This window comes from Pseudomonas sp. LG1D9, assembly GCF_002949995.1.
Lineage (GTDB): Bacteria > Pseudomonadota > Gammaproteobacteria > Pseudomonadales > Pseudomonadaceae > Aquipseudomonas > Aquipseudomonas proteolytica.
The window spans coordinates 3,635,001-4,096,373 of sequence record NZ_CP026881.1 but is presented as its reverse complement, the minus strand read 5'-3'; the positions used below and the strand labels follow the sequence as shown (position 1 = coordinate 4,096,373).

Below are 461,373 nucleotides of genomic sequence, written 5' to 3'. Positions count from 1 at the left end.
TGGAAGTATTGGAAATCAGCCTCGATTTCCGGATGCTCGGCGTTGGGAACCGGCGGCTCGAAGCCTGGATCTTCCATCAACTCCCAGCCAGCCAACTGGATACCCCAGGCTTTGGAAAGGCCATCTTCGTTGCGGTACTTGTCGCGCAATTGCTTGAGGAACGCGCGCTTGGCCGGCACATCCGTAGTCATGCGCAGAGTGCCGTAGGCCAGGGCGTAGCGGGATTTCGCATCATCGCCGGGACCGGCCCATGCCAGTTCGTTATCGGCAAAGAAGCCAATCAACCAGGGGTCGTCGCGATGGTCGCGGGTGGCGATCGCCACGGCCCGCTCAGTGGCCATGGCAAAGCGCGGGTCGAACGGATCGGGCATGCCACCCCACCAGTCGATACCGGTGCTGATACTGGTGTAGTCGCCAATGATCGACAGAGGCAAGGTGTAAGGCACGCGACGAGCGTCACCCAAGTGCGGGGTGCTCCAGTTGCCGATCGTGTTGAAACCCCAGGCTTGCAGGCGGTCCAGGGTGTGGCCGGTCCAGCGGGCCTGGTCAAAGCCTGGGGCCGTGCAGGGCTGCGCCTCGGCCGCCGGGTCACACGCCTGGCCGTAGGTGCGTTGCAGGTTGGCACCGTAGAAGTTGTACCAGCGCCCCACATTGAAACCGCGCCCTGCATCGGCGCCATTGCCGCCACGGTTGTCACCGCTGCCGTAATACTTGTCGAAGGGCTCGCCCGCCTTGGGCAGTGCGCCAAACATCCATTCGCGTCCCGCAACATAAGTCTGGCTATTGTCCGGGCTCACGGTGTTGACGCCCAGGGAGTAGAACGGATGCCCCAGCGGTGTCACCAGGTACCAGCGCCCGTCGCGCTTTTCGGTGCGGAAGAAGCCGCTGGCTTCAAAGGCCGGGCCCTTGGTGCTGCCGCCAAACTTGTCCAGGGCGCTCTTGTCACGCTCTGCGAGCCAGCCCTTGAGTTGTTGCTGCTCCTTGGCGGCAGCGGCTTTCAACTGCTCGTCGCTGCTGACTTTTTCTGGCCAGCGCGCGCGGTTGGACTGCCCATAGGCATCCACCAGCTCACTGTAGGCGGCCTTGAGCACCGGTTCACTGTCCTGCACGCCAAAGCGCTCCAGCAGGATGCTTTGCGGCGCTGCCGGCTTGATCATCGACAGAGTGACCGAGACCACCTGGCTGCGATCGATTTCGCCAGCACTGCCAGCGAGCATGACGCGCTGACCGTCCACAGTGATGGGCATCGGCGGTCCGGCCTTCATGCCCTGGCTCAAGGGCGAGTTGGCCAGCAGGGGCACCAGCAGGGTTTGCGCAGGCCCCGCCGGTAAATCGATACGGCTGACCAGGGTCTTGCCGTCGCTGCTCTGTACCTTGACGTACAACGTCAGTGCCCAATCCATCGCACTCTGGATGCGCAGGCTCATGGCACTCGATTGTGACCAGTCCCACACGCCGCTTTGCGGGCTGAGCACCAGGCTCGGCTCCGCCGCCGGGTTGAAGGTGATGCGGCGCAGCACTTCGCCTTCCGGGGTCTGTTCAGCGTTGTATTGCGGCAGGCTGGCGTCCTGGGTCGCCACCTTGACCACATCGGCCGGCCGGACAAAGTTGAACAGCGTCTGTTGCCCAGCCGGTGCGGCCAGCAATGGCGTGGCGAACAGCAGGGCAAAAAGAGCAGGCAGCGTGCGAATCATACGAACAAGGTTCTCCCAATCGGCCGGTGAATGGCCTGATGACATAAACGAGATAGACCACGAAGTGGGCGAATTCGCCCACTGTGGCTTAAGAAATTTCGCGCCGGAAAGGCGGCAAGGCATTCAGGATAGCCTTGCCATAGCGTTGGGTGACCAATCGGCGGTCGAGCAAGGTGATGGTGCCACGGTCCTCTTCAGTACGCAGCAAGCGGCCACAGGCCTGGACCAGCTTCAACGAGGCATCCGGCACGGAGATCTCCATGAACGGATTACCGCCCCGGGCTTCGATCCATTCGGCCAGCGCGGCCTCGACTGGGTCGTCAGGCACCGAGAACGGGATCTTCGCGATCACCACGTGTTCGCAGTAAGCCCCGGGCAAGTCGACACCTTCGGCAAAGCTCGCCAGGCCGAACAGCACACTGGAATCCCCACCATCGACCCGCGCCTTGTGCTTGTTCAGGGTTTCCTGTTTCGACAGGTTGCCCTGGATGAATACCTGTTTACGCCAGTCGCGGTCGAGGCCGTCGAACACGTCTTGCATCTGCTTGCGTGACGAGAACAGCACCAGCGTGCCTTTGGAACCTTCCACCAGCGATGGCAGGTCACGAATGATTGCTGCGGTGTGGGCCGGCGCATCCCGTGGGTCGGCCTTGAGGTCCGGCACCCGCAGCACACCGGCGTCGGCGTGGTGGAACGGGCTGGGCACCACGGCGGTAACCGCCTTTTTCGGCAGGCCGGCACGCATGCGAAAGCGCTCGAAGGTACCGAGGGCGGTCAGGGTGGCCGAGGTCACAAGGGCGCCGTAGGCTACGTTCCACAGGTTGCGCCGCAGCATCTCCGCCGCGAGGATCGGGCTGGCGTTGACTTCGATATCGAACAACGCGCCGCTTTCCGACAGCGTCAGCCAGCGGGCCATGGGCGGATTGTCTTCCGGGTCTTCGACGGTAAAGGCGGTCCACAACTCCCAGTTGCCCTGGGCACGAGACAGCAGGCTGCCAAACAGCGGGTACCACTCTTCGGCCTGGTTGCTGGCAATGCCGATATTGACCTCCCCGTCCATGCCTTCCTTGAGCAAGTCGGTGAGGCGGGTGAACAGATCAGTCAGGCGTGAGAAGCCCTTCTTCAACTCCACGCCCATCTCGCGCATGTGCTCGGGGATCAGCCCGCCGACAAAGCGATGGCGGGGCCGTTCGCGGCCTTCGACGTCTTCGCCGGGCTTGAAGTCCGCCACCTGCTCGCAGGCGCTGAACATGAACTGTTGCTGGGTCTTGATCTCCCGCGCCAGCTCCGGCACCTGCTCGATCAGCTTGCCCAGGTCGCCGGGCAGCGGATGCTGGGCCAGCAGCTTGGTGAGGTTCTTGGCGGTGGTTTCCAGCCAGTCGGCAGTGGACCGCAGGCGCGTGTAGTGGGCGAAGTGGCCGATGGCCTTGTCCGGCAAGTGGTGGCCTTCGTCGAACACGTACAACGTGTCCCGCGGGTCAGGCAGCACCGCCCCGCCACCCAGGGCCAGGTCGGCGAGGACCATGTCGTGGTTGGTGACAATCACGTCAACCTTGCCCATGCCTTCGCGGGCCTTGTAGAAGGCGCACTGGCCGAAGTTGGGGCAGTGACGGTTGGTGCACTGGCTATGATCGGTGGTCAGGCGCGCCCAGTCGGCGTCTTCCAGGGCATTGGGCCAGCTGTCGCGGTCACCATCCCACTTATTGCCGGCCAGCTTCTCGATCATGCTGGTAAACAGCTTCTGGCTGGCCTCATCGACTTCGATCTTGAAGCCTTCTTCTTCGAACAGCGAGGCCGTGGCGGTTTGCGCGTGGCCTTCCTGGAGCAGCACGTCCAGTTTGGACAGGCACATATAACGGCCACGGCCCTTGGCCAGGGCAAAGGTGAAGCTCAGGCCGCTGTTGCGCATCAGGTCTGGCAGGTCTTTGTAGACGATCTGCTCCTGCAGGGCCACGGTGGCAGTGGCAATCACCAGGCGCTTGCCGGCGGCCTTGGCAGTAGGAATCGCCGCCAGGCTGTAGGCTACGGTCTTGCCGGTACCGGTGCCGGCCTCGACGGCCACGACCGCGGGGTCGCCACTGCGCCGGCCTTCGTCGTCGGTGTCGATATCCCCGAGGACCTTGGCTACTTCGGCGATCATCAGGCGCTGGCCGTAACGCGGTTTCAAGCTCTTGGCTTCGAGAAAACGCGAGTAGGCGCCCTGGATCGTGGTTTTGAGTTCAGTGCTGATCATGGATAGTCGGGCGCAAAAAACGCTGGATAAATTTTCAGTGGTTCGGATCGGCCGCTATCATACCCCGCTAATTAATCCCGCGCAGAACGGAGTACCTCAATGACCGTCTTTAGCCTTGCCTACACCCTGCATGTATTGGCCGCCCTGGTATGGGTCGGTGGTATGTTTTTCGCCTGGATGATCCTGCGCCCGGCCGCTGTGGCGGCGCTTGAAGGGCCGGCGCGGCTGAAACTGTGGACGAATGTGTTTCCGCGTTTTTTCGTGTGGGTCTGGGTGGCGGTGCTGATCTTGCCGATCAGTGGCGTCGGCCTATTGCAACTGCGCTTCAACGGGTTTGAAACCGCACCGCGTTATGTGCAGGTGATGATGGGGCTGTATGTAGTGATGACGGCGCTGTTTATCCGCATCCAGGCGCTGCAACTGCCTGAACTGCGCACGGCTGTGGCGGCCGAGGACTGGGCGACGGGCGCGCAGGTGCTGGGAAAAATCCGAAAGTTGGTAGGGATCAATCTGATTGTGGGATTGGTGGTGGTGGCGGTTGCCTCGGCTCGGCCGATGTTCTGAGGGTGTTCTTCAGGGCCTCATCGCGGGCAAGCCCGCTCCCACATTTGAATCGGTTCGCAAATCAAGTGTGGGCGGGCTTGCCCGCGATGGCGTCAGTGCCTATAGCTCAAAGCCGTTGGATGGTCACCGTGCCGGCAGGTCCGGAAGGCCCTGCCTGCCCTTCCAACCCCGGTCGGCCTTTCTCGCCGCCATCGGCGCGGTACACCAGGCACCCCTTGGACTGCCCGCCCTTGCCCGGTTTGCCGGCAACACCTGGCAAGCCGCCAGCACCGCCGTCGACCCAGACCTTTATCTGCTCGCTCGGATAATCCTGTGGCAATTCGATGCGCACTGCCGCACCCGCAGCGCCTGGCAGCCCGTCGCCGCCGTTGTCGCCATTGGCGCCACGCCCGGCCGAACCCCAGGTGCACCCTGGGTCTTCGCCATTGGCGCCATCCAGGCCGCTATAACCTTGGGCGCCGGTGCCACCCCGGGCATCGACAGACAATAGCTGCGCATTCAATGCATTGATCCGCAACGTCAGGTCACGCCCCGGCTTGGCCGGCTTTTCATGGGTGCCGGGCGCCCCCCGGGAGGTGATCTGGCTGCCATGCTCCAACTGCGCATGCCGTACCTGCAATTGCAGGGCCGAGGCGCTGGGCACGATGGCTATCCGCGCGTCGCGGCCCAGGTGCAGTTCGTCGACGGTGACCTGGGTGATATTCGCCGGAATCAACAAGGTGCCATAGTCGGCCACTTCCAGACGTTCCAACTGCAGCACGCTGGTGCTGTTGGGCAAGCGCAACAACGAGTTGGTCTCGACGCTGACGCTTTCGGCCAAGGCAATGGGGCTGACCAGCAGGGCCAGGAGAAAAACGTTACGCATGATTGCCATCCTTGTTGTCTTGATCAGCCGTAGGTGCAGGCAGGCTCTTTATATGGAACATCCCCAGCAACAGGATCAGCAGGCGGTCACGCCAAGGGTGGGCACGATGTTTGACGCTGGCGTTGAATAACACCAACTCCAGGAGATGGGTCAGCAATAAAAGGATACCGACCAGGTTGACCAGCAGATGAAATGGATTGGTCAGCGGTTTGAACAGATTGACCAGCACAACGACCCAGAACAGCAACGCCAGCAACTTCCCCAATCGCAACAACAGCTTCATGCCCTACGCCCCCTTGCACATTATTCTTTGGGCGCACAGTAACGAGTTCTACAGGCGATTTGCCAGTGAAGGATTAAAAAACTTGAGATAGCTGCGATTTGGCGACCAGATCGCCGAGGATTGTCTGAAGCTTCCGTCAGAAATGCCCCTGGAGTCACCCAGGGGCAGGCGTGCAGCGCGCTAGCGGTTGATCTGGATTTCCACGCGGCGGTTCAGGGCGCGGCCGTCGGCGGTTTTGTTGTCCGCCACCGGGTGGGTTTCACCAGCACCTGTCACCGACACAAAGTTGCTGCGGGGCACCCCGGAGCTGACCAGGTAGTCGGTCACCGAATGGGCGCGTTTTTCCGAGAGCTTCTGGTTGTACGCATCTTTACCGACGCTGTCGGTATGCCCGCTGACCCGCAGTTGGGCACTCGGCGCCTCCTGTTTCAGGCGTGCGGCGACGGTGTCGAGCTTGGTTTTATCGGCCGCCGTCAGCCGGGCCGAGTCGAACTCAAAGTGCACGTCACGAATCACGATGGTCTCTTCCTTGACCACCACCACTTCTTCGACGACTACCGCCTCGGGTACTGGCGGGCAGCCATTGGCATCGACCTGCACGCCTTTGGGGGTGCCCGGGCATTGGTCGCGGCTGTCGGGCACACCGTCGCCATCCTCATCACCGTCGCCATGGACCCAGCAATAGGCGCCGGCCATGCCGCCGATCAACAACGCACCACCGCCGGCCCATGACGAACTTTCGGTGGCGCCCAGCGCGGCACCGGTTACGCCGCCGAGGGCTGCACAGGTGGGCCAATCGGTTTTTTGCAAGCCTGCGCAACCTGTCAATACTCCGGTTAGCAGAACCAAGGGTAGAGCTGTCCGCATGATGCTCATTTGATTTCTCCTGAGGGGATCGGCCGCAAGCCGATGGGTGGAGTAAAGACCGCTCTTTTCATCCGCGCCAGCGCGCCAAACCCCCGTATTCATTGGCCCACGCTGCTTTTTCCAGCCGACAGGCCGCCGCCCGCTCTAGGCCCGCGCGCTCAAGCAGGCTAGTCTTCACGGTTCTGATGTGAGGATCTTCGATGACCGCCGGTAATTCTTCCCGTACGCCGCAGCAATCACTCGCTGCCCTGCTTGATCGCCAAGCCCCCAAACGCCTGCTGGTATTGGGTGCCGGCCACTTCCCGGCGCTGGATGCGTTCAAGCAGGCCCACCCGGACACCGTGGTCTGCGTCGCAGGGCCGGGGCCATTGCCTGCCGACCTGGCCGCCCAGCGATTTGACCTGGCCCTGGTGGTCGACTGCCTGGAGCACCTGTCAAAACGTGCAGGGTTGGAGCTACTGGGCGGAGTGCGCAACCTCAATGCCAGCCGTATAGCCGTCCTCGCCGACCTGGCGGCCTGCGGCTGGAAAGACACCGACTTTTTCTCCCTGGCCCTGCAGACCAGCGAGCACTTTTGCCGCGACAATCAGGTACTGACGCTGTTTACCTACGATCTGCTTGAATACAAACAGGTACCGGACTGGCTGAACGCCCGGTTCTGGGCCAACCCGGAAAATTTTGGAAAGTACTGGTGGTAACCATGAGCACCTCCATTTGCCCTTGCGGCAGCGGCAACCTGCTGGATGCCTGCTGCGGCCATTATCACTCTGGCCACCCCGCACCCTGCGCCACGGCGTTGATGCGCTCACGCTACAGCGCCTATGTGCTGGGGTTGGTGGATTACCTGGTGGCGACTACGCTACCGGCACAACGCAGCGGCCTGGATCGTGAGGCTATCGGGGCCTGGAGCGCGCAAAGCACCTGGCTGGGCCTGGAGGTCGAAAGTTCCGAGGTGTTTGGTGGGCAGCCGGAACATGCCTTCGTCACCTTTACCGCGCGCTGGCATGACAGCACCGGCGAACATAGCCACCGGGAACAGTCCTCTTTCGTACAGAACGATGGGCACTGGTACTTTATTGACCCTACCGTGGAGGTGAAGGCGGGACGCAATGATGCCTGCCTGTGCGGCAGCGGGCAGAAGTTCAAGAAGTGCTGTTCCAGCTACCTGTAAGAGTCCGCTTCTTTGTAGGAGCAAGCTTGCTCGCAAAGAAGGCAAGCGCACCGCATTTACCCAGACTGCCCTCGTCATCGTTGACGACCATCGCCGGCAAGCCGGCTCCTACAAAGGAATGCGTCATGGTCAGCCGATTACGAAGCTATAGCTATTTGTTGATGCTGGCCGTTGGGCTCTCGGGATGCACGTCCTGGTTCGCCGATGACACGCCGCCACCGCAGATCCACCTGGTCAAGGTGGAGTTGGTGCGCGCCAAGTTGCTGGAACAGAAATTCAAGCTGCACTTTCGTGTGGATAACCGCGGCGACTCGGACCTGACCGTGCGCGGCCTGATCTACAAGATCAGCCTGGCCGATGTGGAACTGACCGAAGGCGAGTCCAACGAATGGCTGACAATTGCGCCCCATGGCCGGGGATTTTTCAAAGTCACGGTGCGCACCAACCTGTGGCCGCAGGTGCGGGAAATCGCCGACCTGTTGAAAAACCCGGACCGGCCCATCCCCTATCGCCTGGAAGGTGAACTGAAAACCGGATTATTCATCGGTAACGACGTGCACGTGATGCGCAATGACGAGATAATCCCCGGCGATTTTATTCCGGAGCGACACCAATGACTCAGCAACCCCACGTCCATGGTCCTGACTGCAACCACGATCACGATCACGATCATCACGATCACGACCATGGTCATGTCCACGGCCCGAACTGCGGCCATGCCCACCAGGAACCCGTGCGCAATGCCCTGAAGGATGTGGGCCGCAACGACCCATGCCCATGCGGCAGCGCCAAGAAGTTCAAGAAGTGCCACGGCGCCTGATACGCCTTATGTAGGCGCAGGCTTGTCGGTCTTTACCAGCAAGCCGGCTCCTACGGTTCTATCGATAGACCCAAATATTTCATTGAATTTTTCCTAGTCGACCATTACCTATACCTACAGGCACATCATCGGGCGCCCTGCCCGTTCAAGCATCACCAATCCTGGAGAGCTTCATGATCGACCTGTATTACTGGACCACCCCCAACGGTCACAAGATTTCGTTGTTCCTGGAAGAAGCCGGCCTGCCCTACGAGGTGCACCCGATCAACATTGGCCAGGGCGACCAGTTCAAGCCAGACTTCCTGAAGATCGCGCCCAACAACCGCATTCCGGCGATTGTCGATCAGCATCCGAGTGACGGTGGCGCACCGATTTCCCTGTTTGAATCCGGCGCCATCCTGCTGTACCTCGCGGAAAAAACCGGTCAGTTCCTGCCCAAGGACCTGCGCGCTCGCCAGGAAGTACTGCAATGGTTGTTCTGGCAAATGGGCGGCCTGGGCCCGATGGCCGGACAGAATCACCATTTCAGCCAGTTCGCCCCGGAAAAGATCCCCTACGCCATCAAACGCTACGTCGATGAAACCGCGCGCCTCTATGGCGTGCTGGACCGGCGCCTGGCCGATCGCAGCTTTGTCGCCGGCGAGGCCTACAGCATTGCCGATATGGCGATCTACCCATGGATCGTTTCCCACAAATGGCAGAGCCAGCGCCTGGAAGATTTCCCCCACCTGCATCGCTGGTTCAACCTGATCAAGGAACGCCCGGCGACGGTGCGGGCCTATGACTTGGTACAGAAGGTCAACCCGCCGAAATCCTGATCGTGCCCTGTAGGAACTGGCTAGCCGGCGAAGATCGTCAACAAAAACGCCGGGGCCTGGATAAGCGTGGCGCCTGGTAGTTTTTCGCCGGCAAGCCGGCTCCTACAAGGGTTTATGAGTGTTTGAAAAAATTAGCATCGCCTCCCGCTTGCGTCGGTTCGCCGCGCTCACTAACGTAGCGCCTTTACTGACGCTACCCCCCGCAGGAGCTTTGCCATGGCCTCGCCAGCCCTCTCACGTTTTCTTCCCCGGTTCGGCGTTGCCGCGGCAGTGGCCAGTGCCTTGGGCCTGGCCGGTTGCCAGTCACTGAACAGCCAGGACACTCTGCCTCCCGTTTCCGGCGTACAGCCGCTCAAGGGCCTGGCGCAAAATGTCTCCGTGCGGCGCAACAGCCAGGGTATGCCGCTGATCGAAAGCAACACCTTCCACGACGCACTGTTCACCCTCGGTTATGTGCACGCCAGCGATCGGATCAACCAGATGGTCACCCTGCGCCTGCTGGCCCAGGGCCGCCTGGCAGAAATGTCCGGGCCGGATGTGCTGGATGTCGACCGTTTCATGCGCGCGGTAAACCTCAAGAAAAGCGCCAGCGAGCTATACAACGCCTCGTCACCGCGCCTCAAGCGCTTCTTCGAAGTGTATGCCCGCGGGGTCAATGCCTACCTGTTCCGCTACCGCGACAAGCTGCCGGCAGACCTGGCCCAGAGCGGCTACAAGCCCGAATACTGGAAGCCAGAGGATTCGGCGCTGCTGTTCTGCCTGCTCAACTTCAGTGAGTCGGCCAACCTGCAGGAAGAGTTGTCCGCCCTGGTGTTGGCGCAAAAAGTCGGCGCCGACAAACTCGCCTGGCTGACCCCAAGCTACCCGGACGAACCTCTGCCTGCGGCGGAAGCCGACAAGCTCAAGGGCGTCAACCTCGGGCAGATTCCCGGCCTTGCCACGCTCACCAGCATCAACGAGCGCCTGGGCAGCCTCAACACCCTTGGGGTTTCCACCGCCAGCAACTGGGCCATCGCCCCGCAACGCAGCCGCAGTGGCCGCAGCCTGCTGGCGAACGACCTGTCGACGCCGATGCAGGCACCGTCCCTGTGGACGTTCGTACAAATCCGCGCACCGAAATACCAGGCGGCCGGGGTGTCGATTGCCGGGGTACCTACGCTGCTATCCGGCTTCAATGGCAAGGTGGCCTGGAGCATGAGCCAGGTCTCCGGCGATACCCAGGACCTGTTCCTGGAAAAGGTCAGACGCCAGGGCAGCGCGCTGTACTACGAGCACAATGGCAAATGGGTGCCGGCCATCGTGCGTAACGAAACCTTCTTCGCCAAGGGCCAGCGGCCGATTCGCGAAACAGTGTACGAAACCCGCCACGGGCCGCTGCTCAATAGCGCCCAGTCGCTGACCAGCGGCTACGGCCTGGCCCTGCAAACCGCCGACTTCAAGGGTGACAAGAGCCTGGATGCATTTTTCGACCTGTCCCGGGCGCAGAACGTGGAAAAAGCCTCGGACGCCAGCCGTGAGATTCGTGCCATCCCCCTGAACATGGTGTTTGCCGACGCCAGCAATATTGGCTGGCAGGTCACCGGGCGCTTCCCCAACCGCCGCGAAGGCGAAGGCCTGCTGCCGTCGCCAGGCTGGGACGGGCGCTTTGACTGGGATGGCTACGCCGACGCGATGCTGCACCCCTATGACCAGGACCCGCCACAAGGTTGGGTCGGCACCGCCAACCAACGCACCGTGCCCCACGGCTATGGCATGCAACTGTCCAACTCCTGGGCCGCACCCGAACGCAGCGAACGCCTGGCGCAACTGGCCGGCAACGGCAAACACGACAGCCGTAGCGTGATTGCCATGCAGTACGACCAGACCACGCTGTTCGCTGCCAAGCTCAAAGGCATGTTCCAGGCACCGGGTATGGCTCTGCCACTGAAACAGGCGATCGATGCCCTGCCTGCCGCCGATCGGGCCAAGGCCCAGGAGGCCCTGAGCCGACTGATGGCGTTCGACGGGCGCCTGGCAGCCACGTCGAGCGATGCTGCGATCTACCAACTGTTCCTGCAGGAAAGCGCCAAGCAGATTTTCCTCGATGAACTGGGCCCGGAAACCAGCGCCACCTGGAAAGCGTTTGTCAGCAACGCCAACCTGTCCTACGCCGCCCAGGCCGACCATCTGTTGGGACGTGAAGACAGCCCATTCTGGGACGACCTGCGCACGGCGCAAAAAGAAGACAAACCGGCGATCCTCGCCCGCAGCCTGGTCGCAGCAATCACCGCCGGCGACAGCTTGTTGGGTGCAGATCACAAGGCCTGGCAATGGGGCAAACTGCACAGCTACACCTGGAAAACCAGCAGTGGCCAAACCTTGCGTGGCCCGTTGGCGGCAGGTGGTGATCACACTACGTTGAACGCTGCGCCCTACAATTGGGGGCAGGATTTCGCCACCACCCAAGTCCAGGCCATGCGCATGATTGTGGATTTCGGCCAGGTAGAACCCATGATGGGCCAGGGCGGTATCGGCCAATCCGGCAACCCTGCCAGCCCGTACTATGCCAATGGCATCGATCCGTGGCTCAAGGCGCAGTACTTGAGCTTCCCGATGCAACCACAGAACTTTGACAAGGCGTACGGCAAGACCCGATTGACGCTGACCCCTGGGAAATAACCCGATGCAGGAGCTGGCATGCCAGCTCCTGCCATTGATGATCAGGCTGCACTGCAATGGTGCTGAAGCTATGTAGCGCCCGATATCGGGCGCTTGCCACGTTACCCTTCGCGTAATCCCACCTATTAAAAAGACCGTTCGGAACTATGGTGCAGAAATTGCTACTTGCGATTTGCCTGACCCCGTTCAGTAACAGTCCTAATCGCGCCACAAGCGCTTATCGTGGTTTCCAGGGATTACATAATGAAAAAAGCATTGCTGACCCTTTCTGCACTCGCTCTGTGCATGGCCGCCGGTACCGCCCTGGCCAAGGAATACAAAGAATTGCGTTTTGGTGTGGACCCTTCCTACGCGCCGTTTGAATCCAAGGCGGCCGACGGTAGCCTGGTGGGCTTCGATATCGACCTGGGCAACGCCATTTGTGCGGAGCTGAAGGTCAAGTGCAAGTGGGTAGAAAGCGACTTTGACGGCATGATCCCGGGCCTCAAAGCCAAGAAGTTCGACGGCGTGATTTCGTCGATGACCGTGACCCCGGCCCGCGAGAAGGTTATCGACTTCTCCAGCGAGCTGTTTTCCGGCCCCACTTCCTACGTGTTCAAGAAAGGCGCCGGCCTGAGCGAAGATATTGCGTCGCTCAAAGGCAAGACCGTGGGTTATGAGCAAGGCACCATCCAGGAAGCCTATGCCAAGGCCGTGCTGGACAAAGCCGGGGTAAAAACCCAGGCCTACCAGAACCAGGACCAGGTGTATGCCGACCTGACCTCGGGCCGCCTTGATGCATCGATCCAGGACATGCTGCAAGCCGAGCTGGGCTTTTTGAAGTCGCCGCAAGGCGCGGACTACGAAGTCAGCAAGCCGGTAGACAGCGAAATGCTGCCCTCCAAGACCGCCGTGGGCATCGCAAAAGGTAACAAAGAGCTGAAAGCCCTCTTGGATAAAGGTATCAAAGCGTTACACGATGATGGCACCTACGCCACCATCCAGAAAAAACACTTTGGCGATCTGAACCTGTACAGCGGCAAGTAATGCTGCGGCGCCCACTCCGCCAAGGGGTGGGCGCACTATCGATGGCCAAGGGCATACCCCATGTTTGAAGACCTGCTGCAGACCCTCGGGCTTGGCGCGTTCAGCCTGCAAGGGTTTGGCCCGCTATTGCTGCAAGGCACCTGGATGACCATCAAGTTGTCGGTGCTGTCCCTGGCCGTCAGCGTCGTGCTGGGCCTGCTCGGGGCCAGCGCCAAGTTGTCGAGCGTGGCGCTGTTGCGCATCCCCGCCCAGCTCTACACCACCCTGATTCGCGGCGTGCCGGATCTGGTGCTGATGCTGCTGATTTTCTACAGCCTGCAAACCTGGCTGACCAGTTTCACCGACTACATGGAATGGGAATACATCGAGATCAACCCATTCGGCGCCGGGGTGATTACCCTGGGTTTTATCTACGGTGCGTATTTCACCGAGACGTTCCGCGGTGCGATCCTCGCCGTGCACCGCGGCCAGTTGGAGGCCGCCACGGCTTATGGCCTCACACGCCGGCAGCGCTTTCGCTACGTGACCTTCCCGCAAATGATGCGCTTTGCCCTACCGGGTATCGGCAATAACTGGATGGTGATGCTCAAGGCCACGGCACTGGTGTCGATCATCGGCCTGGCCGACGTGGTCAAGGCCGCCCAGGACGCGGGCAAAAGTACCTATCAGTTGTTCTTTTTCCTGGTGGTCGCGGCCTTGATCTACCTGGCCATCACCAGCGCATCAAACTTCGTCCTGCGCAGGCTGGAAACCCGTTACGCGGCAGGCGTTCGGGAGGCGGTGCGATGATCGAACTCTTGCAGGAATACTGGCGCCCCTTCCTCTACAGCGACGGCAACCACATAACGGGCCTGGCCATGACGATGTGGTTGCTCACGGCTTCGCTCTGCATCGGTTTCGTGGTGTCGATCCCGTTATCCATCGCCCGCGTCTCGCCCAACCGCTGGGTGCGCTGGCCGGTGCAGTTTTACACCTACCTGTTTCGCGGCACGCCGCTCTACATCCAGTTGCTGATTTGCTACACCGGCATCTACAGCCTGGCTGCCATTCGTGCCCAGCCGGTGCTGGATGCGTTTTTTCGCGACGCAATGAACTGCACCTTGCTTGCGTTTGCCCTCAACACCTGCGCCTACACCACGGAAATCTTCGCCGGGGCCATCCGCAGCATGGCCCACGGTGAGGTCGAGGCCGCAAAAGCTTATGGCCTGAGCGGCTGGAAACTGTATGCCTACGTGATCATGCCCTCGGCCCTGCGTCGTTCATTGCCGTACTACAGTAATGAAGTGATCCTGATGCTGCACTCGACGACGGTGGCCTTTACCGCGACGATCCCGGACATCCTCAAAGTGGCCCGGGACGCCAACTCGGCCACCTTCCTCACGTTCCAATCGTTTGGTATCGCTGCGCTGATCTACCTGACCGTGACGTTTGCCCTGGTCGGTCTGTTTCGTCTGGCGGAGCGTCGCTGGCTGGCCTTTCTCGGGCCTGGTCATTAAGGAGCCCCTATGCGGCAACAGATTCACCCCATCCTCGCACCGGTGCCCGGCACCGCACGGCAGATCCACAGCTTCCACTTCGGGCCAGAGCAGGCCGAAGGAAAAATCTATATCCAGTCCTCGCTGCACGCCGACGAGTTGCCCGGCATGCTGGTGGCCTGGCACTTGAAGGCGCGCCTGGCGGAACTGGCCACTGCCGGCCGCCTGCGTAGCGAAATCGTGCTGGTGCCCGTCGCCAACCCGGTAGGCCTGGAACAGGTATTGATGGATATTCCCCTGGGCCGCTACGAACTGGAGAGCGGGCAGAACTTCAATCGTCTGTTTACCGACCTCAGTGAAGAGGTCGGCAATCAGGTCGAAGGCCTGCTGGGGGATGATCCACGGCTTAACGTCGCATTGATCCGCGAGAGCCTGCGCCAGGCTCTCGACCGCCATATACCCACCACGCAACTGCAATCCCAGCGCCTTGTGCTGCAACGCCTGGCCTGTGATGCCGATATGGTGCTGGACCTGCATTGCGACTTCGAAGCCGTCGCCCATCTGTACACCACACCCGAGGCCTGGCCCCAGGTCGAGCCGCTGGCCCGCTACATCGGCGCCGAAGCCAGCCTGTTGGCCACCGATTCCGGCGGGCAGTCCTTCGATGAGTGTTTCACCCTGCTCTGGTGGCAGTTGCAGCAACGGTTTGGCCAACGCTTCGCGATTCCCCTGGGCAGCTTTTCGGTGACCCTGGAGTTGCGCGGCCAGGGTGATGTCAATCACGGCCTGGCCAGCCTCGACTGTCAGGCGATCATCGACTACCTGATGCACTTTGGCGCCATTAGCGGCGAACCTGCGCCCCTACCCGGGTTGCCCTACCCCGCCACGCCGCTTGCCGCCGTCGAGCCGGTGACCACCCCTGTAGGCGGCCTGCTGGTGTTTCACGCGCTGCCAGGGGAATACCTCGAGGCCGGGCAGTTGGTCGCCGAAGTCATCGACCCCATTCACGACCGCGTCAGCCCCATTCATTGCCGGTACGCCGGCCTGCTGTATGCCCGGTCGCTGCGGCGCATGGCCACGGCCGGCATGGTGATTGCCCATGTCGCCGGACATACGCCCTATCGCAGTGGCTATTTACTATCGCCTTGAGGATGCACGCCCCATGTACAAATTGACCGTTGAAGGCCTGCATAAACGCTATGGCGACCATGAAGTGCTCAAAGGGGTTTCGCTAAAGGCCAAAAGCGGTGATGTGATCAGCCTGATCGGCGCCAGCGGTTCGGGGAAAAGCACCTTCCTGCGTTGCATCAATTTCCTTGAACAACCCAATGATGGCGCCATGAGCCTTGATGGCCAGCCGATCCGCATGGTCGGCGACCGCCATGGTATGCGCGTGGCCGACGAGGCCGAGTTACAGCGCCTGCGTACCCGTCTGGCGATGGTGTTCCAGCACTTCAACCTGTGGAGCCATATGAGCGTGCTGGAGAACATCACCATGGCCCCCCGCAGGGTCTTGGGGTGTAGCAAAAAGGACGCCGAGGACCGCGCCAGACGTTATCTGGACAAGGTTGGGCTGCCGGCACGGGTAGCGGACCAGTACCCGGCGTTCCTGTCGGGTGGCCAGCAGCAGCGGGTAGCTATCGCGCGCGCCCTGGCGATGGAGCCGGAGGTGATGCTGTTCGACGAGCCAACGTCGGCCCTCGACCCGGAACTGGTCGGCGAAGTATTGAAGGTGATCCAGGGTTTGGCTGAAGAGGGGCGGACCATGATCATGGTGACCCATGAGATGAGTTTTGCGCGCAAGGTCTCGAGCCAGGTGCTGTTTTTGCATCAAGGCCTGGTGGAAGAAGAAGGCACCCCGCAAGAGGTGCTGGACCACCCGAAAAGCGCGCGATTGCAGCAGTTTTTGAGTGGCAACCTGAAATAAACAGCGCACAACGCTGAGGCCTGGCGAAAGGGTTGTTCAGACTCTGGCCTGGTTGTGGCGAGCGGGCTTGCCACAGTCCAGATAACTTCGCCGCCTTTATCCAGGTGAACTGCGGTGTCAGGTTTCAGGGCTGCTGCGCAGCCCAGCGCGGGGCAAGCCCGCTCGCCATAGGTATCAAGCCACAGGCGCGGGTGGTGGCTCGTCCGGCAGGGTCGGTACGCCAGGTTCAGTAGGTTGTTCCGGGGTATCGGGGTCAGGCTGGCCAGGGATGCCGCCAGCGGCGGGGTCGGCCATCAAGGACCAGGCCAGAACACCAATCTGGTTGGGTTCAAGCCGGGCAAGTTCGGCGCTGATTCGCGGGTCGATCTTCATAGGGTACTCCTCAAGCGTGGCTCGGCGCGCTGTGCACGCGCCGAGGCAGTACACCCAATAGAGTGCCTGCCCGCTGACAAATTCCCTTGCTCTGTAAGACGTTTCTATCAGGTGCGTGGCAGAGTGACGCCGCGCTGGCCCTGGTACTTGCCGCCACGGTCCTTATAGGACACTTCGCACTCTTCATCGGATTCGAAGAACAGCATCTGCGCCACGCCTTCGTTGGCGTAGATCTTGGCGGGCAAGGTGGTGGTGTTGGAGAACTCCAGGGTCACGTGGCCTTCCCATTCCGGCTCGAGCGGCGTCACGTTGACGATGATGCCGCAGCGCGCGTAGGTGCTCTTGCCCAGGCAGATGGTCAGGACATTACGCGGGATGCGGAAAAACTCGACAGTGCGCGCCAGGGCGAAGGAGTTAGGCGGGATGATGCACACATCGCTCTTCACATCGACGAAGCTCTTTTCATCGAAGTTTTTCGGATCGACGGTGGCCGAGTTGATATTGGTGAACACCTTGAATTCATCGGCGCAACGCACATCGTAGCCGTAGCTGGAAACCCCGAACGAAATCAGGCGTTCAGCGCCCTCACCGCGCATCTGGCGCTCGACGAAGGGTTCGATCATGCCGTGCTCTTGCGCCATGCGGCGAATCCACTTGTCCGATTTGATGCTCATGGCGGGTGTCCTGAATAGCGAGGTGGAAAATTCTGTTGGGCATCTTACCGGGGCTGGCCTCGCGGTTCAAAGGACGCGGGGGTTTTTCTTGATTAAGTTGAGCCCGGTCACTGTCAGCCGTGCGGGGCGAGCCCTGCCCCGGAATCAAAGGGCAGCAGGCCTGTAAAAGGCACCGCCAGTCACGAAAATAGAGAAACCTTCGGAAATACCATTGGCACGTTCCGGAAAAAGGGTTAAGGTGGCGCCACTGTGCTGCTTGTGTCACTGAGAATCTCTACACGATATGTTGAATTTCGATCCAACCATCTCCAAGAATTTTTCCTGCTCTTTGCACTCAGTCTCGGCCAGGGCTTTTCCTGAGTCGCAGTTAACTTTGTCCAAGGAGATACACCATGTCTAATCGCCAAACTGGTACCGTTAAGTGGTTCAACGATGAAAAAGGCTTCGGCTTCATCACTCCACAATCCGGTGACGACCTGTTCGTTCACTTCAAAGCTATCCAATCCGACGGCTTCAAAAGCCTGAAAGAAGGCCAACAGGTTTCTTTCATCGCTACCCGCGGTCAGAAAGGCATGCAAGCTGAAGAAGTTCAAGTTATCTAACTTGTACTGACTCAGTCGAAAGAACCCCGCCCTTAAAAGCGGGGTTTTTTTATGCCTGCCATTCGGTCGTTATGGTCGAGCACAAAAAAATGTGGGAGCGGGCTTGCCCGCTCCCACATTGGCTCAAGCGTCGTTATTGAAACAACGACTCGCTCGACAGACCATTCTTCTCCAGGATCTCCCGCAAGCGCTTGAGACCCTCCACCTGGATCTGCCGCACCCGCTCGCGGGTCAAGCCGATTTCCAGGCCTACATCTTCCAGGGTGCTGCTTTCATGGCCACGCAGGCCAAAGCGGCGAATCACCACCTCACGCTGCTTGTCCGTCAACTCTGAAAGCCATTGGTCGATACTCTGTGACAAGTCATCGTCCTGCAACAGCTCGCACGGATCCGTTGGCCGGTCATCCGTCAGGGTGTCCAGCAGGGTTTTATCCGAGTCCGGACCCAGCGAGACATCGACCGAAGACACACGCTCATTAAGACCCAGCATGCGCTTGACCTCTCCCACCGGTTTTTCCAGCAGGTTGGCGATCTCTTCAGGCGAAGGTTCATGATCAAGTTTCTGGGTGAGTTCACGTGCCGCCCGCAGGTACACGTTCAGCTCCTTGACGACATGAATCGGCAGCCGGATGGTCCGGGTCTGATTCATGATTGCACGCTCGATGGTCTGGCGAATCCACCACGTAGCGTAGGTCGAGAAGCGAAAACCGCGCTCTGGGTCAAACTTCTCCACGGCCCGGATCAGACCGAGGTTGCCTTCTTCGATCAGGTCCAACAGGGACAGCCCACGATTGACGTAGCGTCGGGCGATTTTCACCACCAGGCGCAGGTTGCTTTCAATCATGCGTTTGCGCCCAGCCGGATCACCCTTTTGCGACAGTCGCGCAAAATGGACTTCTTCTTCGGGAGTGAGCAAGGGGGAAAAGCCGATTTCATTGAGGTACAACTGGGTAGCATCGAGCGCCCGGGTGTAATCAATATACTTATGCTGTTTTAACGCTGTGGAGTTTTTGGACTTGGTACGAACTGAAGGTACAGCGGGTCCCTCATTCGACATCGATTCCGTACCGATGCCGGTCTCCATAAGGAGAACCTCATCGTCGATGTCAAACTCCGGCGCTTCTTTACTGAGAGCCATTGTTATAGTCCTTTGGTGAGTTCGACCTCAAGCTCAAGCGACGCCTTTATCCTTGGCAACGCTGGAGCCTGTTCCTTCTACGTGAGGGAACAGGCTGACAACACATCAACGCCGGGGTAGGAATTGCAGTGGATCTACAGGTTTACCCTGGCGGCGAATCTCAAAGTGCAGTTTCACCCGGTCTGTACCAGTCGACCCCATTTCGGCAATTGTCTGTCCGACTTTGACCTGCTGCCCCTCCCGAACCAACAACCTGCGGTTATGACCGTAGGCACTGACGTAGGTATCGCTGTGTTTGATGATGACCAATTCGCCGTAGCCCCGTAAACCACTCCCGGCGTATACAACGGTCCCATCAGACGCAGCTAAAACAGGCTGTCCCAAATCCCCGGCGATATCAATGCCTTTATTCAAACTACCGTTTGAAGAGAATTTTCCAATCAGGATGCCATTTGAGGGCCATCCCCAACCGGTCGGCGCAGGTCCCGCAGGCGGCAACGGCGCGGGTGCCGGCTTGCTCGCAACCTTAGGCGCAACGGTGCCTGCAGGCCGGGTGAAGACCGTAGTCTTACTGGAAGAAGAGGCCGAGGAACCGGATTTTGTCACAACTGCCGTGGGTGCCGAACCCGTGCGTCCATCGAAACGGATGGTCTGCCCCGGATGGATCGTATAGGGCACAGGAATATTGTTACGCGCTGCGAGCGCCTTGTAGTCCCAGCCATAACGGAAGGCGATCGAGAACATCGTATCGCCCTTGCGCACCACGTATTGCCCGGTGGTCACCGTAGGCCGTTGCGGTGCTGCGCTATTGCGGTCGACAACCCGCGCGCCGCTACCTGTGCTGGAGCAGGCAGCCAGCAAGGAACTCAAGACAAGGCCAATCACCAGTCGCTGAAAGCTCGTTTTACTCATACGCTGCGCAATGACTGTGAGACTCACCCGCCGCTCCCTTTGTGGTGGCTGAAACATGAACGCCTGTATCAGGCTTGAAATATGTCGCAAGTATAACTGGCTGCCAGACTTTAACCGGCAACAAGGTAGAAACGAAAAATTCATCTCGTTTATAAACTACCCAACTTGATGTTGACTCAATGAACCCCGCTGTAAGACACATACCCAGCAATAGAATTCAGTGCGCCGTGACAAATGATCAGGCCAGCGGCCCATTAAGTAACGGAACGAAACGCACCGCTCCCAGGACATGCCGGGAAAAACCTTCTTCTTCGCGCACGATCAACATCAACTGCTGCACTTCGCCCGAGCCCACCGGTATCACCAGGCGCCCACCCGGTGCCAGTTGATCGAGGAGTGCCTGGGGCACATCGGTGGCGACGGCCGTCACGATGATGCCGTTGTAGGGCGCCAATGCCGGCCAGCCTTCCCAGCCATCCCCCCAGCGAAACACAACGTTGCGCAGGTTCAGCTCCACCAGGCGTTCCTTGGCCCGGTCCTGCAAGACCTTGATCCGCTCGACGGAAAACACCCGCTCGACCAATTGCGAGAGCACGGCCGTCTGGTACCCGGACCCCGTACCAATCTCCAGCACTTTGTCCAAAGGACCCGCAGCCAACAGCAACTCGCTCATCCGCGCCACCATATAGGGCTGGGAGATGGTCTGGTTGTGGCCAATGGGCAACGCGGTATCTTCGTAGGCACGATGGGCCAGAGCCTCATCGACAAACAGGTGGCGCGGGGTACGGCGGATGACTTCCAGCACCTGGGCGTTGGACAGACCCTCTTCGTAAAGCCGCTGGATCAAACGCTCACGGGTGCGTTGGGAAGTCATGCCGATGCCACGGCGCAACAGGTCGTCCTGTTCACGAGCCATCAGCGCAGCCCCTCCAACCAGGGATCGAGCCCACCGAAGGCATCATTGAATGTGCGATCAAGTTGTAACGGGGTAATCGAAACATAACCTTGCATCACCGCATGAAAGTCCGTGCCCGGTCCGCCATCCTCGGCGTCGCCCGCTGCGGCAATCCAGTAGCCTTCCCTGCCACGGGGATCGACCACTTTCAACGGTGCCGCCGCGCGCGCGCGATGGCCCAGGCGGGTCAACTGGATACCGCGAATATGGTCCAGGGGCAGATTGGGGATATTGACGTTGAGCACCGTACGCGGCGGTAGCACCAGCGTGCCGTGGGCCTCGACCAGCTTGCGCGCAAAATACGCAGCGGTCGCCAGGTTATCCACCTGCCGCGACGCCAGCGAAAAAGCGAAAGCCGTGCGCCCCAGGAAGCGCCCTTCAAGGGCCGCCGCCACAGTGCCGGAGTACAACACGTCATCGCCCAGGTTGGCGCCCAGGTTGATCCCGGAAACCACCAGGTCCGGCTCATCGGCCAGCAAGCTGTTGATCGCCAGGTGCACGCAATCGGTCGGCGTGCCATTGACGCTGATAAAGCCGTTGGCCAGCGTCTGCGGGTGCAAGGGACGGTCGAGCGTCAGCGAACTGCTGGCGCCGCTTTTGTCCTGGTCGGGGGCAACCACCACGCACTCGGCGTAATCCGCCAGCGCAGCATGAAGCGCGGCAAGGCCGGGTGCGGTGACCCCGTCGTCGTTAGATATCAGAATACGCATGGGCTGTCCGTCTGCCCCACCGGCACCAGATCAACAAGCTCGCGCACCAAGACAGTGGCGAAGCATCCGGCCGGCAGGACGAATTCCAATTGCAGAATGTCAGTCTCGGGATAATGCCACGTCAACCCGCCAATGGGCAGTCGCAGAATGCGACGTTCCTGGCTCATGCCGGCTTTGGCCAGCCAATCGCACAGGTCCGCCTCGCTCGCAGCAACCGCTTGCTCCAGTGCATGGGTGGCGCCAGTGGCGGGCGAATCGCCTTCACCCCATTGCGGGCCGGTGGGATGCAGGTCGAGGATCGCCAGGCGTGGATCGCTGCACTCCGCCTCCCCGGCCGGGAAAAAGCTGCGACTGTCGGTGAATGCCAGCAGGTCACCGACCTGGGCCCGCTGCCACGAACCATCGGCAACCCGCGCCGCCAACACTTTATTGAATACAAAACTGCGCGCCGTCGACAGCAGGCGCGAACGCACATTGCGTTGCTCCGGCAGCGCCTTGCGGGCCGCCCAGTCGCGGGCATCGACGACATTGCCGCCGTTGTGGCCAAAGCGCTGGGAGCCGAAATAATTGGGAATCCCGTGCTTGGCGATCAATTGCAGGCGCGCATCGATAGCAGCCTGGTCGCCCGCCAGTTGGGTCAGGCGCAGGGTAAAACCGTTGGCCGAATGTGCACCACGCTGCAACTTGCGTTTGTGGCGAGCGGTCTTGAGAATCTTCAGGGTGTCGTTTTGCGCCGCGCTCAAGTCGGGATCGGCCTTGCCCGGTAACTGCACGCTGAACCACTGGCGCGTCAGCGCCTGGCGATCCTTGAGGCCGGCATAGCTGACAGTGCGCAACGGCACACCGGCCGCCTTGGCAATGCGCCGCGCAGCCTCTTCAGTGTTCAGCCCGCGCTTTTCGACCCACAACCACAGGTGCTCACCCTCGCCAGTCAGCGGGATATCCAGCACTTCATCCACCTGGAAATCTTCGGCCGTGGCCTTGAGCGCCGCGCTGCCCAGAGCCTCGCCATAGGCCCTAGGGCCCAACAATTGCAGGTCGTTCATGCGCGCAACAACAAGGCGACGGAGTGCACCGCGATGCCCTCTTCACGACCCGTAAACCCGAGCTTTTCGGTAGTGGTGGCTTTCACGTTGACTTGATCCAGTTCTATTTGCAGGTCGGCGGCAATCACGGCGCGCATCGATTCGATATGCGGCGCCATCTTTGGCGCCTGGGCAACGATGGTGTTATCGACATTGCCGACCTTCCAGCCTTTGGCATGGATCAGGCCGACCACATGCCGCAGCAGCACGCGGCTGTCCGCGCCCTTGAAAGTGGGGTCGGTGTCCGGAAAGTGTTTGCCGATATCCCCCAACGCCGCTGCGCCGAGCAAGGCATCGCTCAAGGCATGCAGCACAACGTCGCCGTCGGAATGAGCCAGCAACCCATGGTGGTGCGCAATGCGCACGCCGCCCAGGGTGATGAAGTCGCCTTCGGCGAAACGGTGCACATCATAGCCGTGGCCAATACGCATAAAAAAACGCCCCGATTTAATTCAGGGCGTGATTCTACCTACTTTTGCCGGACATTAACCGAGCAAAGCACGTCCATGATGACGCAAGTGGTCCTCGATGAAGCTGGCGATAAAGAAGTAGCTGTGGTCATAGCCCGGTTGCAGGCGCAGCTCCAGCGGATGGCCCGCCGCCTTGGCAGCCTGCAACAAGGCCTCGGGCTTGAGTTGGGTGACCAGGAAGTCGTCGCGATCGCCCTGATCCACCAGCAATGGCAGCTTTTGCGAGGCTTCGCTGATCAGCACGCAGGCGTCCCATTCGCGCCACTTGGAGCGCTCTTCCCCCAGGTAGCGAGAAAAGGCTTTTTGGCCCCAAGGGCAATCCATCGGATTATTGATGGGCGAAAAGGCCGACACCGACTGATAGCGCCCCGGATTGCGCAAGGCACACACCAACGCACCGTGCCCGCCCATGGAGTGGCCACTGATGCCGCGCTTGTCGCAAGCCGGGAAATGCGCTTCAACCAACGCCGGCAATTCCTGCACGACATAGTCGTGCATCCGATAATGCTTGCTCCAAGGTTCCTGCGTGGCATTCAGGTAGAACCCGGCCCCCAAGCCAAAGTCCCAGGCGTTGTCCGGATCACCCGGTACACCCGGCCCACGAGGGCTGGTATCCGGCGCGACGATGATCATTCCCAGCTCGGCCGCCACACGATGCGCGCCAGCCTTCTGCATGAAGTTTTCATCGGTGCAGGTCAGCCCCGACAGCCAGTACAACACCGGCAGCTTGCCGCCCTGCTCCGCCTGGGGCGGCAGGTAGACGGCGAAGGTCATGTCGCAGTCCAGCACCTCGGAATGATGCTTGTAACGCTTGTGCCAGCCGCCGAAGCTCTTCTGGCATGACAGGTTTTCCAGACTCATGGCCGACCTCAGAAATGGATGACGGTGCGAATGCTCTTGCCTTCATGCATCAGGTCGAAAGCCTTGTTGATATCTTCCAGGCCCATGGTGTGGGTGATGAAGGTATCCAGGGGGATTTCGCCGGTCTGGGCCATTTCCACGTAGCTTGGCAACTCGCTGCGGCCACGCACGCCACCGAATGCCGAACCGCGCCAGACGCGGCCGGTCACCAGTTGGAACGGACGGGTGGCAATTTCCTGACCGGCACCGGCGACACCGATGATCACCGACTCGCCCCAGCCTTTGTGGCAGCACTCAAGCGCTGCGCGCATCAGTTGCACATTGCCAATGCACTCGAAGGAAAAGTCCACGCCGCCGTCGGTCAAATCGACAATCACATCCTGAATCGGGCGATCGTAGTCTTTCGGGTTGATGCAATCGGTGGCGCCCAGTTGCTTGGCAATCTCGAACTTGGCCGGGTTGATATCGATGGCGATGATACGACCGGCCTTGGCTTTCACCGCGCCGATCACAGCCGACAAGCCAATCCCGCCCAGGCCGAAGATGGCAACGGTATCGCCCGGCTTGACCTTGGCGGTGTTGATCACCGCACCGATGCCAGTGGTGACACCACAACCCAGCAGGCAGACTTTTTCCAGCGGGGCTTCTTTAGGAATCTTGGCCACGGAGATTTCCGGCAGCACGGTGTACTCGGAAAAGGTCGAAGTCCCCATGTAGTGGAAAATCGGCTGACCCTTGTAGGAAAAACGCGTGGTGCCGTCCGGCATCAGACCTTTGCCCTGGGTTGCGCGGATGGCCTGGCACAGGTTGGTCTTGCCCGACAGGCAGAATTTGCACTTGCCACATTCCGGGGTGTACAGCGGGATCACGTGGTCGCCCACCGCTACCGAGGTCACACCCTCGCCAATGGCTTCGACCACTGCGCCGCCTTCGTGGCCCAGGATCGACGGGAAAATACCTTCAGGATCGGCACCCGACAGGGTGTAGGCATCGGTATGGCAAACCCCGGAAGCGACCACACGCAGCAGGACTTCGCCAGCCTTGGGCATGGCCACATCCACTTCCACGATCTCCAGCGGTTTCTTGGCTTCAAAGGCGACAGCGGCGCGTGACTTGATCATCCGGGTTTCTCCAGGGGCTTGAAAAGTGAGACGGGCAGTGTAAAACATGGCCCACTGATTAATAATCCAGGCAAAAGCAAAACATTATTGCCATACAGGGACAATCTGCATGCTGGAGAACCGCTGGGAAGGCATCGATGAATTCGTCGCGGTGGCCGAATGCAGCCAATTCACCGCCGCGGCAGAACGTCTTGGAGTGTCTTCGTCGCATATCAGCCGCCAGGTGGCACGCCTGGAGGAGCGCCTGCAAACCCGCTTGCTCTATCGCAGTACCCGGCGGGTGACGCTGACCGAGGCCGGCCAGACCTTCCTCCAGCATTGCCAGCGCCTGCAAGACGGGCGTGAAGAAGCCTTGCGCGCCGTGGGCGACCTGACCAGCGAGCCCAAGGGCATGTTGCGCATGACCTGCGCGGTGGCCTATGGCGAACGTTTTATCGTGCCACTGGTTACACGCTTCATGGGGCTGTATCCGCAATTGCGGGTGGATATCGAACTGAGCAACCGCCCGCTCGACCTGGTGCATGAAGGCCTGGACCTGGCGATTCGCCTGGGGCGCCTGCAGGACTCGCGAATGGTCGCCAGCCGCCTGGCACCGCGCCGCATGTATCTGTGCGCGTCGCCGTCGTACTTGGAAAGGTATGGACGCCCACATAGCTTGTCGGAACTGAGCCGGCATAACTGCCTGATCGGCAGCTCGGATATTTGGCAATTGGCCCAGGATGGGCGCGAATTCTCCCAAAGGGTGCAGGGAAACTGGCGCTGCAACAGTGGGCAGGCAGTGCTGGATGCGGCGCTGCAGGGGGTGGGGTTGTGTCAGTTGCCGGATTATTACGTGCTGGAGCACTTGCACAGCGGGGCGCTGTTTTCACTGCTTGAGGCCCATCAACCGCCAAATACCGCAGTGTGGGCGCTGTATCCGCAGCAGCGGCATTTGTCGCCGAAGGTGCGCAAGTTAGTGGATTACCTAAAGGAAGGGCTGGCTGGGCGGCCGGAGTATGGCGGGTGATCTGGAGTGTCAGGCCCGGCCTCATCGCAGGCAAGCCAGCTCCCACACTTGGCCGCATTCCAGTAAGTATATGCAGTCAAGTGTGGGAGCTGGCTTGCCTGCGATAGAGTCAACTCGGTGTAACTGACTAGCTACGATTGGCCCATCGCAACCTGAGCCACTCCAGGTCCTCTGGCCGGGTCACCTTGATATTGTCCGCGCGCCCTTCCACCAGACGCGGCGCCTGGCCGGACCATTCCATGGCCGAGGCTTCGTCGGTGATAACTGCGTCGGCCACCAGGCTATCGGCCAAGGCACGATGCAGCGCACCCAGGCGAAACATTTGCGGCGTGTAGGCTTGCCAGATCAGGCTGCGGTCAATGGTTTCCACGACCCGCCCGTGCTTGTCGACACGCTTGAGGGTGTCGCGGGCCGGCACAGCCAGCAAGCCGCCTACAGGGTCGTGCGCCAACTCCGCCAACAACGTGTCGAGGTCCTCGCGGCTCAGGTTCGGCCGTGCGGCATCGTGCACCAGCACCCAGTCGTCATCGCTGGCGCCCAAGGCATTGAGTTGCAGCAACGCATTGAGTACCGAGCCTGAACGCTGCGAACCACCGTCCGCGCGCTGGATGCGCGGGTCGCCAGCACACGCCAGGCTTGGCCAATAAGGATCATCCACAGCCAAACTGACCACCAGCCCCTTGAGGCTCGGATGGTCGAGGAAACAGCCCAGGCTGTGTTCAAGAATAGTGCGCCCGCCCAACTGCAGATACTGCTTGGGACGGTCTGCGGCCATACGGGCACCGACGCCCGCTGCAGGAATCACGGCCCAGAAGGCCGGCAAACAGGAACTCATTGGGCCAACTGGTAGAGGGTTTCGCCCTCCTTGACCATGCCCAATTCATGACGAGCCCGCTCTTCGACGGTCTCCATGCCTTTTTTCAACTCAAGCACTTCGGCATCGAGTACACGGTTGCGCTCCAGCAACACCTCGTTCTCGGCGTGCTGCGCGGCAATTTGCTGGGTCAGGTCGGTTACCTGCGCCAGGCTGCCATTGCCCACCCAAAGGCGGTACTGCAGGCCAGCCAGCAGCAAGAGCAAGACGAGGAACAACCAATTGGGACTGCGCATCGAATATCGGGTATCCAGTGAAAAAAGACAGCCATGCAAAACTTTTGAAGCAACTGATAGCACGAAGCCTGGAAGAACCAGGCTTGTGCTTGATAGGCATCAGATTAGTGCGCAAATTCACTCTTCAGCGAGTTTTCCGACACAATCCGTTGTCTTTTTACCATCAACTACTCAGCCGCGAAACTCACCGCGACCGTTGTATTTGGCTTTACCGCCCAATTGCTCTTCGATACGCAGCAGTTGGTTGTACTTGGAAACGCGGTCGGAACGGCACAGGGAACCGGTTTTGATCTGGCCCGCGGAGGTACCCACGGCCAGGTCGGCAATGGTCGAGTCTTCGGTTTCGCCGGAGCGGTGCGAGATCACGGCGGTGTAGCCCGCGGCCTTGGCCATCTGGATAGCTTCCAGGGTTTCGGTCAGGGTGCCGATCTGGTTGAACTTGATCAGGATCGAGTTGGCGATCTTCTTGTCGATGCCTTCTTTCAGGATCTTGGTGTTGGTCACGAACAGGTCGTCGCCAACCAGCTGGATCTTCTCGCCGATCTTGTCGGTGAGGATTTTCCAACCGTCCCAGTCGGACTCGTCCAAGCCGTCTTCGATCGAAATGATCGGGTAGCGTTGGGTCAGGCCCTTCAGGTATTCAGCGAAACCTTCGGAGTTGAACACCTGGCCTTCGCCAGACAGGTTGTACTTGCCATCTTCATAAAACTCGCTGGCCGCGCAGTCCAGGGCCAGGGTCACGTCGGTGCCCAGCTTGTAGCCAGCGTTGGCCACCGCTTCGGAGATCACTTTCAGTGCATCTTCGTTGGACGCCAGGTTCGGTGCGAAACCACCTTCGTCGCCCACAGCAGTGCTCAGGCCACGGGCCTTCAGCACAGCTTTGAGGTGATGGAAGATCTCGGTGCCCATGCGCAGGCCTTCGGAGAAGGTCTTGGCGCCGACTGGCTGCACCATGAATTCCTGGATATCGACGTTGTTGTCCGCGTGTTCGCCACCGTTGATGATGTTCATCATCGGCACCGGCATGGAGTACACGCCCGGAGTGCCGTTCAGGTTGGCAATGTGCGCGTACAGCGGCAGGTCTTGATCCTGTGCAGCGGCCTTGGCAGCTGCCAGGGATACGGCGAGGATCGCATTGGCGCCGAGGCTGCCTTTGTTTTCAGTGCCGTCGAGCTTGATCATCGCGTGGTCCAGAGCTTTCTGGTCCAGCGGGTCCTTGCCCAGCAACAGGTCGCGGATCGGACCGTTGATGTTGGCTACCGCCTTGAGGACACCCTTGCCCAGGTAACGGCTCTTGTCGCCATCACGCAGTTCCAGCGCTTCGCGCGAACCGGTGGAAGCACCGGACGGCGCGCAGGCGCTGCCGATGATACCGTTATCGAGAAGCACGTCGGCTTCGACGGTGGGGTTGCCACGGGAGTCGAGAACTTCACGACCTTTGATGTCGACGATTTTTGCCATTGTTGTAAACACTCCAAAGTTGACGAAAACGACGCAGCTGAAGGAAATCTTTTGACCGACCGCAAGGGTGGAACAACGGGGCAGGCTTGCAGGCGACAAGGCCCAGGCCCTGGGACCTGAGCATAAAGCGCGGAAAGTTTACCGGAGAAACGCGGGTTACGCGGTCTCTACTGTCGGAAAACTCTTGACCAGTTCGTCCAATTGCTTGAGCTGGGCCAGGAATGGCTCCAACTTGTCCAGGCGCAGGGCACAAGGACCGTCGCACTTGGCGTTGTCCGGGTCCGGGTGGGCTTCCAGGAACAGGCCAGCCAGGGACTGGCTGATACCGGCCTTGGCCAGGTCCAGCACCTGGGCACGTCGCCCACCGGCAGAATCTGCGCGACCACCGGGCATTTGCAGCGCGTGGGTCACGTCGAAGAATACCGGGTATTCGAACTGTTTCATGATGCCGAAACCGAGCATGTCCACCACGAGGTTGTTGTAGCCGAAGCTCGAACCACGCTCGCAGAGGATCAACTGGTCGTTACCCGCTTCCACGCACTTGTTCAGGATGTGTTTCATTTCCTGGGGCGCGAGGAACTGGGCTTTCTTGATATTGATCACAGCGCCGGTCTTGGCCATCGCGACCACCAGGTCGGTCTGGCGCGACAGGAAGGCCGGCAACTGGATGATGTCGCACACCTCGGCGACCACGGCCGCCTGCTCAGGCTCGTGGACGTCGGTGATGATCGGCACGCCGAAGGCTTGCTTGATGTCCTGGAAGATCCGCATGCCTTCTTCAAGGCCCGGGCCGCGATAGGAGGTCACGGACGAACGGTTGGCCTTGTCGAAGCTGGCCTTGAATACATAAGGGATACCCAGTTTCTCGGTAACCTTTACGTACTCTTCACAGACCTGCATCGCCATGTCGCGGCTTTCCAGCACGTTCATGCCGCCAAACAGCACCATGGGCTTGTCGTTGGCAATCTCGATGTCGCCTACGCGAATGATCTTCTGGGCCATCAGGTTTACGCCTTCTTCTGATGTTGCGTCAGTGCAGCCTTGACGAAACCGCTGAACAACGGGTGACCGTCGCGCGGGGTCGACGTGAACTCAGGGTGGAACTGGCAAGCGACGAACCATGGATGATCCGGGGCTTCGACCACTTCCACCAGCTTGCCATCACCGGAGCGACCGGAGATTTTCAGGCCGGCTTCCTTGATCTGCGGCAGCAGGTTGTTGTTCACCTCATAACGATGACGGTGACGCTCGACAATCACATCCTTGCCATAGCAGTCGTGCACCAGCGAACCGGACTCCAGCAGGCAATCCTGTGCGCCCAGACGCATGGTGCCGCCCAGGTCGGAGGTTTCGGTGCGGGTTTCGACAGCGCCGGTGGCATCTTCCCACTCGGTGATCAGGCCCACGACCGGGTGGCCGCTGGTGTGATCGAACTCGGTGGAGTTGGCGTCTTTCCAGCCCAGCACGTTACGGGCGAACTCGATGACGGCCACTTGCATGCCCAGGCAGATACCCAGGTACGGCACCTTGTTCTCGCGAGCGTACTGCACGGCAGTGATCTTGCCTTCCACGCCACGCAGGCCGAAACCGCCTGGTACGAGGATAGCGTCAACACCTTCGAGCAGGGCGGTGCCCTGGTTCTCGATATCTTCGGAATCGATGTAGCGCAGGTTGACCTTGGTCCGGTTGCTGATACCCGCGTGGCTCATCGCTTCGATCAGCGACTTGTACGCGTCCAGCAGTTCCATGTACTTGCCGACCATGGCGATGGTCACTTCGTGCTCAGGGTTGAGCTTGGCGTCAACCACCGCTTCCCACTCGGACAAGTCCGCACCGTTGCACTGCAGGCCGAAACGCTCGACCACAAAATCATCCAGGCCTTGGGAATGCAGGATGCCCGGGATCTTGTAGATGGTGTCGGCGTCTTCCAGGGCAATCACCGCACGCTCTTCAACGTTGGTGAACTGGGCGATCTTGCGACGCGAGGAAATGTCGATCGGGTGATCGGAGCGGCACACCAGCACGTCCGGCTGCAGGCCGATGGAACGCAGTTCCTTGACCGAATGCTGGGTTGGCTTGGTTTTGGTTTCGCCGGCAGTGGCGATGTATGGCACCAGCGTCAGGTGCATCAGCATCGCGCGCTTGGCGCCGACTTCGAAACGCAATTGGCGGATGGCTTCGAGGAACGGCTGGGATTCGATGTCACCCACGGTGCCACCGATCTCGACCATCGCCACGTCGGCATCGCCTGCACCCTTGATGATGCGGCGCTTGATTTCGTCGGTGATGTGCGGGATCACCTGGATGGTTGCACCCAGGTAGTCACCACGGCGCTCTTTGCGCAGCACGTGCTCGTAGACACGGCCAGTGGTGAAGTTGTTGTTCTGGGTCATGGTCGTGCGGATGAACCGCTCGTAGTGGCCCAGGTCCAGGTCGGTCTCGGCGCCGTCATGGGTGACGAACACTTCACCGTGCTGGAACGGGCTCATGGTGCCCGGGTCGACGTTGATGTACGGGTCCAGCTTGAGCATGGTGACCTTAAGTCCCCGCGCCTCCAGGATGGCCGCCAACGAAGCGGAGGCAATGCCTTTCCCCAATGAAGAAACAACACCGCCCGTGACGAATATGTAGCGCGTCATGAAAAACCCTAGAAGTCTGCGTTAAAGCGGTCGGAGCCGCCGGGGAAAGCGAAGGAAGGCCGAAGCCCCCGATCACCTGCATTAATCACAGTGCACCTTTCAAAAAAACCGCCGCGTTGTGACAGACCAGCAATGGAACACCGGTACGTTGATCGCTACACATTTTTTGGAATCGCCCAGCAAAGACTGCTTGGTAATCGGCAACAACTGTGTTTCAGGAGAATCCACAGAAGTTGTATCAAGAAGGGAGCGTAGTCTACCGGAAAGGCGCTATCAGCTCAAACCTTGATCGCAGGTTGGTGGCGCCCAATGTAATTGCCAGTCATCCCCCTGCCCTGTCGAGGCCCTCGCCAGGTTGGCCACAGCCAGTAGCCGGGAGCCCTGGTACAGCAGCGGCAATCTGCCACGGATAAAACCCGGCACCGCACTTTCGTTGAGCAAACGCTTGAGGTCACGCCGGCCACGACCTGGCACTTCCATGACTTCACCGCCCTGGCGGTAGCCGATGCTCAAAGGGCCTTCAGGGGCATTTGCGCTGAAATACAGCTGGCCGTTGCCAGGTAACTGTAGTGGGTTTTGCGGGTGTGGCCAGCTTAGCGCAGTGTCGGAAAATTCCGACCAAGCGGCAGGCACCCACCAGATGCGATCGTCGCAACGGTGCAATTGGCCGTCGGCCAAACGCCACACTGGCTGTGCGTCAGCCTTGGCATCACGCAGGGTATTCCAGCCGACCCAGTGCTCGCTGTCGGGCAAGGGCGTCAGGGGCGCCAGCCAGTAACGCAGGGCATTGCGCTGCCGGGCGTCGGAAAGATCACGCAACGGCGCAAGCGCCAACGAGGGCAACGCCAGCCAGGGAAATGCCGATGGCAACTGGGCGGCCTGCACATCCAATTGCGCCAGTTCATCAAGCAGCTCTTGGGCCTGCGCCAGATGCCCTGCGGTCCGCGCCAGGGTATTTACCGCTTGGGGCCAGCGCGCAGTGAGCTGCGGGAACACTTGATGACGCAGATAATTGCGGGAGAAACGTGAGTCACCGTTGGACGGGTCTTCGATCCAGCTCAGTTGCTGTTCGCGAGCGTAGGTTTCCAGCTCGGCCCGCGACACGTCCAACAGCGGCCGCGCCAGCCAGCCTTCGCCCAAGGGACGCTGTACTGGCATGCCAGTGAGGCCCCGCACCCCGGCGCCCCGCAGCAGGCGGAACAACAGGGTTTCGGCCTGATCGTCACGATGCTGGCCTGTGAGTAGCAATTCCCCTGGAGCGATCGCTTCGGCAAACGCCTGGTAGCGCGCATCACGGGCCGCACGCTCGAGGCTTGCACCTGCCTGCACTTGCACTGGCATGATCCGCAGCGACACACCTGCGCCATCACAGACCGCCTGACAATGCGCGGGCCACGCGTCAGCCGCAGCCTGGAGGCCATGGTGAACGTGAATCGCCTGCAGGGGCGGCAAGGACTGGTGTTTTGCCAGATCGGCGAGAAGGTGCAGCAGGACCGTAGAGTCGAGCCCGCCGGAGAAAGCGATATGCCAGGCCGAGGCGTTGCGCCACGGGGCGAGGGTTTGCAGAAGTTTGGCGGTTAGAGTTGGTTTCATCGCACGTTACCGCCACAAAACTGGAATACGTTAACCAAGCATATACAAAGCAAATGTGGGAGCGGGCTTGCCCGCGATAGCGGTGTACCAGTCAACCAATCTGGCACTGACACATTGCTATCGCGAGCAAGCCCGCTCCCACATGGGTAACGCAGTGGCTTAGAGACCGTAGCTCATCAGGCGCTCATAACGACGGGCCAGCAGCGCCTCGTTATCGAACTTCTTGAGCATGTCCAACTGCGCACAGAGCTCAGCGCGGATGGTGGCCGACGCAGCAGCCGGGTCGCGATGGGCGCCGCCCAGGGGCTCGGCGATTACTTTGTCGACAATGCCCAGGCCTTTGAGGCGATCAGCGGTAATACCCATGGCTTCGGCAGCATCCGGAGCCTTTTCTGCGGTTTTCCACAGGATCGAGGCGCAACCTTCCGGCGAGATCACCGCGTAGGTGGAATACTGCAGCATGTTCAATTGGTCGCAGACGCCAATGGCCAACGCACCGCCGGAACCGCCTTCACCAATCACGGTCGCGATGATCGGGGTTTTCAGGCGTGCCATCACCCGCAGGTTCCAGGCAATCGCTTCGCTCTGGTTGCGCTCTTCAGCGTCGATGCCTGGGTAGGCACCCGGGGTGTCGATAAAGGTCAGGATCGGCATCTTGAAGCGTTCAGCCATCTCCATCAGGCGGCAAGCCTTGCGGTAGCCTTCTGGACGCGGCATGCCGAAGTTGCGACGCACTTTCTCGCGCACTTCGCGGCCTTTCTGGTGACCGATCACCATCACGGGCTGGTCGTCGAGGCGGGCAATACCGCCGACAATCGCCGCGTCATCGGAGAAGTGACGGTCGCCGTGCAACTCGTCAAACTCGGTGAAGATGTGATCGATGTAGTCCAGGGTATACGGACGGCGTGGGTGGCGGGCCAGGCGCGCGATCTGCCAGCTGGTCAGCTTGCCGAAGATGTCTTCGGTGAGCGTCTTGCTCTTGTCTTGCAGGCGGGAGATTTCATCGCCGATATTCAGCGAATTGTCATTGCCGACCAGGCGCAGCTCTTCGATCTTGGCTTGCAGGTCAGCGATCGGCTGTTCGAAATCAAGAAAATTCGGGTTCATAAGCGTCCGTCTTGGGTCGACGGCCAGGGAGTGCCTGGCCAGCCGGTTGTCTATTCGCGCCCTACCTTAAGGGAGAGGCGCGTCAAGGTCGAGATTAAATGTTGAGTCGAGGTCAGGGGTACAAGGGCAGCCCTGACCGTCAACGGTATTGGAGGAAGACGTTGTCACGCCCGAACTGGTCACGCAATGCTTGAATCAAGCCATCAGCCGGGTCAATTCGCCACGTCTCGCCGAACTGCAACATCGCCTTGGCGTCGTTGCCGGTGTACTCCATGGTCACCGGGCATGCGCCACGGTGACGCTTGAGCAGATCCCCCAGCCAGCGTAGCTGATCGCCCTTGAGCGCCTCGGTTTTGACCTTCAGGCGCAGGCTTTCGGCCAGGTTGGTACGGGCATCTTCCATGCTCATCACCCGCTTGATCCGCAGGCGCAGGCCGCCGGAGAAGTCATCGTTGCTGACCTCCCCTTCCACCACCACCATCGCGTCGGTCTGCAACAGCGACTGCGCGGAGTGGAAGGCGTCGGCAAACAGCGACGCTTCGATACGCCCGGAGCGGTCGTCGAGGGTGATGAAACCCATCTTGTCGCCCTTTTTGTTCTTCATCACCCGCAAGGCAATGATCATCCCGGCGACAGTCTGGGTATCGCGCGCCGGCTTCAGGTCGATGATGCGCTGGCGGGCAAATCGGCGGATCTCGCCTTCATATTCATCAATCGGGTGACCGGTGAGGTACAGGCCCAGTGTGTCTTTTTCACCCTTGAGCCGCTCCTTGAGGGTCAGCTCCTTGGCCTTGCGGTGGTTGGCATACACATCGGCGTCTTCTTCGACGAACAGCCCGCCGAACAGGTCGGCATGCCCGCTGTCGTGGGTCCGGGCAGTTTGTTCGGCAGCCTTGATCGCTTCTTCCATGGCGGTCAGCAGTACCGCGCGATTACGGTCGATATTGGCCTGGTAGGCCTTCGGCTCGTCATGGAAATACGGCCCGAGGCGGTCAAGTGCACCGCTGCGGATCAGGCCATCGAGGGTACGTTTGTTGATGCGCTTGAGGTCGACCCGAGCGCAGAAGTCGAACAGATCCTTGAAAGGACCGTCCTGGCGCGCCTCGGTGATCGCCTCGACCGGGCCCTCGCCCACGCCTTTGATCGCGCCCAGGCCGTAGATGATGCGGCCTTCGTCGTTCACGGTGAACTTGAACTCCGAGGCGTTCACGTCCGGCGCGTCGAGACGCAGCTTCATGGTCCGCACTTCTTCGATCAAGGTCACGACCTTGTCGGTGTTGTGCATATCCGCTGAAAGCACCGCCGCCATGAAAGGCGCCGGGTAGTGGGCTTTCAGCCAGGCAGTCTGGTATGACACCAGGCCGTAGGCGGCGGAGTGGGATTTGTTGAAGCCATAACCGGCGAACTTTTCTACCAGGTCAAAGATGTTACCGGCAAGGTCAGCGTCGATATTGTTGGTGGCGCAACCTTCAATGAAACCGCCGCGCTGCTTGGCCATTTCCTCGGGCTTTTTCTTACCCATGGCGCGACGCAGCATGTCTGCACCGCCGAGGGTGTAGCCGGCCATGACCTGGGCGATCTGCATCACCTGTTCCTGATACAGGATGATGCCGTAGGTCGGTGCCAGTACTGGCTTGAGGCCCTCGTACTGGTAATCGGAGTGCGGGTAGGCCAGTTCGGCGCGCCCGTGCTTACGGTTGATAAAGTCGTCAACCATGCCCGATTGCAGCGGGCCCGGACGGAACAGGGCCACCAGTGCGATCAAGTCTTCCAGGCAGTCGGGCTTGAGCTTTTTGATCAGCTCCTTCATACCGCGGGACTCAAGCTGGAACACCGCGGTGGTCTCGGCCTTTTGCAGCAGGGCGTAGGTCGGCTTGTCGTCCAGCGGGATAAAGGCGATATCCAGCGGTGCCTCATCGACCTTGGCCCGCTCGCGGTTGATGGTCTTGAGCGCCCAATCGATGATCGTCAGGGTCCGCAGGCCGAGGAAGTCGAACTTCACCAGGCCGGCCGCCTCGACGTCATCCTTGTCGAACTGGGTTACCAGGCCACCGCCCTCTTCGTCGCAATAGATCGGCGAAAAGTCTGTGAGCTTGGTCGGCGCAATTACCACACCACCGGCGTGCTTGCCGACGTTACGCACCACGCCTTCAAGCTTGCGGGCCATGTCCCAGATTTCGGCAGCTTCTTCATCGACCTTGATGAAGTCACGCAGGATTTCTTCCTGTTCGTAGGCCTTTTCCAGGGTCATGCCGACTTCGAAAGGAATCATCTTCGACAGACGATCCGCCAGGCCGTAGGACTTGCCCTGCACCCGCGCCACGTCGCGGATTACCGCCTTGGCAGCCATGGAACCGAAGGTAATGATCTGGCTTACCGCATTGCGACCGTATTTTTCGGCCACATATTCGATAACCCGGTCGCGACCATCCATGCAGAAGTCGACGTCGAAGTCGGGCATCGATACCCGTTCCGGGTTCAGGAACCGTTCGAACAGCAGGTCATATTCCAGCGGATCGAGGTCGGTGATCTTCTGCACATAGGCCACCAGCGACCCGGCACCCGACCCCCGGCCAGGCCCCACCGGCACGCCGTTGCTTTTGGCCCACTGGATAAAGTCCATTACGATCAGGAAGTAACCGGGGAACCCCATCTGGATGATGATATCCAGCTCGAAATTCAGCCGGTCGACATACACCTGGCGCTTGGCTTCGTAATCCTCAGTCGTGTCTTTGGGCAGCAGAACGGATAGACGCTCTTCCAGGCCATCAAAGGACACCTTGCGGAAATACTCATCGATGGTCATGCCATCGGGAATCGGGAAGTTGGGCAGGAAGTGCTTGCCCAGCTTCACTTCAATGTTGCAGCGCTTGGCAATTTCGACGGAGTTTTCCAGCGCCTCGGGCAGGTCACTGAACAGCTCGGCCATTTCCTCGGCACTCTTGAGGTATTGCTCTTCGCTGTAGTTTTTCGAGCGACGCGGATCGTCCAGCGCCCGCCCCTCACCGATGCACACGCGGGTTTCGTGGGCCTCGAAGTCTTCCTTCTTGATAAAGCGCACATCGTTGGTAGCCACCAGCGGTGCACCCAGCTTTTCGGCCAGGGCCACGGCGGCATGCAAGTGCTCTTCGTCATTGGGGCGGTTGGTGCGCTGCACTTCCAGATAGAAGCGACCAGGGAAGACCTGCATCCACTCGCTCGCCAGCACTTGTGCCTCGTGCGGATTACCGCCGAGCAGGGCGATCCCGATCTCGCCCTCTTTAGCCGCCGATAGCATGATCAGGCCTTCGCTGGCCTCGGCGACCCATTCGCGCTCGATGATGATCGAGCCATTGCGCTGGCCGTCGATGAAACCACGGGAAATCAGTTCAGTCAGGTTGCGATAGCCCACGCCATTCATCGCCAACAGGCTGATACGGCTCAGGGCGTTGTCCGGGTCTTTGTTGGACAGCCACAAGTCGGCGCCGCAGATCGGCTTGATCCCGGCGCCCATGGCATTCTTGTAGAACTTGACCAGGGAACACATGTTGTTCTGGTCAGTGACCGCAACGGCAGGCATGTTCATGCCCACCAGGGTTTTGACCAGCGGTTTGATCCGTACCAGGCCGTCGACCAGGGAGTATTCAGTGTGCAGGCGCAGGTGAACGAATGAAGCCGGCATAGTGATCCTGTCTAGATACGTGTGAAAACAACAAGGCCCGGATTGTACCGGGCCTTGAGTAAAACATCAGCCTGCGCCTAAATCTCGACCAGGCTTTCGCGCACCTCGTAAGCCTGGCGGACCGGGGCGAACGAGCGGCGGTGGATCGGTGTCGGGCCCAATCGCGCCAGGGCTTCCAGATGAACGGGCGTCGGGTAGCCTTTGTGGCCACCGATGCCATAGCCCGGATAGATCAACTCGAACGCCGCCATTTCACGGTCGCGACTGACCTTGGCCAGGATCGATGCGGCGGCAATCGCCGGAACCTTGCTATCCCCCTTGACCACTGCTTCGGCGGGCATCGCCAACTTCGGGCAGCGATTACCGTCGATCATCGCCAGCTTCGGGGTGATGTGCAGGCCCTCGACGGCGCGTTGCATGGCCAGCATCGTGGCATGGAGAATATTCAGCTCGTCGATTTCCTCGACCTCAGCCCTGGCGATATGCCAACTAAGGGCCTTTTCGCAAATTTCGTCAAAAAGCTTTTCACGACGGGCTTCGGTGAGCTTCTTCGAATCGTTGAGGCCGAGAATCGGGCGACTCGGGTCAAGAATCACCGCCGCAGTCACCACCGCGCCACACAGCGGGCCGCGCCCTACTTCATCGACACCGGCGACCAATTCGTGTGTTTGAGCGACCAGGCTGAAATCCAGGCCCATTTGCGTCTTCATAGGGTTTCCTGCTGGCGGCCGATCAACGTCAATACAGCATCTGCTGCCTGGTTCGACGCATCACGGCGCAAGGTACGGTGAATTTCGTCAAACCCACGGGTCTGCTCTTCGCCGCCGTCGATCAACGGCGCAATGGTCTGGGCCAATGCTTCGGGCGTCGCAGCGTCCTGCAGCAACTCCGGTACCAACAAACGCTGGGCAAGCAAGTTGGGCAAGGAGATGTAGGGACTTTTGACCATGCGCTTGAGAATCCAGTAGGTCAGCGGTGCCAATCGATAGGCAACGACCATTGGGCGCTTGTAGAGCAACGCTTCCAGCGTGGCCGTACCGGAAGCGATCAACACTGCATCACACGCGGCCAGGGCCAGGTGCGAACCGCCGTCGAGCAGCGTCAACGGCAGGTCGCGCCCCACCAGCAAGGCTTCGATCTGTGCGCGCCGCTGCGGGCTGGCGCACGGCAGCACAAACCGCACACCCGGCTTCAAGGCCAGCAAGCGCTCGGCTGCATCGAAAAACAATGCGCCCAGGCGCCCGACTTCACCGCCACGACTGCCAGGCATCAACGCCACCAACGGCCCGTCGGCCAGCCCCAATTCGGCGCGGGCGGCGGCACGGTCAGCCTGCAGCGGGATGGTATCGGCCAGGGTATGGCCGACAAACCTTACCGGCACGCCCTGCTCTTCGTAGAATCGCGCCTCGAAAGGCAACAGGGTCAGCATCAGGTCGCAGCCTTCGCGGATTTTCAAGACACGCTTCTGCCGCCATGCCCACACGGAGGGGCTGACGTAATGGACGGTCTTGATTCCGGCCTGACGCAGTTTGAGTTCGATATTGAGGGTGAAGTCCGGGGCGTCGATACCGATAAAGACGTCCGGTTTTTCTGCAATCAGGGTCTGGATCAGCAGTTTGCGCCGAGCCAGTAGCTCGCGCAGGCGCCCCAATACTTCCACCAACCCCATGACCGACAACCGCTCCATGGGAAAGTAGGAAGTCAGGCCTTCAGCCTGCATCAATGGGCCACCGACCCCGATGAATTCCACCGCCGGATGCTGCGCCTTGATAGCGCGCATCAGGCCCGCGCCCAGGATATCGCCGGAAGCTTCTCCGGCCACCAATGCAATACGCAGCGTGGCCATGATCAGCGGGTGATGCCGCGAGTCGATGCCTGGATCGAATCACGGAAGATGGCAACTTCGGGAAACAGCGCCGCCGGCTCGGCCAACTCGCCCAGGGCCTGGTCAACCGTCAGCCCCTGGCGATAGACCACCTTATAGGCGCGACGCAGGGCGTGGATCGCTTCTTCGCTGAAACCGCGTCGGCGCATGCCTTCGAAGTTCATGCTGCGGGCTTCGGCTGGGTTGCCAAATACCGTGACGAACGCCGGGACATCCTTGCCAATAGCAGTACCCATGCCGGAAAAGCTGTGAGCGCCGATATGGCAGTACTGATGCACCAGGGTGAAACCGGACAGGATCGCCCAGTCGTCAACATGTACATGGCCGGCCAGCGCGGTGTTATTGACCAGGATGCAGTGGTTGCCAATCACGCTGTCGTGGCCGATGTGCGCGTAGGCCATCACCAGGTTGTGATCGCCCAGGGTGGTTTCTGCCCGGTCCTGCACAGTGCCACGATGAATGGTCACGCCTTCACGAATGATGTTGTGATCACCGATTACCAGGCGGGTTTCTTCACCCTTGTACTTCATGTCCGGCGTGTCTTCGCCTACCGAGGAAAACTGGTAGATGCGGTTGTGTTTGCCAATGCGGGTCGGACCCTTGAGGATCACGTGTGGCCCGATGACTGTCCCCTCGCCGATTTCCACACCTGCGCCGATGATCGACCAAGGGCCGACCTCAACGTCGGCGGCCAGCACGGCCGTCGGATCGATGATTGCGCGAGGGTCAATCAAACTCATAGTTTGCGTTCCGCACAGATGATTTCGGCGGAGCACACAGGCTTGCCGTCAACGGAGGCCTGGCATTCGAATTTCCAGATCTGGCGCTTGCAGCTCACGAACTTGGCTTCCAGGATCAACTGGTCGCCTGGGGTGACCGGGTTGCGGAAACGCAGCTTGTCGGAGCCCACGAAATAGTAAAGCGTGCCATCGGCAGGCTTCAGGTCGAGCATTTTAAAACCCAGGATGCCAGCGGCCTGCGCCATCGCCTCGATGATCAATACGCCCGGCATGATTGGATGCGCGGGGAAGTGACCATTGAAAAATGGTTCATTGATGCTGACATTCTTGTAGGCACGAATGCGCTTTTCCTCAACATTCAGCTCCACTACACGGTCCACCAGCAGGAACGGGTAACGGTGAGGCAGGTATTCGCGAATCTCGTTGATGTCCATCATTTCGGGGGGAAGCCTGTAATAAAGATTGGGGGCGCGCGGACTAAGGCACGCCCCTCTAGCAAATCAAGAAGGCAGTCTAGCTGCTGTGCACACTTGATATGGAAATGGTATCAGCCATCTGATGAAACATTACTGCCAGGGGTCACGTCCCCAACACGCTTTTCCAGATGTTTCAGGCGCCGCGCCATGTCGTCGAGCTGCCTTAAACGGGCCGCGCTCTTGCGCCACTCAGCCGCGGGTTGCATCGCCGTACCGGAAGAATAGGCCCCAGGCTCGGTAATCGAATGGGTCACCATGGTCATGCCGGTAATGAATACGTTGTCGCAGACTTCAATATGGCCCACCAAACCGACACCACCGGCCAGCATGCAATGCTTACCGATCTTGGTGCTGCCGGAGATGCCGACGCACGCAGCCATGGCCGTGTGATCGCCAATCTGCACGTTGTGGGCGATCTGGATCTGGTTGTCGAGCTTCACACCATTGCCAATCACGGTATCGGCCAGGGCCCCGCGATCAACGGCAGTGTTGACGCCAATCTCCACATCATCACCGATCAGCACACCGCCGACCTGGGCAATCTTCTGCCAGATGCCTTTCTCGTTGGCGAAGCCGAAGCCCTCGCCACCGATCACGGCACCCGACTGAATCACCACCCGCTGCCCGATACGCACATCGTGGTACAGGGTCACGCGTGGTGCGAGCCAGCCACCTGCGGCGATTTCGCTGCGGGCACCGATAAAGCAATGGGCACCGACCGTCACGCCTGCACCAATGCGCGCACCGCTCTCGATCACCGCGAAAGCACCAATGCTCGCCGCAGGATCAACCTGTGCGTCGTCGGCGATCACCGCAGACGGATGAATGCCTGGGGCGGCCTTGGGCTTGGGGTCGAACAGATGGGAAACCCGCGCGTAAGCAGCGTAAGGGTCGGGCACCACCAGCGCATCCCCGGCAAACGTCTCGGCGTCAGCGGCCTTCAGCAATACTGCTGCAGCCTGGCTGTCGCCCAGGTATTTACGGTATTGGGGATTTGCAAGGAAGCTCAACTGAGCTGGGCCAGCCTCCTGCAAGGTGGCTAGCCCAGTGATTTCCTTCTCCTTGGAGCCACGCAAGGTGGCCCCCAGGAACTCGGCCAACTCGCCGAGTTTGATAGTCGCGGTCATGGCTTACTTCAGCTGGTTCATGCGCTCGATCACCTGGCGGGTGATGTCGTATTGAGGCTTGACGTCGATCACGGCGCCACGCTCGAAGACCAGGTCAAAGGCACCTTTCTTGATGACTTCTTCCACAGCGCTGTCGAGTTTTGGCTTCAGTTGCTTGAGCATTTCACGGTCAGCAACAGCCTTGGCCTCGTTCAGTTCCTTGGACTGGAACTGATAGTCACGGGCCTTTTGCTTGAACTCAAGCTCCAGACGCTCGCGCTCGCCTTGCTGCATTTTGTCACCGCCGGCGACCAGGCGATCCTGGATGCCCTTGGCACTGCTTTCCAGGGTCTTGAGTTTGGTCAGTTGCGGACCGAATTTTTTCTCGGCATCCACGGCGTACTTCTTGGCCGCATCGGATTCCAGCAGGGCCATCTGATAGTTCAGGACGGCGATTTTCATTTCGGCAAACGCCGGGGTTGCGACCAGCACGGTTGCCAGAAGAACCAATTGAGTCAACTTACGCACGATGCACTCCTACAGAATCCGTTGTCGTTATCTTGGGTCGGACGCTTAGAACGTCTGGCCGAGGGAAAATTGGAAAATCTGGGTTTCAGCGTTATCCGGTTTCTTGATTGGCATCGCCAAGGCGAAGCTCAATGGACCCAGGGCAGTAATCCAGGTCACACCTACACCCACGGAGCTGGCCAGATTGCTCAGGCTGACGTCGTTGCACTGGGTGTTGGACTTCAAGCCACTCGGGTTACGGATCTGCTCGCACTTGGAGTCGAATACGTTACCCACATCCCAGAAGACCGAGGTCCGCAGGGAGCGCTGGTCCTTGACGAACGGCAGCGGGAAGAGAATTTCCGCACCACCTTGAATCAACACGTTACCACCGAACGGCAGCGGGTCATTGTCCGAGTCACGCACAGTGCCGACGTTACCGGTTTCGGCAACACCACGGCTCGGCGTACCACGAGGACCCAGGGTGCTGTCCTTAAAGCCACGTACGGAGTTGAAGCCACCGGCGTAGTAGTTCTCGTAGAACGGCAGGCCATCGGTCGAGCCGTAGCCATCACCATAGCCCAATTCAGTGTGCAGGCGCATGGTGTAGTTATCGCTCAACGGCGTGAACAACTGACCACGGTAGTCGAGTTTGAAGAACGACAGGTCGCTACCTGGGGTGGTGGCTTCCAGGGTCAAGCTCTGGGAGTGACCACGGGTGGCCAGCACGCCTTTGTTCAGGGTGGACTCGGACCAACCGGCCGAGGCCTTGAAGTTGAGGAACTTGTCACCTTCGCGGCGGGTAAAGTCGAAGATCTCGTCCACGGTGTAGACACCGGTCTTGATCTCATCCTGCTGCGCGGTCAGGCCGAAGGTCAGACGCGAGGTCTCACTGATCGGGTAGCCCACGTTGACACCGGCACCCAGGCTGTCGATCGCATAGCTTGCAACGTCGACGTCGAGGTCTTTGTAGTCGGTGGTGCGGTAGAAGGCGTTGTAGCCCAGGCTCACACCGTCAGCAGTCCAGTAGGGGTCCACATAACCGAAGTTGTAGCGGCTCTGGTATTCACTGCGAGTCAGGCCAATGGAAACCTTGTTACCGGTACCCAGGAAGTTGTTCTGGGTGATCGAGCCACCGAGGATCAGGCCGGCACTCTGTGCAAAGCCGACACTGGCGGTGATCGAGCCGGATGCTTGCTCTTCGACGGCGTAGTTCACGTCGACCTGGTCATCCACACCCGGTACGGCCGGGGTCTCGACGTTGACTTCCTTGAAGAAGCCCAGGCGCTCAAGACGGGTCTTGGACTGGTCGATCAGGTAGGTCGAAGCCCAGCCACCTTCCATCTGGCGCATTTCGCGACGCAGCACTTCGTCCTCGGACTTGGTGTTGCCACGGAAGTTGATGCGGTTGACGTAGGCACGCTTGCCTGGATCGACGACAAAGGTGATGTCCACGGTGTGGTCATCATCATGTGGGGTCGGCACGCCGTTGACGTTGGCGAAGGTATAGCCTTCGTTACCCAGGCGACGGGTGATCAATTCGGAAGTGGTGGTCATCAGCTTGCGCGAGAACACCTGGTCCTTCTGGACCAGCAGCAGGGACTTGACCTGGTCTTCAGGCACTTTCAGGTCGCCGCTGAGCTTCACGTCACGAACGCGATACTTCTCGCCTTCGTTGACGTTGACCGTGATGTACACGTGCTTCTTGTCCGGGGTGATGGACACCTGGGTCGAAGCGATATCCATGTTGATATAGCCGCGGTCCAGGTAGTAAGAGCGCAGACGCTCCAGGTCGCCGGAAAGCTTTTCACGGGCGTACTTGTCGTCGTTCTTGAAGAACGACAGCCAGTTGGTGGTCTTGAGTTCGAACAGGTCGATCAGGTCTTCGTCAGCGAACTTGGTGTTGCCCACCACGTTGATGTGCTGGATCGCCGCCACGGTGCCTTCGTTGATGTTGACCTTCAGGCCGACACGGTTGCGCGGCTGCGGCACCACTTCGGTTTCCACGGAGGCGGAGTAGCGGCCCTGGGCCACGTACTGACGCTGCAGTTCGTTACGCACGCCTTCGAGGGTGGCTCGCTGGAAGATCTCGCCTTCGGCCAGGCCGGATTGCTTGAGACCTTTCATCAAGTCTTCAGTAGAGATCGCCTTGTTGCCTTCGATCTCGATACTGGCGACAGAAGGTCGCTCGACGACAGTGATGACCAGGACGTTGCCTTCACGACCCAGTTGGATATCTTGAAAGAAGCCGGTTTTGAACAGCGCACGAGTGGATTCCACCAGGCGACGGTCGTCAGCCTGTTCCCCAACGTTCAACGGCAAGGCGCCAAACACGCTACCCGCGGAAACCCGCTGGAGGCCGTTGACGCGAATATCGGAGATGGTGAAGGACTCGGCGTGAACTTCGGCGATCATCAATACGGTGAGAACCGCAGTTAGCAGCAGACGTTTCATGAAGTCCTTTCTTATTCCAACTGGCAATAAACAAACTGCCGCAAAATGCGGCAGATTCGCAATTCAGCGAAGCGTTACAGACGTCCCAGATCGTTGACCAGAGCTAACAACATCACCCCGACCACCAAACTGATACCGATCTGTATCCCCCAACCCTGCACCCGATCCGACAAGGGGCGACCACGCACCCACTCGACGAGATAAAACAACAGATGCCCCCCATCCAATACTGGAATGGGCAACAAATTCAGAACCCCAAGGCTAATACTCAGATAAGCCAGGAAATTCAGGAAATCAGCAACACCCGACTGGGCAGAAGCGCCCGCCACTTTAGCAATGGTTATCGGTCCACTCAAGTTTTTTACCGAGAGCTCGCCGAACAACATTTTCTTCAGCGAATCGAGGGTCAGTACGCTCATGGTCCAAGTGCGTCGCGCACCCTCGCCAATTGCCGCCAATGGCCCGAAACTGACCTCTCTCACCATCGATGGCGGCCATTCGACACCTTTGACCCCGGCCCCCAGATACCCGCCGGCTGCTTTGGCCTCCCCGCGCACCGCGAGGGTGACAGGGACGTCGATTTGAGCACCGTCGCGCTCGACTTTCAGCACAATTTTCGTATCAGGACGTACACGAACCAGATCGACCACTTGCTGCCAGTCACCCAGTGCCTGGCCGTCGAGGGCCAGCAAGCGGTCACCGGTCTTCAGGCGGGCAGCCTGGGCCGGGCCCTTGGGATCGAGTTCTGCCAATACCGGCGGCAGTGCCGGGCGCCACGGACGAATGCCCAGGGACTTGATCGGATCAGGCTCGTCGGCGCCCTTGAGCCACTTGTCCAACACCAGCTCGCGCGGCGTCTCGGCTGTCGAGTCCTGTTCGCGCACCACCAACTGCACCGTGCCACTTTCACCCAGGCGCCGGACCAATTGCAGATTGACCGCACCCCAACCCGTGGTCGGCTCACCATCAATGGCGACGATTTCCTGGCCGGCGCTCAATCCAGCCTTGGCGGCAATACTGCCCGCCTCCACCGCACCGATGACCGGGCGCACCTGCTGGCTGCCCAGCATTGCCAGGACCCAGAAGAACACCATGGCCAGCAGGAAGTTGGCGATCGGGCCGGCAGCCACGATAGCGATACGCTGACGAACGGTCTTGCGATTGAAAGATTGATCCAACTGATCGGCCGGTACTTCGCCTTCGCGCTCGTCGAGCATCTTGACGTAGCCGCCCAAGGGAATTGCGGCAATCACGAATTCGGTGCCACGCCGGTCATGCCAGCGCAGCAGCGGCATGCCGAAACCCACGGAAAAACGCAGGACTTTGACGCCACAACGCCGCGCCACCCAAAAATGACCAAACTCGTGAAAAGTGACCAGCACACCCAGAGCAACCAGGGTGCCGACAATCATGTAGAGCGCACTCATCTAATTTCTCCGCATTCCAATCCCGCGCCTGCCGACTAACCTGCGTGGCGTTTCAACCATTGCTCGGCCAAGACCCGGGCCTTGGCATCGGCCTCGAACACGGCGCCCAAATCATTCACGGCAACCACCGGCTCGAGACTTAAAATTTCCTCGATGATACTCGCGATCTGTGGGAAGCGGATGCGCCGATCAAGAAACGCGGCAACCGCCACCTCATTGGCCGCATTCAACATCGCCGGAGCGCTGTTGCCCGCCTCTGCCGCTTCACGCGCCAGGCGCAGGCAAGGGAAACGCTGATCATCCGGCGCTTCGAAATCCAGGCGTGCAATGGCAAACAGATCCAGGGGTGCCACACCCGAGTCGATGCGCTCGGGCCATGCCAGGGCATTGGCAATCGGCGTACGCATGTCCGGGTTGCCCAACTGGGCCAGCACCGAACCATCCACATAGTCGACCAGGGAGTGAATCACGCTTTGCGGATGAATCACCACCTCGACCTGCTCGGCCCGGGCGTCAAACAGCCAGCAGGCTTCGATCAGCTCAAGGCCCTTATTCATCATGCTCGCCGAATCCACCGAGATCTTGCGCCCCATCGACCAGTTGGGATGGGCGCAGGCCTGATCGGGAGAAACGTGTTCCAGATCGGCCAACGGTGTCTGGCGGAACGGACCACCGGACGCGGTCAGCAGGATGCGCCTTACACCCACCTGGCTCAGGCCGCGGGCAAAGTCGCCCGGCATGCACTGGAAAATCGCATTGTGCTCGCTGTCCAGCGGCAACAGCACGGCGCCACTTTTGCGCACCGCCTGCATAAACAGCGCGCCGGACATCACCAGCGCCTCTTTATTGGCCAACAGGATCTTCTTGCCAGCATCGACCGCCGCCAGGGTTGGCCGCAGGCCCGCGGCACCGACAATGGCGGCAACCACGGTATCCACTTCAGGCGCAGCGGACACCTGGCACAAGCCCTCCTCGCCGACCAACACCTGGGTGCCCAGGCCGGCAGCACGCAGGTCGTCCTGCAAGCCACGGGCAGCAACGGCATCCGGTACCACTGCGAACTGCGGCACGTACCGCACGCACAGCGCCAGCAGCTCGCTCAAGCGGCTGAAGCCGGTCAGGGCGAATACCTGGTAGCGCTCGGGGTGACGGGCAATCACGTCCAGGGTGCTTAAGCCCACCGAGCCGGTTGCGCCCAGCACTGTCACCTGCTGTAGGCGGCTCACGAAGCAGCCATCCACAACAGCACGGCAAATACCGGGATCGCCGCCGTCAGGCTGTCAATGCGGTCCAGCACGCCGCCATGGCCCGGCAGCAGATTACTGCTGTCCTTGATGCCAGCCTGGCGCTTGAACATGCTTTCGGTCAGGTCGCCGACCACCGAGATCAGTACCACCACTGCCGCGCCGATAAGGGCCACGAGAATTTGCTTGGTTTCCCACTCGCGCACAACGCCGACCACCAAGGTAATCAACAACGTCAACGCCAGCCCGCCGTACACCCCTTCCCAGCTCTTGCCGGGACTGACCGCCGGGGCCAGCTTGCGCTTGCCAAAGGCACGGCCGGAGAAATACGCACCGATATCCGCGCCCCAGACCAGCACCATCACCGCCATGATCAACCAGTTGCCCAAGGCCATATGCTTGATATAGATCAGGCCCTGCCAGGCCGGCAGCAGGATCAGCAGGCCGATCACCAGCTTGCAGGCGACACTGGACCACTTGCCACTGGTGCGCGGGTAGGTCAATACAAGGAATGTTGCCAACGCCCACCACAGTACCGCCGCCCCGAGCACCCAGGGTGCGACATCCGGCAGGATGTACATCAGGAACAGCAGCAACGCGACCACGGCGGCATACACCACCCGCGGCAACTGCTCGGCAAACCCTGCCAGGCGCGCCCATTCCCAGGCGCCCAGGGTTACGACCAGGCCAATGAACAGCGCAAAGCCTGCGCCTTCAAGCAGGAAAAACCCGCACAGGGCGATCGGCAGCAGGATCAGTGCCGTGATGATTCGTTGTTTAAGCATTAAACCCGGGCTCCAGCTTCGATCTGCTCGCTCGTTTTACCGAAGCGACGCTGACGGGAAGCGAAATCGGCCAGTGCATTACGCATGGCATCGTGTTTGAAGTCCGGCCAGAACAGGTCGGAGAAGTACAGCTCGGTATAGGCCAACTGCCACAACAGGAAATTGCTGATGCGGTGTTCACCCCCGGTACGGATGCATAGATCCGGTAACGGCAGGTCACCCGTCACCAGGCAGGTTTGCAACAACTCAGGCGTGATGTCTTCCGGTCGCAGATGGCCGGCCTGCACTTCACGCGCCAGACGCTGTGCGGCCTGGGCGATATCCCATTGCCCGCCGTAATTGGCAGCGATTTGCAGGACGAAGCGATTGCTACCGGCGGTGATCGCCTCGGCTTCACGCATGGCCGCCTGCAGCTCCGGGTGGAACCGCGAGCGGTCGCCGATGATACGCAGGCTGATGTTGTTGTCGTTGAGACGCTTGGCCTCGCGACGCAAGGCCTTGAAGAACAGGTCCATCAAGGCGCTGACTTCGTCGGCCGGCCGTTGCCAGTTTTCACTGGAGAAGGCAAACAAGGTCAATACCTCGACCTTGGCCTCGGCACACACCTCGATCACGGCCCGTACCGCATCGACACCCGCTTTATGCCCGGCGACACCCGGCATAAAGCGTTTTTTCGCCCAGCGATTATTCCCATCCATGATGATCGCGACATGGCGCGGCACCACGGAGGGCACAGTCTGCTTGGTCTTTTCCATGAAAGCGTCCTGACCCCTTATACGGCCATCAGGTCCTTTTCTTTCTCTTCCGTGGCCTTGGTGATCAGGGCCTCGGATTCCTTGGTCAGCTTATCGATATCAGCGATTGCACGACGCTCTTCGTCTTCGCTGATTTCCTTGTCCTTGACCAGCTTTTTCAGGTCACCCAAGGCGTCACGGCGAATGTTACGCACGGCAACACGGGCATCTTCCGCTGCGCTACGCGCCTGCTTGGTGAAGCCCTTACGGGTTTCTTCGGTCAGCGCAGGCATGGAGATCAGCAGCAGCTCGCCCAGGTTGGTCGGGTTGAGGTTCAGGCCGGCGCTCTGGATGGCCTTGTCGACGGCAGCGAGCATATTGCGCTCGAAAGCCACGACCTGCAGGGTGCGCGAGTCTTTCACGGTCACGTTGGCCACGCCACTCAGCGGAGTGTCGGAACCGTAGTAAGGCACCATCACGCTGCCCAGGATGCTTGGGTGGGCCTTGCCGGTACGAATCTGGCCGAATGCATGGCTCAGAGATTCCAGGGATTTGTGCATACGCGCCTGGGCGTCTTTCTTGATTTCGTTGATCATTGTTGGCCTTCCTCGATCAGAGTCCCTTCTGCGCCGCCGTGTACGATATTCAGCAGGGCGCCGGGCTTGTTCATGTTAAATACGCGCAGCGGCATCTTGTGGTCGCGGCACAGGCAGATTGCCGTCAGATCCATAACACCCAGCTTGCGATCCAGTACTTCATCATAAGTCAGATGATCGAACTTCTCGGCATGCGGGTCTTTGAATGGGTCGGCAGTGTAGACACCGTCAACCTTGGTGGCCTTGAGCACCACGTCAGCATCGATTTCGATGGCGCGCAGGCAGGCCGCCGAGTCGGTGGTGAAGAACGGGTTGCCGGTACCGGCGGCAAAGATCACCACCTCTTTGGCGTTCAGGTGACGCATGGCTTTGCGACGGTCGTAATGATCGGTCACGCCAACCATCGAGATGGCCGACATCACAATGGCCGAGATATTGGCACGCTCCAGGGCATCACGCATGGCCAGGGCGTTCATCACAGTGGCCAGCATGCCCATGTGGTCGCCAGTGACCCGATCCATGCCAGCCGCACTGAGCGCTGCACCACGGAACAGGTTGCCACCACCAATCACCAGGCCAACCTGGACACCGATGCCGACCAGTTGGCCGACTTCCAATGCCATGCGGTCAAGCACTTTGGGATCGATCCCGAACTCTTCCGAGCCCATCAGGGCCTCGCCGCTAAGCTTGAGTAGAATGCGTTTATAGCGAGCCTGATAACCACTGCCCTGCTGAGCCATTGCGAATCTCTCCTGCGGCGTATTTTTAAAAAATTCTTGGCGAGCCGTTTACGGCTTGCGTTCACTCTAGCTGGACGCTGTCACAGCGCCATCGGAACACGGCTTTGTAAGCCAGTTCCAAAGGGAAGCCAAATAAAATTGAGCATCCCATTTGAAAAGAGGCTGCGCGCGTGAGCGGGCAGCCTCTCTTGGGCGACAGTTGAAAACTGTCTTATTGCTTGGCGGCAGCCAGCTGGGCAGCAACTTCTTCAGCGAAGTTGTCGACCGGCTTCTCGATACCGTCGCCTACTTTGAAGTAGGTGAAGGAAACGATTTCAGCACCGGCTTTCTTGGCCAGTTCGCCAACCTTGATTTCAGGGTTCTTGACGAACGCCTGCTCAACCAGGCTTGCTTCGGCCAGGAACTTGCTGATACGGCCTTTGACCATGTTCTCAACAATGTTTTCTGGCTTGCCTTTGATTTTTTCTTCGTTCAGCTGCAGGAACACAGCTTTTTCACGCTCGATCGCTTCGGCAGAAACTTCCGAAGGCAGCAGGAACTCAGGGTTGCTGGCCGCTACGTGCATAGCGATGTCTTTGGCCAGCTCAACGTTGCCGCCCTTGAGGACAACTGCAACACCGATCTTGTTACCGTGCAGGTAACCACCAACAACATCACCTTCAACACGTACCAGGCGACGGATGTTGACGTTTTCGCCAACCTTGCCGACCAGTACCAGGCGATCGGCTTCTTGAGCGGCGATCAGCGGAGCGACGTCAGTCAGTTTGTCGGCGAACGCTTTTTCAACGCTAGCAGCAACAAATGCCTTGAAGTCGTCCTGCAGAGCCAGGAAGTCGGTCTGCGAGTTCACTTCCAGCAGAACGGCGGACTTGCCGTCTTCTTTCAAAGCGATAGCGCCTTCAGCAGCTACGTTGCCTGCTTTCTTGGCAGCCTTGATCGCGCCCGAAGCACGCATGTCATCAATGGCTTTTTCGATGTCGCCGTCAGCCTTTTCCAGGGCTTTCTTGCAATCCATCATGCCTTCGCCAGTACGCTCACGCAGTTCTTTAACCAACGCTGCAGTAATTGCTGCCATTTTCAAATTCCTCTTGGATAGGTTTTCAACCATTCCACCCGACTTGTACGGGCGTTCAATTCTTCCCGAACCACCCTTGTTAACCGCTGCACGTTACAGATGCTGTAGCTGTGCCGCTCACAAATGGTTTTCGAGGTGGCAAAAAGGGGGCCAAGCCCCCTTTTTGCTTACTGAGTCAACGCCAGGGCGTCAATTACTCAGCTGCAGCGACCGGTGCTTCTTCAGCAGCGAACTCTACGGTGCCGCCGCCAACATTGTTGCGGCCACGGATTACAGCGTCAGCCATCGAACCCATGTACAGCTGGATAGCGCGGATTGCGTCATCGTTGCCTGGGATGATGTAGTCAACGCCTTCCGGGCTGCTGTTGGTATCGACTACGCCGATAACCGGGATGCCCAGCTTGTTGGCTTCGGTGATCGCGATGCGCTCGTGATCAACGTCGATAACGAACAGTGCGTCAGGCAGACCGCCCATGTCCTTGATACCACCCAGGGAACGATCGAGCTTTTCCAGGTCACGGGAGCGCATCAGCGCTTCTTTCTTGGTCAGCTTGGCGAAAGTACCGTCTTCGGCTTGCACTTCAAGGTCACGCAGACGCTTGATGGAAGCACGGATGGTTTTGAAGTTGGTCAGCATGCCGCCCAACCAACGGTGATCGACGTACGGCGAACCGCAACGTGCTGCTTCTTCAGCAACGATCTTGCCAGCGGAACGCTTGGTGCCGACGAACAGAATCTTGTTTTTGCCCTGGGCCAGGCGTTCTACGAAAGTCAGAGCTTCGTTGAACATTGGCAGGGTTTTTTCAAGGTTGATAATGTGGATCTTGTTACGCGCGCCGAAAATGTATTTACCCATTTTCGGGTTCCAGTAACGGGTCTGGTGACCGAAGTGCACACCGGCCTTCAGCATATCGCGCATGTTGACTTGGGACATGATAGTTCCTTAATAAGTCGGGTTTGGCCTCCACGTATCCCAATGACCAACCAGCGGCTTCAAGGCCTCCGGCACCCAGGTCATCGTGTCGACACGTGTGTGGATTTAAGCTTTGCGGGGTATCCCCGGAAAGCGGCGCATTTTATACCACAGCAACGACAAAAACGAAACCCGCAATCGCATTTGCTTGCCGTCACTGCCACCCAAGCCATTGAATCGGGTGAAAATACCCGCACCTTATAGAGAGAAGCGATAGCCAGACACTCATGGTTTATACCTTGCGTCTGTTAGAATCGCGTTTTTTGGGCTTGTGCGAACGCTGCACCTTTTTGTCGCACGCCCGTAAACCGTATTGATTTCAGCGCGTCGCGCTAGAGAGAGCCTGTATGACCGTTACCCTGAAAACCGCCGAAGATATCGCAGGCATGCGCGTTGCCGGCAAACTGGCTGCAGACGTGCTGGAAATGATTGCCGAACACGTCAAGCCCGGCGTTACCACTGAAGCCCTGGACCGCATCTGCCATGACTATATTGTCGACGTGCAGAAAGCCATCCCCGCGCCGCTGAACTACAAAGGCTTCCCCAAGTCGATCTGCACCTCGATCAACCACGTGGTCTGCCACGGCATCCCGGGCGACAAGCCGCTCAAAGACGGTGACACCCTGAACATCGACGTCACCGTGATCAAGGACGGCTACCACGGCGACACCAGCCGTATGTTCCACGTCGGCAACGTCCCGGTCTGGGCCGAGCGCCTGTCCCAGGTCACCCAGGAATGCATGTACAAGGCCATTGAACTGGTCAAGCCGGGCTGCCGCCTGGGTGACATCGGCGAAGTGATCCAGAAGCACGCTGAAAAGAACGGGTTTTCGGTGGTCCGCGAATTCTGCGGCCACGGCATCGGCAAAGTGTTCCACGAAGAGCCACAGATCCTGCACTACGGCCGTGCTGGCACCGGTATGGAGCTCAAGGCAGGCATGACCTTCACCATCGAGCCGATGATCAACCAGGGCAAGGCCGACACCAAGGTACTGGGCGACGGCTGGACCGCCATCACCAAGGACCGCAAGCTCTCGGCACAGTGGGAACACACCCTGCTGGTCACCGACACCGGCTATGAGATCTTCACCCTGCGCGCCGACGACACGATCCCCCGCGTTTCGGCCTGATGTTTGCAGCGGGCTTTCCGGATTAGCAACGTTGCGACCTACACATAGATAGAAAGGAAAGCCGATCGATGCCCCAGGTGGATCCCGAACTCTTCGACCGTGGCCAGTTCCAGGCGGAACTGGCGCTGAAGGCAAGCCCGATTGCCGCCTTCAAGAAGGCCATCCGCCAGGCCCGCGAGGTGCTCGACGGGCGTTTTCGCAGCGGCCGGGAGATCCGCCGGCTGATCGAGGATCGCGCCTGGTTCGTCGATAACATCCTGCAGAAGGCCTGGGAGCAGTTCGACTGGAGCGAAGATGCCGATATCGCCCTGGTGGCCGTCGGCGGCTATGGCCGGGGCGAACTGCACCCCTACTCCGATATCGACCTGCTGATCCTGCTGGACAGCGCCGACCACGAGATCTTTCGTGATTCCATCGAGCGTTTTCTGACGCTGTTGTGGGACATCGGCCTGGAAGTCGGTCAGAGCGTGCGTTCGGTAGATGAATGCGCCGAAGAAGCCCGTGCCGACCTCACCGTGGTCACCAACCTGATGGAAAGCCGCACCATCTGCGGCCCCGAACGCCTGCGCCAGCGCATGCTGGAAGTCACCAGCACCGCGCATATGTGGCCGAGCAAGGAGTTCTTCCTCGCCAAGCGCGCCGAGCAGAAAGCCCGGCACCACAAGTACAACGACACCGAGTACAACCTGGAACCCAACGTCAAGGGCTCGCCTGGCGGGCTGAGGGACATCCAGACCATCTTGTGGGTGGCCCGGCGCCAGTACGGCACCCTGAACCTGCGGGCCCTGGCCGGCGAAGGCTTTTTGGTAGAGAGCGAAAACGCCCTGCTGGCCTCGTCCCAGGAGTTTTTGTGGAAGGTGCGCTACGCCCTGCACATGCTCGCCGGACGCTCCGAAGACCGCCTGCTGTTTGACCACCAGCGCTCCATCGCCGCCCTGTTGGGCTTTGAAGGCGAAGACGCGAAGACCAGTATCGAAAGCTTCATGCAGCAGTACTACCGGGTGGTCATGAGTATTGCCCAGCTCAGCGACCTGATCATCCAGCATTTTGAAGAAGTGATCCTGGCCCCCGAAGACGAAGCGCCACCGCAACCGATCAATGCGCGCTTCCAACTGCACGACGGCTATATCGAGGCGCGCCACGACAACGTGTTCAAGCGCACCCCCTTTGCCATGCTGGAAATCTTCGTGCTGATGGCCCAGCAACCGGAAATCAAGGGCGTGCGCGCCGATACCATCCGCTTGCTGCGGGAAAACCGCCACCTGATCGACGACGAATTTCGCAACGACATCCGCAATACCAGCCTGTTTATCGAACTGTTCAAGTGCAAGATCGGCATCCACCGCAACCTGCGGCGCATGAACCGCTACGGCATCCTCGGGCGCTATCTGCCGGAGTTCGGCTTTATCGTCGGGCAGATGCAACACGACCTGTTCCACATCTATACGGTCGACGCCCACACCCTGAACCTGATCAAGCACCTGCGTAAGCTGCAGTACACCCAGGTGTCAGAGAAATTCCCGCTGGCCAGTAAGCTGATGGCCAAGCTACCCAAGCCTGAACTGATCTACCTGGCCGGCCTGTACCACGATATCGGCAAGGGCCGACACGGCGACCATTCGGAAATCGGCGCGGTGGATGCGCAAGCCTTCTGCCAGCGCCACCAGTTGCCGCAGTGGGACAGCCGCCTGATTGTCTGGCTGGTACAGAACCACCTGGTCATGTCCACCACCGCCCAGCGCAAGGATTTGTCCGACCCACAGGTAATCCATGACTTCGCGCAGGCCGTCGGCGACGAAACCCGTCTCGACTACCTGTACGTGCTGACCGTCTCCGACATCAACGCCACCAATCCGACCCTTTGGAACTCGTGGCGCGCCAGCCTGTTGCGCCAGCTCTATACCGAGACCAAGCGCGCGTTGCGCCGCGGCCTGGAAAACCCGGTGGACCGCGAAGAGCAGATCCGCCGCACCCAGAGCGCGGCCCTGGATATCCTGGTGCGCGGCGGCAACGACCCGGACGATGTGGAGCAACTCTGGTCGCAATTGGGTGATGACTATTTCCTGCGCCACACCGCAGGCGACGTGGCCTGGCACACCGACGCGATCCTCCAGCAGCCGGCTGACGGTGGCCCGCTGGTGCTGATCAAGGAAACGACCCAGCGCGAATTCGAAGGCGGCACGCAGATCTTTATCTACGCCCCGGACCAGCACGACTTCTTCGCCGTGACCGTGGCCGCGATGGATCAGCTCAACCTGAACATCCATGACGCGCGGGTCATTACCTCCAGCAGCCAGTTCACCCTCGACACCTATATCGTGCTCGACACCGAAGGCGAGTCCATCGGCGACAACCCCGAGCGCGTGAAAAAAATCCGCGAAGGCCTGACCGAAGCCCTGCGCAACCCTGACGACTACCCGACCATCATCCAGCGCCGGGTGCCGCGCCAGCTCAAGCATTTTGCCTTTGCGCCCCAGGTGACCATCCACAACGACGCCCAGCGCCCGGTAACGGTGCTGGAACTCAGCGCACCGGATCGGCCAGGCCTGCTGGCACGGATCGGCGGGATCTTCCTGGAGTTCGACCTGTCATTGCAAAACGCCAAGATTGCCACCCTGGGCGAGCGGGTCGAAGACGTGTTTTTTATTACCGACGCCGACAATCACCCCCTGTCCGACCCGGAACTGTGCCGCCGCTTGCAGGACGCTATCGTCGCGCAATTGAGCGTGAACCAGGAGCCCGGGGCAGAAGGGTTCCGACTGACCATTTGAGTTGAATTTTATTTCCCTGTGGCCGCACGCCCTTGTAGGAGCTGGCTTGCCTGCGATGGCATCGCCGCGGTGTAACAGATACACCGCGGCGCCTACATCGCAGGCAAGCCAGCGCCTACAGGGGCCGCGTTCAACGATAGAGGCCCCCAATGAACAACGCCCTGAACCAGCTGCAACCCTACCCGTTCGAGAAATTGCGCGCCCTGCTGGGCAGTGTCACGCCAAACCCGGACAAGCGCCCGATCGCCCTGTCCATCGGCGAGCCCAAGCACAAGTCCCCGGATTTCGTCGCCCAGGCCCTGACCAATAACCTCGACCAAATGGCGGTGTACCCCACCACCCTGGGCATCCCGGCCCTGCGCGAGGCCATTGGCGCCTGGTGCGAACGACGCTTCAACGTGCCCAAGGGCTGGCTGGACCCGGCGCGCAATATCCTGCCGGTCAATGGCACCCGCGAAGCGCTGTTCGCGTTCACCCAGACCGTGGTCAACCGTGGCGACGATGCGCTGGTGGTCAGCCCGAACCCGTTCTACCAGATCTATGAAGGCGCAGCATTCCTCGCCGGAGCCAAGCCGCATTACCTGCCGTGCCTGGATGAAAACGGCTTCAATCCGGATTTCGATGCAGTGACGCCGGATATCTGGCAACGCTGCCAGATCCTGTTCCTGTGCTCCCCCGGCAACCCGACCGGCGCACTGATCCCCGTCGCCACCCTGAAAAAACTGATCGCCCTGGCCGACCAGTACGACTTCGTGATCGCCGCCGACGAGTGCTACAGCGAGCTGTACTTCGACGAACAAACCCCGCCGCCTGGCCTGCTCAGCGCCTGTGTCGAACTGGGTCGCGAGGATTTCAAGCGCTGCGTGGTGTTCCATAGCCTGTCCAAGCGTTCCAACCTGCCGGGCCTGCGTTCCGGTTTTGTGGCCGGCGATGCCGAGATCCTCAAGGCCTTCCTGCTGTACCGCACCTACCACGGCTGTGCCATGCCGGTGCAAACCCAGCTGGCGAGCGTTGCCGCCTGGCAGGATGAGGCTCATGTATTGGCCAACCGTGATCTGTACCGGGAAAAATTCGCCGCGGTCCTGGCGATTCTCAAGCCGGTATTGGACGTACAGAACCCTGACGGTGGTTTTTACCTGTGGCCGAACGTCGAGGGCGACGACGCCGCGTTCTGCCGCGACTTGTTCGTGGAAGAACACGTGACCGTGGTGCCGGGCTCGTACCTGTCGCGGGAAGTGGACGGTTTCAATCCAGGTGCCGGGCGGGTGCGCCTGGCACTGGTGGCACCGTTATCCGAATGCGTTGAAGCCGCTGAACGGATGCGCAACTTCATCCAGCGCCGTCGTTGATGACCGGGGCCGCTCCCGCCTGGGAGCGGCCTGCGTAGGGGTGAATTAACCCACGCGGCTATTTCTGGGTCCCCAGGTTAGCCTCACTCATATCCAGGTCCGCCAGCACTTCGCGCAGCACATCATCACCAATCTGGTGGTGACGGCTCAGGCTGTACAACTCCAAGCGCTGCGCGCGCAGGGCCTTGAGCCGCAACTTGCGCTCCAGTTGATCCATCTGCAGCGCCAGCGCCTGGGCTTCGGCCGAGTCATTGAACACCTCCAGTTGGTGACGGTACTCCGACATGATCCGCGCCTTGAGCTCCGTCGCCAATGCGGCCTGCGCCGCGTCCAGGGGCGCCACCTCGGCGGCCTCCTCTGCCTCCAGGGCATGAATCGCCGCCTCGGCGGTTTTCTTCCAGGCATCGCGCACCTCACCGCGACGCTTGTCATCCGGGCTTTTCTCAATCCCCCGTAGCAACAGCGGCAAGGCAATGCAGGCGGCCACCAACGACAGCAGGATCACCCCGGCGGCGATAAAGATCAGCAAGTCGCGCTCAGGAAACGCCTGGCCCGGTGCAAACAGCAACGGCACTGACATCACACCGGCCAGCGTCACCGCCCCGCGCACCCCACCGACGGTCAAAAGCCAGCAAGACCGCGCGGTTGGCACCAGGGTCAGCTCGCTTTTACCACGCAGGCGCCGCAGCAGGCCGGACAGGCGCCAGATACTCTGTACCCAGATAAACCGCAGCACCAGCAACACCAGGAAGATCGCGATCACGTCCAGAACGCGATAGAACAAGGTCGGCCACAGCGTAGCTTCGTGACTGGTCACCGCCTTGATGATGTCGGGCAATTGCAGGCCCAGCAGCAGGAAGATCAGCCCGTTGAAGGCAAACTCCAGCAGCGACCAGACACTGCGATTGAGCAACCGCGTACTGGTCTGGCGCGGCAGCAGGTCCAGCCAGCTTTGCATCATGCCCGCCGCCACCGCCGAGAGAATCCCCGACGCGCCCAGGCGTTCGGCCAGCACATAAGCGGCAAACGGCAGCAGCAACATAAACACCACATGGGTGGCCGGGTCATCCCAACCCCGGGCAATCATCCAGGCCCGCAGGCGCCCCACCAGCCAGCTCAACGCCACGCCGATGGCCAGGCCTCCGAGCGCCACCAGCACAAACGTCAGGCTGGCATCGGCCAGGGAAAACACCCCGGTCAACGCCGCCGCGAGGGCAAACTTGAACGTCACCAGGCCCGACGCATCGTTCATCAAGGCCTCGCCCTGGAGCATATGCATCAAGGGTGTGGGCAAGCGGTTCTGGGAAATCGCCGACACCGCCACTGCATCCGTCGGCGACAACACAGCCGCCAGGGCGAACGCCACAGGCAACGGAATGCTTGGCAACAACCAATGGATAAAGTAACCGGCGCCCACCACGGTAAACAGCACCAGCCCTACCGCCAATGTCAGGATGGGACCACGCAAGCGCCACAACTCACGCTTGGGCATGCGCCAGCCATCGGAGAACAGCAGCGGCGGCAGGAACAGAAATAGAAACAGCTCCGGGTCCAGCGCTACATGCAACCCCAGGGTCGGCCACGCCAGCAGGGCACCGGCGGCAATCTGCACCAACGGCAACGGCAAGGGGATGACACGCCCGACCAGACGCGAAACGCTGACCAGCATCAGCAGGATAAGAACGGTGTAGGCGGTTTGCATAAAGCGGGTTCCCGGACAATCGACGTACTACGACACATATCAGGCAGCAGCGCGCCTTTGAAGTGCCATATTAGCCACCTATGCTGCCGTCTGGCTTTTGCACATAAGTCGCACCCGATCACGTAAAGAGTGACGAGCGGCACCGAATCCCTTCGGTCATGGCATAATCCGCGATCCTACGTTTCCATCAGCCCAAAGGGGGCAGTTCCTTGACCGATTCAAGCAAAACATTGCACCTTTTCGGCATCAAAGCCTGCGACACCATGAAAAAGGCGCGTACCTGGCTCGATGAAAATGCCATCAGCTATACGTTTCATGACTACAAGACGGCCGGTATCGACCGCGAACACTTGACCCAATGGTGCAACGAGCACGGTTGGCAAGTGGTTTTGAACCGTGCAGGCACGACCTTTCGCAAACTCGAAGACGAACAGAAAGCCGATCTCGACCAGGCGAAAGCGATTGAACTGATGCTCGCACAACCCTCGATGATCAAGCGCCCGGTGCTCGATCTCGGTGACAGAACCCTGATTGGCTTCAAGCCAGATAGTTATTCGGCGGCCCTCAAGTAGGCCAGCCACTTCATTTTTGTAGAGGTAACAGCATGTCCAATTCCCTGTTCAGCCTGGGCTTCGGCGTCGGCACCCAGAACCGCCAAGGTGCTTGGCTGGAAGTGTTTTACGCCCAACCATTGCTCAACCCTTCGGCCGAGATCGTTGCCGCCATCGCGCCTATCCTCGGCTACACCGAAGGCAACCAGGCCATCACTTTCACCATTGCCCAAGCCTCGCAGCTGGTTGATGCCCTGAAAAATGTAGATGCCACCCAAGCCGCCCTGCTGACCCGCCTGGCCGAAAGCCACAAGCCGTTGGTCGCCACGCTGCTGGCCGAGGACGCGGCATTGACCTCCACCCCAGAGGCCTACCTCAAGCTGCATCTGCTGTCCCACCGCCTGGTCAAGCCCCATGGCCTGAGCCTGGCCGGTGTGTTCCCGCAACTGCCGAACGTGGCCTGGACCAGCCAGGGTGCGATCGACATCGGCGAGCTGGCCGAGCGCCAGTTGGAAGCACGCCTGCGTGGCGAGCTGCTGGAAGTGTTCTCGGTGGACAAGTTCCCGAAAATGACCGACTACGTGGTGCCGGCCGGCGTGCGTATCGCCGATGCTGCGCGTCTGCGCCTGGGTGCCTATGTGGGCGAAGGCACCACGGTGATGCATGAAGGCTTCATCAACTTCAACGCGGGCACCGAAGGCCCTGGCATGATCGAAGGTCGTGTATCGGCGGGTGTCTTCGTCGGCAAGGGTTCGGACCTGGGCGGCGGTTGCTCCACCATGGGTACCCTGTCGGGCGGCGGCAACATCGTGATCAAGGTGGGCGAAGGCTGCCTGATCGGCGCCAACGCCGGTATCGGTATCCCGTTGGGTGATCGCAACACCGTGGAATCGGGCCTGTACGTGACCGCTGGCACCAAAGTGGCACTGCTCGATGAGCAGAACCAACTGGTCAAGGTGGTCAAGGCCCGTGAACTGGCTGGCCAGCCGGACCTGCTGTTCCGCCGTAACTCCGAAACCGGTGCCGTGGAGTGCAAAACCCACAAGTCGGCGATCGAACTGAACGCAGCGCTGCACGCTCACAACTAAGCAGCGACTCGATGCCACCGGAACCGGCCGCGTTATTCAGCGCGGCCGGTTCATATGAGTCTTGAACCCCATGCTTGTGCCTTCGCCCTGGCGCGCCGATTTCCCGGCCATCGCTACCTTGCAACGGCAAGACCAGACCTATCTGGACAACGCCGCTACCACGCAAAAACCTCAAGCCCTGTTGGACGCCCTCAGCCATTACTACGCCAATGGCGCAGCCAATGTGCACCGTGCCCAGCATTTGCCGGGCGCCCATGCGACCCAGGCGTTCGAGGACAGTCGCAGCAAAGTGGCGCAATGGCTCAACGTCGGTGACCGCGGGCAAATCATCTTCACCCACGGCGCAACTTCAGCGCTGAACCTCCTGGCCTATGGCCTTGAGCACCTTTTCAACCCGGGCGATGAGATTGTCATCAGCGCCCTGGAACATCACGCCAACCTATTGCCCTGGCAGCAGTTGGCCAAACGCCGCGAGCTCACGCTTGTGGTGTTGCCCCTCGACGACGCCGGCTTGATCGACCTGCACGCCGCCGCCACGATGATCGGGCCACGCACCCGCCTGCTGGCGGTGAGCCAGTTATCCAACGTGCTGGGCGCCTGGCAGCCGTTGGCGCAGTTGCTGGCACTGGCCAAGGCCCACGACGCCTTGACCGTGGTGGATGGCGCACAGGGCATCGTCCACGGGCGCCATGACGTGCAGGCCCTGGGCTGCGACTTCTACGTATTTTCCAGCCACAAGCTCTACGGCCCGGACGGCGTCGGCGTGCTTTACGGCCGCACCGAAGGCCTGCATCTGCTGCGTCACTGGCAGTTTGGCGGCGAGATGGTGCAACAGGCGGACTACCACAGCGCCAGCTTTCGCCCGGCGCCCCTGGGTTTCGAAGCGGGCACCCCGCCGATTGCCAGCGTGATTGGCCTGGGGGCGACCCTGGACTACCTCAATTCCTTGGATCAAGCGGCGGTGCTCGCCCATGAAGCGGCGCTGCATGACTATCTATTGCGCGGCTTGCGGGCACGCAATGGCGTGCGCCTGCTGGGCTCGCCACACGTGGCCCTGGCCAGCTTCGTGGTAGACGGTATACACAGCGCCGACCTCGCCCACCTGCTGACCGAGCAAGGCATCGCGGTACGCGCCGGCCATCACTGTGCAATGCCCCTGCTCAAGAGCCTGCATTTATCCGGCGCAATCCGGGTTTCGTTGGCGCTGTACAACGACTCCGATGACCTGGAGCGCTTTTTTGAAGCGCTGGACCAGGCGCTGGACATGCTGCGATGAGCCTGCCAGCGGATGCGCTGGCCGCGCTGCAGGCCTTTCAGGCTGTCGGCAGCTGGGAGCAACGCGCCCGCCTGCTGATGCAATGGGGCGAGCGGCTGCCGGCGTTGGTGCCTGAGGACAAGATCGACGCCAACCTGGTACAGGGCTGTGAAAGCCTGGTGTGGCTGGTGGGGCGCTTGCACGAGGGCCACTGGCAGTTTGCCGCCAGCAGCGACGCGCGCTTGATTCGCGGGTTGGTGGCGTTGTTGCTGGCGCGGGTCAATGGCCTATCGGCGCACGCGTTACAGGCGGTCGACCTGCCTGACTGGTTCAACCAGCTGGGCCTCTCCCGCCAGCTGTCGCCGTCGCGCAGCAATGGCCTGAACGCAGTCCTGCAGCGCATGCGCGACTTGAGCCATACGCAAAACTAACTGTAGGAGCGGGCTTGCCCGCGATAGCAGTGGATCAGTGCCAGATGTCTTGCCTGGCACACCGCCATCGCGGGCAAGCCCCACATTTTGTTTATGCCCAGCAGCGAGATTCAGGTGGGCTTGACCCGTTCGGACGGCCTGCGCACTCCGGCCACGATCTTATCCACGGCCTTGGTCGCCGCCACCATGCCAAAGGTCGCCGTCACCATCATCACCGCGCCAAACCCACCCGCGCAGTCCAGCTTCACGCCATCCCCCACAAAACTCTTCTGCAAGCAGATGCTGCCATCGGGCTTGGGATAACGCAGCTGTTCGGTGGAGAACACGCAAGGCACGCTGTAGTGCCGGGTCACGGTGCGTGAAAAGCCGTAGTCACGACGCAAGGTGGAACGCACTTTCGAGGCCAGTGGGTCGTTGAAGGTGCGGTTCAGGTCGCACACTTGGATCAGCGTCGGGTCAATCTGCCCGCCGGCGCCGCCGGTGGTGATGATCTGGATCTTGCGCCGCTTGCACCAGGCGATCAGCGCCGCCTTGGCGTTGACCGCATCGATGCAGTCAATCACACAGTCAATGTCAGGCGTGATGTACTCGGCCATGGTGTCGCGGGTCACGAAGTCCGCCACCGCATGCACGGTGCAATCGGGGTTGATCGCACGCAGGCGCTCGGCCATCACTTCGACCTTGGGCTTGCCTACCGTGCTGTCCAGGGCGTGCAACTGACGGTTGCTGTTGCTGACGCACACGTCGTCCAGGTCAAACAGCGAAATCTCGCCCACCCCGCAGCGGGCCATGGCTTCCGCCGCCCACGAGCCGACACCGCCCACGCCGACGATGGCCACATGGGCCGCTTTCATACGCTCCAGGCCTTCAATGCCATACAAACGGGCGACGCCGGCAAACCGTGGATCTTCTGTGCTCATGACCATTACCCCAAAAACCGGCGCGCATTATGGACTACGCGGCGACAAGTTCGAAGCTTCCAGCTACAAGTAAAGAACTCCGCAGAGGTTTCGCTGACTAAACTCCGGTTTTTCCCAGCTTGCTGTACGCTCATGGAAGGGCCAGTGTAGGATGCGCGCCGTTCGGCGCAGGCCAACACCTCTTTTCGTTCCGCACCCTTTGGAACCCGAAATAGCTATGTCATCGCGTAAATTTGGACTCAACCTGGTGGTAGTGCTGGCGATTGCCGCGCTGTTCACCGGTTTCTGGGCGCTGATCAACCGCCCGGTCACTACTCCCAACTGGCCACAGCAGATCTCCGGGTTTTCGTACTCGCCGTTCCAGCAAGGCCAGTACCCGCAGAAAGACCAGTACCCGACCGACGAACAGATGCGTCAGGACCTTGCGATCATGAGCAAGCTGACGGACAACATCCGTACCTATTCGGTCGACGGCACCCTGGGGGACATCCCCAAGCTGGCGGAAGAATTCGGCCTGCGCGTGACCCTGGGGATCTGGATCAGCCCGGACCTGGAGCGCAACGAGCGTGAGATCCAGCGTGCCATCGAGATCGCCAACACCTCGCGCAGCGTGGTACGTGTGGTGGTCGGCAACGAGGCGATCTTCCGCAAGGAAATCACCGCCGACGAGCTGATTGTGCTGCTGGACCGGGTGCGCGCCGCTGTCAAAGTGCCAGTGACCACCTCAGAGCAGTGGCATATCTGGGAGCACAACCCGCAACTGGGCAAGCATGTCGACCTGATCGCCGCGCACGTCCTGCCGTATTGGGAACATATTCCCATGGCCCAGGCCGGGCAATTCGTCCTCGACCGCGCCAAGGATCTGAAGAAGACCTTCCCGAAAAAGCCGCTGCTGCTGTCGGAAGTCGGCTGGCCGAGCAATGGCCGCATGCGCGGTGGCGCGGACGCGTCGCCTGCCGACCAGGCCATTTACCTGCGTACCCTGGTCAACAAACTGAACCGCCAGGGCTACAACTACTTCGTGATCGAAGCCTTCGACCAACCTTGGAAGGCCAGTGACGAAGGCTCGGTGGGCGCCTATTGGGGTGTGTTCAACGCCGCGCGCCAGCAGAAATTCAATTTTGAAGGCCCGGTGGTAGCGATTCCGCAATGGCGGGTGCTGGCCATCGGCTCGGTGGTGCTGGCGCTGCTGTCGCTGACCCTGCTGATGATCGACGGCTCGGCCCTGCGCCAGCGTGGCCGTACCTTCCTGACCTTTATCGCGTTCCTGTGTGGCTCGGTGCTGGTATGGATCGGCTACGACTACAGCCAGCAATACAGCACGTGGTTCAGCCTGACGGTGGGCTTCTTGCTGGCCCTCGGCGCGCTTGGGGTGTTTATTGTGCTGCTGACCGAGGCCCATGAGCTGGCGGAAGCGGTCTGGACCCACAAGCGCCGCCGCGAATTCCTACCGGTGGAAGGTGATTCGGACTACCGCCCGAAAGTGTCGATCCATGTGCCGTGCTACAACGAGCCACCGGAGATGGTCAAACAGACCCTCGACGCCCTGGCCGCCCTCGACTACCCGGACTACGAAGTCCTGATCATCGACAACAACACCAAGGACCCGGCCGTGTGGGAACCGGTGCGCGACTACTGTGAGACGCTGGGCCCGCGCTTCAAGTTCTTCCACGTCGCGCCCCTGGCCGGTTTCAAGGGCGGCGCGCTGAACTACTTGATCCCGCACACCGCCAAGGACGCCGAAGTGATCGCGGTGATCGACTCGGACTACTGCGTGTCGCCCAACTGGCTCAAACACATGGTGCCGCACTTCGCCGACCCGAAAATCGCCGTAGTGCAATCGCCCCAGGATTACCGCGACCAGAACGAAAGCACCTTCAAGAAGCTCTGCTACGCCGAATACAAAGGCTTCTTCCATATCGGCATGGTCACGCGCAACGACCGCGACGCCATCATCCAGCACGGCACCATGACCATGACTCGCCGCTCGGTGCTCGAAGAGCTGGGCTGGGCCGACTGGTGTATCTGTGAAGATGCGGAACTGGGCCTACGGGTGTTTGAGAAAGGTCTGTCGGCTGCCTACTACCACACCAGCTACGGCAAGGGCTTGATGCCCGATACCTTTATCGACTTCAAGAAGCAGCGCTTCCGCTGGGCCTACGGCGCGATCCAGATCATCAAGCGCCACACCGCCAGCCTGTTGCGTGGCAAGGACACGGAACTGACCCGTGGCCAGCGCTACCACTTCCTCGCGGGCTGGCTGCCGTGGGTGGCGGACGGCATGAATATCTTCTTCACCGTCGGTGCCTTGTTGTGGTCGGCGGCGATGATCATTGTGCCGACCCGGGTCGATCCGCCCCTGCTGATCTTCGCAATCCCGCCGTTGGCGCTATTCGTGTTCAAGGTCGGCAAGATCATCTTCCTCTACCGTCGCGCCGTGGGTGTGAACCTCAAGGATGCGTTCTGCGCGGCCCTGGCCGGGTTGGCGTTGTCCCATACCATCGCCAAGGCGGTGCTGTATGGTTTCTTCACCACCAGTATTCCGTTCTTTCGTACACCGAAAAACGCGGATAACCACGGCTTCTGGGTAGCGATTTCCGAGGCTCGGGAGGAGATGTTCATCATGTTGCTGCTGTGGGGCGCAGCGCTGGGGATTTACCTGGTGCAAGGCCTGCCGAGCAATGACATGCGCTTCTGGGTGGTGATGTTGCTGGTGCAATCGTTGCCGTATGTGGCGGCGTTGATCATGGCGTTCCTCTCGTCACTGCCTAAACCTGCAGCGGTGGTGGAGCCCGCCCCAGCGGCGTAAAAACTTGCGCAATCCACTAAACGGCGGCCTCTGGTCGCCGTTTTGCTATAAGATAACGGCCCTTTTGCAGAGCATGGCCCAGGCCATGCTTTATGGGGGAGCGGGCTTGCCCGCGATAGCGGTCTGTCAGTAACCGATGCACTGACTGATCCGCCGCAATCGCGGGCAAGCCCGCTCCCACATTGGAATCGCGCTGCTGTTGCACATTCGTCCTGCGCCCATAACACGCTTTCGGAGCTTCCCCATGACGGCCCACGCCGACCTTTCGCCGACCCTCCAACTCGCTATCGACCTGATCCGTCGCCCGTCGGTAACGCCTGTCGACGCTGACTGCCAGAAGCTGATGATGCAACGCCTGGGCGACGCCGGCTTTGCGCTTGAGCCGATGCGTATCGAAGATGTGGATAACTTCTGGGCCACCCACGGCAAGCATGAAGGTCCGGTACTGTGCTTCGCCGGCCACACCGACGTGGTCCCGACCGGCCCGGTGCAGGCCTGGCAGAATGATCCGTTCGACGCGCTGATCGACGAACACGGCATGTTGTGCGGGCGTGGCGCAGCCGACATGAAAGGCAGCCTGGCCGCCATGCTGGTAGCGTCCGAACGCTTTGTGAAGGACTACCCGGACCACAAGGGTTCGGTAGCCTTCCTGATCACCAGCGACGAAGAAGGCCCGGCACACCACGGCACCAAAGCGGTGATCGAGCGCCTGGCGGCGCGCAAGGAGCGCCTGGACTGGTGCATCGTTGGCGAGCCGTCGAGCACCACCCTGGTGGGCGACGTGGTCAAGAATGGCCGTCGTGGCTCCCTCGGCGCGACCTTGACCGTGCGCGGTGTGCAAGGCCACGTGGCCTACCCGCACCTGGCTAAGAACCCGATCCACCTGGCCGCCCCGGCGCTGGCGGAACTAGCCGCCGAGCATTGGGATGACGGCAACACCTTCTTCCCGCCGACCAGCTTCCAGATTTCCAACCTCAACTCCGGCACCGGCGCCACCAACGTGATCCCCGGCGACCTGACGGCGGTGTTCAACTTCCGGTTCTCCACCGAGTCCACCGTCGAAGGCCTGCAGCAGCGGGTCGCGGCGATTCTCGACAAACATGGCCTGGACTGGCATGTGGAATGGGCGCTGTCGGGCCTGCCGTTCCTCACCGAACCCGGCGCACTGCTCGATGCGGTGTCTGCCAGCATCAAGGCCATCACCGGGCGCGAGACCAAGGCGTCCACCAGCGGTGGCACGTCCGACGGGCGCTTTATCGCGACCCTCGGTACCCAAGTGGTGGAACTGGGCCCGGTCAACGCGACAATCCATCAGGTCAACGAACGCATCCTGGCCAGCGACCTCGATGTGCTGACCGAAATCTACTACCAGACCCTGATCAAGTTGCTCGCCTGATGCTCGCCTGCCCCATTTGCAGTGCGCCACTCAATGAGGTGGACAATGGCGTGGTGTGCCCCGCCGGACACCGTTTCGACCGGGCCCGCCAGGGTTATCTGAACCTGTTGCCGGTGCAGCACAAGAACAGCCGCGACCCGGGCGATAACCTGGCGATGGTGGAGGCGCGCCGCGACTTCCTCAATGCCGGGCACTACGCGCCGGTGGCCAGGCGCCTGGCGGCACTGGCAGCGGAACGCAAACCCCAGCGCTGGCTGGATATCGGCTGCGGCGAAGGTTATTACACCGCACAAATCGCCGATGCCCTGCTGCGCGCCGATGGTTATGCCCTGGATATCTCCAAGGAAGCGGTCAAGCGCGCGTGCAAGCGCAACCCGACGCTGACTTGGCTGATCGCCAGCATGGCCCGCGTACCGTTGGCCGACGGCAGTTGCCAGTTCCTCGCCAGCGTGTTCAGCCCGCTGGACTGGCAGGAAGCCAAGCGCCTGCTCAGCCCTGGCGGCGGCCTGATGAAGGTCGGCCCGACCCGCGGCCACCTGATGGAGCTGCGCGAGCGTTTGTACGACGAAGTGCGTGAGTACACCGACGACAAGCACTTGGCCCTGGTGCCGGACGGCATGAGCCTGCAACACAGCGAAGTCCTGGAGTTCCAGCTCAGCCTGGCCGAGCCCAAGGACCGTGCCAACCTGCTGGCGATGACGCCCCACGGCTGGCGCGCCAGTGCCGAGCGGCGCGCCCAGGTGATCGAACAGGCCGAACCGCTGCTGGTCACCGTGTCGATGCGCTACGACTATTTCGTGCTTCAATAACCGACTTTTCCGGGCATTTGCGCCCACCCTGAATCCGCGAATGGATTTTCGAATCCCGCAACGAGGAACATCCATGCGCCAACCCGATATCGAGATTTACCTCAAGGACGCCGACGTCGACCACAAGGCTATCGCTGCCTGGCTCGGCGCCGCCCTGGGGCCATGTACCGACTGGGTACAAAAGGGCCAGACCTACAAGTGCAAGGCCGGCAACGTACCCGTGACCTGGCTGCCCAAGGCCGTGGGCAAATGGAACAGCCTGTACCTGGAAAGCGACCAGACCCCGTGGGAAGACGACATCGCCTGCGCCCGCGCCGCCTTTGCCGCGCTGAACGTTGAAGTGCGCTGCGCGCCGGGGACGTGGGTTGAAGAGGAAGGTGAAGAAAGCGCCGACACCTGGATTCGGATCAGCACCGACGGTGAAGAACAGATCACCTGGAAAACCGCCTGATCCAGCCCGGTCAGTGTGGGAGCTGACTTGTGTGGGAGCTGGCCAGCTCCCACACAAGCCAGCTCCCCCATGCAACAACCCGCGTTACAGGCCCACCACATCCTCCGCCTGCAAGCCCTTCTCGCCGGTCACCACGGCGTATTCCACCTGCTGGCCCTCGGCCAGGGAGCGGTGGCCTTCACCGCGGATGGCGCGGTAGTGCACAAACACATCCTTGCCGTCTTCCCGCTGGATAAAGCCATAGCCCTTGGCGTCGTTGAACCACTTCACATTGCCGGTTTCGCGCGTTGTCATCTATTTGCTCCCACTGGTTTTTATTGTTGAGTCAGTCGCATTGAACTGCCGAGTATAAGACAGGCTCAAAAACGATCAACTCAACTTTACTTCGCCGCTTTTTTGCCGATTTTCGGCGAATACGGCACACTACCCGCCCGAGCGCCTGCTCGGTTTTTTCCACTCAAAGCAGCACACCTATGACCCGCTCCCCGTTCCGCCGTCTGGTATTTGGCACCTTGCGCCGACTGTTGTACCTCTGGGTTCGCTCGGAGACGATCAACCAGTCGTCCCTCACCCTTAACCTGGACCGCAGCCGGCCGGTGTTCTACGTCCTGCAATCGCCCTCCCTGACCGAACTGGCCGTGGTGGATGCCGAGTGCACCAAGGCTGGCTTGCCGCGCCCGGTGCTGCCGGTGTCGGTCGGCCCGTTGATGGAGCCGGCGGCGTTTTTCTACCTCACGCCCGACCCGGACTGGCTCGGCCGCCAGGACAAGCGCGGCGCGCCGCCGACCTTGACGCGCCTGGTCAATACCCTGACCGAGCACGCCGAAGAAAACGCCCAGATCATCCCGGTCAGCGTGTTCTGGGGCCAGTCACCGGCCAGCGAGTCGAGCCCCTGGAAACTGCTGTTCGCCGACAGCTGGGCCGTCACCGGGCGCCTGCGCCGGCTGCTGAGCATCCTGATCCTGGGGCGCAAGACCCGTGTGCAATTCTCTGCGCCAATCAACCTGCGTGAATTGATCGAGCACAATAAAGGTCACGAACGTACGGTGCGCATGGCCCAAAGGATCCTGCGGGTACACTTTCGCAACCTGAAGACGGCGGTGATCGGCCCCGACCTGTCCCACCGGCGCAACCTGGTCAAGGGCCTGGTGAACATGCCGCTGGTACGCCAGGCGATCCTCGACGAAGCCGAGCGCGAGAACATCACGGCCGAAAAAGCCAAGGCCCAGGCCCTGCGCTATGGCAATGAGATCGCCTCGGACTACACCTACACCGCCATCCGCTTCCTGGAAGTGGTGCTGAGCTGGTTCTGGAACAAGATCTACGACGGGATCAAGGTCAACAATATCGAAGGTGTGCAAAAGGTCGCCCAGGGCTACGAAGTGATCTACGTGCCCTGCCACCGCAGCCATATCGACTACCTGCTGCTGTCGTACCTGCTCTTCAAGAATGGCCTGACCCCGCCGCACATCGCCGCCGGGATCAACCTCAATATGCCGGTGATCGGCAGCCTGCTACGCCGTGGCGGGGCGTTTTTCATGCGCCGCACGTTCAAGGGCAACCCGCTGTACACCTCGGTGTTCAACGAATACCTGCACACCCTGTTCACCAAGGGTTTCCCGGTGGAGTACTTCGTCGAGGGCGGCCGCTCGCGCACCGGGCGCATGCTGCAACCCAAGACCGGGATGCTGGCGATCACCCTGCGCAGTTTCCTGCGCTCTTCGCGCATGCCCATCGTGTTTGTGCCGGTGTATATCGGCTACGAACGGGTGCTGGAAGGCCGCACCTACCTGGGCGAGCTGCGCGGCGCGACGAAAAAGAAAGAGTCGATCTTCGATATCTTCAAGGTCATTGGCGCCTTGAAACAGCGTTTTGGCCAGGTGGCGGTCAACTTCGGCGAGCCGATCAAGCTGGCTGAGTTCCTCGACCAGGAGCAACCGGACTGGCGCGCCCAGGACCTGGGGCCGAACTACAAACCGGCCTGGCTCAATGAAACCACCAACCGCCTCGGCGAGCGTGTGGCCCAGCACCTCAACGAGGCCGCTGCGATCAACCCGGTTAACCTGGTGGCGCTGGCGCTGCTTTCAACCAGCCGCCTGGCCCTGGACGACCAGGCCATGGCACGGGTGCTGGACCTGTACCTGGCGCTGCTGCGCCGGGTGCCCTACTCGCCCCATACCACGCTGCCCGAGGGCGACGGCCAGGCGCTGATCAAGCACGTCAAGGATATGAACCTGCTGTCGGAACAGAGCGATGCCCTGGGCAAGATCCTGTATCTGGACGAGCAAAACGCCGTCCTGATGACCTATTACCGCAACAACGTGCTGCATATCTTCGCCCTGCCGGCGCTGCTCGCCAGTTTCTTCCAGAGCAGCTCGCGCATGAGCCGCGAACAGATCCTGCGCTACACCCGCGCGCTCTACCCGTACCTGCAATCGGAGTTGTTTATCCGCTGGTCCCTGGACGAGCTGGACGCGGTGGTCGACCAGTGGCTCGAAGCCCTGGTGGAACAAGGCCTGCTGCGCTTTGAAAACAACATCTACCTGCGCCCGGCGCCCAGCTCGCGCAACTTTGTGCTGCTGACCCTGTTGTCCAAGAGCATTGCCCAGACCCTGCAACGCTTCTATATGGCCATTTCCCTGCTGCTCAACAGCGGCCAGAACAGTATCAGCGCCGAAGAACTGGAAGACTTGTGCACGGTCATGGCCCAGCGCTTGTCGATCCTGCATGGCCTGAATGCCCCGGAGTTCTTCGACAAGAGCCTTTTCCGACATTTTATTCAGACATTGCTCGAGCAAGATGTGCTGCGCCGCGATGAAGCCGGCAAGTTGAGTTACCACGACCTGCTCGGCGAGTTGGCCGAAGGCGCAGCCAAACGGGTATTGCCCGCGGAGATTCGCCTGTCGATCCGCCAGGTGGCGTTGCACCGCAACGACGAAGCGCCAGCCCCAGACACCGAACCGGGCGAAACCCGCTAGATTTACCAAGGCGCCAGGGTGTTTCTGGCGCCGTTGACAAGGAGCTGCACCATGAAAAAGATTATTCTCCTGGGCCTGACCGCCCTGCTGGGAGCCTGCCACTCGATGAATCCTGCCCCTAAGGCCAGCCTTGATGGCGAAGTGTTCTACCTGCAACGCATCGCCCTGCCGCCTACCGCTACCTTGAGCGTCAGCCTGCAGGACGTGTCCCTGGCCGATGCGCCCGCCGTCACCCTGGCCGAGCAAAAAGGCCCGGTCAATGGCAAGCAGGTACCGCTGCCCTTCCACCTGAGCTACGACCCGGCACAGGTCAAGCCTGGCCACAGCTATTCGGTCAGCGCTCGCATCGAGCTGGATGGCAAGCTAATGTTTATCACCACCGAACGCCATTCGGTGCAGTTGAACGGCCAGGATCCCCAGCCGCTTCGCCTGCGCGTTGACGCCGTTGCCCACTGATCCAGTCGATTAAAAGGAAGCGCCCATGCTCCGTAACTCTCTTCGCCTCAGCGCCCTGTGCGCCGGCCTGCTGCTCGGTGCCAACGCCATGGCCCTGTCCCTTGGTGACCTGTCCCAGGGCGACGCCACGGGTGGCCTCAAGGACGCACTGACCCAAGGCGCGCAGATTGCCGTCAAACAACTGGGGACTCCCGGTGGTTTCAGCAACAACCCCGAGGTCAAGATCGGCTTGCCAGGCAAGCTGGAAAAAGCCGCCGGCGCCCTGAAAATGCTCGGCATGGGCGATCAAATCACCCAACTTGAAGACAGCATGAACAAAGCTGCCGAATCCGCCGTGACCCAGGCCCAGCCGATTCTGGTGAATGCCGTGAAAAACATGAGCGTGACCGATGCCAAGGGCATTCTCAGCGGCGGCCAGGATTCGGCAACCCAGTATCTGGACAAAAGCAGCCGCGAGCAGATCCGCGCCAAGTTCCTGCCGATCGTCAAGCAATCCACGGACAAGGTCGGTGTCGCCCAGCAGTACAACGCGCTCGCCAAGAAGGCCCCGATGGGCTTGCTCGGTGGCAAGGCCGACAGCGTCGAAAACTATGTGACGGAACAAGCGCTGGACGGTTTGTTCAAGATGATTGCCCAGCAGGAAGAAAGCATTCGCCAGAACCCGGCAGCCGCCGCGACCAGCCTGGCGAAGAAAGTCTTCGGCGCCCTCTAGGGCACCTCGTTCACCCCGCTGTACAACAAAAAACGCCCCGAATAATCGGGGCGTTTTTGTTACTGGGCCGCCTCTGGACAGGCCTGAAACTCAGGCCCCTTCCCTTCAGTGACCGTAGGTTATTTTCCCTTCGAACTTCATGGTGTTACCGCAAGGCTTGGCGTGGCATGGGTCGGGTTTGGCATGGCATGGCTCAGGCTTGGCCGGGCATGGCGGTTTCGACGCGGGTTGGCCATTGGCCCCGGACATCAGCGATTTGAGTCCAAGCATCGACAAAGGTCCCAGATACATCCGGATCGGCATAAACATAGATCAGTCCTCATGGCTCAATGAAGCCTTTCCGGCAAACAACCGTTGCACGGAGAAGGCACCTGCATCCCAGGTTTGCCCTGAGTGGCAGGTGCGCCAGAAACAGTTCCCGCACCTTGTAGCCGATTGACCCTGACTTAAGCCGACTTCGGCTTGACCCGGAACCACGCCGCATACAGTGCCGGCAAAAACAGCAGGGTCAACGCCGTCGCCACAATCAGCCCACCCATGATCGCCACCGCCATCGGCCCGAAGAACACGCTACGCGACAACGGGATCATCGCCAGCACCGCCGCCAGCGCCGTCAACACAATCGGCCGGAAACGCCGCACGGTGGCCTCGATAATTGCCTGCCACGGATCCAGGCCGGCCTTGATGTCCTGTTCGATCTGATCCACCAGGATCACCGAGTTGCGCATGATCATCCCGGACAGCGCGATAGTCCCCAGCATGGCCACAAAACCGAACGGCTGGCGGAATACCAGCAGGAACAGCGTCACACCGATCAGCCCCAGCGGCGCAGTCAGGAACACCATGGCCGTGCGCGAAAAGCTGCGCAGTTGCAGCATCAGCAAGGTCAGCACGACCACAATGAACAGCGGCACACCGGCCTTCACCGAATTCTGCCCACGGGCGGAATCCTCGACGGTGCCGCCTACGTCCAACAGATAACCGTCCGGCAGTTCGGAGCGCACGTCGGCCAGGGTCGGCAGGATCTGCTGGACCAGGGTCGCGGGTTGCTCCTTGCCGTAGATATCCGCGCGCACCGTCACCGTCGGCAGGCGATTGCGGTGCCAGATGATGCCCTCCTCGAAGCCATACTCCAGGGTGGCGATCTGCGACAGCGCCACACTGGTACCGTTGTCGGTCGGTACTGCCAGGCTCGGCAACAGCGACAACTCGGTGCGCTCGTGCACGGTGCCGCGCAGGAGGATCTCGATCAACTCGTTGTCCTCCCGGTATTGGCTGACGCTGGAACCGGTCAGGGAACTCTGGAGGAATTTCGACAGGTTGGCGGTGCTCACGCCCAAGGCGCGGGCGCGATCCTGGTCGACATTGAGGTAGACGATCTTGCTCGGCTCTTCCCAATCCAGGTGCACGTTGACCACGTGGGTATTCTCACGCACCTTGGCCGCGACCTTGCGCGCCAGGGCCCGCACTTCTTCGATGTGCTCGCCGGTCACACGAAACTGCACCGGATAACCAACCGGTGGGCCGTTCTCCAGGCGCGTGACCCGCGAGCGCAGGTCGGGGAATTGCTCGTTAAGGGTTTCGATCAACCAGGTGCGCAGGCTTTCGCGCTCCTCGATGGTCTTGGCCAACACCACGAACTGGGCAAAGCTGGCCGCCGGCAGTTGCTGGTCCAACGGCAGGTAGAAGCGCGGTGACCCGGTGCCGACATAGGCCACGTAATTGTCGATCCCTGCGTGTTCCTTGAGCAAACCTTCGAGGCGCTTGACCTGATCGGCGGTGTTGCTCAGGGAAGCACCTTCCGCCAGTTTCAGGTCGACCATCAGCTCCAGGCGCCCGGACGCCGGGAAGAACTGTTGCGGGACAAAGCGGAACAGTGCCACCGAGCCGATAAACAGCAGCACCGTCAGCACGATCACGGTTTTGCGGCGGCGCACGCACCATTCCACCCAGCGTCGTACACGCTGATAGAACGGCGTGCCGTAGGGATCCGGGCCATCGGTGCCGTGCTTGGCGGCATGAATCTTCGCCAGATCCGGCAGGAGTTTCTCCCCCAGATAGGGCACAAACACCACGGCAGCCACCCACGAGGCCAGCAGCGCAATGGTCACTACCTGGAAGATCGACCGGGTGTACTCGCCGGTGCTCGATTGCGCGGTGGCTATCGGCAGGAAGCCGGCCGCAGTGATCAACGTACCGGTCAGCATCGGAAACGCCGTACTGGTCCAGGCGAAACTGGCGGCTTTGAGGCGGTCGTAGCCCTGCTCCATTTTGATCGCCATCATTTCCACGGCAATGATCGCGTCGTCCACCAACAAGCCCAGGGCCAGGACCAAGGCGCCCAAGGAAATCTTGTGCAGGCCGATCCCCAGGTAATACATGCAGGCAAAGGTCATCGCCAACACCAGCGGAATCGCCAGTGCCACCACCATGCCGGTGCGCACGCCAAGGGAGAAGAAGCTCACCAGCAACACAATCGCCAACGCTTCGGCCAGCACCTGGACGAATTCGCCCACGCTGGTCTTCACTGCCGCTGGTTGATCCGACACCTTGCGCAGTTCCATGCCGGCCGGAAGGTTCTTCTGCAGGCGTGCGAACTCACCTTCCAGAGCCTTGCCCAGCACCAGGATGTCACCGCCATCGCGCATGGCCACGGCCAGGCCGATGGCGTCGTCCCCCATATAACGCATACGCGGCGCAGGAGGGTCGTTGAAGCCACGGTGAATCTCGGCCACATCGCCGATGCGGAAGGTGCGATCACCCACGCGGATCGGGAAATTACGGATTTCTTCGACCGTCTTGAAGTTACCCGACACCCGCAGTTGCACACGCTCGCTCGGGGTTTCAAAGAAGCCGGCAGTAGACACCGCGTTCTGCTCCTGCAGCGCCTGCTGCACTGCCGCCAGGGGCAGCCCGAGGGTGGCGAGCTTGAGGTTGGACAACTCGATCCAGATCTTCTCGTCCTGCAATCCCAGCAGCTCGACCTTGCCCACATCCGGTACCCGTTGCAGCTGGATCTGGATGCGGTCGGCGTAGTCCTTGAGCACCGCGTAGTCAAAACCCTCGCCGGTCAGGGCGTAGATATTGCCAAAGGTGGTGCCGAATTCATCGTTGAAGAACGGGCCCTGGATATCCGGTGGCAGGGTCTGGCGGATATCGCTGATCTTCTTGCGTACCTGGTACCAGAGGTCGGGAATCTGCGCCGAGTGCATCGAGTCCCGGGCGATAAACGTGACCTGGGATTCGCCGGGGCGGGAGAACGAGACAATGCGCTCGTACTCGCCGGTCTCCATCAGTTTCTTTTCAATACGCTCGGTGACCTGACGCGAGACTTCCTGGGCCGTGGCGCCTGGCCAGTTGGTCTTGATCACCATGGCTTTGAAGGTGAACGGCGGGTCTTCGCTTTGCCCTAGCTTGGTGTAGGACAACGTACCGACAACCGCCAGCAACAACATCAGGAACAGCACGATCTGGCGATTACGCAACGCCCATTCGGAAAGATTGAAACCCATCGGGGACTACTCCTTGTTGGCCGCCAGATTCACCACCCGGTTGGAGCGATCCACCGGGCGTACTTGCTGGCCCTCATGGAGCACATGGACACCGGCGGCAATCACCCAGTCGGAAGGGTTCAGGCCTTCGAGCACCGGGACGCTTTTTTCGCCAAAGGCACCAATCCGCACCGCTGTGCGCTTGAGGGTGTTATCCGGCTTGACCAACCAGACGTAGGACGCGCCGTTCTCTGCGCTGAGGGCAGATAGCGGGACCGACAGCGGGATCACGCCATCAGCCTGAATAAATACCCGTGCACTCTGCCCCAGCTCGGCTGGCACCTTGCCGGCGTTGAAGGCCACGCGGGCGGCGAAGGTGCGCGACTTGGGGTCCGCCGCCGGTGACAGCTCGCGAATGCGCCCGTCAAAACGCTGGTCGGGCTGGCTCCACAATTCCACGGAGACCGGCTGGCCAACCTTGAAGCGGCCGAAGCTTTGCTCCGGGAAGCTGATCAACACTTCACGCTCGCCATCGGTGGCCAAGGTGAACACGGTCTGCCCGGCAGCTACCACTTGCCCGACTTCCACCGCACGCTTGGCCACCACGCCGTCCTGGGGCGCGCGCAGCACGGCATAGCCGGCCTGGTTGTTGGCCACGTCGAATTCGGCCTTGATCTGTTGCAGGCGTGCGAGACCTGAGCGGTAGAGGTTTTCGGAATTGTCGTACTGGGAGCGGCTGACCATCTGACGGTCCATCAGGGTCTTGTAGCGATCCCGCTCGGCCCGCACCAGGCTCAGATTGGCTTCAGCCGCCGTAACCTGGGCGCGGGTGGCCTGCAGTTGCAGGCGCACATCCTGGGGGTCGAGCTCTGCCAGCGGCTGGTTAGCCTTGACGCGCTCGCCCTCCTCCACCAGCCGTCGGCTGACTTTGCCCCCAATGCGAAAGGCCAGGTCAGGCTCATAACGGGCGCGAACCTCGCCAGGATAGCTGTCCATCGCCAGCGCCGAAGGCTGCGGCTGCACCACCATGGCCGGGCGGACGGTGGTTTGGGCCGCTTCTTCATGGCCACAGCCAGCCAACAAGAAAGCCAGGCTGACAGGCAACGCGAGGGGCAGGAAAATGCTGCGCATGCTGAAGGACCTTTCGCAAATGGTGCTTGGAATAATTATACTGGCCGGTATGTTATTAATACCAAACTCACCAGTCCAGTATTAAAGTGAAAATGTCCGACAATCCTGTAAACACCAATAGCCCCGGGCGTCCCAAGGACATGGCAAAACGCCAGGCAATCCTCGACGCGGCAAAAGTCCTGTTTTTGAGCAACGGTTACGCAAGTACCAGCATGGATGCAGTAGCCCTAGAGGCTGGCGTGTCGAAACTGACGGTCTACAGCCACTTCACCGACAAAGAAACGCTGTTCACCGCCGCCGTCGAAGCCAAGTGCGAAGCCCAGTTGCCGGTGATGTATTTCGAATTGCCCGACGGCGTGCCGGTGGAGAAGGTGTTGCTGAACATCGCCCGAGGCTTTCACCTGCTGATCAACAGCGAGGAGTCGGTGAACCTGCACCGGTTGATGATGACGTCGGGCAATCAGGATCCGAAGCTGTCACAGATCTTCTTCGAAGCCGGCCCCATGCGGATGCTGCAGGGGATGGAGCGCTTGCTGGGCAAGATCAACCAGAGCGGTGCATTGAGCATCGACAAGCCGTTTACCGCCGCCGAGCACTTCTTTTGCCTGCTCAAGGGCACGGCGAATTTCTGCTTGCTGTATGGCTGCGGTGAACGCTTGAGCGAAGCGGCCGCCGAGGAGCATGTGCAGGAAGTGGTGGGGTTGTTTATGCGGGCGTATCGACCTTGAACAGTCGTTGATCGATCTGACGCCATCGCCGGCAAGCCGGCTCCTACAAGGTGATTGCGTTTATTGTAGGAGCCGGCTTGCCGGCGACGGGGCCCTCAGGCCTTGAGCGCTTTTTTAGGGTAAATATCGTACCGGCTGGATTTGCCGTCCAGCGCGTGGCTCGGCTTGGGCCCGTCAATGCACGGCGCCTTGCGCGGGCGCTTGACCACCACCCGGTGGCTGGCCAGGGCCAAGGCCGCCGCCAGCAACGCCGGGGCATCCGGATCGTCGCCCACCAGCGGGCGAAACAAGCGCATTTCTTTCTTCACCAGGGCGGTTTTCTCACGATGGGGAAACATCGGGTCCAGGTAGATGACCTGCGGCGGCTCACCTTCCCAATTGCGCATCACCTCAATGGAGTTGCCCTTGAGCAAGGTCATTCGCGCGACAATCGGCGCTACTTCAAAATCATCAGCACCGCGCGCCAGGCCATCTTCGAGCAAGGCACCAATCAACGGTTGCCGCTCGATCAGGCTCATCTCACAGCCCAGGCTGGCCAATACGAACGCGTCCTTGCCCAGGCCGGCCGTGGCATCCAGCACCCGGGGCCGTACACCCTGGGACACGCCAACCGCCTTGGCAATCATCTGCCCGCTGCCACCGCCGTAGAGCCGGCGATGGGCCGCGCCGCCCTCGACAAAATCCACCCGCACCGGGCCAGGCGCATCAGGCCCCAACTGTTGCAGTTGCAGGCCATGCTCACCCACTTGCAGGGCAAAATCGGCGTCTGCCAACTGCAAAGGCAGGCCAAGCTGCTCGGCCCACTGCTGGGCGCGGGCCTGGAAACCGTCGGCCAAGGCCTCGACCCGAATGCGGCTGGCCGCGGGTTGTTCGCTCATCGTTTACTACGCTCAAAAATATTAAGGATCGGCAGAAAGCGGCCGATAAAAAAGGATCAGGCATTTTGCCAGACCCTGAGCGTCGACCGAGAGAAATGTCAGACATTCATTCCCTATTCACCGGTGTACTGCCGACCCACAACCACTTCGGCCTGCGCAATACCCAAGCGCTGGCCGGCGTCAGTCATGTGTGGCAGGACTTCTTCGCCCGGGCGTTGGCCGAGCAACTTGGTCAGGAGCCAGGTGCGCAGGTGGCCGCAGATCCGGTGCCGGTGGATGCCTCAGTCGAACCCAGCGCCGGCAGCGACCTGCTGACGCAAATCGTTACCCAGCGTCATTGCGATGTACAGGACACCGAGATCGCCCCGCCTGAGCCGCTGTTCCTGCCGATTGCCGAGTTCGAACTGCAGCTGCTGCCACCGGCGGCCGTGCCGTTCCCGGAGGATGAAATCGTCGCCCAGCAGCGCCAGCAGAATTTCGAAAGTGGCTGGGTACGGCCGATCGTCCTGACCGCCGGCCAGCCACTGCCCGAGCCAGGCCCGGCGCCGCAACCCAAGCCGTTGTTCCTGCCGATCGCCGAATTCGAACTGGACCTGCTGCCACCGGCAGCCGAACCTTACCCCGAAGAAGAACGGGTGCAGCAGCAAAAGGCCCTGGACTTCGATTGCGGCTGGGCGCGCCCACTGATCCTCAACAACCTGCGCCTGGCGGCCTGACCTTTAGCGGCACACCCACCAACGGCCCATATCCAGATGGAAATGGTTGCGATGGGCGGCGTTGTAGTCCGGGCTCAAGACCACGTTGAAATCGTTGCATGCACTGTCGCGCACCTGGCGCAGAAAGCGCGCGCTGGCCCCCTCCCCTGGCCAATCCTTCAATACATTGATACTGCGCCCGTCCGCCAGACGGAACCCGGCGATGTCCAGGGCATTGGCCGAGGCATGCTGGCTGAGTTGCCCTTGCTCACGCCCATACATATTGCGACAGGCAAAACTGCCCAAGTGATCGACCCGCGTCACCGCCTGGCCAAACACTGCCTGGGCGGCCGGCTGCAAGCTGTGGCGCTCGAACAGGGCAAACGCCACCGCCAACGGGCAACTGGCGAGGAAACTGCTGCTCAACCCCACCTCCGCACCCTGTACCCGCAGGACGTTGCGCAATGGGCACGCAGCATCCACCGGGCTGTCCGCTTGATGGCTGACCCGCAGCCCGGAGGTTTTCAGCACCAGGTCGCACAGCGCGGGATCATCCTGCAAACGCCCGAGCTTGAACCGCGTCAGCACGTTGGGAGCCGCCTGCACGTCCAGCGGCGCCCAGGGGTTCCACTCGGCCGGCACCGGCACCCAGCCGCGCCAGATGCCCACGAGTAGGCCGCCGGCGAGTAGCAGCAACACACCCAACACTTTGAAAAAAGCCACGACTCAACCCTTGAACAACTGATTGGCCTGGCTGAACGGCATCGAGCGCTCGGTAAAAGTGAAGGTTCCCAGTTCCTGAACCTCCCGCGCGGCCCTGAAGAACTCCCCATAGGCCGCCAGGGCCATGGCCGAGCCGACGCTAATGCGCCTGACGCCCATCTCGCTCAGTTGCGCCACCGAGAGCTTGAGGCCACCTGACATCAACACATTCACCGGCTTTGGCGCCACCGCCTGCACCACCGCCAGTACTTCCTCAGCACTGCGCAGGCCCGGCGCATACAACACGTCAGCGCCCGCTTCGGCGTAGGCCTGCAAACGGCGAATAGTGTCGGGCAGATCCAGGCGACCATGTAGGAGGTTTTCCGCACGGGCCGTCAGCATGAAGGGGAATGGCAAGCTGCGTGCCGCAGCGACGGCAGCCTCGATGCGTTCAACAGACAGATCAAAGGGATAGATCGGGTCGACCGCAATCCCGGTAGCGTCTTCGATAGAACCGCCGACGATGCCGGTAGCGGCAGCGCGCAGTAGGCTCTGGGCACAACCTTGAGGCGTATCGCTGAAGCCGTTTTCCAGGTCCGCCGCCACCGGCAGCGCGGTGGCCTGGACGATCATCCCAGCGTTGCCCAAGGTATCTTCCAGCGACAGCGCACCTTCGGCATCAGGGCGCCCAAGACTGAAGGCAAACCCCGCGCTGGTGGTGGCCAAGGCTTCAAAGCCAAGACTGGCGAGCATCTTGGCGGAGCCGGCGTCCCACGGATTGGGCATGACGAACGCACGATCACGCTCGTGCAGGGCTTTAAAGGATTCGGCGCGAAGGGTTTGGGCATCCATGACTGACTCCAGGCACAAAAGAACCCTAGAGTAACCCCAGTTGCTCCACCGCGGGTTCCCGATGCAACTGCGCCAATGCAGGCAACCCCGGCAAACGCGCCATCAATTGCTGATGAAAGCGCATGGCCAGTTGGGCCGCCAGGCGGTTGTCCGACGTGTGCAAGAACACGTAGGGCGTGCGCCCTTCTTCGATCCAGCCAGCGACTTTTTCCACCCACGGCACCAGGAATGGGTCGTTGGCTTCCAGCTCCGGGTGGCCGATAAAACGCACCTGGGGAAACTGGGTCAAGGCCGCGGGCCGGGGTGGGACCTTGGGCTTTTTCGATTGGGCGTGGAGCACCGCCGCCGAGGTTGACGTGCAACTGAACAGAGCCCGCGGGTCGAGGCAGATGCGCTCGACACCACGGTCACGCAGCAGGCGGTTGAGGCTGCGCTCGGCGTCGCCCTTGGCGAAGAACTCACGGTGCCGCACTTCGACCGCCAACGGGCGCTCCAGGCCGTCGATAAAGCCTGCCAGTTCACCCAGGCGCTGCGGGGTGAAGCTGGCGGGCAGTTGCAACCACAGTGGCGAAACCCGCTCACCCAGCGGGCTCATCAAGCCGAGGAAGCTTTCGGCGGCGGGCAACTGTTCGCGCAGGTCAGCGCTGTGGCTGATATCCCCGGGGAATTTGGCGGTAAAGCGAAAGTGCGCGGGCATGATCTCGGCCCAGCGTTGCACTGTAGCGACTGAGGGCCGCGCGTAGAACGTGGTGTTGCCCTCGCAGGCGTTGAACACCTGGCAATACAGCCCAAGAAAATCCGTGGCGCGGGCGTCTTGCGGATACAGGTACTCGCGCCAGGCGTTTTCGCTCCAGGACGGGCAACCGAGAAAATAAGGCAACAGCATCAGATGTGGATATCGAGACCCAGCACTTCCATATCCCATTCGACAAAGCCGGCAGTGGTCAGGTAGCTGGCCAGGGCCGTGGCGACGTTCTTGCTCATGGATCGCGGGAAGATCATGTCTTGCTGGCGGGCCGGAACGCCGCCGATCCGCGCGCCACTGGCACCTTGGGAGCGGGCCGAAACCGCCGCACCCTGGGATGTTTCGGGCTGGACTTCAATAAAATCGGGGGATTCTTCGACGGACTCGTCTACCTTCACGTTCGCCTTGCGAGGCTTGCGCTTGAGGGGGTAGGACTGTGAGGAGAAACCGTCTATACGCATGCATGCAGATCCGTGATCAATGATGGCAATTTAGCGGCACTTTCCTTGGCGCGCAAATGCTCTGGTGATAACTAGAACACATAAACGGGTAAAGGTTTAAACCCCGGGGCAAATTCTGACGATTGGCGATGCACTCCCCTGTAGGAGCGAGCTTGTTCGCGGAAAACCTGAGGGCAACGCGGGGAGTCAGGTTCCCCGGGTTATCGTTAACGACCTTCGCGAGCAAGCTCGCTCCTACAAAATACCGGCAGGCGTCCAACCCCGCCCACTGTAGGAGCGAGCTTGCTCGCGAAAAACCTCAGGGCAATGCGGGGAGTCAGGTTCACAGCGTTATCGTTAGCGACCTTCGCGAGCAAGCTCGCTCCTACAAAATACCGGCAGGCGTCCAACCCCGCCCACTGTAGGAGCGAGCTTGCTCGCGAAAAACCTCAGGGCAACGCGGGGAGTCAGGTCCCCCGGGTTATCGTTAACGACCTTCGCGAGCAAGCTCGCTCCTACATGGGGTCAGGATTGTTGGCGTTCGGCCTTGGTCTGCGCCACTTTATCGCGCAGGTAAACCGGCGCGGCTTGATCGGCGGGGACTGCCTCGCCGCGCTCCCAGGCAAAACGCGCGAGGGTCAGCAGGTCTTCGGCATGGGGCAGCATTGCGGCATCCTGGCCGACCGTGGGCACGGCGATACGCTCGCCATACCCCCACCCCGTACCGGCGCCAAACCAGTCACCGCTGGCATCCGCCGGCAAGGCAGCTGCCTCGGGCGGCTGCACGGCTTCGACACCGACCAGGCGCATCTCACCACCGGTTTCGCGGTAGCAGCCCCAATAGACTTCATCCATCCGCGCATCAATGGCTGCCGCGACCTGCGACGCGCCATGCTCACGCAGGGCACGCTGTGCCAGCACTGCCAGGTTGGACACCGGCAACACCGGTCGCTCCAGGGCGAACGCCAGGCCCTGCACCACACCAATGGCGATACGCACACCGGTGAACGCACCCGGGCCACGGCCAAAAGCGATGGCGTCCACCGCCGACAAGGTGGTGCCGGCATCCAGCAATAACTGCTTGATCATCGGCAGCAGCTTTTGCGCGTGCAAGCGGGGGATCACCTCATAGTGGCTCGTGACCTTGCCGTCATGCAGCAGGGCAACGGAGCAAGCTTCAGTCGCGGTGTCCAGGGCCAGCAGGGTGCTCATCGGTGTGGGTGTCCAAATCGAAAAAAAGTGCGCCAGTATAAACAACAACGGCCCGCAAGCGGGCCGTTGAACATCAAGCCGATCGTCAGATCAGTTCAGCGCTTGCAGCACCTTGGCGGTGATGGCTTCAACCGAACCAACGCCTGGGATGTGGCTGTATTTCGGCTTGCCCTGGGCAGCCGACAGCTTCTGGTAGAACTCCACCAGCGGCTTGGTCTGGGAGTGGTAGACCGACAGGCGATGACGCACGGTTTCTTCGGTATCGTCTTTGCGCTGTACCAGGTCGTCACCGGTTACATCATCCTTGCCAGCCACTTTTGGCGGGTTGTAGACGATGTGGTAGACGCGGCCCGACGCTTCGTGAACGCGGCGACCGGCAATACGCTGGACGATCTCTTCATCTTCAACGGCGATTTCGACCACGGCGTCCAGTTCAACGCCCGCCTTCACCAGGGCTTCGGCCTGGGGAATGGTGCGTGGGAAACCGTCGAACAGGAAACCGTTCTTGCAGTCGTCCTGGCTGATGCGTTCCTTGACCAAGTTGATGATCAGGTCATCGGAGACCAGGCCACCGCTGTCCATCACGCTCTTGGCGATCAGGCCCAGCTCGGTGCCGGCCTTGACGGCAGCGCGCAGCATGTCGCCAGTGGAGATTTGTGGAATGCCGAACTTTTCAGTGATGAACTTTGCCTGAGTACCTTTACCGGCCCCGGGAGCTCCCAGCAGAATGACGCGCATCGATGTGCTCCTCAATTTTTTATAGAGATGACGCTCGGATTCGCCGCGTGGGGCCAATCTCGTAGAATATGCTCGTAAAAATACGAATCCAGGCCGCCCAAACGGCCAAAGGCTGATCAAGATACACAGCGAGCCCTAACCACACAAGCCGCCAAAAGTCGGAAGAACCCGCACCACACAAGCCTTTTGGTCGCGGTATCCCTTGGTGCAACCCCGACACAAAACCGCCGGCAGAGCCCTTTCGGGTCAACCGGCGGTTTTGTGTGCAAGCCCTTGAGAACACGTCAGAAATGTCAGCCGGTATTACGCAGCCCGGCGGCAATACCGGCCACGGACACCAGCAGCGCCTGTTCCAGAGGGCTGTCCTGTGTCGCTTCCTGCTGGCGGGACCGGGCCAGCAGTTCGGCCTGCAACAGGTGCAATGGGTCGAGGTAGGTGTTGCGCAGGCGGATGAACTCCAGGGTGTCGGGACTGTGCGCCAGCAACTGCGATTGCCCGGTCAGGCCAAGCACCACCGCGCACGCCTGCGACAATAGGTCGCGTAAATGCGCCCCCAGTGGCAGCAGGTCAGGCTGCACCAGACGCTCGTCATACAGGCGGGCGATATCGGCGTCGGCCTTGGCCAGGACCATTTCCAGCATGTCGATACGGGTGCGGAAGAACGGCCACTGTTCGCGCATCTGCCCCAGCAACTCGCCTTCGCCACGCTCCAGGGCCTTGCTCAAGGCCGCTTCCCAACCCAGCCAGGCCGGCAGCATCAGGCGGGTCTGGGTCCAGCCGAAAATCCACGGGATCGCCCGCAGGCTTTCGATGCCTCCCGCACGGCGCTTGGCCGGGCGACTGCCCAGGGGCAAGCGGCCCAGCTCCTGTTCGGGCGTGGACTGGCGGAAGTACTCGACGAACTGCGGATTTTCCCGCACCACGGCGCGATAGGCGCTGACGCCATCGGCCGCCAACTCATCCATCAAATGCCGCCAGGCCGGCTCCGGTGGCGGCGGTGGCAACAAGGTCGCCTCCAGCACCGCGGCCAGGTACAGATTGAGGTTCTGCTCGGCGATATCCGGCAAGCCGAACTTGAAGCGAATCATCTCGCCTTGCTCGGTGGTGCGAAAACGCCCGGCGACCGAACCCGGCGGCTGCGACAGAATCGCCGCGTGGGCCGGGCCGCCGCCACGGCCAACGGTGCCACCGCGCCCATGGAACAACAACAGTTCCACCTGCTGCTCGCGGCAGATATCCACCAGGCGCTCCTGGGCCCGGTACTGGGCCCAGGCGGCAGCGGTGGTGCCAGCGTCCTTGGCCGAGTCCGAATAGCCGATCATCACTTCCTGCGGGCCTTGCAACCGCGCGCGGTAGCCGGGCAACAGCAACAGGCGTTCGATCACCGGGCCGGCGTTGTCCAGGTCGGCCAGGGTCTCGAACAACGGCACCACGCGCATCGGCCGCTGCACCCCGGACTCCTTGAGCAGCAACTGCACCGCCAACACATCGGATGCCGCGCCCGCCATGGAGATGACGTAGGAACCGAGGGACGCCGCCGGCGCAGCGGCAATTTCCTTACAGGTATTGAGCACTTCGGCGGTGTCGGCCGAAGGCTTGAAGTAGCCTGGCAACAAGGGGCGACGGTTGGCCAGCTCCTTCATCAGGAAGGTGATGCGCGCATCTTCGTCCCAGTCTTCATAGCGGCCCAGGCCCAGGTAGTCGGTGATCTCGGTCATCGCCGCCGAATGCCGGCTGGAGTCCTGGCGCACGTCCAGGCGTACCAGGAACAGGCCAAACGTTACCGCACGGCGCAGGCAATCAAGCAGCGGGCCGTCGGCAATCACCCCCATGCCGCAGGCGTGCAGGGACTGATAGCACAACTCCAGCGGCTCCAGCAGGTCGCGGTTGTTTTGCAGTACATCGGCCGGCGCCGGGGTGCTGCTGGTCAACGCCGCATGCGCCCAATTGCGTGTGGCGCGCAGACGTTCGCGCAGTTGCTTGAGCAAGGCCCGGTAAGGCTCGACGCTGTCACCGACCTTGGCCTGCAACTCAGGGCTGGCCTGCTGCATCGACAGTTCGGATGCCAGGTGATCGATATCGCGCAAGTACAGGTCCGCAGCCATCCAGCGCGCCAGCAGTAGCACTTCGCGGGTCACGGGTGCCGTCACGTTGGGGTTGCCGTCGCGGTCACCGCCCATCCACGAGGCAAAGCGGATCGGTGCCGCCTCCAAGGGCAGACGCAGGCCGGTGGCGGCGTGCAAGGCTTGATCGGCTTTGCGCAGGTAGTTGGGGATGGCATGCCACAGCGAATGCTCGATCACCGCGAATCCCCACTTGGCCTCGTCCACCGGAGTGGGCCGGGTGCGGCGAATTTCTTCGGTGTGCCAGGCTTCGGCGATCAGCCGTTGCAAACGTTGGCGAATCTGCTCGCGCTCAGCGCTGGTCAGGTCACGGTGATCCTGCAAGGCCAATTGTGCGGCGATAGCGTCGTATTTCTGGATCAGCGTGCGGCGCGCAACCTCGGTCGGGTGGGCGGTGAGCACCAGCTCGATTTCCAGGCGCGCCAACTGCCGGGCCAGGGATTCGCTGCTATGGCCTTCACGCTGCAAGCGCGCCAGCAACTCGGGCAGTACCCGCGATTCGAACGGGGCCGGCTGTGATTCATCGCGCCGGTGAATCAGTTGATACTGCTCGGCGATATTGGCCAGGTTGAGGAACTGGTTGAACGCACGCGCCACCGGCAGCAACTCGTCTTCTTGCAACTGGTTGAGGCTGGCACTCAGCTCTTCGCCGGCCGCCGCCTCCGTGGCGCCACCCCGGCGATCGGCCTTGGCGCCTTTGCGAATCTGCTCGATCTTGTCGAGGAACTCATCACCGTACTGCTCTCGAATCGTGTTGCCCAGCAGCTCACCCAGCAGGTGAACATCTTCACGCAAACGTGCATCGATATCGCTCATCAGCCAATCTCCAGCCAGGAATCCGGGACGCTTTGATCTGCAAGAGTGCCGATCAAGGCGCGGTCTTACAAGCGATGTTCGGCAGCGACGCGCTTACAACTTTGTGGGTTGCAGCTAGTCTCAAGGGTACGTCGTGGCGTTATCCACGCCGCGACCGGTCACTCATCACCGCCCGCTACCCTGGGCATAACTGAGGTTGCCATGAAAATCCGAGAACTGGCCCAGCAATGGGAAGAAACCGCCAAGGGTCGCCTGACCAAGACCGAATATGCCATCCACCTGGATGTAGAGGCCGCCGCACGGCTGGCGGCCATCCGCGAGATGTACCCCAAGCGCAGCACCGAGGAATTGCTCGGTGAGCTGATCGGCGCCGCCCTCGAAGAGCTGGAAGCCAGCTTTCCCTATATCCGGGGCCAGCATGTGATTGCCACCGATGAAGAGGGCGATCCTTTGTATGAGGACGTGGGCCCAACCCCGCGCTTCCTGTCGCTTTCACGACGCTACCTGCAGGATATGTCGGGCATGCCTGACGATCAGAAACACTGATAAACATCCGCTGAAAAACACCATCCCCCCGGCTACCGGGCCTTTTATAGGCCCGGCATACCTCTGCGCATGGCAAAAGTTCCGATTTTTAAACGCTGACCCTTCAGTCAGATTTGTTCAGATGTTTTTTCGGGCAAATCGCCATCTTTGGCTGAACTATTCAAAAAAGCCTCGGGTCACAGCCAGTAAGCCATCACTTGGAACAGGCGTTTGAAAAGGCAAACTGAGCTTCACCGCCAAAACGCAGACGCTGAACACCTTAGATGGATTTGATGTTTTTCAGGAGTTATCCAATGGAGTTGAAGACGATGAAGACCAGCACTGCCAAATCCTCGTTTAACCACCTGCGCGGGCTTAAATTGGCCGCGTTGGCAATCGGCACCAGCTTCGTCCTCGCGGGCTGCGCCGGCAACCCGCCGACCGAGCAGTACGCGGTGACCCAATCGGCCGTGAACAGCGCCGTCAGCGCTGGCGGTACCGAATACGCTGCCGTGGAAATGAAAGCTGCCCAGGACAAGCTCAAGCAAGCCGAGCTGGCCATGCATGACAAGAAGTACGACGAAGCCCGTCGTCTGGCCGAACAGGCTGAGTGGGACGCTCGCGTTGCAGAGCGCAAGGCCCAGGCTGCCAAGGCTGATCTGGCGCTCAAGGATTCCCAGAAGGCTGTTCAGGAGCTGCGTAACGAAGGCATGCGTCCTGCTGTGATCCAGCAGAAGTAAGCAGCGCCCTTGTTTGCATCGCACCCGAAATCGAATTGAAAGGACGACACCATTATGCGTAAACAATTGATGATCCCTGCCCTGCTGGCGATGAGCGTTGCACTGGCGGCCTGCTCCACACCGCCTAACGCCAACCTGGAAAACGCACGGACCAATTTCTCGGCCCTGCAAGCCAACCCGCAAGCGACCAAAATCGCCGCCCTGGAAACCAAGGACGCCAGCGAATGGCTGGACAAGGCCGACAAGGCCTACCGCGACAAGGAAGACGAGAAGAAGGTCGACCAACTGGCCTACCTGACCAACCAGCGCGTTGAAGTCGCCAAGGACACCATCGCCCTGCGCGAGTCCGAAGCCAAGCTGAAAAATGCCGGTGACGAACGTGCCCGCGCCTTGCTCGAGGCCCGTGACGCGCAGATCAAGCAACTGCAAAACAGCTTGAATGCCAAGCAGACCGAACGCGGTACCCTGGTGACTTTCGGTGACGTGCTGTTCGCTACCAACAAGGCCGACCTGAAATCCAGCGGTCTGATGAACATCAACAAACTGGCGCAATTCCTCCAGGAAAACCCGGATCGCAAAGTAATCGTCGAAGGCTACACCGATAGCACCGGCAGCGCGGCCTACAACCAGACCCTGTCTGAGCGCCGTGCCACTTCGGTACAGGTTGCGCTGATCAAGATGGGCGTTAACCCAAGCCGCATCGTGACCGCAGGCTATGGCAAGGAATACCCGATTGCCGATAACGGCAGCGTTTCGGGCCGTGCCATGAACCGTCGCGTTGAAGTGACCATCTCCAACGACAACCAGCCGGTCAAGCCACGTTCTTCGGTGCAATAACCGCCTGACGTCTACCGGTCTGAAAGCCCTGCCTGAGTTCCAGGCAGGGCTTTTTTTTTGCAAAAGAAACACCTGCCGACCGGTTGCTTGCGGTTAGCCGAAGTTGACCGGATTGTTGTTCTCCTGCGGCATCATGTTCTGCATACCCTGCTGTTTTTCGCCATTCATCTGATTGCGTGGCGAGTCTTGCTCATCCCCTCCGCCGGCGCCACTGCCGCCAGCACCCTGAGAGCCGCCTGCACCACCGGCACTGGCCAACAGCATCTCCAGGAGCGTTTTCAAGGCTTCAGGATCCGTTTTGCCCTGCTGCTGAGCGCCGCCCACGTCCTTGCCGACCATGTTGCCGGAATCACCAAGACCGCCGCCGCCAAAGTTACCAAAGCCGCTTGAACCGCCTATTCCACCAATACTCATCGCGATACTCCACATAATTTAAGGGTTGCTTGTCAGCAGTGCTGACCCCCCAATCAGTGGCTTCATACAGGATGTGGTTCCAAAAATTACCGGTTTGCTTACTGCTCCAGCTGTGGGGTTTCCTGGCCCATGCAGCGCACTGCCTGCTTCTTGCTGTTTACCAGCACACCCGTCAGCCCCTTTTGCTCGGTGTCGAACAACACCAGCACGCCATCAACGCATTGCGCCACCTGGGGTGCCGGGGTCAGGGAGACTTTATAGTCTTCGCCGGGCACGGTCTTGAGCATGGTGTAGTCGCTGAGCAGCAGCGCATCCTCGGGCTTGGCGAAGTGCAGGTAACCGTAGTACCACAGGCAACCCACGGTGCCGATGATGGTGCCGATGCCGGTGAGGATCAGGGGGATCATGTTGCGTTCTTCGCTCATTGCGGGCTCTCTGATGGTTCAACTTGAGGATTGGCGGCCGCCGGGTAATTGGGGATCTCCCCCAGGCGGCGCAGGCCATTGAAATGCTGCGGGTCGTCAAGGTAGCGCAGCATCACGGTTTGCCAGGTCTTGTCGGCAAAGGTCTGCACATGCCCACCCCGGGTCAGTTGCAGCACCCTGGGCGGCGGCGCAGCTTGATACAGACGGATGCCGTTGGAAAGCGGCACGATCGGATCATCCAGACTGTGGAACAGCAGTTTCGGCACGCCGGTCAGCTGTGGCATGCCGTGGATTGCGCTGTCGGCGTCCGGCACCAGCCATGACAACGGCACCTGAAACGGCCATGTTAGCCAGGAAGTACTCAGGGCGAATTGCCCTACATCACGATAACTGGCAGGCACCCCGTCCAGCACCAGCGCCTTGAGCCGGGGTTGGCGCGCAGGGTGAGCCGCCAGGTAATGCACCGCCAACGCCCCGCCCAGGCTCTGGCCCAGGACGACCAGCGGCAGGCCCTGGGCTTCGGGCGCCTGGTCGAGCCACTGGAAAGCGGCATCCAGGTCCTGGTAGATGGCCGGCAATGAAGGTTTGCCTTGCGATACGCCATAGCCGCGGTAGTCCAGCATCAGCACTTGATAGCCCTGGGCCGGCAACCACCAACTGCCCCCCAGGTGCCCGGACAGGTTGCCACCGTTGCCGTGCAGGTGCAGCACCGTGCCCTTGAGCGGCACGCCGGGCTTGGCCGGTAGCCACCAGGCCCGCAGCTGCACGCCGTCGGCGGTGGTCAGGGTGACGTCACGGTATTCCAGGCGCGCCTGTTGCGGGGTAAAGGGCAGGCCGCGCTCGGGGTAGAACAACAGCGAGCTGCAGCCATTGAGGGTCAGAAGCAGGCATAGAATGGCGAGCAGTCTCATCCGTTGAAACCTCGTAAGTGGGTGAGGACACTGTAGGAGCCGGCTTGCCGGCGATCGCAGTCTACCCGTGATACAGCCTTGTCTGGCGGATCGCTATCGCCGGCAAGCCGGCGCCTACAGTTGATGGGGTGGGTCAGAGGATGTTGGAGTAATCCGCCTCGATCCGATCCAGGCTCAGGTGGTTGAGGAAGTTTGAGAAGCACATCCACGCCGACAAGGCGTTCATGTCGCGGAACTGGTCCGGCAGGTATTTAGGCGGCACCACCAGGCCTTCGTCCACCAACTGGCGCAAGGTGCGCATGTCTTCCAGGGTGGTCTTGCCGCAGAACAACAGCGGCACCTGCTCCAACTTGCCTTTGCGCACGGCCAGCTGGATGTAGTTGTAGACCATGATAAAGCCCTTGAGATAGGACAAATCCTTGGTAAACGGCAGGCCCGTCGGGGTCGAGCCGCGGAATACCCGGCTGGCATTACCGTAGCTCTCGGCCATTTCAAAGCCCTGCTCGCGGAAGAACTCGAACACCTGCAGGAAATCAGCGCCCTCTTCCACCATATGGATCGCACGGGTGCGGTTGGTCAGCTTGCGCAGGCGGCTAGGGTAGGAGGCGAAAGTGATGATCTCCATCAGGATCGCCAGGCCTTCCTGGGTCACGGTCGACGACGGTGGCCCCTTGGACAGGAAGGTGCAGATCGGCTGGTTCTGGCCATTGAGGGTGGTGCCCACGTGAACCAGCCCCTCGTGGACTTCCAGGGCCCGCACATCGCGCTCGTTGAACATCGCATCGGCGCGGATCTTGATGTAGTCGGCCCCAGCCGCTGCGTCGGCCACGATGCCGTCTGACTCAAATACGCGGATGGTTTCCTCGGCCTCGCCAAACACCTTGTTCAGGCGGCTTTGCAGCAGGCTCACGGCGTCCTTGGCGGTCAAGGTCTTGGCTTCGTCCTTGAGGTCGCCACGCCCGTCGATGTTGTTCAGGTAGTCGGAAAGCATCAGGCCCAGGTCGGCCAGGGTCGGGTCGCCAGCATGGAATGCATCGGACGCGGCGCCGTACAGCTCCTGGGAAATCAGGCCGAAGTCCTCGGTACCACGGGCTTCGAGCATGCGCACCACCATGCGGTATTCCTTGCACATGCGCCGCATGATCTGCCCGACCGGATTGAACTGGCCCAACTGGCGGGTGATATCGCGCTCGATGTTCTGGAACTCCAGCTTCACCTTGCTCGAATCGAACGACAGTGGCCGGTTCAAGTAATAATCGCGGTCCACCGCCGGCATGTGCTTGCCCTTGCCCTGGAGGAAGCCCTTGCGAATGTTGTCGTCCCACTTCACAGCGTCGAGGACGCGAATCGGTGTTTGCGCCAGCACAATGCGATCGGACAAGGTGCGTATCGTCTGCTGGTAATCGTCCACCCGGTGCTTCCTCTTTAAACGTTATTTGCCCACGCGCTGATAGCGCACGGCTTCGACAAACACATCGGCGTTGGCCGGATCATCCAGGTAAGCCAGGACCTGACTCATGGGGCTGTCGACCAATGTCCCGTCGCCCTCGACCGTCTCTACGCTGCTGCCCATCAGGATTTTCTGCGCGATGGCCTGGTTGATCGCCTCGGGATCGAGGTTATAGACCACCAGTTCGCGGGCATCATTGAATTCGAAGCCGGCCAGGATAAAGTGCCCGCCGAGCTTGTCCGGCAGCGGCGCCGACAGGTACCAGCGGTTGCCGTGGCGGGACACGCTGAACAGGTATTCGTCGCGCTTGACCGGCTTGGTCTGCGAGGTGCTCACCGCCTTGTAGCGACGCTTGCCCGCGCGGCTGATCTGCAGGTTGAGCGGTTCGCCCCAAGCGTTCTTGCTGGCCCACTTGCCCAACAGCGCCTCAGGCGCAGCCTCGCTGGCCGGCAAGGGCTCCTTGAAGGTCACCAAGCAGCCACTGAGCAACAGGAACGACATTGCGACTACCAGTACACGCCAAGCTTTCATCGGACACTCCAGCAATGAGCGATCTTCTGTAGGAGCGAGCTTGCTCGCGAAAAGCCTGAGGGCAACGCGGGGAGTCAGGTTCCCCGCGTCATCGTTAACGCCCTTCGCGAGCAAGCTCGCTCCTACATGGGCAGGTCCATAGTGCTGCTAAAACCTCAGACCGAAGCCAGGACCAGGTGCATGTAACGTTTGAGAATCTCGAGCATTTCTTCACCGGTCAGCGCCTCGGGCTCGAACAACAGGCCCTGATATTCCATCCGACTGATAATCGCCGTCAACACTTTGGCATCCTGTTGCGGCTCACGGGAACCCAGCACCTGGAAAAACTGGCAAGTGCCCTGCAACAAAATCTGCTGGTGAGAACGGACCAGCTCGCCCAGGCGCGGGTTCAACAAGGCCTCCTGGCGAAACGCCTGCTCGGCCATCAAGTATTCGCGACGGTTAAGCAGTTGGCGCAGGACGTAATCGGCGGTCAGGCGCGCAATATCATCGGCCAGTTGCGAGCGCGACTCGGCACTGCCATCTCCGTAGGCCACCATTTCTCGCAACAAGCCTTCGTTGCGCACCCACAACTTGCCCATGAACGCGGCACTGCGCTCCACATACTGGGCAAAGGTGTCGGTGAGCAGGTCGTCGATATCCTTGAAATAGTAGGTGGTGGCCGACAGCGGCACACCGGCCTCTGCCGCCACCGCCCGATGGCGCACGGCCCGCACGCCATCGCGCACGACAATACGCATGGCCGCGTCGAGAATATCCTGGCGACGCTGCTCGCTGCCCTGGCGGCTGGCCTTGCGGCCCTGGTACTGAACACTCTCTGCCACGGCGGCAGCGATGCCAGCGGCGCCTTCTTGAGCCATTACGCGCTTCACGAAAGATCGTCCTCTCACTCAACAAAAGTCTGGCGCCGTACGCTTGACGTTAGTACAGGCCACACAAAAAAGCCGCCTTATAAAAGGCGGCTTCGGCATTCGCTAAGACTACGCTTGTGGCCGCATATGCGGGAACAAGATCACATCGCGGATCGACGGTGAGTTGGTCAACAGCATCACCAGACGGTCGATACCAATACCTTCACCAGCCGTTGGCGGCATGCCGTACTCCAGCGCGCGAACAAAGTCGGCGTCGTAGTGCATGGCTTCGTCGTCACCGGCGTCCTTGTCGGCCACTTGGGCCATGAAGCGCTCAGCCTGGTCTTCGGCGTCATTCAACTCGGAGTAGGCGTTGGCGATTTCGCGACCACCGATGAACAGCTCGAAACGGTCGGTGACGTTCGGGTTGTCATCGTTGCGACGGGCCAGCGGCGAGACTTCGAATGGGTACTGGGTAATGAAGTGCGGCTGTTCCAGCTTGTGCTCCACCAGCTCTTCGAAAATCATCACCTGCAGCTTGCCCAGGCCTTCGAAGCCCAGGACCTTGGCCCCGGCTTTCTTGGCGATGGCACGGGCCTTGTCGATGTCGTTCAGGTCGTCAGCGGTCAGCTCAGGGTTGTACTTGAGGATCGAATCGAACACCGACAGGCGCACGAACGGCTCACCGAAGTGGAATACCTTGTCGCCGTACGGCACATCGGTGCTGCCCAGGACCAACTGCGCCAGCTCGCGGAACAGTTCTTCGGTCAGGTCCATGTTGTCTTCGTAGTCGGCGTAGGCCTGGTAGAACTCCAACATGGTGAATTCTGGGTTGTGACGGGTCGAGACACCTTCGTTGCGGAAGTTGCGGTTGATCTCGAACACTTTCTCAAAGCCACCGACCACCAGGCGCTTGAGGTACAGCTCCGGGGCGATGCGCAGGAACATTTCCATGTCCAGGGCATTGTGGTGGGTTTCGAACGGCTTGGCTGCCGCGCCACCCGGAATGGTCTGCAGCATCGGCGTCTCGACTTCGAGGAAGTCACGTGCCATCAGGAAGCTGCGGATGTGCGCGATCACTTGCGAACGCACACGGAAAGTCTGGCGCACTTCTTCGTTGACGATCAGGTCGACGTAGCGCTGGCGATAACGCTGCTCGGTGTCGGTCAGGCCGTGGTGCTTGTCTGGCAGCGGGCGCAGCGACTTGGTCAGCAGGCGCACGTTGGTCATTTCAACGTAGAGGTCGCCCTTGCCCGAACGGGCCAGGGTGCCTTCGGCGGCAATGATGTCGCCCATGTCCCAGGTTTTCACCGAGGCCAGGGTTTCTTCCGAGAGCGTCTTGCGGTTGACGTAGACCTGGATGCGCCCGGTCATGTCCTGGATCACCATGAACGAGCCACGGTTGAGCATGATGCGACCTGCAACCTTGACCGGAATCGCAGCTTCTGCCAGCTCTTCCTTGGTCTTGTCCGCGTACTGCTTCTGCAAGGCATCGCAGTAGTTTTCGCGGCGGAAGTCGTTGGGGAAGGCGTTACCCTTGGCGCGCTCGGCAGCAAGCTTTTCCTTGCGCAGGGCGATCAGAGAGTTTTCTTCCTGTTGCAGGGCCTGCGGATCGAGTTGTTGGTCGCTCATGTCTTTAAATATTCCATCTGGTTCGTTGTCCCAGGCGTAGGCCGGGGATCGCCGGCAAGCCGGCTCCTACAGGGATCGCGGTTTGTCAGCGTATTACAGGCCTGACTTCAGGCTGGCTTCCAGGTATTCGTCGATATCGCCGTCGAGCACCTTGTCGCAATCGCTGCGTTCGATGTTAGTGCGCAGATCCTTGATCCGCGACGCATCGAGCACATACGAACGGATCTGGTGACCCCAGCCGATATCCGATTTGGTGTCTTCCAGCGCCTGGGAAGCAGCGTTGCGCTTCTGCATCTCCTGCTCGTACAACTTGGCCCGCAGCATTTTCATGGCGGTGTCCTTGTTGGCGTGCTGGGAACGTTCGTTCTGGCAGCTGACCACGGTGTTGGTCGGTACGTGGGTGATACGTACGGCCGAGTCGGTGGTGTTTACGTGCTGACCACCGGCACCGGAGGAGCGGTAGGTGTCGATGCGCAGGTCGGCCGGGTTGATCTCGATTTCGACTTTGTCGTCGATCTCTGGCGAGACGAACACTGCAGAGAACGAGGTGTGGCGACGGTTGCCGGAGTCGAACGGGCTCTTGCGCACCAGGCGGTGAACGCCGATCTCGGTCCGCAGCCAGCCAAAGGCGTATTCACCCTTGATATGCACGGTCGCGCCCTTGATACCGGCGACTTCACCGGCGGACAGTTCCATGATGGTTGCTTCGAAACCGCGTTTGTCAGCCCAGCGCAGGTACATGCGCAGCAGGATGTTGGCCCAGTCCTGGGCTTCGGTGCCGCCGGAACCGGCCTGGATATCCAGGTAGGCGTTGTTCGGGTCCATTTCGTGGCTGAACATGCGGCGGAATTCGAGTTTGGCGAGGTTGTCCTCGAGACGGGCCAGCTCGGCGACGACATCGCCCACTGCGCCTTCGTCGTTTTCTTCGACGGCCATGTCCAGCAGGTCGCGGCAGTCGCCCAGACCGGTGTTCAATTCGTCGAGGGTGTCGACGATCTGCGCCAGCGCAGCGCGCTCGCGGCCCAGTTCCTGGGCGTATTCAGGTTTGTTCCAGACAGCCGGATCTTCAAGCTCGCGATTGACTTCGGTCAGACGCTCATGCTTTTGATCGTAGTCAAAGATACCCCCGAATAGTTTCGGAGCGCTCGGACAGGTCCTTGATGGTGTTAAGGATCGGGTTGATTTCCATGGCGGGCAGCACTCGTTGGCGAACTTTTGAAAGCCGGCGAGTATAACGGCAAAAGGCCGGAAACGGCAGTCCGCTTGGCCGAAAAGGCGGGGTTTGTGTGATATCCACAGACCGATAAAGAGCAAATGTGGGAGCTGGCTTGCCTGCGATGCAGACGCCTCGGTGTATCAAGTAGACCGAGGCGACGCCATCGCAGGCAAGCCAGCTCCTACATTGGGTTGGCGGTGTTCTGCGGGTTATTCGATCCCCACCTGGTTGCGCCCGTTATGCTTGGCCAGGTACAACCCCTTGTCCGCCGCCGAGATCAACTGCCGGCAATCGGTGCCCAGCAGCGGCGTCATGGTCGCCAGGCCAATGCTGATGGTCAGGCTTGCCCCGTCAGAAGGTGCGATGTGCGGGATCTTCAGCGCGGCAACGGCCTGGCGCAGTTTCTCGGCCACCAACCGCGCGCCACCCGGCGAAGTATTGGGCAGCACCAGGGCAAATTCCTCACCCCCGTAGCGCGCCGGCAGGTCCGAAGGGCGGCTGCTGGCATCGCGGATAGTCGCTGCCACCTTGCGCAACGCTTCATCACCTTCCAGATGCCCGAAGCTGTCGTTGTAGGTCTTGAAGAAATCCACGTCGATCATCAGTAACGACAGCTGGGTCTGGTCACGCATGGCACGCCGCCATTCCAGTTCCAGGTACTCGTCGAAATGCCGGCGGTTGGACAGCCCGGTCAAGCCATCGGAGTTCATCAAGCGTTGCAGGACCAGGTTGGTGTCCAGCAACTGTTGCTGGCTGACCCGCAGCGCACGGTAGGCCGCGTCCCGTTGCAGCAGGGTCATGTAGGAACGCGAGTGGTAGCGGATACGCGCCACCAGCTCGATGTTGTCCGGCAGTTTGACCAGGTAGTCATTGGCCCCGGCGGCAAACGCGGCGCTCTTGATCAGCGGGTCTTCCTTGGTGGAGAGCACGATGATCGGAATGTTCTGGGTCGCCGGGTGGTTGCGGTATTCGCGCACCAGGGTCAGGCCGTCCAGCCCGGGCATGACCAGGTCCTGGAGGATCACCGTCGGCTTGATGCGGATCGCCTGGGAGATCGCCTGGTGGGGGTCGGCACAAAAGTGGAAGTCGATATTGTCCTCATGGGCCAGACCGCGCCGCACGGCTTCGCCGATCATCGCCTGGTCGTCCACCAGCAACACCATGGCGGCGTTTTCGTCGGTCTTGAAGTCGTCGAGCTGTAAATCATTCATTTGCGGTCACCTGAGTTACTACGTGCAGGCCAGGACAGCGAGTCATATCGGTCATTTTGCGAATACCTCCAGCAATCGTGGCGCAATTCTGTCCAATGGGCGAATCTCAACAGCGGCATCAATCGCCGCTGCCGCTTTGGGCATGCCGTAAACTGCACAGCTCTGCTGATCCTGAGCGATGGTCAGATAGCCCTGCTGACGCATCAATTTGAGTCCCTGGGCTCCGTCGCGTCCCATGCCGGTCAGCAAGACGCCGACGGCATCGCCGTTCCAATGGCTGGCGACGCTCTCGAAAAACACGTCGATGGACGGCCGATAAATTTCGTTCACGGGCTCCGCCGTGTAGGCCAGCGTGCCGTTTTTCAGCAGCCGGATATGATGATTGGTGCCGGCCAGCAACACCACGCCACTCTGCGGGGGCTCCCCCTCACGCGCCAGGCGCACCGGCAGGCCCGAGGCACTGCTCAGCCACTCGGCCATGCCGGCGGCGAATACCTGGTCCACATGCTGCACCAGCACAATGGCTGCCGCAAAGTCCCGAGGCAAGCCCTTGAGCAGGATTTCCAGCGCGGCCGGACCGCCTGCCGAAGAGCCGATCGCCACCAGGCTCTGGCGTTTGCCGGTCCCCCGTGCGGGCACCGGTTCCGCCCGCACCCGGCTGCCGCGCTGGCCGATCAGCCAGCCAATATTGAGGATTTTGCGCAACAAGGGCGCGGCCGCCTCCTTGGCATCGCCAACCCCCAGCGCCGGGGTGTCCACCACATCCAGGGCGCCATGGCCCATGGCTTCGAAGACGCGGCTGACATTCTGCTGGCGATCCACCGTAACGATAACGATAGCGCATGGCGTCTCGGCCATGATTTGCCGGGTCGCCTCGACCCCATCCATCACCGGCATGATCAGGTCCATCAGGATCAGGTCCGGGGTCAACTCGGCGCAGCGCTGCACGGCTTCCAGGCCGTTAGTGGCGACCCACACCACCTCATGGGCCGGTTCGAGGCTCAAGGCCCGGCGCAATGCTTCGACCGCCAGGGGCATGTCATTGACGATGGCGATCTTCATGCGCGCGCCCCTCCAATCAGTTCCACCACCGCATCAAGCAGGGCGTCATCATGGAAGCTGGCCTTGGCCAGGTAATAGTCGGCGCCGGCATCCAGGCCACGACGCCGGTCTTCTTCGCGATCCTTATAAGACACCACCATCACCGGCAGCGACTGCAGGCGAGTGTCACGGCGCAACAGTGTGACCAATTCAATACCGTCCATGCGGGGCATATCAATGTCAGTGATCAGCAGGTCGAAGTCTTCGGAGCGCAGAGCATTCCAGCCATCCATACCATCGACGGCGACCGCCACGTCATATCCACGGTTAAGTAATAGCTTGCGCTGCAGTTCGCGCACGGTGAGTGAGTCATCCACCACCAGGATGCGCTTGCGCGCAGCCTCGACGGTTTGCTGGGCGCGTCGGGCAATGCGCTCCAGGCGGCCGGTGTTGAGCAACTTGTCCACCGAGCGCAGCATGTCCTCGACATCGACGATCAACACCACTGAACCGTCATCGAGCAGCGCGCCGGCAGAAATGTCCTGCACCTTGCCCAGGCGATCATCCAGCGGCAACACCACCAGGGTGCGCTCGCCGATAAAGCGTTCCACGGCAATCCCGTACACCGCTTCGCGCTCACGGATCACCACAACCTTGAGAGTGTCCTGGCTGGTCTGCCCCGGCGGGCGCTGCAACAGCTGGCTGGCCGCGACCAGGCCGACATGCCGGCCCTCGTGCCAGAAATGCTGGCGGCCTTCCAGTTGCACGATTTCGTCGGGCTCCAGGTCGCACATGCGTTCGATATGGGCCAGGGGGAAGGCGTAGGCTTCTTCGCCGACTTCCACCACCAGGCTGCGCACCACCGACAGGGTCAACGGCACTTCCAGATGAAAGCGGCTGCCCTGCCCCGCCGTCTGCTCCAGCACCACCGCGCCGCGCAATTGGCGGACCATGTGCTGCACCGCGTCCAGGCCAACGCCGCGCCCGGAGACCTCAGTGACCTTGTCGCGCAGGCTGAAGCCCGGCAAGAACAGGAAGGTCAGCAATTCCTCTTCGCTCAGGCGCAAGGCCGTTTCCAGCGGCGACAGATTGCGCTCGACAATACTGGCGCGCAGGCGCTCCAGATCGACGCCGTTGCCGTCATCGCTCAATTCCAGCACCAGCAGGCCAGCCTGGTGCGAGGCGCGCAGGCGGATCAGGCCCTCGGCCGGCTTGCCCGCCAGCAGGCGCTGCTCGGGCATTTCGATGCCGTGATCGACGGCATTGCGCAGCAAATGGGTCAGCGGCGCTTCAAGTTTTTCCAGGACATCGCGGTCCACCTGGGTCTTTTCGCCTTCGATTTCCAGACGCACCTGCTTGCCCAGGCTGCGGCCCAGGTCACGCACCATGCGCACCTGCCCCGCCAGTACATCGGCAAACGGCCGCATGCGACACGCCAGCGCCGTGTCATACAGCACCTGGGCACGCTGGCCGGCTTGCCAGCCGAATTCATCGAGCTCGGCGGTCTTTTCTGCCAGCAGCAACTGCGCTTCACCCAGCAGGCGGCGGGCATCGCCCAGGGCTTCCTGGGCTTCAAGGCTCAGGTCGAGGGTCTTGAGTTGGCCATCGAGGTTGTCCAGGGCCCGGGCGCCGTTGCTTTGAATGCGTTTGAGGCGTTGCAGGCTGGACAGGTACGGCTTGAGTCGCTGGGTTTCCACCAGGGACTTGCTGGACAGGTCCAACAGGCTGTTCAAGCGCTCGGCCGTGACCCGCAAGACCCGTTCGCCGCCTTCGGTCATGCGTTTGTTCTGGCGCGGCGCTTCACTGCCCAGGGGCGGCGCGGCCTCTGGTTCCGGGGGCAACAGCAGCGATTCTTCAAGGGACGGCAGCGGCTGCGCAAGCAGCTCCGGCACAGGCGGCGGTGCAACCACTTTGGCCGTGGGTTGCGAGGGGTCCAGCAAGCGCTCCATCAGCGCCACATACCCCTCGATATCGGCCGGGCCCACGGTATTGCCCGGTGTGGCAATGCGCATCAGCAGGTCAGTGCCCTGCAACAACGCGTCGATATGTTCGGGTTGCAGGTACAAGCGGCTTTCCTGGGCGCTGACCAGGCAATCTTCCATCACATGGGCAACGCTGACGCCGGCGTCGACCCCGACAATCCGCGCCGCGCCCTTAAGCGAATGCGCCGCGCGCATGCAGGCTTCAAGCTGGTCGGCCTGGGTCGGGTTGCGCTCCAGGGCCAGCAAGCCGGCGCTGAGCACCTGGGTCTGGGCATCGGCTTCCAGGCTGAACAGCTCCAGCAGCGAGGCGTCGCGCATCTGGTCGGGGGTCATGACAGGCTCCGGGTCACGGCAGACAGCAGTTGCGCCTCGTCCAGCCAGCGCAGGCTGCGGCCTTTGAACTGCAACACACCCTGGGTATAGCGCGCACTGGCCTGGGTGCCGGACGCAGATGCCGCTTTGAGGGTGCGCTCATCAATGGCGTGGATGCCATCCACTTCGTCCACCGGCACCACCACCGGGCCATCCTGCGCGGCAATGATCAACATGCGCGGCATGATCCGCCCACCGCTGGGGCCACCGGCGGTGCTGTCGAGCCCCAACAGCTCCACCAGGGACAGGCAGGCCACCAGCGCACCGCGCACATTGGCGACCCCGAGCAGCGCCCGGGAGCGCTGGTGGGGCAAGGAATGGATCGGCTGCAGGGGCGCTACTTCCACCAGGCAACGGGTGGCGATGCCCAGCCACTCCTCGCCCAAGCGGAACATCAGCAATGAACGGGTGGCGACCTCATCATCGGCCTGCGCGGCGACGGCATGACGATGGTCTTGCTGCGCCAAGGCATAACGATCCAGCAGGCGGGTGGCGGCTGCGGAATACACCGCGCAATTGCGGCAGTGGATATGCTCGGCCAGCAACGGGCAGGACTTGTCGCCGTGGATCCCAATGCGGTTCCAGCAATCATCGATAGCCTGGGTATCGGCAACCGTCAGGTCCAGGTCGGTATCCGGGGATGCAGAGCTACTCATCGTTTACGCTCACTGTCAGCGGCTCGCTCGCTGCGGGCAGCACGGGCTTGCAAGCGCCGCGCCCCCGCCGTATCGCCCTGGGATTCGAGCAGCGCGGCCAGGTGCATCAAGGCCTGCGGATGCTGGGGTTCCAGGTACAAGGCTTTTCGATAATACCCCTGGGCTTCGAGGGCGCTACCCGCCACGTCACTGAGCAGGCCCAGCCAGTAAAAGACCTGGGCCGCCGGTGGATGGTTTTGCAGGTAACGCTCGCAGGCAGCGCGGGCCTCAAGGCTTTTGCCTTCATTGGCCAGGGTCGCGATCTGACCGAGCAACTGCGCCGCATCCGAGTGCACGGGCGCAGGCTTGATCGGCACCACCGGCGCCGCGAATGCGCTGAAGGGTCGGGGCTTGCTCGGAATCGGCGCGGCGCTGCGCTGGGGCACCGCAGGCGGTACCGGGATGTAGACCGGATCGGGTACCGCTTCGGCATGACGGCTGAAGGCAAATGACTGCGGCACACCAATCGAGCGCATGCCCAGGCGTCCCAGCAGGCTGCCTTCGGCCGGGCCGATAAACAGCACGCCGTCGACATGGGTCAGGCCCTTGAGCACTTCAAATACCTGCTTCTGGGTCGGCTGGTCGAAGTAGATCAGCAGGTTGCGGCAGAACACAAAATCATAGGTGGGCTCGTTGGCCAACAGCTGCGGATCGAGCAGGTTGCCCACCTGCAGACGCACCTGTTCACGCACCCGGTCGCAGACACGGTAGCCATCCTCTTCGGCGCTGAAATGCCGCTCACGGAATTCGATGTCCTGGCCACGGAAGGAATTCTTGCCATACACCCCACGTCGCGCCCGCTCCACCGAGAGCGGGCTGACGTCCATGCCTTGCACCTTGAACTGGTGAGGCGAAAGGCCCGCATCGAGCAGGGCCATGGCGATGGAATAAGGCTCTTCACCGGTGGAGCACGGCAGGCTGAGGATGCGCAGGGCGCGCATGTGCTTGATCTCGCCCAGCCGCGCCACCGCTAGCCGCGCCAGGGTGGCAAAGGATTCGGGATAACGAAAAAACCAGGTCTCGGGGACGATGACCGCTTCGATCAGCGCCTGTTGTTCATCGCCGCTGGTTTGCAGGCGCTGCCAGTATTGATCGGCACTCAGCCCCTGCAACGCCTGGCTGCGCTGGCGCACGGCGCGCTCGATAATCGCCTCGCCCACCGAGGCGACATCCAGGCCGATTCGCTCCTTGAGGAAGTCGAAAAAGCGTTGGTCATTGCTCATTACACCTCCCCAGCAGTCAGGTCGGGGGCAAACAGCAGGGCACGGACCTCGGCGGTGAGCAGGTCGGCGACGCCGATCCACTGTGTCAGGCCCTGCTCGTCTTCGCGCACCGGCCCCAGGTACCGCGCTTGGCGATTGTCCAGGCCATAGGGTTGGAAATCCGCCGGATCGCAGCGCAGGGTGTCAGTCGCCTGTTCGAGGATCAGCCCCAGCCAGCGCGACTCCAGCCAAGCCTCTGGACGATAGTTGACCAGTACCAGCCGTGTGCTGGTGCGGGCCTGGGCCGGCTTACCAAAGGTCAGGGCGCTGAGGTCGATCACCGGCACCATGTTGCCGCGATGGGCAAAGATCCCGGCGACCCACACCGGCGCATGGGCGATGGGCTTGAGCGGCAGGCGCGGCAACACCTCGGCCACTTCCGTGGCCTTGAGGGCGTAGCGCTCGCTGCCGATATGAAACACCAGGAACAAGGCTTTTTTGGCTGCCGCCGCCACGCCGCGTTTCGCCGCTGGATCACTCATCAGACTTTGAAACGCGACACGCCGCTGCGCAAACCCACCGCAACCTGGCTCAATTCATCAATGGCAAAGCTGGCCTGGCGCAGCGACTCCACGGTCTGGCTGCTGGCGTCGCCCAACTGCACCAGCGCATGGTTGATCTGCTCGGCACCCGTGGCCTGGGCCTGCATGCCCTCGTTGACCATCAGCACCCGCGGCGCCAAGGCCTGGACCTGGTGGATGATCTGCGACAGTTGCTCGCCCACTTGCTGCACTTCGAACATGCCGCGACGCACTTCTTCGGAGAACTTATCCATGCCCATTACCCCAGCCGATACGGCGGACTGGATCTCGCGCACCATCTGCTCGATATCGTAGGTGGCCACGGCGGTCTGGTCTGCCAGGCGCCTTACTTCGGTGGCCACCACGGCAAAGCCGCGTCCGTACTCACCGGCTTTCTCGGCCTCGATGGCGGCATTGAGGGACAGCAGGTTGGTCTGATCGGCCACCTTGACGATCGTCACCACCACCTGGTTGATGTTGCCGGCCTTCTCATTGAGGATCGCCAACTTGGCGTTCACCAGATCGGCGGCGCCCATCACCGAGTGCATGGTTTCTTCCATGCGGGCCAGGCCTTGCTGGCCGGAACCGGCGGCCACCGAGGCCTGGTCGGCAGCGGTGGACACTTCGGTCATGGTGCGCACCAGGTCCTTGGACGTGGCCGCGATTTCCCGCGAAGTCGCACCGATTTCGGTGGTGGTGGCGGCGGTTTCAGTGGCGGTGGCCTGTTGCTGCTTGGAGGTGGCGGCAATCTCGGTCACCGACGTGGTGACCTGTACCGACGACCGCTGGGCCTGGGAGACCAGGGCGGTGAGTTCGGTCATCATGTCGTTGAAGCCGGTCTCGACGGCACCGAACTCGTCCTTGCGGTCCAGGTTCAGGCGCTTGCTCAGATCGCCGGTACGCATGGTTTCGAGGATATCGACGATGCGTTTCATCGGCGCCATGATCGCGCGCATCAGCAGCAGCCCGCACAGGGCGGCGGCGAGGATCGCGAGGAGCAGCGAAACGCCCATGCTGATTTTCGCCGCGGCCACGGCGTCATCGATGGCGGCGGTGGCGTCATCCGCGACTTTTTTGTTCTCGTTGATGATGTCGTTGAGCTTCATACGGCCTGCGGTCCAGGCCGGGGTCAGTTGCTCGTCGAACATCTTGACGGCCTCGGCCTCCTTGTTGGCCTGGTGCAGTTCCAGCACCTGGGCCAGCACCTGGTTGTACTTCTGGTGCAGGGTTTCGAAGGTGTCGAACTCCGTACGATCCTGGTCGATATTGATGGTCTTGACGTAACTGGCCATATGCTGCTCAAGGCGCGCCTCGAACGTCTTGTAATCCTGGCGGTCAGCATCGGAAATGCCCTGGTGCTCGCGCAAACCGATCAATTCCTGGGTCTGCAGGTAGCTGTCGACCCAGGCGCTGCGGATCATCGAGCTGAAAAACACCCCCGGCACGGCGTCGTCGCGCACCGAGTTTTCACTCGTTTCGATCTTCAGCAACCGTGAATACGAGACCACAACCATCAGCAGCATGATGGCGATAATGACCGCAAAGCTCGCCAATATGCGTTGGCGCAAGGTCCAGTTCTTCACAGTATTTCCTCGAGGGCCGATCAAATGCCGGGGAGTATAGCTGAGGCCGTGCCATCATTTATCAATGGGTTGTGGCCCAAGTCTCAAGGAATACAAAAACACCCCGCAACCTGTCCGGCTGCGGGGTGTGTTTTTGTGCGGGGCGGGTCAGAGCGTGGCTTGGCGTACCTGTTTTTCCAGTTCCGTCTTAAGCCCCGGTTCCAACTTGAGCTGGCGGGCCAGTTCGTCGAGGTAGGACTTCTCCATGAAGTTTTCCTCGTCCACCAGCATGACGCTGGCGATGTACATTTCGGCGGCCATTTCCGGGGTGCTGGCGGCGCGGGCTACATCAGCAGGGTCCAAGGGTTTGTTGAGCTCGGCATGCAGCCAGTGTTGCAGCTCCTGGTCGTTGTCGAGCTTGACGAACTCACCTTCGATCAAGGTGCGCTCGCGCTCGTCCACATGGCCATCGGCCTTGGCCGCGGCCACCAGGGCCTTGAGAATTGCCTGGCTGTGCAGCTCGACCTGGGCCGGAGGCAAGCGGTCGAGGGTCTGTGGCTCGCCTTTAGGTGCGCCGGCCTGTTGTGCCTGCCAGTTGCCGTAGGCCTTGTAGGCAATTACGCCTAGTGCTGCGAGACCGCCATAGGTGAGGGCTTTACCGCCAAAATTGCGGGCTTTTTTGTTGCCCAGCAGCAGGCCCATGGCCCCGGCGGCCAACGCCCCGCCACCCGCGCCGCCCAACAGACTGCCGAGCCCGCCACCGCCGAGCAGGCCGCCCAGTGCGCCTTTGTCATCGCCTTTACGTTGACCGCCCGCCTTTTTTTGCAGCATGTCCTGGCCGGACTTGAGCAACTGATCAAGCAATCCACGGGTATTCATTCATAGCCTCCAGAAACTTGGGTTCATAGGTTTAATAGGCTGTCAGCGTAAAACTAAGTGCCAATATTCCTGGATATAGAGTGCTTCCAGATGTAACTCAACTGGGGTTGGGGTTGGGGTTGGGGTTGGGTACATATCCGTTGCTGCGGTTACGGCCACTTAGGGTTCCGCCCTTACGGCGGGTCACTTTGGAAAAGCCCCAAAGTAACCAAAGGGCTCTTGCCCCACCACTCGGTGCCTCGCCTAGGCTCGGCATGCCCGTAATCCGACATTGATTTGGGGGGCCGCCGCGATGGGCCATCCATGGCCCAGCGCGGCTAAACCGGCGTCCTGCCGGTTTACCCCCCAAATCAATATCGGATTACGGCCAGCGTGGTTTAACGGGGCGCCTAAGATCAAAATCACAAGCAGAGCGAGGCGGCCTGACAGCCGACCTGATCGTCGAAGCGTGCGCGTACCCCTTGTGGGAGCTGGCTTGCCTGCTCCCACAAGGGAATGCAGCTTCGCGCTCTGGCTTTGTTGTTGCTGTTGCTCTGCTTTTGATCTGGCTTTTGATCTTAGGCGCCCCGTCAAACCACGATGGCCGCAGGCAGGTATTGCGCAGTGGGCACCCCGGCAGGATGCCGGGGTAGCCGCGACACGGCCATGGATGGCCGATCGCGGCGGGCCCACGGAGCAATGCCTGACTGCGGGCATGCCGAGCCTAGGCGAGGCACCGAGTGGTGGGGCAAGAGCCCTTTGGTTACTTTGGGGCTCTTTTCCAAAGTGACCCGCCGTATGGGCGGAACCCATAGCCGCCGTTACCGCAGCAAACGGATATGTACTCCTATACAGGCCCCACTGCTGACACGTCTTGTTTCACATGCAACGCCATCATCCCGCCATCAATCAATTTTCCTTCCCCACCGAACCCCTTAAGCTATCTGGCATCTGTTTACTGTCCGTTGCGTTTGGCCGAAGGCATGTCCGAACCGTTATTTCTGATCCAGCACGCGCCAGGAACGGCACGGGATTGCTCACCACAGGTTGTATTTATGCACCGCAGGAATTTGCTCAAAGCGTCCATGGCCATCGCGGCCTACACCGGGCTGTCGGCCAGTGGCCTGCTCGCCGCTCAGGCCTGGGCCGGGAATCGTGCAGCCGATGGCGACGCCAAGGCGTTCGACTTCGATTGGCTCAAGCTGCAAGCCAAGCAACTGGCTGGCAAACAGTATCAGGACACGCGCCAGGTACTGCCGCCGACCCTGGCGACCATGACCCCGCAGAATTTCAATGCCATTGGCTACGACGCCAATCATTCGTTGTGGAAAGACCTCAAAGGCCAACTGGACGTGCAGTTTTTCCACGTCGGCATGGGCTTCAAGAACCCGGTGCGCATGCACAGTGTCGACCCCAAGACCCGTCAGGCGCGGGAGGTGCATTTCCGTCCATCGCTGTTCAACTATGAAAAAACCACGGTCGATACCCAGCAGCTCAAGGGCGACCTGGGCTTTTCCGGTTTCAAGCTGTTCAAGGCCCCGGAGCTGGACCGCCACGATGTAGTGTCTTTCCTCGGCGCCAGCTATTTCCGTGCGGTGGATAACACCGGCCAGTACGGTCTTTCGGCACGCGGCCTGGCTATCGATACCTACGCCAGCAAACGCGAAGAGTTCCCCGATTTCACCCAGTTCTGGTTCGAGACGCCGGACAAGGACAGCACCCGTTTCGTGGTCTACGCCCTGCTCGACTCGCCGAGCGCCACTGGCGCCTACCGCTTCGACATCGATTGCCAGGCCACCCAGGTGGTGATGGCCATCGACGCCCATATCAACGCGCGGACTGCGATCCAGCAGATGGGCATCGCGCCCATGACCAGCATGTTCAGCTGCGGCACCCATGAGCGGCGCATGTGCGACACCATTCACCCGCAGATCCACGATTCCGACCGCCTGGCGATGTGGCGCGGCAACGGCGAGTGGATCTGCCGCCCGCTGAACAACCCGGCCAAGCTGCAATTCAATGCCTTCGCCGATAAAGACCCGAAAGGTTTTGGCCTGGTACAGACCGACCATGAATTTGCCAGCTACCAGGACACTGTCGACTGGTACAGCAAGCGCCCGAGCCTGTGGGTAGAACCGACCACTGCGTGGGGCGAAGGCTCTGTCGACCTGCTGGAAATCCCTACCACCGGCGAGACCATGGACAACATCGTCGCCTTCTGGACCCCAAAGAAACCGGTGGCCGCCGGCGACTCCCTGAACTTTGGCTACAAGCTCTACTGGAGCGCCCTGCCCCCGGTCAGCACGCCGCTGGCGCAGGTCAATGCCACCCGTTCCGGCATGGGCGGTTTCACCGAAGGCTGGGCACCGGGCGAGCACTACCCGCCGGTCTGGGCCCGCCGTTTTGCCGTGGATTTCAAGGGCGGTGGCCTCGACCGTCTGCCCGCAGGCACCGGCATCGAGCCAGTGGTGACCTGCTCCCATGGCGAAGTGAAAGATTTCAGTGTGCTGGTGCTCGATGACATCAAGGGCTACCGCATCCTCTTCGACTGGTACCCGACCAGCGACAGCTTGGAGCCGGTGGAAATGCGCCTGTTCATTCGCACCAATGACCGGACCTTGAGTGAAACCTGGTTGTACCAGTACTTCCCACCCGCACCGGACAAACGCAAGTACAGCTGATGCCAAACGTTCCCACGCACTGAGTGCGTGGGAACGCCGTGGCCGGGTCAAAAGCGTGAAATGCTTTTCATCGCGCCAATCAAGTAGCGCATTGCAACTTGATCGTTTTCGGTCAAGGCGCGGTATTGCTCCAGCAGTTGTGCCTCATCCGAGCTCAACCGACGGCCATGCAACGACAGCCTGCGGCTGAAAAAAAGCACCAGAACCCCTGTTACACCAATGGACTTGGCCATGGAATGTTTCTCCGTGTAATAAACAACAACTCCTAATGCCCATAACCCTGTCCGCGAAGTGCAATGCCTCAGCGAGCAAACAGACTGACTTCCCGGGCCAGAAGCCGCCTTACTTCAAGCGTAGAAACTATCCTGGCGCCTGTGAGATTTTTTTAGAGTATTCACTTAAATAATTCGATTGAAGCAAAAAGCTTGCGGAAAATTCTTACGCCTCATAAATTGACTGACTACTCAATTAATCAATGAGGCCGGCATGCGCACCAGTGATCCCCAACAACGCGAAAGCAAACGCATGGCCCTGTTGGATGCCGCGTCCCAGTGTTTTGCCGAGGCCGGTTTTGTCGCCACGCGCACCGCTGATATCTGCGCCCGGGCCGGTATGAGCGCGGGCAATCTGTTCCACTATTTCGCCAGCAAGCACGAGGTGTTGCTGGCGCTGGTGGCCCGCGAAGGTGCCGAGATCCAACAGGCCATGGCGCCGCTGGCCAAGGCGGCTGATCCAATGGCGCAGTTGCTGGCTTTCCTTGATCAGGTCTGCCAATTGGCCTGCGACCGCCACTATGCTGGCCTGGCGCTGGAGATCTCGGCCCTGGGTCATCGCGACGAAGCCGTGGCGCGGTTGGTAAAGGCCAATGACCGTTCCTTGCGTGACGGCCTGGAAGCACTGGTAAGGGCCGCCGACCAGGCCGGGCAATTGCACACCGCATTGAGCGTGCCCGACGCGGCCAACTGGCTGGCCGCCTTGATCGATGGCATGTTCGCCCGCGTGGCCGCCGACCCGGACTTCCACCCCGAGCAGCAGACCACGGTCCTGCAGGGCTTGGTGGTTCACCTGCTGCAGGGGCGTTGAACATGCCAGCAACGGCCACTGCGCGCCTGGTCCAGGTCGATGCGCTGCGCGGGTTTGCCTTGTTCGGCATCCTCAGCGTCAATATCTGGGCCTTTGCCGATCCCTTCTACGCCTCGACGGCCAGCAATCCGGCCTACGCCAGCGTGCTCGATCACGGGGTGCGGTTGCTGGTGGCATTGTTGTTCGAGACCAAGTTCTACCTGCTGTTTTCCTTCCTGTTCGGCTACAGCTTCACCCTGCAAATGGCCGCCGCCGAGCGTGCCAAGGCCGCGTTCGTCCCGCGCATGCTGCGCAGGCAACTGGCACTGCTAGCATTGGGCCTGGTGCATGGAGCCCTGTTGTACTACGGGGAGATTCTCTCGACTTATGCCCTGCTGGGCCTGGTGCTGCTGGCCGCCCGCAACCTGTCAGCGGCCCGCGCCCGGCGGTGGGCAATCGGCCTGGTGGTGGTCGCCTGTGCACTGTGGATGGTGCTGGGTGTGTTGCAGGGGCTGGGAGGTGAATGGGTCGGCACGGGTCATGGCGAAGGCCAGGCAAAACTCGCGGCGTTTTCCGCCGGTGCCCTGCAGACCTTGCAATTTCATAGTCGGGAGGTGTGGGCCACGGTGCCTGCGTTATGGCTATTGCAGGGCCCCAGCGCGCTGGCGATGTTCCTGTTCGGCTACGCCGCCGGGCGACAGCAGTGGCTGGCGTCGCCACAGGCCTGGGATCCCCGTGCCCGGCGCCTGCTGCTAATCACTGCCCCACTGGGCCTGCTCGGAGCGCTGGTCTACGCCCTGACCGCCGCTTTCAAACCAGGCGGCGGCCTGGAAACCTTTGCCTTCGGCCTCGGCCAACTGACGGCACCGCTGCTGACAGCTGCCTATTGATGCTGGCGCTGTTCAACACCACCGCCGGCGCCAGGCTGTGCGCGCGCCTGGCGCCGCTGGGCAAGATGGCCTTGAGCAATTACCTCATGCAATCGATGCTGCTCGGACTGCTGTTCACAGGCTACGGCGCTGGCTGGATCAACCAGGTCGAACCCTGGCTGCTGTTACCCATGGCGGCGGCGATTTTTGTCCTGCAAATGTGGCTGAGCACGCACTGGCTGCGCCGCCACCCCTATGGGCCGTTCGAGTGGTTGTTGCGCGCCGCGACGCTACTGGCCTGGCCGAACTGGCGGCGCAGCCAATAAACCCCAGGATCGTCACTCCCCGGCGACAGGCACAAAAACCCACCGTGATCAGCGGTGGGTCTGGGTGATAAATGTAAACAATCAGTCGCGCAAGTCAGACTCATGAATCGGCTGGTCGCGGTGCGTCGCCCGTTGGTATTGCGCCGGCCAGATCGCCTTGCGCCCGCCCAGGTCGTCATCGGCGTGCAGCGGCCAATACGGATCACGCAGCAGTTCACGGGCAAGGAAGATGATATCGGCCTGGCAGGTGCGCAGAATATGTTCGGCCTGGGCCGGCTCGGTAATCATGCCCACCGTGCCCGTGGCCATGCCGGACTCCTTGCGCACACGCTCGGCAAAGCGCGTTTGATAACCGGGCCCCGTAGGGATTTCTGCGTTGGCCGCAGTGCCACCGGAGGATACGTCGATCAGGTCCACGCCCAGGTCTTTCAGGCGACGGGCCAGTTCCACGGTTTCATCCGGGTTCCAGCCGTCTTCCACCCAGTCGGTGGCTGAAACGCGCACAAACAACGGCAGCTCTTGCGGCCACACCTCACGCACCGCTTCGGTGACTTGCAACACCAGGCGAATACGGTTTTCAAAGGAGCCGCCATATTGATCCTGGCGCTGATTGCTCAGGGGCGACAGAAACTGATGCAGCAGATAACCATGGGCGGCGTGGATTTCCACCACTTTGAAACCTGCGGTCAGGGCGCGCTTGGCGGCGGCCACAAAATCGCCAATCACCTGTCGGATTTGCCCTTCATCCAATTGCCGTGGCGCGGTGTGCTGTGGGTCGAAGGCGATGGGCGACGGGCCTACCGGCACCCAGCCGCCATCTTCGGGCTTGACGCTGCCATGCTTGCCGATCCACGGCCGGTGGGTGCTGGCCTTGCGCCCGGCGTGGGCCAGTTGAATGCCTGCCACCGCCCCTTGGGCGCTGATAAAGCGGGTGATGCGCTGCAACGGTTCAATCTGGGCATCATTCCACAGGCCCAGGTCCTGGGCGGTGATGCGGCCATCAGCGGTCACGGCGGTGGCTTCGCTGAAAATCAGACCAGCGCCGCCTACAGCGCGGCTGCCCAGGTGCACCAGGTGCCAGTCATTGGCCAGGCCATCGACGGCGGAGTACTGGCACATCGGCGAGACGGCAATGCGGTTGAGCAGGGTCAATTGGCGCAGGGTATAGGGTTCAAGCAACAGACTCATGGGGCACCTCTTCTCGTATCCGGTGGGCATTGGCTCCAGGGTTCTGTCTGACCGGTGCGCGTGACGAAAAGATGAAAGGCCCGTCCCCTTCGGGCTAAAAAACAGACAAGGTCACAAGACCAATCACACAGTGCTTAGAGACTAGTCGACAACCGGGGATTGCACAGGGTTCAGCGCGGTTCGATGTGGGCAATCATCAATTGCACGGTTTCCTGGCCACGGAATTCGTTGACGTCCAGCTTGTAGGCCAGCTCCACCCAGCGAATGGTCGGGTTGGGCCACACTTCGCGGTCGATGCCAAAGGCAATGCCATCGAGTTTCACCGCGCCACACTCACTCTTGAGCACCACCTTGAGGTGACGCTCGCCCACCACCCGTTGCTCCACCAGTTGAAATACCCCGTGAAACAACGGCTCGGGAAAATGCTGGCCCCAGGGCCCGGCATTGCGCAGGGCGCGGGCCAGTTCCAGGTGGAATTCCTCCACGGCCAGGGTGCCATCGGACAACAGGCGCCCGGTGAGGTCTTCTTCACGCAGTTGCCGGCGCACTTCGGCGTCGAAGGCTTCGGCGAACAGCGGGAAGTTCGCTTCAGGCAAGGTCAGGCCCGCCGCCATGGCGTGGCCGCCGTATTTGGCGATCAGGTTCGGATGCTGGCTGGCCACCACCGCCAGCGCGTCGCGGATGTGGAACCCCGGCACCGAACGCCCAGAGCCCTTGAGCAGGCCATCACCGGCATCGGCAAAGGCAATGGTCGGGCGGAAATAGCGTTCTTTCATACGCGAGGCGAGGATCCCGATGACCCCCTGATGCCACTCCGGGTCGAACAGGCACAGGCCGAATGGCATCGACTCCACCGGCAAGTCCTTGAGCTGGGCCAGGGCTTCGCGCTGCATGCCCTGCTCGATGGCCTTGCGGTCCTGGTTCATGCCATCCAGTTGCGCGGCCATTTCCCGGGCCTGGGCGAAGTCGCTGGTGAGCAGGCATTCGATGCCCAGGCTCATGTCATCCAGGCGCCCGGCCGCGTTGAGCCGCGGGCCGAGGATAAAGCCCAGGTCGGTGGAGGTGATACGCGCAGCGTCGCGCTTGGCCACTTCGAGGATCGCCTTGATGCCCGGCCGCGCACGCCCGGCGCGGATCCGTTCCAGGCCCTGGTAGACCAGGATGCGGTTGTTGGCATCCAGCGGTACCACGTCGGCCACACTGCCCAGGGCGACCAGGTCGAGCAACTCGCCGATATTGGGCTGCGGCTGTTTGTCGTACCAACCCAAGCTGCGCAAACGCGCGCGCAAGGCCATCAACACGTAGAAAATCACCCCCACGCCGGCCAGGGCCTTGCTGGGGAATGTGCAGCCGGGTTGGTTCGGGTTGACGATGGCATCGGCCGCCGGCAGTTCATCGCCGGGCAAGTGGTGGTCGGTGACCAGCACCTTGAGCCCCGCCGCCTTCGCCGCCGCCACGCCTTCGACACTGGAGATGCCGTTGTCCACGGTGATCAGCAACTGCGGCTCGCGCTGCAAGGCCACGGCGACGATTTCCGGGGTCAGGCCATAGCCGTATTCGAAGCGGTTGGGTACCAGGTAATCGACATGGGCGGCCCCGAGCAAGCGCAGGCCGAGGGTGCCCACGGTACTGGCTGTGGCGCCATCGGCATCGAAGTCGCCGACGATCAGGATCCGCTGGCGTTGTTCCAGGGCCGTCACCAGCAAGTCCACGGCGGCATCGATCCCTTTGAGCTGCTGATACGGAATCAACCGCGCCAGGCTCTTATCCAGCTCATCCTGCGAGGTCACGCCACGGGCGGCGTAGAGACGGGTCAGCAATGGTGGCAATTCACCGAGGAACGGCAGGACAGCGGGCAATGGGCGGGGATCGATACGCATGGGGTGATGGGGGCTTCTCTAGCTATAGATAAAAATGCTCACCCTGTAGGAGCGAGCTTGCTCGCGAAAAACGCATGGGCACCGCAATAATTCTGAATGCCCGCGTTATCGTGGACGCCCTTCGCGAGCAAGCTCGCTCCTACAGAGGGCGGTGTTGGGTTCTAGCCGCGTTCGCCGACCAGCCACTGCAGTTGCACTTCATGCTGGCCGCGGTCATCGGTGACGAAGATCGTGCCTTCGCTGATCATCACATCCCACTTGATCACCCGTGGCATGTCCTTGGCCAGGATTTCCAGGATTTCCTGGGGCACGGCGGCGATATGTACGTTTTTCAGGTTGTTGGCCACCGGCACCACCTTGCCTTCCCACACCCGCAGGCTGCCGTAGGCCAGCAGGCTGGTACGTTCGGTGCGACGCGAACACCAGGTCAGGCGGTCGGCATCGGGCTGGCCGACTTCGATCCAGTGCAGGACCCGATCATCCAGGCTTTTTTCCCACAGCGCTGGTTCGTCTACATCTGACAGTCCACGACCAAACGACAACTGCTCGTTGTACCAAAGGGCGTAGGCCAGCAGACGCACGGTCATGCGCTCTTCGGTTTCCGACGGGTGACGGGCGATGGTTTGCTTGACGCTCTCGTACACCGAACGATCGAGGTCGGTCAGGTTGAGTTCAAACTTGTAGGTCGTGGACGGCTGGGCCATGAACGGACTTCTAGAGACAGGAAAAGGCGGCCAGTCTAACCGATGGCGGGGTCATTCAACGAATCCTGCGCTGCATCATCCTTATCCCTGGGGCGCTCGCCTATGTTAAAAGGCAATACACACCTGCCTGCGCTTGTAAGGAACCTCATGTCGTTTACCGCCAAACCGCTTGCCGGCCTGAAAGTCATCGAACTGGGCACACTGATCGCCGGCCCGTTCGCCTCGCGCATCTGCGCCGAGTTCGGGGCCGACGTGATCAAGGTCGAATCCCCTGACGGCGGCGACCCGCTGCGCAAATGGCGCAAGCTGTATGAAGGCACCTCGCTGTGGTGGTTCGTGCAGGCACGCAATAAAAAGTCCCTGACCCTGAACCTCAAGCATCCGGACGGCCTGGCGATCCTCAAGCAACTGCTGGCAGACGCCGACATCCTGATCGAGAACTTCCGCCCCGGCGTCCTCGAAAAACTCGGCCTGGACTGGGACACCCTGCACGCCCTGAACCCCAGGCTGGTGATGGTCCGGCTCTCGGGTTTTGGCCAGACCGGGCCGATGAAGGATCAACCGGGCTTCGGCGCGGTCGGTGAGTCCATGGGTGGCCTGCGCTACATCACCGGTTTCGAGGACCGCCCGCCGGTACGCACCGGGATTTCCATTGGCGATTCCATCGCCGCGCTGTGGGCGGTGATTGGCGCACTGATGGCCTTGCGGCATCGCGAGATCAACGGTGGCCTGGGCCAAGTGGTGGATGTGGCGTTGTATGAAGCCATCTTCGCGATGATGGAAAGCATGATCCCGGAGTTCGATGTGTTCGGGTTTATCCGCGAGCGCACCGGCAACATCATGCCGGGCATTACCCCGTCATCGATCCATACCACCGCCGATGGCAAGCACGTGCAAATTGGCGCCAATGGCGATGCGATCTTCAAGCGCTTCATGCTGGCGGTCGGTCGTGAGGACCTGGCCAATGACCCACAACTGGCCAGCAACGATGGCCGCGATAGCCGGCGCGACGAGCTGTACGGCGTGATCGACCGCTGGGTCAACAGCTTGTCACTGGAGCAGGTGGTGGAGCAGTTGAACCTGGCCGAAGTGCCGGCCAGCCGGATCTACAGCGCCGAAGATATGCTGGGCGACCCGCAATACCTGGCCCGGGAAATGTTCCTCAAGGCCCAACTGCCCGACGGCAAGGATTTCAAGATGCCCGGTATCGTGCCCAAGCTGTCGGACACCCCTGGCAGTTGTGAGTGGGTCGGGCCACAGCTGGGTGAGCACAATACCGTGATTCTGCAAGCCCTGGGTTACGACAGCAGCGCCGTGGCCCATTTGCGCAAGGAGGGCGCGATCTGATGCAGCTCGGAGCACGTTCAAGATAATGGCCGCCCGTTTCATCAGGGCGCTGCGGCGCCTATGGCTCACCGCCCCGCTGCTCGTGGCGCTGCCGCTATCGAGCCAGGCACAGGAAACGTTGACCTGGCTGGTGCGCGACCTGCCGCCGATGACTATCTTCGACGGCCCGCAAAAGGATCAGGGCAGCATTGATAAAATGCTGCCGTTATTGATCGAGCGCCTGCCGCAATATCGCCACCAGATCCTGCACGTCAATCGCGCCCGTGGCATCCAAATGCTCAATGCGCCCTCCTTCACCTGCGATCCCTCGCTGGTATGGACACCCGCGCGGGCCAAGAACATTGTCTTTTCCACACCGGCATTTGCCGTGTTGAGCAATGGCATCGCGATTCGCCGTAACCGACAGGACGCCCTGGCAAGCTATGTGGTTGACGGCAAATTCGATCTGGCGCGGTTTCTTGGTGCGCAGCAGACACGTCTTGGGATTGTCGCCGAGCGTAGCTATGGACCCGGGATTGACGAACAGTTGATCCACGCTGATCCACTGGAGCTGACCCCCCACTACGGCAACGATGCACTGGGCAGTTTGCTGCAGATGCAGCGCCTGGGGCGGCTGGAAGCGGTGTTGGGCTACTGGACGGAAATCCGCTACCAGGCCACGCAACAAGGCATGGATTCCCAGGACCTGGTGTTCTATCCGATCAAGGGCATGCCGCGTTATCAGCGGATCCATATCGGTTGCTCGAACACCGCGCTGGGACGCCAGGCCATCAGCCATATCAACCGCGAGTTGCAGAATATTCCCCAGGCAGCGCTGCTTGAGTCCTACGCCAACAGGCTGGACCCGCTGATGCGCGAGCAATACCTCAGGGACAACCCGCGGTTTTTCAGTGAAACACCGCCGCCTTGATAAATTTTTGGCAAAAAGAAACCCCGAGCAGTGGGGAGACAACTCGGGGTTAAACGTGGCCTACAAAGACCAGTACAACAAGCTACAAGCACCGGAGCACAATGCTTGATCCTGCTGTTACAACGTCTGACTCGCCTTCCTGTAGGAAGTTTCCAAAGATAAAACTTTGTTCATGCCTGGACGGTGATGCGTGTCTGGGCGGCGTTGCGCAAGGCTGCGATCACCGAGGGTTCCAGGCGCCCTTCGGCGATTTTCAGGTCGCGGTGCAGGCAATCCACCACGTCCACCAGGGCGCGCTTGTCGGTCAATTGCCCGCGATCCACCTCGCGCTCAACCACGATAGCGCCCGTCGGGCTCTTCACCGTCACCAGGCACTCGCCGTGTACACCCGAGGTGGTCAGCGTGACCTGATAAGGGCTCAGCGCTTCACCGAGCAATAGGCTGATACTTTCCATCTCGATCACCACTCAATCATGAGAAAAAGAAATAACCACTGTAGGAACGCCGCCCGGAAACAAGCTCGCTCCTACAGGTAAATGACCGTCGTCCAAAGCACAAAGTTCGCCTTTGGGCTGAGGCAATCGAGCATGCATGGCAAATATGACAGAGAGAAAACAGCCGCTGACAGGCTAGAATCTCCTGATTATTGCCGGAGTCCACCGTGAGAGACGCGTCTGAACAGCCCTTGCGTATTGTCATCGCCGACGATCATCCGATTTTCCTGATCGGTTTGCGGGCAGTGCTGGAGCGCGATGAGCAGGTGCGCATCGTCGGTGAGGCCAACTCGCCCCAGGCCCTCGCGGCCCTGCTGCAACGCTGCCCCTGCGATGTACTGGTCAGCGATTTCATGATGCCCGCCGAACCCCAGGCCGACGGCCTGCGCCTGATCGAGCACCTGCGCCGGCATTACCCCGACCTGCCCCTGGTGGTGGTGACCATGCTCAACAATGCCGGCCTGTTCAACTCGATCCTGGAGCTTGGGGTCATGGGCCTGTTGAGCAAGGCCAGCCTGGCCGATGAACTCCCCGAGGCCATCGCCCAGGTGCGCCAGCGGCGGCCCTATGTGGCTCGCACTATCCAACAGGCCTTGGCCCTGGCAGGCGCAGTGGGGGCTGATCGCCTGCACTCGCAGCATCAGCTGTCACCCAGGGAACTGGAAGTGATCCGCTTGCTGGCAGGCGGCAAGACCGTGGGCGAGATTGCCGCGCACCTCAATCGCAGCAAGCAGACCGTCAGCGCACAGAAAGTCAGTGCCATGCGCAAGCTGGGGCTGATCAGTGATGCCGCGTTGTTCATCTACGTGCAGGAACACGGGTTGGCTTAGGTTTGCCACCTGAAGTCCTGCGCAGGATTTTCGACCGCTATCGCCGGCAAGCCGGCGCCTACAGGGCAATCGCGGTAGATTGCGCCAGCCAGTGTTGCAGCACCTGGGCGCTCATCGGATGGGCAATCAGGCAACCCTGTAGCCATGCCGACCCCAGCGCGCGCACCGCGTCGCGGTCGGCGGGGGTTTCAATCCCGGTCACCACCACGCCGACCCCCAGGTGCCCGGCCATGCTCATGGCGCCGGCGACCACCGCGCATTTGCGCTCGTCGCCCGCCATCCCGCTGGCAAACGCCGGGGGAATCTTCAACTCGGTGAAGGGCAACTCCAGCAAACGCTGCAGGCTGGTACCGCCGATGCCGAAATCGCCAATGGACAGCTTGCAGCCGATCATCCGCAGGCGCAGCAACCCAGTGACATGGGCGCTGTCGGTCTTCAGGCGCGAGGTTTCCACCAGTTCCAGGGTGAGGTTGCGCGCGGGTACCGCATAGCGTTGCAGCAGCCCTTGCAGGGTCAGCGCGAAGTGCTCCTGCTCCAGCAGCCGCCCGGGAATGTTGACCGATACTGGCAGCTCCCGACCCGTGTCCCGGGTCACCTGGGCGCAAAGCTGCAACACCTGCTCCAGCACGTACCAGGTAAACGCCTGCTCCAGCCCCGCCAACTCCAGCAACGGCAGAAACTCACTGGGCATCAACTGGCCATGCTCCGGGTCTTGCCAGCGTGCCAACGCCTCCACGCCTTGCAGGTCACCGGCCTGGCTGACGATGGGCTGGTAGCAGACACTGGCGTAGCGCTCGATGGCCGCCTCGCCGACTTCAGCGCACAGTTGCTCGGTTGCGAACTCACTCACCCCCAGCATCTGGCGTACGCGATCCCAGGACAACGCCTGCGGGCTAGGTCGCAAGCGCTGCCGGCACGCCTCGAGCATTTGCCCGATGGCAGTGGCGGAAGCCGGCTTGGGCATGCACCCCAGCACATTGAGCCCCGCCTGGCGCGCCATGTTGGCCACGCCATCCAGTACATCGGGATCGGCGTCGCTCAACAGGACCAGCACCTGGGCCTGGCCGTGTTCAGCCATTTCGCGGATCAGCCCCAGTGAGTCGCCATGCTCCAGATACAAATCGCAGATGGCGATATCCACCGGGCCCTTGCTCGCCAGCGACTGGCGGGCGACCTCAACGCTGTCGGCCGTGAGTACGTTGAACACGCCGTTGGCATTGAGCATCTGGTGCAGGGCCATGAGCTGGAACGGATGATCTTCGAGAATCAGGACTTTGAGTGAGCGCATGGGAAACTCTGGGGCTACGTGCAAGATCGTTCACATTAGCCAAAACCCGCGCAAGCCCCCATAGGACGCGTCCTATTCTTGCACCTATTGTTCTTGCGCCTGTAGATAAGGCCGGATTTCTTGCTGCAACACCCCCATGGTCGCGGACAAGGTTTGCCAGTGCTGCGCCAGTTCATCGTCACGGTGCTCCCGGGCACTGGTTTCGAGGGCGATGCAGGCCTTGGCCAATGGCAGCGCATCCACCAGGCAACAAATACCCTTGAGACGATGCAGGCTGGCCCGCAACTGCGCCAGGTCGCGCTCGGCCATGGCGCTGCCCAACAAGCGGTGCTCGTGTTCAAGGTTGTTCGCCAGCTCCTGCAACATGCTTTGCAGGATCGGCCCGTCGGCCTGGGTCATCTTGCGCAGGGCCTGCAGGTCGAAGGCAGGTACGGCCGTGACCCGGGCCAATACCTGGGTCCATTGCTCCAGGGTCACCGGCTTGACCAGCAGCACATCCATACCCGCCTGCCGGCCGCGTTGCCCTTCGTCTTCCTGGGCATCGGCGGTGCAACCCACCAACGCGCAACGCGGGCGCTGCTCCTGGGCTTCTATCTGGCGAATGGCCTCGGCCAGGGCATAACCGGACATACCCGGCATATGACAATCGGTCACCAGCACGTCGAACGCCTCGCTGCGCCAACGTTGCAACGCCGCCTCGGCACTATTGAGGGCCACCACCTGATGCCCGAGAAATTGCAACTGCTGGGCCAGCACCAGGCGGTTGGCCGGCAGGTCGTCGACAATCAGCACCGACAATGCCCGGCCCGGTGCCTGCACAGGCACGGCGGCGGCTGGCGCGGGCAGGTCGTCACTGCCGACCCGGTCCAGGCGCAGGTCGATGCACACGGTGGTGCCTTCGCCCAAGGCACTGTGCAGGGTGATCTCACCACCCATCAAATCCACCAACTGCTGGCAGATGCTCAAGCCCAACCCGGTGCCGCCATGCTCGGCCGCTGTCAGCGGGCTGCCCTGGATAAACGGCTTGAACACTCGGGCCTGCTGTTCAACGCTGATACCGGGACCGGTGTCTTCGACGCACAGGTGCAGGTATTCATGACCGTCACCATCCACCTGGCAGGCCACACGCAGGCGCACTTCTCCGTGCTGCGTGAATTTCAGCGCATTGCCCAGCAGGTTATGCATGACCTGGCGCAGGCGTAGCGGGTCGAACCAATAGAAGCCTTGCGCCTGGGGATCAAACGCCAGGGTCAGGTGCAGGCCCTTTTTCTGCGCGGTGGCTTCAAACAGTCGCTGGATGCCTTCAAAGAAACCTTTCAGGTCGGTGGTCTGTGGCGCCAGTTGCAGGTGGCCGGCTTCGATCTTCGCCAGGTCCAGGCTATCGCCCATCAAGGCGATCAGTTCCCGTGCCGAACGATGGGCCACCTGCAGCGCCTCGGAGACAGGCGCCCCCGAGGCCAGGGCGCGTTCCTGCTCCAGTTCGAGCAGACCGATAATCGCCGTCATCGGTGTACGGATCTCATGGCTGAGGTTCGACACGAAGGCGCTCTTGGCGTAGTTCGCGGCATCAGCGGCGCGCCGTGCGTCCATCAGTTGGGTTTCCAGGACCTTGCGCTCGTTGATATCCACCCAACCGCCAAGCAAGCCCTGCAACTGACCCTTGGCGTCATAAAACGGCACGGTCCATTGATAGACGTGGGCAATGCCGCCGTTGAACTCCAACTGGCGGTCGACAAACAACGACTGCTGTGTGGCCAGTTGCTCCATATGCCCGATATGCAGGCGCCAGGCCGTGGTGTCAGGCAGCACTGCGCTCTGTGGCAGGGTCAGGCCGCGAATCAGCTCCAGCCGGGTGGACATCTGTTGCTCATAGCTTTTGTTGCAGGTGACCAGGCGGCCAGCAAGATCGCGCACAAATACGGGGTTGGGGATACCGTCGAGCAAGGCCCGCTTGAAGGCCAACTGGTCATTGAGCCGCCGCTCGGCCTCGACCCGCTGGCGGATCTGGCGCTTGAGCCGGCTGTTCCAGACCAGCGACATCAGCACCAACAGCAGCGCCGTGGCGACCGTCCAGTAGGCCCACGACGGCACCCGCTGCCAGGCGGGCACCGGGACTGCCACCGCGCCCATCCAACGCAAGCGCAGGGCGCTCAGTTCGGCCACCGGCAAGGCCTCCAGGGCCTTGTTCAAAATACTCAGCAACTCGGGATGGTCCTTGCGTACGGCCAGGCTGTCACTGGACCACTTGCCATCGACGCTGCGACCGACCCGCAACTCATCGGTCGGGTAACTCTGTACCTCCACTTCACTCTGGATGGTCGCGTCGGCGTCTCCCCGGGCGACCAAGGCGCGGGCCTCGATGTAGTTGGGCACCAGGCGCAGGCGGATCTCTGGGTATTCGCGACGGATATAGGCCTCCAGCACATGCCGCGCAGGCAACGCCAGGACCTTGCCCGAGAGGTGGCTCAGGTTGATCACCGGCGGCGCATCGACCCGTTCGACAAACACCCAGCCGGCGCCGCCAAAACCATGGCTGAAATCGAGAAAGCGCCGGCGCTCGGTATTTTCCACCAGGGTGGTACTCATGTCCGCACCGTGGGTTTCCAGGAGTTCCAGGGTTTGCGCGGTAGAAAACACTTCCTCGAGGACAAACTGCACACCGGTCATGCGCGACAGGCGATTAAGCAGGTCGATATTCATCCCTACCCAGCGGCCATCCTTGTCCTTGAATACATACGGCGAGTATTGCTGGGCCGCCACCACTACCTGGGGATGGCGCAGCATCCAGGCCTGCTCGGCGGCGGTCAGGGGGATACGCTCACCGTCAACGTCCACCCCCAGGCCGGTGGTCCAGCGAGCGAGAATTTCGCGGCGTACCGAGTCATCGATGCTGTGCAGCGCGCGGTCCATCATCCGGCCCAACAAAGGGTCGGCCTGACGCGTGGCGAAGGCAAAGCCAATCGGCGCCAGGCGGCTCTGCTCCTTGATCTGCATCCCCAGGTAGGGGCGCAGGGACTTGTAGGCGCGCACGATCACTTCATTGCCGATAAACGCATCCACATCGCCCTGGGCCAAGGCTTCCAGGCCGCTGTAGAGGTTGGGCGCGAGCATGATGTGGCTTTGCGGGTACGCCGCATGCACGTTCTTGACGTTGGCATAGCCATCAAGCAACACGACTTTCTTATCCTTGAGGTCGTCTTGCAGGACGTCGTCAGTACGCACCACCACCACGGAACGGTCCGGCATATAGTCCGGGGTAAAGGCCAGGCCGGGCACATCCCGCTCGTAGCCGTTGGCACTGGTGAGGATATCAATAGCGCCGCTGCGCAACGCCTCCACTGCCTGGGCCCGCTCGGCGAAGCCCATCACTTGCATGGGCACGCCGAGGCGCGCGCCCACCAGGCTCAAGTAGTCGGCGCTGATGCCCTGGTAGCGATTGTGATCACGGGTGATATCGATGGGTTGGTAATCATCGATAGAGATCCCCACTTTCAAGGTGCGATGCTGTGCCAGCCACTGCCGTTCGGCGGGCGCCAGGGTCATGGGCGGCAGGGTGATAAACGCCGGCACCAGATTGAACGGCAGGCTGACGGCGGCCAGGCTGACGGGCAGTTGGCCGAGCAGGAGCAGGCTCAGTAGGCACTGGCGCCATCGGGTCGTGAACGGCACCTTGTGGGCTTCCTTGTTGGTTGTTATCGGGTGTGCTGCGGTAACCGCGCTTAAGGATCAACTCCCACCTGTGGCGAGGAGGCTTGCCCTCCGCTGGGCTGCGCAGCAGCCCCATTAAGACCTACTCAGTTTAATCAGATATACCGAGGTGGGGGTGTTGGGGCTGCTACGCAGCCCAGCGGAGGGCAAGCCTCCTCGCCACAGGTGGTCAGCACCCCGCCCATGAAAAACGGCGCTGGCCCATTTCTGGACAAGCGCCGTTTTCATTACGCGAGCAGCACTCCTGGACTCAGAGCGGCTTCCCACGATTGCCATGCTGGCTGACAAACGCCTGGATGGCTTTGAGGTCGTTAGGCAGCACGGTGCAACGCTCTTCACGCTCGAACAGGTCAGCCAGGTGCGGCGGCAGTTCCAGGGCTTTGCCGACGCCGGCCTTCTGCACCGCCTCGGGGAATTTCACCGGATGGGCCGTGCCGAGGATGACCATCGGAATATCCAGGCTACGGCGGCATTCGCGCGCGGCCTTGACGCCAATGGCGGTGTGCGGGTCCAGCAGCTCGCCGGTCTGGGCATAGACTTCGGCGATGGTCTCGCAGGTCTGGGCATCGTCCACCGCCAGGGAATCGAACAGCTTGCGGGTTTCGGTCCAGCGTTCCTGGTCGACGCTGAAACCGCCACCCTGCTTGAAGCTGTCCATCAGGCCGGCCAATGCAGCGCCGTTGCGGCCGTGCATGTCGAACAGCAAACGCTCGAAGTTCGACGAGACCATGATGTCCATCGACGGCGACAGGGTCGCGTGCAGGGTTTCCTTGACGTACTGGTTGCCACTCATGAAGCGGTGCAGGATGTCGTTGCGGTTGGTGGCGACGATCAATTGGTTGATCGGCAGGCCCATGTTGCGCGCCAGGTAGCCGGCGAAGATATCGCCGAAGTTGCCGGTCGGCACCGAGAACGACACCGAACGCGCCGGCCCGCCCAGCTGCAGCGAGGCGTGGAAGTAGTAAACGATCTGGGCCATGATCCGCGCCCAGTTGATCGAGTTCACCGCCACCAGGCGCGTGCCCTTGAGGAAGCTCTGGTCGGCGAAGCTGGCCTTGACCATTTCCTGGCAGTCATCGAAGTTGCCTTCGACGGCGATGTTGTGGATGTTCTCGCCAAAGATAGTGGTCATCTGCCGGCGCTGCACGTCCGAGACACGGTTGTGCGGGTGCAGGATGAAAATGTCGACGTTTTCGCAGTGCTTGCAGCCTTCGATGGCCGCCGAGCCGGTATCACCGGAGGTGGCACCGATGATCACCACGCGTTCGCCGCGTTTCTCCAGCACGTAGTCCAGCAGGCGACCGAGCAGTTGCAGGGCGAAATCCTTGAACGCCAGGGTCGGGCCGTGGAACAGCTCCAGCACCCATTCGTTGCCGTTCAGTTGGCGCAACGGAGCGATGGCGTTGTGGGAGAACACGCCGTAGGTCTCTTCGAGGATCTTTTTGAAATCGGCATCGGGGATGCTGCCGGTGACGAACGGGCGCATGACCCGGAACGCCAGCTCGTGGTACGGCAGGCCGGCCCAGGAGGCGATTTCTTCCTGGGTGAAACGTGGCAGGTTTTCCGGCACGTACAGACCGCCGTCGGTGGCGAGGCCTGCGAGCAGGACGTCTTCGAAATTCAGGGCCGGTGCCTGGCCGCGGGTGCTGATGTAACGCATGACTGGCTCCTCTACAACATTCTTGAACAGAGGCCGCCGAACCTGCGGGGCCTCTGCAACCTATCGTTAGTTAAGGTGTTCGACGCGGATCCGTACCACCGGCCCGACCACGCCTTGCAAGGCTTCCAGGGCGGCGATGGCATCGTTCATGTGCTGTTCCAGCACACGGTGCGTCAGCAGGATCATGGGTACCAGGCCGTCGTGTTCTTCGACCTCCTTCTGCATGATCGACTCAATGTTGATACCGCGCTCCGAGAGGATGCTGGCCACCTGGGCCAACACGCCCGGATGATCCTTGGCCTGGATGCGCAGGTAGTAGGAGCTTTCGCAGGCTTCGATCGGCAGGATCGGGTGCGCCGACAGCGAGTCCGGTTGGAACGCCAGGTGCGGCACGCGGTTTTCCGGGTCGCTGGTCATGGCACGAACCACGTCCACCAGGTCGGCAATCACCGAGGAAGCGGTCGGCTCCATGCCGGCGCCAGCGCCGTAGAACAGGGTCGAACCGGCGGCGTCGCCATTGACCATCACCGCGTTCATCACGCCATTGACGTTGGCGATCAGGCGATCGGCCGGGATCAGGGTCGGGTGTACGCGCAATTCGATACCGGCCGCGGTGCTGCGCGCTACGCCCAGGTGCTTGATGCGGTAGCCCAGGGCTTCGGCGTAGTTCACGTCGGCGGTGGTCAGCTTGGTGATGCCTTCGGTGTAGGCCTTGTCGAACTGCAGCGGAATGCCAAAGGCGATGGACGCCAGGATAGTCAGCTTATGCGCTGCGTCGATGCCCTCGACGTCAAATGTCGGGTCGGCTTCGGCGTAACCCAGGGCCTGGGCCTCGGCCAGCACGTCTTCGAAGGTACGGCCCTTCTCGCGCATTTCGGTCAGGATGAAGTTACCGGTGCCGTTGATGATGCCGGCTACCCAGTTGATGCGGTTGGCCGACAGGCCTTCACGGATCGCCTTGATCACCGGGATACCGCCGGCCACCGCTGCTTCGAACGCAACGATCACACCCTTCTCGCGGGCCTTGGCGAAGATTTCATTGCCGTGCACGGCAATCAGCGCCTTGTTGGCAGTGACCACATGCTTGCCGTTTTCGATGGCCTTGAGCACCAGCTCACGGGCGACGGTGTAGCCGCCCACCAGCTCGATGACGATATCGATTTCAGGGTTGGTGGCCACGTCGAAGACATCGTTGGTAATCGCAATACCGGTCGTTTGGTACTGAGGCTTTGGCGTACGCATGGCAATTTGTGCCACTTCAATCCCACGCCCTGCACGGCGGGAAATTTCCTCAGCATTACGCTGAAGTACGTTCAAGGTGCCGCCACCGACGGTCCCTAACCCACAGATGCCTACTTTGACCGGTTTCACTGAAGAACTCCCCATGAAACGGCCGACTCAAGGTCGGCCGTGAAAAACAGCCGCACAACTGCGGCTCGCTATTAATGACCCGTCGACAGCTCGGCGGGTCTGACCGTCAAAGGCTCGACGATACTGCTTATTTGGCACCCAACGCCAGTTTGGCGATTTGTGGTGCAGGCTGGTAGCCCGGAATGACCTGGCCGTCTGCCAAAACGATGGCCGGCGTACCGTTCACGCCGATCGACTGGCCCAGGTTGAACTGCTTGGACACCGGGTTGGCACAGGCAGCAGCCTTGATGTCCTTGCCGTCGACCATCTTGTCCATGGCGGCTTTCTTGTCAGCCGAACACCAGACCGCTTGCAACTGCTTGTCGCCCGGCGAACCCAGGCCCTGGCGCGGGAACGCGACGTAGCGCACTTCGACGCCCATTTTGTTCAGCTCAGGCACTTCGGCGTGCAATTTGTGGCAGTACGGGCAGGTGGTGTCGGTGAATACGGTGATGTGGGTCTTGGTCTCGCCAATGGCCGGGTACACCACGGTTTCGGCAACCGGAATGCCGTTGATCAACTTGGACACGCCCAGGCGCTCGGCCTTCTCGGTGAGGTTGACCGGCTTGCCGTCTTTCAACTGGAACAGGTAGCCCTGGACGATGTACTGGCCGTCGGCACTGGCGTACAGCACGCGGCTGCCCTTGAGTTTGACTTCATACAGGCCGGCCATGGGGCTGGCGCTGATGCTTTCGACCGGGGTTTCGAGTTGGAGGCTTTCCAGACTCTTACGGATTGTCTTCTCGGCGGCGTCATCGGCGACGGCAAAGGTTGAGACCAACGCAATAGCTGCGGCGGCGAAAATCTGGGTCAAGCGCATGGGAACTCCTGAAGGCAGATGCAGGGACGAAGGCCAGGACGCCGATCTGGAAACACGGCTCGGGGCCGTCCCCTTTGCAAACCGGCAAAGCCTACCACAATTGGGCGCCAGGGCAGACGCCGGCGGCCAAATTGGGGCCTGTCAGCCCCTTGGGTGATGTTTGGCGTGCAGCTCCTGCAACCTTGCGCGCGCCACGTGGGTGTAAATCTGCGTGGTCGACAGATCGCTATGACCCAGCAACATCTGCACCACCCGCAAGTCCGCGCCGTGGTTGAGCAAATGGGTGGCGAACGCATGGCGCAGGGTGTGGGGGGACAGCGACTTGCCGATCCCGGCCACCTTGGCCTGGTGCTTGATGCGATGCCAGAAGGTCTGGCGGGTCATCTGCTCGCCGCGCAGGCTGGGAAACAGCACGTCACTGGGGCGCCCGCCGAGCAGTTCGCTGCGGGCATCGCGCATATAGCGCTCGACCCACACGATCGCCTCTTCACCCATGGGCACCAGGCGTTCCTTGCTGCCCTTGCCCATCACCCGTAACACGCCCTGGCGCAGGTTGACCTGCTCCAGGGTCAGGCTGATCAGCTCGGTGACGCGCAGGCCGCAGGCATACAACACCTCCAGCATGGCGCGATCACGCTGGCCGATGGCCTCGCTCAGGTCGGGCGCGGCCAGCAGGGCTTCAACGTCGGCTTCCGACAGGGATTTGGGCAATGGCCTGCCGAGTTGCGGCATATCGACTTGCAGGGTCGGGTCGACCGCAATCAGCTTTTCCCGGAGCAAGTAGCGATAAAACCCACGCACTCCCGAGAGAAATCTTGCGGTGGAGCGCGGTTTGTAGTTTTGTTCAAGGCGCCAGGCCAGGTGATCGAGGATCAACTCGCGCCCGGCTTGGCTCAGCTCGAGGTTTCTCTCCAATAGCCAGCCATTGAACAGAGCCAGGTCGCTGCGGTAGGACTGGCGAGTGTTGTCCGACAGGCCTTTTTCCAGCCAGAGGGCATCAAGGAAGCGGTCGATCAGGGGGTGGTCAATGGCGGGCATGGGGGCTCAGGTTGATTACTTCAGTGTCTGGTAGATCCTATCGCAGGCAAGCCAGCTCCCACAGGGAAATGCATGCCTTGCCTGCAAGAGCAGCGACGCGGTCTCAGGTCAGTCTACAAACCCTGGCAGCACCGGCACCGGACGCTTGTCGGCATCGATTGCCACAAAGCTGAACACACCCTGGATCGCCTTCTCGCGACCATCGGCACTCATGCTCTCGACAAACACTTGCACTTCTACCTTGAGGCTGGTGTTACCGACCTTGATCACCCGGCCAATCAGTTCGACGATGGAACCGGCCGGGATCGCGTGGTTGAAGTCGATACGATCGGTGGAAACCGTCACCAGCGGCAAGCGGCAGAAACGTGTGGCGGTAATGAATGACACTTCATCCATCCACGCCAATGCAGTGCCGCCAAACAGCGTGTTGTGGTGGTTGGTGGTCGGCGGGAATACGGCCTTGGTTACATGGGTCACAGACAGGTCGGTGCGACGCTGGATTTCTTCGAGACGGGCGGTCATGAACGGGTTCCGGGCAAGTGGCAAATTTCAGGCACAAAAAAGCAGCCCGTAGGCTGCTTTTTTCTGCATCGGGAAGCTGGACTTAAGCCAGTTTTTCCTTGATGCGAGCTGCTTTACCGGACAGGTCACGCAGGTAGTACAGCTTGGCTTTACGTACGTCACCGCGACGTTTAACGGCCATGCTGTCGATTTGCGGGCTGTAGGTCTGGAAAGTACGCTCTACGCCAACACCGTTGGAGATTTTACGAACAGTGAAAGCACTGTTCACACCACGGTTACGCTTGGCGATAACTACGCCTTCGAACGCTTGCAGACGCGAACGGTCGCCTTCCTTCACTTTCACCTGAACGACAATGGTGTCGCCCGGGGCAAAGGTAGGGATCTCTTTGGTCATCTGCTCTGCTTCGAGTGCAAGGATGATTTTGTTAGTCATGCTGTGCTCCTAAGGTAAATCGTCGGATCTACCATCGATACGTTGTTAACTATCGTCCCGCCCGAGGATGTATTCCTCGAGCAGCTTCTTCTCTTCTCCAGAAAGCGAGCGGCTTTCCAGAAGATCGGCGCGTCGTTCATAGGTCCGACCAAGGGACTGCTGTAAACGCCAACGCCGGATGTGTGCGTGATTGCCACTTAGCAATACGTCGGGAACACGCTGATCCGCATACACCTCCGGTCGGGTGTAGTGCGGGCAATCCAGCAAACCATCCGTGAAGGAATCTTCCTCCGCGGAGTCCGCATGCCCTAAAGCTCCAGGCAGCAGTCGTGTAACCGCATCTATCAGGACCATCGCCGGCAGCTCACCGCCAGACAGGACATAGTCCCCAATCGACCACTCTTCATCGACATGAGCGTCAATAAAACGCTCGTCAATGCCTTCATAGCGACCGGCAATCAGGATCAGTGCTTCCTCATTCGCCAGTTCGCGTACCGCAGCCTGTTTCAGCTGGCGGCCTTGAGGGGACAGGTAAATTACCTTCGCCTTCTCCCCTGCTGCTGCCTTGGCCTGAACCAGGGCGTCTTCCAGGGGCTTGATCTTCATCACCATGCCCGGGCCACCGCCAAATGGGCGATCGTCCACAGTGTGATGTCGATCCGTCGTGTAGTCTCGCGGGTTCCAACAAGTGAGCTGCAAGAGCCCTTGTTTCACCGCCCGACTGGTGATGCCGTACTCGCTGATGGCGGAAAACATCTCGGGAAACAAACTGATCACTTCAATGCGCAAATTAGCCACGCTTAGAAGTCCGCATCCCATTCCACCTTCATCTCGCCCGCTGCCAGGTCGACGGCCAACACACATTGCTCGGTATAGGGCAACAGGCGTTCGCGATCATCCAGGCTGCCAGCGCAAGGCTTGACCACCATTACATCATTGGCGCCGGTTTCCAGAAGATGATCGATTTTCCCAAGCAATTGCCCGAGTTGATCAATAACCTTCAGACCTTCCAGCTGGTACCAGTAGTACTCGCCGTCGGTCAATTCAGGGAACAGGTTGCGCGGCACGCAGATCTCATAACCGGCCAGAAGACGTGCTTCTTCACGATCATCGAGACCCTTGAGCTTTGCGACCAGGAACTTGTCGTTCCCGCGTCCACTGACCAGCTCGACCTGTTTCACACTACCTTCGCGCTTGAGCGTCCAGGTCTTGTACTGCAACAGGTTTTCAGTCGGATCAGTAAAGGAATACACCTTCACTTCGCCGCGAACGCCATGAACAGAGTAAATCTTGCCGATAACGATCAAATCATCAGCAACAGCTGGCGTCGCGTTCATATTGCTCAGGCTGCGGCCTTAGCCGAGTCCTTCAACAACTTGGCAACACGCTCGGAAGGCTGTGCACCAACGCTCAGCCAGTAGGCTACGCGCTCTTGGTTCACGGACAGACGAACTTCTTGACCACGAGCAACAGGGTTGAAGAAACCAACCTGTTCCTTGTGCGAACCGTCACGCGGGTTGCGGCTGTCGGTTACGGTCAAGTGGTAAAACGGGCGCTTTTTGGAGCCGCCAAGGGCAAGACGGATTGTTAGCATGTGAACATCGTTCCTGTAGTCGGTGCTGCAAATCTAAATGCACAGCGGGCATGGGTGCCCGAAAGGCCGCATATTCTAAGGAATATCCGGACTTTTGCAAATGTCTTTTTCCGGCGCCTGACCGCGTGCCATTCAGATCTGCTATAGAGCCGTCGGTTAAAACGGCGAGTCAGCTCCCGCCAACGGCGGGTTTGCTGGAGATCCCACGTCCCTGTGGGTCTGCACAAGAGCGAACTCTTGCGCGAATTCTTTACATCTTCGGCATGCCACGACCGGGCATCATACCGCCCATGCCGCGCATCATTTTGGCCATGCCGCCTTTGGCCGAGAATTTCTTCATCATCTTTTGCATTTGCTTGTGCTGCTTGATCAAGCGACCAATGTCCTGCACCTGGGTGCCGGAACCCATGGCGATCCGACGCTTGCGCGAACCGCTGATCAGCTCAGGGTCGCGGCGCTCGGCCGGGGTCATGGAGTTGATGATGGCTTCCATCTGCTTGAACTGCTTCTCTGCCGCACCCTGGGCATTGCCCATTTGCGCCAGGTTCACACCGCCGATGTTCGGCAGTTTGTCCATCAGGCCGCCGAGGCCGCCCATGTTCTTCATCTGTTGCAGCTGGTCACGGAAGTCTTCGAGGTCGAAGCCCTTGCCCTTCTTCAGCTTCTTGGCCAGTTTGTCGGCCTTGTCCTTGTCGAGGGTCTGTTCGGCCTGCTCGATCAGGCTGAGCACGTCGCCCATGCCAAGGATACGCGAGGCGATACGCTCAGGGTGGAACGGCTCGAGCGCTTCGGTCTTCTCGCCCATACCGATGAACTTGATCGGCTTGCCGGTGATTGCGCGCACCGACAGTGCGGCACCGCCACGGGCATCACCGTCGACCTTGGTCAGGATCACGCCGGTCAGCGGCAGTGCATCACCAAAGGCCTTGGCGGTGTTGGCCGCATCCTGGCCGGTCATGGCGTCGACCACGAACAGCGTTTCTACCGGGTTGATCGCGGCATGCAGCGCCTTGATCTCGCCCATCATCTCTTCATCGATGTGCAGGCGACCGGCGGTATCGACGATCACCACGTCGATGAACTTGAGCTTGGCTTCTTTAATAGCCGCGTTGGCGATGTCGACCGGCTTCTGGCTCAGGTCGGACGGGAAGAAGGTCACGCCGACTTCACCGGCGAGCATTTCCAACTGCTTGATCGCGGCCGGACGGTATACGTCGGCCGAGACCACCATCACGGACTTTTTCTTGCGCTCTTTGAGGAAGCGCGCCAGCTTGGCAGCGGTGGTGGTCTTACCCGCACCCTGCAAACCGGCCATCAGCACAACGGCCGGCGGCACGGCGCTGAGGTTCAGGTCTTCGTTGGCCGCGCCCATCAGGCTTTCGAGCTCGGCCTGGACGACCTTCACAAAGGCCTGGCCCGGCGTCAGGCTGCGGGACACTTCAGTGCCGACCGCACGTTCCTTGACCGAGTTGACGAAATCCTTGACCACAGGCAAGGCAACGTCGGCTTCCAGCAATGCCATGCGCACTTCGCGCAGGGTGTCTTTAATATTGTCCTCGGTCAGCTTGGCCTTGCCGGTGACATGGCGCAGCGTCTGCGAGAGACGGTCAGTCAGATTTTCAAACATGCGCGATCCTTTCAGGCCCTATTCATCGAAATGCATTGGTAGACCGAGGTAATGGCGGCCCAGGCTGTGATAAATCGCTATTAAAAACAGCGCTCGGCGAGCCTGCGGCGTGGGCAGGTCGCGGATTATAGCGAAGACTGCCGCCATGCACACCCGCTGTCTGGCCCGGTGGTCTTTCGTGGAACGCAGGTGTGTGCCAAACTCATCGGCTTTCGGGCTTGCCTAACAGGATTTATGCTCCCTTTGTCACCCAGTTTGCTACCCAGTCTCGCCGCCGCACTCTTGTATGCCGCTGCGACCCTCTATCAGGGCACCCGCCTGGCTCAACGCGCCAGGGCGGACAAACGCCTGCTGGCCGGGCTTGGCGTGCTAGCCTTGCTGGCCCACGCCGCCAGCCTGTTCACCCACCTGATGACGCCGGTGGGCCTGGGCCTGGACTTTTTCAGCGCCGCCAGCCTGATTGCCGCTGCGGTCATCGCCTTGACGCTGCTGGCCTGCGCGCGGATCCCGGTGGAGAACCTGCTGTTGCTGCTCTTCCCCCTGGGGATGCTGACGGTGCTGCTGGCGCAATTCGCCCCCACCGGCACCGTGCAGGTGATCGATGAGGAGCCGGGCATCCTCGCCCATATCCTGTTGTCGATCCTCGCCTACGGCATGTTCACCATCGCCGTGTTCCAGGCTTTGCTGCTGCTTTTGCAGGACCACCAGCTCAAGCACAAGCATCCTTCGGGGCTGATCAAGAACTTCCCGCCGCTGCAGACCATGGAAAGCCTGCTGTTCGGCTTCCTCTGGGCCGGCTGGACGCTGCTGTCGCTGTCGCTGATTTCCGGCTGGCTGTTCGTCGAGAACCTGTTCGCCCAGCATCTGGTCCACAAGACCCTGCTGGCGTGCCTGGCCTGGGTGGTGTTCAGCGTGCTGCTGTGGGGCCGCAATCGCCTGGGCTGGCGTGGGCACAAAGCGATCCGCTGGACCCTGGCCGGTTTCTGCCTGCTGATGCTGGCGTATTTCGGCAGCAAGCTGGTTCGCGAATTCATCCTGCATATCTGACGGGCAACGATCATGGACAACTTGCCCCTTGAGCCAATGCTCGCGGTAGTCGCGCTGCTGGTGTTGTGGTCGGCGCTGTTTACCGCCATCGAAGCCGCCCAGCACCATTTGCTGGCCCTGCGCCCTGGTACACGCCAGGGCGACAAGGCCGCTGCCCGCCTCAGCTTCCCGCGCAACAGCCTGATCCTGTGCAACACCCTGTGCCGCGCGGTGGTGGTGATTCTCTGCACCCTGCTGGCGATCCATGTCTGGGCCGAAAACGGTCCCTGGCTCGGCTGGCTGATCTCCAGCGCGCTGTTGCTGGTACTGGCCGACTACCTGCCCCGCACCCTGGCCACCCGCTATCCGCACGCGGTGCTGGGGTTTGGCAATACACTGCTGGGCATCCCGCTAAAGATCCTCTACCCCCTGGCCTGGGTGCTCAATGGCATCAGCCTGCTGCTGCTGCGCCCTTTCGCCCGCAAGTCGGGGATCGTCAAGAATAGCGACGAGCCTCAGCCCGACCGCTCCGACGAGCAGGCCACGGACGACAGCGAAGACCGCGCCCCGGGCATGCCCGGCATCCACGCCCTGGACAACATCACCGTCAATGACATCCTGGTGCCACGCAGTGAAGTCGACGGCATCAACCTCGATGACCCTATCGAAGACATCATCGAACAACTGCGCACCTCCCAGCGCACACGCCTGCCGGTGTTCCACAGCGATATCAACCAGGTCGAGGCGGTGCTCAACACCCGCCAGATCCAGCACTTGCTACCCGACGCCAGCCTGACCAAGGACGCCCTGCTCGCGGCTTGCCACGAGCCGTACTTCGTGCCGGAGAGCACGCCGCTGCAGCTGCAATTGCTGAACTTCCACAAACAGCAACGCCGCCTGGGCATGGTGGTGGACGAATATGGCGAAGTGCTGGGCATCGTCACCCTGGAAGACATCCTGGAAGAAATCGTCGGCGAATTCGAAAGCGAACAGAGCCTGGACAACCCGCTGATCCAGCCCCAGCCAGACGGTCGCTATGTGATTGATGGCGCGGTGTCGATCCGCGAACTCAACAAGTGCCTGGGCTGGCACCTGCCCAGCGACGGCCCCAAGACCCTCAACGGCCTGGTGACCGAAGCGCTGGAGACCATTCCCGATTGCGCGGTGTGCCTGAAAATCGGCCGCTATCGCCTGGAAATCCTCGAGACCGAGGACAACCGGGTAAGCAAGGTACTGATCTGGCATATCGGCTCGGCACCGATAGCCACCTGACTCACCGCGGCTGGGCTTGTGTGGGAGCGGGCTTGCCCGCGATAGCATCACCTCGGTAGCACTGATACACCGAGGCGCCTGCATCGCGGGCAAGCCCGCTCCCACATTTGATCTCCTGCGTTCGCACCTCTTGTTGTATCCGCGCGCGCCTTCCTATAATCGATCCCGCTTACCCAAGCCCCGCCCGACCGCGTGCTATCCGCACTGAGCGTGTCCAGGCACCGCTTTATCGTGTCTGACCGGTACTCGCTCCCATCCCGAGCCGATGCCGCGCACTGCCCTGATCCATGGGTGCAAGACCAATAATAATCCGCGCCAAAGGCGCAATGACCATCAGGGATACCTCAATGAGCACCACCTATAACGAGGCCGCTCCCGCCGCCCCGACCAACTCGACCAGCCGCGTCGCGACCGCGAGCATCATCGGCACGGCCATCGAGTTCTACGACTTCTATATCTACGCCACGGCCGCTGCGCTGGTGATCGGCCCGGTGTTCTTCCCGCAGAGTTCCGGCACCGCGCAGATGCTGGCGGCGTTCCTGACCTTCGGTATCGCGTTTATCGCCCGGCCATTGGGCTCGGCGCTGTTCGGCCATTTCGGTGACCGCATCGGGCGTAAATCGACGCTGGTGGCCTCATTGCTGCTGATGGGCGTGTGCACCACCTTGATCGGCTTGCTGCCGGGTTACGACAGCATTGGCGCCTGGGCACCGATCCTGTTGTGTGTGCTGCGTTTTGGCCAGGGCCTGGGCCTGGGCGGGGAATGGGGCGGCGCCGCCCTGCTGGCCACCGAGAACGCGCCCAAGGGCAAGCGCGCCTGGTTCGGCATGTTCCCGCAGTTGGGGCCTTCCATTGGGTTCCTGGCGGCCAATGGGCTGTTTCTGATCCTGGCGATGAACCTGGATGACGAGCAATTCCGCAACTGGGGCTGGCGCATTCCGTTCCTGCTCAGCGCCGCGCTGGTGATGGTGGGTCTGTATGCCCGCCTGAAACTGCATGAAACCCCGGTATTCGCCAACGCCGTGGCCAAGGAAAAACCGGTGAAAGTGCCGTTGGTGGAGCTGTTCAGCCAGCATTGGCTGCAGGTGCTGCTGGGCGCCGCGGCGATGGTGGTGTGTTATGCGCTGTTCTATATCACCACGGCATTTTCCCTGAGCTACGGTGTGAGCACCCTGGGTTACAGCCGCGAAACCTTCCTCGCCCTGCTGTGCTTTGCCGTGCTGTTCATGGGCGCCGCCACGCCGCTGGCGGCCCTGGCCAGTGACCGTTACGGGCGCAAGCCGGTGCTGATCGTCGGTGCGGTGCTGGCAATTCTCTCGGGCTTCACCATGGAACCGTTGCTGACCCATGGCTCGACCTGGGCGGTGGCGTTGTTCCTGTGCCTGGAACTGTTCCTGATGGGCGTGACATTTGCACCGATGGGGGCATTGTTGCCGGAATTGTTTCCGACACGCGTGCGTTATACCGGGGCTTCGGCGGCGTATAACCTGGGCGGGATCGTCGGGGCTTCGGCCGCACCGTTCTTTGCGACCAAGCTAGTGGCAATGGGTGGGCTGAGTTATGTCGGCGGGTATGTGTCGGCGGCAGCGTTGCTGAGTTTGATTGCGGTGCTGTGCCTGAAAGAGACGCGGGATAATGATTTGAACAAGGTCGCCTGATAGACCGCTATCGCGGGCAAGCCCGCTCCCACACTGGGAATGTATTCCAAATGTGGGAGCGAGCTTGCCCGCGATGCTTTTAGAGCTCTACAACCACTGCCTGCGAGGCACGGGTCGCCTTGGCCCGGGCAGCCTCGATCGACTCATCCCGCGCCAACGCCACGCCCATGCGGCGCTGGCCATTCACTTCTGGCTTGCCGAACAGACGCAGCGCGGTATCTGGCTCGCTGAGGGCTGCGCCGAGGTTGGCGAAAGCGGTTTGGGTCGACTGCCCTTCCACCAGGATCACCGACGATGCCGATGGCCCGAACTGACGGATCAACGGAATCGGCAAGCCCAGAATCGCCCGCGCATGCAGGGCAAACTGCGACAGGTCCTGGGAGATCAAGGTCACCAGACCAGTGTCGTGGGGGCGCGGCGAAACTTCGCTGAACCACACCTGATCACCCTTGATGAACAACTCGACACCAAACAGGCCACGGCCACCCAGGGCCTCGGTCACGGCTTTGGCGACGCGCTCGGATTCAGCCAGTGCCGCCGGGCTCATGGCCTGGGGCTGCCAGGACTCCTGGTAGTCGCCCTTCTCCTGGCGGTGACCCACTGGCGCGCAGAAGGTGGTGCCGCCCACGTGACGCACGGTCAGCAGGGTGATTTCGTAGTCGAAATCGATAAACCCTTCGATGATCACCCGGCCCTTACCGGCGCGGCCGCCTTCCTGGGCGTAGTCCCAGGCTTTTTGCACATCATCGGCACTGCGCAACAGGCTCTGGCCCTTGCCCGACGAACTCATCACCGGCTTGACCACACATGGGAAACCCAGGTCTTCGACGGCCTTGCGGAAGTCTTCGACGGTGTCGGCAAAGTGGTACGGCGAGGTCGGCAGGTCCAGCTCTTCAGCGGCCAGGCGGCGGATGCCCTCGCGGTTCATGGTCAACAGCGCCGCGCGGGCGGTGGGGATCACGGTAAAGCCTTCGGCCTCCAGCTCCACCAGGGTGCCGGTGGCGATGGCTTCGATTTCCGGGACGATGAAATGCGGTTTTTCCGCTTCGATCACCGCACGCAGGGCCGCGCCATCGAGCATGTTGATCACATGGCTGCGATGCGCCACCTGCATGGCCGGCGCGTTGGCGTAGCGATCCACGGCAATCACTTCAACGCCCAGGCGTTGCAGCTCGATTACCACTTCCTTGCCCAGCTCACCGCAGCCACACATCAATACGCGGGTCGCGGTTGGCGACAATGGAGTTCCGATTCGGGTCATCTCAGGTCCTCAGGGGAGCGGATCAGGGGGAGAAAGGCCGGCATTTTACATGAACCGCAGGCGTTGGCCTCAGTTGGCGACACGCTGGCGACGCAAACGCCAGGCCATGGCCAGCCACACCACGGTGACCCCCGCAAATTTCGAGGCCAGGGCGGTGCCGACCACAGCGGGCGTCAACGCGCCGATCAGGCCAAAAAAGATAAAGGTATCGAGGGGAATACTCAGCGCCGAACTGATCCACAGCCGGTCATGCAATGGGCGCTTGGTGATGCTGAAAACCAGCCAGTCGATGCACTCGGACACCGCGAACGCCGTGGCACTGGCCAAGGCGATAGACGGATCGGAGGTGATATAGGACAGCACCAGCGCCGCGAGCATGGCGATGATCGCCCCGTGGCCGAAGCGGGTTTGCACCATGTCACGCAGGATAAACACCAGGCCACCCCAGGCGGACCAGATGACATCCAGATGCGGGGCAGTGGAAAAGGCGAAGTTGATCAGCACAACGCTGCTGATATAGGCGATCAGGAAGAGCATGGGGCGATGGACCTGTGGGCAAGGGCCACAGGGTACTGCACAAGAAACCCTGTGGCGAGCGGGCCTGTTGTGACCACTGAACCTATTGTGGCGAGCGGGCTTGCCCCGCGCTGGGCTGCGTAGCAGCCCTAAAGACAGGCGCTGCGGTTTACCTGAACGTCCGCGGAGGTTTTATTGGGGCTGCTGCGCAGCCCAGCGCGGGCGATGCGGCGTTCCGACAAGCCCGCTCGCCACAGAGGCCCTCTCCAAGCGCCCTAGGTACTCCAGACACACCGCGTCAGCCGGCGACAGCTCATCAGCTATTTTTGTGGCCAACGGACTTGTTGTGACCACTGGACCTAATGTGGCGAGCGGGCTTGCCCCGCGCTGGGCTGTGTAGCAGCCCTAAAGACAGGCGCTGCTGTTTACCTGAACGTGCGCGGAGGTTTTATTGGGGCTGCTGCGCAGCCCAGCGCGGGCGATGCGGCGTTCCGACAAGCCCGCTCGCCACAGAGGCCCTCTCCGAGCGCCCTAGGTACTCCAGACACACCGCGCCAGCCGGCGACAGCTCATCAGCTATTTTTGTGGCCAACGGACTTGTTGTGACCACTGGACCTAATGTGGCGAGCGGGCTTGCCCCGCGCTGGGCTGCGTAGCAGCCCTAAAGACAGGCGCTGCGGTTTACCTGAACGTGCGCGGAGGTTTTATTGGGGCTGCTACGCAGCCCAGCGCGGGCGATGCGGCGTTCCGACAAGCCCGCTCGCCACAGAGGCCCTCTCCAAGCGCCCTAGGTACTCCAGACACACCGCGCCAGCCGGCGACAGCTCAACAGTTATTTTTGTGGCCAACGGACTTGTTGTGACCACTGGACCTAATGTGGCGAGCGGGCTTGCCCCGCGCTGGGCTGCGTAGCAGCCCTAAAGACAGGCGCTGCGGTTTACCTGAACGTGCGCGGAGGTTTTATTGGGGCTGCTGCGCAGCCCAGCGCGGGCGATGCGGCGTTCCGACAAGCCCGCTCGCCACAGAGGCCCTCTCCAAGCGCCCTAGGTACTCCAGACACACCGCGCCAGCCGGCGACAGCTCATCAGCTATTTTTGTGGCCAACGGACTTGTTGTGACCACTGGACCTAATGTGGCGAGCGGGCTTGCCCCGCGCTGGGCTGCGTAGCAGCCCTAAAGACAGGCGCTGCGGTTTACCTGAACGTCCGCGGAGGTTTTATTGGGGCTGCTGCGCAGCCCAGCGCGGGCGATGCGGCGTTCCGACAAGCCCGCTCACCACAGAGGCCCTCTCCAAGCGCCCTAGGTACTCCAGACACACCGCGCCAGCCGGCGACAGCTCAACAGTTATTTTTGTGGCCAGCGGACTTGTTGTGACCACTGGACCTAGTGTGGCGAGCGGGCTTGCCCCGCGCTGGGCTGCGTAGCAGCCCTAAAGACAGGCGCTGCGGTGTACCTGAACGTCCGCGGAGGTTTTATTGGGGCTGCTACGCAGCCCAGCGCGGGGCAAGCCCGCTCGCCACAACAAGCCCGCTCGCCACAACAGGTTCGCTCGCCATTCAAAAATATCAGGCGTCGGATTTTCCGGGGATCATCCACAACATTCCACTGGCCTTCGCCCGTTCATGGCACAGCCCCAGCACCACCCGGCGCTCGGCATTGTCCATGCGACTCCAACGCGTGATTTCATCGACATTGCGCTGGCAACCCGTGCAGATATCGTCGTCATCCAGCGCACAAATACTCACACAGGGCGAGGCTACGGGGCGTTCAACCGGGTTCATTCTGACTGCTCGACCAGATCACGGGCATAGCGCTGGGAGTTATGCACATAGTGCGCAGCACTGGCCTCCAGCATTCTTTTCTGCTGCTCGGTCAATTCCCGCACGACCTTGCCGGGCGAGCCCATCACCAGCGAGCCATCGGGGATTTCCTTGCCTTCGCCGATCAACGAGTTGGCGCCGATGATGCAATGCCGGCCGATCTTGGCACCGTTGAGGATCACCGCATTGATGCCGATCAGGCTGTAGTCGCCGACGGTGCAGCCATGCAGCATGGCGTTATGCCCAACCGTCACACCGGTGCCCAGGGTCAGCGGGTAGCCCATGTCGGTGTGCATCACGCTGCCGTCCTGCACGTTGCTGTTCTTGCCGATCAGGATCAGTTCGTTGTCGCCACGCAACACCGCGTTGAACCAGACGTTGGCCCCCTCTTCCAGCTTGACCTTGCCCACCAGCGTGGCATTGGGCGCCACCCAGCTGTGTGGATGGGTCTCGACGCGGGCATCGCCCAGGCGGTATTTCATGGTCTTCCCTCACGGCTTGCCATTCAAACGATGGCTTAGGTATTGATAAAGCTTTTCGGCGGTCGATGCAGGCTGATGTCGGCATCGTCATAGAGCAGGTTGATCAACTCTACGATCATGATCGCCGTCAGGCCCCAGATCTTGTATTCACCGAACCGATAGCTGGGCACGTACCAACTGCGGCCCTGGTAATCGATGCGATGGGTGTGCTCGCGCGGGTCCTGGCGGAAAAACTCCAGGGGCACGCTGAATACCGCAGCAATCTCGGCGTCGTTGGCCAGGTACTCGACATAATCGGGAATCACCCCCACATACGGGGTCACACGGATGCCGTGCAGGGAGATCAGCGGGCTCAAGGGGCCGATCACTTCCACCAGGCCCGGCGGCAGGCCGATTTCTTCTTCGGCCTCGCGCAGGGCAGTGAACACCAGGTCCGGGTCTTCCGGGTCGCGCCGCCCTCCCGGAAAGGCCACTTCGCCACCGTGGGTCGACAGCCCGCTGGCACGCAGGGTCAGGATCAGCTCGGGTTCGTCACTACGGGTAATCGGCACCAGCACGGCGGCCTCGGGGAAACGTCCGTCAGTTTCCAGCGTGCGTGGCGTGTGATTGCTTACCCGGCGAAGTAGCTCGTCCAGCATGAGTCATCTCGATCTGTTGGCTACCTTGCATCATGCACCAAAGCGTACGGGCGCCCAACCCCAAAACCCCGGCGGTGTCGCTAAACGACAACTTGCAGGCCACTGCCCTGCACGCCAAGATAGGCGCAGTCCCCAGGAACCCAAGCATGAACTTCTGCAGCCAGTGCGGTAAACCGGTCATCCAGCGCATTCCCGAAGGCGATGCACGCCTGCGTTATGTGTGTGACCACTGTCAGACCATTCACTACCAGAATCCCAATATCGTCGCCGGTACCCTGCCCGTCTGGGGCAACCAGGTGCTGCTGTGCCGACGGGCCATCGAACCGCGCCTGGGCTTCTGGACCCTGCCTGCAGGCTTTATGGAAAACGGCGAGACCGTCGAACAGGGCGCCATGCGCGAAACCCTTGAGGAAGCCTGCGCCAGGGTGCGCAACCTGAGCATCTACACGTTGATCGATGTACCGCACATCAGCCAGGTGCATATTTTCTACCGCGCCGAACTGATCGACCTGGACTTTGCCGCCGGCCCCGAGAGCCTGGAAGTCAGGCTGTTCGATGAAGCCGATATCCCTTGGTCCGAGCTAGCTTTCCGCACGGTCAGGCGTACCTTAGAATGCTTTTTCGCTGACCGTCGGCAACAGGTGTTCCCCGTGCGCAGCGAATCGGTGCCGCCTGCGACTCAACCGGCGCAATAAGCCTTTATACGGATATCGTTTCAATGCGTTGGTTGCTTGCCCTGCTCTGCCTGTCGTTCGCCAGCCTGTCGTGCGCCACCACCCTGCAAACCCTGGGCGGCAAACCCGTCGAGAAGATCCTGGTGCTCAAGTCCGCCCATCAGTTGCAACTGATCAACGACGGCAAGCCGCTCAAGACCTACCGTATTTCCCTGGGCAAGAACCCCAAGGGCCACAAGCTGATCGAAGGCGACCGCCGCACCCCGGAAGGCTTCTACTGGATCGACTGGCGCAAGACCAGCGACCGCTTCAACCTGTCCATGCACATCTCCTACCCCAATATCAGCGATGCCGCCCGCGCGCGCCGCGAAGGGGTCAAGCCCGGCAGCATGATCATGATCCACGGCACGCCAGACAGTGAGGAATACCCCGAACAGTGGTTCCACACCCTGGACTGGACCGACGGCTGCATCGGCATGCGCAATGTCGACATGCGCGAAGTGTGGAACCTGGTCAAGGACGGCACGATGATCGAGATCCGCCCGTAACCGGCACCGTTCGTAAAATAATTCAAAAAAAACCTGCCTCCCCCACAGCCCCTGCCGGTGAATACCATTTCACTGCCAGGGGCTGCGTCTTTCTGCGCGCGATAAAGACCTCTCTAATACCACTTGATACCAGGCACCTTTAAGGTGCCTGCAAACAGCCGTGTGCACGCTTTTGGCGGCATTGACATGGTATTTAAGTGGTATTAATTTCCGGCCATTACCGGGCGACAACACTCCAATAACGCATCGGAAACCCTACAGATGAATCCCATCCAGACCCTGCGTCCTGACGACCGACAATCCACGCCGCTGTACCTGCAACTGGCCCGCAACCTGGAAGCCGCGATCCATGCCGGCCAGTGGAAATCCGAGCAGGCCTTGCCCTCGGAGCGCGTGCTCAGCGAGCAGTTGAGCATTTCCCGGGTCACCGCCCGCAAAGCCCTGGAAGTGTTGTTCGCCCAAGGCCTGATCCGCCGCAGCCAAGGCTCCGGGACTTTTATTACGCCGCGCCTGGAACAACCGCTGTCGCGCCTTTCGGGGTTCAGCGAAATGCTGCGGCTCAAGGGGTTTGCCCCCAGTTCGCAATGGCTGGTGCGCGAGATCACCCCCCCGACCCATGAAGAACTGATCCGCCTGGGCCTGTCGCCCACCGACAAAGTGGCGCGGCTCAAGCGCCTGCGCAAAGCGGACGACACCGTGATGGCCATCGAGATGAGCGCCCTGCCCGCTTCGATCATTCCCAACCCCCAGGCCATTGGCAGCTCGCTCTACGAATACCTGGAAGGCATCGGCAAACCGGTGGTGCGGGCCCTGCAACACATCCAGGCAATCAACGCCTCGGACGAGTTCGCGGCCCTGGTGGGCATCGCCCCCGGCACCGCCATGCTGCTGATGACCCGGGTCGGCTACACCGCCGACAACACGCCCATCGAGATCACCGACACCTACTGCCGCAACGACTACTACGACTTTGTCGCAGAGCTGCGTCGCTATGACTTTGCCGCCGAGTTGCGGCCTTAGAGAACTGCCATGTCCGAAGACAATATCCTCACGCCCCACGGCTGGATTCGCGGCCGCCTGGTGCACCACGAAGGCAAGGTCAGCGCCGTCGAAGGCGTGCCTTGCGATCCGGCCGACAACGACCTGCCCTACTTGCTGCCGGGTTTTATCGACCTGCATGTGCACGGCGGCGGCGGCAAGGACATCATGGAAGGCCGCAGCGCCTTCGAGACCATCACTCGCACCCATGTGCGTTTCGGCACCACCTCGTTGTTGGCCACCACCATGACTGCGCCGGTCGAGGAAATCTCCCGGGTGCTCGGCGAACTCGGCCAGTTCTGCGAACAGCGCCCGGCCGGCAGCGCCCGAGTGCTGGGGGTGCATCTGGAAGGCCCCTACATCAACCCGGGAAAACTCGGTGCCCAACCGAACTTCGCCCACACAGCGCTGATGGCCGAGGTTGAGGAATACCTGCGCCTGGCCCCGATCCGGGTGATCACCATTGCCCCGGAAATCGCCGGCCATGACGGCCTGATCCGCGCGCTCAGCCAACGCGGGGTGCGCATGCAGATCGGCCATACCCTGGGCAGCTATGAAGAAGGCGTCGCCGCCCTGGCCGCCGGCGCGACCAGCTTCACCCACTTGTACAACGCCATGAGCCCGCTGCATCACCGCGAGCCGGGCATCGTCGGCGCCGCCCTGGCCCATGCCAAATACGCAGAGTTGATCCCGGACCTGCTGCACGTGCACCCCGGCGCCATGCGCGTGGCCCTGCGCTCGATCCCCTGCCTGTACTGCGTCACCGACTCCACGGCCGCCGCCGGCATGCCCGACGGTGAATACAAGCTGGGCAGCCATACCGTGACCAAATGCCTGGGCGGCGTGCGCCTGGCCGACGGCACCCTGGCCGGCAGCACCCTGACCATGGATCAGGCGCTGCGCAACCTGGTGAAGATCGGCCTGCCGATCAACGAAGCCTCACAGCGCCTGTCGCAATTTCCTGCGGACTATCTGGGCCTGGAACAACGCGGCCGCCTGCAACCCGGCAGTTTTGCCGACTGCGTGCGCCTGGACCGCTCCCTGCACCTCACCGACGTAATGGTCGAAGGAGAAACCATTGACTTCAAAAATGCTTGAAGAGGCCCTGGCCTCCTGTGAGGCCGTCGCGGCCCAATTGCAATGCCTCGACCCGCTGCTGGCCGAAGTCGCGGGCCGCCTGCGCCGCCAGCCGCCGCAAGTGGCGATGACCGTCGCCCGTGGCAGTTCGGACCACGCCGCCAGCTACTTCGCCTACCTGACCATGCAACACGTGGGCGTGCCGGTGGCGTCGCTGCCGATGTCGGTGGTGACACTGGCGCAGGCGCCGCTGAAAGTCAGCGGTCAGGCCGCCTTCGGGTTTTCCCAGTCGGGGCAAAGCCCGGACCTGGTCAACAGCCTGCGCCTGCTGCGCAAGCGCGGGGCGTTGAGCGTATCGATGGTCAACGCCGAAGACTCGCCCCTGGAGGCCGCGTGCGAATTCCATGTGCCCCTGTGCGCCGGCCCCGAACGCAGTGTGGCCGCGACCAAGAGCTTTATCGCCACCTTGAGCGCCAGTGCCCAGTTGGTCGGCCACTGGAACCAGGAAGACGGCCTGCTCGAAGCCTGCCACGCCTTGCCTGCCGGCCTGCGCGAAGCGGCGACCCAGGACTGGAGCCTGGCCATCGACGCCCTGCGCGATTGCCAGCGCCTGATGGTCATCGGCCGTGGCGCCGGGTTTGCCATCGCCCAGGAAGCCGCGCTCAAACTCAAGGAAACCTCGGCGATCCAGGCCGAAGCCTTCAGCAGCGCCGAAGTGCGCCACGGGCCGATGGCCTTGATCGACGCCAACTACCCGTTGCTGGTGTTCGCCCCACGCGGCGCCGAACAGCCGGGGTTGCTGACCCTGGCCACGGAAATGCGCCAACGCGGCGCCCGCGTACTGCTGGCCGCACCCGACGATATCGCCGAGCGCGACCTGACCCTGAGCCGCGCCGAACACCCGGCCCTGGACCCGATCCTGGCGATCCAGAGCTTTTACGTAATGGCCGCCGGCCTGGCCCAGGCCCGGGGCATGGACCCCGACCAGCCGCGCCACCTGAGCAAAGTCACCCGCACCCACTGAAGTGATGTGCAGCGTTTTCCTGATGAGTACCGTGCCCATGACCAACAATAACAATGACCTGACCCTCAACGCGCCCCTGACCGGGCCGGTGCGGACCCTGGGCAACGTGCCAGACGAGGTGTTCGCCAGCGGCGCCATGGGCGATGGCCTGGCCATCGACCCGCTCAACGATTGCCTGTATGCGCCATGCGATGGCGTGGTGATTCACCTTGCCCGCACCGGGCATGCGCTGACCCTGCGCGCCGACAACGGTGCAGAGATCCTGTTGCACGTGGGCATCGACACCGTCGAGCTCAAGGGCGAGGGCTTTGCGCTGCTGGTCAAGGAAGGCGCCCGGGTGAGCAGCGGCCAGGCCCTGGTGCGCCTGGACCTGGACCGCATCGCCCGCCAGTGCAAAAGCCTGATCAGCCTGATCATCCTCACCAACAGCGATCAGTTCGAGCTGCGACCGTTCAGCATGCAAATGGCGACCGTGGGCCAACCGCTGATGCAGGTCTGCCCGCGCCACACCTCGGCCACCCGCACAGCGCCTGGCGCGCACACCGGCAACGCCGCCAGCGCCAGCATTCGCATCACCCACAAGGGGGGCCTGCATGCACGCCCCGCTGCGCTGGTCCGCAAGACCGCGCAAGGTTTCAGCAGCCAGTCGCACCTGCATTTCGCCGGCAAGTCTGCGCCGTGCGACAGCCTGATCGGCCTGCTGGGCCTGGGGATTGGCGAGCAGGACGAAGTGCGCGTCAGTTGCCAGGGCGCAGACAGCGAAGCCGCCTTGCAAGCGCTGCTCGCGGCGCTGTCGCTGGAGGTTCCCCACACCGCCCCGGCCCCGGCCGCCGCCCCTGCACATCGCGCCCCCGCCGAAGCCGGTGTGTTGCAGGGTGTCTGCGCCGCGCCCGGCCTGGTCTGCGGGCCATTGTGGCGCATGAGCAGCATCGAGTTGCCAGCAGACCCGCGAACCCACGTCGCCGATGAGCAGTTGCAGCAACTGGACGCCGCCCTGGAGCAGGTGCGCGGGGAAATCCGCCGTACCCTGGAGCACGCCCGCCGGCGCAAGGACGTGGACGAAGAGGAGATCTTCGCCGCCCACCTGGCCCTGCTGGAAGACCCTGCCCTGCTGCACAGCGCCAGCCAGGCCATTGACCAGGGCAGCGCCGCCACCCATGCCTGGCGCGATGCAATCCAGGCCCAATGCGCCGTACTGCTGGGCTTGGGCAAGCCGTTGTTCGCCGAACGCGCCAACGACCTGCGGGACTTGCAGCAGCGGGTCCTGCGGGCGCTGCTGGGTGAAGCCTGGCAGTTCGAGTTGCCGGCCGGCGCCATTGTCGCCGCCCATGAATTGACCCCCTCGGACCTGCTGCAGTTGAGCGAGCAGAACGCTGCGGGCCTGTGCATGGCCGAAGGGGGCGCCACCTCCCATGTGGCGATCCTGGCCCGGGGCAAAGGCTTGCCCTGTGTGGTCGCCCTGGGCAGTGAAGTGCTCGATGTGCCCCAAGGCCAGCGTGTGGTGCTGGACGCCGCCAACGGCCGCCTGGAACTGATGCCCGATGATGCACGCCACGCCGAGGTGCACCAGATCCGCGATGCGCAAAAACTGCAGCGCCAGCAGCAACAGGCCCAGGCCCAGACAGCAGCCAGCACCCTTGATGGCGTAAGCGTTGAGGTGGCGGCCAACGTGGCCTCCAGCAGCGAGGCACAGATGGCCTACGAAAACGGCGCCGATGGCGTTGGCCTGTTGCGCACCGAATTTCTGTTTGTCGACCGCCGCACCGCGCCCGATGAACAAGAGCAGCGCCAGGCCTACCAGGCGGTGCTGGACGCCATGGGCGACAAACCAGTGATCATTCGCACCATCGATGTGGGCGGCGACAAACAGCTCGACTATCTGCCACTGCCCGCCGAAGCCAATCCGGTGCTGGGCCTGCGCGGCATTCGCATGGCCCAGGTACGCCCGGAACTGCTCGACCAGCAACTGCGCGCCCTGCTGCAGGTCAGCCCGTTGCAGCGCTGTCGGATCCTGTTGCCGATGGTCAGTGAAGTGGACGAGTTGCTGCACATTCGCCAGCGCCTCGACGACCTGTGCGCCGAACTGGGGTTGACCCAGCGCCCGGACCTGGGGGTGATGATCGAAGTGCCGGCCGCCGCGCTGATGGCCGAGCAACTGGCCGAGCATGCGGACTTTTTGTCGATCGGCACCAATGACCTGTCCCAGTACACCCTGGCCATGGACCGCGACCATGCCGGCCTGGCTGCCCGGGTCGATGCATTGCACCCGGCGCTGTTGCGCCTGATCGCCCAGACCTGCGCCGGCGCCGCGAAACATGGCCGTTGGGTCGGCGTGTGTGGCGCCCTGGCCTCCGACCCGCTGGCCACGCCGGTGCTGGTGGGCCTGGGCGTGCGCGAGCTGTCCGTGAGCCCGCCGCAGATTGCTGAAATCAAAGACCGTGTGCGCCACCTCGACGCCGCGCAATGCCGGCAACTGAGCCAGGGCCTGCTCAACCTGAGCAGCGCCGGGGCCGTACGCCAAGCCTGTCACCAGCACTGGCCGTTGAGCTGACAACAACAAGAAAAAGGAGACTCGCCATGTACCAATTGTTCATCGAAGGCCTGCAACGCCTGGGCCGCGCATTGATGCTACCCATCGCCATCCTGCCGATTGCCGGCCTGTTGCTGCGCCTGGGTGATACCGACCTGCTGAACATCGCGGTGATGCACGACGCCGGGCAAGCGATCTTTGCCAACCTGGCCCTGATTTTCGCCATCGGTATCGCCGTCGGCTTTGCCCGGGACAACAACGGCACAGCCGGGCTGGCGGGCGCCATCGGTTACCTAGTGATGATCTCGACCCTCAAGGTGCTGGACTCGACCATCAACATGGGCATGCTGGCCGGGATCGTCAGCGGCTTGATGGCCGGCGCCCTGTACAACCGCTTCAAGGACATCAAGCTGCCGGAGTATCTGGCCTTTTTCGGCGGGCGACGTTTCGTGCCGATTGTCACCGGGTTCTCGGCAGTGGGCCTGGGCGTGGTGTTCGGCCTGATCTGGCCGCCGGTGCAGCACGCCATCAACGGCTTCGGCGTCTTGCTGATGGAAAGCGGCAGCCTGGGGGCGTTTGTGTTTGGCGTATTCAACCGCCTGCTGATCGTCACCGGCCTGCACCATATCCTCAACAATATGGCCTGGTTCGTGTTCGGCAGCTTCACTGACCCGGCCACCGGCGCGGTGGTGACGGGCGACCTGACCCGCTACTTTGCCGGCGACCCCAACGGCGGCCAGTTCATGACCGGCATGTTCCCGGTGATGCTGTTCGGCCTGCCGGCGGCGTGCCTGGCGATGTACCGCAATGCCCTGCCGGAGCGGCGCAAGATCATGGGCGGGATATTCCTGTCGATGGCCCTGACCTCGTTCCTCACCGGGGTGACCGAGCCGATCGAGTTTGCGTTCATGTTCCTCGCGCCGTTCCTGTATCTGCTGCATGCGCTGCTGACAGGCCTGTCGATGGCCGTCACCAACCTGCTGGACATTCACCTGGGCTTCACCTTTTCCGGCGGTTTCATCGACATGGTCCTGGGCTGGGGCAAATCCACCAATGGCTGGCTGGTGGTGCCCGTGGGCCTGGCGTATGCGCTGATCTACTACAGCGTGTTCAGCTACTGCATCCGCCGCTTCAACCTGAAAACGCCAGGGCGCGAAGACATCCAGGTGGCCCAGGCCGAGGTCATGACGGATAACCAGCGGGCCCATGCGTACCTGCGCGCATTGGGCGGTGCCGCGAACCTGTTGAGCGTCGGCGCCTGCACCACGCGCTTGCGCCTGGACATGGTGGACCGCAACAAGGCGCTGGATGCCGAGTTGAAAGCCCTTGGCGCCATGGCCGTGGTCCGTCCCGGCAACGGCGGCAGCCTGCAGGTCGTCGTCGGGCCGCTGGCCGATAGCATTGCCGATGAAATCCGCCTGGCGATGCCCTCATCCAATCACGTGCCAGTGGCCGGCGCCGCCATGCCAGCGCCAGCGGCCAGCGCCGCTACAGTCGCCACGGCCCAGGCACAGCAATGGCTGGATGCATTGGGCGGGCAGGACAATGTGGTGCAACTGGACTGCATCGCCATGACCCGTATCCGCCTGCAACTGGCCGATGAAAAAGGCCTGTCGCAGGCGCAACTCAACAGCCTCGGCTGCCAGGGTGTCAGCCGGCTTGAAGACGGCGTGTGGCATTTGCTGGTCGGCGACCAGGCCCAGGGCTTGAGCGACGCCCTCAAGGCCCTGGCACAACGCAACCCGGTGCGCGCGGGCGCCTGACCTACCTATCTACCGCCCCGCCCGGGGCGGCCCTGCCCATGCTGACGGCTCTAACCCTCAGCATGGAGCCCGTGCCTGTGAGCACTTCCAATCCCCCCTTGAGCTTTGACGAGATCAAAGGCTCACTCAACCTGATCGGCCACCACCTGCTCGATGTCGATGGGCCGTTGCTGCCTGCGCAAACCCAGTCGGCAGACCTGGCTTATCTGGAACGCTTGAACACGCTTCTCAAACAGTACCGGCAACAGTTCCTCGACAAGAGCCGTGCGCTGTACCAGGAGTTGGCCGAGCGTGATCTGCAAAGCGCTGAAGGCCAGACCCTGCTGGCCACCCTCAGAACCACGCTGAACACACAACTGCAGGACATGGACCGCCGCGAGCAGATCGACGGCAAGGCACGTAAATCCTTCATGACCTTTGAGGACGGCTACACAGCCCTGACTCACGAAGCCGCACTCGCGGGCGCCGACCGCCTGCTGCACCCGCAGGAGTTGGCGATCCTGGACCGCATACCGCTTGGCGTCACACAACGCCCAGGCCTGTATGCACTGACCTTTGAATACCAAGGGCAAACCGTCGAATTGGCCGCAGCTTTTGTGCTGACCGAACATTCAAGCCCGCAGGTGAGCGAGCTTCAATCGAGCACACCGGTCGGCCGTGTGGCGCTGTTTACCCCCTCACGCGGGATCGAGTTTTTTGCCACCCTCATCGACCTCGACACCGCGCTGTTCCAGCGCCTGGACGCCGCCGCCGAGCGCACGCACTTCATGGGCCTGCTGCCCACCGACTACCACGCGTTGACGCCACACGCCATCTGGCCGCTGGGGTTGAACCCGATCAGTGAGCGGCCGCTGTTCGAACACCTCGACAACCAACTGATCGCCAAGCGCAGCGATGACATCACCCGTGCCCTCAGCCTGGTGGACAACCCGCACAGCGACGCGCAAGCCCTGATCAACGCGCTGGAGCAGGCCATCGCAGCTGCCGTTCCCGACGTCAGCGCGCGCCTGCAATGGCGTGCCCAACTGCTGCTCGATCGCTGGCTGCGGTACAGCGCGCCGGACTGGTACCGCAGCGCCACCGCCCCCCAACGCGCTCAACTCGCCGAACATCTGCACCATTACAACCAGGCCCGGCAACATCTGGAGCAACTGTTCGGCGCCCTCGCCACGCCTTACGCGCTGGCGCGTCACCAATGGCTGGAGCGCCTGAGCGATGAGCTGGATATCCACGACCTCGAACCGCAACGCCTGCTGGTAACCACGCGGCGCTTGCTCAACCCGATCGGCGAATACAACCACGAGCGCGACCTGGTCGAGCTGGCCTTGCGCGGCCCACATCCCGACGATGAGCACACCGGCTCCGACTTCCTGAAAAAAACCAGCCTCAGCTACGACGGCGCGCCACTGCCCGCCGCCTACGCCGAGCTGACACCAGGCTGGCTCGCGGAGCAACTGGGTACGCTACAACCGCGTATCGACTTCAGTACCTTGCAAAAGCAACTCCACGCGAAGACCGAACTGTGCCAGGCCATCGAGGCCATGCTTGATCACAGAATCATTACCCTGGCCTGCACCGCGCTGCTGCAGGGGCATCTCAGCGCTGACGATGTCGAGCTGATCCAGCGCGTGCGCCAAGGCAGCGACCCGTTGCTGAGCGCCTCAACCCTGGCGTTGCACGAGGCTCAGTTGCAAGACCTGTGGGTGCTGCGCCGGCGCAACGCCAGCGGCGCCGTCGACCGCGTGCTGCTGTGTACGCCGCAAGCACCGCGCGCGCAGCAATTCCAGGCGTTCGACAGTGAAGTTGCCTGCCAGAATCACATCCTCGGCTGGACCCTGGACAATGGCGTCAAGTCACCGCCCGGCACCCTCACCGATTACCTGGTCACCCGCGTCGCCCTGCGCTTTCGCGCCAAGATGAAACAGGTGCTCAGCGGCCTGAGCTACAAGTTTCACGCCCAGGAGCACCGCGAAATCAGCTTCGGCCCCACCGTCAGCCATGCCGATTGCCTCAAGGCAATGGCCACCCATGTGTTGGCCACGCGCCTGGATGACGATGAGTTCAGCACCCCCGCCTGGTTCCGCGCGGCGCCGCTGACCACACGGCGCACCCTGATGAAACTGGCGGACGACACCGAAGGCGGTCTGCGTGCCTACAACGATTACCCCTTGTCCGAGGCACAGGTGCCGAGCTTCAGCACGTACCTGCATGAGCAGGCGCGCCAGCGCCTGGGCACGCTGCTTGGGCGCCCGCGCCCCGACGTCGACCCCGACAGCGTCTGGGCCTACGCACCCACGCTCGCCAAGGCTGCGCCAATCAGCTACACCCAGCTGTACCGCGACGGCTACGCCGACGGCATCGGTTTTCTCGACGAGAAATTCTCCCGCTCGGCTCGCTTCAAAGGCCCCGACGGCGTGGACCTGAGCCCGTTGACTGCCGAGAAAGTCGCGCGCTCGGTCACCGGGGTCTGGATCGGCGAGCGGTATATCAATGAGATCAAGACCCGCCTGCTCAACGTCGACAGCCCGGACTACGCGCTGCGGCGCAACGCCACCCTGGCCCTGACCCAAGGCCAGCTGCGCAGCGCCGCCCTTGAATGCCGCCTGCAAGGGCATATCGCCGCGCTCGACGGCGCTTGGCTTAAGCGCAGCATCGCCAGCATGGACCAGACCTCGCCGGCGATCCGCCGCGATCACGCGATCCACCGCTTGAGCATCGACGGCGAATGGGTGATCGGCTGCTACCTCTTCACCCATGCCGATGCCCCGACGCTGCTCTACACCCCCAACGCCCCGGACGGCATCAGCGTGCGTGAAGCCCGGCAGTTCAACTACCTGTTGAAAAAACTCCCCGGCATGCTCGGTTACCTGGTGCAGCGCGTCGCGGTGCAGTCCCTGGGGCGGGTGCGCACTTTCCTTGAGGACGCCCGGCGGCAGTTGCCACAAGGGCTGGATAAAACCAGTGTCAGCCCGCCGCGCCATGACCCGATCCGCGCACAGACCCAGATCCAGGACCTGCGACGCGAGGTGTATGACCTCAAGCTGCAACGCACGATGGATGACGTGAAAGCCACCACCGTCAACCGCACCCAGATGATCAGCGGCATCGCCTGGACGTGCGTGGAATGGGTCGCCGCCATCGCCACCGCACCCTTCCCGGTGCTGAGCCTGAGCATCGGCCTGGCGCTGGCGTTCAAGGACGGCATGCTCGCTCTGCACGCCTACCATCAAGGCGACAACGCCCAGGCCCTGGAACACTTGATCGGTTACCTGCTCAACAGCGCCGGCGGCTTGTTCACCGATCTGCGCCCGGCCCTCGGCACCCTGCAACAGTTTGCCGTGCGCCAGGCCCCCAGGCGAATCGTGCAGAGCCCTGCGCTAAGACTGATCAGCCCACTGGAACCGCCGCCGCTCAAGCCTGCGGGGATGCAATCGGTGTTGTTCCAGGGCGAATTTCTCTGGGCGCACAAAACACCGGACCCGATCGGGCGCTATCTGCTCTATCGCCTCGACCCGATCACCGGCAAGTTGGTGTCCACCACCCGCCTCGCTGCCCCGGATGACCTGGGCATTTGGCGACGCACTGGCGTGATCGGCGGCGCGCCGAAGTATGAAAAACTGCCACAGACACCCGACGCACTGAAGCGTTATGAGATGCCGGCCAAGTACGCAGACAAGCTGGAGCACGTGCTCAACCCCAACCTCAAGGCGCAACTGCACCAACAGGGCGACTGGGTGTACGAAAACCCCCACATCACCTTGGCCGCAGCGGCCCGGGACCTGCGACCGCTGCGTGAGGTGTACCAGCAACAGGTCAGCCAACTGACCCGCGATGCCGAGGACTTCTTCCGCCAGCAGCCACCCGTGGCGCCCCGTGCGCAGGTGCCGGCCGTCGCGTTGGAGAACTCGCTGGCCGCACTCACCGACAACGCTGCGTTTACCCGCGCACCAAACCTGATCATCGGCGCCATCCCCGACAGCGGCGTCGGCCAACAGGTGCTGATCGACAACCTCGAGGCGCTGTTCGACAAAGGCTTCAAGCGCCTGTACATCGAATACCTGCCCGGTGATGTATTCCGCCCGAAACTGGACAAGCTCAACAGCGGCCAATCCTGGAAGCACATCGAGCGGCATCTGATGCTTGTGGACAAGGACCTCGGGTTTGCCGACAACGCCGAATTTTCCTACCTGGCGCTGGTGCGCAAGGCTTCAGCCAAAGGCATCAAGATCAAAGCGCTGGACGCCTCGACCTGCTACGACCTGGATGACGCCCTCCACCTCGGCGACACCCCGCCCACCACCACGCGCGGCACCGCCTTGCGCAACTTCTACTCGCACAAAGTCCTGCTGGCCGACAGCGAAGCCGTGCCCGATGAACGCTGGATCGCCCTGATGGACCCGGCACGCATGACCATAACCGATCAGGCGCCGGGCCTGGCCGACCTGCACAAAGCAATTGCCGTACGCGTGGAGGATGTCGGCGCCGATCAGGCCGTGGGTTTGCGCATTGATGCGGGCGACACCACAGCCGATTACACCCTGGCCGTGCGCGCGCCTGAACGCCCCGTAATATCGCCAGGCCCGTCGATGGCGGAGGCAACAGTCACGCATTTCAGCGACTACGATCTGGCTGCCGACCTGCGCGAAAGCATCCTGGCCCAGTCCAACCAGTATCGCGGGCTGGACACCCGTTACCTGCCGGGGCCCGCGCATCGCAAGGCGTTTTCGGCCTTCAAAAGCACACGAGACCGTCTGTCCCTGGATGCCCAGCAGTATTTCAGCCAGCACACCCTGCCGGCCCGCCCGGAATTGTCGCGGCTCAACGGCCAAACGTTGCCGGAGCCGTTTTTGCGTGCGGTGAGTGAAAGCCAACTGGCGGGGCTGGTCATCGGCGAGGCGCACAGCGCGCAGGCGAGCAAAGCGTTCCTGATCAAACACATGAAGCAACTCAAGGCGCTGAAGTTCGACACGCTGTACGTCGAACATTTACTCACCGACTTGCACCAGGCGGAGTTGGATGCCTTGCGCCAGTCAAAACGCCTGTCGCCCGCGCTCAAGGACTACCTCAAACGCCAGAACGCCGGGCATATGCCGCTCTACAGCGGCGCCAACAGCTATTTAGAAGTGATCCAGCAAGCCAACAAACACGGGCTGCGCGTGCGAGCGCTCGATTGCACCGCCAGTTATTACGTCAAGGGCGCCAACCCCGAAGCGCGCAACCAGATGTTCAGCTACTTCGCCTCCCGGGTGATCGACGCCGACCAGGCGGCACACGGCGCGCACAAATGGGTGGCGTTCATCGGCAGCGCCCACACCAACACCCACCTGCAAGTGCCTGGCCTGGCCGAGCTGCAAGGCGCCGCCAGCCTGCACATCCGCGACGCAGCGCCCAGCCGCTCACTCCCCATCCAGCCCGGCCGCTGGGAGACGAACCTGGAAACCCGCTGGGCCGCCCTGCGCAGCGACTTCACCTTGCAGGTCGGCATCGCCGACATCCGCGAACCGACCGCCTTCGTACCGCTGGACCGCACGCGGCTGAAAGTGTCCGGGCACTTTCTGGTCGAACGCCCGTCCACGGCAGAAACCAACCTGCTGCATAAATCCAGAACCGGGGAAATCGTCTCGACCCCGATCCAGGTGGACGATCAGGGCATGTTCTTCATCGATCGCTGGGGCATGACCGAGCAGCGCTTTGTCTACCAGAGCACCTTGATCGACGCCATTCGTGCCGAGGTAAAACTCACGCCCGCGCCATAAGCCGGGCAAAAATCCGCCTTCCCGGTAGGGAGGGTGGGTTGTTTGGACGGGCGCTATCGCGGCATAGCTATCCACACAACTTCCAATAACTAACAACCTTCCCCGTGGCGAGCGGGCTTGCCCGCGCTGGGCTGCGAAGCAGCCCCAGTAAGCCGAATGCGGTATATCAGATACTCCGTAGCGGCTGGTTTTGGGGCTGCTTCGCAGCCCAACGCGGGGCAAGCCCGCTCGCCACAACGGCCCTATCTGCTTATTGTGTAGGTATCGATGGCTATCACAGGCAACAAAAAACCCGCTGACCAAACTGGCCCAGCGGGTTTCTTGTTTATGCAGCCTACGAATCAGAAATCCGCCAACTGCCACACCTCATACGCCGGTGTCTCGTAGGGGTGGCTGAGCTTCAACGCAGCCACAACCGCCACGATCAGCTCATCAGCCACCACCAGCTCAACCTTCCACTCCTCAACCACTTCAACCTGGCCGACCTGCCCGATAAACGGCTGGCTGCCATCCAACGCGCGGAATTGGCCCTGGCCTAGCACTTGCCAGGCGCAGCTGTCGTAGTTGCCGATGCGCCCGCCGCCGGCTGCGAAGACGGCGGTTTTCACCGTCTCCACATGGCTGTCGGGCACAAAGAAGCTGAGCTTGTACACAGCCTTAGTTCACCCACACGCGAGCGTTACGGAACATGCGCATCCACGCGCCGTCTTCGCTCCACTCTTCAGGGCGCCAGGAGTTCTGCACGGCGCGGAATACACGCTCCGGGTGCGGCATCATGATGGTCACGCGACCGTCGCGGCTGGTAAGGCCGGTGATCCCACGCGGCGAGCCGTTCGGGTTGGCCGGGTAGCTTTCGGTGACCTTGCCGTGGTTGTCGACAAAGCGCAGGGCCACGGTGCCGGACAGATCGGCTTCCAACAGGGCTTCTTCGCTCTCGAACTCGGCATGGCCTTCACCGTGGGCGATGGCGATTGGCATGCGCGAACCGGCCATGCCTTGCAGGAAGATCGAGTTGGATTCCTGCACCTGCACCATGGCCACACGGGCTTCGAACTGCTCGGAACGGTTGCGCACAAAGTGCGGCCAGAACTCGCTGCCCGGAATCAGCTCGCTGAGGTTGGACATCATCTGGCAACCGTTGCACACACCCAGGGTGAAGCTGTCGTTACGCTCGAAGAACCCCTGGAACGCATCGCGGGCACGGCTGTTGAACAGGGCTGATTTGGCCCAGCCTTCACCGGCACCCAGCACGTCGCCGTAGGAGAAACCACCGCAGGCCACCAGGCCTTTGAACTCGTCGAGGTCAACACGGCCGGCGAGGATGTCGCTCATGTGCACATCGATCGCGTTGAAGCCCGCACGGTCGAACGCCGCCGCCATCTCCACCTGGCCGTTGACGCCCTGCTCACGCAGTACGGCAACTTGAGGACGGATGCCTTTCTTGATGTAAGGCGCGGCGATGTCCTGGTTGACGTCGAAGCTGAGCTTGGCGCTCAGGCCCGGGTTGTCTTCTTCCAGGATCACCTCGAACTCTTGCTCGGCGCAGTCGACGTTGTCGCGCAGGCGCTGGATCTGGTAGCTGGTCTCGGCCCACTGGCGTTGCAGCAAGCGGCGCTGGCCGGCAAACACGGTATCGCCGTTGAACGAGATATTGATTTCGCCGTTGTTGATCGGCTGGCCAATCACCGCCACGCAATCATCCAGGCCAGCGGCGCTGAATTGTGCGAGTACATCCGGGGTGGCGTCCTGGCGCACCTGGATCACCGCGCCCAACTCTTCGTTGAACAGGATGCCGTTGATCTCGGCAGCATCCTCGGCAACGCTGTCGAGCACGATGTTCAGGCCGCAGTGACCGGCGAACGCCATCTCTACAACGCTGGTCAGCAAGCCGCCGTCGGAACGGTCGTGGTAAGCCAGCAGGTGGCCGTCGGCATTCAGGCCCTGGATCACGGCGAAGAAGGCTTTGAGGTCTTCCGCATCATCCACGTCCGGCGCGTGTTTGCCGAGTTTGCCGTGGGTCTGCGCCAGGATCGAGGCGCCCATGCGGTTCTGGCCACGGCCCAGGTCGATCAGGATCAGATCGGTGGTGCCCTTGTCCATGCGCAGTTGCGGGGTCAGGGTCTGGCGGATATCGGTGACCGGGGCGAAGCCGGTAACGATCAACGACAGCGGCGAAGTGACGCTCTTGTCGCTGCCATCTTCGTTCCAGCGGGTGGCCATGGACATGGAGTCCTTGCCCACCGGGATGGTGATGCCCAACTCGGGGCACAGCTCCATGCCGACCGCTTTTACGGTGTCGTACAGGCGCGCATCTTCGCCCGGATGACCGGCGGCCGACATCCAGTTGGCCGACAGTTTGATGTCGGACAGCTTGCCAATACGGGAAGCCGCGATGTTGGTGAGGGTTTCACCAATGGCCATGCGGCCCGACGCCGGGGCGTCCAGCAGGGCCAGCGGCGTGCGCTCGCCCATGGCCATGGCTTCACCGGTATACACGTCGAAGCTGGTGGCGGTGACGGCAACGTCAGCCACTGGAACCTGCCATGGGCCGACCATTTGGTCACGGGCAACCAGGCCGGTGATGGTGCGGTCGCCGATGGTGATCAGGAAGCTTTTGCTCGCCACGGCCGGGTGGTGCAGCACGCGTTCGATGCTGTCGGCCAGTTCCAGTGTGCTTGGGTCGAAATCATCGCCCAACTCGGCTTCACGTACCGCCGAGCGGTGCATGCGTGGGGCTTTGCCCAGCAGCACTTCAAGGGGCATGTCTACCGGGCTGTTGCCGAAGTGGCTGTCGGTGACAGTCAGTTGCGGCTCGGCAGTGGCTTCGCCGACCACCGCAAACGGGCAGCGCTCGCGCTCGCAGATGGCCTGGAAGCGTTCGAAGTCCGCCGGGCCAACGGCCAGGACGTAACGTTCCTGGGATTCGTTGCTCCAGATTTCGTGCGGGGCCATGCCCGGCTCGTCATTTGGAATGTTGCGCAGTTCGAAACGGCCACCACGGTCGCCATCGTTGACCAACTCAGGGAAGGCGTTGGACAAACCACCGGCGCCGACGTCGTGGATAAAGCTGATGGGGTTCTTGTCACCCAACTGCCAGCAACGGTCGATGACTTCCTGGCAGCGACGCTCCATCTCGGGGTTTTCGCGCTGTACGGAAGCAAAATCCAGGTCTGCCGAGCTGGTGCCGGTGGCCATCGAGGAAGCGGCACCGCCGCCCAGGCCGATCAGCATCGCCGGGCCGCCAAGCACGATCAGCTTGGAGCCGACCAGGATCTCGCCCTTCTGCACGTGGTCTTCACGGATGTTGCCCATGCCGCCGGCCAACATGATCGGCTTGTGGTAACCGCGCACTTCATCGCCACGGGGGGTGGTGATGGATTGTTCGAAGGTACGGAAGTAACCGGTCAGCGCCGGGCGCCCGAATTCGTTGTTGAACGCGGCGCCGCCCAGCGGGCCTTCGATCATGATGTCCAGCGCAGTAACGATGCGCTCAGGCTTGCCGTACGGCACTTCCCATGGCTGTTCGAAGCCTGGGATCTGCAGGTTGGACACGGTGAAACCGGTCAGGCCGGCCTTGGGCTTGGCGCCACGGCCGGTTGCACCTTCGTCGCGGATCTCGCCGCCCGAGCCGGTGGCTGCGCCCGGGAACGGGGCAATTGCGGTCGGGTGGTTGTGGGTCTCGACCTTCATCAGGATATGCACCGGCTCCTGCACCGCGCCGTACTGGCGGGTTTCAGGGTCCGGGAAGAAACGGCCGGCAACGCTGCCGACGATCACCGAGGCGTTGTCTTTATAAGCCGACAGAACGCCTTCGCTGTGCATCACGTAGGTGTTCTTGATCATGCCGAACAGGCTTTTTTCCTGGCTCTGGCCGTCGATGTCCCAACTGGCGTTGAAGATCTTGTGCCGGCAGTGCTCGGAGTTGGCCTGGGCGAACATCATCAGTTCGATGTCGTGGGGGTTGCGTTGCAAACCGTTGAAGGCGTTGACCAGGTAGTCAATTTCGTCTTCAGCCAGGGCCAGGCCCAGCTCGGTGTTGGCCTTCTCGAGGGCGGCGCGGCCACCGCCGAGCACGTCAATCGCAGTAAGCGGCTTGGGCTCGGCGTGGCTGAACAGGCCGGCGGCCTGTTCCAGCTGGCTGACGATGATCTGGGTCATGCGGTCGTGCAGGCTGCTGGCGATCAGCTCGGCTTCGGCATCGCTGAACTGGCCAGCCACGTAGAAGGCGATCCCGCGTTCCAGGCGCTGGATTTTTTCCAGGCCGCAGTTGCGGGCGATATCGCTGGCCTTGCTCGACCAGGGCGAGATGGTGCCGAACCGCGGCAGAACCAGGAACAAGCGGCCGGTCGGCTCTTGAACGGGAACGCTGGGGCCGTACTTCAGAAGGCGTGCCAGCACTTGCTGTTCGTCGGCGGTCAAAACGCCGTTAACGTCGGCGAAGTGAGCAAATTCAGCATACAAGCCAGTGACAGCTGGAACCTTCTGGCTCAGTTGCTCAAGGAGTTTGCTGTGGCGAAAGGCAGAAAGGGCAGGAGCGCCGCGCAGGATCAACATCTTCGGGACAGCCTCGGGAAGGGGGTGTGCTTTGAGGCCGTGCATTCTAGCGTAAACCTGCGCCAACGGCACCCGAAACGGCACTGCTGGCCGCTGCCGAACGTCAGTTGGCCTCGATTGCACGGTATCGAGGGGGTTTCCGGGGCTGCTGGTGCAGTTATTTTCACCGTCACAATCATGCGCCAGGCCACGTTTCTGCGGGCTGCAGCACAGTTTTGCGGGTGCTAGCAGACAACGCCCATGCTGTCGAGATATGGCGCCGTGGGCCGTTTGCGTATACTGCGCAGATGTTCTCCCCAACTGCTTTGCGCCCGCGATGTGCCAAATGGCTCCTCGCCACCGGACTCTTCCTGATGCTCAGCGCCTGTGTTGATAAGCCCAGCACGCTCGAGCGAATCAAGGAGGATGGCGTATTGCGGGTGGTTACCCGAAACAGCCCGGCCACCTATTTCCAGGACCGCAACGGCGAAACCGGTTTCGAATACGAACTGGTCAAGCGCTTTGCCGACGACCTGGGGGTGAAGCTTGAAATCGAGACGGCCGACAATCTCGACGACCTGTTCGGCCAGTTGGGCAAGCCCAACGGCCCGGTCTTGGCCGCCGCCGGTCTGGTCAGCAGCGAACAGCGCAAGCAACAGGTGCGCTTTTCCCATGCCTACCTGGAAGTGACCCCGCAGATCATCTACCGCAACGGCCAGTCCCGCCCCACCAACGCGGCCGACCTGGTGGGCAAGAAGATCATGGTGCTCAAGGGCAGCACCCACGCCGAGCAACTGGCCGAGCTGAAAAAGCAGAACCCTGCGATTGAATACGAAGAGTCCGACGCCGTTGAAGTGGTCGACCTGCTGCGCATGGTCGACGAAGGGCAGATCGACCTGACCCTGGTCGACTCCAATGAAGTGGCGATGAACCAGGTGTACTTCCCCAACGTACGGGTGGCCTTTGACCTGGGCGATGCCAGCAACCAGAGCTGGGCGGTGGCTGCAGGTGAAGACAACAGCCTGCTCAACGAGGTCAACAGCTACCTCGACAAGGTCGAGAAGAACGGCACCTTGCAGCGCCTCAAGGATCGTTATTACGGGCATGTCGATGTGCTGGGCTATGTGGGCGCCTACACCTTTGCCCAGCATTTGCAGCAGCGCCTGCCCAAGTACGAAAAGTTCTTCAAGACGTCGGCCAAGGAAGAAAAGGTCGATTGGCGGCTATTGGCAGCCATTGGCTATCAGGAATCGCTGTGGCAACCGGCGGTCACCTCCAAGACCGGCGTGCGCGGCCTGATGATGCTGACCCAGAACACCGCCCAGGCGATGGGCGTGTCCAACCGCCTCGACGCCCGGCAAAGCATCAAGGGCGGGGCCAAGTACCTGGCGATGATCAAGAGCGAACTGGACGACAAGATCCTTGAACCTGATCGCACCTGGTTTGCGCTGGCGGCCTACAACGTGGGCGGCGGCCACCTCGATGACGCACGCAAACTGGCGCAAAAAGAAGGCCTGAACCCGAACAAATGGCTGGACGTGAAGAAAATGCTGCCGCGCCTGTCGCAGAAGCAGTGGTACAGCAAAACCCGCTACGGCTACGCCCGTGGCGGCGAGCCAGTACATTTCGTGGCCAACATCCGTCGTTACTACGACATCCTGACCTGGGTGACCCAGCCGCAGCTGGAAGGCAACCAGATGGTGGAAGGCAACCTGCACGTCCCGGGCGTGGACAAAACCAAGCCCTCGCAAGACAGCCCCCAACTCTGACCCCTGGGAACGATCAGACACACAGAACCCAATGTGGGAGCGGGCTTGCTCGCGAAAGCGGAGGGTCAGTTGATGAATAATTGACTGACACACCGCTTTCGCGAGCAAGCCCGCTCCCACATTTATTTTGTGGTGTTCTACAGGCCAGTGATCAGATGCACCACCCCGCCTGCCAGCACCATCACCGCCGTGATACCCGCCGTCTTTAGCGCCACCTCGTCCATTCGTGTCGAATCCTGTAGCTGAACCCGGATCCGCGTCAACGCCACCCGCTGCTGTGTCTTGAGATTCGCCGCCCCACCCAGCGCACTCAACACCGCCGGCGCCAACATCGCGTCAGCCGCAGGCTCGGTGCTCGGTGTTTCGGCCACCAGGTCCGGTGTCAGGGCCTTCCAGAACGCCCGCTGTAATTTCTCGAACATGCTCAATGCTCCACGACAGGTAAAGTTTCTACAGTCGCCGTGTGGTAAAGGCGCAAGGCCTCGCGCACTTGGCCGGCTTCTTCAAGGCCCAGGACCTGGCGGGCGATGATCTGGCAATCCGCCAGGTCCAGCTCGCGCACGGTGGCCTTGATACTGGGGATCAGCGGCACGCTGACGGACAGTTCGTCCACCCCCAGCCCGATCAGCATCGGCACCGCCAGCGCCTCGGACGCCAGCGCGCCACATACGCCCACCCACTTGCCATGGGCGTGGGCGGCCTTGACCGTGGTGTCGATCAGGCGCAGCACCGCCGGGTGAAAACTGTCGGCCTGGCTGGCCAGGCGTGGATGGTCGCGGTCCATGGCCAGGGTGTATTGGGTCAGGTCATTGGTACCAATGGAGAAAAAATCCACATGGGGCGCGAACACATCCGCCATCAACGCGGCCGACGGCACCTCGATCATGATCCCCAGTTTCGGCAATTCGCTAAGCCCCAGGGCCAGCGCTTGTTCTTCCAGGATCTCGCGGGCCTGGCGCAGCTCCGACAGCAGGCTGACCATCGGCAACATAATGTGCAACCGCGCCAAGCCCGCGCTGGCCAGGATTGCCCGGAACTGCTCGCGCAACAACTCGGGACGTTCCAGGCACAAGCGAATCCCGCGCAGGCCTAGAAATGGATTGGTCTCGCTGTCCATCGGCACATAGGCCAAGGGTTTGTCACCGCCCACATCAAGGGTGCGCACCACCAGATTGCGCTCGGGGCCCAGCACACCGGCAATGGCGCTGTAGGTCTGGGCCTGTTCCTGCGGGCTCGGCGCGCGGTTGCGGTCCAGATAGAGAAACTCCGAGCGCAACAGCCCCACCCCCTCGGCTCCCAGCGCCAGGGCTTGCTGTACCTCTTGCAGCGAAGCGACGTTGGCCGTCACTTCAATATGATGACCGTCGCGAGTGGTGGCGGCCAAGGCAGCCTGCTGCACATCGCGTTGATGGCGCACAACCTGCTGCTCGCGCGCGGCCCGCAGCGTCTCGATCACCCCCGGGGCCGGCTCGAGGTGCAGTTCGCCTTTGTCGGCGTCCAGCAACACTGGCGAGCCATCGGGTATCGCCAAGACCTGGACCGGCACACCGCAAATCGCCGGCAAGCCAAGAGCGCGAGCAAGTATGGCGACGTGGCTGGTGGCCCCTCCGGCCACGGTGATAAACCCCAACACCTTGGCCGGGTCGAGGCTGGCGGTTTGCGAGGGGGTCAATTGCTCGGCAATCAGGATGGCCTGCTCCGGCAAATCCCAGGCGCCGTCCTGGACCCCGAGGATCAGCTTGAGGACCCGCTGGCCAACATCCGCCATATCGGCGGCACGCTCGGCCAGCAGTGGGCTGCCGGATTGCTCGAACAGTGCAGCGGTGGCGAGAGTGGCGCTGTTCCAGGCGAAGGCCGCGCTCTTGCCTTGGGCCAGCAGACCGTGGGCGTGTTCCAGCAGGGTCGGGTCTTCGAGCAATTCCTGATGGGCACCAAAAATCTGTGCCTGGGCGCTCCCCGAGGCCTTGTCCTGTAGCGCTTGCAGTGCTTGGGCTGCAGCCTGTAGAGCGCGCGTCAGCGCGGCACGTTCTGGGGTCTCGCCAGTGCCCTTTTCAGTCACTTTCAGCTCAGGCTCGGTGACCTGAACCACGTGGCCAAACGCCGAACCTGGCGATGCGCACACGCCCCGCAACACCGTTGCCGATGACAGCGGGGCGATGGCCTCGGCCACCACGGCCACCGCTTCGCCGCACCCTTGGGCCAACAACGCGACCAACGCCTCGATCGCCGCCGCCGCATCCGCCCCCGCCGCACTCACTTGCAGGGTATCGCCGCACACTGTTTGCAGGCCCATGATCGCCACCAATGACTTGGCGTTGGCGCTCTGGGTTTGCTTGTGCAGGCAGATGCTCGCCTTGAACCCCTTTGCGGCCTGGGCCAGCACGGCCGCCGGACGGGCATGCAGGCCGTTGGCATTGGGCAGCGTCAGGGGCTTGGAAAACAGGGCGTCGCCCTCTTCTTCCGCGTCATTGGCAGCACCTATTGCAGGCGTCACGCGCAGCAACGGTTGCCCGGCTTCAACCAGCCCCGTAGCCGCCGCCAGCAGCGTAAATGGCTCGCCGCTGACCACCAGCATCAGGGTCAGCAAACTGCGGGCATTGAGGGCGATGTAGTCGGCATCAAACTCGATCAGCGGTTGCCCGGCCACCACCCGCTGGCCTTCCTCGACCAGCCGGGTGAACCCCTTGCCCGCCAGGTTCACGGTATCCAGGCCGATATGCATCAACACCTGCACGCCGTGGTCGTCAGTGACGCTGACCGCATGACCACTGTCCTGGATATTGCTGATCACCCCGGCCAGCGGCGCGCAGAGGGTCTGCGAGGTGGGATCGATACACACGCCGTCGCCAATCAGGCGGCTGGAGAACACCGGATCCGGCACCTGGTCCAGGGGCAACAGCACCCCGGCCAGGGGCGCCAGCAGTTCCAGGGGTTGAGTTGTGGTCATGACATCACCTGCTGTTTGGTTCTGTAAAAATCATGGGTGAATGCAAATCCCCGTAGGGGCCGGCTTGCCGGCGATGCTGACGACTCGGTCTCTGCCAAAGACCGAGGGGCCGCCATCGCTGGCAAGCCAGCTCCCACATAAGGGGTCACTACATCGGCCGTATTTATTTCCACCAGTATTCGACCTGCACACCGAAGTTGGAACCGTGCCGCGCACTGCCGTAGGAGCCGCTGTCGGACAACGCCGAACCCGCCGCCAGTTCATTGGCCGCACGCTTGGCCGCCTGGTTCCAGGTGGCATAGGTGTAGTACAAGCGCACTTCCGGCCGCGCCCAGAAATCCGGGCCTTTGGGCGACCAGGTCGGGGCGAACGTGAACTTGCTGAGCTTGCGCGTGCCGCCGCTGGCATCCACTTGGTCATGGCCCAGCTCGGTGACCAGCTTGAACTGTTCGCTGATGGCATACGCCGGGCGCACACCAATGGACATCCAGGTCTGGTCCTGGCTGCCTGGGCGCACATCTTTCTGGTACACCGCCTCGACCTGGCCACCGAAACGCGGGGTCACTTGCCAGTCAAAAAACTCCACCGCGCGGTAGCTTTTGCTGCTGCGTTCCAATGCCGTATTCCCGGTGTAGCCAAGGCCCGTGCCCGGCCCTTCACCGTACTGCAGGGCAAACTTGTTCTTGCCGCCGAGGAAGGCCGCCTGCACATGCTGGGCAGTCAGGGCCCAGCCGCTGTGGGTATCGCGTCCGCCAGCCTGTTCGATGTAGCTCAGGCCCAACTCCAGCTCCCCGCCGGGGTTGGTCTTGAAGCCTGCGACGTTGAAGTCGTGACGGGTGGCGTATTCCTTCTGGTACAGGTTGTCCTTGCGCGACAGGGCGTAGCTGTATTTCAGATCGCCAATCAGCACGTCCTCGATACCGCCGCCGGTGGCGCTCTGGTTCCAGTAGTAGAAGTCGGAAATATGGATGTCATTTCGTTTGTAGTAGCGCCGGCCGGCCCACAGTGAACCGCCGTTGAGGCTGGGCATGTTCGACCACTGCGCATACATCTGCGGCATGCGGGCCGAACCATTGTTTTCGCCCTGGAACTTCAGTTCGCGGTCGTACTTGTTGTACAGCGAGGCCATGGCATCGACGCTCAGCACCGAGCCGTCGTCGAGGGTGAACAGGTCCTGGCGTAACTCCAACTCGGCGTATTGTTCACATTCGTTGCCCAGGCGGTATTTGGATTGGGCACCCGGCAGTTGGAAACACTGCTGCGGGCCGCTGCCGGTCGAGGTGCCGGCACCACTGCGCAGGTAGCCGGCGAATTCCAGGGCGTGGGCCGCCAGGGGCAACGTCAGACAGGATGCAGCGAGGCCCAGCTTTATTGTTGTTTTCATGAAGCGCTCCTTTTTTCTTATTGTGTGTAACGCGATTCTGTAGGAGCGAGCTTGCTCGCGAAAATCGTCAACGGTGACGTGGGCATTGCGGATGCACGCGGCGCTTTGAAGTTTTTCGCGAGCAAGCTCGCTCCTACAAAAAGGGGAATGTCAGTCGGTCAGGTGCAGCACAAAAGACTCGTATGGGCGCAGGGTGATGCTGTCGGTGCGCACCGGGCAGTCGGGGTAGTTGCTGATCAGCAGCCGTTGCGCGCTCGCCGCGCTGATCACTTGGCCAGGCAGTTGGATCTCGCAGGGCTGGCCGTAGAAGTTGTTCAGCACCAGCAGGCGCTCGCCATGGCCTTCACGCAGATACGCCCAGACTTTGGCGTGATCGCACAACAGTTGGCGGTACACGCCCTGCTGGATCAGCGGCTCAAGGCGACGCAAGGCGATCAGCGCCCGGTAGTGATGCAGCACCGAATCCGGGTCATCCAACTGGCTCTGCACATTGATCTGCGCCGCATTGGCCGGGATGCCAATCCACGGTTCACCGCTGCTGAAGCCGGCATTTGCCTGGCCGTTCCATTGCATCGGCGTGCGCCCGTTATCCCGGGACTTTTGCATGATGGCGGCCATGCTTGACGCTTGCGACTCGCCCGCATCGCGCTTGAGGCGGTAGATGTTCAGGGTCTCGACATCGCGGTACTGCCCGATCTGGTCGAACCCCGGATTGGTCATGCCCAGCTCTTCGCCCTGATACACAAACGGCGTGCCCTGCAGAAAGTGCAAGGCGGTGGCGAGCATCTTGGCCGAGACCACGCGGTACTCGCCGTCATCACCAAATCGCGAGACCACCCGCGGCTGGTCATGGTTACACCAGAACAGCGCATTCCACCCGCCACCGGCCTGCATGCCCAGTTGCCAGTCAGAGAGAATCTGCTTGAGTTGCAGGAAGTCGAAGTCGGCGCGCACCCATTTTTGCAGGTTGGGGTAATCCACTTTCAGATGATGAAAGTTGAAGGTCATCGACAGTTCTTTCGACTCCGGGCGCGAGTAGCGAATGCAGTGCTCGAGGCTGGTGGATGACATCTCGCCAACGTTGATCAGGTCGTGGCCTTCGAAGACTTCGCGGTGCATTTCCTGCAGGTACTCATGCACGTGCGGACCATCGGTGTAGAAGCGCCGGCCATCGCTGTTGTCTTCGGGAAAGTCCGCCGGCTTGGAAATCAGGTTGATTACATCCAGGCGGAAACCGCCCACGCCTTTGTCACGCCAGAAGCACATGAGTTTGTAGACTTCGGCGCGCACCTTGGGGTTGTCCCAATTGAGGTCGGCCTGGGTGTGGTCGAACAGGTGCAGGAAGTACTGGCCGGTCTGCGCCTCGTATTCCCAGGCCGAGCCACCGAACTTGGACTCCCAGTTGTTCGGCTGGTCGCGCCAGATGTAGAAGTCGCGGTACGGGTTGTCGAGGCTGCTGCGCGCCTGCTGGAACCATTCGTGCTCGATGGAGGTGTGGTTGACCACGATGTCGAGCATCAGCTTGATCCCGCGCTTGGCGGCTTCGCCGATCAGCAGGTCGCAGTCGGCCATGGTCCCGTAGCTGGGATCGATGGCGTAGTAGTCGCTGATGTCGTAGCCGTTGTCGCGCTGGGGCGAGCGCAGGAACGGGGTGATCCACAGGCAATCGACACCCAGCCATTGGAGGTAATCGAGTTTGTCCACGATGCCCAGCAGGTCACCGGTGGCGTTACCCGCATGGCTGTGGAAGCTTTTTGGGTAGATCTGGTAGATCACCGAGTGTTGCCAGTCTTGCATGGTGGGTTCCTTCAGTAGAGTTATGTGCTGGCCTTGCGGGCCTCTTCGCGGGCAAGCCCGCTCCCACATGGGGGAACGCATTTCAAATGTGGGAGCGGGCTTGCTCGCGAAGGCGGTAGTTCAGGCGACCCGGTATCCAGGCCGCACGATCTTCATGCTCAACGCACAGGTCAAAACAAACGGCACCACAATCGCGATGACCATGCCGATAACGAAGCTTGGGATGTACTGCGGGATGATCGAGATAAACCCAGGCAAACCACCGACGCCGATGGCCGAGGCCTGGACCTTGTTCAGCGAGAGGAAAATGCTGCCCAGCGCCGAGCCGAGCAACGCGGCATAGAACGGGAACTTGAAGCGCAGGTTCACCCCAAACATCGCCGGTTCAGTGATGCCGAAGTAGGCAGAAATCGCCGAGGTCGAGGCCATGCTTTTGTCCCGTGCATTGCGGCTCATATAGAACACTCCGAGCGCGGCACTGCCCTGGGCCAGGTTGGACATGACAATCATCGGCCAGATAAATGTGCCGCCCTGGGTCGAGATCAGTTGCAGGTCCACGGCGAGGAACATGTGGTGCATGCCGGTGATCACCAGCGGCGCATACAGCAGGCCGAAAATCGCCCCGCCGACCATCGGCGCCAGGTCGAATAACGTGACGACGCCTTCGGTGATCAGGATGCCGAGGTGACGGGTGACCGGGCCGATGATCGCCAGGGCCAGCACGCCGGTGACGACGATGGTGGTGATCGGCACCACGAGCAATTGGATGGCATTGGGCACGCGCGCCCGCAGCCACTTCTCAATCACGCTCATGACATAGGCGGCCATCAGGATCGGCAGGATCTGGCCCTGATAACCCACTTTCTCGATCTGGAACCAGCCAAAAATATCGAAGTACGGCAGGCTCTGGCCGTCGAGCCCGGCCACCGCCTTGCCGTAGTTCCAGGCGTTGAGCAGGTCCGGGTGCACCAGCATCAGGCCGAGTACGATGCCGAGGATTTCACTGCCGCCAAAGCGCTTGGCCGCCGACCAGCCCACCAGCGCCGGCAGGAACACGAACGAGGTGTTGGCCATCAGGTTGATCAGGCTCCACAGGCCATCCAGGTTCGGATAGGCCTCCAGCAAAGTCTGGCCCTCGATGAACATGCCTTTGGCGCCCATCAGGTTGTTGATGCCCATCAGCAGGCCGGCAATGATCAGCGCCGGCAGGATCGGCATGAACACGTCGGAGAACACGCGAACCAGGCGCTGCAGGGCGTTGGTCTTGTCGGCGCCCTTCTTCTTCACATCGGCGATGGTGGCGGCGGCAAGGCCGGTCTGTTCGCGCAGGGCGGCGTAGACCTTTTCTACTTCGCCAGGGCCGATGACGACCTGGAACAGGCCGCCGGTGAAGAACGAGCCTTTGACCAGATCGACCTGGTTCAATGCACTGGCGTTGACCAGGCTTGGGTCCTTGAGCGCCAGGCGCAGGCGCGTCACGCAGTGGGCCGCTTGCTCAAGGTTGTCGCTGCCCCCGAGATGTTCGAGGATCTCGCGGGCAATGTTGGAATAGTCGTGGCTCATGCTTGTTCTTCCACTTTAGATTTTTGTTATTGGCAGCACGCCGAGGGCAAAAGTACTCGTACAGACGAGTTAAAGCAACAACTCGTCTGTACGAGTTACAAAAATATCCGATGACCTCTTTTGTAGGAGCGAGCTTGCTCGCGAAGAACCTGAGGGCAGCACGGGGTGTCTGGTTTTTCGCGTTATCGTTGACGTTTTTCGCGAGCAAGCTCGCTCCTACAGGGATTGGCGATATCCGAGGGTCCAATGGACAAACTCCACCTCTGCCACTAAGGTTCCTGCCTTGAATGATCAAGTCGGGCACAGAGCCATCCCCATGAGCAAATACAACCAGATCTATACGGATCTGCTTGCCAGCATCACCACCGAACGCCTGCAACGCGGCACGCGCCTTCCCTCTGAAACCGAATTGATGGACGCCTACCAGGCCAGCCGTGGCACCGTGCGTCGGGCCATCGAGCAATTGCAGGAGCGTGGGTTCGCGCAAAAGATCCATGGCAAGGGCACGTTCGTGCTGTCGCCCAACCCGATTGAGTTCCAACTGGGGGGCATCGTCAGCTTCCACGAAACCCACGCCGACCTGGGCGATGACGTACGCACCGAAGTGGTCGAATTCACTCAATTGCCCCTGGAAGGCTCCCTGCAGCAGCATATCGAGGCCGAGCCCGGCACCCTGATCACGCGCATCAAGCGAGTGCGGCGCATCGGCGGCAAACGCGTGATCCTCGACATCAACCACTTCGTCGCCGACCTGATCCCGGGCCTGGACCAGACGATTGCCGAACAGTCGATCTACGCGTTTATCGAGCAGACGCTGCAACTGCAGATCAGCTACGCCCAGCGCACCATCGAAGCCCTGCCCCGCAGTAAGGACGACCAGGCGCACCTGGACCTCGACGGCCAGAGCCATGTGATTGTGGTGAGCAACCAGACGTTTTTGCAGGATGGGCGGCAGTTCGAGTACACCGAGTCGCGACATACGTTGGATAAGTTTTACTTTTCGGATATTGCGCGGCGCTAACTATTTACCCCTGCCCCCCACAACAACCCCGGCATGCTTTTTCTCTCTAGCCACAGGAGAACGACATGCCGATGATCGATACATCCCCCGCCGCCCAGCGCCAGCTCAAGGCCATGGCACCTACAGTGCTCGACGCGTGCCCGAACATGCAGGCGATGGCGACCGACACAGCCCGCGAGATTCTCGCCAGGCACGACCTCGCGGGCCTGGACCCCGACCACGTGTACTGGCATCGATTCAAAGGCGGCATTGGTGACGGCCAGGCATTTACCGGCTGGATCCACAACGAGAAGCCGTTGGAGTCCATGACCCTGCCGCAACTGGTGATTCACCGTTTCAGCCTTCACGATCAGGACAACGCGGACCTGCTCGACGGTGACGGCGGCTTCTACAGCGTGGGCCCCGAAGCACGGGTTTTTGATCACCGCAACGAGGTGCGCCTGTCTGCCAGAGCCGTGCTCAACGACTTCTGGGACATCAACTTCAGCGACCGCTACAGCACCCGCATGGACAGCTTCTGGCACACACATCAAGACGACTTCCGGACCCTGTGCAAGGTCAATTTCCTCGCCAGCGCCCTGCAAGCCCGGCAGGCCGACCAGTTGACCGAGGTGCAATTCCAGAACGTGATCAAGGCCGTCGCCAACGGCCTGGACTGGCCCCCGACCTTATCCAACCTGCAAGCCAGCGCCCCTGCCATGCCAGGCCTGAGGTTGGCGGCGCTGGACATTGGCGGGCATGTTGCCAGCGATATCCTGCGCATCATCGACCACGACGGTCGGCAAATCCTCTATGTGCCCGGCCAAGCCCAAGCCTTTCATTGCTTCAGCACGCCGGCTGACCTGCATTTCTGGTTGTTGTGCCAAACCAATCATCCGGATAACCGCGCACAGTTCATGACCCACTTCCCGCTCTCGGCGCAGATCCAACAAGACGACACCGATGCGGTGACCTGGAAACAGATGCTGCTGACGCCGATCCTGATCTATCGCACCGCCCAGGCCCTGACCGGCACACTGCCAGCCGACTGGGTGGACAAGGGACTCAATGCGAACATCGATCAGCTGTTCGTGACCTGGGGCCAGTGGAATCATCACCTGATCAACCAGGCGGACACGACCATCGACGGCGATGCGTTCACTTGGCTCGCCCAGGCCAGCAAGGCGCGCATGCAAAATGACGCCGACTTCTGCCTGCACAGCAACGGCGACCTGCGCAAGAAACTGTGGATCGGCTACCTGAACGCCTTCAGTAAAGTCTTCGGCCCGATGGCTGTGGTCGGCGGGCCGGTGGCCCTGGTGGTACTCGGCGCCAGCACGGCCAACCTGGGACTTAATATCGACCAGGCGATCAATGGCAAAACCCTGGCCGAGCGCCGCGCAGGCGAACAAGGAGCGGTTTTCAGTGCCATCGACACCCTGTTCAACCTGAGCCTGTTGAAAGCCGACGGGGTACTGCCGGAAATCGCCGAGGCCCCGGAGCGTTTTGCCCCAGCACCGGTGGAGCCACTCGCCCCACCGCCCGCTACGGTCCTGGAGGTAGTGGAACCCAAGCTGATGGTGCCGGCCCATTACGAGGCCAACCTGATTCTTGAAGGCGCGCCTCCTAGCACCACGCCGGGCAAGTTCTTTCAGGTCTACACCCTGAAAACCTCAAATGGCATGCCTCAACACGCCATCCTGATGAACGACATGGCCTACTACGTGCGCTACGAAAGTGACCTGAATGGCCCGGGCTACTGGGTCATTGTCGACCCGGCCAACCCGCAGGGATTCACCGCAACGGTACCGGTACGCTTGAACGCACTGGATGAGTGGGAGCCCGTATCTGGCAGCCGCGGCTTGAAGGGCGGAGGCGGCAACTCCAGCAAGGCGGCCAAGGTCAAGACCAAGGTCAAGGTCAAACCGGTGGCCGATGCCGGCGCCGCCGAGCCTGGAACATCGAGTGCGATTGGCAGGGTAACCACCGAGTTCGACGCGCGCCCATCGATCCGCCACGACTTGAAGGAATGGGCGCTGGGGATCCTTGAAATCCATATCGACAGCCGCTTCCTGAACCTCGATCGCTACAATTTCTACTTCGGCCACACCCACACCAGGCTGCTGGACTCGGCCAAAGCCTTCTACCGCGAACTCTCCTGGAGTCGCTTGCCGCCGCGCCCGAGCGTTCCCATCGTGCCCCCGCAAACCTCATTCAGCGAACTGATAGAACAACTGCCGCACGACCTGCCCGGGCTGGTTATCGGCGAAACCCTGGACCGCATCACCAGTACGCGCCTGATCATCGAGAACATCCCCCTGCTCGCGCGCAAGGGCGTCAGAACCCTGTACATGCGGCGTCTGCTCAACGACTTTGCCCAGGACGACCTCAATCGCTACTTCCAGAGCGGGTCAATGTCACAAGACCTGCAAGACAGCCTGGAGGCGATGAGCACCGACCCCGCAGGACAATTCAACGAACTGCAACTGATCAAGGCAGCCAGGAGCAACGGCATTCGCGTGCAGGCCATCGACTGCGCCGCGCACTACAAATACACAGACCCGCTGGTCGACCGCTCGGCGCAAATGGCGCGCAACTACCTGGCCCACCGGATTATCAACGCCGACAAAGCCTTGAACGGTGGCGGCAAATGGCTGGTGATGACCGCGCCGACCAGCACCAACACGTTCAGGGAGGTGGCCGGCATCAGTGAGCTGGAGGGCGGGATGGGAGTGCGTATTGAGGAGGTGTACCCAGGGGAAGGCCACGATATACGGGTAGATCCAGGCGCGCCGGTGGATCACGACACGATGGAACCGGACGAAAACATGAGCGTCCCCTTCAATACCCTGCATGCCGACCTGCGGGTACAGGTCGAGGCACCGCCCGTGCAGCGCACGGAGCTGCAAAACCGGCAATTGCTGTTTCGCAAAGGCATGTACCTGATCGATGAGACGCAAGGTTCGTACAGGCTGTTTCACCGCAGTCGGGATCTAGGCGTCGTCATCACGCCCATCACCCGACTGGCCGACGGCGGCTTCGTAATCGAGCGCCCTACCTGGCCGCTGGTGCACCAAGTGCATTTCCCCACGCTAGACCAACTATCCGCCGCGATCACCAACACCGGCTTGAGCTTGCAAAGCAGGCTGCCACGCTGAGTCGTTCAACGGAGTGAAAAACCTGGCCGTGGCCAGGTTTTTTTGCTGCGCAACCGTTTGTTTGTTGTCGAACGGTGTCTCACACTTTATCCACGTCAAACCATAAGGGAAAACACCATGCTCACGAGGAGCCTGTTACTGAGTCTTTGCGCTGTGACATTGGTTGGCTGCACGGGCAGAGGCTTTCAACCGCCGCCGCCAGAATTTACCAATTGGAAAAAGGTCGGGGTGTCTGAAAAGGGCGTCAAAAACGCTATGACCGCATGCGGCTATACCAACCTGGTAGGGACGGGAGACACGACGCCGATTGACCAGGTGCTCACGCGGTTTTATTGCATGAAAGACGCAGGTTTCAAGCGCACCGATAACATTGACCTGTGCAAGGAAGGTCGCATCGGTGAATCGCCGGTGTGCGAAGGCCGCCGGTAATCCAGTACGGCATCGCAGCAGGGCAGTTGCGCCTCCTCGACCGCCATCATCGGCGAGCCTGGGGAGCCCAAAAAAGCCAAAAGCCCGCAATTACGCGGGCTCCAGGGCATTTCTTGCTAGATCGTGCCGGACAATGCCGGACGCTCAATCATTCCCACTCAATAGTCGCCGGCGGCTTGCTCGACACGTCATACGTCACGCGCGAAATACCTTCGATCTCATTGATGATACGGCCGCTGACAGTCTCCAGCAGTTCGTACGGCAGGTGCGCCCAGCGGGCGGTCATGAAGTCGATGGTTTCTACCGCACGCAGGGCCACGACCCACGCGTAACGACGGCCATCGCCTACAACGCCAACCGACTTCACTGGCTGGAACACCACGAAGGCCTGGCTGACCTTGTGGTACCAGTCGGCCTTGCGCAGTTCTTCGATGAAGATGTGGTCGGCACGACGCAGCAGGTCGGCGTATTCCTTCTTCACTTCACCGAGGATCCGCACGCCCAGGCCCGGGCCCGGGAATGGGTGGCGGTAGACCATGTCGTACGGCAGGCCCAGTTCCAGGCCCAGACGGCGGACTTCGTCCTTGAACAGTTCGCGCAGCGGTTCTACCAGCTTGAGGTTCATTTCCTCAGGCAGGCCACCCACGTTGTGGTGGGACTTGATCACGTGGGCCTTGCCGCTCTTGGCGCCAGCCGACTCGATCACGTCAGGGTAGATGGTGCCCTGGGCGAGGTACTTGATGTTGTCCAGTTTGTTGGACTGGGCATCGAAGACGTCGATGAAGGTGCGACCGATGATCTTGCGCTTCTTCTCCGGGTCCGACTCGCCGGCCAGGTTGTTGAGGAACTGGTCCTCGGCGTTGGCGCGGATCACCTTGACGCCCATGTTCTCGGCGAACATGGCCATCACTTGCTCACCTTCGTGCAGGCGCAGCAGGCCGTTGTCGACGAAGACGCAGGTCAGTTGGTCGCCAATCGCCTTGTGCAGCAGCGCGGCAACCACGGAGGAGTCAACGCCGCCGGACAGGCCCAGCAGCACGTTGTCGGTACCGACCTGGGCGCGCACGTTGGCGATGGCGTCTTCAGCGATTTTCGACGGGGTCCACAGGGCTTCACACTCGCAGATGTCGAGGATGAAGCGCGACAGGATGCGCCCGCCTTGCTTGGTGTGGGTCACTTCCGGGTGGAACTGCACGCCGTAGTAACGACGCTCGTCGCTGAACATGCCGGCAATCGGGCAGCTCGGGGTGCTGGCCAGGATGTGGAAGTCTTCCGGCATCCTGGTGACCTTGTCACCGTGGCTCATCCAGACGTCGAGGCCGAACAGGCCGTCGGCGTCGACGTGGTCTTCGATGCCGTCCAGCAGGCGGCTCTTGCCGACCACGTCCACACGGGCATAACCGAATTCACGCAGCTCGGAGCCTTCGACCTTGCCGCCCAGTTGCTCGGCCATGGTCTGCATGCCGTAGCAGATACCGAAGACCGGCACGCCCAGGTCAAACACCGCTTGCGGGCAGCGCGGGCTGTTGGCTTCGTGCACGGACTCGGGGCCACCGGCGAGGATGACGCCTTTAGGGGCGAATTCGCGGATCGCTTCGTCATCCATATCGAACGGATGCAGTTCGCAGTACACGCCGATTTCACGCACACGGCGGGCAATCAGTTGGGTGTACTGGGAACCGAAGTCGAGGATCAGGATACGGTGGGCGTGAATGTCGAGGGCCATGAAGTCAGTCTCGTCTAATGAATCAGAAACAACTCGGGGCTGAAAGAACAGCCCCGGTTACTTAACGTTTTGCTGGAAGCCTCAACCTACGCGGTAGTTTGGCGCTTCCTTGGTGATCTGCACGTCGTGGACATGGGATTCAGCCATGCCGGCGCCGGTGATCCGTACGAACTCTGGCTTGGTGCGCATTTCTTCGATGTCGGCGCTGCCGGTGTAGCCCATCGAGGAACGCAGGCCGCCCATCAGTTGATGGATGATGGCGCTCAGGGTGCCCTTGTACGGCACACGGCCTTCGATGCCTTCCGGGACGAGCTTCTCGGCGCCTGCCGAGGAGTCCTGGAAGTAGCGGTCCGAAGATCCTTGCGCCTGGGACATGGCGCCCAGCGAACCCATGCCGCGGTAAGCCTTGTAGGAACGGCCCTGGAACAGTTCGATCTCGCCTGGCGCTTCTTCGGTACCTGCGAACATCGAGCCCATCATCACGCAGGAAGCACCGGCTACGATGGCCTTGGACAGGTCACCGGAGAAACGGATGCCGCCGTCGGCGATCAATGGTACGCCAGTGCCTTCAAGGGCAGCGGCAACATTGGCGATGGCGCTGATTTGCGGCACGCCCACACCGGCGACGATACGTGTGGTGCAGATCGAGCCTGGGCCGATACCGACCTTGACTGCGTCAGCGCCGGCTTCGGCCAGGGCCTTGGCGGCAGCGCCGGTGGCGATGTTGCCGCCGATCACCTGCACGTCAGGGAAGTTCTGCTTGACCCAGCGTACGCGGTCGATCACGCCTTTGGAGTGACCGTGGGCAGTGTCGACCACCACCACGTCAACACCGGCAGCGACCAGGGCCGAAACGCGGTCGCCGGTGTCTTTACCGGTACCAACGGCGGCGCCAACGCGCAGACGACCTTGGTCATCCTTGCTGGCAAGCGGGTAGGCCTTGGCTTTTTCGATGTCGTTGACGGTCATCATGCCCTTGAGGGCGAATTTGTCGTCGACGATCAGCACGCGCTCGATGCGGTGCTTGTGCAGCAGTTCACGCACATCGTTCTTGTCGGCGCCTTCCTTGACAGTGACCAGGCGCTCTTTAGGCGTCATCACTTCACGGACGGTGACTTCAAGACGGTTTTCGAAGCGCACGTCACGGGAAGTGACGATGCCGACCAGGTCGCCATCGTGCAGCACTGGAACACCGGAGATGTTGTGCAGGCGGGTCAGGTCGAACAGGTCGCGTACGGTGGCGTCGGCTTCGATGGTGATCGGATCTTTCACCACACCGGCTTCATAACGCTTGACCTTGCGCACTTCGGCAGCTTGCTGGTCGATGGTCATGTTCTTGTGGATGATGCCGATGCCGCCTTCCTGAGCCATGGCGATTGCCAAACGGGCTTCGGTGACGGTGTCCATGGCAGCGGAAACCAGGGGAATATTCAGCTCGATGCCACGGGTTAGGCGGGTCTTGAGACTGACTTCGTTAGGAAGCACCTCGGAGTAACCGGGCACTAGGAGAATGTCGTCGAATGTCAGAGCTTCTTGGCTGATACGCAGCATCGCGGGGGCTCCCGAGCGGGAAAATGGAAGCGCGCCATTATATACATGCGCCCTGCCGGGCTCAATGTAAAACTCTGACAAACTTGGTAATACTGATAGATGGGTAAACCCAGGCGCCTTTCTGTAGGAGCGAGCTCGCTCGCGAAGAGCGTGAAGGCACCGCGCAAAACCAGCCAGCCAGCATTATCGTTGACGATTTTCGCGAGCAGGCTCGCGCCTACAATTCGACTTTGACCCAACTCATCTTCTGGTCGAGCCAGTCGGCAAATTCGTCGATAAAGCTCTGCTTGAAGCCCGCTTCGGCCCAGTTGTTGAAGATGAAGCCCAGGTTGGAAAAGCCGCACTCCTGCAAGAATAGAAACCCGTTGATGTCATCTTCATGCCCACACAGCGGGCAGGTGAAGTTGTCGGTATGGCCGGGCATCCAGTCCTCCAGGCTCTCGAACAGCGCCTCGCCGACTTCTTTAAGGCATTGCGGGCAGCCGGCTTCTTCGAGAAACCCCTTGGCCGGGGTATAGATGCAACGCTTGTAGATGATTTCCAGGCCATTGACCGGCTCATTGAATGGCAACGCCTCGGGGTGCAACACCACGGCGCGGGCGCCGTCGGCCAGGGCATAGCCCATGCGGTTGCCGGTGCGGCCACAGGTGGTCAGTTCTTCCTTGATGATATTCTTGCGCACCAGCCAGCGCACGATGGCCCGGGCGCGGGGTTCGTGGACGGGCAAGGTGGAGATTTTCGGGACAAGGATGCTTTGGGAATTCATGGGAGTCCTGCGGTGTGGCTGCTGGCCTCATCGCGGGCAAGCCCGGCTCCCACAGTTGATCGCATACCAATGTGGGAGCCGGGCTTGCCCGCGATAAGGCCCTAGAGCCCGGCAGCTTAATCCCTGCCACCCACAGGTCAAGTACTCAAATACCGCCCAATCAACGCTATGCCACTGGCCAGCACCAGCCACGTCACCAACCGCACAAACGCCTCGCGGGACATGCGCAGGGTCAACCTACGCCCCGCCCACAGCCCCAGGGCCATCGCCGGCAGCAGGCACACCGCCAGCAGCAGCAAGGGCAATTGGGCATACACCCCGGCGATCAAAAACAAACTCAGGCGTACCACCGTGCTCGCGCTGATCAACGCACTTTGGGTGGCTCGCGCGCCGTCCTTGGGCAGGCGGCTGTTCAGATAAATCGCATACAAAAAGCCGCCACTGCCAAACAAGGCCCCAAACAATCCGCCCACTACGCCCATGGGCACCGACCATCCGGCAGCCAAAGCTGTGGGCTTGGCCTTTACCGCCAGGCTGTAGATGGCATAGGCGCTGATAAACAGGCCCATCAACAGCAGGAGCAGGTCCGAATGCAGGTTAAGCAAGAAGATCACACCCAGGGTGCAGCCAATGGCCATGCACGGCAGTAACCGCAATAGCTCCGGCTTGACCACATCCCGCCGCGATTGCAGCAGGTTGCCAAAGGCCGCGACGAAATCCAGCAGCACCAGCAACGGAATGATCTTCGACAGCGGCATGAACATAATCAGGATCGGCCCGGCCACCAGTGCCGTGCCGAAGCCGGCGATGCCAAACACGATATAGGCCAGGGTGATCCCCAGGCCGATCACCAGCCAATCCACCGGACCAAACGACCACTGCGCCATCAATTCAACCAGGCTCATGAAATATTCCTTGTTAGCGATGGCCCTCACTTTAGCCAAGCTGATGTGTTGCGACTAATATCTTCAAAGCCATCCATCTATCTCAAAAAGGCATGACTGGTGATTTCTACCCGACAACTGCGTTACTTCGTCGAAATAGCCGAGAGCGGCAGCTTCAGCGCCGCCGCCGAACGCCTGTTTGTCGCGCAATCGGCCCTCAGCCGGCAGATCAAGGAGCTGGAAACCCTCCTGCAAACCCCCCTGTTCGAGCGCACCGCCCGCCTCCCGCGCCTGACGGCCGCCGGCGAGGCGTTTTATCCACGGGCGCGCAACCTGCTGGGCGAGTTGCACAAGGCCAGTGAATTGGCGACCCAGGTCGGCCACGGCCAACTCGGCACGCTGCGCCTGAGCCACTCCAGCACGGTGCCGATGAGCGGGCGCGTCCTGCGCGGGATCAGCGCCTGGCTGGAGCAGTGTCCCGGGGTGTCTATGGATATCGTCAAACTGTCCTCAGAAGCGCAGTTGGAGGACATTGCCGACGGTCGGCTGGAGGTCGGCCTGCTGCGCCTGCCGGTGCTGCGCCAGCGCGAAGGGGTGCGCATCGTGCCTCTGTATCAAGAGCCACTGCTGCTGGCTGTCCCTCCTACCCACCCTTTGGCCCGGCATTCCTCGGCCATTGAACTGGCGCAATTGAAAGACCAAGCCTTTATTTCGATCCCCCACCCACAACGCGGCGGCCTGAGTTACCTGTCGGCCGAGTTGTGCATGCGTGCCGGATTTTTCCCCAAGGCCGCGCGGGTGATGTCGCGCAAGACCACCCAACTGCAGTTGATCCAGGCTGGATTTGGCATTGCGCTGCTGCCCGAGTCGATGCGTGATATCGCCCCGGCCAACATTCACTTCCTGCCCCTGGCCGACCCTGATTGCCACAGCACAGTGGCCCTGGCCTGTGCGCAGGCGCCGAGCGCGTTGGTTGCGCAGTTCTGTCAAACACTGGCCGAATGCCTATAAACTGCCGCCCATGACTAAAGATCTCTTGCCATGATAAAAGACCCGTTTGCCCGCCTGGGCCTGGACCGCGAGGTCCTGACTGTCAGCCAGCTCAACGGCCGCGCTCGGGTGTTGCTCGAGGACGTGTTCACCAATATCTGGGTCGAAGGCGAGATCTCCAACCTCGCCCGCCCGGCCTCTGGGCATGTGTATTTCACCCTCAAGGACAGCGGCGCGCAGGTACGGTGCGCGCTGTTTCGCAACAACGCCGCGCGCGTGCGCCAGGCATTGAAGGATGGCCTGGCGGTCAAGGTGCGGGGCAAAGTCTCGCTGTTCGAGGGGCGTGGCGACTACCAGTTGATCCTCGACACTGTAGAGCCAGCCGGCGATGGTGCGCTGCGCCTGGCCTTCGATGCCTTGAAGGAAAAGCTCAGCGCCGAAGGGCTGTTCAGTGCCGAGCGCAAGGTGCCGCTGCCGGCCCATCCGCGCCGCATCGGCATTATCAGTTCACCCACCGGCGCGGTGATTCGCGACATCATCAGTGTATTCGCCCGCCGTGCACCAAACGTGCAGCTGACCCTGATCCCCACCGCCGTGCAGGGCCGTGAAGCCGTGGCGCAGATTGTCCGCGCCCTCAAGCTGGCGGATGCCCGGGGCTTTGATGCGCTGATCCTCGCCCGTGGCGGCGGCTCGCTGGAAGACCTCTGGTGTTTCAACGAAGAAGCCGTGGCCCGTGCCATCGATGCGTGTGTCACGCCTATCGTCAGTGCGGTTGGCCATGAAACCGATGTATCCATCAGTGACTTCGTGGCCGATGTGCGCGCCCCCACGCCCTCGGCTGCCGCTGAGTTGCTGGCGCCGGATGCCAGCAACCTGGTACGCCAGGTCGAAAGCCTGCACCGGCGCCTGGTGATGTTGATGCGCAATCGCCTGACCCACGACCGCCTGCGCCTGGAAGGCATGGCCCGGCGCCTGCGTCACCCCGGTGAGCGTCTGCGCCAGCAGGCCCAGCGCCTGGATGACCTGGATATGCGCCTGCGCAGGGCGTTCGAGCGCAGCCTCAATACCCGTCGCGAACGCCTGATCCGCCTCGAAACCCGCCTGGCCGGCCAGCACCCGGGGCGCCAACTGGCCCTGCTGCGCCAGCGCCTGGACAGCCTCGCCGAGCGCCTGCCCCGGGCCATGCGCGAAGGTCTCAAGGCGCGCCGCCTGCAACTGCAAAGCCAGGTGCAGACGTTGCAGGTGGTCAGCCCGCTGGCGACCCTGGGCCGTGGCTACAGCATCCTGCTGGACGAGCGCGGCCAGGCCATTCGCAATGCCGCGCAAACCCACACCGGCCAGCGCCTGACCGCGCGTCTCGGTGAGGGCCAACTGCAAGTGCGGGTGGAAGATAACCACCTGACACCCGTCACCCTTTCATTACTGGATTGATTGATGCCTCGTCTATTTAGCCTGTTGCTGCTGTGCCTCGCTTTTAACGCCCACGCCGACAGCTACATCACCCGCACCCTGAACAAGCCGGTGCCCGGTGGCGTGGCCGTGGTCGACCTGGGCCCTGGGGCCGCCGCGCCGAAAGCCACTTATCAGGGCAAACCGGTGCTGGTGGTCAAGGAACAGGACAACTGGCTGGCGATTGTCGGCATCCCGCTGACGGTCAAGCCCGGTAACGAGCGCATCAGCAGCGGTGGGCGCAACCTGCCGTTTATCGTCGGTTTCAAGAAGTATCCAGAACAGCGCATCACCCTGAAGAACAAAAGCCAGGTCAACCCCGAGCCTGCGCAACTCAAGCGCATCGAGGGCGAGCTGGCCGTGCAGCTCAAGGCTTACCGCAGCTTCAGCCCGAACCTGCCGAGCAACCTGGTGCTGGACAAGCCAGTGAGCGGCCCGCTGTCCAGCAAGTTCGGCGTGCGCCGCTTCTTCAACGGTGAAGAACGCAACCCGCACTCGGGCCTGGACTTCGCGGTGCCCGCTGGCACGCCGATCAAGACCCCGGCCAATGGCAAGGTGATTCTGGTGGGGAACTACTTCTTTAACGGCAACACGGTGTTTGTCGACCACGGCCAGGGCTTTATCAGCATGTTCTGCCATATGTCGAAGATTGATGTGAAGGTGGGCCAGCAACTGGTGCGCGGGGCGGTGGTTGGCAAGGTCGGTTCGACGGGCCGAGCGACCGGGCCGCATATGCATTGGAATATCAGCTTGAATGATGCGCGGGTGGACCCGGCGATCTTTATAGGGGCGTTCCAGCCTTGATCTGATCGCGGGGCAGACTGGCGTCATCGCAGGCTTGCATGCGATGGCGCCAAATCAGTCTGCACTGATTGCGCATCCGCAAACCCTCACGCAAATAAAACAAAGCATCCTGACTTTACTCACCATAAAATCTCGTTTACCAGAGCAATAGCAGAACTTCTCTCAATTTTTTCCGACTGCTTGCCATCTTTCACCTCGCCGGTTAGGGTTGAGCTTATGAAAACCTCTCACACCCTCATTCAGCTCCGCCAGCACCGCAGCCTGTGCCTCGTCAGCGCACGACTGCCAGGCTGAATCGATCTGCCTCGTCCCCGGTTTGCATCCCTAATAAACGCTTTCTGGCAGGCCGCCTCTTCTCGGCCCTACAACAAGGATTCTTCTGATGAGCATGCTCAAAGACCCGTCTTCGAAATACCGCGCGTTCCCGACCATTGATATCCCGGACCGTACCTGGCCGTCGAAGACCATCACTACCGCGCCGATCTGGTGCAGTTCCGACTTGCGCGACGGCAACCAGTCGTTGATCGAACCGATGGACGCCGTGAAGAAACTGCGTTTCTGGAAAACCCTGGTCTCGGTGGGCGTGAAAGAGATCGAAGCCTCGTTCCCGGCCGCTTCGCAGACTGACTTCGACTTCGTACGCACCCTGATCGAAGACAACCATATCCCCGAGGACACCACCATCCAGGTGCTGACCCAGGGCCGTGAAGACTTGATCGCGCGTACTTTCGAATCCCTGCGCGGCGCCAAGAAAGCCATCGTGCACTTGTACAACGCCACCTCGCCGTCCTTCCGCCGTATCGTGTTCAATCAGGACAAGGACGGGATCAAGGCCATCGCGGTCGACGCCGCCAAGCTGTTCGTCAAGTACGCCGCCCAGCAGCCGGAAACCCAGTGGACTTTCGAGTACTCGCCAGAGACCTTCAGCGCCACTGAGCTGGAATTCGCCAAGGAAGTATGTGACGCAGTGATCGAGGTGTGGAACCCGACGCCCGAGCACAAGATGATCCTCAACCTGCCGGCCACCGTGGAATGCGCCACGCCGAACATCTATGCCGACCAGATCGAGTGGTTCGGTCGCCATATCAACCGTCGTGACAGCGTGATCATCAGCCTGCACACCCACAACGACCGTGGCACTGGCGTCGCTGCCACCGAGCTGGGCCTGATGGCGGGTGCCGACCGTGTCGAAGGTTGCCTGTTCGGCAACGGCGAGCGTACTGGTAACGTCGACCTCGTCACCGTCGCCTTGAACCTCTACACCCAGGGCGTAAACCCTGAGTTGGACTTCTCCGATATCGACGGCGTGCGCAAAGTGGTCGAGGAGTGCAACCAGATCCCGGTGCACCCACGTCACCCGTATGTGGGCGATCTGGTCCACACCGCGTTCTCCGGCTCGCACCAGGATGCAATCCGCAAAGGCTTCGCCCAGCAGAAACCGGATGCCTTGTGGGAAGTGCCGTACTTGCCAATCGACCCGGCCGATATTGGCCGCAGCTACGAGGCGGTGATCCGCGTCAACAGCCAGTCGGGCAAGGGCGGTATCGCTTACCTGCTGGAACAGGAATACGGCATCAGCTTGCCACGCCGCATGCAGATCGAGTTCAGCCAGGTCGTCCAGGCCGAAACCGACCGCGTGGGCCTGGAGATGACCGCCTCGCAGATCCACGCGTTGCTGCAGCGTGAATACCTGCAAGCCAACACCCCGTACGCGCTGGTCAGCCACCGCTTGCAGGAAGAAAACGGCAACAGCTCGGTAGAGGTTGAAGTCTCCGGCAAGGGCCAGGGTGAAACCAACCTGCGCTGGCACGGCAAAGGCAACGGCGCGCTGGAAGCGCTGGTAGCCGGCCTGCCGATTGGTGTCGAGATCATGGACTACAACGAGCACGCGATCGGCGCAGGTACTAACGCCAAGGCTGCGGCTTACATCGAACTGCGCGTGAACGGCGAGCGTCCGGTGCATGGCGTGGGGATTGATGAAAACATCACGACGGCCAGCTTCAAGGCGGTGTTCAGCGCGCTGAACCGCTCGTTGAGCCAGCTGGAAGCGAAAGCGGCGTAACTGACCGCTGAAAAGCCAAAGGCCCCTGGATGCGAATCCAGGGGCCTTTTTACTTTGGGGGCTGGGGGATGCTGATGGGCCTATCGCGGGCAAGCCCGCTCCCACATTTGGAATGCATTTCCCTGTGGGAGCGGGCTTGCCCGCGATAGCTATCCCCCATACACCAAAGATTTATCAGACAAACTGAAAGCTATCGGCATCCAGGTTCGCCGGAAACCTCTGGCGATATTCAGCCAATTGCGCCGCCTCCAGGCAGACCTGGAACACCCCGTCCGCCTCCCCTGCGCTCAACAGGCTTTCGCCCTGGAAGTCGAGGACTTGGCTGTCCCCCGTGTAAGCAAACCCCTTCCCGTCCGTCCCCACCCGGTTTACCGCCGCCACATAGCACAAGTTCTCGATGGCCCGCGCCGGCAACAGGCGGTTCCAGTGCTGGCGCCGTGCCCCCGGCCAATTGGCGGTGTACAACAACAGGTCCGTATCCTGGGCATCACGACTCCACACCGGGAAGCGCAGGTCGTAGCAGATCAGCGGGCGAATCCGCCAGCCCTTGAGCTCGAACTGCACCTGCCGCTCGCCCGGGGTGTAGTGATTGTGCTCACCCGCCATGCGAAACAGGTGCCGCTTGTCGTAGTGCAACACCTCGCCATCGGGTCGCGCCCACAACAGGCGGTTGCGGTGACTGCCATCGGCGGCCTGGATAATCACGCTGCCGGTAATGACCGCGTTGTACTGCTGCGCCTGGACCTTGAGCCACTCATGGGTCGGGCCGTTTTCGGCTTCGGCCAGGGCTTCGGACTCCATGGAAAAACCGGTGGTGAACATTTCCGGCAGCACGATCAAGTCGGCGCCCCTGGCTTGCTCCAGCAGCAACTCGAAATGCTCCAGGTTGGCCTGGCGGTCATGCCAGGCCAGGGTGGTCTGGACCAGGGCGATGTTCAGATCGGGTAACGCACTCAGATCACGCATAGTTTCTCGGCTGCTTGGCGCAGCGTCTCCTCGCGTTTGGCAAAGCACAGGCGCACCAGGCGCTGGCCTTGGGGTGGGTTCTGGTAGAACACCGAGACCGGAATCGTCGCCACGCCATGTTCGCGGGTCATCCACAGCGACATGGCCACGTCATCCAGGTCCGGGCGAATCTGTGAGTAATCCACCAGTTGAAAGTAAGTACCGGCCACCCGCGTGAAACTGAAACGCGAGGGGGCCAGCAGATCGCAGAACAGGTCACGCTTGGCCTGGTAAAAAGCCGGTAGCTCCTCGACGTGTTCAGGGTGCTCGGCCATAAAGTCGGCCAGGGCGAACTGCAACGGCGTCACGCCGCAGAAGCTGACGTATTGATGCACCTTGCGCAGTTCGGCGCTCAAGGCCGCAGGCGCAACCACGTAACCGGTCTTCCAGCCAGTAACGTGGTAGGTCTTGCCAAAGGAGCTGACCACGAACGCGCGCTGATACAGCTCCTCGTGGGCCAGGACGCTGACGTGGGGCACGCCATCGAATACCAGGTGTTCGTAGACCTCATCGCTGACCAGATAGATATCGCGGTCACGGATCAGCTCGGCCAACTGGTCCAGCTCGGCACGGCTGATCAGGGCGCCGCTGGGGTTGTGCGGGGTGTTGAGGATGATCATGCGCGTGCGCGGTGATAGCGCGGCCTTGATCTGCTCGAAATCCAGGCTGAAGTCCGCCAGCCCCAATGGCACATGCACACAACGACCGCCGGCCAACTCCACAGAGGGCTCGTAGCTGTCGTAGCACGGGTCGAAGACGATGACTTCATCACCGCTGCGGATCACCGCCTGGATCGCACAGAAGATCGCCTGGGTGGCGCCGGGGGTGATGGTCACCTCGCTGTCGGGATCAACCTGCACGCCGTAGCTGCGGGCGACCTTGGCCGCAACTTGCTGGCGCAGGGCCGGTAGACCGGTCATTGGCGCGTATTGGTTATGACCGTTGGCAACATGTTTGCCCACCGCGTCGAGCAAGGCCTGGGGGCCGTTGAAATCGGGGAAGCCCTGGGACAGGTTCAGCGCGCCGGTTTGCGCAGCGAGTTGCGACATGGTGGTGAAGATGGTGGTGCCGACGTTTGGCAGCTTGCTGGTGATCATTCGGTGGGCCCCTGACGGTGAGTTACAAGTTGTAAGCTGCAAGCGCCGAGGGGTCAATCGTGAGGCACAAAAAAGGGCTCGTTCAGAGCCCTTTTTGGGTAACGCCTAACTGGTATAGGTACTGGCTTGCCTGGGTAGCGGTGGGTCAGTCAGCAAGTTGGTGTCTGATCTATCGCTATTGCGGGCAAGCCCGCTCCCACACACGCCAGCCCCACAGTCAGCGGCGGTCTTTACGCTTTTTGTCAGCCTTCTTGTTGTGGCTCATCAAGCGACGTTTCTTGTTCACTTGGCGGTCAGTCAGGCTGTTCTTGTTGCCTTCGTACGGGTTCTCGCCACCTTTGAACTCGATGCGGATCGGCGTACCGACCAGCTTCAAGACACGACGGTAGGTGTTTTCCAGGTAGCGCACGTAGGACTTAGGCACCTTCTCGATCTGGTTACCGTGGATCACGATAATCGGCGGGTTGGCACCACCCAAGTGGGCGTAACGCAGCTTGATCCGGCGGTTGTTGACCATCGGCGGCGCGTGCTCGCCAACTGCATCCTCAAGGATCTGGGTCAGGCGGTTGGTCGGCCAGCGGGTGACCGCAGACTTGAACGAGTTCTGTACCGAGGCGTAGAGGTTGCCCACGCCGGTGCCGTGCAGCGCCGAGATAAAGTGGATGTCGGCGAAGTCGACGAAGAACAACCGGCGTTGCAGCTCGACCTTGACGAAGTCACGCTCGCTCGGGGTCATGCCGTCCCATTTGTTGATCGCGATCACCAATGCCCGACCGGCCTCCAGGGCAAAGCCCAGCAGGTTGAGGTCGTGGTCGACCACGCCTTCGCGGGCGTCCATGACGAAGATCACCACGTTGGCGTCTTTGATCGCCTGCAGGGTTTTCACCACCGAGAACTTTTCGACTTCCTCGTGGATCTTGCCGCGCTTGCGCACACCGGCGGTGTCGATCAGCGTGTACTTCTCGTCGTTGCGCTCGAACGGGATGTAGATGCTGTCACGGGTGGTGCCGGGCTGGTCATAGACGATTACCCGGTCTTCACCGAGCATGCGGTTGACCAGGGTCGACTTGCCGACGTTCGGACGGCCAATGATGGCGATCTTGATGCCGTCTTTTTCGCTTGGGCCAGGAATGCGCTTGGCTTCCTCACCTTCGGCAACGAGCTCTTCTTCGCCTTCAACTTCGTCGGCGTCATCCTTGGGGAAGTCGCGCAGGGCGATTTCCAGCATCTGGGTGATGCCGCGACCATGGGCACCGGCGACCGGGATCGCGTCACCCAGGCCCATCGGGCTGAATTCGGCGCGGGCCGCCTCAGGATCGATGTTGTCGATCTTGTTGGCGATCAGATAGGAACGCTTGTTGCGCTTGCGCAGGTGCTCGCCGATCATCTGGTCGGCAGCGGTGTAGCCCGCACGGGCATCCACCAGGAACAACACGACATCGGCTTCTTCAATGGCCAGCAGCGACTGCTCGGCCATCTTTTCGTCCATGCCATGCTCGTCACCGGAGATACCTCCGGTGTCGACAATAATGTAGGAGCGCCCTTGCCACTTTGCCTCACCGTATTGGCGATCACGGGTCAGACCGGACAAGTCGCCGACGATGGCGTCGCGAGTCCTGGTCAGGCGGTTGAACAAGGTGGACTTGCCGACGTTAGGTCGGCCCACCAGGGCGATTACGGGAACCATGCGGCTCTCCACTGCGTTATTTCAGAAAATACAAAAGCCGCTGCAAGGCAGCGGCTGGTGCTCGGGGCGGCATTTGAAATGCCACATGCCCTGCTCTGCCCCCGCTACTGTAGGAGCGAGCTTGCTCGCGAAAAACCCGAGGACGACGCGTTTATCCAGAAAACCCGCGTTATCGTTGACGTCCTTCGCGAGCAAGCTCGCTCCTACAGCAACAGGTATTGAAGTAGGGCCGCCTGGGGGTTACCCCAAGCATAGTTCTTACTTGATGGTCAGGGCTTCCAGCTTGCCGCTGTTACCAAACACATAAAGCATGTTGCCTACCACCAGCGGACGCGCACGCAGGCCGTCGCTGTCGATACGTTCACGGCCGACAAAGCGCCCGTCCACCTGGCTCAGCAGGTGCAGGTAACCTTCCAGGTCGCCTACCGCTACATAGCTGGAGAACACTTCCGGCGCCGACAGTTGACGGCGAGCCAGCGAGTCGTTGCTCCACAGGGCTGTGGTGGAACGCTCGTCGACGCTTTCAACGGTACCGGATGCCAGGCTCACGTAGACGCTGCCAAACCCTTGGGCGACACCGGCGTAGCTGGAGGCATCACGCTGCCAGAGAACACGGCCGCTTTGCAGGTCCAGCGCCGCAACACGGCCCTGGTAAGTGGCGACGTACAGCGTTTCACCCGACAGCAGCAAGCCACCGTCGATGTCCACGACACGGTCCAACTCGGAGCGACCTTGCGGAATAGCGACCCGCGATTCCCAGGCCGGCACGCCGTTCTGGGTATCCAGGGCGACCACTTTACCGGTCGAAAGACCTGCCAGCGCCAGGTTATTGGTCACAACCGGACCACTGGTACCGCGCAATGTCAGCACCGCAGGGGTGCTGTCGTACAGCCAGCGCTGCTCACCGGTGTTGGCGTCAAGGCCGATGACACGGTCATCCTGGGTTTGCACCACGACGATATCGCCATTGGTGGCAGGCGGTGCGAGCACTTCACTGGTCACGCGAGCGCGCCATTTCTCTTCACCGGTGCTCGAATCCAGGGCCACGACTTCGCCTTTCAGCGTGCCGATCATCACCATGCCGTAACCCACGCCAACGGCGCCGGAAACCGGCAGTTCGAGATCTTTCTTCCACTTGACGTCGCCGTTCATGCGGTCCATGGAGATCACGACACCATTCACGTCAGCGGCCACAATGTTGTCACCGTCGATTGCCGGTACCAACATGTTGTAGGTATCACCCTGGCCGTCACCGATGGAGCGGCTCCACTGCTTTTGCAGGACCACTTCTTCCTTGAAGCTGGTCAGCTCGGCCGGAGGCAGTTCTTTTTTGCTGTTGCTGCTGCAACCCGCGGCCAAAACGGCCAGAGCCAGCAATGCTGCATGTTTCCAACGGATCACGTCACGCATCCCCTTTGGCCAAGTCGTCCAGCTTGATTTGTAAGCCACCGACCGCTGCTTCATCAGACAGCGCAGCCTTGGCTTTTTGGTACGCAGCATTGGCTTCGTCGGTACGACCCAATTGGACCAGCAGGTCCCCCTTGAGCTCTTCGCGAGTGGCTACAAATGCCTTGTCAGCATCGCCGTCGAGCAGTTTCAGTGCTTCGTCGGCCTTGTTCTGTGCAGCCAGGACCTGGGCCAGGCGCTGACGTGCGATTTCACCCAGGGTCGGGTTGCTCGGCTTGTCGGCGATGGCTTTGAGTTCGGAGGCTGCGTCATCCAGCTTGCCGGTATCAACCGCGACTTTCGCGACGAACAGGCTGCCGTATTGGGCGTAGGTGCTACCGCCAAATTCGTTTTTCAGCTTGCCGGCCAGGTCCGCCACTTGGGCAGGATCAGGCTTGCCAGTAGGGGTCAGCGTGGTTTCCAGCAGTTGCTGATAGAGCATCGAGGCGCCTTGCGACTGATTGCTCTGATACTTCTGGAACGCCTGCCAACCGAACACCACCACCAGCGCCAACAGGCCGCCAGTTACCAGGGGTTTGCCGTTACGCTGCCACCAGTCTTTGAACTCGGCCAGCTGATCATCTTCAGTACTCGACACCCCAATACTCCTTAATCGCTAAATTCGGCTGTTTGACAGCTTCAACCCTGCACGATGCAGGTGGCCAAGTGCGCGGCAAGCGCATCAAAGGCAATGCTTTGTTGTTCGCCCTGGCCACGCAGGGGTTTGACACTTACTACTTGCTGGGCCAGTTCATCGTCGCCCAGGATCAGCGCGTACAACGCGCCACTCTTGTCGGCTTTCTTGAATTGGCTCTTGAAGCTGCCAGCGCCGGCATTGACCTGCAGGCGCAGGCTCGGCAGTTGGTCGCGCAACTGTTCGCTCAAGGCCAGGCCAGCCAGTTCGGCCGCCTCGCCAAAGGCGCACAGGTACACGTCCACCTGACGGGAAATTTCTTCGGGGATCTGCTCCAGGGTTTCCAGCAGCAGGATCAGCCGCTCGATGCCCATGGCAAAGCCCACGCCCGTGGTCGGCTTGCCGCCCATCTGCTCGACCAGGCCGTCGTAGCGACCACCGGCACACACGGTGCCCTGGGCGCCGAGCTTGTCGGTGACCCACTCGAACACGGTCTTGCTGTAGTAATCGAGGCCGCGCACCAACTTGGGGTTGATCACGTAGGGAATACCGGCCGCATCCAGGCGAGCCTTGAGGCCCTCGAAATGCGTGCGGGATTCATCGTCCAGGTAGTCGGCCATTTTCGGCGCGTCGACCAGCACGGCCTGGGTGTCGGCGTTCTTGGTATCGAGGACGCGCAACGGGTTGGTCTTCAGGCGACGCTGGCTGTCTTCATCGAGCTTGTCCAGGTGGGCCGACAGGTAATCGACCAGGGCTTCGCGGTAGCGGCCACGGGATTCGCTGGTGCCCAGGCTGTTGAGTTCGAGCTTGACCGCGTCGCGAATGCCCAACTGGCCCCACAGACGCCAGGTCAGCACGATCAGCTCGGCATCGATATCCGGGCCATCGAGGTTGAAGACTTCGCAACCGATCTGGTGAAACTGGCGATAACGGCCTTTTTGCGGGCGTTCGTGACGGAACATCGGGCCGATGTACCACAGCTTCTGAGTCTGCCCACCACCGGTGATGCCATGTTCAAGCACGGCGCGCACGCACGCAGCGGTACCTTCCGGACGCAGGGTCAGGGAGTCGCCGTTGCGGTCCTCGAAGGTGTACATCTCTTTTTCGACGATGTCGGTCACTTCACCGATGGAGCGCTTGAACAGCTCGGTGAACTCGACGATTGGCATGCGGATCTGCTTGTAACCGTAGTTATCCAGCAGGCGCGCGACCGTGCTCTCGAAATAGCGCCACAGGGGCGTCTGTTCGGGCAGGATGTCGTTCATGCCACGGATGGCTTGCAGAGACTTGCTCACATCAAATCCTTAAATTCGTTCAATCAGCCGCGAGCGATCAGCGCTGCGTCTGCGGCGACCTTCTCGGCCGCTTTGTCGCGGATCAGCTTTTCGAGCTGATCCACCAGATTGTCATTCGTCAATTTCTGCGACGGCTTGCCGTCGATGTAAATCAGGTTCGGGGTACCGCCGGTCAGGCCCACATGAGCCTCTTTGGCCTCACCTGGCCCGTTGACCACACAACCGATGACCGCGACATCCAGCGGCACCAGCAGGTCTTCCAGGCGTACTTCCAACTCGTTCATGGTTTTCACCACGTCGAAGTTCTGCCGCGAGCAGCTCGGGCAGGCAATAAAATTGATGCCACGGGAGCGTAGATGCAGGGATTTGAGAATGTCGTAGCCGACTTTCACTTCCTCTACCGGGTCCGCCGCCAGGGAGATGCGAATGGTATCGCCAATCCCGTCGGCCAGCAGCATACCGAGACCTACTGCAGATTTCACTGTGCCTGAACGCAAACCGCCGGCTTCAGTGATGCCCAGGTGCAACGGCTGCACGATTTCCTTGGCCAACAGGCGGTAGGCTTCTACGGCCATGAACACGTCAGAAGCCTTTACGCTGACCTTGAAGTCCTGGAAATTCAGGCGTTCAAGGTGCTCGACATGGCGCAGTGCGGACTCGACCAGCGCTGCCGGAGTAGGCTCGCCATATTTCTTTTGCAGGTCTTTTTCCAGGGAACCGGCGTTGACGCCGATACGGATCGGAATCCCGCGATCGCGGGCAGCGTCGACCACGGCACGCACTCGGTCTTCGCGGCCGATGTTGCCCGGGTTGATCCGCAGACAGTCGACGCCCAGTTCGGCTACGCGCAGAGCGATCTTGTAGTCGAAGTGAATATCGGCGACCAACGGCACCTTGACCAGTTGCTTGATGCGACCGAAGGCTTCGGCGGCGTCCATATCCGGCACGGAAACCCGCACGATATCGACGCCCGCAGCCTCCAGGCGGTTGATCTGGGCCACGGTGGCCGCCACATCATTGGTGTCGCTGTTGGTCATGCTCTGTACGGCGATGGGGGCATCGCCACCCACCGGCACGGAGCCAACCCAGATCTTGCGCGATACGCGACGTTTGATTGGAGATTCGCCGTGCATGACTATTGTCCCAACTTCAGGCGAGCGGTCTCGCCACTGGTGAACGGCGCCACGTCCACAGGCTGGCCGTTGTAGGCCACTTGCGCGCCACGGGCAAAGCCCAGACGCAGCGTCAAAGGAGGCTTGCCGACCTGATCAAGCGTATCTCCCTTACGCTTCAAAGCACTGAACAGGACCTTGCCATTGCCATCGGTGACTTGTGTCCAGCAGTCAGCGACGTAGGTAATCTGGAGACGGCCATCGCCGGCCACACTGGCAGGCGCCTGGGCGACAGGGGCGGCTACCGTTGGCGCGACCGGGGTCGGGGCCGGAGCGGCGGGCGCCTGGGCCGCAGTGGCCGGGGCCGGGGTTGCCGGCACGGCTGGAGCCGGCGCAACGGTGGCCGGAGCCGATTCAGTGCCGGCTTCGACGGGCGGTTGAGCCGCTTGCAGGTCAAGGTTGGTTCCAGCTGCGGCCTTGCCCTGGGCCACAGCCTGGTCTTCCGGCTCGTCCAGGGGGTGGATCTGGGTGGTGCCGTCGGCGCTTTCGACTTCGACATGCTCCAGGGCGTTACTGACCAGGTCCTTGCTGCGCAGCGAGGTCTGATCCTGCCACCAGATAAAGCCACCACCGATCACTGCAATCAACAGCAACAGGCTGACAATTCGCAAAATAGTGTGGGAAACGCGCACCGGTTCTTCAATACGACCGAGACCGTGCACGTTGCTGCCCTGGGAGTCGGTACCGGTGAACTGGTCGAATTGCTGGACCAGGATGGCCTGGTCGGTGCCCAACAGCTTGGCGTAGGCACGGATATAACCGCGGGCGAAGGTATGCCCGGGCAGTTTGTCGAACGCGCCGTTTTCCAGGTTGCCCAGGGAAGTGGTGGTCAAATTGAGCTTGAGGGCCACTTCTTCCAGTGACCAACCATTGCTTTCGCGGGCCTGACGCAAGGTCTCGCCTGGGTTAACGCGATTAGCGGCTACAACTTCCGGGTGCGCGGCTTTCATCATTGCTCCGACAGGTATTGCTGATATTCCGGCGTACCGGGATAGAGTCGTTCTAGTTGCTGGCCAAAACGTGCGGCCTTGTCGCGTTCTTCATGAACCGTGGCCAGGCGCACACCGAGCAATAGACTACGTGCATTTTGCCCACTGAGCAGGCTAAAACGCTCGTAATAGTCACGTGCCGGCACATAATGCCTGTCTTCAAACGACAACTGGGCCATTTCAAGCAAGGCCCGTGGCTGGCGTTGGTTCAGGTGCAGGGCTTTTTCCAGTTGCTGGCGGGCTTTTTCCCGCTGGCCAAGGCGCACAGACGTCACCCCAAGGTTCTCGAAAACCCGCGAACGTTCAGGATATAGGGTATCAGTGGCTGCCTGCTGGAAATAACCGGATGCTTGTTCATAACGTTCCTGCTGGAACAGGAAGCTGCCGTAGTTATTGAGCAGGCGCGGATCATGGGGGCGAACCGCCAGAGCCTTCTGGTAATACTGGTCGGCCAACTCGGGCTCGGCCTGGGCCTGGAATACCAGGGCCAGCGCCGCATTGGCGTCGGCATCCTGGTTGTCGAGGGCCAGGGCCTTTTGCAGCGGCACCTTGGCCTGCTCGCTCAACCCCTGGCGCAGGTAACCCAGCCCCAACTGCACATAGGCAGCACGCGCTTCGTCACGGCCCTTGCCGGTTTGCAACGGGCTGTCAGAGCCCGATGAAACACAGCCAACCGAGAGGCTGGCAACAAGCAAAAGCAGCGCAAGGCGCAAGGGCATAGAGATCCTCTCTCAGATTCGATTCACAGCAATTTGCGGCAAATCGTCGGCGGCGTTCAGTTCACGCACGGCGATATAACGCTCGCTGCGACGGGTGCGGTCCAGCACCTGTCCGACCAATTGGCCACAGGCGGCGTCGATGTCTTCACCACGGGTGGTGCGCACAGTCACGTTGTAGCCTGCCTGGTGCAGTTGATCCTGGAAACGGCGGATGGCGTTGTTGCTCGGCCGCTCGTAGCCAGAATGGGGAAACGGGTTGAACGGGATCAGGTTGATCTTGCACGGGGTGTTCTTGAGCAACTCGATCATCTCGACCGCGTGTTCGACCTTGTCGTTGATGTCCTTGAGCATGGTGTACTCAATGGTCAGCACGCGCTTCTCACCCAAGGTCGCCATATAACGCTGGCAAGACTCGAGCAGCATCTTAAGCGGATACTTCTTGTTGATCGGCACCAATTGGTTACGCAATGCGTCATTGGGTGCGTGCAGCGACAACGCCAGGGAGACGTCGATGTGCTTGGCCAGCTCATCGATCATCGGGACCACGCCGGAGGTCGACAGGGTCACACGGCGCTTGGAGATGCCGTAGCCCAGGTCGTCCATCATCAAATGCATGGCCGCAATCACGTTGTCGAAGTTCAGCAGCGGCTCACCCATGCCCATCATCACCACATTGGTGATGGCACGGTCGACGGTTGCCGGGACGCTGCCAAAGGATTTGTTGGCAATCCACACCTGGCCGATGACTTCGGCGGCGGTGAGGTTGCTATTGAAGCCTTGCTTGCCGGTGGAGCAGAAACTGCAGTCCAGGGCACAGCCTGCCTGGGACGAAACGCACAAAGTGCCGCGCTTGCCCTGGGGAATGTAGACGGTCTCGACGCAACTGCCGGACGCCACGCGCACCACCCACTTACGGGTGCCATCGCTGGAGATGTCCTCGCTGACAACCTCGGGACCACGGACCTCGGCAATAGCCTTGAGCTTGTCGCGCAGGGCCTTGCTGACGTTCGTCATGGCGTCGAAATCGTCGACGCCAAAGTGGTGAATCCACTTCATTACCTGACCGGCACGGAAACGCTTCTCCCCGATTGAGTCGAAGAATTTTTCCATTTCCTGTTGAGTCAGCCCCAGCAGGTTGGTTTTTACAGTCGATGTAGTCATGGATTCACCTTCACTCTTAAGCCAATGCTTAGCGAGTGGTTACTTCAGTAGCTGCGAAGAAGTACGAAATTTCGCGAGCAGCAGCGGCTTCGGAGTCCGAACCGTGTACAGCGTTGGCGTCGATGGAGTCAGCGAAGTCAGCACGGATGGTGCCGGCAGCAGCTTCTTTAGGGTTGGTAGCGCCCATCAGCTCACGGTTCAGAGCGATAGCGTTTTCGCCTTCCAGAACCTGTACAACAACAGGACCGGAGATCATGAAGGCAACCAGGTCGCCGAAGAAACCACGAGCGCTGTGCTCAGCGTAGAAGCCTTCAGCTTCAGCCTTAGACAGTTGCTTGAGTTTCGAAGCTACAACCTTCAGGCCGGCTTTTTCGAAACGAGTGGTGATCTCGCCGATGACGTTTTTTGCAACAGCGTCAGGCTTGATGATGGAGAAAGTACGTTGAACAGCCATGGTGTAACTCCAGAAACGGTAATTTGCGAAAAATTAAACCCGCGAATTATACGCGGGTTCTTGGGTATTGCCTAACCTGCGGGGATGATCAGTCTATTTCTTCTATCCAGAGCGCCTGAACTGCTTCCAACACCTTCTCGCCGCAGCGACCGGAGGTGTTGTCGAAATCAGGAAGCTCCATGATCCAGCGCTGCAGGTCGACAAAGTTGACCTTCAGCGGATCAATATCCGGCTTGGTTTCAGCCAACTCTTCAGCAATGCGCTGTACATCATTCCAGCCATAATTCATGACAGCACTACCAGTCAGTGCGGCGCTTCGGCCGCATGGTTGAGGGAATACTTCGGAATTTCGACGGTGAGGTCTTCAGTCCCCACCTTTGCCTGACAGCTCAGGCGCGAAGTCGGTTCCAGGCCCCATGCCCTATCAAGATAGTCCTCTTCCAGCTCATCGGCCTCTTCGAGGCTATTGAAACCTTCGCGGATAATGCAGTGACAGGTGGTGCAGGCATTGACGCCACCACAGGCACTCTCAATCTCGATGTGGTTGTCATGGGCGACTTCGAGAAGGGACTTGCCGGTCTCAGCCTCCACGACCATACCGTCCGGGCAATGCTCGGCGTGTGGCAGAAAAATGACCTGCGGCATCAGTTATTCCTCAATTTCATTCAGGTTGCGTCCCGCCAGGGCGGCTTTCACCGTCTGGTTCATACGACGGGCGGCAAAGGCATCGGTTACTTGTGAAAGGCGCTTGGTCTGTTGTTCGATGGCATAACCATCGGTGCCTTTCATCAATTCGGCCAGTTCCTGCATCTGCAGGTCGATGACCAGGCGTTCTTCAGCATCCAGAAGGCGCTCGCCGTCGGCCTCAAGGGCGCCCTGCACAGCCTCGAGAAGGCGCTGGGCATCGACTTGCTGTTCACGCAGCACACGGGCGACCTTGTCGTCACCGGCATACTGGAACGAATCCTTGAGCATCTTGGCGATTTCGCCGTCGGTCAGGCCGTAGGACGGCTTGACCTGGATACTGGCTTCAACGCCCGAGCCCAACTCACGCGCGGCCACACTGAGCAGGCCATCGGCGTCGACCTGGAAGGTCACGCGAATCTTCGCTGCGCCCGCGACCATCGCCGGGATGCCGCGCAATTCAAAGCGTGCCAGGGAGCGGCAGTCGCTGATCAGCTCGCGCTCGCCTTGCAGCACATGAATCATCATGGCCGTCTGGCCATCTTTATACGTGGTGAAGTCCTGGGCGCGGGCGACGGGAATGGTGGTGTTGCGTGGAATCACCTTCTCCATCAAGCCACCCATGGTTTCCAGGCCCAGGGACAACGGAATTACGTCGAGCAGAAGCAGTTCGCCACCCTCTCGCTTGTTGCCAGCCAGGGTATCGGCCTGGATCGCAGCACCAATGGCCACCACTTGATCCGGATCGATTTCGGTCAGCGGCTGACGACCAAAGGCTTCGGCCACGGCTTCGCGAACCCGTGGCACACGGGTCGAACCGCCAACCATGACCACTGCGCCAACTTCTTCCAGCTCGATACCGGAGTCACGCACGGCGCGACGGCAGGCTTTCAGACTACGGGCAACCATCGGCTCGATCAGCGCATCGAAGGCTTCACGGGTCAGTTGAGCCGACCATGAGCCGTAGGACACCTCAACAGATGCAGCGTCAGTCAGGGCTTCTTTGGCCGCGCAGGCCGTTTGCAGCAGATTGCGCTGGGCGCCCGGATCGAGGTCGGCGGACAAGCCGGCGCTGGTGATGATCCAACCGGCGATGGCGTGGTCGAAATCGTCACCCCCCAGGGCACTGTCGCCACCGGTAGCCAGGACTTCGAAAACACCGCCAGTCAGGCGCAGGATGGAAATATCAAAAGTACCGCCACCCAGGTCGTAAATCGCGACCAGGCCTTCGGCATGCTGGTCCAGGCCATAGGCCACGGCAGCAGCGGTTGGCTCGTTGAGCAGGCGCAAGACATTGAGGCCGGCCAGTTTCGCCGCATCCTTGGTGGCTTGGCGCTGGGCATCATCGAAATATGCCGGAACGGTGATCACCGCCCCTACCAGCTCGCCGCCCAAGGTGGTTTCGGCGCGCTGGCGCAGGACCTTGAGGATATCGGCCGACACTTCCACCGGGCTTTTCGGGCCTTGGATGGTGTCGATAAACGGCATATGGGATTCACCGCCGACAAAGCGGTACGGCAGTTGATCGCCCAATTGCTTGACGTCGGACAACCCACGACCCATCAAGCGCTTGACCGACAACACCGTGTTCAACGGATCGGTAGAGGCCGCGAGCCTGGCCGACTCGCCCACTTCGGTGCGGTCAGCGTGATAGCGCACGGCGGACGGCAGGATCACTTGGCCATCAGCATCGGGCAGCGGCTCGGAGAGACCGCTGCGCAGTGCGGCGACCAGTGAATTGGTAGTACCCAAGTCGATGCCAACCGCCAGGCGACGCTGGTGCGGTTGAGGACTTTGGCCGGGTTCGGCGATCTGCAGTAGAGCCATGGTAATCAGGTCTTATCTGTCTATCAGGCGTGCAATCTGTGCAGCACTGGGTTAATCGTCGAGGCGCTCTTCTAACTGGCGCACTTCGTAAGTGAGCTTCTCGAGGAACTGCATGCGCCGCATCAGGCGTTCGGCCTGTTCACGCTGCGCTGCATCATCCCAACAAGCTGCGAAGCTTTCGTTGAGCTCATCCTGGGCCACTTTCAGACGGCGCTTGAAGACCGCGACGCCAGCCAGATCGGCCTCGTCCTGCAAGTCTTCGAGCTCCTCGCGCCACTGCATCTGCTGCATCAGGAAATCAGGGTCATGGACCGTAACTTCCAGCGGCAACTCGCGACCGCCCATGGCGAGCAGGTAACGCGCGCGCTTGGGAGGGCTTTTGAGCGTCTGATAGGCTTCGTTGAGGCTGGCTGACTGCTCCAGCGCCAGGCGTTGCTCACGCTCGGAAGCGTCGGCAAAGCGGTCCGGATGCACCCCACGCGCCAATTCACGGTAGCGCGTGGCAAGCTGTTCGAGGTCCAGGCGAAAACTCGGCTGCAGCTCGAATAAAGCGAAATGACAAGGAGTACCCACAAATAGCCTCAGATGTTGAAGCTTTCGCCGCAGCCACATTCACCGCGCACGTTGGGGTTGTTGAACTTGAAGCCTTCGTTCAACCCTTCCTTGACGAAATCGAGCTCGGTGCCGTCCAGGTAGGTCAGGCTTTTAGGGTCGATGATCACTTTCTCGCCGTGACTTTCGAACACCTGGTCTTCCGCAACCACCTCGTCGACGAACTCCAGCACATAGGCAAGGCCGGAACAGCCCGTGGTGCGCACACCCAGACGAATCCCCTCACCTTTACCGCGCCCATCCAGGGAGCGTCGCACGTGCCGCGCAGCCGCTTCTGTCATGCTGATAGCCATCGTTGACTCCTTACTCGTCGCCAAATGCTTAGATCAAGCCTTTCTTCTGCTTGTAGTCGCGAACGGCCGCCTTGATGGCGTCTTCTGCGAGTACCGAGCAGTGAATTTTCACTGGCGGCAGGGCCAGTTCTTCGGCCAGCTGAGTGTTCTTGATGGTCTCTGCTTCATCCAGAGTCTTGCCTTTCATCCACTCGGTCGCCAGGGAGCTGGAGGCGATGGCCGAACCGCAGCCGTAGGTCTTGAACTTGGCATCTTCGATGATGCCCTGCTCGTTGACCTTGATCTGCAGGCGCATGACGTCGCCGCACGCCGGAGCGCCGACCATGCCGGTGCCGACATCAGGATCTTCCGCGTCCATCTTGCCGACGTTGCGCGGGTTTTCGTAGTGGTCGATGACCTTTTCGCTGTAAGCCATGGTACTCAATCCTCACTCATCAGGGCCGCTCTGGAACCCTGTAGAAACGCCTGCGTTTTCCGCCACGTTCCTACAGAGCTTGGGTGGCGGCTTCTATATTTAGTGTGCCGCCCACTCGATCTTGGAAATATCGACACCGTCTTTGAACATGTCCCACAGCGGCGACAGGGTGCGCAGCTTGGTGACCGCTTCGCAGACTTTCTGCGCCGCGTAGTCAACTTCTTCTTCGGTGGTGAAACGGCCGAACGTAAAGCGGATGGAACTGTGCGCCAACTCGTCGTTGCGGCCCAGGGCGCGCAGGACATAGGACGGCTCAAGGGAGGCCGAGGTGCAGGCCGAACCGGACGAAACCGCCAGGTCCTTGAGCGCCATGATCAGCGACTCGCCTTCAACGTAGTTGAAGCTCAAATTCAGGTTGTGCGGTACGCGGGCGGTCATGCTGCCGTTGATGTACAGCTCTTCAAGGTTCTCGACCTGCTTGTAGAAGCGATCGCTGAGGGCCTTGATGCGCACGTTTTCGGCAGCCATGTCTTCCTTGGCTACGCGGAAGGCTTCGCCCATGCCCACGATCTGGTGGGTCGCCAGGGTGCCCGAACGCATGCCGCGCTCGTGACCGCCGCCGTGCATGGTGGCTTCGATGCGCACACGTGGCTTGCGGCTCACGTACAGCGCGCCAATGCCTTTGGGGCCGTAGGTCTTGTGGGCCGAGAACGACATCAGGTCGACTTTCAGCTTGGACAGGTCGATGTCGACCTTGCCGGTGGACTGGGCAGCATCGACATGCAGCAACACGCCCTTGGAGCGGGTCAGCTCACCAATGGCGGCGATGTCGTTGATGGTGCCGATTTCGTTGTTTACATGGATCACGGAAACCAGAATGGTGTCTTCACGCATCGCGGCTTCGATCATCGCCGGGGTGACGATACCGTCAGTGGTCGGCTCAAGGTAGGTAACCTCGAAACCTTCACGCTCCAGTTGGCGCATGGTGTCGAGGACGGCCTTGTGCTCGATCTTGGTGGTGATCAGGTGCTTGCCCTTGGTCGCATAGAAATGCGCGGCGCCCTTGATTGCCAGGTTGTCGGACTCGGTGGCACCGGAAGTCCAGACGATTTCACGCGGGTCGGCATTGACCAGGTCTGCGACCTGGCGACGAGCGTTCTCCACCGCTTCCTCGGCCTTCCAGCCAAAAACGTGGGAGCGAGAGGCCGGGTTGCCGAAGTTTCCGTCAACCAGCAGGCACTCGCTCATCTTTTGCGCGACACGCGGATCAACCGGGGTGGTCGCTGAGTAATCAAGGTAAATCGGCAATTTCATGGACTTTCTCCTAAATCAGGCTGGCTGGCGTGCCGTTAGCTCTGCGGCTGTCACTCGACGGCGGACGCTTCAATCTTGTCCAGGCGCGGCGCCTTGGTGTTGCATCGGCGCTGGTCCTGACGCTGGGCTACTTCCTGCACCTCACGGCGAGTCACAAGATCAGCCAAGCTGATACCACTCAAAAACTCATGGATCTGCAGGCTCAGGTCACACCACAAGTGGTGCGTCAGGCAGGTGTCGCCGGCATGGCAATCACCCAGGCCCTGGCACTTGGTGGCATCGACGGATTCATTCACCGCGTCGATCACCTGGGCAACCTGGATGCCCTGCATGTCGCGGGACAACTGATAACCGCCGCCCGGGCCGCGCACACTGGAAACCAGGTTACTGCGGCGCAACTTGGCGAACAGTTGCTCAAGGTAAGACAGGGAAATGCCTTGGCGCTCGGAGATATCGGCCAGGGACACCGGCCCGTTTTGCGCGTGCAGGGCCAGGTCAAGCATGGCGGTCACCGCGTAACGGCCTTTTGTAGTCAGTCTCATGGACAAGTACCAAGGTGTTTCAGAATGGGAGCAAGTATGCGATTCCCGAGTATTTAAGTCAACTATAAGACCTAGTACTTTAGTCAGGAATACCCGTAAAAAGGGCGCGCGAATTGTAGCAGGACGGGGTGGGATCGAACAGCGGCAGCGGACAACCTGCATTGCCAGGCACGCGGCAGATCAATTGTGGTAGCTGGCTTGTTCGCGCAGGCGGTGGGTCAGCCATTCGTTTAGGCGACTGAGACACCGCCTTCGCGGGCAAGCCCGCTCCCACAAGGGGGGGGCTTGCGATGATCGCGAGGACTCAGCCGGCCTTGGTGGCGGCTTCGTCCTTTATTTCGGCGAAGTCTTCTTCGCGCAACTCAGGCAGATCCTTCGCACAGTAGGGACTGCCCAGATCCTTCAGCGCGCCGCACATGCCGTCCAACTTGCCGTCTACCGCCTGCAGATGGTCGAGCAACTGGCCAATGGCGCGCGCCACCGGGTCCGGCATGTCTTCGCTGACGCCGTAGGCATCGAAGCCGATTTTCTCGGCCATGGCCTTGCGTTTGGCCTCCTGCTCATCGCCGACTTCCGGTTTGACGATGATCCGCCCGGGAATCCCTACCACGGTGGCGCCTGGCGGCACCGCCTTGGTGACTACGGCATTGGAGCCGACCTTGGCCCCGGCACCAACGGTAAACGGCCCCAGGACCTTGGCCCCCGCCCCGACCACCACGCCATTTTCAAGGGTCGGGTGACGCTTGCCCTTATTCCAGGTGGTGCCTCCCAGAGTCACGCCCTGGTACAGGGTCACATCGTCACCAATCTCGGCGGTTTCACCAATAACGATGCCCATGCCATGGTCGATAAAGAAGCGACGACCCACCTTGGCCCCCGGATGAATCTCGATCCCGGTCAGCCAGCGACCGAAGTTCGACACCAGCCGCGCCAGCCACTTCCAGCCCATACCCCACAAGGCACCGGACAGACGGTGAATCCAGATCGCATGCATCCCGGGGTAGCAGGTCAACACTTCAAAGGCGTTGCGCGCCGCCGGGTCACGGTGGAAAACACTCTGGATATCTTCTCGCAAACGCTCGAACATTTTTAATCCTTCCGCTTAAGAAGCTCGCCACGGGCCGCTTTCTGGGTTTCCGTGAGGATGCCACGCAATATATTCATTTCTGCCCGGCTGACCGAGCTGCGTCCGTAAAGCCTGCGCAGGCGCGCCATCAAGTGCCGTGGTTTTTCCGGATCGAGGAATTCGATGGCCACCAGGGTTTGCTCCAGGTGCTCATAGAACCGCTCCAGCTCATCCATGGTGGCCAACTCGCCACTTTTGGTGGATGCAACCTCGTCCTTCTCCATCTTGCTCGGCTGGCCTTGTGCCGCCAACCAGGCCATTCGCACTTCATAACTCAACACTTGCACAGCGGCCCCGAGGTTCAGAGAACTGAATTCAGGGTCTGATGGGATGTGCACGTGAAAATGACATCGCTGCAACTCGTCATTGGTCAGGCCGGAGTCTTCACGACCAAATACCAAGGCGATTTCGGCGCCGCCGGCCGCCTCTTCGACCACTTTGGCCCCGCATTCGCGAGGATCGAGCAGCGGCCAGGGAATGCGGCGGTCGCGGGCGCTGGTGCCGAGCACCAGATTACAACCGACCAGAGCATCTTCCAGGCTGGCGACGACCTGGGCTTTTTCCAGGATGTCATTGGCGCCGGAGGCGCGAGCGTCGGCCTCATGGTGTGGGAACACACGCGGCTCCACCAGCACCAGGCGCGTCAGCCCCATGTTCTTCATAGCCCGCGCCACCCCGCCGATATTGCCGGGGTGACTGGTATTGACGAGGACGACACTAATGTTTTGCAGCAAGGGAGGCGCTCTCGGACACGGGAAAGGGGAGCAAATCTTACAGAACAGCCTAAGGTTATGCCATGAAAGCGAACGTCGTCCTTCACCTGAAGAAAGTTTCTGCTAGAATGCTCGGCTTTCTTTAACAACCTTAGGTGACACATCCATGCAGCCCATGCTGAATATCGCGCTGCGCGCCGCCCGCAGCGCCAGTGAATTGATCTTCCGCTCCATCGAGCGCCTGGATACCATCAAGGTCGACGAAAAAGACGCCAAGGATTATGTATCCGAGGTGGATCGCGCCGCCGAACAGAAAATCATCGACGCCCTGCGCAAGGCCTACCCTACCCACGGCATCCTCGGCGAAGAAACCGGCCTGCACAAAGGCAGCGGCGAAGGCGAAGACTACCTGTGGATCATCGACCCACTGGATGGCACCACCAACTTCCTGCGCGGCATCCCGCACTTTGCCGTGAGCATTGCCTGCAAATACCGTGGCCGCCTGGAACACGCCGTCGTACTCGACCCGGTTCGCCAGGAAGAATTCACCGCCAGCCGTGGCCGTGGCGCCCAGCTGAACGGTCGCCGCCTGCGCGTCAGCGGTCGCACCAGCCTGGACGGCGCCCTGCTGGGCACCGGCTTCCCGTTCCGTGATGACCAGATGGACAACCTGGAAAACTACCTGGGCATGTTCCGCGCCCTGGTTGGCCAGACCGCCGGCATCCGCCGCGCCGGTGCAGCCAGCCTGGACCTGGCCTACGTGGCCGCCGGTCGTTTTGATGCGTTCTGGGAGTCAGGCCTGTCCGAGTGGGACATGGCTGCAGGCGCCCTGCTGATTCAAGAAGCCGGCGGCCTGGTGAGCGACTTCACCGGCGGCCACGACTTCCTGGAGAAGGGTCACGTGGTTGCAGGCAACACCAAATGCTTCAAGGCAGTACTGACGGCGATCCAGCCGCACCTGCCGGCTTCGCTGAAGCGTTAAGCGAGCGAGCACAAAAAAGCACCCCGAGGGGTGCTTTTTTTATGCCTGGGATTTGGCCGGAACCAGCTCCTACCAATTTGGGCAATGCCCAATGTGGGAGCTGGCTTGCCTGCGATAGCGCTCTGCCAGCTAGCTTACCGGTACAGACCCACCGCTTTCGCGAGCCAGCCCGCTCCCACATTTTGAACTTCGCCAGACTTGGTATTACTGCTGATTCTGGCCGAGGACCAGGCGACCCTCTTTATCCACAGGGATCTGGCTACCAGGATCACGCTCCATACGCACCGATCCTTCCTTGCCATCCAGGTTGTAACGCACGTCATACCCGACAACCTTGTCACTGATGTCGTTGACGGTGTTACAGCGCGTCTGGGTGGTGGTGTAGGTATCACGGTTCTGCATGCCTTCCTGAACCTTGTTACCGGCATAACCACCACCCACTGCGCCGGCTACGGTGGCAATCTTCTTGCCAGTACCGCCGCCGATCTGGTTACCCAGCAGGCCGCCGGCCAGGGCGCCAACCACGGTACCGGCGATTTGATGCTGATCCTGCACCGGACGTTGCCGGGTCACGGTGACGTCCTTGCAGACTTCACGAGGGGTTTTGATCTGGGTCTTGACCGGCTGCACCGCCAGCACTTGCGCATACTCAGGGCCGCTTTTTACCAGGCTGTAGGTGGCAACAGCACCCCCGGCAGTCACACCGACAGCACCCAATACCGCACCAACCAGTAACGACTTGTTCACGTGAACCTCCTGACCATCACAAGCGGACTGAAACGTCCGCGCTATACCCAGCCTTGGAGCAAAAAAAAAGGCGCGAGTTCAATACTCACGCCTTCTTTGTAACAGCAGATCAACAAACACCCATCAAGGGCGGTCGTCGACCTCCTTGTCTGTCGCAACAGGAGGAATCAAGTCCTCGCTGTTGAGGTTCAGCCAGATCAGCACCACGTTGGCGATGTAGATCGACGAGTAGGTGCCCGCCAGTACGCCGATAAACAGCGCCAGGGAGAAGCCCCACAGGTTGTCGCCACCGAAGATCATCAATGCGGCAATCGCCAGCAAGGTGGAGATCGACGTCGCCATGGTGCGCAACAGGGTCTGGGTGGTGGAGATGTTGATGTTCTCGATCAACGTCGCCTTGCGCAGTACCCGGAAGTTCTCGCGAACCCGGTCGAATACCACGATGGTGTCGTTGAGGGAGTAACCAATGATCGCCAGCACCGCCGCCAATACTGTCAGGTCGAAGGTGATCTGGAAGTACGCCAGGATACCCACGGTCACGATCACGTCGTGGATCAGCGAGACAATGGCACCAACCCCGAACTTCCACTGAAAGCGGAAGGCCAGGTAGATCATGATGCCGGCCAGCGCCATCAGCATGCCGAGGCCGCCTTGGTCGCGCAGTTCTTCACCCACCTGCGGGCCGACGAACTCGACGCGCTTGACCGACGCCGGGTTGTCGCCGCCGACCTTGAGCAAGGCCTCCGCTACCTGGTGACCCAGTTGCGGGTCTTCGCCAGGCATACGCACCAGCAGGTCGGTGGTCGCGCCAAAACTCTGCACGATGGCCTCGTGATAACCGGCCTCGTTCAGTTGGGTACGCACCTTGGTTACGTCGGCCGGCTTCTCGTAGGTCAGCTCGATGAGCGTACCGCCGGTGAAGTCCAGACCGTAGTTCAGGCCCTTATGGAACCAGCTGAACAACGCCAGGACGGTAAGGAGCACAGTGACGCCGAACGCAACGTTGCGAACGCCCATGAAGTTGATTGTACGTAACATGGCAGCCCCTTAAATCCACAACTTCTTGAAGTCACGCCCGCCAAAGATCAGGTTGACCATTGCGCGGGTCACCATGATGGCCGTGAACATCGAGGTAAAGATACCGAGGGACATGGTCACCGCAAAGCCCTTGACCGGACCGGTGCCCATGGCAAAGAGAATCCCGCCAACCAGCAACGTGGTCAGGTTGGAGTCGAGAATTGCCGTGAATGCCCGGCCGAAACCTTCGTTGATTGCCCGTTGCACGCTCATGCCCGCCGCGATCTCTTCACGAATCCGCGAGAAGATCAGCACGTTGGCGTCCACCGCCATACCCATGGTGAGTACGATACCGGCGATACCCGGCAGGGTCAGTGTAGCCCCCAGCAGCGACATCAAGGCCAGCAGCATGACCATGTTGCCCGCCAGCGCGACGGTGGCGATGACGCCAAAGAAGCGATAGATGGCGATGATGAACAGGGACACGAACAACATGCCCCACAGCGACGCATCGACACCCTTGGTGATGTTGTCGGCACCCAGGCTTGGACCGATGGTGCGCTCTTCAGCGAAGTACATCGGCGCAGCCAGGCCACCAGCACGCAGCAGCAGGGCCAACTCGGACGATTCGCCTTGGCCGTTCAGGCCAGTGATGCGGAATTGAGCACCCAGTGGCGACTGGATGGTCGCCAGGCTGATGATCTTCTTCTCTTCCTTGAAGGTCTGCACCGCGACGTCTTTTTCGACGCCATTGACCATTTGCTTGACGTAAGTGGTTACCGGACGCTGCTCGATGAAGATCACCGCCATGCTGCGACCGACGTTGCTGCGGGTTGCGCGGCTCATCAGTTCGCCACCATGACCATCCAGGCGGATGTTCACTTCAGGCGTGCCATGCTCACCGAAACCGGCCTTGGCGTCTGTCACCTGGTCGCCCGTGATGATCAGGCTACGCTCGATCTGCGCTGGAGGACGGTTGCCTTCACGGAACTCGAAAGTCTCGGAGGTGGCCTTGGAAGCACCCGGCTCGGCGGCCAGGCGGAATTCAAGGTTGGCAGTCTTGCCCAGGATCCGCTTGGCTTCAGCAGTATCCTGCACACCCGGCAGTTCGACCACGATGCGGTTGGCACCCTGGCGCTGAACCAGAGGCTCGGCCACACCCAGCTCGTTGACGCGGTTACGGACCGTGGTCAAGTTCTGCTTGATGGAGTATTCACGGATTTCCGCCAGCTTGGCCGGGGTCATCGCCAGACGCAGCACCGGCTGACCATTGAGGTCGGCGGGCACAATGTCGAAATCGTTGAAGCTCTTGCGAATCAGGGCGCGCGCCTGTTCACGGATAGCTTCGTCAGCAAAGCCCAGCTGGATGGCACCGTTGAGTTGCGGCAGGCTGCGATAACGCAGGCGCTCTTTGCGCAGCAGGCTCTTCACATCGCCTTCGTAGACTTTCATGCGTGCGTCGAGGGCTTTGTCCATGTCCACTTCCAACAGGAAGTGCACACCACCGGACAAGTCCAGGCCCAGTTTCATCGGGTGTGCGCCGATGCTCCGCAGCCATTTCGGCGTGGTCTGTGCCAGGTTAAGCGCGACTACGTAGTCATCACCCATCACCTTGCGCACGACATCCTTGGCCGGCAATTGGTCTTCCTGCTTGGTCAGGCGCAACAAGCCGCCCTTCGCATCAGCTGCCAATGTTGCCGCCTTGACCTGGATTCCCGCGTCAGTGAGCGCTTTGCTCGCGCGGTCCAGATCAGCCTGATTGACCTGCAGCGAAGTGCTGGCGCCAGTGATCTGGATCGCAGGGTCATCAGGATAGAGATTGGGAGCGGAATAAATAAAACCGATCGCCAGCACCGCCAGGATCAGTACGTATTTCCACAGAGGGTATTTGTTCAGCATCACGCCGCCCGCTTATGACGCGGGGCGCCTTGCGCGCCCCGTCGATTGGTAAAAGTTGTTACTCAGATCGCTTTGAGCGTGCCTTTAGGCAGCGTGGCGGCGATGGCGCCTTTCTGGAACTTCATTTCAACGGTGTCGGAGACTTCCAGGACTACGAAAGCGTCGGAAACCTTGGTGATCTTGCCAGCGATACCGCCGGTGGTCACAACTTCGTCACCTTTTTGCAAGCTGCCCAGCAGGTTTTTCTGCTCTTTGGCGCGCTTGGCCTGTGGACGCCAGATCATCAGGTAGAAGATGACCAGGAAGCCGACCAGGAAAATCCACTCGAAACCACCGCCCATAGGACCGGCAGCGGCCGGTGCAGCGGCGTCAGCCATAGCGTTAGAGATAAAAAAGCTCATTTAGCACTCCAGTTGCAAATAGTGAATCTTAGGGTCGGGAAACTCAGTCCAAGGGCGGCACGGGAAGCCCGCGCTTGGCATAGAAGGCATCGACAAAGGCGGCCAATGTACCCTGTTGAATAGCCTCGCGCAAACCAGCCATCAGGACTTGGTAGTGACGCAAATTGTGGATGGTATTCAACATGCTACCCAGCATTTCCCCGCATTTGTCCAGATGGTGCAGATAAGCACGGGAGAAGTTCTGGCAGGTGTAGCAATCACAGGTGGAATCCAGCGGCGAATCATCATGGCGATGGAACGCGTTACGGATCTTCAGCACGCCTGTATCAATGAACAGATGCCCATTGCGGGCATTACGGGTTGGCATCACGCAATCGAACATGTCCACACCGCGGCGCACACCCTCTACGAGATCTTCTGGTTTGCCAACGCCCATAAGGTAACGAGGTTTGTCAGAAGGCATCAGGCCTGGGAGGTAGTCCAGCACCTTGATCATCTCGTGCTTGGGCTCGCCCACCGACAGGCCACCAATGGCCAGGCCATCGAAACCGATTTTGTCCAGGCCTTCGAGCGAGCGCTTGCGCAGGCTTTCGTGCATGCCGCCCTGGACGATGCCGAACAGCGCAGCAGTGTTGTCGCCGTGGGCATTCTTCGAACGCTGGGCCCAACGCAACGACAGCTCCATGGAGATGCGCGCCACGTCTTCATCGGCCGGGTACGGCGTGCACTCGTCAAAAATCATCACGATGTCGGAGCCCAGGTCGCGCTGGACCTGCATCGACTCTTCCGGGCCCATGAACACCTTGGAACCGTCCACCGGCGAGGCGAAGGTCACGCCCTCCTCCTTGATCTTGCGCATGGCGCCCAGGCTGAACACCTGGAAGCCACCGGAGTCGGTGAGGATCGGGCCTTGCCACTTCATGAAATCGTGCAGGTCGCCATGCTTCTTGATCACTTCCGTGCCCGGGCGCAGCCACAGGTGGAAGGTGTTGCCGAGGATGATCTCGGCACCGGTGGCAACGATGTCACGCGGCAGCATGCCCTTGACGGTGCCGTAGGTGCCGACCGGCATGAACGCCGGGGTCTCCACGGTGCCACGGGGGAAGGTCAGCCGACCGCGACGGGCCTTGCCGTCGGTGGCCAACAATTCAAACGACATACGACTCATAGTTGTTCCTCTGGGCCGCGCGGCGCCGGATTACGGGTGATAAACATCGCATCACCGTAGCTGAAAAAACGGTACCCGTTATCGATGGCGGCCTGGTAGGCGGCCATGGTCTCGGGGTAACCGGCAAATGCCGAGACCAGCATCAATAGCGTGGATTCGGGCAAATGGAAGTTGGTGACCAGGCAATCGACCACATGGAATGGCCGGCCTGGGTAGATAAAGATATCGGTGTCGCCACTGAACGGCTTGAGCACGCCATCGCGCGCCGCACTCTCCAGGGACCGCACGCTGGTGGTGCCCACTGCGACCACTCGCCCACCGCGCGCCTTGCACGCGTCGACCGCGTCCACGACGTCCTGGCTGACTTCCAGCCATTCGCTGTGCATATGGTGATCTTCGATGTTATCCACACGCACCGGCTGAAACGTCCCGGCCCCCACGTGCAGGGTCACATAGGCAGTCTCGACGCCCTTGGCGGCAATCGCATCCAGCAGCGGCTGGTCGAAATGCAGCCCGGCAGTCGGCGCAGCGACCGCGCCCAGGCGCTGGGAGTACACCGTCTGATAGCGCTCGCGGTCCGAATCTTCGTCGGGGCGGTCTATATAAGGAGGCAACGGCATATGGCCGACACGCTCCAGCAGCGGCAACACTTCCTCGGCAAACCTGAGTTCGAACAACGCGTCATGGCGCGCCACCATCTGGGCTTCGCCACCGCCATCAATCAGGATGCTCGACCCTGGTTTGGGCGACTTGCTGGAGCGCACATGGGCCAGCACACGATGGCTGTCCAGCACCCGCTCCACCAGAATTTCCAGCTTGCCGCCGGAAGCTTTCTGGCCAAACAGCCGCGCCGGAATCACCCGGGTATTGTTGAAGACCATCAAGTCGCCTGGGCGCAAATGCTCAAGCAAATCAGTGAATTGACGGTGTGCAAGGGCACCGCTGACCCCGTCCAGGGTCAACAGTCGACTGGCGCGACGCTCGGCCAAAGGGTGGCGAGCAATCAGCGAATCCGGGAGTTCAAAAGTAAAGTCAGCAACGCGCATGATGGGGTTCGTCTAGCAGGGCCGGGAAGTCTAGCGGAAATAGTGAAAATAGACCATGAAACGTGATTGACCAACGGTAATCACCTCTCTATACTTCGCCGCCATTGAGCCCTGATGGCGGAATTGGTAGACGCGGCGGATTCAAAATCCGTTTTCGAAAGGAGTGGGAGTTCGAGTCTCCCTCGGGGCACCATTTGCAGTACATAGACGACTACCACCGTCTACGTAACACCCCTAGAGCCCGCTAACTGCGGGCTTTTTGGTCTCTGGGGTTCCACCCCCTTCTCTTGCAAGCCAGCCTCTTTTTGGTACATTTTCTGTACATATTCCAGTTCGAGAACCGGAGGTGTACAGCGATGCCATTGACCGTCTTGCAAATCAAAGCGTCCAAGCCTGCCGACAGACCGTTCACGTTGAGTGATAGTTCGGGTCTTGCCTTGCTGGTGAAACCCAACGGCAGCAAGTATTGGCACTTCCGGTACACCTATCAGGGGCGGGCGGCGCGCATGTCACTGGGCGTGTATCCGCATATCTCCTTACAGGAAGCCCGTGAACGAGCTGCAGAATGCCGCAACCTACTCAAGCAAGGCACCAACCCCGGCGCCAAACGCCGCGATGACAAACTGCGACAGCAGGAGGCCGGGCTCAACACCTTCAGGCGAGCCGCGGAGTACTGGTACCAATTCAAATCGGACTCCGGCCGCAGCAGCGCGACGCTGAAGAAGATCCGCGACTATCTCGATAAGGATCTACTGCCCGCTCTCGGCGAGAAGCAACTGGAGCTCATCACGCGAAGCGACTGCGCAAAACTGCAGGCCTGCATCGAAAAACGAGGCGCCTTCAATGTTGCGGACAAGACCCGGACCTGGCTGAAACAGATTTTCAGTCAAGCGATTGCACGCGGCCTGTGCGAACACAATCCAGCCTCCGAACTCCATGCCATTGCGATAGCCCCACCGCCCACTCAACACTACCCACATCTGCACGAACACGAACTACCTGAGTTTCTCCGGGCCTTAAGCAAGACCACCAGCCGGCTACCAGCGAGGATTGCATCATGGATGACAATTCTGACGGCGAGCCGCCCTGGCATGGTTCGCTACGCAAAATGGGAGGAAATCGATTTTGAGGAAGGGATATGGACCATCCCGGCCGCCCGCATGAAGATGCGCAGAGACTACGTCAGCCCTCTACCTCATCAATTGATCGCCATGCTTACCAAACTGAACCAAAGCACTGGCCGCAGTCGGTATCTATTCCCAGGCAATGGTGAAAAGCAGCCAGTCATCAGTGAAAACACGATCAACCTGGTGTTCGCCAAGATCGGCTATAAAGGACGACTCGTCAGCCATGGCACTCGTCATACCGCAAGCACGCTGCTGCGCGAACATGGCTGGCTGAAGGACCATGTCGAAAGCCAGCTGGCTCACGTCGAGGGCGGCATCTCTGGCGAGTACAATCAAGCCCTATACCTGCCGCAACGTCGGATCATGATGCAGTGGTATGCAGACTATCTCGACGCCCTCAAAGAAGGCATTACAGCCAACCTTCGCGATCAATTTGATACTCGCGTTAATCAGTTCCTCGCACGCCCTCCTGCACCGCCTCTAACAGCATCCCATGCACACAAAGATGATCACCTCCAAAAGTTGCCTATCGAGACAGACTCAACGGCGACTCAGTGATCACGTGACGCCTAACCAATTCGACCCGGTCGACGACAACATCATCGCCTTGCAAAACTACCGAGGCGCATTCCAACACTGGTAAGTCGGTGAGATCTCACAGCCCAGCCTTCCACGCGGGTCCATCCAAGCAGGGCTGCAAAGCCGCCCTGCTTGGATGGACCTCACTTAAAAAACCTAAAGCCCATACAGCTATCTGTGGAAAACCACTGATTTCCACCGGTGGATAATTTCATCCACCGCCGCAGAACTTCCCAAAACTCGAGACTTGACCCGAATTATCCACAGGCGTAGAAAAGATCGGGCAAAGCGCTGTCGTTGACAGCAACCCAGGTAGCCAGAACCTTTAAGGCTACGCCACACCGTGGTGGTTCTCCCAAAGTGCGATTAGCGTCCGGCGGTTCGCACGGTCACAGGGATGTGATGGATGCCTACTTTTACCAGCGTGCCCACTGCGGCAACTCATTCCCTTTCATAGCTGCCCTGCAGCAACCTATCCGCTTGGCCATTTCATTGCGCCAACCTGCGCCCGTCTCTTTCTCCCGGAAAGAGACGGGCGCTCCTACCGCTACTGCAACCCAACTCGTACAAGGCATTGCGGCATTTCCCCACGTGACAATCGGCATGACAAACACCGAAGTCACCAGCAACAGCGATGCAGATGATGGTGCTGCAGCCCACGGGATTGACTGCACCTGACTGACAGTCAGGCATGCCCCGGTCATCGCTTCACTGCCTTCACCTGACTCAGGATCTCGCGGCACTGGTCTCGTCAGCCAGTGCAGCCTCCACCCGCCCACCGGTAACGGTGTTCAGGAGGCCAGATCATGAGATGCCCAAGCTCCCGGTCGTAAAGAGCCGCCAGTCCCGCGTTAGTGGACAACCCTCACAGGTCGCAGGGGCCTTGATCCCTGATAACACTCAACATTCTTGGCGGGATGACGTGGGGAAAAGCTTCAACGTTTTGACTTCGAGAGGAGTTTGATCATGGCGTTGGTCGGTAAACGGGACGAGCGCAATTTTGGCTATGGCCGGCAATTGAGCTACGCCGGGCCGCAGGCGTTGAAAGACATGTTCGGCGGTGGGCATTACGGCACGGTAAAGGCGCACAGTGATCGCTGGCAGGCGTTTGTACGCTGGTGTCGGTCGGAGGATGGACCAGGGTTTAACGATGCGCGACAAATTGATCGGCAGACCTTGCTGGACTACGCCGGGTATCTGCGCCAGCAAGTTGAACAAGGTGAGCTCGCTATCGCGACTGCACAAAACCGATTATCCAGTGCGAATCGGACCATGGCCGCGCTGCGAGGTGATCAGTATGTGAAGGTGTCGAGTCCGAGCAAGGCTTTAGGACTGCAGCGCACAACCGTCCGCACAGCAGCCCCGCAAGGCCAGGATCGTGAACAGGTGAAGCGGATCGTCGAGGCGCTCTGCGAATACCAACTACCGCGCGCGGCTGCCATCGTGCAGCTGGCACGAGCCACAGGCATGCGCTTACGCGAGGCGATTTTGGCCGACCTTCCGCGCTTGAAGCATGAGGCCGAACAATACGGCAAGATCAACATCCAGGACGGTACCAAAGGTGGCCGTTCAGGCGCGTCAGCACCTCGCTGGATCGGGGAGGATGATCATATTCGGGACGCACTGAAGTTTGCCGAAAAGGTCTCGCCCGACGATAGCCGCAACCTGCTTGCACCGAACGAACGCTACCTCGATTTCTTGCAGGGAATCGTCGGCCCCGCACGGGACATCCTCCATAAGAACAACCTCAAAGGCTTCCATGAATTGCGGGCAGCCTATGCATGCGAACGTTACGAGCAAATCACCCATCATCCCGCGCCTATCAACGGTGGCCATTGCTATCAGCTCAACCGACACCTCGATCAGGAGGCCCGAGTACAAATCAACTATGAGCTGGGGCACGGCCGTATCGGCGTGGTATCGGCTTACATTGGTGGTCGAGCATGAACACGGCATTCGATATGGAGCTGTTCCTGGCGGGCGTCTTGACCGGATCACACACCACACGCCAACGCCACCTGCGTCAGGCGAAGACTATCCAAACAGCGATCGCTGAGCGCTGGCAATGCGACAATCCATGGACTTGGCAGAGAAAACACCTTGCATGGTTTTTGAATCACCATCTAAACCAGCGCACTGAATCGACGCGCTATTACTATTTGTTGACCATACAATTACTCACTCATCGTCTAGGAAAATCCTGGCAGCTCACCCACTAAGCGAAGGTCAGAAAACGGCCAGAAGCGGACGAAAAACTATTTCCGCTCCCCATTGCTTTAGTCGTCCTGATCGCGGTCACGACACCACCGGAGGAAGCCACTAAACGTAGTTGCGATAGGTGCTAATTCGCCCTTTAGAAGAAGGTCGAACTGACCGAACTCTACATCAAACACAGCTTGGGATGAGCGGTTGTAGAGCACGATGCCTTGCCCCACTACTCCGGTAAGAGCCAGATAACCAACTGGTACTCCAAGCTCGTTGATCGCGTAGGTAGTCACCTGCTCAACCTGATCGATTTCGATCAACTCATACCATCCCCGAACAGGCATTGCGCCGTGACGAAAATAAAGATCGGCTAGCTCAGTACCCTCGATTTCCAACTTGGTGACGTAAAACCAGACGTCAGCTTGGTGAGCTAGCAAATGTGCTCTATAGCCAGAGGAAGAGTTAGATTGGAGCCATTCTTCGATGTCGGAAGGGAGCATATGTTGAGGGCCAGGAGCGAAGTTTGTTCAGCAGGCTATTAGAGTATTTTTACCGTGCAAAGCTCTAGGTAAGCGCTGTCCGCTTCTGGCCGTTTTCTGTCCATCGCGAGAGGCAGAAAACGACCCATGACGGACGTTCAAGCAGATGTGATGCCAAATGATCGATGGAGTGCGCATTGCCTCTACGGGGCATTTCAAAACCTCAAAAAAAAATGACCAAAAGCCCTGGGCATTGATTTCACGGCGACGCGTTGATTAGCCATCCTGACCGCTATCAGCAAAACGCACCGCGATAGCCTGGAATTGCTCATGGTTGGCCAGGAAAACCTCGCAGATTTCTGGATCGAAATGCGTAGCACATCCCTGGCGGATTATCTCCAGCGCCTGATCGTGTGACATGCCCTTCTTGTATACGCGTCGGCTAATCAGCGCGTCATAGACATCCGCCACCGCCATGAGCCTGGCGCTGATGGGGATGTCATCGGCACTCAGCCCATCGGGATAACCGGTACCATCCCACTTTTCATGGTGGCTGTAGGCGATCTCCTTGGCAAGGCGCAGAAATGCCACCGAGGTGCCTAACTGCTCTTCGGCATTCCGGATGGCATCGCGTCCCAGTACCGTATGGGTCTTCATCGTCTCGAACTCTTCCGGCGTGAGGCGCCCCGGCTTGAGCAGTATGCCATCGGGTATGCCGATCTTGCCGATGTCATGCAGTGGAGCCGACTTGAACAGCAGGCGGATGCTCTCGTCATTGAGAAAATGCTGGAACCTCGGATGTTCGCGAAGCATCTCGGCCAGTAGTCTGACGTAGTGCTGAGTTCGTCGAATGTGGTTACCCGTCTCATTGTCGCGGGTTTCGGCCAGCGAGGTCATGGCCTGAATGGTCACATCCTGGATGGCGATGACCTCGGCGGTGCGGCGCTGAACTTCCTGCTCAAGGTAAGCCTTCTGATCACGCAAAAAGTCGGCGGCCGCCTTGACCTTCAATTGGGTTTCCACCCGTGCCAGCACGATGGGTGGATTGATCGGCTTGGTGATGTAGTCCACGGCGCCCATCTGCAAACCCAGGATCTCGTCTTCCATTGTCGCCATGGCGGTGATGAAGATGATCGGGATATCAGCGGTGCGCGGATCGCGCTTGAGCTGCTCTGCCACCTCATACCCCGACAGATCAGGCATCATGATGTCGAGCAGAATCAGATCCGGGCGAGGCTCCTGCACCGCTGCCTTCAGCGCGCGCTCACCGCTGATGGCCACGCGCGTGCGGTAGATGTCCTTCAGCAGGCCATTGATCAGCGTAATGTTCTCCGGCGTATCATCGACAATGAGGATGATCGGGCTAAGTGAGTAGTTTAGCGTTTCACTCATGATGCTCCCTCCAGCACGGGGTATCGCGGGCCGTCGATGCACGCTTGAGTGTTAGCCGTGCGGCCTCGAAGTCAAAGTTGTTCACCTCATTCATCAACTGCTCGAAACTGTCCTGGCCGAGTGCTCCGCGCAACGAATCCGCATACTGCTCCATATAATCCGGCGCTGCTCCGTCATTGGCCTCCAGCAGGTGCATGAGCGCTATGGCATGCTGTGCCCAGTCGACGCTCGATACCGCCGCCGGTGCTGCCTGGCCGCTACCCAGCGCTTGGCGGATCGCATGCACGGCCAGCGAGAGCGCTTCGATCAATTCATTCACCAATGCGTCCGACTCGGCGTGCGCCCTGATCGCGGTTTCCAGCTTACCGGCCATGACTTGCAGGCCGCTGAAGCCGAGGTTGCCTGCAACGCCTTTAACGGTATGGGCCATTCGCTCGGCCGTCGCCCGATCACCCGCGCGCAGCGCGTTCCCCAGCGCTTGCCCTTCCAAAGCCCTGCGGTCGGCAAATTGACCCAGCAGCTTGATGTATAGCTGGCGATTGCCAGCCACTCGCCTCAGTCCGTCGGCGCTATCTAGCCCTGGAATGTCCGGTAGGCGCTCCTCGCCCGATGCGACGCTGGACGGCTCCACTGCCGCCGACCGAGGTACGACCCAGCGCAGAACCGTGGCGATGAGTGCTTGCGGATCCACGGGCTTGGTCACATGGTCGACCATGCCCGCCTCGATGCAGCGCTCCCGGTCCTCGACCCTGGCATGTGCGGTCATAGCAATCACCGGGATCTGTGCGCAGTGAGGCTCGACGCGAATACGCCGGGTCGTCTCGAGACCATCCATCTGCGGCATCTGTACGTCCATCAGCACCGCGTCGTATTGCGCTGCAGCCAACATCGACAGCGCCTCGCAGCCGTTGCCGGCAACTTCCACCAGGGCACCGGCAGCCTCGAGAAGCTCCCTGGCAATCTGTTGGTTGATTTCGTTGTCCTCCGCGACGAGCAGGCGCACTCCGGCGAGCACCTGCGCCTGCGCAATGGGTACGGTTACCGCCACCACGCCCGTTTGCGGCGCGAATAAGTTGACCAGTACCTCTACCAGCGAGGACTGGTTGACCGGCTTGACCAGGAACGCGCGAATGCCGGCCGCTTGCGCAGCGGCGTGCATTTCGTCATGCCCAAATGCACTGACCATGACGGCGTACAATGTAGGCTGCAGGCCAAGCGCCCGGCGCGTCGTCTCGATGCCATCCATCTCTGGCATCTGCCAATCCACCAATAGCACCCGGAACGGGTCGTCGGCCGCCGCACCGCGAAGGCTCTCCAGAGCAGCCTCGCCTGACGCCACCGCGACCGGTGAAAGTCCCGCTACGCGAAGCATATCGGAAAGGATCTGGCGCGCGTCGGCATTGTCATCGACGACCAGGACCCGCGCTCCGGCGAGCTCCGCAGGGACAATCTGGCGCTGCGTACGCATGTGCTGGTCAAGACCAAGCCAGACGCTGAAAGAGAACGTGCTGCCGTTGCCCGGTTCGGAGTCCACCGCGATCGTTCCGCTCATCAGCTCGACGATGCGCTTCGAGATGGCAAGGCCCAGGCCGGTACCGCCGAATTGTCGCGTGGTGGAGCTATCGGCTTGGGCAAAGGCCTCAAAGAGTCGCCCGGCCTGCTCGGGAGTCATGCCGATACCGGTATCGCGTACACGAACCTGCAGTTGAACTTTGTCGCCGGTGCGGCCCAGGTTGCGAACCACGACCGTCACCTGCCCATGCTCGGTGAATTTCACTGCATTGCCTACCAGGTTCAGGATGACCTGGCCCAGGCGCAGCGGATCTCCAAGCAGCGTCCCGGGAACGTCCGACGCCCGGTCGAACAGCAGCTCAATACCCCTGTCGTAGGCCTTTTGCGCAATCAGCGAGGACACGTTGTCGAGCACCGCATCGATCTCAAACGGCACGGCCTCGACGCTGAGCTTTCCGGCCTCGATCTTGGAAAAGTCGAGGATGTCGTTGATGATGCCAAGCAGCGAAGTGCCCGCGTTGTGGATCTTCGAGACATAATCGCGCTGCCGCTGGTCCAGCGAAGTCTTCAGCGCAAGGTAGGACATGCCGATGATCGCATTCATGGGCGTGCGGATTTCGTGACTCATGTTTGCAAGGAAGTCGCTTTTTGCCCGCGTCGCCTCTTCAGCAATCTCCTTCGCCCGCTGCTGCACCTGCTCTACTGCCTTGCGCTCGGTGATGTCCTGCAGCCAGTGGAGCAGCCCTTGCTCCCCCTGGATCTGGATTGGCAGGTAGGTGACAAGTATGGTGCGTTCGCGCCCCTGCCGGTCACGCATCGGTACTTCCTGGTCCTTTGCGATGCCGTCGTCCGTGAGGCGTTCGACGATGGCTTCGCGATCATGCCCATTCGCGTAAATCTGCGAAGCAGCGTCACCGACGCCTACGCCGAACGTTTCACAAAAGCGGGGGTTGGCGAAGCGGATCACGCCCTGGGTAGAAAAGGCTATGTTGATTGGACTCGTATCGAGGATTGCCTGCAGCCGCGCGCGTTCTTCGCTAAGCGCCACTGCTGCCGCATGATGATCCGTGACATCGCGCACCCAGCTAGCGACCAGGGTCTCACCGTGGATTGTCACGAATGATGCGCCGACCAGAACCCAGAGAATTGATCCATTTTTGTGCAACAGGCGAGTCTCGAAGTGTTCGACCTTGCCGTTTCGTGTCAGCAGTTCGAGGAAGCGTTCGCGCTCCTTAGGGTCGACATACAGGCTCGTGGCGTTGCGCCCGAGCAGGTCCTCGCTGACATAACCGGTCGCCTGTGAAAAGCGTTGGCTTACTTCCCTGACGACCCCGTTCCGATCTGCCAGCACCAGGCTGGCGGGGCTTGTATCCATGAGCGCGCGGGTGAAAGCCTCGCGCTCGGCTAGCTCTGCGGCAACGCGCTTGCGCTCGTCCACTTCGCGGTTGAGGCGTCGGTTCCAGGCCAGCATGGCGCCGAGCAACAGCAGGACCGCGACCAAACTCGGGATCGCCCAGTTCATTACGGTTTTGATATCGAGGCTGTCCTCGTTGAAGGACTCCTCGAACAGCCGGTATTCCATGAGCGATACGCGATAGTACCGCCGCCAGCTCGCATCGAGCGGCGAATCAATGCGATTGCTGGACTGGAAGAACCGCTCCAGCGCTCGCGCGAGATCCGGGGCGTTGCGCGCAACACCCCACCCAACGCTGGTCGCTTCGCTGACCGGAAACGCAATGGAGAGACGTTCGGGATCTTCACGGGCCCAGCGCAGCGCGCTTTCGCTACCCAACACCGTGAAATCCACCTTCGCATCGGCGACCAGTTTCACCGCCTGTTCGGTTGGCGCATACACTATTCTGACCGGCTGACTGGAGAGAGGACCGCGGTTGGCTTCATCGATCCACTGCTCGTAGCCCGTGCCCTTCTGCACTGCCGCCGTCAGACCGAGCAAATCAGACACCTCGTTGCCCAGGGACTGGTTGGAGCGATGGGCGATGACCAGGTTGCGGACCCGGTAGTAGGGCACGAGCAACATCTTCGTTTCGCGCCAAGGGACGATCTGCAAGTCATTTGGATAAAGATCACAGCTGCCGTCGGCGAGTAGCTTCGGGTCGTAGCTTGCCTCGCGTACGGTCTCGCCCCGATCGTCGTGAAACTGCGCATCGAAACTCGGCAGTTCCGTTACCTGTGGGCGTAAACCAAGTGATTGCGCGAACGCCTCCGCATTGGTCCGGTAGAAGGAAGCGCTTGAGCCAGCCACGCATATGCGCAGGACGCCACTTTCCCGAATCTGGGACAGCGTACGTGCTTCCACGCATGGCATGCTCAGCACCAACAAGCCTCCCAGCGCAAGCAACGCTCCCCAGCGCGGCTTTGTTTTCAAAATGCATCTACTGGTAGGTAATTGCTCACGATCCAACTCGACATATCCTTGTGAACGCCCTTGCAGAGCTTGTCCGTCTTCCTACACTGGTACGATAGGCTTTTGGAGTGTAGGCATACGCTACAGCAAGCGCCAGCAACAAAAACTGGGCCAGCTAGCGAATTTCCACTGGTGCTTACCGTTCGGAAAGTGAGTTTCCGGACGCTCACTCAGTACTCGTACACATAAGTTTCGCCAATGTCCGCTCCGGGTCGATTCTGTTGAAAAAGTCGGTTATCCAAAACTGCCTGGCCATTGCCTAGTGAGAACACCATTTTTGCAAGCTGCTGCGTGAAATCTGCGTCTGGAAACCTCTGCCAAAAGTAAAAATTTCAATCTCGGACGCGTACTTTTCTGCCGTGGAAACCATGGTCGACTTTTTCAACAGAATCGGTCGACTGCGGCCCTTCATGACTGGCAGCAGTCGACTGTGGATGCACCCTCCTCCCGGTGTCCTTCCGACCATGCGCAACTCCCTACCGAGGTCAGTAATCCTCCTGCTACGCTGAAAATTTCACGGAGGATTGCACAACGCCAAACTCAGACTTGCTCCCTTCCCTGCTATTTAAGATCAACGAAAACCAGCTCGCCCTGGAGGCCGCCATCATGGAGCTTTCGAACTGGGTAGAGATGCGCGGATCGGCGGACGTCGCCGACAATGTTCGGGGCGCCCTAGACACGATCGATCGAAACGAGGAGTTCATCAAGATAACGCTTGCTGTGCTCATGACGCCCGACTAATCGCGAAAGTTCGCCATGTATCAGTTCGACATTTTTTGGCAGACCAGGGAGTCTATCCGTAACCAATTTTTTGTAGATATTATTCACAGCTCGTCGGAAATTGGATGGAGAAATCCAATCAGGCTTCCATCGACACCAGCCCTTATTGGAGGCTGGTAGGGTGTACACTTCACGGTACAACGTGGAAGTGTACACATGCAAAAAACTATATTAATTATACAGTTATGCTATTATTCGAGTCTCCCTCGGGGCACCATATAGCAATACCTGAAAGTCTCTACCAGGCTTTCAGCAACAGAGAAACCGGCCACTTGAGCCGGTTTTTTTGTGCCTGGGTATCTACCTCTGGATCCCTGTATCCCTGCTTGTATCGTGAGAAAAATACCGAACCTTGGGACACAAGGATGAAGCGCGCAGATGTCAAGCACCGCCCTCTCGCGAATACGACGCTCGCCGACACTGGCCTTTACCTTGGCACCTGTGCCGCGCCTGGCGCTGGATGGCATGTTGTTCGAAATCGAAGCAGTGGCCGGTGCTGCTCGATTGATATTTCGAGCAAGAGACAGCGAGCCCGTGAAATAACAGCTTCACGGGTTCAAGATTGATGGTCTTGAGACGGTACTTCAGAAATTGGTGCGCAGCGTAAAGGTCATGTTTCGCGGGGCACCATAGTAGTTTTGCGACTCTACCGGCCCGGTCTGAGCGTAATAGACGCGGTCAAAAATGTTTTCTACGTTCATCGAAAGGCTCACGCTTTTGGTGATGTCGTACGCTATGCGCGCGTTGTAGAGGGCATAACCTGAACCTTCGTGTTTCATACCACTGCCCAGCATGTAGGTACCACTCTGAATACGTGCTCCGGCTCCCACCTGCCACTTGGCGAATTCGTCAGGTAGCGTGTAGTTGGCCCACACACGCGCCGCATGGGCGGGCATCTGAGTCAGGAAGCTGCGACCTTCGAGGCTGACATCGTCCGGGTTTTCCAGATAACGACTACGTGTGTAGGTATAGCTGGCACTGAGTTGCAAGCCCGTCATGACCCTGCCGTTGACCTCGGCTTCAAACCCCTCTGAACGGACTTTCCCTCCAGCGATGTGACAAAGCGTGGTGAATGGGCTGTTGCACGGAGATGCATAGGATTTGTCGATCTGCGCCCGGCCATTGAAGTTTGTCTGGTAGATCGCGAACGAGGTGTTCAGTGCTCCGCCGTAAAGCTCGCCTTTAAGCCCCAATTCGTAGGTTTCTCCAGAACGTGGAGACAAAGTGTCGCCAGCGTAGGTCATGAAGTCGGTTTGCGGGGAGAATATCTCGGAGTAGCTGCCATAAGCCGACCAGTTCTGTGTCAGCGCATACACCAGTCCATAAAAGGGCACGACCTTGGCATTGGTTTTCTGCCCCGAGAGTTTGGATACCCCGCTCGGCTCGGCAATCTGGTCTTGGCTGTAGTCCCACCAACTGACGCGGGCACCGACAATCACATCCAGCGGCTCAAGCACGTTCATCCGCAAAGACCCGTAGACACCTTGCTGGTCGAGCGTCGACTTGACGGTACGGTAGCGGGCCAGGCGATCGTATCGAGGGGGGATGAAATCGATGATGCTCGGGATGCTTTTCGTTTCCTCGTACTCCTGTGTCTCATAACGCCCGGAATCGCGCTTGGCGTGAGTGACGTTGGCACCGAGGATGACTTCGTGACGCCGTTCGAGCAGTTCGAAGTGGCCATTGAGATAAGCGTCGGTGTTGTACTGATAGTTGTTTTCCGAACGGCTTTCCGCCCAGTTGTAGCCACCGCCATGGGTCAGCGGATCAATCAGGCCGCCGGTGTTGCTGTAGATAGTGTCCAGATTCAGCTTGGTGTAGTTGGTGGTCAGGCTCATCCGCCAATCATCGTTGATCTGGTGCTTGGCTTCGAGGAACACCTGAGTAGTTTCCACATCGTTGTAGTCCGATGGCGAACTCAAGTTGGTCGAGCGTTTCCAGTCGATATTCGCGCCGGTCTTGTAGGCCGGAAGACCGAAGTCCATAACCCCACGATTGTTCACGTTCTGATAGGAAAAACCGGCGCTTATCAGGGTTTGTGGCGACAGGTCGAACTCCAGGACGCCATAAGTAGAAGACCGCTCGGTCTTGGCGTTGTCATAAAAATAGCCACGGTCGCCGTAGGAGGTTACCAAGCGACCCCGAACGCTTTTGTCTTCGTTAAGCGGACCTTGAACGTCGATTTGCTGGCGATAGTTGTCCCAGCGCCCTGCGGACGTGGTGGTGCTGATGTGGAAGTCTGATGAGGCCCGCTTGCGTACCAGGTTGATGGCGCCACCGGGCGAACCTGCCCCCTGAAACAAGCCAGCTGAGCCCTTGAGCAATTCAACCCGCTCATAAGGGACCAGGTCAGCCCAGTTCTGCGAGGTAATGCTGTTGCCGTTTGGCAGCGGTATGCCGTTGATCTGGTAGTTATCGATCTGAAAGCCGCGCGCATAAGGCTGGTTATCGCCCACCATGTAGCCGTATGTGATCACCCCGGGCAGGTTGTTGTAGACGTCATCCAGCGTCTGGATATTCTGGTCCTTGATTCGCTGGGCCGTGAGTACCGAAATGCTCTGTGGAATATCCTTGAGGGGACGCTCGCTTTTGCCGATACTCACAGCGCCCGTCGTGTAGGAGGGAGAGTCTTCAGTATTTATGCCCAACCCGGCAGCCTGAATGGTGGTAGCGCCCAACTCCAGGGCGTCGCTCTTATTGGGAGCGGCAATCAGATAACTCCCATCGGCGGTTTTCTGCGCCACCAAGCCAGTGTTGCCGACGATACGCTCCAACGCCTGTTCGACGCTGAGCTGCGCGTGCAGCGCCACTGCCTGGCGTCCTTCGGCAACATCGGTTGCGAACAGGATTCGACTACCGGTCTGTGCCGCCAAAGCATTCAGTGTTTTATCCAACGCCTGGGCCGGGATATCCAGCGAATAGACAGCGCTTTTTGCGTGGACGGTGCTTGCCAATAGCAGGCCGCTCGCGAGCAGGCTCAGGCGAAGCGATGACGTGTTCTTACCCATGTTTTCCCCATTCGAACAGTCGATGAAAGCGTTCTTCATAGGGTTGGCGTATGGACGACGTCAGATGTTGAGGTCTGACCTGAATATAATTCTCATTTAATTAATGAGTGATTGTTAATCAGCGAATTTTACTGAAGCTAACGGTGCCGTCCGCGGCACGTACGATGCTCACTGGCAAGATCGACGGCAGCAGGCCGATCAGCGCCTCGACCGAGCCACTGTCAAACTCACCGGAGAGGCGCAGTTCGCCGACCTGCGCATCGGCCAACCGTAACGGTTTTTGCCGGTAATGCTGAAGGTCCGCGATCACCTCGCGCAAGGGCGTGCCGTCGAAGCGCAACTTGTCCTGACGCCAGGCCGTGAGGGCAGCGACGTCGACCGGCCTCACCTCGCCCAGTTGCGCGGATGACGCCCGCAGCTGCTGGCCGGCGTTTAGTCTCACAACTGCAGTGCGATTGCTGCTGACTTCAACAGCGCCCTCAATGACCCCCACGTCCACGCCGCGCACGTCACTGCGCACGTCAAATACAGTGCCTATATCACGAACTCTTACGCCTTGGCTGCGCACGATAAAAGGCGTATCGGCATGCACGACACTGAACAGTGCTTCGCCGTGAATCAGTTCCAATTGGCGGCTGCGGAGGCGCTTTTCAATGATCAAGTGACTGCCGGAATTCAACTCGACGCGACTGCCGTCAACCAGTTGAAGCTGTTCCCGCTGGCCTATCGCAACATGGATATCCTCGTGTTTCCACGCGGGATCAAGCAACCAGATAGCGCTGCCCAGGGCCAGAACTAACGTGCCTGCACGAGCCGCATTTCTGCGTTTGCGGCGACTCTCAGTCATTGCCTTGCCTTCAGCCAGCAGGGCCTCCCTGGACGGAGCGCGTTCACGTAATGCCTCGGCAAATGGCTGCAACGGATCGGCCGCGTCAGGACGACGTTTTTTGTCGAATGCGTCCGGGTGACTCATGGTTACGCCTGCCCCTGTCGTTGCATCAGCCGACGTGCAGGTTCCCAGCGCAGAATGATGGCTGCCATTGCGCGGCCAAAATGCTGGGTGACCATGTTCAGGGAAATATCCAACTCGTCGGCAATTTCACGTTGCGGCATGCCATGGATACGATGCAGCAAAAATACCTGGCGCTGGCGCGCCGGCAGCGCCTCAATGATTGCCAAGAGGGCACGCACGTGTTGTTCGAATTCTACCGCCCGCGCACCGTCCCAACTGTCCATCCCTTCTTCGGGCGACATGTGTGTTTGAACATATAGGCTACGAGTGCGCTCGGCGCGGATACGATCAACGGCGCGGTTGAAGCTCACCTTGCGCAGAAATGCCAAAGGCAGTGCGACTTTTTCCTTGGGCGGTTTTTCGAGAATCTGGATACAAACGTCATGAACAAGATCACGAGCAAAGTGTTTGCCGTTGAAACGAAGCCGGATGTACTCCACCAGCGCATCGTAGTGAAGGGTCAGCGCGGTCATCAGCTCTTCATTGGGCGACGTCTTCGACATGGGAATCAAACGGGATTGATGAGAATGTATCTCATTATATCGTTATCTTAACGACGTTTGCGAGCCGTCAGATGTTGTTCTTTAAACTGAGATGAAGTCCCGCAGAGTGAGACGGATGCTAAGTGCATATCGGTTGTTCGCTGCAAATGGGCAAAGTCTACTCAGGATCTCGCTGCGCGGGTCTCGCCAGCCAGCCCACGTCTTTGAACGTATTCAGGAGGCCCGAGTACAAACCCGCTATGGACTGGGGCAAGGCCTTACCCCACCGCCACCCAATGCCCCCCGCCCACATCGTGAAACTTCTGCAGCGGCGCTTCAAACCCCTTGCCCTTGATCGGACTGGGTTGCTCGAACTCTTGCAGCAACGCCTTGAAATCACGCTTCTGGTCGACATCAGGCATCGGCACCGCGCTGAGCAGGCGTTTGGTGTAGGGATGCTGGGGGTTGTGCAGCACGTGATCACGGCGGCCGATCTCGACTATCTGGCCGCCATACATCACCGCGACGCGATGGCAGATGCGCTCGACCACGGCCATGTCGTGGGAAATGAACAGGTAGCTGAGTCGATGCTGTTTGCGCAGGTGTTCCAACAACTCAAGCACTTGGGCCTGCACTGATACGTCGAGGGCGGAGACGGATTCATCGGCGATGATGACTTTGGGGTTGAGCGCCAATGCGCGGGCAATGCAGATACGCTGGCGTTGCCCGCCCGAGAACTGGTGCGGGTAGCGGTACATGGCGTCAGCCGGCATATCGACCTGGCGTAACAGTTCGGCGACACGCTCCTGTCGTTGCGCCAGTGGCAATTGGTCATGGATCAGCAGCGGCTCGCCTACCAGCTCCAGGATGTTTTTGCGTGGGTTCAGGGCCGCGTAGGGGTCCTGGAAGACCATTTGGATATCGCGGCGCACGGCCTGCAGTTCGGCGCCGTGCAAGCCGTTCAACTCTTTGCCGAACAACTGCACGCTGCCTTGATAGGCCAGCATATTCATCAGGGCCTTACCGGTGGTGGATTTACCACAGCCACTCTCCCCCACCAGCCCCAGGGTTTCGCCTTGGCGCAGTTCAAAGTTGAGCCCTTCTACCGCGTGCACCTGTTTGTCTTCTTCGAACCAGCCCATGCGCACAGGAAAGCGCACGGACAAGTCGCGCACCTGCAAGACCACCGGTTGCTGGCTGACGTCGCCCGGCTGGCCCGCCGTGCCCAGCACGGGCACCGCCGCGAGCAATTTACGGGTGTAGTCGGCCTGAGGCTGGGTGAATAGCTGGCGCACGGGCGCTTGTTCTTCGGTGCGACCATGGTTCATCACCACCACCTGGTCGGCCATTTCAGCGACCACCCCCATGTCGTGCGTGATCATCAGCAAGCTGGTGCCGTAGACCTGTTGCAGTTCGCGCATCAGTTCCAGGATCTGCGCCTGGATGGTCACGTCCAGCGCGGTGGTCGGCTCATCGGCGATCAGCACTTTGGGCCGACAGAGCATGGCCATCGCGATCATCACACGCTGGCGCATGCCACCGGAAAGCTCATGGGGATACTGCTGCAGGCGTTTTTCCACCTGCGGCATGCGCACCGATTCAAGCATCTCCCGGGCGCGCTGGCGCAGCGCCTGACGCCCCAGGGGTTCGTGCCGGCGTAGCGTCTCCTGCAATTGCTGGCCGACAGTCATCAGCGGGTTGAGCGACGTCATCGGCTCCTGGAAGATCATGCCGATCTGTTTGCCGCGCAGTCGTTGCAACTCGCGCTCGGGCGCGCCGATCAAGTCGCGCCCTTCAAAGCTGATCGCGCCTTCGGCCACCCGGACCGCCTTGGGCAACAGCCCCATGATCGCCAGCGACGACAGCGATTTACCACTGCCGGACTCCCCGGCGATACACAGTGTCTGGCCGGCGAACAGGTCGAAGCTCAGGTGATCGACCACGCGCCGGGAGCTGGCCCCCATGCCGACATCGATGGACAACTGCTGCACCGACAAAATCGGCTGGGAGGTCCCGTTACTCATCAAAGCTCCTCACGCGTGAAGCGACAAACGCCAAGTCGTTGGCGATGAACAGCCATCAGGCAAATACGATTTTCGGGAAGTAGAACGACACGACCCAGTTGGGCAGGTCGACGATCTCGCTGATACGCAAATCGCCACATACCGAACACAACATGTACGCCTGCTCCGCGGGCATGTGGTGCTCACGGCACAGCCAGTCGATGGTGTTGCTGACGGCCTGACGTGCGGCTTGCATCAAGTCCGGGCCAATGCCGGTGAAGGCTTCGTAGCCCGCACCGTCCAGGTGACGGGTCACGGGGCCTGGGGTGCTGAAGCGCGGCGTTGCCAGGGGGGTATTCTTGATCAGGTCCAGCTTCACCACCACATCCATTGCGCTCTCGATCGCGGTGCCGCACACCTCACCATCGCCTTGCGCCGCGTGGGTATCGCCAATCGACAACAAGGCGCCGCTGACCTCCACCGGCAGGTACAGCGTGGTACCGGCCGACAGGTCGCGGATGTCCAGGTTGCCGCCGACCCGGCGCGGTGGCACCACCGAGTGCAAGCCCGCCAACGCCGGCGCAAGGCCGATGGTGCCGGCAAAGGGCTTGAGCGGCACTTTGGCGAAATCACTGAAGGCCGCCGGGCTCAGGGCCAGTTTGTCGTAGTGCCACAGCACCAGGGCGGGGTCCGTGAACTGGTCCGCAAGCAGGCCAAACCCCGGGATGTTGGCTGTCCAGCCGAAGCCGCTCGGCTTGAAGCTGTCGAGGGTGATTTTCAGCACGTCGCCAGGCTCGGCACCCTCGACAAAAATTGGCCCGGTCACAGGGTTGATCGTATCGAACGGCACCTTGCCGACATCGTCTACCGTCGATTGCGGCGTGAAGAAGCCGTTGGACGAATCGCGGCAGCAGAACTCCAGCATGGCACCTGGCGCCACCCGGGCGGTCGGTTCGATGCTGTTGTCCCAGCCGAAATGGCTGTTGACGCTGTGAATGGTCTTGACCAGGCAGTTCTGGCACATAGGGAGAAAACTCCGCGTAAAGACCACGCCCGGAAGGCGTGGTGACAGGCCGGCTGCGCTTTATTTCAGGTAGATGTAGTTGTAGTTGACCGGGATGTGCACCGGATCGACATACAGTGCGTCGCTGCCGCCCATGCGCGAGGAGCGCACGGTGAAGCGTTGTTCGTTGAAGATCGGGACCCACGGCGCATCGGCCATCACATCGATGAAGATCTTCTTCCACAGCGCCGTCCGCTCGGCCTGTTGCTCCGGCTTGGCCATGCTGTCGGCCTTGGCGGCCAGCGCGTCCAGGTTCTTGTTGCAATACAGCGCCCAGTTCCAGCCACCGTCCACCGCACTGTCACAGCCCAGGATCGGCCCGTAGAAGTTCGAGGGGTCCGGGAAGTCGGCAATCCAGGCCATGCCGCCGGACCACACCATCGGCGCCTGATCCTTGGAACCGCCTGCCGCAATCACGTTGGCCTGCGCCAGGGACTTGATCTTCACACGCACCCCGACCTTCGCCAGGTCCTGCTGGATAGCCTGGGCGATACGCGGCTGCGGGTCGGTGTTCATCACGTACATCTCGGTGTCGAAACCCTTGTCGAAACCGGCTTCGGCCAAGAGCTTCTTCGCGCCTTCGACATCGTAGGCGTAGCCTTTGTAGTCCTTGTCGTAGCCCGGCATCGCGGGCGGCAGCGGCTGGTTGGCCGGGACCGCACGGCCGTTGATGATGCGCACGATGCGATCCTTGCTGATCGCCATGTTCACCGCCTGGCGCACCTTGAGGTTGTCGAAGGGCGGCAGTGTGGTTTTCAGGGTCAGGTAGCCGGTTTGCAATTGATCACCGGTGACCACCAGGCTCTTGAACTTGGGGTCGTTCTTGAACTCGAGGAACTTGGCCGGCGGCACACCGTCGCCCGCGATGTCGACCTCGCCCTTTTGCAAACGCAACAACGCGACCATCGGATCCTAGCCGACCTCAAAGGCGATCGAGTCGAGGTGCGGCAGGCCCGCCTTGAAATAGTCCGGGTTCTTCTTGAACAGAATCTGCTGCCCCAGCTTCCACTCCGCCAGGCTGTAGGCACCGGTGCCCACCGGGTGTTTGCCGAAGTCGGCGCCCCACTTCTCGACCTCCTCCTTGGGTACGACAAAGGAGAAGTTGATCGCCATCACCTGCAGGAACGTCGCATTTGCCGACTTGAGCGTGATCTTGACGGTGTAATCGTCGACGACCTCAATGCCCGCCAACTGTTCGGCCTTGCTGGCCGCCATGTCTTCATAGCCGACGATCGAACTGAAGAAACCCGCACCCGGGCTCTGGGTTTTCGGGTTGACGGTACGCTCCAGGGAGTACTTCACGTCGCTGGCCTTGAGTTCGCGACCATTGTGGAACTTCACGCCTTTCTTCAAGGTGAAGGTATAGACGGTGCCATCCTCGGAGATGCTGTAGTCCGAAGCCAGGTTCTTGGTCAGTTCCGTGGTACCTGGCTTGTAGTCCATCAGACCGTCGAACAGGCTTTTGATCATCGACCAGTTCTGCCAGTCATAACCGATGGCCGGGTCGAGGGTGGCCACGTCGTTTTGATAGGTAATCACCGCGGCGCCACCGTCTTTGGCGTTTGGATCAAAGTCATCGGCCAACAGATTGCCGGCAAACAACGCAGCCGCGATGGCCAAGGATAATGCTTTGCGATTCATGCTTCAGCCCCTTACCTATGGTGATGTTCCTAGTGTTTTTTGATGTCGATACGCGGGTCGACCCAAGGGATCACCAGGTCGGCGACCAGGTTGCCCAAAACGATTGCCACCGCTGAAACCGTGGTCACCCCGACAATCACCGGGATGTCGACCTGCTGGATCGCCTGCCATGTCAACTGACCAATTCCCGGCCAGCCGAAGACTGACTCGACCACCACCAGCCCGCCCATGAAGATCCCGATGTCGATGCCGATCATCGGAATCACCGGCACGATGGCGTTGGGCAGTACATGCCGCAGCACCACGCGTACGCGGCTCAAGCCCTTGGCCCGGGCGGTGCGGATGAAGTCTTGGTGCAGCACCTCGATCATTGAGGAGCGCACCATGCGCGAGTACCAGCCGCTACCGAGAATGCCCAGGGTCAGGGCCGGCAACAGCAGGTGTTCGAAGCCGCCATAACCGCCCATGGGGAACCAGTCCAACTGCACGGCGAAGAAGTACAGGAACAGCATCGCCGCGATGAACTGCGGGGCCGATACGCCGATGAACGAAAGGGCCATCAAGGCTTTGTCGGCCCAACTGTCGCGGCGCAATGCGGCGATCACGCCGAGGCTGATACCAATCAGCAACTCGAAACCGATGCCCGCGGCCATCAACTCCAGGGACGGACGCAAGCGCGCGCCGATCAGTTCCGTCACCGGGCTGCGCTGGATGTAGGAGCGCCCGAGGTCGCCCTGCACCAGGTTGCCCAGGTAATTGGCGTACTGCTGATAGAACGGCAGGTCGAGCCCTAGTTGCATGCGGATCCCAGCCACCACTTCGGGCGTGGCGCTGCGCCCGGCAATCTGGCGTGCCGGGTCAGCAGGCAGCATGAACAGCAGCAGGTACGTGATGAAGGTCACGCCAAGCAGGATCAACAGCGAGTAGCCGATGCGACGACTGATAAAGGCCAACATTCAGCTTCTCCCTTGCAGGGTAGGATCGAGTTCGTCGCGCAGGGCATCGCCCACCAGGTTGAATGCCAGCGACAGCAGGACAATCGCAATGCCGGGGAAAAACACCAGCCACGGCGCCGAGGTGAAATAGGTCTGGCTCTCGAAAATGATGTTGCCCCAGCTCGGCGTTGGCGGTTGGACTCCCACGCCCAGGTACGACAAGGTGGCTTCCAGCAGCACTGTGGTCGAGATGCCCAGGGTGGCCCAGACGAGGATGGTCGGTAGCAGATGAGGCAGCAGGTGAGAGAACAGAATGCGCAGCGAGCTGGCTCCCAGGGTTCGCTCTACGGCCACGAAGTCACGGGCGCTCAGGGCGATGGTTTCGGAGTAGATCACCCGGGCGATCTGTACCCAGTTGACCATGGCGATCACCAACGCAACGATCCACACGCTGGGCTGGAAAATCGCCGACAGCGCAATCGCCAGCAGCAAGGCCGGGAACGCCATCATCAAGTCAGTGAAGCGCATCAGCGTGCTGCCGACCCAGCCACGCAGGAAGCCCGCGCTCAGCCCCACCAGCGTGCCGATCAGCACCGCCAGGCCATTGGCGAGCAAGCCGATGAACAACGACGTCCGTGCGCCATAGATCAGCCGCGACAGCAGATCACGGCCGAGTAGATCGGTGCCCAGCAGGTACGGCGTATCGGGGGACAGCGGCGCGCCTTCCAACGACAGGCCTTCGACAAATTGCTCGGATGGATCGTATGGGCTCATCCACGGTGCAAACAACGCCAGTAACACGACAATCACGATGTACAACAGCGACAACGCCACCGCCGGACGGCGAACCAAGGCACGCAACACCTTCATAGCTGGCCCCTGCTCGGTTGCAGGCGATCTGCCGCCATCTCCGCACACAAGTCATCCAGGCTACGGTTCAAGTGCATGGACAGGCTACGCAGGCGCTCATAGGCCTCGCGCTCATCGATCTGCTGCTCGACCATCAACCGCGCCAACGCCTGGGCCAGCAGCGGCCGTGCCAGGAGTCGCTGTTGCAGCGCTTCAATGGTGCGGCTGTCGCTATCAAGTCGTTCACGCAGACCGATCGCCATCATCAACGTGGTGTAGACCGAACCTTGGGTGATCGGCTTGTTCAGCAACGCGGTCGCCCCCAACTCAATGGCGCGCTGGATGTGCGACAGGGTTTCGTGGGAGGTCAGCGCCACAATGGGCACGCCGGCAGCGCTCAGGCGTTGCAGGGTGGTGGGGCTGGCAAAGGGTTCCAACTCGACGATGGCAGCAAAACAACCATCGAGCGAATCATCCGCGTCCTCAAACAACTCCTGCGCGGTAATGCCCAGCCGCTGCAAGCTCTTGTGCAGGTTAGCCAGGCTACGCGGCTCGCAGTCGATCAACAGCAACCGGCCCGCTTCAAAGTCTGGGCGTTTGAACAGGCTCATTTGACGATCCTCAGGCGGGGTGCGGGTGCAACTGCGCGCAGACGTTGAAATTCACTCAGGTCGGTGGCGGTCAGGTAAGGGTCGGCCGGCAGTGGCCGTGCCTCACTGTGCAGGACGACGAAGCGGCCCGCGCGCAGCTCAGCAATATGGCAAGGCTGGCTGCTGTGGTTGTTGCGCTCGGCGATGGCCAGGGTGCCGAACACGCTGTCCTGCGGGTGGTCGTACACGTAGCGGCAAATACCCTCGGGGTCATCGCTGCCACACTGGTCCAGCGCCCGGGCAAACAGGTGCAGGGCTACGTACATCCCGGTGTAGAAGTGCGAAATCGGGTGCACCCCATGCAGCATGTGCTGCTGCTGACTGAACGCAGGGGCGACTTCTTCAAAGAACGGACCGCATGACAGCACACGCAGGCTGCGCAGGTCGCCGACGTCACTCAATTCGGCCTCGGTCAGGTTGCAGCTCAACACCGGCAGGCTCCAGCCGACGGAGTTGCACGCGGCATCCAACTGCCGCAAAAAGGCGTAGGAGGATTTCCCGATCAAGTTGTTGAGAATGAACGCCGGCCGTTCTACCAGCAACGTCTGGATCAACTCACTGAAAGGCGTTGCGTCCAGATGGATGTAGCGCTCCAGCAACACTTGGACGCCGGCCACTTCGAGCACTTCACGGGCGACCCGATTACTTTCCCAACCCCAGCTGTAGTTCGACCCCAGCAGCACGGCGCGCTTGCCAAACGTCTGCAGGGCGTAGCGCAACAAGGGGATCAACGTCTGGTTCGGGCAACCGCCGAGATACAGCACATGTTCGCTGCTCTCGAACCCCTCATACGGGCAGGCGTACCACAACAGACCGGCGTTCTGCTCCAGGTCCGGAATGATCTCCTTACGACTGGCGGAGGTAGTGGTGCCGAAGATGTGCCGTACTCCGGACTGCATCAACTCAACGGCCCCTTCGCTGTACCGGTGCAGAACGCCTCGTGGATCGCGGTGGGTGGCCTGCAGGATAAAGTCATAGCCAGGGTTGCCATTGATTTGCGCGAGCGCGTGGGTTGCCCCGGCCAACGCATTGCGCCCAACACTTTTGTAGGTGCCCTCGGTGGAGAGCAACAGCCCAACCTCAATGGTACGACGCATCTATTTTCCCCAAAAAAAAACCTGATCGACCAGGGGACTGGTCAATCAGGCTTCATTACCTGGCGCTCAAGGCGTGCGATGTCTGTCGGCAAGACTTAGTGGCATGGCCAGGCTTGCTCGTGGTTATCACTATGAAATAAGCGTGCCATCTTTACAGTGGCGTGGGAGCTGGGGCTTTTCGGGATGTACAGAGGGCGCGTCGGCACTGAGTTGGAACACAGTGGCGGTTCTGAGCTTCACTAGAGTGCACAGCAGTTGGGGCAGACTTGTACTGACTTCGGGCGAGACTCTTGCGTACAGATGTAACGTTAGTTCCCAAGCTGTTGCCGGCGCCTTTGCCCGAGTGCGGCAATACGAGACAAGTTGGTGGTATCGAATCTTGCTGCTGGAAACTTGCCACAGTGCCTTTTCGACCGCCCAAAACAAAACCCCAACTGCTTTCGCAATTGGGGTTTCGGAATTTAATCTTGACGATGACCTACTCTCACATGGGGAAACCCCACACTACCATCGGCGATGCATCGTTTCACTACTGAGTTCGGGATGGGATCAGGTGGTTCCAATGCTCTATGGTCGTCAAGAAATTCGGGTACTGAGTCGTGGCCAGCTGGCCTCGCTTCAGCAAATTGGGTATGTAATAGAAGTCGGTGTTTTGCGAGATCGAACTTTCGGTTCGTTTCGTCTTCACACACCGCAATCTGGCCTTTCGACGCAAATTGCTTGGGTGTTATATGGTCAAGCCTCACGGGCAATTAGTATTGGTTAGCTCAACGCCTCACAGCGCTTACACACCCAACCTATCAACGTCGTAGTCTTCGACGGCCCTTCAGGGAACTCAAGGTTCCAGTGAGATCTCATCTTGAGGCTAGTTTCCCGCTTAGATGCTTTCAGCGGTTATCTATTCCGAACATAGCTACCCGGCAATGCCACTGGCGTGACAACCGGAACACCAGAGGTTCGTCCACTCCGGTCCTCTCGTACTAGGAGCAGCCCCTCTCAAATCTCAAACGTCCACGGCAGATAGGGACCGAACTGTCTCACGACGTTCTAAACCCAGCTCGCGTACCACTTTAAATGGCGAACAGCCATACCCTTGGGACCGGCTTCAGCCCCAGGATGTGATGAGCCGACATCGAGGTGCCAAACACCGCCGTCGATATGAACTCTTGGGCGGTATCAGCCTGTTATCCCCGGAGTACCTTTTATCCGTTGAGCGATGGCCCTTCCATACAGAACCACCGGATCACTAAGACCTACTTTCGTACCTGCTCGACGTGTCTGTCTCGCAGTCAAGCGCGCTTTTGCCTTTATACTCTACGACCGATTTCCGACCGGTCTGAGCGCACCTTCGTACTCCTCCGTTACTCTTTAGGAGGAGACCGCCCCAGTCAAACTACCCACCATACACTGTCCTCGATCCGGATAACGGACCTGAGTTAGAACCTCAAAGTTGCCAGGGTGGTATTTCAAGGTTGGCTCCACGCAGACTGGCGTCCACGCTTCAAAGCCTCCCACCTATCCTACACAAGCAAATTCAAAGTCCAGTGCAAAGCTATAGTAAAGGTTCACGGGGTCTTTCCGTCTAGCCGCGGATACACTGCATCTTCACAGCGATTTCAATTTCACTGAGTCTCGGGTGGAGACAGCGCCGCCATCGTTACGCCATTCGTGCAGGTCGGAACTTACCCGACAAGGAATTTCGCTACCTTAGGACCGTTATAGTTACGGCCGCCGTTTACCGGGGCTTCGATCAAGAGCTTCGCGTTAGCTAACCCCATCAATTAACCTTCCGGCACCGGGCAGGCGTCACACCCTATACGTCCACTTTCGTGTTTGCAGAGTGCTGTGTTTTTAATAAACAGTCGCAGCGGCCTGGTATCTTCGACCGGCATGAGCTTACGGAGCAAGTCCTTCACCCTCACCGGCGCACCTTCTCCCGAAGTTACGGTGCCATTTTGCCTAGTTCCTTCACCCGAGTTCTCTCAAGCGCCTTGGTATTCTCTACCCAACCACCTGTGTCGGTTTGGGGTACGGTTCCTGGTTACCTGAAGCTTAGAAGCTTTTCTTGGAAGCATGGCATCAACCACTTCGTCACTCAAAGAGTAACTCGTCATCAGCTCTCGGCCTTAGAATCCCGGATTTACCTAAGATTCCAGCCTACCACCTTAAACTTGGACAACCAACGCCAAGCTGGCCTAGCCTTCTCCGTCCCTCCATCGCAATAACCAGAAGTACAGGAATATTAACCTGTTTTCCATCGACTACGCTTTTCAGCCTCGCCTTAGGGACCGACTAACCCTGCGTCGATTAACGTTGCGCAGGAAACCTTGGTCTTTCGGCGTGGGTGTTTTTCACACCCATTGTCGTTACTCATGTCAGCATTCGCACTTCTGATACCTCCAGCAAGCTTCTCAACTCACCTTCACAGGCTTACAGAACGCTCCTCTACCGCATCATCCGAAGATGATACCCGTAGCTTCGGTGTATGGTTTGAGCCCCGTTACATCTTCCGCGCAGGCCGACTCGACTAGTGAGCTATTACGCTTTCTTTAAAGGGTGGCTGCTTCTAAGCCAACCTCCTAGCTGTCTAAGCCTTCCCACATCGTTTCCCACTTAACCATAACTTTGGGACCTTAGCTGACGGTCTGGGTTGTTTCCCTTTTCACGACGGACGTTAGCACCCGCCGTGTGTCTCCCATGCTCGGCACTTGTAGGTATTCGGAGTTTGCATCGGTTTGGTAAGTCGGGATGACCCCCTAGCCGAAACAGTGCTCTACCCCCTACAGTGATACATGAGGCGCTACCTAAATAGCTTTCGAGGAGAACCAGCTATCTCCGAGCTTGATTAGCCTTTCACTCCGATCCACAGGTCATCCGCTAACTTTTCAACGGTAGTCGGTTCGGTCCTCCAGTTAGTGTTACCCAACCTTCAACCTGCCCATGGATAGATCGCCCGGTTTCGGGTCTATTCCCAGCGACTAGACGCCCTATTAAGACTCGCTTTCGCTACGCCTCCCCTATTCGGTTAAGCTCGCCACTGAAAATAAGTCGCTGACCCATTATACAAAAGGTACGCAGTCACCCAACAAAGTGGGCTCCCACTGCTTGTACGCATACGGTTTCAGGATCTATTTCACTCCCCTCTCCGGGGTTCTTTTCGCCTTTCCCTCACGGTACTAGTTCACTATCGGTCAGTCAGTAGTATTTAGCCTTGGAGGATGGTCCCCCCATATTCAGACAAAGTTTCTCGTGCTCCGTCCTACTCGATTTCATGACTAAGAGATTTTCGCGTACAGGGCTATCACCCACTATGGCCGCACTTTCCAGAGCGTTCCGCTAATCTCAAAGCCACTTAAGGGCTAGTCCCCGTTCGCTCGCCACTACTAAGGGAATCTCGGTTGATTTCTTTTCCTCAGGGTACTTAGATGTTTCAGTTCCCCTGGTTCGCCTCTTACGCCTATGTATTCAGCGTAAGATAACCATCTTATGATGGCTGGGTTCCCCCATTCAGACATCTCCGGATCAAAGTCTGTTTGCCGACTCCCCGAAGCTTTTCGCAGGCTACCACGTCTTTCATCGCCTCTGACTGCCAAGGCATCCACCGTATGCGCTTCTTCACTTGACCATATAACCCCAAGCAATCTGGTTATACTGTGAAGACGACATTCGCCGAAAATTCGAATTTCTCAACTAAGAGAACTCACAAATTTTACCTTAGCCTGATCCGTTACCAGTGAAAGTAACGTTCAGTCTATCTTTCTATCACATACCCAAATTTTTAAAGAACGAACTAGTCAAAGACTAGAAATCAACATTCACCATCACAACGATGGAATGCTCATTTCTAAGCTTTATACAAACAGAAGCAGTAGTGGTGGAGCCAAACGGGATCGAACCGTTGACCTCCTGCGTGCAAGGCAGGCGCTCTCCCAGCTGAGCTATGGCCCCGTATTTCTACAGGCGTTTCCCACACAAAATTGGTGGGTCTGGGCAGATTCGAACTGCCGACCTCACCCTTATCAGGGGTGCGCTCTAACCAACTGAGCTACAGACCCAATTTCGGGCTGCTTCTTTTCGTCTTCTTCAATGAATCAAGCAATTCGTGTGGGAACTTATGGAGCAGCTGATGTCGTCGATTAAGGAGGTGATCCAGCCGCAGGTTCCCCTACGGCTACCTTGTTACGACTTCACCCCAGTCATGAATCACACCGTGGTAACCGTCCTCCCGAAGGTTAGACTAGCTACTTCTGGTGCAACCCACTCCCATGGTGTGACGGGCGGTGTGTACAAGGCCCGGGAACGTATTCACCGCGACATTCTGATTCGCGATTACTAGCGATTCCGACTTCACGCAGTCGAGTTGCAGACTGCGATCCGGACTACGATCGGTTTTGTGGGATTAGCTCCACCTCGCGGCTTGGCAACCCTCTGTACCGACCATTGTAGCACGTGTGTAGCCCAGGCCGTAAGGGCCATGATGACTTGACGTCATCCCCACCTTCCTCCGGTTTGTCACCGGCAGTCTCCTTAGAGTGCCCACCATAACGTGCTGGTAACTAAGGACAAGGGTTGCGCTCGTTACGGGACTTAACCCAACATCTCACGACACGAGCTGACGACAGCCATGCAGCACCTGTCTCAATGTTCCCGAAGGCACCAATCTATCTCTAGAAAGTTCATTGGATGTCAAGGCCTGGTAAGGTTCTTCGCGTTGCTTCGAATTAAACCACATGCTCCACCGCTTGTGCGGGCCCCCGTCAATTCATTTGAGTTTTAACCTTGCGGCCGTACTCCCCAGGCGGTCAACTTAATGCGTTAGCTGCGCCACTAAGAGCTCAAGGCTCCCAACGGCTAGTTGACATCGTTTACGGCGTGGACTACCAGGGTATCTAATCCTGTTTGCTCCCCACGCTTTCGCACCTCAGTGTCAGTATCAGTCCAGGTGGTCGCCTTCGCCACTGGTGTTCCTTCCTATATCTACGCATTTCACCGCTACACAGGAAATTCCACCACCCTCTACCATACTCTAGTCAGTCAGTTTTGAATGCAGTTCCCAGGTTGAGCCCGGGGATTTCACATCCAACTTAACTAACCACCTACGCGCGCTTTACGCCCAGTAATTCCGATTAACGCTTGCACCCTCTGTATTACCGCGGCTGCTGGCACAGAGTTAGCCGGTGCTTATTCTGTCGGTAACGTCAAAACAGCAAAGTATTAATTTACTGCCCTTCCTCCCAACTTAAAGTGCTTTACAATCCGAAGACCTTCTTCACACACGCGGCATGGCTGGATCAGGCTTTCGCCCATTGTCCAATATTCCCCACTGCTGCCTCCCGTAGGAGTCTGGACCGTGTCTCAGTTCCAGTGTGACTGATCATCCTCTCAGACCAGTTACGGATCGTCGCCTTGGTGAGCCATTACCCCACCAACTAGCTAATCCGACCTAGGCTCATCTGATAGCGCAAGGCCCGAAGGTCCCCTGCTTTCTCCCGTAGGACGTATGCGGTATTAGCGTCCGTTTCCGAACGTTATCCCCCACTACCAGGCAGATTCCTAGGCATTACTCACCCGTCCGCCGCTCTCAAGAGAAGCAAGCTTCTCTCTACCGCTCGACTTGCATGTGTTAGGCCTGCCGCCAGCGTTCAATCTGAGCCATGATCAAACTCTTCAGTTCAAACATCTTTGGGTTTTTAAGAAACCCTAAACTTGGCTCAGCAATCGTTGGTTACATCTTTGATTTCTCGCGGAGTAACTTGTGATGCTGATAATCTTGTTGACTATCAGTCTGACTCCACAAGCACCCACACGAATTGCTTGATTCAGTTGTTAAAGAGCGGTTGGCTAAGATCTTTCGTCTCAACCGAGGCGCGCATTCTACAGCAGCCTCATTTGCTGTCAAGTGGTTATTTTCAGAAGCTTTCGAGGATTTCCTCAACAACTTCAACCACTTGCGCTTCCGATCTCTCGTCAGCGGGAGGCGAATAATACAGGATTAAAACACGTGGTCAACCCCCGCCTGAAAATTCTTTGCAAAGCGCCTGATTTGCCATCATGAAACGTCCTAGACAGCCCAAGCACTACCTCAGCAAGCACGGCTAGGCGCGGGCATGCGGGAATCCCTGACGCTATGGCCTACCGAACTCCAGGAGCCTCCATCCAGTGTCTGACTTGTCGAGCAACGCCGCCTACACACAACGCTTCAATGCAGTCCTCACCTATATAGAAGCCAATCTCGAAGGTGACCTGTCCGTGAAGGCGTTGAGCCAAGTGGCGAATTTTTCGGCGTTTCACTTCCATCGGCAATTCACTGCCTTCGTCGGCGTACCAGTTTCACGCTACGTGCAATTGATGCGGTTACGACGCGCGGCGCATTGCCTGGCCTCCACCCCGGGTTACTCGGTACTGGAAGCAGCCTTCGGTGCAGGTTTCGAAAGCCCCGAGGCTTTTTCCAGGGCATTCCGGCGAGCGTTCGGTATGGCACCGAGTGCGTTCAGGAAGCAGCCCAGTTGGCAGGTCTGGAGTTCGGTGTTCACCATCCCTCACTTCTCAAGGAACATCATCATGCACGTACGAATCGTAGAGTTTCACCCCGTCAGAGTGGCAACACTCGAACACTGTGGCGCTCCCGGGCTCGTTAGCGAGAGTGTGCGCAGGTTTTCCGAGTGGCGCATGCGCAGCGGACAGTCTCCCGTGCAATCAAGTCGCAGCTTTGGCATTCCTTTCGGCAACCCCGATACAACCCCGCCCGAAGCATTCCGGTTTGCACTCTGCGGTGAAATTGACGAGGCCGTGGCCGCAAATGAGTTCGGCGTAACCGAGCGCGTTATCCCAGGAGGGCGTTGCGTTGTCGTGCGCCACGTGGGCTCGACGGACCACATCGGCGAGACCATCTACCCGATCTATCGCGACTGGCTACCCACCAGCGGCGAGGAACTGCGCGACCACCCCCTGTTCTTCGATTATCTGAGCGTTTATCCCGAGACCCCGCAGGATCAATGGCAGACCGACATATATGTACCCCTGCAATAACGCGCCACCCACCTACCGCCACATCCAATTTAATCTATACAAATCAAGCCATTAATGCTTTAAAGAAAGGCCTTGAAACTCAAGGTCTTTTTTTCGCCTGCAGAAAAATGACCACCCCCGCTGCACTCCATAGGAGAGGACCCAGGACCATGGAATTGACGCTCGAAGCCGTTGCTCTATTCGCCCTCAAACTGGTGCATGAGACCGAAGATGGCAGCCCGATCCTGCGCGACGATCTGGTCATGGATGGTTACGAGCGGGAGGTGTTTGGGTTGTTGGTGCGCAGTGGCGACCTGCCAACCATCCAACACAAGGTAGATGAATGCACCAAGCAGGCCCTGGCGACCTTGGGCGGAGCCAACAGGGTGTTGGGCCGCGAGCTGCAAAAGCTTATGACTGACGTCCAGCAAGCCTCGACACTAGAGGAACTCAATCCCCCACTCGAAGCACTCAAGGACTACCTCAAGGCAATCCTGTAGCACCCTCCCAGCCCCCCAAGGACCTTCCAATGATCGACTTCAACAACAAAGGCTTCTTCAAACTCAAGCAAAACAACGAGTATGCCGAACGCGTTGCTTCGCTGTTGCTCGATGACGAACAAGTAGTCGATGCCTATAAAGCCATGCGCGACGGCGTGGTGTTCACCACCAAACGCATCATCGCCGTGAACGTACAAGGCATCACCGGCAGCAAGAAAGACTTCACCTCACTGCCCTACAAAAACATCGTCGCGTACTCGGTGGAAACCTCCGGTACGTTCGACCTGGATTCGGAACTGGAGATCTACTTCTCATCGCTGGGCAAAGTGAAGTTCGAGTTCACCGGCAAGACCTCGATTGTCGAAATCTCCAGGCTGATCTCTAAACATCTGTTGGGATGATCGGCTGGCAATACTCCCAGCGGTTGCCAACTGTTTCATTGCTCTGGCTCCCAGCCCGATGGCTGACGTAGGATAAGTGCTTCAGCCCAAGGAGCGTCACGGATGAGCGCCACTCCCCCCCAATCGTTCTCTCTGGCGCTGCGCTCTTATTCCGGGCAGATCGAGCTGCACGAGCACGATTTTCATCAAATAGTCCTCCCCCAATCCGGGTCGATGGAGATTGAGGTCGACGGATGGGGTGGCAAAGTCGATGCGAGCCAGGGCGTGGTGATTGCCGCCGGCGCCCGGCATACGTTCCTGGCCAATACCCGTAACAGTTTCCTGGTACTGGACGTGTTGATGCCGCCTGCCGAACAACAGCAGCCAAGCACCGCGCAGCTCCTGGATCCGCTCCATGACAAACGCTTTTTCGCGGTCCGCCCCCAGATCCGGCATTTACTCGACTACGCAAACAACAACGGAACATGGCTGGTCAACTCACCAGAAATGGCCCAGTCATGGAGCCATTTGCTCTTGGGCTCATTGCTGCAACCCGACGCCCCGCCGAACGACCCCGGGCAACTCATTCTCGCCAGGGCGCTGGCCTACATCGAGCAGCACCTGAGTACGCCCCTGACAGTGCATGACATTGCCCGTAACGCGGGCACCAGCGAGCGGCGGCTGTATGTCTTGTTCGGACAACACATGAAACGAACCCCGTTCACCCACATCGCGACCTTGCGCCTGAACCTGGCCGTCGATCTGTTGCGCCAGACCTCGCTGTCGATCATTGATATTGCGCACCGCGCCGGTTATGCCGATCAGAGTGCGTTGAGCCATGCCCTGAAGAAAGCCCGCAACCTCACCCCGGCGGCTGTGCGTAAACAAGCACGCGATCATTGAAAACAGCAGGCCTGAACATTTTTTTGGCAGGCCCGATCAATACGCGCCCCTCGAAACTTTTTTATTGTCCCGGCATTAGGATCATCTAAAGACGGGGCAGCATGAGCACTTCCAACGCATCCTTCACCCTTGCCAAGGGCGCCGCAGGTGCCACCCTGATTGGGGTCATTGCAGTGTTTTTGTGGGCGTGCCTGGCACTGTTGACCACATTGACCGCAGGAATCCCGGCTTTTCAGTTGCTGGCATCGAGTTTCGCCGTCGCATTCGTGGCAAGTCTGTTGATGCTGGGTATGCGCGGCGCTGAGGGGTTCAGCAGTTGGCGCCAGCCCTGGTACGTGTGGGCAACGGGCTTCGCCGGCATCTTTGTCTATCACTCTCTGTATTTTTTCGCCCTGAAGGCCGCGCCGGCGGCTGAAGCCAGCCTTATTGCGTACCTGTGGCCGCTGCTGATCGTCCTGCTGTCGGGGTTTTCCACTGGTGAGTCGCTGCGCAAGCGCCAACTGCTGGGGGCATTGCTCGGTCTGGCAGGGACGGCCTTCATCATGCAACAGCGCGCCCAGGGTGAAAGCCTGGCGATGCCGATTGTCGGTTACGCCGCTGCCTTTGCCTGTGCCTGGGTCTGGTCGATTTACTCGGTGGTGAACCGGCGCTTCAGCAATGTCCCCAGCAGCATCATCGGCGGCATTTGCGGGTTGGTCGCAATCGCCGGATTGCTGTGCCACCTGGCCTTCGAAACCACAGTGCAGCCTGGCGCGGGCCAATGGGCGGCAATCGTCGCGCTGGGGCTCGGCCCGGTAGGCCTGGCCTTTTTCGCATGGGATCACGCAACCAAGCACGGCAACCTGGCGATGCTTGGCGCCTTGTCTTACCTGGCGCCGCTGTTCTCCACACTGCTGCTGATTGCCGTAGGGCAAAGCGACGCCAAGCCGATCCTGCTGCTCCCTGCCGCGTTAATCATCGCAGGGGCCGTCATTGCCACTTCACGCTCACGCAAAACCTCACGCTGATATCGAGCCCCCCAGGAGATAGACAAATGGATTTGATCGCTTCGCAAGATACCGTGAGGATCGAGAGCTGCGGCCCCGGTTTTTCGGTTGCGCCCACACGGCCCTTGCTCAGTCACCTGGGACAGCCATCGTTACTGAGCAGCCGCACCGGCATCCGCCGGCGTGCCAATGGCGAAGCCCCTCGCGTATTGTTGTTTGTTCCCCCTTACACGCGCCTGATCGAGCCCACGCTGGACGACAGCGCATTCGCCCGCATCGGCATTGATACATTTGAAGTCATGAAACGTGCCGGTACCCCCATCGGTCTGTTGCGCATCGCCACCGTCGCCCGGCGTGCGGGTTATGAGGTGCAGATTGTCGATGCGCCCTTTGCCGGCTGGTCCCAGGAGTCCAGCCTGGTCAAGGTCGACCAGGGCCACCTGATCCGCTACGGCCTGACCGATGCGCAGATGCGCAAGATCATCGAAACCGCGCAGCCCGATATTGTCGGCATCCAATGCAACTACACCGTGCAATGGGGCAATGCCCGTGCACTGGCTGAACTGGTAAGGAATATCGACCCCAACCTGGTCCTGGTCACCGGCGGTGCTCATTCCAGTGGTGATTGGAAAAACGCGCTGCTGGATTCGGCCTTCGACTTTGCACTGATCAACGAAGCCGACCGCGCCTTCACACTGCTGCTCGATGCCTTGACCCACGAGGGCACCGACATCAATGCCGTGCCTGGCGTGGCCTACCGCGACAGCCGTGGGCAACTGGTTCGCCCTAGCCACAAGTCCAGCTATCTGAGCATCGTCCCCAAGCGCCAGGACCTCGACGAGCGGCTTGGCCTGATGCCCTTGCCGGATTTCAGCTTCCTGGACATGAACCATTACCTGCAGCCCTACCACTCCTCCGGAGCACGGGTGCGCAAGTACGGTGCCTGGGCGCAGATATTCTCCACGATTGGCTGCAACGTGAACTGTAACTTCTGCTACATCCCGAAAATCAATGGCCCTTGGCGCGCCCTGGGCCTCGACTGGTTTGACCTGCACTTGGCCGACTTGGTCAAGCAAGGCGTGACCGAGGTGTTGATCGAGGACGATCACCTGATGCACGACCCGCTGTATGCCATGGAGGTCGGTCGGCTGCTGAAAAAACATGACTTGCCCTGGGTTGAGGAAGGCGGGTTGAGCCTCTTCAACCTGATCCTGCTGCACCTGGGTGAGCGTTTTATCGCCCAGATGGACGAAAAGGAGCGCAAGAGCCCCCAATATCGCAATGTGATCGAAGCGGTCAAAGGAGGACTGACGGCAAGGGAGTTCATTCGCTCGATTGCCGAAAATGGCTGCTACAACATCTACCTTGCGGTGGAGAGCGCGAACGAGGACGCCCTGGTCAACTCCAACAAATCCCGACTCAATGCCATTCAACACTCCACATTCGAACTCATAGAAATTTTCACCGAACACGGGATTCAAGTCACCGGCGGGTTCATGCTGGGGTTCGTCAACCCTCCCGCGGGGCCTGGGCAAAAGCCTTTTGTAGAAAGCCTGGAGTTGATCGACCGGACCATCGATTACGCCGTCAACCTGATGGGCGCCGGCATGGCCTATGCCAACCCGTTTATCGTCACCCCGATCCCCGGGACGCCGATGTGGGAGTACCAGCGGCAATTTGTCGTGCGCCATTACGACAACGGCTGGTCCCATGAAAAAGCCACCATGGCGACCGATCAATGGAGCGCCGAAGCTATCGAAAAAGCCCGCATGGAATTGCTGGTCAGGGCCAATGGCGCTGATCGTGTCAGGGAGATGGTGCGCCGAGGCACCTGGCCCGTAGACGCTTGATGCAAGGGGTTGGAGCTTTCGGCGCCGAGGCGCAGTGAGCGCTGGAAGCATCCAACCGTCAAATCAGTTCAGTCACCGACCCCGCACTTGTCCATTCAGGCCCACTATCGGCCCAACCAATCCATCCCCCCAATCTATCGATTTGAGCTATCCCCCACCCTCCCCGACTATTGGCGCCACTTCCAACAACAAAAACCAGGAAAACGCCATGACCGCCCGATTCCACAACCCGGTAGACACTCGCTTCGGCTGGGGTTGCCTGCAAGACCTGGCCAGTATCACCGCGCAGCAGACCGTCACGCTCGTCACCTTTCCGGAAGCCCGTGCGCTGGGCTTGGTGGATAGGATCCAGGCACTGCTGGGCGAGCGTCTGGTGTATGTGGTCGAGGATGTGCAGCCCAACCCCGATGTCGCTCAACTGCGTGGCACCTATGAGCGTTTCTGGCAGCAGGCCGGAAGTTGTGATGTGGTGCTGGCCGTCGGTGGTGGCAGTGCAATTGATACGGCCAAGGCATTGATCGTCGGCACCGCGTCCGGGCAGTTCGATGAGTTGCTGGCGTTGTTGGCGACCGGCCAACCGTTTGTACCGGCCCATTGCAAGACGTTGATCGCGGCGCCGACCACCGCGGGTACCGGCAGCGAGGTGACGCCCTGGGCGACGATCTGGGATTCGGCCAGCCACAAGAAGTACTCCCTGCACCTGGACTGCACCTGGCCAAAGGTAGCGATTGTTGATCCACAGTTGATGCTCACGGTGCCAGCCGGGGTCACCGTATCTACAGGGCTCGATGCTTTATCCCACGCACTGGAGTCGATCTGGAATATCAACGCCAACCCGGTTTCCGACACTTTTGCGGTGTCCGCCATCGAGGACATCCTGGAGTGCCTGCCGCAACTGCGGCGCGACCTTGGCAACCCAGAGTTGCGCTCACGCATGGCCTTGGCGGCACTCAAGGCAGGCCTGGCGTTTTCCAATACCAAGACCGCCCTGGCCCACTCCATTTCCTACGAAATGACCCTGCACCACGGCCTGCCCCATGGCATCGCCTGCTCCTTTACCTTGCCGCTGGTGTTGGGGTTTGCGTGGGGGCATGACGCGGCGCGCGATCACACGCTGCGCCGGGTGTTCGGCAATGACCTGGATAAAGCCCAGACCCAGTTGCGCAACTTCCTGCACAGCCTGGACGTAAAAACCGAGTTCGCCGACTACGGCGTCACGCCCACCGAGGCCGACGCGATGATCCGCTTCGCCCTGCAAGGGGCACGCGGCAAGAACTTTATCGGTTCCAGGGCCGCCTGAGCCCAACGCAATTCAGTCTTTCCTCTTGCACCTGTAAAGCGTGCCACCCCGTCGCTGCGGTTTCGGGGGCGAATAACAATAAGGAAAACATCATGAATCGTGCACACACCCTGCCTGTCCCTGCCGTTCGCTCGGCGTCGTTCCGTGTTGCCCAGTGGCGCATGCTGCTGGCGGCGATGTTCTGTTACCTGTTTTTCTACACCGGGCGCCAGACCTTCGGCTTCGCCATCCCGGGGATACAGGCCGAGTTCGGCCTGACCAAGGAGGTGCTGGGCTGGATCTCGGCCGCCATGCTCTGGGCCTATGCCATTGGCCAGGCGATCAACGGCAACCTGGCCGACAAATTCGGCGGCCGGCGCATCATGACCCTGGGCGCGGTGCTGTCCTGTGGCGCCAACTGGGTCACCAGTTTTGCCAGTGGCTTTGCCGGATTGATCCTGCCGTGGGGCATCAACGGGTACTTCCAGGCACTGGGCTGGGCCCCGGGCAGCCGCTTGATCTCCAATTGGTGGAGCGCCAGCGAGCGCGGCCGGGTCTATGGCTTCTATGTGTTCGCCGCCGGTTGTGCCTCGGTGCTGTCCTATGTGACCTCCATCGTGGTGCTGGAGGTGCTGCACCTGGAATGGCGCTGGATCTTCCGCCTGCCAGTCCTGCTGATGCTGGCCGGGGGCATCCTGTTTTACCTGGTGGCCCGTGAACGCCCACAGGATCTTGGCTTCGAGCCCCTGGCCGATACCGGCGTGGCCAACGCCGAGGACAAGGGCCATGAAGTGGCCCAGGACACCGAAGAAACCTCGGCACAGCGCTACAAAGCCGTGCTGAAAAACGCGCGCCTGATCATCGCCGCCGTGTCCCTGGGCTTCCAGAACGCTGCGCGCTACGGCTTGATCGTGTGGGTACCGGTGCATTTTCTAGGCGCCAACTGGAAAAGCGGCGACAGCATGATCGATCCCAAGTGGATCACCGTCGCCCTGCCAGTCGGCATGGCCGTCGGCGCCCTGAGCAATGGCTGGGTGTCCGACAAGCTGTTCGGCTCCAAGCGCTACCTGGCGATCATGCTCTATATGTTCCTCGGCGCCGCCACCAGCCTGTGGATGTGGAGCCTGCCGCCCCATAGTGCAATCGGCCTGGTGGCGCTGTTTCTGTGCGGGTTCTTTGTCTACGGCCCGGCATCCAGCTTCTGGGCTCTGTGCCCGGACTTGGTAGGCGCCAAGCGCGCAGGCACCGCAACCGGTGTGATGAACTTCTCGTCTTATCTGTTCGCTGGCCTGGCGGAACCGCTGATCGGCAGTATGCTCGACAGTACCGGCAATACGTCGCTGATCTTCATCGTCGTCACCTCGGCCTGCCTGTGCAGCGCGGTGGTGGCCCTGTTTATCCGCCGTTGACGCCTTCTGGAACAGGACCCGTTATGTACCAGTACCACAAGTGGCTGCGTTCGTTTCATGCGGTGGCGAAGACCGGTAGTTTCACCCTCGCCGCCGAGTACTTGAGCGTCGGCCAGCCAACGGTCAGCGAACAGGTGAACGCCCTGGAAAAGCAGTTCTCGGTGGAGTTGTTCCACCGCCGTGGGCGCTTTATCGAGATGAGCGCGGCCGGCCACGCGCTCTACGGAATCACCCAGGGCCTGTTCGGCCAGGAGGATGAGGCCATGCAATTGCTGCACAGCTTCAAGCAGCGCAAGACCGGGATGTTGCGCCTGGGCGCGGTGTCGCCGCCAATCGCCATGAACCTGACGTACGAGTTGATGCAACGCCACCCGGACATCGAGCTGGAAACCTCGTTTTCCCCGGAGAAGGAAACCCTCGACCGCCTGTTCAACTTTGATATCGACGTGGCAATCCTGGCCCTCTCGGAATTTGACCGACGCTTCGACACGCAACTGTACCGCCGCTACCCGATCATCGCGGTGGTACGCGACGACCATCCCTGGGCGGCGCAGAAAGAAGTGCACGTCGCACAGATCAGCCAGGAGCGCTGGGTCATGCGCGAACGCAGCTCACGCACCCGGCAGTTGGTGGAAGAAAGCTGCAAGCGCCTGGGTGTGGACCTCAACTGCGTGATGCAGCTCAACAGCCGCGAGGCCATCGTGCATGCCATCGCCAAGGGCATCGGCATCGGCTTTGTGTCGGCGGTGGAGTACGCCGAAACGCCGGGCACCACCCCGATCACCTTTGTCGATCACCCGTTTTCCATCGACTACCACCTGTGTTGCCTGGGGATCCGGCGCAACCGCCCGATGATCGCCGAACTGTTTGAGGCCAGCCCCATACCGGCTACCTGAATCGCCTGATTTTTTTGTACGCAACCGGCTTACCCCGTTTATCGGGGGACGGCCCACTCATACCCGAAACTGGAGATTGCTCATGCATTACCAACAACCTGCCAAGCTGCAAGCCGCGGTCCTGGACTGGGCCGGCACCGTCGTCGACTTCGGCTCCTTCGCCCCCACGCAGATTTTTGTCGAAGCCTTTGCCGAGTTCGGCGTCGCGGTTTCCCTGGAGGAAGCGCGCGGCCCCATGGGCATGGGCAAGTGGGATCACATCCGCACCCTGTGCAATCAACCGCAGATTGCCGAACGTTATCGCGCCGTGTTCCATCGCCTGCCGAGCGACGAGGACGTCACCGCCCTGTATGAGCGTTTCATGCCACTGCAGATAGAGAAAATCGCCCTGCATTCGGCGGTGATTCCCGGCGCACTGCAGGCAATTGAAACCCTGCGGGGCAAAGGCCTGAAGATCGGCTCGTGCTCGGGCTATCCGGCGGTGGTGATGGCCAAGGTGGTTGAGTTGGCGCGGCAAAATGGCTACGTGGCCGATCATGTGGTGGCCACTGACGAAGTGCCCAACGGACGTCCACATCCAGCCCAGGCCCTGGCCAACGTGATCGCCTTGGGCATCAGCGATGTGGCGGCATGCGTCAAGGTCGATGACACTTGGCCAGGGATCCTGGAAGGGCGCAGTGCCGGCATGTGGACGGTGGCGCTGACCTGCTCCGGCAACGCGCTGGGGCGCACTTACGCACAATACAAAGCGCTACCGGCCGAAGAACTGGCCCAGGAGCGCGAGCGTATTTCCCAGATGTTTGAGGGTGCGCGACCACACTACCTGATCGATACCATCGTCGACCTGCCAGCGGTGATCGATGACATCAATGGGCGGCTAGCGCGTGGTGAAACACCCCAGGGCACCTGATCCTGGCAGCCTGCTCGTCTGTGGCGAGCGGGCTTGTCGGAGCGCCGCATCGCCCGCGCTGGGCTGCAAAGCAGCCCCAACCAGCCAAATGCGGTGTATCAGATATTCGTAGCGGCTGGGTTGGGCTATTGCGTCTGGAAAGTCTCAAGATACGCCAGCAGGTTCTCGATCTTCTCCTGATCGCTGATCCCCCAGAAAATCATACGGGTGCCGCTCACCACTTTCTTCGGGTTCTCGATATAGGCGGCAAGTGTTTCCCGCGTCCACACCACACCTGAGTTTTTCATCGCGTCGGAATACTGATAGTCCGCCGTGGTACCCGCCAGCCGCCCGATCACCCCATTGAGCTGTGGCCCGAAACCGCCGCGCGCATTCAACCCGACACTGTGGCAACCGCCGCAGGTCTTGGTGAACAACCTGCCACCCGCCTCGGCATCACCCGCTGCCGTCGCCGAAGTGTTAAAGAGCGCGGCAGTGAACAAAAGAGTCAGTAAGGCAGCGGGTTTCATCAGGGGCTCCAGGTCAGGGCTTCAGCAGTGAAGGCGGCAATTATGCCTGCGGTTTACTTGTCCTCGTCCACGTTATTGAAGCGTGCCCGGTTGATCTGCCAAGGCAGGGCTGGCTGCGAACGGATTTTCTTGTGTTTGCCACGGCTGAAAAAGTGCGTTTGCAGTTCTAGGAAGTGTCGGTCGCGCCCAACCTGTTCAAAGGTCACGATAAAGAAAATCAGCGGTTTGCTGGCCTCGGCCCAGAGCCTGGAAGCCTTCTCTATAGCTGCGGGCAAGTGATCGATGCTGCTGTAGGAGACGAAGGTGGCAAACGCCGCAGGTTCTCGTTGATTTAGCAGCTTGGTGATTTCCTCTACTTTCTTGTTATGAGGCTCATCCCACTCCCATTCGACATGGGACAAGACGCTTTTGTCCGGGAACCTCAAGACCGCATCGGTGCGCCCACTCTGTTCGAAATAGGCACGCGCGCCGAGCAACTTGGCGCACTGACGCATCACCAGCCCAACATGAATCGTCCAGCCCGCACGGTTGGTGACGGCATCGACCTCCACCGGAAAATCCTGATACCACAGGCAATTGAATAAGGTGATGAAGTCGCGTTCGATCCGTTTCATTTTCTTCCCTGGCTTCGGCTGGACAAATATCAAAGAGCCATCATTCTAAATCAGTCGAAGAACAATCCCGCCCTGCCCGACATAACATTTAGACACAGCCATTCAATTGCCATCACTCCCGCCCTCTGCTTGCATGCGCACTTTCCCTCAGCACGTCAGTTCAGGAGCGATCGATGAGAACCATGGTGGTCGGTGCAAGCAAAGGTTTGGGCAGGGCATTTATGGAAGGCGTGGGCGGGGCGGGCGATACCTTGATCGGTGTCTCGCGCAGCCGCCCCACTGGCTTGGTCTCCAGCACCGGCGCCGAAGTGTCGTGGGTAGAAGCCGACCTTGGCCAACCAGCACAGGCCGCGCAGCTCATCGAACAAGCAGTGGCGCAGGACGGCCTGGACACGCTGATCTATAACCTGGGCATCTGGGAGGATCGGGCGTTCGATGAGGCCTACAGCTTTCTCAAGGATGAAGACACGCAGTTGGAAGCCATCGTCAGTTGCAACATCACCGCGCCTCTGCTGCTGATCAAGCGCCTGCTGCCCGTACTGTTAAAAAGCCCCAACCCACGCATCATCCTGACCGGCTCGACCTCGGGACTGCCCCAGAGCGGGCGCCCGGAAGTCACGTTTGGCGCGTCGAAATTCGCCCTGCGCGGCATGGCCGATGCCCTGCGCGAAGGCTATCGGCACCAGCGCCTGGGCGTGACCTGCCTGAACCTGGGCTACCTGAATACCGAGGACCCGTTGAGCACCTCCCGGCTTGAGGCCGAGCAGCGCGGCGACGGGCAGTTGATCCCGGTACATGACGTGGTGCAGGTGGTGCGCATGGCCATGAGCCTGTCATCGGCCAGCTTCGTCAAGGAGCTGACGTTGCCGGCATTGCTCGACGAGCGCTTCTGACTCAATAGGCCGAATCTTCAGACAGCCAGGTAGATCGTCATCAGGCATAACGGCACCAACACCAGCCCCAGCAACATCATGAACACCACACTCATGGCGTTGGTCCGGGGCGTGCCAACGTGGCTGACAACCCCCATGCACAAGCGTCGCAGCCAGTCAGCGCCCCTGGCGAACTGGTAGGCCACGGTGATGGTAAGCAGTGAGAGTGTGCCGGTGACCGCGCAGTAAAACAGGATCGGCTCAGGCATGAAGTAGCTGGAGACAAGCCCTTCGGACGTGGCATAGATAAATGTCACGGGCTGAAACAGCGAAATCGAATACAGCACATCGCGCAATGGACTGAACGTGATCGTCGGCCGCACTTCGTCGGCGGGCAACATGGCGTACAGCTCGCTCATATCCGACCAGCGAAACCAGTAAACCGCCGCGCTGAACAGCAGGTACGCCAACGCAATCGTCGCCGAAAAGCACCACAAAAACCGCCACGAACCAAAGCCGCGGCGCATCCCCACATTGATGCTCCATTTCGTCAATTGGATGGTCACGCAATCGATCGCGATCGCGACGAGCAGGCCCTTGCTATAAAAGTCCTTGATCGCCTGCAGCACATTGGGCGGCGGCGGCACATTGAACACGTGCTCAGGGTTTTTAAACAGGTAGAGATCCAGCAGCCACACGACAAAAAACACCAGTGACACCAGCAAGGTGTACAGCGGGATGCTGATCAACTGGCGCCTGGCCAGTAACGTGCGCCCGAACACCCGCTGGAAGCAACTGGCCCACAACTGCGCTATCCCGATAAAGCGATCACGGCCAAGGCTCATGCCGCTCAAGCTCTTGAGTATTTCCAGGCGACTTTTCTTGGTGCTGAACGCCACTGCCACCAACACCCCGGTGCAACCGAACAAAACGGTGGCAACGACGATCAACGCGCCGATCATCTCTTTCACACTGGCATTCCTTGCGGTGAATTTTCCGGCCCACATCCTGGCTTAACCCACCCAAGACTCGCAAGCTATAGCGGTTGTGCAGCCGCCGTAGATAGCACCAAATGACCACCCATCGAATAAAAAACATCCAATCGAACCTAACCCCTGACTGGCCACTCCACCTTATTCAACCCAGATGGTGGAGTAAGGATCATGGCTCAGCCATCGATATTGGTATTGGAAGACGACGAGATTATTCGCTCGCTGATGGTGGACGTGCTGGAGGAATTCGGCGCCGTGGTGACCTCTTTCCCTTCGGCCGATGAGGGGATGATTTTTCTGGAGAGGACCAGTGATCCGGTAGACCTGATTGTCAGCGATATCCAGATGCCCGGCCTGCTCAACGGCTATGACTTGAGCAAGGTCGTGGCCCATCGCTGGCCATCCTTGCCAGTGGTGCTGACCTCAGGCAATACGGTGATGGCCGCACAATTGGGCAGCACGGTGAAGTTTTTGCCCAAGCCCTGGAGCACAGAGCGGCTGCTCGACTGTGTGCAAGCCGCGTTGGTGCAAGGTACCTCCCTGCACTAATAGCATCGCAATATCGCGGCAATCGAACTTCGCGACAGAGTGTGAGGTCTGTTTTTGAGTATCCGGTTATTTTTCTGACGAAAACGTCAGGTTTTTCGTTATGACCTCTCAGATACAGACGGTCGGGCGTATAGAATTGTGCGTCCACCCTTCACTCACGCGTCAGCCATGGCCCGCCCTGGCCGACCCCTCCGAGCTTCCTGCATGCATCCACCGGCCCATGACGTCGCGGCGCCCTCCCTGCTTGAAGCCTTGCGCTCGGGCACAGCCCAACTCCATGTGGCCCTGGAAAAACGCTTGCCGTTCTTTTCATCGGGGCTGGATGCCGACTGGTATGGCCGCCTGCTTGCGGCCTACTACGGTTTCTACCATCCGATAGAATCGCGACTGTACGACAGCGCGATGATTCCTGTGGGATTCGACCAGACGCTGCGAGTGAAAACACCAACCCTGCACAGTGACCTGATTGCCTTGGGCCTGGCTAACCCAGCGATTGTCGCCCTGCCCCTCTGCCCGAGCCTCCCTCCTCTCGGCACACCGGCCGCCTGCCTGGGCGTGTTGTATGTGCTCGAAGGCGCGACCCTTGGCGGCCAGGTGCTGCGCCGGGAGATGGCCCGCAGCCTGGGGCTGGACGCCAGCAATGGCGGCGCCTTTCTCAATGTTTATGGCGCCGAGACCGGTCGGCGCTGGAAAGACTTTCTCGACTACCTGGGCCACGTCCCGCTGGACGACCTTGGCCGTCAGCAGGCGGTGGACGCGGCCTGTGCGACATTTCGCTGTTTTGAGCAATGGCTCGACAGCCAGGAGGTACTGCTATGAAACCCGATGACTTTGAACAACTGCTGGCCAACTGTGCTGACGAGCCAATCCGTTTTCCCGGTGCGATCCAGCCTCACGGCGTGCTGCTGACCCTGAGCGAACCAGACTTGCGGATCGTGCAAGTCAGCGCCAACGTGGTCAGCCTGTTCAATCACCAGCCCGAGGCCTTGCTCGGCCAACCACTGGACACGCTGCTGGGCACGCAACATACCGACGTTGTGCGCCAGATGGCCGGCCAACCCAGCTTTATCGATGCCCCGCCACTGTACGTCACCCTTAACGGTGGCCAGTTCGAAGGCCTGTTGCATCGCCACCAAGGCGTGCTGGTGCTGGAATTCGAGCCACACTACGAGCACTTCCAGCCCAAGTCCCAGAATGGTCGCACCAGCAACCTGGGCAAGATGCTGCAACGGTTGCAGTCGGCGAAAACCCTGCAAGCCTTGTACGAAATCAGCGTGAGCGAAATCCAGGCCATGACCGGCTATGACCGGGTACTGATTTATCGCTTCGAAGAGGAAGGCCACGGCCAGGTCATCGCCGAAGCATCCGCGCCCTCCATGGAACTGTTCAACGGCCTGTTCTTCCCCGCGTCCGACATCCCGCAACAAGCCCGCGAGCTGTACCGCACCAACTGGTTGCGGATCATCCCCAATGCCGACTACGAGCCGGTGCCGCTGCTGCCCAAGCTGCGCCCGGACACCGGCCAGCCGCTGGATCTGAGCTTCGCCACCCTGCGTAGCGTGTCGCCGATCCACTGCCAATACATGAAGAACATGGGCGTGCTGTCGTCCATGAGCATCTCGCTGATGAAGGGCGACAAATTGTGGGGCCTGATCAGCTGCGGTAACCGCGAGCCGCTGCACGTGCCCAACGATCTGCGCACCACCTGCCAGACCATCGGCCAAGTGCTGTCGTTGCAGATCAGCGCCATGGAAGCCCTGGATATCAGCCGCCAGCGTGAAGAAAAGGTCGACGCCCTGGGCGAACTTAACCAGGCAATGAGCAACTCATCGGACGCGGTGTTCGACGGCCTGGCCCAATGTCCACAGGTGCTGATGGACCTGGTGCAGGCCGGCGGCGTGGCAATCATTGAAGGCCAGCAACTGCACCGCTACGGCAACTGCCCCGAGCCGGAGCAGATCCGCGCCTTGCACAAGTGGTTGAAGGACACCGGGCAACCGGTGTTTGCCAGCCACCATCTGTCAGCGGTCTACCCGCCCGCGGCGGATTATCAGGCGGTAGCCAGTGGCGTCATGGCCATGAGTTTGCCCAAACCGGTGGACAACGGCGTGCTGTGGTTCCGCCCGGAAGTCAAAGAGAACATCCAGTGGAGCGGCGACCCGAAGAAACCGCTGGCCCTGGAGAAATCCGACACTGGCCTGCGCCTTCGCCCACGCACCTCGTTTGAAATCTGGAAGGTGGAAATGGCCGGCATCTCCACCAAGTGGAGCCCCGGCGACCGCTTTGCCGCCAACGATCTGCGCCGCTCGGCCCTGGAAAACGACCTGGCCCGCCAGGTCCTGCGCGAACAACAGGCCGTGCGCGCCCGGGATGAGCTGGTAGCCGTGGTATCCCATGACCTGCGCAACCCGATGACCGTGATCTCGATGCTCTGCGGCATGATGCAAAAGGCTTTCAGTTCCGATGGCACCCACACCTCGCGGCGGATTTCCTCGGCAATCGACACCATGCAACAAGCCGCCGGGCGCATGAATGTGTTGCTGGAAGATTTGCTCGACACCTCAAAAATCGAAGCGGGCCGCTACACCGTCAGGCCGGTGCCGCTGGACGTCAGCCAGATCTTCGAAGAGGCCTACTCACTGCTGGCGCCCCTGGCCCTGGAAAAGGGCGTGGACCTGTCGTTCAACGCCGAACCCGGCCTGCAGATCAACGCCGACCCCGAGCGCCTGTTCCAGGTGCTGTCGAACCTGATCGGCAACGCCATCAAATTCACACCTCGCCAGGGCATTATCGGTATTTCGGCGATGAGCAATGACGAGGAAATTGTGTTTTCAGTGCGTGACTCCGGTGAGGGCATTGCCCCTGACCAGTTGCCCCATGTGTTTGATCGCTATTGGACCCTGACCGAAAACAATCCCACGGGTAGCGGCCTGGGGTTGTACATCACCCAGGGTATCGTCAAGGCCCACGGCGGCCGGATCGAGGCCCAAAGCGAGCTGGGACGTGGCAGTGAGTTCCGCTTTACCGTGCCAAAAGCGCCGAAAGAATCACACCTCTGATCGGGCGTGCTGTGGCGAGCCGTTTGCCACAGCGTCGCGCTCTTCGTATTCATATTTGGAAGCGAGTTGTTTATAGCTCGACTATCAGCCTGCTAGGTAGCGTTGGCGTCGCCATGGCAGCGCCAGACATTCTTACCGAGACGATACCGATGATCGCCACTATCACTTCCCCCCTCGTACACCTGCATCAGTACCCTGCACACTCGGACGAACCCGCCCTCACGCGCAACAAACGTTCCTACGACCAGCCCTTCGCCGCGGGCCCGGCCAATGACTTCAACCGCCTTTCGGCCAACGACCGCCGCAAGAGCACCGGCACGCTGGACAGCCTGGGCCGTGGGAACCTGCTGTAGATGATCCAGGCCGGGGCCCCGCACCTGCCGCGTTGACAAAACACCGACATCCCCTGCGCTAACCTGCGCTGTCATCCTTCGCACAGAGCCATTTTTTCATGCTGCAACCCGACATATTGCCCGCCGTCCTCGCCGGCCCCCTGTTGCGTCGTCTGGAACCTGGGCGCCTGGTGTTGTGGCTGGTGGGCAGTCGAGCGCTGGCACTGACCCTGCGATTGCAGTTCACCCAGCACGCGCGCCAACAGTCGCTGGATATCGACCTCGACGCCAGCCGCTGCCAGGTGATCCCCGTAGGTCGCGCAGCGTTTATCCACCTGATCGATGTAACGCTGGACACGCCGCTGCCCCAGGACGTGCCCATCAGCTATGACCTGCTGACCGACGATCAAAGCGGCATCGCCGAGTGGGCGCCGCACCTGCTGTACGCCAATGCCCAGACCCCGGATTTCATCCTGCACAGCCGTATCCGCCAGTTGCTGCACGGCTCTTGCCGCAAACCCCACCATTACGCCGATGAAGGCCTGCTCTGCGCAGACCGCCTGTTGGCCGAAGATCGCAGCCTGGCCCAGCGCCCGGCCCTGTTGATGATGAGCGGCGACCAGGTGTATGCCGACGATGTCGCCGGGCCGATGCTGCGCGCCATTCATGGCCTGATTGCTCGCCTGGGCCTGTTCGATGAACATCTCGATGGCGCAGTGGTGGACGACAGCACCCGGCTCTACGACCACCCCGCCAGCTACTACCATCGCGCCGACCTGTTACCGGCGCTGGAGAGCAACGAGACCCTGCGCGAACGCTTCTTTGGCGGCGTGAAGAAACCGATCTTCACCAGCAGCACCGCCGACAACCACCTGGTAACTTTCGCCGAAGTCATGGCGATGTACCTGCTGGCCTGGTCGCCAACCCCTTGGAGCCTGATCGCCCCGCACCCTCCCACGCGGTTATCCCTGGAAGAACGGGCACGCTACGCCCGTGAACAGGTGCCTGTGGATAAGTTTCGCGATGGCCTGGCCGGCGTGGCCCGGGTGTTCGCCCATGTTCCATGCCTGATGATCTTCGATGATCACGACATTACCGATGACTGGAACCTCAGCGCCCAGTGGGAGCAGACCGCCTACGGCAACCCCTTCTCCAAGCGCATCATCGGCAACGCCCTGCTTGCCTACATGCTTTGCCAGGGCTGGGGCAACAACCCCGATGCCTTCGCCCTAATCGTGGAAAAAACCCTGGCCCTGACCGCCACCGCCCAGGACCACGACAATCATCTGCATGCCCCCAGCCAGGACCAATTGCTGGAAGAACTCCTGAAATTCCAGCAGTGGCACTACGTGCTACCCACCACTCCGGCGCTGGTGGTCATCGACACCCGCACGCGGCGCTGGCGCAGTGAGTTCACCCTCAAGCAACCGTCCGGCCTGCTGGACTGGGAAGCCTTGAGCGAATTGCAACAGGAACTGCTGGACCACCCGTCGGCCATCATCGTTTCGCCCGCGCCGATCTTCGGCGTCAAGCTGATCGAAACCGTGCAGAAAATCTTCAGTTGGTGCGGCTACCCGCTATTGGTAGATGCCGAAAACTGGATGGCCCACCGTGGCGCCGCACAAGTGATCCTGAATATCTTCCGCCACTCGCGTACCCCGGGGAACTACGTGATTCTGTCCGGGGATGTGCACTACTCGTTCGTCTACAAGGTGCTGATCCGCCATCGCAATGTCGGGCCGCATATCTGGCAGATCACCAGCAGCGGCATCAAGAACCAGTTCCCGCCGCGCCTGCTGGAATGGTTCGACCGCCTCAACCGCTGGCTGTACTCGCCGCGCTCGCCCCTGAACTGGCTGACCCGTCGCCGTCGCATGCAGGTGGTGCCGTATATCCCGGAGCATGCCGAAGCCGGCGAGCGCCTGTGGAACAGTGCCGGCATCGGCCAGGTATTTTTCAACGAACAAGGCCAGCCTGAGTCGATCTACCAGCACAATGCCAACGGTGCGCCGCCCACGCGCATGGTAGAGCCGCAATAGCCTGCAGGCCGCGAACAATGGCACTTAGCCATAGTTTTGCGGCCTCTTCTACGCAGGCAAGCCTCGTTGTACAGTACGCCAAGCCACGGAGTATCGGCGTTAACACCTGACTGGCCATAGTGAGCCAGCACCCTCGCAGGGAGCGCGCAGATGGGCGATATATCCGATAAGGATCCGTTGAAAGGTGAGCTTTTCGACGTCAATGCCGACCTGGTCCATGCCATCATGGAACTGGTCAGCGATGGAATATGGGACTGGAATGCCAACACCGGGTTTGTCTACCGCAACCCCGGCTGGTACGAAATGCTGGGCTACAATCCCCACTCCCTGGAAAACACCGTCTTCACCTGGGAAAGCGTGATCCATCCCGACGATTACCCCCATGTGATGAAAGTCTTCGATGACTACATCAATAGCCGCGCCACCCACTATCAAGTCGAGTACCGCTGTCGAAAAAAAGACGGCACATGGCTATGGATCGAAGACCGTGGCTACGTGATCGCCCGCAATCCCGATGGTTCGGTGTGGCGTATGGTCGGCGCACACCGCAGCATTCACGAACGCAAACGCTCCCTGGAACAACTTGAGCGGCGCAACCAATCCCTGGAAGCCCTGGTGGCCGAACGCACCCGTGAGCTGTCGCGGGTCAACCAGCAACTGCAGCTACAACTGGACGAAAATCGCTCCCTGGCCGAGCGCGATACCTTGACCCGTATCGCCAGCCGCTATCGCCTGGAAAAAGCCTTGCTGGAAGAATGCGAACGCGCCCAGCGGTTTCGCCTGCCGTTGGCGGTGATTGCCATGGATGTCGATGACTTCAAACCGATCAACGACCAGCACGGGCATGCCGTGGGCGATGCCGTGGGCGATGCCACCCTGCTGCAGGTAGTCGAACGCCTGGAGCATTGCGTGCGCCAGGGCGATTTACTGGCACGCTGGGGTGGCGATGAATTTATGGTGATCATGCCCAAGAGCACCGTGGAAACCGCCATGGCACTGGCCGAGCGTATCCGCCAGGCAGTCCTCGACATCCCCCCTGTGGGTGATTTCAAGGTGACCTTGAGCCTGGGGGTGGTACAACGCCTCGACCACGAGTCGCCCACCAACCTGATGGCTCGGGCGGACCAGGCGTTGTACCGGTCCAAGGCAGCAGGCAAGGACCGGGTTTCACAATAGGGACTGTGCCTATACCTGTGGCAACCGGGCTTGTCGTGGCGAGCGGGCTTGCCCCGCGCTGGGCTGCGCAGCAGCCCCAACAAATCCACCCCAGCTACCCCAGACACACCGAGCAAACAGGCTTTGGGGCGGCTTCGCCACCCAACGGGGGACAAGCCCCCTCTCCACATTTACCGCACCAGCCTGCCGACTGCGGCCAGAGCGCCCGTTGTGGCAAGCGGGCTTGTTGTGGCGAGCGGGCTTGCCCGCGCTGGGCTGCGCAGCAGCCCCAACAAACCCACCCCAGCTACCCCAGACACACCGAGCAAGCAGGTTTTGGGGCGGCTTCGCCACCCAACGGGGAACAAGCCCCCTCTCCACATTTACCGCGCCAGCCTGCCGACCGCGGCCCGAGCGCCCGTTGTGGAGCGGGCTTGTTGTGGCGAGCGGGCTTGCCCGCGCTGGGCTGCGCAGCAGCCCCAACAAACCCACCCCAGCTACCCCAGACACACCGAGCAAACAGGCTTTGGGGCGACTTCGCCACCCAACGGGGAACAAGCCCCCTCTCCACATTTAACGCGCCAGCCTGCCGACTGCGGCCAGAGCGCCCGTTGTGGCAACCGGGCTTGTTGTGGCGAGCGGGCTTGCCCGCGCTGGGCTGCGCAGCAGCCCCAACAAACCCACCCCAGTTACCCCTGACACACCGAGCAAACAGGTTTTAGGGCGGCTTCGCCACCCAACGGGGGACAAGCCCCCTCTCCACATTTACCGCACCAGCCTGCCGACCGCGGCCCGAGCGCCCGTTGTGGCAAGCGGGCTTTTTGTGGCGAGCGGGCTTGCCCCGCGCTGGGCTGCGCAGCAGCCCCAACAAACCCACCCCAGCCACGCCAGACACACCAAGCAAACAGGTTTTAGGGCGACTTCGCCACCCAACGGGGAACAAGCCCCCTCTCCACATTTAACGCGCCAGCCTGCCGACCGCGGCCCGAGCGCCCGTTGTGGAGCGGGCTTGTTGTGGCGAGCGGGCTTGCCCGCGCTGGGCTGCGCAGCAGCCCCAACAAACCCACCCCAGTTACCCCAGACACACCGAGCAAACAGGTTTTAGGGCGGCTTCGCCACCCAACGGAGGACAAGCCCCCTCTCCACATTTACCGCGCCAGCCTGCCGACTGCGGCCCGAGCGCCCGTTGTGGCAACCGGGCTTGTTGTGGCGAGCGGGCTTGCCCCGCGCTGGGCTGCGCAGCAGCCCCAACAAACCCACCCCAGTTACCCCTGACACACCGAGCAAACAGGCTTTGGGGCGGCTTCGCCACCCAACGCGGGACAAGCCCGCTCACCACAGTTGACCTCCTGCGCAGCAGCCCCCATTCCCCACAGGGCACAGTTTTTTTGCCAATACCCCCGCGCTAGTAACGCGCATCCACCGGCTTGCCACCGTTCGGCCAGTCCTTGACCTTGTCCGGGAAGTCCGGGCGTGGTTTTTGCGAGAAGTAGGCGGCAACGTCCACCGCTTCCTGGTCCGACAAGCCGCCCTGGCCCAACGGGAATTTTTCGTGGAAGCCGATCGGCATGTTGCGTTTGACGAACGCGGCCGCGGTGTAAGTGCGGGCCATGCCGGCACCGATGTTGAACGACTGATCGCCCCACAACGGTGGGTACACCAAAGTGCCGTCCGCTCGGGCCAGGCCTTCGCCGTCATTGCCATGGCATACCGCGCATTGCTTGGCGTAGACCTGTTCGCCATTGGCAAGGTCGGGCTTGATGGCCGGGTCGATCTTGCCGACACCCCGGCCAGGCACCTTGTCCTCGGGCTTGGTGTTGTTTTTCATCCAGTCGAAGTACGCCACCATCGCCTGCATATCCGCCGATTGTGGCTGCACCGGTTTGCCATTCATCGAGCGGCGGAAGCAACCGTTGATGCGTTCTTCCAGGCTCACCACCTTGCCAGCACGCGGGGCGTAGCTGGGGAAGAAGGCCGACACGCCCACAAACGGCGAACCATCCGCCACGGTGCCGGCATTGAGATGGCAACTGGTGCAGTTCAGCGAGTTGCCGACATTGTCTGGCAGCAGTTCCTTGGTTTGCAGGTGCAAGCGCATGCCGCGTATCACTTGGTCGGCATTCGAAGCTGCCAGCAGATTGGCCAGGCGCGGGGTTTCGAACGCCGATGAGTCGGTGCTGACCGGGTTGAGCTGGTCACGCATTTTCTTCACCTGGGCGGTACTGATCGGCGTGCCTTCGTTACCCCAGCGCGTGCGCACAAAGGTGAGAATTTCCGCTACTTCGTTGTTCCCCAGGCGCGCAAAGCCCGGCATGGTGTAGACCCGTGGATGGGCTGCGGTCTCGGCGGTTTCCCAACCGGTAAGGGTAATGTGCAGCAACGAGGTCGGGTTGCTGGCAACCACGCCGGCGTTGCCGGCCAATGCCGGGAAAAGCCCTTTCACACCGGCGCCGTCGCTGCGGTGGCAATCGCTGCAGAACTGCATGTAACCCAGGCCGCCACGGCTGGTGAACAAGTCCTTGGGCAGTTCGGCAGGGCCTTTGGCGACCGCTGGCATCGGCAGGTCGTCCTTGCCCGGAGGCAGGGATTTCAAATACGTCGCGACGGCCGTCAGATCGGCGTCCGTGAAATGCTGGGTACTGTGACGGATCACGTCCACCATGTTGCCCGACACTGTGGCAAAGCGGTTCTGCCCGGTCTTGAGCAGTTGCACGGTGTCTTCCACCGTCCACAGGTTGCGCAGACTCAAGGCGCGCCAATGCTCGACGGTTTCCCCGCCCAGGTAGTGCTCGCCGCCGCTGCCGGTGTCGCTCATGGCTTTTTCCTGGAAGGCGATACCCCGCGGGGTATGGCACGAGCCGCAGTGGCCGAGGCCCTGGACCAGATAGGCGCCGCGGTTGAGCACTGCATCCCGGGCCGGGTCGGGCTGGAACGGTTGTTTGTCGAGGAACATGAAGTTCCACAACGCCAGGCCCCAGCGCTGGTTGAACGGGAACCCCATGTCTGCTTCGAGGTTGGCCTGGCTCACTGGCTTGACCTCATGCATCAGGTAGGCGAACAAGGCGCGCATGTCCTCTTCGCTCATCTTCGCGTAGGACGGATACGGCATGGCTGGGTACAGGTTCATACCAGCAGGTGTCACACCTTCACGCATCACGCGGTCGAACTGTTCGAAGCTGTAGTTACCGATGCCGGTCTCGCGGTCCGGGGTGATGTTGCTGGAATAGATGGTGCCCATGGGCGTGCTCAGTTCCAGGCCGCCGGCCATCTGTGGACCTTGCTTGGCGGTGTGGCAGGCGATGCAGTCACCGAGTTGGGCCACGTATTTGCCTTGGGCGATCAGCTCGGTATCGGGTTTGGCAGGTTCGTTGGCGTGCAGGGGAAGCGCAAGACACAGCGTCGCCCCCATCAAGGCCAAACGTGACAGAGAAAGGGCCATCGCATTATTCCTTTAATAACCTGGCCTGGGGGTTGGCCCCTGGGTACAGGTTTATCTTCGTTTTTATGAGGTCATCAGGCGGACAACCGGGGCTTTGTAAGCCCCGGTTTGTTGTAGCGGATTTTCGAGGGTGGCCCGTTGATATGGATCAGGGCCGGGGGAGGTTCAGGCGTTTTGCAGGTATTGCGCAGCGTCGAGTTCGATCATCACCGGTTGGCGGCTGGTGGCCAGGGTTTGCAACAACGTGTGCAAGGCCTGTGGCGTGTCCGCCGTGTGGTGCTCGACATGGCAGCTGCGGGCCATCGCGGCAAAGTCCGGGGTCATGATATCCACGCCCAGCGGGGTGATTTCCCGGGCTTGCATATAGTCGCGGATCTCGCCGTAGCACTGGTTGTTCCACACCACCAGGATCACGCCGATACCTGCCTCCCGGGCTGCGATCAGTTCGTTGCTGGCAAACTGCAGGCCGCCATCGCCCACCAGCGCCACCACCGGTCGCTCGGGCTTGGCCAGCTTGGCACCGATAGCCGCCGGCAACCCGTAGCCGAGAGTGCCGTAGCCAGTGCCAGCATTGAACCAGCTGTTGGCCGCCGGCGCCTGGTAACCCACCGCGCCCTGATACACCGGCTGGGTCGAATCGCCGACGATCAACGGGTCGACCAGGCTGTCGCGCAGCAGGTCCAGCAAGCCTTGCAGCCCCTGTTGCTTGGCATTCCATGTCTCGCGCTCCAGACGGTTGACCCGCTGCACGCTGTCCTGTGCCCAACGCCCGCTCGGGGCAGGTGGGCGGACCTCATCCAGCAGCGCCTGCAACCCTTCGCGGGCATCGCCCACCAGCCCGACATGGGCCCGTTGCACGCCCATGACTTGCATCGGGTCGATATCCAGACGGATCAGTGGTGCCTTGAATTTCAGTGGGCCAAGGCCGAAGAAGTCGTAGTCGGTTTCCCCAAGCTCCGTGCCCACGGCGAGGATCACATCGGCTTCGTCAAACAGCGAGCGGCCATGTTTGGATGACTGCACGCCGTCCAGCAATAAGGGGTGGTTCATGGGCAGCAAGCCACGGGCATTAGTGGTCAGGGCCACCGGCGCTTGCAGGCGCTCGGCCAGTTGCTGCAACACCTCGGCGCAATCACGGGCACCGCCGCCGGCGAGAATCAGCGGCCGGCGCGCGTCGTTGAGCAAATTCAACGCCGCACGCAACGAGGCCGGCGCCGGGGCCGGTGCGCCTGGCAGGCTGCGGGGCATCAGGTTGAGGTCGATGGCCGGCATGTCCAGCACATCCAGGGGGATTTCCAGGTGCACAGGGCGCGGGCGCGCACATTTGAACACGGCGAAAGCGCGGGCCAGCAGCTCGGGCAATTGCTCAGGCGATTGCAACGTGTGGCTGAACGCACACACCCCCGCGACCATCGCGCGCTGATCCGGCAACTCGTGCAGATGCCCATGGCCCAGGCGCAGATGTTCGCGGCGGTTGGTGGTGGAAATCACCAGCATCGGCACCGAGTCGGCATAAGCCTGGCCCATGGCGGTCAGAATATTGGTCATGCCCGGGCCGGTAATGATGAAACAGACGCCCGGCTTGCCACTGGCGCGGGCGTAGCCGTCGGCCATAAAACCGGCACCCTGTTCATGGCGCGGGCTGACATGGCGCAGGCGGCTGCCGTGCAGGCCGCGATAGAGCTCGACGGTATGCACGCCGGGGATACCGAACACGGTATCTACCCCATAACCTTCCAGCAGGCGAACCAGGGACTGGGCGCAGGTGGTCATTGCTCACTTCCTTCTTATTGTTCTGTGTCGATTGGCCAGACCTTAGGGTGCGACCCGAGGGCGGACAAGCAAAAAATTTACCGGCCATTGGCAAAAAAAATTCACGGATTGCCTGGCGTCAAAGCCCGCCGCCCAGCTGCGACTTCACCCACTCGCCAAACGCCTGCACCACCGGTCGTTCGACTTTCTGGTGATCGGCCACCAGGTAATAGCCACGGTTGGACTCGATCTCGGTCTCGAACGGTCGCACCAGCAAGCCCCTGGCCAGGGCTTCACCGCTGATCAGGTTGTCGCCCATGGCGATACCCTGGCTGGCGATGCACGCCGACTGCACAAAGTGCGCATCGGCAAACACGATGCCGCGCTGCACATCGACATTCGGCGCCCCGGCGGCGGCCAGCCAGACGCGCCAGTCGGAGTAGTCGATCATATGCAGCAAAGGTGCGCCGGCCAGGTGTTCCGGGTTCTTCAGGCCGCCCATGGTGTTGACCAGGCGCGGGCTGCACACCGGGAAGTAGCGCAGCGAAACGATCTTCTGCACATGCTGGTTGGGCCAGTCGCCCATGCCGTAGGCGATAAACAGGTCGGCGCCGTGGTCGCTGGTGTCGTCTGGGGTACGCGGTGAAATCAGGTGCAGTTCGACCTGTGGATAAAGGGCCTGGAAGTCGGCGATATGCGTGCACAGCCAATAGGTGGCAAAGCCCGCCGGGCTGCTGATACACAGGCGCCCGCTGACCTGCTGGCCATCAAAGCGCTGGCCAGCCTCGAGGATATTGGCCAGCAGCCCATGGATATCCCGGGCATAGCGCTCGCCTTGCCAAGTGATGCGGATATTGCGCCCGGTGCGCTCGGTCAGGGCAAAGCCCAGGGTTTGTTCCAGGCTCTTGATCTGGTGGCTGATGGCGCTGGGGGTGAGGTTCAGCTCGGTAGCGGCCTCGGACACACTGCCCAGCCGGGCCACCGCGTCCAGCGCCCGCAAGGCGGTCATGGAGGGGTAACGCATGGATGTTCACCTGCTCAAAGATACCCGCACCATAGCCGTAATCGGCCGTCAGACATAGCCACCGGCAAAGCGGACAGTTGAATTAAATTTCAAGATCGACGGAAAAATGCTCGATTGACCTCAAATGGCCAGTGGCTATTCTCGACCTTCAGCACGGCACGCCCAAACTTGCCGGCGTTGGTCGTCAACGATGACATGGGCAGGCTGGATAAACGTGGTGTTCTTGCGTTTTTCGCTGGCAAGCCAGCTCCCACAGGGGGCGGTGTCCAGGTTGATCAATTTACAAAAATAAAGAGGGAAAACCCTTGAACCCAGTCACCCCAGTGGTCGCCATTGATGCTCTGCACAAGAGCTACGCTGCGCACCATGTTCTCAAAGGCATTTCCCTGCGCGCCAACGAAGGCGATGTGGTGTCGCTGATCGGTTCCAGCGGTTCGGGCAAAAGCACCCTGCTGCGTTGCATCAACCTGCTGGAAATCCCTTGCAGCGGCAGCCTGCGCATCAACGGCGAAGAAGTGCGCCTGAAAAAGGACCGCGCCGGCAACCCGCTGATCGCCGACCCGGATCAAGTCGCTCGCCTGCGCACGCAACTGGGCATGGTGTTCCAGAGCTTCAATCTGTGGCCCCACCGCACCGTGCTGGAAAATGTCATCGAAGCCCCGGTGTATGTGCTGGGTGAAGACCGCAAGGACGCCATCGCCCACGCCGAGCACCTGCTGGAAAAAGTCGGCCTGGCCAGCAAGCGCGATACCTTCCCAGCCTTCCTTTCCGGTGGCCAGCAACAACGCGTGGCCATCGCCCGCGCCCTGGCCATGCGCCCGCGCGTATTGCTGATGGATGAACCTACCTCGGCCCTCGACCCGGAGTTGGTCGGCGAAGTGCTGAAGGTGATCCAGGGCATCGCCGAAGAAGGCCGCACCATGATCCTCGTCACCCACGAAATGGCGTTTGCCCGCGATGTATCGAGCAAAGTCATGTTTTTGCACCAAGGGTTGGTTGAAGAAGAAGGCACGCCACAGCAAGTCTTCCAGAACCCCACCAGCGAGCGTTGCCGCCAGTTCGTCATGGCCCAGGACAATCGCGTTTGAACTGCCGCTTCCATCCTTCAAAACAATAACTTCGAAAGGGTCAAGCCATGCACAACTCTCTGAAATCCCTCGCCGCCGGCTGCGTGCTCGCCGTGCTTTCCCACAGTGCCGTTGCCGCCGACAAAATTGTCTTTGGCATCGCCCTGGAACCGTACCCACCGTTTTCCGAAAAAGCCGGCAATGGCGCCTGGGGCGGTTTCGAACCGGACCTGATCAAGGCCCTGTGCGAACGCCTGCAAGCCCAATGCCCGCTCAAGGAAGTGTCCTGGGACGGCCTGATTCCGGCGCTGCAATCGAGCCAGATCGACGTGATCCTCAACTCCCTGAGCATCACCGAGGAACGCGAAAAGGTCATCGCCTTCACCGCCCCTTACTACCAGACCCCGGCCATGTGGGTCGCCGACAAAAGCCTGGAGCTGGTCACCACCCCCGAAGGCCTCAAGGGCAAGCTGATCGGCGTGCAGGGCTCGACGTCCAACGCCACGTATCTCAAGGCTTACTACGCCAAGGGTTCGACCCTGCGCTACTACAACACCCAGGACGACATGACCGCCGACCTGCAAAGCGGACGGATCGACGTCATGCTGGCCGACGCCCTGACCATCGAGCCGATGCTCAAGTCTGATGCTGGCAGCGGCCTGGCCGACAAGGGCCTGGCGCCCAAGGATCCATTGTTCGGTTCGGGCATCGGCGCCGCCGTGCGCAAGGGTGATGACAGCCTGCGCGAGCAGCTCAACACCGCGCTGGCGGCGCTGAAGGCTGACGGCACCTACGACAAAATTCGCAGCCGCTATTTCAGCGTCGATATTTCCGCGCAATAACGTCCAACGGAACGCGCCATGATTTCTTTGTCCGAACTCTCCCAGCTGTTCGTCGCCGACGGCTGGCTCAACGCCCTGCTCCAGGGGGCGGTGGTGACCTTGCAGATTTCCGCCGGGGCCTTTGTGCTGGGCCTGGGCATCGGCCTGCTGGTGGCCATGATCAAGCTCAAGGGCCCACGCTGGATGGTGCGCCTGGCCAACCTGTACACCACGCTGTACCGCGCGGTGCCGGAGTTGCTGCTGATTTTGCTGCTGTATTACGCCGGCACCGACCTGCTGAACATGGCGATGGCCGCCATGGGCCGCGACAGCGTGACGGTCAACGGCTTTATCGCCGCCGTGCTGGTGCTGGGCATTGTCCAGGGCGCCTATTCGGCGGAGATCATTCGTGGCGCGATCCAGGCCATTCCCGTCGGCCAATTGGAAGCAGCGCGGGCCTTTGGCATCGAACGCTGGTTGCTGGTACGCCGGGTGCTGCTGCCCAGCATGCTGCCGTTTGCCATGGCCGGCCTGTCGAACCTGTGGCTGGTGCTGGTCAAGGACAGCGCGCTGATCAGCATCGTCGGCTACAGCGAGCTGCTCTCGGTGGGCAAGCAGGCGGCCGGTTCCACCAAACATTACCTGGTGTTCTACCTGGCGGTGGCAGCGGTGTATTTCATCATCACCCTGATTTCCAACGGCGCCTTCCGGGTGTTCGAGCGACGGATCAACCGCTGGATGCCGCAGCACTAAGGAGCGCAGTGGATGGATTTTTCATGGATCAACAGTTTTGGCAACGAGCTGCTGCATGGCCTGGGCATCACCCTGAAACTGCTGGCGTTGTCCGGGGTGTTCGGGTTCTTGCTGGCGGTGCTGGTGGCGTTGGGGCGCTTGTCGTCCAACCCGCTGATCAGTGCGCCGCTGCGCGCCTACACCGCGGTATTCCGGGGCACGCCGCTGCTGGTGCAGATCTACATCCTGTATTACGGCGTAGGCAGCGTGTTTGCCAGCTACCCGCTGATTCGCGGCAGCTTCCTCTGGCCGTACTTGCGTGAAGGTTTCTGGTACGTGGCCCTGGCGTTGATCCTGTGTGTCGGCGCCTATGTCGGCGAAGTGTTGCGCGGCGCCCTGCGTGCGGTGCCACGGGGCGAGCTGGAAGCGGCGCGGGCCTTTGGCATGAAGCGCCTGATGGTGCTGCGCCGGGTCTGGCTGCCGCGGGCGCTGGAGCTGGTGAAGCCGACATTGGTGGGCGAGACCGTGCTACTGCTCAAGGCCACCGCGCTGGCTTCCACCGTGGCCGTCACCGACTTGCTCGGCGCCGCCAACCTGGTGCGTGCGCAGACGCTGCGGGTGTACGAACCCCTGCTGGCCGTGGCGGTGATCTACATTGTCCTGGCGTTCGTGATCGAACACGTCTTCTCGCGCTGGGGCAAAGTCCCGCAGCGCCAGGCTTGAATCAACTTTAGGAGAACAAGGATGCGTTATTCACCGTTTGTCGAGCGCATTAGTGGCGAGTCCGTCAGCGCCTGGGATATTCACTACGCGGCCGTCGAAGCCCGTGGCCGTGGCGAAGATGTGATTGTGTTGAGCGTGGGCGACCCGGACTTCGCCACCGCCAGCGCCATTTGCGAAACCGCCGTCGATGCCCTGCGCGCCGGCGACACTCACTACACCCACGTCCTCGGCCGGCCGGCCCTGCGCGAGGCGATTGCCGCCAAGCAAAGCCGCCTGCAAGGGATTGCCGTACACGCTGATAACGTGGCCCTGGTGGCCGGTGCGCAAAACGGCCTGTTCGCCACCTCGCTGTGCCTGTTCAGCCAGGGCGATGAAGTGCTGGTGCCAGAACCGATGTACCTGACTTATGAAGCGTGCATCCATGCTTCCGGTGCGCGCATCGCAACCATCGAGCAACCGGCGGCCAAAGGTTTCCGCCTGACCCGCGCCGCCCTGGAAAAAGCCATTAGCGCCAAGACCCGGGGCATTGCCCTGGCCACGCCCTGCAACCCCACCGGCAACGTCTACAGCCGGGAAGAGCTGGAACTGGTGGCCGAAGTCGCCCGTGAGCATGACCTGTGGGTGATTTCCGATGAAGTCTACGGCCAGATCACTTACGACCAGCCGCACCTGAGCATCGCCTCGCTGCCGGGCATGGCTGAGCGCACCGTGGTGCTCAACAGCCTGTCGAAAACCCACGCCATGACCGGCTGGCGCGTGGGTTGGGTGGTAGCGCCGACTGCGTTGGTGGGCCACCTGGATAACCTGCTGCTGTGCATGCTCTATGGCTTGCCGGGGTTTATCCAGGAAGCGGCGATCAAGGCCCTGGAACTGGATGACGAAGTGGTCAGCGATGCGCGCACGGTGTATCGCCGCCGGCGTGACCTGGTGGTAGCGGGCCTCGGCGGCATTGCCGACCTCGATTGCCGCGTGCCGCAGGCCGGGATGTTCATGCTGGTGGACGTGCGCCGCACGGGGCTGTCGAGCATGGACTTTGCCTGGCAGCTGTTCCGCGCCACCGGCGTCTCGGTGCTCGATGCCCAGGCGTTTGGCGCCAGTGCCGAGGGCTTTGTGCGCATCTCCTTTACCGTCGCCGATGACACCCTCAAGGACGCCTGCCAGCGCATTGCCGGGTTTGTCGAGGGCCTGAGAGCCAACCGCTGATTATGTGAACACTGGGATTGATGTGGGAGCTGGCTTGCCTGCTCCCACATTTGATCTTTGCTCGTCTTGAATATTGAGGTTTCCCCCGTGACCGCTTCCGACCAATTCACTTCCACCCACTCCGTTGTCGGCGAGCACGCTGACCTGGTGTTGCACCACGGCCGTTTCTACACCCTCGACCCGAGCCAGCCGTGGGCCGACGCGGTGGCGATTCGCGGGGGACGTTTTATCGCGGTGGGTACGCTCGCCGACCTGCAACACCTGATCGGCCCGCAGACCCGCCAGCACGATCTGCTGGGCGCATTCTGCATGCCCGGCCTGCACGATATGCACACTCACCCGGACCTCGCCCTGGCCCCGCGCTACAGCGATGACCTGGACGTGGGCATCGAAGACCCCACCCCCGAACAACTGGCGGCGGCGATCCACGCCTATGCCGACGCCCACCCCGGTGATGGCTGGATCTACGGCCAATACTGGGTGCGCTACACCTTCCGCGAAGCCGGACTGACCCCAGGTCGCGAGTGGCTCGACAGCATCATGCCGGACCGCCCGGTGGCGCTGCTGGACCGCATGTGGGGCACCATGATGGTCAACTCCTGCGCCTTGAGACTGGCCGGCATCGACCGCCACACCGCCGACCCGCGCAACGGCTATATGGAGCGCGACGAACTCAGCGGCGAGCCCAATGGCCTGATGATCGACGGTGCCTACGCGCTGATCCACGCGGCCATGCCGCCCACACCGGTGGCGGTGCTGCGCCGGGCCTATCGCGACGGCGTGCATTTCCAAAGCTCGCGCGGCGTTACCGCGACCAAGTACGTGCACGTCTGCGAGCGGCGCCTGGACGCCCTCAAGGAACTGGACGACGCCGGCGAATTGAGCGTGCGCGTGGAAGCGGCGATCAGTTGGCAGGACGATATTTTCCCGGTGCGCCGGCGCTGGGAACTGCTCGGTGGCGAGCGTCACTACTACCGCAGCGCGCGGCTCAATGCCAACGCGGTGAAGTTCCACTTCGACGGCACCGTGGAGCCCAAGTCTTCGTACCTGATGACCCCATGGGCCGCCGATTCCACCTGGCGCGGCAAGCTCAACCTGACCCCGGAACACATCACCGACATGGTGGTGGACATGGACCGTCGCGGCCTGCGGGTGATCGCCCACTGCACCGGCGACGGCGCCTCCGATGTGTTCCTCGATGCGGTGGCCGAGGCGCGGCGGGTCAATGGCGACAGTGGCATCCGGCACCAGTGCGCCCACAGCACCTTGCTGCATCCGGGCAACCTCAAGCGCTTCAAGGCGCTGAACGTGATCGCCGAGTTCTCCCCGGCGGCCTGGTACCCGACGCCGTTTGCCAGTGGCGCCCGCTCCGGTTATGGCGCCGAGCGCCTCAAGCGCATCTACGACTTCAAAGGTGTGCTGGCCGAAGGTGGCCTGGCGGTGATGGGCACTGACTGGCCGGTGGCCTCGATTGACCCGTGGCTGGCCCTGGAAACCATGGTCACCCGGCAGAACCCGTGGAACCAGGAACCGGACTGCTTCGGCGAGCCGATCACCCTGGAACAGGCGCTGCAAGTGGCGACCCTCAACGGCGCCCATGCCATGGGCCTGGAGCATTCCACCGGCAGCCTGGAAGTGGGCAAGTGCGCCGACCTGATCGTGATCGACCGCGACCTGTTTGCCCAGCCGGCGCGCAACTACATCCACCAGACCCAGGTGCTGCTGACCTTTGTCGATGGCCGTCCGGTCTACGACCGTCTCAACGCGTTTGAAGGCACAGCCTTGCAAGCTGTGTGGCAGGGCCTGCCGCCGGTGATCGAATGAATAACGACAGCATTGCCGTCACGGTGGTCTCGGGCTTTCTCGGCGCTGGCAAGACCACCCTGCTCAACCGCATCGCACAGCAGCCGCAACATGGGCGGATGGCGGTGATCGTGAATGACTTTGGCGAGCTGAATATCGATGCGGCGATCATCGCCGAAGTCACCGATGCGGTGTTCAGCCTGCAGAACGGCTGCATCTGCTGCACCGTGCAAGAGGACCTGCTGGCGCAACTGGTGAGCCTGAGCCAACTGCGCCCGCGCCTGGATCGCATCGTGATCGAGTGCAGTGGCGTGTCCGACCCGCAGCGCATTGTGCAGACCCTGGGTTATCCACAGCTCAAGGCGCACTTGCATCTGGATACGGTGATCACCCTGGTGGATGCCAGCGGTTATGCCGCCCTGGAAGGTGAGTTCGCCCGTTTGTCCCGCGCTCAGGTGGCCTGTGCCGACCTGGTGCTGCTGAACAAGGCCGATCTGGTCAGCGCCGCCGAACTGCAAAGCCTGCGCGCAACTATCGGTGCGCGCACACGGGTGATCAGCACCGTGCAGGCGCAGATCCCCGACGCCCTGCTGCTGGGCGAACGCAGCCCGCGCAACGGCTTTACTCCCGTGCCGGCGCCGCACCATGAACTGTTTGAAAGCTGGACCTGGCAAGGCACCCAGGCCCTGCCGGCCAAGGCCCTGCGCGACTGGCTGGGGCAACTGCCCAAGGACGTGTTCCGCCTTAAAGGCCTGGTGCATTTGCAGGGCAACGACCAGCCCTTCTGGCTGCAACATGTGGGCAACCGCAGCCAGTTCACCCTGGCCAGCGGCGAGCATGCGCAAAATTCGGCACAACTGGTGTTTATCGCGCGGCGCGGCAGTGAGCTGCGGGAGCGGTTGGAGGCGCAATTGCAGGAGATACAGGGCCTGTAGACGCGGATGACGATGAAGGCAGAGTGCCGCCTTGACCTTGCTACCCTGGCCCTTGAAAATGCCCGACGCTTTTTCGTCTCCCCGCTTACAGAAGTAGTGAAATTTCAATGTCTGATTCCCGTACCGAAGAATCCGTAGTCACCTTGCAATCCAAAGCTGAATACGAAAACGCCATCAATCTTTCACAGCATGTGCCAGCGGCCAAGAACATCAGTGAAATGGTGCTGGACGCGTTCCATACCTCCAAGGAAAGCGACCAGATCCGCGAGTTGCGCGTGGCCATCCGCCAGGCCCACGACGCCTTTGACGATGACAAGGCCTACGACCTGATGGGCCAGCTCAAGCAGCTCAAGGACGCCGAAGCCGCCGACAACGCCGCCCTCGAAGACCTGAGCAGCAAGTTCTCGATCAGCCGCATCCTTTCCAGCTTCAAGGACGACCCCGAGTTCCAGGAACTGGTCTACGGCCTGGCGCTGAAGGTGCTGAACCAGACCCACCAGGCCATCAGCAACCCAAGCGCCGGCAAAGGCAAGGCCGCCCGGGTGAAGAAGGAAGTGGAAGTGTTTGTGATCAGCAAGGATGGCATCAGCGTCACCCTGCCATTGCGCACACCGCGCTCCAAACTCAATGTCGACCGCGAGGCGCTGGAATTCCTCGGTTTCAGCTTTGTGGGTGAAGGCGACGAGGCCGAGCTTGAGAGCGAGACCTTTGTGGATAACTCCGGTGCCGAACAGCCTTTGACGCGCAAGAGCATCGTCACCGCGCTGCAGCAGCAGACGGCGTTTGACGGTTACAGCATCGCTCAGCAATAAGCCGCCGCACCACCTCTCTAATGTGGGAGCGGGCTTGCTCGCGAATGCGCAGTGTCAGTCACTTTATTTGTTGATTGATACACCGCTTTCGCGAGCAAGCCCGCTCCCACAGGGGTTCTGCGGTACTTTCAGAGTTCAATAAAAAGCCCCGCTCTTCTCTCGAAGGCGGGGCTTTTCATTGCATCCCAACTCAGTGGGCGTAAGTCAGCAGCAACTCTTTCGGCACCTGGAAATCCAGGGACATCATCACGCTCAAGGCGGTGATGGTGAAGATCGAGAAGACAAACAACTTGCGCGCCCAGACGGTGTCATCCACCGCCTTGTAGCCGGTCCAGGCCATGTACAACCAGTACATGCCCATGGCCGCGGCGACGGCGAGGTAGCTCATGCCGGCGTAGCCACTGAAGGTCAACATCAAGGTCGCCACGAGGAAGGCCAGGATGTAGAGCAGGATGTGTTTCTTCGCCACCTGGATGCCGCGCTTGACCGGCAATACCGGAATCGAAGCCGCCAGGTAGTCGTTGAAACGGAAGATCGCAATGGCGTAGGAGTGCGGCATCTGCCACAGGCTGAACATCACCAGTAGCACCAGCGCGGCCATGTCGAAGCTATTGGTCACAGCCACGTAACCAATCACCGGCGGCATCGCCCCCGACAGACTGCCCACCAGCGTGCCGTGAACCGACTTGCGCTTGAGGTACAGGCTGTAGAGGCCGACGTAGATGACAAAACCGATCACGGCAAACAACGCCGCCAGCGGATTGGCCACCGTGTACAGCAACGCCACGCCGGCAACACCGAGGACGGTCGCAAAGATCAGTGCCAGTTTCAGGGAGATAAGGCCCTGGACCAGCACGCGATTCTTGGTGCGCTCCATCTTGATATCGATGTCACGGTCGATGCAGTTGTTGAACACGCAACCGGAGGCCACAACAAGGGAAGTGCCGATCATTGCCGCCAGGAAGATGGCCAGATCGACATGCCCCTTGGAGGCCAGGAAGAAACCGCCTGCCACAGAAAGCACGTTACCGAAAATGATCCCCGGTTTGGTGATTTGGATAAAGTGCTTAAGCGACATCGGGTCTTACCTCACTTCGCCATCATGTAGGTGTGGATGCTGAACATGATCCACAACGACAGGCCAACCAGCAGCAGGATCACAATGGCCGTGAACACAAACGCAATCACGTTGTTGCGCTGGGCCTGGGAGCGATCCAGGTGCAGGAAGTAATACAGGTGGACAACCACCTGGATCACCGCGAACAACAGCACGATAGCCAATGTAGTGGCCTTCGGCAGGGTCGGGTACATCACCAGGCCGAACGGGATGATCGTCAGAATCACCGACAGGATGAAGCCGATAGCGTAAGACTTTACGCTGCCGTGGCTCGCATCATGGCTGTCATGGGAGTGTGCATTAGCCATTACAGAGTCCCCATCAAGTAGACAACGGTGAAGACGCAGATCCAGACCACGTCCAGGAAGTGCCAGAACAGGCTCAGGCAGCTCAGGCGCGTCTTGTTGGTCGACGTCAGGCCATGCTTGTTGACCTGGTACATCATGATCGCCATCCAGATCAGACCGGCGGTTACGTGCAGACCGTGGGTACCGACCAGGGTGAAGAACGCCGACAGGAAGCCGGAACGGCTAGGGCCGTAGCCTTCGGAGATCAGCAGGTGGAACTCGTTGATCTCCATGGCGATAAAGCCAAGGCCGAGCAAGAAGGTCAGTCCCAGCCACTTGAGCACGCCTGCCTTGTTGCCACGGAAGAACGCCAGCATGGCGAAGCCGTAGGTGATCGAACTGAACAGCAGCAAGGCGGTTTCGCCCAGTACGTAGTTCAGTTCGAAGATGTCGTGGCCCGACGGGCCACCCGCTACGTTGTTTACCAGTACCGCGTATACCGCGAAGATCGATGCAAACAGGATGCAGTCGGTCATCAGGTAGAGCCAGAAACCGTATACGGTCATCTCGCCCGCGTCGTGGTGGTCATCGTGCCCATGGTCATCGACATGGGCGTGTCCAGCATTGGTCACTAAGTTCGACATGGTTTAAGCCTGTTCCAACGAGGTTTCAACACGGTTGGCCGGAATCTTCTTCTCGGCTACCAGGCGAGCGTGCTGCTCGGCTTCGATGCGCTCGATCACGTCGACCGGCACCATGTAGCCTTGATCATCACGAGCCGCGTGGATCACGAAATAGATCACGGTGCCAGCCAGGCTTGCGATAGCCAGCCACCAGATGTGCCAGATCATCGCGAAACCGAAGACCGTCAACAGCGCGCCCATCACCACGCCAGTGGCGGTGTTGTTCGGCATGTGGATCGGCGAGTAGCGCACAGGACGCTGGTACGCCGTACCGTTTTCCTTGGCTTCGGTGAACGGGTCGATGGTCTCGGCCTTAGGCAGCACGGCGAAGTTGTAGAACGGTGGTGGCGACGAGGTCGACCATTCCAGGGTGTGTGCATTCCATGGATCGCCGGAGTCGCAGGCGTTTTGCTTGCGGTCACGGATACTCACGTACAGCTGGATCAACTGGCAGGCGATACCGACAGCGATCATCACCGCACCGAACATGGCGACGTACAGGTACGGCACCCACTCAGGGTTGGTAGTGGCGTTCAGACGACGGGTCATGCCCATGAAGCCCAGTGCATAGAGCGGCATGAACGCGACGAAGAAGCCGGTGATCCAGAACCAGAATGCAGCCTTGCCCCAGCCTTCGTGCAGCTTGAAGCCGAACGCTTTCGGGAAGTAGAAGCTGAAACCAGCGATGTAGCCGAATACCGCGCCGCCGATGATCACGTTGTGGAAGTGAGCGATCACGAACAGGCTGTTGTGCAGTACGAAGTCAGCACCCGGGATGGCCAGCAGTACGCCAGTCATGCCGCCGATGGCGAAGGTCACCATGAAGCCCAGGGTCCACAGAACCTGGCTGGTGAAGCGCAGGCGGCCGTGGTAGATGGTGAATAGCCAGTTGAATAGCTTCACCCCCGTCGGGATCGAAATCAGCATCGTCGCCAGGCCGAAGAAGGCGTTGACGCTGGCCCCCGAACCCATGGTGAAGAAGTGGTGCAGCCAAACCATGAAGCCCAGCACCGAGATCGCGCCGGAGGCGTAGACCATCGAGTGGTGACCAAACAGGCGCTTGCCGGTAAAGGTCGAGATCACTTCGGAGAAGATACCGAACGCTGGCAGGATCAGGATGTACACCTCAGGGTGACCCCATGCCCAGAACAGGTTCACGTACATCATTGGATTGCCACCAAGTTCATTGGTGAAAATGTGGAAATCCATGTAACGGTCAAGCGTCAGCAGTGCCAGGGTAGCGGTCAGGATCGGGAACGAAGCCACGATCAGGACGTTGGCCCAGGTGCAGGTCCAGGTGAAGATCGGCATGTCCATCAGTTTCATGCCTGGGGTACGCATTTTCAGCACGGTGGCCAGGAAGTTGACCCCCGTTAGCGTCGTACCCAACCCGGATAACTGTAGCGCCCAGATGTAGTAATCCATCCCCACGCCCGGACTGTATTGCAGCCCCGACAACGGCGGATAGGCAACCCAACCGGTCTTGGCGAATTCGCCGACGCCCAGGGACAGGTTGATCAGCACGACGCCGGAAACCAGCAGCCAGAAGCTCAGGGAGTTGAGGAACGGGAACGCAACGTCACGCGCACCGATCTGCAGCGGCACTGCCAGGTTCATCAGGCCGGTGAAGAAAGGCATCGCCATGAAGATGATCATGATCACACCGTGGGCGGTGAAGATCTGGTCATAGTGTTCAGGCGGCAGGTAGCCAGGCGAACCTTCGGTGGCCATGGCCAACTGGGTCCGCATCATGATGGCGTCGGCAAAACCGCGCAGCAGCATGACCATGGCGACGATGATGTACATCACGCCGATTTTCTTGTGGTCGACCGACGTCAGCCACTCGGTCCACAGGTAGGTCCACTTCTTGAAGTAGGTGATTGCCGCAAACAGCGCCAGACCACCCAGCGCGATCATGGCGATGGTCACCATCACGATCGGCTCGTGGAATGGGACCGCTTCCCAACTTAATTTACCAAACATCGTTTACTCCTCTGCCCCGGCAGCTGAATGCGAATTTGCGTCCGTCCCTTCCACAGCAGCCACTTCTTTCTTCTCGTGCTTGACCGGCTTGCCTGGCTTCATCCCTTCATACTTATCGATGATTTTCTGAAACAGGTCCGGCGTGTACGAGGAGTACAGCTCTACAGGGTTGTTCTGGCTTGGCTTGGCAAGGGCTTCGTATTCAGCTTTTTCAAGCTGTTTTGGTGAGCTCTTGGCTTCTTGTACCCAGGCGTTGAAGTCTTCCTGAGTGGTGGCGATTGCTTTGAATTTCATGCCGGTAAAGCCCGCGCCACTGTAGTTGGCGGAGATACCGTCGAGCTCGGCGTTCTGGTTGGCAATCAGGTGCAGCTTGGTCTGCATGCCCGCCATCGCGTAGATCTGGCCACCCAGGCCCGGGATGAAGAACGAGTTCATCACCGCATCCGAGGTCACTTTGAAGTTGATCGGGGTGTTGGCCGGGAACACGATCTTGTTGACGGTGGCGATCCCTTGCTCGGGATAGATGAACAACCACTTCCAGTCCAGCGCGACCACTTCGATAGTGATTGGCGGCACGTCGGATTCCAGCGGACGGTAAGGGTCCAGCTCGTGGGTCGACTTATAGGTGATGTAACCCAGGGCGATGATGATGAGTACAGGTACCAGCCACACCGCGATCTCGATCTTGGTGGAGTGCGACCACTTCGGCGCGTAGGTGGCCTTGGTGTTGGACGCGCGGTATTTCCAGGCGAACGCGAAGGTCATCACGATCACCGGCACCACGACCAACAACATCAGCAGCGTAGCGGTGATGATCAGGTTACGTTGCTCCACGCCGACCTGACCCACAGGGTCGAGCAGCGTCCAGTTGCAGCCTCCCAGCAATAACATGCCGAAAAGCGGCACTATGCCTAGTAATCGGGTGTACCTGTTTTTACTCATCTCACGACCTCTAAAGCAGCTTGCGCAATGCAGTTGGGTTTTGATCGCCAACACTTCACCCTGCCAAGGGTTGGCATTTCTCTTCGATTGAATAAGGGCCTGCCCGGCGCTTCATGCGCTGATCGACACGTCCAGGTCTGGCGGTGAATTCTTATTCGATTTCGTTGGTCAAAGGCCTAGTTACAGACCAATTCCATTTGGTGCGGATAGTTGAAAGGCTGCCGGCACCTGGGGTCGCATGAAGCAATGTTTTCGCCTCTCGACCGCCCTATTTGCTCAGGGTTGAGCAGCACCGGACACTCAGTGCGGGCGATTGTAGTTAGCTAGCGATGTATAAACCATGACTTATAAAGAAATAATTTTTATCGATTCCAGCAATAATCCTGCGCCATTGTTGCAAAGGTTCGGGATCGTATCGCGTTTGATTCTCAACAAAAACCACAAAAAATGCCGTGTTATTGCCCATTGTGTCGCACCCAAGGGGTCCTTCCCGGGTCGCCAAACCCCAGGCAAGCCCTCTAAAAACAAGGCATTCGTAGATCACCGCAAGTTCTGCAACGCACGCCGTTCGCGGCTCGGCTCCAAGCAGAAAGTGACAGGTAAAAGCAACTGCCCGAGGGTGGATTAACCGGCAAACCCAGGGGTAGGAAACCTCCTGCGGCACCTTCACTGTGACAACGTGTCGCACTTCGCGCACCGCCAATCTTGTCCAGCGTCACGGTCCGTTCACAAAATGCCCACACACAAAAACGCCCCGGCCTGCATCAGCAGGACCGGGGCGTTTTGTAGGACGATTTAAGCGCTGTGCTTGCGATTGCGGTAAATGCCCAGCGGCACCAGGATCACCGTCAACACGAACGCCACCAGCGCCCACTGGGCCAGGGACAAGCCCAGTACCGGCGGATACGGCGTGCTGCAGAAACCATCGACCTGGAAGCCCAGGGGGAAGATCTTCGCCAGGGGCAGGTCATCGACAATCGGCTGCAGTACATCGACACCGCAACTGATGGCCGGATAGAACTGGGTATACACATGGTGCCCGGCGGCAGCGACACCGCCCAGGGCGCTGAGTACCACCAGTACTTCAAAGATCGTGACACTGCGCTGGGTACGCATTGCCGCGCCAATAAAGGAAAAGAGCGCAATCAGCAGCAAGGCATAGCGCTGCAGGATGCACAGTGGGCATGGCGCTTCACCCAGCACTATCTGCATATAAAGCGCGCCACCGATCAGCGCCAGGCAGATGATCCCCAGCAACACCAAAAAGCGCCGCTCACGCCCCAACCGCATTTCGTCAATCATCCCCGTTTCCCTTTGCCTAATGATGGGTGTGCCAATGGCCGCAAGTTTACACACAGGAAGTGAAAATTTAGCAGTAGGCGTCGGCATCTTAGGCGCAGGCGGGTTAACGACACATTAATGTGGGGGCTTTCGGACGCCATCGCAGGCAAGCCAGCTCCCACAATTTGATCTGTGAATACATTCAAATGTGGGAGCTGGCTTGCCTGCGATGACGCCAACGCGGTTTAAAGAGCGGCCGCTTATTCCAGCGCCGCCGCCGGCCCGAAGAACTCATACCGGCTCTGCTTTTCAGGCACACCCAGGGCCTTGAGGTGACGCTTGATCGCACTCATAAACCCTTTGGGCCCAAGGAAGTAGGCATCCACATCACGCTCCTCAGGCAACCACGCCGCCAGTTGCTCCTGGGTCAACATCCCCAGCTTGTCCGCCGCCGGGCTGATGCCGTCGTCTTCGGCGTAGCAGTAGAAGCGCTGCAGTTGCGGGTGACGCGCGGCCAGGGCATCGACCCAGTCGCGAAACGCATGCACGCCACCATTGCGCGCGCAGTGGATGAAGTGCACCGGGCGCTCGGTCGCCAACGCCGCTTCCAGCATCGGCAGGGTTGGCGTGATGCCCACACCGCCACTGATCAGCACCAGGGGTTTGTCGCTGTCCACCAGCGTGAACTCCCCCGACGGCGGGAACAGGTCGATGCTCGCCCCCACGTGCATCTGGTCATGCAGGTAATTGGACACGCGCCCGCCCGCTTCGCGCTTGACGCTGATGCGGTATAGGCCCGCATCGGTACGCGCCGACAATGAATAGTTGCGGCGCACTTCTTCGCCATCGAGGATCAGCTTCAAGCCGATGTACTGGCCGGGCTCGGCGGCGAGGATCGGGCCGTTGTCCACCGGGGCAAAGTACAAGGAGATGATTTCACTGCTCTCCTCCACGCGCTTGACCAGCAAAAACGGGCGCGCCCCGCGCCAGCCGCCAACGGCCTGGGCTTTTTCGTCGTAGATGGCACTCTCTGCGCCGATCAGGATATCGGCCAGTTGCCCGTAGGCTGCGCCCCATGCACTCATCACTTCAGGGGTGGCGATTTCATCACCCAGCACCTCGGAAATCGCCCGCAACAGGCAGTTGCCGACAATCGGGTAATGCTCCGGCAGGATTTGCAGGGCCACGTGCTTGTTGATGATCTTGGCCACGAGGTCGCCCAACTGATCCAACTGGTCGATGTGCCGGGCGTACATCAGCACACCGTTGGCCAAGGCGCGAGGTTGGTCGCCGCTGGCCTGGTGGGCCTGGTTGAACAGCGGGCGCACTTCGGGGTACTCGGACAACATCATGCGGTAGAAGTGGGTGATCAGGGCTTCACCACCGCTTTCGAGCAGCGGCACAGTAGATTTGACGATGGCACGGTCTTGAACGCTAAGCATGGGGAGACTCCTGAGCCTTTGGGCTTCTGAATGATTACCTTGGGATACTCAGTATTCGTGCCAACAAATAATCCGTTATTTATCAATGATTTAAATTAACAGTAGTCAATATGACTTCCCACAACTTATAGTCATTAGGACTACAAGGAGTCATTATGACTGCACACTCCCTGCTCACCACCCTGCTGCCACTGGTTGCCGACCTTTCCCGCGAACTGCCGGAAGGCGAGCGCTACCGACGCCTGCTGCAAGCCATGCGCACCCTGCTGCCCTGCGATGCCGCCGCACTGCTGCGCCTGGACGGCGAATGGCTGGTGCCGCTGGCGGTGGACGGCTTGAGCCCTGACACCCTCGGGCGACGCTTCAAGATCAGCGAACATCCGCGCTTTGCCGTGCTGCTGAGCAGCCCCGGCCCAACCCGCTTTGATAGCGACAGCGAATTGCCCGACCCCTACGACGGCCTGGTCGATGGCCTGCACGGGCACCTGGAAGTCCACGACTGCATGGGCTGCCCGCTGTTTGTCGACGACCACCCCTGGGGCCTGCTGACCCTGGATGCCCTCGACACCGAACGCTTCGAACGTGTGGAACTGGACGCCTTGCAGGCGTTTGCCAGCCTCGCCGCCGCCACGGTCAATGTCGCCGAACGCATGGAACACCTGGCCTTGCGCGCCGAGGACGAACACCAGCGTGCAGAAATCTATCGCCAGGCCAGCGGCCAGCAGCACAAGGAAATGATCGGCCAGAGCAAGACCCACAAACGCCTGGTGGAAGAAATCAAGCTGGTGGGCGGTAGTGATTTGACCGTGTTGATCACCGGCGAGACCGGGGTCGGCAAGGAGCTGGTGGCCCAGGCCATTCACGCAGCCTCGCCCCGTTCAGAGAAACCGCTGATCAGCCTCAATTGCGCAGCGCTGCCAGAGACCCTGGTGGAAAGTGAGCTGTTTGGCCACGTTCGCGGCGCGTTCACCGGGGCGCTGAACGAACGGCGGGGCAAGTTCGAGCTGGCCAATGGCGGCACCTTGTTCCTTGATGAAGTGGGTGAGTTGTCGCTGACGGTCCAGGCCAAGCTGTTGCGGGTGTTGCAAAGCGGGCAGTTGCAGCGACTGGGTTCGGATAAGGAGCATCAAGTGGACGTGCGCCTGATCGCCGCCACCAACCGTGACTTGGCCGAAGAAGTGCGCAACGGCCGTTACCGCGCCGACTTCTATCACCGCTTGAGCGTGTACCCGCTGCAAGTTCCGGCCTTGCGTGAACGCGGGCGTGACGTGTTGCTGCTGGCCGGTTTCTTCCTGGAACAGAACCGCTCGCGCATGGGCCTGGGCAGCCTGCGCCTGACCAGCGATGCCCAGGCGGCGTTGCTGGCTTATGGCTGGCCCGGGAATGTGCGAGAGCTGGAACACTTGATTGGCCGCAGCGCGCTGAAAGCCTTGGGTAACCACCGGGAGCGGCCGAAGATCCTCAGCCTCAGCGCCAAGGACCTGGACTTGCCGAGTGAAGCGGCGCCGCTGATTGAGGAACAGGCCGAGCTAGCCGTGGTGACCGGTGACTTGCGCCAGGCCACCGAGCATTACCAAAGGCAAGTCATCAGCGCCTGCCTGGAACGCCATCAGCACAATTGGGCCAGCGCCGCCCGCGAACTGGGGCTGGACCGCGCCAACCTGGGGCGCATGGCCAAGCGCCTGGGCCTCAAGTAACACCGATCAAACTGTGGGAGCTGGCTTGCCTGCTCCCACATCAGATTTGCTTCGATTCCCAAAGCGGACTCACAGGCGTAATCGCTCGGGGCTTACGAAACACCAACACATTCCCCAGCATCACCAGCACCAACCCGCCCAGCGCCGGGGCGGTCCACTGGTAGCCTTCGAGCAGCGCCGAGACGTTCAGCGCCACCACCGGGAACAACACCGTGCAATAGGCCGCCCGCTCCGGGCCCATGCGGCCGACCAGGGTCAGGTAGGCGGTGAAGCCGATCACCGAGCCGGGGATCACCAGGTACAGCAACGAGCCGATGTAGCGAGTGTTCCATTCCATTTCAAAAGGAATGCCCTGGATCACGCAGTACAACGCCAGCATCGATGCGCCGTAAGCCATGCCCCAGGCGTTGGTGGTCAACGGCTTGAGCCCGGCTTTCTGTTGCAGGCTCGACAGCATGTTGCCCGCCGAGAAACACATCGTCCCCAGCAACGCCAGGCCCAAGCCCAGCAGCGTCTCGGGGCTGGCGGTATGCCCGACCAGTTCCGGCCAGAACAACAACCCCAGGCCGAGCAACCCGAGGCCGCCGCCCAGCAACACGTTACGCGCCACTTTCTGGCCGAAGAACACTCGGGCATTCAAGGCATTCCATAGCGTCGCGGTGGAGAACACCACGGCCACCAGGCCACTGGGGATCCATTGGCTGGCGGTAAGGAAGCACATGAAGTTCACGCAAAACAGGCACAAGCCCTGGGCCAGGCAGATCAGGTGCCCACGGCGGTTCATCACCTGCAATTTGCGACTGAGTAGCAGCAACACAAACAGCACCAGTGCCGCCAGGCCGAAGCGATAGACGATGGATGCCGCAATCTCCACCACACCCAGTTGCCATTTGAGGGCGATCCAGGTGGTGCCCCAGATCAGCACGGTCAGTAAGTACAGGGATAGGTTCATGGCGCACTCCGGTGGTTGAGCCACAGTTTCACCCCGACTGGCTGCCAGGCACTTGCAGATTCTTGCGCTTTTGTCGGGCCGAGGGATCACAGCGCCAGCCGCCGGGAGTAGGATGCAAGGCGTCGGAGAGAACCCCATGTCTGCACTGGAAAACCTACAAGTCTTCAAAGCCCTGAACAGCTCGCCCAACGCTCGCCTTGAGCTGAGTGCCGAGCTGGGTGACGGCTTGTCTGCGGCTTTGTGGAGCAACCACCACGACGCCCAGGACTACGAGGCCCCCAGCCATCACACCCTGTCCTGCTACGTGGGCGGTGGCACTGAGACATTTCGCCGTGGCCAGCCCGGCACCAAGGGCGGCCCCGACAAATTGTGCATCCTGCCCGCCGAGCATCAGTCGGCCTGGGTGATCAACGGCGAAATCCGCCTGGCCCATGTGTATTTCAGCCCGGAGCAATTTGCCCTGGGTTGCGTCACCCTGCTGGACCGCGAACCCCGGGCGCTGCAACTGCGCGAAAGCACGTTCCTGGAAGACCCGCAGCAGGCCGGGCGTTTTCACCGGTTGATCGGCCTGAACTGGCAGGAGCCCGCCGAACGCCTGCTGACCAGTAGCCTGGCCCATGAAATGCTCAGCCACACCCTGCTCAGCCAGGTCGGCCTGCGCGAAGGTTTGCGGCTCAAGGGTGGATTGGCCGCACACCAACGCCGGCAGTTGGTGGAATACATCGAACAGCAACTGGCCGAGCCGCTCAGCCTGGGGCAATTGGCGGGGTTGTGTGCGTTGTCGGAGTACCACTTTGCGCGGATGTTTCGCACCAGTTTCGGCCTGCCGCCTCACCAATATGTGCTGGCCCGCCGCCTGGTACGGGCCCAGGCCATGTTGCGCGGCGGATCACTGCCATTGGGGGAGATTGCCCTGGCGTGCGGGTTTTCCAGTGCCAGCCACTTTACCAACCGGTTTCGCCAGGCGATGGGCGCGACACCGGGTGAATACCGACAGGCGTTCCAACCCCGCCCCCTGTAGGAGCGAGCTTGCTCGCGAAAAACCTGAGGGCGATGCGGGGCGTCAGGTTTCCCGCGTTAGCGTTAACGACCTTCGCGAGCAAGCTCGCTCCTACAAAGGACTGTCGCCACACGGTCTTCCACAGCCTTGATCCGGCTACCCTCCACCACGTAGTTATTGGTCAGCATCGAAAACACCAACCGCCGCCCACTCGCATCGGTGAGGTAGCCCGTCAACGAAGACACCCCACCCATCGAACCCGTCTTGGCCTGCAGGTTGCCTTGTGCCGCGGTCCCGCGCAGGCGGTAACGCAGGCTGCCGCCGCTCAGCCGATCCGGGTTGCCGGCAATCGGCAGCGCGTCGTACCAGGCGTTGAACCACGGCTGCTTGCCCATGGCCAGCAGCAGGTCGGTGAAGTTCTGTGCCGACACCAGGTTACGTCGCGACAAACCGGAGCCATCCACCTGGTTCAGCGTTGCCGGGTCCAGGCCTTGGCGGCGCAGAAAATCCGCAACCGCTGCCACACCCGCCGCCGCTGTCCCGGCATTCGCCTGTTGTCGCCCCATGGCCTTGAGCAGTGCTTCGGCCATGCTGTTGTTGGACAGCTTGAGCAGCGGCCTGATCAGCTCCTGCAACGGCGCCGACTGGTGTGTCGCCAGCACAGTGGCGTTCGCCGGGCTCACACCTCCGATCACCCGCCGACCCTGCACGCTGATCCCCTGCTCCGCCAGGGCCTGGGCAAACAGATTGGCCACCAGTTGCGTCGGCTCCCACACGCTGACCCACTGGCGGCTTTGCGTCCCCGGCTTGAGGGTGCCACTGAGGCGCAGCAGGTTGCTGCCATGCTGGCGATTGAGCCCATAGCTGTTGCCTGGGCCACTGACGGCCAGATTGCTCAGTTGCACATAATCGGTAGGTGGGCTGAGGGTGACGCTCAGCGGTTGGCCGACCGCCACAGGCGCCTTGGCCGTGACGATCAAGGTGCCCGCATCAAAATCGGCATTGGGTGACACCGTCAGCGCGGAAATCTGCGCGCCGTAATACTTGTCTTCGTCGTCATGGGCCCAATCCACGCCCAGGCGTTCGGCGTCGAACCAAGTGTCATCGAACACCAAATCGCCCTGGATCTGCTGGATGCCCTGCGCGGCCAGGCTCGCCGCCAGCGCCTGGTAATCGGCCCACTGGATCGTCGGGTCGCCCAGGCCGCGCAGGTACAGATTGCCCATCAGGCGTGTGCCTTGTTGGCTGCCATTACTCAGCAACTGCGTAGAAAACCGATACTGCGGGCCCAGCACATCCATGGCCGCCGCCGTGGTCAGCAGTTTCATGCTGGAAGCCGGCACCAGCCGCGTGCGTGGGTTGTGCTGGTACAGCGTGTTGCCGCTGCGGGCATCGCGCACCATCAGGGAAACGCTGGCACCGGCCAGGGCCGGATCGGCCAGCAATTGGTCCAGTGCCTGCTCGCTGGTTTTCGAAGACGTGGCACAGCCACCCAACAACAGGCTCAAGCCCACCAGCATGGCACTGGCGTGTATCCATCGTCCCAACTGCATCAAACCGTCCCGGCAATCATCAAAGACCGCAACGCTAGCAGCTCACGCCGCCAGCGTCATCGCCAATGATCAGAACTCCAGGGTGCTGGACAACGTCACCTGGCGCGCATCGCCCATGGACACAAACAGACGGCTGACGGCCGAGGTGTAGTAAGTACGGTCAAACAGGTTCTTTACGTTGAGCTGGAACTTGACCTTCTGCCCGTCGACCTTGGTGTCGTAGGTGGCAAACGCATCCGCCACGGTATAGCCCGGCAAGTCGAAGCTGTTGAGGGCATCGCCGGCACGCTCACCGACATAACGCGCACCGGCACCGACGCGCAGTTGATCGCCGCCGACGACAGTGCCGAAGTCGTACACGGCTGAAACAGAGCCGGAATTCTTCGCCACGTTTTGCAGGCCCTTGCCTTTGTAGGTCGGGTCTTCGGTGACTTCGGCATCGGTGTAGGCGTAGCTGCCGATCAGGCTCCACTGCTCGGTCAATTGCCCGCTCAGGTCCATTTCCAGACCACGGGAACGTACCTTGCCGGCGACGCTGTAGATCGAGGTCGCGCCCTCGGTGATCGACACCAGCACGTTGCGCTTGTGGATATCAAACAACGCCACGTTGGCGGTAATGCGCCCCGGCATATCGAGCTTGGCCCCCAGCTCCCAGGACTTGGATTCTTCCGGGGCGATGCTGCCGTCGATCACCATCTTGTTGTCCAACGGCGCGATGGTGGAGTTGGGTTTGAACGATTCGGTGTAGCTGCCGTAAAACGACAGCGCATCGGTATAGCGGTACACCAGACCGGCGCGGGGCACCCACTTCTGGCCGTTGCTGTCGGTGTTGGCGGTGAACGGCCGGCCTTTGCCGGCGTACTGGTCGTACTCCTGGAAGCGGGCGCCACCGACCAGGATCCACTGGTCGGTGAGGTGGATGGCATCCTGGAAAAACACCGAGTCGCTGCGCAGCAGATCGGTCTGGTTGCTGTCCGGCGCGCTGACCGTGGTGCCGGCCACTTCGCGGCCATACACCGGGTCGTTGTAATTGAACACACTGCGGCTGGCTTGGCGGATCAGGTCGGCGCGGTAGATTTTGCGGTACTCGTCATCCAGGCCGAACACCAGGTCATGGCGCATGCCGGCCACATCCACCTTGCCTTCGAGGCTGACGGTGGTGAAGCGGTCGGTGGTCAGCGCGCCCTGGGTGCCGTCCATGTTGCGGTTCAGGGTGCCATTGGGGTTGACCTTGGTCACGCGCACTTGGCTGGCGTCGTAGGTTTCGCGGTTCCAGCTGTAGCCGAAATGGGCCTTCCAGTCGTCATTCAGATCGTGGTCAACCTCGAAGCGATACAGGTCGGAGCGGCCTTCCATATTGTTGAACGACTCGTCCAGGCGGCGCGTGGCGGGGATGTTCAGTGGGTGGTTGGTATTCGGGTCGATGGCTGTGCCACGGTCGAACGGCGAGAGGAATTCGCGGTGCTCGTAGGCCAGCAACACTTTGGTGTTGTCGCCGTACCAGGCCAGGGACGGTGCGATCAGGCTTTCGCGGTAGGTGCCAAAGTTGCGCCAGTAGTCTTCATCCTGATGATCGACAATCAAGCGGTAAGCCAGGCCGCTGTCGCCGATGGGGCCGGTGGTATCGAGGTTGCCGCCGCTGCCGTTCTTGCCGCTGCCATAGCTCGAGCCGCGCACAGTAAGAGCGGTGGATTGGGTCAGCTCGGGTTTCTTGCTGACGATATTGATCACCCCGCCCGGGTCCTGGATGCCATACAACAACGACGCCGGGCCCTTGAGCACTTCGACGCGCTCGGCGGTTTCGTTCAGCGCCCGCCCCTGCACCACCGGCATGCCGTCGCGCATGACCGAGCCATTGCGGTTATCCCCAAAGCCACGCAGCATCACCGCATCCTGGGTGCTGCCCAAGGTGTTGGCCTGGGTGACGCCGCTGATGTTGGTCAATGCATCGTCGAGGTTGCGCGGCACCTGGTCGCGCATCACCTGGGCCGGCACGATGTTCACGGTTTGCGGGGTTTCCAGCAGCAAGCCCTGGGAGCGCATCACCGAACTGGTGGGCGGTGGCTGGTAGCTGGTGGCTTGCTGCGGGTTCACGCCGCTGATGGTCGTGGCGCCGAGGTTGACCGCGCCTTCGGTAGGCAGCGGCTCCAGGGCCAGGGTGCGCGCGTCGATCTGGCGGAAGGTCAAGCCGGAACTGCCCAGCAGGCGCTGCAGGGCCTGGGCCGCACTCATCTGCCCAGTGACGGCCGGGGCATTGAGGGTGTAGGGCGCTTCGTCGGTGTAGACCACGCTGATGCCGGTCACGCGACTGAAATCGCTCAGTGCCTGGGGCAACGGTTTGGCCTGGAGTGCAAAGTTGAAGACCGTGCTTTGCTGTTGCGCATCCGCCGCCTGCGCCAGGCTCAGCGGCAATACCGCCAGACCTGAAGCGGCCAGAAGGGAGGCTCCCAGCCACTGTTTAACCGAACCGCCTGCCGCCGACTTTGCCCTGGACTTCATGCTTGAGAACCCGTGTAGAAAACGCCGTTAATGCGAATTGATCGCAGTTTCAAGCACTACACGGATGGCGTGGGGTTTTACCTCAGGTGAAATTGAAAATAATTTCACCCTCAGCCTTTGTTCTTGTTTTTTGCCCCACCCTGGCGGGCCTTGAAGCGTGGGTTGGACTTGCAGATCACATAGATCCGCCCACGGCGCTTGACGATCTGGCAGTCGCGGTGACGGTTTTTGGCTTCTTTGAGTGAGGACAGGACTTTCATGGGGGAGGCTCCTTCGCTTGAATGTAATAACATATCATAAATACAAATAAGAACAGTTATCAACTCTCTCTCACCCACCCATTCCTGTAGGAACTGGCTTGCCAGCGATGAGCATAGGTATCTACACAACTTTCAGAAACTGACGAACTCTCCTGTGGCGAGCGGGCTTGTCGGAACGCCGCATCGCCCGCGCTGGGCTGCGAAGCAGCCCCAAAACCAGCCGCTGCGGTGTATCTGGTACAACGCATTCGGCTTATTGGGGCTGCTTCGCAGCCCAGCGCGGGGCAAGCCCGCTCGCCACAACTGCGCTATTTGCCTGGATCTAGGCGTTGCGGCAAAGTTGTGTAGATACCTATGCAGCGATGAGGCCCCCAAGACCTACGCTGCTCTTGACGACGCCATCGCCGGCCGGCTCCTACAGGGGTGTGGATAGTTTTTAGCGAACGACGATCAGCCGGCCCAGCACATTGTGCTGCTCAAAACCCAGCACTGCTTGCAATGCCTTGAGCACCGCCTCGGGGTCCTTGCTCGGGAAGCTGCCGCTGACCCGGCGGGCGCCGAGTTGGTCATTGAGCAGCAGGATGCGGCCGGGGTAGTAACGGCCAAGGTCCTTGACCACATCGGCCAATGGGGCCTTGTAGTAGTTGAGCCAGCCGTCGCGCCACCCCAGGCGTGATTCACTGTCCACGGCATGCCGCTCATCAGCCACACCCTCGACGTAGGCCAATTGTTGGCCGGCCGTCAGAATCTGCTGAGTACCCTGGGCAGACGGCGTCACCCCTACCCGCCCCGACAACACCGTTACCTGGGCGCCCGCCGGTTGCAGGCGCACTTCAAACTGCGTGCCCAGCACCCGCACTTCGCCGCTGTCGGCGTGCACCACAAAGGCTTGCCCTGTGTGGGCGACATTGAAAAAACCGGCGCCACGACGCAGTTGGATATGCCGCTCGCCCTGGCTGAAATCCACGGCAATCGCGCTGTCGGCATCCAGGGTGATTTGGCTGTGGTCGGCCAGGGTCACGGTTTTGACTTCACCCGGCGCGCTGACGTAATCGGCGCCCAGGTCGTCGGCCCAGCGCTGCGGCTGCCAACCGGCGCCCATCGACACCATCAACACCAGGCAAGCCGCCATCGCCAGTGCCACAGACCAGCGGCGCATACGGGCGGGTTTCGCGCCATCCATGGCCTTGAGGTAACGCTGCAAGGCCAAGGCATCTTCGTCGGCCAGGGTGCTCGCCGGCACTTCGCTCAACTCCCACAACACCTGGGCCTGGGCATACGCCTCGACATGGGCCGGGTCGGCGCGCAGCCAGTGGCTGAACGTGGCCTGGTCGCCACTGCTCGGCGCATCGTGCAGCAGGCTGAGCCAGGCCAGGGCGGCCTGTTCCTGGGCGGGCGTCGGGGTGACGTTCACGGTGCTTTCCCTGGCGAGCGTGGTGGTGGGGGTTCACGAAGGCTGGCTTTGCAGGCTTCGAGGGCGCGCATCATATGTTTTTCCACGGCACTTTGGGACAGGCCCATGGCCTTGGCGATTTCTGCGTATTTGCGCCCGTGGATGCGGTTGAGCAAAAAGATCTGCCGCGTACGCTCCGGCAAACTGCGCAGCGCCGCTTCCACATGGCGCAGATCGTTGCCCGCTTCCAGCGCGGCCTGGGGCTCGGAGCCGTGATGATCCTGATGTTCCGGCAACCAGCCTTCATTGCCGCGCACCCGCGCGCCTTCGCTGCGCAAGTGGTCGATGGCGATATTGCCGGCGCAGCGCAGCAGGTAGGTGCTGAGTTCTTCGACCTGCACCAGGGGCCGGCGCCAAAAGCGCAGGAACAAGTCCTGCACCAGGTCCGCGGCCGTCGCCCGGCAGCCTACGCGGCGGCTGACCAACGCCTCCATCTGTGAGCGCTGGGACAAAAATACCTGCAGGAAATGTGCACGCCCGCCCGACGATTCTGCGTGGGGGTGATCCTGGGGTTCGGGCGGTGTGCTGATCATCGACAGGGCTCAGAGGGTCGCGAATGCCGCAACGGGGCTGGCCAGCAGGCCGACGCCCGCGAGGATCAAGGCCAGCCTTGGCCGATACGGCAACAGCAACACCAGCACCAGCCCGCTGAGCATCAGCACCGCGCACCAGTCCACCAGGCCCCGGCTCCAGCCGGCCATGTGCACCGCCGGCCAGATCGACAGCGCCAACAGCAGCCATCCGCCCACACGCAACCCCAGGCGCCGCCGTGGCGAAGGTTTGCTGTGCAGCAACTCGCCGTGGTGACGGTCCAGGGACAGGCACAGCGCAACAAAACCTGCGTAGCACAGCAACAAGGCCAGCAACATCAGTGCACCTCGCCTTTGAGGGTCAGTGGGCGGGCGCGCTCGGCCCGGGGCTGCACGGCGCTGCGGTGCTGCATTTTCCAGGCAGCCCAGGCCAGGAACAGGCCGCTGCCCAGGCACGTCAGGTCAAAACCGGCCATGGCCCAATCACCCTTGGCCAGCGACACGCCCAGGTGCTCGGAAGTGGTCAGCGCATTGAGCAGCGGCACCGCCATAAACAGCACGGCGCCCAGGCCCAGTTGCTCGATCCAGGCGCGGCGGCCACGGCGCAGCATGGCGTGGAGCAAGGTCAGGCCCCAGGCGATAAAGAAGCTCTGCACTTCCCAGTCCGAACGCTCAGCGAAGGTCGCAGGCAGCAGGCGATTGGCCCAGAAAAACACAGCAATGGCGATGAGCAGCCCGGACATACTGGCCAGGTTCAGCACTTCCACCAGGCGCAATTCAAACGGCATCACCCCGGTTTTTGCGTGCTTGAGCTGCCGCTTGCCCAGCCAGATCACCAGGCCGGTGCCAATCATCGCCGTGCCCGCCAGGCCGCAGATAAAGTACAGCCACCGCAGCACCGGGCCGGCGAAATGCCCCATGTGCAGGCCATAGAAGCTGCCCCCAATCGCCATCGGCAGCGACTGTTCGCCACTGACCCGTAGCAGCTCGCCAGTGTTGCCATTAAACGACACGGTACTGCCGAAATCATGCACCACCCGGTCAGAGCCGGCGCGGGAGACATTGACCGAGGCATTCACGTCGCCAGGGTTGTTCACCGCCAGCCGCCCCACATGACCACCGTCCCACTGCGCCCGCGCCTGTTCCACCAGCGGCGCCAACGGCAGCAGTTTGCCCGGCTGGCCGAGGGCCGGCGCATTGTCGGTGGCGGGGAACAATTCATTGAAGAAGGCGCGGGTGTCGCCGTCATAGGACGCGATGATGCTGGCGGGCATGACCATGGTCATGAAAATCACCAGGCTGCTGTAGGTGATCATCAGGTGGAACGGCAACACCAGCACGCCGACCGCATTGTGCCCATCGAGCCAGGAGCGCTGGCCCTTGCGCGGACGGAAGGTGAAGAAGTCCTTGAAGATTTTCTTGTGGGTGATGATCCCGGTGATCAGCGCCACAAACATCACCATCGCGGCGATAGTCGACAACCAGCGACCCCACGGATGGGGCATCTGCAACTGGAAGTGGAACCGGTAGAAGAACTCGCCGCCCATGGTTTCCCGGGCCTGGAGCTGTTCGCCGGAGACCGGGTCGAGCATTTTCTCGATGAAATTGCCGCGCCGGCCAGGGTCGATCTTGTCTTGCCACATCACCGATAAACCGGGGTCGCGGCTATCGGGCAAGCCGATAAACCAACGGGCCGCCGTGGGTGCGTGCTGTTCCAGGTAGCGTTGCGCCACGGCCACGCTGCGCGCATCGTCCACGGCATGGGCGGGTACTTCCGGCTGCATCCAGTGAGTGATTTCGCCCTTGAAGTAAGACAGGGTGCCGGTGAGGAAAATCGCGAACAGCAACCAGCCGAAAATCAACCCGGCCCAGGTGTGCAACCAGGCCATTGCCTGACGGAAACCCTCTTTCATGGGCGCCCCATCCAATAGGCCAGGCCAGCCAGGGTGGCCAATATCGCGCACGGCACCAGCACGCCAAACCAGGCGCGGGCCGCACTGCGGCAGGCAAAGCACCAGATCACCGCCAGCAGGTAGAACACAAAGGAACTGAGCATGCCACTGACCACCGCATCGGCGCGCGAGAGTGGCAGCCAGAAGCTCAGGCACACACTGGCCAGGGACGCCAACACATAGCCGCCGACGACAGCCGCCAGCAGCCGCGACGTCACACCGAGCCGATAGGAAAGAGGAAGTGAGGCTTTGCTTTTCATGCCAGTGGCGCCTGGTTTATCAGGGGCGGGAGTTTAATGATAAATATTCTCATAAGCAAAAGAGAACGACGAACATCAAATGTACCTTGCCTGCAATGGCGGTGGGGCAGTCGACATACAGGGGATCTCGGCAAGACAGAGAGTTTTGGACATGCCCCAAAACAAATGTGGGAGCTGGCTTGCCTGCGATAGCGGTGGGTCAGTTAACGCATAGGTGACTGACACAGCGCTATCGCAGGCAAGCCAGCTCCCACAGGTGACTGGCGGCTATAAAAGCAGCTATCGGTCTTCTGCCGATTGCTGAATGCCATCTCGCCGCCTACAATGCGAACAATTCTCGTTACCTAAAGCATGCAGATGCTGCCGGAGTGTTCGCGTTGCGGCCGTCCAATACCGTCGAAGTCCTGTATCACGACCATCACCACTGGCTGACCGGCTGGTTGCGACGCAAGCTCGGCTGCCCGCAAAGTGCCGCAGACCTGGCCCAGGATACGTTTATCCGGGTGTTGACCGCCCACGAGACACCGACGCTGATCGAGCCCCGCGCCTTCCTCACCACCATCGCCAAGCGCGTACTGTTCAACCACTACCGCCGCCAGGACCTGGAACGCGCCTACCTCGATGCCCTGGCGCAAATGCCCGAGTTCGCCGCGCCGTCGGAAGAAGAGCGGGCGATCATCCTGCAAACCCTAATGGAGCTGGACCAGTTGCTCGACGGTTTGCCAGTGCTGGTCAAGCGCGCTTTCCTGCTGGCCCAACTCGATGGCCTGACCTACGGGCAAATCGCTGCCGAACTGGGGATCTCCATCGCCACCGTCAAACGTCATCTGAATAAAGCCGCCATGCGCTGCTATTTCGCCCTATGAACCCCACCGCGAACTTCTCGACCCAAGTCGCCGAGCAGGCGGTGCAGTGGCTGATGCAAATGCAGCAAGGCCCGCTCAACCCGCGCCAACAGGCAAACTGGCAGCATTGGCTGGATGCCCACAGCGAACATCAACGGGCGTGGGAGCATATACAGCGGGTCAACCAGCGCTTGCGCGGGATGCCTTCGCCCCTGGCCCATGCGGCGTTGAACGCACCGCAATCCAGTAGCCGGCGCCAGGCCCTGAAGCTGTTGTTGATTCTGGGCGCCGGTTCGGCAGCAACCTGGGGCTTGCGCCAGCAGCACTTGATCCCGCCATTGACTGCCGACTACCGCAGCCCCCTCGGCCAGCGGCGCAAGGTACAGCTGGCCGATGGCAGCCAACTGCAACTCAATACCGCGAGTGCGGTGGATGTGCAATTCGATGGCCCACAACGGCTGATCCGCCTGCTCGAAGGCGAGATATTGCTGCGCGCCAACACCCCACTGCAGATCATCACTAGCCAGGGCATCGTCACCACCCAGGCGGTGCAGGTGAATGTGCGCCAGTTCAACGATCACACCCAGGTCGCGGTGCTGGACGGCCAGGTGCAAATGTCACCCAAGTCCTACAGCGGCCTGCCCCTGACCCTGGAAAAATCCCACCTGGCCAACCTCACCCGCAAAGGCTGGGATATGCCGCGCCCCACCGATGCCAATACGGGCGCCTGGGCCGACGGCATGCTGGTGGCGTCGCACATGCGCCTGGCAGATTTCCTCGAGGAACTGAGCCGATATCGCCGCGGCCAATTGCAGTGCGATCCACAGGTGGCGAACTTGCTGATCTCCGGCAGCTACCCGTTGGACGACAGCGAACGCATCCTCGACCTGCTGCAAATCAGCCTGCCGGTCAAAGTGCGACGTTTTACCCGTTACTGGGTCAGCGTCGAAGCCCGCGTTTAAATTATTTTCGGCAACCGTGAGCCGTTTTCCGTACCTCGCGTGACAGAGAGGGAAAGCCACCCAGTTTCCCACCTCTGAGGAACGTTCTTCATGCCCCAGCAACCGACTCGCCTGACGCCACTTACCCGCACGCTGCGCCACTTGCTGCTGGGCGCGAGCCTCAGTTTCAGCGCCCTGCCCTACGCCATGGCGGCCGAGGCCAAGCCTTATCAGATCGCCCCGACGTCCCTGGAGGCTGCGCTGAATCAGTTTGGCCGTGAAGCCGGCGTGCTGATTTCCTTTGGCTCCGAAGTGACCGCCGGCGTACAAAGCCAGGGCCTGACAGGCAACTACACCACCGAGCAAGGTTTGAACGCGTTGCTCAAGGGCACCGGCCTGCAAGCCCGCGCCGAAGGTAACAACGCCTACAGCCTGCAACCGCTGAACGCGCCGGCCACCCTGGAGCTGGGCACGTCCAATGTCGTGGGCGACTGGCTGGGCGATGCCGCGCAAACCAACGTCTTCGAACACCCCGGCGCCCGTGATGTGATCCGTCGCGAAGAGTTCGAGCGCCAGGGCGCAACCCAGGCCAGGGACGTGCTCAACCGCATTCCCGGGGTCAACGCTCCAGAAAACAACGGCACCGGCAGCCACGACATGGCGCTGAACTTCGGCATTCGCGGGCTCAATCCGCGCCTGGCGTCACGCTCGACAGTATTGATGGACGGGATTCCGGTGCCCTTCGCCCCGTATGGCCAACCGCAACTGTCGTTCGCGCCGGTCAGCATGGGCAACATGGATGCAGTAGACGTGGTGCGCGGCGGTGGCGCCGTGCGTTACGGGCCGCAAAACGTCGGCGGCGTAGTCAACTTCGTGACCCGGGCGATTCCGGATGCGCCGACGGTCAAGGGTGGCCTGCAGACCGAGACCAGCCCGTCCTCCAGCCATGATGGCTTCAAGACCACCGGCAATCTGCTGGCGGGTGGCACTGCCGACAACGGCCTGGGCGGCGCGATCCTGTATTCCGGCACCCGCGGCGGTGACTGGCGAGAACACAGCGACACACAAATCGACGACCTGATCCTCAAGGGCAACTACCAACTGGACGAAGCCAACAGCTTCAATGCCATGGCCCAGTACTACGAAGGCCAGGCCGATATGCCCGGTGGCTTGAGCACTGCGGCCTACAAGGCCGACCCATATCAGTCCACCCGCCCCTACGACAAATTCTGGGGCCGCCGTACGATGTTTAACGTCGGCTACCGCTACCAGGAAGATCGCCGGGAATTCACCGTCAACAGCTTCTTTACCAAGACCCTGCGCAGCGGTTATCTGGACCAGGGCAGCTTCCTTTCGCTGTCACCGCGCGAGTATTGGGTACGCGGCCTGGAAACGCGCCTGGCCCAAGGCTTCGACCTCGGCCCGACCAGCCACGAAGTCGGTGTGGGCTACCGCTACATCAACGAAGCCGGGCATGAATTGCGCTACCGCACGCCGATTGCGGCCAACCAGCAACTGCCCAACACCGACAGCCGCAACGACCGCGACACCCGGGGTGGCACCGAAGCCAATGCATTCTTTATCGACGACCGGATCGATATCGGCAAGTGGACCATAACCCCTGGCATCCGCTACGAGATGATCAAGTCGCAACAGACCAACAACCTGACCAACGTCAAATACAAGGGCGACTACAACACCGCCTTGCCGGCGTTGAACGTGCTCTATCACCTGACCGACGACTGGAACCTGTACGCCAACACCGAAGGCTCCTTCGGCAGCGTGCAGTACAGCCAGATGCCCAACCGTGTGAGCAGCGGCGCGGTCAAGCCGGAAAAGGCCCGTACGTGGGAAGTCGGCACCCGCTACGACAACGGCGCGCTGCGCGCGGAAATCGGTGCGTTCCTGATCAACTTCGACAACCAGTATGAAAGCAACCAGACCAACGACTCGGTGATCGCCCGGGGCGAAACCCGGCACCAGGGCATCGAGTCCAGCCTCAATTATGCTCTCGATGGCTTGAGCCCGGCGCTGGCCGGTTTTGATGTGTACGCCAGCTACGCCTACGTCGATGCAACCATCCGTGAAGACGGCCCGAACAAAGGCAACCGCGTGCCGTTTTCGTCCAAGCACAAAGGCACCCTGGGCGTGGGCTACACCGAAGGTGCATGGAAGTTGAACCTGGACAGCACCTACCAGAGCAGCCAATTCGCCGACAACGCCAACACCCGGGCTGAAAGCGTGGACGGCAGCACCGGGCGCATTCCTGGCTACATGCTGTTCAGCAGCCGCGCGGCCTATGACTTCGGCCCGCAATTGTCGGACTTGAATGTGGCGGTGGGGGTGAAGAACATCTTCAACACCCAGTACTACACCCGCTCGTTTGACGACAACAACAAGGGAAAATACGTGGGCGAACCGCGCACGGTGTACGTACAGACCTCGGTCGCATTCTGACGGCCGGACTGCCGGCTTACTGTAGGAGCGAGCTTGCTCGCGAAAAGCTTAAGAACACCGCGTGCCCGCAGGATCTGCGCGTTATCCTTTACGCCCTTCGCGAGCAAGCTCGCTCCCACAGTGAAGCGTTCATCAGACACAAAAAAACGGGCCTGCATCTGCAGGCCCGTTTTGTATGGGGTTGAAAAACACTCAGCAATCAGCTGTTAAGCGCAGCCTGTTCGTTTTCCAGGAATTCCTCTTCAAGCCCGGCTTCATCGACTTGGTTGTTTGGCGTGCTTTTCTCTGCACGCGGCTTGCCTTGCAGCCTGCCGAACAGATGTTCCAGCGCGTTATCCAGTTTGGTGGCCGCCCCGTCGATCGCTTGTTCCAGGGTGTCGGCTTTATGGATAACCGAAATCGGTTGATGACCCTTTGGCCGCGCTTCCAGGCGGCAACTTAAATCGTGGGGGCCCGGCTTGTCGCCGTTCTCATCCTTCAAAAAGACTTCGATGCGGGTCAAGTCTTCTTCATAACGTTCGAGCGTGCTCTCAATGGTAGTACGTACCCACTCCTCCAGTCGGAGGCTGCTTTCAATATGGTTATCGCTGTTGACTAGGATTTGCATAGTGTTTCCCTTATTTCAGCTAGCTCGCCAGAGATCACAACTGCAACACCGATGCGGTGAAACCATGACCTCTTGATTACACAATTGAGCACCTGAGAGAACAATTCAACCCCTACGCAAAGATAAATCCTACATTACAAATTAAGTCTGACAACCGCCCAAAGCGCTGTTATGGTCGGGAGTTGGGTACACCTGCTCACCTGCGTAAATCCTCACAATTGACCCTCTCCCAAGGGGTGCAATCCGCGAAAAATCTCCGCCTCCTCCACCAGCCAGTCATGCACCGCACGTACGCCGGGATGGTTCAGCGCGCCTGGCGCATACAGCAGCACGTAGCGTTTGTGATTCGCAACCGCGAGCCCGAACGGCACGATCAGGGTGCCACGCTCCAATTCATCATTGAGCAGGGTGCGCCGGGCAATCGCCACCCCCATGCCGGCAATGGCAGCCTCGATGGTCAGATGGTTGCGGTTGAAGGTGTGGCCGCGCCGCACGTCCGCGTCGTGATAGCCGATAGCATTCAGGTAAAACTCCCACTCCGCATACTCATAACTCCCACGCCAGGCGGTGATGTCGTGCAGTAACGGGAAATGGGCCAGGTCGGCCGGGCCGTGCAGCGGCGGCCGACCGCGCAACAGGCTCGGCGCGCACACCGGGAATATCTGCTCATCCAGCAAGGCTGTGGATAACAAACCCGGATAACTGCCGTCGTTAAGGTCGATGGCCAGATCGAAGTCGCCTTCGTGCAAGGCGATGCTGCTGTCTTCGGCCACCAGTCGCAGTTGGATATCCGGAAAACGCTGCTGCAAACGCGGCAGGCGCGGCGTCAACCACTTGCCGAGGAACGACGGAATGGAGCGCAGGCGCAAGGTGCCGCTGATCATCCCCGCATCCAGGCGCTGCAACTCGGCATCGATACTGCCGTAGGCCTCGCTCACCGTGATCGCCAGCCGCTGCCCTTCGGCACTCAACTCCACGCCGCGCGCCCGTCGATGAAACAGGCGAAAGCCCAGGCGCTCTTCCAATTGGCGAATCTGCTGGCTGACCGCACCGGGTGTGATGTGCAGTTCTTCGGCGCAACGGGTAAAGGACAGATGCCGTGCGGCACAGGCAAATACGTGCAACCAGACATACGTCTGGGCATGCAGGGGGCGGGCCATAGAGTTTAGTCCTGCTAAAGGGTGTCTTAGGATAATTCGTTGGTCAGTGCCGATCTAGAGGGGCAGTATCGCGCCACTTCCGCTTGTCCTACAAACAATGGCAGCGATTTCCTACTCCATAGCTTGTAAGGCTTTAGCATGGCTATCAGCGTTTTTGATCTATTCAAGGTGGGCATCGGCCCGTCCAGCTCCCATACCGTTGGCCCCATGCGGGCGGCGGCCACCTTCGCCCAATCCCTCGCAGACCAACAAGTGCTGGAGCAAACCCAGCGCGTGGAAGTGCGCCTGTACGGTTCTCTGTCCGCCACCGGCGTGGGCCATGCCACCGACCGCGCCTGCGTGATGGGGCTGATGGGCGAATGGCCGGATCGGGTTGACCCTACCTCGATCGGGCCGCGTATCCAGCAGTTGCGCGAATCAGGCCGATTGTTGCTTGCCGGCACCCAAGAAATCTCCTTCAACTGGCAGCACGACCTCCTGCTGCTGGAGGAAAGCCTGCCCTACCACCCCAACGCCATGTCCCTGCATGCCTACGGGACAGACGGCCTGTTGAGCGAACAGACCTACTACTCGGTGGGCGGTGGTTTCATCATCGAGGCCGCGGAAGCCGAGTCGGGTATTGCTCCCACCAGCGATGTAGAACTGCCCTACGACTTTTCCAGTGCCGTCGAACTGCTGGCCCTGTGCAACAAGCACGGCCTGCGGGTTTCCGAATTGATGATGGCCAACGAGCGCGCCTGGCGCAGTGACGAAGACATCCGTAGCGGCCTGCTGCATATCTGGTCGGTGATGCGCGAGTGCGTCGAGCAGGGCCTGCGTGATGAGGGCATCTTGCCCGGCGGCCTGGATGTACCGCGCCGCGCCGCCAAGCTGCACCGTAGCCTGCTGGAAATAGGCAAACCGAATGTAATCACTTCAACGTTGTCGGCCATGGAATGGGTCAACCTGTTCGCCCTCGCCGTCAACGAAGAAAACGCCGCCGGTGGGCGCATGGTCACCGCGCCGACCAATGGCGCGGCCGGGATCATTCCGGCAGTGCTGCACTACTACATGAAATTCAACGCCGACGCGTCTGATGATGATGTGGTCAATTTCTTTCTGGCTGCCGCTGCCGTCGGCATCCTGTGCAAGAAAAACGCCTCGATCTCCGGCGCCGAAGTCGGCTGCCAGGGCGAAGTCGGCTCGGCCTGCGCCATGGCCGCCGCAGGTCTGGCGGACATTCTCGGCGCCACCCCCGAGCAACTGGAAAACGCCGCCGAAATCGGCCTGGAGCACAACCTCGGCCTGACCTGCGATCCAGTCGGTGGCCTGGTCCAGGTGCCCTGTATCGAGCGCAATGCCATCGCCGCCGTCAAAGCCATCAACGCCACGCAAATGGCCCTGCGCGGCGACGGCAAGCACTTTATCTCCCTCGACCGGGTGATCCGCACCATGCGCGATACCGGCGCCGACATGCATGACAAATACAAAGAAACTTCACGGGGCGGCCTGGCTGTCAGCTGGGTGGAGTGCTGAGGAGCACGACGACCCGCCCCATACGTGAGCCCGCGCAAAAATAATAACGAGGCAATAACGATGACCGATGTACGTACACCTGCTGCCGAAAATCCAGCTTCTGTCACGCAAACCGTAACCACCGGCTGGAGCAAGCACGACACCACCTGGATGCTCGGCCTCTACGGCACCGCCATCGGTGCCGGCACCCTGTTCCTGCCGATCAACGCCGGGGTCGGTGGCTTCTGGCCATTGATCATCCTGGCGCTGCTGGCCTTCCCCATGACCTTCTTCGCCCACCGTGGGCTGACGCGCTTTGTGCTGTCGGGCAAATCCGGCGACATTACGGACGTCGTGGAAGAACATTTCGGCGTTGGCGCCGGCAAGCTGATTACCCTGCTGTACTTTTTCGCCATCTTCCCGATCCTGCTGGTGTACAGCGTCGCGCTGACCAACACCCTCGGCAGTTTCATGGAACACCAACTGCACATGACCCCGCCCCCACGGGCGATCCTGTCCCTGGTACTGATCCTCGGCCTGATGGCCATTGTGCGTTGCGGCCAGGGCGTGATCGTCAAGGCCATGAGCGTGCTGGTCTACCCATTTGTCGCCGCCTTGCTGTTGCTGGCGCTGAGCCTGATCCCCAACTGGAACGGTGCGTTCTTCGCCTCGGCCAGCGAGGGCATGCCCCTGCCGGCATTCTTCAAGACCCTGTGGCTGGCGATTCCGGTGATGGTGTTTTCGTTTAACCATTCGCCGATCATCTCGGCATTCGCGGTGGACCAGAAACGCGTGTACGGCGCCCAAGCCGAACGCAAGAGCAGCGGCATCCTGGCCATGGCCCACGGCATGATGGTGCTCACCGTGATGTTCTTCTGCTTCAGTTGCGTACTGGCACTGTCACCCGCCGACCTCGCGGCCGCCAAGGCACAGAACATCTCGATCCTGTCCTACCTGGCCAACCACTTCCAGACCCCGGTGATCGCCTACGCTGCGCCTTTGATCGCGCTGGTGGCCATCACCAAATCCTTCCTCGGCCACTACATCGGCGCCAGCGAAGGCTTCCAGGGCCTGATCGTCAAATCCCTGCGCGGGCGCAACCGCACGCTGTCGGCGCGCTGGCTGGAACGTTGCACCGCCGTGTTCATGATCCTCAGTTGCTGGGCCGTTGCCACCTTCAACCCAAGCATCCTGGGCATGATCGAAACCATGGGCGGGCCGATCATCGCGTGCTTGCTGTTCCTGATGCCGATGTACGCCATCCGCCGCGTGCCATCGCTGCGCCAGTATTCGGGCCAGGTATCGAATGTATTTGTGGTGCTGCTGGGGTTGATTGCGCTGTCTGCGGTCATTTTCTCGCTGGTGCCCTGAAACAGATCACCCTGTAGGAGCGGGTTTGCCCGCGATGGCGGTATGTCAGTCACTAAATGGTTGGCTGATCCACCGCAATCGCGGGCAAGCCCGCTCCCACAGGGGCAGCTCGTCGTCAGAAAGATGCCTGTACGGCACGCCCCTTGCTGTACACCCACTGAAGGAAAACGGAGCTTGTGACCGGCGGTCAGGCAACACGAACCAATCCTGATACCGGTCGTCAATCAGTGCATGTTCTTATCAGGCGGTAACGCACCATGGACAATCCTTTTCAGCTGATCACCGACACGTTCACCCCAAAATACCGGGTCAACCTGAGCATCCAGCGCCTGGACGGCAGCATCATGCTGACCCTCTCCGACGACAGCGGCGTGGTTGCCAAACGCATGATCAGCGCCGAACAGCGCAACGACCCACAACGCCTCAAACGCCTGGTGCAAAGCGTGCAATTCGGTATTGCCATTGAACAGGGGCACAGCGCCATGGAGATCCTGGCGGTGATGACCGACGGCGACAGTCACAAACTGCTGCAGCGCCCACCGAGCAACCGGCCGCCGATCACGGCCGGGCTCTGACTCAGGACTCGGACTTTTCCTTGACCGATGGGTAACGCGACGACGCAAAACGCACCACCAGGATGGCAAACGCCAACAGCAGAATCCCACCGCACAGGTAAATGATGCCCAGGTCCGGGGCATTGTGGTGAGACACGTCGCCGATCAGCAGACGGGTCAATGCGGTGATTGCCACGTAGAGCAGGAAGCGGATGGGCATGTGGTTGGTCTTGAAATAGATCCCCACCATGGCGCCCAACTCCAGGTAGATAAACAGCAACAGGATGTCATCAACGCTGATGCCACCTTTTTGCAACATGTCGATAAAGGTCAGCACAGCCGCATAGGCGGTGATTGCACCGATGCCAAACAGCGCCAGGTAGTGAAACGCCTCCACCGCCAGATTGCCCAGGGAATCTGCGTTTGCGTGCAAGCTTTTGCGCACTTTGTCGGCCCACTTCATTTCTGTCATTACTCACCACCACTGTTTAAAAAATAGCCAACTGTTTGCCATTGCCTAAGCCATGCTTTGGCCCGGGGATAATGCCCGTTTGGCATGACGATTTCTCTGCATGCAGAAAGAAGGCCAGAGATTGCAGAATGAGATGATGGTGGAATGACAGGAGACACGCATACAGAAAAACACATTAACTCTGAGCATCCGAGAGGCCGGTTTATCAGGGATACCGTTGGCGCGCATGCAAGACCGAGAGTACCCGGATGTAGTCCGTCACTTGATAAACAACCAGATAATTTGGATGAACCACCATCTCCCGCGTGCCGATAACACGTCCGGGTCGGTAAAGATGGGGCCTACGGGACAGAGCCAGTACAGAGGCTTCTATTGCCTGGTTTAGCTCAAGTGCTGCGACTAAATTGCGGTCGCTGATGTAACTAATAATTTGCTGGAGTTGCTCCCGCGCTGCGGGCGCCCACTCAATCAGCATCGCCTTTGTTGCGTTTGGATGCGATCAGGGCGCGCATCTCAGCCATCACCTCATCATGAGGAATACCTGGCCTTGGGTCATCAAGAGCGGCTTGCACCTTGGCGCGAAACCACCGGTCATAGCTGTCGGCCTGCTCTTCAGTCTCTGCGGGGGTAGCAGAAGAAAAGGAAGTGTCCATAAAAGCCTCCATTGTTGATGAAGAAGGAGTCTAGTCGTTGCTGTTTTGACTGTCGTGCTCAAAGCGATGAAGTGAGTCTGGGGGGTTGGGCATGGCGTATCTATTCTTGATCGAATGGATATCCTGCACCGTCTGCCGCCAAGCAGATTGGGTGACGGACCGGTAAGAAGAAACCCAGCACCCCGCCTCGACACAGGAAAGCAGGCGTAAAAACACCAGCGTTCTTGTTGGGGGTTGTTGCGCTATCTTCTACCGGGCCGACAAGCCCAATCGCTGCATACGCAGCGCCCGAGGAAGGTAAGCCACCGGACAAATCCAGCGCAACCCCGGCAAGTTGTCAGAAATTTTCCTTTGTAGCAAAGCCCCATTTCCCGACTACATTAAAAAGCTGCTACCCAAACCCCCTGGATTGGCTTATCCTTTTAGCTGTATATAAATACAGTAGTCGCAATAGACAACTATCGTGAAGGCATGTGAGGTGGTGAATGGCCGTCGAAGTGGTATACCGCAGCAGCCGAGATCTGGAGCGTTTGTTCATGGATAAAGCCGAAGCTGACCGTCATGACAAGATGCTTGAACTCGCTGAGTTGCTCGCAGAAGTGTTGCAAAAAGCCGTGCCGTCCCTGAGTGAGCAGCAGGTGGAGGAAGCCGGGATCTACATGGCGAAGAATCGCGATGTGTTTGCCAAGGCGTTCAAGAGCCAGCCGGATGCGCTGTCCGAGTTGCTGAACCCCGCGGCGGAATAAAGCCCGAATTGAACAGGCCCTGAATCGATGATTCAGGGCCTTTTTAATAAGTGCTAGGCGTACAGCAGGCGCTCGGCCAGTTCATCGGCGACCCGCGCGGGTGAGCGTTTTTCGGCTTGGGCGTGGGCGAAGATTTCGGTCAGGCGTGTACCGATGTTGGACAGGTGCGCGGTGATAGTCGCCAGGTCCGCGCCACCGTGCTTGAGGGCGACGTAGATCAGGCCGCCGGAGTTGATCACGTAATCCGGTGCGTAGAGGATGCCACGTGCCTCCAACTGGTCGGCCACTTGCAGGTGGGTCAGTTGCGCACTGGCCGAGCCGGCCACGGCGGCGCAGCGCAGTTGGGCGACGCTCTGGCGATTGAGCACCGCGCCCAGGCCGCAGGGCGCGAGGATGTCGCACGGGGTGCTGAGCAACGCATCGTTGGCAATCGGGTGGGCGCCCAGTTGCTCCATGGCCAATTGCACTTTGCCAGGGTCGATATCACTCACCAGCAATTCGGCGCCGGCGGCGTGCAGTTGTTCGGCCAGGGCGTAGCCGACGTTGCCCAGGCCCTGGATTGCCACTCGCAGGCCCTCCAGGTTGTCGCTGCCCAGGCGGGCCATGGCGGCGGTGCGGATGCCGGCGAATACGCCCATGGCCGCATGGGGTGACGGGTCGCCGGCGGCGGTGGTGCTGGTGACAAAACGTGTGTGCTGGGCGATGCAATCCATGTCGGCCACGGAAGTGCCGCTGTCGATGGCAGTGATGTAGCGGCCATCGAGCTGCTCGATACACCGGCCGAAGGCTTCGAACAACGCGGCGCGGCTTTCCACATGGGCGGGACGGATGATCACCGCGTTGCCGCCGCCTACCGGCAAGCCGGCCAGCGCGGCTTTGTAGCTCATGCCCTGGGCCAGGCGTGCGGCGTCGGCCACGGCGCTTTCGTCGTCGGGGTAAGCCAGATAGCGACAGCCACCCAGGGCCGGCCCCAGGCGACTGCTGTGAATGGCAATGACCGCCTTCAACCCGGTCACCGGGTCAACGCTCAGGTGCAGGGATTCAACGCGGGTGCTGTGCATGAGAGCAAACATCGTCGAGCTCCCGAATGACTGCTTGTAGTCGCCAAGTATAGGCCGCCGGGAAAAGGTTGCAGGAGCGCGCAGGAATAAGCAGCCCGTAATTACAGGCTTTGCGACATAACCAGGTAGGCCAGGTCCTAAGGGACTGGACGAAAGTTCTCGGCAAGGCTAAAACGGGACATCCGACGGAGAATGCAATGAATCCCCGCCAAGCCTTTTTCGACTGCCTGCACCGCTCGCCTCCGGCGCTGTTTGAAGCCGCCTTATGGATCGCTGCCGAGCACGACCCTACCGTAGAGCCACGGGCGATCCTGGCTGACTTCACTGCGCTGCACCAGCAGGTCAGCCTGGGCATGCCGCTGCTGCCGGCCGATGAACTGGGCCAGCCGTTGCTGCGGATAATGAATGACCTGGGGTTCGCCCAGGACGACTTCACCCCCTTGCGCCCCGCCGCCGCGCTGTTGGACAAGGTGTTGCAGCGCCGACGCGGGCAACCCCTGGCCCTGGGTCTGATTGCCCTGGAGTTGGCGCGGCGCCTGGGGATTCCCATGGCCGGGGTCAACTTTCCGGGGCACTTCCTGCTACGGGTGAGCGGTGCCGATCATTTGCTCGATCCCTGTGGCGGGCGACGGCTGTACCCCAACGACTGCCGCGAATTGCTGCAACGCCAGTACGGCCCCAATCTCAAGCTGCAAGCCGAACACTTGCGCAGCGCCGAACCGCGGCTGATCCTGCAACGGCTGTCGCGCAACCTGCGGCAACTGTACGTGGCCAATGACAATCACCTTGCGGCGCTGATCGATGCCGAACGGGTGCTGGAACTGGGCGACGCCAATGCCGCCGACTATCTGGCACGGGCCAGCCTGTACAAGCATCTGGATTGCCCGAATGCCGAGCGCTTCGACCTTGAGCATGCGCTGTTGCTCAGCGAGGATCCGGTGCAGCGACTCAGACTGACTGAACGCCTGGGCCACCTGCCACCTGGCGCGGTGGTGCATTGAATGGGGGCGACCGTAAGACCGCGTCGCACCCATCGCAGCCGCGCCGGGCTCGACAGTTCCCACAGGTAAGCATGGTGTTATTCAGGTTTTGAGGATATCGCCACGCAGTGAATCTTTTGGCGCCTTGGCCTCAGGCGAACGCACCTGAATGATCAGTAACGCGGCAATCACCGCCGGAATCGCACAGAAGAAGAAAATCTGCTGCACCGGTACATGCATCGCCAGCAGCATGCTGCCAAACAGTGGCCCCAGGATCGAACCAAAGCGCCCGACACCCAACGCCCATCCCGTGCCCGTGGCACGCACGTGGGCCGGGTAGAAGTTGCTGGCAAACGCATTGAGGGTCAACTGGCCGCCAATGATGCAAAAGCCCGCCGCAAACACAAATGCCACCAGGTAACGCGGGTTGTCGTGATTGAGCCCCAGCAGAATCGTGCACACCGCCGCTGCCGCCAGCACACCCGAGAGCAAGCGCACTTTGCTTTTCAGGCGGTCGGCAAACCAGGCCATGCCAATCGCGCCCAAGGTGCCGGCGAACAGGAACATCGAGGTCACCAGGTTGGCTTTATTCAAGGCCATGCCACTTTCCAGCAACAGTGACGGCAACCAGCTGATCATGAAATACAGCAGGATCAGGCTGACGAAAAAGGTCGACCAGATCAGCAACGTTGGCCGTGCATAACCATTGCGGAACAACTCCACCACCGTCAGTTTGCTGCCCTGTTCCTGGCGATTCTGTTGTTCGCTGGCCGCCGGTGCCTGCCAGCCGGGCAGCATGCGCGCCGTGACTTTCTGCAGGCGCGCATAGGGCGGCGCATCGCGCAACAAACGCGGTAAGGACTCAGGCAGCAGCCATGCCAGAAACGGGAACAACAGCAATGGCGTCACGCCACCAGCGAGGAACACCGCCTGCCAGCCGAAGCTGTCGATAAAGCCCGCCGCGACAAAACCACCCGCCGCCCCGCCGAACGAGAAGCCACAGGCCGCCAACGTCACCATCAGGGTGCGCATACGCGGTGGCGAGTATTCCGACATCAACGCCATGGCGCTGGGCATCGCGCCGCCCATGCCAATGCCGCAGATAAAACGCGCGACCATCAGCGTTTCGAGGGAATTGGCGAACACCATCAACACCGTGAGGCTGGCGTAGATCAGTACGCAAGCGAGCAAAATTCGGCGCACGCCGAAGCGATCAGCCAAGGGCGTCACGGCCAGCGAGCCGAGGGTCAGCCCCAGCAGGTTGGCACTGAACACAGGGCCGAAGGCGGCTTTTTCCAGGCCCCAGTCCTGGGCCAGGGCCGGGACCACGTAACCCAGCACCTGGGCATCGTAGCCATCGGTCACCAGCAACAACGCCAACAACAGAAGAATCAACCACTGATAGCGCGACACCGGACGGGCGTCGAGTGCCGCGCGAAAGCTGGCAATCTGATTGTGCATCGCAAGGTACCTGTTTTGTTTTTATGGGTATCACTTGTGGGAGCTGGCTTGCCTGCGATGGCGGTGTGTCAGTCAACACCGCCATCGCAGGCAAGCCAGCGCCTACATTGATCTAGGGGGTGTCAGGTTGGTTGGAGGGATGGGCCTGGATAAATGCAGGATGTTTGGCAGCCAAGGCTGCGACGCGCAGGATCCGTGGATAGTTGTCCAGCGCCACTTTGAAGCGCTCCGCCGCGTACAGCTGAGGGATCAGAAAGGTATCCGCCAAGCCAGGCTGCTCGCCAAAGCAGTAACCCTGGTCGCCGATCAATTGCTCGACGGCGCCCAGGCCCTGGCTGATCCAGTGCCCGATCCATGCCAGCAACTGCGCTTCGTCATGCCCCCACTGGCGCAGGAGGTTCTGGGTGCTGGAGTTGTGCAGCGGGTGAATATCACAGCCGATGATCGCGGCCACCGCGCGCTCATGGGCGCGGGTCGCCAGGTCCTCGGCCAGTAGCGCGGGCTGTGGATAACGCTCATCCAGGTACTCGATGATCGCCGGCGACTGGATCAGCAACTCGCCTTCATCGGTGCGCAAGGCCGGGACACGGCCCTGCGGGTTGATCGCCAGGTATTCGGGCTGGCGATTGGCGCCGCCCTTGGGTACCAGCAGGTTGACTGGCAGCGCAGTGAACGCCAGGCCCTTGAGGGCCAGGGCAATGCGCACCCGATAGGACGCCGTGGAACGGTAGTAGGTATAGAGTTCCATGCCCCTGCCCTCTTAGCGCGCCGCGACTATGGTGCCACGGCATTCGCCAAAGCCGATGGAGGCAAATCCATCACGCTGGCAGCGGGCACGCAGGATGATTTCGTCGCCGTCTTCAAGGAACTTACGCACCTCGCCCGAGGCCAGTTCAATCGGCTTTTTCCCGCCTTCGGTGATTTCCAGCAAGCTGCCGAACTGGCCGGCCGCCGGGCCCGACAAAGTGCCCGAACCAAACAGGTCGCCCGCCTGCAATTGGCAGCCGTTGACACTGTGGTGCGCAACCATTTGCGCCACGGTCCAGTACATGTGCTGGGTGTTACTCAGGGTCAGGCGATGGGCCGGCAGGTTCTGCTCGCGCATCGCGGCGGTGGTGAGCAGTACTTCCAGTTCGATATCAAAGCCACCAGCGGCCTGGTCGCGGCTGTCCAGCAGGTACGGCAGCGGTTGTGGATCACCGGCCGGCCGCGCGGGCTGGGCCTTGCGGAACGGTTCCAGAGCTTCGGCCGTGACCACCCATGGCGAGATGCTGGTGATAAAGCTTTTGGACAGGAACGGCCCCAGCGGCTGGTATTCCCAGGCCTGGATATCCCGCGCCGACCAGTCGTTGAGCAGGCAAAAACCGGCGATATGCTCGGCGGCGTCGCCAATGGCAATCGAGTCGCCCATGGCATTGCCCTGGCCGATCCAGATGCCCAGTTCCAATTCATAGTCCAGGCGTGCGCACGGGCCGAAGGTCGGTTCGCTGTGGCCGGCCGGCAGGGTCTGGCCCTTGGGCCGACGCACCTCGGTGCCGGAGGTGCGGATGGTCGACGCACGGCCGTGATAACCGATCGGCACGTACTTGTAGTTGGGCAGCAAGGGGTTGTCGGGGCGAAACAGTTTGCCGACGTTCTGCGCGTGCTCGATGCCGACGTAGAAGTCGGTGTAGTCGTTGATTTTCGCCGGCAGGTGCATCTGGCAATCGCTGGCCAGGGGCAACACCTGAGCGCCCAGGGCTTGCAACTTGGCCTGCTGGTCGCTGCCCTCGGCCAGCAATTCCAGCAGGCGTTCGCGCAGGGCAACCCGCGGGCCGCGGCCCAGTTCGAAGAAGGCGTTCAATTGGCCGCCTGCCATGGCGTCGATGGCGCGGCGCGCTTCACCGTCAAACAGCTCACGGGCGGCCTGCAGATCAAAAATATGCTCGCCAATCGCCACGCCACTGCGCGGCGCCGAACCATTGAGGCTGAAGATGCCCAGGGGCAGGTTCTGCAGGGGGAAATCCGTGTGACCGTTGGCCGAGGCCACCCAACTACGGGTGAGAGTGGACTGAGTCATGGTTTATCTCCGATTCGGGTTGAAGGTTGCCGGCAACGTGGCCCAGCAAGCGTCGTAAGTGTTTTGCAGTTGCGGGCAGTCCAGGGCGAACCGGGTCGGGCGCAGCACCTGGCTGGTCTCGAACATGAAGGCCATGGTGTTATCGATCTTGTGCGGCGCAAGGTCCACGGCGATGGCCTTGGTGCAGGTCTCACCATCCGGGCCGTGGGCGCTCATGCAGCTGTGCAGCGACGCGCCGCCCGGCAGGAAGCCTTCGGCCTTGGCATCGTAGGCACCCTGGATCAGGCCCATGTATTCGTTCATCAGGTTGCGGTGGAACCACGGTGGCCGGAAGGTGTTCTCGGCCACCATCCAGCGCGGCGGGAAGATCACGAAGTCGAGGTTGGCCAGGCCATGGACGCTGGTGGGCGAGGTCAACACGGTAAAGATCGACGGGTCCGGGTGATCGAAACTCACCGTACCGATGGTGTTGAAGCGGCGCAGGTCGTATTTGTACGGCACGTTGTTGCCGTGCCAGGCCACCACGTTCAGCGGTGAGTGGTCCAGGGTGCAGCCCCACAGCTCGCCGAGGAACTTCTGCACCAGGGGCGTGGGTTGGGACAGGTCTTCGTAGTGGGCGACCGGGGTCAGGAAGTCCCGCGGGTTGGCCAGGCCATTGCTGCCGATCGGCCCCAGGTCCGGCAGGCGCAGCGGTGCTCCGTGGTTTTCGGCAACGTAGCCGCGCGCCTGGGCATCCAGCAGTTCGATGCGAAATTTCAGGCCCCGAGGCAGCACGACGATTTCCAGCGGCTCGACCTCCAACACGCCCAACTCGGTGGCGATGCGCAGGCGGCCTTGCTCGGGAACGATCAACAGTTCGCCATCGGCGTTAAAGAACACGCGCTCCATGGAGCGGTTGGCGCGGTAATGATAGATGCTGATGCCTGAGGGCTTTTCGGCGCCGGAGTTGGCCACCATGGCCACCAGCCCATCGATAAAGTCGGTGGGTTCTGCGGGAACATCCAACGGGTTCCAACGCAGGCGGTTAGGCGTGACCTCACCCAGCGGGCCACCGGCCAGTTGCCGTTCCAGTTTGATGAATGCCGGGTGATTGGCCGACGGCTGGATGCGATACATCCAGGTGCGCCGGGCTTCGCTGCGCACCATAGTGAAGGCGGTGCCGGAGAACAGCTCGGTGTACAGCCCGTAGGGCGCTTTTTGCGGGGAGTTCTGGCCGACCGGCAGTGCACCTGGCAAGGCTTCGCTGGCGAATTCATTGCCAAAGCCCGATTGATAATCGAGGGTCATGGATCGTCCTCAGTAAGGAAGTTGTTTTTATCGTAATCCAGTTACGCATAACGTAATTTGCTCCGTATCGACCGTCAAGCTATAAAGACCGCCATTCGTCTTTGGGACACACGTTCTCCATGGAAAAGCCGCCCGCCCCCCGCGACACCGGTAAACAGAAAGTCCGCTCGGCCGAAGTCGGCACCGACATCCTCAAGGCCCTGGCCGAACTGTCGCCGGCCACCTCCCTGTCGCGCCTGGCCGAACATGTGCAGATGCCCGCCAGCAAGGTCCACCGCTACTTGCAGGCCCTGATTGCCTCGGGCTTTGCCGAGCAGAACACCGCCACCAACCATTACGGCCTGGGTCGCGAGGCCCTGCGCGTGGGGCTGGCGGCGCTGGGCAGCATGGATGTACTGAAAGTCGCCACCCTGCCCCTGGCGCAGTTGCGCGATGAGTTGAATGAAACCTGCTTTCTCGCGGTGTGGGGCAACCACGGCGCGACCGTGGTGCATATCGAACCGGCTGTACGCGCGGTCACGGTGGTGACGCAACTGGGGTCGGTGCTGCCGCTGCTCAGTTCCTCAACCGGGCTGGTGTTCAGCGCCTTCTTGCCAGAGCGCGAAACCGTAGACCTGCGCGCGCAGGAGATCGAGGCCGGTACCGCCCATGCGCTGGCGGATGACCAGGCGTATAGGCAGGCCTGTGAGCAGATTCGCCAGCGTGGCCTGCACTTTGTGCATGGCTTGCTGATGCCGGGAGTCGATGCGCTGTCGGCGCCGGTGTTCAACGCGATGGGGCAGGTGGTGGCGGTGATGACCGTGGTGGGGCCGACCTCGTTGTTCCATGCCGATGAAGATGGGCCGGCGGCCAGGCAATTGCTTGCGGCGAGCCAGGCGGTGAGTTGGCGGATGGGGTATCAGCCCTGACTGCACGCACGCGGGTAAATGTGGGAGCCCCCACTACCTCTTCGACTTAGCGCTGTCGCGCATCAAACTGGATTCCCTGTGGCGAGCGGGCTTGCCCCGCGCTGGGCTGCGCAGCAGCCCCAAAACCAGTCTCTGCGCAGTATCTGGTACACCGCATTCGTCCTTTATTAGGGGCGCTACGCGCCCCAGCGCGGGCGATGCGGCGTTCCGACAAGCCCGCTCGCCACAAAAAACAGTCACTTAAGTAAAAAATTTAATCCTTTAAAATCAACAATTTATTTTATTTTTGATAAGAGCTGGCTTGCCTGCTCCTGCATGCTGAGCTGCGTTGCTTGAAAATCAGGCCATCAGGCCCAGGGTCTTGGCCTTGGCCACCGCCTGGGTGCGGCGCTCCACCCCCAGCTTGCTGTGGATCCGCCGGGCATGGGTCTTTACGGTGTGCAGCGAGATAAACAACAGATCGGCAATTTCCAGGTTGGAGTTGCCCAGCGCAATCAGTTGCAGCACCTCCAATTCGCGCTGGCTCAGGGGGTTTTCTCCAGGTGCCGCCACCGCCTCTTGAGGTTCAAGCCCCAACTCACAGAGCAACCCCGGCTGGCGCAGGCGCAGTTCACGCACCGCCTGCTGCACCTGGCAGCGCGCCGCCAGGGCCAGCCCGGTTTGCAGCGAGCGCACCGCGTTCGCTCGCTCGCCCAGTTGCCAGGCCACCTCGCCCAACACCAAGTGCAGTTCCACCTCCAGGCATTGCATGCCGCGCTCGCGGGCAGTGTCGAGCAAGGCTGTGAGCCGCTGGATGGGCTGCTCGGCCTGGCGCAGTTTGACTTGGGCCAGCACCAACAGGTATTCCAGCCGGGGGATCAGTTCCAGGGTTGCCGGCGGTGCCTGTTTGGCCTGGGGGCCGTGATAGTGGCGCAGCACCCGGCTGACCGCTTCCTGGGTCAGCTCGGCCCGCCCCTGCTGTAACCAGAAATGCCCGCTGAGCAAGAGCAACACCGCCCGGTACACCGTGTCGGGCACGTGCCGGCGTTGCATCAGGCGTTCGGCGTCACGTAGCTGGATAAACGCCTGGGCGTAATCACCACGATTGGCCGCCAGCATCGCCATCCCAAGGAAACCATAGAGCACACGCTTGTCCTGGCTGTGCAAGCACATGCCCAGGCCGGCTTCGAGGCACTCGGTGGCCAACGCATCATGCCCCTGGCGCAAGGCCAGGTGGCCACGGCGCAAGGCTATCCGGCCCATCAATGGCCCCGCCTTGAGGCGCTGCTGCACCAGCATCGCCTGCACACCTTCCAACAGGCTCTGGGCCCGGTACGGTGCGCCTCGCTGTTCCAGCAGCTGCGCATGGTCAAGTTCCAGCACCGCCTCCAACAGCAACGAACCGTTGGCCCGCGCCAGGCACAACGCCTCACGGTTGAGGGCCTGGGCCACGTCCAGTTCGCCGCGCAGCAACGCTTGCTGGGTCAGGCCCGACAAGCACATTAACCGCGATGTCCAGGCGCTGTCCGGCAAGTCATTCAACGCCTCCAGAAAATGCCCGCGCGCAGGTACCGCGTCCCCCCCAAGATGCAACAACCACCCCCACTGCGCCTGCCAGCGCGCCAGCAGATGCCGTTGCAGGGCGGCCGTAGGTTGCGGGGTGAAGCGCGCCAGTTGGTCGATACATTGCGCGGCCTGGTCGAAACGCCCGGCAAACAGCAAGGCGGCGGTGACCAGCCCCACCAGTTGCGCCGAGCCGAGCATCAACTCGTCGCCATGTTGCTCATGCAGACGCAACAACAGCACGGCGTTTTGCTGGCGGAACAAGTCTTCAAAACTGAAGTGCTCCAACAGGCTGACCGCCACTTCGTATTCCTCAGCCAACAGCGCCTGCTCAAACGCCGCCTGCCAGTCCTGGGCCGCGGTGAACCATTGGCAGGCGCGCCGATGCCAGGAGCGCCGGGCCGGCCACGGTTCGTCGCGCAGCAACTGGGCCAGGGGCGGGAAGACCTGCAGCCAGTCTGGCGAATCGTCCCAGGGCTCGATGAACGCACCCAGGGCCTGAAGGTCGCGCAGGTAGCCGGCGCCATCGCCAAACCCGAACAAGTGCTCGCACAGTCCCGGGTTGAAACGCGGCAGATGTGCCAGGACGCGCCAGGCCTCCTCCAATTCTTCGGGCAACGTGCTGAACAGCTCGTGTTGCAGGTAATCGAGCAAGGTTTGCGAACGCCCATGCCAGGCGCCGCTGTCGGGATGGTTGTCGCCTTCGAGCAGGGCGATACGCACGCCTGCGCACCAGCCCGCAGAAAATTGCAGGACTTTGTCGGCAGACTGCCCGGCAGCGGCGTGGTGATCGAGCAGTTGCTGGACCTCGCGCTGATCGAACGCCAACTCGGTGCCGCCCCATTCCCACAGCTCATCATCGAGCAGCAACCGCGGCCAATTGCACGCCGGCCGACGTCGCGCGCCCAGCCACCAGGTCAAGGCCGGGCTACTCGAGGCCAGCAGCCGATCGAGCAAAGCATCCAATGCGGGCGCCGCCACCCGGCAATAGTCATCGAGAAACAGCCAGGCTGGCGTTTGCCAGCGGCTCAGGTCCAGCAACAAGCTGGCTTCATCGACAAACGCCAGGCCCAGGCTTTGTGCCAGGCGCTGGCACAGAGCATGAGGGTCCAATGCCGTACCGTTGAGCGCCAACCAATACACCTGGCAGCTCGCCGGTGCCTGCTGGGCGCATTCAGCCAACAAGGCGCTCTTGCCGCTGCCGGCCGGCGCGCACAGCAACCTTACCCGCGCCTGCGTCCCTAGCAACGGGTCGGCCAGGCGGCGGCGCAGCAAATGGTGGGAAGACAAACGTGGCATGAATCCAGGACGATCCAGGCGACGGGTCATGGCGGTCATTACAGCGTCCCTTTTTTATTTTTATGCGGCGTGCGGCCTACCGTAGTCCCCTCGATGGGCGTTGTTGAAGAAGTATTCAGCGGGCTGATTGCCGGGCATAAAAAAGCCGGGCTTCAAAACAAGCCCGGCACGATCAAAGGTAAGCCAGCTCCCACAATGATTGGGTCTACAACCTTGGATCAGCGGACGCCCGAGGCGCGCAGGGCCGAAGGGGTGTAGTCCGCCGCCTTGGCATTGAAGCCGAACACGAAACTGCTCTTCTCCTCGTTCTTCATGCCCAGGGCGATGTAGCGCCCGGCGATGATGTCGTACAGGGTCTCGACGGTGTAGGCCGGGGTCTGGTGGTTGTAGTAGAACTGCGCGTGACCTTCGGCAACGCGCCACAGTTGGCCACGACCGTCGTAATGATCCACCAGCGCCACCTGCCAGCTGTCTTCATCGATGTACATATGGCGCTTGGCGTAGATGTGCCGCTCGCTCGGCTTGACGGTGCCAACCACCTCCCAGACCCGGTGCAGTTCGTAGCGGGTCAGGTCCTGGTTGATATGCCCGGCCTTGATGATGTCGTCGTACTTGAGCGAAGGCGAGTCGAGCTTGTAGGCGTTGTAGGGAATGTACATTTCCTTCTTGCCCACCAGCTTCCAGTCGTAGCGATCTGGCGCACCGGAGAACATGTCGAAGTTATCCGAGGTACGCAGGCCGTCGGACGCGGTGCCCGGCCCGTCGTAGGCCACTTGCGGTGCGCGGCGTACGCGGCGTTGGCCGGCGTTGTAGATCCACGCCAGGCGCGGTTCCTTCACCTGGTCGAGGGTTTCGTGTACCAGCAGCACGTTGCCCGCCAGGCGCGCGGGGGCGGTGACCGACTGTTTGAAGAACGTCAGCACGTTGGCGCCCTTGGCCGGGTCCATGTCGGGGATCAGTTGCGGCACCGCCACTTCTTCTTCAAAGCGGATCGGCGTGTAGCTGCCGTTGGTCTGCGGTGTGGCCTGGGTAATGATGCGCCGCAGGTTGCCGCCGTGGTAACGGGTGATGTGGTTCCACAACACCTCGACGCCAGTCTTCGGGATCGGGAAGGCGTAGTAACGGTTGCCGGTGAAGTTCTCCAGGCCGTTGCCGTCGTTGATCGACTTGACGTTGAGTGCGCTGCGCTTGATCGACTCGTAGATATCGTCGGGCAGGTTGACCGTGCGGTGGGTGGTGTAGACCGGGATTTTGTAAGTCTCGGGGTAACGTTTGAACATCGCCACCTGGCCATCCGACAGCTTGTCCTTGTACTTGTCGACCGTGGCGGCGGTGATCACAAACAGCGGTTTTTCATTGGCGAACGGGTCGGCCAAAAAGCCCTTGCTGTCGACTGCACCGGCGTTTTTCGGGATGCCACCGGTCCAGGCCGGGATCGAGCCATCGGCATTACCGGCCATTTGCGCGCCGACCGGAGTCAAGGTGGTCCCAAGCTTGGCGGCTTCTTCCGCTGACACGGCAGCCATCACGTTGGCGGCCAACAGGCTGAGGGCCAGTACGCCGCACTGCAAAATCATCTTACGCATGGTTATTGTCCTTGTTCTTTTTTAGCCGAATCAGAAGTTCACGCCAAAGCTGAGGGCGAGGAAGTCACGGTCGGTCAGGGTGTTGTAGTCACCGCCAAAAAAGTCGGTGTAGCTCAAGCTCGCGGTGTAGGTGTTGCGATAGTCCGCATCGACCCCGACGCTGAGCGCCTTGGCCCCCTCGTTGAACAGGCCGTTGGGGCCATAGCCCTTGACGTCATGGGACCAGGACAGGTTGGGCTTGAGGTTGATCCCGGCGATCACGTTGTTGTAATCAAGAATGGCCCTGGCGCGATAACCCCAGGACGTCGCCGTGACGAAGCCGTCGGTATCACCACCAAAGCCGTACTGGCCGTAGACCGAATCGCGGCCGTAGCGCAGCTTGGTTTTGTTCTCCAGCCCGCCCACCCGCACGATGGCCGCCTCGCCCACTACAGTCAGGCGTTCGGCGCCCAGCACCTGGTCGAAGAACTGGGTCATGGTGGTTTGGAACTGGGTGATTTCCTTGCGCCGGTAGCCGGTGTTGTCGGCACCGAATGAGCTGCGAATGGGTGACACGGTGTTACCGGCAATCGGGTTGACCAGGGCCAGGGTCAGGTCTGTGGTGTTGAGTTGCACTGGCGCGTTGGGACGGTAGCTGATTTCCCCGGTCCAGGCCGTGCCGGTGGGCAAGGTGGTGGAAAAGCTGGCGCCGTACAGGCGGATGTCTTCCGGGTAATCCAGGTAGTACTGGCCGCGGCCGAGCATCACGCTCTGCGCCAGGCCGGCGCCACTGCCGGGGGCAATGCCGTTGGCGGTATTGATGATATTGCCGATGGTCGCAAGGTTAGTGTTGGCCGTGAGCGTGCCCACGGTCGGCGTGCGGCTGTGGTAATTCATGAAGTACAGGCCGTACTCGGTGTCATCGCCGAGCCAGCGCAACGCCATGCCGAACTGCCCGGAATCCCGTGCATCACGGTCGGCGGCGCGGCGCACGATCACCCCTTCATCGGTCACGCCAAACCCCTGGCCGAACGCGGCGGCCACCGGTTGCAGCGGGCGGATCGCCGGGCTGCCGACGGTGTAGTTGTCGGTGCAGCCATCGGCCGCCACGTCGCCACCAAAGAAGGTGCCGCAGTTGTCCAGCACCGTCTGGTCCCACTCCAGTTGGTAGAAGCCTTCCACGGTCAGTTGGTTGGTCAGGCCCTGGGAGGCGAACAGCATGTTCACCGGAATCAGGCCTTCCTTGATCTCGGCGCCGGGCCGGCGGAAGGCCGAGACGTCGATAGGGTTGATGCTGTTGATGGAGTTGCCGATGAAGGTACTTTCGCCCCAGCTGACCACCTGTTTACCGGCGCGCACGGTGCCCGGCAAATCCCACAGGGAGTAGTTGTGATAGACGAAGGCATCGAGGATCTGCGCCCCGCTGGATTTGGAGCCTTCCTTGCGGTTGTGGTCGCTGATGGGCTTGAACTCGCGGTCTTCGTCCTTGAGTTCGAAGTCGTACCAGTATTTGCCCCGCACAAACACACCGGTATCGCCGTACTTGAGCTCCAGGTCGTGCAGGCCCTTGAAGATTTTCGAGAAGGTCTCGCCTTTCTTGAAGTTCAAGCGCCCGTCATCCCCAGTGGAGGCCTGGCCACTGCCGCCATTGACCGTGCCCACCAGCTTGCGGTCGGCATCGCGCATGCCCCAGCTGGCACCTACCGACAGCGACGAATCGAATTGCCCCTCGATCTCGCCGATGTTGAATGAAACAGCCTGCGCCTGAACGCAGCAACCCAAAGCAACCGCAGCGGCCAGCGCCTGTGGCCTGAAGATGGCGCGCATTGTTGTTTTTGTCATGCGTCTTCCCCGGTGGTGTGACAGAAGGCCCCACCCTACTGCCCGCCATCAGGAGCGATAAGCGCACCAAGGAGGTATTCGTTTTGTCGCTCGAAAGGATTAGCGCAGGCTCTAGCGCGGGTATTGGCGGGGCTATCGACGTAGTGGATGAAGGGTTATCAAGAGAATGGATAACCCCACGCCCCCTGTAGGAGCGAGCTTGCTCGCGAAGAACGTGAGTACGCCGCGTTAAACCAGACAAAACGCGTCATCGTTCACGTTTTTCGCGAGCAAGCTCGCTCCTACAGGGGGTAGTCACTGTTGTTGTTTTGGTAATAGTCCTTGTCCTGAATCAGTATTTTTCATTCCGCTACAAGGGACTATTCTTACCGGGCCTTCAGAACAAACCATCCGTTTCCTGGAAGCCAGTCTTCAACAGATTGAAGCGAATTTTCAGTCTGTTACCCGTGTTCACTGACGTTGATTTGTAGCTCCTTGATCCAACGTCTTACTTCGGCCGCTGCGTATGCAGCGGCCTTTTTTATGCCTGAAACAAAGCGGGGCGCCATCAGCGCCCCGCAGGATTGAATGTTTTTCAGGTAACGATCAGAGGCTGTATTTCTGCAGGTTGTCCATCATCTCTTTCAGGGCTTCGATGTTGTCCTTGGGATGGGCCGCCCCTTCAAAGTCGCAGATCTGCTGCCAGTGCGCCGCCACATCCTCTGGCGAGAAGCCGGCCTCGGGATCAAAGCCCACGCCCAGGCTGCGCTCCCAACGGGTCTTGCCGATCCAGCCGCCGCCCACTTCGAACAGCCCGGAAGTTTCCTGGCACGCCTCGCTGCCCAGGTACACCACCAGCGGGCTGACCAACTCGGGCTTGAGGCGCTCGAACACCTGTGGCGGGATCAGGCCTTCGGTCATGCGCGTACCGCCCGTGGGCGCGATGGCATTGACCAGGATGTTGTTCTTGCGCCCTTCCAACGCCAGGGTGCGGGTCAGGCCATACAGGCCGAGCTTGGCCATGCCGTAGTTGGACTGGCCGAAGTTGCCGTAGATGCCCGACGTCGACGCGGTGAAAATTACCCGGCCATAACCTTGCTCGCGCATATGCGGCCAGGCAGCGCGGGTGACTTTGTAGGCACCTTCGACGTGCACGCGGTAAACCAGGTCCCAGTCGCCGTCCTCCATTTTATGAAAGGTCTTGTCGCGCAGGATCCCGGCGTTGTTCACCACCACGTCGATGCGGCCAAATACATCGAGGGCGTGTTGCACAATCTTTTCGCCGTCGGTCACCGAATCATGGTTGGCCTCGGCAATGCCCCCGGCCTCGCGGATCTCGGCCACTACGCGGTCGGCGGCCGAGGCGTTGGCGCCTTCGCCCTGAGTCGAGCCGCCAAGGTCGTTGACCAGTACCTTGGCCCCGTGCCTGGCGAACAGCAGCGCATGGGCACGACCCAAGCCACCACCGGCCCCGGTGACGATCACGACTTTATCTTGGAACTGCACAGACTCACTCATAGGGAACTCCAGCGAAGACAGTGGACGATGGGTTGAGTGTCAGGCACGGAGCTTGTGGTCACAATAAATACGGGCGGGGGTGAATGGTGCGCAATAAGGTACGGGGATGATCGGCTCGTGTAGAAGCTGGCTTGTGTGGGAGCTGGCTTGCCTGCGATTGCATCACCTCGGTGCAACTGACTTACCGAGGTACCCGCATCGCAGGCAAGCCCGCTCCTGCATAAGCCAGTTCCCACAGGCGATCCTGGTTGCTTTCAATGCCCTCGCGAAACGCCAGGTAATGCTTGAGCACCTGGACCGGCGCCTCCACCTGCGGGTAGTGGCCGATATTGGCCAGCAATACCGTGTCGGCATCCGCTATCAGCTCGCGGTAGCGCGCGACCATATGCCCGCCGGAAATCGGGTCTACCTCGCCATCGATAACCCGCAACGGTACTTCGCCGCGTTGCATGGCCGCCACCCAGCGCTCGCGTTGTTGACGGCGCTGGGGGATGTAGGCGATGAGTTTGTGCAGGATCCGTGGGCCGTCGTTGTTTTCGATCAGGCTCCAGAAGTCATCCAGAGCGCTTTCGCTGGGGCGGGTGCCGGGGCCGAAGATCTGCTTGAAACTGTCAGCCAGGGCGTTGCGCCCGAATGCACGGCCGATCATCCAACCCAAGGGGCTGAGCAATAGTTTTTGCACCAGCGCCGCGCGGTGGGTCTCGGGGAAGAGCCCGCCATTGAGAAAGACACAACTGGCCAGTTGGAAGCTGCCCTCGTAGTGCCGGGCGAGCAGTTCCTGGGCCACGCTGTCGCCGTAGTCATGGGCCATGATATGCACCGGCTGCTGCACGCGCAGATGGGCCAGCAGGGCCTGTTGCAGATCAGCCTGCTCCAGCAGGCAATAGGTGTGGTCCAGGGGCTTGGCCGAGTCGCCAAACCCGAGCATGTCGCAGGCAATCACCAGGTTGCGCTGGGCCAGGGGCTGCCAGAGGTAATGCCAGTCCCAACTGGCGCTGGGGAAGCCGTGGATCAGCAACAATGGCTCGCCCTGGCCGGCCACCCAGTAACGGATGGTCTGCCCGCGAAAAACAAAACTCTGCCCGCGTTTGCGCCAGGCACGCAGCGGAATCTCGGCCAGTGGCATTAGAGTCGGTATCCAGGGTCTTGTGTATCGAGTTTGCGCAACAGCGCCGGCCAGGCCAATGCACCACCCATGCCTTGGGCGCTTTTGGTTACGCCAGCGATCATCGCCTTGGCCCCCGCCAGAATCTGCGGCTCGATGGCGATCAATTCGGCCCCGCCGTTTTGCGCCAGTACCTGGATATCGCAGGCGCGCTGGAAGGTGAACATCATCAGGAAGGTATCGGCGATGGTCGCCCCGCAGGTCAGCAGGCCATGGTTGTGCAGCATCAGAAAATTGTTCGGCCCCAGGTCGGCTTGCAGGCGGGCCTTTTCCTCGTGGTTCAGCGCGACGCCTTCGTAGGCGTGATAGGCCAGGCTCGACAGCACGAACAGCGACTGCTGGCTGATGGGCAGCACGCCCTGCTTCTGCGCCGACACCGCCACGCCGGCTGCGGTATGGGTGTGCAGCACGCAGACCACGTCGTGACGTACTTCGTGTACCGCGCTGTGAATGGTGTAGCCCGCCGGGTTGATCTCGTAGGGGCTGTCCATCAGTTTGTTACCGGCCTGGTCGACCTTGACCAGACTGGAGGCGGTGATCTCGTGGAACATCAGCCCGAAGGGGTTGATCAGGAAGTCTTCAGTGCCGGGTACCTTGGCCGAGATGTGGGTGAAAATCAGATCATCCCAACCATGCATGGCCACCAGGCGATAGCACGCGGCCAAGTCTATGCGGGCCTGCCATTCGGCAGCGCTGACCTGGTCTTTAACACTCTGTGTCGATTGAACGGGGGCTAGGCTCACGGCAATGACCTCGACGCTGTGGTGTTTTTATTATTTTTAGACTGAAGGGCCAGTCTAGTCAGACCTCGGGCACGCCGTAGTTGCGTTGGCAGCCAGCTTGATGACCGAGCGAGTCAACCGTGAGGATAGTTCGGATTCGTACAACGTGGTGTCAGAGAAGCGACGCCAATAAAGGTGCGGCGAACAGGTTGAGCAAGCCCGTAAGCACCATCACCAAGCCCGCCACCGAGCCCTCTTCGCCACCTACTTCATGGGCACGACTGACGCCAGCACCGTGGGCGCCCACGCCAAACAACGCGCCCCGCGCCAGGGCACTGCGCAGCGGCAGCCACTTGAGCAGCACCCCGCCAAGCAGGGCGCCGAACACGCCGGTGAACATCACGAATACCGCCGTGAGTTCCGGCACGCCGCCCAGGTCGTGGGCCAGGGGCATGGCAAAGGGCGTGGTGATCGAGCGCGGCACCAATGACAGGGTGACCGAACTATCCAAGGCCAACGCCTTGGCCAAGCCGAAAGAAGTCCCGATGGACGCCGCGCTACCCGCCAGCATGCCCAGCAGCAATGCCGACCAGTGGCGCATCAATAACTGGCGCTGCTGCCAGATCGGGATGGCGAACGCCACCGTCACCGGTCCCAGCACCAGCATCAGCCAATGGGTGTCGGTGGCGTACTCGGCATAGGCGGTGTTCAGCGGCACGGCCACCGCCAACAGCAGCGCGGGCACCAGGATCAGCGGCGATAGCAGGTAACGCCCGGTGCGCCGGTAGATCCAGCGGCTGAACCCGTAGGCCACAAGGGTCAGGGCCAGCCAGAACAGTGGCATCAGTTCAAGCTTCATCGCGCAGCTTCCAGCGGCAGACGAGTTCAACGGTAAATGCCGTGACCAACATCACCATCAGGGTGCTAAGGGCGATCACCAACATGATGCGCCAACCGTCATGGCGCATCAGCCCACCGTAATCGAGCAGGCTCATCAACGCCGGGATAAAGAACAGCAGCATTTCCGCCATCAACATACCAGCGCCCAATTGCAGGGCTGCGGGCTTGATCAGGCCACTGGCGAACACCAGCAACAGCAGGCCCAGGCCAATGACCCCGCCTGGAATCGGCCAGGCCAGCCACAGGGCTACTTGGCAACCCAGCAGGTAAATCGCCAGCAATACCAGCAACTCAACCAGCAACCGGCACACATATTTGAAGGTGAAACGTTTAGTAGACATGGGTTCCTCGCAGGCCCCCATGTTAAAGAGCCCCCTGGCATCCCCAAAGCGAATTGTTAGACTGCAAGCCATTCCAATCTGGAATTACCGTAATGGAATTCAAACAGCTGCGCAGTTTTATCGAAGTGGTTCAACGTGGCGGTTTTACCCAGGCCGGGAGAACCCTGCATATCAGCCAGTCCGCGGTGAGCAAGCAAGTGGCGCAACTGGAGCAAAGCCTGGGTACGCCGCTGCTCGACCGCATTGGCTCGCAGGTGCGCCTGACCGCCGCCGGGCATGTGGTGCTGCAACGGGCCGAGGCGATGCTGCGCCTGCAAACCGAATTGTTGAGCGAGTTGGACGACTTGAATCAGTTGACCCGTGGCGAGTTGCGCATGGGCCTGCCGCAACTGGGGGGCGACACACTGTTTGCCGAGTTGTTTGCCGAATATCGGCGACGCTATCCCAATGTCAGCATCCAATTGCTTGAGGGCGGCAGTCGCAATATCGAGCAGGCGATCCTCGCCGGGGAGCTGGACGTAGGCGGCAGCTTGTTACCCACCGATCCGGCGTTTGCCTGGCAAGCCTTCTGTGATGAACCACTGGATGCGCTGCTGCCCGTGGACCACCCGCTGGCGCAGCGTGGGCAGATTGGCTTGGAGGAATTGGCCGACACGCCGTTTTTGATGTATCAGCGCAGCTTTGTGCTCAATGACCGGCTGCTCCAGGCTTGCCAGCAAGTGGGCTTCACACCCCGGGAAAGCGGGCGCAGCGGCCAGGCGGATTTTCTCGTGGCACTGGTGGCTGCCGGCCAGGGCGTGGTGCTGCTGCCCAGTGTGGTCGCGCGCGGCCTGGAGCGCCCTGGTGTAGTGCGCCTGACACTCAGGGCGCCCGAATTCCTACGCTGGGACATCGCTTTTATCTGGCGCCAGGGCGCCTATCTGTCGAAAGCCGCCCTGGCCTGGCTGGCGTTACTACGTGAGTACCCGATCAGCCGCGCAGCGCCGTGACCAGCTCTGCCAGCCATGGCTCAGCATCGGCTTCCGGGGTGACGCTTTCGCTGGCATCCAGGCGCAGCATCGGCAGCACTTCGCGTACGCCCAACTCGCCGAACAGCTCGCGCATCTGCTCCCCGCCGCCACAGAATGTGTCGCCATAGCTGGCATCACCCAGGCCGATCACCGCACCTGGCAAACCGCGCCAGGCGGCGGGCAGTTGATCGCGGATTGTCGAATACAGCGGCATCAGGTTGTCTGGCAATTCGCCCATGCCGGTGGTGGAGGTTACGGCCAGAAAGGCGTCCGGGGCGAAGGCCTGCACATCGGCCAGGGTCGCCCGCGGGTTATGCCAGGCCTCGAACCCGGCTGCGTTGAGGAGACCCATGGCGTGGCGGGCAACTTCTTCGGCCGTGCCATAGACCGAGCCGGAAAGGATGGCGACTTTCATCAATCTGATCCTGTAGTTGAGTGAAAACCTGGGATATTAGCAGTTGGCAGCCGCGTGAGTTGTCTTACACTACGAAATCCACAAACACGCTATGGATCGCTCAATGATCAACGCCAAGCTGATGCAGATGGTGATCAATGCCTCTAACGACGGGATCACCGTGGCTGAGAGGGAGGGCAAGGACAAGCCCCTGATTTACGTGAACCCGGCCTTCGAACGCATGACCGGCTACAGCCTGGACGAAATCCTTTACCAGGATTGCCGCTTCCTGCAATCGGGTGACCGTGACCAGCCGGCCCTGATGGCCATCCGCGAAGCCCTGGACACTGGCGGCGCGTGCCGGGAAATCCTGCGCAACTTCCGCAAGGACGGCACGCACTTCTGGAATGAGCTGTCATTATCGACGGTTTACAATCAGGCCGATCAGCAGACGTACTTCGTTGGCGTGCAAAAAGATGTAACGGTTCAGGTCAAGGCCCAGCAGCGTGTAGCCCAGCTTGAAGCCCAGGTGGCGCAGCTTACAGCCGAGCTGGCAGCACTCCGGGCGACGAGCGGATCTAACAAACTTTAGAAAACACGGTCTTTAGGGTGATAATCAGTTTAATCACGCCTTTCCTTGAGCCACATCAATGCAACGCGACACGCTCTTGACCCAGGACGAACTGGACTTCATCCAGAACATGCACCACAACCCGCAACTGAATGTGCGGGATGTGTCGTCGAGCCTGACGGTCAATGGCGGCGCGCAGATCCGCGACTTGCTCACGCGCCTTGCGGCCCATGAACAGGTGACGATCCAGGCGCAGTTCGATAACCAGCAGATGACCTTCCCCCTGCAATTGGTGGAGGACGAGTTTCATGCCCTGCACCTTCGCCTGGGAGTACCGAGCATTTTCGAGGACGGGCCAATGATCCGGCCTTGGCGCCTGGTCCTCGAAGAGCCGGTCGCCCTGGAAAACGTCAAGGGCCAGCCCGGGGCGCTGTGGGTACATGAAGTATCGTTCAAGGGCTTGCTGGTACAGTCCCGTGGCCGTAGCAAACCACCCAGGACTTTCTCGATGTGGTTCAGCCCGTCCGGCTACGAGAGGATTGCGGTGCGTGGCACGCTGGAGCGCGAGACCGCTCGCGGGCTGTTTGCCTACCGCTTGAGCCAGGGTGATGTGGATGAAACCGAGCGCCTGCGCCAGTTCATCCTGCAACAGCACCGCCTGGCCCACCCTGAGGTGCACGCCTGATCTCAGGTATCCAGGGTTCCCCTTAAAAACTGCTGCAAGCGCCGCTGCATCAGCCTTCCCTCATTGCCCAGGCAGCCAATGGCAGTACCGGCCAGTAGCTGCTCGGCCATGTCCGAGGCATCACCGGCCAGCAGTAGCGGGCACTCCAGGGTCAGGGCCAATCGGGCCAACCGCTTGGGTAACTCATGGGTGGGTGAACGGTTGGAGAACAGCACCAGCGCCTGCGGGCGGGTCTTCTCGCAGATCAGTGTCAACTCATCCAGGGGCTGGCCCACGTTCAGCACATGCACGGCCAGTTCATCACCATTGAGCATGAGCCCCGCCACCAGCAATTCCAGTTCTCGGCATTCACCGGCAATGGCTGCCAACAGTACCTGCGGCGTACGGCCGGCGCGGGCCAGTTGCAGGCGCTGGGAAATTCGCGCGCGCAAGAAGCTGTCGAAAAACAGCCATTCGCTGGCCTGGCCAAAACGGCCCTGATGCCGCAGCAATTGGCGCCAAAGGGGCATCAGGATGTCCTGAAACGCCACTGAAGCGGGGTAGGCCGCAAAGACCTGCCCGTACAGGCGCTCCAGTTGCAGCTCATCAAACGCACCGATGGCCAGTTGCAACTGCTGCTGCCACTGCGCCCACTCAAGCTCACCGCTGCCTTCTTGTGGGTGTTGCAGTGAAGACAGTTGCGCATCATCCCGGGCGAGAATCTTGCCGACTTTGCTGACTGCCACGCCCCGCTCGATCCAATCCAGAATGCGATGAACGGTGTCGATGTCCTTCTGCGTGTACAGGCGATGCCCACTTTCGGTGCGCACCGGCTGGATCAAACCATAACGGCGCTCCCACGCACGCAGGGTGATCGGGTTGATACCTGTCAATCTTGCGACTTCGCGAATCGGGAACAACTCATCCGCAGCGGACAGGCCGTCATGCTCAAGACCGGGGGAAGGGGCTGTGATTACAGGCATAAAATGACCAGAAACTTATACGAAGTTGGATCCCATTTAACGCTTGTATACCTGTCTTTTTCAAGGGGCCTGCCCAGCCGTCCAATGCCGCTGGCGTATTTCGTCAAATCAGGAATAATCCTTGCCTGTTTTTCTGCGTCGCCGCCCTACCCTGCGGTTTCGCCAGGGACGCCACCTACCCGGTGCTGCGCTCCCATGCATTCGGAGATACACAATGTCTACCCTACCCGTCACCTTGATGGTTGCGCGCCGCGCCGCCCAAGGTCGTTATCAAGACATGATGAGCTGGCTACGCGAAGGCGAGCAACTGGCCACTGACTTCCCCGGCTACCTGGGTTCAGGCGTGCTTGCACCGCCTGCCGACGGTGGCGAATTCCAAATCATCTTCCGCTTCGCCGACGAGCAGACCCTGCACGCCTGGGAGTTCTCCGCCTCGCGCAGCGCCTGGCTGGGGCGCGGCAGCGAATTGTTCGCCGACCCCATGGAGCATCGTGTCAGCGGCATGGAGGGCTGGTTTGGCGCGGCGGGCCAGCGCCCACCGCGCTGGAAACAGGCCGTGGCGATCTGGCTGGCATTTTTCCCGGTGTCACTGCTGTTCAACGTCGGCCTGGAACCGTTGTTGGCCGAGTTGGGCTTGTTCAGCCGCGTGCTGGTCAGCACCCTGGCCCTGACGCCCTTGATGGTCTATCTGTTTATTCCCCTGTCGACCCATTTGCTGGCGGGCTGGCTCAATCCTGCCCCGCGCCGGGTAAAACCTGGCGAAGCAACCGTTTGAGCCGATCCACTACAGGCCGGTCGCTGGTATAGTTTTAGCTTGCCCGCGACCCGAGCTTCCCATGACCTGTACCCCCGCCCCGATCCTCATCACCGGCGCCGGCCAACGTGTCGGCCTGCACTGCGCCCAGCGCCTGCTGGATGAAAAGCAACCGGTGATCTTCAGCTATCGCAGTGAACGCCCCGGTGTGCAGGCCTTGCGCGAGCGTGGCGCGGTGGGCGTATTTGCCGATTTCTCGTCCGAGGCCGGTATCCTGGCGTTCATCAGCGAACTCAAGACCCATACCGACAGCCTGCGGGCAATCATCCACAACGCCTCGACCTGGGCCGCAGAGACACCTGGTGACGAGGCCAGCGCCTTTATCGATATGTTCAGCGTGCACATGCTTGCGCCGTACCTGATCAACCTGCATTGTGCTGACTTGCTCAGAGGCTCGACGCCGGCCGACATTGTGCATATCAGCGACGACGTAACCCGCAAGGGCAGCCGCCAGCATATCGCCTACTGCGCCACCAAGGCCGGGCTCGACAGCCTGACCCTGTCCTTCGCCGCCCAATACGCGCCTCGGATCAAGGTCAATGGCATCGCGCCAGCCATGGTGATGTTCAACGAAGGCGACGACGCGGCTTATCGCGCCAAGGTCCTGGCCAAGTCGGCACTGGGTATCGAACCCGGGCCTGAGGTGATCTACCAGAGCGTGCGTTACCTGTTGGACAACCCTTATGTGACCGGCACCACCCTGACCGTCAATGGCGGGCGCCATGTCAAGTAAACCCGAACACCAGCCGCCTGGGGTTCCTGCAACTGATTGGACGGAGCAAGTAGCAATGCCACAACTTCAACCAGGTATGGCGCGCATCCGGGTCAAGGACCTGTGTCTGCGTACCTTTATTGGCATCAACGAGGATGAAATCCTCAACAAGCAGGATGTGTTGATCAACCTGACCATCCTGTATGCCGCACAAGACGCCGTGCGCGACAACGATATCGACCACGCCTTGAACTACCGCACCATCACCAAGGCCATCATCGCCCACGTCGAAAGCAACCGCTTTGCCCTGCTCGAACGCCTGACCCAGGAAGTGCTGGACCTGGTGATGAGCAATGAGTCGGTGCTGTATGCCGAAGTCGAAGTCGACAAGCCCCATGCGCTGCGCTTTGCCGAATCGGTATCGATTACGCTCGCGGCCAGCCGTTAACCCCCCTGAATCTGCGTGAACCCTATGACCGATCAACAACGCCTGGAACTCGAAGCTGCTGCCTTCCGCCGCCTGGTTGCGCACCTGGACAGCCGCAAGGATGTGCAGAACATCGACCTGATGAATCTTGCCGGGTTCTGCCGCAACTGCCTGTCCAAGTGGTACAAGGCCGAGGCCGACGAACGCCAGATCGAAGTCAGCCTCGATGACGCCCGCGAAGTGGTGTACGGCATGCCGTACGCCGAGTGGAAAGCCCAGTACCAGCAAGAAGCCAGCGCCGAACAACAAGCGGCGTTTGCCAAAGGAAAAACCCATGACTGACCTGAACACCCTGCACACCAGCCTCGACAGCGGCGAACACCAGTTTGCCGATACCCTGGCCTTCATCGCCGCTGGCTACGACTACCAGCCACAGGCCTTTACCAATGGCAGCGTAGAAAACGCCGCTGGGCAGAACGAAGGCTCGTGCAAGACCCTGGGCCTGGCGCTGCTCGAAGGCTTGAGCGACCAGCAGGCTTTGCTGGCGTTCGGCGAGCATTACCGTTCGGTGTTGGCGACGCCTGAGGGCACAGATCACAGCAACATCCGCGCGTTGATCGAGCATGGGTTGGCGGGAGTGAAGTTTGTCCAGCCGCCTTTGACCCGCCGCTGATCCAGCTTGCCAACCCGGTCAATGTGGGAGCCGGGCTTGCCCGCGATGGCGGTAGGTATCTACACAACTTCCAGAAACTGACGAACTTCCCTGTGGCGAGCGGGCTTGCCCCGCGCTGGGCTGCGTAGCAGCCCCACTTCAGGCACCGCGGTTGTTTCAGGTGTACCGAGCCAGCAGGTTTTGGGGCGGCTTCGCCACCCAACGCGGGTCAAGCCCGCTCGCCACAAAAAAACCGGCCGCGCGGCCGGTTTTTTTATTGCAACGGTTTAGAAAGAAGCGTCTTTCAAACCATCGAGGTAACGCTCGGCATCCAGGGCTGCCATGCAACCGGCGCCGGCCGAGGTGATGGCCTGGCGGTAGACGTGGTCGGCCACGTCGCCAGCGGCAAAGATGCCTTCGATGTTGGTCGCGGTGGCGTTGCCTTCACGACCGCCCTGCACCACCAGGTAACCGTCTTTGGCGGTCAGCTTGCCTTCGAACAACGATGTGTTCGGGGTGTGGCCGATAGCAATGAATACGCCGTCGACTTTCAGCTCGTCGAAGCTGCCATCGTTGTTCTTCAAACGCGCACCGGTCACGCCCATGTTGTCGCCCAGGACTTCGTCCAGGTTGGCGTTGAGCTTGAGGATGATCTTGCCTTCGGCAACCCGCGCGTGCAGCTTGTCGATCAGGATCTTCTCGGCGCGGAAGGTTTCGCGACGGTGAACCAGGGTCACGGTGCTGGCGATATTGGCCAGGTACAGTGCTTCTTCCACGGCGGTGTTACCACCACCGACCACCGCCACCGGCTTGTTGCGGTAGAAGAAACCATCGCAGGTCGCGCAGGCGGAAACGCCCTTGCCCATGAAGGCCTCTTCCGATGGCAGGCCCAGGTAACGGGCGCTGGCGCCAGTGGCGATGATCAGCGCGTCACAGGTGTAGACGCCGCTGTCGCCAGTCAGGCTGTAGGGCTTTTTCGAGAAGTCCACGGCATTGATGTGGTCGAAGACGATTTCGGTCTCGAAGCGCTCGGCGTGTTCTTTCATGCGTTCCATCAGCACCGGGCCGGTCAGGCCATGGACGTCGCCCGGCCAGTTGTCGACTTCAGTGGTGGTGGTCAGCTGACCACCCGCCTGCATGCCGGTGATCAGCAACGGCTTGAGGTTGGCCCGGGCCGCGTAGACCGCAGCGCTGTAACCGGCAGGGCCGGAACCGAGAATAATCACTCGCGAATGACGGGTATCAGACATGACTCACTCCTATCGACCGCCCGGACTACAGAGCGGCTGGAATAAAAAAGGACCGCGAAGCACTTGGGGAAGGCTTGAACTCGCAGGCCCTGAAAATAATGGGTGCAGCGTATAGAGGGGGGCAAGATTAAGGAAATACGGAATAACAATCCAGCTCATAGGTGGTCTCTATCCTGTGCCCCCTATTAATCGACATGTTTGTTACCGTTAATGTCGACTCGCTGACCGTGCTTTCACCGCTTTCGCAAAGCCGGTAAGGTCGGCGCGTTTGCCCTTTTACCCGGAGTTACCCATGCCCGCCCCCGTTCTGTCAGGCCCACAATACCTGCGCGAAGGCCTGAAACTGGTCTTGAGCCCAGGCCTGCGCCTGTTCGTCCTGCTGCCCCTGGCGATCAACCTGATACTGTTCGTCGGATTGATCTATTTTGCTGGCCATCAGTTCAGCCTATGGGTCGACACCTTGATGCCAACGCTGCCCAGTTGGCTGAGTTTCCTCAGCTACATCCTGTGGCCGCTGTTCGTGCTGCTGGTGGCTTTTATGGTGTTTTTCAGCTTCACCATGCTCGCCAATATCATCGCAGCGCCGTTCAATGGTTTTCTCGCCGAGAAGGTCGAAGTAGTGGTGCGCGGTACCGATGACTTCCCGGCCTTCAGTTGGGCCGAACTGTTCGCCATGGTCCCGCGCACACTGGCGCGGGAAATGCGCAAGCTCGGCTACTTCCTGCCACGCGCCATCGGCCTGTTTATCCTGTCGTTCATTCCCGTGGTCAACCTGATCGCCGCCCCCCTGTGGCTGCTGTTCGGGGTATGGATGATGGCGATCCAGTACATCGACTACCCAGCCGATAACCACAAGCTGGGCTGGAACGAAATGCTCGCCTGGCTGCGGCAGAAGCGCTGGCAGAGCATGAGCTTCGGTGGGATTGTTTACCTGGTGTTGCTGGTGCCGGTGGTCAACCTGCTGATGATGCCCGCGGCGGTGGCCGGGGCGACGTTGTTCTGGGTGCGTGAGCGCGGCGCCGAAACCATGCTGGCGCAAAAGCCCTAATCTGTTCGATTGACCTGGATCATGACGATTTGCCCACATAAAGCACATGGTTATTAAAACTATAAGCCTGTGGGGAGCAAGCCATGTACAGACCGTTGATGCTGATGTTTGGGTTGATGTTGGGCGGCGAGGCCTGGGGGGCCGCTGCCGCCAACGAGCCGATCTTGCCGGTGCAGCCGGCGAAAATCACTGACGCCGCCAAGGTCGAGTTGGGCAAGCAATTGTTCTTCGACCCGCGCCTGTCCAAGTCCGGCTTCATATCCTGCAACTCGTGCCACAACCTGAGCATGGGCGGCAGCGACAATCTGCCCACCTCCATCGGCCATAACTGGCACCAGGGGCCGATCAACTCACCGACGGTGCTCAACTCCAGCATGAGCGTTGCGCAGTTCTGGGATGGACGCGCGGCAACCCTGCAAGAGCAGGCCGGCGGCCCGATCTCCAACCCGGGCGAAATGGGCTTCACCCATGATCTGGCCGTGGACGTGCTGCGCTCGATCCCGCAATACCAGGCCTCGTTCAAGAAAGTGTATGGCGATGACGGCATCAAGTTCGACGATGTGACCAACGCCATCGCGGCCTTCGAAGAAACCCTGGTCACCCCCAACGCCCCGTTCGACCGCTGGCTGCTGGGCGATAAAAAAGCCATCAGCGCCACGGCAGCGCAGGGCTACCAGTTGTTCAAGAGCATCGGCTGCGTGGCCTGCCATAACGGCGAGGCGGTCGGTGGCAGCACCTTCCAGAAAATGGGCATGGTCGAACCCTATGCCACCAAGAACCCGGCCCAAGGCGTGGCAGGCCTGACCGGCAAGGATCAGGACCGGATGATGTTCAAGGTGCCGACCTTGCGCAACGTCGCCCTGACTTACCCCTACTTCCACGACGGTGCCTACTGGAACCTGAGCGAAGCGGTAGACGTCATGGCCCGCCTGCAATTGGGGCGCAAGTTGAGCACCGATGAGGTCAGCCAGATTGTCGCGTTCCTCGACACCCTGACCGGCGACCAGCCGGACTTCAAGCTGCCGATCCTCCCGCCCTCCTCGGCCAAGACCCCGCGTCCTGCGCCGTTCAACTAAGCCGGTAGCGGGCCGGTCGTCATAAATCCGTCATTGCGACGACACAATGGCGACATGGCCCGCGCCGACACTGGCTGCATGACGACAGCTTTCCTGAATATCACCCTGATTACCGAAACCTTCCCACCGGAAATCAACGGCGTGGCCAACACCCTTGGCCGCCTGTGTGACGGCCTGCGCGCACGTGGACATCAGGTGGAACTGGTGCGCCCGCGCCAGACTGGCGACTTGAGTCGCCAGAGCGACGACGGCCTGCTGCTGTGTCGCGGCTGGCCTCTACCGGGTTATCCCGGCCTGCAATGGGGCCAGTCCTCCATGCACAAACTGCTGCGGCGCTGGAAACGCCAGCGTCCAGACGTGCTGTACATCGCCACCGAAGGCCCGCTGGGCTTGTCGGCTTTGCGGGCGGCACGGCGCCTGGGGATCAGCGTGGTCAGCGGTTTCCACACCAACTTCCAGCAGTATTCCAGCCAATACGGCCTGGGCATGCTCAGCCGCATCCTGACCCACTACCTGCGCTGGTTCCATAACCGCTCCAGCCTGACCCTGGTACCCAGCGTCAGCCAGCGCCTGGAACTGGAACGCCGCCACTTCGAACGCCTGGACCTGTTATCGCGCGGCGTCGACAGCCAGCTGTTCCACCCAGCCAGACGTGACAACGTCCTACGTGAACAGTGGGGGCTGGGCACTGAGGACATTGCCGTCATGCATGTAGGCCGCCTGGCACCGGAGAAAAACCTCGGTGTGCTCAAACGCTGCCTCGAGGCCTTGCAGGCGACTTATCCACAGCGCCGACTGACGCTGATCGTCGTCGGCGATGGGCCGCAACGCGAGGCACTGGCCAAGGCCCTCCCCGGCGCAATTTTCTGCGGCACACAACGCGGTGAGGAACTGGCGCGCCACTATGCGTCGGGGGACCTGTTTCTGTTCCCCAGCCTCACCGAGACCTTTGGCAATGTGGTGCTCGAAGCGATGGCATCGGGATTGGGCGTGGTGGCCTACGACCAGGCGGCCGCCACCCAGCACATCCGCCATGGCTACAGTGGTGCCGTGGCGATGCCGGGGGATGAGGATGCGTTTTGCGATGCCGCCTGTTGGTTGCTGGAAGAACCCGAGAGCTTGCGTCGGGTGCGCCTGAACGCGCGCCAGCACGCCAGTCGCCAGGGCTGGCCGGCGATTATCGAGCGGTTTGAACAGCAATTGCGCGGGGCGTGTGGTGAGGATGTGATGGAGACGGGCGGTTCGAAGCTGACCTGATGGGCCCTATCGCGGGCAAGCCCGCTCCCACATTGGAATGCAATCAACCTGTGGGAGCGGGCTTGCCCGCGATGGCGCCCGTCAATTCCCCCCTAAACCAGAGTGGTCAGCGCCTCGCGACTGAAGGGCAAGATATCCCCCTCACGGCCTTCACGCACCTTCACCGCCCAGTCCGGGTCGACCAGCAGCGCACGGCCCACGGCCACCAGATCGAACTCATCGTTGTTCAAGCGCTCCAGCAGTTTTTCCAGGCTCGCTGGCTGAGCGATTTTGTCGGTATTGACCATGAACTGCAGGAACTCACCATCCAGGCCCACACTGCCCACGGTGATGGTCGGCTTGCCGGTGAGCTTACGGGTCCAACCGGCCAGGTTCAGCTCGGAGCCCTCGAACTCCGGCTCCCAGAACCGACGGGTGGAGCAGTGAAAAATATCCACACCGGCGTCGGCCAACGGCTTGAGGAACTCCCCCAGGGCCTCGGGGGTTTGCACCAGACGCGCGGTGTAATCCTGCTGCTTCCACTGGGAGAAACGGAAAATGATCGGGAAATCGGGGCCTGTGGCAGACCGCACGGCTTGGATCAATTCAATGGCAAACCGCGAACGGTTGGCCAGGCTGCCGCCGTATTCGTCCGTACGCTGGTTGCTGCCTTCCCAAAAGAACTGGTCGACCAGGTAACCGTGGGCGCCGTGGATTTCCACACCGTCCATGCCAATATCCTGGGCATCTTTGGCCGCCTGGGCGAAGGCAGCGACCACCTCCTGGATATCCTGGACCGTCATGCCGTGGACCAGCACGTTGCCATCCTTGAGTTTTTCCATCGGGCCGTAGGCCGGCACGCTGGCGTCCGGCTCGGTGCCGATACGCCGTACGCTGCCGACGTGCCACAACTGCGGGACGATCTTGCCGCCTTCGGCATGCACCGCATCGACCACTTTCTTCCAGCCTGCCAATGCCGCTGCACCGTAGAAATGCGGGACATTCGGGTAACCGTTGGAAGCCTGATGGCCCACTACCGTGCCTTCGGTGATGATCAGGCCTACGCCGGCCCCGGCGCGGCGACGGTAGTACTCGATCACTTTGGAATTGGGTACGCCACCCGGGGAAAACGAGCGGGTCATCGGCGCCATGACCACACGGGACGGCAGTTGCAGGGCACCGAGCTGGAAAGGTTTGAACAAGGCTTGGACAGGCATGGGAGCACTCCGCACGAGAGGGATTTTATGATGCGGATAATATGGAGTGCGGGCGCTGCTGGGTAGCACTATTGATTTCAGTGATTAACATGCAAAAGCCGGGAGCTACACAACACATTGCAGGACCCGGCAAGCCGGCTCCTACATGGATCAGGCCAGGGCTTTTTCGATGGCTTGGATGATCGTCGGGTCATCTGGCGCAGTGCGCGGGGAGAATCGCGCCAAAACCCGCCCATCCTTGCCCAACAGGAACTTCTCGAAATTCCAGGTGATATCCCCGGGAAACTCGGCCCCCTCGCCCGCGAGCAAGCGATACAACTGATGGCGCTCGGAGCCGTTCACATCCAGCTTGCTGCCCAATGGAAAGGTCACCCCGTAGTTGAGGCTGCAAAATTCGCGGATTTCTTCCTCCGTACCCGGCTCCTGGCCAGCAAACTGATTGCACGGCAGGCCCAGCACGGTAAACCCCTGATCCTTGTATAGCTGGTAGAGGTTTTCCAGCGCCGCATATTGCGGGGTCAGCCCACATTTGGAGGCGACATTGACCACCAGCACGACTTGCCCTTTATAGGGCGCCAGAGGCAGCTCCTGACCATCCAGGGCTTTGAGTTTAAGGTCGTGGAAAGCACTCATGACACACTCCAGGTTTCCCATATTCTGGTTAACGGCATTTCGAGATTACAGCCGCCAAGTCGGCAAGAATAGCCGCCAATCAAAAAAGGCGCCCGAAGGCGCCTTTCTTTTCAACTGACCGGCCGTAGCCCGTCAATCAATGGTGGTGACCACCTTCGCCGTGCACGTGGCCGTGAGCCACTTCTTCCTGGGATGCGTCGCGGATGGCAACGATCTTGACCTGGAAGTTCAGGCGCTGGCCGGCCAGCGGGTGGTTGCCGTCGACGGTGACGTCGTCGCCATCCAGGTCGCGGATGGTCACGATCTGCATCTGGCCGTCCGGCGCGGAGGCGTGGAACTGCATGCCCACTTCCAGTTCGTCGACGCCTTCGAACATGCTGCGGCTCAGGGTGCTGACCAGTTCGGCCGAGTACTCGCCATAGGCATCTTCAGGTTCGATGGCAACGGTCAGCTCATCACCAACCTCTTTGCCTTCCAGGGCCTTTTCCAGGCCCGGGATGATGTTACCTGCGCCTTGCAGGTAGACCAGCGGCGCGCCGCCGGCGGAGCTGTCGATGACCTCACCAGCGTCGTTGGTCAGGGTATAGTCAATGGAGACAGCCTTGTTGGCGGCGATCGGCATGGGGCGAGACCTTTTGCATAAGAATGAAGAACGGACAAGTCTAAACAAGGATTTGCCCGAAAGCGAACACAACCCGGACAGACGGAGTCGATCCAGTGACTCGACGGTCGTCGGATTTCATCAGGACGCGGACGGCCACTGGGTCGCCACGCTGTCCTGCGGCCATACGCAGCACCTACGGCACCAACCGCCCTGGCAATCCCGGGGCTGGGTGCTGGATGCGGCGCAACGCCTGGCAAAAATAGGCCAGCCCTTTGCCTGTGGCTGGTGTGCGCAGCGCCCGGATAACGATACCCTTGGCAGCTGATTCCCGGTCGGCGCGCAGCCATAGCGCACCACCGAAGCCATGCACCTTCAGAGAATTCGCATGCAGACTTTTTTTATCGCGCCCACCGACTTTGGTGTGGGTCTGACCTCCATCAGCCTTGGGCTGGTGCGTACCCTTGAACGGGCCGGGCTGAAAGTCGGGTTTTTCAAGCCCATTGCCCAGCCCCATCCCGGCGACACGGGGCCTGAGCGCTCCACCGAGCTGGTGGCCCGTACCCATGGCCTGAAACCACCGCAGCCACTGGGCCTGGCCCATGTCGAGCGGATGCTCGGCGATGGCCAGCTGGATGAGTTGCTCGAAGAGATCATCACCCTTTACCAACAGGCCGCCGTGGGCAAGGACGTGCTGATTGTCGAGGGCATGGTGCCGACCCGCAGCGCCAGCTATGCGGCACGGGTCAACCTGCACCTGGCAAAAAGCCTGGATGCCGAAGTCATCCTGGTCTCGGCCCCGGAAAACGAAGTGCTGACCGAACTGTCCGGGCGTGTGGAATTGCAGGCGCAACTGTTCGGTGGCCCGAAAGACCCGAAAGTGCTCGGCGTGATTCTCAACAAGGTGCAGACCGACGAGAGCATGGAGGCCTTCGCCGCCCGTCTCAAGGAGCATTCGCCGCTGCTGCGCAGTGGCGATTTCCGCCTGCTCGGCTGTATTCCGTTCCAGCCCGAGCTCAACGCCCCGCGCACCCGTGACGTGGCCGACCTGATGGGCGCGCAAGTGCTCAACGCAGGCGACTATGAAACCCGGCGCATGAGCAAAATCATCATCTGCGCGCGCACCATGCGCAACACCGTGGAGCTGCTCAAGCCCGGCGTGCTGGTGGTGACACCGGGGGATCGCGACGACATCATCCTCGCCGTCAGCCTGGCCGCGATCAATGGCGTGCCCCTGGCCGGCCTGCTGCTGACCAGCGACACCCTGCCTGACCCACGGATCATGGAGCTGTGCCGTGGTGCGTTCCAGGCCGGCTTGCCGGTGCTGTCGGTGAGCACCGGGTCCTATGACACCGCCAACCAGCTCAACAGCCTGAACAAGGAAATCCCGATTGATGACCGCGAACGCGCAGAGATCATCACCGATTTCGTCGCCAGTCACCTGGATGCGCGCTGGCTGCACCAGCGTTGCGGTACACCACGGGAGATGCGCCTGTCGCCGGCGGTATTCCGCTACCAGTTGATCCAGCGCGCCCAGGCCGCCAACAAGCGCATCGTGCTGCCCGAAGGCAGCGAGCCGTTGACCGTGCAAGCCGCCGCCATCTGCCAGGCCCGCGGCATTGCCCGTTGCGTGCTGCTGGCCAAGCCGGCCGACGTCGAGGCCGTGGCCCGCGCCCATGGCATCGAACTGCCCGAAGGCCTGGAAATTCTCGACCCGGACCTGATCCGCCAGCGCTACGTCGAGCCGATGGTGGCGCTGCGCAAGAGCAAAAGCCTCAACGCGCCGATGGCCGAGCAGCAACTGGAAGACACCGTGGTGATCGCTACCATGATGCTGGCGCTGGATGAGGTGGATGGGCTGGTGTCCGGGGTGATCCACTCCACCGCCAATACCATCCGCCCTGCATTGCAGCTGATTAAAACGGCGCCGGGTTGCACCCTGGTGTCGTCGGTGTTTTTCATGCTGTTTCCCGAGCAGGTGCTGGTCTACGGCGACTGCGTGATGAACCCGCACCCCAGCGCCGCGGAGCTGGCGGAAATCGCCCTGCAAAGCGCCGACTCGGCCGCCGCCTTCGGCATTACCCCGCGCGTGGCGATGATCAGCTATTCCAGCGGAGACTCGGCCAGTGGCGAGGAAGTGGAAAAAGTCCGCGAGGCCACCTTGTTGGCCCACGAACAGCAAAGCTCGCTGCTGATCGACGGCCCGTTGCAGTACGACGCAGCGGCCAACGAAAACGTCGCCCGGCAACTGGCGCCCAACAGCCTGGTGGCGGGCAAGGCCACGGTCTTTGTGTTCCCCGACCTCAATACCGGCAACACCACCCACAAGGCGGTGCAGCGCAGTGCCGATTGCGTCAGCCTCGGCCCGATGCTGCAAGGCCTGCGCAAACCCGTGAACGACCTGCCCCGTGGGGCCCAGGTAGATGACATCGTCTACACCATCGCCCTGACCGCGATTCAAGCCGCCAACCGACCTATGGATGCCTAAATGCTGGACTTTCTGCCTGCCCCCCTGCGCGGGGTGATCGCCTCGCTGCTGTTGGCGTTGAACACCATCCTGTTGTGTTCATTCCTGTTTATCGTCGCGTTGTTCAAGGCGCTGCCGTTCGCCAAGCGCTTCAGCGAATGGCTGATGAACCAGACCCACGAGGCCTGGATCAGCAATAACAACACCTGGATGAACCTGGTGCGCCGCACACGCTGGCACATCAAGGGCCTGGAAGGCCTGGACTACCAGCACTCGTACCTGGTGACCAGCAACCACCAGAGCTGGGTCGATATCATGGTGTTGCAGTACGTGCTCAACCGGCGGATCCGCCCGCTGAAGTTTTTCCTCAAACAGGAACTGATCTGGGTGCCGGTGATTGGCCTGGCCTGGTGGGCGCTGGGCTTCCCCTTCATGAAGCGCTACACCAAGGCTTACCTGGAAAAACACCCGGAGAAGAAAGGCAAGGACCTGGCAACCACCCGCAAGACCTGTGCAAAGTTCCGTGACAACCCGGTGGGCATTTTCAACTTTGCCGAAGGCACACGCTTTACCCCAGGCAAACATGCGCAGCAGCAGTCGCCGTTTCGTTACCTGCTCAAGCCCAAGGCCGGTGGCATTGCGTTTGTGCTGGATGCCATGGGCGAGCAGTTGAAGTCATTGGTGAACGTGACGATCCACTACCCTGACGGGCGTCCGGGGTACTGGGACTTGCTGTGCGGCAATGTCAAAGACGTGGTTGTGCAGTTTGAAGAGGTGCAGATCCCGGCCGAGTTCATTGGCAAGAATTATGAGCAGGATGGGGAGTATCGGCTGGCGTTCCAGGGATGGATCAACCAGTTATGGGAAGACAAGGATGCTCTGCTGAGCCGACTTCACATCGAGTACCCAGGCAATAGGTGATCACGATGTGGGAGCTGGCTTGCCTGCGATAGCGGTCTGTCAGAGATAAGTGCATTGCCTGGCCTCCTGCAATCGCAGGCAAGCCAGCTCCCACATTGACGGTGTTGACCTTTAAAGTGTGATAAAAAGCCCGCCACCGAGTGATCGGTGGCGGGCTTTTTATGGCGGCGCGGTTTAGATCGCGCCGCGCTGACGCAACAGTTCCAGCACTTGCTTGACGCTGTCTTCCAACGACAGGGCCTGGGTGTCGATCACCAGGTCGGCATTCAACGGCACGTCGTAGGGGAACGACTCGCCAGGGATGTTATCCCCACCGGCGGCGTACAGGCCTTGCGGGTCACGCTCGGCACATACCAGCGGCGATGCCTGCACGTATACGGTGAGCAAACGATCACTGCCGATCAACGCCTTGGCCTGTTCACGGCCTTCGGCGTCCGGCGCCACAAAGGCCGCCAGGGTCAGCAAGCCGGCTTCGTTGAACTGACGCGCCACGTGGGCGGCACGACGCCAGTTCTCGGTACGCCCGGCACGATCCTGCGGCAGACCTTTATTGAGGTCATGGCGCAGGTTCTGCCCATCGAGCACAAACACCGCACGCCCCATATCGAACAACTTGCGCTCGACCGCATAGGCCAGGGTGCTCTTGCCAGCGCCCGACAGGCCACTGAACAACACGGTGGCTGGCTGCTGGCCGAAACGCTGGGCGCGTTCCTCGGTGGCCACGTGGGCCAACTTGCCGTGCTGCGCTGCGCTGCCATGGCTGACCGGCGGCGCGATAATCATGCCCGCCGCCACGGTGCCATTGGTCAACCGGTCAATCACAATAAAGGCGCCAGTGGTGCGGTTGCTGGCGTAACCGTCCAGGGCGATGGCCGCATCGAGGCTGACCTTGACCCGGCCGATCTCGTTCAACTGCAAGGCACTGGCCGGGCCTTCTTCGAGCGTGTTCACATCCACACGGTGCACGATGCTGGTGATGGAACCCGGCACGTAGCTGGTGGCGCGCTTGATGTCGTATTTCTTGCCCGGCAGCATCGGCTCCTCGGCCATCCACACCAGCATGGCGTCGAAGGCGTCGGTGACTTGCGGCACGTTGTCGGCATGCACCAGCAGGTCGCCACGGGAGATGTCGATCTCGTCTTCCATGGTCAGGGTCACGGCCTGGCCGGGGCCTGCGTGTTCCAGTTCACCTTCGAAGGTGACGATGGATTTGACGCGGCTGCTCTTGCCCGACGGCAGCACCACGACTTCGTCGCCCTTGTGCACGATGCCGCTGGCCAGGGTGCCGGCGAAACCACGGAAGTTCAGGTTCGGACGGTTGACGTACTGCACCGGGAACCGCAGGTCGGTGTAGTTGCGGTCGTTGGCAATCTCGACGGTTTCGAGGATCTCCATCAGCGACTGGCCGGTGTACCAGGGCGAACGCTCGCTCTTGTTCACCACGTTGTCGCCCTTGAGCGCCGACATCGGCACAAAGGCCATGGTGCTCGGCTTGAACGCGATGCCATCGGCAAACTTCAGGTAGTCGGCCTTGATCGATTCGAAAATGCTCTCGTCGAAACCGTTGAGGTCCATCTTGTTGATCGCGATGACGATGTGCTTGATGCCCAACAGCGAAGCAATAAAGCTGTGGCGACGGGTCTGGGTCTGCACGCCGTAGCGCGCATCCACCAGGATGATCGCCAGGTCACAGGTGGAGGCACCGGTGGCCATGTTGCGGGTGTACTGCTCATGGCCAGGGGTGTCGGCGATGATGAACTTGCGCTTGGCGGTGGAGAAATAGCGGTAGGCCACATCGATGGTGATGCCCTGCTCACGCTCGGCCTGCAGGCCGTCGACCAGCAATGCCAGGTCGATGTCGTCACCGGTGGTGCCGACTTTCTTCGAATCGCGGGTGATAGCTTCCAGATGATCTTCGTAGATCATCTTCGAGTCGTGTAGCAGGCGCCCGATCAGGGTGCTCTTGCCGTCATCGACGTTGCCACAGGTCAGAAAGCGCAGCATTTCCTTGCGTTCGTGCTGGCCCAGGTAAGCGAGGATGTCCTCGCTGATCAAATCAGATACGTGCGACATGACAACCCCTTAGAAATAACCCTGACGTTTTTTGTCTTCCATGGAGCCGGCGCCATCGTGGTCGATGACACGGCCCTGGCGCTCGGAAGTTCGCGTCAGGAGCATTTCCTGGATGATGTCCGTCAGCGTCTCGGCTTCGGACTCCACCGCGCCCGTCAACGGGTAGCAGCCAAGGGTACGGAAACGTACTTTCTTTTTGACGATACGGGCTTTGTCTTCGTCGGACAGGTGCTCGAGGATGCGCTCGTCGTCGATCATGATCAGCGTACCGTTCTTCTCGATCACTTCCCGTTCGGCGGCGAAGTACAGCGGCACGATGGGAATGCCTTCGAGGTAGATGTACTGCCAGATATCCAGTTCGGTCCAGTTGGACAGCGGGAACACGCGGATCGACTCGCCCTTGTTGACGTTGCCGTTGTAGACGTTCCACAGCTCAGGGCGCTGGTTTTTCGGGTCCCAGCGGTGCTTGCTGTCGCGGAACGAGTACACGCGCTCTTTGGCACGGGATTTCTCTTCATCGCGACGGGCGCCGCCGAATGCTGCGTCGAAACCATACTTGTCCAAGGCCTGCTTGAGGCCTTCGGTCTTCATGATGTCGGTGTGCTTGGCGCTACCGTGGGTGAACGGGTTGATGCCCTGCGCGACGCCATCCGGGTTGACGTGGGTGATCAGTTCCAGGCCCAGTTCCTCGACCATGCGGTCGCGGAATTTGTACATTTCCTGGAATTTCCACTGGGTGTCCACATGCATCACCGGAAACGGCAGCTTGCCCGGGAAGAATGCCTTGCGCGCCAGATGCAGCATCACGGCGGAGTCTTTGCCGATGGAGTAGAGCATTACCGGGTTGTCGAACTCGGCGGCAACCTCACGGATGATGTGGATGCTCTCCGCCTCCAGCTGTTTCAGATGCGTCAGTTTGTCGACCATGGCTACTCACGGAAAAACGATTCTTTTTGGACGGCCTGCGGGCCGTGTTCGAGCGAGGCATGCTAGCACAGCACCTTCTTCTATTCAGGGAGCCAGCTAGATCGAAACGGTATATGGATATACCGCCTCGTTTGGCCGTACATCGCCCCGTAGGAGCCGGCTTGCCGGCGATGGCGTCCTTGAAATCAATGCATGACTCAAGGGCCTCATCGCCGGCAAGCCGGCTCCTATAGTGGACGCAATGGAGGCTTAGATCGGGTTGGGGCAGTCGATGAACAGGTGTTCCAGGGCAAAGCGCCGGGCCAGGTAGTCGCCCAGGGCCTGCACGCCGTAACGCTCGGTGGCGTGATGGCCGGCGGCGATGAAGCTGATGTCGTTTTCACGGGCGCTATGGAAGGTCTGCTCTGAAGCTTCGCCGCTCAGGTACAAGTCGACTCCGGCCGCCACGGCCTGGTCGATGTAGCCCTGACCGCCGCCGGTGCACCAGCCCACGCGGCGGATCATCGCGCTGCCTTCGATCAGCAGCGGCTCGCGGCCCATGGCTTCCTGCACACGACGGGCGAAATCGCGCGCCGACAGCGGCTCGGCCAGGGAGCCCACGAGGCCCACAACCTTGAGGTTGTCCGGGTCCAGCGGGCCTTCGACGGTGATGTCCAACTGACGGGCCAATTGCACGTTGTTGCCCACTTCCGGGTGCAGGTCCAGCGGCAGGTGGTAGGCCAGCAGGCTGATGTCGTGCTTGAGCAGGGTCTTGAGGCGGCGCTGCTTCATGCCGGTGATGCATGGGCTTTCGCCTTTCCAGAAATAGCCGTGATGCACCAGCACCAGGTCGGCCTTGGCCTCGACGGCTGCATCGAGCAGCGCCTGGCTGGCAGTCACGCCACTGACAATACGCAACACCTGCGGCCGCCCTTCGACCTGCAGGCCATTGGGGCAGTAATCGGCAATTTTTGCGCTGTTCAAGTAGCGATCCGCTTCTTCAACCAGGGTGCTCAGGGCGACGGCCATAAAAGACTCCTAAATATCCCGTTCAGAGGCGCTCGCGGCCTCGTATAATGCGCGACATTATGGGCGCTCCCGCGCCCCCTGCAACCTGTCAGGACTTACTTGATGCTCAAGGCGCTGCGTTTTTTTGGATGGCCATTGTTGGCCGGCGTGCTGATCGCGATGCTGATCATTCAGCGTTATCCGCAATGGGTCGGCCTGCCAAGCCTGGACGTCAACCTGCAACAGGCACCGCAAACCAACGCGGTGCAACAGGGCCCGGTGACCTATGCCGATGCGGTAGTGGTCGCGGCGCCTGCGGTGGTCAACCTGTACACCACCAAAGTCATCAATAAACCGGCGCATCCGCTGTTTGAAGACCCACAGTTCCGGCGTTTTTTCGGTGACAACTCGCCCAAGCAGCGCCGCATGGAATCGAGCCTCGGCTCCGGGGTGATCATGAGCCCGGAAGGCTACATCCTGACCAACAACCATGTGAGCACCGGCGCCGACCAGATTGTGGTGGCCCTGCGCGATGGCCGCGAAACCCTGGCGCGGGTGGTGGGCAGCGACCCGGAAACCGACCTTGCGGTGCTGAAAATCGACCTGAAGAACCTGCCCTCCATTACCATCGGCCGCTCCGAAGGCCTGCGCGTCGGCGATGTGGCGCTGGCCATCGGCAACCCGTTCGGCGTCGGCCAGACCGTGACCATGGGCATCATCAGCGCCACCGGGCGTAATCAGTTGGGCCTCAACAGCTACGAAGACTTTATCCAGACCGACGCAGCAATCAACCCAGGCAACTCCGGCGGCGCGCTGGTGGATGCCAGCGGCAACCTGACGGGCATCAACACCGCGATTTTCTCCAAGTCCGGTGGCTCCCAAGGCATTGGTTTCGCGATCCCGGTAAAGCTGGCGATGGAAGTGATGAAGTCAATCATCGAGCACGGCCAGGTGATCCGTGGCTGGCTGGGGATTGAAGTGCAGCCGCTGACCAAGGAGCTGTCCGAATCCTTTGGCCTGACCGGGCGCCCCGGCATTGTCATTGCCGGCATCCTGCGCGGCGGTCCAGCGGAAAAAGCCGGGATGCAGGTGGGCGATGTGATCCTCAGCATCGACGGCGAACCGGCTGGCGATGGCCGTCGTTCGATGAACCAAGTGGCGCGGATCAAGCCAACGGAAAAGGTCGCGATCCAGGTCATGCGCAACGGCAAAGAGATCAAACTCCTGGCCGAAGTGGGGCTGCGGCCGCCGCCAGCACCGGTTAAAGAGCAAGAATAAAGGGCGTTCTTAAAGAGATACACTCTCAACAGTCATGTTATATTATTTCAATATTGATATTGGAATGTTAGACCATGACGTCTCGAAAGTTTGCGCCCCTGGCCGGTCTCGCCTTGGGATTGCTGGTGGACCCGGTGTTTGCAGAAGACACCAACACCCTTGAGTTGGGCACCACCAGCATCACCGGTGAGGCGTATGAATCTGCCACCGGCCCGGTCCAGGGCTACCGCGCGACCCGCTCGGCCAGCGCGACCAAGACCGACACGGCCCTGCGCGATATCCCACAATCGATCAGTGTGATTCCCGCCACAGTGCTCAAGGACCTGGGCAGCAACAACGTCGAGCGCGCCCTGGAGTTTGCCGGCGGCGTGTCCAAGCAGAACAACTTCGGCGGCCTGACCCTTTACGAGTACAGCATTCGCGGCTTCACCACGTCACAGTTCTACCAGGACGGTTTCAGCGCCAACCGCGGCTACCCCAGTACGCCGGACACGGCCAATATCGAACGCATCGAAGTGCTCAAGGGTCCCGCCGCCAGCCTGTATGGCCGTGGCGATCCCGGCGGTACCGTAAACATCGTCACCAAGAAGCCCCAAGCCGACGCCTTCACCACCGTACAGACCAGCGCCGGCAGTTGGGATCGCTACCGCACCGCCGTCGATATCAACACCCCACTGGACAGCGAAGGCCGTGTGTTATCGCGGGTCAACCTGGCAGTGGAAGACAACCACAGCTTCCGCGATCACGTGCAGAGCAAGCGGGTGTTTGTTGCGCCCTCCTTCAGTTGGCAACTGGACCCGGACACCAGCCTGCTGGTGGAGAGTGAGTTCGTGCGCCACAGCTCGACCTTCGACCGGGGCATCGTGGCCCCCAACAACCGTTGGAGCGGCATGTCGCGCTCGACCTTCCTCGGCGAGCCCAACGATGGCGATATCGACAACCACAACAACCGTCTGCAAGCCACCCTCGAGCATCACTTGAACGATGCCTGGAAGCTGCGCCTGGCCAGCCATTACAAACAGGGCAGCCTGTGGGGCGAAGCCTCGGAGAGCCGTGCGCTGAATGCCGATGGCCATACCGTCAACCGCCGCTACCGCCAACGCTCCATGGGTTGGCACGACAGCATCACCCAACTGGAACTGCGCGGCCTGTTCGAGGTGGGTAGTTGGCAGCATGAACTGCTGATCGGCACCGAGTACGAGGACTACCGCAAGAAAGAACGGGTGACCGCCATCGCCGGCAGTTACCCGATTGATATCTACCGGCCGGTCTATGGCCAGCCCAAGCCCAATGGCCAGCGCTCGGGCAGTGATTTTTTCACCCAGGTGAAAAGCCAGGCGCTGAACCTGCAAGACCAGATCGTCTTTACCGAGCGCCTGCGCGGTGTGGTTGGCATTCGCCTGGAGCACGTCGAGCAACGTTCAGAGGACTTCACCCGTAACGGGGCCAAGAGCCAGAAAACCCACGACGTCATGACGCAGCGGGCCGGCCTGCTGTATCAACTGACCCCGCAAGTGGGCCTGTTTGCCAACGCCTCCACCTCGTTCAAACCACAAAGCGAGCTGGACGCCGCCGGCAATTTCCTCAAGCCCGAGGAAGGTGTCGGTTATGAAGTGGGCATCAAGAGCGAGCTGTTCGACGACCGCCTGAGCACCACCCTCGCCGCCTTCCATATCGAGAAGGAAAACACCCTGGCCACGGACCCGGCCACCGACACCAAGCGCGCCATCGGCAAGGCCCGCAGCCAGGGTTTCGACCTGCAATTGACCGGGCAACTGACTGATGCCGTGCGGGTGATTGGCGCCTTTGCCTACATCGACGCAGAAGTAACCAAGGGCGACCAAGACGTGCCCACCGGCAGCCGCATTCTCGGCGTGGCCAAGCGCAGTGGTAGCCTGTTGGGCGTGTATGAGTTCCAGGATGGCGCCCTGCGCGGCTCTGACGTGGGCGCGGCGTTTACTTATGTCGGCGACCGTTCGGGCGAGGCTGGCAAAAGCTTCGAGTTGCCGGCCTACCACACCGTCGACCTGCTGGCCCATTACAAAGCCAGCGATAACGTCACCGTTGGCCTGAATCTCAACAACCTGTTCGACGAAAAGTACTACGAGCGCTCCTACAGCAACTACTGGGTCAACCCCGGAGAGCCGCGCAACTTCACCGTCAGCCTGACCCTCAACCTGTAAAAGGACGTCCCCATGCAAGCGCTCAAATCATTGGCCGTGCTCGGTCTGCTGTTCGCCACCCAGGTCTCGGCCCATGGCCTGTGGACCGAGCAACGCCGGGGCCATATCGAGGTGGTCTATGGCCACGGTGCCGAAGACGAAGCCTTCAAGGCGAAGAAGGTCAGCGGTGCCTGGGCCTATGACCCCAGTGGCCGGATGATCCCGGTGACGGTGCAACGCCTGGACGACCAGGCGCGCCTGCAACCGCTCAAGCCGCCTGCGGTGCTGGCGGTGGCGTTTGATAATGGCTTGTGGTCGCAAACCCCGGACAAGAAGTGGGTGAACAAGGGCCGCAGCCAAGTACCCGGCGCCCTCGAAACCACCCAGGCCCTTAAGTACAGCCTGGCGATCTATCAGGCCGGAGCCAAGTTGCCCAAGCTGGATCAATTGAGGATGGTGATCGTGCCCGAGGTCGATCCGCTTACCGTTGGCCCTGGCAAATCGCTGCCGGTGCGGGTGTTGATCGATGGCAAGCCTGCTGCGGGGATCAAGTTGATTGGCGACTACCGCAGCGCGCCGAACACCTTGAGCACCGAGACCGACAAGGATGGCCGGGCCCAGGTACTGGTGCGCAACGAGGCGTTGAATGTGATTGCGGCGCAGGTGGAAGTACCGGTCCAAGGTGATAGCGAGATCCAGACCCGTGCGCTGTTCAGCTCACTGACCTTCCTCGGCCAACCGCACCACGAATAACCCCCCAGTGAACCCATCTGGGAGCTGGCTTGTGCATGGGCTGGTTTGGGTGGGAACTAGCCAGCTTCCACATCAGCTCCCACACCAGCCCGCTGCCACGCTAAAGGCTGACAGGCGCTCTTTCGCACAAGGTGTTGAGCGCCACCGCCCATTGCGGATCATCATTGAGGCACGGCACCAACACCAACTCCTCGCCCCCGGCTTCGCGGAACTGCTCCAGCCCGCGATCACCGATCTCTTCCAGGGTCTCGATGCAATCGGCGACAAACGCCGGGCACATCACCAACAACTTCTTCACCCCTTGCTGGGCCAGTGCCTCCAGGCGTGCCTCGGTGTAGGGTTCGATCCACTTCGCCCGGCCCAGGCGCGACTGGAACGCCACCGACCATTTATCGTCCGGCAGGCCCATGCGCGCAGCAAAGTCACGGGCGACGCTGAAGCACTGCCCGCGATAACACGTCGTGCGCACCTCGGGCGAGGCATTGGCGCAGCAGTCACCACTGCCTTCAAGCGAATGCCCAGGGTTGAGTTTGTTCAGGTGCCGTTCCGGCAGGCCATGGAAGCTGAACAGCAGGTGATCGTAATCCTGCTGCAAGTGCGGCCTGGCACTGGCCACCAGGGCGTCGAGGTATTCCGGCTGGTCGTAGAACGGTTGCAGGATCGAGAACTGCAGGTCGAGTTGCTTATCCCGCACCACCCGTCGCGCTTCTTCAATCACCGTGGTCACGGTGCTGTCGGCAAATTGCGGATACAGCGGCGCCAGCGTGACCTTGCTGATGCCCTGCCCGGCCAGGCGGGTGAGTACACTTTCGATCGAGGGTTCGCCATAGCGCATCGCCAACTCCACCGGACCCTGCGTCCACTGGGCGGTCATCTGCTGCTGCAGGCGGCGACTGAGGACTACCAGCGGCGAGCCTTCGTCCCACCAGATCGAGGCGTAGGCATGGGCCGACTGCGCGGGGCGCTTGATCAGGATCAGCGACACCAGCAAGCGCCGGACCGGCCACGGCAGGTCAATCACATAGGGGTCCATCAAAAACTGATTGAGGTAGCTGCGCACATCGGCCACCGAAGTGGACGCCGGTGAGCCCAGGTTGACCAGTAACAACGCGTGATCCGTCATGCAACATCCTATCTCTAGAGGCGGCTGGACAAGTCGTCCAGGGCCGCGTGCAAATCAGTGAACTGAAAAATGAAACCGGCAGCCAACAGCCGCTCGGGTACTGCCCTCTGCCCCCCCAGCAATAACCCGGACAACTCGCCCAGCCCCAGCCGCAGGGCAAACGCCGGCATGGGCATGAACGCCGGGCGGTGCAGGACCTGGCCCAGGGTCTTGGCAAACTCGCGGTTACGCACCGGCTGTGGTGCGCAGGCATTATAAGGACCGCTGGCGTCAGGTTTATGCAGAAGAAAATCAATCAGGGCGATTTGATCCTTGATATGCACCCACGGCATCCACTGCCGACCATTGCCGATAGGCCCGCCCAGCGCCAGCTTGAAGGGCAGCAACAGCCGCGACAAAAAGCCGCCCTCAGCCGCTAGCACCAAGCCAGTGCGCACCAGCACCACCCGCAGGCCAAAAGCTTCGGCACGCTGGGCGGTTTCTTCCCAGGCGATGCATAACTGGCTGGGGAAATCGTCCTGCACCGGGCCGCTGGCTTCGGTCAGCTCACGCTCACCGCCATCGCCGTACCAGCCCACCGCCGAGCCGCTGATCAATACCGCAGGTTTGACTGCCAGGCCCTCGAGCCAGGCCAGCAGGGTTTCCGTCAGGCTGATCCGGCTGCTCCACAACAACGCCTTGCGTTTGTGGGTCCAGAGGCGGTCGGCAATCGGCGCGCCAGCCAGGTTGATCACCGCATCCACCGGCTGCGTTACATCCTGCAAACGGGCGACGCCCTGCACTTGCGCACCGCACAGCGCGGCGACCTGAGTGGGGTTGCGGCTCCAGACCGTCAACCGATGCCCCTGGGCGCTCCAGTGTTGGCAGAGCTGGCGGCCGATCAGACCCGTACCGCCGGTCAGCAAAATGTGCATGAGATCTTCCTCCTGTAACGTTGGCCGAGCGTCGCTGGTCTATTTTATAAGCAGGGATCTTTTTAATCGGCGCAACCTAGGTTTAACCATAGGTCACGCGACACATTCAGGCATGCCGAAACTTATACCAAAAAACAATATTGTACAGCTATTGGTGTCGGCGTAGTCTGTACCCAACGGTAAAACGAGGCCTCCCATGACTGTTCCTATCGCGATCATCGGTACCGGCATCGCCGGACTTTCGGCCGCCCGAGCGCTAAAAGATGCCGGGCACGTTGTACAACTCTTCGATAAAAGCCGCGGCAGTGGCGGACGCATGTCCAGCAAGCGCAGCGAAGCCGGTGCACTGGACCTGGGCGCGCAGTATTTCACCGCGCGCGACCGACGTTTCGTCAATGAAGTCCAACGCTGGCAAGCCAATGGCTGGGCTGCCGAGTGGGAGCCGCAACTCTACAATTGCCAATCCGGCCAACTGAGCCCCTCCCCGGACGAACAGACCCGCTGGGTCGGCACCCCGCGTATGAGCGCCATCACCCGCGCCCTGCTCGATGACCTGCCGGTGGAGTTTGGCTGCCGTATCACCGAAGTGTTCCAGGGCCAGCAACACTGGAACCTGCTGGACGCCGATGGCGGCAACCACGGCCCCTTCAGCCACGTGATCATCGCCACCCCGGCGCACCAGGCCACCGCTCTGCTGGCGGCAGCGCCGAAACTGGCGAGCACTGCCGCCGGGGTGAAAATGGACCCGACCTGGGCCATCGCCCTGGCCTTCGACACGCCGCTGGATACCCCCATGGAAGGCTGCTTTGTACAGGACAGCCCCCTGGATTGGCTGGCCCGCAACCGCAGCAAACCCGGGCGCGATGCCACGCCCGACACCTGGATCCTGCATGCCAGCAGTGCCTGGAGTAAAAAGCACCTGGACCTGCCCAAGGAAGCCATTATCGAATTGCTGCACGGCGCCTTTGCCGAATTGCTGCACTGCAGCATGCCGGCGCCCTCCTTCAGCCTCGCCCACCGCTGGCTATACGCCCGCCCCGCGGGCAGCCATGAATGGGGCGTGCTGGCGGACGCCGACCTGGGGTTGTACGTGTGTGGCGACTGGTGCCTGTCCGGCAGGGTCGAAGGCGCATGGCTCAGCGGCCAGGAAGCGGCGCGGCGCCTGCTCGAACACCTGCAATGAACCGCATCAACCCGGCGAAATTGCTGCTCTCGAAATGGACAGCCACGCAACCTCGGCACAAGGAAAAACATTTCCTGGTCACCGAATTGTTTCGCGATGACGAAGGCAGCGTGCTGGAGATTGAACTGCAAGCCGTCCTCACCCGCCGTTCAGAGCGCCTGGCCTGGCAAAGCCTGCAAGATGCCGAGCGCTGGAAAATCGGCTGGACGTAAAAACCTGTACAAATAATTTGACTTGTACAGCCTCAGACCTATGATGAGATTTAGTTGTACAGAAATTAAATTCTGTACAGGAATCTTGTAGAGGTTTTGCCATGTCCACCCCAGTGTCCGCCACCGGCAAACCCAAGATCGCCATCAGCGCCTGCCTGCTTGGCGAAAACGTGCGCTTCAACGGCGGGCACAAGCAATCCCCCCTGTGCAGCCAGACACTCGGTGAATACTTTGACTTCGTGCCGCTGTGCCCCGAAGTCGCCATTGGCCTGGGCATCCCCCGCGAGCCGATTCGCCTGGTGGGCGATCCGCAGCAACCGCAAGCCGTGGGCACCGTGCACCGTGAATTGAATGTAACCGCGCCGCTGGACGCCTATGGTCAACAAATGGCCGCCGAGCATACCGACCTGTGCGGCTACATCTTCATGCAGAAGTCGCCGTCCTGTGGCCTGGAACGGGTCAAGGTCTACCGCGACAACGGCACCCCGGTGGATGGCGGCGGGCGCGGTATCTATGCCCAGGCCTTCTGTGCCCGCCACCCCAACCTGCCGGTGGAAGAAGACGGTCGCCTGCACGACCCGGTGCTGCGCGAAAATTTCCTGACGCGGGTGTTTGTGTATGCCACCTGGCAGCAACTGCTGGCAGAGGGCTTGACCCGTCATCGCCTGCTGGCCTTCCACTCGCGCTACAAATACCTGCTGATGGCCCACAGCCCGGCCCACTACAAGAGCCTGGGTCATCTGCTGGGCAGCATGGGCAAGGGCTGCGACCTGCAAGCCCTGGCCAGCGACTATTTCACTGAGCTGATGAGCGCACTGAAAAAGTGCGCGACCCGTGGCACCCATTCCAACGTGCTGCAACACATCAGCGGCTACCTCAAGCAAGCCCTCAGCGCCGACGACAAACAAGAAATGCAGACCCTGATCGGCCAATACCGTCACGGCATCGTGCCGCTGGTGGTGCCGCTGACCCTGCTCAAACATCACTTTCGCCAACACCCGGACCGCTACATCGCGCAACAGGCGTACCTGCAGCCCCATCCGGAAAATCTCAGCCTGCGTAATGCGATCTAACCCATGAATGTTTCCCTGCAACACCCAACCCCACCCGTCGAAGACGTGGCCCAGGCCCTGGAACAAGGCTGGCTGCCGATTCGCGAAGTGGCGCGCCAGACCGGGGTCAACGCGGTGACTTTGCGCGCGTGGGAGCGGCGCTATGGCTTGATCGTGCCCCAGCGCACCCCCAAGGGCCACCGGCTGTTCAACGCCGAACATGTGCAGCGCATCCAGACCATCCTGACCTGGCTCAACCGTGGCGTGCCGGTCAGCCAGGTCAAGCAGTTGATCGACAACGCCCAGCCGGTGGACGACAGCATCGAAAACGAATGGCAGAGCCTGCGCCAGACGCTGGTGCAGGCCATCGCTCAACTGGCCGAACGCCGCGTGGACGATGTGTTCAACCAGGCCATGGCCCTCTACCCACCGCGCACTCTGTGCGAGCAGCTGTTGTTGCCGCTGCTCAAGGAACTGGAACAGCGCTGGCAGGGCCAGTTCGGCGCACAGATGGAGCGGGTGTTTTTCCACTCCTGGCTGCGCAGCAAATTTGGCGCGCGGATGTATCACAACAATCGCCAGCTCAATGGCCCGCCGCTGCTGTTGATCAACCATTCCGACCTGCCGCTGGAGCCACACCTGTGGCTGAGCGCCTGGCTGGCCAGCAGCGCCGATTGCCCGGTGGAGGTCTTCGACTGGCCGTTGCCCAACGGCGAACTGGCCTTGGCCGTTGAGCATTTGCAACCGCGCGCCGTGCTGCTGTACTCAAGCAAGGCCATCCATCTGGCGGCCCTGCCGAAACTCTTGAGCGGCACCAGTTGCCCAACCCTTATCGCCGGACCAACGGTGTGCATCCACCAGGCCGAGTTGGCGGTATTAACCCAAGACATTCCTCAGTTGTTGCTGGCCGAAGACCCGTTGTCGGCTCATCAACTCCTGATCCAGCGTGGGCTTCTTTAAATGCACCTGATCTGGCTGCGCAGCGATCTGCGCCTGCATGACAACACCGCCCTTGCGGCCGCCTGCGAGCGAGGCCCGACGGCGGCGGTGTACTTGATCACGCCTGGGCAATGGCTGGCCCATGACGACGCACCGTGCAAAGTCGACTTCTGGCTGCGCAACCTCAAGTGCCTGGGCCAGGCCCTGGGTGAGCTGAACATCCCATTGCTGATCCGCCACGCGGACACGTGGGACCAAGCCCCACAGGTATTGCTGCAGTTGTGCCAGGAGTTGTCGGTCCAGACCGTGCACGTCAACGAAGAGTACGGGATCCACGAGAGCCGGCGTGACGCTGCCGTGGCCCAGGCCCTGGAAGCCCAAGGCCTGGGTTTTTACCGCTATCTGGACCAATTGCTGTTCCAGCCCGGCAGCGTGCTGACCAAGACGGGCACCTACTTCCAAGTGTTCAGCCAGTTTCGCAAGGTCTGCTACAACCGCCTGCACAGCGCCCTGCCACGTCGAGTGCCAACCCCCGAGGCCCAGGCCGCGCTGCCATTGGCCAGTGATGCGGTTCCCGAGCAGGTCAAGGGGTTTGCCCCGCCCAGCGACACCCTGCGCGCACTTTGGCCGGCCGGTGAAGACGAGGCACAGCGACGCCTTGAGCAGTTTGCCGACGCTCAGATCAGCTACTACAAGGACGAGCGTGACTACCCGGCCAAGCCCGGCACCAGCCAACTGTCGGCGTACCTCGCAGCCGGCGTGGTTTCGCCGCGCCAGTGCCTGCATGCGGCGCTGCAAAGCAACCAGGGTGAATTCGAAAGCGGCGATATCGGCGCCATCACCTGGATCAACGAGTTGCTGTGGCGCGAGTTCTACAAACATATCCTGGTGGGCTACCCACGGGTGTCGCGCCACCGTGCGTTTCGCCCGGAAACCGAAGCCGTGGCCTGGCGCCATGCCCCCGCTGACCTTGCAGCCTGGCAAGAGGCGCGCACCGGCCTGCCGATCATCGACGCCGCGATGCGCCAACTGCTGGAAACCGGCTGGATGCATAACCGCCTGCGCATGGTGGTGGCGATGTTCCTGACCAAGAACCTGCTGATCGACTGGCGCGAAGGCGAGCGCTTTTTTATGCGGCACTTGATCGACGGTGATCTGGCGGCCAACAACGGCGGCTGGCAGTGGAGTTCGTCCACCGGCACTGATTCGGCACCGTACTTCCGCATTTTCAGCCCGCTGAGCCAGTCTGAAAAGTTCGATGGCGAAGGGCGCTTTATCAAGCAATGGCTGCCGCAACTGGCGGGCTTGAACAAGAAGGAAGTACACAACCCCGACGCCGTTGGCGGGCTGTTTGGCGTGGCCGACTACCCGCGCCCCATCGTCGACCTCAAGCATTCCCGTGAGCGCGCGTTGGCGGCCTTTCGTGCCCTGCCCTCACGCCAGGCGGTGGGAGGCGTGTATGAGTGACTTCCTGCGCCAGTTCGCCCAGTCCTTCGCCCGCCTGGACAAGCACAACCTGCACCTGCTCGACAGCCTGTACAGCCAGGACATATCGTTTACCGACCCACTGCATCAGGTCCACGGTATCAGCGCGCTGCAAGCGTACTTCGCCGAGCTTTATAGCAACGTCGAGCAACTGCGTTTTGACTTCCACGCCTTCGACCACGTGGCCGATGGCGAGGGTTATCTGCGCTGGACCATGAGTTTCTGCCACCCACGCCTGGCGGGTGGCCGACAGATTGAGGTCGAGGGCTGCTCCCATCTGCTATGGCACGACAAGGTTTACCGGCACCGCGATTACTTTGATGCTGGCGCGCTGCTTTACGAACACCTACCGGTCCTTGGCCGGCTGGTCCGTTGGTTGAAAGGGAGAATGGCATGAGCCTGAAATCGCCACGGCGTTATTGGCTGACAGGGGCAAGCAGTGGCATCGGTGCCGCATTGGCCGAAGAGCTGCTCGGCAGTGGTGCGCAGGTGGCGCTGAGTGCGCGCTCCAAGGCGCCACTGGAACAACTGGCCCAACGCTACCCCGGGCAAGTGCTGGTGGTCGCCGGCGACTTGACCAACAGCCAGGTGGTACGGGAAATCGGCGAACAGATCGCGCAAACCTGGGGCGCCCTGGACACCGTGATCCTCAATGCCGGCACCTGCGAATATGTGGATGCCAAGCAGTTCGATGCCTCGATTATCGAACACGTGGTGCGCACCAACCTGCTGGCCAGCAGTTATTGCATCGAAGCCGCGCTGCCGCTGCTGCGTGCCGGGCAAACCCCGCATTTGGTGGGGGTCGCCAGTGCCGTCACCTACCTGCCGATGCCCCGCGCAGAAGCCTATGGCGCGTCCAAGGCCGGCCTGCGCTACTTGTTCGAATCCCTGCGCATCGACCTGTCGCCCGAAGGCATCGACGTCACGGTAGTGAGCCCCGGTTTCGTCGATACCCCACTGACCGAACGCAACGATTTCCCTATGCCTCTGAGCTGGCCGGCCGACAAAGCCGCACGGCATATCTTCGGCAAACTTGAAAAACGCCCACTGGAGATCGCCTTCCCGGCCCTGTTCATCGCCACCCTGTGGCCGCTGTCGAAACTGCCGAACCGCGCGCAACTGATCATCGGCAAACGCATGCTGCGCAGCCCGCCGCCGCACAAGGACAACCTGTGAAAGTCGCGATTATCGGCAGCGGAATTTCCGGGCTGACCAGCGCCTATCTGCTCAGCCGCCGCCATGACATCACGCTGTTCGAAGCCGCCGACCGGATTGGCGGCCATACCCACACGGTAGACGTGACCGTCGACGGCGCACAGTACGCGCTGGACACCGGCTTTATCGTGTTCAACGACTGGACCTACCCCAACTTCATCCGCCTGCTGCAGCAAATTGGCGTTCCGTTCAAGCCGACCCAAATGAGCTTCTCGGTCTGCGCCCCGGAGGAAAACGTCGAGTACAACGGCAATAACCTCAACAGCCTGTTCGCCCAGCGCAGCAATATCCTGTCTCCGGGTTTCTGGGGCATGTTGCGCGACATTCTGCGTTTCAATCGCCAGGCGCCCCTGGATTTGCAGGAACAACGCATCAGCGCGCAGATGACCCTGGGTGAATACTTGCAGGCGGGCAATTATGGCCCGCGGTTTATCCGCCACTACATCGTGCCCATGGGCGCGGCGATCTGGTCGATGTCCCTGGCGGACATGCTGGCCTTCCCGCTGCAGTTCTTCGTGCGGTTCTTCAAGAACCACGGCTTGCTGTCGGTGAATAATAGGCCGCAATGGTGCGTGATCGAAGGCGGGTCCAGCCGCTATATCGAGCCACTGACCCACTCGTTTCGCCAACACATCCGCCTCAACTGCCCGGTACAGAAAGTCGAGCGCACGCCAGAAGGCGCAGTGATCTACAGTGCCGACGGCCGCGAAATCTTCGACAAAGTGATCTTCGCCTGCCACAGCGACCAGGCCCTGGCTTTGCTGGACGATCCCAGCCTGGCCGAACAGCAGATCCTGGGGGCGATAACCTACGCCGACAATGACGTGGTCCTGCACACCGATACGCGCTTGCTGCCCGACCGCCGCCTGGCCTGGGCCAGTTGGAACTATCGGCTGGACGCCAGCACGCACAAGCCGGCAGCCGTCACCTACGCCATGAACATCCTGCAAGGGATCGACAGCGACACCACCTTTTGTGTGAGCCTCAACCAGACAGCGATTATCAACCCGCTGAAAATCCTTGCCCGCTACACCTATGCCCATCCGCAATACAGCCTGGCGGCGGTGGCGGCACAGGCACGCTGGGAAGAACTGCATGGCGCCCAGCACACCTATTATTGCGGGGCCTACTGGGCCAGCGGCTTTCATGAAGACGGCGTGGTCAGCGCCCTGCGCGTGGCCCAGGCGTTTGGGGAAACCCTGTGAACAGCGCCCTCTACAGCGGCTGGATTGCCCATCGGCGATTTACCCCCAAGGGGCATGCCTTTCGCTATCGCATCGGCCTGCTGTACCTGGACCTCAGCGAACAGGAGCAGGTGCTGGGGCTGTCACCGTTGGCCGGCAGTGGCCGCTTCGCGCCCTTTGCGTTTCGCCAGCAGGATTACCTGCGTGAGTTGACCCGCGATGGCACCTGCTTGAGCGACGCCGTGCGCCAACTGGTCGGCACGACCCTTGGGCATACACCCCAAGGCAATATCTGCCTGCTGACCCAGGCCCGCAGTTGGGGCCTGGCATTTAACCCGGTGAGTTTCTTCTACTGCTTCGAGGGCGACGGGCAACTGGCGGCGATTGTCTGTGAAGTGACCAACACCCCGTGGCGCGAGCGCTATCACTATGTGCTGCCCGCCCGGGCCCTGGCGGGCGGCGAGCATCAGCATTTCGCGGTGGCCAAGGCATTTCATGTATCGCCCTTCCTGCCCCGGGATCTGCAATACCGCATGAGCTTCAGCCCGCCCGGCCAACGCCTGGGGGTGCATATGGCCGACTGGCAAGGCGAGAGCAAGGTGTTCGACGCCACCTTGAGCCTGCAACGCGAAGCCCTCGACCGCGCCAGCCTGCATCGCTACTTGCGGCGCTTTCCGTGGATGACCGCCAAGACCTGCCTGGCTATCTACTGGCAAGCCCTGCGCCTGCTCCTTAAACGCACACCGATTTTCCCCCATCAGGCGGCCGATGACGCCTGTGCAATTGGGTATCCCAAGGATCGCCACCATGAAATCCCCTAGCTTATCGATCAAATCCCAGCGCCTGAACATCAACGGCCTGACCGGCGCGCTGTTGCGCAAAGCCGTGCTACGCCAACTCGGCAAGCTGCGCCATGGCCAACTGGTGGTGATCGAGGACGGTGAACGCCAGGTGTTCGGGGCACGGGAAGCGCATTTGTTGGGTGAGATCCAGATCCTCGACCCGGCCGTGTGGGGCCTGGTGGCTGCCAACGGTTCCATCGGCGCGGGCGAGGCGTTCATTCATGGTTTCTGGAGCAGCCCGGACCTGACTGCCGTGGTGCGCGTGATGGTCAGCAACCTTGATGTACTGGACGCCCTCGAGGGTGGCCTGGCCAAGCTGGCCCGCCCCTTCACCCAAGGCTTGCACTGGCTCAACCGCAATACCCGCAAGGGCTCGCAAAAAAACATCGCCGCCCACTACGACCTGGGTAACGACCTGTTCCAGGAGTTTCTCGACCCGACCATGATGTATTCGGCGGCGCAGTTCCTTAGCGCCGACGATACGCTGGAGCAGGCACAACTGAACAAGCTGGAGCGCATCTGCCAGAAACTGGCACTCAAGCCCTCGGACCACTTGCTGGAAATCGGTACTGGCTGGGGCAGCATGGCCCTCTACGCAGCCCAGCAATACGGCTGCCGGGTTACCACGACTACCTTGTCCAAAGAGCAATTTGCCTACACCGAACAGCGCATCCAGGCCTTGGGTTTGCAGAATCAGGTGACGCTGCTGCTGCAGGACTACCGCGACCTGAGCGGGCAGTACGACAAGCTGGTGTCCATTGAAATGATCGAAGCGGTTGGCCATCGTTTCTTGCCCACCTACTTCAAGCAATGCGCACACTTGCTCAAGAGCGACGGGCTGATGTTGCTGCAGGCCATCACCATTCGCGAACAACGCTACGAACAGGCCAAAAGCAGCGTCGACTTTATCCAGCGCTACATCTTCCCCGGCGGCGCCCTGCCCTGTGTACAGAAGATGTTGCAGATCGTCAGCCGCGACACCGATATGAACCTGCTGCACATGGAAGACTTCGGCCTGCATTACGCGCGAACCCTGCGCTTGTGGCATGAGAACTTTCGCCGCGCCCATGGCCGGCTCACGGAATTGGGCTACGACGAATACTTCCTGCGGTTGTGGGAGTTCTACCTGTGCTACTGCGAAGGCGGCTTTATGGAGCGCACCATCGGCACTGCGCAATTGCTGCTGGCCAAGCCCAGCGCGGTGACACAACCGCTGCTCGGGCGTTTCAATGCTTAAAAACCTGGCCAATGCCGCGCTGTTCCAGTGCGGCTGGTTTGCCTGTGTGATGGGGGGCGAAAGCCTGTGGTTATTGCTCGGGCTGGTCGTGCTGGCAATTCACCTGCTGTGGATAACTTCATGGGCCGCTGAGGGGCGGTTGATCTTGAGCGTGACCGTGCTCGGTACCCTGCTCGACACGCTATTGCGCACGTTAGGCGTGTTCGAGTTCAGTGAACCCGGCCCGTTGATTCCTGGGTGGTTGATGTTGCTGTGGGCGTTGCTGGCGACCACCTTGCGCCATTGCCTGGCCTGGAGCGCCCGGCCCTGGTGGCGCGCAAGCCTGCTGGGGGGCGTGGGCGGGCCGCTGTCGTACTACGCCGGCAGCCAGTTGGCAGGCGTGAGCTTCGGATTTGCCACAGCCCCGACCCTGGTGGCAATCGCGCTGCTTTGGGCCGTGGTATTTCCCGGCCTGCACCGGCTCGCGCGCTGACGTCCGTCAGAGCTTTCACACGCATTCGACCGGCTTGCCTTACACTGCGCGTCTATGACCAACATCCCCCACACCCAAATCACCGAACCCGCCGTCACCTGTTCCACGTGCGCAGCCTGCTGCTGTCAATTGGAAGTCATGCTGATCACCGACACCGGCGTGCCTGATCGCTATATCGACACGGACGATTGGGGCGGCGAAGTCATGCTGCGCCTGGACGACGGCTGGTGCGCCGCGCTGGATCGCGACACGATGATGTGCACGATCTATGAAAAACGACCGCTGATTTGCCGGGAGTTCGAGATGGGCGCGCCGGAGTGCCTTGAAGAGCGCCAGGGGATTGCAACGGTCTACCGCTGATTCTGAAAACGGTGGTGGTCAAATGTGGGAGCTGGCTTGTGTGGGAGCTGGCTTGCCTGCGATAGCATCACTGCGGTTTGCCTGAAGCACCGAGTCGTCTGCATCGCGGGCAAGCCCGGCTCCCACACAAGCCCGCTCCTACATCGGTCGGGCTGTGCTTGGGGAGTATCAGAGCGGCATGGTGTAGTTCAACGAATAGCTCTCGATACCATCGTTGTGGCTGCTGATGCCCGCGTTGGAATAGTGCGTGGCACGGATCCCCACCTGATGCCCGCCAGCGAAGCGCAAGCCAAAGCCCAGCCGATCTTCGAACTGGAAAGCCCCGCCAATGTTGTTGTCTTCCACCTTTGTGCGTGAGAACAGCGCCACGCCGATCCCCGCTTCGATGTAGGGTTTCACCGACTCGCCGGCGAACTCATACACAAACACCGGGGAAAACGACAAGCTGCTGACACTGGCGCGTTCGTCACCATCCCAGAAGGTATAGGCGCCGCTCCAGTAGCCGGTCAGGCGCCCGACATCGCTCTGAAACCAGCTCTTGTCCCAGTCCGATTGCAGGCCCAGGCGATAGGTCATGGTCGAATCGCTTGTATGCCCCACCCCAAATTCCAGGCCGGCAGCCTGGGAAGAAACAGAGTGCCCTACCAAAACGGCCGCAATCGCGGCCAAACAGAACAAGCGCTTCATAAGAAACATCCTTTCCAAACGAAGTTGTATGGTTTTGTATTGCTCATCAAGAGCTATAGAAATCACGGACAACGCAGAAGTTCAGCTGAAAAACCCGCTATTTCACGAATTTTTCACAGGGCGAAGCTTCGCACAACGCCGCTGAATTTCCATAGTGTGGGTAGGATATTTCTGAGATGTTGCGGATCACCGCTGGTCCAGAATTGCGCCGCCCGAGGATTGCCCTCGGCCAGCAGTTGGCGTTCGCCCAGCAGGCGCTGCAACTGACGCGCCACTGCCGCGCCGGTGTCGATCAGGATGATTGACGGTGGCAGCAGCGTCGCCAGCAATGGCTTGAGGAAAGGATAGTGAGTGCAGCCCAGAATAATGGTGTCGCACCCGGCCTCGATCAGCGGCGCGACATACCCTTGCAGCATCTGGCGTAGCGCCGGGCTGTTGAGGTCGCCGGCTTCGATCAGCTCTACCAGCCCCGGGCAAGGTTGCGTCACCACCCGCACATCGGTGGCGAAGCGATCCAGCAGCGCGGCGAACTTGGCGCTTTGCAAGGTGCCCGTGGTGGCAAGTACCCCGACCACACCACTGCGCGTCGCGGCAGCCGCAGGTTTGACCGCCGGCTCCATGCCCACCAGCGGCCAATCCGGATAATCACTGCGCAAATCCGCGACCGCCGCCACAGTTGCCGTGTTGCAGGCAATCACAAAGGCCTTGGCACCCTGCCCGCGGAAAAACTCTGCAACCACCCGCGAACGTTCGCGAATGAATGCAGGGGTTTTCTCGCCGTAGGGGATATGCCCGCAATCCGCCACGTACAGCAGCGACTCATGGGGCAACAAACGATGAATTTCGTCGAGCACCGACAGGCCGCCGACCCCGGAGTCGAATACACCAATCGGTGCATCCTTAACCATGCTGGCGACCGCAGACGCTGCAAGCGGGATCACGCTTGACCCGCAGCTCGCGAAAACGTGTGCCCAGGGCGTCGATCAGCAGCAGGCGGCCGACCAGGGGTTCGCCAAAACCGGCCAGCAGCTTCAGGGCTTCCAAGGCTTGCAGGCTGCCGACCAGGCCTACCAACGGACCGGCGACGCCGGCTTCGCTGCAGGTCAGCTCGGTGTCGCTGCCGTGCCCATATAAACAGTGGTAGCACGGGCTTTCCGGGCGCCGCGGATCGAACACCGAGAGTTGGCCTTCCAGGCGAATCGCCGCACCGCTGACCAAAGGCTTGCCAGCTTCGACACACGCCGCGTTCACCGCTTCGCGGGTCGCGAAGTTGTCGCAGCAATCGAGCACCAGGTCCACGCCGGCTACAGCAGCGGCCAACGAATCAACGTCCAGCGCAGCGCGGTGGGCAACCAGCCGGATCTCGGGGTTGATCGCGCTCAAGCGGCGGATAGCCGAATCGACCTTGCTCAGGCCGACGCTGTCGGTGTCGTGGATGATCTGGCGTTGCAGGTTGGTCAGGTCGACGGTATCAAAGTCCGCCAGATGCAGCTCACCCACACCGGCGGCTGCCAGGTACAGGGCCACCGGAGCACCGAGGCCACCCAGGCCGACGATCAATACACGGCTGTTTTTCAGGCGCAACTGGCCTTCGATATCGACCTGTTGCAACAGAATCTGTCGGCTATAGCGCAACAGCTCCTGATCGGTCAGCACGGCCGGCGTCCCAGGCTGATGCGCTCATGCCCGCCGAGGTCGATACGGCTGTGGACCTCGGCAAAACCTTGCGCCAGCAACAGGTCACGCACGGCCGGCGCCTGGTCGTAACCATGCTCCAGCAGCAACCAGCCATCGGCCTCCAGGTGCAGCGGCGCCTGGGCGATGATCAGGCGCAGGTCGTCCAGGCCATCGTGACCTGCGACCAGTGCGCTGGCGGGTTCGAAGCGCACATCGCCCGCCACCAGGTGCGGATCGTTGTCGGCAATATAGGGGGGATTGCTGATGATCAGGTGATAGGTGTGATCTTTCAGGGCGCTGAACCAGTGGCTGTTGAGCACCGTGACGTTATCCAGGTGCAGGCGCTGGCGATTGCGCTCGGCCAGGGCCACGGCCTCAAATACGCGATCTACCGCGGTCACGCGCCAGGCCGGGCGCTCGCTGGCCAGGGCCAGGGCGATGGCGCCGCTGCCGGTGCCCAGGTCGAGGACGTTGGCCGGGCTGGCGGGCAATAATTCCAGGGCCGCTTCCACCAGCAGTTCGGTGTCGGGGCGCGGGATCAACGTGTGCGGCGCAACTTCCAGGTCGAGCTTCCAGAAGCCCTGCTGGCCGAGGATGTAGGCCACCGGCTCACCGCTGCGACGACGTTGCAGGTAGCCGGCAAAACGTAGCGCGTCTTCGCTGCTGACGATTTTTTCTGGCCAGGTGTGCAGGTAGCTGCGGGACTTGCCCAGGGCAGCCGCCAGCAGCAACTCCGCATCCAGACGGGCAGTCGGCGAGTCGGGCAGCTCGGCGGCGCGCAACAAGCTGGCAATAATGGTCATTTATTCACCTATCGCGGCCAGTTGGTCGGCCTGGTATTCGGCAAGCAACGGCTCGATCACTGCGTCCACGCCACCGGCAAGGATTTCGTCCAGGGAATACAGGGTCAGGTTGACCCGATGGTCGGTGACCCGGCCCTGGGCGTAGTTATAGGTGCGAATGCGCTCGGACCGGTCACCCGAGCCCACCAGCAACTTGCGCTCGCTGGCAATCGCGTTGGCGGCGGCGCTGGTCTGCTGGTCGTTGAGCTTGGCCGACAGCCAGGACATGGCCCGCGCACGGTTCTTGTGCTGGGACCGCTCTTCCTGGCACTCCACCACAATGCCGGACGGCAAGTGAGTGATGCGGATCGCCGAGTCGGTCTTGTTGACGTGCTGGCCACCGGCGCCGGACGAACGATAGGTGTCGACACGCAAATCTGCCGGATTGATTTCGATGGTTTCCTGCTCGTCCGGCTCGGGCAATACCGCCACGGTGCAGGCCGAGGTGTGGATGCGGCCTTGGGACTCGGTGGCTGGAACGCGCTGTACGCGGTGGGCGCCGGATTCGAACTTCAGCTTGCCGTAGACGTTCTCGCCTTCGACCCGGGCGATGATTTCCTTATAGCCGCCGTGCTCCCCTTCGTTCTCGGAGAGGATTTCGACACGCCAGCCGCGACGCTCGGCATAGCGCGAATACATGCGGAACAGGTCGCCGGAGAAGATCGCCGCCTCGTCGCCGCCGGTACCGGCGCGGATTTCCAGGAAGACGTTGCGCCCATCGTTAGGATCCTTGGGCAGCAGCATGCGTTGCAGATCGCCTTCCAGCTCAACGAGCTTTTCCTTGGCTTCGCGGACTTCTTCCACGGCCATTTCACGCATGTCCGGGTCGCTGTCCTTGAGCAGCGCCTGGGCGCCTTCGAGGTCGGCCTGCACTTTGAGCAGTTGCGAGTAGGTGGTCACGATCGGCTCAACTTCGGCGTATTCCTTGGAATAGGCGCGGAACTTGGTTTGATCGGAAATAACCTCGCCATCGCCAAGCAAGGCGGTCAGTTCTTCGAAACGGTCCTGGAGCACGTCCAGTTTATTGAGCAGTGACGCTTTCATTGCAGTTTTTTATCCGAAGAGCTGTCTGACGCGCCCTCACCGAGGGCAAAGAGTTCCTGGGCCATGGCCAGCGCATCGAGGCGGCCTTCGGCTGTCAGTTTTTTAAGCTGTACGCTGGGAGCATGCAACAGCTTGTTGGTGAGGCCACGGGCCAATTGCATCAAAATATCTTCAGCGTTACCGCCATTGGCCAGCAGACGCTGGGCCTTGAGCAATTCCTCGTCACGCAAGCGCTCGCCCTGTTGGCGATAGGCCTTGAGCACATCCACGGCAGCCAGCTCGCGCAGGCGCACCATAAAGTCATCGGCGCCGATCGCGACCATTTCCTCGGCCGCCTGGGCAGCACCCTGGCGGCTCTTGAGGTTTTCGGCGACCACTTCATGCAGGTCGTCGACGCTATAGAGGTAAACGTCGTCCAACTCGCCGACTTCTGGCTCGATATCACGGGGAACGGCGATATCCACCATGAAAATCGGCTTGTGCTTGCGCAGCTTCAACGCGCTTTCCACCGCCCCCTTGCCCAGGATCGGCAACTGGCTGGCGGTGGAGCTGATCACGATATCGCTGCGCACCAGCTCGGCCGGGATGTCAGCCAGCAATACCGCGTGGGCACCGAACTCTTCGGCCAGGATGCTGGCGCGCTCCAGGGTTCGGTTGGCTACCACGATACGCTTGACGCCCAGGTCATGCAGGTGCCGGGCGACCAGGGTGATGGTCTCGCCCGCGCCGATCAGCAGGGCCTGGCTGCGCTGCAGGTCGCTGAAGATCTGCTTGGCCAGGCTGACGGCAGCAAAAGCCACGGAGACCGGGTTTTCACCGATCGCCGTATCGGTGCGCACCTGCTTGGCCGAATTGAAGGTGGCCTGGAACAAACGCCCCAGCAACGGCCCTACGGTCCCGGCTTCGCGGGCCACGGCGTAGGCCGACTTCATCTGGCCGAGGATTTGCGGTTCGCCCAGCACCAGCGAATCAAGCCCGGATGCAACACGCATCATGTGACGAACTGCCGCATCATCTTCATGCACATAAGCACTGGCGCGCAGGTCATCCAGGCTCAAATGATGGTAATCAGCCAGCCAGCGCAGCACGACATCCGCCGAAAGATGTTCCTGCTCTATATAGAGCTCACTGCGATTGCAGGTGGAAAGGATCGCAGCTTCGCGGCTGTCGGTGAGCCGGCACAGCTGCTGCAAAGCCTCAACCAATTGCTCCGGGGTAAACGCCACGCGCTCGCGGACGTCTACAGAAGCAGTCTTGTGGTTGATACCCAGAGCAAGGAAGGCCATTCAATATCGCTGATGATGTCGAGAAGCCGACAATTGTCCTACTTCGACTCATCCAGAACAACCACCGTCGTCTATTGTCCTAATGCCTTGTGTCTATAAAGACCCTTTGCAGGAGCGAGCTTGCTCGCAAAAATCGTCAACGAAAACGCTGGCACCTTGGGTAAACGCGGCGTCTTGGCGTTTTTCGCGAGCAAGCTCGCTGCTACATAGAAGGCATTTAAGGCAATACGAGTGCCCCGGTTATGTTTGGCCGAGGGCTTGTGTCATGATGATCCGACCGCAGGTTAGTCGTCCTCTTCCTATATGAATAGATCTTCCGCGTTGCTCCTTGCCCTTGCCTTCCTCGGGGGCTGCCAGTCCATGGCCCCCGTATCGTCGCAGAGTCCTGCGCCGGTGGAAGACAGCACCCCCGCCCCTGAAAAGCCCAAGGTTTATTCCTCGTTCAGCGAAGAAACGGTGTTCAGCCTGCTGAGCGCGGAGCTCGCCGGCCAGCGCAATCGTTTCGACATTGCCCTGGATAACTACGTGACCCAGGCCATCAACACCCAGGACCCGGGGATCTCCGAGCGAGCGTTTCGCATCGCCGAATACCTGGGCGCCGACCAGGCAGCCCTGGATACCGCGTTGATCTGGGCGAAAAACGCCCCGGACGACCTGGAGGCCCAGCGCGCCGCAGCGATCCAGCTGGCGCGGGCCGGGCGCTACGACGACTCCATGGTCTACATGGAGAAAGTCTTGCAGGGCAAGGGCGATACCCACTTTGACTTCCTCGCCCTCTCCGCGGCCGATACCGACCAGGACACCCGCGATGGCCTGATGAAGAGTTTCGACCGCCTGCTGCAAAAGCACCCGAGCAACGGCCAGTTGGTATTTGGCAAGGCGCTGTTGTTGCAACAGGATGACGAACCGCAAGCCGCCCTCAAGTTGCTGGAGCAAAACCCGCCGGAAGAAGGTGAAATAGCCCCGCTGCTGTTGCGCGCACGCCTGCTGCAAAGCCTCAACCGGGGCAAGGAAGCCTTGCCGCTGCTGCAAAAGAGCATCAAGAAGTATCCGGACGACAAGCGCCTGCGCCTGACTTACGCGCGCATGTTGGTGGAACAGGACCGCATGGAAGACGCCAAGGTGGAGTTCGCCAGCCTGGTCCAGCAATACCCGGATGATGACGAACTACGTTACTCCCTGGCGCTGGTCTGCCTGGAAGCCAAGGCCTGGGAAGAGGCCAAGGGTTACCTGGAAGAACTGATCGCCCGGGAAAGCCACGTCGACTCGGCCCACCTGAACCTGGGGCGCATCGCCGAGGAACGGGATGACCCGCAAGGCGCGCTGATCGAGTACGCCCAGGTCGGCCCCGGCAACGACTACCTGCCGGCGCAACTGCGCCAGGCCGATATCCTGATGAACAACGGCCGCACTGACGAAGCCGAAAAACGCCTGGCCGCTGCCCGCGATGCCGAGCCGGACTATGCCATCCAGCTGTATCTGATCCAGGCCGAGACCTTGTCGGCCAACAATCAGGGGGAGCGTGCCTGGAAAATCCTCGCCCAGGCCCTGCTGCAATACCCCGACGACCTGAACTTGCTGTACACCCGCGCCATGCAGGCCGAGAAACGCAATGACCTGGCGCAGATGGAAAAGGACCTGCGCCTGATCATCAAGCGCGATCCGGACAATGCCATGGCACTGAACGCCCTGGGCTACACCTTGTCAGACCGTACAACGCGCTATGCCGAGGCCAAGGTCCTGATCGAACAGGCGCACCAGCTCAACCCGGAAGACCCGGCAGTGCTGGACAGCCTGGGCTGGGTGAATTACCGCCTGGGCAACCTCGACGAAGCCGAACGCCTGTTGCGCCAAGCCCTGGAGCGGTTCCCCGACCAGGAAGTGGCCGCACACCTGGGCGAAGTGCTCTGGGCCAAGGGCAACCAACGCGAAGCCCGACAAATCTGGGCCAAGTTCCTCAAGGAACAACCCGACAGCCCTATCCTGCGCAGCACCATCAAGCGCCTGACCGGATCCGAGACTCTTTAATTCTATGTTTTTGCGCCACGCCATCGTTTTCAGTTTTATCGCCCTGCTCGCCGGTTGTGCGGGCTTCGGTGCCCGCGAATCCGTCGAAGGCCAGGGCAACCCGGCGCAGTGGCGCCAGCACAAGGATCAGCTCAGCAGCATTGATGGCTGGCAGATCGAAGGCAAGATCGGCGTGCGTGCACCGAAGGATTCGGGCAGCGGCACCTTGTTCTGGCTGCAACGCCAGGATTATTACGACATCCGCCTCTCTGGCCCCCTGGGCCGTGGCGCTGCACGCCTGACCGGGCGACCGGGGCAAGTGAGCCTCGAAGTGGCCAACCAGGGCCGCTATGAAGCGCCATCACCGGAGGCGTTGCTTGAAGAGCAGGTCGGCTGGAAGCTGCCGGTCTCGCACCTGGTCTGGTGGGTTCGCGGCCTGCCCGCGCCTGACAGCAAGAGCCGCTTGAGCCTCAATGGCGATAGCCGCCTGGCCACCCTGGAACAGGATGGCTGGCAGGTTGAGTACCTCAGTTATGTGGAGCAAAGCGGCTATTGGCTGCCCGAGCGCATCAAGCTGCACGGCAGCAACCTTGACGTCACGCTGGTGATCAAGGACTGGCAACCGCGCAAGCTGGGGCAGTGACATGACCGAACGCCTGACCCTGCCCTCCCCGGCCAAGCTCAATTTGATGCTGCACATCCTCGGTCGTCGTGAAGACGGCTATCACGAGTTGCAGACGCTGTTTCAATTTCTCGACTACGGCGATGAGATGACCTTCGCCGTACGCGACGATGGGGTGATTCAACTGCACACCGAATTTGCCAATGTGCCCCATGACAGCAATCTGATCGTGAAGGCGGCAAAAAAGCTCCAGGAACAATCCGGCTGTTCGCTGGGTATTGATATCTGGATCGATAAAATCCTGCCAATGGGCGGCGGCATCGGCGGTGGCAGCTCGAATGCCGCAACCACCCTGCTCGGTCTTAATCACTTGTGGCAACTGGGCTGGGATGAAGATCGCCTGGCCGCACTGGGCCTGACACTGGGCGCCGACGTCCCGGTTTTTGTGCGTGGGCACGCCGCATTTGCTGAGGGTGTGGGGGAAAAACTCACCCCCGTAGACCCCGAAGAGCCGTGGTATGTCGTGCTTGTTCCGCAAGTATCTGTAAGTACAGCAGAAATTTTTTCAGATCCGTTGTTGACACGTAACTCTTCTCCCATTAAAGTGCGCCCCGTTCCCAAGGGAAACAGTCGAAATGACTGCTTACCGGTGGTAGCAAGGCGTTATCCAGATGTACGTAACGCATTGAATTTGTTAGGTAAATTTACCGAAGCAAAACTCACCGGAACTGGAAGTTGTGTGTTTGGGGGCTTCCCAAACAAAGCTGAAGCTGATAAAGTCTCGGCCCTTCTTACAGAGACCCTTACAGGGTTTGTAGCAAAGGGAAGCAACGTTTCGATGTTGCATCGCAAGCTGCAAAGTCTGCTCTAAAGGAACCGAGTACTGGGTACTCGTTGCAACAGATACAGGGGCGTCGCCAAGCGGTAAGGCAGCAGGTTTTGATCCTGCCATGCGTTGGTTCGAATCCAGCCGCCCCTGCCATTTTCTATACTCATCCAGGTTACCCTCAGCCTCTAGGTACTGCGCGTGTCCAAGATGATGGTCTTTACGGGGAATGCTAACCCCGATCTGGCTCGGCGTGTTGTACGTCAGCTGCATATCCCTCTCGGTGACATCTCAGTCGGTAAATTTTCCGACGGCGAGATTACAGCCGAGATCAATGAAAATGTCCGCGGTAAAGATGTTTTCATTATTCAGCCGACTTGCGCTCCGACCAACGATAACCTGATGGAACTCGTCGTGATGGCTGATGCCTTCCGCCGCTCCTCAGCGACTCGAATCACAGCTGTAATCCCTTACTTTGGTTATGCCCGTCAGGATCGCCGTCCGCGTTCCGCACGTGTGGCTATCAGCGCGAAAGTCGTCGCTGACATGCTGACCGTGGTAGGTATCGATCGTGTTCTCACGGTTGACCTGCACGCTGACCAAATCCAGGGGTTCTTCGATATTCCGGTAGATAACATCTACGGCTCCCCCGTTCTGGTGGATGACATCGAAGACCAGCGCTTTGAAAACCTGATGATCGTGTCCCCGGACATTGGTGGCGTCGTGCGTGCACGGGCTGTTGCCAAATCCCTGGGCGTGGACCTCGGGATCATCGACAAACGCCGTGAGAAAGCCAATCACTCTGAAGTGATGCATATCATCGGTGATGTCGAAGGGCGTACCTGTATTCTGGTCGATGACATGGTCGATACCGCCGGCACCCTGTGCCACGCGGCTAAAGCCTTGAAAGAGCACGGTGCGGCTAAAGTCTTCGCCTACTGCACACACCCTGTGCTGTCTGGCCGAGCGATCGAGAACATCGAGAATTCCGTGCTGGACGAACTGGTGGTGACCAACACCATCCCGTTGTCCGCCGCTGCTCAAGCCTGTGCGCGTATCCGTCAACTGGATATCGCACCGGTTGTTGCTGAGGCGGTTCGCCGCATCAGCAATGAAGAATCGATCAGTGCGATGTTCCGCTAAGGGTCAAACCTTGGTGGCATCAACCTGACGAAAAGCGCCCCGCCCCAGCACCATGCTGGGGCGGGGCTTTTTTGCCCATATCGCCTTTAGCGCTGGTCGCAAACGCTGGGGCGAATGTGGTTATTTTGGAGATACAACATGAACGATTTTACTTTGAATGCTGAACTGCGTTCCGACCTGGGGAAAGGTGCGAGCCGCCGCCTGCGTCGTCTCGCAAGCCTGGTTCCAGCTGTAGTTTACGGTGGCGAAAAAGCCCCTGAATCCATCAGCATGCTGGCTAAAGAAGTTGCCAAACTGCTCGAAAACGATGCTGCCTACAGCCACGTTATCGAACTGAACGTTGGCGGCAAAAAGCAGAACGTTATCATCAAGGCTCTGCAACGCCACCCGGCCAAAGGTCACGTACTGCACGCTGACTTCGTACGCGTTGTTGCTGGTCAGAAACTGACCGCTATCGTGCCTGTGCACTTTGTCGGTGAAGAAGCTCCGGTCAAGAAAGGTGGCGTTGTTTCCCACACCACTACCGAGCTGGAAGTAAGCTGCCTGCCGAAAGATCTGCCTGAGTTCATCGAAGTCGACCTGTCGGCTGCTGAAATCGGCACCATCATTCACCTGTCCGACCTCAAGGCCCCTAAAGGCGTTGAGTTCGTTGCACTGGCTCACAACGACGACAAGGCTGTTGCCAACGTCCACGCGCCACGTGTTGTAGCAGAAGATGAAGCTGGCGAAACCGCTGCCGAGTAATACTCTCTGCAGCGTCGGAGCTTGAGGAAACATCGCGGACCGAAACGTAGCGAGAAAGCGGGCGATAACGCGAAGTTTATCTCTGGATAAGTGAGCTCCTGTCGTCCACTTTCGCCGCAACGAGGTTGCGGCGATGTTATCCACAACTCCAAAGGAAGGGCCCCTGTCGTGACTGCCATCAAACTGATCGTTGGCCTGGGAAATCCAGGCGCCGAATACGAACAGACCCGGCATAACGCGGGGGCCCTTTTTGTTGAGCGCATCGCCCACGCCCAAGGCGTCAATCTTGTGGCCGATCGCAAATATTTTGGCCTGACCGGACGCTTCTCGCATCAGGGTCAGGATGTTCGTCTGCTGATTCCCACCACCTACATGAACCGCAGCGGCCAGGCTGTCGCGGCGCTTGCGGGGTTCTTCCGGATCAAACCCGAAGAAATCCTGGTGGCCCATGACGAACTGGACCTGCCACCCGGCGTTGCCAAGCTCAAGCAAGGCGGCGGCCATGGCGGTCATAATGGCCTGCGCGACATCATTGCGCAGTTGGGCAATCAGAATACCTTTTACCGTCTGCGGCTCGGCATTGGCCACCCAGGCGTTGCCAGTATGGTTTCAAATTTCGTCCTGGGTCGTGCGCCACGCGCCGAACAGGAAAAACTCGATGCCAGCATCGATTTTGCCCTCGGCGTGCTGCCGGATATCTTCGCCGGTGAATGGAACCGCGCGATGAAAAACCTGCACAGCCAGAAGGCCTGACTTTTTTCCGAGGGGAAACACCATGGGATTCAATTGCGGCATCGTCGGCCTACCTAACGTCGGCAAGTCCACCCTGTTCAACGCCCTGACCAAGTCCGGTATTGCGGCGGAGAACTTCCCCTTCTGCACCATCGAACCCAACACCGGTATCGTGCCGATGCCCGATCCGCGCCTGGAGGCCCTGGCCGCCATCGTCAATCCCAAGCGCATCCTGCCGACCACCATGGAGTTCGTAGACATCGCAGGCCTGGTAGCCGGTGCGTCGAAAGGTGAAGGCTTGGGCAACAAGTTCCTGGCCAACATCCGTGAGACCGATGCCATCGCTCACGTGGTCCGCTGCTTTGAAGACGAGAACGTGATTCACGTCTCCAACAGCGTCGACCCGAAACGCGACATCGAGATCATCGACCTGGAACTGATCTTCGCCGACCTCGACAGCTGCGAGAAGCAACTGCAAAAGGTTACGCGCAATGCCAAAGGCGGTGACAAGGACGCCGTGGTGCAGAAGGCCCTGCTCGAGCAACTGATTGCTCACTTCACCCTGGGCAAGCCTGCACGCAGCCTGATGAAGAACATGAGCGTCGACGAAAAGGCCGTGATCAAGGGCTTCCACCTGCTGACCACCAAGCCTGTGATGTACATCGCCAACGTGGCTGAAGACGGCTTCGAGAACAACCCGCTGCTCGACGTGGTCCTGGCCATTGCCGAAGAAGAAGGCGCAATGGTTGTTCCGGTGTGCAACAAGATCGAAGCGGAAATCGCCGAACTGGAAGACGGCGAAGAAAAAGACATGTTCCTCGAGGCCCTGGGCCTGGAAGAGCCCGGCCTGAACCGTGTGATCCGTGCAGGCTACGAAATGCTGCACCTGCAGACCTACTTCACCGCTGGTGTCGAAGAAGTCCGCGCCTGGACCGTCAAGGTCGGCGCCACCGCGCCACAGGCTGCCGGCGTGATCCACACCGACTTCGAAAAAGGCTTTATCCGCGCCGAAGTGATCGCCTACAACGACTTCATCCAGTTCAAGGGTGAAGCCGGGGCCAAGGAAGCCGGTAAATGGCGCCTGGAAGGCAAGGAATACATCGTCAAAGATGGCGATGTAATGCACTTCCGATTCAACGTGTAACGCTCCTGCCGCCCACAAAAAAGCCGATGCCCTGCATCGGCTTTTTTGTGGGCGCTTCATTTACAACAGGGACTTTCCAGCGGGGGAAATATTAAGACACTGTTATGTATTTTAATAACATGAACAGGCAGAGCAGAAAACTGACACTTCAAGCGCACAGCCCGCCAATTAAATAACAATCATAAAATATTTAGGATTGCTCCTACGCGCTACAGCAAATACCACTCCTACAAAAACTTGAATATTTTTCCAATTCAAGTTCTTTAACAACGCCGGCGAAACAGTGAACAATCCCAACATCCTTTCGCAATGACATCATGGGCATTTTCCGGTCTACTGATCCCTATCACTAGAAAAATCAGACAATAGTGACGCGACAACTCTAATGGAATTGGAGCAATAGCAACATGTCGGCCTCCTATCAAAGTGAAGTTGAAACAGACACCCCGTTCAATGATTGCCCAGACATAGAAACAACCATCAATAACACTGCCGCGCTCAACATCGACATTCTGCTGCTTGGGGAAACAGGCACCGGCAAGGACACTTTAGCGCAACGTATTCATTGCCTGTCAGGACGACGGGGGAACTTCGTCGCGGTCAACTGTGCGGCGATACCGGAGAGCCTTGCCGAAAGCCAGCTCTTTGGAGTCAACAGCGGCGCCTACACCGGGGCCATGCAATCGCGTGCAGGTTCTGTCGAAGCTGCGCACCTGGGCACGTTGTACCTGGACGAAATAGACAGCATGCCGCTTCCCCTGCAAGCCAAGTTGCTGCGGGTATTGGAGTCCCGTGGCGTCGAACGCTTGGGCTCGACCCGGTTTATCCCCGTAGACATGCGCGTCATTGCCTCTGCCCAGCAGTCCTTGCATGAGATGGTCGCTCAAGGGGCCTTCAGGCGCGACCTGTACTTTCGCCTGAATGTGGTCAACATCAACCTGGCGCCACTCAGGCAGCAACCAGAGCGCATCATCCCGCTGTTCGTGAAAATGATCCGGCAGGAGGCTGAGTACTTCAAGTGCCCAGCACCCTCGCCTCCCAACGCTCTGCTTTCACAATTGCTTTGCCATCCCTGGTCAGGGAATGTGCGCGAACTGCGCTCGACAGCCAAGCGTTTCGTCCTGGGGCTCCCTCCCCTCTGTGCTGCGGTAAAAGAACGCCAGGACTGGGAGATGCCGCTCAAGGAACGTTTACAGCAAATCGAGAAAGTTCTGATTGAAGAGTCGCTGAACCGGCATGCCCATAATGTTGATGGCGTCGCCATCGAGTTAGGCGTGCCCAAGCGCACCCTCTATTACCGAATGAAGCAACTGGAAATATCACTGACATAACTTGCGCACTATAAAGATCTGGCAACGAACTGAAAAATTACATTTTTTGAAACATACCCTGCAGACACAATTGGAACGCATACATTTCCTGCGCCACATAAATTATGGAACGGCGAAACTGCATGTGATAAATGCTTCTCTCAGCATCGCTAGCGTCCAATGAAATCAACGTTAAATACGGAGTAAACAATATGAGTATTGGTTCAGTTGGCTCTTCCGGCTCCAACCCTTACGGTAGCGGCGCTGGTGGTATGAGTGCAGAGCAGGCAGACGCAGGCCTTGAAGCCGCAGAAGCGAAAAAGAGGGCTGACGGTGTGAAAAACGCATGGAAAACTGCGGTAAACCAAAATACCGCAGGCATCAAAACCGCGTCTGACGCACTCCGTTTGTAATCAGCCTGGCCCTCTCTGACCTTCCTGCCACTGGGTGGCGGGAAGGTCACTTCGCCAATCTAACAACGAATGGCCTCATCAATAACAAACCCTCCCCGCGATACTTACGTAATAGGCGCCATATGTTTATAGGAAGAGTACGCTCTGCTGAACATGAGGATCTCAATGGGTCCTCCAGCGCACAGGAGTCCTCGATCTCCCACACCGATGTCAATTATTTCGCCTCAATCATGGACTCGTCAGCCCAGCCCAGCCCAAGGAGCAATTACACGACGCCACAGAGCATGCTGTCCGAAGCATCCGAGCGGCTGACTTCCGTTACCCAGCGCATGACCAAAAGTCTGCGAGCCTTGAGCAGCGAGAATAAGTTTGATGAAGCGCGAAAGTATCCTGAGCAACTGTCCGATACGTTATTGCTGACGCAAATGCTCGTAAAAAGTGTCGGCAAAACCGCGCAAGGCATCGATAAAATCTGCAACCTTCAGTAGATAAAAATGACTCGCCTACGGTTTATTACGTTAACGCTAGTGTTGTCATTCATGCTCAATGCCTGCAGTGACCGCGTCGAACTTCACCGCCAACTCTCCGAGCAGGAAGCCAATGAAGTCATCGCGGAGTTGGCAGACAAGCATATACGCGCCACCAAAGTCCCCGCCAAAGACGGCGTGGTCGTCGTGGTCAACGCCTCCGATATCGGGCGGGCCGTACGCACCCTGGAAGCCGTTGGATTGCCCAAGACCGCCCGCGCTACCCTGGGCGACACCTTTCGCAAGGAAGGGGTTATCTCAACTCCGCTCGAGGAGCGCGCGCGCTATATCTATGCCTTGTCCCAGGAACTGGAAACCACGTTATCGAACATCGACGGCGTGATTGTCGCCCGCGTACACGTAGTGTTGCCCGAGCGTGTTGCACCGGGCGAACCGGTACAGCCGGCCTCCGCGTCCGTGTTCATCAAGCACGATCCCAGGCTTGACCCCGACAACATCCAGGCCCGTGTGCGCCGGATGGTCTCCAGCAGTATTCCTGGCATGACCAACGCCGTCGAAAATCCGCAAAAACTGACGGTGGTATTCGTTCCCGCAACGGCTTATCTGGAGCAGCAACGCCTGGCCTATTTCGGTCCGTTCCTGGTGCCGGGCGATGACATTGGCTTTTGGCGGGCCAGCGTCACCTTCACCATGATCGTTTTAGTGGTGCTCATTATCGCCGTGACATTCTGGCGGATCAGGGGCCAGCGAGCGCTGCCGCACGCCCAAACGGCCGGGCCATCCTCGCACGATGAGTAACCTGGCATGGGTCCAGTGGTGGGCAACCCCCTGGCTGCATTCACGCGAAGGCTGGAGAACGGTTGATGAGCACGCGGCACTGACTGCGCTTGGTCACAGTCGACACCTGTGGGTAGCCAGACTCTATGGGATCACGCCCTGCCTGCCGCCCACGCCTCAGCCCACATTGCTGCAACTGGCGCTCGCCTCGCCGGAGCAACTGGACCTGGTGCTGGCGTTGATTGACAGCGCGTGTCGCCCGGCCTACGCAAGCGCGTTGAATGAAAACCTCCACCAGTGGTGCAACAGACTGTCCAAGGCATTGCCCCCATATATGCTGCAGCCCGATGAGGACCCCTTGCAGCTGCTACGCACCTGGGTCAGCCCCGCCACCTGGCAACGCATCAGGTTGAGATTCCCTCGCCAGCGCGTTCTGGAGCTGGAAAAAAAAGCCCTTTCGCTTGGGGACTCCTACAGCCGCCTCGATACCCTTTGGCATGCCGTGGTCTGGCGTATTGCGACAATCCACAGCGACGCTCAAGCACCTGGCGCCAAGGACCATGGAGACTGAACACGATGTTTTGCCGACATAAAATCGACTTACCCAAAGGCTCCACCGCCTTTGCCGAAACCCTGATCCCCCGCGAAACCCTGGCCAATTACGCCCATGCCCACAACACACTGGAGCAGGCCAAGGCCCAGGCCAGGCAATTGCTGAAGCGGGCAGAAAAGCAGCGGGAAAAGCTGCTGGAGCAGGCCGGCCTTGAAATCTGGCGGCGTGCCGACGCGCAGTTCAAACGCTGGGAAGGCGAACGCCAGGCGATGTACGACAACCTTGAACGATATGCCTCTTCAATCGCCAACCAGGCGATTCGTCTGCTGCTGGAAGATACGCCCCTGCCACAACGCATGGCCGCGTTGGTCAGACAATTGATGGCCAGCCAGATGCCGATGGTCAAGGCGGCATTGCTATGCCATCCCCAGGAGCTGGAGGCCGCACGCCAGGCTCTCGCCGACCACAACACCACGCTCTGGGCGCTACGCGCCGACGATACCGTCAAACCCCAGACGTTGCTGTTACAAACCGAAGAGGGCGACTTTTGCATTGATTGGGCCGCCATGCGTGACACCTTTCTAGAGCCAGGCAGCAAGCGGTTGGATGCCTGATTTTCCACCACGCACACGCGCCAAATAAACGGCTACACATGGAACCAATTCGACATACAAAACCACAGAGAGGAAACACAAAAAAGGAGCAAATCCATGAACTACTACTCAGGTTACAGAGAGCAACTTCTTAGCGATGCGAAGCGCAGCAGAAACGATGTCAGCGACTTGATGGAGCAGAACTCTGGATCCGAGGCGGACATGGACTTGTTCTATGAACTGGTGATGACCAACCGTAAATCCGAATACGCCTTCACTGAACATATCAGGGCCAGGCATATGCTACTGAAGTCCGGCCTGGACAGCGGACAATAACGTGAAGGCGCTCATTACCAACTGGTTGAACAGCCGCGCCGAAGAATTAAGGCTGATCGAAGACAATGACGAAATACTCCTGCGCCACGGCCCTGACACCCTCTTGTTGCAGGTCCAACTGACCCAGGGCCGCCCTGACAAATCACAGCTCAACACCTGGATGCTCCTGGGTAACGCAAGCCTGAGTCACTTTCAAGGTGCACTCGCACAGGCGCCTGCAACGGGTGCACTCTGGTTGACTCAGTGTCTACAGCAAAGCACCAGCGAGAAGCCTTTGCTGGACAGTCTCCAAGCCCTGCTCAACCAGCGCGATACCTGGCGCGCAATGATTACGCGCCTTGCAAAACAGGCCCCACGGTTCCAACCCACGTCACTGCGCTCGCTGCCGCACTAATCAGAGAACACCCCATGCCCAACAAGAATCACGAGCGCACCCGCTTGCGCTCCGTCTCGCCCGCGGCCCTTCAAAAAGGCCCTCATTGGCGCTACCTGCTGGTACTGCCCTGGTTGCTTTTGCCCATGCAAAGCTCGCTCGCCGCGATCCCCGCCGAATGGAAAAATACCGCCTACGCCTATGAGGCTGACCATAAGCAGGTGCGTGAGGTGCTGGAGGATTTCGCCCAGACCTTTGGCACGCAGATTCAATTCGACGGCCACCTGGAAGGCACCGTCAACGGCAAGATACGCGCCAATACCCCGCAGTCGTTGCTTGACCGGCTGGCAGTAGAGCATCGCTTCCAGTGGTACATGTACAACAACATGCTGTACATCAGCACCCTGGACCAGCAGCAGTCCGCGCGCCTGGAGGTCTCATCGCAAACCGTTGCGGACCTCAAGCAGGCATTGACTGACATTGGCCTGCTCGACAACCGTTTCGGTTGGGGGGAACTCCCTGACGATGGCGTGGTGCTGATATCCGGCCCCAAGCGTTACATCGAACAGATCAGGCAATTCAGCAGCCAGCGAAAATCCCCCGATGAAAAACAGAGCGTGCTGACGTTCCCGCTGAGATTCGCCAACGCGGCGGACCGCCCGATTGATTATCGCGGAGAAAAGCTGGTCATCGCGGGTGTTGCCAGCATGCTACGCGGGCTGTTGGAGCCCCGGGACAACTCTGTCCTGTCGTCGATGAGCCCACGCCCGGCCTCGGCAGCGCAGCCCTCGCCCATCACCCCGATCCTTCCCCGGCTGGGCAACCCGATGCTGAACCAGTTGCTCGGCGCACAGGCGCCCCTGGGGCAGACGGAGCCCGGCATGTCGCTCACCTCCAGAGCCCCCACTGCAAGAGGGCGAATTCGGGTGGAGGCGGATGTGCGCAACAACGCCGTCTTGATCTATGACTTGCCAGAGCGCCAGGCAATGTACCGCGAGCTGATCGCCCAACTCGATGTGGCACGCAAACTGGTGGAGATCGACGCAATCATCCTGGATATCGAGCGCACCCAACTGCAAGAGTTCGGGGTCAACTGGGGTTTTCAGAACAGCCGCTTTCTCGGCGGTGTGAACATGGCGCCTGGGACATCGGCGCAACTGTCGATCGAAAAGCGCGACCGTTTCTACGCCGATGTACGGGCCCTGGAGGCCAAGGGCCTGGCGACCATGGTGTCCAACCCTTCGGTGCTGACCCTGGAAAACCAACCTGCGGTGATTGACTTCAACCGCACTCAATACCTGACGGCCGGCGTCGAAAACGCGACCATCCTGCCGATCACCGTGGGCACCAGTTTCCAGGTGGTACCACGGGTCATTACCACCCGTGGCAGGCACCAGGTCCATCTGGCGGTGGATATCGAAGACGGCAACTTCGACGAGTCCAACCCCGAACGCATAGGCCCCGATGTACGCCGGGGCAAAGTCAGCACCCAGGCGGTGATGGCGGAAAAACGTTCGCTGGTGGTCGGCGGGTTCCATGTCACCGAAAGCACCGATAAAAGAAGCAAGGTGCCGTTGCTGGGCGATATACCGTTGCTGGGCAAGGCACTGTTCTCTTCCACCGAGCGGCAGAACAACCGACGTGAACGCCTGTTTATCCTCACCCCTCGCGTTATCGGCGACCAGGCCGACCCGTCACGCTACTTGCCACCGGACGACCAGGTAGAGTTGCAGGCGGCCCTCAAACCGTTGGCCAGGCGCTATGCCGAGCACCCGCCGGTGATCAAGCGCAGTGCGATCACCAGCGCCCTCGCCCACCTCGTCACCGGGCAAGTACCTGACGCCTTCAAAGCCGCCCCCATGCCGCTGGGCCTGGACACCTTGTGCAAAACCCGTGACCTGCTGGCGCTCAACACCGAACGCAGCCAGTGGTACGCCGGCCCGCAGTTCAACGTGGCGGTGGTGGTGATGCGCAATCAGTTCAATCGCAACGTGCGCATCGACGAGAACGAATGCAGCAATTCCCAGACCCTGGCCGTCAGCGTCTGGCCACGGGCCTGGCTCAAGCCGGGTGAAGAGGCGGAGGTGTTCATCGCCATGCGCCCGGTGGTGAAGGATGAACATATCGGTGTAACCCGCCCCTCCCTGCTCACACCAACACGGAAGACCGCGCCATGAAACAGCGACTCTCCTGCATCACCCTCCTGGGCCTAGTGCTGCTTATGGCCGGCTGTACCCCGACGTGCAAAGGCAACTCCTGCTCCCGGCCGCAATCGAGCGCTAGCAAGCTGGTGGTCTGGTGGCCGCCGCAAATGCGCGTCGAACCCGGCCCATCAGGCGAAAGGGCGGACTATCAGACGATCTCGTTGGAACAGTGACCGCCATGGGCTTATCCGACACTGATGCGCCTCGCCAGGTGCCTCTGGACAAACTGGTGAGCGGCGACGTCGCTCACCACACGTTGTGCCCGGGCATCAGCCTGTGCCGGTTGAGCGCCGGCCAGAAACCCGGCCTGGCCCTGCAGATTGCACCTGAGGCGCTGCAGGCCGGCCAGGTGCAGCGGGTGCTGGAGCGGCGCTTTGTCCACGCCATGGTGTTCGATGGATGCTTCGTGTACCTCGATGCCAAGGGCAACCTGGTGATCTGGCATGCGCTGGTGCCCAACGGCCAGCCGCTCGATGACATCGTCAGCCGCCTGCTCTCACTGGCCAAGCTCGAAACCCTGGATGTACAACGCGCGCCCTAGCGGCGCGCAAGCTCCGGTAACTCCAGGGTCTGGCGCTTGGATTCATCATCCAGCTCACGCAGGGTGCGATAGATCAGCGCCACCGCCTGCAAACTCTCCCGTGGAATCGGCGCCCCCAGCTTTCGCTCATACAGCATGCGCGCCAGCCACACACACTGGATCACCGGCACGTCGGCGGCCTTGGCCCGGCCAATCAACTGGCGCGCCTGGGCGTCTGTGCCTTTGTCGACCAACATCGGCAGCGGCGTTTTGCCGGGCCGGTAGTACAGCGCCACGGCAAAGTGCGTCGGGTTGACCACCAGCATGTCGGACTCTTCCAGCTTGGGCAGCTTGACCTTTGGCTCTTCCTGGGCGAGTTGGTAGGCCAGGGAGCGACGCTGGCCCTTGACGTGAGGGTCGCCCTCCATGTCCTTGTACTCCTTGACCACCTCCACCTGGGTCATGCGCATGCGCTTGGCAAAGAAATACTTCTGCATGCTCCAGTCGATCAGCGCGAGCACCAGCAGCAGCCCCAGGCAGGCATGCAGCAAGTGGCGGAACAGGGCGATCAGCGCCACGATGTAGCTTTGCAGATCGCTGGTGGCCAGGTCGATCAGCACCTGTAGCGAGGGGGTTATCACCACATAGAGGATCAGCGAGAGCAACAACGCCTTGCCCAGTCCCATCAAGAGATTGATCACCGACTGCGCAGAGAACATTTGCTTGAGCTGGCTGAGCGGGTTGAGGCGATTGAAGTCCGGCTTCAGGCTTTCCGGGGCGAACAACAAGCCGAACTGCATCCAGCTGCTTATCAGCTTCACCGCGATCGCCACTCCGCACATCAACAGGCCGAACGAAAAAAACACCACCAGGCCATCCATCAGCACTTCTTCCAGGGCGCGCACAAACGGCTGGCCGACGCGCGCAAAAGGCAACGCCATCATCTGCTGGAAGCGCTGCAGGCTGGTTTCGGCGGTGAACAGAGCGATCTCGCTGATCGCGGTGAGCACCAACAGTTTGGCCACGTCCTGGCTTTGGGCAACCTGGCCTTTCTTGCGTTGGTCCTTGAGTTTCTTGGGGCTCGCCGCGTGTTTTTTTTCGCCGGAGTCACTCATTGCCCCGGGCCCCGAACCATCAGGCCAAGAGCATGCTTGAGGTCCGTCAGCAAGCCCATGCGCCCGACGATCAAATCCTCCAACAGGGCAAAGTACAGCAGCAGGAAAGCCAGGCCCGCCAGGCTCTTGGCCGGCATGGCCAGGGTGGACACCTGTAGCTGCGGACTGTAGAGCCCGAGCAAGGCGAAACCGAACTCCAGCAGCAACAGCACCGCAATAAACGGCGCCGCGTAGAGCATCATGTGCACGAAGGTATCGCCGAGCAAGCCAAGGAACTCGCTGAAGCCATTGACCGCCGGCAGCGGCACCCACGCCGTGGGTGGCCAGATCAGGTAGCTGTCCCAGATCACTTGCGTCAGCACGCCCAACCCAAGGGTCGAGATCAGCAGAAAAATCGCCAACTGCTTGAACAGGTGCCCGACCGGTGTCGCATCCGGCCCCAACGAAGGGTTGAGTTGCCCGCCCGCCAGGGCGCCACGCTGGTTATCGAGCAACGCGCCTACCGACTCGAACATCCAGAACGGCATGAACAGCAAAACCCCGAGCAAGAACCCCAGGGCCGCCTCCTTGAGCACCAGCCCGCCCAGCATCAATGCGGAGTAGTCCTTGCCCATCAATGCAGCATGAATGCCGGGTGTGGGAAACAGGGCCACGACCATCACGATCGTGTGCCGGGTCATCCCGCGCACATGCTGGAAACAGAAAGCCGGCACCAGGAACATGCACGGGTAGATGCGCGCCATGCTGATCAACAGGCTGGGCAAGAACTCAAGGTAAAGGAGCAATGCGTGTGCCTCAGTTCAGTGCCGAGCGGGCAATCATGTCGAATGTCATGTTGATCAGTTGAATCAACTCCACGCCAATCCAGCGCCCGGTCAGGATCAGGGTGATGCCGACGGCCACCAGCTTGATGCCAAAGGGCAATGTCTGGTCCTGTACCTGCATCAGGGCCTGCACCAGGGAGGTCAGCACCCCGACGATCACCGCGACAATCAGCGGCGGCGCCGAGAGCACCACCACCAACAGCATGCCTTGCTTGAACAGTACGATCGGTTCCATAGGTCACTCACAGATAAGAAAGGAACAGACTGTCGAGCAGCCGCGACCAACCGGAAACCAAGACGAACAGCAGCAACTTGAGGGGCAGGGAGATGGTCATCGGCGAGACCATCTGCATGCCCAGGGCCAGCAGCAGGTTGGAGACAATCAGGTCGATGACGATAAAGGGGATATAGATCAGGAAACCGATTTCGAACCCCGCCTGCAATTGCGAAATCACGTAGGCCGGAATCAGCAAGATGAGATCGTCGCGCTGGGCGTTCTGCGCCATTTCCGGCGGCCACATGCGTGCGGTGTTTTCCAGCAGGTGCGTGAGGACGTCCGGGTCGGTATTGCGGGTCATGAACAGGCGCAGCGGCTCGATGGCCACCAGCCCCGTTTCCTGGAAGCGTTGCACGCTGCTCAAGTCCACCGGGGCTTGCTTGACGTTCTGGGCGATGGCATACCCTACCGGCGCCATGATAAACAGGGTCGCCGCCAGGGCGATGCCGTTGAGCGCCATGCTCGGCGGCACCTGCTGCACGCCGATGGCGTTACGGGTGATCATCAGCACAATGATAATTTTCAGAAAGGCGGTGCAGACGATCAACAGCATCGGCATCAAGGCCAGTGCGCCGATGAATAACGCGAGGATTACGGGCTCGACCCCCTGGAACGTCATCGCGCAAAAATCACACGGGACAGCTGCAAGCCCAGGCGTCCGTCCATCTCCACCAACTGGCCCTGGCCAATCGGCCGATCGCCATAGTAGAGCCCCGCCATGCCGGGGGCGTAGCCCGCGATGCTCAACACCGCACCGGGCGCAAGGTTGCGCAGTTCCCCGAGCGTCAGGTTCAGGGTGCCACAGCGCACATTCAAGGCCATGCTCAACTCATCGAAAGGCTCATGGCCAAAAACATCCACCACGGGTTCATCAAGGTCATGCTCTTCATACCCCGAGTAGTGTTGTGCTGAAAGATCCTCGTCCACAGACGTTTCCTCAGTAGATATAAGTGTCAGGCCCATTGGCCCTGATTCATCGTCAATGCGCCCATGCAGGCGATGCTTGCCAATCCGTAAATGGCCATTGCCATGCACATCAAAAAAAGCCTGCTCCAGCATCACCACATCACCGGCACGCAGGCCGCGAACTTGGCTCAGGGGCAGCTTCAAACGCCCCAACGTCGCGGCAATCGTCAGTTGAAACGAGGGCGGCAATGGCAGGGCCGTGGGTTGCCAGCGCCCCGCATCACACAATGCCAACAGACTTTCGGGAGCCAGCAACAGGTAGCCCACCACCCTGGAGGCGCCCAATGTCACCGTGAGCCGGCAGCCGAAATTCAGTTTTCCAGGGGAGGCCCGCAGCCGCAGATAACCAAACAACGCGCGCACCTGAGGGCTCAAGTGGTGCTGGAACAGTTCCCAGAACCAGGAGTCCGGATCATTGCCGGCCTCGGCCAGCGTCACCGGGCACTCCCCCAGAAGACTGAACATCGGCCCTGGCTCGCTGAAGGCCAACAGCCCACAGGCGGTTTCGAAGTACAGAGGCGCAGCACTCCTGGGCGCACGGCCAGGCTCAAGCAGCAGCTCACCGTGCTGGCCTGTGACCTGAAACGGCATACGCAGACCCCGCCCCAGGCGCAGGCGTGCCGCAACCGTGGCGCTTTTGACTAAGGGAATCGCGAGTGCCGGCATGATCATGCCGCGCCCACATGGACCAGGTGTAACGCGACAGGCGCGCCCAGGGCATCGGCCAGACGCTCCTCACAGCGCTCGCGCACACCGCCCAGCCAACGCGCGGCAAGCTCCTGCTCGGCGGCCAGCTCGATGTTCCACAGCCCCTGTTCACGGCGCACACTGGCGCTGATCCGCCCCAGGCGCGGCAAGTAAAGCACCGCCTGCAGCGGCCATTGCGCGCTGCCATGAATCCGGGGGGCCAATTGCGCCGTCATCGCCTCGATCATCAAGGAATCGCCCGCCACCCCGGCGGCCGTTGCCGAGGTGCCGTAACCTGCCCCCTCGCCATCACTGTCCAGCAGTTGCGCAAATAACCGCCCCTGCTCCCAAGGTACGACCCCCGACGGTTGAGGCTCCTGTTCCGCTCGTGGATCGCGCGGGCGCGGGCGTTCAGGTTTGCTTGCTTGGACTTGGGTCATAGTTCTTCCTGTACCTCTTCCTGCCTCAATAAAACCGACAACTCCTGGAGTTTCTCGACCTCTCGCAGGCATTGGCTCACCTGTTTCTGCGCGCTGGCGATCTGCACCACGTGCTCCTCCCGCTGGTCATGCAGTTGACCCAACTGGCCTTCTTCGCGCCGGGTCCCAGCGGACAAGGTGCGCTCCTGGAGGCTCCAGGCCTTGAGTTGCTGCAACGAGAGCACCTGGCCTTGATGCTTATCCAGCAACTCGGCGGTTTTCTCGATCTCCTGCAGGCGCGTTTGCTCAAGCGCCGCCTGTGCCTGCTGGATTTGCACCAACAAGGCTTGCTGATGCCGCTTGGCTTCACGCAACGCGCGCTCGGCGCGGTCTGCCCGATGCCGACGCAGCCGCCGCAAGGTGTCGATCTCAGAAAGGGACATGGGTGGTCAGGCTCATCAGTTGCTCGAGTGTCAACGGCATCGGCGCGGGTTCGCGCAAGTCCTGGCGCAGAAAGCCGTCCACCGCCTGGCGACTGTCCACCGCCATATCAGTCAGGGCATCGCTGCCCGGTTGGTACTCGCCCAACTTGAGCATCAACTCAATCTGCTGATACGCCGATAACAAGCGGCGCAGCGCGGTGCCGGCCTGGATGTGCGCGGGCTCGGCGACGTTGCTCAGAATCCGCGACAGGCTGGCCAGCACATCCACCGCCGGGTAGTGGCCGCGCTCGGCCAGTTTGCGCGACAAGACGATATGGCCATCAAGCAGCGAGCGCACTTCATCGGCCACCGGATCGCTCATGGAGTCCTGCTCGATAAGTACGGTGTAGATCGCCGTGATCACCCCTTCGCGGGTCAACCCGGCACGTTCCACCAGACGTGGCAGCAAGCTGTATACCGAAGGCGGCAGACCGCCACGCCCCAGCGGTTCGCCAGCGGCCAGGCCGATTTCACGCTGGGCCCGGGCAAAACGGGTCAGGGAGTCGATCAGTAGCAGGACCCGTTTGCCCTGGCGTCGATAGCCTTCAGCCAATGCCGTGGCGGTGAAGGCGGCGCGGGCGCGCTCCATGCTTGAGCGGTCGGACGTCGCGCACACCAGCACCGCCTTGGCGCGCAGTTGATCGTCCAGTTCGTGGTCGAGAAACTCGCGCAGCTCGCGGCCACGCTCACCAATCAGGCCGAACACAATCACATCACAGTCAACGTTACGGGCGATCTCCGCGAGCAAGGTGGTCTTGCCACAACCGGCGCCCGCAAACAAACCAACGCGCTGGCCTTCGCCCAGGGTCAGCAGACCATCGATCGAGCGCACCCCGGTGGCCAGTGCCCGGTGGATACGCGGCCGCTCGGTGGGCAAGGGCGCCTCGCACAACACCAGGCTGGTGTCCTCGGCGTGCGCCTCGACGAAGGCGCTGGCGCCCTCCCCCGCAATCGGGCGCCCAAAGCCATCCAGCACCTGGCCCAACAGTTCATCACTGACGCGTACCCGGTGCGAGACGCCCAACTGTTCGACACTGGCGCCCACCCGCACGCCTTCAAGATTGCCCAGGGCACTGAGCACCGCATCCTGCTGATCGAAACCGATGATCTCGGCCAGCATGTAATCGCCGGTGGACTTTTCAACCTGGCACAAATCGCCGATACGCGCCTGGGGCAAACGGCATTGCAGCAACATGCCGTTGACGCGCTGGATACGCCCACGCACCGAGACCGGCGCAAAGCTGGCCAGCGCCTGCGCCCGGTCCTGCTGCCAGGCCTCCAGGCGCGCCTGCAGGTCGGCACTCACCAACGCACCTCATAACGCTGTACGCCGTCGAACACCACCTTGGTGTTATCGATCAGGACCAATCGCAAGCCATCCACTTCATCTCCCACAAACAGCCGATTGCCTTCATCCAGGACCACATGGCCATTGGGCCCGCCGACGATCTGCAGAATCTTGAAAGGGAGTGCCGTGCTACGTTCCTTGACCCGGCTGATCACTGGCACAGACGTATCGAACTGCTCACCAAAACGATTGAGCATGCGCGACACCAATCCCATCTCTTCCTGGGCAACGTCCCCTTCCAATGTCACCTGGTCATTGATCACCTGCAGGCGGATGCGATTGCCCAGTTCACGTTCGTTGAGCATTTTCAGCAGTTGCTGGCGTACTTCGTAGGCCGAACCCAGCTCGTTTTTCTGAGTTGGCGCGGCCATCAACGACGCCTGAGCCTCATGCTCTCCGGTGGTCGCCAGGCCCACCACCATGATGATGGCTGCGATCACCAGCACCAGGCTGATCAGACGCTTCTGCTGCGCCCCGGATATCGACGACAACATCAGCGCCGGTGCAGCCTCATTCACCGGCCTGGCCGCTGGGGCGATGGGCATGGCAGCCGGGGCTTGCGGCCAGGGCTGATCGGCCAGGGTGACGCACAGTCGAATGTTGCCCAGGGCAAAAGGAACGCCCAGTGCCAGGTCGGCAATCTGTGCCAGGAGCTGACCGTCACTGGCCCGCACCAACCCTTCTTGAGCCTGGACCGACCAGTGCTGCTCAATACACCGCAGCAGCACATGGCGCTCGGCAATCCCTTCGTCATACAGCGAAAGGTCGGCATCCGGATGCGCACCAATACTCCATTGCCCGCCGAACAACGGCAACGCCGCGCCCTGGCGCGAACCATCAAGCACACGTAGCTCAAACATCGCCAGGCCTCATGAACGTTGCAATGACAGTGACGTGTTCAACAGCCTGCACAACCACCCCAGACGTGCTCATGCCACCTCCTCGCGCAACAGATTGTCCTGGGCAAGATCAAAGCGCCCCAACACCTTGACCTTGGACGAAGCGCTGAGCTCGGCGAACGACAGGACCGGTACATGGTTGAACTCTTCCAACAGCAAGGTGCGCATGGGACTGCGCAAATCCTGTGCAACCAACAGCACACTTTTGCTCTTGGGGCGCACGACAAAGGCTTGCTTGAGCAGGCTGACCAGCGCCGCACTGCTTTCGTTATCCAGGGAAAAGAACACACCCGTCTGGGTCTGGCGCAGGGCATCGCGCAACACGTTTTCGGTGTGGGGCGACAACAGCCAGGCATGCAGGCCGTCGGCTTCGCTGTACTGGTGAAGAATCTGCGACTTGAGGGCAATGCGCGCATAGTCGGTCAGGGCTTCCGGTTCACGTTCATGCTGACCGTGTTCGATCAGGGCCTCGACAATCAGCCGCACCGCCCGCAGCGGTACCCCTTCGCCGGCCAGGCGCTGCAACACCGATGAGAACCGCGAAAGTGGCATGATCCGTTGCAGTTCCTGCACCAGCTCCGGCTGATTGAACTCCAGCCAACTGAGAATCGCCTTGCTCTCCTGGATGCCGAGGAACTGCGGGCCGCTGAGCAACATGGCCCGGGTCATCCGCTCCTGGAGCAGGCTGTACGCCGTCGAGCGCGCCAAGTGTTCATCGGCAAGCACAGGGTCGTCGGGCGCAAACCACACCCAGTCCTGTTCATCGCGCTCGGCCAGGCCCCTGTTCCCGCCTTCTGGATCCGCTGCCAGTGCCGCAAGCTCCACGCCAACCCAGTCACCGAGCGTGGCCTTCAACAGGGGCACTTCGTGCACGCAGAAGCGAAATTCATCGTCGGCCAACGCCGGCGCAAACTCGACTTCGAATGGCGGTAACGTCAAGCCGATCTGGGTCACCAGGCTGTTGCGGCTCTGGCGCACGCCGTGGATGACCTCCGTCACCAGCGGGCTGTTCTGCAGGGCCAGCGGAAACTGCAACAGGTAGGGGCGCGACGGATCAAAACCGCGCAGATCCTCCACCCCGTTTTGCTCAGGCGGGACGGTATCGGTAACCGGCTCCTGTGATTTTTCGTCACGCTGGCGCTGGCGCATCAGGTAATAACCCAGGCTGCCAGTCATCAGCGAAATCAGGATAAACACCACCGTGGGCATCCCCGGCAACGCCGCAAAAGCAAGCATGCCGACCGAAGCGATCATCCAGCTCTTGGGTTCGCTGGTCATTTGCCGGGCAATTTCGGCGCCCATGTTGTTGCTGCCCTTGCTGCGCCCGGACGGGGCCACACGGGTGATAATCATGCCGGCAGTCAGCGAGATCAGCAGGGCCGGAATCTGCGCGATCAGGCCATCACCAATGGTCAATACCGAGTACAACGCCATGGAGTCGCCGGCGCTCATGCCATGCTGGAACATGCCGGTGGCAAAACCACCCAGCAAGTTGATCACCACAATGATCAACCCCGCGATGGCGTCTCCCTTGACGAACTTCATCGCGCCGTCCATGGCCCCGAACAGCTGGCTTTCACGCGACAGCTGCTCACGCTTGTCCCGGGCCTGGTTGCCGTCGATCAGCCCGGCACGCAGGTCGCTGTCGATGGACATTTGCTTGCCGGGCATCGCGTCCAGGCTAAAGCGTGCCGCCACTTCCGCGACCCGTTCCGAGCCCTTGGTAATGACCAGGAAGTTGACCAGGGTCAGGATCATGAAGATCACCAACCCCACCGCCAGATTGCCGCCCACCACAAAGTTGCCGAACGCCTCGACAATGTCACCGGCGTCCTGCTCCAGCAGGATCAGGCGTGTGGTCGCAATCGACAACGCCAGGCGAAACATCGTGGTCAACAGCAGAATCGATGGAAACGAAGAAAAGGCCAGCGGCCCCGGCAAATACAACGCCAGCACGATCAACAGGCACGAAATACAAATATTGAGGGCAATCAGGATATCCACCAGCCAGGTGGGCAACGGCACGATAAAGATAAACACGATGGCCATGACCACCACCGCGCCCAGCACCTCGGCGCGTTGTGCAACCTTCAGCAGCAACGCATTGATTGCCCGCAACGCACTCATGCCTTCAATCCCGGCCACGTGTGGGTATGGCGCGAGCCACGCTCCTGCGCGGCGTATTCAAGCAGCACGTGCTTGTAGCTGTTCAACGCTTCTTCGCGCCGTCTTGCATCACACCACCAGGCCAGGGGCAGGGCCTTGAGTTCCGGGAAAAAGGCACTGAGGCCACTCAACTGATGAGCCAGCTGACTGCCGCCCAAATCCCGGGCCAGGTGTTTGATTTCCTGGGAGGAAAGACCACCGGCCGCATACCCCAGCAAGCGTTGCAACAAGCCCACCGGGTCCAGCTGCAGTTCGGGGTACAGAAGCAGGGATTGCCCGATCAACGCCTTGCAGCGCGCGAGCACACCACTCAATCGACTGCAGTCATTGAGGCCCAGCAACAAGGTTCGCAACTGGCCCCGGTCGACCGACGAGGTCTGTGCCGCAACATCATCGGCCAGTGCCCGGCGGATCAGCTTCAACCCGGACGCAAAGTCCCCTTCACCGAACAGCCCCAGCAATGATTGCATCAGGGTCGCCAGCGATTGGCTCGTGACCACGCTGGTGTAATACATGCTGCGTACAGCCTGGCGCAGTTGCGGGTCATCAGTGCCCGCCTGCAGCGCCAGTGCGGTGTTCAGCCCCGCCTGGATCTGTGGCTTGTAATCGGCCTCCAGGCCAGCCAGGGAAGTGCGCGCCAGGCTTGCCTCTGCGGTGCGCCCCTCGGCATCCGCCTGCAGCGCCACGTGCTTGAGCACCACATAGGCCCGCGCGGGGTCGTTGCCGGTGATGTCCATCATCTTGCCGACCCCGCCACCGAGCAGCAGCTGGACCCTGACATTGCGAGCGATGGTCGCCATTTTCGCCTGGGCCGGGTGACCCAATTGCTCATAGAGCTGGGTCAGTTGCTCGACCGCCGGGATGCGCAAGCCTAGTTGGCGCTGCCCCAACGCCCGGGCGTTGAGTTCGACCTCTTGGCTGAACAGCACACTGAGATCGTCCGCAACGGGGGCGCTTATCGGCGAAGACAGCCCACTTTCAATCCGTGCCGGTGCCGGTTGATTCAGGTGCGCGGGATTTTGCACATCTAGGTTGGGATCGACTTTCATGGAAATGCCATAGCAAGAGATTCGTATCCTTGTGTGGCTGGAAGGCCCGATCCGGTTCCATCTTCATGCGCTTCCCATGGCGCATGAAAATACCCGCACAAATCCACGATGCTCTGCGCAAGCGATTGCACAAAAAACACCTAAAACAAGATATTTCCTTATATTTATCAAATAGATATCTACATATTCCGTTTGGCACAAGCGGTGCTAACAGGGTTCTCGTCGAAACCATTTCGACCGTTTTTACCCTGAGGAAAAATCATGGATATCCCAATCAGTGTTTTAGTCAATCTTCCCCGTGACCCTAGCCAATCCATCCAAGATCTGTCCGACGAGCACCACAAACGCCTGCGCCGGTTCATTCATAAGCGCGTACTGAACCCGGAGGATGCGGACGATATCCTGCAACTGACGTATCTGGAGGCATGGCGTAACCGCCATCACTTCAGCGCGCAGGCGTCCCTGAGCACCTGGATGTGCGGGATTGCGCTGAATTTGATCCGCAATCACTTTCGCCGGCTCTATGCCAAGCCGGTGCATTGCGAGTTCGATGAATCGTTGTCCCACGGACACAACGAAGAGCAGGACCTGGCGCGCCAATTCGAGATCAGCCGCCGGCTGGAAAACACCCTCAATGCGATCCAGCACCTGCCCCTGGAAATGCGCAACACCTTGTATGCCTCACTGGAAACCGACGGCAGCTACCAGGACACCGCCGATGCCCTGGCGATTCCGATCGGTACCGTCCGTTCCCGCCTGTCCCGGGCACGGGAACAACTGAAACGCGCGACAAACTCTCACCCGTTCCAGTAGGAGAGGGACCGCCCAGGGATAGGGCCAACCTTCCGGTTTCAGGCTTTTTTCGAGCGTGGCAACAAAATCGCCAGCACCCCGAGCAGCGGCAGGAACGAGCACAGCGTGTACACGTATTCGATGCCGTGGATGTCCGCCAGATAGCCCAGCAACGCCGCACCAATCCCGCCAAACCCGAACATCAGGCCAAAGAATACCCCGGCGATCATCCCCACATTGCCCGGTACCAATTCCTGCGCGTAAACAACAATCGCCGAGAACGCCGAGGCCAGGATAAAACCGATCACCACACTGAGCACGCTGGTCCAGAACAGATCGACATGGGGCAGCAACAGGGTGAACGGGGCCACGCCCAGGATCGAGAACCAGATCACCGCCTTACGGCCGATTTTGTCGCCAATCGGCCCACCAAAGAACGTGCCCGCCGCCACGGCCCCAAGGAACAGGAACAGATGCAGTTGGGAGCTGGCCACCGACAGGTCGAACTTCTCGATCAGGTAAAAGGTGAAGTAGCTGGTGAAGCTGGCCATGTAGAAGTACTTGGAAAACACCAACAACCCCAGCACCACCAGCGCACCCAGTACGCGGTTTTTCGACAGGCCATGGGTAGCGGCCTGGCCTTGCTTGAGCTTGAACAGGTTCAAGTGGTTGCGGTACCAGCGGCTGATCGCGTACAGCACCCCCAGGGCGAACACCGCGAACAAACCGAACCAGGCCACATTGCCCTGGCCAAACGGAATGATGATCGCCGCCGCCAGCAACGGGCCAAAGGCCGAGCCGGCGTTACCGCCCACCTGGAAGGTCGACTGCGCCAGGCCGTAGCGGCCACCCGATGCCAGGCGCGCCACGCGGGATGCTTCCGGGTGGAAGGTCGAGGAACCGATACCGATCAAGGCCGCCGCCAGCAGAATCAGTGGAAAACTGCCGACCTGGGACATCATCAGAATCCCGATCAGCGTGCAGATCATCCCGCACGGCAGCAGGAACGGCTTGGGATGGCGATCGGTGTAGTAACCCACCCACGGCTGGAGCAAGGACGCCGTGAGTTGGAACGTCAGGGTAATCAGGCCGACCTGGGTAAAGGTCAGGCCATAACTTTCCTTGAGCATCGGATAGATCGACGGCAACACCGCCTGAATCAGGTCATTGATCAAGTGCGCCAGCGCTACGGCGCCGATGATAGACATGACCAACGGGCTGGATTGCCCGGCGGCCGGCGTCGTAGCCACTGAAGGCTGGGAATTGGTAAGAGCCATGAGGAACGTTTCCGTACAGCAGATGGATGCACAGGTGCAGGTGTGACAATGTGCCACTTATTGGGGCAGGAAGGCTATCCCGTTAGCAGGCTAACGAGTAGGTGAATCGATGCAGCGGTCATGTCTTGTAAAGGGCCAGCAAGCTAGTACGCCGACGGTAGAACACCCCAGATCAAATGTGGAAGCGGGTTTGCCCGCGAACGCGGCGTGTCAGTCAAGTACGGCTAACCTGATACACCGCCATCGCGGGCAAGCCCGCTCCCACAATTTAATCTTTGCGGCTTTGGGACCTGCGCAAAACCCAGCCAATGGCCGCCTTACCCGGCGTTTTTGCTTAAACAGTTGATAGCGTAGATAAATTTTCAAAAAAAGCGCTTGACGCTTGTTCGTTCTGAGCGAATAATGCGCGCCACTTGGCTACATAGCTCAGTTGGTTAGAGCATAGCATTCATAATGCTGGGGTCCGGGGTTCAAGTCCCTGTGTAGCCACCAAGTACCGATCCATAGATGTCTACAGCAGTCTATGAATCACCTCAAGAAGCCCGCCTCGTGCGGGCTTTCTTGTGTCTGGAGATCCAAACTGATCCACCCACGTCCTTCACATCCTGTATGCCCCCATGTATGCTTCAATGAAAATTGAACTGGAGGCATACACGGATGAAACGCAGCGATATTAAACGCCGTCCTCTCTCCGATACCGCACTAGTCAATCTCGCTCCCGAAGCGGGGGCCTACCGCGAGCTAGACAGCTCGGGGCTGTATTTCAGAGTAAAGCCTAACGGGCAGAAATCATGGGAGTTGCGCTATAAAAAGCCCGACGGCAAATGGTCGTGGCTCGGGCTTGGCGGGTACCCAGAAGTCAGCGGCGCCTTTGCTCGGCAAAAAGCTGCCGAATTGAGATCGGATGCAGCAGAAGGCAAAAATCCGATAGCCGCCAAGAAAGCTAGAAAAGCTGCGGAGGTAGCAGCAACAAACGAAACCTTTGAAGCGTTGGCTCGTGAATGGCATACGTCTCGCTTGGCTGGCTGGGATGTCGGCACAGCAAAAAGAGTCCTTGGAGCCTTGGAGCGTCACGTGTTCCCTCTTGTCGGAAAACGTCCTTATGTCTCCATCATGTCGATGGAGTGGATGGAGCTTTTGAGAGGGCTCGAACGTCAGGGAATCCTCGAGCAGATGAGTCGCGTGAGGGCGTACTGCAAAGACATTTACGACCTGGCTCGAGTAACCGGCAGGGCGATGAACAACCCCTTAGAGGGGGTTCATAAATTTCTCTCATCGGGAAAGGCCGAGAACTACGCCCATGTCTCCCTGGAAGAGCTTCCCGCACTGCTCAGAGCAATACGATCATACCCACACGCCAGGGATGTCCAGCTAGGCCTCCAACTGCTTACTCTCATGGCTGTCCGCCCCAGCGAGCTTCGAGAGGCATACTGGGCTGAGTTCGACTTTGACAAAAGGCTTTGGACCGTCCCCGTTGAACGCAAAGGCCGTAAAAAAGGGCGTGAACACCTTGTACCACTCTGCAAGCAGGCGCTAAGCGCTCTTACTGAACTACGAAAAATCACGGGAGCGTACCCATTGTTGTTCCCTGGTCGAAGCGATCGAACCAAGCCTCGCAGCGATACCGTTTTTCTGATGGCGCTAAGGCGCCTTGGTTACGAAGGACGACAGACCGGACATGGCTTCCGTCACATTGCCAGCACGGTACTCAACGAGCACGGTTTTCCAGCGGACCACATTGAAGCCCAGCTCAGTCACAAGGCGTCAGGTGTCCGCGGGATCTATAACAAGGCTCAGTATCTGGAGCAACGTACGACAATGATGCAGTGGTACGCCGATCATCTTGACGGGCTTGAAGCAGGAAATATCAGAGCCGTATAAAACTTCGGCCTCTTAGCTTCTTGCCCAGTAAAGAGCGTCTTGATAGGCCTAGCTTGAAGTCGACCATTTAGGCTGCGGGATGACACAGCTTGGTAAGCACTTATCCAAATGGAGCTGACTGTCAGCTTTAACACTTTCACGCCGCCTACGAATTAACGCTGCTGTTAACTCGTAATAGTAAACGGTAGACGGCGCTGAGCATCGCAGGTAGTGCTCCAGAAACCATTTCAAGTGCTTATCTCTCCAAGACCAGGGCGTCGCACATCCCCAGCGCTCCCGAATCGCCTCGCGCATCCTTTCTGCCTGCCTGATGTGCCGCTGCCGCGTGGCATGCGCACCTTTGAGCACAGGGTTCAGAAACAACGCCATGTCGAACTCGGCCGTCATCGCCGGCCTCCGATGTAGGCACTCACCACATCGATGCGGTTATGTCCCAACTCATGACTGATCTGCTCGCGTGCACGTTGATCGAGCTCTCGATCCTCTCGATGACCATGACCGCCATTGACGGGTGCGGGGAAGCCGGTCAGTTGCTCATAGCGCTCACAGGCGTAAGCCGCCCGCAGCTCATGAAAGCCTTTCAATCCATGCTCATGCAAGATGTCCCGTGCCGGTCGCACAACTGCCCGCATAAAGTCTTTGTAGCTTTCGTCGGGCGCCAACAAATTCCGGCTGCCATTGGGTGAGGTCGCGCTGGCCCAATCCAGGGCATCGCGAACTTGATCCGTTACCGTAATCCAGCGCGGTGCCGAGGCCCCTGATCGACCACCTTTGGTGCCATCCTGGATGTTGATCTTGCCCAGTTGCCGAACCTCACGTTGCAGTCGGGGCAGATCGGCCAAGATCGCTTCGCGCAGGCGCATGCCTGTATCCCGGGCGAGGAGCACAATGGCACTCACCCTCGATTGCTGACGATCTGACAGCGCCCGTGCGATCAACTTAACCTGCGCACGGTCTTGGACTTGCGGAGCCTCACTACGCACGCTTGAGCGCTGCAAGCCCAGCGCCTTACTCGGACTCGGGATTTTGACGTACTGATCACCGCGCAGCGCGGCCATCGTTCGGTTCACGCTGGACAGTCGGTTCTGCGCGGTGGCAATGCCGACGCTGCCCTGATCAACCTGCTCCCGCACGTGAACGGCGTACCGCATGAGGATCTCGCGGTCTATCTGGCGCGCGTCGTTGACCCTCGGTCCTTCGTCGGATCGACACCAACTCACGAACGCCTGCCAGCGATCACTATGGGCTTTGACAGAAGCAAAATGGCCGTCGCCAAACAGGTCTTTCAGTGCTTGCGGTCCAGCATAGCTAAGCTGGCGACCGAAGCCGAAATTGCGCCCCGCTCGCTTACCGACCCGAGCCATTTTTCTGCTCCTGATCGACTGCAGTGAGATCATGCAAGAGGGCTTGCCAGTGCGCACTTACAATCGCGAACTGAGCCCAATCACTCGGGCGAAAACACAGCGTGTTGTCGGCGACGTAAAGATGCGCACCCTCCTCTTTCAACCACTGAATAATGGCTGTCGTAGAGGCGATAGCTTTATGGGTGGGGGCGACACTGGCGACAGCGGCGACAGCCCTCGGCCTGCTTGGTTTTGAGCGTGGCGACAAAGTGGCGACAGTAGCGGCGACAAATCGCGCTTTAGGCTCCTTTTGACGCTGAGCCAGATGGTTGCGCAGCGCTTCATCAAGATTAAACATGGCGCACCTCGACGGTGTGGCCATCGGTGATCAACCACTGATGATCAATCAACTCAACCAGCAGCTTGGCGGCATGACGACTGCTCTTGCGGGCAAAGCGGGGACCGTTGCGGTTCAATTCACGAATACTGAAACGCTTCCAATCTTTGACCTGTAGCCATCGCAGCAGCCGGTCTGCCTCTTCTTTTACTCGACACACTGGCTCCTGCTCAGTCAGGCGCTGGATCTCGGTGAGGTAGTAGCCGACTAAAGCGGAGGCCCGCTGGATATGGTCGACCTCCACGACGCTGCTCTCCTCCAAGACTGCAAGAATGCCGGCGACGCGCAGCAGGTTATCGGCCGCCTTTGATCCGCTGGGCCGTACGCTGGCCAACTCGCCAAACTCCCCCAACTGGGCCTCGATAGCATCATGCAAATCAATCCAGCGACGGCGGGCTAACGGACTCAGTGTCAGCGGTGATAGCCGCAAGGCACCGTCAGCGGAAAGTGACCAAGGCTGGTGAAACAGGGCCGAAAGACGGTGGTGATATCGAATTAGGGCGGGGTCTTTGGACAAGTCGACAGACTGGTAACTGCGTTGTCCGGCCAGGCTGGTGGGCCAGGTGATGAGACAGCGACCGAGAATGCCTTGCCCCTGCAGCAATGGGTCACTGAGTAACTGCATGGCTAGATACGGTTGCAGCATCAGGTGCAGGCTTAAGCGTCGATCGTAAGCTCGCAAGCTTTCACCCGCCATAGACCGCGCGCGATCTATCGGACTGCCGTCCCAGAGTGACGACAAGGTCGTAACCGCTTTCAAACGGTTATCTCGACTCATGGTGCTGCTGCCGAGGAATTGTCCCCCTTCATCGCAGAACAACCCCATACTCGGCAGGTCATGGCAGAGCCCTTTGATCAGAGCTTCAATAGTTGGGTCCGTGGTAATCAGCCTCGGCGCAGAGGGCTCCGCTTCGAGCGGTACACCGTTCGCGGAGTCGGGATCGGCAGGGCTGATACGCTGCATCTGGCGCTGTGCGGCGCGGTACCGGGCAAGCTGTTCGCGGTAGCGCTGCCACTGCTCACGCTCCCATTGGCGTGCTGGCAGCAATGCAGATCGGTCTGCCGCCGTTTTACGATCCCCCGAAGCTGCCACCGTGATCAGGTACAGCGAGAGAGGATAATTTCTCCCGTCGAGTTGTAGGCCGGCATGACCTTGGGTAGCCAGCGCCGAGGCAGCCAACACCGATTGTGCAGCCAATGCCTGGGGCACGCCGATGACCTCGGCCATGCGCTCCACCGCAAGCCCAAGAATCCCACCCAGCGCCTGCACCGGATAAGGCTGGGCCACGGGATTCGAGTCAATCAACGGTCGTGGTAGTTCAAGCTTCGGATCTAACTGCTGCATGGCCCTCTCCTCGTTCATTGCTGGTTGTCCTCACGTAGTCCCGCCACGGTTGTTGAGTGTTATCAGGGATCAAGGCCCCTGCGGCCTGTGAGGTGCTCACTGACGCGGAACGAACGGCTCCTTACAACCGGGAACGAGGGCATAACCCCATGAATCTGGCCTTCTTAGTCGCATCCGAAGATGCGGGCGGGTAGAGGCTGTGCCGACTGACGAGTTCGGCACCTGGAGATCCGGAGTAGGAGAAGGCAACGACATGGACACCTGGGGCATGCCTGACTGTCAGTCAGATGCAGCCTTTCCATTGGCTGCGGCACCGGTGCCTGTGTCGTTGCGGATGGCGACGAATCGGATTTGTCAGGTCGATTGTCACGAGGAGAGTTGCGGCAATGCCCTGTAGGACGTGGCTTGCAGCAGTGGTACGAGCGCCCGTCTCTTTCCGGGAGAAAGAGACGGGCGCGGCCTGGCGCAGCGAAGTGTGCCAAAAGGTGAGGTTGCTGCAGCGCAGCGAGGTAGGCCCATCGTCTGCCGCAATGGACAGATCGGTCGAGTAGGCATCCATCACTCTTGGAGAGTGACCGTGCGAGCCGCCGGACGCTAATCGCACTTGGGGAAGATCCACCACGCGAGTGGCGTAGCCTTGAAGGTTCTGGCTACCTGGGCAGGTGCTGTCAATGACAGCGATCTGTGCGCCAATTTTTATACCCACTCGAAAAGGCGGTCAAGCGTCACAGCCAATGCGCTGAGAAAGTGGCGACTGTCGCCACTTCTGTCGCCATTCCCCAGGCCACACTCCACGTGGGTTGTCGCCGGCGTCGCCGCTGTCGCCACACCTATATCCATGCCAAACGAAAAGATCCACCTGACACTGAAGCGGCTCTGCGCCCGATACAGATCACGAGCAATTACTGACGGGTAAAAGAAGGCCGCGCTAATCAAATTTGAAATGAATGGGGGTAGAACGCGGTGGCTGCAAGAAAAAGCGAGTGAACCCTCCGATCGGCGCGATCAAAGATCGCTTGATCGGAGGGTTTGGTGGGAAAAGCAAATCTCAAACGTCAATTACAGACTCAGGCATCAAAGCGGGTTGATTGGCAGGCCAGCTCGACCAGCGAGGACTTCCCGTCTTGGTTCCGCTCCTCATCCATTGAAATCTCTCCATCGCGCCGATTGACCTAGCCCGATTAGGTCATAAATGCCCCCTAACGGCATCCGACGGTTGCCACCTCCGTCAGGTTACCTAGACAAGATCCAGGGGGAAGGTTTTCACTCCAGGGATGATCTCATTTTTATAAAAACTCATCAGGAGAATCATTTTGAACCTCAGCGACCTTCATCTTCGTCTTTGCAAACTGGAAGAAATCGAGCGCATCAAAGAGCTTCGTCGTTTCCGTTTCCCCATGGCCGGGGATCCGGAGATGGATGTGGAGGCGGCCTTGCGTCTGTTCACCGAAGACGGCGTGGCGGAATACAGTGGAAGCATCGGCGCCGCAAAGGGCCAGACGGAACTGCGCGCCTTCTTTGAGAGAGATCCGGTCAATGCCCGCTTCCATCTCTTCGTTCCCGCGTGGGTGAGAGTCAACGATGACTTGGTCTCCGGCACGGGCAAGTGGCTTCTATTGGAAACCGCTAAAGCGCCCAGTTCGCAAACCGGTCGCAATGAGCCGGTCTGGGTCCAGGCAGTATTTGAGGATGAATACACCAAGGTCGGCGACGAATGGAAATTCAAGCGCTACACCTGCGACATCCGAATGTTCTGCACCTATCAGGACAACTGGGGTGAAACCATGATCGATACCGAAAGCTTCTTTAAATAGCGTTCTTTTGAGCGCTTTCTTCTGGACTAGCCGGACAGCTACATCACCCGCCTGACGAACCGCGTTAGCGTCAGCTTAGTGGCGCCCTGATAAGAGTGAAAACAATCTGGAGTTCCCATGGACAAATACAACATCATTATCGTCGGCACAGGGCACGCCGGAGCCGAAGCCGCCATCACACTAAGGAAGAACGGATTTGAAGGCTCCATTCTGATGGTGGGCAGGGACACCCTGCCTCCCTATGAACGCCCACCGCTGTCGAAGGAGTACCTCCTCAGGAAGAAAAGCATCGAAGACATCTATATCCGGCCGGCGAAATTCTGGCAGGAAGAGCGCATCGATCTGAAGCTAGGCACCACGATATGTCGTGTGGATGCCCTGACTCACCAAGTCATCACCGACCAAGGGAAAACCCTTCAATACGATCAGCTGATCTGGGCCACCGGCGGCGACGCGCGTCGCCTTTCCTGCGTCGGAGCCAGTCTGATGGGCGTTCATTCTCTACGCGACAAAGCCGACGTCGACCGCATTATGGCGGAGCTGGAAGGTGGCGAACGTAATGTGGCCATCATCGGTGGCGGTTACATCGGTCTGGAGGGGGCCGCCGCGCTCGCCGAACTGGGTTGCCATGTCACCTTGCTGGAGGCGCAACAGAGGGTTTTGGCAAGGGTTGCCGGCGAGGACTTGTCGGCCTTCTACGAGGCCGAACATCGCGCCCATGGTGTGGATCTGCGCACTGGAGTCCAGGTTGACAGCCTAGAAGGCGACGGGCCGAAGGTCACCGGTGTGCGGCTCACCGACGGTACAGTGATCCCGGCAGGGCTGGTGCTGGTCGGCATCGGCATCATTCCTGCTGTCGAGCCGCTGCTCATTGCCGGCGCTGCTAACGCCAACGGCGTATTGGTCGACCGTCACTGTCGCACCTCACTGCCTGATGTGTTCGCCGTTGGCGACTGTGCGGCCCATGCCAGTCGCTACGCGGGAGGGGCCACCATCCGCCTGGAAAGCGTCCAGAATGCCAACGATATGGCTGCGTGCGTAGCCTCCACCCTGTGCGGCGAAGAACGCGACTACGACGCGGTGCCCTGGTTCTGGTCGAACCAGTATGACCTGCACCTGCAAACCGTAGGTCTCAGCACCGGACACGATCGTACCGTCGTGCGTGGCGACCTGGCACAGCGCCGCTTCAGCATCATATATCTGAACAACGGCCAGGTCATCGCCCTGGACTGTGTCAACGCCACCAAGGACTTCATACAGGGCCGTAAACTGGTGGAGACAAGGGCGTGTGTCGATGAAGTCGTGCTTGAGAATACCGAGCGACCGCTCAAATCCCTAGTGGTCCACAAGCCACTCATTAGAGTTCGGACGCATTCTGCCCAATAGCCAAAAACCGACACGAAAAGCACGATCTGATACTGGCCGCAATCCAATCAGGGCGCGGCTCGCTTCAATCCGTGGTGAATGTGAACACGCCTCGGTAAATTTAAAAATGATATGTAAAACAACAAGGAGAACTCAGCATGACATCACCAATTGGTTCCAATCATCGTTGGCTATCTAAATATCCGGAACTTGGTTCTGGTCCTTTACCCTACGACCATATTCTTTCAGAAGAGTCCTTCGACAAACAACGCGAGCATATATTCAAGAAGTGTTGGCTGTTCGTAGGCCGTCAGGAGCAAATAGCCAAGAAAGGCGATTACTTCGTAGCTAAGGTCGACATCGCACAAACATCGGTAGTAGTTGTGCGCCAACCGGACGGTAGTATCGGTGCCTTCCATAATGTCTGCAAACACCGTGGCAACAAGCTAATGTGGGAAGACTCTGGGAAATGCGGACGTTATTTGGTTTGTAAGTTCCACGGCTGGGCCTTCGACACCTATGGAAACGTGGCCAGCATTCCGGATCAGGAGAATTTCTACGACCTGGAAAAGTCAAAGCTCTCGCTGCACAAAGTCCGTGTCGATGTGTGGCAAGGATTCATCTTCATCAACCTAGATGATGAAGGGACCGAAAGCCTGCGTGATTATTTGGGTGAATTAGCTGACCGTGTAGACGGCTACCCTTTCGAGACCATGCCTACACGCACAATGTGGCGTGCCGATGTGGGCTCACATTGGCGTGTGATAGCTGATGCGCAAGTCGAAACATATCATGTTCCCTATCTGCACAATAACTCCGTACAGGGTGCGTTCAACGGCAAGGAAAATGAACACTGCCACATCCTAGACTTCGAAACCTTCGGCCCTCATCACCTGCTTTCCGTGCCGTTTGACCCGGACTTCCGTCCCAAAGGCGCAGAAGCTCTCGCCTTCCAGTACGGTCCGTCATTGATCAAGACACATGAGGCTGGCACATACCAGATGGAAGCTAAGTTAAACCGGTCTAATGCCAAGAATTGGCAGTTTGATCTATTTCATATCTTCCCCAACTTCAACTTGCTGTTATTCAAGGACTCCTACGCAATTCACCAATTCTGGCCTACGTCGATAAATCGTTCAATCTGGGACGTGATGCTCTACCAACCCACGGCCCGGTCCGCCGCCGAGCTATTCTCCCAAGAACAGGTCAAGTGCGTGTTACGTGAGGCGGTGACCGAAGATGGGGGTACACATGAGCACACACAGGAAGCCATTGAGAGCCGTGTGGCCAAGGAGTTCTACCTCAAGGATGAAGAGATCGCTATACGCCATGGCTACTTCACGATGGACAAGATGATCAAAGAGGGAGAAAACGCAAAATGACCAGCATCCAATTACCCAGTGCCTTTAATAGCCTCCAGGACTTAGTGTCTGACTGGGTCCTACCGACAGAGCAGGCGCGCATGTTCAAACGTCACGCATGTAACTTCGAGGAGATTACGTTCTTCTACGAGCGAATGATGCCGCTGCTTCCGGAAATTCTCGAGTACCTCAACAACGTGGATCCTGGCGACTTATCGCCCAGTGACGAGTTGTTACTGAACCTCACACTGTTCATGGCCGATGCCTCCATGTCGGTGGAAAAGGTCAAGGCGATTCGTAGTGATTCCACCTTCAGGGCCGAACGCTTGGAATTCATCAACTGAAGCGTCTCGCCGGCGCGCCGCCGCCGGCGACTCTAGGGGTAAGCCGTTATGTGCAATGATGTCATGAGAATAAAAGCCTCCAACCTGATCGCTCTGTGCGCGAGCGCGGACGTCCCGGAAGACGAAGGTCTTCGCGTTGAACTGCAAGGCATGCCAACCATCGCGGTCTATCGAGTCAACGATGAGTACTACGCGACCGACGACCTATGCAGCCATGGCGAGGCTAGCCTTGCTGAAGGCATGCTGAAGGGTTTCGAGATTTTATGCCCCTTTCACCTTGGGGGATTCGATATACGGACAGGGAAAGCCACCACCGCTCCCTGCTATACCGACATTCGCGCATATAAGGTGCTCGAACAAGAAGGTAATCTCTATATCTTACAAGAGAGCTAACGAATCAGCACCCCTAGTTATTGGAACGGAAAGCATTATTAACCAAGTATGAATGCAAACCAATTTAGTATTTCCGTGAGCAATTACTGCGACTGTAATATCACGTGAGTAGAAGTAGTTAATTCGTCATGAGGATAGCATCTTGATAAAAATAATAATTGCTCGTATTGATATCTTTATAACACTTGCATCGGCTTCGTGGATTACATTGTGGTTGGTGCTGATCAGTGTGATGGTCCCCGTGGCGGCGCTTGCTCAGACGACCACTCCCAGTGCCAAAACGGCGCTCAAAAACGCTACCGTCAGCGAGGTGGTTGAGCAGCAAACACCGGCGCAAGATTTCCTCAAGTACCAAGCGTTCGATGAACTGCTCGATCGGGGACTGACTACTAAAGTACCGCCGCAGATTGAAACCATTCTCGGTGACAACAGAGGCTTTCGCAGTCGCTTGGCAGAGTATGACATCGGCTTTGAGTTAAGCTCCACCACCATAATTGCCCAGGATCTAACCGACAGCGGCCAACCGGACAATCCCCAGCGCTACAGCGGCCAGAAGTTCACGTTGCAGCAGCAGGCCGTAGTGATGACTGGCGTGTTCGGTCTCAATTCATTAGGCTTGCCCAACTCCAAGCTGGTTGTCAGCGGCCTGGGATTAACGACCAGCTTCGAGCCCTACGGGCCTGACACCGTCACGTTGCGCGGCCTTTCTTACTATCAAAGCTTTCTAGACAAGAAGATCGAGCTCAATGCGGGCTGGACCACAAATTACATGGAGTTCGTCGGTCTATTCCCCGCAGGAAGCATGGTGACCTCAAATGGTCTCTCCACCTTAATTCCGATTCAAGTGGGGCTGAGCGCAGATCCGGTGCCCACGCCCTCGGCGAACTTCACTTTAAATGGCGCAAACGGCTTCTACACTAAGTTAGGCCTTCAACGAAGCGTGAATCCGCGCGGCACACTTTATGAGGCGAAGAACAATAATTCGCTGGGGTTAGAATGGTCCCAGGACGGCGCGGGCCTGCTTACCATCGGCGAGGTGGGGGTGCGTCGACCTGCTATGCCGGGCAGCCGATATACCTGGTTACGTGCAGGTGCCATAGACAACGATTCGGACTATGCTCGTTTCGATGGCCAAGGCTATTCCGATAACGGTGCCCTGTTCGCGGCAGGTGATTTGCAATTGACACAGCGCAACCAATCAATGCCGTTTAGGGGCTTCTATGTGGGCGCCAGCGCTTTTACCGCCCCCAGCGATGTGAACGTATATACTGACACTTTCGAGTTGCGCGCCTACGACATTGGTTCCCTAGACAGCCGGCCTATGGACACCACCACCGTACGTTTGGTCTATAACAAGTTCGGCGACCCGGCACAGCGCGCTATTGAAGCCTCCGGTCTATATGCGAATGAAAGCCAGTTTCAAGCTATCGTCAGTTACTCCGCCCGACTCAGTTCTGGCGTTTATATTATCCCCACCCTTACATACACAGATAATCCCTCCTTTATTGGAGACTTCAATGAAGCGATAACCGCTTCAGCAGTACTGTACCTGTCCTTCTAACCTCTCGCCTCTTCGACCCTGGAAGGGAGCGAAGGGACGCTTGTCAGGGTCGTACAGATTGATCACACTGCCTGAAAAACAATAAATCCAGGCTGGAGGTAATCCCGTGATGAATACTCAGCTTAACGTTCAGGCTCTCCCTGGCTCGCAGCCACTGCCATTGTCCCGGCATCCATTGTATTCTACCAGCAACCTTGATACCGCCCGCAGCCAACTCGCTAGCACCCTATTGACGGGGGTGAGCCACAGTAGCAAAGCGCTCGATGGGTTCTCCCTTCAGTTCCGCGACAGTCCCTCTGATTTCGAATACACGCACAACGCCGTGGATTTGGCGGATATCTCCATCAACGCCATTTCCTACCGCGCACCTGTGCTTTTCTTAAATGTATTCAACCAGAGCGACGACTACTTCCTAGTTCTAGTACTAAAGGGCAACTGCCACGTCTACGACGGCGAGATAGAGTTCGACGTAAGGGAGAATGATTTTTTTATTTTCAACATAAATCAGACCATCAATGCTTGGACTAGTCCTAGCTTCCAGGAGATCGTCATCCGTGTTAGTGGGGCGCGAATGCGCTCGGCCATGCGGCGGATGGTGGATCGCTCAATCAGCATACCGTTGAAGTTCGACAGCGTGGCGTCATCGGTCGGCGCTGCGGGCAGCAGTCTGGCGCGCTTTGTTCATCTGATGTGTCTGGAGATTGACAATCTAGGTTCTGTATTCGGTTCGAGGATCCTGGTGGACAGCTACGAGAGTATGCTTGTATCCCTGATGCTCACCCTATTGCCGCACAATTACAGCGACTGGATCGCCTGTGGCGTTCTTCCGCCAGCACCTTACTATGTTGTGCGCGCCGAGCGTTTCATTCTCAATCACCTCCGGGACCCCATCGGGTTGGACGATATCGTTCAAATTTCCGGAGTTGGTAGCCGCACACTGCAGCGGGGCTTTCGCCGATTCCGACGCCTCAGCCCTATGGCGTTTCTCAAGGAATGCCGTTTGCAGTATGTCCGTAAATGTCTGCGTGAGACGGAGATGCGGGGACGATCTATTTCGAACCTCGCTAGGGAGATGAGGTTCGAGCATTCGAGCAAGTTCAGCAAGGCCTACAGTACTCGTTTCAACGAACTGCCGTCCGAAACACGGCGACGCTCCATAGATCCGGATCTGCCCTAAATGGGACTCAAAAAATCGGGTTGTAGCCTGGAATACGGCTCGTATCCCGGAGTTTTGATCGCTGACCTTAACCACCAGCGCTGTTTTTAGAGTGAATCGCACTAGGCTGGAAAACTGTAGTTATTGGCGGGTAAGCAACGAAGGGACGCTGAAAGGAAGTGAGTAGATGACTTTTTATGAACTAAGTCATTGCTACCGCTAACGGAGCCTGTCTGCTACAGACTCCGCGCCTGTCGATAGAACTCATCAATGCGCCAAGAGTAGTGATGCATCGTGAATGCTTGTGAATTACATTTGAAAATGATCAACTACCTTCCTCTCTTAGTGCCATCTAACATCTATTTAAAAGTTGTTTTAGTGCCTTCCTAGCATGAGCGACTGGTTCGAAAGGAATGACGTAACAAGGGTGGAAGTTTGTATTAATAAAACTGCCTGCTGGCAACGTCCCGGCCGACCAAGTTACAAACAGTCTAGGGCACATCGCCTCCAAGCAATGATTTTACGTTTCGACTATTTTGACGAAAAACGCTCGTCGTAAAATTAGTCACATAACTCCTCTTCAAAAGTTTGGAATTGCAGCTTCCAGGCGTCGTTTATTTTGATCCAGCATTCAATGAAGTTAATAGTCCTCACTCCCTGCGAGTCGGTGAGAATAGCAACTCCACTCACAGACGCAATATTGCCAAGCTCCCTGACTTCAAGCTCTTTCTCTTCTCTGCGTATTTGAGAGTAAGCTAGCGGGTTGCTGTTTTTAAGCACATTAAGTTTTCGCAACTGATGAGGCTTGTGAATAAGTTTGCTACCATTAGTCGAAAAAAACCAATCAGTTTCAAGGTAGTCTAGCTGATGAGTGTCTAGAGAGTAGAATGCACTATACCACTCTTTTCTCATGAGTTTGAGGTTTGACAAAATTTTCAAAGTATTCTCTTCAGATCAATTTCTTCTTGTATACGCTCGCTGTATGCAGCATGGGTTCTTATCGCCTCGTCAATACCAGCGTTAAAAAACACAGAGCCTATATCTTTAGCGATGAAATCTACAAAAAAATCTGCATCAAATTGGCCGAGGTTGAGATCAAAATGCTCGCTGCAGTATTTTTTCAGTAGAAGGGCAATAACTTCGCGCTCTTCGTTCGATATTTTAATTGCTGACATCTTTTGTCCTTATGTCTGGCAGGCTAAATTTTACAAATCGCCCTTGTTTGCAATCTTCAATTATCGCTGCTTCCCAATCGTCAATATTGATTTGTGATAAACAGGAATGAATGATGCCCTGAAGTATAGAGTTTGCCATAGCGTCGCGGTGGTAAGCAATTGGCTCCCTCATTTCCGGATATTTTGCGAGGGAATCAATAACTTTTTTAATGACGTCGATTTTTCGCGGCCTGATAACGGTAAATGAAATATGAAGAGAGCGCTCGCTTTCCGTGCTGACATTGTGCCAGTACCCAGCGGGTAAATAAATTGCTTGGCCGGGAGAAACGGTGACGCTCATTAGAGGTTTTCCAGTGGGCGGATTAAGTTCGAAACATTTGTCGGTTTGCAGCGGATAAATAAGAGTTGGTGGGTATATATCCCATGTTTTAGAACCTTCAATTTGAACCGCAATCACATCATGATTATCAAAGTGAATGCCAAAACTCGGAATTGAACTCCAAGCGCAGTAGAGGTTGGCTCCGGATCGGCATTGCAGTTTTTCATTTAGATAGTTGGTGGCCGTCATGACCTTATTAAAAAAAGCCTGGCATCTATCGATAATTAATGTGCTTCCAGACTGCAAGTTTTTTAGCAGGCTGTAACGATTAACGTGAGGCGCTGCCTCCCCAGTAACAGACAGAGTGTAAGTCACAAATCCCCGGTAGCCGCGAATTGCAGGATTGCTGTCATTGGCCAAGCGAACCCGAGGATAGTCGAGAATGTCTTTTTCAAGAAGTAGGTTAACATCATCCCAGCTTAGCAGTTCGGCCCCATGAACAGTACTAAAAACAAACGGCTTTTTCTGAAACGCTGTCTCGGTGAATTCTTCAATACCTTCCAGTTCGAATTTTGTGTTTATCATGTGTAGCTCACTGTTTGATTTTTTGGAATGACGGTAATTGTTTGGTCGTTTACCTCAAGCTGTAATGCACTGGGGAATGATCGTAGAAACTCTTGGTCATGAGTGATGATTAAGACCTTGAACGATTTTGCATAGGCTTGAATAATCTCTTTAAGCGCCGCTATGGAGGTAAAGTCTAAGTTGGATGTGGGCTCATCCAGTATTAACAGATTGGATTTCCTCAAAAGCGCGATTATAATATTTAATTTTTGTAGCTCACCTCCCGACAGGCTCCCACCCAAGTTGCTTACAGCCTGTGAAAGGGGTCTGTTAAAATTCAGTCGGCTGGCGAGCCTTTCAAATTCCTCTTCGTCAAATCGTCCAAGTAGAAATTTGATATTATTTGATATAGTGTCATTCAACAACGTCAGCGATTGCGGGGCTAGAGATAGACAAGGCGGAGCAATACCATAGTCATCATTCTTGCGCGGCAAGCCATTAATTAAAATGCAACCATCGTCTGGTTTATCAATCCCAGCTATTATTCGAATGAGCGAGGTTTTCCCCGCGCCATTTCTCCCGCGAAGAAATACTGGCTGCCCAATCGTGATTCTTATTAGGCCATTCAAGTCATTGAAAATAGCATTGTCGCCCTTGCTCTTGCATACATTGTCTAGCTGAATTGATAGCTCTTCCGAACTGGGCAATCTGTTCTTATTAACTGTTGCGTAGTGTTTTTTGTGCTTTGAAAGTTTTTCATTGAGAATCTGAAAGTCTATCCGCGCTCTTGATACGGTGCGCCAAAGCGCTCCCATCCGATTTAGGGGAAGAAATACCTGAAAAAGAAATGTTGCGAGCATCAGAAGGCTGCCGAAGGTTATATCCCCTTCGGCAAAGGCACTTGATGCGGTAAGCAGAATTAATGCACTGCCTAATGTAGAGAGGAAGGACGTCAAAGCACCGAATCTGAAAAATTCATTTCTGATGGTCTGTTGCGCCTTACCATACTTTGCTATAATTGTTCTATACCTTTCCTCGCTTCGCGGGGCTGCGTTATATATTTTTGCTGGCAAGATCAAAGCGCAAAGCTCGTGTAGCGATGCACTCATTTGCTTTTTAGTTAATGCTACGTTCCTCACTAGAGGGAAACGTGCGCTTGTCATTTTTATGATGAAGCATACATACAGTGTAACGATTAATAGGAATTCAAAGGCAATGACGGGCCCTAAATAGAAAAACACCGATACAATGATAAATAATGTTTGAAAAACAACAGGAGCACTATCACTCCAAATAGTGCGGATATAGGTACTGATTGAGCCCATCGCGGCCTCATAAGCAGATATCATCTCTCCTCTACTGTGCTTTTCCATTTCGTCAGCATAAATTGAGTTGATCTGGCGGAAGGTTTCATTTCTGATTCTTGCTTCAGCGTTGATGCAGTACCCGTGTACCACTAACTCAATTAACGCATAAATCATGGGCATGAGAAGTCTTATGGCAAGAAAACTGCCACAGAAAATAGCTATGCCCCAGGGGACGAAAAATAAATCTTTATTATCTATTGAGTATTTTACTAACAAGCCAAATGAAATGAAGAGGAAGGATGCAAGCAAGGTCAAAAGAGCGGCTGTTAACTGCCTTGCCATATTGTTTTGCAATATCTGCTTTTCAAGTCGAATCATCCTGGCTCCAACGCTGGCAATTTAAGTAAAACTGAGTTTTTCGATAGCCCGCTAGGCGCGGGCTTTGAATAATTAAGCGTGATGTGGAGAAGAATTGCAGGCACACCCTGCACCGCAACCCGAACCTGAACATCCACAAGTGACGTTGAGAATTGTCCTGCTATCCATTATGAATTTCAGTATATGATCTTTAGGCATGGCAAGTATTTCAGAAGTGATCTGGCTTGTGCCTTTCCCACTGGCCTCACTGGATACCAGTGGTTTTCTAAGAGCGTTCAGGTTTTCGATGCTATATTTATGGGCATATTGTCCGAACCACTTTATCACGGTGTCCTCACCAAGAATTTCTTTGGTTTTTAGTACTTGTGCTCGAAATGAATTTTGTTTGTAGGCTTCAAAGCTGATGTTGGATCGGGAGACATGCTTTATTTCCTGTTGCAGCATTTTTCTCGTAAACGGGAAGTGATGGAGAAATCCGCCCAAGTACTCTTCGCAAAAATGGTAATATTGATCGGTAAATAGAAGAAATGTATGCCACATCTCATCAATTACTTGCATTTGTTGATAAACGGAAATATCAAAGCATTCTGTCTGGCATTGAGCTGCAAGAAAAATGAATTTCTTGGTCTCTTCGAATATGTCTTTAGCTTCGTCCTGTGAGACGCTCCACTCCTTGCAAAACTTAATAATAAGGTCGGGGTTTTCGTACTGCATTATTTTTTGCAGAGAGGCGACTTTAATGGGCGAGTTACTTACATTACTAGAGATTTGTTGTTGTAACATTTTAAACTCCAAAGATTTGTCGATGAATTTTATTATGTCCTGTAGTTTTTAATGGTGTAGCACTCCTTGTGCATTTTTGAAGTCAATTTTATGCGATAAGTAATTTATGGCTTCGGAAATTATTTCGACGAGCGCTTTGCCGCAAATCAAATTTACTAAGTTGTTGTCCGCTCAGAATTTTGGGTTGTCGGTTATGTGTTGTACGCTGTGGCAAATTTCCACAGGATCGCTTGCTCACACAACTTGTAGAGTCACAGAGGCTAGCAAGTAGCTTAACGACCTCAACCAACTCTACATGTTGCGGTTTGGGATATGAAAAGTGTACGAATATCATGCTGCAATCCTTTGCATTGTTGGCTGGCTAACGCCACAAAAATCGTGGTGTTATCAGAAATAAGACTGAGAAATTCCTAAGCATTACTTCCTTTTTCGTTCAAATTTTTTTAAACAAATGGGTCTGGTACAAATTACTCGTTCTTAGGAGGCGCTTTTTTATCTCTATCCGATGCTAGCAACGAAAGCTGTGCTTTTTAACTGCGACAATATGCCGCGGATGTTAATGGGTGAGCTAACTTACGGGTATTACAAAAATCGGTGCGACAGTACGTCGCATGCAGCGGCTGTTCGCCCTTTACTCCCAGAGCCGTGAGCCTATCTGGCTCGTAATGCCACTCCGAGGCAATGGATGGCATGTTTTTGGTAGATCAGTCCGAGGGCTGGAACGTCGTTTTGTCGAGACGCGCGACATTTTGCCAAGACCAGGTAAAAGAGGAGCATTCGTTGAGATCCCCGCAGCATGTATGCCTATATGTATGCCTAACTCGATTAACAGCTAGAAAGCACTTTAAATACAGTAGGTTATGACTTTGGTTCAAATGACTGTGTAGCCACCAAGTACTAAAAACGGCTTACCGAAAGGTAGGCCGTTTTTTTATGCCCGCAGAAATCTTCGAGAGCAAGCCCACGAGCTACTGACGCTCGTGGGCCCTGGCTTAGCTACCCCTCAAAAGTAAGTGGTCGCCCCGGCAAAGAACGCACGGCCCGGCACATAGAACGTCGTCGAACCATCCCGCGCATCTTCATCCAGCAAGTTCTGCACGCCACCATTCAACGTCAACCACTTGGTCACAGCCAGGTTCGCCGTCAGGTCGTAGGTGGTGTACGACTTGACGAAGTCATTGCCAATACCCCGCTGTTTGCCGACATGCTGCGCCGACAGTTCGGTGTTGAGCTTGTCGGTGACTTGCCAGTTGAGCGCACTGAAGGCAGACAACTTGGGCGCGCTGATCAGGTCCTGGCCGGTGGACAGGTTTTTGCTCTCCAGCATGTAGGTGGCGTTGGTGCGCCAGTCCAGGGAGTCGGTCAGCGGGACGCGAACCGAGCCTTCCCAGCCACGGGTCCGGGCTTCTTCGACGTTTTCCAGCATGGTCCACCAGCGGCCCTGGAACTGGCCCAGTGGCGCGTATTCGATCTTGTCTTCGAAATCGGTGTGGAAGTAGGTGAGGCTGGCCTCCCAACCGTCACGGTCGAAGGACACGCCAATCTCCTTGTTGACGCTGGTTTCTGGCGACAGGTTCGGGTTACCGGCCATCCAGCAACTGCCGCTCACGTAACCCAGGGGTTTCAACGAACCGCAACCGCGACCGCCGGACTCGGTGGCGGCACCGGCGCTGCCCTCTTTCAGGCTGGGCGCACGGAAGCCCTTGGACACACCGCCGCGCACGGTCCAGTCCGGATGCGGATGGTAGACCAGGTACGCTCGCGGGCTGTTGTGGTTGCCATAGTCTTGACTGTGGTCGAAGCGGTTACCCAGGGTCAGCGCCAGGTTGTCGAGCAGGTACAACTCATCTTCGATAAACGCGGCCGAGTAGTCGCCCTTGAGCGAGGAACCGGAGACTGCAGCACCTTGATAGTCCACGGGCACCGTGCCCAGGGTGTCGCTATTGGTCAGCTCTTCACGCTTCCACTGCCCGCCCACCGTCAAACGCTGATCGAGAAGGAATTCAAACGGGATGTTCAGGCTGCCTTCGGCGATTTTTTCTTCGGCGCTGGATTTGCCCCAGTCGATGTCGTTCTTGAACTTGTTCAGGTACAGGTCCACTTTCGACGTACCGAAACTCCAGTCGCCCGTGTGGGACACGGAATAGCTGTCGCGAATCAAACGGCCGGGACCGAAGCCCTCACCCAGGGTTTCACCCCAGTCACCAAAGGTCTTTTTGCTCGACCAGGACCGCTCGACGCCATGCACAGCCTCGAACGACAGGCTTTGCTCGTCATTGATCTTCCAGTCGAGCAAGGCGTTGACGCTGTGGTCCTTGGCACCGCCCGCGCCGTCGCCATACATGAACTCGCCATCCTTATCCAGGCGCGCGGTGACCTCATCGGCCGCACGGCGGGTGAGGTTGGCACCCAGGCGCAGGCCCACCGACTCGGTCAGAGGCCCGGACAGGTTGAGACTGGTCTGGGTAGTCTGGCCGCGGTCGGAATCTTCGGGAATCGTGGTGTTGACGTTGGCCGAACCGCTCCAGGTGCGCGACACCTTGCGGGTGATGATGTTGATCACGCCGCCCATGGCATCCGAACCGTACAGCGAAGACATAGGCCCGCGTACGATCTCGATGCGCTCGATCATGTTCGGGGTGATCCAGTTCAGGTCCTGGCGCGCCAGGTCGCGGCGATAGCTCAAGTCCCCCGAGCCGCCGAGGCGTTTGCCATCCACCAGGATCAAGGTGTACTTGTCGTCCAGGCCGCGCAGTTTGATTTTCGACTGCTCGCCCACCGGCCCGAAGCCACCGGTGACACCCGGCACACGCCGCAGCAGGGTGTTGAGGTCATAAACCGGCTGGCGCTCGATTTCTTCGCGGGTAATGACGCTGACGCTGGCCGGCGCATCGCGCAGGTCGGTGGCGCCGCCGGTGGCGGTGACGAACGAGGTATCAAGTTCTGTGACGGCGTGTTTATCGACCTCACCAATCTCTTCTGCTTGCAACGCCGGGGCGGCGATCAGCATGCCGACGGCCAGGAAAAGAGAACTGAAAAGATAGGGGGGATTATTCATTGCAAACAGTCCTTGTTGAGCCGGCATGCACCAAGACGGAGCACTAAAGGCTGCGGAGTGTAATGCAAATCCTTATCATTTAGAAAAGCATTTATGACAAGTCCGATACAATTCCATACATTTCAAGCAGATTTATTTTCTGCAAAATTCGTCGAAAAGTTGGAAAAAGATCCAATAACCAAGTATTTGGCAACGTTAAAATATTTACTAAAAAGTCGGAATAATGCTCTGCTCATCGCCCCCGAGCAGCCAGTTAAAAGACAGTTCAGGGGGCGGCCTACGCCATCAGAAAGCGTATTTGGTGCTCAGCATGAAGTTTCGCGGCTCACCGTAGGAACCGCTGTAGAAGTTGCCATCCAGGGAGCTGATGTACTTCTTGTCCAACAGGTTGTTGACCGTCGCAGTCGCCGACCACTGCGATGTCAATTGATAGCGGGCCATCAGGTTGACGGTGGCGTAGTCGCCCTGCTTGACCTTCGCCGGTTGGCTGAAGCGCCAGGAGTCCACCGTCAGGTTGATCGCGCTTTGCCAGTTCACCCCGCCACCAATGGTCAGGCGCTCCAGTTCGCCGGGCAGGCGGTAGGTGGTCCAGACCTTGACCAGGTCGGCGGGGATGCTGCTTTTGACGCGCTCGTGCTGCTCATCCTTGACCACACTGTGGCTGTAGCTGGCAGCAAGGTTCCAGTCGGGCAGCAGTTCGCCACTGACTTCCATATCCATGCCACGGGTCTTGGTTTTTTTCGCCGCATAGGCAGTCAGGGTGTCACTGCCGACGACCATGCCATCGGCCACGGCGTCGTTCTCCAGGTCAACCTCGAACAAGGCAACAGAGGTGTTCAAGCGCCCGCCGTAGTAGTCGCTCTTGAGGCCGATTTCGTAGTTGTTGCCTTCACGCGGGTCCAGCAACCTGCCGCCCCGGTTACGGTAGGGCTGGGGTTTGAAAATGCTGGTGTAGCTGGCGTACAGCGAGTGGTTGGGCGTGAGGTCATAGACCACGCCGGCATACGGCGTGACTTCACCATTGACTCGCACGCTGTCGTCGGTGTTGAAACGCACCATGTTCGCTACGTTGTAATGCAGCGAAGCGTCATAACGATAGTTGCTGACCCGCGCCCCGAGGATCACCGACAATTCATCGGTGGGTTTTAGGCGCGTGGCCAGGTAAACACCGTTCTGCCACTGGTCGATGTTGTCGTCTTCGCGGTTGAAGTTGTAGGACGCGTACGGCGCATAGTTGTTCCAACTGTAGATATTCACCGGCTTGCCACTGACGCCGTTGTTGCTGGTGCCGTCGGCCAGCAGGTTGCCGAAACCGTTACGACGGTTTTCGTAGTCCTGAAAGTTGAAACCAAACACCAGCTCATGCTCGCGCCCCATCAACTGGAACGGGCCGGAAAACATGATATCCAGCCCTTTCTGCTCCTGGGTGTTGTCGCCCTTGGTGGCGGTGTAGCTCAGGCCGTTGCCGGTCTGGGCATTCACGAAGCCAGTGGTGGTACCGACGATGATCGAGTCATAGTCACGGGTGCCATACATTGCATTGGCGGAGACCTTCAGGGTCCAGTCATAGGCCAGCTTCTGCTCGATGGAAGCGAAGGTGTTGACCGACTCCTGGCGGTTGCTGCTGTCGCGGCTGGCCGGGTTGTCGGAGCGCGAGGTGCGCAGGCGCTTGCCGTTACTGTCGAGCAGCGGCAGGCCGGTGGTGGAGAAGCCCTTGGGGTCACTATCAAGGTATTCCACGCCCACCGTCAGCAGCGTGGCTTCGCTCAAGTCGGCTTCGAGCACGCCATAAACAATGGTTTTTTCCTGCTGTAAATGGTCGGTAAAGCTGTTGCCCTGCTGATACGCCGCCACCGCCCTGCCCCGCAGATTACCGGTTTCGGTCAAGGGCCCGGACACGTCCACTTCACTGCGGTACAAATCCCAGGACCCCAGCCCGGCGCTGACATAGCCCTTGAAAGTATCGGTCGGCTTCTTGCGAATCAGATTCACCGTGCCGGACGGATCACCAGTGCCCGACATCAGGCCCGAAGCACCACGCAGCACTTCAATCCGGTCGTAGATGGCCATGTCCGACAAGGCCTGGGGCAGCGCCTGACTGAACGCGAAGGACGTAGTCGGCATGCCATCGTACTGATAGTTGTCGATGGCCAGCCCACGGGAAAACACATACAAGCGGTCGCTGCCGGGGCTCTGTACGTTGATCCCCGGAGTCTGCTCCAGCACCTGGCCAATACTGCGCAGGTTCTGGTCATCGATGCGCTGGCGAGTGATCACACTGACGGTCTGCGGGGTTTCGCGCAGCGACAGGTTGAGCTTGGTCGCGGTCTGGGTCGACGCCACAGTGTAGGACCCCGTGCCCTCACTGGTAGTCCCCAGGCCGGAAATGGTGGTGGCGCCCAATTGCAGGGTGTCGCCCTGCACTGCCGGCACCAAAATGTAAGTGCCATTGCCCTGGCGCTGGGCCTGCAAGCCACTGCCGACTAGCAGGCGCGCCAGGCCTTCCTCGACGCTATAAGTACCGCGCAGGCCGGTCGTGCTCATGCCCTGAGTCTGCTCACTGCTGAACGACAAGGTGACATTGGCGGCCGTGGCAAACAGGCTTAACGCCGAGCCCAAGGCGCCCGGCTGGATCTGGTAGACCACCGGCAGGCTTTGCGCCATGGCCTGGGTTGCCGCCAGGTTCAGGGCCGAAAAGGCACCAAGGGCCAATGCCAGGTGCACCGCCTTGGCAAGCGGCCGGGCGGCACGCAGAGAGAATCGTGACATGGGGGTTTCCTTTCGTTGGCAGAACATAGCAACAGTCGTAATCGCTGCTTTCGGTACATGGCCGAACGAAAATGAAAATCAGCAACCGCCGATGGGAATAATTCGCAAAAATAAAGCAACGGCCGCTCAGGCGGGTTCCACCGTGACCCAGTAACGCGTCACATAACGCACATTGACCGCGAGGGATTGGCGCAGGTTTTCAAGGACGGTGTCGGTGTCGTCAATACGAAACGCCCCACTCAGGCGCAGGTCTGCAATTGCCGGTGCACAGCGCAGCACGCCGGCACGATAGCGCCCCAGTTCGGCGAGGAAATCCGCCAGGCGCCAGTCCACTACCGTCAACATGCCCTGGCTCCAGGCGCCTGCACCCGCAGGGGCCGGGGTGATCGGGCCGACCTGCTGGCGATTGAAACCGGACTGCTGCCCGGCATCGAGGCGCACGACTTGCACGGGGTTATCCAAGGGGCGCAACTCCACCGCCTGTTCGATCACACACACATCGGTGCGACCGGGCCCGCAGCGCACGGTGAAACGCGTCCCCAAGGCGCGCACCGTACCCTGGGGTGTCTGCACCACAAACGGCCGGCCCAGGACATCGCTGGCAGTGCGCACCAGAATCTCGCCACGGTGCAGACGGATCGAACGCAACTGCCCGCTGAAGACAATATCCATGGCACTGTCAGTATTCAGGTCAACCTGGCTGCCATCTGACAAGCGCACATGCCGACGCTGGCCGGTGGCGGTGCGTTGATTGGCCATCAGCGCCTGGTAGGGCACCGTCTCAGTGGCCAGCCAACCACCGCCGCCCACGGCCAGCAACACCGCGAGGATTTTCAACACCTCCCGGCGCCGAGCCCGCCCACCGGCGAGCGTGGTCAACGATACATCCGCCGGCAGGCCGGCCCATTGGCTGTGCAGTTTCTCCACCCGGGCCCACGCCCGCGCATGCTCGGGACTTGCCTGCAGCCAGGTGCGCCAGGCCTGACGCTCTGCATCGCAAGGGTTCGTCCCCTTGAGCTGCACGTACCAGGTGGCCGCGGCTTCCAGGGTCTGGATATCGAGGGCGGTGCTCATCAATCTTCCGTGAGCAGCAGGCAGCGGGTCATGGCGCGGATCAAGTGCTTTTTGACCGTGGTGACAGACACGCCATAACGCGCGGCGGTCGCCACATAGTTCAAGCCTTCCAGCTGAACCGCGAGAAAAATCTGCCGAGTGCGCTCGCCCAGGCCGTCGAGCAGGGTGTCTACGGCCACCAGGGTTTCGAAGATCAGCAGGCGGGTTTCCGGAGATATCTCCAGGGGTTCGGTGCGCAAAGCCAGGGCTTCCAGATAGGCCTGCTCGAGCGCGCGGCGGCGGAATTTGTCGATCATCAACGCCCTGGCGATGGCACTGAGGTAGGTCCGCGGCTCGCGAATCTGTGTCACGTCCCGGGAGGTCAGCAGGCGCACGAACGTGTCCTGCGCCAGGTCCGCAGCATCGCTGGCATTGCCCATGCGTGCGCGCAACCAGGCTTTGAGCCAGCCATTGTGTTCGCTGTACAACACCTGCAGCGCAGCATGATCGGGTGCGGACATGGGCGGTAAAGACCAATAATTCAATTGATAATGAATCGCATTGTCTTGCCCGCACGGGATTTGCGCAAGATCGATTCTGTTACCCCTCAGCTTTTGACGCTCCTGCATCCCCGCTGTTAGTGTCCGCCCTCCTTCCCCGCAGATACCTGCCCGGTGCGACTTAGCCGCAATGCATCACCCCAGGGACAACAGATCATTCTCAAAATGAACGGAGTTCAGCGCGTGCTTTTCACCCTACGCTTGCAACGCCTTACCAGCCTTTCGGTGATCGCCGCCGCCCTCAGCCTCGGCGCCTGCCACAACGCCAGCAGCCCCGATTTGCCGCCCGCCCCGGAGCTGGGTTCGGGCTATCGCACCGACATGCACGTACGCCACGCCGAGCGCCATATGGCAGCGGCAGCCAACCCGTTGGCGGCTGAAGCCGGGCGAAGCATCCTGCGCCAGGGTGGCTCGGCCATCGATGCGGCCATCGCCATGCAGGCGGTGCTGACGCTGGTGGAGCCGCAGTCCTCGGGGATCGGCGGTGGCGCATTCATCATGCTGTGGGATGGCAAGCAGGTACGGGCCTATGACGGCCGTGAAACCGCACCGGCCAGCGCCACGCCCGATATGCTGCTCGATGCCGACGGCACACCGATGGCGTTTGCCCAGGCGCAGATCGGCGGCCGTTCGGTCGCGACCCCCGGTGTACTGCGCGCGCTGAAGATGGCCCACGAACAAAGCGGCCGCCTGCCCTGGGCGCAATTGTTTGCGCCAGCGATCCAGCTCTCCGAGCAAGGCTTTGCGATTTCTGCGCGCCTGCACAGCCTGATCGCCGCCGACCGCTACATCAGCCAGTCACCGGACATGGCGGCGTACTTCCTCAACGCCGACGGCAGCCCAAAGGCCACTGGCACCCTGTTGAAAAACCCGGCGCTGGCCAATGTATTCAAACGTATCGCCAAGGAAGGGCCCGACGCGCTTTACCACGGCCCGATCGCCGAGGAGATTGCACGCAAGGTCCAGGGCCATCACAACACTGGCCGCCTTGCGCTAAACGACCTCCAGGCCTACCGCGCCAAAGAGCGTGCGCCGCTGTGCACCGACTACAAGCGCTGGCAGGTATGCGGCATGCCGCCGCCGTCTTCGGGTGGGGTGGCCATTGCGCAGATCCTCGGCACCTTGCAGGCCCTCGAAGCCCGCGACCTGCGCTGGGCCCTGGCGCCGCTCAAACCCGTGAAGACCGCGACTGCCGCTGGCCTGGAACCTGCGCCCAGCGCCGTGCACATAATCGCCGAGGCCGATCGCCTGGCCTACGCCGACCGTGCGCAATATGTGGCCGATCAAGACTTCGTCGCCGTGCCGGTCGCGGGCCTCGTCGCCCCCGGCTATCTGGCCAGCCGCGCGGCATTGATTGGCGAGCGCAGCATGGGCGTAGCTAAGCCCGGCCAACCGGCGGGGGTTCAGGTGGCTTACGCGCCGGATCGCTCGCCACTGCGTATTTCCACCTCGCAAGTGGTCGCTGTAGATGACCAGGGCGGCGCGGTGTCGATGACCACCACCATCGAAGCCGCGTTCGGCTCCCACGTGATGGTCCAAGGCTTCCTGCTGAATAATCAGATGACGGACTTTTCCTTTATCCCCGAAGAAAACGGCCAACCGGTGGCCAACCGAATCGAGCCGGGCAAACGCCCGCGTTCGTCCATGGCGCCGACCCTGGTCTTCGACCGCCAAAGCGGCGAGTTGCTGGCCACGGTCGGCTCCCCCGGCGGGTCGCAGATCATCGAATACGTGAGCAAATCCCTGGTGGGCATGCTCGACTGGAACCTCGACCCGCAAGCCGCCATCAGCCTGCCCAACTTCGGTAGCCGCAACGGCGCGACCGAGCTGGAACGAGGGCTGTTCAGCGCGCAATTGAAAGCGGCACTCAAGGACCGCGGGCACGCCTTGAGCGAGATCGATATGACCAGCGGCACCCAGGCCATCGTGCGAGTGCGCGATGCCCAGGGCAAGGCGACGTGGAGTGGCGGCGCGGATCCGCGGCGTGAGGGCGAGGCGCTGGGGGATTGAGAGCCAGCCCCCTAGCCACAGTCCTTGGTCCGTCCCTTAGCGGCTGATCTTCAAGCCCTTGCGCGCCGTGTGCCGTTCCAGCGCCAGTTCGATCAGGCGGCTGACCAGTTCGCTGTAGCTCATCCCCGCCGCCTGCCACAACTTGGGGTACATGCTGATGCGGGTGAAGCCGGGCAGTGAGTTGACTTCGTTTATCAGGACTTCACCGTCTTCACACAGGAACACATCCACCCGCGCCAGCCCGGCGCAGCCCAGCACTTCAAACGCCTCGACGGCCAGGGCCCGGATGCGCTCGCTGGCCTCGACGCTGATGTCGGCCGGCACCAGCACTTGCGCGGCCTGGTCGTCGATGTATTTGCTGTCGTAGGAATAGAAGCCGTCACGGACCACGATCTCGCCACAACCGCTGGCAACCGGACGCTCATTGCCCAGTACCGCGCATTCGATCTCCCGGCCTTTGACGGCGGATTCCACCAACACTTTTTCATCGAAGCCCAACGCCAGCTCAACAGCGGCCAGATACTCGGCTTCATTAGCGACTTTGCTCACGCCCACGGAGGAGCCTTGGTTGGCCGGCTTGACGAACAGCGGCAAACCGAGCTTTTGCCGTGCCTGGTCGAAGGTTGTGCGCGCCGCGTTGCCACGGTTGAGGGTGATAAAGGGCGCCACGGCAATGCCGGCATCGCGCAGCAGGCGTTTGCTGATGTCCTTGTCCATGCACACCGCCGAGCCCAGCACATCGGACCCCACGAACGGCAGGTCTGCCATGCGCAGCAAACCTTGCAGGCAACCGTCTTCGCCAAGGGTGCCGTGGACAATCGGGAAGATCACATCGACGTGTTCCAGCAGGCCCTGGCCCGAGGTTTCCACCAGTTGCTGGCTGGCCTTGCCTGGCACTACCGCCAGTTCGCGGTTGGACTGGTTGAGGGCGATCAGCGCAGGGTTCTCCTGGTTGAGCAGGAAGTTCGAGGTGTCATTGAGGTGCCAGTGGCCAGCCTTGTCGATGCCAATCAGCACCGGTTCGAAACGCGTGCGGTCGAGGGCGTCGACGATGTTGCGTGCCGACTGCAACGACACTTCGTGCTCGGCCGAACGGCCACCAAAAATAATCCCTACCCGCAACTGACTCATGACCCGGCCTCACTGTAGAAAGTAAGGCTTATTACCACGGGCCGTCAGCGCTTCGCCAGCGTTGCGACCGCGCACAATCGTACAAGACCCCGGCAGACAGCCGCCCCAGACTCAGTTAACGTAACTCCATCCGACATCTTTCGAAAAACATTCCATGGGCAAACTCACCGCGAATATCGACTGGCTGCACCGCGCGCCCCATGGCAGCGGCCTGGAGCGGATCGAAGCGTATTTTTCCGGGTTTGGCTTCGACCCTCATCGCCACGATACCTACGCCATTGGCCACACTTTGTTCGGTGTGCAGAGCTTTCACTATCGCGGCAGCCAGACCCACAGCCTGCCAGGCACGACCATGGTGATTCATCCTGATGAGGTCCACGATGGCTGGGCCGGCAGCGATGAAGGCTTCAAGTACCGGATGATTTATGTAGAGCCGGCGCTGATCCAGCAGGTTCTCGGCGGCAAGCCGCTGCCCTTTATCCACAACGGGCTGTCCAACGACCCGTGGCTGCACCGAGCCTGCCAGGCCTTTGTGCAGCAACTCGATTGCCCGCTGGACCCGATGCAGGAGCAAGACGCGTTGTTTGACCTGGCCCATGCCCTGAACAACGCATCGGGTATCAGCGCCAACCGCAAGACCTTTGATTACCAGGCCGCCGAGCGGGCCCGGGAGTTTATCCACAGCGCCTTGGGGCGCAGCATCACCCTAGATGAGATGGCCGCGCACTGCGGGCGGGATCGCTGGGCCTTGTCGCGGGATTTTCGCCTGTTGTTCGGCACCAGCCCCTACCGCTACCTGACCATGCGCCGCCTGGATCTGGTGCGCAACCTGCTGGGCCAGGGCCAGTCACTGGTGGATGCGGCGCTGATCGCCGGTTTCACCGACCAGAGCCACATGACTCGGCAATTTCGCAGCACCTTCGGTATCCCACCGTCACGCTGGGTGAAGATGCTCGGCCGCTAAACTGTAGGAGCGAGCTTGCTCGCGAAAAACCTGAGAACGCCACGTTCATCCAGGATAAACGCAGTGCAGTTAAGCTCTTCGCGTGCAAGCTCGCTCCTACAAAAAACCTAAGCCGCCTCCAGAACCGGTCCGGAACGCGATGACCTCAGTCGCAATGCCACCAGCGCTCCCACCAACGCGATGCCCGCGCTCCACCACAACGCCAACTCGATCCCCTGGGCCTGAGCCGCGCCCGTCGCGCCACCGGCGTTGGCCAGCGACACCAGCACCGCCAACCCCAGTGCGCCGCCGATCTGTTGCGTGGTCGAGGCCATGCCCGCCGCCACGCCCTGCTCTCCCGGCTTGACGCCAAGGCCTGCGGCCACCCACATCGCGGTCCAGGTCATGCCCTGGCCAAGGCTCAAGATAAAGATCCCCGGCAGCAACGACCAGAACCCCACCCCCGTAGGCAACGCCAGGCACACCAGGGCAATCCCCAGCGCCCCCGCCAGCTGGCCGCTGACCAGCGTGTTGCGCAAGCCGATCTTGACCAGCGCGCGCTCGGCCAGCCAGATGCCCAGGGTGCACACCAGTGTCGCCGGCAAGAACGCCAGCCCGGCCTGCAGCACGCTGTAGCCGTAGACTTGCTGGTAGTACAGCGCGAGGAAGTAGTACTGCACGCCGAAGCTGCTCATAAAGACAGCGGTCAGCACCATCGCCATGCGCAACTCGCGGTAACCCAGCAGGCGCAGTGGCATCAACGGGTCACGGCCACGGTGCTCGATCCAGGCGAACAGCCCGAGCAAGGCCAGCGCCAGCAACATGCAGCTCAGGGTCGCGGGTGCCGTCCAACCCCATTCAGGCCCCTGCACCAGGGCGAACACCAGCAGGGTGCCGCCGACGGTAACGGTCAACGCGCCATTCACATCAAAACTGCGACCCCGGCTGCGCTCGCCATCGGCGGGGATCCAGTAGCGCGCCGCCAGCGCACAGCCGCCAGCCAAGGGCACGTTGACCAGAAACACCGCCTCCCAGCCCCACCATTGGGTCAGCACGCCGCCCAACAACGCACCCAGCGCCAACCCGGCGGCCGACGCCGCACTCCACACCGCAAAGGCCCGGTTGCGCTGCGGCCCTTGCGCATAGTGCGTGTTGATCAACGCCAAGGTCGCCGGAAACAGCAGCGCACCGCCCACCCCTTGTACGGCGCGCGCCAGCACCAACAGCAACGCGCTGCCGCCCAGTACCGCCGCCAACGACGACAGCGCGTACAGCGACTGGCCCACCCGGTACATACGGCGTTTGCCCAGCAGGTCCGTGGCCCGGCCGCCGAGCAATAGAAAACCGCCAAACGCCACGGTGTACGCGCTGACCACCCACTGCAACTGTTGGGCAGAAAAGCCCAGGTGGCTGCCGATCTGCGGCAAGGCGACAAACACAATGGTCGCGTCCAGGGCGATGATCAGTTGGGCCGTGGCCAGCAACATCAGCATCCAGCCCGAGGGACGACTTGAGGGAATGGCGGGCATCACAACATCCTGTCCAAAAAAGAGTGCGGCCAGTGTCTTTCATGCCCAGCAGATGATAAATAGCCATATCAATCTTTCAGTTATGACTTTAATCATGGATCTGAACGCCGTTCGCTTGCTGGTTCGCGTCGCCGAAACCCGCAGTTTCACCCGCGCCGCCGGGGATCTGGGGCTCACCCAATCAGGTTTGTCGCGCGCCATTTCACGCCTTGAGGCCGAGCTGGGCGTGCGCCTGCTGCAACGCAACACCCGCAGCGTCAGCCTGACCCCGGATGGGCAAATGCTGTATGAACGCAGCGCACCGTTGCTGGCCGAGCTGGCCGAAACCGAAAAGCTGCTGCTCGACCGTCGTAGCACGCCTTCGGGTTTACTGAAAATCAGCACCCCCTCGCTGTTCGGGCGCAAAGTGGTGATGCCGGTGATTGGCGAGCTGACCCTACGCTACCCCGAGTTGCGCATCGAAGCGGTGATGACCGACCGGCTGGTGGATATCGTCGATGAGGGTTTCGACGCCCTGCTGCGTACCGGCGAGATCCAGGACCAGCGCCTGATCGCCCGGGCCTTGACGCCCCTGCGCTGGGTGACCGTCGCCTCCCCCGCCTACCTGGCGCGCTTTGGCACCCCACAAACCGTCGAAGAATTGCACGACCATAGCTGCCTGACCGTGCGCAATCTGCGCAGCGGGCGGATGGTGGACTGGCAGTTCATGCTCGACGGTAAGGTGCGCGATGTCAGCGTCGAAGGGCGGCTGATCTTCGACATTGGCGATGCCCTGGTGGACGGCGCGGTGGGCGGCTTCGGGATTGCCCAGGTGATGGACTTTGCCGTGCGCGACGACCTCGCTGCCGGGCGCCTGGTGCCGATCCTGGAAAGCTTCGCCGGGCGCAGCCGCACAATATCCCTGGTGTATCCACCCTCGCGCCAATACTCGCCGAAGCTGATCGCCTTTGCCGACGCACTGGCACAGGCGCAATGGTAGGCAGCGCTTGAATCCAGCGGCCCGAGTGTGAGAAGAAAGGATGCGCGGCCACCACCAAGAGGTTTTCCAGGGATGAACCTGACATTGACGCCCCCACAATGGGATGACGTGAACGAGTTACTGGCGTTCGAGCTGGCCAATCGGGACTTTTTCGAAAGTTGGATCAATGCCCGGCCCGAGGCGTACTACAGCGTCGAAGGCGTTCAGCGCGCCATCGAGAGCGCACTGCTGGAGGCCAGCGAAGACCGCGCCTATCAGTATCTGATCCGCGAAAACGGCGTGCTGGTGGGGCGGATCAACTTTACCCAAGTGCGCCGCCGCTACTATCACTCGGCGTCCCTGGGCTACCGCATGGGGGCCCAGTTCACCGGGCGTGGCCTGGCACGACAGGCCGTGGCGCTGGGCCTGCAAAAAGCCTTTGGCGAGCATGCCCTCAAGCGCATCGAAGCCACCGTACGCCCGCAGAACCCAGGCTCGCTGCGGGTGTTGCAGCGCAACGGCTTTACCCAGTACGGGCATTCACGCAAGGCGTTCCTGCTCGATGGACAATGGTTCGACCTGCTGCTGTTCGAGGTTCATGCCCCCTGATTGGCCGGCCTTGAGTCTAGGTGGACAACTGGTTGGCAAACTGGCCAACCGCACTGACCACTTTCTGCGCGCCGTCTTGGATCTCGACGATCACCGTGCCCGCCTCTGCCGCCAGCGACAAACCCTGCTCGGCCTGCAACCGGCCATCGGTCATCAGCGCCACGGCATCGCGCGCCATGTCCTGGTTCTGGCGCACCACGCCGACGATTTCTTCCGTGGCTTTGCTGGTACGCGAGGCCAACTGGCGCACTTCATCGGCCACCACCGCAAACCCGCGACCCTGCTCGCCGGCACGGGCCGCTTCAATCGCGGCGTTGAGCGCCAGCAGGTTGGTCTGCTCGGCAATCCCGCTGATGGTCTTGACGATAGTGCCAATCACCTGGGACTGGGCGTTGAGTGCCTCGATGCCCTCGCCGGCCTGTTCCATGTGCTTGGCCAAGTCGCGCATCACCTCCACCGCCTGGGTGACCACAGCGGTACCGCGCTGGGCACTGCTGTCGGTGTGCAATGAGGTGCTGTAGGCAATGTTGGCGGCCTCGGCCACCGCGCGTTCCTGATTGATCTGGTCGGTGATTACCGTGGCGAACTTGACCACTTTGTACAGCCGGTCGTTGGCGTCCAGCACCGGGTTATAGGAGGCTTCCAGCCAGACTTCGCGGCCATGGGCATCCACGCGCTTGAAGCGGCCGGCGACAAACTCACCGCTGTTCAAGCGTTTCCAGAAGGCCTGGTAGTCAGCGCTGTTGTAATCCTGGGGCTCGCAGAACATACGGTGATGTTTGCCCTGGATCTGCGCCAGGCTGTAACCCATGCCCTGCAGGAAACGCTCGTTGGCGCCCAGCACATTGCCATTGAGGTCGAACTCGATCACCGCCGTGGAACGCACCAGCGCGGTGATCAGGTTTTCATGCTCACGGGACGCCTCAATGGTGCGGGTCAGGTCGCTGGAGTACACCGAAAACCGTTTGATGCGCCCGTCCGCGCTCCGCACCGGCTGCACGATGGAGCGCAACCACGCTTCCTTGCCATTGCCGCGCAGCAGGCGCACGGTGCCGGCAAAGTGTTCGCCACGGCTCAAGGCGTTGGCAAAGCGCTGCTGGAATTCGTCGCGCTTCACATGCTCCGGCACAAACCCATGGATGGCATGGCCCAGCAGGTCGCTGGACTTGTAGAACATTTCGTCGAGGAAGTTCTGATTGACCGACTCGATCCGGCCCTCAGGGTCGAGGCTCAATGCCAGCATCTCGCTCTCCAGGCTTTCCTTGACCTGCTGCAGGCTGGACAGTTCTTCGCGAAGAGCGGACAGCTCCTGCTTCAAGCGGGTATTGAACATGGGGAACACCGGAGGGCAGTCATAGTGGATTGTCTAACCATCGGCGCTGCCGGCGTTTTCTGAAGAGGGCTTGAGCCCCCTGATACAATTATTTTTTCAGTGCCTCAACTGCCGTTATTACGGCACAAGCCCAAGACCTGATACTCAAGGGTCTTGAGCTGACCGCTGGAATCTTCATAGGTCATGCGCGAGGGCACCACCTTGCAGGTTCGCACCGGCGGCGTGACATTCACCACCCGGGCGATATCCAGCTTCATCCCGTAGCGATAAGCCTGCACTTCAGGCACCGGCTTGCCCTGCGCGGTGGCATAGCGCGCCATGGCCTCCTGGTTTTTTTGCATCAACTGCGCCATGGCGCGGTCCCCGCCACCTTCGGCCATCGCCCCCATGGACAGAGAAAAAACCACCACGCCCAGGGCTCGTGTCAAATGCTTCATTAAAGTGTCCTCGTCTGATTTCAAGTCGTTGAAAGTTCAGGATCGAGGGTAACTAACGCTTCCTGTCAGGAGCTTCACGGGCGGATTACGTATCCGTCATAAACCGTTGAACTGGCAAAATTGTAATGTGCAGGCCACCTCGGCGTTATCCGCTGTTTGCAACTATGAGCCGGGCTCCCCGCATCAGGGATAGCTCTCCAATAAGAACGCCCCAGGCGACTAAAAAGCTCATAGCTGCCAACACCGAGGAGCGATACATGCGTACTAACCGCACACTTTCCCTTTCCATCATCGCAGCACTGGCCAGCGCAACACCGCTGGCGGGCATGGCCGCAGAAGATAAACCCGAGGGGTTTATCGAAGGCAGTACGCTGAACGTACTGGCGCGCAACTTTTACTTCAATCGCGATGACCGCAAAGGCCAGTCAAGCCCGACCGGAAACGGCTATTCAGAAGCGTGGGCCCAGGGCCTGATCGGCAAGTTCGAATCCGGGTTCACCCAGGGCACCGTGGGGTTCGGCCTGGATGCGTTTGCGATGTATGGCCTCAAGCTCGATTCAGGCACCGGGCGCAGCGGCGGCCGGGGCTCATTCGACATGTTGCCGGTAGACAGCGACAACCGTCCCGAAGACGACTACAGCAAGCTCGGCGGTGCAGTAAAAATGCGTTTGCTGGACACGGTGGTCAAAGTCGGCGACGTCTTCCCGCAAACCCCGGTGGTGCACTACGGCGACTCACGCCTGCTGCCGGAAAGCTTTCGTGGTGTGACCCTGGAAAACACCAGCCTGGAAGGCCTGACCTTGCAAGGTGGACGCTTGCACGCCATGAGCCAGCCAACCCAAAGCGGCATGCGTGAGGGTTTTGCGACGTTTTACGCAGGCAATGTGAACGCGCCCTGGGTCGGTTACTTCGGCGGCGACTACCAGGCCAATCAGCATTGGAGCCTGAGCCTCTACAGTAGCCGCCTCAAGGACGCGTGGGATCAGTACTACTTCGGTACAGCGGTCAATTATCCGCTGACGGACGAGGTGGCGATGTTTGCCGGTTTCAACTATTACAACGCCCAGGACGAGGGCAAGCGGTTGCTGGGCGAGCTCAACAACAATATCTGGAGTGCCAAGCTTGGGGTGAAGGTCGGCGCCCATCGCCTGGCGCTGTCCCACCAGCGCAACAACGGCAACGATGACTTCGATTACCTGCGCCAGTCCGACTCGATCTTCCTCGACAATTCGATCCAATACAGCGACTTCAACTCGCCCAAGGAACGTTCGTGGGCCTTGCGGTATGACCTGGACATGCAGACCCTGGGCATCCCCGGCCTGTCGTTCATGACCCGCTATGGCAAGGGCACCGGCGCTGACTACAGCAACGCCAACTCGGTGTATATGCGTCGCGACGCCTTGGGTGACCCACTCACCGACCAGCGCCGCTGGGAGCGCGATATCGAGGCCAAGTACGTGTTCCAGGGCGGCAGCCTGAAAGACCTGTCGATACGCATTCGCCAGGCGACGGTACGCTCGAGCGCCTTTGAATCGGACCTGGAAGAATTACGGCTGATCATGGAATACCCGCTGGCCATCCTCTGATAACACTCAACGGCAAGTGCTTACATTCACTTGCCGTTGACTAGCACTTCTTCACAATTTGCAGCCTGTCAGAACTGTAATATGCGCCTCACGTTCTCGTTAAGTTGCCCTTCATATACTGCCTGCCTCGACCGACCGCGAACTAACGGCACGGGTCTTTTGCGGAGAAAGTTAATGAAGCCACTGCACATTTTATTCAGCGTTTTAATCAGTGCTGCCTCCACCGCAGCCCTGGCCGATGACGGCGGTGATCGCTCCCGCCAGTGGCTGGCCGAGTTTCGCCAGCAGCAGCAACAGATCCACGGCAGCCAAGCCGTGGCCGAGCAAAATCCAGCGCCCTCGGATGCATCGGCCCCCACGGCCATCTGAGCGGCGCACCCCGAGCACATTCATCTCTTGAAGCTTTTTTTGTGGAGCTCCTTTGGAAGGAGATGAATTTTTAGCGCCCTCACGGGCGCTTTTTTTTGCCCGCTCGATGCCATCCAACGCCGCCCTTGACCCTGAAGCTACTTCAAGGCTCAGAATTTTCCTACTTTGTGGACTACAGCCGTTATCCCGTGTAGCTCCCTTCGCCTATTCGCTTATCAGTAAGAGGTCAATCTGCATGCGTATCCTTGTGGTTGAGGACGAGCCAAAAACTGCCGACTACTTGCATCAAGGCTTGAGTGAGAGTGGTTATGTCGTCGATTGCGCCGCCAGCGGCATCGACGGCCTGCACCTGGCCGGCCAGCACCGCTATGAACTGGTGATCCTTGACGTCAACCTGCCCGGCCAGGACGGCTGGCAAGTGCTGCAACAGTTGCGCCGCGACAACACCTTGCGGGTGATGATGCTCACCGCCCGTGGCCGCCTGGCCGATAAGATCAAAGGCCTGGACATGGGCGCCGATGACTATCTGGTAAAGCCTTTCGAATTTCCCGAGTTGCTGGCCAGGGTGCGCTCGTTGCTGCGGCGCAGTGAGCCGATTGCGTTGCCGGAAATATTGCGCGTCGCCGACCTGGAGCTGGACCCACGTCGCCACCGGGCATACCGGGGTAAGCGGCGCATTGACCTGACCACCAAGGAGTTCGCGCTGTTGCAGGTATTGATGCGCCAGAGTGGCGAGGTGCTGACGCGCACGCAGATTATCTCGCTGGTCTGGGACATGAACTTCGACTGCGACACCAATGTGGTAGAGGTCTCGATCAGCCGGCTGCGGGCCAAGGTCGATGACCAGAGCGAGGTCAAGTTGATCCACACCATTCGTGGCGTGGGCTACGTACTGGAAACACGCCAATGAGAACCGGCAGTCTGTCCATGCGCCTGGGGCTCACCGTCAGCCTGATGGGCGCCGGCCTGGTGCTGCTGCTGGCGAGCCTGGCGTACCTGGCCCTCACCCATGAGCTGGAAAACCTCGCGCGCAAGGGCCTGGAAAGCAAGATGGAGCAGATCCAGCACAGCCTGCTGCAAGACCTCAACACCCGCGACATCAGTGCCCGGCCCCATTCACTGCTGGATCTGGTGATGGGCCATGACAACTTCTACCTGACCATCATCGGCCCCGCGCCCGCCAATGCGGTGTTGCTGAGCGTCGGTGCCAGGCCCCAGGAGCCCTTGCTGCTGGACTTTGCCGCGAGGCAAACCCTGGGGTTTCTGAACTGGACCGATGGCCGTGACAACCAGATCCTCAGCGCATCGAGCCTGATGCGCCTGCACACCGGGGAGAATGTGCGGGTGTTGCTGTCCCTGGATCGTTCCGACGATCAGGCACTGCTCAGTGCCTACCTGCAATCCACGGTCATCGCCCTGCCGCTGTTGTTGATCCTGATTGGCATGGGTGCGTGGTGGCTGGTGCAGCGCGGGCTCGCGCCGTTGCAGCAATTCAGCCGCGTCGCCGCCAAAGTCACTACCCAGGACCTGAGCCATCGCCTGGCCGTCGACAACCTGCCCAGGGAACTCAACGAACTGGCGCGGGGCATCAACGTGATGCTCGATCGGCTGGATGCCGGAGTACAGCAACTGTCGCAATTCTCCGACGACCTGGCCCACGAACTGCGCGCGCCCTTGACCAACCTGATGGGCAAGGCCCAGGTGACCTTGTCCCGTGCCCGGGCGCCCGACGAGTACAAATCGGCTCTGGAATCCAGCACCGAAGAACTGGACCGCTTGGCGCGGATCGTCGCCGACATGCTATTTCTGGCCCAGGTCAGCCATCCGGCGGCGCGGGCTTCGTTTACCGCAGTGAACCTGCGCGATGAAGCGCTACGGGTCATGGAGCTGTTTGCGTTGAGCGCCGAAGACAAAGCGTTGAAGCTGAGCCAGGCGGGCGACGCCTGGGTCCTGGGTGATCGGCTGATGATTCAACGGGCCATTTCCAACCTGCTGTCCAACGCAATCCGCCATAGCCCGCACGGCTCTAGAATTTCATTGCAGGTCGACACCCACCACCAGCGTGTATCGCTGACCGTCAGCAACCCGGGCACGGGAATTGAAGCGCAACACCTGCCGCACCTGTTCGAGCGTTTTTACCGCGCCGACAACAGCCGCGCCCGCACCGAAGGCGGCACCGGGCTGGGGCTGGCGATCGTGCGCTCGATCATGAGCCTGCACCAGGGCCAGGCCGAGGCCAACTGCATGCCGGGCGACGTGACCCAGTTCCGGCTGATATTCCCCACCCTGTCCGCCACCCCGCAAGTCCCGTAGCTACCGACTCCCTTGCCGCACTCAGCAGTCTTATTGCCGCAAACGGGCTTGCTATGGCAAGCAGGTTCGTCGTGGAGAACGGTCTTGTCGTGGCGAGCGGCCTTGTCGTGGCGAGCGGGCTTGCCCCGCGCTGGGCTGCGCAGCAGCCCCAACAAGCCACCCCAGTTACCCCTGACACACCGAGCAAGCAGGTTTTAGGGCGGCTGCGCCACCCAACGGGGGACAAGCCCCCTCTCCACAACAAGCCCCTCTCCACAATAAGTCCCCCCTCCACATTTCCCGCAGCAACCGCCCCACTGTGGCGAGCGGGCTTGCCCCGCGCTGGGCTGCGCAGCAGCTCCAACAAACCCACCCCAGTTACCCCTGACACACCGAGCAAACAGGTTCTAGGGCGGCTGCGCCACCCAACGGGGGACAAGCCCCCTCTCCACAACAAGCCACCTCTCCACAACAAGCCCCTCTCCACATTTCCCGCAGCAACCGCCCCACTGTGGCGAGCGGGCTTGCCCCGCGCTGGGCTGCGCAGCAGCCCCAACAAACCCACCCCACTTACCCCAGGCACACCGAGCAAGCAGGTTTTAGGGCGGCTTCGCCACCCAACGGGGGACAAGCCCCCTCTCCACAACAAGCCCCCTCTCCACAACAAGCCCTCTCTCCACAATAAGTCTCCCCTTCACAATAAGTCCCCCCTCCACAACAAGCCCCCTCTCCACCGTAAGCCCGTCCAGCGCGAGGTCAGGACGCTACCGGCTCTTCATCGCGCCGATGGGCCCAGTGGTAAAGCGCTGGTAATACCAGCAAGGTCAACAAGGTCGACGAGATAATCCCGCCAATCACCACCGTCGCCAGCGGCCGCTGTACTTCAGCGCCGGTGCCGGTGGCCAGGGCCATGGGGATAAAGCCGAGGGACGCCACCAACGCCGTCATCAACACCGGGCGCAAGCGGGTCAAGGCTCCTTCGTTGATCGCCACCGACAACGAACGCCCCTCCTCACGCAGGTTGCGGATAAACGCAATCATCACCAGGCCATTGAGCACCGCCACCCCCGACAACGCGATAAACCCCACCCCGGCAGAAATCGACAACGGAATATCGCGCAACCACAGCGCCATGATCCCACCGGTCAACGCAAAGGGAATGCCGGTGAATACCAGCAGCCCATCCTTGAGGTTGTTGAACATCATGAACAACAAGCCGAACACCAGCAGCAACGCCACCGGGACCACGATCTGCAAGCGCTCGGAGGCTTCCTTGAGCTGTTCGAACTGGCCGCCCCAGGTTGTCCAGTAGCCGGCGGGGATCTTCACCTGCTCTGCCATCACCCGTTCGGCCTCGGCGACAAACGAACCAATGTCCCGCCCGCGTACGTTGGCACTGACAATCACCAGCCGCTTGCCGTTTTCGCGGCTGATCTGGTTCGGGCCCAACACCAGGTCCAGGCTGGCCACTTGCGACAGGGCGATAAAGCCCAGTTGCCCCGTGGTATTGCCGGCCAGCGCGGGGATCGGGATCAGTAGCCGCGACAAGCCTTCGATATCGGTGCGCAGGGTTTCCGACAAACGCACCACCATGTCAAAACGCCGGTCGCCTTCGTACATCGTGCCGGCCTGGCGCCCGCCCACGGCGACGGCGATGGTGTCTTGCACATCTCCCACATTCAGGCCAAAGCGCGCGGCCTTGTCTCGGTCGATGTTGATGGTCAGCACCGGCAGGCCGGAGGTCTGTTCCACCTTCACTTCCGACGCGCCATCAAGCTTGCGCAAGGTTTCGGCGATTTCCCCGGCGGTGTTGTTCAGCACATCCCGATCATCGCCAAATACTTTCACCGCCACGTCACTGCGCACCCCGGAAATCAGCTCGTTGAAACGCAGTTGGATCGGTTGCGACAACTCGTACTGGCTGCCCGGCACAATCGCACTGGCGCGCTGGATATCGGCGATCAGCGCTTCGCGGGACTTTTTCGGATCCGGCCACTGCTCCTTGGGCTTGAGCATCAAGTAGGCGTCGGAAATATTCGGCGGCATCGGGTCGGAGGCAATTTCTGCAGTGCCGGTGCGGGCAAATACCCGCTGGATTTCCGGCACCTGCGCCATCAAGGTTTTTTCCAGTTGCTGCTGCATCTGCACCGATTGCGTGAGGCTGGTGCCCGGAACGCGCAAGGCTTGCAGGGCGAAGTCACCTTCACTGAGGCTGGGGATAAATTCGCTGCCCATGCGGCTGGCCACGGCGCCAGACATCACGATGGTCAACAGCGCCAGGCCGAACGCCCAGCTACGGTGCGCCATCACCCAATCCAGCACCGGCGCATAACCACGGCGCGCGTTGCGCATCACCCAGTTTTCGTCCTCCTTGACCTTGCCGGTGACGAACAGCGCAATCGCCGCCGGGACGAAAGTCACCGACAGAATCATCGCGCCCAGCAAGGCCATGACCACGGTGAACGCCATGGGATGGAACATTTTCCCGGCCACCCCGGTCAGGGCGAAGATCGGCAGGTACACCACCATGATGATCAGTTGCCCGAAGATCAGCGCGCGGCGCGCTTCTTTGGCAGCGGCGAACACTTCGTGCAGGCGCTCACTGCGGGTCAGCAGGCGGCCGTGGCGTTGCTGCGCATGGGCCAGGCGGCGGATGGCGTTCTCGACGATCACCACCGCGCCATCGACGATAATCCCGAAATCCAAGGCCCCCAGGCTCATCAGGTTGGCGCTGACCTTGTTAGTGAACATCCCGGTAAAGGTGAACAACATGGCCAGCGGGATCACCATCGCGGTGATCAACGCCGCGCGGATGTTGCCCAGGAACAGGAACAGAATCACGATGACCAGCAGCGCACCTTCGAAGAGGTTTTTCTTCACGGTGGCGATGGCTTTTTCCACCAGGTTGGTGCGGTCATAGACCGTGACCGCGACCACGCCTTCGGGCAGCGAACGGTTGATCTCTTCGAGTTTTTTCGCCACCGCCCGGGACACGCTGCGGCTGTTTTCGCCGATCAACATGAACACCGTGCCGAGTACCACTTCACGGCCATTTTCGGTGGCTGCGCCGGTGCGCAACTCGCGACCGATATCGACCTGGGCCACATTGCGCACGCGGATCGGCGTGCCGTCAACGGTGTTGATCACGATGTTGGCGATGTCATCGATGGACGCCACCTGTCCCGGCGCGCGGATCAGCAATTGCTCGCCGCTGCGCTCGATGTAACCGGCGCCGACGTTGGCGTTGTTGCGTTCAAGCGCCGTCACCAGGTCGCTCAAGGTCAGGTTGTAGGCGGCCAGGCGCTTGGGGTCCGGGGCGATCTGGTATTCCTTGGCGAAGCCGCCAATCGTGTTGATCTCGGCCACGCCAGGCACGTTGCGCAACTGCGGTTTGATGATCCAGTCCTGGATCACCCGCAGGTCCGTCGGCGTGTACGCCGATCCGTCTTCCTTGCGCGCGCCCTCCTCGGCCTCCACGGTCCAAAGGAAGATTTCCCCAAGGCCAGTGGAAATCGGCCCCATCGCGGTTTCAATACCGTCCGGCAATTGTTCGCGGGCCACCTGCAAACGCTCGTTGACCAGTTGCCGGGCGAAGAACAGATCGGTGCCATCCTTGAAGATCACCGTGACCTGAGACAGCCCCGAACGCGACAGCGAACGGGTCTGCTGCAAGCCCGGCAAACCGGCCATGGCGGTTTCGATGGGAAAGGTGATGCGCTGTTCGGTTTCCAGCGGTGAAAAGCCGGGCGCCGCCGAGTTGATCTGCACCTGGACGTTGGTGATGTCCGGTACCGCGTCGATCGGCAGTTTCTGGTAGCTGGCGATGCCGACACCGGCCATCAGCAACACCGCCAGCAACACGATGATGCGCTGCTCGATGGCAAATTGAATCAGACGTTCAAACATGGGGAATCACTCGCAGGATCAATGGGCGTGCTCGGCCGAAGCCTTGCCCAGTTCGGACTTGAGGACGAAGCTGCCAACGGTCGCCACCTCGGCGCCAGCCTCCAGGCCCTGGCGCACCTCGACAAAGCCGTTTTCACTGACACCCAGTTCAACGTGGCGGGTGACGAAACCTTCGGCGGTGCGCACAAACAGCGAGGGTTTGTCTTCCACGGTCTGGATCGCCTCCACCGGCACAGTGACCGGCGCCGAATAGCTATCCGTGGCCACCTGCACCGCGACAAACAGGCCGGGGCGCCACGAGTCGTCGGGGTTGGCCACGCTGACCCGCACCGTGGCGGTACGCGTCTGCTCGCCCAGCAAGTTGCCGACATAGGCCACGGTGCCCATCACGTCGGTACCCATTTCCGCCGAGCTGACCTTCACCGGCCGACCGACCTGGACCTTGTTCAGATCCTTGGGGAACACACCAAACGTGACCCACACCTGGGACAGGTCCGACAGGGTGAAAGCGGCGCTGGTCTCACTCACCACTTCGCCGACGCCCAGGTGTTTTTCCACCACCACTCCGGTAAACGGTGCACGCAGTTCGTAGCGATTGCCGCCGACCAGGACCGCGCTGCCACTCAGGGCGTTCATCTTTTGCCGCGCGTTGTTCAGGGCAATTTCGGCTTCTTGCAGGCTCTGGCGGGCCAGCAGGTAATCCTGTTCGGCGGAGATCTTGTCCTGCCATAACTGGCGCTCGCGCTGGAAGGTGGTGCGGGCCAGTTCGACCCGGCGTTGGCTGGCCGCCAACTCGCTGCGCTGATCCGAAATCTGCTGGCTGGCGATCACCGCCAACAGCTCGCCTTGCTTGACCTTCTGCCCAAGGTTGACCTTGACCGACTCCACCACCCCCGCCGCACGGGGCACGATATGGGAGGTGCGGTCTTCGTCGAATCGCACCTCGCCCGGCAACGAAAGCAGGGTGCTGATTTGTCGGGGCTGGGCCTTGGCCAGTTGAATGCCGGCGGCCTGAATCTGCTGCTCATTGAGCACCAGCACGCCCTCTTCCTCTTCTTCCTCCGGCGCTTTGACGCTCGCCACCGGTGCCTGGGGCGCCACGCTGGTGGCCGGCCAAAACACCATCGCCGCGAGGGCAATAGCCGCTGCAACAGCCAAAGCCAGGCCTTGTTGTTTGTTCATGGGGAACTCCTGAAAGATCAAATGCGGGCGAGGTCGCCGTAAATCCGTTCGATGCGCACCCAGGCATCGGTGGCCTGGGCGAGTGCGGCGAGGTATTGGGTGCGGGCGGCGATCAAGGTGCGCTGGGCGTCGAGCACATCGAGGAAGTTGAACTTGCCCATCTCAAAGCCACGGGTGGCGCTGTCCACCGCGCTTTGGGCGGCGGGCAGGATCACTTGGTTGAAGGCGCGCACCTCACTGTTGGCGGTTGCCCACAGGTCCAGGGCCTGGCGGGTTTCGGTGCGCAGGCGCAGTTCGGTGGCGTTGCGCAGGTCCCGCGCCTGATCGGCTCGGCGGCTGGCCGCCAGCACATTGCCCTGGTTACGATTGAATAGCGGGATCGGCATCGAGACGCCCACCAGATTCACCCGCTCGCGGACGCTGGCGTCATACTGGCTGCCGATGGAGATATCCAGGTCGGGTATCCGCTGGGCCTTCTCCAGGCCCAGGCCGGCGTCCCGTTGCTGGATTTGCAGCTGCGCCAGGCGCAGTTCGGCGGTGCTCTCCAGGCGCGCCAGCAGTTGGGTGGCCGAAGGCAGCGCCGGCGTATTCACGGCACCTGCCTCGACACGTTCAAAACCGATGGTGGCGCTGCCAGTGATGGCTGCCAGGCGGCGATAGGCATCACTTACGCCGATCTCGGCGCGGCTGCGCTCCAGGCGGATTTGCGAGACTTCTACCTGGGCGCGGGTGGCTTCGACCGGCGACGCCTTGCCCGCCGTGACCCGGCCATTGGCAATCACCAGGCCGCGCTCGGCCAGCGCCATTGAACGCTGGGCCAGTTCCAGGCGTTCCTGGGCCCACAGCGCGCCATAAAAGCCATCGATGACCTCGGCTCGCAGCAGGTTGCGCCGCTGTTCCAGTTCCTGGGCAGCCGCATCTTGGGCCCGCGAGGCCACCTCGATGCGCGCCCCGCGCTTGCCGCCCAGCTCCAGGGTCTGGCTCAACTTGACGGTGGTGGTGCGGGTGCTGCGGCGGGTGTCTTCGGCATCCCAGGAGGCCACCGGGTTGGGGATCAGCCCGGCCTGCTGGCGACCGCCCTGGGCGATGTCGATTTCCCATTGCGCAGCGGCCAGGTCCGGGTTGCCGGCAAACGCATTTTGCAGGGCCGATTCGAGGGTCAGGGTCTGGGCGCTTGCCACTTGGGCCATCGCCAATAACCCCACTACGGAGCACACAATTGTTCTTGAAAACATTGGCATAACAAGCGTTCCACACCCATGAGTTGGCGGACAAATCCAAGCAGGGGCAATGTAACTTTCGCTACTTATCAGGGGGGTGGCCAGAACATTACAAATCCGTTAGCAAAGGCTCTGGCCCGGGCTTTTGCTTTAACCTTCGCGGCAATTTCAGCGACTTCCCCTTGCACCGAGGCACCCTCGACATGCGAATCCTGGTTATCGAAGATGAACTGAAAACGGCCGAGTACTTGCACCAGGGACTGAGCGAGAGTGGCTATGTGGTCGACTGCGCAGCCAGTGGCGCGGACGGCGTGCACCTGGCGCGGCAACACGCCTATGACCTGGTGATTCTGGATGTGAACCTACCGCTGATGGACGGTTGGGATGTGTTGCAGCGGATCCGCCAGACCAGCAACACGCGGATCATGATGCTGACCGCCCACGGCCGCCTGGCCGACAAAATCAAAGGCCTGGAACTGGGCGCCGACGACTACTTGGTCAAGCCTTTCGAGTTTCCCGAACTGCTGGCCAGGGTCCGTACCCTGATGCGCCGCAGCGTCGAGGCGGCGGTACCGGACGTGCTGCGGGTGGCCGACCTGGAACTGGACCAGGGTCGCCACCGGGCCTTTCGCGGCAGCCAGCGCATTGACCTGACCACCAAGGAGTTCGCCCTGCTGCACTTGCTGATGCGCCAGAGCGGCGTGGTGCTGTCACGTACGCAAATCATCTCGTTTGTGTGGGACATGAACTTCGATTGCGACACCAATGTGGTCGAAGTCTCGATCCGCCGCCTGCGCGCAAAGATCGACGACCCGTTCGAGCACAAGTTGATCCACACCTTGCGCGGGGTGGGCTACGTGCTGGAAGAGCGCGAGTAGCGGTCAGTGCGCGAGCGATTCCTGGCTAAACCCTGGCCTTCGTTATGGACTGCCCCTGTGGGAGCGGGCTTGCTCGCGAAAGCAGCCTGTCAGTTGATGCATGTGCCGACTGACACACCGCTTTCGCGAGCAAGCCCGCTCCCACATTTGTAAGGCGGTGGCTTTAAAAAACCGGTCGATTGGCAAACCGCACGGCACTGGCCACGCCGACCGCGCCCATCGCCATGCAATAAAAAACGCAAATCCATGGGCTGGCGGGCATCAATGCAATCAGCATCAACGGCGTAGTACTCGCCCACAGCGCGTAGGCGATGTTGTAGGTAAAGGAAATCCCCGACACCCGCACCGGCGCCGGGAACAGGCTGACCATCACCGAAGGCACCGCGCCCACCACCCCGCAGCTCAACCCGGCAATGGCATAGGCCGCGCCCAGCCACACGCCGCCGGCAATCAGGCTGGCGTAAAGCACGGCGATGCCCACCGGCAGCAGCAGGCTGTAGACCAGCACCGCGCGCCAGGCGCCGATGCGATCCACCAACAGGCCCGCCAATACGCAACCGATATTCAGGAAGACGATGCCCAATGCACTCAGGGCGAAGGTGTGGCTGGGGCTCATGCCGAAGGTTTTCTGCATCATGGTTGGCGTGATCACCACCAACACCACCACCGCCGAGGTGAGCACACAGGTCAGCAACATGGCCGGCAACAACGCCTGGCGATGGTCGCGCAACACCGTGCGCAGCGGCAGTTCGGCGTCGGCCTGGCGGCGCGCCTGCATGGCCAGGAACACCGGGGTTTCACTGAGCCAGCGGCGTAGCCAGACACCGATCACACCAAACACACCGCCCAATAGAAACGGAAAGCGCCAGGCGTAATCGAGGATTTGTTCAGCGGTGAACATCTGCGCCAGCAAGGTCGCCGTCAATGCCCCCAGCAGGTAACCGAAGGTCAGCCCGGCTTGCAGGAACCCCAAGGCATAACCGCGATGGTTGGCCGGCGCGTGCTCAGCGACAAAGACCCAGGCACTGGGCACTTCGCCGCCCACCGCGGCGCCCTGCAAGACCCGCAGCGCCAGTAGGATCAGCGGTGCGAAATAGCCGATTTGCGCGTAGGTCGGCATGATCCCGATCAGTAGGCACGGCAAGGCCATCATCAGGATGCTCAGGCTGAACACCCGCTTGCGCCCCAGGTGATCGGCGAAGTGCGCCATCAGGATGCCGCCCAGCGGCCGCGCCAGGTAGCCGGTGACAAAAATTCCGAAACTCTGCAGCAGGCGCAGCCATTCGGGCATTTCCGGGGGGAAGAACAACTGGCTCAGGGTCAGGGCGAAAAATACGAAAATGATGAAGTCGTAGATTTCCAGGGCACCGCCCAGGGCGGCCAGGCCCAGGGTTTTATAGTCGGAGCGGGAAAAGCGCTGCGCCTGTGGATAAGCGGTGGCAGTCATGGAGAAGCTCGGCAGACAGACAAAATGGCGTGCAGGTTATGAGCTGGGCCGGATCCTGGCAATCGCAGCGGATATATTCGGTTTACTCATTGATCCATGAAAATAACAACATTCCCAAATAAATGGCCGTGGGCCAAGATGCCCGCAATCCGCCCCATAATAAATACAAGAGGTAAATAACGTGGCCGATCCTATCGAAGAAAGCCGCTACGCCCGCTTTGCCCTGCGTTGCTCGAACTTTGCCGAACGCTGGTTTCCTGACTCCTGGGTGTTTGCCGCCCTCGCCGTGATCATTGTCGCCGTGGCCGCGCTGGGCATGGGTGCAGCGCCCACCGACGCCGCCAAGGCCTTTGGCGACGGTTTCTGGAGCCTGATACCGTTCACCATGCAAATGGCCTTCGTGGTGATTGGTGGCTATGTGGTCGCCAGCTCGCCGCCTGCCGTGAAGTTGATCGACCGCCTGGCGCGCATCCCGAAAAACGGCCGCTCGGCCGTGGCGTGGGTGGCGTTGATCTCGATGGTTGCCTCGCTGCTCAACTGGGGCCTGTCCCTGGTGTTCGGCGGGTTGCTGGTGCGGGCGCTGGCCCGCCGCACGGATTTGCGCATGGACTATCGCGCTGCCGGCGCGGCGGCCTATCTGGGCCTGGGTGCCGTGTGGGCGCTGGGGTTGTCGTCATCGGCCGCGCAACTGCAGGCCAACCCGGCCAGCTTGCCGCCGTCGATCCTGGCGATCACCGGCACTATTCCCTTCACCGATACGATCTTTTTGTGGCAATCGGGCGTGCTGTTGCTGGCGCTGATCGTGGTGTCGCTGGTCATCGCCTACGTCACCGCACCGGGCCCCAACTCGGCGCGTGACGCCAAGGCCTGCGGTGTGGACCCGGCATTCAACCTGCCCAAGCCACAGCCACCAAGCCGTCCGGGAGAATGGCTGGAACACAGCCCGTTGCTCACCATTTTGCTGGCGCTGCTGGCTGCCGGCTGGCTGTTCCATGAGTTCTCGACCAAACCTGCGATCAGCGCCATCTCGGGGCTCAACACCTATAACTTCCTGTTCATCATGGTCGGCGCCTTGCTGCACTGGCGCCCGCGCAGCTTCCTCGATGCCGTGGCCCGCGCGGTGCCGACCACCACCGGGGTGTTGATCCAGTTCCCGCTGTATGGCTCCATCGCGGCGCTGATGACCGTGGTCAAGGGCGGCGATGGCCAGACCCTGGCCCACCATATCTCGACCTTCTTCACCTCCATCGCTTCACACGACACCTATGCGCTGCTGATGGGCGTGTATTCGGCGGTACTGGGGTTCTTTATCCCATCGGGCGGTGGCAAGTGGATCATCGAGGCGCCGTATGTGATGCAGGTGGCCAATGACCTGCAATATCACCTGGGCTGGGCCGTGCAGATCTACAACGCCGCCGAGGCGCTGCCGAACCTGATCAACCCGTTCTACATGCTGCCGCTGCTCGGTGTGCTGGGGCTCAAGGCGCGGGACCTGATTGGCTTCTCGTTTGTGCAGTTGCTGGTGCACACGCCGTTGGTGCTGTTTTTGCTGTGGGCACTGGGGACGACGTTGAAGTACATGCCGCCCGTGATGCCTTAACCCTTGAGAACCGCACCTGTCGTTACGACGGGTGCGGTCAGGTTGGAGTGTCGGGCAATTGGTTCAACAACGCCGGCAGTGCGTGCTGAACGGTATCCCATACCACCTCAAGGTTTATTTCAAAGTATCCATGTGCGATTCGGTTACGCATCCCGCGCATGCTGCGCCAAGGTACTTGTGGCTGACCTGCCGCAAAATCTGGGTATTGGTCCATTATTTTGGTCGACGCTTCGCCGATGATGATCAAACTCATGATCACCGCCTGTTGAGTGCGTTTGTCCTCAAAGAACTCCGCTTTACTCAGACCTTCGACAAAGATAATCGCGTCGGATGACGCTTGGCGCATGTGACCCAAGTAGTCTCCAAGACGTTTTGTCATACTGGCCGAGCCTCGGCCAATACCTGTGCACGAAACTTCAGTGGCAAGTCGCCAGGCGTCAGCAGATCAACGTTGACGCCCAACAGGTCCTGCAACTCGTCCTGAAGCCCACCAAGGTCAAACAGTGTGGTCCCAGGAGGGGCATCGACCAATAAATCAAGATCGCTGCCCTCTTTATCTGTACCCAGCAAAACCGAACCAAAGACTCTTGGATTAGAAATGTGAAAGCGCCCGACCACTTCACGCACGGCAGCTCTCTTAAGATCAAGGGCTATTGAAGGTTTCATGATTCACCTCGACGACATGCAAGATCAGGCCAGTCTAGCAGTGCCGCGAATGGATTCGCATGCTCGCGTCACTCCCTGGCAGCAGACGCTGCGTCAACTCCATGGCAAGCAATGTGGAAAAAGTTGCACCTCACGCACCAGGCCGCTTGTATGCGCCCCGCAAAAAAACGCATTTCCCGACGCATTTTCCCGGTCAGCCGCTACTGTGTGAGGGTGGGCATTCATCCCGCGCAGACGGGCTTTAGCTGACAAGGAAACACGCATGTTTAAACTGACCAGGCTGTCCTTCACCTTTGTCGCACTGACTGTGAGCACGGTCGTACACGCCGATGTCGAGCTTGACCTGGGCACCGCGCAACGGGTCAGGCAATTGTTCGCCTACCCCAATAATTGCAGTGTGATCTGCTTCCGGCCGCTGACGCTGGAACAGACAGTCGAGCACTACCTGACCCAGAGCCTGCACCGCGACGGCTACAGTCGAGCCAGGGTCAGTGTGAAAACCCAGCAGGACCAGGTCCGCGCCCACTTTACCGGGGTACCCGATGGGTATGGCCAGCCCTTGACCGCATTGTTGGACACCGCCGACCTGGCCTATGACGGGGCCCGCCGGCTGAACCATGATGGCAAGTGGCAATTTAGCTGGTACCTGTTCCTGCCGTTGGGCATGGCCTTGGAAAACCGCAAGAGCATCGAGTTGATGCATTTTCCGCCCGACTACTCCCTGACCCATTACCAGGACTATCTGGAGTCGGCCACGACTGACCGTTGGGCCACATTACTGACCGCCAATGGCATAGCGGCGGCCCAGACCCCGGAGTACCAGACCATCATCGACATTGCGCCGATAGCCGCGCCCTCCACGGCCGGCAAGGACCTGGAAGGCGTGTATGGCTATTTCACCGAGTACCAGACGCGGATTGTCCGGGAGCTGAGCCTGCATCCCAGCGGCTCATTGCCAATGGTCGCCTTCGGCGCCCCCGTTCGCAGTTGGATCCAGCAACAATACGGGCAAACCCTTGGCGTATTGGGCCTGGGGCAGATAAGCCCGGCCGAGGGCAGTAGCGTCGCCGTATTGGGGGCCAATCACCCCAGTTACATCTGGTACGCCGCCAACCCGGACAGCTACGACGGTGATGAACAGAAGGCCGACGACGCCGGCCTGAAAGTCATGGGCCAGGACTTGAGCGCAGCGTGCTGGCAGGCCGGCATGGGCCAGAAGCCGGCCAGCGATCCCAACGTGTTGCTCAAGGGCTGCATGAATACCTGGCAGGTCACGCGCAAGGAACAGACTTGCGAGCTGTTCTACACCTCGATTCGCGAACTGTCCGCCGACCACGCCAGGGAAAAATGCGCCACCGCCACCATCAAGACACAGCTCAAGCGCCTGAAAAGCCCGCTGCCAGAAGCCTCTGTACCCGCCCCCGCCCTTTGAGCATCCGGCTTATCCGTTTTGGCTTACGCAAAAAAAAGCCGATATCTACTGTCAGATTTGACAGTAGATATCGGCTGCAACTTGCGTAAATCTTGGATCGTGCCCATTTGCTGCATGACTGGCAGTTACATCAACATCAGGAGGTCGATGCAGCACGACAAGGAACGCTATGAAAACCCAAGTCATGGAAGATGCGCCGGCTGATGCGATCGACTGTATTTATCCCTTCGCCAACCTGCTGGCCAAAAAAGGTTACCCCTCGCCCCGACAGTTCGAAGTCGTAAGCACCCGCAATGGTCGCGGAACCGGCATCAAGACCCGCGTCGCCTTCGACAGCCGTATACGTATTGCGAAGATTTCCGGGTACGCATTGGGCGAACGGCACTTGCACACGCTGCAGATATCGTCGCGTATCCACTTGTACGACCCGTGGTTCAGCGGCCTGCTCCTGCATTCGTGCGATCCGAATGTGTTTCTCGACATCAGCGAACTGGAGCTATGGTCGATCCAGGCCATTCGCCCCGGCACGCTGCTGACGATGGATTACGCCACCACCGAAGATGTGCTGTTCCGCCAGTTCGCTTGCCGCTGCGGTGCCGGTAACTGCCGCGGCTGGATCACCGGCGCAAAAGAGCCGCTGAACCCGCAGGGCCAACTGTTCATGGAACAGTGGCGCCAACGCAAACGCTATTAAATCGCCTCAATCGGGCGCAGGCGGTACTGCGGCGGCAGTTGCTCGAACCCGGTGATGGTGGCGTTGAGGCTTTTCCAGCGGCCGTCCTTGATGCCGTAGATGCAACCGTGGATCGACAGGCTCTGCCCGCGGTGCCAGGCGTTCTGCACAATGCTGGTGTGACCGACATTGGCCACTTGCTGGATGACGTTGAGTTCACACAGGCGATCAACGCGTTCTTCTTCGGTGGGCAACTGGGCCAGCACTTCGCGGTTCTCGTAGTACAGGTCGCGGATCGAGCGCAGCCAACCGTCGATCAGGCCAAACTGGCGATCCTGCATCGAGGCACGTACGCCGCCGCAACCATAGTGGCCGGTGACCAGGATATGTTTGACCTTGAGCACATCCACCGCGTACTGGATCACCGACAGGCAGTTAAGGTCGGTGTGCAGCACCACGTTGGCCACATTGCGGTGCACAAACAGGTCGCCAGGCAGCATGCCGACGATCTCGTTGGCCGGCACCCGGGCGTCCGAACAGCCGATCCACAGGTATTCCGGGGTCTGCTGGCGGGCGAGCTTGGCGAAGAATTCGGGATCTTCCTGTTTGATCGCATCCGCCCAGCGTTCGTTGTTATCAAGCAGGTCTTGTAGTTCGTTCATCAGGGAAAGCCTCAGGAATGATGCGCAGTTTTGTGACTGACAACCGCTCGCCCAGGTCACGCCGCACGCAAATTAGCTTGAATCTTTGGGAGGCCGTGCCTGTCCACACACTATAAGCCCCACAGTATGAGGATTGGCCATGACGCAATCACGACGTCCGTACGGCGCCCCGACGCCTGCACCGATTGATGACAACGAAGATCGCATGGGCTCGATGCGCGAGCTGGATTTTGACGAGGAGGAGCCGACGGCGGAAATCGGCGATGAGATCCCCCGAGGTGAACGCGAGCACCTGATGCCCGACGAACGGGTGCGCGAGGCGGGGATGACGGGGGCTTCGACGGCGGATCACGAGCCCACGGATGATGATATGAGCCCCGAAACCCTGATCCATGAAGATGGCGCGCGGGATGCCCGGGAAGAAGGTGACGGCGAACAGGCCGATTGGGACCTGAGTATCGTCGATGAAGATGAAATTGGCGGCGGCAATGGCCTGGATGAGGCTGAGTTGGCCGATATTGACCCGATAGACGGCAACCGCTGACACACCTGGCACTTGCAGGAGCTGGTTTGCCTGCGATAGCGATGGTGAATTCAATACCGCTATCGCTGGCAAGCCAGCGCCTACAGGGGGTTGGGTGTTTAGTCGACCAGGGTGCAGGCCATGACGACGGCGTCTTCGCGACCACCGACGGCAGGGTAGTAGTCGCGGCGACGGCCGATTTCGTTGAACCCGTAGCGTTCATACAGGCGAAATGCGCCGGTATTGCTGTCGCGCACTTCGAGGAAGCATTCCCGGGCGCTGGCGGCATAGGCGCGGGACATCAGGTGCTCCAGCAATGCCAGGCCCAGGCCGCGGCCCTGGTTTTCCGGTTTGACCGTGATGTTCAGCAAATGCGCTTCATCGAGGATGATCTGCACTACGCCGTGGCCCACCTGCTGCTCGCCTTCGAACATCAGCCAGATCTGGTACTTGCCCAGCCCGTCGAGAAAGATGCCACGGGTCCAGGGGTGGCTGAACGCCGCATATTCGATTTTCAGCACGGCGTCGAGGTCAGCCTCGGTCATCGGGCGAAAGGATAAAGCCTCACTCATCGGTTGTTTTCCAGCGCGCCATCAGCCGGCGCATGGCTTGCCAGACATCAGCCTTACGCTGTGGCTCTTCCATTAATAATTCCAGGCCCGGCAAGGCCCACACCGAACCCAGGCCGTCGACCTGCAGCTCGCGGTACCAGGCCTCGGCATTCGCCTCACCGGCAAAACGCACGGCGGGTAAGCCGATCAGCCACAGGCATACGCAGGGTTCGTCTTCCAGGCGGGCCGAGACAAACCCCTGCACGAAGTCACGCGCGGCGTCCGGGCCCTGGTCCATATTGCCGCGCACCAGCAGCGGCCAGCGCACGGGCTCGCCGACGATCTGCGGGCTGTCGGGCAGGCCGGCGGCGCGCAGCATGTCCTTGAGCAGCAGATAGGCAGGATCGCGGGCCTGGAAACGCTCGCCGGTCGGCAACTCCACCAACAACAAACAGCGCCCGGCCCGCAGCAGTTGCAAGGCAAAGCGCGGCGGCGGTACGACCGGGGCCTTGGCGACCGGCGCCGGGGCATCTTCGGCCACTGCGGCGACCTTGGGCGCCATTGATGGGCGCAGCACTTCGATCTTGACCCGCTCCGATGGCCGCACGGACGCTTCAGCCGCGGGCTTGACTACCGCAACCGGCGCCGCCGCTTCTTCGCCCGAGGCAGCGAACGGCTCGAACGGTTCCAGCGCTTGCAGCAGTTCGGGCCGCGACGGGGCGGCAAAGGGCAATTCGGTGCGCGGCAGCCAGTTGACCACCTGCATGGCGGTCAAGTAAGCGCGACGTCGGGACTCGATAAGCAAGGCTCGGCCACTTGTGGATAACTAAAGAGCGCAGATTCTACCGCCCTTCGGCAACGATCGCCCACCGTTGATGCTTTTCTCTGCATTCCTGACCCTCCATCGCGAAGGCGCCCTGACCGGCTGTGGATAAATCCCGCGCCTGATGCAGTACAATCGCCGCTTTTAATCGCCAACCAGCCGGCCATTCCGATGATCGAACCCAAGCGCGTCTTGCGCGCCCTCGCCGAACACTGGGCCCTGCTTGAGCCACTGTGCGAACACTTCGACCAAGGCACCCTGAGCCTTGGCGAGTTGCGCGCGCAACTGGCCGCCCAACAACTGGACAGCACGCCACAGGACATCACCAGCCTGCTGGACGTGTGGATTCGCCTGGATATCCTGGTGCCTGTCGCCAAAAGCCCGAACCGTTTCGAGCTCAATGCGCAGATCCATGACTTCCTGGCCTATCTTCGCAAGGAGCACCGGCTAGGCCTGTGCCTGGAAATCGAAGCCTACCTGCGCCATCTCGAGCGCCTGGCCGGCTATATCCAGGACGCCTTCGACATCCGCGACGGCCATGACCTGGCCCGCCAACTGCGGTTGTTGGACATGCGCGTGCGTGACGTGCTGAAAAAACTCGCCAACGACGAACAGGCCCTCGCTGCCGTGGCCGACCGCGCCAAGACCAGCGACCGGCAGATCCCGTTGCGCCAGCGCTATGCCGAGGTCCTGGCGACCTGGGATGAGTACGTCGAACCGATGATTCAACTGGTGAACGCCGACGGCGCCTTCGAGCAAGGCGTACGCAAGGTGGAGAACGTGCTGCTGCGCATGCTCACCGAGCAGCAGCGCCTGGGCCACCTGGTGGATGACGACATGTTGCTGCGCACCCACGCGCGCATCCTCGAAATGCAGACCAGCGCCCAGTTGACCTTGCGTCACGCCCGCGAACTGCTGCTGCCGCTGCGTGAAGAAGCACGCCGGCACAACGCGGTGACCCGTGGCGCGGCGCTGGCCCTGTCGGCAATCCGGCGCAAGGGCCTGGACGCGGTGCCGCAAGCGGCGATGCCGATGTTTACCCGGCCGCAAAGTACCTTCCTGGGCAGTGCCAGCCAGGTCGAGGCCTACGTGTATGCCCTGGCGAACTTCGAACCTAAACCGGCGCGCTTCCCCAAGGCGCACAAATCCCATAAGGGCGAAGCCCAGCGTGCGCCGCGTACGGTCAAGGAGATGCTGGAGCGTTGCGAAGACGCCCTGCCGATGCCGGACCTGATGACCTGGCTGCTGGAGCAGGAACCGGACGGTGCCACCGACGAATTGCTGTACTGGTTCTCGCGCCTGTCGCGGGAGAAGCGTTTCAAGCGCGAGCGCCTGGAACGCCAGGATTACCATACTCACGAGCACCAGGTCAGCCTGCGCTCATTCGCCCTGCTCCCGGCCAGCGACGCGGCCGAGCACTCTGCGAGCACACCTCATGCATCTTGATCTATCCGAACTGTCCCAACTGGCGCCGATCTTTCGCGAGTTGTTCAAGGGTTACCACGTCAGCCGCCGCGACCCGGAGTTGTACGCGCAACTGTCGAACTTCCAGGACCAGTACCGCACGCTGTTCAAGGCCCTGGGCTTTGAGCTGGTGTGCGATACCCGTGGTTTCTACTACTTCGTGCCGGACACCGCCGTAGCCGCCGCGCAGGTGAACAAGACCGCACAGCGCCTGGCACTGTTCACCTTCATCATCGTCGAGCACCTGGCCGATCAGGGCCGCGACCCGATTGCCGTGCTGGATGGTGGCAGCCTGGGCCGCGATGAGTTGCCCTCCTTGCTGGAGAAATACCGCGACCTGTTTATCCAGGCCGAAGTGCAGACCCAGGAAGAACTGGAAGAAAAAATCATGCGCCGCATGACCCAGCTCGGCTTTGCCAGTGAAGATAACGGCGTCTACCGTTTCCTGCCGCCAATGCACCGTTTCCTCGACGTGTGCCTGTCGGTCCAGGCCGACCGCGACCTGGCGGCCAGTGTGCACAGCGTGCTGCCGTTGCCGGCGCCGGTGATCATCGACGAAGACAGCGATGAAAAACTGCTGCAGACCGATGACCCGCTGGACTTGAGCGAATTTGAAACACAAAGCGAGGAAGACGCCCTGGCCCGCGCCATTGCCGAAGAACAGGAGACCGATGCATGAGCAAGGAACGCTACGGCATTCGCCGCTTCGCCCTATTGAATACCGCCGGCTACAGCCTGGGCCTGTTCCCGCTGGAAGAGCCGCTGTCGGTGTATGGCGCGAACAACCTCGGTAAATCGGCTTCGATCAACGCCTTGCAGTTCCCGATCCTGGCGCGCATGTCGGACATGAGCTTCGGCAAGTACACCCTGGAACAGTCGCGACGCTTCTACTTTGCCACCGACACCAGCTACATCCTCGTCGAAGTGTCCCTGCCCCATGGCCCCCACGTGATCGGCGTGGTCGGCCGCGGCCCGGGCGGCGGTTTCGGTCACCAGTTCTTTGCCTACGCCGGCAAGCTGGACCTGGCCCACTATCAGAAGAACGACACCTGCCTGCGCCAGAAAGAGCTGTTCACCAACCTTGAGCGCGAAGGCCTGAAAGCCTATGAGCTCAAGCCCGATGAACTGCGACGTTTGCTGGTGGGTGGCCATACTTCGATCCCGCTGGACCTGACCCTGATTCCACTGCGCTCCACCAGCGAGCAAAGCCTGAAGACCTTCCGCGCACTGTTTATCAACCTGCTGCACATGCGCGAAATCACTGCGGCCAAGCTCAAGCAACTGTTCCTCGATGCGTTCGAGCACAGCCTGCGCTCTGGCAGCGTGGATTACATCGCCGCGTGCGAAGAAGCCTTCCGCGATGTACGGCGCATGGAGCAGGACTACAACTCCCTGGTCGCCGCCGGCCCCTTGGTCGAAGCGTTGGCCAATGGTGTGAAACAGCGCGACGTCCTGCGCGGCAAGCTGCACCGTTTGTCGCCGTTGCTCGATTCGTTGCTGGGCACCTGGTCGGACTACGCCAGTGCACGCAAGGAAGAGCTGACAATCCAGGCCGAACACTACCGCAACGAGCAGGATGCGCTGCAGAACGATCAGCGCGGTGGCACCCAGGAATTGATGCGCCTGGAGCGGGAAATCAGCGGTATCCAGCGCTGGTTGGGCGAGTTGTCGGTGCTCAAGCATCGCTTTGCGCTGGTGGATGACGTCAAGGTCCTGGAGCAGCAACTGCTGGCGGCCAAGGATGCGCACGACGAACTGGCCGGCGCCCTGGCGCAGTCGCGACAGTTCAGCGCCGAGGATCTGGATGAGCGCCTGCGCGACCTGGAAAAACGCCTGAAGTCGGTCAAGCAGCAACTCGATCACGCCGACAACAACAGCTACGCCAAACTGCGGGAAGAATTCTCACAGCAAGACGTCGAGCGTCTGATGCGCCTGTTCAACAGTTCGCTGTTCAGCCTGCCGCTGGGCGAACATGGCATCACCCTGGATGAAGACGGCCAGTGGGTAAAATCCCTGGAGCTGATCCTTGATGGCTTCACTGGCGAGCGCTTTGAAGTGCCGGGGCTGTCCATCGACATCTCGCATATCGAGCCACCTGCCCTGCAAGCCCTGGCGGACCGTGCGGCATTGCGCGACCAGAAAGAACGCCTGGAAAAAGAACTCAAGCAACTCAAAACCCAGCAGGCGGTAGCGTCTGACCGGGCGGCGAGCAAGACCCAGACTGAAGCGCTGTACCAGCAAGTCCTGGATGCGCAGAAAGCCCTGGAAGACTTCCGTCGCAGCCAGACCCTGAGCGCCGAGGAAGGCGAAAAACTGGAGCACCTGGCGCAAATGGAAGCCGCGCAGGACGAGTTGAAACGCTCCAGCGATGCGTTTACCGAGCGCGTCCAGCAGCTGTCGGCCAAGTTGCAGCTGGTCGGCCGGCAAATCGGCGATATGGAAGCCAAGCAACGCACTTTGGATGACGCGCTGCGCCGTCGTCAGTTGTTGCCGGCTGACTTGCCGTTCGGCACACCGTTCATGGACCCGGTCGACGACTCCATGGACAACCTGCTGCCACTGCTCAACGACTATCAGGACAGCTGGCAAGGTTTGCTGCGCGCCGATGGCCAGATCGAGGCGTTGTATGCCCAGGTGCGCCTCAAGGGCGTGGCCAAGTTCGACAGCGAAGACGATATGGAGCGTCGCCTGCACCTGTTGATCAACGCGTACGCACACCGTACCGACGAAGCCCTGACCCTGGGCAAGGCACGCCGTGCGGCGGTAACGGATATCGCGCGGACCCTGCGTAATATCCGCAGCGACTACGACAGCCTTGAGCACCAGTTGGCGCTGTTCAACCGCGAGATCAACAAGCGCCAGGTGTCGAACCTGCAAAGCTTCCGCATTGTGCTCGCGCCAAACAAGGAAGCGCTCAAGCATATCGACCAGATCATCCACAGCGCTGGTCAGTATGAGGAAGGCGAGACCCTGTCGGTGTTCGACCTCAGCCAAAGCGCCGAGCAGGACAACAAGAACGAAGAGGCCAAGGAATACCTGGCGCGCCTGGTCGCCGCCAACCATAACCAGTTGGGGCTCAAGGATCTGTTCGAGTTGGCGTTCGAGATCACCAAGGTCAATGGCCAGCCGGTGATTCACACCGACATCGATGGTGCCGCGTCCAACGGCACCACCATGACCATCAAGGCGCTGACCAACATGTATTTGTTGCTGCACTTGATGGACCGCGACCAGGCCGGTCGTGTGCGCCTGCCGTACTACCTTGATGAGGCAGCGGATATCGACGAGAAGAACCAGGCAGCCCTGCTGGAAACCAGCTTGCAACTGGGCTTTGTGCCGATCCTGGCCAGTGTGAAGCCACAGGTTTCCGCCCAGGTGGCGATCGACCTGGAAGGCGGCAGCGGGCCGAACGGGATCTACATCGATGAGGCGGACTGGAAGTACATCCGTCGCCATGATGTGGTGAAGGCGACGGTGAATGTGCAGGCGGACGAGCCGGAGTTGGATGAGGTCTGACCAGCCCCTGTGAAGCAATAAAAAGGCCGCGATCTTTTGGATCGCGGCCTTTTTTGTGGCTCCTGGATTTATTTCCCCAGAGGGATCTTCGGCGCCCAGATCAGCCACTCGTCTTCAAACTTGTCGAACAACGGGAACGTCTGCTCAGGCAGCGCCGGGTTGCCCATGCGCTCGCCGTCGGGAGTGGCAAAGGCGATCCCGCCCTGAATCAGGGTTTCCAAGGACTCGGTGCGTACCGTCGCGCCTTTGAACAGACCGAAGTCCAGACCAAAGCCACTGCTGTTCCAGAAACGGCTGCCACTGCGAACCAACGGTGCGTACTTGGGCTCGATCAGCACATGGATCAGCACGCGATCAGCGGTCTTGCCCAGCTCGTATCCAGTGACCTTGCCCACGGTGACTTCACGGTAGGTGACCGGTACGCCAACTTTCAACGAACCACGACGGGCGGCGCTGAGTACCAGGCTCAAGCCGGCCTCCTGCACATTGGTCTCTGGCGGCTGGGCCAGGGCCACGAAGTTCTTTTGCGGGCCGGTGCTTTTCACCGGTGGCAGAACTTCGATGTACTGGCCTGTGACCAGGGTTTCCAGGTTGGCAGTTTTCATCAGGCCCAACTCGGGCTTGACCACCCAGAACTGGCTGCCGGCGCGGGCGATCCGCTCAGGCACTTCGGTGATGCGTGCGCTGAGCATCACCGACTGCATGTCGGCGCTCAGGTCGACGCTTTCAATCTTGCCCACGTCCAGGCCTTTGAAGCGGATTGGCGTGTCGGTGCGCAGGCCATCGGCGCGGTCCACCTTGATGGTGATCAGGGTGCCGCGTTGGCTGGAGGCTTCATGATCGGCAAACAGGCGGAAACGTGGAATGCGATTTCTCAGCGGCACATTCGGCTCAGGGGTTTCAAAGGCGATACCACCGGCCATCAGGCTTTGCAGCGATTCGCTTTTGACCTGGATGCCGCCGGTGAGTCCACCGGTAAGGGTCACGCCACTGGCGTTCCAGAAACGCGTCGAGCCGTTGACCAGGCCTTCGTATTCCTTCTCGATATGCACGCCGATCACCAGTTGCTTGCGCTTGCGCGAGAACTGATAGCTCTGTACCGAACCGACCTTGACCTGCTTGTAGAGGATCGGGCTGCCGACCTCCAGGGAGCCGAGGCTCTCGGTGAGCAGGACCAGGTGCAAGCCTGGGGAGCGCAGGTCCAGCGGTGGCGCCTTGGGCCGCGCGACAAACTCGCGTTGCGGGCTGGCGCCTTTGTCGCCGGGACGGATGGCAATGTAGTTACCCTTTACCAACGCTTCCAGGCCAGTGATGCCCGCCAGGGAAATGGACGGCTTGACCACCCAGAACTGGGTGCCTTCCACCAGGTAGTCCTCGGCCAATGGGTCGAGGGTCAGGTCGGCGCTGGCGCTGGACAGATCAGAGTCCACCTTCAGAGCCTTGAGGCTGCCGACCTGGATACCTTTGTACATCACCGGTGTGCGACCTGCCTGCAGGCCCTCGAAGTCACTGAGCTTGACCTTGACGCGGATACCCGCGGCGGCGGCATCGAAGTCTTCGTAGAGGCGGAACGGCAGGCTCGGATCGGTGGGCGGGCTGTCCTTGCGATTCTCCGGCGTGGCGAAGGCGATACCACCGGAAACAATGCTGGCCAGGGACTCGCTGCGCACTTTGACCCCGGACAGGTTGGCGTCGATGCTGATGCCGCTGGCATTCCAGAAGCGCGTATGTTTGCGCACCAGGCTGGCGTAGGTTGGCTCGATGTAGATCTTCACCTCGACGGTGTTTTGATCGGCGGACAGCAGGTAGCTTTTGACCTGGCCGACCTGGATCTGTTTGTAGAACACCGGGCTGCCACGGTCGAGCGAGCCGAGCCGCTCGGCCTTGACGGTCAGGTGCAGGCCGGGCTTGGCGTCGGATAAAGGTGGCTCTTCGGAGAGCGCCTTGAACTTGCGCGTAGGCTCGCCGTCGCCAGGGCTGGCAGCGATATAGTTGCCCGAGACCAGGGTTTCCAGGCCTGTAATGCCAGCCAGGCTGACGCTTGGCTTGACCAGCCAGAAGCGCGTATTGGCCTTGAGGTACTGCTCGACATCCTTGTTCATCTCGATGGTGGCAATCACCCCGCGATTACTGCCCTCATCATCCAGGGCCAGGGTCTTGACCTTGCCCACAGGCATGCCTTTGTAGACCACTTCTGTCTTGTTGACCTGGATGCCTTCGCCGCTCTCAAAGCGAACCTGGATCTCGATGCCCGTCTGGCTGTAGGCACGCCATCCGAGCCAGCCGCCGATCACCAGGGCGATCAAGGGCAGTACCCATATGGCCGACCAGTTCGAAGCGGGGCGGGTTTTAGCCTTTGGCAAATCAGTCATGGTCGTCGTCCGACTCCGTGTTATCCCAAATCAGTCGGGGATCGAAAGTTACTGCAGCAAGCATCGTCAAAATCACCACACTGGCGAATGCCACGGCACCGAGATTGGCCTCGATACTGGCAAGTCGCCCAAAGTTTACGACCGCAACCAGAATAGCGATCACGAAAATATCCAGCATGGACCAGCGGCCGATGAATTCGATAAAGCGGTACATGATAATGCGTTGTCGGGCAGAAAGCGGCTGGTGACGCTGCACCGAGAACAGCAACAGCGCGATGCCTACCAGCTTGAAGGTTGGTACCAGGATACTGGCAATAAACACCACGGCGGCAATCGGGAACATACCGTGCTGAACCAGTTCGATCACGCCGGCCATGATCGTGCTCGGCGCGCCCTGCCCCAGGGAGTTGACCGTCATGATAGGCAACAGGTTAGCCGGGATGTACAGAATTGCCGCAGTAATCAGCAATGCCCAGGTGCGCATCAGGCTGTTCGGACGGCGAGCGTGGACCAACGCGCCGCAACGGGTGCAGGTTTGCTCGTCGGTGTCCGGGTCTTGCCTGTTCAATTCGTGACATTCAGTACAGATCAGAATGCCAGCATCAATCGCCCGCATGTTCGTCCTCCCCGGACAACGCTTGCCAGATCTGATGAGGTGACATGACTACCTCCAGCAGCACCTGGACCATCAACAGGCTGACAAAACAGGCCAGTCCCAGGCCTACGCTGAGGGCGGCCATGTCGGCCAACTTTACGATCGCCACCAGCACGCCCATCAGGTAGACCTCAAGCATCCCCCAATCGCGCAGATGGTGATAAATGCGGTACAGCAACAGGCCGTAGTTGCGGCCTACGTTCCAACGAATACTGAGCAAGACCGCCAGTTGGCACAGTAACTTAAGCAATGGAATGCCCATGCTGCACAGGAACACCACCACGGCCACGCCTTGCATCCCGGTATTAAACAGGGCGACTACGCCGCTCCAGACCGTGTCTTCAGAAGACTGCCCGAGTAGATTGAGCTGCATGATGGGTAGAAAGTTCGCCGGGATGTACAGCAACAGCGCCGCGATCACCAAGGCCAGGCTGCGCTCGACGACATTGTAGCGGTGGGCGTACATCTCATAACCACAGCGCGGGCACAGGGCCTTTTCACCGTGCGCAAGTTCTGGCTTGCGCATCAGCAAGTCGCACTCATGACAGGCAACCAGGTCCTCCAGAGGTAGGTCGGACACCTGAGGGGTATCAACCGGGTCGGACATATAGGGCTCTAAGTCTAAAATGATCAGGCGTCTATTCTAGTGTTCTGGCTCAGAAATAACTGTGCAAATTTGTCGGGGTGAACAGTGGCGATATGCCAGAACCTTTTCGACCGCCCAAAACAAAACCCCAACTGCTTTCGCAATTGGGGTTTCGGAATTTAATCTTGACGATGACCTACTCTCACATGGGGAAACCCCACACTACCATCGGCGATGCATCGTTTCACTACTGAGTTCGGGATGGGATCAGGTGGTTCCAATGCTCTATGGTCGTCAAGAAATTCGGGTACTGAGTCGTGACCAGCTGGCCTCGCTTCAGAAAATTGGGTATGTAATAGAAGTCGGTGTTTTGCAAGAGTCGAACTTTCGGTTCGTTTCGTCTTCACACACCGCAATCTGGCCTTTCGACGCAAATTGCTTGGGTGTTATATGGTCAAGCCTCACGGGCAATTAGTATTGGTTAGCTCAACGCCTCACAGCGCTTACACACCCAACCTATCAACGTCGTAGTCTTCGACGGCCCTTCAGGGAACTCAAGGTTCCAGTGAGATCTCATCTTGAGGCTAGTTTCCCGCTTAGATGCTTTCAGCGGTTATCTATTCCGAACATAGCTACCCGGCAATGCCACTGGCGTGACAACCGGAACACCAGAGGTTCGTCCACTCCGGTCCTCTCGTACTAGGAGCAGCCCCTCTCAAATCTCAAACGTCCACGGCAGATAGGGACCGAACTGTCTCACGACGTTCTAAACCCAGCTCGCGTACCACTTTAAATGGCGAACAGCCATACCCTTGGGACCGGCTTCAGCCCCAGGATGTGATGAGCCGACATCGAGGTGCCAAACACCGCCGTCGATATGAACTCTTGGGCGGTATCAGCCTGTTATCCCCGGAGTACCTTTTATCCGTTGAGCGATGGCCCTTCCATACAGAACCACCGGATCACTAAGACCTACTTTCGTACCTGCTCGACGTGTCTGTCTCGCAGTCAAGCGCGCTTTTGCCTTTATACTCTACGACCGATTTCCGACCGGTCTGAGCGCACCTTCGTACTCCTCCGTTACTCTTTAGGAGGAGACCGCCCCAGTCAAACTACCCACCATACACTGTCCTCGATCCGGATAACGGACCTGAGTTAGAACCTCAAAGTTGCCAGGGTGGTATTTCAAGGTTGGCTCCACGCAGACTGGCGTCCACGCTTCAAAGCCTCCCACCTATCCTACACAAGCAAATTCAAAGTCCAGTGCAAAGCTATAGTAAAGGTTCACGGGGTCTTTCCGTCTAGCCGCGGATACACTGCATCTTCACAGCGATTTCAATTTCACTGAGTCTCGGGTGGAGACAGCGCCGCCATCGTTACGCCATTCGTGCAGGTCGGAACTTACCCGACAAGGAATTTCGCTACCTTAGGACCGTTATAGTTACGGCCGCCGTTTACCGGGGCTTCGATCAAGAGCTTCGCGTTAGCTAACCCCATCAATTAACCTTCCGGCACCGGGCAGGCGTCACACCCTATACGTCCACTTTCGTGTTTGCAGAGTGCTGTGTTTTTAATAAACAGTCGCAGCGGCCTGGTATCTTCGACCGGCATGAGCTTACGGAGCAAGTCCTTCACCCTCACCGGCGCACCTTCTCCCGAAGTTACGGTGCCATTTTGCCTAGTTCCTTCACCCGAGTTCTCTCAAGCGCCTTGGTATTCTCTACCCAACCACCTGTGTCGGTTTGGGGTACGGTTCCTGGTTACCTGAAGCTTAGAAGCTTTTCTTGGAAGCATGGCATCAACCACTTCGTCACTCAAAGAGTAACTCGTCATCAGCTCTCGGCCTTAGAATCCCGGATTTACCTAAGATTCCAGCCTACCACCTTAAACTTGGACAACCAACGCCAAGCTGGCCTAGCCTTCTCCGTCCCTCCATCGCAATAACCAGAAGTACAGGAATATTAACCTGTTTTCCATCGACTACGCTTTTCAGCCTCGCCTTAGGGACCGACTAACCCTGCGTCGATTAACGTTGCGCAGGAAACCTTGGTCTTTCGGCGTGGGTGTTTTTCACACCCATTGTCGTTACTCATGTCAGCATTCGCACTTCTGATACCTCCAGCAAGCTTCTCAACTCACCTTCACAGGCTTACAGAACGCTCCTCTACCGCATCATCCGAAGATGATACCCGTAGCTTCGGTGTATGGTTTGAGCCCCGTTACATCTTCCGCGCAGGCCGACTCGACTAGTGAGCTATTACGCTTTCTTTAAAGGGTGGCTGCTTCTAAGCCAACCTCCTAGCTGTCTAAGCCTTCCCACATCGTTTCCCACTTAACCATAACTTTGGGACCTTAGCTGACGGTCTGGGTTGTTTCCCTTTTCACGACGGACGTTAGCACCCGCCGTGTGTCTCCCATGCTCGGCACTTGTAGGTATTCGGAGTTTGCATCGGTTTGGTAAGTCGGGATGACCCCCTAGCCGAAACAGTGCTCTACCCCCTACAGTGATACATGAGGCGCTACCTAAATAGCTTTCGAGGAGAACCAGCTATCTCCGAGCTTGATTAGCCTTTCACTCCGATCCACAGGTCATCCGCTAACTTTTCAACGGTAGTCGGTTCGGTCCTCCAGTTAGTGTTACCCAACCTTCAACCTGCCCATGGATAGATCGCCCGGTTTCGGGTCTATTCCCAGCGACTAGACGCCCTATTAAGACTCGCTTTCGCTACGCCTCCCCTATTCGGTTAAGCTCGCCACTGAAAATAAGTCGCTGACCCATTATACAAAAGGTACGCAGTCACCCAACAAAGTGGGCTCCCACTGCTTGTACGCATACGGTTTCAGGATCTATTTCACTCCCCTCTCCGGGGTTCTTTTCGCCTTTCCCTCACGGTACTAGTTCACTATCGGTCAGTCAGTAGTATTTAGCCTTGGAGGATGGTCCCCCCATATTCAGACAAAGTTTCTCGTGCTCCGTCCTACTCGATTTCATGACTAAGAGATTTTCGCGTACAGGGCTATCACCCACTATGGCCGCACTTTCCAGAGCGTTCCGCTAATCTCAAAGCCACTTAAGGGCTAGTCCCCGTTCGCTCGCCACTACTAAGGGAATCTCGGTTGATTTCTTTTCCTCAGGGTACTTAGATGTTTCAGTTCCCCTGGTTCGCCTCTTACGCCTATGTATTCAGCGTAAGATAACCATCTTATGATGGCTGGGTTCCCCCATTCAGACATCTCCGGATCAAAGTCTGTTTGCCGACTCCCCGAAGCTTTTCGCAGGCTACCACGTCTTTCATCGCCTCTGACTGCCAAGGCATCCACCGTATGCGCTTCTTCACTTGACCATATAACCCCAAGCAATCTGGTTATACTGTGAAGACGACATTCGCCGAAAATTCGAATTTCTCAACTAAGAGAACTCACAAATTTTACCTTAGCCTGATCCGTTACCAGTGAAAGTAACGTTCAGTCTATCTTTCTATCACATACCCAAATTTTTAAAGAACGAACTAGTCAAAGACTAGAAATCAACATTCACCATCACAACGATGGAATGCTCATTTCTAAGCTTTATACAAACAGAAGCAGTAGTGGTGGAGCCAAACGGGATCGAACCGTTGACCTCCTGCGTGCAAGGCAGGCGCTCTCCCAGCTGAGCTATGGCCCCGTATTTCTACAGGCGTTTCCCACACAAAATTGGTGGGTCTGGGCAGATTCGAACTGCCGACCTCACCCTTATCAGGGGTGCGCTCTAACCAACTGAGCTACAGACCCAATTTCGGGCTGCTTCTTTTCGTCTTCTTCAATGAATCAAGCAATTCGTGTGGGAACTTATGGAGCAGCTGATGTCGTCGATTAAGGAGGTGATCCAGCCGCAGGTTCCCCTACGGCTACCTTGTTACGACTTCACCCCAGTCATGAATCACACCGTGGTAACCGTCCTCCCGAAGGTTAGACTAGCTACTTCTGGTGCAACCCACTCCCATGGTGTGACGGGCGGTGTGTACAAGGCCCGGGAACGTATTCACCGCGACATTCTG

The 461,373-nt window shown here is 60.4% G+C and carries 409 protein-coding genes, 7 tRNA genes, 6 rRNA genes and 6 pseudogenes (2 of these 428 running past the window's edge); 177 read left to right on the top strand and 251 right to left on the bottom strand.

Annotated elements, in window-relative coordinates; all coding sequences use genetic code 11:
* Both C5F71_RS19145 and dinG read right to left on the bottom strand, forming a co-directional pair.
* Positions 1-1,694, bottom strand: partial view of a beta-galactosidase gene (locus C5F71_RS19145; protein ID WP_104911727.1) — the 5' portion only. 562 nt of this gene lie to the left of the window's left edge; the window shows 1,694 of its 2,256 coding nt (coding positions 1-1,694); the start codon lies at positions 1,692-1,694; the stop codon falls past the left edge of the window.
* Positions 1,695-1,782: 88 nt separating this feature from the next.
* On the bottom strand, positions 1,783-3,927 hold the full coding sequence (dinG, locus tag C5F71_RS19140; protein WP_029297151.1) for an ATP-dependent DNA helicase DinG: 2,145 nt from the start codon (positions 3,925-3,927) through the stop codon (positions 1,783-1,785).
* Positions 3,928-4,026: 99 nt separating this feature from the next.
* Here dinG and C5F71_RS19135 point away from each other — a divergent pair, with 99 nt between their 5' ends.
* On the top strand, positions 4,027-4,491 hold the full coding sequence (locus C5F71_RS19135) for a CopD family protein (protein ID WP_070995758.1): 465 nt from the start codon (positions 4,027-4,029) through the stop codon (positions 4,489-4,491).
* Between the two features lie 106 nt (positions 4,492-4,597).
* Here the strand turns inward: C5F71_RS19135 and C5F71_RS19130 are convergent, their stop codons facing one another.
* From C5F71_RS19130 to C5F71_RS19120, 3 genes are all read right to left on the bottom strand, one after another.
* Entirely contained in the window at positions 4,598-5,356 is a 759-nt protein-coding gene (locus tag C5F71_RS19130) for a hypothetical protein (RefSeq protein ID WP_029297155.1), read from the bottom strand.
* On the bottom strand, positions 5,349-5,639 hold the full coding sequence (locus C5F71_RS19125; RefSeq protein ID WP_029297157.1) for a DUF1145 domain-containing protein: 291 nt from the start codon (positions 5,637-5,639) through the stop codon (positions 5,349-5,351). Before C5F71_RS19125 ends, C5F71_RS19130 begins: the two co-directional genes overlap by 8 nt.
* 180 nt (positions 5,640-5,819) lie before the next feature.
* On the bottom strand, positions 5,820-6,515 hold the full coding sequence (locus tag C5F71_RS19120) for an OmpA family protein (protein WP_029297159.1): 696 nt from the start codon (positions 6,513-6,515) through the stop codon (positions 5,820-5,822).
* Between the two features lie 191 nt (positions 6,516-6,706).
* Between C5F71_RS19120 and C5F71_RS19115 the strand changes: the two genes are divergently transcribed.
* From C5F71_RS19115 to C5F71_RS19065, 11 genes are all read left to right on the top strand, one after another.
* The gene (locus tag C5F71_RS19115; RefSeq protein ID WP_029297160.1) at positions 6,707-7,204 is read left to right on the top strand and encodes a DUF6231 family protein; all 498 of its coding nucleotides are present in this window, start codon (positions 6,707-6,709) and stop codon (positions 7,202-7,204) included.
* 2 nt (positions 7,205-7,206) lie between these two features.
* Complete coding sequence (locus C5F71_RS19110; RefSeq protein ID WP_070995755.1) at positions 7,207-7,677, top strand: YchJ family protein; 471 nt, start codon at positions 7,207-7,209, stop codon at positions 7,675-7,677.
* Between the two features lie 125 nt (positions 7,678-7,802).
* The gene (locus C5F71_RS19105; RefSeq protein WP_029297162.1) at positions 7,803-8,294 is read left to right on the top strand and encodes an LEA type 2 family protein; all 492 of its coding nucleotides are present in this window, start codon (positions 7,803-7,805) and stop codon (positions 8,292-8,294) included.
* Positions 8,291-8,497, top strand: a complete 207-nt coding sequence (locus tag C5F71_RS19100; protein ID WP_104911726.1) for an SEC-C metal-binding domain-containing protein — start codon at positions 8,291-8,293, stop codon at positions 8,495-8,497. Before C5F71_RS19105 ends, C5F71_RS19100 begins: the two co-directional genes overlap by 4 nt.
* 173 nt (positions 8,498-8,670) lie before the next feature.
* Entirely contained in the window at positions 8,671-9,315 is a 645-nt protein-coding gene (locus C5F71_RS19095) for a glutathione S-transferase N-terminal domain-containing protein (protein ID WP_029297166.1), read from the top strand.
* Positions 9,316-9,531: 216 nt separating this feature from the next.
* Positions 9,532-11,973, top strand: a complete 2,442-nt coding sequence (locus tag C5F71_RS19090; RefSeq protein ID WP_029297168.1) for a penicillin acylase family protein — start codon at positions 9,532-9,534, stop codon at positions 11,971-11,973.
* A gap of 243 nt (positions 11,974-12,216) precedes the next feature.
* A complete protein-coding gene (locus C5F71_RS19085; RefSeq protein ID WP_029297169.1) occupies positions 12,217-12,999 on the top strand; it encodes a transporter substrate-binding domain-containing protein in 783 nt (260 codons plus the stop codon).
* A gap of 60 nt (positions 13,000-13,059) precedes the next feature.
* On the top strand, positions 13,060-13,788 hold the full coding sequence (locus C5F71_RS19080; RefSeq protein WP_029297170.1) for an ABC transporter permease: 729 nt from the start codon (positions 13,060-13,062) through the stop codon (positions 13,786-13,788).
* Positions 13,785-14,495: an ABC transporter permease gene (locus C5F71_RS19075; RefSeq protein WP_029297172.1), complete on the top strand. Its 711-nt coding sequence runs from the start codon at positions 13,785-13,787 to the stop codon at positions 14,493-14,495. Before C5F71_RS19080 ends, C5F71_RS19075 begins: the two co-directional genes overlap by 4 nt.
* 9 nt (positions 14,496-14,504) lie before the next feature.
* The gene (locus C5F71_RS19070) at positions 14,505-15,623 is read left to right on the top strand and encodes a succinylglutamate desuccinylase/aspartoacylase family protein (protein WP_104911725.1); all 1,119 of its coding nucleotides are present in this window, start codon (positions 14,505-14,507) and stop codon (positions 15,621-15,623) included.
* Positions 15,624-15,636: 13 nt separating this feature from the next.
* Positions 15,637-16,401, top strand: coding sequence for an ABC transporter ATP-binding protein (locus tag C5F71_RS19065; protein ID WP_092234033.1), 765 nt, complete (start codon positions 15,637-15,639; stop codon positions 16,399-16,401).
* Positions 16,402-16,575: 174 nt separating this feature from the next.
* Here the strand turns inward: C5F71_RS19065 and C5F71_RS19060 are convergent, their stop codons facing one another.
* Both C5F71_RS19060 and dcd read right to left on the bottom strand, forming a co-directional pair.
* Entirely contained in the window at positions 16,576-16,773 is a 198-nt protein-coding gene (locus C5F71_RS19060) for a hypothetical protein (RefSeq protein ID WP_029297182.1), read from the bottom strand.
* 107 nt (positions 16,774-16,880) lie between these two features.
* On the bottom strand, positions 16,881-17,447 hold the full coding sequence (gene dcd / locus C5F71_RS19055; RefSeq protein ID WP_003219273.1) for a dCTP deaminase: 567 nt from the start codon (positions 17,445-17,447) through the stop codon (positions 16,881-16,883).
* Between the two features lie 392 nt (positions 17,448-17,839).
* On the opposite strand from dcd, the gene C5F71_RS19050 reads away from it, so the two are divergent.
* Positions 17,840-18,049 carry a cold-shock protein gene (locus C5F71_RS19050; protein WP_002554837.1) on the top strand — a complete coding sequence of 70 codons (210 nt, stop codon included), beginning with the start codon at positions 17,840-17,842 and terminating at the stop codon, positions 18,047-18,049.
* A 133-nt stretch (positions 18,050-18,182) separates the two neighbouring features.
* Here the strand turns inward: C5F71_RS19050 and rpoS are convergent, their stop codons facing one another.
* From rpoS to C5F71_RS19010, 8 genes are all read right to left on the bottom strand, one after another.
* The gene (gene rpoS, locus C5F71_RS19045) at positions 18,183-19,187 is read right to left on the bottom strand and encodes an RNA polymerase sigma factor RpoS (RefSeq protein ID WP_038446486.1); all 1,005 of its coding nucleotides are present in this window, start codon (positions 19,185-19,187) and stop codon (positions 18,183-18,185) included.
* Positions 19,188-19,292: 105 nt separating this feature from the next.
* Positions 19,293-20,126 carry a peptidoglycan DD-metalloendopeptidase family protein gene (locus C5F71_RS19040; RefSeq protein WP_092234027.1) on the bottom strand — a complete coding sequence of 278 codons (834 nt, stop codon included), beginning with the start codon at positions 20,124-20,126 and terminating at the stop codon, positions 19,293-19,295.
* A gap of 211 nt (positions 20,127-20,337) precedes the next feature.
* On the bottom strand, positions 20,338-20,973 hold the full coding sequence (locus C5F71_RS19035; RefSeq protein WP_169865481.1) for a protein-L-isoaspartate(D-aspartate) O-methyltransferase: 636 nt from the start codon (positions 20,971-20,973) through the stop codon (positions 20,338-20,340).
* A gap of 41 nt (positions 20,974-21,014) precedes the next feature.
* Complete coding sequence (surE, locus tag C5F71_RS19030; protein ID WP_029297237.1) at positions 21,015-21,764, bottom strand: 5'/3'-nucleotidase SurE; 750 nt, start codon at positions 21,762-21,764, stop codon at positions 21,015-21,017.
* Positions 21,752-22,810, bottom strand: coding sequence for a tRNA pseudouridine(13) synthase TruD (gene truD, locus C5F71_RS19025; protein WP_104911724.1), 1,059 nt, complete (start codon positions 22,808-22,810; stop codon positions 21,752-21,754). Before truD ends, surE begins: the two co-directional genes overlap by 13 nt.
* Positions 22,807-23,280 carry a 2-C-methyl-D-erythritol 2,4-cyclodiphosphate synthase gene (ispF, locus tag C5F71_RS19020; RefSeq protein ID WP_029297241.1) on the bottom strand — a complete coding sequence of 158 codons (474 nt, stop codon included), beginning with the start codon at positions 23,278-23,280 and terminating at the stop codon, positions 22,807-22,809. Before ispF ends, truD begins: the two co-directional genes overlap by 4 nt.
* Positions 23,281-23,334: 54 nt before the next feature.
* Positions 23,335-24,180, bottom strand: a complete 846-nt coding sequence (fghA, locus tag C5F71_RS19015) for an S-formylglutathione hydrolase (protein ID WP_104911723.1) — start codon at positions 24,178-24,180, stop codon at positions 23,335-23,337.
* A gap of 8 nt (positions 24,181-24,188) precedes the next feature.
* The gene (locus tag C5F71_RS19010) at positions 24,189-25,301 is read right to left on the bottom strand and encodes an S-(hydroxymethyl)glutathione dehydrogenase/class III alcohol dehydrogenase (protein ID WP_029297245.1); all 1,113 of its coding nucleotides are present in this window, start codon (positions 25,299-25,301) and stop codon (positions 24,189-24,191) included.
* A 109-nt stretch (positions 25,302-25,410) separates the two neighbouring features.
* Here C5F71_RS19010 and C5F71_RS19005 point away from each other — a divergent pair, with 109 nt between their 5' ends.
* Positions 25,411-26,307 carry a LysR substrate-binding domain-containing protein gene (locus tag C5F71_RS19005; protein ID WP_104911722.1) on the top strand — a complete coding sequence of 299 codons (897 nt, stop codon included), beginning with the start codon at positions 25,411-25,413 and terminating at the stop codon, positions 26,305-26,307.
* Between the two features lie 127 nt (positions 26,308-26,434).
* Here C5F71_RS19005 and ispD read toward each other — a convergent pair whose 3' ends face one another.
* The 23 genes from ispD to rpsB form a co-directional block, all read right to left on the bottom strand.
* Positions 26,435-27,142 carry a 2-C-methyl-D-erythritol 4-phosphate cytidylyltransferase gene (gene ispD, locus C5F71_RS19000; RefSeq protein ID WP_029297249.1) on the bottom strand — a complete coding sequence of 236 codons (708 nt, stop codon included), beginning with the start codon at positions 27,140-27,142 and terminating at the stop codon, positions 26,435-26,437.
* Entirely contained in the window at positions 27,139-27,417 is a 279-nt protein-coding gene (ftsB, locus tag C5F71_RS18995) for a cell division protein FtsB (RefSeq protein WP_029297251.1), read from the bottom strand. Before ftsB ends, ispD begins: the two co-directional genes overlap by 4 nt.
* Before the next feature lie 171 nt (positions 27,418-27,588).
* Positions 27,589-28,878, bottom strand: coding sequence for a phosphopyruvate hydratase (gene eno, locus C5F71_RS18990; RefSeq protein ID WP_029297253.1), 1,290 nt, complete (start codon positions 28,876-28,878; stop codon positions 27,589-27,591).
* Between the two features lie 156 nt (positions 28,879-29,034).
* Entirely contained in the window at positions 29,035-29,880 is an 846-nt protein-coding gene (kdsA, locus tag C5F71_RS18985) for a 3-deoxy-8-phosphooctulonate synthase (protein ID WP_010212442.1), read from the bottom strand.
* 5 nt (positions 29,881-29,885) lie between these two features.
* Entirely contained in the window at positions 29,886-31,517 is a 1,632-nt protein-coding gene (locus C5F71_RS18980) for a CTP synthase (protein WP_029297256.1), read from the bottom strand.
* Between the two features lie 273 nt (positions 31,518-31,790).
* Positions 31,791-33,110, bottom strand: coding sequence for a tRNA lysidine(34) synthetase TilS (gene tilS, locus C5F71_RS18975; RefSeq protein ID WP_104911721.1), 1,320 nt, complete (start codon positions 33,108-33,110; stop codon positions 31,791-31,793).
* A 159-nt stretch (positions 33,111-33,269) separates the two neighbouring features.
* The gene (locus C5F71_RS18970) at positions 33,270-34,217 is read right to left on the bottom strand and encodes an acetyl-CoA carboxylase carboxyltransferase subunit alpha (RefSeq protein ID WP_029297260.1); all 948 of its coding nucleotides are present in this window, start codon (positions 34,215-34,217) and stop codon (positions 33,270-33,272) included.
* A 139-nt stretch (positions 34,218-34,356) separates the two neighbouring features.
* Positions 34,357-37,878 carry a DNA polymerase III subunit alpha gene (gene dnaE / locus C5F71_RS18965; RefSeq protein WP_029297262.1) on the bottom strand — a complete coding sequence of 1,174 codons (3,522 nt, stop codon included), beginning with the start codon at positions 37,876-37,878 and terminating at the stop codon, positions 34,357-34,359.
* Positions 37,879-37,955: 77 nt separating this feature from the next.
* Positions 37,956-38,588: a ribonuclease HII gene (rnhB, locus tag C5F71_RS18960; RefSeq protein ID WP_029297264.1), complete on the bottom strand. Its 633-nt coding sequence runs from the start codon at positions 38,586-38,588 to the stop codon at positions 37,956-37,958.
* Complete coding sequence (gene lpxB / locus C5F71_RS18955; RefSeq protein ID WP_029297266.1) at positions 38,585-39,724, bottom strand: lipid-A-disaccharide synthase; 1,140 nt, start codon at positions 39,722-39,724, stop codon at positions 38,585-38,587. Before lpxB ends, rnhB begins: the two co-directional genes overlap by 4 nt.
* A 2-nt stretch (positions 39,725-39,726) precedes the next feature.
* Positions 39,727-40,503, bottom strand: coding sequence for an acyl-ACP--UDP-N-acetylglucosamine O-acyltransferase (lpxA, locus tag C5F71_RS18950; RefSeq protein WP_029297268.1), 777 nt, complete (start codon positions 40,501-40,503; stop codon positions 39,727-39,729).
* Positions 40,500-40,940, bottom strand: coding sequence for a 3-hydroxyacyl-ACP dehydratase FabZ (gene fabZ / locus C5F71_RS18945; protein WP_029297270.1), 441 nt, complete (start codon positions 40,938-40,940; stop codon positions 40,500-40,502). The genes lpxA and fabZ overlap by 4 nt, the downstream gene beginning before the upstream one ends.
* 110 nt (positions 40,941-41,050) lie before the next feature.
* Positions 41,051-42,106, bottom strand: a complete 1,056-nt coding sequence (gene lpxD / locus C5F71_RS18940; protein ID WP_070995742.1) for a UDP-3-O-(3-hydroxymyristoyl)glucosamine N-acyltransferase — start codon at positions 42,104-42,106, stop codon at positions 41,051-41,053.
* Between the two features lie 3 nt (positions 42,107-42,109).
* The gene (locus C5F71_RS18935; protein WP_003219314.1) at positions 42,110-42,613 is read right to left on the bottom strand and encodes an OmpH family outer membrane protein; all 504 of its coding nucleotides are present in this window, start codon (positions 42,611-42,613) and stop codon (positions 42,110-42,112) included.
* Between the two features lie 45 nt (positions 42,614-42,658).
* Positions 42,659-45,046, bottom strand: coding sequence for an outer membrane protein assembly factor BamA (gene bamA, locus C5F71_RS18930; RefSeq protein WP_029297274.1), 2,388 nt, complete (start codon positions 45,044-45,046; stop codon positions 42,659-42,661).
* 74 nt (positions 45,047-45,120) lie between these two features.
* Positions 45,121-46,473, bottom strand: coding sequence for an RIP metalloprotease RseP (gene rseP / locus C5F71_RS18925; protein ID WP_104911720.1), 1,353 nt, complete (start codon positions 46,471-46,473; stop codon positions 45,121-45,123).
* 35 nt (positions 46,474-46,508) lie between these two features.
* Positions 46,509-47,699, bottom strand: a complete 1,191-nt coding sequence (gene ispC / locus C5F71_RS18920; RefSeq protein ID WP_104911719.1) for a 1-deoxy-D-xylulose-5-phosphate reductoisomerase — start codon at positions 47,697-47,699, stop codon at positions 46,509-46,511.
* Positions 47,696-48,502 (bottom strand): phosphatidate cytidylyltransferase, encoded by an 807-nt coding sequence (locus C5F71_RS18915; RefSeq protein ID WP_104911718.1) that lies wholly within the window; start codon positions 48,500-48,502, stop codon positions 47,696-47,698. The genes ispC and C5F71_RS18915 overlap by 4 nt, the downstream gene beginning before the upstream one ends.
* Positions 48,502-49,257 (bottom strand): polyprenyl diphosphate synthase, encoded by a 756-nt coding sequence (uppS, locus tag C5F71_RS18910; protein ID WP_029297283.1) that lies wholly within the window; start codon positions 49,255-49,257, stop codon positions 48,502-48,504. Before uppS ends, C5F71_RS18915 begins: the two co-directional genes overlap by 1 nt.
* Before the next feature lie 17 nt (positions 49,258-49,274).
* Complete coding sequence (frr, locus tag C5F71_RS18905; RefSeq protein WP_070995741.1) at positions 49,275-49,832, bottom strand: ribosome recycling factor; 558 nt, start codon at positions 49,830-49,832, stop codon at positions 49,275-49,277.
* Positions 49,829-50,572, bottom strand: coding sequence for a UMP kinase (gene pyrH / locus C5F71_RS18900; RefSeq protein WP_003172271.1), 744 nt, complete (start codon positions 50,570-50,572; stop codon positions 49,829-49,831). Before pyrH ends, frr begins: the two co-directional genes overlap by 4 nt.
* 211 nt (positions 50,573-50,783) lie before the next feature.
* Positions 50,784-51,647, bottom strand: a complete 864-nt coding sequence (gene tsf, locus C5F71_RS18895; protein WP_029297289.1) for a translation elongation factor Ts — start codon at positions 51,645-51,647, stop codon at positions 50,784-50,786.
* A gap of 193 nt (positions 51,648-51,840) precedes the next feature.
* Positions 51,841-52,581 carry a 30S ribosomal protein S2 gene (gene rpsB / locus C5F71_RS18890; RefSeq protein WP_029297291.1) on the bottom strand — a complete coding sequence of 247 codons (741 nt, stop codon included), beginning with the start codon at positions 52,579-52,581 and terminating at the stop codon, positions 51,841-51,843.
* A gap of 386 nt (positions 52,582-52,967) precedes the next feature.
* Between rpsB and map the strand changes: the two genes are divergently transcribed.
* The 3 genes from map to dapC all read left to right on the top strand — a co-directional run bounded on the left by map (position 52,968) and on the right by dapC (position 57,870).
* A complete protein-coding gene (map, locus tag C5F71_RS18885; protein WP_029297294.1) occupies positions 52,968-53,750 on the top strand; it encodes a type I methionyl aminopeptidase in 783 nt (260 codons plus the stop codon).
* Between the two features lie 68 nt (positions 53,751-53,818).
* Positions 53,819-56,521, top strand: coding sequence for a [protein-PII] uridylyltransferase (locus C5F71_RS18880; protein ID WP_029297295.1), 2,703 nt, complete (start codon positions 53,819-53,821; stop codon positions 56,519-56,521).
* A gap of 149 nt (positions 56,522-56,670) precedes the next feature.
* Positions 56,671-57,870 (top strand): succinyldiaminopimelate transaminase, encoded by a 1,200-nt coding sequence (dapC, locus tag C5F71_RS18875; protein ID WP_104911717.1) that lies wholly within the window; start codon positions 56,671-56,673, stop codon positions 57,868-57,870.
* A gap of 58 nt (positions 57,871-57,928) precedes the next feature.
* Here the strand turns inward: dapC and C5F71_RS18870 are convergent, their stop codons facing one another.
* Entirely contained in the window at positions 57,929-59,572 is a 1,644-nt protein-coding gene (locus tag C5F71_RS18870; RefSeq protein WP_092233993.1) for a Na+/H+ antiporter, read from the bottom strand.
* Positions 59,573-59,835: 263 nt separating this feature from the next.
* Here C5F71_RS18870 and C5F71_RS18865 point away from each other — a divergent pair, with 263 nt between their 5' ends.
* From C5F71_RS18865 to C5F71_RS18850, 4 genes are all read left to right on the top strand, one after another.
* A complete protein-coding gene (locus tag C5F71_RS18865; protein WP_240160304.1) occupies positions 59,836-60,144 on the top strand; it encodes an arsenate reductase in 309 nt (102 codons plus the stop codon).
* A 32-nt stretch (positions 60,145-60,176) separates the two neighbouring features.
* Complete coding sequence (gene dapD, locus C5F71_RS18860) at positions 60,177-61,211, top strand: 2,3,4,5-tetrahydropyridine-2,6-dicarboxylate N-succinyltransferase (RefSeq protein WP_029300118.1); 1,035 nt, start codon at positions 60,177-60,179, stop codon at positions 61,209-61,211.
* Between the two features lie 70 nt (positions 61,212-61,281).
* Positions 61,282-62,487, top strand: coding sequence for an aminotransferase class V-fold PLP-dependent enzyme (locus C5F71_RS18855; RefSeq protein ID WP_104911716.1), 1,206 nt, complete (start codon positions 61,282-61,284; stop codon positions 62,485-62,487).
* Positions 62,484-62,897, top strand: coding sequence for a SufE family protein (locus tag C5F71_RS18850; RefSeq protein ID WP_092233981.1), 414 nt, complete (start codon positions 62,484-62,486; stop codon positions 62,895-62,897). Before C5F71_RS18855 ends, C5F71_RS18850 begins: the two co-directional genes overlap by 4 nt.
* A gap of 110 nt (positions 62,898-63,007) precedes the next feature.
* On the opposite strand, the gene tcdA is transcribed toward C5F71_RS18850, so the two are convergent.
* Positions 63,008-63,817, bottom strand: coding sequence for a tRNA cyclic N6-threonylcarbamoyladenosine(37) synthase TcdA (gene tcdA / locus C5F71_RS18845; protein WP_371923351.1), 810 nt, complete (start codon positions 63,815-63,817; stop codon positions 63,008-63,010).
* 217 nt (positions 63,818-64,034) lie between these two features.
* Between tcdA and C5F71_RS18840 the strand changes: the two genes are divergently transcribed.
* From C5F71_RS18840 to C5F71_RS18825, 4 genes are all read left to right on the top strand, one after another.
* The gene (locus tag C5F71_RS18840) at positions 64,035-66,626 is read left to right on the top strand and encodes a glycosyltransferase (protein ID WP_092233978.1); all 2,592 of its coding nucleotides are present in this window, start codon (positions 64,035-64,037) and stop codon (positions 66,624-66,626) included.
* A gap of 244 nt (positions 66,627-66,870) precedes the next feature.
* Entirely contained in the window at positions 66,871-68,022 is a 1,152-nt protein-coding gene (gene dapE / locus C5F71_RS18835; RefSeq protein ID WP_029300128.1) for a succinyl-diaminopimelate desuccinylase, read from the top strand.
* Positions 68,022-68,831 carry a putative RNA methyltransferase gene (locus tag C5F71_RS18830; protein WP_029300130.1) on the top strand — a complete coding sequence of 270 codons (810 nt, stop codon included), beginning with the start codon at positions 68,022-68,024 and terminating at the stop codon, positions 68,829-68,831. The genes dapE and C5F71_RS18830 overlap by 1 nt, the downstream gene beginning before the upstream one ends.
* 73 nt (positions 68,832-68,904) lie before the next feature.
* Positions 68,905-69,282 (top strand): hypothetical protein, encoded by a 378-nt coding sequence (locus tag C5F71_RS18825; RefSeq protein ID WP_029300131.1) that lies wholly within the window; start codon positions 68,905-68,907, stop codon positions 69,280-69,282.
* Between the two features lie 84 nt (positions 69,283-69,366).
* On the opposite strand, the gene C5F71_RS18820 is transcribed toward C5F71_RS18825, so the two are convergent.
* Positions 69,367-69,576, bottom strand: a complete 210-nt coding sequence (locus C5F71_RS18820) for a cold-shock protein (RefSeq protein WP_003189131.1) — start codon at positions 69,574-69,576, stop codon at positions 69,367-69,369.
* Between the two features lie 179 nt (positions 69,577-69,755).
* Between C5F71_RS18820 and plsB the strand changes: the two genes are divergently transcribed.
* The 3 genes from plsB to C5F71_RS18805 are packed head-to-tail and all read left to right on the top strand — an operon-like array spanning position 69,756 to position 73,428.
* Positions 69,756-72,260, top strand: coding sequence for a glycerol-3-phosphate 1-O-acyltransferase PlsB (gene plsB / locus C5F71_RS18815; protein ID WP_104911714.1), 2,505 nt, complete (start codon positions 69,756-69,758; stop codon positions 72,258-72,260).
* Positions 72,261-72,311: 51 nt separating this feature from the next.
* Entirely contained in the window at positions 72,312-72,716 is a 405-nt protein-coding gene (locus tag C5F71_RS18810; protein WP_029300136.1) for a YbaY family lipoprotein, read from the top strand.
* A gap of 25 nt (positions 72,717-72,741) precedes the next feature.
* Positions 72,742-73,428, top strand: coding sequence for a DUF4197 domain-containing protein (locus tag C5F71_RS18805; RefSeq protein ID WP_029300137.1), 687 nt, complete (start codon positions 72,742-72,744; stop codon positions 73,426-73,428).
* Positions 73,429-73,874: 446 nt separating this feature from the next.
* Here C5F71_RS18805 and C5F71_RS18800 read toward each other — a convergent pair whose 3' ends face one another.
* The gene (locus tag C5F71_RS18800; RefSeq protein WP_104911713.1) at positions 73,875-76,940 is read right to left on the bottom strand and encodes an efflux RND transporter permease subunit; all 3,066 of its coding nucleotides are present in this window, start codon (positions 76,938-76,940) and stop codon (positions 73,875-73,877) included.
* A gap of 6 nt (positions 76,941-76,946) precedes the next feature.
* Positions 76,947-78,050: an efflux RND transporter periplasmic adaptor subunit gene (locus C5F71_RS18795; protein WP_092233966.1), complete on the bottom strand. Its 1,104-nt coding sequence runs from the start codon at positions 78,048-78,050 to the stop codon at positions 76,947-76,949.
* A gap of 92 nt (positions 78,051-78,142) precedes the next feature.
* On the opposite strand from C5F71_RS18795, the gene C5F71_RS18790 reads away from it, so the two are divergent.
* Positions 78,143-78,778 carry a TetR/AcrR family transcriptional regulator gene (locus tag C5F71_RS18790; RefSeq protein ID WP_029300141.1) on the top strand — a complete coding sequence of 212 codons (636 nt, stop codon included), beginning with the start codon at positions 78,143-78,145 and terminating at the stop codon, positions 78,776-78,778.
* A 95-nt stretch (positions 78,779-78,873) separates the two neighbouring features.
* On the opposite strand, the gene C5F71_RS18785 is transcribed toward C5F71_RS18790, so the two are convergent.
* On the bottom strand, positions 78,874-79,656 hold the full coding sequence (locus C5F71_RS18785; RefSeq protein WP_029300143.1) for a class I SAM-dependent methyltransferase: 783 nt from the start codon (positions 79,654-79,656) through the stop codon (positions 78,874-78,876).
* A 95-nt stretch (positions 79,657-79,751) separates the two neighbouring features.
* Here C5F71_RS18785 and C5F71_RS18780 point away from each other — a divergent pair, with 95 nt between their 5' ends.
* On the top strand, positions 79,752-80,372 hold the full coding sequence (locus C5F71_RS18780) for an energy transducer TonB (protein ID WP_104911712.1): 621 nt from the start codon (positions 79,752-79,754) through the stop codon (positions 80,370-80,372).
* Between the two features lie 3 nt (positions 80,373-80,375).
* Here C5F71_RS18780 and C5F71_RS18775 read toward each other — a convergent pair whose 3' ends face one another.
* The 8 genes and pseudogenes from C5F71_RS18775 to ppc form a co-directional block, all read right to left on the bottom strand.
* On the bottom strand, positions 80,376-81,074 hold the full coding sequence (locus C5F71_RS18775) for an extensin family protein (RefSeq protein ID WP_104911711.1): 699 nt from the start codon (positions 81,072-81,074) through the stop codon (positions 80,376-80,378).
* A 3-nt stretch (positions 81,075-81,077) separates the two neighbouring features.
* Positions 81,078-81,905 (bottom strand): oxaloacetate decarboxylase, encoded by an 828-nt coding sequence (locus C5F71_RS18770; RefSeq protein ID WP_092233957.1) that lies wholly within the window; start codon positions 81,903-81,905, stop codon positions 81,078-81,080.
* A 25-nt stretch (positions 81,906-81,930) separates the two neighbouring features.
* Complete coding sequence (locus tag C5F71_RS18765; protein WP_029300151.1) at positions 81,931-82,791, bottom strand: DUF72 domain-containing protein; 861 nt, start codon at positions 82,789-82,791, stop codon at positions 81,931-81,933.
* Positions 82,791-83,111 carry a hypothetical protein gene (locus C5F71_RS18760; RefSeq protein ID WP_029300152.1) on the bottom strand — a complete coding sequence of 107 codons (321 nt, stop codon included), beginning with the start codon at positions 83,109-83,111 and terminating at the stop codon, positions 82,791-82,793. Before C5F71_RS18760 ends, C5F71_RS18765 begins: the two co-directional genes overlap by 1 nt.
* A 396-nt stretch (positions 83,112-83,507) precedes the next feature.
* A pseudogene (locus C5F71_RS29365) lies at positions 83,508-83,597 on the bottom strand (outer membrane lipoprotein carrier protein LolA); the annotation flags it as partial.
* 18 nt (positions 83,598-83,615) lie between these two features.
* Positions 83,616-84,302 carry a tRNA (adenosine(37)-N6)-threonylcarbamoyltransferase complex dimerization subunit type 1 TsaB gene (gene tsaB, locus C5F71_RS18750; protein ID WP_029300153.1) on the bottom strand — a complete coding sequence of 229 codons (687 nt, stop codon included), beginning with the start codon at positions 84,300-84,302 and terminating at the stop codon, positions 83,616-83,618.
* Between the two features lie 90 nt (positions 84,303-84,392).
* Positions 84,393-85,040: an adenylate kinase gene (gene adk, locus C5F71_RS18745; protein WP_104911709.1), complete on the bottom strand. Its 648-nt coding sequence runs from the start codon at positions 85,038-85,040 to the stop codon at positions 84,393-84,395.
* Between the two features lie 293 nt (positions 85,041-85,333).
* A complete protein-coding gene (gene ppc, locus C5F71_RS18740) occupies positions 85,334-87,979 on the bottom strand; it encodes a phosphoenolpyruvate carboxylase (protein ID WP_029300157.1) in 2,646 nt (881 codons plus the stop codon).
* 201 nt (positions 87,980-88,180) lie between these two features.
* Here ppc and C5F71_RS18735 point away from each other — a divergent pair, with 201 nt between their 5' ends.
* From C5F71_RS18735 to C5F71_RS18725, 3 genes are all read left to right on the top strand, one after another.
* Positions 88,181-88,525 (top strand): pilin assembly protein, encoded by a 345-nt coding sequence (locus tag C5F71_RS18735; protein WP_070996167.1) that lies wholly within the window; start codon positions 88,181-88,183, stop codon positions 88,523-88,525.
* A 293-nt stretch (positions 88,526-88,818) separates the two neighbouring features.
* Positions 88,819-89,244, top strand: a complete 426-nt coding sequence (locus tag C5F71_RS18730; RefSeq protein WP_029300159.1) for a DUF4398 domain-containing protein — start codon at positions 88,819-88,821, stop codon at positions 89,242-89,244.
* 54 nt (positions 89,245-89,298) lie between these two features.
* A complete protein-coding gene (locus C5F71_RS18725) occupies positions 89,299-90,081 on the top strand; it encodes an OmpA family protein (protein ID WP_029300161.1) in 783 nt (260 codons plus the stop codon).
* A gap of 93 nt (positions 90,082-90,174) precedes the next feature.
* Here C5F71_RS18725 and C5F71_RS18720 read toward each other — a convergent pair whose 3' ends face one another.
* The 16 genes from C5F71_RS18720 to C5F71_RS18645 form a co-directional block, all read right to left on the bottom strand.
* Positions 90,175-90,495: a hypothetical protein gene (locus tag C5F71_RS18720; RefSeq protein ID WP_104911708.1), complete on the bottom strand. Its 321-nt coding sequence runs from the start codon at positions 90,493-90,495 to the stop codon at positions 90,175-90,177.
* 98 nt (positions 90,496-90,593) lie between these two features.
* Positions 90,594-90,920 (bottom strand): hypothetical protein, encoded by a 327-nt coding sequence (locus tag C5F71_RS18715; protein WP_029300165.1) that lies wholly within the window; start codon positions 90,918-90,920, stop codon positions 90,594-90,596.
* Positions 90,917-91,831, bottom strand: coding sequence for an alpha/beta hydrolase (locus tag C5F71_RS18710; RefSeq protein WP_104911707.1), 915 nt, complete (start codon positions 91,829-91,831; stop codon positions 90,917-90,919). The genes C5F71_RS18715 and C5F71_RS18710 overlap by 4 nt, the downstream gene beginning before the upstream one ends.
* A 133-nt stretch (positions 91,832-91,964) precedes the next feature.
* Entirely contained in the window at positions 91,965-93,242 is a 1,278-nt protein-coding gene (locus C5F71_RS18705) for a flavohemoglobin expression-modulating QEGLA motif protein (RefSeq protein WP_029300170.1), read from the bottom strand.
* 21 nt (positions 93,243-93,263) lie between these two features.
* A complete protein-coding gene (locus C5F71_RS18700) occupies positions 93,264-93,812 on the bottom strand; it encodes a hypothetical protein (RefSeq protein ID WP_104911706.1) in 549 nt (182 codons plus the stop codon).
* A 155-nt stretch (positions 93,813-93,967) separates the two neighbouring features.
* Positions 93,968-94,684, bottom strand: coding sequence for a TetR/AcrR family transcriptional regulator (locus C5F71_RS18695; RefSeq protein ID WP_029300174.1), 717 nt, complete (start codon positions 94,682-94,684; stop codon positions 93,968-93,970).
* A gap of 108 nt (positions 94,685-94,792) precedes the next feature.
* Positions 94,793-96,295, bottom strand: a complete 1,503-nt coding sequence (gene lysS, locus C5F71_RS18690) for a lysine--tRNA ligase (protein ID WP_104911705.1) — start codon at positions 96,293-96,295, stop codon at positions 94,793-94,795.
* Positions 96,296-96,388: 93 nt separating this feature from the next.
* Positions 96,389-97,484, bottom strand: a protein-coding gene (prfB, locus tag C5F71_RS18685; RefSeq protein ID WP_104911704.1) for a peptide chain release factor 2 whose coding sequence is annotated in 2 segments (ribosomal slippage) — positions 96,389-97,411 and positions 97,413-97,484 — 1,095 coding nt in all. Because the reading frame shifts where the segments join, the coding sequence is not laid out codon by codon here.
* Positions 97,485-97,720: 236 nt separating this feature from the next.
* Positions 97,721-98,722, bottom strand: coding sequence for a diguanylate cyclase domain-containing protein (locus C5F71_RS18680; RefSeq protein WP_029300179.1), 1,002 nt, complete (start codon positions 98,720-98,722; stop codon positions 97,721-97,723).
* Between the two features lie 51 nt (positions 98,723-98,773).
* Positions 98,774-99,784, bottom strand: coding sequence for a chemotaxis response regulator protein-glutamate methylesterase (locus tag C5F71_RS18675; protein WP_029300181.1), 1,011 nt, complete (start codon positions 99,782-99,784; stop codon positions 98,774-98,776).
* Complete coding sequence (locus tag C5F71_RS18670) at positions 99,781-102,078, bottom strand: hybrid sensor histidine kinase/response regulator (protein ID WP_029300183.1); 2,298 nt, start codon at positions 102,076-102,078, stop codon at positions 99,781-99,783. Before C5F71_RS18670 ends, C5F71_RS18675 begins: the two co-directional genes overlap by 4 nt.
* Positions 102,075-102,773: a chemotaxis protein CheW gene (locus tag C5F71_RS18665; protein WP_029300185.1), complete on the bottom strand. Its 699-nt coding sequence runs from the start codon at positions 102,771-102,773 to the stop codon at positions 102,075-102,077. Before C5F71_RS18665 ends, C5F71_RS18670 begins: the two co-directional genes overlap by 4 nt.
* The gene (locus tag C5F71_RS18660; RefSeq protein WP_092233916.1) at positions 102,770-104,035 is read right to left on the bottom strand and encodes a CheR family methyltransferase; all 1,266 of its coding nucleotides are present in this window, start codon (positions 104,033-104,035) and stop codon (positions 102,770-102,772) included. Before C5F71_RS18660 ends, C5F71_RS18665 begins: the two co-directional genes overlap by 4 nt.
* Entirely contained in the window at positions 104,035-104,556 is a 522-nt protein-coding gene (locus C5F71_RS18655; protein WP_104911703.1) for a chemotaxis protein CheW, read from the bottom strand. Before C5F71_RS18655 ends, C5F71_RS18660 begins: the two co-directional genes overlap by 1 nt.
* Entirely contained in the window at positions 104,556-106,178 is a 1,623-nt protein-coding gene (locus C5F71_RS18650; protein WP_092233910.1) for a methyl-accepting chemotaxis protein, read from the bottom strand. Before C5F71_RS18650 ends, C5F71_RS18655 begins: the two co-directional genes overlap by 1 nt.
* Positions 106,179-106,325: 147 nt before the next feature.
* On the bottom strand, positions 106,326-107,036 hold the full coding sequence (locus tag C5F71_RS18645) for a tellurite resistance TerB family protein (RefSeq protein ID WP_029300194.1): 711 nt from the start codon (positions 107,034-107,036) through the stop codon (positions 106,326-106,328).
* Positions 107,037-108,070: 1,034 nt separating this feature from the next.
* Between C5F71_RS18645 and C5F71_RS18635 the strand changes: the two genes are divergently transcribed.
* A complete protein-coding gene (locus C5F71_RS18635) occupies positions 108,071-109,696 on the top strand; it encodes a glucan biosynthesis protein D (protein ID WP_104911701.1) in 1,626 nt (541 codons plus the stop codon).
* A gap of 47 nt (positions 109,697-109,743) precedes the next feature.
* Here the strand turns inward: C5F71_RS18635 and C5F71_RS18630 are convergent, their stop codons facing one another.
* Positions 109,744-109,929 carry a hypothetical protein gene (locus C5F71_RS18630; protein ID WP_029296308.1) on the bottom strand — a complete coding sequence of 62 codons (186 nt, stop codon included), beginning with the start codon at positions 109,927-109,929 and terminating at the stop codon, positions 109,744-109,746.
* Between the two features lie 253 nt (positions 109,930-110,182).
* On the opposite strand from C5F71_RS18630, the gene C5F71_RS18625 reads away from it, so the two are divergent.
* Genes C5F71_RS18625 through C5F71_RS29360 form a run of 3 tightly spaced genes read left to right on the top strand, consistent with a single transcriptional unit; the run spans position 110,183 to position 111,953 of the window.
* Positions 110,183-110,779 carry a TetR/AcrR family transcriptional regulator gene (locus tag C5F71_RS18625; RefSeq protein WP_070994765.1) on the top strand — a complete coding sequence of 199 codons (597 nt, stop codon included), beginning with the start codon at positions 110,183-110,185 and terminating at the stop codon, positions 110,777-110,779.
* Between the two features lie 2 nt (positions 110,780-110,781).
* A complete protein-coding gene (locus C5F71_RS18620; protein ID WP_256587915.1) occupies positions 110,782-111,648 on the top strand; it encodes a DUF418 domain-containing protein in 867 nt (288 codons plus the stop codon).
* Positions 111,648-111,953: a DUF418 domain-containing protein gene (locus C5F71_RS29360; protein ID WP_256587914.1), complete on the top strand. Its 306-nt coding sequence runs from the start codon at positions 111,648-111,650 to the stop codon at positions 111,951-111,953. Before C5F71_RS18620 ends, C5F71_RS29360 begins: the two co-directional genes overlap by 1 nt.
* 81 nt (positions 111,954-112,034) lie before the next feature.
* On the opposite strand, the gene C5F71_RS18615 is transcribed toward C5F71_RS29360, so the two are convergent.
* The 3 genes from C5F71_RS18615 to C5F71_RS18605 form a co-directional block, all read right to left on the bottom strand.
* Complete coding sequence (locus tag C5F71_RS18615; protein ID WP_029296302.1) at positions 112,035-113,141, bottom strand: NADH:flavin oxidoreductase/NADH oxidase; 1,107 nt, start codon at positions 113,139-113,141, stop codon at positions 112,035-112,037.
* A 170-nt stretch (positions 113,142-113,311) separates the two neighbouring features.
* Entirely contained in the window at positions 113,312-115,021 is a 1,710-nt protein-coding gene (gene recJ, locus C5F71_RS18610) for a single-stranded-DNA-specific exonuclease RecJ (protein WP_029296300.1), read from the bottom strand.
* 161 nt (positions 115,022-115,182) lie between these two features.
* A complete protein-coding gene (locus C5F71_RS18605; protein WP_029296298.1) occupies positions 115,183-115,725 on the bottom strand; it encodes a YaeQ family protein in 543 nt (180 codons plus the stop codon).
* Positions 115,726-115,872: 147 nt separating this feature from the next.
* Between C5F71_RS18605 and C5F71_RS18600 the strand changes: the two genes are divergently transcribed.
* Both C5F71_RS18600 and C5F71_RS18595 read left to right on the top strand, forming a co-directional pair.
* The gene (locus C5F71_RS18600; RefSeq protein WP_104911700.1) at positions 115,873-117,072 is read left to right on the top strand and encodes a CaiB/BaiF CoA-transferase family protein; all 1,200 of its coding nucleotides are present in this window, start codon (positions 115,873-115,875) and stop codon (positions 117,070-117,072) included.
* Between the two features lie 25 nt (positions 117,073-117,097).
* Positions 117,098-117,982: a TIGR02285 family protein gene (locus tag C5F71_RS18595; protein WP_104911699.1), complete on the top strand. Its 885-nt coding sequence runs from the start codon at positions 117,098-117,100 to the stop codon at positions 117,980-117,982.
* 170 nt (positions 117,983-118,152) lie between these two features.
* Here the strand turns inward: C5F71_RS18595 and C5F71_RS18590 are convergent, their stop codons facing one another.
* A complete protein-coding gene (locus C5F71_RS18590; protein ID WP_070994768.1) occupies positions 118,153-118,437 on the bottom strand; it encodes a DUF3509 domain-containing protein in 285 nt (94 codons plus the stop codon).
* Positions 118,438-118,643: 206 nt separating this feature from the next.
* Between C5F71_RS18590 and C5F71_RS18585 the strand changes: the two genes are divergently transcribed.
* Positions 118,644-119,306: a response regulator transcription factor gene (locus tag C5F71_RS18585; protein WP_104911698.1), complete on the top strand. Its 663-nt coding sequence runs from the start codon at positions 118,644-118,646 to the stop codon at positions 119,304-119,306.
* 58 nt (positions 119,307-119,364) lie between these two features.
* Here the strand turns inward: C5F71_RS18585 and C5F71_RS18580 are convergent, their stop codons facing one another.
* The 12 genes from C5F71_RS18580 to ffh form a co-directional block, all read right to left on the bottom strand.
* On the bottom strand, positions 119,365-120,594 hold the full coding sequence (locus C5F71_RS18580) for an EAL domain-containing protein (protein WP_104911697.1): 1,230 nt from the start codon (positions 120,592-120,594) through the stop codon (positions 119,365-119,367).
* Between the two features lie 84 nt (positions 120,595-120,678).
* The gene (locus C5F71_RS18575; RefSeq protein WP_256587912.1) at positions 120,679-124,263 is read right to left on the bottom strand and encodes an ATP-binding protein; all 3,585 of its coding nucleotides are present in this window, start codon (positions 124,261-124,263) and stop codon (positions 120,679-120,681) included.
* A 289-nt stretch (positions 124,264-124,552) separates the two neighbouring features.
* Positions 124,553-125,962, bottom strand: coding sequence for a threonine synthase (gene thrC, locus C5F71_RS18570; protein WP_029296283.1), 1,410 nt, complete (start codon positions 125,960-125,962; stop codon positions 124,553-124,555).
* Between the two features lie 66 nt (positions 125,963-126,028).
* Positions 126,029-127,333 (bottom strand): homoserine dehydrogenase, encoded by a 1,305-nt coding sequence (locus C5F71_RS18565; protein ID WP_029296281.1) that lies wholly within the window; start codon positions 127,331-127,333, stop codon positions 126,029-126,031.
* Positions 127,334-127,460: 127 nt separating this feature from the next.
* Positions 127,461-128,192, bottom strand: a complete 732-nt coding sequence (locus C5F71_RS18560; protein ID WP_029296279.1) for a thioredoxin fold domain-containing protein — start codon at positions 128,190-128,192, stop codon at positions 127,461-127,463.
* A 141-nt stretch (positions 128,193-128,333) separates the two neighbouring features.
* On the bottom strand, positions 128,334-129,230 hold the full coding sequence (gene xerD, locus C5F71_RS18555) for a site-specific tyrosine recombinase XerD (RefSeq protein ID WP_092233889.1): 897 nt from the start codon (positions 129,228-129,230) through the stop codon (positions 128,334-128,336).
* 108 nt (positions 129,231-129,338) lie between these two features.
* A complete protein-coding gene (locus tag C5F71_RS18550; protein ID WP_104911696.1) occupies positions 129,339-129,752 on the bottom strand; it encodes an acyl-CoA thioesterase in 414 nt (137 codons plus the stop codon).
* A gap of 82 nt (positions 129,753-129,834) precedes the next feature.
* Entirely contained in the window at positions 129,835-130,185 is a 351-nt protein-coding gene (gene rplS, locus C5F71_RS18545; protein WP_003175895.1) for a 50S ribosomal protein L19, read from the bottom strand.
* Positions 130,186-130,230: 45 nt separating this feature from the next.
* Positions 130,231-131,004: a tRNA (guanosine(37)-N1)-methyltransferase TrmD gene (gene trmD, locus C5F71_RS18540; RefSeq protein ID WP_169852258.1), complete on the bottom strand. Its 774-nt coding sequence runs from the start codon at positions 131,002-131,004 to the stop codon at positions 130,231-130,233.
* The gene (rimM, locus tag C5F71_RS18535) at positions 130,986-131,522 is read right to left on the bottom strand and encodes a ribosome maturation factor RimM (RefSeq protein ID WP_010565276.1); all 537 of its coding nucleotides are present in this window, start codon (positions 131,520-131,522) and stop codon (positions 130,986-130,988) included. The genes trmD and rimM overlap by 19 nt, the downstream gene beginning before the upstream one ends.
* Before the next feature lie 5 nt (positions 131,523-131,527).
* The gene (rpsP, locus tag C5F71_RS18530) at positions 131,528-131,779 is read right to left on the bottom strand and encodes a 30S ribosomal protein S16 (protein ID WP_003175899.1); all 252 of its coding nucleotides are present in this window, start codon (positions 131,777-131,779) and stop codon (positions 131,528-131,530) included.
* A 250-nt stretch (positions 131,780-132,029) separates the two neighbouring features.
* Positions 132,030-133,406 carry a signal recognition particle protein gene (gene ffh / locus C5F71_RS18525; RefSeq protein ID WP_076962110.1) on the bottom strand — a complete coding sequence of 459 codons (1,377 nt, stop codon included), beginning with the start codon at positions 133,404-133,406 and terminating at the stop codon, positions 132,030-132,032.
* Positions 133,407-133,640: 234 nt separating this feature from the next.
* Between ffh and C5F71_RS18520 the strand changes: the two genes are divergently transcribed.
* From C5F71_RS18520 to C5F71_RS18510, 3 genes are all read left to right on the top strand, one after another.
* Positions 133,641-134,453, top strand: coding sequence for an inner membrane protein YpjD (locus tag C5F71_RS18520; protein ID WP_029296177.1), 813 nt, complete (start codon positions 133,641-133,643; stop codon positions 134,451-134,453).
* Positions 134,454-134,465: 12 nt separating this feature from the next.
* Positions 134,466-135,704: an HlyC/CorC family transporter gene (locus C5F71_RS18515; RefSeq protein WP_104911695.1), complete on the top strand. Its 1,239-nt coding sequence runs from the start codon at positions 134,466-134,468 to the stop codon at positions 135,702-135,704.
* Positions 135,705-136,051: 347 nt separating this feature from the next.
* Entirely contained in the window at positions 136,052-137,362 is a 1,311-nt protein-coding gene (locus C5F71_RS18510; protein WP_104911694.1) for an MFS transporter, read from the top strand.
* A gap of 79 nt (positions 137,363-137,441) precedes the next feature.
* Here C5F71_RS18510 and purT read toward each other — a convergent pair whose 3' ends face one another.
* The 5 genes from purT to C5F71_RS18480 form a co-directional block, all read right to left on the bottom strand.
* Complete coding sequence (gene purT / locus C5F71_RS18505) at positions 137,442-138,623, bottom strand: formate-dependent phosphoribosylglycinamide formyltransferase (protein WP_104911693.1); 1,182 nt, start codon at positions 138,621-138,623, stop codon at positions 137,442-137,444.
* Between the two features lie 69 nt (positions 138,624-138,692).
* Positions 138,693-139,160, bottom strand: a complete 468-nt coding sequence (locus C5F71_RS18500) for a VUT family protein (protein ID WP_029296170.1) — start codon at positions 139,158-139,160, stop codon at positions 138,693-138,695.
* A gap of 1,544 nt (positions 139,161-140,704) precedes the next feature.
* Entirely contained in the window at positions 140,705-140,920 is a 216-nt protein-coding gene (locus tag C5F71_RS18490; protein WP_029296168.1) for a DUF1289 domain-containing protein, read from the bottom strand.
* Positions 140,917-141,441 carry a gamma carbonic anhydrase family protein gene (locus C5F71_RS18485; RefSeq protein ID WP_104911692.1) on the bottom strand — a complete coding sequence of 175 codons (525 nt, stop codon included), beginning with the start codon at positions 141,439-141,441 and terminating at the stop codon, positions 140,917-140,919. Before C5F71_RS18485 ends, C5F71_RS18490 begins: the two co-directional genes overlap by 4 nt.
* Positions 141,442-141,476: 35 nt before the next feature.
* A complete protein-coding gene (locus tag C5F71_RS18480) occupies positions 141,477-142,079 on the bottom strand; it encodes a CoA pyrophosphatase (RefSeq protein ID WP_029296164.1) in 603 nt (200 codons plus the stop codon).
* A 146-nt stretch (positions 142,080-142,225) separates the two neighbouring features.
* On the opposite strand from C5F71_RS18480, the gene C5F71_RS18475 reads away from it, so the two are divergent.
* The 8 genes from C5F71_RS18475 (at position 142,226) to C5F71_RS18440 (ending at position 156,489) form a co-directional block, all read left to right on the top strand.
* Positions 142,226-142,774, top strand: a complete 549-nt coding sequence (locus C5F71_RS18475) for an NUDIX hydrolase (protein ID WP_070994758.1) — start codon at positions 142,226-142,228, stop codon at positions 142,772-142,774.
* 23 nt (positions 142,775-142,797) lie between these two features.
* Positions 142,798-143,301 carry a murein L,D-transpeptidase family protein gene (locus C5F71_RS18470; protein WP_029296160.1) on the top strand — a complete coding sequence of 168 codons (504 nt, stop codon included), beginning with the start codon at positions 142,798-142,800 and terminating at the stop codon, positions 143,299-143,301.
* Positions 143,302-143,562: 261 nt separating this feature from the next.
* Positions 143,563-144,321, top strand: a complete 759-nt coding sequence (locus C5F71_RS18465; protein ID WP_029296156.1) for a GntR family transcriptional regulator — start codon at positions 143,563-143,565, stop codon at positions 144,319-144,321.
* 9 nt (positions 144,322-144,330) lie between these two features.
* The gene (gene nagA / locus C5F71_RS18460; protein WP_104911691.1) at positions 144,331-145,437 is read left to right on the top strand and encodes an N-acetylglucosamine-6-phosphate deacetylase; all 1,107 of its coding nucleotides are present in this window, start codon (positions 144,331-144,333) and stop codon (positions 145,435-145,437) included.
* The gene (locus C5F71_RS18455) at positions 145,418-146,440 is read left to right on the top strand and encodes an SIS domain-containing protein (RefSeq protein WP_029296152.1); all 1,023 of its coding nucleotides are present in this window, start codon (positions 145,418-145,420) and stop codon (positions 146,438-146,440) included. The genes nagA and C5F71_RS18455 overlap by 20 nt, the downstream gene beginning before the upstream one ends.
* Before the next feature lie 37 nt (positions 146,441-146,477).
* The gene (gene ptsP / locus C5F71_RS18450) at positions 146,478-148,991 is read left to right on the top strand and encodes a phosphoenolpyruvate--protein phosphotransferase (RefSeq protein WP_104911690.1); all 2,514 of its coding nucleotides are present in this window, start codon (positions 146,478-146,480) and stop codon (positions 148,989-148,991) included.
* Between the two features lie 26 nt (positions 148,992-149,017).
* Positions 149,018-150,733 (top strand): N-acetylglucosamine-specific PTS transporter subunit IIBC, encoded by a 1,716-nt coding sequence (gene nagE / locus C5F71_RS18445; RefSeq protein WP_092233871.1) that lies wholly within the window; start codon positions 149,018-149,020, stop codon positions 150,731-150,733.
* A 77-nt stretch (positions 150,734-150,810) separates the two neighbouring features.
* Positions 150,811-156,489, top strand: a complete 5,679-nt coding sequence (locus C5F71_RS18440) for a membrane-targeted effector domain-containing toxin (protein ID WP_104911689.1) — start codon at positions 150,811-150,813, stop codon at positions 156,487-156,489.
* Positions 156,490-156,830: 341 nt separating this feature from the next.
* Here C5F71_RS18440 and C5F71_RS18435 read toward each other — a convergent pair whose 3' ends face one another.
* Both C5F71_RS18435 and purL read right to left on the bottom strand, forming a co-directional pair.
* Positions 156,831-157,142, bottom strand: a complete 312-nt coding sequence (locus C5F71_RS18435; protein ID WP_015885716.1) for an NIF3 1 — start codon at positions 157,140-157,142, stop codon at positions 156,831-156,833.
* Between the two features lie 4 nt (positions 157,143-157,146).
* A complete protein-coding gene (gene purL / locus C5F71_RS18430; RefSeq protein ID WP_104911688.1) occupies positions 157,147-161,043 on the bottom strand; it encodes a phosphoribosylformylglycinamidine synthase in 3,897 nt (1,298 codons plus the stop codon).
* A gap of 287 nt (positions 161,044-161,330) precedes the next feature.
* Between purL and mltF the strand changes: the two genes are divergently transcribed.
* Positions 161,331-162,791, top strand: coding sequence for a membrane-bound lytic murein transglycosylase MltF (gene mltF / locus C5F71_RS18425; protein WP_104911687.1), 1,461 nt, complete (start codon positions 161,331-161,333; stop codon positions 162,789-162,791).
* Between the two features lie 137 nt (positions 162,792-162,928).
* Here mltF and C5F71_RS18420 read toward each other — a convergent pair whose 3' ends face one another.
* From C5F71_RS18420 to treP, 5 genes are all read right to left on the bottom strand, one after another.
* On the bottom strand, positions 162,929-163,213 hold the full coding sequence (locus C5F71_RS18420; protein ID WP_029298489.1) for a PTS transporter subunit EIIB: 285 nt from the start codon (positions 163,211-163,213) through the stop codon (positions 162,929-162,931).
* Between the two features lie 2 nt (positions 163,214-163,215).
* Positions 163,216-165,738, bottom strand: coding sequence for a phosphoenolpyruvate--protein phosphotransferase (gene ptsP, locus C5F71_RS18415; RefSeq protein ID WP_104911686.1), 2,523 nt, complete (start codon positions 165,736-165,738; stop codon positions 163,216-163,218).
* Between the two features lie 163 nt (positions 165,739-165,901).
* On the bottom strand, positions 165,902-167,122 hold the full coding sequence (locus C5F71_RS18410) for a carbohydrate porin (protein ID WP_029298493.1): 1,221 nt from the start codon (positions 167,120-167,122) through the stop codon (positions 165,902-165,904).
* A 150-nt stretch (positions 167,123-167,272) separates the two neighbouring features.
* Entirely contained in the window at positions 167,273-168,919 is a 1,647-nt protein-coding gene (treC, locus tag C5F71_RS18405) for an alpha,alpha-phosphotrehalase (protein WP_029298497.1), read from the bottom strand.
* Positions 168,920-169,039: 120 nt separating this feature from the next.
* Positions 169,040-170,482, bottom strand: a complete 1,443-nt coding sequence (gene treP / locus C5F71_RS18400) for a PTS system trehalose-specific EIIBC component (protein WP_104911685.1) — start codon at positions 170,480-170,482, stop codon at positions 169,040-169,042.
* A gap of 316 nt (positions 170,483-170,798) precedes the next feature.
* Between treP and treR the strand changes: the two genes are divergently transcribed.
* The 3 genes from treR (at position 170,799) to C5F71_RS18380 (ending at position 175,069) form a co-directional block, all read left to right on the top strand.
* The gene (treR, locus tag C5F71_RS18390; RefSeq protein WP_029298502.1) at positions 170,799-171,503 is read left to right on the top strand and encodes a trehalose operon repressor; all 705 of its coding nucleotides are present in this window, start codon (positions 170,799-170,801) and stop codon (positions 171,501-171,503) included.
* 65 nt (positions 171,504-171,568) lie between these two features.
* Positions 171,569-174,640, top strand: coding sequence for a membrane-targeted effector domain-containing toxin (locus C5F71_RS18385; RefSeq protein ID WP_104911684.1), 3,072 nt, complete (start codon positions 171,569-171,571; stop codon positions 174,638-174,640).
* Between the two features lie 117 nt (positions 174,641-174,757).
* Positions 174,758-175,069: a hypothetical protein gene (locus C5F71_RS18380; protein WP_104911683.1), complete on the top strand. Its 312-nt coding sequence runs from the start codon at positions 174,758-174,760 to the stop codon at positions 175,067-175,069.
* 148 nt (positions 175,070-175,217) lie between these two features.
* On the opposite strand, the gene guaA is transcribed toward C5F71_RS18380, so the two are convergent.
* From guaA to C5F71_RS18355, 4 genes are all read right to left on the bottom strand, one after another.
* On the bottom strand, positions 175,218-176,795 hold the full coding sequence (guaA, locus tag C5F71_RS18375; protein WP_029298509.1) for a glutamine-hydrolyzing GMP synthase: 1,578 nt from the start codon (positions 176,793-176,795) through the stop codon (positions 175,218-175,220).
* 81 nt (positions 176,796-176,876) lie between these two features.
* A complete protein-coding gene (gene guaB / locus C5F71_RS18370; RefSeq protein WP_070994746.1) occupies positions 176,877-178,346 on the bottom strand; it encodes an IMP dehydrogenase in 1,470 nt (489 codons plus the stop codon).
* Between the two features lie 217 nt (positions 178,347-178,563).
* Positions 178,564-179,112 carry a sugar ABC transporter ATPase gene (locus C5F71_RS18360; protein ID WP_104911681.1) on the bottom strand — a complete coding sequence of 183 codons (549 nt, stop codon included), beginning with the start codon at positions 179,110-179,112 and terminating at the stop codon, positions 178,564-178,566.
* Between the two features lie 137 nt (positions 179,113-179,249).
* Positions 179,250-180,017 carry a sulfite exporter TauE/SafE family protein gene (locus tag C5F71_RS18355; RefSeq protein ID WP_070994744.1) on the bottom strand — a complete coding sequence of 256 codons (768 nt, stop codon included), beginning with the start codon at positions 180,015-180,017 and terminating at the stop codon, positions 179,250-179,252.
* Between the two features lie 99 nt (positions 180,018-180,116).
* Between C5F71_RS18355 and C5F71_RS18350 the strand changes: the two genes are divergently transcribed.
* The 4 genes from C5F71_RS18350 (at position 180,117) to leuA (ending at position 185,301) form a co-directional block, all read left to right on the top strand.
* Positions 180,117-181,007, top strand: coding sequence for a LysR family transcriptional regulator (locus C5F71_RS18350; protein WP_104911680.1), 891 nt, complete (start codon positions 180,117-180,119; stop codon positions 181,005-181,007).
* 30 nt (positions 181,008-181,037) lie between these two features.
* Positions 181,038-182,417 (top strand): exodeoxyribonuclease VII large subunit, encoded by a 1,380-nt coding sequence (gene xseA / locus C5F71_RS18345; RefSeq protein WP_104911679.1) that lies wholly within the window; start codon positions 181,038-181,040, stop codon positions 182,415-182,417.
* 3 nt (positions 182,418-182,420) lie between these two features.
* A complete protein-coding gene (locus tag C5F71_RS18340; RefSeq protein WP_104911678.1) occupies positions 182,421-183,239 on the top strand; it encodes a M23 family metallopeptidase in 819 nt (272 codons plus the stop codon).
* A 382-nt stretch (positions 183,240-183,621) separates the two neighbouring features.
* On the top strand, positions 183,622-185,301 hold the full coding sequence (gene leuA, locus C5F71_RS18335; RefSeq protein ID WP_029298525.1) for a 2-isopropylmalate synthase: 1,680 nt from the start codon (positions 183,622-183,624) through the stop codon (positions 185,299-185,301).
* A 174-nt stretch (positions 185,302-185,475) separates the two neighbouring features.
* Here leuA and C5F71_RS18330 read toward each other — a convergent pair whose 3' ends face one another.
* The 22 genes from C5F71_RS18330 to trmJ all read right to left on the bottom strand — a co-directional run bounded on the left by C5F71_RS18330 (position 185,476) and on the right by trmJ (position 204,507).
* Positions 185,476-186,267 (bottom strand): amidohydrolase, encoded by a 792-nt coding sequence (locus tag C5F71_RS18330; protein ID WP_104912638.1) that lies wholly within the window; start codon positions 186,265-186,267, stop codon positions 185,476-185,478.
* A complete protein-coding gene (locus tag C5F71_RS18325) occupies positions 186,255-187,403 on the bottom strand; it encodes a pyridoxal phosphate-dependent aminotransferase (RefSeq protein ID WP_104911677.1) in 1,149 nt (382 codons plus the stop codon). The genes C5F71_RS18330 and C5F71_RS18325 overlap by 13 nt, the downstream gene beginning before the upstream one ends.
* A gap of 217 nt (positions 187,404-187,620) precedes the next feature.
* Positions 187,621-189,090: a ribosome biogenesis GTPase Der gene (gene der / locus C5F71_RS18320; protein ID WP_029298532.1), complete on the bottom strand. Its 1,470-nt coding sequence runs from the start codon at positions 189,088-189,090 to the stop codon at positions 187,621-187,623.
* A 21-nt stretch (positions 189,091-189,111) separates the two neighbouring features.
* On the bottom strand, positions 189,112-189,285 hold the full coding sequence (locus C5F71_RS28945; RefSeq protein WP_158682871.1) for a hypothetical protein: 174 nt from the start codon (positions 189,283-189,285) through the stop codon (positions 189,112-189,114).
* Positions 189,286-189,348: 63 nt separating this feature from the next.
* Positions 189,349-190,500 (bottom strand): outer membrane protein assembly factor BamB, encoded by a 1,152-nt coding sequence (bamB, locus tag C5F71_RS18315; protein ID WP_029298534.1) that lies wholly within the window; start codon positions 190,498-190,500, stop codon positions 189,349-189,351.
* Positions 190,493-191,134: a tetratricopeptide repeat protein gene (locus C5F71_RS18310; RefSeq protein ID WP_029298536.1), complete on the bottom strand. Its 642-nt coding sequence runs from the start codon at positions 191,132-191,134 to the stop codon at positions 190,493-190,495. The genes bamB and C5F71_RS18310 overlap by 8 nt, the downstream gene beginning before the upstream one ends.
* Positions 191,135-191,175: 41 nt before the next feature.
* Positions 191,176-192,465, bottom strand: a complete 1,290-nt coding sequence (hisS, locus tag C5F71_RS18305; RefSeq protein ID WP_104911676.1) for a histidine--tRNA ligase — start codon at positions 192,463-192,465, stop codon at positions 191,176-191,178.
* A gap of 23 nt (positions 192,466-192,488) precedes the next feature.
* The gene (ispG, locus tag C5F71_RS18300; protein ID WP_029298540.1) at positions 192,489-193,598 is read right to left on the bottom strand and encodes a flavodoxin-dependent (E)-4-hydroxy-3-methylbut-2-enyl-diphosphate synthase; all 1,110 of its coding nucleotides are present in this window, start codon (positions 193,596-193,598) and stop codon (positions 192,489-192,491) included.
* 2 nt (positions 193,599-193,600) lie between these two features.
* Entirely contained in the window at positions 193,601-194,587 is a 987-nt protein-coding gene (locus C5F71_RS18295) for a RodZ family helix-turn-helix domain-containing protein (RefSeq protein WP_104911675.1), read from the bottom strand.
* A complete protein-coding gene (gene pilW / locus C5F71_RS18290) occupies positions 194,587-195,345 on the bottom strand; it encodes a type IV pilus biogenesis/stability protein PilW (protein WP_070994738.1) in 759 nt (252 codons plus the stop codon). Before pilW ends, C5F71_RS18295 begins: the two co-directional genes overlap by 1 nt.
* A gap of 12 nt (positions 195,346-195,357) precedes the next feature.
* Positions 195,358-196,506, bottom strand: a complete 1,149-nt coding sequence (gene rlmN, locus C5F71_RS18285; RefSeq protein WP_029298546.1) for a 23S rRNA (adenine(2503)-C(2))-methyltransferase RlmN — start codon at positions 196,504-196,506, stop codon at positions 195,358-195,360.
* 28 nt (positions 196,507-196,534) lie between these two features.
* On the bottom strand, positions 196,535-196,960 hold the full coding sequence (gene ndk, locus C5F71_RS18280; protein ID WP_017846179.1) for a nucleoside-diphosphate kinase: 426 nt from the start codon (positions 196,958-196,960) through the stop codon (positions 196,535-196,537).
* 88 nt (positions 196,961-197,048) lie between these two features.
* Positions 197,049-197,249, bottom strand: coding sequence for a Fe-S cluster assembly protein IscX (gene iscX / locus C5F71_RS18275; protein ID WP_092233830.1), 201 nt, complete (start codon positions 197,247-197,249; stop codon positions 197,049-197,051).
* A 14-nt stretch (positions 197,250-197,263) separates the two neighbouring features.
* Entirely contained in the window at positions 197,264-197,605 is a 342-nt protein-coding gene (fdx, locus tag C5F71_RS18270; protein ID WP_029298551.1) for an ISC system 2Fe-2S type ferredoxin, read from the bottom strand.
* 3 nt (positions 197,606-197,608) lie between these two features.
* Complete coding sequence (hscA, locus tag C5F71_RS18265; protein WP_029298553.1) at positions 197,609-199,471, bottom strand: Fe-S protein assembly chaperone HscA; 1,863 nt, start codon at positions 199,469-199,471, stop codon at positions 197,609-197,611.
* Between the two features lie 51 nt (positions 199,472-199,522).
* Complete coding sequence (hscB, locus tag C5F71_RS18260; protein ID WP_104911674.1) at positions 199,523-200,044, bottom strand: co-chaperone HscB; 522 nt, start codon at positions 200,042-200,044, stop codon at positions 199,523-199,525.
* An 8-nt stretch (positions 200,045-200,052) separates the two neighbouring features.
* Positions 200,053-200,376 carry an iron-sulfur cluster assembly protein IscA gene (iscA, locus tag C5F71_RS18255; RefSeq protein ID WP_010565230.1) on the bottom strand — a complete coding sequence of 108 codons (324 nt, stop codon included), beginning with the start codon at positions 200,374-200,376 and terminating at the stop codon, positions 200,053-200,055.
* 28 nt (positions 200,377-200,404) lie between these two features.
* A complete protein-coding gene (gene iscU, locus C5F71_RS18250) occupies positions 200,405-200,791 on the bottom strand; it encodes a Fe-S cluster assembly scaffold IscU (RefSeq protein WP_003443374.1) in 387 nt (128 codons plus the stop codon).
* A 99-nt stretch (positions 200,792-200,890) separates the two neighbouring features.
* On the bottom strand, positions 200,891-202,105 hold the full coding sequence (locus tag C5F71_RS18245) for an IscS subfamily cysteine desulfurase (RefSeq protein WP_070994737.1): 1,215 nt from the start codon (positions 202,103-202,105) through the stop codon (positions 200,891-200,893).
* A gap of 50 nt (positions 202,106-202,155) precedes the next feature.
* Positions 202,156-202,647, bottom strand: a complete 492-nt coding sequence (gene iscR, locus C5F71_RS18240) for a Fe-S cluster assembly transcriptional regulator IscR (RefSeq protein ID WP_003210305.1) — start codon at positions 202,645-202,647, stop codon at positions 202,156-202,158.
* Positions 202,648-202,951: 304 nt separating this feature from the next.
* Positions 202,952-203,734 (bottom strand): serine O-acetyltransferase, encoded by a 783-nt coding sequence (cysE, locus tag C5F71_RS18235; RefSeq protein WP_029298570.1) that lies wholly within the window; start codon positions 203,732-203,734, stop codon positions 202,952-202,954.
* A gap of 2 nt (positions 203,735-203,736) precedes the next feature.
* The gene (trmJ, locus tag C5F71_RS18230; protein ID WP_104911673.1) at positions 203,737-204,507 is read right to left on the bottom strand and encodes a tRNA (cytosine(32)/uridine(32)-2'-O)-methyltransferase TrmJ; all 771 of its coding nucleotides are present in this window, start codon (positions 204,505-204,507) and stop codon (positions 203,737-203,739) included.
* 145 nt (positions 204,508-204,652) lie between these two features.
* On the opposite strand from trmJ, the gene suhB reads away from it, so the two are divergent.
* A complete protein-coding gene (suhB, locus tag C5F71_RS18225) occupies positions 204,653-205,468 on the top strand; it encodes an inositol-phosphate phosphatase (protein ID WP_003175971.1) in 816 nt (271 codons plus the stop codon).
* Between the two features lie 204 nt (positions 205,469-205,672).
* Here the strand turns inward: suhB and C5F71_RS18220 are convergent, their stop codons facing one another.
* The 6 genes from C5F71_RS18220 to queA all read right to left on the bottom strand — a co-directional run bounded on the left by C5F71_RS18220 (position 205,673) and on the right by queA (position 211,746).
* The gene (locus C5F71_RS18220; RefSeq protein WP_104911672.1) at positions 205,673-206,215 is read right to left on the bottom strand and encodes a glycine zipper 2TM domain-containing protein; all 543 of its coding nucleotides are present in this window, start codon (positions 206,213-206,215) and stop codon (positions 205,673-205,675) included.
* A gap of 123 nt (positions 206,216-206,338) precedes the next feature.
* Positions 206,339-207,253, bottom strand: a complete 915-nt coding sequence (gene secF / locus C5F71_RS18215; protein ID WP_029298578.1) for a protein translocase subunit SecF — start codon at positions 207,251-207,253, stop codon at positions 206,339-206,341.
* Positions 207,254-207,262: 9 nt separating this feature from the next.
* Positions 207,263-209,131 (bottom strand): protein translocase subunit SecD, encoded by a 1,869-nt coding sequence (gene secD / locus C5F71_RS18210; protein WP_029298580.1) that lies wholly within the window; start codon positions 209,129-209,131, stop codon positions 207,263-207,265.
* Between the two features lie 62 nt (positions 209,132-209,193).
* Positions 209,194-209,532, bottom strand: coding sequence for a preprotein translocase subunit YajC (gene yajC / locus C5F71_RS18205; protein WP_003175975.1), 339 nt, complete (start codon positions 209,530-209,532; stop codon positions 209,194-209,196).
* Positions 209,533-209,575: 43 nt separating this feature from the next.
* Positions 209,576-210,691 (bottom strand): tRNA guanosine(34) transglycosylase Tgt, encoded by a 1,116-nt coding sequence (tgt, locus tag C5F71_RS18200; protein ID WP_177410436.1) that lies wholly within the window; start codon positions 210,689-210,691, stop codon positions 209,576-209,578.
* 5 nt (positions 210,692-210,696) lie between these two features.
* Complete coding sequence (queA, locus tag C5F71_RS18195; RefSeq protein WP_104911670.1) at positions 210,697-211,746, bottom strand: tRNA preQ1(34) S-adenosylmethionine ribosyltransferase-isomerase QueA; 1,050 nt, start codon at positions 211,744-211,746, stop codon at positions 210,697-210,699.
* 108 nt (positions 211,747-211,854) lie between these two features.
* Here queA and C5F71_RS18190 point away from each other — a divergent pair.
* The 4 genes from C5F71_RS18190 to C5F71_RS18170 all read left to right on the top strand — a co-directional run bounded on the left by C5F71_RS18190 (position 211,855) and on the right by C5F71_RS18170 (position 215,671).
* Positions 211,855-211,939: transfer RNA gene (locus tag C5F71_RS18190), tRNA-Leu, on the top strand.
* A 163-nt stretch (positions 211,940-212,102) separates the two neighbouring features.
* On the top strand, positions 212,103-213,431 hold the full coding sequence (locus C5F71_RS18185; RefSeq protein WP_068937302.1) for an integrase arm-type DNA-binding domain-containing protein: 1,329 nt from the start codon (positions 212,103-212,105) through the stop codon (positions 213,429-213,431).
* A 987-nt stretch (positions 213,432-214,418) separates the two neighbouring features.
* A complete protein-coding gene (locus C5F71_RS18175; RefSeq protein ID WP_104911668.1) occupies positions 214,419-215,399 on the top strand; it encodes an integrase domain-containing protein in 981 nt (326 codons plus the stop codon).
* A complete protein-coding gene (locus C5F71_RS18170; protein WP_068937301.1) occupies positions 215,396-215,671 on the top strand; it encodes a hypothetical protein in 276 nt (91 codons plus the stop codon). Before C5F71_RS18175 ends, C5F71_RS18170 begins: the two co-directional genes overlap by 4 nt.
* A gap of 57 nt (positions 215,672-215,728) precedes the next feature.
* On the opposite strand, the gene C5F71_RS18165 is transcribed toward C5F71_RS18170, so the two are convergent.
* The 3 genes from C5F71_RS18165 to C5F71_RS18155 form a co-directional block, all read right to left on the bottom strand.
* On the bottom strand, positions 215,729-216,157 hold the full coding sequence (locus C5F71_RS18165) for a hypothetical protein (protein WP_158682869.1): 429 nt from the start codon (positions 216,155-216,157) through the stop codon (positions 215,729-215,731).
* 255 nt (positions 216,158-216,412) lie between these two features.
* Positions 216,413-217,528 carry an HD-GYP domain-containing protein gene (locus tag C5F71_RS18160; protein ID WP_017530054.1) on the bottom strand — a complete coding sequence of 372 codons (1,116 nt, stop codon included), beginning with the start codon at positions 217,526-217,528 and terminating at the stop codon, positions 216,413-216,415.
* A complete protein-coding gene (locus tag C5F71_RS18155) occupies positions 217,521-221,462 on the bottom strand; it encodes a response regulator (RefSeq protein WP_104911667.1) in 3,942 nt (1,313 codons plus the stop codon). Before C5F71_RS18155 ends, C5F71_RS18160 begins: the two co-directional genes overlap by 8 nt.
* A 549-nt stretch (positions 221,463-222,011) precedes the next feature.
* Between C5F71_RS18155 and C5F71_RS18150 the strand changes: the two genes are divergently transcribed.
* Entirely contained in the window at positions 222,012-222,206 is a 195-nt protein-coding gene (locus C5F71_RS18150) for a hypothetical protein (RefSeq protein WP_104911666.1), read from the top strand.
* A gap of 623 nt (positions 222,207-222,829) precedes the next feature.
* Here the strand turns inward: C5F71_RS18150 and C5F71_RS18145 are convergent.
* The 15 genes and pseudogenes from C5F71_RS18145 to C5F71_RS18075 all read right to left on the bottom strand — a co-directional run bounded on the left by C5F71_RS18145 (position 222,830) and on the right by C5F71_RS18075 (position 240,659).
* Positions 222,830-225,253, bottom strand: a complete 2,424-nt coding sequence (locus C5F71_RS18145; protein ID WP_158682865.1) for a TonB-dependent receptor — start codon at positions 225,251-225,253, stop codon at positions 222,830-222,832.
* A gap of 118 nt (positions 225,254-225,371) precedes the next feature.
* Positions 225,372-226,226 carry a FecR family protein gene (locus tag C5F71_RS18140; RefSeq protein WP_169870569.1) on the bottom strand — a complete coding sequence of 285 codons (855 nt, stop codon included), beginning with the start codon at positions 226,224-226,226 and terminating at the stop codon, positions 225,372-225,374.
* A gap of 2 nt (positions 226,227-226,228) precedes the next feature.
* Positions 226,229-226,738, bottom strand: coding sequence for an RNA polymerase sigma factor (locus C5F71_RS18135; RefSeq protein ID WP_092237308.1), 510 nt, complete (start codon positions 226,736-226,738; stop codon positions 226,229-226,231).
* Between the two features lie 287 nt (positions 226,739-227,025).
* Positions 227,026-228,771: an ABC transporter ATP-binding protein gene (locus C5F71_RS18130; protein ID WP_104911665.1), complete on the bottom strand. Its 1,746-nt coding sequence runs from the start codon at positions 228,769-228,771 to the stop codon at positions 227,026-227,028.
* Positions 228,772-228,826: 55 nt separating this feature from the next.
* Positions 228,827-229,774, bottom strand: coding sequence for an acetamidase/formamidase family protein (locus C5F71_RS18125; protein WP_104911664.1), 948 nt, complete (start codon positions 229,772-229,774; stop codon positions 228,827-228,829).
* Between the two features lie 60 nt (positions 229,775-229,834).
* Positions 229,835-231,454 (bottom strand): annotated as a pseudogene (locus tag C5F71_RS18120) (ABC transporter substrate-binding protein).
* A 29-nt stretch (positions 231,455-231,483) separates the two neighbouring features.
* A complete protein-coding gene (locus tag C5F71_RS18115) occupies positions 231,484-232,410 on the bottom strand; it encodes an ABC transporter permease (protein WP_032867356.1) in 927 nt (308 codons plus the stop codon).
* Positions 232,411-233,259, bottom strand: coding sequence for an ABC transporter permease (locus C5F71_RS18110; protein WP_104911663.1), 849 nt, complete (start codon positions 233,257-233,259; stop codon positions 232,411-232,413).
* Complete coding sequence (locus C5F71_RS18105) at positions 233,256-233,849, bottom strand: ANTAR domain-containing response regulator (RefSeq protein WP_104911662.1); 594 nt, start codon at positions 233,847-233,849, stop codon at positions 233,256-233,258. The genes C5F71_RS18110 and C5F71_RS18105 overlap by 4 nt, the downstream gene beginning before the upstream one ends.
* Positions 233,846-234,985, bottom strand: coding sequence for a transporter substrate-binding protein (locus tag C5F71_RS18100; RefSeq protein ID WP_104911661.1), 1,140 nt, complete (start codon positions 234,983-234,985; stop codon positions 233,846-233,848). Before C5F71_RS18100 ends, C5F71_RS18105 begins: the two co-directional genes overlap by 4 nt.
* Positions 234,986-235,450: 465 nt before the next feature.
* Positions 235,451-235,566, bottom strand: a 5S ribosomal RNA gene (gene rrf, locus C5F71_RS18095).
* Positions 235,567-235,716: 150 nt separating this feature from the next.
* Positions 235,717-238,610 (bottom strand): 23S ribosomal RNA (locus tag C5F71_RS18090).
* Positions 238,611-238,857: 247 nt separating this feature from the next.
* Positions 238,858-238,933: transfer RNA gene (locus tag C5F71_RS18085), tRNA-Ala, on the bottom strand.
* 30 nt (positions 238,934-238,963) lie between these two features.
* Positions 238,964-239,040 (bottom strand) — tRNA-Ile (locus C5F71_RS18080).
* Between the two features lie 82 nt (positions 239,041-239,122).
* A 16S ribosomal RNA gene (locus C5F71_RS18075) occupies positions 239,123-240,659 on the bottom strand.
* Together the 16S, 23S and 5S rRNA genes with 2 tRNA genes alongside form the textbook arrangement of a ribosomal RNA operon.
* A 485-nt stretch (positions 240,660-241,144) precedes the next feature.
* On the opposite strand from C5F71_RS18075, the gene C5F71_RS18070 reads away from it, so the two are divergent.
* The 10 genes from C5F71_RS18070 (at position 241,145) to phnX (ending at position 251,106) form a co-directional block, all read left to right on the top strand.
* Positions 241,145-242,014, top strand: a complete 870-nt coding sequence (locus C5F71_RS18070) for a GyrI-like domain-containing protein (RefSeq protein ID WP_104911660.1) — start codon at positions 241,145-241,147, stop codon at positions 242,012-242,014.
* A 149-nt stretch (positions 242,015-242,163) separates the two neighbouring features.
* The gene (locus C5F71_RS18065; protein WP_104911659.1) at positions 242,164-242,493 is read left to right on the top strand and encodes a hypothetical protein; all 330 of its coding nucleotides are present in this window, start codon (positions 242,164-242,166) and stop codon (positions 242,491-242,493) included.
* Between the two features lie 29 nt (positions 242,494-242,522).
* Positions 242,523-242,894: a PH domain-containing protein gene (locus C5F71_RS18060; protein ID WP_029300265.1), complete on the top strand. Its 372-nt coding sequence runs from the start codon at positions 242,523-242,525 to the stop codon at positions 242,892-242,894.
* Between the two features lie 102 nt (positions 242,895-242,996).
* The gene (locus tag C5F71_RS18055) at positions 242,997-243,776 is read left to right on the top strand and encodes an AraC family transcriptional regulator (protein WP_104911658.1); all 780 of its coding nucleotides are present in this window, start codon (positions 242,997-242,999) and stop codon (positions 243,774-243,776) included.
* A gap of 101 nt (positions 243,777-243,877) precedes the next feature.
* Entirely contained in the window at positions 243,878-244,783 is a 906-nt protein-coding gene (locus tag C5F71_RS18050) for a DMT family transporter (RefSeq protein ID WP_070996891.1), read from the top strand.
* A gap of 26 nt (positions 244,784-244,809) precedes the next feature.
* Entirely contained in the window at positions 244,810-246,612 is a 1,803-nt protein-coding gene (locus tag C5F71_RS18045) for a B12-binding domain-containing radical SAM protein (RefSeq protein WP_104911657.1), read from the top strand.
* 208 nt (positions 246,613-246,820) lie between these two features.
* A complete protein-coding gene (gene psrA, locus C5F71_RS18040; RefSeq protein WP_104911656.1) occupies positions 246,821-247,912 on the top strand; it encodes an iron-containing alcohol dehydrogenase PsrA in 1,092 nt (363 codons plus the stop codon).
* Positions 247,913-248,004: 92 nt separating this feature from the next.
* Positions 248,005-249,300, top strand: coding sequence for an MFS transporter (locus C5F71_RS18035; protein WP_029300259.1), 1,296 nt, complete (start codon positions 248,005-248,007; stop codon positions 249,298-249,300).
* 23 nt (positions 249,301-249,323) lie between these two features.
* Positions 249,324-250,196 (top strand): LysR substrate-binding domain-containing protein, encoded by an 873-nt coding sequence (locus C5F71_RS18030; protein ID WP_029300257.1) that lies wholly within the window; start codon positions 249,324-249,326, stop codon positions 250,194-250,196.
* An 82-nt stretch (positions 250,197-250,278) separates the two neighbouring features.
* Positions 250,279-251,106: a phosphonoacetaldehyde hydrolase gene (gene phnX / locus C5F71_RS18025; RefSeq protein WP_104911655.1), complete on the top strand. Its 828-nt coding sequence runs from the start codon at positions 250,279-250,281 to the stop codon at positions 251,104-251,106.
* 125 nt (positions 251,107-251,231) lie between these two features.
* On the opposite strand, the gene C5F71_RS18020 is transcribed toward phnX, so the two are convergent.
* On the bottom strand, positions 251,232-251,615 hold the full coding sequence (locus C5F71_RS18020) for a cytochrome c family protein (RefSeq protein ID WP_104911654.1): 384 nt from the start codon (positions 251,613-251,615) through the stop codon (positions 251,232-251,234).
* Positions 251,616-251,668: 53 nt separating this feature from the next.
* Complete coding sequence (locus tag C5F71_RS18015) at positions 251,669-252,262, bottom strand: hypothetical protein (RefSeq protein ID WP_256587910.1); 594 nt, start codon at positions 252,260-252,262, stop codon at positions 251,669-251,671.
* A gap of 140 nt (positions 252,263-252,402) precedes the next feature.
* Here C5F71_RS18015 and C5F71_RS18010 point away from each other — a divergent pair, with 140 nt between their 5' ends.
* Complete coding sequence (locus C5F71_RS18010; RefSeq protein WP_104911653.1) at positions 252,403-253,122, top strand: SDR family oxidoreductase; 720 nt, start codon at positions 252,403-252,405, stop codon at positions 253,120-253,122.
* A gap of 17 nt (positions 253,123-253,139) precedes the next feature.
* On the opposite strand, the gene C5F71_RS18005 is transcribed toward C5F71_RS18010, so the two are convergent.
* A complete protein-coding gene (locus tag C5F71_RS18005) occupies positions 253,140-254,072 on the bottom strand; it encodes a hypothetical protein (RefSeq protein WP_104911652.1) in 933 nt (310 codons plus the stop codon).
* A gap of 192 nt (positions 254,073-254,264) precedes the next feature.
* On the opposite strand from C5F71_RS18005, the gene C5F71_RS18000 reads away from it, so the two are divergent.
* The 6 genes from C5F71_RS18000 (at position 254,265) to C5F71_RS17975 (ending at position 261,248) form a co-directional block, all read left to right on the top strand.
* Positions 254,265-254,642 (top strand): response regulator, encoded by a 378-nt coding sequence (locus tag C5F71_RS18000; RefSeq protein ID WP_029300246.1) that lies wholly within the window; start codon positions 254,265-254,267, stop codon positions 254,640-254,642.
* A gap of 204 nt (positions 254,643-254,846) precedes the next feature.
* Positions 254,847-255,461 carry a biliverdin-producing heme oxygenase gene (locus C5F71_RS17995; protein ID WP_104911651.1) on the top strand — a complete coding sequence of 205 codons (615 nt, stop codon included), beginning with the start codon at positions 254,847-254,849 and terminating at the stop codon, positions 255,459-255,461.
* Positions 255,458-257,701: an ATP-binding protein gene (locus C5F71_RS17990; RefSeq protein ID WP_104911650.1), complete on the top strand. Its 2,244-nt coding sequence runs from the start codon at positions 255,458-255,460 to the stop codon at positions 257,699-257,701. The genes C5F71_RS17995 and C5F71_RS17990 overlap by 4 nt, the downstream gene beginning before the upstream one ends.
* A gap of 113 nt (positions 257,702-257,814) precedes the next feature.
* The gene (locus C5F71_RS17985) at positions 257,815-258,054 is read left to right on the top strand and encodes a hypothetical protein (protein WP_143007606.1); all 240 of its coding nucleotides are present in this window, start codon (positions 257,815-257,817) and stop codon (positions 258,052-258,054) included.
* A 98-nt stretch (positions 258,055-258,152) separates the two neighbouring features.
* Positions 258,153-260,072: an alkaline phosphatase D family protein gene (locus C5F71_RS17980; RefSeq protein ID WP_104911649.1), complete on the top strand. Its 1,920-nt coding sequence runs from the start codon at positions 258,153-258,155 to the stop codon at positions 260,070-260,072.
* Positions 260,073-260,222: 150 nt separating this feature from the next.
* Entirely contained in the window at positions 260,223-261,248 is a 1,026-nt protein-coding gene (locus C5F71_RS17975) for a diguanylate cyclase (protein ID WP_104911648.1), read from the top strand.
* A gap of 1,384 nt (positions 261,249-262,632) precedes the next feature.
* On the opposite strand, the gene C5F71_RS17970 is transcribed toward C5F71_RS17975, so the two are convergent.
* The 3 genes from C5F71_RS17970 to C5F71_RS17960 form a co-directional block, all read right to left on the bottom strand.
* Positions 262,633-264,666 (bottom strand): c-type cytochrome, encoded by a 2,034-nt coding sequence (locus tag C5F71_RS17970; protein WP_104911647.1) that lies wholly within the window; start codon positions 264,664-264,666, stop codon positions 262,633-262,635.
* Between the two features lie 165 nt (positions 264,667-264,831).
* On the bottom strand, positions 264,832-266,439 hold the full coding sequence (locus C5F71_RS17965) for a 5-guanidino-2-oxopentanoate decarboxylase (protein WP_104911646.1): 1,608 nt from the start codon (positions 266,437-266,439) through the stop codon (positions 264,832-264,834).
* Between the two features lie 118 nt (positions 266,440-266,557).
* Entirely contained in the window at positions 266,558-267,442 is an 885-nt protein-coding gene (locus tag C5F71_RS17960) for a LysR substrate-binding domain-containing protein (RefSeq protein WP_029300234.1), read from the bottom strand.
* 305 nt (positions 267,443-267,747) lie between these two features.
* On the opposite strand from C5F71_RS17960, the gene C5F71_RS17950 reads away from it, so the two are divergent.
* The 8 genes from C5F71_RS17950 to C5F71_RS17915 all read left to right on the top strand — a co-directional run bounded on the left by C5F71_RS17950 (position 267,748) and on the right by C5F71_RS17915 (position 275,538).
* Positions 267,748-268,530: an ABC transporter ATP-binding protein gene (locus C5F71_RS17950; RefSeq protein ID WP_038446245.1), complete on the top strand. Its 783-nt coding sequence runs from the start codon at positions 267,748-267,750 to the stop codon at positions 268,528-268,530.
* A gap of 47 nt (positions 268,531-268,577) precedes the next feature.
* Positions 268,578-269,351: a transporter substrate-binding domain-containing protein gene (locus C5F71_RS17945; RefSeq protein WP_104911644.1), complete on the top strand. Its 774-nt coding sequence runs from the start codon at positions 268,578-268,580 to the stop codon at positions 269,349-269,351.
* An 18-nt stretch (positions 269,352-269,369) separates the two neighbouring features.
* Positions 269,370-270,083: an ABC transporter permease gene (locus C5F71_RS17940; protein ID WP_029300229.1), complete on the top strand. Its 714-nt coding sequence runs from the start codon at positions 269,370-269,372 to the stop codon at positions 270,081-270,083.
* 12 nt (positions 270,084-270,095) lie between these two features.
* Complete coding sequence (locus C5F71_RS17935; RefSeq protein ID WP_029300227.1) at positions 270,096-270,785, top strand: ABC transporter permease; 690 nt, start codon at positions 270,096-270,098, stop codon at positions 270,783-270,785.
* Between the two features lie 21 nt (positions 270,786-270,806).
* Positions 270,807-271,988, top strand: a complete 1,182-nt coding sequence (locus C5F71_RS17930) for a pyridoxal phosphate-dependent aminotransferase (protein WP_104911643.1) — start codon at positions 270,807-270,809, stop codon at positions 271,986-271,988.
* 87 nt (positions 271,989-272,075) lie between these two features.
* Positions 272,076-273,812 carry an amidohydrolase gene (locus tag C5F71_RS17925; RefSeq protein WP_104911642.1) on the top strand — a complete coding sequence of 579 codons (1,737 nt, stop codon included), beginning with the start codon at positions 272,076-272,078 and terminating at the stop codon, positions 273,810-273,812.
* A complete protein-coding gene (locus C5F71_RS17920; protein WP_104911641.1) occupies positions 273,809-274,726 on the top strand; it encodes a GTP-binding protein in 918 nt (305 codons plus the stop codon). The genes C5F71_RS17925 and C5F71_RS17920 overlap by 4 nt, the downstream gene beginning before the upstream one ends.
* A gap of 107 nt (positions 274,727-274,833) precedes the next feature.
* Complete coding sequence (locus C5F71_RS17915; protein ID WP_070996862.1) at positions 274,834-275,538, top strand: hypothetical protein; 705 nt, start codon at positions 274,834-274,836, stop codon at positions 275,536-275,538.
* A 190-nt stretch (positions 275,539-275,728) separates the two neighbouring features.
* Here the strand turns inward: C5F71_RS17915 and cyoE are convergent, their stop codons facing one another.
* Genes cyoE through cyoA form a run of 5 tightly spaced genes read right to left on the bottom strand, consistent with a single transcriptional unit; the run spans position 275,729 to position 280,550 of the window.
* Positions 275,729-276,616 carry a heme o synthase gene (gene cyoE / locus C5F71_RS17910; protein ID WP_029300217.1) on the bottom strand — a complete coding sequence of 296 codons (888 nt, stop codon included), beginning with the start codon at positions 276,614-276,616 and terminating at the stop codon, positions 275,729-275,731.
* Positions 276,617-276,627: 11 nt separating this feature from the next.
* Positions 276,628-276,963, bottom strand: coding sequence for a cytochrome o ubiquinol oxidase subunit IV (gene cyoD / locus C5F71_RS17905; protein WP_029300215.1), 336 nt, complete (start codon positions 276,961-276,963; stop codon positions 276,628-276,630).
* Complete coding sequence (gene cyoC / locus C5F71_RS17900) at positions 276,963-277,586, bottom strand: cytochrome o ubiquinol oxidase subunit III (RefSeq protein ID WP_029300213.1); 624 nt, start codon at positions 277,584-277,586, stop codon at positions 276,963-276,965. The genes cyoD and cyoC overlap by 1 nt, the downstream gene beginning before the upstream one ends.
* Positions 277,587-277,589: 3 nt before the next feature.
* Positions 277,590-279,608 (bottom strand): cytochrome o ubiquinol oxidase subunit I, encoded by a 2,019-nt coding sequence (gene cyoB, locus C5F71_RS17895; RefSeq protein ID WP_029300211.1) that lies wholly within the window; start codon positions 279,606-279,608, stop codon positions 277,590-277,592.
* A 3-nt stretch (positions 279,609-279,611) separates the two neighbouring features.
* A complete protein-coding gene (cyoA, locus tag C5F71_RS17890; protein ID WP_029300208.1) occupies positions 279,612-280,550 on the bottom strand; it encodes a ubiquinol oxidase subunit II in 939 nt (312 codons plus the stop codon).
* 27 nt (positions 280,551-280,577) lie between these two features.
* Between cyoA and C5F71_RS29735 the strand changes: the two are divergent.
* Positions 280,578-280,792 (top strand): annotated as a pseudogene (locus C5F71_RS29735) (hypothetical protein).
* Positions 280,793-280,890: 98 nt separating this feature from the next.
* Positions 280,891-281,178, top strand: a complete 288-nt coding sequence (locus tag C5F71_RS28935; RefSeq protein ID WP_139273553.1) for a hypothetical protein — start codon at positions 280,891-280,893, stop codon at positions 281,176-281,178.
* 167 nt (positions 281,179-281,345) lie between these two features.
* On the opposite strand, the gene C5F71_RS17880 is transcribed toward C5F71_RS28935, so the two are convergent.
* Together C5F71_RS17880 and hmpA are read right to left on the bottom strand one after the other, a co-directional pair.
* The gene (locus C5F71_RS17880; protein ID WP_029300206.1) at positions 281,346-281,852 is read right to left on the bottom strand and encodes a disulfide bond formation protein B; all 507 of its coding nucleotides are present in this window, start codon (positions 281,850-281,852) and stop codon (positions 281,346-281,348) included.
* A 239-nt stretch (positions 281,853-282,091) separates the two neighbouring features.
* A complete protein-coding gene (gene hmpA, locus C5F71_RS17875; RefSeq protein WP_029300203.1) occupies positions 282,092-283,273 on the bottom strand; it encodes an NO-inducible flavohemoprotein in 1,182 nt (393 codons plus the stop codon).
* A gap of 155 nt (positions 283,274-283,428) precedes the next feature.
* On the opposite strand from hmpA, the gene norR reads away from it, so the two are divergent.
* Positions 283,429-284,970 carry a nitric oxide reductase transcriptional regulator NorR gene (norR, locus tag C5F71_RS17870; RefSeq protein ID WP_104911640.1) on the top strand — a complete coding sequence of 514 codons (1,542 nt, stop codon included), beginning with the start codon at positions 283,429-283,431 and terminating at the stop codon, positions 284,968-284,970.
* A 40-nt stretch (positions 284,971-285,010) separates the two neighbouring features.
* Here norR and C5F71_RS17865 read toward each other — a convergent pair whose 3' ends face one another.
* A complete protein-coding gene (locus C5F71_RS17865; protein WP_029300200.1) occupies positions 285,011-285,922 on the bottom strand; it encodes a DMT family transporter in 912 nt (303 codons plus the stop codon).
* A gap of 136 nt (positions 285,923-286,058) precedes the next feature.
* Here C5F71_RS17865 and C5F71_RS17860 point away from each other — a divergent pair, with 136 nt between their 5' ends.
* The gene (locus C5F71_RS17860; protein WP_104911639.1) at positions 286,059-286,943 is read left to right on the top strand and encodes an AraC family transcriptional regulator; all 885 of its coding nucleotides are present in this window, start codon (positions 286,059-286,061) and stop codon (positions 286,941-286,943) included.
* 62 nt (positions 286,944-287,005) lie between these two features.
* Here C5F71_RS17860 and dacB read toward each other — a convergent pair whose 3' ends face one another.
* The 8 genes from dacB to C5F71_RS17820 all read right to left on the bottom strand — a co-directional run bounded on the left by dacB (position 287,006) and on the right by C5F71_RS17820 (position 295,429).
* Entirely contained in the window at positions 287,006-288,475 is a 1,470-nt protein-coding gene (gene dacB, locus C5F71_RS17855) for a D-alanyl-D-alanine carboxypeptidase/D-alanyl-D-alanine-endopeptidase (protein WP_092233701.1), read from the bottom strand.
* Between the two features lie 69 nt (positions 288,476-288,544).
* The gene (locus tag C5F71_RS17850) at positions 288,545-290,974 is read right to left on the bottom strand and encodes a TonB-dependent receptor (RefSeq protein WP_092233698.1); all 2,430 of its coding nucleotides are present in this window, start codon (positions 290,972-290,974) and stop codon (positions 288,545-288,547) included.
* A gap of 110 nt (positions 290,975-291,084) precedes the next feature.
* Positions 291,085-291,234 (bottom strand): type B 50S ribosomal protein L36, encoded by a 150-nt coding sequence (gene ykgO, locus C5F71_RS17845; protein WP_020297337.1) that lies wholly within the window; start codon positions 291,232-291,234, stop codon positions 291,085-291,087.
* A gap of 436 nt (positions 291,235-291,670) precedes the next feature.
* Positions 291,671-292,648 (bottom strand): FecR family protein, encoded by a 978-nt coding sequence (locus C5F71_RS17840; RefSeq protein ID WP_104911638.1) that lies wholly within the window; start codon positions 292,646-292,648, stop codon positions 291,671-291,673.
* Positions 292,645-293,220 carry an RNA polymerase sigma factor gene (locus tag C5F71_RS17835; protein ID WP_029295516.1) on the bottom strand — a complete coding sequence of 192 codons (576 nt, stop codon included), beginning with the start codon at positions 293,218-293,220 and terminating at the stop codon, positions 292,645-292,647. The genes C5F71_RS17840 and C5F71_RS17835 overlap by 4 nt, the downstream gene beginning before the upstream one ends.
* A gap of 9 nt (positions 293,221-293,229) precedes the next feature.
* A complete protein-coding gene (locus C5F71_RS17830; RefSeq protein WP_104911637.1) occupies positions 293,230-293,556 on the bottom strand; it encodes a DUF3325 domain-containing protein in 327 nt (108 codons plus the stop codon).
* On the bottom strand, positions 293,556-295,130 hold the full coding sequence (locus C5F71_RS17825) for a PepSY domain-containing protein (RefSeq protein WP_104911636.1): 1,575 nt from the start codon (positions 295,128-295,130) through the stop codon (positions 293,556-293,558). Before C5F71_RS17825 ends, C5F71_RS17830 begins: the two co-directional genes overlap by 1 nt.
* On the bottom strand, positions 295,127-295,429 hold the full coding sequence (locus tag C5F71_RS17820; RefSeq protein WP_029295523.1) for a DUF3649 domain-containing protein: 303 nt from the start codon (positions 295,427-295,429) through the stop codon (positions 295,127-295,129). The genes C5F71_RS17825 and C5F71_RS17820 overlap by 4 nt, the downstream gene beginning before the upstream one ends.
* A gap of 377 nt (positions 295,430-295,806) precedes the next feature.
* Here C5F71_RS17820 and C5F71_RS17815 point away from each other — a divergent pair, with 377 nt between their 5' ends.
* The 3 genes from C5F71_RS17815 to fecA all read left to right on the top strand — a co-directional run bounded on the left by C5F71_RS17815 (position 295,807) and on the right by fecA (position 299,672).
* On the top strand, positions 295,807-296,295 hold the full coding sequence (locus tag C5F71_RS17815) for a sigma-70 family RNA polymerase sigma factor (protein WP_104911635.1): 489 nt from the start codon (positions 295,807-295,809) through the stop codon (positions 296,293-296,295).
* Entirely contained in the window at positions 296,292-297,236 is a 945-nt protein-coding gene (locus tag C5F71_RS17810; RefSeq protein ID WP_104911634.1) for a FecR domain-containing protein, read from the top strand. Before C5F71_RS17815 ends, C5F71_RS17810 begins: the two co-directional genes overlap by 4 nt.
* Positions 297,237-297,326: 90 nt before the next feature.
* Complete coding sequence (gene fecA, locus C5F71_RS17805) at positions 297,327-299,672, top strand: TonB-dependent Fe(3+) dicitrate receptor FecA (protein ID WP_029295529.1); 2,346 nt, start codon at positions 297,327-297,329, stop codon at positions 299,670-299,672.
* A 199-nt stretch (positions 299,673-299,871) separates the two neighbouring features.
* On the opposite strand, the gene C5F71_RS17795 is transcribed toward fecA, so the two are convergent.
* On the bottom strand, positions 299,872-300,279 hold the full coding sequence (locus tag C5F71_RS17795; protein ID WP_104911632.1) for an HPF/RaiA family ribosome-associated protein: 408 nt from the start codon (positions 300,277-300,279) through the stop codon (positions 299,872-299,874).
* A 212-nt stretch (positions 300,280-300,491) separates the two neighbouring features.
* On the bottom strand, positions 300,492-301,439 hold the full coding sequence (locus tag C5F71_RS17790) for a LysR substrate-binding domain-containing protein (protein WP_029295534.1): 948 nt from the start codon (positions 301,437-301,439) through the stop codon (positions 300,492-300,494).
* A gap of 138 nt (positions 301,440-301,577) precedes the next feature.
* On the opposite strand from C5F71_RS17790, the gene C5F71_RS17785 reads away from it, so the two are divergent.
* The 3 genes from C5F71_RS17785 (at position 301,578) to C5F71_RS17775 (ending at position 304,879) form a co-directional block, all read left to right on the top strand.
* Positions 301,578-302,954, top strand: a complete 1,377-nt coding sequence (locus C5F71_RS17785; protein WP_104911631.1) for an L-serine ammonia-lyase — start codon at positions 301,578-301,580, stop codon at positions 302,952-302,954.
* A 60-nt stretch (positions 302,955-303,014) separates the two neighbouring features.
* On the top strand, positions 303,015-304,304 hold the full coding sequence (locus C5F71_RS17780) for a serine/threonine transporter (protein ID WP_029295537.1): 1,290 nt from the start codon (positions 303,015-303,017) through the stop codon (positions 304,302-304,304).
* Between the two features lie 257 nt (positions 304,305-304,561).
* Positions 304,562-304,879 carry a DUF3509 domain-containing protein gene (locus C5F71_RS17775; RefSeq protein WP_029295538.1) on the top strand — a complete coding sequence of 106 codons (318 nt, stop codon included), beginning with the start codon at positions 304,562-304,564 and terminating at the stop codon, positions 304,877-304,879.
* A gap of 1 nt (position 304,880) precedes the next feature.
* Here C5F71_RS17775 and C5F71_RS17770 read toward each other — a convergent pair whose 3' ends face one another.
* The 3 genes from C5F71_RS17770 to C5F71_RS17760 form a co-directional block, all read right to left on the bottom strand.
* Positions 304,881-305,330, bottom strand: a complete 450-nt coding sequence (locus tag C5F71_RS17770; RefSeq protein ID WP_029295539.1) for a phosphate-starvation-inducible protein PsiE — start codon at positions 305,328-305,330, stop codon at positions 304,881-304,883.
* 205 nt (positions 305,331-305,535) lie between these two features.
* Positions 305,536-305,805 carry a type II toxin-antitoxin system RelE/ParE family toxin gene (locus C5F71_RS17765; protein ID WP_070996835.1) on the bottom strand — a complete coding sequence of 90 codons (270 nt, stop codon included), beginning with the start codon at positions 305,803-305,805 and terminating at the stop codon, positions 305,536-305,538.
* Positions 305,795-305,983, bottom strand: coding sequence for a hypothetical protein (locus C5F71_RS17760; RefSeq protein ID WP_029295540.1), 189 nt, complete (start codon positions 305,981-305,983; stop codon positions 305,795-305,797). The genes C5F71_RS17765 and C5F71_RS17760 overlap by 11 nt, the downstream gene beginning before the upstream one ends.
* Positions 305,984-306,468: 485 nt before the next feature.
* On the opposite strand from C5F71_RS17760, the gene C5F71_RS17755 reads away from it, so the two are divergent.
* Positions 306,469-306,729, top strand: coding sequence for a YebG family protein (locus C5F71_RS17755; RefSeq protein ID WP_003188807.1), 261 nt, complete (start codon positions 306,469-306,471; stop codon positions 306,727-306,729).
* 53 nt (positions 306,730-306,782) lie between these two features.
* On the opposite strand, the gene C5F71_RS17750 is transcribed toward C5F71_RS17755, so the two are convergent.
* A complete protein-coding gene (locus tag C5F71_RS17750; RefSeq protein ID WP_029295541.1) occupies positions 306,783-307,802 on the bottom strand; it encodes a Glu/Leu/Phe/Val dehydrogenase dimerization domain-containing protein in 1,020 nt (339 codons plus the stop codon).
* Positions 307,803-307,987: 185 nt separating this feature from the next.
* On the opposite strand from C5F71_RS17750, the gene C5F71_RS17745 reads away from it, so the two are divergent.
* Positions 307,988-308,791, top strand: a complete 804-nt coding sequence (locus C5F71_RS17745) for a SirB1 family protein (protein ID WP_104911630.1) — start codon at positions 307,988-307,990, stop codon at positions 308,789-308,791.
* 81 nt (positions 308,792-308,872) lie between these two features.
* On the opposite strand, the gene C5F71_RS17740 is transcribed toward C5F71_RS17745, so the two are convergent.
* From C5F71_RS17740 to hmgA, 4 genes are all read right to left on the bottom strand, one after another.
* On the bottom strand, positions 308,873-310,231 hold the full coding sequence (locus C5F71_RS17740; RefSeq protein ID WP_092233628.1) for an aromatic acid/H+ symport family MFS transporter: 1,359 nt from the start codon (positions 310,229-310,231) through the stop codon (positions 308,873-308,875).
* 112 nt (positions 310,232-310,343) lie between these two features.
* Complete coding sequence (gene maiA, locus C5F71_RS17735; RefSeq protein WP_029295544.1) at positions 310,344-310,979, bottom strand: maleylacetoacetate isomerase; 636 nt, start codon at positions 310,977-310,979, stop codon at positions 310,344-310,346.
* Positions 310,980-310,991: 12 nt separating this feature from the next.
* Positions 310,992-312,290, bottom strand: a complete 1,299-nt coding sequence (fahA, locus tag C5F71_RS17730) for a fumarylacetoacetase (protein ID WP_104911629.1) — start codon at positions 312,288-312,290, stop codon at positions 310,992-310,994.
* A gap of 3 nt (positions 312,291-312,293) precedes the next feature.
* Positions 312,294-313,577 (bottom strand): homogentisate 1,2-dioxygenase, encoded by a 1,284-nt coding sequence (hmgA, locus tag C5F71_RS17725; RefSeq protein WP_104911628.1) that lies wholly within the window; start codon positions 313,575-313,577, stop codon positions 312,294-312,296.
* 119 nt (positions 313,578-313,696) lie between these two features.
* Between hmgA and C5F71_RS17720 the strand changes: the two genes are divergently transcribed.
* On the top strand, positions 313,697-314,485 hold the full coding sequence (locus tag C5F71_RS17720) for an IclR family transcriptional regulator (RefSeq protein WP_070996823.1): 789 nt from the start codon (positions 313,697-313,699) through the stop codon (positions 314,483-314,485).
* A gap of 339 nt (positions 314,486-314,824) precedes the next feature.
* On the opposite strand, the gene C5F71_RS17715 is transcribed toward C5F71_RS17720, so the two are convergent.
* The 8 genes from C5F71_RS17715 to C5F71_RS17680 form a co-directional block, all read right to left on the bottom strand.
* Positions 314,825-317,365: a LuxR C-terminal-related transcriptional regulator gene (locus tag C5F71_RS17715; protein ID WP_104911627.1), complete on the bottom strand. Its 2,541-nt coding sequence runs from the start codon at positions 317,363-317,365 to the stop codon at positions 314,825-314,827.
* 179 nt (positions 317,366-317,544) lie between these two features.
* A complete protein-coding gene (locus tag C5F71_RS17710; protein ID WP_029295549.1) occupies positions 317,545-318,912 on the bottom strand; it encodes a DUF1329 domain-containing protein in 1,368 nt (455 codons plus the stop codon).
* A gap of 30 nt (positions 318,913-318,942) precedes the next feature.
* Positions 318,943-320,733: a DUF1302 domain-containing protein gene (locus C5F71_RS17705; RefSeq protein WP_029295552.1), complete on the bottom strand. Its 1,791-nt coding sequence runs from the start codon at positions 320,731-320,733 to the stop codon at positions 318,943-318,945.
* 585 nt (positions 320,734-321,318) lie between these two features.
* The gene (locus tag C5F71_RS17700) at positions 321,319-322,230 is read right to left on the bottom strand and encodes an SDR family oxidoreductase (RefSeq protein WP_029295554.1); all 912 of its coding nucleotides are present in this window, start codon (positions 322,228-322,230) and stop codon (positions 321,319-321,321) included.
* A 181-nt stretch (positions 322,231-322,411) separates the two neighbouring features.
* Positions 322,412-323,356, bottom strand: a complete 945-nt coding sequence (locus C5F71_RS17695; RefSeq protein ID WP_050492893.1) for an alpha/beta fold hydrolase — start codon at positions 323,354-323,356, stop codon at positions 322,412-322,414.
* Positions 323,356-324,138, bottom strand: coding sequence for a class II aldolase/adducin family protein (locus C5F71_RS17690; RefSeq protein ID WP_029295558.1), 783 nt, complete (start codon positions 324,136-324,138; stop codon positions 323,356-323,358). Before C5F71_RS17690 ends, C5F71_RS17695 begins: the two co-directional genes overlap by 1 nt.
* A 151-nt stretch (positions 324,139-324,289) precedes the next feature.
* Positions 324,290-324,976, bottom strand: coding sequence for an LrgB family protein (locus C5F71_RS17685; protein WP_029295559.1), 687 nt, complete (start codon positions 324,974-324,976; stop codon positions 324,290-324,292).
* Entirely contained in the window at positions 324,966-325,358 is a 393-nt protein-coding gene (locus C5F71_RS17680; protein WP_104911626.1) for a CidA/LrgA family protein, read from the bottom strand. The genes C5F71_RS17685 and C5F71_RS17680 overlap by 11 nt, the downstream gene beginning before the upstream one ends.
* A gap of 92 nt (positions 325,359-325,450) precedes the next feature.
* On the opposite strand from C5F71_RS17680, the gene C5F71_RS17675 reads away from it, so the two are divergent.
* Positions 325,451-326,347 (top strand): LysR family transcriptional regulator, encoded by an 897-nt coding sequence (locus C5F71_RS17675; RefSeq protein ID WP_104911625.1) that lies wholly within the window; start codon positions 325,451-325,453, stop codon positions 326,345-326,347.
* On the opposite strand, the gene C5F71_RS17670 is transcribed toward C5F71_RS17675, so the two are convergent.
* The gene (locus C5F71_RS17670; RefSeq protein WP_104911624.1) at positions 326,328-326,783 is read right to left on the bottom strand and encodes a flavodoxin; all 456 of its coding nucleotides are present in this window, start codon (positions 326,781-326,783) and stop codon (positions 326,328-326,330) included. The two genes, C5F71_RS17675 and C5F71_RS17670, sit on opposite strands and share 20 nt — an antisense overlap.
* A 103-nt stretch (positions 326,784-326,886) precedes the next feature.
* Here C5F71_RS17670 and C5F71_RS17665 point away from each other — a divergent pair, with 103 nt between their 5' ends.
* Both C5F71_RS17665 and C5F71_RS17660 read left to right on the top strand, forming a co-directional pair.
* A complete protein-coding gene (locus C5F71_RS17665) occupies positions 326,887-327,354 on the top strand; it encodes a PAS domain S-box protein (RefSeq protein WP_104911623.1) in 468 nt (155 codons plus the stop codon).
* A 58-nt stretch (positions 327,355-327,412) separates the two neighbouring features.
* Positions 327,413-328,018: a hypothetical protein gene (locus tag C5F71_RS17660; RefSeq protein WP_070996812.1), complete on the top strand. Its 606-nt coding sequence runs from the start codon at positions 327,413-327,415 to the stop codon at positions 328,016-328,018.
* Between the two features lie 2 nt (positions 328,019-328,020).
* On the opposite strand, the gene C5F71_RS17655 is transcribed toward C5F71_RS17660, so the two are convergent.
* Entirely contained in the window at positions 328,021-328,980 is a 960-nt protein-coding gene (locus C5F71_RS17655; RefSeq protein ID WP_104911622.1) for a MerR family transcriptional regulator, read from the bottom strand.
* A 214-nt stretch (positions 328,981-329,194) separates the two neighbouring features.
* Between C5F71_RS17655 and C5F71_RS17650 the strand changes: the two genes are divergently transcribed.
* From C5F71_RS17650 to C5F71_RS17630, 5 genes are all read left to right on the top strand, one after another.
* Positions 329,195-329,755: an antibiotic biosynthesis monooxygenase gene (locus C5F71_RS17650; protein ID WP_029295573.1), complete on the top strand. Its 561-nt coding sequence runs from the start codon at positions 329,195-329,197 to the stop codon at positions 329,753-329,755.
* A 61-nt stretch (positions 329,756-329,816) separates the two neighbouring features.
* Positions 329,817-330,527 (top strand): dihydromonapterin reductase, encoded by a 711-nt coding sequence (folM, locus tag C5F71_RS17645; protein WP_104911621.1) that lies wholly within the window; start codon positions 329,817-329,819, stop codon positions 330,525-330,527.
* Positions 330,528-330,582: 55 nt separating this feature from the next.
* Entirely contained in the window at positions 330,583-330,954 is a 372-nt protein-coding gene (folX, locus tag C5F71_RS17640) for a dihydroneopterin triphosphate 2'-epimerase (protein WP_029295577.1), read from the top strand.
* Between the two features lie 24 nt (positions 330,955-330,978).
* Positions 330,979-331,275 carry a DUF1244 domain-containing protein gene (locus tag C5F71_RS17635; RefSeq protein ID WP_032857713.1) on the top strand — a complete coding sequence of 99 codons (297 nt, stop codon included), beginning with the start codon at positions 330,979-330,981 and terminating at the stop codon, positions 331,273-331,275.
* Positions 331,268-331,606 carry a HopJ type III effector protein gene (locus tag C5F71_RS17630; protein ID WP_029295581.1) on the top strand — a complete coding sequence of 113 codons (339 nt, stop codon included), beginning with the start codon at positions 331,268-331,270 and terminating at the stop codon, positions 331,604-331,606. Before C5F71_RS17635 ends, C5F71_RS17630 begins: the two co-directional genes overlap by 8 nt.
* 266 nt (positions 331,607-331,872) lie before the next feature.
* On the opposite strand, the gene trxB is transcribed toward C5F71_RS17630, so the two are convergent.
* Positions 331,873-332,835, bottom strand: coding sequence for a thioredoxin-disulfide reductase (gene trxB, locus C5F71_RS17625; protein ID WP_029295584.1), 963 nt, complete (start codon positions 332,833-332,835; stop codon positions 331,873-331,875).
* A 292-nt stretch (positions 332,836-333,127) separates the two neighbouring features.
* Here trxB and cysZ point away from each other — a divergent pair, with 292 nt between their 5' ends.
* From cysZ to C5F71_RS17610, 3 genes are all read left to right on the top strand, one after another.
* Positions 333,128-333,883 carry a sulfate transporter CysZ gene (gene cysZ, locus C5F71_RS17620; protein ID WP_029295586.1) on the top strand — a complete coding sequence of 252 codons (756 nt, stop codon included), beginning with the start codon at positions 333,128-333,130 and terminating at the stop codon, positions 333,881-333,883.
* A gap of 83 nt (positions 333,884-333,966) precedes the next feature.
* On the top strand, positions 333,967-334,959 hold the full coding sequence (locus C5F71_RS17615) for a cytochrome-c peroxidase (RefSeq protein WP_029295589.1): 993 nt from the start codon (positions 333,967-333,969) through the stop codon (positions 334,957-334,959).
* A gap of 78 nt (positions 334,960-335,037) precedes the next feature.
* Positions 335,038-336,216, top strand: a complete 1,179-nt coding sequence (locus C5F71_RS17610; protein WP_169852056.1) for a glycosyltransferase family 1 protein — start codon at positions 335,038-335,040, stop codon at positions 336,214-336,216.
* Positions 336,217-336,308: 92 nt separating this feature from the next.
* On the opposite strand, the gene C5F71_RS17605 is transcribed toward C5F71_RS17610, so the two are convergent.
* The 3 genes from C5F71_RS17605 to C5F71_RS17595 form a co-directional block, all read right to left on the bottom strand.
* Positions 336,309-337,412 (bottom strand): NADH:flavin oxidoreductase, encoded by a 1,104-nt coding sequence (locus C5F71_RS17605; RefSeq protein ID WP_104911620.1) that lies wholly within the window; start codon positions 337,410-337,412, stop codon positions 336,309-336,311.
* Between the two features lie 150 nt (positions 337,413-337,562).
* Entirely contained in the window at positions 337,563-338,045 is a 483-nt protein-coding gene (locus C5F71_RS17600) for a glutathione peroxidase (protein ID WP_104911619.1), read from the bottom strand.
* Between the two features lie 136 nt (positions 338,046-338,181).
* Complete coding sequence (locus tag C5F71_RS17595) at positions 338,182-338,667, bottom strand: peptidylprolyl isomerase (protein WP_092233582.1); 486 nt, start codon at positions 338,665-338,667, stop codon at positions 338,182-338,184.
* On the opposite strand from C5F71_RS17595, the gene C5F71_RS17590 reads away from it, so the two are divergent.
* From C5F71_RS17590 to C5F71_RS17580, 3 genes are read left to right on the top strand one after another with little or no spacing between them, the layout of a single operon-like run.
* Positions 338,636-338,974 carry a DUF3565 domain-containing protein gene (locus tag C5F71_RS17590; protein ID WP_071610070.1) on the top strand — a complete coding sequence of 113 codons (339 nt, stop codon included), beginning with the start codon at positions 338,636-338,638 and terminating at the stop codon, positions 338,972-338,974. The two genes, C5F71_RS17595 and C5F71_RS17590, sit on opposite strands and share 32 nt — an antisense overlap.
* Before the next feature lie 60 nt (positions 338,975-339,034).
* On the top strand, positions 339,035-341,134 hold the full coding sequence (pta, locus tag C5F71_RS17585) for a phosphate acetyltransferase (protein ID WP_092233580.1): 2,100 nt from the start codon (positions 339,035-339,037) through the stop codon (positions 341,132-341,134).
* The gene (locus C5F71_RS17580; RefSeq protein WP_104911618.1) at positions 341,135-342,034 is read left to right on the top strand and encodes an acyltransferase; all 900 of its coding nucleotides are present in this window, start codon (positions 341,135-341,137) and stop codon (positions 342,032-342,034) included.
* A gap of 174 nt (positions 342,035-342,208) precedes the next feature.
* Here C5F71_RS17580 and cysN read toward each other — a convergent pair whose 3' ends face one another.
* From cysN to C5F71_RS17560, 3 genes are all read right to left on the bottom strand, one after another.
* The gene (gene cysN, locus C5F71_RS17575) at positions 342,209-344,107 is read right to left on the bottom strand and encodes a sulfate adenylyltransferase subunit CysN (RefSeq protein ID WP_029295599.1); all 1,899 of its coding nucleotides are present in this window, start codon (positions 344,105-344,107) and stop codon (positions 342,209-342,211) included.
* A gap of 9 nt (positions 344,108-344,116) precedes the next feature.
* Complete coding sequence (gene cysD / locus C5F71_RS17570) at positions 344,117-345,034, bottom strand: sulfate adenylyltransferase subunit CysD (protein WP_029295601.1); 918 nt, start codon at positions 345,032-345,034, stop codon at positions 344,117-344,119.
* 249 nt (positions 345,035-345,283) lie between these two features.
* Entirely contained in the window at positions 345,284-346,042 is a 759-nt protein-coding gene (locus tag C5F71_RS17560; protein ID WP_029295607.1) for a Nif3-like dinuclear metal center hexameric protein, read from the bottom strand.
* Positions 346,043-346,144: 102 nt separating this feature from the next.
* On the opposite strand from C5F71_RS17560, the gene algW reads away from it, so the two are divergent.
* From algW to C5F71_RS17545, 3 genes are all read left to right on the top strand, one after another.
* A complete protein-coding gene (gene algW / locus C5F71_RS17555; protein ID WP_092233571.1) occupies positions 346,145-347,299 on the top strand; it encodes a Do family serine endopeptidase AlgW in 1,155 nt (384 codons plus the stop codon).
* A 74-nt stretch (positions 347,300-347,373) separates the two neighbouring features.
* Positions 347,374-349,482, top strand: coding sequence for a TonB-dependent siderophore receptor (locus tag C5F71_RS17550; RefSeq protein WP_104911616.1), 2,109 nt, complete (start codon positions 347,374-347,376; stop codon positions 349,480-349,482).
* A gap of 12 nt (positions 349,483-349,494) precedes the next feature.
* Positions 349,495-350,214 (top strand): DUF4198 domain-containing protein, encoded by a 720-nt coding sequence (locus C5F71_RS17545; protein WP_070996798.1) that lies wholly within the window; start codon positions 349,495-349,497, stop codon positions 350,212-350,214.
* 100 nt (positions 350,215-350,314) lie between these two features.
* Here the strand turns inward: C5F71_RS17545 and hemH are convergent, their stop codons facing one another.
* Positions 350,315-351,337: a ferrochelatase gene (gene hemH, locus C5F71_RS17540; protein ID WP_029295616.1), complete on the bottom strand. Its 1,023-nt coding sequence runs from the start codon at positions 351,335-351,337 to the stop codon at positions 350,315-350,317.
* A 14-nt stretch (positions 351,338-351,351) separates the two neighbouring features.
* Complete coding sequence (locus C5F71_RS17535; protein ID WP_070996797.1) at positions 351,352-352,251, bottom strand: TIGR01777 family oxidoreductase; 900 nt, start codon at positions 352,249-352,251, stop codon at positions 351,352-351,354.
* Positions 352,252-352,447: 196 nt separating this feature from the next.
* On the opposite strand from C5F71_RS17535, the gene C5F71_RS17530 reads away from it, so the two are divergent.
* From C5F71_RS17530 to C5F71_RS17475, 12 genes are all read left to right on the top strand, one after another.
* Positions 352,448-353,434 (top strand): NAD(P)/FAD-dependent oxidoreductase, encoded by a 987-nt coding sequence (locus C5F71_RS17530; protein ID WP_029295620.1) that lies wholly within the window; start codon positions 352,448-352,450, stop codon positions 353,432-353,434.
* Positions 353,431-353,646, top strand: a complete 216-nt coding sequence (locus tag C5F71_RS17525; RefSeq protein ID WP_070996794.1) for a TIGR02450 family Trp-rich protein — start codon at positions 353,431-353,433, stop codon at positions 353,644-353,646. Before C5F71_RS17530 ends, C5F71_RS17525 begins: the two co-directional genes overlap by 4 nt.
* 113 nt (positions 353,647-353,759) lie before the next feature.
* Positions 353,760-354,719, top strand: coding sequence for a DUF523 and DUF1722 domain-containing protein (locus C5F71_RS17520; protein WP_083335493.1), 960 nt, complete (start codon positions 353,760-353,762; stop codon positions 354,717-354,719).
* A 3-nt stretch (positions 354,720-354,722) separates the two neighbouring features.
* Positions 354,723-355,658, top strand: coding sequence for a MerR family transcriptional regulator (locus C5F71_RS17515; RefSeq protein WP_104911615.1), 936 nt, complete (start codon positions 354,723-354,725; stop codon positions 355,656-355,658).
* Entirely contained in the window at positions 355,659-357,104 is a 1,446-nt protein-coding gene (phrB, locus tag C5F71_RS17510) for a deoxyribodipyrimidine photo-lyase (protein ID WP_104911614.1), read from the top strand. It begins immediately after the preceding gene.
* Entirely contained in the window at positions 357,097-357,519 is a 423-nt protein-coding gene (locus C5F71_RS17505; RefSeq protein ID WP_104911613.1) for a nuclear transport factor 2 family protein, read from the top strand. The genes phrB and C5F71_RS17505 overlap by 8 nt, the downstream gene beginning before the upstream one ends.
* Positions 357,516-358,298 carry an SDR family oxidoreductase gene (locus C5F71_RS17500; protein ID WP_029295635.1) on the top strand — a complete coding sequence of 261 codons (783 nt, stop codon included), beginning with the start codon at positions 357,516-357,518 and terminating at the stop codon, positions 358,296-358,298. The genes C5F71_RS17505 and C5F71_RS17500 overlap by 4 nt, the downstream gene beginning before the upstream one ends.
* On the top strand, positions 358,295-359,542 hold the full coding sequence (locus tag C5F71_RS17495; RefSeq protein ID WP_029295640.1) for an NAD(P)/FAD-dependent oxidoreductase: 1,248 nt from the start codon (positions 358,295-358,297) through the stop codon (positions 359,540-359,542). The genes C5F71_RS17500 and C5F71_RS17495 overlap by 4 nt, the downstream gene beginning before the upstream one ends.
* The gene (locus tag C5F71_RS17490) at positions 359,539-360,342 is read left to right on the top strand and encodes a DUF1365 domain-containing protein (RefSeq protein ID WP_070996784.1); all 804 of its coding nucleotides are present in this window, start codon (positions 359,539-359,541) and stop codon (positions 360,340-360,342) included. The genes C5F71_RS17495 and C5F71_RS17490 overlap by 4 nt, the downstream gene beginning before the upstream one ends.
* Positions 360,329-361,600, top strand: a complete 1,272-nt coding sequence (locus tag C5F71_RS17485; RefSeq protein ID WP_092233548.1) for a cyclopropane-fatty-acyl-phospholipid synthase family protein — start codon at positions 360,329-360,331, stop codon at positions 361,598-361,600. The genes C5F71_RS17490 and C5F71_RS17485 overlap by 14 nt, the downstream gene beginning before the upstream one ends.
* Positions 361,593-362,072, top strand: a complete 480-nt coding sequence (locus C5F71_RS17480) for a DUF2878 domain-containing protein (RefSeq protein WP_104911612.1) — start codon at positions 361,593-361,595, stop codon at positions 362,070-362,072. The genes C5F71_RS17485 and C5F71_RS17480 overlap by 8 nt, the downstream gene beginning before the upstream one ends.
* A gap of 54 nt (positions 362,073-362,126) precedes the next feature.
* On the top strand, positions 362,127-362,432 hold the full coding sequence (locus C5F71_RS17475; protein WP_029295648.1) for a YkgJ family cysteine cluster protein: 306 nt from the start codon (positions 362,127-362,129) through the stop codon (positions 362,430-362,432).
* A 168-nt stretch (positions 362,433-362,600) separates the two neighbouring features.
* Here C5F71_RS17475 and C5F71_RS17470 read toward each other — a convergent pair whose 3' ends face one another.
* The 6 genes from C5F71_RS17470 to hemA all read right to left on the bottom strand — a co-directional run bounded on the left by C5F71_RS17470 (position 362,601) and on the right by hemA (position 367,968).
* Positions 362,601-363,119, bottom strand: coding sequence for an acyloxyacyl hydrolase (locus C5F71_RS17470; RefSeq protein WP_104911611.1), 519 nt, complete (start codon positions 363,117-363,119; stop codon positions 362,601-362,603).
* A gap of 113 nt (positions 363,120-363,232) precedes the next feature.
* Positions 363,233-364,027 (bottom strand): glutamate racemase, encoded by a 795-nt coding sequence (murI, locus tag C5F71_RS17465; protein WP_029295652.1) that lies wholly within the window; start codon positions 364,025-364,027, stop codon positions 363,233-363,235.
* Positions 364,020-364,775: a molybdopterin-synthase adenylyltransferase MoeB gene (locus tag C5F71_RS17460; protein ID WP_092233535.1), complete on the bottom strand. Its 756-nt coding sequence runs from the start codon at positions 364,773-364,775 to the stop codon at positions 364,020-364,022. The genes murI and C5F71_RS17460 overlap by 8 nt, the downstream gene beginning before the upstream one ends.
* A complete protein-coding gene (gene prmC / locus C5F71_RS17455) occupies positions 364,769-365,599 on the bottom strand; it encodes a peptide chain release factor N(5)-glutamine methyltransferase (protein WP_104911610.1) in 831 nt (276 codons plus the stop codon). The genes C5F71_RS17460 and prmC overlap by 7 nt, the downstream gene beginning before the upstream one ends.
* On the bottom strand, positions 365,600-366,682 hold the full coding sequence (gene prfA, locus C5F71_RS17450; protein ID WP_029295658.1) for a peptide chain release factor 1: 1,083 nt from the start codon (positions 366,680-366,682) through the stop codon (positions 365,600-365,602).
* A complete protein-coding gene (gene hemA / locus C5F71_RS17445; RefSeq protein ID WP_029295660.1) occupies positions 366,679-367,968 on the bottom strand; it encodes a glutamyl-tRNA reductase in 1,290 nt (429 codons plus the stop codon). The genes prfA and hemA overlap by 4 nt, the downstream gene beginning before the upstream one ends.
* Positions 367,969-368,271: 303 nt before the next feature.
* On the opposite strand from hemA, the gene C5F71_RS17440 reads away from it, so the two are divergent.
* The 19 genes from C5F71_RS17440 to C5F71_RS17355 all read left to right on the top strand — a co-directional run bounded on the left by C5F71_RS17440 (position 368,272) and on the right by C5F71_RS17355 (position 382,774).
* Positions 368,272-369,996 carry a tetratricopeptide repeat protein gene (locus C5F71_RS17440; protein ID WP_104911609.1) on the top strand — a complete coding sequence of 575 codons (1,725 nt, stop codon included), beginning with the start codon at positions 368,272-368,274 and terminating at the stop codon, positions 369,994-369,996.
* A gap of 4 nt (positions 369,997-370,000) precedes the next feature.
* On the top strand, positions 370,001-370,618 hold the full coding sequence (gene lolB, locus C5F71_RS17435; protein WP_070996768.1) for a lipoprotein insertase outer membrane protein LolB: 618 nt from the start codon (positions 370,001-370,003) through the stop codon (positions 370,616-370,618).
* 1 nt (position 370,619) lies between these two features.
* Positions 370,620-371,468, top strand: coding sequence for a 4-(cytidine 5'-diphospho)-2-C-methyl-D-erythritol kinase (gene ispE, locus C5F71_RS17430; protein ID WP_029295665.1), 849 nt, complete (start codon positions 370,620-370,622; stop codon positions 371,466-371,468).
* 36 nt (positions 371,469-371,504) lie between these two features.
* Positions 371,505-371,579, top strand: a tRNA-Gln gene (locus C5F71_RS17425).
* Positions 371,580-371,624: 45 nt separating this feature from the next.
* Positions 371,625-372,566 (top strand): ribose-phosphate pyrophosphokinase, encoded by a 942-nt coding sequence (locus C5F71_RS17420; protein ID WP_003171603.1) that lies wholly within the window; start codon positions 371,625-371,627, stop codon positions 372,564-372,566.
* 138 nt (positions 372,567-372,704) lie between these two features.
* Positions 372,705-373,310 carry a 50S ribosomal protein L25/general stress protein Ctc gene (locus tag C5F71_RS17415; protein WP_029295688.1) on the top strand — a complete coding sequence of 202 codons (606 nt, stop codon included), beginning with the start codon at positions 372,705-372,707 and terminating at the stop codon, positions 373,308-373,310.
* 168 nt (positions 373,311-373,478) lie between these two features.
* Positions 373,479-374,063, top strand: a complete 585-nt coding sequence (gene pth, locus C5F71_RS17410; RefSeq protein ID WP_003208389.1) for an aminoacyl-tRNA hydrolase — start codon at positions 373,479-373,481, stop codon at positions 374,061-374,063.
* Positions 374,064-374,085: 22 nt separating this feature from the next.
* Positions 374,086-375,186: a redox-regulated ATPase YchF gene (gene ychF, locus C5F71_RS17405; RefSeq protein WP_029295691.1), complete on the top strand. Its 1,101-nt coding sequence runs from the start codon at positions 374,086-374,088 to the stop codon at positions 375,184-375,186.
* Between the two features lie 407 nt (positions 375,187-375,593).
* The gene (locus C5F71_RS17400; protein ID WP_029295693.1) at positions 375,594-376,517 is read left to right on the top strand and encodes a sigma-54-dependent Fis family transcriptional regulator; all 924 of its coding nucleotides are present in this window, start codon (positions 375,594-375,596) and stop codon (positions 376,515-376,517) included.
* Between the two features lie 191 nt (positions 376,518-376,708).
* Complete coding sequence (locus C5F71_RS28930) at positions 376,709-376,909, top strand: hypothetical protein (RefSeq protein ID WP_133715585.1); 201 nt, start codon at positions 376,709-376,711, stop codon at positions 376,907-376,909.
* Between the two features lie 284 nt (positions 376,910-377,193).
* Positions 377,194-377,397 (top strand): type III secretion system rspB, encoded by a 204-nt coding sequence (locus C5F71_RS17395; RefSeq protein WP_224791186.1) that lies wholly within the window; start codon positions 377,194-377,196, stop codon positions 377,395-377,397.
* Between the two features lie 6 nt (positions 377,398-377,403).
* The gene (sctJ, locus tag C5F71_RS17390; protein WP_029295697.1) at positions 377,404-378,195 is read left to right on the top strand and encodes a type III secretion system inner membrane ring lipoprotein SctJ; all 792 of its coding nucleotides are present in this window, start codon (positions 377,404-377,406) and stop codon (positions 378,193-378,195) included.
* On the top strand, positions 378,188-378,745 hold the full coding sequence (locus C5F71_RS17385; protein ID WP_104911608.1) for a type III secretion protein: 558 nt from the start codon (positions 378,188-378,190) through the stop codon (positions 378,743-378,745). Before sctJ ends, C5F71_RS17385 begins: the two co-directional genes overlap by 8 nt.
* Before the next feature lie 5 nt (positions 378,746-378,750).
* Positions 378,751-379,341, top strand: a complete 591-nt coding sequence (sctL, locus tag C5F71_RS17380) for a type III secretion system stator protein SctL (RefSeq protein WP_104911607.1) — start codon at positions 378,751-378,753, stop codon at positions 379,339-379,341.
* 96 nt (positions 379,342-379,437) lie between these two features.
* Positions 379,438-379,656, top strand: a complete 219-nt coding sequence (locus C5F71_RS17375; RefSeq protein WP_029295703.1) for a hypothetical protein — start codon at positions 379,438-379,440, stop codon at positions 379,654-379,656.
* 1 nt (position 379,657) lies between these two features.
* On the top strand, positions 379,658-380,050 hold the full coding sequence (locus tag C5F71_RS17370) for a type III secretion protein (protein ID WP_092233518.1): 393 nt from the start codon (positions 379,658-379,660) through the stop codon (positions 380,048-380,050).
* 14 nt (positions 380,051-380,064) lie between these two features.
* Positions 380,065-382,206 (top strand): type III secretion system outer membrane ring subunit SctC, encoded by a 2,142-nt coding sequence (sctC, locus tag C5F71_RS17365; RefSeq protein WP_104911606.1) that lies wholly within the window; start codon positions 380,065-380,067, stop codon positions 382,204-382,206.
* On the top strand, positions 382,203-382,406 hold the full coding sequence (hrpT, locus tag C5F71_RS29345; protein WP_092233512.1) for an HrpT family type III secretion system protein: 204 nt from the start codon (positions 382,203-382,205) through the stop codon (positions 382,404-382,406). The genes sctC and hrpT overlap by 4 nt, the downstream gene beginning before the upstream one ends.
* Positions 382,407-382,411: 5 nt before the next feature.
* A complete protein-coding gene (locus tag C5F71_RS17355; protein WP_104911605.1) occupies positions 382,412-382,774 on the top strand; it encodes a transcriptional regulator in 363 nt (120 codons plus the stop codon).
* Here the strand turns inward: C5F71_RS17355 and sctU are convergent.
* The 11 genes from sctU to C5F71_RS17300 all read right to left on the bottom strand — a co-directional run bounded on the left by sctU (position 382,771) and on the right by C5F71_RS17300 (position 392,985).
* A complete protein-coding gene (gene sctU, locus C5F71_RS17350; RefSeq protein WP_070996753.1) occupies positions 382,771-383,868 on the bottom strand; it encodes a type III secretion system export apparatus subunit SctU in 1,098 nt (365 codons plus the stop codon). The genes C5F71_RS17355 and sctU overlap by 4 nt on opposite strands.
* Positions 383,865-384,653 (bottom strand): type III secretion system export apparatus subunit SctT, encoded by a 789-nt coding sequence (gene sctT / locus C5F71_RS17345; RefSeq protein ID WP_070996751.1) that lies wholly within the window; start codon positions 384,651-384,653, stop codon positions 383,865-383,867. Before sctT ends, sctU begins: the two co-directional genes overlap by 4 nt.
* Positions 384,654-384,663: 10 nt before the next feature.
* Entirely contained in the window at positions 384,664-384,927 is a 264-nt protein-coding gene (sctS, locus tag C5F71_RS17340) for a type III secretion system export apparatus subunit SctS (RefSeq protein WP_029295719.1), read from the bottom strand.
* Positions 384,928-384,934: 7 nt separating this feature from the next.
* On the bottom strand, positions 384,935-385,588 hold the full coding sequence (gene sctR, locus C5F71_RS17335; RefSeq protein WP_029295721.1) for a type III secretion system export apparatus subunit SctR: 654 nt from the start codon (positions 385,586-385,588) through the stop codon (positions 384,935-384,937).
* Entirely contained in the window at positions 385,585-386,607 is a 1,023-nt protein-coding gene (locus C5F71_RS17330) for a FliM/FliN family flagellar motor switch protein (RefSeq protein WP_070996750.1), read from the bottom strand. Before C5F71_RS17330 ends, sctR begins: the two co-directional genes overlap by 4 nt.
* On the bottom strand, positions 386,604-387,062 hold the full coding sequence (locus C5F71_RS17325; RefSeq protein ID WP_029295726.1) for a type III secretion system HrpP C-terminal domain-containing protein: 459 nt from the start codon (positions 387,060-387,062) through the stop codon (positions 386,604-386,606). The genes C5F71_RS17330 and C5F71_RS17325 overlap by 4 nt, the downstream gene beginning before the upstream one ends.
* Positions 387,059-387,484: a YscO family type III secretion system apparatus protein gene (locus tag C5F71_RS17320; RefSeq protein ID WP_092233501.1), complete on the bottom strand. Its 426-nt coding sequence runs from the start codon at positions 387,482-387,484 to the stop codon at positions 387,059-387,061. Before C5F71_RS17320 ends, C5F71_RS17325 begins: the two co-directional genes overlap by 4 nt.
* Positions 387,471-388,829, bottom strand: a complete 1,359-nt coding sequence (locus tag C5F71_RS17315) for a FliI/YscN family ATPase (RefSeq protein ID WP_104911604.1) — start codon at positions 388,827-388,829, stop codon at positions 387,471-387,473. The genes C5F71_RS17320 and C5F71_RS17315 overlap by 14 nt, the downstream gene beginning before the upstream one ends.
* Complete coding sequence (locus tag C5F71_RS17310; protein ID WP_104911603.1) at positions 388,826-389,731, bottom strand: FHA domain-containing protein; 906 nt, start codon at positions 389,729-389,731, stop codon at positions 388,826-388,828. Before C5F71_RS17310 ends, C5F71_RS17315 begins: the two co-directional genes overlap by 4 nt.
* 69 nt (positions 389,732-389,800) lie before the next feature.
* Positions 389,801-391,897 carry a type III secretion system export apparatus subunit SctV gene (sctV, locus tag C5F71_RS17305; protein WP_104912636.1) on the bottom strand — a complete coding sequence of 699 codons (2,097 nt, stop codon included), beginning with the start codon at positions 391,895-391,897 and terminating at the stop codon, positions 389,801-389,803.
* The gene (locus C5F71_RS17300) at positions 391,894-392,985 is read right to left on the bottom strand and encodes an HrpJ domain-containing protein (protein ID WP_104911602.1); all 1,092 of its coding nucleotides are present in this window, start codon (positions 392,983-392,985) and stop codon (positions 391,894-391,896) included. Before C5F71_RS17300 ends, sctV begins: the two co-directional genes overlap by 4 nt.
* A 261-nt stretch (positions 392,986-393,246) precedes the next feature.
* Between C5F71_RS17300 and C5F71_RS17295 the strand changes: the two genes are divergently transcribed.
* On the top strand, positions 393,247-393,798 hold the full coding sequence (locus C5F71_RS17295) for an RNA polymerase sigma factor (RefSeq protein ID WP_029295739.1): 552 nt from the start codon (positions 393,247-393,249) through the stop codon (positions 393,796-393,798).
* 38 nt (positions 393,799-393,836) lie between these two features.
* Here C5F71_RS17295 and C5F71_RS17290 read toward each other — a convergent pair whose 3' ends face one another.
* Positions 393,837-395,054, bottom strand: coding sequence for an MFS transporter (locus C5F71_RS17290; protein WP_032857819.1), 1,218 nt, complete (start codon positions 395,052-395,054; stop codon positions 393,837-393,839).
* Between the two features lie 415 nt (positions 395,055-395,469).
* On the opposite strand from C5F71_RS17290, the gene C5F71_RS17285 reads away from it, so the two are divergent.
* A tRNA-Met gene (locus C5F71_RS17285) sits at positions 395,470-395,546 on the top strand.
* Between the two features lie 165 nt (positions 395,547-395,711).
* A complete protein-coding gene (locus C5F71_RS17280; RefSeq protein WP_104911601.1) occupies positions 395,712-396,935 on the top strand; it encodes a tyrosine-type recombinase/integrase in 1,224 nt (407 codons plus the stop codon).
* A 138-nt stretch (positions 396,936-397,073) separates the two neighbouring features.
* Here C5F71_RS17280 and C5F71_RS29340 read toward each other — a convergent pair.
* The 4 genes and pseudogenes from C5F71_RS29340 to C5F71_RS17260 form a co-directional block, all read right to left on the bottom strand.
* Positions 397,074-397,322, bottom strand: a pseudogene (locus C5F71_RS29340) (hypothetical protein); the annotation flags it as partial.
* Complete coding sequence (locus C5F71_RS17270; protein ID WP_104911600.1) at positions 397,319-398,299, bottom strand: integrase domain-containing protein; 981 nt, start codon at positions 398,297-398,299, stop codon at positions 397,319-397,321. The gene C5F71_RS17270 and the pseudogene C5F71_RS29340, both read right to left, overlap by 4 nt.
* Positions 398,283-398,636 carry a hypothetical protein gene (locus C5F71_RS17265; protein ID WP_092488537.1) on the bottom strand — a complete coding sequence of 118 codons (354 nt, stop codon included), beginning with the start codon at positions 398,634-398,636 and terminating at the stop codon, positions 398,283-398,285. Before C5F71_RS17265 ends, C5F71_RS17270 begins: the two co-directional genes overlap by 17 nt.
* Complete coding sequence (locus tag C5F71_RS17260) at positions 398,629-400,020, bottom strand: YfjI family protein (protein WP_104912635.1); 1,392 nt, start codon at positions 400,018-400,020, stop codon at positions 398,629-398,631. Before C5F71_RS17260 ends, C5F71_RS17265 begins: the two co-directional genes overlap by 8 nt.
* A 1,313-nt stretch (positions 400,021-401,333) precedes the next feature.
* On the opposite strand from C5F71_RS17260, the gene C5F71_RS17255 reads away from it, so the two are divergent.
* From C5F71_RS17255 to C5F71_RS17225, 7 genes are all read left to right on the top strand, one after another.
* Positions 401,334-401,834 (top strand): nuclear transport factor 2 family protein, encoded by a 501-nt coding sequence (locus C5F71_RS17255; RefSeq protein ID WP_158682864.1) that lies wholly within the window; start codon positions 401,334-401,336, stop codon positions 401,832-401,834.
* Between the two features lie 117 nt (positions 401,835-401,951).
* A complete protein-coding gene (locus C5F71_RS17250; RefSeq protein WP_104911598.1) occupies positions 401,952-403,220 on the top strand; it encodes an NAD(P)/FAD-dependent oxidoreductase in 1,269 nt (422 codons plus the stop codon).
* A 137-nt stretch (positions 403,221-403,357) separates the two neighbouring features.
* Positions 403,358-404,581 carry an aromatic ring-hydroxylating dioxygenase subunit alpha gene (locus C5F71_RS17245; protein WP_104911597.1) on the top strand — a complete coding sequence of 408 codons (1,224 nt, stop codon included), beginning with the start codon at positions 403,358-403,360 and terminating at the stop codon, positions 404,579-404,581.
* Between the two features lie 80 nt (positions 404,582-404,661).
* Positions 404,662-404,904, top strand: a complete 243-nt coding sequence (locus C5F71_RS17240; RefSeq protein WP_158682863.1) for a hypothetical protein — start codon at positions 404,662-404,664, stop codon at positions 404,902-404,904.
* Positions 404,905-404,952: 48 nt separating this feature from the next.
* Positions 404,953-405,297, top strand: coding sequence for a non-heme iron oxygenase ferredoxin subunit (locus C5F71_RS17235; protein ID WP_198426414.1), 345 nt, complete (start codon positions 404,953-404,955; stop codon positions 405,295-405,297).
* 142 nt (positions 405,298-405,439) lie between these two features.
* Positions 405,440-406,858, top strand: a complete 1,419-nt coding sequence (locus tag C5F71_RS17230; protein WP_104911595.1) for a carbohydrate porin — start codon at positions 405,440-405,442, stop codon at positions 406,856-406,858.
* A gap of 109 nt (positions 406,859-406,967) precedes the next feature.
* Positions 406,968-408,035 carry an AraC family transcriptional regulator gene (locus tag C5F71_RS17225; protein WP_104911594.1) on the top strand — a complete coding sequence of 356 codons (1,068 nt, stop codon included), beginning with the start codon at positions 406,968-406,970 and terminating at the stop codon, positions 408,033-408,035.
* A gap of 540 nt (positions 408,036-408,575) precedes the next feature.
* On the opposite strand, the gene C5F71_RS17220 is transcribed toward C5F71_RS17225, so the two are convergent.
* The 9 genes from C5F71_RS17220 to C5F71_RS17180 all read right to left on the bottom strand — a co-directional run bounded on the left by C5F71_RS17220 (position 408,576) and on the right by C5F71_RS17180 (position 419,941).
* A complete protein-coding gene (locus tag C5F71_RS17220) occupies positions 408,576-408,953 on the bottom strand; it encodes a nuclear transport factor 2 family protein (protein ID WP_205885382.1) in 378 nt (125 codons plus the stop codon).
* Complete coding sequence (locus C5F71_RS17215; RefSeq protein ID WP_104911593.1) at positions 408,950-409,189, bottom strand: DUF2164 domain-containing protein; 240 nt, start codon at positions 409,187-409,189, stop codon at positions 408,950-408,952. Before C5F71_RS17215 ends, C5F71_RS17220 begins: the two co-directional genes overlap by 4 nt.
* Entirely contained in the window at positions 409,176-410,093 is a 918-nt protein-coding gene (locus tag C5F71_RS17210) for a JmjC domain-containing protein (RefSeq protein WP_104911592.1), read from the bottom strand. The genes C5F71_RS17215 and C5F71_RS17210 overlap by 14 nt, the downstream gene beginning before the upstream one ends.
* On the bottom strand, positions 410,090-411,757 hold the full coding sequence (locus C5F71_RS17205; RefSeq protein WP_104911591.1) for an ABC transporter ATP-binding protein: 1,668 nt from the start codon (positions 411,755-411,757) through the stop codon (positions 410,090-410,092). The genes C5F71_RS17210 and C5F71_RS17205 overlap by 4 nt, the downstream gene beginning before the upstream one ends.
* Before the next feature lie 72 nt (positions 411,758-411,829).
* A complete protein-coding gene (locus tag C5F71_RS17200; RefSeq protein WP_104911590.1) occupies positions 411,830-412,540 on the bottom strand; it encodes a hypothetical protein in 711 nt (236 codons plus the stop codon).
* 1,003 nt (positions 412,541-413,543) lie between these two features.
* Entirely contained in the window at positions 413,544-415,598 is a 2,055-nt protein-coding gene (locus C5F71_RS17195; protein WP_092233465.1) for a TonB-dependent receptor domain-containing protein, read from the bottom strand.
* Between the two features lie 285 nt (positions 415,599-415,883).
* Positions 415,884-418,367 (bottom strand): TonB-dependent receptor, encoded by a 2,484-nt coding sequence (locus C5F71_RS17190; RefSeq protein WP_243733242.1) that lies wholly within the window; start codon positions 418,365-418,367, stop codon positions 415,884-415,886.
* 126 nt (positions 418,368-418,493) lie between these two features.
* Positions 418,494-419,441 (bottom strand): FecR domain-containing protein, encoded by a 948-nt coding sequence (locus C5F71_RS17185; RefSeq protein ID WP_104911589.1) that lies wholly within the window; start codon positions 419,439-419,441, stop codon positions 418,494-418,496.
* A complete protein-coding gene (locus tag C5F71_RS17180; RefSeq protein WP_092233459.1) occupies positions 419,441-419,941 on the bottom strand; it encodes a sigma-70 family RNA polymerase sigma factor in 501 nt (166 codons plus the stop codon). The genes C5F71_RS17185 and C5F71_RS17180 overlap by 1 nt, the downstream gene beginning before the upstream one ends.
* A gap of 204 nt (positions 419,942-420,145) precedes the next feature.
* Here C5F71_RS17180 and ggt point away from each other — a divergent pair, with 204 nt between their 5' ends.
* Positions 420,146-421,990, top strand: a complete 1,845-nt coding sequence (gene ggt, locus C5F71_RS17175) for a gamma-glutamyltransferase (RefSeq protein ID WP_104911588.1) — start codon at positions 420,146-420,148, stop codon at positions 421,988-421,990.
* Between the two features lie 36 nt (positions 421,991-422,026).
* On the opposite strand, the gene ddlA is transcribed toward ggt, so the two are convergent.
* Positions 422,027-423,121, bottom strand: a complete 1,095-nt coding sequence (ddlA, locus tag C5F71_RS17170; protein WP_092233453.1) for a D-alanine--D-alanine ligase — start codon at positions 423,119-423,121, stop codon at positions 422,027-422,029.
* A gap of 154 nt (positions 423,122-423,275) precedes the next feature.
* Between ddlA and C5F71_RS17165 the strand changes: the two genes are divergently transcribed.
* Positions 423,276-424,085: an AraC family transcriptional regulator gene (locus tag C5F71_RS17165; RefSeq protein ID WP_070996734.1), complete on the top strand. Its 810-nt coding sequence runs from the start codon at positions 423,276-423,278 to the stop codon at positions 424,083-424,085.
* 107 nt (positions 424,086-424,192) lie between these two features.
* Here C5F71_RS17165 and C5F71_RS17160 read toward each other — a convergent pair whose 3' ends face one another.
* On the bottom strand, positions 424,193-425,557 hold the full coding sequence (locus C5F71_RS17160; RefSeq protein ID WP_371923396.1) for an MFS transporter: 1,365 nt from the start codon (positions 425,555-425,557) through the stop codon (positions 424,193-424,195).
* Positions 425,558-425,687: 130 nt separating this feature from the next.
* On the opposite strand from C5F71_RS17160, the gene C5F71_RS17155 reads away from it, so the two are divergent.
* Positions 425,688-426,572, top strand: coding sequence for a LysR family transcriptional regulator (locus tag C5F71_RS17155; RefSeq protein ID WP_104911586.1), 885 nt, complete (start codon positions 425,688-425,690; stop codon positions 426,570-426,572).
* A gap of 72 nt (positions 426,573-426,644) precedes the next feature.
* On the top strand, positions 426,645-427,160 hold the full coding sequence (locus tag C5F71_RS17150) for a GNAT family N-acetyltransferase (protein ID WP_029295784.1): 516 nt from the start codon (positions 426,645-426,647) through the stop codon (positions 427,158-427,160).
* A gap of 16 nt (positions 427,161-427,176) precedes the next feature.
* Here the strand turns inward: C5F71_RS17150 and C5F71_RS29730 are convergent.
* From C5F71_RS29730 to C5F71_RS17140, 3 genes and pseudogenes are all read right to left on the bottom strand, one after another.
* Positions 427,177-427,605: pseudogene (locus C5F71_RS29730) on the bottom strand (methyl-accepting chemotaxis protein); the annotation flags it as partial.
* 159 nt (positions 427,606-427,764) lie between these two features.
* A pseudogene (locus C5F71_RS29725) lies at positions 427,765-428,403 on the bottom strand (PAS domain-containing protein); the annotation flags it as partial.
* Between the two features lie 194 nt (positions 428,404-428,597).
* Complete coding sequence (locus tag C5F71_RS17140; protein ID WP_029295788.1) at positions 428,598-428,930, bottom strand: DUF2790 domain-containing protein; 333 nt, start codon at positions 428,928-428,930, stop codon at positions 428,598-428,600.
* A 257-nt stretch (positions 428,931-429,187) separates the two neighbouring features.
* Between C5F71_RS17140 and C5F71_RS17135 the strand changes: the two genes are divergently transcribed.
* From C5F71_RS17135 to C5F71_RS17120, 4 genes are all read left to right on the top strand, one after another.
* The gene (locus C5F71_RS17135) at positions 429,188-430,516 is read left to right on the top strand and encodes an OprD family porin (protein ID WP_104911585.1); all 1,329 of its coding nucleotides are present in this window, start codon (positions 429,188-429,190) and stop codon (positions 430,514-430,516) included.
* Positions 430,517-430,690: 174 nt separating this feature from the next.
* Positions 430,691-430,885, top strand: a complete 195-nt coding sequence (locus tag C5F71_RS17130; RefSeq protein WP_104911584.1) for a hypothetical protein — start codon at positions 430,691-430,693, stop codon at positions 430,883-430,885.
* Positions 430,886-431,120: 235 nt separating this feature from the next.
* On the top strand, positions 431,121-431,795 hold the full coding sequence (locus tag C5F71_RS17125) for a heavy metal response regulator transcription factor (protein ID WP_104911583.1): 675 nt from the start codon (positions 431,121-431,123) through the stop codon (positions 431,793-431,795).
* Positions 431,792-433,198 carry a heavy metal sensor histidine kinase gene (locus C5F71_RS17120; RefSeq protein ID WP_104911582.1) on the top strand — a complete coding sequence of 469 codons (1,407 nt, stop codon included), beginning with the start codon at positions 431,792-431,794 and terminating at the stop codon, positions 433,196-433,198. The genes C5F71_RS17125 and C5F71_RS17120 overlap by 4 nt, the downstream gene beginning before the upstream one ends.
* Positions 433,199-433,933: 735 nt before the next feature.
* Here C5F71_RS17120 and C5F71_RS17115 read toward each other — a convergent pair.
* Genes C5F71_RS17115 through C5F71_RS17105 form a run of 3 tightly spaced genes read right to left on the bottom strand, consistent with a single transcriptional unit; the run spans position 433,934 to position 439,506 of the window.
* Positions 433,934-437,083: a CusA/CzcA family heavy metal efflux RND transporter gene (locus tag C5F71_RS17115; protein ID WP_104911581.1), complete on the bottom strand. Its 3,150-nt coding sequence runs from the start codon at positions 437,081-437,083 to the stop codon at positions 433,934-433,936.
* An 18-nt stretch (positions 437,084-437,101) separates the two neighbouring features.
* Positions 437,102-438,265, bottom strand: coding sequence for an efflux RND transporter periplasmic adaptor subunit (locus C5F71_RS17110; RefSeq protein ID WP_104911580.1), 1,164 nt, complete (start codon positions 438,263-438,265; stop codon positions 437,102-437,104).
* A 17-nt stretch (positions 438,266-438,282) separates the two neighbouring features.
* Entirely contained in the window at positions 438,283-439,506 is a 1,224-nt protein-coding gene (locus C5F71_RS17105; protein WP_104911579.1) for a TolC family protein, read from the bottom strand.
* A gap of 182 nt (positions 439,507-439,688) precedes the next feature.
* Here C5F71_RS17105 and C5F71_RS17100 point away from each other — a divergent pair, with 182 nt between their 5' ends.
* A complete protein-coding gene (locus C5F71_RS17100) occupies positions 439,689-440,363 on the top strand; it encodes a heavy metal response regulator transcription factor (RefSeq protein WP_104911578.1) in 675 nt (224 codons plus the stop codon).
* 163 nt (positions 440,364-440,526) lie between these two features.
* Here C5F71_RS17100 and C5F71_RS17095 read toward each other — a convergent pair whose 3' ends face one another.
* The gene (locus C5F71_RS17095) at positions 440,527-441,810 is read right to left on the bottom strand and encodes an MFS transporter (RefSeq protein ID WP_104911577.1); all 1,284 of its coding nucleotides are present in this window, start codon (positions 441,808-441,810) and stop codon (positions 440,527-440,529) included.
* Positions 441,811-441,991: 181 nt separating this feature from the next.
* Here C5F71_RS17095 and C5F71_RS17090 point away from each other — a divergent pair, with 181 nt between their 5' ends.
* Positions 441,992-443,410, top strand: a complete 1,419-nt coding sequence (locus tag C5F71_RS17090; protein WP_029295811.1) for a short-chain fatty acid transporter — start codon at positions 441,992-441,994, stop codon at positions 443,408-443,410.
* Between the two features lie 37 nt (positions 443,411-443,447).
* Here C5F71_RS17090 and C5F71_RS17085 read toward each other — a convergent pair whose 3' ends face one another.
* Both C5F71_RS17085 and C5F71_RS17080 read right to left on the bottom strand, forming a co-directional pair.
* Positions 443,448-443,789, bottom strand: coding sequence for a DUF86 domain-containing protein (locus tag C5F71_RS17085; protein ID WP_029295813.1), 342 nt, complete (start codon positions 443,787-443,789; stop codon positions 443,448-443,450).
* Positions 443,786-444,076, bottom strand: coding sequence for a nucleotidyltransferase family protein (locus C5F71_RS17080; protein WP_029295815.1), 291 nt, complete (start codon positions 444,074-444,076; stop codon positions 443,786-443,788). The genes C5F71_RS17085 and C5F71_RS17080 overlap by 4 nt, the downstream gene beginning before the upstream one ends.
* A 262-nt stretch (positions 444,077-444,338) precedes the next feature.
* Here C5F71_RS17080 and C5F71_RS17075 point away from each other — a divergent pair, with 262 nt between their 5' ends.
* Together C5F71_RS17075 and C5F71_RS17070 are read left to right on the top strand one after the other, a co-directional pair.
* Positions 444,339-445,508 (top strand): hypothetical protein, encoded by a 1,170-nt coding sequence (locus tag C5F71_RS17075; protein WP_104911576.1) that lies wholly within the window; start codon positions 444,339-444,341, stop codon positions 445,506-445,508.
* 169 nt (positions 445,509-445,677) lie between these two features.
* On the top strand, positions 445,678-446,202 hold the full coding sequence (locus tag C5F71_RS17070) for an SET domain-containing protein-lysine N-methyltransferase (RefSeq protein ID WP_092233417.1): 525 nt from the start codon (positions 445,678-445,680) through the stop codon (positions 446,200-446,202).
* On the opposite strand, the gene can is transcribed toward C5F71_RS17070, so the two are convergent.
* Positions 446,199-446,843: a carbonate dehydratase gene (gene can / locus C5F71_RS17065; protein ID WP_029295821.1), complete on the bottom strand. Its 645-nt coding sequence runs from the start codon at positions 446,841-446,843 to the stop codon at positions 446,199-446,201. The genes C5F71_RS17070 and can overlap by 4 nt on opposite strands.
* Positions 446,844-446,982: 139 nt before the next feature.
* Here can and C5F71_RS17060 point away from each other — a divergent pair, with 139 nt between their 5' ends.
* Positions 446,983-447,387, top strand: coding sequence for a hypothetical protein (locus tag C5F71_RS17060; RefSeq protein ID WP_029295823.1), 405 nt, complete (start codon positions 446,983-446,985; stop codon positions 447,385-447,387).
* A 98-nt stretch (positions 447,388-447,485) separates the two neighbouring features.
* Here C5F71_RS17060 and rimI read toward each other — a convergent pair whose 3' ends face one another.
* Positions 447,486-447,938, bottom strand: coding sequence for a ribosomal protein S18-alanine N-acetyltransferase (gene rimI / locus C5F71_RS17055; protein WP_005784514.1), 453 nt, complete (start codon positions 447,936-447,938; stop codon positions 447,486-447,488).
* Positions 447,931-448,683 (bottom strand): energy transducer TonB, encoded by a 753-nt coding sequence (locus tag C5F71_RS17050; RefSeq protein WP_104911575.1) that lies wholly within the window; start codon positions 448,681-448,683, stop codon positions 447,931-447,933. The genes rimI and C5F71_RS17050 overlap by 8 nt, the downstream gene beginning before the upstream one ends.
* Positions 448,684-448,911: 228 nt before the next feature.
* On the opposite strand from C5F71_RS17050, the gene mksB reads away from it, so the two are divergent.
* The 3 genes from mksB to mksF are packed head-to-tail and all read left to right on the top strand — an operon-like array spanning position 448,912 to position 453,720.
* The gene (mksB, locus tag C5F71_RS17045) at positions 448,912-450,186 is read left to right on the top strand and encodes an Mks condensin complex protein MksB (RefSeq protein WP_070996414.1); all 1,275 of its coding nucleotides are present in this window, start codon (positions 448,912-448,914) and stop codon (positions 450,184-450,186) included.
* Complete coding sequence (mksE, locus tag C5F71_RS17040) at positions 450,176-450,883, top strand: Mks condensin complex protein MksE (protein WP_029295831.1); 708 nt, start codon at positions 450,176-450,178, stop codon at positions 450,881-450,883. Before mksB ends, mksE begins: the two co-directional genes overlap by 11 nt.
* Positions 450,880-453,720: an Mks condensin complex protein MksF gene (gene mksF / locus C5F71_RS17035; protein ID WP_029295833.1), complete on the top strand. Its 2,841-nt coding sequence runs from the start codon at positions 450,880-450,882 to the stop codon at positions 453,718-453,720. The genes mksE and mksF overlap by 4 nt, the downstream gene beginning before the upstream one ends.
* A 68-nt stretch (positions 453,721-453,788) precedes the next feature.
* On the opposite strand, the gene C5F71_RS17030 is transcribed toward mksF, so the two are convergent.
* The 8 genes from C5F71_RS17030 to C5F71_RS16995 form a co-directional block, all read right to left on the bottom strand.
* Complete coding sequence (locus tag C5F71_RS17030; RefSeq protein ID WP_070996415.1) at positions 453,789-456,092, bottom strand: PqiB family protein; 2,304 nt, start codon at positions 456,090-456,092, stop codon at positions 453,789-453,791.
* Complete coding sequence (locus C5F71_RS17025) at positions 456,085-456,708, bottom strand: paraquat-inducible protein A (RefSeq protein WP_029295837.1); 624 nt, start codon at positions 456,706-456,708, stop codon at positions 456,085-456,087. Before C5F71_RS17025 ends, C5F71_RS17030 begins: the two co-directional genes overlap by 8 nt.
* Positions 456,695-457,354, bottom strand: a complete 660-nt coding sequence (locus tag C5F71_RS17020) for a paraquat-inducible protein A (RefSeq protein WP_029295839.1) — start codon at positions 457,352-457,354, stop codon at positions 456,695-456,697. Before C5F71_RS17020 ends, C5F71_RS17025 begins: the two co-directional genes overlap by 14 nt.
* A gap of 162 nt (positions 457,355-457,516) precedes the next feature.
* Positions 457,517-457,632, bottom strand: a 5S ribosomal RNA gene (gene rrf, locus C5F71_RS17015).
* A 151-nt stretch (positions 457,633-457,783) separates the two neighbouring features.
* Positions 457,784-460,677: ribosomal RNA gene (locus C5F71_RS17010) — 23S ribosomal RNA — on the bottom strand.
* A gap of 247 nt (positions 460,678-460,924) precedes the next feature.
* Positions 460,925-461,000, bottom strand: a tRNA-Ala gene (locus C5F71_RS17005).
* A 30-nt stretch (positions 461,001-461,030) separates the two neighbouring features.
* Positions 461,031-461,107: transfer RNA gene (locus C5F71_RS17000), tRNA-Ile, on the bottom strand.
* Between the two features lie 82 nt (positions 461,108-461,189).
* Positions 461,190-461,373 (bottom strand): 16S ribosomal RNA (locus C5F71_RS16995); it runs 1,353 nt beyond the window's last position.

What these genes read in the sequence shown, in the direction of transcription:
- dinG (WP_029297151.1), bottom strand. Translation starts at nt 3,927, where the DNA reads ATGATCAGCACTGAACTCAAAACCACGATCCAGGGCGCCTACTCGCGT.
- C5F71_RS19135 (WP_070995758.1), top strand. Translation starts at nt 4,027, where the DNA reads ATGACCGTCTTTAGCCTTGCCTACACCCTGCATGTATTGGCCGCCCTG.
- C5F71_RS19130 (WP_029297155.1), bottom strand. Translation starts at nt 5,356, where the DNA reads ATGCGTAACGTTTTTCTCCTGGCCCTGCTGGTCAGCCCCATTGCCTTG.
- C5F71_RS19125 (WP_029297157.1), bottom strand. Translation starts at nt 5,639, where the DNA reads ATGAAGCTGTTGTTGCGATTGGGGAAGTTGCTGGCGTTGCTGTTCTGG.
- C5F71_RS19120 (WP_029297159.1), bottom strand. Translation starts at nt 6,515, where the DNA reads ATGAGCATCATGCGGACAGCTCTACCCTTGGTTCTGCTAACCGGAGTA.
- C5F71_RS19115 (WP_029297160.1), top strand. Translation starts at nt 6,707, where the DNA reads ATGACCGCCGGTAATTCTTCCCGTACGCCGCAGCAATCACTCGCTGCC.
- C5F71_RS19110 (WP_070995755.1), top strand. Translation starts at nt 7,207, where the DNA reads ATGAGCACCTCCATTTGCCCTTGCGGCAGCGGCAACCTGCTGGATGCC.
- C5F71_RS19105 (WP_029297162.1), top strand. Translation starts at nt 7,803, where the DNA reads ATGGTCAGCCGATTACGAAGCTATAGCTATTTGTTGATGCTGGCCGTT.
- C5F71_RS19100 (WP_104911726.1), top strand. Translation starts at nt 8,291, where the DNA reads ATGACTCAGCAACCCCACGTCCATGGTCCTGACTGCAACCACGATCAC.
- C5F71_RS19095 (WP_029297166.1), top strand. Translation starts at nt 8,671, where the DNA reads ATGATCGACCTGTATTACTGGACCACCCCCAACGGTCACAAGATTTCG.
- C5F71_RS19090 (WP_029297168.1), top strand. Translation starts at nt 9,532, where the DNA reads ATGGCCTCGCCAGCCCTCTCACGTTTTCTTCCCCGGTTCGGCGTTGCC.
- C5F71_RS19085 (WP_029297169.1), top strand. Translation starts at nt 12,217, where the DNA reads ATGAAAAAAGCATTGCTGACCCTTTCTGCACTCGCTCTGTGCATGGCC.
- C5F71_RS19080 (WP_029297170.1), top strand. Translation starts at nt 13,060, where the DNA reads ATGTTTGAAGACCTGCTGCAGACCCTCGGGCTTGGCGCGTTCAGCCTG.
- C5F71_RS19075 (WP_029297172.1), top strand. Translation starts at nt 13,785, where the DNA reads ATGATCGAACTCTTGCAGGAATACTGGCGCCCCTTCCTCTACAGCGAC.
- C5F71_RS19070 (WP_104911725.1), top strand. Translation starts at nt 14,505, where the DNA reads ATGCGGCAACAGATTCACCCCATCCTCGCACCGGTGCCCGGCACCGCA.
- C5F71_RS19065 (WP_092234033.1), top strand. Translation starts at nt 15,637, where the DNA reads ATGTACAAATTGACCGTTGAAGGCCTGCATAAACGCTATGGCGACCAT.
- C5F71_RS19060 (WP_029297182.1), bottom strand. Translation starts at nt 16,773, where the DNA reads ATGAAGATCGACCCGCGAATCAGCGCCGAACTTGCCCGGCTTGAACCC.
- dcd (WP_003219273.1), bottom strand. Translation starts at nt 17,447, where the DNA reads ATGAGCATCAAATCGGACAAGTGGATTCGCCGCATGGCGCAAGAGCAC.
- C5F71_RS19050 (WP_002554837.1), top strand. Translation starts at nt 17,840, where the DNA reads ATGTCTAATCGCCAAACTGGTACCGTTAAGTGGTTCAACGATGAAAAA.
- rpoS (WP_038446486.1), bottom strand. Translation starts at nt 19,187, where the DNA reads ATGGCTCTCAGTAAAGAAGCGCCGGAGTTTGACATCGACGATGAGGTT.
- C5F71_RS19035 (WP_169865481.1), bottom strand. Translation starts at nt 20,973, where the DNA reads ATGACTTCCCAACGCACCCGTGAGCGTTTGATCCAGCGGCTTTACGAA.
- surE (WP_029297237.1), bottom strand. Translation starts at nt 21,764, where the DNA reads ATGCGTATTCTGATATCTAACGACGACGGGGTCACCGCACCCGGCCTT.
- truD (WP_104911724.1), bottom strand. Translation starts at nt 22,810, where the DNA reads ATGAACGACCTGCAATTGTTGGGCCCTAGGGCCTATGGCGAGGCTCTG.
- ispF (WP_029297241.1), bottom strand. Translation starts at nt 23,280, where the DNA reads ATGCGTATTGGCCACGGCTATGATGTGCACCGTTTCGCCGAAGGCGAC.
- fghA (WP_104911723.1), bottom strand. Translation starts at nt 24,180, where the DNA reads ATGAGTCTGGAAAACCTGTCATGCCAGAAGAGCTTCGGCGGCTGGCAC.
- C5F71_RS19010 (WP_029297245.1), bottom strand. Translation starts at nt 25,301, where the DNA reads ATGATCAAGTCACGCGCCGCTGTCGCCTTTGAAGCCAAGAAACCGCTG.
- C5F71_RS19005 (WP_104911722.1), top strand. Translation starts at nt 25,411, where the DNA reads ATGCTGGAGAACCGCTGGGAAGGCATCGATGAATTCGTCGCGGTGGCC.
- ispD (WP_029297249.1), bottom strand. Translation starts at nt 27,142, where the DNA reads ATGAGTTCCTGTTTGCCGGCCTTCTGGGCCGTGATTCCTGCAGCGGGC.
- ftsB (WP_029297251.1), bottom strand. Translation starts at nt 27,417, where the DNA reads ATGCGCAGTCCCAATTGGTTGTTCCTCGTCTTGCTCTTGCTGCTGGCT.
- eno (WP_029297253.1), bottom strand. Translation starts at nt 28,878, where the DNA reads ATGGCAAAAATCGTCGACATCAAAGGTCGTGAAGTTCTCGACTCCCGT.
- kdsA (WP_010212442.1), bottom strand. Translation starts at nt 29,880, where the DNA reads ATGGCCCAGAAGATCATTCGCGTAGGCGACATCGAGATTGCCAACGAC.
- C5F71_RS18980 (WP_029297256.1), bottom strand. Translation starts at nt 31,517, where the DNA reads ATGACGCGCTACATATTCGTCACGGGCGGTGTTGTTTCTTCATTGGGG.
- tilS (WP_104911721.1), bottom strand. Translation starts at nt 33,110, where the DNA reads ATGAAACCAACTCTAACCGCCAAACTTCTGCAAACCCTCGCCCCGTGG.
- C5F71_RS18970 (WP_029297260.1), bottom strand. Translation starts at nt 34,217, where the DNA reads ATGAACCCGAATTTTCTTGATTTCGAACAGCCGATCGCTGACCTGCAA.
- dnaE (WP_029297262.1), bottom strand. Translation starts at nt 37,878, where the DNA reads ATGCCGGCTTCATTCGTTCACCTGCGCCTGCACACTGAATACTCCCTG.
- rnhB (WP_029297264.1), bottom strand. Translation starts at nt 38,588, where the DNA reads ATGAAGACGCAAATGGGCCTGGATTTCAGCCTGGTCGCTCAAACACAC.
- lpxB (WP_029297266.1), bottom strand. Translation starts at nt 39,724, where the DNA reads ATGGCCACGCTGCGTATTGCATTGGTGGCCGGAGAAGCTTCCGGCGAT.
- lpxA (WP_029297268.1), bottom strand. Translation starts at nt 40,503, where the DNA reads ATGAGTTTGATTGACCCTCGCGCAATCATCGATCCGACGGCCGTGCTG.
- fabZ (WP_029297270.1), bottom strand. Translation starts at nt 40,940, where the DNA reads ATGATGGACATCAACGAGATTCGCGAATACCTGCCTCACCGTTACCCG.
- lpxD (WP_070995742.1), bottom strand. Translation starts at nt 42,106, where the DNA reads ATGACCGCGACTATCAAACTCGGCGAGTTGGCCGAGTTCCTGGGGGCC.
- bamA (WP_029297274.1), bottom strand. Translation starts at nt 45,046, where the DNA reads ATGAAACGTCTGCTGCTAACTGCGGTTCTCACCGTATTGATGATCGCC.
- rseP (WP_104911720.1), bottom strand. Translation starts at nt 46,473, where the DNA reads ATGAGTGCGCTCTACATGATTGTCGGCACCCTGGTTGCTCTGGGTGTG.
- C5F71_RS18915 (WP_104911718.1), bottom strand. Translation starts at nt 48,502, where the DNA reads ATGCTTAAACAACGAATCATCACGGCACTGATCCTGCTGCCGATCGCC.
- uppS (WP_029297283.1), bottom strand. Translation starts at nt 49,257, where the DNA reads ATGGAAAAGACCAAGCAGACTGTGCCCTCCGTGGTGCCGCGCCATGTC.
- frr (WP_070995741.1), bottom strand. Translation starts at nt 49,832, where the DNA reads ATGATCAACGAAATCAAGAAAGACGCCCAGGCGCGTATGCACAAATCC.
- pyrH (WP_003172271.1), bottom strand. Translation starts at nt 50,572, where the DNA reads ATGGCTCAGCAGGGCAGTGGTTATCAGGCTCGCTATAAACGCATTCTA.
- tsf (WP_029297289.1), bottom strand. Translation starts at nt 51,647, where the DNA reads ATGGCAGCAATTACTGCAGCGTTGGTTAAAGAACTGCGTGAGCGTACT.
- rpsB (WP_029297291.1), bottom strand. Translation starts at nt 52,581, where the DNA reads ATGTCCCAAGTCAACATGCGCGATATGCTGAAGGCCGGTGTGCACTTC.
- map (WP_029297294.1), top strand. Translation starts at nt 52,968, where the DNA reads ATGACCGTTACCCTGAAAACCGCCGAAGATATCGCAGGCATGCGCGTT.
- C5F71_RS18880 (WP_029297295.1), top strand. Translation starts at nt 53,819, where the DNA reads ATGCCCCAGGTGGATCCCGAACTCTTCGACCGTGGCCAGTTCCAGGCG.
- dapC (WP_104911717.1), top strand. Translation starts at nt 56,671, where the DNA reads ATGAACAACGCCCTGAACCAGCTGCAACCCTACCCGTTCGAGAAATTG.
- C5F71_RS18870 (WP_092233993.1), bottom strand. Translation starts at nt 59,572, where the DNA reads ATGCAAACCGCCTACACCGTTCTTATCCTGCTGATGCTGGTCAGCGTT.
- C5F71_RS18865 (WP_240160304.1), top strand. Translation starts at nt 59,836, where the DNA reads ATGAAAAAGGCGCGTACCTGGCTCGATGAAAATGCCATCAGCTATACG.
- dapD (WP_029300118.1), top strand. Translation starts at nt 60,177, where the DNA reads ATGTCCAATTCCCTGTTCAGCCTGGGCTTCGGCGTCGGCACCCAGAAC.
- C5F71_RS18855 (WP_104911716.1), top strand. Translation starts at nt 61,282, where the DNA reads ATGCTTGTGCCTTCGCCCTGGCGCGCCGATTTCCCGGCCATCGCTACC.
- C5F71_RS18850 (WP_092233981.1), top strand. Translation starts at nt 62,484, where the DNA reads ATGAGCCTGCCAGCGGATGCGCTGGCCGCGCTGCAGGCCTTTCAGGCT.
- tcdA (WP_371923351.1), bottom strand. Translation starts at nt 63,817, where the DNA reads ATGAGCACAGAAGATCCACGGTTTGCCGGCGTCGCCCGTTTGTATGGC.
- C5F71_RS18840 (WP_092233978.1), top strand. Translation starts at nt 64,035, where the DNA reads ATGTCATCGCGTAAATTTGGACTCAACCTGGTGGTAGTGCTGGCGATT.
- dapE (WP_029300128.1), top strand. Translation starts at nt 66,871, where the DNA reads ATGACGGCCCACGCCGACCTTTCGCCGACCCTCCAACTCGCTATCGAC.
- C5F71_RS18830 (WP_029300130.1), top strand. Translation starts at nt 68,022, where the DNA reads ATGCTCGCCTGCCCCATTTGCAGTGCGCCACTCAATGAGGTGGACAAT.
- C5F71_RS18825 (WP_029300131.1), top strand. Translation starts at nt 68,905, where the DNA reads ATGCGCCAACCCGATATCGAGATTTACCTCAAGGACGCCGACGTCGAC.
- C5F71_RS18820 (WP_003189131.1), bottom strand. Translation starts at nt 69,576, where the DNA reads ATGACAACGCGCGAAACCGGCAATGTGAAGTGGTTCAACGACGCCAAG.
- plsB (WP_104911714.1), top strand. Translation starts at nt 69,756, where the DNA reads ATGACCCGCTCCCCGTTCCGCCGTCTGGTATTTGGCACCTTGCGCCGA.
- C5F71_RS18810 (WP_029300136.1), top strand. Translation starts at nt 72,312, where the DNA reads ATGAAAAAGATTATTCTCCTGGGCCTGACCGCCCTGCTGGGAGCCTGC.
- C5F71_RS18805 (WP_029300137.1), top strand. Translation starts at nt 72,742, where the DNA reads ATGCTCCGTAACTCTCTTCGCCTCAGCGCCCTGTGCGCCGGCCTGCTG.
- C5F71_RS18800 (WP_104911713.1), bottom strand. Translation starts at nt 76,940, where the DNA reads ATGGGTTTCAATCTTTCCGAATGGGCGTTGCGTAATCGCCAGATCGTG.
- C5F71_RS18795 (WP_092233966.1), bottom strand. Translation starts at nt 78,050, where the DNA reads ATGCGCAGCATTTTCCTGCCCCTCGCGTTGCCTGTCAGCCTGGCTTTC.
- C5F71_RS18790 (WP_029300141.1), top strand. Translation starts at nt 78,143, where the DNA reads ATGTCCGACAATCCTGTAAACACCAATAGCCCCGGGCGTCCCAAGGAC.
- C5F71_RS18785 (WP_029300143.1), bottom strand. Translation starts at nt 79,656, where the DNA reads ATGAGCGAACAACCCGCGGCCAGCCGCATTCGGGTCGAGGCCTTGGCC.
- C5F71_RS18780 (WP_104911712.1), top strand. Translation starts at nt 79,752, where the DNA reads ATGTCAGACATTCATTCCCTATTCACCGGTGTACTGCCGACCCACAAC.
- C5F71_RS18770 (WP_092233957.1), bottom strand. Translation starts at nt 81,905, where the DNA reads ATGGATGCCCAAACCCTTCGCGCCGAATCCTTTAAAGCCCTGCACGAG.
- C5F71_RS18765 (WP_029300151.1), bottom strand. Translation starts at nt 82,791, where the DNA reads ATGCTGTTGCCTTATTTTCTCGGTTGCCCGTCCTGGAGCGAAAACGCC.
- C5F71_RS18760 (WP_029300152.1), bottom strand. Translation starts at nt 83,111, where the DNA reads ATGCGTATAGACGGTTTCTCCTCACAGTCCTACCCCCTCAAGCGCAAG.
- tsaB (WP_029300153.1), bottom strand. Translation starts at nt 84,302, where the DNA reads ATGAGCACCCTGCTGGCCCTGGACACCGCGACTGAAGCTTGCTCCGTT.
- adk (WP_104911709.1), bottom strand. Translation starts at nt 85,040, where the DNA reads ATGCGCGTCATTCTGCTGGGAGCTCCCGGGGCCGGTAAAGGTACTCAG.
- ppc (WP_029300157.1), bottom strand. Translation starts at nt 87,979, where the DNA reads ATGAGCGATATCGATGCACGTTTGCGTGAAGATGTTCACCTGCTGGGT.
- C5F71_RS18735 (WP_070996167.1), top strand. Translation starts at nt 88,181, where the DNA reads ATGAAAATCCGAGAACTGGCCCAGCAATGGGAAGAAACCGCCAAGGGT.
- C5F71_RS18730 (WP_029300159.1), top strand. Translation starts at nt 88,819, where the DNA reads ATGGAGTTGAAGACGATGAAGACCAGCACTGCCAAATCCTCGTTTAAC.
- C5F71_RS18725 (WP_029300161.1), top strand. Translation starts at nt 89,299, where the DNA reads ATGCGTAAACAATTGATGATCCCTGCCCTGCTGGCGATGAGCGTTGCA.
- C5F71_RS18720 (WP_104911708.1), bottom strand. Translation starts at nt 90,495, where the DNA reads ATGAGTATTGGTGGAATAGGCGGTTCAAGCGGCTTTGGTAACTTTGGC.
- C5F71_RS18715 (WP_029300165.1), bottom strand. Translation starts at nt 90,920, where the DNA reads ATGAGCGAAGAACGCAACATGATCCCCCTGATCCTCACCGGCATCGGC.
- C5F71_RS18710 (WP_104911707.1), bottom strand. Translation starts at nt 91,831, where the DNA reads ATGAGACTGCTCGCCATTCTATGCCTGCTTCTGACCCTCAATGGCTGC.
- C5F71_RS18700 (WP_104911706.1), bottom strand. Translation starts at nt 93,812, where the DNA reads ATGAAAGCTTGGCGTGTACTGGTAGTCGCAATGTCGTTCCTGTTGCTC.
- lysS (WP_104911705.1), bottom strand. Translation starts at nt 96,295, where the DNA reads ATGAGCGACCAACAACTCGATCCGCAGGCCCTGCAACAGGAAGAAAAC.
- C5F71_RS18680 (WP_029300179.1), bottom strand. Translation starts at nt 98,722, where the DNA reads ATGAATGATTTACAGCTCGACGACTTCAAGACCGACGAAAACGCCGCC.
- C5F71_RS18675 (WP_029300181.1), bottom strand. Translation starts at nt 99,784, where the DNA reads ATGAAGATCGCCATCGTCAATGACATGCCCCTGGCGGTCGAAGCATTG.
- C5F71_RS18670 (WP_029300183.1), bottom strand. Translation starts at nt 102,078, where the DNA reads ATGACCCCCGACCAGATGCGCGACGCCTCGCTGCTGGAGCTGTTCAGC.
- C5F71_RS18665 (WP_029300185.1), bottom strand. Translation starts at nt 102,773, where the DNA reads ATGAGTAGCTCTGCATCCCCGGATACCGACCTGGACCTGACGGTTGCC.
- C5F71_RS18660 (WP_092233916.1), bottom strand. Translation starts at nt 104,035, where the DNA reads ATGAGCAATGACCAACGCTTTTTCGACTTCCTCAAGGAGCGAATCGGC.
- C5F71_RS18655 (WP_104911703.1), bottom strand. Translation starts at nt 104,556, where the DNA reads ATGAGTGATCCAGCGGCGAAACGCGGCGTGGCGGCGGCAGCCAAAAAA.
- C5F71_RS18645 (WP_029300194.1), bottom strand. Translation starts at nt 107,036, where the DNA reads ATGAATACCCGTGGATTGCTTGATCAGTTGCTCAAGTCCGGCCAGGAC.
- C5F71_RS18635 (WP_104911701.1), top strand. Translation starts at nt 108,071, where the DNA reads ATGCACCGCAGGAATTTGCTCAAAGCGTCCATGGCCATCGCGGCCTAC.
- C5F71_RS18630 (WP_029296308.1), bottom strand. Translation starts at nt 109,929, where the DNA reads ATGGCCAAGTCCATTGGTGTAACAGGGGTTCTGGTGCTTTTTTTCAGC.
- C5F71_RS18625 (WP_070994765.1), top strand. Translation starts at nt 110,183, where the DNA reads ATGCGCACCAGTGATCCCCAACAACGCGAAAGCAAACGCATGGCCCTG.
- C5F71_RS18620 (WP_256587915.1), top strand. Translation starts at nt 110,782, where the DNA reads ATGCCAGCAACGGCCACTGCGCGCCTGGTCCAGGTCGATGCGCTGCGC.
- C5F71_RS29360 (WP_256587914.1), top strand. Translation starts at nt 111,648, where the DNA reads ATGCTGGCGCTGTTCAACACCACCGCCGGCGCCAGGCTGTGCGCGCGC.
- C5F71_RS18615 (WP_029296302.1), bottom strand. Translation starts at nt 113,141, where the DNA reads ATGAGTCTGTTGCTTGAACCCTATACCCTGCGCCAATTGACCCTGCTC.
- recJ (WP_029296300.1), bottom strand. Translation starts at nt 115,021, where the DNA reads ATGCGTATCGATCCCCGCCCATTGCCCGCTGTCCTGCCGTTCCTCGGT.
- C5F71_RS18605 (WP_029296298.1), bottom strand. Translation starts at nt 115,725, where the DNA reads ATGGCCCAGCCGTCCACGACCTACAAGTTTGAACTCAACCTGACCGAC.
- C5F71_RS18600 (WP_104911700.1), top strand. Translation starts at nt 115,873, where the DNA reads ATGTCGTTTACCGCCAAACCGCTTGCCGGCCTGAAAGTCATCGAACTG.
- C5F71_RS18595 (WP_104911699.1), top strand. Translation starts at nt 117,098, where the DNA reads ATGGCCGCCCGTTTCATCAGGGCGCTGCGGCGCCTATGGCTCACCGCC.
- C5F71_RS18590 (WP_070994768.1), bottom strand. Translation starts at nt 118,437, where the DNA reads ATGGAAAGTATCAGCCTATTGCTCGGTGAAGCGCTGAGCCCTTATCAG.
- C5F71_RS18580 (WP_104911697.1), bottom strand. Translation starts at nt 120,594, where the DNA reads ATGCGCTCACTCAAAGTCCTGATTCTCGAAGATCATCCGTTCCAGCTC.
- thrC (WP_029296283.1), bottom strand. Translation starts at nt 125,962, where the DNA reads ATGCGTTACATCAGCACCCGCGGCCAGGCACCGGCCCTGAATTTCGAA.
- C5F71_RS18560 (WP_029296279.1), bottom strand. Translation starts at nt 128,192, where the DNA reads ATGCGCTTGACCCAGATTTTCGCCGCCGCAGCTATTGCGTTGGTCTCA.
- xerD (WP_092233889.1), bottom strand. Translation starts at nt 129,230, where the DNA reads ATGCCCGCCATTGACCACCCCCTGATCGACCGCTTCCTTGATGCCCTC.
- C5F71_RS18550 (WP_104911696.1), bottom strand. Translation starts at nt 129,752, where the DNA reads ATGACCGCCCGTCTCGAAGAAATCCAGCGTCGCACCGACCTGTCTGTG.
- rplS (WP_003175895.1), bottom strand. Translation starts at nt 130,185, where the DNA reads ATGACTAACAAAATCATCCTTGCACTCGAAGCAGAGCAGATGACCAAA.
- trmD (WP_169852258.1), bottom strand. Translation starts at nt 131,004, where the DNA reads ATGGGATGCGGACTTCTAAGCGTGGCTAATTTGCGCATTGAAGTGATC.
- rimM (WP_010565276.1), bottom strand. Translation starts at nt 131,522, where the DNA reads ATGAACGCGACGCCAGCTGTTGCTGATGATTTGATCGTTATCGGCAAG.
- rpsP (WP_003175899.1), bottom strand. Translation starts at nt 131,779, where the DNA reads ATGCTAACAATCCGTCTTGCCCTTGGCGGCTCCAAAAAGCGCCCGTTT.
- ffh (WP_076962110.1), bottom strand. Translation starts at nt 133,406, where the DNA reads ATGTTTGAAAATCTGACTGACCGTCTCTCGCAGACGCTGCGCCATGTC.
- C5F71_RS18520 (WP_029296177.1), top strand. Translation starts at nt 133,641, where the DNA reads ATGCTCCCTTTGTCACCCAGTTTGCTACCCAGTCTCGCCGCCGCACTC.
- C5F71_RS18515 (WP_104911695.1), top strand. Translation starts at nt 134,466, where the DNA reads ATGGACAACTTGCCCCTTGAGCCAATGCTCGCGGTAGTCGCGCTGCTG.
- C5F71_RS18510 (WP_104911694.1), top strand. Translation starts at nt 136,052, where the DNA reads ATGAGCACCACCTATAACGAGGCCGCTCCCGCCGCCCCGACCAACTCG.
- purT (WP_104911693.1), bottom strand. Translation starts at nt 138,623, where the DNA reads ATGACCCGAATCGGAACTCCATTGTCGCCAACCGCGACCCGCGTATTG.
- C5F71_RS18500 (WP_029296170.1), bottom strand. Translation starts at nt 139,160, where the DNA reads ATGCTCTTCCTGATCGCCTATATCAGCAGCGTTGTGCTGATCAACTTC.
- C5F71_RS18490 (WP_029296168.1), bottom strand. Translation starts at nt 140,920, where the DNA reads ATGAACCCGGTTGAACGCCCCGTAGCCTCGCCCTGTGTGAGTATTTGT.
- C5F71_RS18485 (WP_104911692.1), bottom strand. Translation starts at nt 141,441, where the DNA reads ATGAAATACCGCCTGGGCGATGCCCGCGTCGAGACCCATCCACACAGC.
- C5F71_RS18480 (WP_029296164.1), bottom strand. Translation starts at nt 142,079, where the DNA reads ATGCTGGACGAGCTACTTCGCCGGGTAAGCAATCACACGCCACGCACG.
- C5F71_RS18475 (WP_070994758.1), top strand. Translation starts at nt 142,226, where the DNA reads ATGAACTTCTGCAGCCAGTGCGGTAAACCGGTCATCCAGCGCATTCCC.
- C5F71_RS18470 (WP_029296160.1), top strand. Translation starts at nt 142,798, where the DNA reads ATGCGTTGGTTGCTTGCCCTGCTCTGCCTGTCGTTCGCCAGCCTGTCG.
- C5F71_RS18465 (WP_029296156.1), top strand. Translation starts at nt 143,563, where the DNA reads ATGAATCCCATCCAGACCCTGCGTCCTGACGACCGACAATCCACGCCG.
- nagA (WP_104911691.1), top strand. Translation starts at nt 144,331, where the DNA reads ATGTCCGAAGACAATATCCTCACGCCCCACGGCTGGATTCGCGGCCGC.
- ptsP (WP_104911690.1), top strand. Translation starts at nt 146,478, where the DNA reads ATGACCAACAATAACAATGACCTGACCCTCAACGCGCCCCTGACCGGG.
- nagE (WP_092233871.1), top strand. Translation starts at nt 149,018, where the DNA reads ATGTACCAATTGTTCATCGAAGGCCTGCAACGCCTGGGCCGCGCATTG.
- purL (WP_104911688.1), bottom strand. Translation starts at nt 161,043, where the DNA reads ATGTTGATCCTGCGCGGCGCTCCTGCCCTTTCTGCCTTTCGCCACAGC.
- mltF (WP_104911687.1), top strand. Translation starts at nt 161,331, where the DNA reads ATGTTCTCCCCAACTGCTTTGCGCCCGCGATGTGCCAAATGGCTCCTC.
- C5F71_RS18420 (WP_029298489.1), bottom strand. Translation starts at nt 163,213, where the DNA reads ATGTTCGAGAAATTACAGCGGGCGTTCTGGAAGGCCCTGACACCGGAC.
- ptsP (WP_104911686.1), bottom strand. Translation starts at nt 165,738, where the DNA reads ATGACCACAACTCAACCCCTGGAACTGCTGGCGCCCCTGGCCGGGGTG.
- C5F71_RS18410 (WP_029298493.1), bottom strand. Translation starts at nt 167,122, where the DNA reads ATGAAAACAACAATAAAGCTGGGCCTCGCTGCATCCTGTCTGACGTTG.
- treC (WP_029298497.1), bottom strand. Translation starts at nt 168,919, where the DNA reads ATGCAAGACTGGCAACACTCGGTGATCTACCAGATCTACCCAAAAAGC.
- treP (WP_104911685.1), bottom strand. Translation starts at nt 170,482, where the DNA reads ATGAGCCACGACTATTCCAACATTGCCCGCGAGATCCTCGAACATCTC.
- treR (WP_029298502.1), top strand. Translation starts at nt 170,799, where the DNA reads ATGAGCAAATACAACCAGATCTATACGGATCTGCTTGCCAGCATCACC.
- C5F71_RS18385 (WP_104911684.1), top strand. Translation starts at nt 171,569, where the DNA reads ATGCCGATGATCGATACATCCCCCGCCGCCCAGCGCCAGCTCAAGGCC.
- C5F71_RS18380 (WP_104911683.1), top strand. Translation starts at nt 174,758, where the DNA reads ATGCTCACGAGGAGCCTGTTACTGAGTCTTTGCGCTGTGACATTGGTT.
- guaA (WP_029298509.1), bottom strand. Translation starts at nt 176,795, where the DNA reads ATGGCCCTCGACATTCACGCCCACCGTATCCTGATCCTCGACTTCGGT.
- guaB (WP_070994746.1), bottom strand. Translation starts at nt 178,346, where the DNA reads ATGCTGCGTATCAGCCAAGAAGCTCTGACATTCGACGACATTCTCCTA.
- C5F71_RS18360 (WP_104911681.1), bottom strand. Translation starts at nt 179,112, where the DNA reads ATGAATTCCCAAAGCATCCTTGTCCCGAAAATCTCCACCTTGCCCGTC.
- C5F71_RS18355 (WP_070994744.1), bottom strand. Translation starts at nt 180,017, where the DNA reads ATGAGCCTGGTTGAATTGATGGCGCAGTGGTCGTTTGGTCCGGTGGAT.
- xseA (WP_104911679.1), top strand. Translation starts at nt 181,038, where the DNA reads ATGATAAAAGACCCGTTTGCCCGCCTGGGCCTGGACCGCGAGGTCCTG.
- C5F71_RS18340 (WP_104911678.1), top strand. Translation starts at nt 182,421, where the DNA reads ATGCCTCGTCTATTTAGCCTGTTGCTGCTGTGCCTCGCTTTTAACGCC.
- leuA (WP_029298525.1), top strand. Translation starts at nt 183,622, where the DNA reads ATGAGCATGCTCAAAGACCCGTCTTCGAAATACCGCGCGTTCCCGACC.
- C5F71_RS18330 (WP_104912638.1), bottom strand. Translation starts at nt 186,267, where the DNA reads ATGCGTGATCTGAGTGCGTTACCCGATCTGAACATCGCCCTGGTCCAG.
- C5F71_RS18325 (WP_104911677.1), bottom strand. Translation starts at nt 187,403, where the DNA reads ATGATCACCAGCAAGCTGCCAAACGTCGGCACCACCATCTTCACCACC.
- der (WP_029298532.1), bottom strand. Translation starts at nt 189,090, where the DNA reads ATGGTTCCCGTAATCGCCCTGGTGGGCCGACCTAACGTCGGCAAGTCC.
- bamB (WP_029298534.1), bottom strand. Translation starts at nt 190,500, where the DNA reads ATGCGTGACGTGATCCGTTGGAAACATGCAGCATTGCTGGCTCTGGCC.
- ispG (WP_029298540.1), bottom strand. Translation starts at nt 193,598, where the DNA reads ATGCACGGCGAATCTCCAATCAAACGTCGCGTATCGCGCAAGATCTGG.
- C5F71_RS18295 (WP_104911675.1), bottom strand. Translation starts at nt 194,587, where the DNA reads ATGAAAGCCGCGCACCCGGAAGTTGTAGCCGCTAATCGCGTTAACCCA.
- pilW (WP_070994738.1), bottom strand. Translation starts at nt 195,345, where the DNA reads ATGCCCTTGCGCCTTGCGCTGCTTTTGCTTGTTGCCAGCCTCTCGGTT.
- rlmN (WP_029298546.1), bottom strand. Translation starts at nt 196,506, where the DNA reads ATGACTACATCGACTGTAAAAACCAACCTGCTGGGGCTGACTCAACAG.
- ndk (WP_017846179.1), bottom strand. Translation starts at nt 196,960, where the DNA reads ATGGCTGTTCAACGTACTTTCTCCATCATCAAGCCTGACGCTGTTGCA.
- iscX (WP_092233830.1), bottom strand. Translation starts at nt 197,249, where the DNA reads ATGAATTATGGCTGGAATGATGTACAGCGCATTGCTGAAGAGTTGGCT.
- fdx (WP_029298551.1), bottom strand. Translation starts at nt 197,605, where the DNA reads ATGCCGCAGGTCATTTTTCTGCCACACGCCGAGCATTGCCCGGACGGT.
- hscA (WP_029298553.1), bottom strand. Translation starts at nt 199,471, where the DNA reads ATGGCTCTACTGCAGATCGCCGAACCCGGCCAAAGTCCTCAACCGCAC.
- iscA (WP_010565230.1), bottom strand. Translation starts at nt 200,376, where the DNA reads ATGGCTATCAGCATGACAGAAGCGGCTGCGCGGCACGTGCGACGCTCC.
- iscU (WP_003443374.1), bottom strand. Translation starts at nt 200,791, where the DNA reads ATGGCTTACAGCGAAAAGGTCATCGACCACTACGAAAACCCGCGCAAC.
- C5F71_RS18245 (WP_070994737.1), bottom strand. Translation starts at nt 202,105, where the DNA reads ATGAAATTGCCGATTTACCTTGATTACTCAGCGACCACCCCGGTTGAT.
- iscR (WP_003210305.1), bottom strand. Translation starts at nt 202,647, where the DNA reads ATGAGACTGACTACAAAAGGCCGTTACGCGGTGACCGCCATGCTTGAC.
- cysE (WP_029298570.1), bottom strand. Translation starts at nt 203,734, where the DNA reads ATGTTCGAGCGTTTGCGAGAAGATATCCAGAGTGTTTTCCACCGTGAC.
- suhB (WP_003175971.1), top strand. Translation starts at nt 204,653, where the DNA reads ATGCAGCCCATGCTGAATATCGCGCTGCGCGCCGCCCGCAGCGCCAGT.
- secF (WP_029298578.1), bottom strand. Translation starts at nt 207,253, where the DNA reads ATGTTACGTACAATCAACTTCATGGGCGTTCGCAACGTTGCGTTCGGC.
- secD (WP_029298580.1), bottom strand. Translation starts at nt 209,131, where the DNA reads ATGCTGAACAAATACCCTCTGTGGAAATACGTACTGATCCTGGCGGTG.
- yajC (WP_003175975.1), bottom strand. Translation starts at nt 209,532, where the DNA reads ATGAGCTTTTTTATCTCTAACGCTATGGCTGACGCCGCTGCACCGGCC.
- tgt (WP_177410436.1), bottom strand. Translation starts at nt 210,691, where the DNA reads ATGTCGTTTGAATTGTTGGCCACCGACGGCAAGGCCCGTCGCGGTCGG.
- queA (WP_104911670.1), bottom strand. Translation starts at nt 211,746, where the DNA reads ATGCGCGTTGCTGACTTTACTTTTGAACTCCCGGATTCGCTGATTGCT.
- C5F71_RS18185 (WP_068937302.1), top strand. Translation starts at nt 212,103, where the DNA reads ATGCCATTGACCGTCTTGCAAATCAAAGCGTCCAAGCCTGCCGACAGA.
- C5F71_RS18175 (WP_104911668.1), top strand. Translation starts at nt 214,419, where the DNA reads ATGGCGTTGGTCGGTAAACGGGACGAGCGCAATTTTGGCTATGGCCGG.
- C5F71_RS18170 (WP_068937301.1), top strand. Translation starts at nt 215,396, where the DNA reads ATGAACACGGCATTCGATATGGAGCTGTTCCTGGCGGGCGTCTTGACC.
- C5F71_RS18165 (WP_158682869.1), bottom strand. Translation starts at nt 216,157, where the DNA reads ATGCTCCCTTCCGACATCGAAGAATGGCTCCAATCTAACTCTTCCTCT.
- C5F71_RS18160 (WP_017530054.1), bottom strand. Translation starts at nt 217,528, where the DNA reads ATGAGTGAAACGCTAAACTACTCACTTAGCCCGATCATCCTCATTGTC.
- C5F71_RS18145 (WP_158682865.1), bottom strand. Translation starts at nt 225,253, where the DNA reads ATGGGTAAGAACACGTCATCGCTTCGCCTGAGCCTGCTCGCGAGCGGC.
- C5F71_RS18140 (WP_169870569.1), bottom strand. Translation starts at nt 226,226, where the DNA reads ATGAGTCACCCGGACGCATTCGACAAAAAACGTCGTCCTGACGCGGCC.
- C5F71_RS18135 (WP_092237308.1), bottom strand. Translation starts at nt 226,738, where the DNA reads ATGACCGCGCTGACCCTTCACTACGATGCGCTGGTGGAGTACATCCGG.
- C5F71_RS18130 (WP_104911665.1), bottom strand. Translation starts at nt 228,771, where the DNA reads ATGAGTAACGGGACCTCCCAGCCGATTTTGTCGGTGCAGCAGTTGTCC.
- C5F71_RS18125 (WP_104911664.1), bottom strand. Translation starts at nt 229,774, where the DNA reads ATGTGCCAGAACTGCCTGGTCAAGACCATTCACAGCGTCAACAGCCAT.
- C5F71_RS18115 (WP_032867356.1), bottom strand. Translation starts at nt 232,410, where the DNA reads ATGTTGGCCTTTATCAGTCGTCGCATCGGCTACTCGCTGTTGATCCTG.
- C5F71_RS18110 (WP_104911663.1), bottom strand. Translation starts at nt 233,259, where the DNA reads ATGAAGGTGTTGCGTGCCTTGGTTCGCCGTCCGGCGGTGGCGTTGTCG.
- C5F71_RS18105 (WP_104911662.1), bottom strand. Translation starts at nt 233,849, where the DNA reads ATGAGCCTGTTCAAACGCCCAGACTTTGAAGCGGGCCGGTTGCTGTTG.
- C5F71_RS18100 (WP_104911661.1), bottom strand. Translation starts at nt 234,985, where the DNA reads ATGCGTCGTACCATTGAGGTTGGGCTGTTGCTCTCCACCGAGGGCACC.
- C5F71_RS18065 (WP_104911659.1), top strand. Translation starts at nt 242,164, where the DNA reads ATGGAATTGACGCTCGAAGCCGTTGCTCTATTCGCCCTCAAACTGGTG.
- C5F71_RS18060 (WP_029300265.1), top strand. Translation starts at nt 242,523, where the DNA reads ATGATCGACTTCAACAACAAAGGCTTCTTCAAACTCAAGCAAAACAAC.
- C5F71_RS18055 (WP_104911658.1), top strand. Translation starts at nt 242,997, where the DNA reads ATGAGCGCCACTCCCCCCCAATCGTTCTCTCTGGCGCTGCGCTCTTAT.
- C5F71_RS18050 (WP_070996891.1), top strand. Translation starts at nt 243,878, where the DNA reads ATGAGCACTTCCAACGCATCCTTCACCCTTGCCAAGGGCGCCGCAGGT.
- C5F71_RS18045 (WP_104911657.1), top strand. Translation starts at nt 244,810, where the DNA reads ATGGATTTGATCGCTTCGCAAGATACCGTGAGGATCGAGAGCTGCGGC.
- psrA (WP_104911656.1), top strand. Translation starts at nt 246,821, where the DNA reads ATGACCGCCCGATTCCACAACCCGGTAGACACTCGCTTCGGCTGGGGT.
- C5F71_RS18035 (WP_029300259.1), top strand. Translation starts at nt 248,005, where the DNA reads ATGAATCGTGCACACACCCTGCCTGTCCCTGCCGTTCGCTCGGCGTCG.
- C5F71_RS18030 (WP_029300257.1), top strand. Translation starts at nt 249,324, where the DNA reads ATGTACCAGTACCACAAGTGGCTGCGTTCGTTTCATGCGGTGGCGAAG.
- phnX (WP_104911655.1), top strand. Translation starts at nt 250,279, where the DNA reads ATGCATTACCAACAACCTGCCAAGCTGCAAGCCGCGGTCCTGGACTGG.
- C5F71_RS18020 (WP_104911654.1), bottom strand. Translation starts at nt 251,615, where the DNA reads ATGAAACCCGCTGCCTTACTGACTCTTTTGTTCACTGCCGCGCTCTTT.
- C5F71_RS18010 (WP_104911653.1), top strand. Translation starts at nt 252,403, where the DNA reads ATGAGAACCATGGTGGTCGGTGCAAGCAAAGGTTTGGGCAGGGCATTT.
- C5F71_RS18000 (WP_029300246.1), top strand. Translation starts at nt 254,265, where the DNA reads ATGGCTCAGCCATCGATATTGGTATTGGAAGACGACGAGATTATTCGC.
- C5F71_RS17995 (WP_104911651.1), top strand. Translation starts at nt 254,847, where the DNA reads ATGCATCCACCGGCCCATGACGTCGCGGCGCCCTCCCTGCTTGAAGCC.
- C5F71_RS17990 (WP_104911650.1), top strand. Translation starts at nt 255,458, where the DNA reads ATGAAACCCGATGACTTTGAACAACTGCTGGCCAACTGTGCTGACGAG.
- C5F71_RS17985 (WP_143007606.1), top strand. Translation starts at nt 257,815, where the DNA reads ATGGCAGCGCCAGACATTCTTACCGAGACGATACCGATGATCGCCACT.
- C5F71_RS17980 (WP_104911649.1), top strand. Translation starts at nt 258,153, where the DNA reads ATGCTGCAACCCGACATATTGCCCGCCGTCCTCGCCGGCCCCCTGTTG.
- C5F71_RS17975 (WP_104911648.1), top strand. Translation starts at nt 260,223, where the DNA reads ATGGGCGATATATCCGATAAGGATCCGTTGAAAGGTGAGCTTTTCGAC.
- C5F71_RS17970 (WP_104911647.1), bottom strand. Translation starts at nt 264,666, where the DNA reads ATGGCCCTTTCTCTGTCACGTTTGGCCTTGATGGGGGCGACGCTGTGT.
- C5F71_RS17965 (WP_104911646.1), bottom strand. Translation starts at nt 266,439, where the DNA reads ATGACCACCTGCGCCCAGTCCCTGGTTCGCCTGCTGGAAGGTTATGGG.
- C5F71_RS17960 (WP_029300234.1), bottom strand. Translation starts at nt 267,442, where the DNA reads ATGCGTTACCCCTCCATGACCGCCTTGCGGGCGCTGGACGCGGTGGCC.
- C5F71_RS17945 (WP_104911644.1), top strand. Translation starts at nt 268,578, where the DNA reads ATGCACAACTCTCTGAAATCCCTCGCCGCCGGCTGCGTGCTCGCCGTG.
- C5F71_RS17940 (WP_029300229.1), top strand. Translation starts at nt 269,370, where the DNA reads ATGATTTCTTTGTCCGAACTCTCCCAGCTGTTCGTCGCCGACGGCTGG.
- C5F71_RS17935 (WP_029300227.1), top strand. Translation starts at nt 270,096, where the DNA reads ATGGATTTTTCATGGATCAACAGTTTTGGCAACGAGCTGCTGCATGGC.
- C5F71_RS17930 (WP_104911643.1), top strand. Translation starts at nt 270,807, where the DNA reads ATGCGTTATTCACCGTTTGTCGAGCGCATTAGTGGCGAGTCCGTCAGC.
- C5F71_RS17920 (WP_104911641.1), top strand. Translation starts at nt 273,809, where the DNA reads ATGAATAACGACAGCATTGCCGTCACGGTGGTCTCGGGCTTTCTCGGC.
- C5F71_RS17915 (WP_070996862.1), top strand. Translation starts at nt 274,834, where the DNA reads ATGTCTGATTCCCGTACCGAAGAATCCGTAGTCACCTTGCAATCCAAA.
- cyoE (WP_029300217.1), bottom strand. Translation starts at nt 276,616, where the DNA reads ATGTCGCTTAAGCACTTTATCCAAATCACCAAACCGGGGATCATTTTC.
- cyoD (WP_029300215.1), bottom strand. Translation starts at nt 276,963, where the DNA reads ATGGCTAATGCACACTCCCATGACAGCCATGATGCGAGCCACGGCAGC.
- cyoC (WP_029300213.1), bottom strand. Translation starts at nt 277,586, where the DNA reads ATGTCGAACTTAGTGACCAATGCTGGACACGCCCATGTCGATGACCAT.
- cyoB (WP_029300211.1), bottom strand. Translation starts at nt 279,608, where the DNA reads ATGTTTGGTAAATTAAGTTGGGAAGCGGTCCCATTCCACGAGCCGATC.
- cyoA (WP_029300208.1), bottom strand. Translation starts at nt 280,550, where the DNA reads ATGAGTAAAAACAGGTACACCCGATTACTAGGCATAGTGCCGCTTTTC.
- C5F71_RS28935 (WP_139273553.1), top strand. Translation starts at nt 280,891, where the DNA reads ATGACTTATAAAGAAATAATTTTTATCGATTCCAGCAATAATCCTGCG.
- C5F71_RS17880 (WP_029300206.1), bottom strand. Translation starts at nt 281,852, where the DNA reads ATGATTGACGAAATGCGGTTGGGGCGTGAGCGGCGCTTTTTGGTGTTG.
- hmpA (WP_029300203.1), bottom strand. Translation starts at nt 283,273, where the DNA reads ATGCTTAGCGTTCAAGACCGTGCCATCGTCAAATCTACTGTGCCGCTG.
- norR (WP_104911640.1), top strand. Translation starts at nt 283,429, where the DNA reads ATGACTGCACACTCCCTGCTCACCACCCTGCTGCCACTGGTTGCCGAC.
- C5F71_RS17865 (WP_029300200.1), bottom strand. Translation starts at nt 285,922, where the DNA reads ATGAACCTATCCCTGTACTTACTGACCGTGCTGATCTGGGGCACCACC.
- C5F71_RS17860 (WP_104911639.1), top strand. Translation starts at nt 286,059, where the DNA reads ATGTCTGCACTGGAAAACCTACAAGTCTTCAAAGCCCTGAACAGCTCG.
- dacB (WP_092233701.1), bottom strand. Translation starts at nt 288,475, where the DNA reads ATGCAGTTGGGACGATGGATACACGCCAGTGCCATGCTGGTGGGCTTG.
- C5F71_RS17850 (WP_092233698.1), bottom strand. Translation starts at nt 290,974, where the DNA reads ATGAAGTCCAGGGCAAAGTCGGCGGCAGGCGGTTCGGTTAAACAGTGG.
- ykgO (WP_020297337.1), bottom strand. Translation starts at nt 291,234, where the DNA reads ATGAAAGTCCTGTCCTCACTCAAAGAAGCCAAAAACCGTCACCGCGAC.
- C5F71_RS17835 (WP_029295516.1), bottom strand. Translation starts at nt 293,220, where the DNA reads ATGATCAGCACACCGCCCGAACCCCAGGATCACCCCCACGCAGAATCG.
- C5F71_RS17830 (WP_104911637.1), bottom strand. Translation starts at nt 293,556, where the DNA reads ATGTTGCTGGCCTTGTTGCTGTGCTACGCAGGTTTTGTTGCGCTGTGC.
- C5F71_RS17825 (WP_104911636.1), bottom strand. Translation starts at nt 295,130, where the DNA reads ATGAAAGAGGGTTTCCGTCAGGCAATGGCCTGGTTGCACACCTGGGCC.
- C5F71_RS17820 (WP_029295523.1), bottom strand. Translation starts at nt 295,429, where the DNA reads ATGAAAAGCAAAGCCTCACTTCCTCTTTCCTATCGGCTCGGTGTGACG.
- C5F71_RS17810 (WP_104911634.1), top strand. Translation starts at nt 296,292, where the DNA reads ATGAACCCCACCGCGAACTTCTCGACCCAAGTCGCCGAGCAGGCGGTG.
- fecA (WP_029295529.1), top strand. Translation starts at nt 297,327, where the DNA reads ATGCCCCAGCAACCGACTCGCCTGACGCCACTTACCCGCACGCTGCGC.
- C5F71_RS17795 (WP_104911632.1), bottom strand. Translation starts at nt 300,279, where the DNA reads ATGCAAATCCTAGTCAACAGCGATAACCATATTGAAAGCAGCCTCCGA.
- C5F71_RS17790 (WP_029295534.1), bottom strand. Translation starts at nt 301,439, where the DNA reads ATGGCCCGCCCCCTGCATGCCCAGACGTATGTCTGGTTGCACGTATTT.
- C5F71_RS17785 (WP_104911631.1), top strand. Translation starts at nt 301,578, where the DNA reads ATGGCTATCAGCGTTTTTGATCTATTCAAGGTGGGCATCGGCCCGTCC.
- C5F71_RS17780 (WP_029295537.1), top strand. Translation starts at nt 303,015, where the DNA reads ATGACCGATGTACGTACACCTGCTGCCGAAAATCCAGCTTCTGTCACG.
- C5F71_RS17775 (WP_029295538.1), top strand. Translation starts at nt 304,562, where the DNA reads ATGGACAATCCTTTTCAGCTGATCACCGACACGTTCACCCCAAAATAC.
- C5F71_RS17770 (WP_029295539.1), bottom strand. Translation starts at nt 305,330, where the DNA reads ATGACAGAAATGAAGTGGGCCGACAAAGTGCGCAAAAGCTTGCACGCA.
- C5F71_RS17765 (WP_070996835.1), bottom strand. Translation starts at nt 305,805, where the DNA reads ATGCTGATTGAGTGGGCGCCCGCAGCGCGGGAGCAACTCCAGCAAATT.
- C5F71_RS17760 (WP_029295540.1), bottom strand. Translation starts at nt 305,983, where the DNA reads ATGGACACTTCCTTTTCTTCTGCTACCCCCGCAGAGACTGAAGAGCAG.
- C5F71_RS17755 (WP_003188807.1), top strand. Translation starts at nt 306,469, where the DNA reads ATGGCCGTCGAAGTGGTATACCGCAGCAGCCGAGATCTGGAGCGTTTG.
- C5F71_RS17750 (WP_029295541.1), bottom strand. Translation starts at nt 307,802, where the DNA reads ATGTTTGCTCTCATGCACAGCACCCGCGTTGAATCCCTGCACCTGAGC.
- C5F71_RS17745 (WP_104911630.1), top strand. Translation starts at nt 307,988, where the DNA reads ATGAATCCCCGCCAAGCCTTTTTCGACTGCCTGCACCGCTCGCCTCCG.
- C5F71_RS17740 (WP_092233628.1), bottom strand. Translation starts at nt 310,231, where the DNA reads ATGCACAATCAGATTGCCAGCTTTCGCGCGGCACTCGACGCCCGTCCG.
- maiA (WP_029295544.1), bottom strand. Translation starts at nt 310,979, where the DNA reads ATGGAACTCTATACCTACTACCGTTCCACGGCGTCCTATCGGGTGCGC.
- fahA (WP_104911629.1), bottom strand. Translation starts at nt 312,290, where the DNA reads ATGACTCAGTCCACTCTCACCCGTAGTTGGGTGGCCTCGGCCAACGGT.
- hmgA (WP_104911628.1), bottom strand. Translation starts at nt 313,577, where the DNA reads ATGACCCTCGATTATCAATCGGGCTTTGGCAATGAATTCGCCAGCGAA.
- C5F71_RS17720 (WP_070996823.1), top strand. Translation starts at nt 313,697, where the DNA reads ATGGAAAAGCCGCCCGCCCCCCGCGACACCGGTAAACAGAAAGTCCGC.
- C5F71_RS17715 (WP_104911627.1), bottom strand. Translation starts at nt 317,365, where the DNA reads ATGACCGCCATGACCCGTCGCCTGGATCGTCCTGGATTCATGCCACGT.
- C5F71_RS17710 (WP_029295549.1), bottom strand. Translation starts at nt 318,912, where the DNA reads ATGCGTAAGATGATTTTGCAGTGCGGCGTACTGGCCCTCAGCCTGTTG.
- C5F71_RS17705 (WP_029295552.1), bottom strand. Translation starts at nt 320,733, where the DNA reads ATGACAAAAACAACAATGCGCGCCATCTTCAGGCCACAGGCGCTGGCC.
- C5F71_RS17700 (WP_029295554.1), bottom strand. Translation starts at nt 322,230, where the DNA reads ATGAGTGAGTCTGTGCAGTTCCAAGATAAAGTCGTGATCGTCACCGGG.
- C5F71_RS17695 (WP_050492893.1), bottom strand. Translation starts at nt 323,356, where the DNA reads ATGCCACTGGCCGAGATTCCGCTGCGTGCCTGGCGCAAACGCGGGCAG.
- C5F71_RS17685 (WP_029295559.1), bottom strand. Translation starts at nt 324,976, where the DNA reads ATGAAGCTTGAACTGATGCCACTGTTCTGGCTGGCCCTGACCCTTGTG.
- C5F71_RS17680 (WP_104911626.1), bottom strand. Translation starts at nt 325,358, where the DNA reads ATGTCTACTAAACGTTTCACCTTCAAATATGTGTGCCGGTTGCTGGTT.
- C5F71_RS17675 (WP_104911625.1), top strand. Translation starts at nt 325,451, where the DNA reads ATGGAATTCAAACAGCTGCGCAGTTTTATCGAAGTGGTTCAACGTGGC.
- C5F71_RS17670 (WP_104911624.1), bottom strand. Translation starts at nt 326,783, where the DNA reads ATGAAAGTCGCCATCCTTTCCGGCTCGGTCTATGGCACGGCCGAAGAA.
- C5F71_RS17665 (WP_104911623.1), top strand. Translation starts at nt 326,887, where the DNA reads ATGATCAACGCCAAGCTGATGCAGATGGTGATCAATGCCTCTAACGAC.
- C5F71_RS17660 (WP_070996812.1), top strand. Translation starts at nt 327,413, where the DNA reads ATGCAACGCGACACGCTCTTGACCCAGGACGAACTGGACTTCATCCAG.
- C5F71_RS17655 (WP_104911622.1), bottom strand. Translation starts at nt 328,980, where the DNA reads ATGCCTGTAATCACAGCCCCTTCCCCCGGTCTTGAGCATGACGGCCTG.
- C5F71_RS17650 (WP_029295573.1), top strand. Translation starts at nt 329,195, where the DNA reads ATGTCTACCCTACCCGTCACCTTGATGGTTGCGCGCCGCGCCGCCCAA.
- folM (WP_104911621.1), top strand. Translation starts at nt 329,817, where the DNA reads ATGACCTGTACCCCCGCCCCGATCCTCATCACCGGCGCCGGCCAACGT.
- folX (WP_029295577.1), top strand. Translation starts at nt 330,583, where the DNA reads ATGCCACAACTTCAACCAGGTATGGCGCGCATCCGGGTCAAGGACCTG.
- C5F71_RS17635 (WP_032857713.1), top strand. Translation starts at nt 330,979, where the DNA reads ATGACCGATCAACAACGCCTGGAACTCGAAGCTGCTGCCTTCCGCCGC.
- C5F71_RS17630 (WP_029295581.1), top strand. Translation starts at nt 331,268, where the DNA reads ATGACTGACCTGAACACCCTGCACACCAGCCTCGACAGCGGCGAACAC.
- trxB (WP_029295584.1), bottom strand. Translation starts at nt 332,835, where the DNA reads ATGTCTGATACCCGTCATTCGCGAGTGATTATTCTCGGTTCCGGCCCT.
- cysZ (WP_029295586.1), top strand. Translation starts at nt 333,128, where the DNA reads ATGCCCGCCCCCGTTCTGTCAGGCCCACAATACCTGCGCGAAGGCCTG.
- C5F71_RS17615 (WP_029295589.1), top strand. Translation starts at nt 333,967, where the DNA reads ATGTACAGACCGTTGATGCTGATGTTTGGGTTGATGTTGGGCGGCGAG.
- C5F71_RS17610 (WP_169852056.1), top strand. Translation starts at nt 335,038, where the DNA reads ATGACGACAGCTTTCCTGAATATCACCCTGATTACCGAAACCTTCCCA.
- C5F71_RS17605 (WP_104911620.1), bottom strand. Translation starts at nt 337,412, where the DNA reads ATGCCTGTCCAAGCCTTGTTCAAACCTTTCCAGCTCGGTGCCCTGCAA.
- C5F71_RS17600 (WP_104911619.1), bottom strand. Translation starts at nt 338,045, where the DNA reads ATGAGTGCTTTCCACGACCTTAAACTCAAAGCCCTGGATGGTCAGGAG.
- C5F71_RS17590 (WP_071610070.1), top strand. Translation starts at nt 338,636, where the DNA reads ATGGAGACAGCCTTGTTGGCGGCGATCGGCATGGGGCGAGACCTTTTG.
- C5F71_RS17595 (WP_092233582.1), bottom strand. Translation starts at nt 338,667, where the DNA reads ATGCCGATCGCCGCCAACAAGGCTGTCTCCATTGACTATACCCTGACC.
- pta (WP_092233580.1), top strand. Translation starts at nt 339,035, where the DNA reads ATGCAGACTTTTTTTATCGCGCCCACCGACTTTGGTGTGGGTCTGACC.
- C5F71_RS17580 (WP_104911618.1), top strand. Translation starts at nt 341,135, where the DNA reads ATGCTGGACTTTCTGCCTGCCCCCCTGCGCGGGGTGATCGCCTCGCTG.
- cysN (WP_029295599.1), bottom strand. Translation starts at nt 344,107, where the DNA reads ATGTCGCACGTATCTGATTTGATCAGCGAGGACATCCTCGCTTACCTG.
- cysD (WP_029295601.1), bottom strand. Translation starts at nt 345,034, where the DNA reads ATGGTCGACAAACTGACGCATCTGAAACAGCTGGAGGCGGAGAGCATC.
- C5F71_RS17560 (WP_029295607.1), bottom strand. Translation starts at nt 346,042, where the DNA reads ATGGCCGTCGCCCTGAGCACCCTGGTTGAAGAAGCGGATCGCTACTTG.
- algW (WP_092233571.1), top strand. Translation starts at nt 346,145, where the DNA reads ATGCTCAAGGCGCTGCGTTTTTTTGGATGGCCATTGTTGGCCGGCGTG.
- C5F71_RS17550 (WP_104911616.1), top strand. Translation starts at nt 347,374, where the DNA reads ATGACGTCTCGAAAGTTTGCGCCCCTGGCCGGTCTCGCCTTGGGATTG.
- C5F71_RS17545 (WP_070996798.1), top strand. Translation starts at nt 349,495, where the DNA reads ATGCAAGCGCTCAAATCATTGGCCGTGCTCGGTCTGCTGTTCGCCACC.
- hemH (WP_029295616.1), bottom strand. Translation starts at nt 351,337, where the DNA reads ATGACGGATCACGCGTTGTTACTGGTCAACCTGGGCTCACCGGCGTCC.
- C5F71_RS17535 (WP_070996797.1), bottom strand. Translation starts at nt 352,251, where the DNA reads ATGCACATTTTGCTGACCGGCGGTACGGGTCTGATCGGCCGCCAGCTC.
- C5F71_RS17530 (WP_029295620.1), top strand. Translation starts at nt 352,448, where the DNA reads ATGACTGTTCCTATCGCGATCATCGGTACCGGCATCGCCGGACTTTCG.
- C5F71_RS17525 (WP_070996794.1), top strand. Translation starts at nt 353,431, where the DNA reads ATGAACCGCATCAACCCGGCGAAATTGCTGCTCTCGAAATGGACAGCC.
- C5F71_RS17515 (WP_104911615.1), top strand. Translation starts at nt 354,723, where the DNA reads ATGAATGTTTCCCTGCAACACCCAACCCCACCCGTCGAAGACGTGGCC.
- phrB (WP_104911614.1), top strand. Translation starts at nt 355,659, where the DNA reads ATGCACCTGATCTGGCTGCGCAGCGATCTGCGCCTGCATGACAACACC.
- C5F71_RS17505 (WP_104911613.1), top strand. Translation starts at nt 357,097, where the DNA reads ATGAGTGACTTCCTGCGCCAGTTCGCCCAGTCCTTCGCCCGCCTGGAC.
- C5F71_RS17500 (WP_029295635.1), top strand. Translation starts at nt 357,516, where the DNA reads ATGAGCCTGAAATCGCCACGGCGTTATTGGCTGACAGGGGCAAGCAGT.
- C5F71_RS17485 (WP_092233548.1), top strand. Translation starts at nt 360,329, where the DNA reads ATGAAATCCCCTAGCTTATCGATCAAATCCCAGCGCCTGAACATCAAC.
- C5F71_RS17480 (WP_104911612.1), top strand. Translation starts at nt 361,593, where the DNA reads ATGCTTAAAAACCTGGCCAATGCCGCGCTGTTCCAGTGCGGCTGGTTT.
- C5F71_RS17475 (WP_029295648.1), top strand. Translation starts at nt 362,127, where the DNA reads ATGACCAACATCCCCCACACCCAAATCACCGAACCCGCCGTCACCTGT.
- C5F71_RS17470 (WP_104911611.1), bottom strand. Translation starts at nt 363,119, where the DNA reads ATGAAGCGCTTGTTCTGTTTGGCCGCGATTGCGGCCGTTTTGGTAGGG.
- murI (WP_029295652.1), bottom strand. Translation starts at nt 364,027, where the DNA reads ATGGTTAAGGATGCACCGATTGGTGTATTCGACTCCGGGGTCGGCGGC.
- prmC (WP_104911610.1), bottom strand. Translation starts at nt 365,599, where the DNA reads ATGACCATTATTGCCAGCTTGTTGCGCGCCGCCGAGCTGCCCGACTCG.
- prfA (WP_029295658.1), bottom strand. Translation starts at nt 366,682, where the DNA reads ATGAAAGCGTCACTGCTCAATAAACTGGACGTGCTCCAGGACCGTTTC.
- hemA (WP_029295660.1), bottom strand. Translation starts at nt 367,968, where the DNA reads ATGGCCTTCCTTGCTCTGGGTATCAACCACAAGACTGCTTCTGTAGAC.
- C5F71_RS17440 (WP_104911609.1), top strand. Translation starts at nt 368,272, where the DNA reads ATGAATAGATCTTCCGCGTTGCTCCTTGCCCTTGCCTTCCTCGGGGGC.
- lolB (WP_070996768.1), top strand. Translation starts at nt 370,001, where the DNA reads ATGTTTTTGCGCCACGCCATCGTTTTCAGTTTTATCGCCCTGCTCGCC.
- ispE (WP_029295665.1), top strand. Translation starts at nt 370,620, where the DNA reads ATGACCGAACGCCTGACCCTGCCCTCCCCGGCCAAGCTCAATTTGATG.
- C5F71_RS17415 (WP_029295688.1), top strand. Translation starts at nt 372,705, where the DNA reads ATGAACGATTTTACTTTGAATGCTGAACTGCGTTCCGACCTGGGGAAA.
- ychF (WP_029295691.1), top strand. Translation starts at nt 374,086, where the DNA reads ATGGGATTCAATTGCGGCATCGTCGGCCTACCTAACGTCGGCAAGTCC.
- C5F71_RS17400 (WP_029295693.1), top strand. Translation starts at nt 375,594, where the DNA reads ATGTCGGCCTCCTATCAAAGTGAAGTTGAAACAGACACCCCGTTCAAT.
- C5F71_RS28930 (WP_133715585.1), top strand. Translation starts at nt 376,709, where the DNA reads ATGAGTATTGGTTCAGTTGGCTCTTCCGGCTCCAACCCTTACGGTAGC.
- C5F71_RS17395 (WP_224791186.1), top strand. Translation starts at nt 377,194, where the DNA reads ATGCTGTCCGAAGCATCCGAGCGGCTGACTTCCGTTACCCAGCGCATG.
- sctJ (WP_029295697.1), top strand. Translation starts at nt 377,404, where the DNA reads ATGACTCGCCTACGGTTTATTACGTTAACGCTAGTGTTGTCATTCATG.
- C5F71_RS17385 (WP_104911608.1), top strand. Translation starts at nt 378,188, where the DNA reads ATGAGTAACCTGGCATGGGTCCAGTGGTGGGCAACCCCCTGGCTGCAT.
- sctL (WP_104911607.1), top strand. Translation starts at nt 378,751, where the DNA reads ATGTTTTGCCGACATAAAATCGACTTACCCAAAGGCTCCACCGCCTTT.
- C5F71_RS17375 (WP_029295703.1), top strand. Translation starts at nt 379,438, where the DNA reads ATGAACTACTACTCAGGTTACAGAGAGCAACTTCTTAGCGATGCGAAG.
- sctC (WP_104911606.1), top strand. Translation starts at nt 380,065, where the DNA reads ATGCCCAACAAGAATCACGAGCGCACCCGCTTGCGCTCCGTCTCGCCC.
- hrpT (WP_092233512.1), top strand. Translation starts at nt 382,203, where the DNA reads ATGAAACAGCGACTCTCCTGCATCACCCTCCTGGGCCTAGTGCTGCTT.
- C5F71_RS17355 (WP_104911605.1), top strand. Translation starts at nt 382,412, where the DNA reads ATGGGCTTATCCGACACTGATGCGCCTCGCCAGGTGCCTCTGGACAAA.
- sctU (WP_070996753.1), bottom strand. Translation starts at nt 383,868, where the DNA reads ATGAGTGACTCCGGCGAAAAAAAACACGCGGCGAGCCCCAAGAAACTC.
- sctS (WP_029295719.1), bottom strand. Translation starts at nt 384,927, where the DNA reads ATGGAACCGATCGTACTGTTCAAGCAAGGCATGCTGTTGGTGGTGGTG.
- sctR (WP_029295721.1), bottom strand. Translation starts at nt 385,588, where the DNA reads ATGACGTTCCAGGGGGTCGAGCCCGTAATCCTCGCGTTATTCATCGGC.
- C5F71_RS17330 (WP_070996750.1), bottom strand. Translation starts at nt 386,607, where the DNA reads ATGATCATGCCGGCACTCGCGATTCCCTTAGTCAAAAGCGCCACGGTT.
- C5F71_RS17325 (WP_029295726.1), bottom strand. Translation starts at nt 387,062, where the DNA reads ATGACCCAAGTCCAAGCAAGCAAACCTGAACGCCCGCGCCCGCGCGAT.
- C5F71_RS17320 (WP_092233501.1), bottom strand. Translation starts at nt 387,484, where the DNA reads ATGTCCCTTTCTGAGATCGACACCTTGCGGCGGCTGCGTCGGCATCGG.
- C5F71_RS17310 (WP_104911603.1), bottom strand. Translation starts at nt 389,731, where the DNA reads ATGTTTGAGCTACGTGTGCTTGATGGTTCGCGCCAGGGCGCGGCGTTG.
- sctV (WP_104912636.1), bottom strand. Translation starts at nt 391,897, where the DNA reads ATGAGTGCGTTGCGGGCAATCAATGCGTTGCTGCTGAAGGTTGCACAA.
- C5F71_RS17300 (WP_104911602.1), bottom strand. Translation starts at nt 392,985, where the DNA reads ATGAAAGTCGATCCCAACCTAGATGTGCAAAATCCCGCGCACCTGAAT.
- C5F71_RS17295 (WP_029295739.1), top strand. Translation starts at nt 393,247, where the DNA reads ATGGATATCCCAATCAGTGTTTTAGTCAATCTTCCCCGTGACCCTAGC.
- C5F71_RS17290 (WP_032857819.1), bottom strand. Translation starts at nt 395,054, where the DNA reads ATGGCTCTTACCAATTCCCAGCCTTCAGTGGCTACGACGCCGGCCGCC.
- C5F71_RS17280 (WP_104911601.1), top strand. Translation starts at nt 395,712, where the DNA reads ATGAAACGCAGCGATATTAAACGCCGTCCTCTCTCCGATACCGCACTA.
- C5F71_RS17270 (WP_104911600.1), bottom strand. Translation starts at nt 398,299, where the DNA reads ATGGCTCGGGTCGGTAAGCGAGCGGGGCGCAATTTCGGCTTCGGTCGC.
- C5F71_RS17265 (WP_092488537.1), bottom strand. Translation starts at nt 398,636, where the DNA reads ATGTTTAATCTTGATGAAGCGCTGCGCAACCATCTGGCTCAGCGTCAA.
- C5F71_RS17260 (WP_104912635.1), bottom strand. Translation starts at nt 400,020, where the DNA reads ATGCAGCAGTTAGATCCGAAGCTTGAACTACCACGACCGTTGATTGAC.
- C5F71_RS17250 (WP_104911598.1), top strand. Translation starts at nt 401,952, where the DNA reads ATGGACAAATACAACATCATTATCGTCGGCACAGGGCACGCCGGAGCC.
- C5F71_RS17245 (WP_104911597.1), top strand. Translation starts at nt 403,358, where the DNA reads ATGACATCACCAATTGGTTCCAATCATCGTTGGCTATCTAAATATCCG.
- C5F71_RS17240 (WP_158682863.1), top strand. Translation starts at nt 404,662, where the DNA reads ATGTTCAAACGTCACGCATGTAACTTCGAGGAGATTACGTTCTTCTAC.
- C5F71_RS17235 (WP_198426414.1), top strand. Translation starts at nt 404,953, where the DNA reads ATGTGCAATGATGTCATGAGAATAAAAGCCTCCAACCTGATCGCTCTG.
- C5F71_RS17225 (WP_104911594.1), top strand. Translation starts at nt 406,968, where the DNA reads ATGAATACTCAGCTTAACGTTCAGGCTCTCCCTGGCTCGCAGCCACTG.
- C5F71_RS17215 (WP_104911593.1), bottom strand. Translation starts at nt 409,189, where the DNA reads ATGTCAGCAATTAAAATATCGAACGAAGAGCGCGAAGTTATTGCCCTT.
- C5F71_RS17210 (WP_104911592.1), bottom strand. Translation starts at nt 410,093, where the DNA reads ATGATAAACACAAAATTCGAACTGGAAGGTATTGAAGAATTCACCGAG.
- C5F71_RS17205 (WP_104911591.1), bottom strand. Translation starts at nt 411,757, where the DNA reads ATGATTCGACTTGAAAAGCAGATATTGCAAAACAATATGGCAAGGCAG.
- C5F71_RS17200 (WP_104911590.1), bottom strand. Translation starts at nt 412,540, where the DNA reads ATGTTACAACAACAAATCTCTAGTAATGTAAGTAACTCGCCCATTAAA.
- C5F71_RS17195 (WP_092233465.1), bottom strand. Translation starts at nt 415,598, where the DNA reads ATGAATAATCCCCCCTATCTTTTCAGTTCTCTTTTCCTGGCCGTCGGC.
- C5F71_RS17190 (WP_243733242.1), bottom strand. Translation starts at nt 418,367, where the DNA reads ATGTCACGATTCTCTCTGCGTGCCGCCCGGCCGCTTGCCAAGGCGGTG.
- C5F71_RS17185 (WP_104911589.1), bottom strand. Translation starts at nt 419,441, where the DNA reads ATGAGCACCGCCCTCGATATCCAGACCCTGGAAGCCGCGGCCACCTGG.
- C5F71_RS17180 (WP_092233459.1), bottom strand. Translation starts at nt 419,941, where the DNA reads ATGTCCGCACCCGATCATGCTGCGCTGCAGGTGTTGTACAGCGAACAC.
- ggt (WP_104911588.1), top strand. Translation starts at nt 420,146, where the DNA reads ATGAACGGAGTTCAGCGCGTGCTTTTCACCCTACGCTTGCAACGCCTT.
- ddlA (WP_092233453.1), bottom strand. Translation starts at nt 423,121, where the DNA reads ATGAGTCAGTTGCGGGTAGGGATTATTTTTGGTGGCCGTTCGGCCGAG.
- C5F71_RS17165 (WP_070996734.1), top strand. Translation starts at nt 423,276, where the DNA reads ATGGGCAAACTCACCGCGAATATCGACTGGCTGCACCGCGCGCCCCAT.
- C5F71_RS17160 (WP_371923396.1), bottom strand. Translation starts at nt 425,557, where the DNA reads ATGCTGATGTTGCTGGCCACGGCCCAACTGATCATCGCCCTGGACGCG.
- C5F71_RS17155 (WP_104911586.1), top strand. Translation starts at nt 425,688, where the DNA reads ATGGATCTGAACGCCGTTCGCTTGCTGGTTCGCGTCGCCGAAACCCGC.
- C5F71_RS17150 (WP_029295784.1), top strand. Translation starts at nt 426,645, where the DNA reads ATGAACCTGACATTGACGCCCCCACAATGGGATGACGTGAACGAGTTA.
- C5F71_RS17140 (WP_029295788.1), bottom strand. Translation starts at nt 428,930, where the DNA reads ATGAAGCATTTGACACGAGCCCTGGGCGTGGTGGTTTTTTCTCTGTCC.
- C5F71_RS17135 (WP_104911585.1), top strand. Translation starts at nt 429,188, where the DNA reads ATGCGTACTAACCGCACACTTTCCCTTTCCATCATCGCAGCACTGGCC.
- C5F71_RS17130 (WP_104911584.1), top strand. Translation starts at nt 430,691, where the DNA reads ATGAAGCCACTGCACATTTTATTCAGCGTTTTAATCAGTGCTGCCTCC.
- C5F71_RS17125 (WP_104911583.1), top strand. Translation starts at nt 431,121, where the DNA reads ATGCGTATCCTTGTGGTTGAGGACGAGCCAAAAACTGCCGACTACTTG.
- C5F71_RS17120 (WP_104911582.1), top strand. Translation starts at nt 431,792, where the DNA reads ATGAGAACCGGCAGTCTGTCCATGCGCCTGGGGCTCACCGTCAGCCTG.
- C5F71_RS17115 (WP_104911581.1), bottom strand. Translation starts at nt 437,083, where the DNA reads ATGTTTGAACGTCTGATTCAATTTGCCATCGAGCAGCGCATCATCGTG.
- C5F71_RS17110 (WP_104911580.1), bottom strand. Translation starts at nt 438,265, where the DNA reads ATGAACAAACAACAAGGCCTGGCTTTGGCTGTTGCAGCGGCTATTGCC.
- C5F71_RS17105 (WP_104911579.1), bottom strand. Translation starts at nt 439,506, where the DNA reads ATGCCAATGTTTTCAAGAACAATTGTGTGCTCCGTAGTGGGGTTATTG.
- C5F71_RS17100 (WP_104911578.1), top strand. Translation starts at nt 439,689, where the DNA reads ATGCGAATCCTGGTTATCGAAGATGAACTGAAAACGGCCGAGTACTTG.
- C5F71_RS17095 (WP_104911577.1), bottom strand. Translation starts at nt 441,810, where the DNA reads ATGACTGCCACCGCTTATCCACAGGCGCAGCGCTTTTCCCGCTCCGAC.
- C5F71_RS17085 (WP_029295813.1), bottom strand. Translation starts at nt 443,789, where the DNA reads ATGACAAAACGTCTTGGAGACTACTTGGGTCACATGCGCCAAGCGTCA.
- C5F71_RS17080 (WP_029295815.1), bottom strand. Translation starts at nt 444,076, where the DNA reads ATGAAACCTTCAATAGCCCTTGATCTTAAGAGAGCTGCCGTGCGTGAA.
- C5F71_RS17075 (WP_104911576.1), top strand. Translation starts at nt 444,339, where the DNA reads ATGTTTAAACTGACCAGGCTGTCCTTCACCTTTGTCGCACTGACTGTG.
- C5F71_RS17070 (WP_092233417.1), top strand. Translation starts at nt 445,678, where the DNA reads ATGAAAACCCAAGTCATGGAAGATGCGCCGGCTGATGCGATCGACTGT.
- can (WP_029295821.1), bottom strand. Translation starts at nt 446,843, where the DNA reads ATGAACGAACTACAAGACCTGCTTGATAACAACGAACGCTGGGCGGAT.
- C5F71_RS17060 (WP_029295823.1), top strand. Translation starts at nt 446,983, where the DNA reads ATGACGCAATCACGACGTCCGTACGGCGCCCCGACGCCTGCACCGATT.
- rimI (WP_005784514.1), bottom strand. Translation starts at nt 447,938, where the DNA reads ATGAGTGAGGCTTTATCCTTTCGCCCGATGACCGAGGCTGACCTCGAC.
- C5F71_RS17050 (WP_104911575.1), bottom strand. Translation starts at nt 448,683, where the DNA reads ATGCAGGTGGTCAACTGGCTGCCGCGCACCGAATTGCCCTTTGCCGCC.
- mksB (WP_070996414.1), top strand. Translation starts at nt 448,912, where the DNA reads ATGATCGAACCCAAGCGCGTCTTGCGCGCCCTCGCCGAACACTGGGCC.
- mksE (WP_029295831.1), top strand. Translation starts at nt 450,176, where the DNA reads ATGCATCTTGATCTATCCGAACTGTCCCAACTGGCGCCGATCTTTCGC.
- mksF (WP_029295833.1), top strand. Translation starts at nt 450,880, where the DNA reads ATGAGCAAGGAACGCTACGGCATTCGCCGCTTCGCCCTATTGAATACC.
- C5F71_RS17030 (WP_070996415.1), bottom strand. Translation starts at nt 456,092, where the DNA reads ATGACTGATTTGCCAAAGGCTAAAACCCGCCCCGCTTCGAACTGGTCG.
- C5F71_RS17025 (WP_029295837.1), bottom strand. Translation starts at nt 456,708, where the DNA reads ATGCGGGCGATTGATGCTGGCATTCTGATCTGTACTGAATGTCACGAA.
- C5F71_RS17020 (WP_029295839.1), bottom strand. Translation starts at nt 457,354, where the DNA reads ATGTCCGACCCGGTTGATACCCCTCAGGTGTCCGACCTACCTCTGGAG.